The sequence below is a fragment of the Streptomyces sp. RLB3-17 genome, assembly GCF_007113425.2.
GTDB classification, from domain to species: domain Bacteria; phylum Actinomycetota; class Actinomycetes; order Streptomycetales; family Streptomycetaceae; genus Streptomyces; species Streptomyces mirabilis_D.
In genome coordinates this window covers 277,060-733,019 of the sequence record NZ_CP041610.2, presented here as the reverse complement: position 1 = coordinate 733,019, position 455,960 = coordinate 277,060, and the positions used below count along the sequence as shown (strand labels likewise).

Sequence of the window (455,960 nt, the reverse complement as noted above, 5' to 3'; positions counted from 1 at the left end):
CGTGACGGCCGGTGCGCGCACCGGGGTTTGGATTCCAGCGTGGTGACATAAACCAATACCGTAGTGTGTCGTTTGTGAGTGATCGCGGCCTGGAGGCACGGCAGTTCGGGCACCGGGCCCGGCTTGCACTGTCCCCTGCCCTGGCGCTCAAGGCTGACGATCAGGCGCACGCGGCCCGCACGATGTGGAACTGCCTGCACGCGTGGTGGCAGATGATGCCGAAGGAGAAGCGGACCCTGGCGAACGCGGACGCCGCGATCCGTCAGGCCCGCAGGGACGTCGACTTCCTCGCCGTCCTTCCCGCGCAGGCCGCGCAGGCGGTGTTGAAGACGTATTTCCAGGCGTGGAAAAGCTGCTGGGCCGGCCGGGCGGACGCCCCGAACTTCAAGGCCCGCTTCCGCAGCACTCTGACCGTTGATGTGCCGCAGGGCAGGGACCTGAACATCGTCCGTGTCCACCGCCGGTGGGGCATGGCCAGTCTGCCGAAGATCGGCCGTGTCCGTTTCCGCTGGACCAAAGAGCTCCCCGTGGGCAAGCAGGCCGGCGAGGAAAACCGCATCACCGGTGCGCGCCTGGTGAAAGACACGCTCGGCTGGCACATCGCCTTCCGCGTCCAGACTCTCGAAAGGGTGCCGGAAGCCCACCAGGGGCCTCAGGTTGGCATCGACATCGGTATCACCGTGCCCCTGGCCCTCTCCGACGGTGAGACGTACGAGCACGGCCAGTGGCTGACCAGCCGGGAACAGGCCAGGCTCCTGGGCCTGGAACAGCGCGCCGCGCAGCGCATGAAGCGCCGCAAGCCCGGCGAACGCACCTCCCGCCGGCTGCACCACACCTACGACCAGATCGCAGGACTGCGCGCGAAAGCCAAGCGCCGGGCACTGGACTGGCAGCACAAGACCACCACCGACATCGCCCGCACTTACAGCGTCGCGGTGGTGGAGGCATTGCAGATCACGAGCATGGTCAAGTCCGCCAAAGGGACCATCGAGAAGCCGGGGAAGAACGTCGCCCAGAAATCCGGGCTGAACCGCTCGATCAGCGGGGAGGCATGGGGCCGCACAGTCACCATGCTGACGTACAAGCTCGCCCGCCAAGGCGGCACTTTGGCCAAGGTCCCCGCCCCGGGCACCTCCCGACGCTGCTCCGCGTGCGGTCTCACCACGCCTGGCAGCCGGCAGACCCAGGCCCTGTTCGTATGCAGGAACTCCGACTGCGGATGGTCCGCCAACGCCGACCACAACGCGGCCCGCAACATCCTTCACCTGTACCGGATGGGCCACGCGCTCATCCCGGCTGCCGGGAGGGCAGTCGCCAGGCGCGCACCGCGCGTCAAGCCCGCCACCGCAAGGTAGGCGGGAATCTCCCTGCTTCAGCTGGGAGAGCACTTCAAGGGCCGACCATCAAGGCCGCCGCTCGGGCGCTCGGCGCTCGAGCTGATGAGCTGATCCATGAGCAGCGCGGCGACGGCATCATGAGCGCGATCAACTTCCGGCTCGATGTCCGGCGTGTTCCCGACCCCGCGGGCGACCGGGTCGTCATCACCCTCGACGGGAAGTACCTGCCTTACCGCCAGTAATGGACGGTCTGTCCGTCACGCCGCTTCGTCCCTGGTCAGAGCGTTGATGCGCCCTGGGTTCACTCACGTGGTCGAATCGGGGTCGAATCAGGCAAGCAGGTCGTTCCACGGACCAGGCTTACCCTCGTACCGCGATGGTTGGCCTCGAATCAACATTGAGCTTGCACATCAAGCGCTGCCACCACACGATCCTCTCGTGCCGTCACCCGACTCGGCATGCACCAAGGCCCGCGCCCACGGCGAATCCCTTTGACAGCGGCCAGAAATCAGCAACGCGCACGCATCCGGCTGGGTTATACGCGCTGGGGGTGGCCGAACAGCAGGTCGTAGCCTGCTGGGAGCTGGAGCACGATGCGTGGTGGGCGTCAGAGGAACATCCCCGCAGGTGCGGGGAGCAGGGCATGGCCAAGCGTGTCGGCTGGGCTGCCGACCTGGTGTCCCGCCTGGCGGGGGTCACCGACCACGAGGAGCAGCACTGGGCGCGGGGTTCCACCTGCACGCTCACGCCAGCCCTCCACGGTGGGCAGATCCCCCGTCAGAAACTACGTCTGCCATGGGATCGCTCAGCTGATCGGAGACGCTTCGGCCACCGAGGTACGCGGTACCCGCCGACGGCTAATCGTTGCTTCCGAAGAATGACCCCCGCACATGGCTCCATGCCGAAGGACCGAACGTGGCCTCGGGTACTGCCGAAGAGTCCGGAAAGGTCCGCCAGACCATCAACGAACCACTGGGCAGAACCTCATACTTGTACACCGCGGCGCCAGGCTCGTCTTCATACGGCATAGCCAGGGCTTCTCGGTCTTCACGGCGATCGACGTCCGCGATCGCCTCCGGCAACAGAATGACGTAAACGCTCATTCCTCGACGGTATGGCGGGCCAGCAGGTTCCGCCTGCCAAGTGGTGGTGGACATCTATCTCGAAGGTCGGTCTCCACGGACTCGGCGGTGGCGCCACGGGCGGTAGATCAGGGTGGGCTTCCTCCTTCGCGAAATGCGCCCGCTGCCGGCCTGGAGACTGGTGTGGTGACCGGGTCGGTGATGCCGCCGGGGCAGATGCCGCGTGTGGTGTCCCAGCCAGCGAGTCGGGCACCCGCGTGATAGGCGCTGTCCAGGAAGGAGCGGACGGTATCGCGAGGACGACCTTCGCCGCCTGGGCGGCGGGCGACCCGGCAATCGGCGCCTATGGATCTGTCCTGTGAACAGTCCGCTTCGATGCCTGTTCCCGCGACGGCCCCACGCACGGATGGCGACGGCACGCGGGTGCGCCTAGCCTGAGGGCTGCCGGCACACCCCGAACTTCCGGAGGCGGATATGGATGATCTCCGCTATAAAATGATCATGGCATTGACCGCCGCGGACTTCGGCAACCCCCTCTGCGAGCAGGCGGCCGACATCTGCGCCGAGATCGCCGACCAGCACTGTGCACAACTGCACGTCGCCGACCGGGTGTCGCCCGACGCTGTGCCCGCGGTGACGGTTCCGCCCGGCGCACGGGGGCGGCTGTGAGCGCGGCGGCACACCGGGAGTGGAGAGGACTCATGCGATGACCGCCGCTCTGCAGCCGACGGTGGACATCCGCCGCAGCCAGGAACGGTACAAGACGGAGCTGTCCTGGCTTGATTCCAAGCACTCCTTCTCCTTCTCGCACCACTACGACCCTCAGAACACCCACCATGGACTGCTGCTGGTCAACAACGACGACATCGTCACCGCCGGCACCGGCTTCGAAACGCATCCACACCAGGACATGGAGATCGTCACGTGGGTGCTGCAGGGATCACTGGTCCACCAGGACTCCACCGGCCACACCGGGCTGATCTACCCCGGACTCGCCCAGCGCATGAGCGCTGGGACCGGCATCCTGCACTCGGAGAAGAACGACTCCTGGCGACTTGATGGCGCCAGCACCCACACCGACCCTGTGCACTTCGTGCAGATGTGGGTCGTTCCCGACGAGGAGGGCATCACTCCCGGCTACGAACAGTTGGAGATCGACGATGCTCTGTTGCACGGCGGCGGCCTGGTCACCGTGGCCTCGGGCATGGACCGGCATGCCGACGCCGCGGCGATCCGCATCAAGAACAAGTACGCCGGACTGCACGCGGCACGACTGAACACGGGCGACTCGGTGATCCTTCCAGATGCCCCGTTCCTGCACCTCTTCGTTCCCCGTGGCACTGTCACGCTGGAAGCATCCGGAAAACTCGAAGCCGGGGATTCCGTGCGCTTCACCGCGACCGGAGGCCAGCGGATCACCGCCGACGAACCCGCCGAAATCCTCGTCTGGGAAATGCACGCCACTGTCAAAGGCTGGTAAGAGGTCGTCCCTGCTCCGGACACGTCCTGCTTACCGGCGGGTGGCTTGCGGTCGGCTCGTCTGATCAGGTTCAGGCGAAGTCCACCAACTGAGACATCCTTCGCCACAGTTGTTGTGACCACGCTTGCCCCGTGCCGGACCACCCCGTGGGGTCACTGGCCACCGTCGTGCTCACCACGTCGTACGACACCGAGGTGATCGTGGTGACCGGCTGCACTTCGTTCGGAGCCACCGACCAGCTGAGGCAGCTGCTGGTCGAGCACGGAGCCCGGTGGGTGGTGGACGCGGTCGCGGTCCGCCCCGGCCACCCTCAACTGCTCGCCCAACTCCCCGACCACCGCTGGATCGTGGGCCTTCCCGGAAATCCGTACGCGGCCCTCACTGCTGCCCACACCCTGCTCGCCCCACTCCTCGCAGGTCTGACCGGACGCCCACTGCCGGCCCTGCCCCGCATCCCGCTGACCGGTGACACAACCGCCGCCCCCGGCCGTACCCGGCTGATCCCCGTCACCTGGGACGGCGCCACCGCCCGCCCCGTCGGCGGACACCGGCCCGCGTTCCTGCACGGCGCCGCCCTCGCCGCCGTACCACTGGACTGGCAGCCCCACACCCCGGTGCCGCTGATCCTGCTGACGGGATGAGGGGCACCGCACGCCGCTGCGCCGGACTGTCCAGCACTGCGGTCATAGGGCGTGGACAGGTCCTGGCAGCGAGTGCAGCCGTGACGAACCAGGTTGCCGGACGATGATTCGCACGCCTACGGTCGGCCCCATGGCGGATGACGAACCCACGCGCGCCGCGCGTCTGCTGGATGCACAGGCGAAGGCCGAGCGGTTGTTCGCGGAGATAGAGGAGCGCGGGCTGGTAGCGCCGGGGGAGGGCGAGCGGGCGGTCAGTGACCGGATCCGGGACCTGGCGAACGAACTGTTCGGCACGACCCGCCACTGGCACAAACGCATCGTGCGCTCGGGCCCGAACACGCTGAAGCCCTATCGGGAGAACCCGCCGGACCGGGTGATCGGCGCGGACGACATCGTGTTCGCCGACTTCGGGCCCATCTTCGAGGAGTACGAGGCCGACTTCGGGCGTACGTTCGTCCTCGGCGACGACCCGGTCAAGCAGCGGCTGCGCGACGACCTGCCCGAGGTCTTCGCGGCCGGTCGTCGCTTCTTCGAGAGCGACCCGGACATCACGGGCAAGCGGCTGTACGCCGAGGTCGAGCGGCTTGCCATCGACGCGGGCTGGGAACTGGGCGGCTGGCACGCCGGACACCTGGTCGGCGAGTTCCCGCACGAGACGATCGACGGTGCGGACGTGGAGTCGTACATCGCGCCGGGCAATGACACCCCGCTACGACGCACCGACAAGGCCGGGCGCCGCTGCCACTGGATCCTCGAGATCCACCTCGTCGACCGGGGGCGCGAGTTCGGCGGCTTCCACGAGGAACTGCTCGACCTCGGCTGATCCGTCACGCTCGCTCGACGAAGGGCGACCGGCTCGAAGGGACCCTCCCTCATCGATGGTCGTGGCCCGGTCACGTCAACGGCGGGGCGGCCACTGGCAAAGGCAGGGGCAAGAATCGCCTCCGTGGCCCGCCACTCGCGGCGCAATGACCGTCTGGCAACGCACCGTTCACTCAGGGGCCGCTGGGGCGCGCCAGGGTGCGGTCGTTGTCAGCTCCACTGCTCGCCAGAGAGGGCACCATGGCCACACAGACAGGGACATCGGACGAGTCGACGAAGTCTTCCGAGGGGGTCAGCCGTCGTCACGCGCTGGGCCTTCTCGGTACGGCAGGGGCCGGCGCGGCCGTCACCCCGTTGCTGGGAGCAGGTACGGCGCAGGCCGCTCCGCTCGCCGCCCCGGCCCTTCACCTCACCGCGGACTCGGCCGGTGCGCCCCCGGTCCAAGGGCTGCACCTGACCTTCGGGGCGGACCCGCGCACCCAGATGACGGTGTCGTGGATCACCGACAGACCGGTGACCAGACCCGTTGTGCACTACGGCACGCTGGAGCACGGCTTCGGATCCAGCGCCGACGCCCGGACCGTCACCTACGTGGACGGCACCTCCAGCCGTACCGTCTACGTCCACCATGCCGCGCTGAACCGGCTCACCCCGGGCACCGACTACGTCTACCTCGCCACCCACGAGGGGACGACGCCCGACAGCGGTACGTTCCGCACCGCCCCGCGTGGACGGAAGCCGTTCACCTTCACCAGCTTCGGCGACCAGTCCGCTCCGCAGGTGACCTGGGCGGCCGACGGCAAGGTGGCGCTCGACGCGAACTCCACCCCCGCGACGAAGGACATCGTCACGGGCATCGAGCAGGTCGCCCCGCTCTTCCATCTGCTCAACGGTGACCTGTGCTACGCGAACCTGGACGTCGACCGGGTGCGTACCTGGAACAACTTCTTCACCAACAACACCCGTTCCGCGCGCTTCCGCCCCTGGATGCCCGCGGCCGGCAACCACGAGATCGAGAAGGCCAACGGCCCGCTCGGGCTCGGCGCCTACCAGACCTACTTCACCCTGCCCTCCACCGAGACCGACGCCGAACTCGCGGGCCTGTGGTACGCGTTCACGGTCGGCTCCGTCCGTGTGATCGTGCTGCAGAACGACGACAACTGCCTCCAGGACGGTGGCGACGTCTACATCAGTGGCTACTCCGGCGGGCGGCAACTCGCCTTCCTGGAGAAGGAGCTGAAGGCGGCGCGCTCCTCCGGTGACGTCGACTGGGTGGTCGTCGCCATGCACCAGGTCATGATCAGTTCCTCGGACGCGAACGGCGCCGACCTGGGCCTGCGCCAGAAGTACGGCCCCCTGTTCGACCGTTACGGTGTGGACTTGGTCCTGTGCGGCCATGAGCACAACTACGAGCGCTCGCTCGCCGTTCGCGGCGTCGTCACCGGCAGCGAGACGCTGACCCCGCGCCCGGTCTCCCAGGCCACCGACTCCATCGACACCGGTCTTGGCACCGTGCACATGATTCTCGGCGGCGGAGGCGTCTCGGGCACGACGAACGAGAAGTTCTTCACGGACGGCACCGCCAAGGTGATCACCGCTGTGTCGGCGACCCCCGGCTCCAACGGCAAGCGCACCTCCACCTACACCAAGGAGGAGGCGGTCTGGACCGGAGTCCGGGACATCGAGCACCCCTACGGCTTCGCCGCCTTCACCGTCGACCCCGGACGGCACGCCGGTGACACCACCCGCATGCACGTGACCTACTACAACGTGAACAAGCCGAACGGCGACCTGTCGGTGTTCGAGACCTTCACGCTCCACCGCCGGCGCTCCGACGGCCACTCGAGGTGACCCTGCCGCCGGTCCGTCACCGGCACCGGCCCATGGACGTGGTCGCGTCGGGACGAGGCAGGGGTGAACCGCATTCCGGCACACCGGGATGCAGTTCTGGCTCTGCATCGGTGTAGGCCGTGCCGAATGCGCTTGACGCTCATCGAGCAGTCCCTGAGCCGAGAGCACGGCGCGTGAAAGGTGCCTGACGGGTACACGCCCAGGTCAGGCGCCTTTCTTTGCGGGTCTGGAAGAAGCCCGACTTCTTCGGTGAGTGCCACACCAGCAGATTCATCGTCTGCTGGTGGTACACGGGCTGCTGCCCGGCTGACCTGTGCGAACGGGCGAAATCCCCGATGGGGAGGGAGTATTGGGCCGGGCCTGGTCCGGATCTTGGGCACGACCTGACCGACTGTGTGCGTATGGGCGACGTGACCGTGTTTCAGGACCGGGGCAACGGCGAGCAGGACGTCCTTCTGTACGAGCTGACGACGAATCCGAGGCGGCGGGAGAGCACCCGACCGACCCGGACGCGATGGGCCGCTGAGGCCCTGTACACGGGCGGGCCGCTCCCCGGTGGGCACATCACGGGATTGTTCATGTAGGGGTGCAGACAGCTCTCCACTACTACGGCGAGTCGAGTCCCGGACCAGGTTCACGTGCGTCGGCCCGAAGAGGACCGACGCACGTCGTGGGGTGCCTCCGGCTGCCTACACGGCGCCGTCCTGCGCGGAGGTGGTCCGAAGGACGAAGTCACGGACGGCGCCCGCGAACAGCTCGGGCTCCTCGATGTGTCCCATGTGCCCGCTGTTCTCCAGCACCAGCAGCTGCGAGTCGGGGATCAGCTCGTCGAGTTCGAGCGCCCAGCGAGGCCCGCAGATCACGTCGTGCCGGCCCACGACGACCAGAGCCGGCGGCTCCAGTCCCTTGAGGGCGGCACGATCGTCGATGACATCGGGCGCGAGGTACTCGTCCAGGCCTGAGATGTACGTGGCCCGGACCGCGTCCCGGAACGGGGCCAGCCGCTCCTCGTTGCCCCAGTAGTCGGCGAAGTACGACGGCAGTACACCGCGGGCGACCGCCAGGGTCTGCTCGTCGCTGGAGATGCCGGCCATCGCGCCGAACGCGGCCAGCACATCGGGCAGCCCGGGGTGACTGGCGTGCTTCGCGGCGAAGGCCTCCACCCTGCGGCCCGCCTCCGCGCCGTGCTCGGGACCGGTAACGGGCGCGCCTTCGTACAGCACGACGCCCGCCAGCTGCTCGGGGCGGTGCAGGGCGTGGTGGGCGGCCACGAACGCGCCGTGCGAATGCCCCAGCAGGTGCACCTTGGGCACGCCGAGCCGGTTGATCAGTATCTGCAGGAAGCGGCTGTACCTCTCCCGGGTGTAACCGTGCGGGTGCGAGGGGAGACGGCTGTCCTCGGCGGTGCCGACGGGCTCGACGTAGACCACGGTCAGGTGTTCTTCGAGGGCCGGCATGCGCAGGTAGTCCCAGAAGATGCCGGGACCGCCGGAGTGCGCCACGCACACCGGGCCGCTGCCGTGGACGTGATAGCGCTGGACGATTCCGCCCATCCGGTACGAGTGGGTTCCGGGGGAGAGGGGGCCGGCACTGGACATCGAGCCGTCGGCGTGCGCGGTGGATGCGTTCATCGGGATCTCCACGGTTTGCATGTGTCTGGGACACCGACAAGATGCACCGGGAGCCGAGAAGTCCTATCGCCGGAATGTGATCTGCGTCATGTTGCCGGGGCGATGCGGCGGGCCCCGGACTCAGACCGCGGCAGGAGCGGGGGTTGCCTCAGGGCGTGATGCGTGATGGAGGGAGACCCGGTCGAAGCGGCCGCCGTCCAGCGACATGATCCAGGCGACACCCGGCGGGCAGTGGTCCGGGTCGTCAGGCGGGTTGATCAGTTCCATCTCCCAGACGACCAGGGACCGGCCGGCCACCACGTGCAGGGGCCGCTGGCGCACACCCGCTGAGAGGTCCCCGTCCATCCCCGCCAGCAGAAGGTCGACGCCGCCGAGCCGCCGGCCTCCGGTCAGCAACGCGACCCCGGAGGAGTATCGGTCCTTGACCACCTTGCCGAACTCGCCGCGCTCGGCAGCCGCGAGTGTCTCGTGCGCCTCCTGCCAGCTGGCTTGGGTACGGCGTGTCGCGTCCTCGTGCGCCGTGGCCGCGGTGGCGGTGAGGGCCTGGGCGAGGGCGCCGCGTGCCTGGCTCAGCCGGCTGCGCACAGTGCTGACGGGAACCGAGCAGGCTTCGGCTATCTGCTGGTACGAGGTGATCCCGGTGGAGAAGTAGCGCAGGACGAGCGGCAGTCGCAGGGTCGGGGACAATGCCTCGACGGCCTCCCAGATCCAGTCCCGCAGCGCGTGGCTCTGCAGGATCTTCTCGGGCGTGGCGCCGTCCGACGGCAGCGGCACCGACTCCATGGGCTCGACACGTCGCGCGGCGCGCAGCAGCGTCCGGCAGCCGTTGCGTACGACCATGCGCAGCCATGGCCCCACGGCTTCCGGATCGCGTACGTCCACGATCCGGCGCAGCGCCACCAGTGCCGCTTCCTGCATGACGTCGTCCACGTCCGGGCCCGGTCCCAGCAGGCTGACCGCCACCGCACGCATCCCGGGCCGGTGCCGCTCCAGCAGCAGGGCCAGTGCCGAAACGTCACCCGCCTGCGCGGACCGTGTCAGTGCCGCGTCCTCCGCCGGTCCGGTGTCTCCCGGTATCCCGCTCATACCTCGTCCTCCCGGTCACGACACCTGTCTTCTCCCGACCCTAAGCGCTTCGAGGCACATGCCGCCCGTGACGCCGACAGAGGGAGCCGTGCGTGATGTCACGGTACGTGTGCCCGGACAGGTCGGGGCCTCAGTACCAGCGGTTGGCCTGCCAGAACGCCCAGGCGCCACAGGGGCTGTCGTAGACGCTGTTCATGTGGTTGAGGCCCCACTTGATCCGGGCGGCCGGGTTGGTCCGCCACCGGTGCCGACGGAGGACGTCTTGGAGTCCTCCGGTGCCTGGAAGAGGCCGCAGGCACCGGAGGAGGGATTCGCGGCCTGGTAGTTCCGACTGGACTCGTGCTCCACGATGTTGCTGAAGCACTCGAACTGGCTGCCCGGCACCATCTCCGCGGCCATCGCCTGGATCTGCGCGACGGTGTACGAGCTCTGCACGGGGACGCCGGAAGTGTCCCGGGAGGCCGCCGCCTTGGTCTCGGCGCGCTCCTCAGCCTCCTGTTCCGCCTGCTCGGGCACGGATGGAGGGCATCGACGTACTGGAGCGGGCGCTGGGTCCGGCGCGGGCGGAGTTGGCCGCCGCGGATCCGGCGGTGGCCGCCAGGTGGACGGCTGTGCGTATCGGGGCTCCCGGCGCGGGGCGGGCTTCCCCGGGGCGCTCGGGCCCTGAAGGTGCCGCGGGCCGTGAACATTAAGTCATTCGACTGTCGCCTCCGACCTGCGCCTGAACGATCCTGAAACTGTCGCCGGCGTGCCAGTGCCGCCTGATCGTCATGCTCGGAGGGCCAGCCGTGAACCACACTCCCGTCGTCTTCATCCATGGCACCTGGCTGCACGCGCTCTCCTGGGAGTCATGGGTGGAGCGCTTTGCCAACCGGGGGTTCCTCGCCTTCGCGCCGGGTTGGCCGGGGGAGGCGGCCGCCGCCTGGGAGATGCGCAGGTCCGAGGCGCTCGCCGGCATCGGCCTGGACGTGCTGACAGACCACTACGCGAAGATCGTACGGTCGTTTGAAACCGCGCCGGTGATCGTCGGCCACTCGGTCGGCGGCCTCATCGCGCAGCATCTCGTCGGCGCCAACATCGGCCGGGCCGCGGTGGCCATCGCACCCGCCCCGATCAACGACATTCCACTGCCCGCCCCCCCGGCCCGGTTGTGGACCCCCGGCCAGGCCGACGCCGCCGACCAGCTGGTGTCCCTGTCTCCGGAGCAGTTCCACCACGCCTTCGCGAACACCATGGGGGCGGAGGAGTCGCTCCGGCTCTTCGAGCGCTATGTCGTGCCGACGCCCCACCGTCTGCTCGCCGACCTCGGGTGCGCGGGCGCGGTGCGCAGCCCGCGTGCCGTGGTGGATGCCGGCAACGCGGACCGTGGCCCGCTCCTGCTGATCTCCGGGCAGGAGGACCTGCTGGTGCCCGACTCCGTCACGCGCGCGGTGTACAAGCAGTACGGCGACTCCACGGCCGTGACCGACCTGAAGCAGTTCCCGGACCGCGCCCACTCCCTGGTCATCGACAGCGGATGGAGCTTCGTCGCCGACTACGTGCTCGGCTGGCTGGACGAACGCGGCCTCCGGGCCTACCCCGCGTAGGGTCCCGACGTGCCGCGGCCGCAGGCCGGCACGGTCACGCGTTCTGGTCGCCGGGGATCTTGCCCAGTGCGTCGCGCAGGGCGGCGCGTGAGGTGATGCCGAGTTTGGGGAAGACGCGGTAGAGGTGTGAGCTGACGGTGCGGGGGGACAGGTGCATGCGTTCGCCGATCTCTTTGTTGGTCAGGCCGCTGGCGGCGAGGTCGGCGATCCGGCGTTCCTGCCAGGTGAGTTCGGCGAGCTGGGCGGACGTGGTGTGCGTGGTCAGGCCTGATGCCTTGAGTTCGGCCCGGGCGCGTTCGGTCCAGGTGGGTGCGCCCAGCCGCTCGAATGATTCCATGGCCTGGATGAGGAATCGCCGCGCGGCTTTGGGTCCTTGGGTGTGGCGTTGGCGGATGCCGTGGGCGAGGCGGATGCGGGCGAGTTCGTAGGGGAAGTGGGGGGCGGCGGGGTGGGATTCGGCGCGGTGGTACATGTGGTCGGCTTCGGTGGGGTCGGGGGTGGTGATGGCGAGGGCGCCGTAGGTGGTGAGGGCGAGCCGGGGGGAGATGTCCGGGAGGCCTGCGTTTTGGGCGGCGAGGGCGTGTGCGCGGGCTTGTTGGGTGCGGCCGGTGTGGAGGGCTGCTTCGACGAGGTCGAGGAGGGTGCGGGGGGCTTGGTGGGCGTAGGGCTGGAAGGTGCCGGGGGGTGTGATGCCGATGGCGTGGAGGTAGGCGGCTTCGTAGTCGCCTTCGGCGAGGGCGGCGGTGGTGCCGATGGCGTCGGTGATCTGGGTGAGGAATCCGACGCCGCGGGGGCGGGCCCAGGCCTCGACGGCGGCTTGTAGTTCGCGGGCGCGTTCGACCTCGCCGCGCAGCGCGGCCAACAGCCCCAGATACGCCTGGGTGTGAAGAACGAACAGGGCGTGCCCGTGCGCTGTCGTCAGCTCCAGGCAGCGCTGTCCGGTGTGTTCGGCCTCGGCCCACTCGCCGACCCCGATCTGGTCGAGCATGATCAGGTGCAGCATGGTCATGGCGTCGGCCACGGCCCCCGTCTCCACCTCGCGGTCCACGGTGCGCTGCAGATGCGGCCGGTGATGGCTGAGGGTGTCCACGTGGTAGGCGGCGACCCCCAGCCGGGTGATGTCCCACGGCTCCAGGTCGCGGAGGTCGGCGAAGGCGCGTTCCACCCGCTCCTGCACCCCGGCGCCGCGACGCACCACGTCGCCCCAGGCGTCCTGGTAGATGCGTGAATGCGAGGGCACCAGGTCGCCCAGGGGGCCCAGAAGTTCATGAGTCCGCTCCCACGCGGCCTCGTCACTCGCGTACTGGTTGATGGCCAGCAGCAGGTCGACCAGTCGTGTGAGCACCTCGTCCGGCTCCCGCACCCCGCTGTCGCGCATGCTCTCGATCGCCGCGAAGACCTGGCGCTGCGAGGACCGTACGTCCCCGTCCTCGAAGAGCGCGACATAGCCCGACGTGACCGCCGAGGCCGGGGAATCGGTGATGCCGGACCCGGTGCCCGAGCGGACCAGTCGCCGGGCCTGGTCCAGTCGGCCGGAGTGCCCGGCGATGTAGGCCGCGCTGCCCAGCCGTCTGGACCGTTCCTCGGGGCTCTCGCTCAGTTCCGCGGCTCGGGTCAGCCAGGCCACCGCGGCCAGCGCGCCACCCCGCAGGATGGCGGAGTCCGCGGCTGCCTCCAGCGTCGCCGCGGCCTCCTCGTCGGGGTCGACCGTCGAGGCCGCCAGGTGCGTAGCACGCCGTTCCAGATCGTCACGGTGTACCTGAGCGAGCACGGCGTGCGCCGCACGCCGTTCGTTGGGTGTCGCCTTCTGGACGACGGCCGAACGCACCAGCGGATGCCGGAAGACGAAGTCACCGCTGAGCGGGTCGATGTCCAGCAGGCCGCAGGCCGCGGCCTCGTCGGCTTCCACCATGCGGTAACGCGTGCCCCCCGCGAGGACGGTCGTCGTACCGGCACCGACGCCGTCCAGGGCGCCTCGCAGCAGCTCCGCGCGCACGGCGTCGCCGAGGGCCGCGATACGGGCGCCGTACACGTGCTGCAGACGCAGGGGGAGTGGGATGCCGGTGTACCCGAACAGTTCCTCGGGAGTGCGTCCGGTCCGGTTGCCGCGCACGTACGGCGGCAGTTCCAGCAGGGCCAGCGGGTTCCCCTGCGCCTCGTCCAGGACCAGACGCCGGATCCGGGGGTCAAGACCGGGGTGGTGCCTGTCCAGCAGTTGCTCGGAGGCCTTCTCCGACAGCGTGGTCACCGGCAGTTCCGGCAGCGCGGCGGTGTCGAAGCCCGAGGGCACCTCGGAGCGCAGGCCGACGACGAGTCTCACCGAGCTGCCGGTCAGCCGGCGCCCCACGAAACCGCACACCTGGGTGCTGGAGGTGTCGAGCCACTGGCCGTCGTCGAGCACCAGCAGGAGGGGTTTCTGCGACGCCGCGAGGGCGAGCAGGTCGAGGACGGCGATCCCGAGCGTCATGACCGAGGGGGGTGTGCCCCCACCCCTGCCGAAGACGACGTCGAAGACTCCCCGGTGGGCGTCGTCCAGTCGGTCGATGTAGGTGAGCAGCGGATACAGGAACTGGTGCAGACCGGCGAACGGCAGCTCCGACTCGGCCTCGACGCCGGCCGCCCTGATCACCCTGTGTTGCTGCGCCGTCGCGAGTTCGGCGACGTGGTCCAGCAGGGCACTCTTGCCCACACCTGCGTCACCGCGCAGAACGAGTGCCCGGCCCCCGGGGGCCGCAACGAACGCCGACAGCCCTTCCTGCTCGCTTTCGCGGCCGACCATGGTCCCGAAGACAGACTCCACCGTCCCCCACTCCCTTCACCCCGAACGCTCTCGCGTCCGTGCATACGTATCACGCCAGGCGCGATCGCGAGGGTACGTCGTCGTCCCTCGCCGCCCGGACCTCGAGGGTGGTGCGTTCCCGGCAGCCACATGTCGGGCAGCCGCGCGTGTGACAGCACGGCGGTGGCCGGCCCCTCACATGCTGGGTGCGGTCCCCCCTCACACCTCACGCAGAAGATTAGATGCCTCCGGCGGATTCCGTCAGCCGATATGGCCGAAGGAGTTCTCGCTGTACGGCCATCCCGCCCTCCGAATGCGGCTCGCCGCAGCCCGCCCGGCACGCAGTCCCAGGTGTGTACCTTCTGTTGCGAGATATGTTTCGTCGGCTCGACGAATACGTATGGGCTCGGCAGGTCGTGGAATGAGTTGAGCGGGGGCGGGATGCGACCCGTGTGTACCGCCGTCTGTGTGTCAGGATGTTCCCCCGAGGCCGTTCAGCAGGGTGTCGACGACGACGTCCGCCGCTTGTCCGGGGCTCAGCTCGGGCAGCTGCCGGGACACGAGGTGCATGAGCTGGGGCAGCAGTGCGCTCGCCCATCCCTCCGGGAGTCCGGGGCGTAGGAGGCCTTCGTCGGTGGCGCGTTGGAGGAAGGCGTCGACCTCGGCGATGGATGCGTCGCGGCGTGTGTGGACAGTGTCGTCGGTGAGCATGCGGGTGAGGTCGACGGGCCAGGTGCGGTTGACGGTGATGATGTTCTCGACGTAACGGTGCAGGGCGACGGCGACGGGTGCCTCGCGCAGTCGTGCGTCCTCGATGGCGTGCTCGATGGCCGTGAGGCGGGATTCGTAGATGGCCGCCAGGAGGTCCTCGCGGGAGGCGAAGCGGCGGTAGACGGTGCGCCGGTCCACACCTGCCTCAGTGGCGATGCTCGTGATGCTGGCGCCGGGATCGGCGGCGAGCATGCGTGCTCCGGTGGTCAGGACGGCTTCCAGGTTGCGTGCTGCGTCGGCTCTCACCGCACCGAGTCTAGTGGCGGAATGTGAAGCCTGAGACATCTAACGCCTCTTGGGAGTGGAACCCTCTTCAGTAACTGCTACAGTGATGCGACACATAAGGTCACTAGCGTCATACCCATGAGTCCGATCGACTGATGGCGGTCGGCGCACCGTCCCTGTGCACCACTTCCAGAAAGGCAAGTTCCGATGTCGAAGGCACAGCAGTCCGCATCACCCAAGGCAGGTGGTGTGGCGGCCGCCATGAGCGCGCTGATCCTGGCGGTCCTCTTGGCGGCCCTGGACCAGACGATCGTCTCGACCGCGTTGCCCCGGATAGCGGAGGACCTGAACGGGTTCGACGACATCGCATGGGTCAGCGCCGCGTATTTGCTCGCGTCGACGGCGGTGACCCCGCTGTGGGGCAAGCTCGGCGACATGTTCGGCCGCAAGCGGCTGTACCTGGCCTCGACCTCGATCTTCCTGATCGCCTCGGTGGTCTGTGGCCTGGCGCGGAACCTGCCCGAGCTGATCGGCGCCCGCGTGCTGCAGGGCGTGGGCGGCGGCGGCATGATCGTGCTGACCTTCGCCCTCGTCGGTGACATCGTCGCCCCGAGCGAACGCGGTCGCTACCAGGGCATGTTCGGTTCGGTCTACGGCGTCGCCAGCATCGTCGGCCCCCTGCTGGGCGGCGTCTTCACCGACCAGCTGTCCTGGCGGTGGGCCTTCCTGGTCAACCTGCCCGTTGGCATCATCGCCCTGGCCATCGCCGCGCGGGCGCTGCCCGCGGCCACCCGGGGCGCCAAGGCCCGCATCGACTACCTCGGCGCCACCATCCTGGCCGCCATCGCCACCGGCCTGGTCCTGATCACATCTTTCGGTGAGCGCTGGGGCTGGGGCTCGCCGGCCATCGTCGGCCTGATCATCGCCACCGTCGCGCTGACCGTCGCGCTGGTGCCGGTCGAGCGCCGCGCCGCTGCCCCTGTCCTGCCGCCGGCCATGCTTGCCTCCCGGACCGTGGTCTTCTCCTCGCTGATCGGGTTCTTCGCCAACGCCGCGATGTTCTCCGTGCTGGTCTATCTGCCGACCTACCTCCAGATCGTTCACGGGGTCTCGGCCACTCTCTCCGGCATCCACATGCTGCCCCTGGTCGCCGGTCTGGTCGTCAGCCAGTCCCTGGCCGGACGCTGGGCCGCACACGTCGACCGGCTGCGAGCGATCCTCCTGGTGGGCCTGCTCGCCAACCTCGCCGGGCTGCTCCTGCTGGGCACCATCGGGGCGGCCACCAACACCCTTGTGCTGAGCGTCTACTTCCTGATCACCGGCGTCGGCATCGGCATGGTGCCCATGGTCGTGCTGACCACGGTCCAGAACAGCGTGCCCACCGCCGATCTCGGCGCGGCCAGCGCCGTGGTCACCTTCGCCCGTTCCATCGGCGCGGCCTTCGGTGTCGCTGTCTTCGGCACCCTCCTCAACACCGGCTTCGCCGACCGCACCCACGGCCTGGCGACCGCCGGCGGCTTCGACGCCGCCCGCCCCGACACCATCGGCCGTCTGCCCGCCGACCTGCGCGACACCGCACTCGACGCCTTCGACCACGCGACGGCCACCGGCTACCTCTGGATCGCCCCCACCCTCGCCGTCGGCATCCTCCTCGCCCTCTTCCTCAAGCCGGCGCGGAAGACCGCCGAGACGCCCCGTACCCCCGAGCCCGCCCCCGCCAAGGACGCCGTCCCGGCCGCCTGACCCCCGGACAACACTCCCTCGACCGGCCGACGCCCTCACCGGGTGCCGGCCGGCGGCGTTGCGGGACACCCGCGGTGCACGCCACGGTGTCGGCTACGCGCTGCCGTCTCCCGGGGCACTCTCCGAGAGCCTCTTGAGCTGGGCGACCCACAGGGGTTCAAGCGCTGGCGGTCGTCGGCTCCACCACCGCGGAACCGGTCAGCGGATGCCGGAAGGGCAGCCGGCGGTCGTCGGCCGAGACCGTCACCAGGTGGTTCCGCTCGGCGGGAACGAAGTCGTCGACGGAAGCTCGGCCAACCGCGGCCGCCTAGGTGGAGCCAGGTCACCGGTTCCGTCGAGGTCGGCGATCAGCAGCAGCTCCCGGCTGCGGTCGGGCAGGTCGGCGACGTGTGGCGAACATGACCTGGAGGCACTCGCTCAGGGGCGTGGGCGCCGCCGTCAGGATCGCGGGCTGCTCGGCGGAGCGCGCCATCGGCAGCTCCACCAGCGCCGACGGGTTGCCGCGTGCCTCGGCCGCGATGTGGCGCCGTACCGGGGGGAGACGTCGGGGTGTGCGAGTGCGAGCAGCTCGGCCGACGAAGCGTCGTCCAGCGGCTCGAGCCGGTGCTCGGACAGGTCACTCGACTCGTAGAAGCTGTCGGAGCCCTCACGGGAGGCCGCGAGGAAGCTGATACGGCTGCGGACGAGCCGTCGGGCCACGAAGCCGAGCACGGCGTTGGTCGCCCGGTCCAGCCAGGGCAGTTCGTCGATGACGAGCAGGAGCGGCGTTCGGGGGCGGAGATCAGCCGGAGCAGCAGGAGGACCGCGGTGGAGGTCAGGAGACCGTCGGGAGCAGGTCTGCAGCGGATGCCGACCGCGGCCCGCAGGGCGTCGCGGTGGACGTCGTCCAGGATGTCGAAGTCGTTGAAGAGCGGTACGAGGAGCGGCTTGAGACCGGCGTAGTTGATGTCTGCCTCGATCCGCATGCCGGCCGCGCGCAGGACTCGGACGCCGTTGTGCGCGGCGCCGGTCGTCACCGTGTCGAGCACGGTGGTCTTGCCCACCCCCGCCGCACCAGAGGGCAGCAGTGCCGCCCCCTGGACCTCCGAATTGCCGAAGAAGGAGTGGATGAACCTTGTCGCAATTCCGAATTGCGGTTCGGCCCGGCCCCGGGGGAGGGCTACCGCTGTGCGCCGGCCTGGCGCAGATGGCGCCTGACATCGCCGACGAGGCTGATGCGGACCTGCCGCTCCACGAAGCGCCACTGCCCAGCACGGCGCTCGAAGCGGTCGTGGTAACGGCCACCGGCAATGGGTTGCAGCGGCAGATCGGGCAGCGCCTGCAACACGGTGACGTATGAACGCGAGACCGCCGTACCCGTCTGTTCGTCGACCTCGATGGCGACATTGGTCGTCACATGCTGGGTTCGCGGTGTGCCGTCCTCGTAGAGGATCACAGTGTCCTGGAACATCTTCTCGATCGCGTCGCGGCCGCTCACCGGCTCGCCGCTGCCGGTGAAGGTGGCGTCGGCGAGAAGGACTCCGAGCCCCGCGAAATCTCCGCCGTCCACGAGCTCGGCGTAACGTGCGATGAGGTTCTCGATGGCCCGGTGGCTCGACGCCGGATCGGCGGGCATGCGGGTGGACGCAGACATGGTTTCCTCCAGGCGACATGGGCCATCTTCAGTGTGCTGCCCTGTTGACAGAGCAGCACCCGGGTGGGGGCGTGCGGGTTCACCTGCCCGGAACGCGGCCGGGCCGCTGGGCACGCCGGCCGCACGCACGACGGTCGCGCGCTGGGTCCCTCCGGCGGTCAGGTGGTCACGGTGTCCTGTCCTTCGCCCGGCCGGGTTCCGCCCGCTCCGCGGTCCAGGAGGTGAGGATGCGCAGGGCGTCGTGGGCGGGGCTGTCGGGTTGCGCGGTCAGGACCATCAGGCGTTGTCCGGCGCCGTCGGGGCCGGCCCAGGTGTCGCAGTCGAGGGTGGGGTCGCCCACCAAAGGGTGGCGGTACTGCTTGGTGCCGTAGGTCGCGCTGTTGACGCGGTGTTCGGCCCACCAGGTGCGGAAGTCCGCGTCCTGGATCGTCAGTTCGCCGACGAGGCGGGCGCGTCGGGGTCAGCCGCGGCCTCCATGCGCAAAGCGGCGACGGCGGCGCGGGAGTCGTGTGCCCCATCCTGGTGCATCCCGCGGATCGCGGGGTCGGTGAACAGGGTGGGTGTGTGGGTGAGTTGGTCGAGGAGGCGGCGCATGGCGGGCCGTGTGCGTTGGGCGGGTCGGCGGTGGCGTGGGCGTGCGTAGGCGGCCGGCGAGTTCGTAGACGTAATGCCGCTGGTCGTCGTCGAGGCGCAGGGCGCGGGCCAGGGTGGTGAGGACGGGGGCGGAGGCGCGGACGCGGCCCTGTTCGAGGCGGGTGTAGTAGTCCACGCTGATCGCGGCGAGTTGGGCGACCTCCTCGCGGCGCACTCCCGCGACCCTGCGCGCGGAGTCCGTCTCCGGCAGGCCGCACTCCCGCGGATCCAGCTGCGCCCGACGGGCCCTGAGAAAGGCACCGAGCGCCCGGGGGTCGGAGCGTGAGGTCATGGCGTCCATTCTTGTGCGGGCCGCACACCTGTGTGGTGTGCCGTTGATGTCCCGAGGACGGCGGGACCTGGAGTCCCGCCGTCCTTCGAGGGGTGTCAGCGGGCGGTGGCGTGGGCGGCCCGCTCGATCACGTCCGCCACCAGGCGGGGGTGGGAGACGGCGACCGAGTGGGAGGCGGCGACCTCGGTGGTGTGCGCGTGGGCGCGCTTGGCCATGAAGCGCTGGACGGCGGCGGGGATGTTGAGGTCGCGGGTGGTGACAACGTCCCAGCTGGGCTTGGTCTTCCAGGCCGCGGTGGTGGCCTTCTCCTCCAGGGCGGCCTGGGCGATGGGACGCTGCTCGGCGGCCATCAGGGCGGCCTGCTGGGCGGGCACGTCAGCGGCGAACTGGTGACGGAACTTGTCCTGCTGGATGTACAGGTCGGTGGCGGTGGAGCCGTCGGCCTGCTTGTAGGTGACCGGATCGAGGGCGTCGGGGAGGGTGGAGCCCGGGTATTTGTTGGTGAGCTCCAGGGCGCTCTCGCCGGGGGCGGGCAGGAAGGCGGCGACGTAGACCAGGGCCTTGACCTCGGGGTCGTCGGTGGCGGCCTGGCTGATGACGTTGCCGCCGTAGGAGTGGCCGACGAGGATCTTCGGGCCTTTGACGTGGTCGAGGACCGTGCGCAGGGCGGCGGCGTCGGAGGCCGGGCCGCGCAGCGGGTTGGCGGCGGCGATGACCGGGTAGCCGTCGGCGCGCAGGTCAGCGATGACGCCGTTCCAGCTGGAGCCGTCGGCGAACGCGCCGTGCTCCAGGACGATGGTCGGCTTGGCGTGTCGGCCTGCGTCGGCGGCCTCGGCGGCCTCGGCGGTCTCGGCGGTCTTGGCCGCGCCGTTGGCGGTGCCGCTGAGGGCGAACGCACCGAACGCGAGACCCGCCGTGACCGTCGAGACCACACCCGTTACCAGCCGTTTGCGTCCACCCTTGATGCTCACCACGACAAACCCCTCTCAGGCATTTCCTCGGTATACGGGCGGGCCGGTCCTACCGGCTTTCGTCACCGCCCTGGCAGGTGATGAATCTGTCATGCGATCCGTCACCCGTCAAGATGGTGACGGAAGGGTGTGGAGCTTCCGGCGCGCGAGCCTGGAGCCCGCACGGACAGACGCGGACAGAAAGGTGAGGTGTCATGAGCGACGTCGAGGAGAAGGCGCTGCTGGCGGGTGGCGAGCTGATCCGGGCGCTGGCCGGTGTGGAGCGCACCCGGGTGGGCTACAGCGGCGACGACGACAAGCCCGATCCCACCTATCGCGACCACGGAAAACACGCGGAGTCGATCGAGATCACCTTCGATCCCGCGGTCACCGACTACCGCACGATCCTGGAGTGCTTCTTCCAGATCCACGACCCGACCACGAGGAACCGGCAGGGCAACGACATCGGCCTCACCTACCGCTCCGCCATCTTCTACCTTGACGACGAGCAGCGCCGCATCGCGCAGGACACCATCGCCGACGTCGACGCGTCCGGGCTGTGGCCGGGACCGGTGGTGACCGAGGTGGTGCCGGCCGGCCCGTTGTGGGAGGCCGAGCCGGAGCACCAGGACTACCTCCAGCGCTACCCGGACGGCTACACCTGCCATTTCCCGCGGCCGAACTGGCGCCTGCCCAGGCGCGGCGAGTCCTGAACACCGGCGCGGCCGGGAGGGACGATGCCCTTCCCGGCCGCGCATCCGGGCCCGGCGCACACATGTGCCGCTGCGGGCCCGGCAGGCCGTCCGGCCGGCTCTCTGGACTCCGCGGGCAGCGTGATCCGCGGCCCGTGCGCCTCCTTCAGGTGCTCGGTGGGGATCGGTTCGGGGAAGGCGGCCATCATCATGGACGTCTCCCTGCCAGGAGGAACTCCACCTGGGCGTGACCGACGCGGTGTGCGGGGGCCGGGTCGGTCACGGGTGCGGATCTTAGAGGTGGTCGGCGTCGACCACGGCCTGGGCGAAGGTGGTGGGCGCTTCCTGTGGCAGGTTGTGGCCGATGTTCGCGATGGTGCGGTGCTGGTACGGGCCGGTGAAGTGGTCGCGGTAGGTGGAGCCGCCGCCGGCCGGGGTGAAGGGGTCGAGTGCCGCGTCGAGGGTGACCGTGGGAACGCCGATGGGGGGCTGGGCCGCGAGGAGCTTCTCGTAACGGTCGTAGCGTCGCTCCCCCTCGATGAGGCCGATGCGCCAGCGGTAGTTGTAGAGGACGACGGCGGCGTAGTCGGGGTTCTTGAAGGCCTGGGCCGTGCGCTGGTAGGTGGCGTCGTCGAAGTTCCAGTTGGGGGAGACGAGGGTCCACACGTAGCGGCACAGCGCGATGCGCTTGTCGACGTTCTCCATGGTCTTCTTGCCGCGCTCGGAGGCGAAGTACCACTGGTACCACCAGTTGTGCTCGACGGCCGGGAGGGCGGGCTCCAACTGCGCCTTGCGGTCGGTGATGAGGTAACCGCTGGTGGAGACAAGGGCCTTGACGCGCTCGGGCCACAGGGCGGCGATGATGTCGGCGGTGCGCGAGCCCCAGTCGAAGCCGGCGAGGACGGCCTTGTGGATCTTGAGGGCGTCCATCAGGGCGATGATGTCGAGCGCGATGGCGGACTGCTCCGCGGTGCGGGGAGTGTTCCGGGACAGGAAGCGGGTGCTGCCGTGTCCGCGCAGGTAGGGAACGATGACGCGGTAACCCTGGTCGGCGAGGAGCGGGGCTACGTCGACGAAGCTGTGGATGTCGTAGGGCCAGCCGTGCAGGAGGAGGACGACCGGGCCGTGGGCGGGACCGGCCTCGGCGTAGCCGATGTCCAGGACCCCCGCCTTGACCTGCTTGATCGTGCCGAACTCGGTGTGGGTGCCCGGGGTGACGGCGGGCACGGTGGGGATGGAAGCGCCGCCCGGCTCGTGTGCGGCGGTCGCGGCGGATGCGCTGGTCTGCAGGCCGGACAGTGAGACCGCCGCCGCGCCGGTGCCCAGGCTGACGGCCTTGCTGAAGGTACGCCTGTTGATCATGTGATGCCCTCCGTCGTGCGTTTCCGGTGACCGGCCCGAGCCCGGGAAAACTCCCGCTCATATCGGCGGAACGAGATCCCCGCGGCCTTGACGCGACGACCCTCGCACACCCCTCGTCACCTGTCAAAGGGGTGACGGATAGTGGATTCGATGAGGACGGGCGGCAGATCCGAGGCTGTTCCTCTCGGTGAGCGGGACCGGCGGCACACACTCTCGTCCGCAACGAAACCGGACACATCAGCCATATGACGGTCAGCCGCGGAGGGCGACACGGGAGCCGCGTGGAGGTGCATGTGGCCTTCGTCATCACGCGGGCTCGTGACGTGGGGCGCCGATGTCGCACAGATACGTGTCGACCGCCACGTCGGCCGCCCGCTCAGGGCTCAGATGTACCTCCTGTAGAGGATCGCGACTTTGAGGTCACTGTTATGTGTATCTAAAGAATATAAGTGCTACATTGATGTGGCAGTTGAATCCCGACTGAACTGAACCGAAAACACCGGAAGAGAGAAAGCGCATGATCACCTACGACCGGCTTTTCATCGGAGGTTCCTGGGTCGAGCCGAGCAACCCGGAGCTGCTCGACATCGCCTCGCCGCACGACCGGTCGGTGGTCGGCCGTGCCGCGCAGGCGCACCCGGCGGACATCGACCGCGCGGTTGCCGCGGCACGGGCGTCCTTCGAGGCCGGCGCGTGGCGTCTGACACCGCCCGCGGAGCGGATCGCGGTCCTGCGGCGATTCAACGCACTGCGCGAGAAGAACGCGGAGAAGATCGCACACCTGATCTCGCTGGAGAACGGTTCGGCCGGATGGTTCACCCGCGCCGGACAGCCCGGCCTGACCCGGCAGGCGAACGCCTACCTGAAGGCGGCCGAGCAGTTCGGTTGGGAGGAGACGCTCGTGCCCTCCGACCCGGCGTCCCCGGTGCGCAGCGTGGTGCGCCGCGAGGCGATCGGCGTCGTGGCCGCGGTGATCCCGTGGAACTCGCCCTTCTCCTCGGCCACTTCGAAGATCATCCCGGCCCTGGTCGCCGGCAACTCCGTGGTCCTGAAGGTGTCCCCGGAGAACTCGCTGAGCATGGGCTTCCTGGCCGAGCTGCTGGAGCAGGTGGGCCTGCCCGAGGGCGTGATCAGCGTCCTGCCCGCGGACCGGGAGACCAGTGAGTACCTGGTCTCACACAAGGACGTCGACAAGATCGCCTTCACCGGCTCGACACGGGCGGGCCGCCGTATCGCCTCGATCGCGGGCGAGCAGCTCAAGCGGGTCAGCCTGGAGCTGGGCGGCAAGTCCGCCGCCATCATTCTTCCCGACGCAGACATCGAGAAGGCCGTCGCGGGCGTCAAGTTCGGCTCCCTGCTCAACAACGGCGAGTCGTGCATCGCCCAGACCCGGATCCTGGCCCCGCGCAGCCGGTACGAAGAGGTCGTGGCCGCGCTGAAGGAACTGGTGGAGTCGCTGAAGGTGGGCGACCCGAACGACCCCGACACCTTCATCGGCCCGATGATCCGCCCCGACCAGCAGGAGCAGGTACGCACCTACATCCAGCTCGGCATCGAGGAGGGCGCCCGCTTGGTCGCTGGCGGCCCGCAGATCCCCGAGGGCCTGGAGAAGGGCAACTACGTCACGCCCACCGTCTTCGCCGACGTAGACAACTCCATGCGGATCGCGCAGGAGGAGATCTTCGGTCCGGTCCTGGTGGTCATTGCCTACGACGACGAGGACGACGCGGTCCGCATCGCCAACGACTCCGAGTACGGCCTCTCCGGCGGCGTCTGGTCCTCCGACGAGGAGCGCGCCCTGACGGTCGCCCGCCGCGTCCGCACCGGCACCATCACCGTCAACGGCGCCTCCGTCGCCTTCGACGGCCCGTTCGGGGGCTTCAAGGCCAGCGGCATCGGCCGCGAGTACGGCGCGGTCGGCCTCGGCACCTACACCGAGTACAAGACCATCACCGTCTGACCCCCCGGCGTCCAAGAGGGTCGGTTCCGGCGAACTGGGACGGCTGCCCGTACGCCACCTACGACGGGCTCCCGGTCACCGGCGTCGGCCTGCGCAACGCCGGAGCCTGACCTTCTGACCGACCTGGCCCCGTGAAGACGTGTGTCCCGCTCCGAAGAGACCGGCGCGGGACACACGTGCGTGCATGACCCCTAAGGTCATTCAGTGACGAGTAGCGAAGCGACCCGTTCCCCCGTCTTCGACGGCACCCGTCCGACAACGCAGCCCAAAGACTGGCAGGAACGACTTCGGAGATTCGGATACGTCGCACGCCCGGGGACCGACATCCGCGAGCGTCTTGTTTCCGCCCTTTCCGAAGCCGCCGGCCTGTCAGTGCGAGCTCACACGTCTCGATCCGGCACGGGCGTACCGTGTCGCGAAGGCGATGGACCGGCTGGGGCCGGTAATCGTCGCCGTCCTGGCCGGGGCAATCCGCTTCTGGCACCTTGGCCGGCCGCGGGCGGTCGTATTCGACGAGACGTACTACGCCAAGGACGCCTGGTCCCTGCTGCGGCTCGGCTACGAGAGCACCTGGCCGGACCGCAAGATCGCCGACCCGCAGATACTCGCCGATCCCCAGGTGATCCCGCTCTCCGACACCGGGTCCTTCGTCGCGCACCCGCCGACGGGCAAGTGGGTGATCGCCCTCGGCGAGTGGATGTTCGGCCTGACCCCGTTCGGCTGGCGCTTCATGACGGCGGCCCTGGGCACTCTGTCGGTGCTGATGCTGTGCCGAATAGGACGCCGCCTGTTCCGTTCGACCCTGCTGGGCTGCCTGGCCGGAGCACTGATGGCGATGGACGGTCTGCACGTGGTGATGAGTCGCACCGCTCTGCTCGACCTCGTCGTCATGTCCTTCGCACTGGCGGCGTTCGGATGCCTGCTCATCGACCGGGACCGTGCACGAGCCCGGCTCGAGGCGGCCTTACCGGTGGACGAGGACGGGCGGGTACGCCCGGACGGACACACAGGTGACCATGCCCGGACGAGGCTGTGTCCCTGGCGGTTCGCAGCCGGCCTCTTCCTGGGACTGGCGGCCTCCACCAAATGGAACGGCCTGTACTTCTTCGCCTTCTTCGTGATCCTTGGCCTGCTGTGGGACGTCGGCGCTCGCCGCGTAGCGGGAGCGCGCCGCCCCTACCGCGCGGTGCTGCGCAAAGACCTCAACTGGTCGGTGCTGTCCCTCGTCCCGGTCGCCGTGGTGACGTATCTGGCGACATGGACCGGCTGGTTCCTGTCCGGCAACGGCTACGGACGCCACTGGGCGGACGGCCGCGGCGGCACCTGGTCGTGGATTCCGGCCTCGCTGCGCAGCCTGTGGCACTACGAGTACGGGGTGTACCAGTTCAATGTGGGGCTGCACACTCCCCACAAGTGGCAGTCGAATCGCTGGAGTTGGCTGGTCCTGGGCCGCCCTGTGCTGTTGCACTACGAGGCGCCGAAACCCGGGACGGACGATGGGCGCTGCGCCGAGACTGGCGCGCCGGCGCCATCCTGTGTGCGATGGGTGCCGGCTATCTGCCCTGGTTCCTGCACCAGGACCGCACGATCTTCTCCTTCTACGCGGTCGTCTTCGTGCCGTACCTGTGCCTGGCCGTGGCGATGATGCTGGGAGCCCTGCTTGGTCCGCCGGGAGTGACTGACAAGCGCCGCACACGAGGCACGGTGGCCGCAGGCGTGCTGGTCCTGCTCATCGCCTGGACCTTCATCTACTTCTTCCCGATCTACACCGGGCAGACGATCCCGTACGCCGACTGGCGCGCCAGGATGTGGCTCGACATCTGGATCTGAGACCGGCCGCACAGTCGTTGTCGCGCTCGCCCATCTCGTGGGCGAGCGGGTGGCCGGACGCCATGGAAGATGATCGCGGCCGGCACCTCACGGTCCCCGGCCCGCCACCGGCCCCCGCCCTGCGGCTCGTGCACCATGGTCTCCGGCACCACTCGACGGAAAGAGCTCCCACAACTCACTGATCAGAGGGCGACTCTGCCCTCCGCATCCGCCTCCTCCGCCCGCGAACGACCCGCCCACGCACGGGCCACCACCAGCGCGAGCCCCGACAGGCGCCGATCCCCGCGTAGACGACGGCCACATCAAGGTTGGACCACGCGTCGACCAGGGCGACATACCCGGAGGAACACGGGTCGAGGTCCGGTGAGCCCGCCGAGCTGGAACTCACCGGATCCACGCCGTACCCCCAGCGGTGTCGGACCGGCAGGTACGGGGCCTCTGCGCGTACCTGTCTGAAGGCCGTGCCGCACGGCGGCAGATCTCCGGCGTCGTCCGGATGATCGAGGAGAGCCAGGGATCGTAGGGACCCGGCTCCGGAACTACGGGACCGGACCCGATTTCCCCTTCCATCGGGGAAATCGGCGTGAATGCTCCGGGCGGCAGAACTCATGGAGAGAGCAGCGCCCTGAGACGGCAGGTCTGAGATGCCGCGGCGCTGTCAGGCCTGGAAGACCCGGTAGCTCAGCGCCGCCCAGGGTAGGTCGGTCTGAGTCAGCGAGCCGCGCTCCACGGGGTGGCGACGAGCTCGATCGGGACGCCGACGAGGCTGCCGTACTCGGTCCAAGAGCCGTCGCAGTTCTTGACGTTCTCCACGCCCGGCAGCTCGTGCAGGACGAACCAGGTCAGCGCGGAGCGCTCACCGATGCGGCGGTAGGCGATGGTGTCCTCGCCAAGTCCACCTGATCCTCGGCGTGGAGCTCGTTGAGCTCGTTGTCCGACTTGAAGGTGCCGTTGTCGTTGGCGTTGTTCCACCACGGGAGTTGTGTGCGGACGGGACGTGGCCCGGACACCGCCTGGCCAAGGCCCCCGGCGATCTCCGTTACGCGGAGCTGGAGAAACGGTTGCTGGAGCAGCCGAAGATCATCGTTCCTGCCGTGACGCTGGATGGAGAGGCTGACGGTGTCATCCCGCCGACCGGCGGAAGCGGCTACGCCGCCCACTTCTCGGGCCCCTGGAAGCACTACGTCGTCCCGGGGGTCGGCCGCAACCACCCCAGGAGCGGCCCGAGGCCTTCACCGCCACGATCCTCGAAGCCGACGTCACGGGGTAACCGGCCCGCGCCCGACCGTCACCACCTTGACAGGTGACGAATGGAGGAGCATGCTCATCGTCGTCCAAGGCAACAAGCAGGACGCCGGCCGCGATCGACGAAGTGGAGCACGGCCATGAACAAGAAGCCCACCACGGACGCCGCGGCGGCGGTACGGCACGCGCGATACGGCAGGCTTCCCGAGCGCATCCGCTTCGAGGACATGACCGAAGAGGTAGAGGCGGCGCCGGGCGGCGGGGCGAGTGCATCGTACGACCCCGAAGGCTCGTGGAAGTTCTACTCGTGCCTCGCCCTCGACCTGGGGCTGTAGGCATCCGGCACAGCATGCCGGGACCACGCCTACCGACGCGGCCTTCGCCCTGTCGACCGGGCACTTTCCCCGGCTGGGCCCGGCGACTGGCCTTTCGGCGTCGCGTGGGTAGCCCTGTACTACGGCGAACGCCTACGCCGTCGGCGTGCGACGGAGGAAGCTCGCGAGCAACCGGTCAAGGCGTCCGAGGCGTTCAACGAGCTCGGAGCGGAACCGTGGGCGGCCCGCGCCACGGCTGAACTCCGCGCCGGCGGTCACCCCGCAGCCGCCACCGCCCAACCGGGCAAGGGGACGCTGACCGCTCAGGAATGGGAGGTCGCGAGGCCGGCCGCCACCGGGCGGACCAACAAGCAGATCGCCGAGCGACTGTTCCTCCCGCCCGATCATAGACATCCCCTGGTACCGGATTTGTCCCAGACTCGTCGTCGACTCCCGAGCCGCGCTGTGAGACGCTCTGGCCGCTCTCGACCTCGAGGATGTCGACGGAGATGGCCCGACGACCGCACCGTCACAGCGAGTTGGGCCATCGGACTCGCCTGGCGGTCAGCAGGGCGCCGGCGTACGACAACTTGGCCGCCACACCCCAGGACGCCACCCCAAGCAACCAGCCACCCAGCGTGCCCGGTCGGCCCGGCGAGGCGCACGGCACGCCGCATCCGGGGCCGGCGTGGTGTTCGCGCTGGGGGGACGCGCAGACACGCACCCGCCCGGCATGCCGCCGCGCCGACGCCTGCAGCCGGTGCTGGGCGTCATGCAGGTTGCCCAGGATCACCTCGGTGTGACGGCCGGCATCTTCCCGGCCTCGGTGACATGCATCCGTCGGCCATTACGGGTGAACTCGGCTGTTACGGGTGAACGGGGCATGCCCGCCTCCCGCTCGAGCGCCCGGATCTCCTGAGTGGCAGCGGACTGGGTGCAGCTCGAGGCGTGCGGGCAGCGTTGCCGACCGCGGTGTGTAGCCGGTCGGAGGGGCACGGGTCCGCCGTGGGGGAGGGGCAGCCACCGAAAGCCTCCAATCACCACCTTGACGGGTGACGAAAGCGGCTGCCATGATTGCGTCACCGCCTCAACCGGTGACGAAAAGAGTGTCCTGGTCGGCAGGCGACCAAAGACCTTTCGACCCAGATGGGGAGCACCAGTCATGGCAGTCAGCTACACCGCCGTTGTCGACGTCGACGGAGAGGGCCGGAACGGCGGTCGTGTCCGCTCCTCCGACGGTCTGCTGGAGACCGGCCTCGCCCTCCCCAAGGAGCTCGGCGGTGCGGGCACCGCGACCAACCCCGAGCAGCTCCTCGCCGCCGGCTGGGCCGCCTGCTTCCTCGGCGCCCTGCGCCGCGCCGCGACCATCCGCAAGATACGGCTCACCAGCACCACCATCACCGCCGAGATCACCCTCACCCACGGCGACGACGGCGAGTTCTCCCTCTCCGCGGTTTTCAACCCTGTTCTCGGCGGTGTCGACCAGGCCACCGCCGAGGAGCTCGCGCACGCCGCCCACCAGATCTGCCCGTACTCCAAGGCCACGCGCGACAACATCCCGGTCATCATCAACGTCGGCGTCGCCGCCTGATCTATCCCTCCCCTCGACCGCGGGTCCCGCGTTCCCCCTGCACGGGACCCGCCACCCCCTCAGCCGTACTCACACCGCCGACCGAAGAGCGAGGGCAGGACATGGCTTCCATGACGCACACACACGTACAGACCGCACCGCAACCTCGTTCGGATCTCCACCGTGTCTCCGGCGAGGTGCCGTCCCGAGCCGCGGGAGGCTCCGAGGACCGGGACTGGCCAAGGGACACCCAGGTGTGGAACTGGGCCGAGGGCGCGGCGCTGTCGGGGTACGGCCCGGTGGCCTCGAGCTTCATCTGACCGGCGGCACCACGCGAAAGGCCCGGTCGGCACCGGATCGTGCCGGACCGGTCACCTCGCTACGAAGGGAACGTCAGTGGTGCCGGCCGATGACGACAGTGATCAGGTCGGTGCCCTTGTCGAGGGCATCGAACTGAGCTGGCACGCCGTCAGTCTGAGGGGCCGTCATGACAGCGGTGGTGGCACCCGAGCACCTGACGTCCGTGCACCCACCGTCAGGGCGCGGCCGGCGCGGGAGGTGGGAGAGGTTCTTCTCAAGATCTGTCCTCCCGTGATCGGTCGATGACCTCCGTCGTGCGCGCGCCTTGCTGAAGGCGGAGCGCCGAACCTTCACACGTATCCGGACGCCGTCAGGTGCTCTGGCTTCAGTAACGAGTAGTCAACGCTGTCGAGCCACACCCTCAGATGACTGAAGCGGCACATGTCGATCGCGGCCGACACTTGAGAGCTCGGTGCTCGCCGACGTATGTGAGCACCGCTGACGGGTGTGGTCTCGAGCGACCCAAAACCCATGACCGAACCATCGAAAGCGAGATCACAGCCATGGACATGAAGCTGGAAGTCGTCATTCTGCCCGTCTCCGACGTGGACCGAGCCAAGGGCTTCTACGTGGAGCAGCTCGGCTGGCGCCTCGATGCCGACTTCCCGATCAACGACGGCTACCGGATCGTGCAGGTGACGCCGCCCGGCTCCGAGTGCTCGATCATCTTCGGGGAGGGCCTCACCCGGCAGGAGGCGGGCACGCTCCACGGCCTCCAGCTGACCGTCACCGACATCGTCACGGCCCAGGAGGAGCTGACCTCCCGCGGTGTGGAGGTCTCTGGCCCCTTCCGCGACGAGACCGGCGCCTTCCACCACGCCGGTGACTCCCACCGAGTGCCCGGCCTGCACCCCGAGCGGGTCAGCTACGGCACCTTCGCCGCCTTCAAGGACCTCGACGGCAATGAGTGGTTCCTCCAGGAGGTCACCGAGCGCGCCCCCGGCCGCTGAGAGCCACCACGGACCACGGCACCCATCCGACCGGCATCCAGCCACTGGAGGACACATGACGACCGAGAACATCCGCACGTACGACGTCATAGTGATCGGCGCGGGTCCGGTCGGCGAGAACGTCGCGGACCGTACCACCGCCGCGGGCCTGAGCACCGTCCTCGTGGAGAGCGAACTGGCGGGCGGCGAGTGCTCGTACTGGGCCTGCGAACCCAGCAAGGCCCTGCTGCGCCCCGTCCTGCTTCGCGCCGACGCCATGCACGTCCCAGGTCTCGACCCCGGCGTCAAGAACCCGCTGGACGTCGAGGCCGTCCTGGCGCACCGCAACCGCATGTCCACCGACTGGAACGACGAGGGCCAGGTCGAGTGGATCAAGTCGGCCGGCATCGACCTGCTGCGGGGCCACGGACGGCTGGCGGGGGAGCGCGAGGTGTCCGTGGAGACGCCCGAGGGCGACACCGTCCGCCTGCGGGCCCGGCACGCCGTCGCCGTGTGCACCGGCAGCCGCGCGGACCTGCCCCCGCTGCCCGAGATCGAGAACCTTCGGCCCTGGACCAGCCGGGAGGCGACCAGCGCCCAGCAGCCGCCGCGGCGCCTCGTGATCGTCGGCGCCGGTGTGGTGGGCGTCGAGATGGCCACCGCCTGGCAGGCCTTGGGCAGCCGGGTGACCCTGCTCGCCCGGGGGGACAGGCTGCTGCCCCGGCTGGAGCCCTTCGCGGGCGAGCTGGTCACCGAGCGCCTGCGGGAGGCCGGTGCGGACGTACGGTTCGGCATCTCCGTCGTCGGCGCGGCGAGGGTGGACGACGGAGAGGTCCGTGTCACTCTGTCGGACGGCGGTGAGATCACCGCCGACGAGATCCTCTTCGCCACCGGCCGCGCCCCGCGTTCGGAGGACATCGGGCTCGACACCGTGGGACTGAAGCCGGGTGACTGGCTCGCCGCCGACGACAGTCTCACCGTCACCGCCGTCCCCGGGGACTGGCTGTACGCCGTCGGCGACGTCAATCGTCGGGCCCTGTTCACCCACCAGGGGAAGTACCAGGCGCGCATCGCCGGTGCCGTGATCGCCTGCCGGGCCCGAGGTGAGCGGCTGGACACCGGCCGCTGGGCTCCGCACAGCGGTACGGCCGACATCGAGGCCGTCCCCGGCGTCGTGTTCACCGACCCCGAGGTCGCCTCTGTGGGCCTGACCGTCAGCCAGGCCGAGCGCACCGGTCGGGGCGTCGAGGTCGTCGACTACGAGATCGGTCACCTCGCGGGCGCCGTCCAGTACCGGCCCGACTACCGGGGCCGGGCCCGGATCCTCATCGACCGGGACCGCCAGGTCGTCGTCGGCGCCACCTTCGTCGGACCGGGCGTCGGCGAGCTGCTGTACTCGGCCACCGTCGCCGTCGCCGGGGAAGTGCCGCTCGAGCGTCTCTGGCACGCCGTACCCGCCTTCCCCACCATCAGCGAGGTGTGGCTGCGCCTGTTGGAGACGAGGCGGGACTCATGACCACCGCACGGGACCTCGCGCTCATCACTCTGGGCATGCCGACCGACCTGCCCGTGGCGCAGGGCGACCTGTCCCTCGCGCTCGCGGGGGCCGAGGCGGTCGATCTCCTGGAGAACGGGGCGCTGAGCCTGGACGGCGACCGCATGGTGCCCGGCCCTCGGGTGGCGACGGGTGACCGTCTGCTGGACCAGGCGGACGCCTCGCTCACCCGGCGGGAGCCGTACGAGACGGTCGACGACTGGCTGTGGCGCCGCGGCAGCGAGCTCGCCGCGGCCTACGTCGACGACCTGGAGCGGGCCGGGCTGGTCACCCACCCACGGGGCCACGGGTTTTGGCTGGGGTCCGCGCGGCCCGTCCTGGCCGATTCGCAGGCGCGCCGTGGTGCGGAGGAACGCGGGTTGTCCGGCGACCCCGTCCTCGCCGCTCTGCTGGCAGCCGCAGGGATCGGGGCGGACCCGGCCGAGGCCTACGAGAGCCTCGACGCGGACGCGGTCACGACGGTGCTGGCCGCGGTCGGCGGCGCGGTGACGCAGCTGGAGGCCGTACGTCTGCGGCATGACATCGAGAACGCCGCGTTCGACAACGTGTGGCGGGGATAGGTCGCAGCAGCGGGGGTGCGCCGACGGGTGTCGTCACATCGGTGAGTGGGGTGTTCACACCTACGTTAAGACGGGGTGGCAACTCCGGGTGAACCTTCTCCCCCTGGAGGTCCGTGGAGGTAAGGGGGAACAGAGGAAGCCCGGGCGGGATCTTTCCGTCCGTCGGCTCCGTCGTGAGGAGGATGCCCGCTCGTGAAGATCGGTATCGGGCTCGAAGGCCTCGACCGTCGCCCGTACGGCACCGACTCGACGAACTCATGCTCAGCCCGACCGCTGACGACCTCGACCAGGTGGCACGGCTTCTGTAAGGAGGAACCCTGGGCACACACCCTGAGGTGCCTCACCCGTCCCGCGTGGCGGGCTGTGTCGCACGAGGTGCAGAGCAGTGCCTGGCTGCGGACCACTGCCCGCGGGACGAGCGCAGGTGTCAGTCGGAGCTGTCCGCCTCGCCCCGCTTCACCAGGGTGTACATGACGGAACGCTGCTGCTTGTGACGCCTGATACGTCCCTTGGCGACCAGGGATTCGATGGTGTTCCGCACCACCTGCGGTGTGGGGTTGCGGTCCGGGTGTTTCTCGAGGAGTTCGTCCCGCAACTCCTTCGCCAGACGCGGCTCGTCGTACTGGCCGAGCAGGTCCGCCAGCAGGTCACCGAGCAGAGGCCGGCGCGACTTCCCCTTCGCGCCGGCCTTCGCCGTCTGGCTGGCCGGAGTGGTCTTGGCCGATGTGGTCTTGGCCGATGTGGAGCGCCGCGCAGCAACTCCGGCGGGGGCCTGCTTCGCCTTTGCGGCGACGGGCTTGTCCTGCAACTGCTCGGGCAGACGGGACGCGTCCGCGAAACCCTCGTACCGCTCGGCGAGGTTGAGGATGTCCGACAGGAGGGCTTCCTCCTGCTTCAACACCGTGATCCTCTCCGCCAGCTCCCGCTGTTGCTGGCGGTTCTCCTCCAGGTCCGACGCGGCTTGTGCTACGTACCGCGATCGGAGCGTGGAGGCTGATTGGCTGGTCACACCGTTCACTCCCTTGCTATGGATGACGTTGCGCATGGTACCCACGCCGAGGGTCCCGTGCGGATAAGTGTCAGCGCCAGATGGTCCGTCTGGCATGCCCACTCTTCACGATAGGCGCTGATGTGCCTGCGCATATAGGAAGTGTGTGCCCTCTTCGACCTCCCGAGGGTTCGGCGACATCACTCGCACGAGCTTCCCGCCCCGTACATACTGCTCGGTAAGTATGTCGTCGAACCGCCGCCCTGACGACCCTTGGTGGACCGTTGTATGCGCCGGCCGGGGGACGAGTGCGGGTGTCGGCCGCCCCTCGGATCCGAGGTCCGTCCACCTGGCGGCGGCGTGCTCGCGGGCCGTCAGAGCAGCCTCCTTGGCCGACCGTGGTGCACAGGCCCGTGGCCGGGCAGGACGAGACCCGCGTCCAGCCTCTCGATCACGGCCAGGGAGTCGCCGCGGCAGGGCGGGTGGTAGGCGCAGTGGCCCTTGGTGTGCCACGGTGTGTGCACGGGCACGGGCACGGGCGCACCGGGCAGGTCCGGTGCTCCCGGTGCGGGGAACCCTGGTGCATGAGGACGGGCACGTCATACGCGGCGCGCAGGTGTTCGGCCGCGTCGATGTGGTCATTGTGCGCATGCGTGACCAGGACGGCGGCCACGGACCCTGCGTTCAGCCCGACCGCCTCCGGCGAGGCCGGCACGGCGTCTGGGTCTGTCCTGGTATTGCCCGCTCCCGCATTCCTGTAGCGGGAGCGGGCAATACACGTGTCGCCATGAGGGCGAGTGAACGGCGTCCACTGGCTCCATCCGCACGGCGCGCAGCGGCGGGGCGCGGCCGGCCGGCAGGCCCATGAGAGCGTCGGCCACCGGGGCGCCCAGGGCGAGCCACAGTTCCGGCACGGAGGTCCACTGCCCCGACGTCCGCCACGTACACCCTGACGTCCGCGCACACCCGGCGAGGAACTCCCCGCCTGTGGCGCGCTCTGGGTGCCTCCCCGGCCGACGGCACCTGACCCGCGCGGCTACCCCGCCACCCGGACCACCGACTTGCCCGGGCCGGGAGCCCCCAGGCCGGCGTAGGCGGTCCGGAAGGCGATCGGGAACCCACCCGCCTCCTCGTCCGTCATGGCCGAGGGCGCCCGGACGGCCGACACCTCACGCAGATATGTGTACTGCGCGTATCCGCCCCACCCCTCCAGGAACCAGGTGATTTCCGTGGAGCGGTTGCCGGGCGCGAACCGTGAGCCCGGCGGTACGGCGACAACCTCCCCTGTGGCCTCCTCGCCCGCCCGAAGGGGGATCACCGAGCAGTGGGAAGCGCCCCGTGGCCCTCAACAGGTCGGGAAATCCGGTGCCCGCCGTGCGCACCCGGATCAGCACCTGGCCGGGTTTCGGCTCCTCCCAGGTCATGTCCTGCAGCCGGACCGCCTCACGCGGCGTGCCGAAGCGCTCGACGCGCCAGGCTTTTCCCGAGAACATCCCCTGAACACAGGGACAGGTGAATCCGCCATGGTCAGCGGTCCGCGTCCGTCGTGATCAGCCGGGCCAGTTCCTCGGGCACGGACAGGAAGGGCGAGTGGCCGGCCGCGATCCGGTACGACCGCTCCGAGCGGGCCGCCATCTGCTCCTGGAACCCGGGATCCACTGCCCGGTCCTGCTCGCAGACGATGTACGCGGCTGGCACGGCCTTCCAGGCGGCCGTGGTCAGGGGCTCGCTGAAGGACTTCACGGTCTGCAGCACCAGCCGGTCGACGGCTTGCCGCGCGACATCGTCCGGGACGTCCGCGTACAGGTGGCTCCCGGGGTCCTCGTGGGCCGGCAGGGTGCCGGTCTTGCCGCTGGGCAGCGCGCCGCCGCTCAGCCCCGAGAGGGACTCCCCCTCCTCCAGTTGGAACGCGGAGAGGTAGATCAGACGGGACACGTTGGGAGCGGCGGCCTCGGTCGCGGGCAGCCCGCCGTAGGAGTGTGCGAGGACCGTCACCGGCCCGTCGAGGCCGGCCAGCTTCTCGCGGATGACGCGGGCGTCGTCGTACATTCCGGCGGTGTTGTCCGGGTCGGCCGACGCGCTCGGCAGGTCGACGGTCTCCACCCGCCAGCCGAGCGCGGTGAGTTCGGGAGCCAGCAGCTCCCAGCACCAGGAGCCGTGCCAGGCACCGTGGATGAGCAGGATGACGGGGTCGTTGTGCGCTGCGCTGGTCATGCGGGGCAGGACTTTCTCGAAGCGAACCATGGGTCCGGTGGTGGGCGGATGCCTCGGCCGAGGGGGCCGGGCGGAAGACATGTGCTCCTGATATGGGGTCACATATGAAGGGGCATATGTCCCGCTCGACCCTCGCCAGCCTAGGGACCATGCCGAGCGGCGGCCATGCTCGGGCGTCCGGCGGACTTGCGTGAGCGTTCTGCACCGCGAGAGTTGTCGATCCCTCGGGCTCTGCCTGAGGGACGTCGATGCGCCGCTGTATGTTGAAGGCGCCGCAGGTTCTGTCAGCCCTGTGCAGCCGCGGGGCCAGGACATGCCGGGCGGCCCGGAAAGGAAGCCGCGTGGACCCCTTGGAAGACGTCCTCGCGCTGTTGGACACCCGCGGTCACCTCTCCGCCGGCCTGGTGGCGGGCGGTGACTGGGCCGTGGAATTCCCGCCGCCTCCAGGTGTGAAGTTCAACGCCGTGCGGCGCGGAAGGTGTCTTCTGGAGGTCGACGGGGTGCCGGCGTCCATCGCGTTGTCGGAGGGCGACTGTTTCCTCCTGACCCGCAGACGTGGCTTCACGCTCCGCAGCGGCCCGCAAGTGCCGGCTGTCGCGGCGGGTCCTCTCTTCGCGCGGGCCGATGCGAGGGTGGCCCGGGCCGGCGGCGGCGACGAGGTGCATCTTCTCGGCGGTCGCTTCTCCTTCGGCGCCCGGGCCCAGGGGCTGCTGCTGGACGGCCTTCCGCCGGTCATCCACCTGCCGGCCGGTACGGGCCGGGCACAGACGGTGCGCTGGGTGCTCGACGCGATCGACGAGGAACTACGGCACCGGCGGATGGGAGCCACCCTGGTCGCGGAGCACCTCGCGATCGTCATGCTCGTGCACGTTCTGCGCTCCCATCTGGAGAGCGAGGCCGGCACCGGCCCTGGCTGGCTCGCGGGCCTGGCCGACCCTGCGGTCGCCGCGGCGCTGGCCTGCGTACACCGGGATCCGGCGCACCCATGGACCGTCGCCGAACTGGCCCGGGCGGGATCGGTCTCCCGCACCGTGCTCGCCACACGGTTCAAGAAGGTGGTCGGCCAGGCGCCGCACGAGTACCTAACGGCGTGGCGGATCGAACTCGCGGCCAAGCAGCTGCGCAAGGGGGAGGGGACCGTAGCCTCCATCGCGCAAGCGGTTGGCTACAGTTCCGACAGCGCCCTGAGCACCGCGTTCAAACGTGTCATGGGGACGTCACCCCGGCATTACCGGGAACACCCGGAGTCCGCGGACGTGGCGCAGATACGCTGACACATGTCTCTGGTGATACGTTCCGTGATCGGCCAGTCCGAGTGACCCACGTGTTTCTCCCTGCACGGGTGTGAAGGCTGCACGCGCGCACGGGAGGGGCATCTCTCTTCGTTCCACCGGAGACGCCATTCTTCGGCGGCTTGCGGAACTTGTTCATCAACATTCCCCCAGCGCGCATGACGGACCGGCGCCCCTCAAAGACCTCTGCGCCGACTGACCCCCGCGCTCGCCGGGGCCATGCGCCGCTCAGGTCAGGAGGTCAGCGTGCGGTCACGGCGGGCGCGGACTTCTTGCGCGCGCGGTACGCGGCGGCCTTGATCTTGTTGCCGCAGGACTCCATGCCACACCACTGGCGCCGCATGCCCCGGGAGCGGTCGATGTAGACCCGGGTGCACTCGGGGTTGCCGCATTCCTTCATCAAGGGGACGTCCGGGCCGCTGAGCAGTTCCACGGCCTGCCGGGCGACGGTCGCCAGCGCCTGCTCGGGCGTCGCGTCGGTGTGCCGTCCGGCCACGGTGAGCTGCGGCGTCGCGGGGGGCTTGCGCGCGGCGGCGTTGAGTACGGCGAGCGCTTCGCGGTTGAACTCCTCGCCGAGACGGCGGTCCGTGACGAGATGGTAAATGGCCTCGCGCACGGTCGTGGCCTCTCGGACGTCGTCCTCCTCGCCGGGAGTGATCGTGTCCACCAGCCCGGACTCCAGGTACCAGGCATTCAGCCGCTCCGGCGTCACGAACATCTCGAACCGGGTCGAGCGTCGGGCCCGGAGGGTGGCCGCGAAGTCGAGGGCCGGGTGCCCGCATACGAATACATGGTCAAGATTCACATCACCATCTTGACAGGTGACTCCTGTCGAGCGCAAGAAGCGTCACCGTTCCAGGCGGTGCTTCCGCGCGACAGCGTGAGCGAGATCGTACGGCACCTCGCGCGGTCCGCGCCGGTCAGGACCGTAGACGGGCGCGGACCGCGAGCGGGCCCGGCTCAGGACCCGGAGCAGGCCGGTGCCGCCTCCTCTTCCCGCCGGTCGCGTCCCGGTTCCAGACGGAGTTCGCGGCCCTGCCACCGCCGGCGCAGCCAGCGGTCGTGGCTCGCCACGACGATCGCGCCGGGGCCGGGACCCAGTGCGGCCTCCAGTTCGTCGCACAGGGTAGGGGCGAGGTGGTTGGTGGGCTCGTCGAGCAGCAGCAGCTGGGGCGGGCGGGCCACCAGGAGGGCCAGCGCGAGCCGCCGGCGCTGCCCCACGGACAGCTGCCCGACCGGCTTGTCCAGGTCCGTCTCGTGCATCAGGCCGAGCGAGCCGAGCGGCACCTTCTCGGCCCGCTGCGCGCCCAGTGACTGCTCGTAGGTGTCCCGGACGGTGCGACCGGGCCGCACGAACACGGTGTCGTGGGTGAGCAGCCCCACCGTCAGCCTGCGCCGCCGGTGCACCTCGCCCTCGGCCGGGAGACGTCCGGCGAGCACGGCGAGCAGCGTGGACTTGCCCGCCCCGTTGCCGCCCGTGATCAGCAGCCTGTCCGTCGCCGACACCTCCAGGCCGTCCAGCGCGAGCCGGCCGGGCACCCGCACGCCGTGCAGGGACACCAGGGGCCGCGAGCCCTCCTCGGCACGCGCGGCCAGGTCCCCGGCCGCGAACCGCAGCGGGCGCGGTGGCTCGGCGAGCTGGGTGCGCTCCAGTTCCTCCAGCCGCCGGGTGGCGTTGCGGACCCGGCGGGAGATCTGGCTCTGCACCCGGCCGGCCCGGTGGCCGTAGCCCATCTTCTCGTTGTCGGTGCGGCCCCGATGCGGCGCGACCCGTTGCGCGGTCACCCCCGCCGCGTGCCGTAGTTCCGCCAGTTCCTCCTGTTCCTCGGCGTACCGCCGCTCCCAGCGTTCCCGCTCGGCGCGCTTCTTCGACAGGCAGGCGCTGTAGTTTCCGCCGTAGCGGACCGGGCCGTCCACCGCCGGGTCGAGGTCGATCAGGTCGGTGGAGACGGCGTCGAGGAACGCCCGGTCGTGGCTGGCCGCGACCACGGTCCCGGGCAGGCCGCGGATCTGCTCCTCCAGGAAGACGGCGGCGCCGTCGTCGAGGTGGTTGGTCGGCTCGTCGAGCAGCAGCGCCGACGGCCGCCGGACGAGCAGTGCGGCCAGGGCCAGCCGCCCGCGCTGTCCGCCGGACAGCGAACCGAGCGTGCGGTCGTGTCCGAACGCGCCGAGACCCAGGCCGTCCAGCACCAGGGCCGCACGACGGTCGGCGTCCCAGGACTCCCGGTCCTGCGCCTGCTCGAGCCGCCTTCCGTAGGCGTCGAGGAGCTTCCGGTGACCTGGGTCGTCCTCCGGGGCGCGGGCGAGTTCCTCGCCGAGCCGGTCCAGCTCGGCGAGGTCCTCGCGGGCCTCACGCAGCGCCTCGTCCAGCACCGCGGCGATGGTCGAGTCGGCGTCGTACGGCATCTCCTGGTGGAGGAAGCCGAGGTCGCCCGGGCGGGTGACGCTTCCCGCGTCGGGTTCGTCCACGCCGGCGAGCACGCGCAGCAGGGTGGACTTGCCGACGCCGTTCTCCCCGATCAGGCCGATGCGGTGGCCGGGGGAGGCGGTCAGGGAGATGCCGTCGAGGACGCGACGGCCGCCCAGGTCGCGGACGAGGTCGTGGGCGAGCAGAGCGGGCTGAGGCATGGAGAACCGTCCAACGTGATCGGTGTTCGGTCCGCGGGGCGTGCTGCCTCGGACGCGGACCACTGCGCACGCCGACAGCTCACACCGCGGGGGCTCCCGTCTCCGTGAGCGTTCCGTCGGCCAGCCGCAGCCAGCGGTTCACCCCGATCTCGGTGAGGAACCGCTCGTCGTGGCTGACCACCATGAAGGCGCCCTGGTAGGAGTTGAGTGCGCTCTCCAGCTGGCCCGCGCTGATGAGGTCGAGGTTGTTGGTCGGCTCGTCGAGCAGCAGCAGATGCGGGGCCGGTTCGGCGCACAGGACGCAGGCCAGAGTGGCGCGCAGCCGTTCGCCGCCGGAGAGCACCCCGACGGGCAGGTGCGCCCGCGCGCCCCGGAAGAGGAAGCGGGCGAGCAGATTCATCCGCTCCGCCTCGGGCCGCTCGGGGGCGAAAGCGGCGAAGTTCTCCGCCACGGTGCGGTCCAGGTCCAGCAGGTCCAAGCGCTGCGAGAGATAGGCGACCCGGCCTTCGTTGCGCTTGATCTCCCCGCCGTCCGGGGCGAGTTCGCCGGTGAGCAGACGCATCAGGGTGGTCTTTCCGGCGCCGTTGGGACCGGTCAGCGCGATGCGCTCGGGGCCACGGACGGTCAGGTCGACACCGCCCGCGGCGAACACGGCCTTGCCCCCGAGGTGGACCTGCATCCCTTCGCCGAGGAAGAGGTTGCGCCCGGTGGGCACCTGGGTGTCGGGCAGGTCCAGGGAGATGCGCTGCTCGTCGCGCAGCGCGCGTCCGGCCTCGTCGAGGCGGGCCTTTGCCTCGCTGACCCGGGACGCGTGCAGCTGGCCGGCCCGGCCCGCGGACTCCTGCGCGCCGCGCTTCATGGTGCCGGCGAAGATGCGGGGCAGGCCGGCGTTCTTGAGGTTGCGGGCGGCGTTGCTCTGGCGGCGCTCGGCACGTTCGCGGGCCTGCTGCATCTCCCGCTTCTCACGCTTCAGCTCCTGCTCGGCGTTGCGGACGTTCTTCTCGGCGACCTCCTGCTCGGCGCGCACGGCCTCTTCGTACTCGGTGAAGTTGCCGCCGTAGAAACGCAGTTCGTCGCTGCTCAGCTCGGCGATGCGTTCCATGCGGTCGAGCAGCGCCCGGTCGTGGCTGACCAGCAGCAGACAGCCGGTGAAGTCCGACAGCACGTCGTAGAGCTTGTGCCGGGCCTGAAGGTCGAGGTTGTTGGTGGGCTCGTCGAGCAGCAGCACGTCCGGACGCCTGAGCAGCTGGGCGGCGAGGCCGAGCGAGACGACCTGGCCGCCGCTGAGCGTGCTCAGGCTGCGGTCCAGGGTGAGGTCGGCAAGGCCCAGGCGGTCGAGCTGGGCGCGGGTGCGCTCCTCGATGTCCCAGTCGTCGCCGATGGTGGTGAAGTGCTCCTCGCTGACGTCCCCGGACTCCACGGCGTCCAGGGCCCGGATCACCGCGGCGACGCCGAGCACCTCGGCGACCGTGAGGTTCCCGGTCAGCGGGAGGCTCTGCGGGAGGTAGCCGAGTGTGCCGCCGACGGACACCGAGCCGGTGGCGGGCTTCAGCTCATCGGCGATCAGCTTGAGCAGGGTGCTCTTGCCGGAGCCGTTGGGGGCGACCAGGCCTGTGCGGCCGCTGGTCACGGCGAAGGACAGGTTCGAGCAGACGATGGCGGCGTCGGACATGGAGGCGACCTCGAAGGGACTGAGGGCAGAGCTTGGGCCCCTGCCCTGTGCAGACGTGGGAAAAGGGGACGACGAAACGGACCACCTCGGCAGCGCTCCTGAGCGCCGGCCTGTGGCCGTCAGATCCGGATCTCATCCGGAGATGTCGTCTTCACCCACCACGTCTGCGACTCCTCGCTACACGGTCTACGTCGCTCACAGCCTAACACCCGGCGTCTTCGTCCTTCGCCGTCTGGCTCATACGTGTGTCGTCATGCCGTCAACGGCTTCTTGTTGACAGTACCGAGACCTCATGCAAGCATCGTCACCGGTTTAAACGGTGACGATATCGTGCGAGGTAGAGCTCACACGTGTCCGAAGGAGCACACACCATGGCAGAAAAGCCGAAGCCGCGAGCCGGAGGCGCACCGGTGGGTCGGCGGGCGATGCTCGGCATGCTCGGCGCGGGTGCGGCGGGGCTCGCCGCCGCACCCTGTCTCCAGCGCGGCTGGGAGGGATTCCTCGGTGCCGCCTCTCAGATCGACCCCTCGGGCTTGACCGGTCTGCTGCCCAATCCGGGCGGCTTCCGGTACTACAGCGTCGTCGGCTCGGTGCCGCACAAGGACGAGACGAACTACGAACTCACGGTCGGCGGACTGGTGGAGTCGCCGAAGACCTACACGCTCGACGCGTTGCGCGCGATGCCGCAGACCCGGGTCGTCCACGACGTCGTATGCACCGACGGATGGCGCGTGGAGAACACGCCCTTCGAGGGAGTGAAGCTGGCGGACATCCTTGACGACGCTGGGGTGCGTCCCTCGGGCGCGGCGATTCGGTTCACCTGCTTCGACGGCGCCTACAGCGAGAGTGTCACGCTGGAACAGGCGCGCCGCTCGGACGTCCTGGTGGCGCTGAACATGCAGGACAAGCCCATCACTCACGAGCACGGCGGACCGGTACGCCTCTACGTAGCCCCCATGTACTTCTACAAGTCGGCCAAGTGGCTGTCCGGCATCTCGGTCACCGACAAGGTCGTTCCCGGCTACTGGGAGGAGCGCGGTTATGCGGTCGACGGCTGGCTCGACGACGCCGACCGGCACAGCGACGCGGCCTGAACACGAGGGCCGGGTGCGCCGCTTCGGCACCGCCGAGCGCATGGTCCACCGGGCCACGGGCTACTTGATGCTGCTGTGCCTGGTCTCCGCCGCCTGCCTCTACCTCGGGCCGCTGGCCCAGCTCGTCGGACGGCGGCACCTGATGGTCACGGTCCACGAGTGGTCCGGCATCTCGCTGCCCCTGCCCTCCCTGCTCGGGCTCTTCTCTCCGGCCTTCCGTGCGGACCTGCACAGGCTGAACCGCTTCGCGGTGTACGACCGGCAGTGGCTGCGCGCCGTCCGCAGGCGCCGTACCTCGCCCGAGGCCCGCCCGGCCGGCAAGTTCAATGCGGGCCAGAAGCTCTACGCGGGCTGGATCGCCGGCGCCGTGCCGGTGATGATGTTCACCGGCCTGCTGATGTGGTTCATGGGGCTGCTGCCCTTCATCTCCCGCACCAGTGCGATCTTCGTCCATGACCTCCTGGCCTGGGCGATCACCTTCGTCGTGCTCGGACACATGCGCATGGCGTTCGGGGATCCCGAGGCGAGGCTGGGGATGCGCACCGGATATGTCAGCCGGTCGTGGGCGCAGCGGCACCACTCGCGTTGGCTGAAGGAAGAGCGGGCGAGTGACGTGTCCGAGCAAACGGACAAAGTTTGATGTATCCCTCAGGCGAGGACAGTCTGCCCTCTTGAGGCACCGGCCCGGAACGTCTGCCCTCTCACCGCCGAGGGTGGCACATGGGCGGAGCGCGGCCGCGGTCTGTACCTGGTTGACGCGCTGGCGCGCACTGGAACGCCTCTCCGAGCGGCCGGGCAGGGCCGTCTGGCTGGAGATGGACATCCCCGAGGCGGAGCGGCGGACCGTCGAATGACCTAACACGTCCGTCATGGGGCTCGGTCACTGCTCCTGGATGTGGACCGTCAACTGACTGTTGTCGGGACATGTGGCGCGTGGCCAGAGTGGGACCGGGTCGAGGATGACCGGCCCACTGGATCACCGGGATTCAATCCATGTTGCTTCGTCACCTGCTTAACAGGTGATAGTGTCTGGATCAGTCTTCGGCGAGCAGTGGCTGCCTCGGCTCGCACACACGAGCCACGGAGACATACGTGCGGACGTCGTCCGCGGTGAACCCTTCGCTCCACCCACTCCGGCTCATGTGACGTGCCTATGTGTCGCCGTGGCCAGGCGCACACCTCCTTCTTCGATGGGAAAGCAATGAGACGACTTCTGACTGTCCTCGCGGCCGGTGTGCCGCTGGCTGCGGCGGTGTACCTGCCGACCGCCTCGGCGGAGCCCGAGAACGGTTCCGCCTCCGCGTCGTTCGCCTGCGCGGCGCCGTCCGTGAAGGCCCCGGCCGGCACCGAGGTGGAGTCCGTGACGGCGGTGCGCCAGGCGGGCGGCACCATCATCGGTACCGGGGCCCTGGGCGGTTCGGTCTCCGGCGTCCCGGCCTACTGCGAGGTGACGGTCACCCTCACCCACCCGGGCGACGACGACCACGCCGAGGTGCGGACCTGGCTGCCCGTCAGCGGCTGGAACGGCCGCTTCCAGGCGATCGGCGGCGCCGCCTACCTGGCCGGCGACAACGGCGTCGGTCTGGGCACCGCGGTCAAGAACGGCTACGCCGCCGTCAGCACCGACGCCGGCGTCAAAGACGTCCTCGACACCGACTGGGCGCTGAACAGCAACGGCCAGGTCAACAATGCGCTGCTGAAGAACTTCGCCTCCCGCTCCCAGCACGAGGCCGCGGTTGTCGGCAAGGAGGTCGTCGACGGGGTCTACGGCAAGGGCCCCGCCTACTCCTACTTCAACGGCTGCTCCACCGGAGGTCGCCAGGGCTACATGGAGGCCCAGCGCTACCCCGACGACTACGACGGCATCCTCGCCAACGCTCCCGCCGTCAACTGGGACGAGTTCGAGGTCGCCACCCTGTGGCCGCAGGTGGTCATGAACAACGAGAAGACCTACCCGTCGAAGTGTGAGTTCGACGCCTTCACCAACGCCGCAGTCAAGGCCTGCGACTCGCTCGACGGCGTCAAGGACGGTCTGGTCAACGACCTGTCCCGCTGCGACTTCGACCCGCGCACGCTGATCGGCACCAAGGTCGTGTGCGACGGCAAGGAATTGACCATCACGGCGGCCGACGCGGCCGTGGTGCGCAAGATCTGGGACGGTCCGCGTACCGCCTCAGGCAAGAAGCTGTGGTCCGGCGTCCCGGTCGGAGCCGACCTCTCGGCCCTCGCCGGCCTCACCGAGCCCGACGCCGACGGCAACGTCGCGGGCGCGCCGTTCCCGGTGCCCGCCGCCTGGGTCAAGCTCTGGGTGGCGAAGGACCCGTCCCTCGACATCTCGAAGATCACCTACAGCCGGTTCACGCAGCTGTTCAAGCAGTCCCAGGCCGAGTACGACAAGGTCATCGGCACGGACGACCCGGACCTGTCCGGCTTCCGCAGGTCGGGCGGGAAGCTGCTGACCTGGCACGGCCTGGCCGACCAGTACATCCCCACCCAGGGCACCGTGCAGTACCGCGAGCGGGTCGAGCGGGAGATGGGCGGCGCCAAGCGGGTCGACGACTTCTACCGTCTCTTCCTCGCCCCGGGCACCGTCCACTGCGGCCTGAACAAGGGTGACGGCACGACCGACGACCTCGGCGCCCTGACCACCTGGGTCGAGCATGGCAAGGCGCCCACGACCCTGCCCGCCACCCTGACCAACGCCTCCCAGCAGAGCGTCAACCGCGACCTGTGCAGCTACCCGCAGGTGTCCCGCTACAAGGGCCGCGGCGACCCCGCCGTCGCCTCCAGCTTCCGGTGCGTCTCCCCGTCCTGGCACTGACCGGGCCGACGCCGACCCCCTGACCTGAGAAAGGCCGAACTCACATGAGCATGCAGACATCGACGCCGGCGCATCCGGCGGCCGCGGCGGACGAGCGCTCCTCCCTGCTGAGGCTGTACCTGGGCCGCGGTGTCCTGGCCGTGGCGTGGGCCCTGGCGTTCGCCGGAGCCCACGAGGACGTCGACGCCGTGGCAATCACACTGCTGGTCGTCTACCCGCTGATCGACGCGGTGTCCTCACTGATCGACTACCGGGCCCTCCCGGCCGGATCGGAGCGCCGGGTCACGGCGTTCAACGGGGTGCTGAGCACGCTCGCCGCCATCGTGGTCGGTGTCGCCGGGGCCGGTGGCGTGGCGCCGGTGCTCCATGTGTTCGGCACCTGGGCCGTCGTCTCCGGGGCGGTCCAGGTGGCCGTCGGCCTCCGTCGGCGCGGCCCCGAGCTGGGCAAGCAGTGGCCGATGCTGATCGCGGGTGGGCTGTCCTTCCTCGTCGGCATCATCTACAACATCCAGGCCGCGGGCGACGATCCCTCGCTCGACGTGCTCTCGGTCTACGCCACGGGCGGCGGGGTGTTCTTCATCGTCCAGGCGGGCCTGCTGGGCTGGAAGGCCCGCCAGCTGCGCACGCGGACCGTTTGACAGCCGTATCCCTTCTGTTCCGTCCCGGCCAGCGCCCCACGGCGAGGGCCGGGACGTTTCTCGTGCGGGGTCGTCCTTCCCGGAACTGAAGCGAGGTGTCTGTCGTCAGCCGACGCGATAGCGCACCGGAAGGGACAGCACGCCGCGGATGATGCCGGAGCCGATCCACGCCAAGGAGTCCGCCGGGGCGGCGAGTTCCAGTTCGAGTACGCGGGAGAGCAGGGTGCGCAGGGCGATGCTCGTCTTCTCCAGGCGGGCGAGTGGGGCGCCCAGGCAGTAGTGGATGCCGTGCCCGAAGGCCAGATGAAGGGCGCCCGGCCGGGTCACGTCGAGAACGGCCGGGTCGTCGTCCTAGGCCTGCGGGGCGTCGCGTCCCGCCGCACCGAGAGCGACGACGACCATGCTGCCCCTGGGAATCGGCACCCCGCCCAGTTCGACGTCCTCGGCCGCGTAGCGGCTGGTGGAGCGCTCGACGGAGGTGTCGTGGCGCAGCAACTCCTCCACCGCGCCGGGCATCAGCTCGGGCCGCTCGCGCAACAGCCCCAGCTGCTCGGGGTGTTGCAGCAGGGCCACCACGGCGTCGCCCAACAGGTGCACGGTGCTCTCGTGACCGGCGACGATCAGCATCATGGCCGTGCCCACCAGTTCCTCCTCGGTCAGCCGGCCGTCCTCCTCGTCGCGTACGGCGACCAGGGCGGACAGCAGGTCGTCCTGGGGGCGGCGGCGTTTGTCCGCGACAAGATCGGCCAGCAGCCCGTGCAGACCGGCCAGTGCCGGGCGGTGCTCGGGCGAGGCCACCCGGAGCGCATGGGCCGACCAGCGGCGGACGTCCAGGTGGTGCTCCTCGGGGATGTCGAGGAGTTCGGCGATGACCGTGGCCGGCAGTGGTGCGTGGAACACCTCGACGAGGTCGGCCTCGCCCGCCGGCGGCAGCGCGTCGATCAGGTCGTGGGCGATCTGCTCGATGCGCGGCGCCAGTTCAGCCGTACGGCGTGGAGTGAAGGCGGCCGAGGCCGGTCGGCGCAGACGGGTGTGCGCGGGCGAGTCGGCCTCCATCATCCGCGCGCCGAGCCCGACCGGGGGTTTGTGGAGGACGTAGCCGGCGGCGGCCAGGGCATCGGCGGCGGGCGTGGCGTGCTTGAGCAGGGCGGGGTGGGTCGGCGTCTCCCGGGCCAGGTCGTGGCCGACGATCACCCAGCCCTTCAGTCCGAGGTGGAACTCGGCCGGATGGATGGGCCCGAACCCCCGCAGCCGGGCGTACCGCGCGGGAGCGTCCGCCTTGAAGGCGGGATCGATGACCACTTGGCCGTCCTGGTCCGGGCATCCCTCATGGGGGTTCAAGACGTGTCTCTCCCGTTCCGGCGGTCAGGTCGTCGCCATGAGAACGAGCCGCGTGCCGTGAGGGTTCAGCCGGCGGACCCGCGCACGGACACGTTTGAGGGGCATGCGCGGTGCGCATGCCCCTCAAACGCCGGAGAACTCAGTTGTCACTGTTGAAGATGGTCAGCACGCGCAGCACCTCCAGGTAGATCCACACCAGCGTCATGGTGAGACCGAAGGCGGCCAGCCACGCCTCCTCGCGCGGGGCACCGTGGGCGACGGCGTCCTCGACCTGCTTGAAGTCCAGGGCGAGGAAGGCCGCGCCGAGCAGGATGCCGATGACGCCGAAGAGGATGCCGAGGCCGCCGCTGTTGAAGCCGAGGCCGTTTCCCGCGCCGAAGGCGGAGAAGAGGAGGTCGGCGACCAGCAGCAGGAGAAAGCCGGTCGCTGCGGCGGCGACGAACCCGGTGAACCTCTGAGTCACGCGGATCCAGCGCATCCGGTATGCGACGAGCACGCCCGCGGACACCGCGAAGGTGCCGAGCACCGCCTGCACGACCACACCCGGCGCGATGTAGGTCGAGATCGTGCTGGAGAGCACGCCGAGGAAGACACCCTCGAACGCCGCGTACCCGAGGATCAGCGCCGGGGACGGTGTCCGCTTGAAGGCCTGGACCATCGACAGGACGAAGGCGACGAGAGCCGCGCCCATGGCGATTCCGTAGGACCGGCCGATGTTCGCCTCGTCGACGGGCAGCGCGAGCCAGGACAGCACCGCCGCCAGGGCCACGGTGCCGAGCATCGTCCCGGTGCGGACGATGACGTCGTCCATCGTCACCGCGGTCCCGTCGGTCCGGGGCGACGTGTCGGCACCGGGGACGTAGGGGTTGGTCGCGTAGTCGTCCGTCGACCGGCCTCCGACCGTGGCACCCACCGGCCGGTGCGCGTAGGCGTCGGCCGGGCCGGCGTCGCGGGCGGCACCCCAGCGGGAAAAGATCGGGTTGCTGGTTCTCACGTCATTCCTCCTCGTCCGCCGCACACTCGCGGCCTGCGGCAAAGCGTTGTCATCGGATGCCCGGGATGGCATACGTGTGGCACTGGCCATGTATCGGGCCGACGACGGCAACCCAGTTCGTCACCACTCTGACAGGTGACGAAATGAGAAGCAAGTCATCCGTACGTCCGTCCGGTGGCGGTCATTCGGACGGTGCCCCCGGGCCGTCCAGCAGCTCCACGAGGAAGTTCTCCCAGTCCAGACCGTCCATCTCCGCCTCGGCCGAGGTGACCCGGTAGGTCGCGTCGAGCCACTCCGCCAGCGGCGCGACGGGCACCTCGAACAGAGCCTCCACCTCCTGCGATTCGAGAAGCAGCCAGGACGAGGGCCGCTCCCTGGGCAGCGCCGGCCACATCCGTACGTCGCCGCAGCCGCTCATCGACGTCAGCCCGCGATGCAGGAGTTCGCGGCCGATGCGCCAGATGAGACTCGGTCCTCGTTCCGCCAGGAACTCGACCGTGATCACCGCGGGCATGTCCGGGTCGAAACGGAACTCCGCACGTATCGGCAGCGGGGTGAACTCATCAACCATCTGGTCGAGGTCCAGGAACAGCGAAGGTATGAGCTCGGGCGCCGAACGCGCCTGCAGGGGTAACTGATCGCGATGCATGACGGGAGTTCCCCTCCGTGGGACGAAGTCTGTGCCAACAACTCTTCGCCGGGAACGGAAACCGCACATCGGTCACTTGACGGTCCAAGGCCGGCCTGGAGCGGGGAGGCCGACGGGGCGCTGATGACGGTGCGCGTCGCTTCTGGGAGGCGCCGAACGGACCGCGCGGCGCGTGACGTAAGTCAATTGGTTGCGGAGGCCGCGAGTCGGCGGGCGGGATGAGCCGTCCGGCCGAGACCCACTGTGCGTGCATCTTTTCAACCCCGCCGTCGACAAGCTCACCGACTTCTTCATTGCCCGCCTGGTCAAGTGATCGACACAGCACCACAGCCGACCGCACCGGCGTGCACGGCGATATGACGAAGGGGCCGACAGCTCACGCTGCCGGCCCCTCATCGTGTGAGCCGCGCCGCACCGTTGGCCCTGCGGATCAGGGGCCGGTGGTGCGTCACTTCGCCTGTAGGGGCCCCGCGAAGGACTTGCGCAGCGACGCGGGAGCGGCCAGGGGAAGGAGCGCGGCGAGCATCTTGCCCTTGACCGTGCTCGGCTGCCGCGTCAGCTCGACGTCGACGCGGGTGCCGTCGTCTTCCGGGGTCATCCGGAAGACCCAGCCGCCGCCGGCTCCGAAGAGCTTGGAGTCGAGCGTGGTGATGGTGACCGTGTCACCGGCCGGCTCCCACTCGTAGCGTGCGCGCTCCCAGGCCGCGGCCGTCCCCTCGGTGACCTCGGCCCAGGTGTCACCGAGTTCGTGGACCTCGAAGTGTGCGGTGTCGATCGTGGGCCAGGCCTCGGCGCGTGAGGGGCTGAAGTCGGTCAGCACCTCCAGCACGTCCTTCGGGCCGAGCTTGGAGACGAGATGGAACCGCACGACTGCCATGGGATGTCCTCACCGAGAAGTAACCGTTCTGACCGGTGACGAGAGATTCTCACGGCATCTCGTCACCTGTCAAGACGGTTACTCTCAAGGGTGTTCGGCCACCTGCCAGGAGGATCAGGTGAGGCATGTGTTTCCGTGCGGGACGCTCACGCTCGGCTTCGTGGACACCCTGAAGGCGGCGGGCGCCGGTTCCGATCGGACGGATGGCCCGTTGCTCAAGCGTGTGCTCAGGAGGGTGCCGGACAGGCATCTGCCCGCTTCAGGCGCCCTCCTTCTCTACTTAGAAGAAGCCCAGCTTCTTCGGCGAGTACGACACCAGCAGACTCTTGGTCTGCTGGTGGTACGGAGGCACTCAAGAACACCGAAGGCGCCGCAGGCCTGAACATCCGCGTGACCACCGCCTATGGCGACATCACCGCCCGCAGCCTCTGAAGGAGCACCCATGCCGCCGCCTCGTGGGCGACGCCAGCAAGCAACGGGTCATCCTCGCCCGCCGTGCCGAAGATCGGTCGCGCCACGAAATTGCTACAGGGGTCGGCGCCCGATCGGCGTCGTCCACGAAACCCTCACCCCGGCCGACAGCTGGGCCTCGGCGAGACCGACGGCTACTGGTCCACGCGTGCAGGTTCGTTGCTACTGGAGCGGCCACGAGTCGCGGCCGGGACCGGCTTGTCTCCTCCTAGGGCCGGCCCTGTGCCTCGCGGTTCCCCCTTGCCTGTGGTGCCGGTGTGACGGAGACGGTTCCCCGGCCGTCGGTCAGCGGGTGTGGCGGCGGACCGCGTCGAGTAGCTGGTCGATGTCGTCGGCGCTGTGGGAGAAGGCGGTGACGAGCCGGACGATCCCCGGTTCCCAGCGGTCGTGGTAGAACACGTAGCCCTCGGAGAGAAGTCCGTCGGTGACCTGCTGGGGCAGGCGGCAGAAGAGGATGTTGGCCTGTGGGGTGGCCAGAAGGCCGGTGCCGGGGATGGACTTGAGGCCGTCGCCGAGGCGGGTGGCCATCGCGTTGGCCTGGCGGGCGTTGCGCAGCCACAGGCCGTCGGTGAGATACGCGTCGATCTGGGCCGCCTGGAAGCGCATCTTGGAGGTGAGCTGGCCGGCGCGCTTGACGCGGAAGGCGAGTTCGGCGGCGAGTGCGGGGTCGAAGGAGACGATCGCGTCGGCGGTCATGGCGCCGTTCTTGGTGGCGCCGAAGGACAGGACGTCGACGCCGGCCTTCCAGGTCATCTCGGCCGGGGTGGCGCCGAGATGGTCCAGGGCGTTGGCGAAGCGCGCGCCGTCCATGTGGACGCGCAGCCCCGCGTCCTTGGCGATGGCGGACAGGCCGCGGATCTCCTCCAGGGTGTAGACGCTGCCGCTCTCGGTGGCCTGGCTGATGCTCACCGCGGACGGCTGCACGCTGTGCACGTCACCGGCCCGTCGGCGCACCGCCACTCGCAGCGCCTCGGGGTCGATCTTGCTGTCGGGGCCTGGCACACCGACGAGCTTGGCGCCGTTGGTGAAGAACTCCGGAGCGCCGCATTCGTCGGTGTTGATGTGGCTGTCCGGGTGGGAGAGCACGCTGCCCCACGGCGGGGTGAGGGCGGCCAGGCTCAGGCCGTTGGCGGCGGACCCGGTGGAGACCGGGAAGACATCGACGTCCCGCTCGAAGATCTCGCCGAGCCTGCGGCGGGCGCTGTCGGTGAAGGGGTCGTTGCCGTACGGCAGGACCTGCCCGGCGGCCGCGTCGGCGACGGCCTGGGCTATCTGCGGGGACGCCCCGGCCATGTTGTCGCTGATGAAGGCACGGCTGGAGGGGGTGATGGCGATGGCGGCGCTCATGAGGCGTCTTCCTTGGTCTCAGGTGCTGATGGGGGAGGCGAAGACGACGGTGATGTCCACTTCCTCCGCGCCGGTGCGGTAGAAGTGCGGGGCGTCCCCCGCGAAGGCGAGCATGTCGCCGGGGCCCAGATCCTGCGGGGCGTCGACGGGGCCGGCGGTGACGTGCCCGGTGGCGATGAGCAGGTGCTCGATCGTGCCGGTGGCGTGCGGGACGCCGGGCAGCTCCGTCTCGGGCGGAATGCGCAGCCGCCAGATCTCCAGGCTGTTGCCGCTGCTGATGCGGCGCAGCAGTTCCCGGGAGACCTCGCCGGGCTCGATGTCCGTGCCCGGTCGGAAGACCGGCCCGGTGTCGGCGTCACGCGCCAGCAGGTCGGCGATCGGGATGCGCAGGGCGATCGCGATCGCATCCAGGGTGTCGATCGTCGGATTGCCGTTGCCGGCCTCCAGCTGCGACAAGGTCGCCTTGCTCAGCCCGGCGCGCCGGGCCATCTCCGCGGCGCTCATGCCGCGCTGCTGGCGGCGCAGGCGGATCTTCGCGCCGACCGCGGCCGCGGTACTGCTGACCGGTCGGCGGCCGGACGGAGGGGGCGTCATCAGCGGCTCCCGTGGGTCGCGGTGCGAGACACACGGATGCGGGCCGGAAGAACCCCGATCGAATGAACCATGCGTTCACTATACCGAACCCATCCGTCGAAGTGAACGCGCTGTTCGATTTAGTGAACCCTTGATGGAGAGGAATGCGCGCCACCGGTGGCTCATACGCAAGACCCGTGTCGGCCGGCCGCTGTGCTGCGGTCGGCCGACACGGGTACCCCTCACGGTTCGGTGCCCTGTCGGCAGGAGCCTGGGAGGTCAGCCCGCCGTGATGCGCAGCCTGATCGTGCGGGCCTCGGGGCGCAGGGCGAACTCGGGCCACACGTCCGGGCCGCACGACCGCGAACCAAGTCCGTGCTGCGCCGCGTCGATGGTCAGACGGCTCGTCGTCGAGGCGGGGAGCTCATACGGATGTCCGGCCCGTGCGAGTTCCTGGGGCGTGTGGCGGCTGAGTGTGAAGCCGGGCCGCCGTCCGTGCGTGTCGGGCAGGGCCTCGACACGGAACACCTCCGCGCCCGTGCTCGTGAGGGTCAGCCGGCGCAGGCCGGACCGGTGTCCGGTCTCCTGGGGACGTGCGTAGTCGACCGAGAGGTCGTCGACGCCGGAGGAGAATCGGCCGGTGCGCGCCGCCCGCAGACTGTCGGGGTACGACTCCGACGGGCCGAGCCCGAACCACTCGGCGCCGTCGACGGGTGCCCCGCCGTCGGGCAGGTCGAAGCGGATGCCGATCCGTGGCCACACCGTGCTCCAGCCCCTCGACGGCTCGATCTCCACCCGGAGTTCGAGTTCGCCGGCTTCGAGCGACCAGACGGACTCCACCATCACGAACAGGGCGGAGTTCGCCGCGGAGACCTTGTCGAGCGTGCGCAGCGCGTCCGCCTTGCCGTGGGCCAGCTCCACCGACACACGACGTGCGGTCAGCCGGTCGAGACCGTCGCGACGCCACAGCTCGGCGTTGGACACTCCCGGGACACTCGCGTCGCTCTCCTCCACACCGTCCGACGGGCTCTCGTCGTTGTCGGTCGGGGCCCGGAACAACTCCAGCCGTGGTCCAGTCACGGCGCGGCCGGCCAGGCTCACGAGGCGGCCGTCCACGAACTCGGCGGCTCCGAGCGTCAGCGTTCCGGTGTCCGGTCGCCAGCCCGTGCGGTGCCGGACGGCGGGCACGGGGATGTGCGGCGAACGGTCCGACTGGACGGTGGCCACCACATGGCCCTGGGGGGCCCAGGGGGAGGCGGTCGCCAGGACCGCGTCGATCGTCAGCCATGTCTCGCCCTCGGGCGCCACCGCGACCGTCGGGAGGGACACCCGACCCGACTCGCCCGCCGCGACCACCGGGACCTCCAGGTCCCCGGCGTCCACGGGCGTTCCGTCGTGCTCGACGCGCCAGCGAAAACGCAGGTCGGAGGTGTCGGCCGAGTGCCGCAGGTTCGTCACCGCGACCTTGTCGCCGTCGAAGACGAAACGGACCGGCTGTACGACCGCCTTGTACTCGTACAGGCTGGGCGTCGGGACGTCGTCGCTCAGCAGCATGCCGTCCATCACGAAGTTGCCGTCGTGCACGACCTCCCCGAAGTCGCCTCCGTAGGCCTGGTACGCAGTGCCGTCCGGCGCCGTGGCCAGGATGCCGTGGTCGCGCCATTCCCAGACGAACCCGCCGTGCAGCCGGGGATGTTCGTGCACCAGCGCCTCGTACTGATCGAGTGCCCCCGGCCCGTTGCCCATGGCGTGGGCGTACTCGCACAGCAGGAACGGCTTGGCCCGCTGCCGGGCGCTCTGCGCGGGGGTGCAGTTCAGCAGCGGCGTGTCCGTGCCGTCCGTGCCGATGCGCTCGGTCTCCGGCACCGACGCGTACATACGGGAGTACACGTCGGTGTACTCGCCGGTGTAGTCGCCCTCGTAGTGCACGGGGCGTTCGGCGTCCCGTGCGTGCACCCAGGCCGACATGGCGGCGAGGTTGCTCCCGGTACCCGACTCGTTGCCGAGCGACCAGATCACGATGCTCGGGTGGTTCTTGTCCCGTTCGACCGTCCGCCGGATGCGGTCGAGGTACGCCTCCCGCCACGCCGGGTCGTCGCTCGGGTTGCCCACCCAGCCGAGCTTCTCGAAGCCGTGGGTCTCCAGGTCGCATTCGAGCACGACCCAGAAGCCGAGTTCGTCGGCGAGGTCGAGCAGGCGTGGATGCGGCGGGTAGTGGCTGGTGCGGATGGCGTTCACGTTGAACCGCTTCATCCGGGCCAGGTCCTCGCGGGCGTGCTCCTCGTCGAAGACCCGGCCGCGCACGGGATGCGCCTCGTGGCGGTTGACCCCGTGGAACACGACACGACGTCCGTTGACCAGGAACCGGCCACCGCGGATCTCGACCGTACGGAAGCCCACGCGCAGCGCGATGCTCTCCGCCGCCGTCGACACGGTGGCGTCGTACAGGCGGGGCCGCTCGGCCGACCAGGGCTCCACCTCGCCGGCGTCGACCGGCGTCACGTCGGCCGCGGTCGCCCAGACCTGCTCGACGCCGAGTTCGGGGATGCGCAGGGTGACCGGGAACGCGGACGCCTCGGCGGTGATCTCCGCCTCGACGCGCCCGCGACCGTCGCGGAACCCGGTCCGCAGCCAGACGTCCTCGATGCCGCCGAGCGGCCGGGCGGTCAGCGTGACGTCGCGGAAGATGCCCGGCAGCCACCACTGGTCCTGGTCCTCGACGTAACTGGCCGCCGACCACTGATGCACCCGTACGGCGACGACGTTGTCGCCCGGACGCACCGCCCGCGTGACGTCGAACTCGTGGACGAGCCGGCTGCCGCCGGCGCTGCCGATGTCGACACCGTTGACCCAGACCCGGAAGAGCGACTCGACACCGTCGAACCGCAGCACGATCCGCTCGGCGTCGGACCAGTCGGCGGGTAGGGCGAAGTGACGCCGGTAGTCGCCGGTGGGGTTCTCGTCCGGGACGTGGGGCGGGTCGATCGGGAACGGGAACTGGATGTTGGTGTAGATCGGCCGACCGTGGGCTCCATCGCCCTCCAGCACCCAGTGGGACGGCACCGGGATGCTCTCCCAGGCGTCGTCGTCGAATTCTTCGGCCGCGAAGTCCTGTACCACCGACGCCGTGGGCGAGAGCCGGAAACGCCAGGCTCCGTTCAGCGAGAGCGAGGGAGCGTCGGAGTGCAGCCACGAGCGCGCCGGGCGTAGCGCACCGCGCCCGGGTGTGGGGTCCGAAACGTACGCGGAAAGCTCGGAGGGCAAGAGGTCACAACTTTCTTGGTGGCAGCGGGGAGATTCTTCGAGGGCTAGCGGAGGACCACGGTGCGGATCTCCCAGGGGCCGAGGGCGAGTTCGAGGCCGTCGCCGGACGGTTCCGCTTCCGCGGAGAGCGGTCTGCCGAGCAGGTCGACCGTCGTCGCCTCGGTGAACGAGCCCGTCACCCGGACGACCGAGCCGGTGTCGCTCATGGCGGCCAGCCGCACCTCGGTTCCGGACCCGCGCTCCTCGTCGGTGACGCGGCGGACGCTGGAGACGAGGACGTCCCTGCCGTCGACCCGGAGCCCGGTCGCGTCGTCCGGCAGGTCGCCTCCGCCGGGCGCGGTGCCACGGGTGACGAGCACGTCGCCCCGGAACTCCTCGGCGAGGGCGACCGCGTCGGCCCCCTGCCAGCCGGTCGAGGAGGGCAGCACGGCGAAGCGGTTCGCGATCCGCATGCCGAGGTCCTGCGCACCCGGCGCGGGGATCTCGCTCGCCGCGGGCTCGTCGCGCAGGGGGTGGATGTTGACGCTGATCGAGCCGATCGCGCGCAGCAGGGTGACGGCCAGTTCCGTGCCGCCGTCGACGAGTTCGTACTCGCTGGAGTGGTCGAGCAGCACGGTCGCCGGTCCGGCCGACACGAACGAGCCCGCCGGGAAGGTCGGGAGCGGGTACTCGCCCCAGCCGCCCTCGGCGGTGAGCCCGCGCTCGGTCACGGCGAACTGACCGGCGGCTGCGGAGACGGTCACCGGCTCGGGCAGCGGCACGTGGAGACGCAGCCGGTGGTCGGCGGACTGGTTCAGGAACGACGTGGAGACCCGGACGAACGGCTCGCCCGCGCGCACCTCCACGAGCGTGTCCACCGGAGTCGCCACGGTCCGCTCGGCGCGCAGATCGCGGTCGTCGCAGAGCGCGGCGGGCCACGCGTAGACGCGGGTGATCCGCAGCCGGGAGCGCAGCGGACCCTCTTCGAGGACGTCGACGGTCGTCTCCACCGGCTCCGACACGAGTACGTCCCGTGCCGGGGGCGCGTAGTTGTAGCTGTCGCCGCGGTCACCGCCGTCGACGAGGCGGCCGACGCCGCTCAGGACGGTGCCGTCGGCGCCGGTCACGGTCAGGGTGCCGTCCGCGGCGACCTCGACGTCGACCAGGCCGTTGGACACTCCGCGAGGTGTCGCCGTGGCATCCGCGAGGGTGGCCGACGGGGCGGACGGGCGCTCGCTCGGCGCGACCCGGAAGCTCGCCAGCCCGGAGGCCGGCACGTGCACGGGCACCAGCGCGGTCGCCCGCGCCTCCTCCACCGTCAGCACCCGCCACTCGCCCGGGTGCGCGGCGGCCGCCTCGGCGACCTCGCGGCGCAGGATCAGCAGGTCGAACGGTCCGCTGGTGGGCACCTCGGCGAGGTGGAAGACGAGCGAGTTCGGGGTGAGTTCGTAGTGGTCGATCAGCCGGCCGAACAGCTCGCGGCGGTGGATACGGCGCAGGACGCGTTCGAGCCGGGAGGCGTCCATGCGCTCGTCGCTCAGCACGGTCGGGGCCTGCGAGATCAGCTGCACGGAGTGCGTGGAGCCGTCGGCGGCGGTCGCGACAAGACCGGCTCCCGCAGGTGGCGCCACGACGTCCACCTCGACCAGCGCCGTACGGGCGAACGGCAGTGGGTTGGCGACGAGATGAGCGTCGCTCGGCACCCGGGCGGCGGGCTCGGCGAGCGCGGCGTCCCGCACGGCACGCGCGGTCTGCGTGGCCTCGGCCAGGCGGGCGTCGACCTGGTCGCACGTCTCGTCGGTGCCCGAGCCGACGACCGAGTCGTGCGCCGTCGACTCGATGATCTTGTGCCAGGCGAGTGACAGGAACGGCGTGTCGTCCCGCCGGGACCACAGGGCGTTCACGCGCTCGGCGTGGTCGACGGTGCGTTCGGCGACGGCCATCCGCTGCTTGAGCCCGAGCCGGACGGAGAGCACGCCGGGCAGGATGTTGCCGCGGACATGGCTGCGCAGCTCGCCGGTGACGACGGCGGACACCTCGTCCCGCAGGTGCTCGCGGATGTACTCGTCGAGGGTCGCGATCGTGATGGCGCGCTCCTCGCCGGAAGCGCGCCGCAGCCAGTCCGCGAGCCGCGGGTCGGGCGCGTTGTGGTCGGTGCCGGCCATCGCGAGCACCGGGTCGCCGCCCCATCGCTCGGCCGTCATCCGCGCGTAGTCGTCGAGCGCGCGGCCGATCCGGTCGGGCACCAGCAGGACGTCGAGGCCGTTGTCGTAGCCGTCGAAGAGGAACTCGGTGCGCACCTCGGAGCCGTCCGGCGCGCGCCAGCGGAAGGCGTGGCCGTCGACGGAGCCGGGCACACCGCGCCACAGCGCCGCGTGCTCGATCCCGGCGCGGGCGAGGATCTGCGGCATCTGCGCGATGTGGCCGAACATGTCCGGCAGATACCCGACGGGCATCGCACCGCCCAGGCGCTCCGCCGCGTCCCAGCCCATCCGGAGGTTGCGCACGATCGTCTCGCCCGAGCAGAGGAACTCGTCGAGCAGGATCAGCCACGGTCCGATGGCGAGCCGGCCCTCGCGCACCAGCGCCACGAGGCGGTCGCGGTTCTCCGGCCGCATCTCCAGGTAGTCCTCGACCGCGGCCATCTGCCCGTCGACGGTGAACCGGAAGTCCGGGTTCGCCTCGGCCGTCTCCAGCACGGTGTCCAGGGCGGTGACGAGCCGGTGCCGGAACACCTGGAACGGCTCGTACCACTCCCGGTCCCAGTGGAAATGGGGCACGAAGACGGCGGAGTTCTGCATGGCGAGGGGGACCTTCTGTGCGGACGTGCGGGGGAGAGCGGTCACTTGAGGGAACCGGCGGCGAGCCCGGTGCGCCAGAACCGCTGGAGGAGGATGAACACGATGATCACGGGCACGATCGACACCAGCGAGCCGGTGATCACGGACTCCTGGAGCAGCGGGGCCCGGGCGGTCTGGCCGTTCCACTCGTACAGGCCGAGCGTGATCGGGAACAGTGACTCCTTCTGGAGCATCACCATCGGCAGGAAGAAGTTGTTCCAGATGGCCACGAACTGGAACAGGAAGATGGTCACCAGGGCCGGCGTCATCAGCCTGGACGACACCGAGAAGAACGTGCGGAACTCGCCCGCGCCGTCCAGCCGCGCCGACTCGATCAGCTCCTGCGGGACGGCGGCGTTGGCGAAGATGCGCGCCAGATAGACACCGAACGGGCTGACGATGCTGGGCAGGAACACCGCGAGGTAGGTGTTGACGATCCCGGTCGCCGAGAAGAGCAGGAACAGCGGCAGGGCCAGCGCGGTGGTCGGGACGAGGACACCGCCGAGCACGACGGAGAAGAGGAACTCCCTGCCGCGGAAGCGGAACTTGGCCAGCGCGTAGCCGCACAGGGCCGAGATCAGGGTGCCCACGGCCGCGCCCAGCACCGCGTAGATGACGGTGTTGACGGCCCACCGCCCGAAGATGCCGTCGCTGCGGGTGAACAGGATGCGCAGGTTCTCGAACAGGTTGAAGTGCGAGAACGCCAGCCCGTTGGTGGTGGCGAGCTCACCCTGCGGCTTCGTCGCCGCGACGACCAGGAAGTAGACCGGCAACAGGAAGTAGACGGCCAGGAGGAACATCAGGGCCATGACGGCCGTACGGCTGCCCCGGCTCTCGCGGATCGTGGATGGGTTGCTCACAGTCCCGCCTTCTTCGAGGTGAGTCGCATGAACCCGAAGCTCAAGACGAAGGTGATGACGGCGATGACCACCGAAATGGCCGCGGCCTGCTGGTAGTTGTTCCCGGAGGCCACCGCGTACGCCAGCATGTTCGGGGTGAACGTGCTGGAGATGTTCGAGGAGATCTGGCGCAGCACGGCCGGCTCGGCGTAGAGCTGGAGTGTGCCGATGATCGAGAACACCGTCGTCAGGACGATCGACGGCGCGATGATCGGGACCTTGATCCGCCACGCGATCGTCCAGTTGGTCGCGCCGTCGATCTTGGCGGCCTCGTAGAGCTCCTGCGGGATCGACTGGAGCGCCGAGTACATGATCAGCATGTTGTAGCCGGTCCAGAGCCAGGTGGAGACGTTCGCCGCCGACCACAGCACGGCGCCCGGACCGAGGAAGTCGGGGTGCAGACCGATGCGCTGGAACAGGTCGACGACGGGGCTGAGTTGCGGCGAGTACAGGTACGACCACATGATCGCGGCGATGACCCCGGGCACGGCGTACGGCATGAACGCGGTGATGCGGAAGAACGCCTTGAGCTTCAGCAGGGGTGTGTCGAGCAGCAGCGCCATGACCAGCGCGACGAACAGCATGACGGGCACCTGCACGATGCCGAACAGCCCGATGCGGCCGATGCTGTTCCAGAACTCGCTGTTCTGGAACACCTGTGTGTACTGGTCGAATCCACCGAAAGTCGTGTACGAGGTCCCGTACTGGCCTCCGGTGCGGCGCACGACACGGAAGCTCTGCCAGAGCGCGTAGCCGACGGGCACCAGGTAGAACAGCACGAACGGCAGGAAGAACGGGGTGAGGAACGCGATGACGGTGCCCGCCCGGGGGCCGCCGCCTGGACGGCGGCGGCCACCTGACGTCACCGCGCGGGGTGCGATGTGGGTCATCTGACCCCTCCGTGGATACTCCGCCCTTCAGGGGCGGAGAGGAATCGGACTCCTGCGGAGCAGGGCAGGGAAAGACGATCCGCCGCCAGGGCGGATCGTCGTTCGCGGCCGATTACCCGCAGATAGCGACGAGTTGATGCGATAGTTTGTGAGTTGTGACCACTCACGTGAAGCGGGCGTTCAAGTACCGCTTCTGTCCGACGGATGCGCAGGCAGCGGAGCTGTCGCGCACGTTCGGGTGCGTGCGGAAGGTCTATAACCTGGCGCTCGCCGCGCGGACGGAGGCGTGGGTGACCCGTCAGGAGCGGGTCACCTACAACGCCACCTCCGCGATGCTGACGGCGTGGAAGAAGACCGGGGAACTGGCTTACCTGAACGAGGTCTCCTCGGTGCCGCTCCAGCAGGCGCTGCGGCACCTGCAGACGGCGTTCACTCATTTCTTCGGCAAGCGGGCGAAGTACCCGCGGTTCAAGTCGCGCAAGAAGTCCCGCAAGTCGGCTGAGTACACCTCCAGTGCGTTCCGCTTCCGTGACGGGAAACTGACACTGGCGAAGATGACCGAGCCGCTGGACATCGTGTGGTCGCGCCCGCTGCCCGAGGGCACGAGCCCGTCCACCGTGACGGTCTCGCAGGACGCGGCGGGACGCTGGTTCGTCTCCCTGCTGTGCGAGGACCCGTCCGTCAAGCCGCTCCCGGCCACCGGTCAGGCCGTCGGTGTCGATGTCGGACTGGACCATCTGCTGACCCTCTCCACCGGGGAGAAGATCGCCAACCCCCGGCACGAGCGCCGGGACCGTGCCGCTCTGGCCAAGCAGCAGCGTCGTCTTGCGAAGAAGGAGAAGGGCTCGGCGAACCGGGCCAGGGCCCGGCTGAAGGTCGCGAAGATCCACGCCCGGATCGCTGACCGGCGCCGCGACACGCTGCACAAGCTGACCACTCGGCTCGTTCGTGAAAACCAAACGATCGTGATCGAGGACCTGACCGTACGCAACATGGTCAAGAACCACCGGCTCGCCCGCGCCATCAGCGACGCGGCATGGAGCGAGTTCAGGAGCATGCTGGAGTACAAAGCCCAGTGGTACGGCCGCGAGGTGATCGCGGTGGACCGGTGGTTCCCCTCCTCCAGGCTGTGCTCCGTCTGCGGCACCCTGCGGGACACGATGCCGCTGAACATCCGCACCTGGACGTGCGACTGCGGCGTGACCCACGACCGGGACGTGAACGCGGCGCACAATCTTCTGGCCGCCGGGCTGGCGGTGACAGTCTGTGGAGCTGGTGTAAGATCTCAACGGAGTACTCCGGACGGGCAGTCGGCAACGAAGCAGAAACCCTCACGGCGCGAGCCGTAAGAATCCCCCTTCCTTCAGGAAGGGGAGAAGTCAATCCGAGGTCACTTGCCCGCCGTGGCCGGGATCGCCTGGGCCTTCATCGACTTCAGGGCGGCGGCCTGGGCGGCCGAGAGCGCGTCGGTCAGCGTGCCGTCACCGGCCGCGGCCTTGGCCATCGCGTCCTGGAGTGCCAGGTTCACCGTCTTCTGGGTGGGGCCCCAGGCGAAGTTGGTGTCGATCTTCCTGGACGAGTCGGCGAAGACGTCGAAGATCTTCTCGTTGTTGTAGTACGGCACACCCTTCGACAGCGCGGGCAGCTTGAGCCCCGCGTCGGCCGCCGGGTAGAGGCCGCCCAACTGGTTCTCCAGTGCCAGCGCCTCCGGGTCGGAGTTCAGCCAGGTGTTGAACTTGACCGACTCGTAGAGGTGCGTGCTGCCCTTCATGAACGCGACGGTCGAGCCGCCCCAGTCACCGGAGGCGCCGTTCGCGCCCCACGTCGGCATCGGTACGATCGACCACTTGCCGGACTGCTTGGGCAGGTTGTCGCGGAACATGCTGTAGCCCCAGGCGGCACCGACGTAGCTGGCGATCTGGTCCTTCTGGTACGCGGCGTACATCTGCGTCGAACCGTTGGCGAGGTCGGTGCGCACGAGCTTGCCGGCGATCAGCTTCTGCCAGTAGTCGCCGACCTGCTTGCTCTGGTCCGACGCGACGGTGACGTGCCACTTGTCGCCGGAGTAGCTGTACATCTGGGCGCTGTTCTGCCAGAGGAGCCCGTTGAACCACTCGGCGTTGTTCGGGTCGAAGAACGTGATGTCGAGGCTGGGGTCCGCCTTGTGCAGCTTCTGCGCCGCCGCCGCGTACTCGTCCCAGGTCGTGGGGATCGCGATGCCGTACTTCTTGAAGATGTCACTGCGCACGTACAGGGCCATCGGACCGGTGTCCTGCGGGAGCGCGAAGACACCCGTGCCGCCGAAGCTGGTCTGCGACCAGGTCCACGGCACGAACTTCGACTTGGCCGCGGTGGCCGCCGAGCACGCCGAGGCGTCCACGAAGGCGTTCTGGGTGCGCAGGGCGGGGAGCTCGTCGTAGCCCACCTGAGCGAGGTCCGGCGCCTTGCCCGCCTTGAGGGCGTTGCCGAGGGTGCCGTACTGGTCGTTGGAGATGTTCTTCGTCTGGACCTGGATGTCCGGGTTCTTCTTGTTCCACAGGTCCACGACCTTGTCCATGCCCGGAACGGTGTTCCAGTACTGGAGGGTGACCTTCCCCTTGGCGGGGGTGCAGGAGGCCGCGGACGCCTTGTCCGACGGAGCGGACGACGAGCAACCGGCGAGGGCGACGAGAGTGGCTGCCGCGGAGACGGCGGCGAGACGGGTGCGCGTGACTGTCTTGCTCATGTTTTCCGTTCCAGAGAACGACTAGCGGCGGCGCTAGGCGGGTCGACGTTGACAGCTCAGGCGGGGATGCCTTCTGGTTGGGATAGGATTCGTGAGCGTTCACGTGAACGTTCACGGGAGCGCTCACGGGGGCGTGACATGAAGTGATTCGGAGTTTGCGCCGCGGCACGGCCGAGTGTCAAGACTCTCGAGTCGTCCACGGGTCCGGCAGGTTAAGGAGAGCTCACATGACGCCGCTGACCACCGGTGATGGCCTGGCGCCACCGACGAAGGCCTCACCACGGCCGTGATCGTCGAGCACCCGCGCACAAGGTCGCACCACGGCTTCGGCCCGGTGCATACTCAGTGTCCCTACGGCGCGCCCGCGTCGACACAGGTACGGAGGTAGTGATGGCGTCGTCGGGGACCGGACCCCGCAGAGTGACGATCAACGATGTGGCCCGGACCGCAGGAGTGTCCCGGCAGACGGTGTCACGGGCGCTCAACGACAAGGGCGAGATCGACGTCACCACCAAGCAGCGCGTCCTCGACGCGGCGCTCGCGCTGGGGTACCGCCCCAGCAGGTTCGCCAGAGGGCTCGTACGACAGGACACCATCAGCGTCGGGCTGGTGATCCCCGACCTGCTCAACCCGTTCTTCACCGAGGTCGCCGCGGCCGCCCTGGACGCGGCGCGGTCCCGTGGCTGGCATGTCGTCGTGTACGACACGGGTGACCGCATCGAGGAGGAACGCGGCACACTCCAGGTGATCGCCTCCCAGGTGGACGCCGTGGTCGGCTATCTGAGCCAGCCCGAGGACGAGATCGACAAACTGGCACGCGGACTGCCCGTGGTGCTCATCGACCGGGAGCACCGTACCGAACGGTTCAGTTCCATCCGGATCGACGGCGAGAAGGGCGTCCGCGCGGCCATCGCGCACCTCGTCGAGTCCGGACACCGACACATCGGCATGCTCGACCACGCGGGCCGCTCCGAGCCCAGCATCCGCCACGCCTGGTTCGCCGACGCGATGGCCGCCTGCGGGCTCGACGCCGGCCCGGTGAGCCGCGCCGACCAGAGCGTGGAGGGCGGGGAGAGCGCGCTGAAGGACCTGCTCGCCGAACACCCTGACGTGACAGCCGTGTTCGCCTTCAACGACATCGTCGCCATAGGTGCGCTGCGCGGAGCGCGCCGGCTCGGACGCGAGGTTCCTCGCGACCTCGCGGTGATCGGCTTCGACGGCCTCCAACTGGGGGCGCTCGTCGAGCCGCCGCTGTCCACCGTGGCCCTGGACACGCGGGCGCTCGGCGCTCTCGTCGTGGAACAGACGGCGCGGCTGCTGACCGGCGAGGATCCGCTCGGCCATGACGAACTGGTGGTGGGGGCGGAGCTCAGGCTGCGTGAGTCCGCGTAGGCCGCGTTCGCGGAGCCGCTCGCACGGTTTGCCCCGCGTCGGGATGCTCACGCAGCGGGGCGGGACGGTGTGGACGGCCGGGGGTGGGACTGGCCTGTCCGGCCGAGGGAGGGACTGGCCGCCCGTCCGGCCGACGGTGCCCGTCCGTAGTCGGCTCCGTGGCGGTGACCAGCGCCCTCCCGGTGGACCCTAGGCGTTGATGTCGAGCGCCGTGCCGTACAACCGGTCCACCTTCAACCGGATGACCAGCCGACGCTCGTCGATCAACTGCCGCAGGAACGCGGCTTCGTCCGCCGGCTTCGAGTCCTTCGGGACCATCCCGAGGAGTTCCCGCCCGACCGCGTCACCGGGAACCGTCGTGATCTCGGAGACGGATGCCGTGCCCTCGGCGACGGCGAACGACCACACATCGCCGCCGTGCACATGCAGCGCGGCATGCGGGTCGCGCCGCAGGTGCTCGACCTTGCCGCGGTCGGCCGTCGTCGAGAACCGCAGGATGCGGGCTTCGGCGTCCCAGCTGTAGAGCATGGTGGTCAGGTGGGGATGGCCGGTGCGCCTGACCGTGGCGAGGGTGCCGAACTGCTGCTTGCCGAGCAGCTGGGAGAGGGCTTCGTCGGACAGGGGGCGCGGTGCGGGACCTTGAGTCATGATGTGAGCAACATCCGCTGCGCGCCCGGCATTTCTTGCGTACCGTCAGTCCGAAGTCGCCACCGGTACGGCGACGGTGCCGCTGACCGGCCGCACCGACCCGCCGGTGCTTGCGAGGGAGCTCCCGGAGCGCATGGCTCGCTTCGGCGTAACCCCTCTTTCCGGCCGGCCTCGGGCGTGGGCCCGGCCGCCCGAGTCCAGGCTCCCGGACTTCTTGCGCAGTGATCCAGGCTTCAGCCTGGGGGTGAAGCACATCCTGTGGCTGCGACGCGGAGCGTTGCGGTGCCGGGCGGGGTGGGCGCGGAGCGCCCGCAGGGCTGCCCGGCGGAGCCGGGGAATGCTTCGTCCGGGCCGGTGTTGCCCGTATGCCAGCAGTGCAGAGGTGTTCCGGCGTGGCTGGGTTCGGCTGATCGGGTCGGGGTTGTCGGTGGTGGGTGTTAGCGTCCGGATCATGCAGCTTCGGTATGCCTTCCGCCTCGACCCGGGGCCCGGTCAGCGCGTTGCGCTGGCGCGGGCGTTCGGGTGCGCGCGGGTGGTGTACAACGACGCGGTTGCCGCCCGGGAGCGGGCCCGGCGGGAGGGTGCTGCGTTTCCGAGTGCGGGCGTGCTGTCGAGGACGCTGATCACCGAGGCGAAGCAGAGCCCCGGGCGACAGTGGCTGTCCGAGGTGTCGGCAGTCATCCTGCAGCAGGCGCTGCGGGACGTGGAGCGCGCCTACACCAACTTCTTCTCGTCTCTGAAAGGATCCCGCCCGGGGGTACGGGTGGGGGCGCCGCGCTTCAGGTCGAAGCGGGACGCCCGCCAGGCGATCCGGTTCACCGCGAATGCCCGCTGGAAGATCACCGAGGCGGGGCGGCTGCTTCTGCCGAAGATCGGCGAGGTGAAGGTGCGCTGGTCGCGCAGGCTCCCGTCGGTCCCGTCGAGCGTGACGGTGATCCGGGACGCAGCGGGGCGATTCTTCGCTTCCTTCGTCGTGGAGACCGACCCGGACGCCGACCTGGCGCGGATGCCGGGTGCCGATGGTCTGCCGTCTGTGGGGATCGACTTGGGTCTGACTCATTTCGCGGTCCTGTCGGACGGGACGAAGATCGACTCTCCGCGGTTTCTGCGCCGGGCGGAGAAGAAGCTGAAGAAGGCTCAGCGGGAGTTGTCCCGCAAGCAGAAGCGGTCGAAGAACCGAGAGAAGGCCCGCTTGAAGGTGGCCCGCGCACATGCGCAGGTCGCCGATGCCCGCCGCGAGTTCCACCACCAGCTCTCCACCCAGTTGATCCGCGAAAGCCAAGCAGTCGCGGTGGAGGACCTGGCGGTGAAAGCCCTCGCGCGCACACGGCTCGGCAAATCCGTGCACGACGCCGGCTGGGCGCAGTTCCTCGCGATGCTGGAGTACAAGGCACAGCGGTACGCCCGCGTCTTTGTGAAGGTCGGCCGGTTCGAGCCCACCAGCCAGGTGTGCTCGGTCTGCGGAGTCAAGGACGGGCCCAAACCCCTGCACGTGCGTACCTGGACGTGCACGCACTGCGGCACGGTCCACGACCGGGACCGCAACGCCGCCAAGAACGTCAAACAGGCCGCCGGACTGGCGGTGACAGCCTGTCGAGCGCAGGTAAGACCGGGACTCGTTCCGGCGCAGCGCGAAGAAGCAGGAAGCCACGGAATCCACACCGGAACTCGTGCCGCGCAGCGGCACAGCACCCGGTGAGGAAGGCCAGAATCTCCCTGCTTCAGCAGGGAGAGCAAGTCAAGTGGGTGAGTACTGCACCTCGCTCGACATGGCCGGCGTCTCCGTCACACTGGTCCGGCTGGACGACGAGATCTCCGAGCTGCTCGCCGCCCCCGCCGAGATCCCGATCCGCGTGTTCTGAGGGAGCGACAACACTCGTCGCCCGGAGGGCCGGGGGCCGACCTCCCGCCTCAGCAGGTCAAGACGTTCGGCCCCGGTCAGCCGAGGCACACCAGGAGCAGGCAGATGTGTGAAGGTGAAGTCGGTGTCTGTGTGGGGCTCGTCTGCGGTGTTCCCGAGGTCGTGCCGGCGGTGTCGGCAGGCGCGGACGTCTCCTGCGCCGACGTAGTGGTGCGGTCGGGCACCGCTGCGACGGAGGACGGGGAGGTGGCCCGAGGCTGCGGGGTCGCCGACGCCGCCGTCGGATGAGGAGAGGCGGCGGCGAACGGCTGAGCGCTCGTCGGCGTGACGTGGGACGGGGCACCGGCGGACTGCCGGCGTGCAAGCTCGGTCGTGGTCGACTGCACGGGGGGAGTGTGTGAAGACACGTGGGTTTCAGGTTGTGTCGACGACGGGCCGGGCTGCTCAGTCGCCTGTTCGTCCGCGGTGCCCATGGTCGCGACGTCAGGAGTTGTCGCCGCCTGGGCTTGGGCGGCGGAGTGCCGGTCCATCGAGGCGACGGTCAGGCCGCCTCCGACGAGCGCGACGGCGGTCGCGACCACGGCCCGGCGCTGGTTCTTCTTCCAGCGGGCCATCTGGCGACGTCGCGCAGCCCGCCCTTGCGGTGCGGGCGTCGCGCCCTCGATGTCGCCGTACGGGTCGGTCTGCGGGGCCTCTTCCAGGTCGGCCGCGACCGCTGCCTCGTCCTCAGGACGGCCGTCGTGCCATGCCTCCGAGGCCGAGTACTCCCACGGCACCGATGCGCTTACCGCCGTGCCCGTCGGCGCCATGCCTACCCACGTAGGGACGATGCCACGGTCGGCAGTGGCCGGTGCGATGTCCGGAGCGTAGGCGCCGCATCCGGGACATACCAGGGCACCGTTGAGATGCCGCCGACACGAGGAGCAGTAGTCCATTTGCGGTCTTCCTGAGTTGACATGCCATCGCCCCGCCGGGCCTGGTCGCGTTCACACGTGAGGTCGAGCAGCCAGCAACGCTAACGAGGCTTTCGAAAGCCTGTGTGCAGTCCGTGTGGCGCTGTTGTGCGGATTCTCCGGGCCCGGCCCGCGAGGACGGCACGGGCCCCGGCTTGCGCGGTCGCCCGATCCGGTGCCGGGGGATGGGGCGGGTGGTGCGGCGGGTGGTGTGGACGCGTCGGCCGCCCCGGGGCAGGCCCGGGGCGGCCGAAGAGTTCCTGGATGTCAGCCGGAGGTCAGAGCGACGTCATGACGTGCTTGATCCGGGTGTAGTCCTCGAAGCCGTACGCGGAGAGGTCCTTGCCGTAGCCGGACTTCTTGAAGCCGCCGTGCGGCATCTCGGCGACGAGGGCCATGTGGGTGTTGATCCACACACAGCCGAAGTCGAGGTTCTTCGACATCCGCATCGCCCGCGCGTGGTCCTTGGTCCACACGGAAGAGGCCAGCGCGTAGTCGACGCCGTTGGCGTACCGCACGGCCTGGGCCTCGTCCGTGAAGGACTGGACGGTGATGACCGGCCCGAAGACCTCGTTCTGGATGATCTCGTCGTCCTGCTTCAGCCCGGAGACCACGGTCGGGGCGTAGAAGTAGCCCTGCTCGCCGACCCGGTGGCCGCCCGTCTCGATCCTGGCGTGCTCGGGGAGGCGCTCGATGAAGCCGCTGACCTGGGCGAGTTGGCCCGCGTTGTTCAGCGGTCCGTACAGCACGTCCTCGTCGTCCGGCAGCCCGGTCCTGGTGTCGGCCGCGGCCTTGGCGAGGGCGGCGACGAACTCGTCGTGGACCGACTCGTGGACCAGGACGCGAGTCGCGGCCGTGCAGTCCTGACCGGCGTTGAAGAAGCCGCCGACCACCAGGTCCTCGACCGCCTTCGTCAGGTCGGCGTCCTCGAAGATCACCGCCGGGGCCTTGCCGCCGAGCTCCAGGTGGACCCGCTTGACGTCCTTGGCCGCGCTCTGGGCGACCTGGATGCCGGCGCGTACCGAACCCGTGATGGAGGCCATCGCGGGGGTCGGGTGCTCCACCATCAGGCGGCCGGTCTCACGGTCGCCGCAGATCACGTTGAAGATTCCGCGGGGCAGTGCCAACTCCTCCAGGACACCGCCGATGATCTCGGCGATCAGCACGGTGGAGGCCGGGGTCGTGTCCGAGGGCTTGAGGACCACCGCGTTGCCCGCCGCGAGCGCCGGGGCGAACTTCCACACCGCCATCAGCAGCGGGTAGTTCCACGGCGCCACCTGCGCGCACACACCGACCGGCTCGCGGCGGATGATGGAGGTCATCCCCTCCATGTACTCGCCGGCGGAGCGGCCCTCCAGCATGCGGGCCGCGCCCGCGAAGAAGCGGACCTGGTCGATGGCGGGGGCGAGTTCCTCGCTGCGGGTGAGGTGGAGCGGCTTGCCGGTGTCCCGGCTCTCCGCGGCGACCAGTTCGTCGGCCCGTGCCTCCATCGCGTCGGCGATCTTCAACAGCGCGCGCTGCCGCACGGACGGCGTGGTGTCGCGCCAGACGGGGAACGCCGCGGCCGCGGCCGCCATCGCCGCGTCGACGTCGGCCGCCCCCGAGAGCGGGGAGGTCGCGTAGACGTCACCAGTGGTGGGGTCCACCACATCGAGCGTGCGGCCGTCCGAGGCGTCCGCGAACGCACCGTCGATGTAGTTGCGGAAGGTGATGCTCATGGAACGTCTCTCCTGGTCAGGCGGCGGTACGGGCGGACAGGTGCTCGTGGACGGCGACCCAGCCGCCGTCGTCGGCGCGGGTGAAGACGATGGTCTCCCGCTCGTGGACCGTTTCCTCGCCGGCGTTGGTGGCGACCCGGGTTTCGACGTCGTGACTGAAGACGGCAGTGTCGCCGAAGTGCTGGATCAGCTGTGCCGACGAGGTGCAGCCGAGGATGCGGAAGCCGTCCTGTTCCACCCACTGCTGCCAGAGCGCGCGGTACTCGGCCGTGGAGCCGAGCCGCTGCGGGGTGGTGTGGAAGATGAAGGTCGCGTCGGGGGCGAAGGCGCCGAAGTAGTCGTCGAGGCGGCCCTCGGCGAAGGCGGCGACAAGCGCGTCCGCGGCGGTCCGGACTTCCTGGACGGTGGTGGTGCTCATGCACGGCTCCTGGTCACGGGCGTTCGGCGGCGGGGCCGGAACGGCGGGAGTGCGGTTACGGGGGAGTGAGGCCTCAGTGGGCCGCGGCGGGTTCGGGGACGATCTCCTCGCTGCCGCCGGTGATCGGCGGCACCGGGGCATCCGACGCCCGGACGAAGCGGGGTCCGGCCGGTCCGTACACGGCGCGCGGCTCGGGGAACAGAGTGAGCAGGGCGAGGTAGAGCACGACCGCGAGGGCGAGGCCGACCGGCAGCGAGATGTCCGTACCGCCCGCGAGGTTGCCCAGCGGGCCGACGAACTGGCCGGGCAGGTTGGTGAAGAGGAGGGCCACGACGGCGGAGACGAGCCAGGTGGACATGCCGCGCCAGTTCCAGCCGTGCGTGAACCAGTAGCGGCCGCCGCGCTGTCGCCGGTTGAAGACCTGCAGCGCGTCCGCGTCGTACCAGCCGCGCCGGGTGACATAGCCGAGCGTCATGACGATCATCCACGGTGCCGTGCAGGTGATGATCAGCGTGGCGAAGGTGGAGATGGACTGCGCGAGGTTGAGCGCGAAGCGGCCGGCGAAGATGAACGCGATGGACAGGGCGCCGATGAAGAAGGTGGCCTGGACGCGGCTGAAGCGCGTGAAGACGCTGGAGAAGTCGAGCCCGGTACCGTACAGGGATGTCGTGCCGGTGGAGAGGCCGCCGATCAGGGCGATGAGACAGAGCGGCAGGAAGTACCAGCCGGGTGAGATCGCGAGCAGGCCGCCCACGTAGTTCGGGGCGGCCGGGTCGACGTACTTCGCGGCCTTCGACGCGATGATCGACGCGGTGGCCAGGCCGAAGAGGAACGGCAGCAGGGTGGCGATCTGGGCGAGGAACGCGGCCCCCATCACCCGGCGGCGCGGAGTCCCGGCCGGGATGTAGCGGGACCAGTCGCCGAGGAACGCGCCGAAGGAGACCGGGTTGGAGAGCACGATCAGCGCGGCGCCGATGAACGACGGCCAGAACAGCGGGTCGGCGGTGGAGGCGAAGGTTCCCGCGTAACCGGGGTCGAAGTCGCCCGCGAAGGCGAAGGCGCCCAGCACGAAGAGGGCCGATGCCGCCAGTACCGCGATCTTGTTGACCAGCAGCATGAACCGGAAACCGTAGATGCACACGACGAGTACGAGCCCGGCGAAGATCGCGTACGCGATGCCGTAGGTGACGTCCGACTCGGGGACGTGGACGAGCCGGTGCGCGCCGCCGACGAGCGCGTCTCCCGAGGACCACACCGAGATCGAGAAGAACGCGACGGCGGTGAGCAGGGACAGGAACGAGCCGACGACCCGACCGTGCACGCCCAGGTGCGCGGAGGAGGAGACGGCGTTGTTCGTGCCGTTGGCAGGTCCGAACAGTGCCATCGGGGCCAGCAGCAGCGCACCCGCCACGAGACCGAGGACGGTCGCCGCGAGTCCCTGCCAGAAGGAGAGTCCGAAGAGGATCGGGAAGGCGCCCAGCACACAGGTCGCGAAGGTGTTGGCACCGCCGAAGGCGAGCCGGAACAGGTCGATCGGGCGAGCCGTGCGGTCCTCGTCCGGGATCCGCTCGACACCATAGGTCTCGATTTCGGTGATCGAGCTCGTCACGGGCGCTTCACCTTCCGTTCATGCAAGGGGGACGGTTTCACAGTGTGTGGCCCATGGCTGACCAGCGACAATTGTGTCCATCACAGAGACGTACGCTGTTTTGTGTGGCCAGCAACAAACTCACCGTCGGGGACCTGCTCTCCTTCCCGGCGCTCCAGCTCTCCGTGAAGGCCGGCAGTGGCGGTCTGAACCGGTCCGTGTCCTGGGCGCACGCCAGCGAGCTCGCCGATCCGACGCCCTGGCTCCTCGGCGCCGAGGTGATCATGACGGCGGGCCTCGCGGTCCCCCGTACCGCGGCCGGACAGCGTGCCTATCTGGAGCGGCTGGACGACGCCGGGGTGTCCGCTCTCGCGCTCTCCGCGCAGCTGCACATGCCCCCGCTGCACGACGCGTTCTTCCAGGCGGCGGAGGAGCGGGGCTTCCCGGTCCTCGAAGTGCCGCTCGCCGTCCCGTTCATCGCCGTCGCCCAGGAGATCGCGGCCGCGGCCCAGGAGGACGCCCGGCACCGGTTGGGCGCGCAGCTCCAGGTCTTCGGCGCACTGCGCTGGCTGGTCGCCGAGGACCTCGACACGCCGACACTTCTGCGCCGTCTCGAAGGCCTGTCGGGATACGACGTCTACCTCTGCACACCGCAGGGCCGCCCCCTCCTGCCCGGCGTTCCCGTACCGGCTCCCGCTGTCCTGCCCGCCTCCGTCGACGCTCCACCGACGATCCCCGGCGGATTCGTCCTCCCGGTGCCCGCGCCCGGGGGCCCGGCGGGCTTTCTCGTCGCCTACGAGCGTCAGGGCGCCCAGCCCGCGGGACTCGCCGTCGTCCAGCACATCGCCACCGTGGCGGCGCTGCGACTGGCGATGGTGCGCAACGAACGCGAGACGCTGCGCCGCGAGGGTGCGGAGACGCTGGCCGAACTGCTGCAGGAGGTGCTCGACCCGGAGGCGGCGCGCCGCCGGCTCGCCCGGCACGCGATCGAGGGCGACACCGTACTCCTCGTAGTGCGCCACACCACCGACGAGGCGCTGCTGCGCTGTCTGGAGGACCGACCCCATCTGCTGCTCACCCGAGGCGAGGACCGCTACGTCCTGGGGGCACCGGAACTGGGAGCGGCCGTCGGTGAGCTCCCGGCCGTCGCGGCCGGGATCAGCCGCCCCTTCCTGCCGGGCGCCGCACTGAGGGTCGCCCAGCGCGAGGCGCTCTGGGCGGTCTCCAAGGCCGTGGAGTCGGGTCGACCCGTCGTCCGCTACGGCGACGACTCGACGGGCCGGTGGCTGCCCGACGACCCCGCTGTCCTGACCGCGCTGGTCGAGCACGTGCTCGGCGAGGTCCTGCGCTACGACGAGACCCATGACTCGCAGCTACTGGTCTCCGCCCGCACCTGGATGGAGCGCGACCGCCGTACCGAGACGGCCGCGGCGGCGCTCCACATCCACCCCAACACCCTCGCCTACCGGCTGCGCCGCTTCGGCGCCCTCGCCGATCGTGACCTGACGTCGACGGGAGCCCTGGCCGAGGTCTGGCTGGCGATCCAGGCGGCGGGGGCGCTGGGCCTCACCGACTGAGCGGGTCAGTGGCGGGCGGGGAGGGCTGCGTGGGTGGGGACGGAGGCTGTGCCGAGGTGACGGTATAGCGCCAGAACGGTCGCACGAGCAGTGCGCCGACGATGACGACGATCATGCAGAGCAGTGAGCTGCCTGTCCATGCGAGGCCGAGACCGGTGGCGGAGGCCATGGCGCCGGCGCGCAGGTCTCCGAGGCGGGGACCGCCGGCGACGACGACCGTGAAGACGCCTTGCAGACGGCCGCGCATGGCGTCAGGTGCGTAGGTTTGCAGAATCGTCTCGCGGTAGACCGCGCTGACGAGGTCCGCCGCTCCGGCAGCGGCCAGTAGGGCCGCGGCGGCGAGGAGGTGGTGGACGGTGCCCGCGAGGGCGATGGCCGCCGCCCAGGCCGTGACGGCGACGGCCAGGGCCCGGCCTTGGCGGCGCACGCGTCCGATCCATCCGCTGAAGAGCCCCGCTACGACCGACCCGACGGCGATGGCCGAGTACAGCAGCCCCACTCCTCCGCCGAAGCGCACCTGTGCCGCTTCCGGGAAGAGGGCGGTCGGCATGGCCAACGTCATCGCCGCGATGTCGACCGCGAAGGACATCCACAGCACGGGGGCGGCAGCGATGAACCGCAGCCCGTCGAAGACCGAGCGCAGCCCAGCGGTCCGGGCCCCCGATCCGGTCGGCATGATCGGGGGCAGGTGAACGGCCGAGTACAGCAGGAGAGAGAACAGCAGGGCGTCGGCGCCGTAGGCCCAGCAGTAGCCGTTCGGCAGTGAGATCAGGATGCCCGCCACAAGCGGCCCGGCGACCTGCCCGACGTTGCCGGCGGTGAAGTACAGCGTGTTCGCGGCGGGTACCAGGGGTGTCGGAACGATGCGGGGAATGATCGTGCCCCGGGCGGCGGACGACACGGCGAAGGCGCCGGCCTGGACGGCGACGAGGGCGAGAATGAGGGGAACCGAGCGCAGATCGGTGATTGCCTGAAGCAGCAGGGCGAGTGTGGTCACCCAGGTGAGGCATGCCGACGCCAGGTACAGCGCACGGCGGTCGAACCGGTCGGCGATGGCACCGCCGTACAGGCCGAAGACCACGAGCGGCACGAGGCCGGCCAGTCCCGTCAGCCCCACGGACAGCGACGACCGTGACAGCGCGTAGATCTGTACCGGGATGGTGACGCCGGTGACCATGGTCCCGACGTAGGCCGCGCTCTGCCCGATCAACAGACGCCGGAAGACGGGGTGCGCCAGCGGGCGCGTGTCGAGGGTGACGCCGCGCAGACAGGAGGCCAGCCGGGCCTTCAGCGCGGGTGGGGCGACGGGGGGAAGATCACGCGGAGTGTCGGATGTTGTGGGCATGGTCATTACGCTGGCAGCACCGCACGGTGCGCCGCTTCCGATATTCTGCCGTCGTATGTCGGAAAACGGTCAGGCGCAGAAGGCGGCGGCGGAACCCAGGGACAGCACCCATGCCCACCTCGCGGGTGAGGTCATCGGCCGCCACCAGCATGGCTATCACCAGCTTCTCTACGTCAGCGCCGGTGTGGTGGCCGTGCAGACGGGCGAGGCGTCCTGGGTGGCGTCCAGCGCACGCGCCGTGTGGATTCCGGCGGGCACCTGGCATCAGCACCGGGTACACGGGCACAGCTCTGTGCACACGCTCGGCTTCGCCGCCCACGACGTCCTGCTGAGGTCCGAGGCGCCGGTCGTCGTGGTCGTGGACGCCCTGGTGCGTGAACTGATCATCGCGTGCAGTGAACCGTCCCTCCCGCAGCAGGAGGCACGCCGCCTGCGCGCCGTCCTGCGGGACCGGCTGCGGCGAGCCCTCGTAGAGCCATTGACGCTGCCCACCCCCAACAACCCCCTGCTGCGGCAGGCGTGCGCGCTGGTGACCGACGATCTGCGGCAACCGCGGACCGCCGCCTGGCTCGCACGGCGCGTCGGCGTGAGCGAGCGCACCCTGGCCCGGCTGTTCAGGACCGAGTTCGGCATGACGTATCCGCAATGGCGGACCAACATCCGGGTCTTTCACGCCATGGTGCTGCTGGCGGAAGGAGCGAGCGTCAGCGAAACGGGACGACAGTGCGGATGGGCCACGACCAGTGCGTTCATCGACACGTTCGGCCGCACCATGGGCCAGACACCGGGAACCTATCGCATCGGATCCGGTGGGTAGATCCACAGTCCGACCACAAGAGATGCCTGCGATGTGGAGTCTGGCCGGGTAGATGATGAGCGGTCTTCTCTTGGCGGGGGGGCGATGTCCGGCCGAAGCTGGGTGCAGGCTCCGCTGCCATTGCCGGGCCGGGTCCGGGTCCGGGGACGATTCCGAGTCCGGGCCGGAGCCCGAGACCACGGCGCCGCCGATGTCCGAGGCGGCGGTCGCGTTGGCTGCGGAGCTCACCGTCAAGCCTCCGGATCCGGCGGCTGCTGACACGGCCGAAGTGGCAGCCGGCACGGCCAAAACGGCCCTTGGGCCCCCGGTCGGGCGGCGGTTACCCCGGGCGGCGCTGCTGGTCGGCGCGAGCGGCGTGCGGTCTTCGGTGTCGATGCCGGGCGCCGTACCGGACAACACCAGAGGTGGCGGGCCGTACGAGAGCACGCCGAACCGGCTCGACTCGGCCCCGCCGTCCATCTCACCGTCGGCGGGCGGCACGAGCGCCTCGCTGCCGTCACCGGCCAAGGGATCCGCCGCGGACGGCGGTCCCCGCCACCCGCACTGGTTCAGCCGTCCGTCTCCCCGGCCGCAGGCTCCGGCCCCATCACCGACTACTCCGTCTGCGCAGCCCCCGGAACCGTCACTCTCCGGGCGACCTTCAACACCTCGCAGAGCTATTACCACGCCCCGGTGATCACCGTCAGCCCGGCAGTAGAAGTCAATCGGAGTGCCATCAGCGCGTCACAGGTGCTCCGGCAGTACTCGACTTCGCCCGCGTCGCCGCCATGGGCTTCGGTGCCGTGGGTTCGGGCAGGGTGCGGAACAACAGCCAGCTCAGAGCGGGCATCAGGATGAGTGGTGTCAGGGCGGTACGCAGGGAGGTCGCGTCGGCGACGGTGCCGATGAGGGGGCTGACCAGGCCGCCGATGCTGACGGTCAGCCCGAGGGTGATCCCGCCGGCGGTGCCGACGCGCGTGGGCAGGTAGTCCTGGCCGAGGGTGACCTGCAGGGAGAAGGGCACGTACAGGCCGGCGGAGGTCAGCGCCACGAACACGTAGACCGCCGGGCCGGGGACGAACACGGTTCCCGCGACGGCGGGGATCGTGAGGAGGTAGGACCAGCGGGCCACGGTGACCCGGTCCCAGCGGTTGGCGAGGCTGCCGCCCAGGACGGAGCCCAGCGCGCCGCCGATGTAGAGCACGAACACCGCGGCGGTGCCCGCCGCCGTACCGCCGCCGGTGCGCTGCCGGGCGTAGAGCGAGATGAAGGTGCTCAGGCCGACGAAGACGACGGACCGGAAGACCACGGCGAGGGACAGCTTGAGGAACGAGGCCTTGTCGTCGGTGCCCACGGCGGCTGTGGTGCCGGAGCCGTCGAGGGCCGTCTTCCTCCGCAGCGCGCGCAGGGCGGGCAGGCACAGCAGGCCGCCGGCGAGGGCGGGCAGTACGAGCAGCGGCGACAGACGCAGACCGCCGGAGGCCACGACGGCGGTGACCATGAGCGGCGCGGCGGCGAAGCCGAGATTGCCGCCGACGGAGAACCAGCCCATCGCGGTGTGGCTTCCCTCGCTGACGAGGCGCGCGACGCGGGCGGACTCGGGATGATAGGCGGCGACCCCGACGCCCGACACCGCCACGAACACCAGGGTCAGCGGGTAGGAACCGCTCAGGCCGCTGAGGGCGATGCCCAGTCCGCCGAGGACCGTGCTCACGGGCAGGATCCACGGCATCGCCCAGCGGTCGGTGAGCAGGCCGAACACCGGTTGGGCCACCGAGGACAGCACAGACGCGGCGAGCACGATGCCCGAGACCGCGGCGTAGCTGTAGGCGCGCTCGGCGACGAAGAACGGGACCAGTGAGGCGACCGCGCCCTGGTAGATGTCCACGCAGGCATGGCCGACCGAAAGCATGATGATCGATTTATTCCTTGGCACATCGCCATGGTCGACGCTGCACACGATGGCGCGCTTCCGATAATCTGCCAGTCAATGACAGAAATCTGCCACGACCCCGTAGCGCCGACCCGCACCCAGTGGCTGGCGTCCGGAGCCGCCATCGACGCCCACCGCCATGACGACCACCAGATCGTCTACGCGGGCCGCGGCGTGCTGGCCGTGACGACCGGCGCCGGTTCGTGGATCGCGCCGGGCACTCGCGCCATCTGGGTACCGGCCGGCACCGTGCACGCCCACCAGGCCCACGGCGAACTCGAACTGCACCTGGTCGGTCTGCCCGCGAGTGACAACCCGCTCGGCCTGGACGAGCCGACCGTGCTGAGCGTCGGGCCCCTCCTCCGGGAACTGATCCTCGCCTACACGCACACTCCGCACGACGACAGCCCCGAACGCGGGCGGCTACGAGCCGTGTTGCTCGACCAGTTGCGTGCCTCCCCCCAGCAACCCCTGCACCTGCCCACCCCGACCACCCCGCAGCTGAGGGCAGTGTGCGAGATCCTGCGCACGAATCCGGCCGACGACCGCACCCTGGCCGCACTGGGCAGGCAGGTCGGCGCCAGCGACCGCACCCTCTCCCGCCTCTTCAAAGTCGATCTCGGCATGACCTTCCCGCAGTGGCGCACCCAACTGCGCCTGTACCATGCCTTGGTCCTGCTTGCCGAGAACATCCCGGTGACCACCGTGGCACACATGTGTGGCTGGTCGTCGGCCAGTGCGTTCATCGATGTCTTCCGCCGTACCTTCGGACACACTCCAGGTTCACATCAGCCCCGCTAGCAGACCGGTTCATGCACCGCCGACGCCGCGCCCGCGACTGCCGCTCAGGCGCTGACCGGATCGGACCGGCTCGGGTCGGCACGGCGGCGACGCTCCTCGAACGAGGCGAAGACCGCCGAGACGCCATAGACGATGCTGAACAGCCCGAAGACGGTGGCGAGTGAGACCGCGCCGATGTCCGGACGGACGAACAGCACGAACGCAAACGCGATCGACACCAGGCCGGTCAGCAGGAACAAGGCCCGCTCGCCCGCCTTCTCGCCGCGCTGGAATGCCAGGACGATCTCCATGACACCGGTCGTCAGCGCCCACGCGGCGATCCAGATGGTGAGCGCGAGCGCCGTGATGCCGGGCCACGCCAGCGCGATCACGCCGGCCGCCAACGAGAGCAGGGCGAGCAGCAGCCAGCCCAATACGGGCCCCACTCTGTCGCCGGCGAAAGCACGGGCAGCGTCCGTCGCCGCACTCATGAACGCATAGACGGCGAAGAAGATGACGAGGGCGCCGACGGTGATGCCGGGCCATGAGACGGAGACGATACCGATGACGACGGCGAGCAGGCCGCGCCAGAGGCGTGCGTTGGGCGAACTGAGCATGGTGACCTTCCAGATACGAGGGAGTCGCCTCGTTCCTGACACGAAGCGGGAATGCACGGTGCGCTGCCCGACCTCGTCCGAGGCCGTGGCGTTCGCCTTGAACGCCAGAGTCGTGGCTCTCCGTCGAGATCTGTCATGCGACTGCTTCCGCTACTTCACCCTTGGCCTGCTCACGACCGGCGAGGGTGTGTCGGAGGCGAGGACACCGCCGTCCTTGCCCGCATGGAGTCACACAGTGCGTGCTCTGCGGCACTAATTTGACGGCCCTTCACGACCTCGACGGTGGGCAGCCTCATTGGCAGGGAAAATGCCGCCGCCCGTACCCCGGCGAAATGACGGGGTCGCTACAGCATTGCGCCGACGCAGTGCATCAGGCCGGGGGTCTTTTCCCAACCCATGACATGGATCACCTTGCGTGCGCCGGGCGGCGTGGCGTGCAGCAGTAGACGGCGGCCGTCGCGGCTCAGAGTCCTCGCAACGGTCGTCATCATGCGGATTCCGGCGACGTCGATGAATGTGACGTCCGTGAGATCGACGTGCAGATCACCACTGCCGAACTGGACCGCCTCATCCAGAGCAGCGGCCAGTACCTCGCGGGAGCAAAGGTCTATTTCTCCCTCGAACCGCAGCCCGGACGGGCAGATCGTCGAGATGACACGCAGGTGTGGTTCATTCCGTAGCAGGCGTTCGAGGGTCGGAGCAGCCGCAAGGGCGACGGACGACGGACGGAGCGGTCGACGATCGGTCATGGAAAGCCCGTTCATGCTTGTTGGGGGCGCACCACCGTGGCTGCCTCAGGAGAGCCGCCAACGGGGAAGGCGCGGATCGATGAGAGCACCATGTCGAACAGCTGTCGGCTGGGGCTTCTGTAAAGTGACTGACCGTCGTACCACGCTCGGGATTGTCGGTGACCTTCGCCGAGCGGACTGAACGGCTTCTGGGAGTACGTGCGTTGCCAGCTATGGAGCCTGGTCGTGCTGCCGGCCCTGCGGGCCGTCCGGGCGCCGGACAGCGGGTTGGTTCCTCGGTGCGGAGGAACACCACCGTACCCAGCACGGCGTACCGCGCGGACGGGGACGGTCACCAGTGAGCGTATGCCGTGCTCACGGACCGTCCGCGCCCGCGCGGGGTCATGGCCGTGCAGGTGCCCGGAGCGGCGTCGACCGTCGGGGAGTTCCTGCAGGAAAGGCTGATCGGTTATCGCATGCTCACTGCTTTGGGCTCGATGGCGAGGGTGGACGGTGCGGACACCGCCTGGAGCACCTTGATCTGAGCTTCGTCGCGTGCGCCCTCCAGTTCCTCGATGCTCGCGCCGAAACTGGCTTGTCCCGAGAGGAGTTGGACCGTTGACTCGTCGAGTACCGGGGTACCGAGGTCCCGCCACAGGCTCTCGAGGCCGGGGCCGAGGTGTTCGAGGAAGTGGGGCAGGCCGCCGGAGCCGCCACCGAGGTGGAAGCTGCGGAAGGGACCGGCGACAGCCCAGCGTAGGCCGACGGAGGAGGTCACGATGTTGTCGAGTTCCGACTCGGTCACCACGCCCTGTACGACGAGGTTGACGGCCTCGCGAAACAGCGCGGCTTGCAGCCGGTTCGCGACGAATCCCGGCACCTCCTTGCGCAGCACCTGAGGCTTCTTGCCGAGCGCTGTGTAGAAGGCGACGGCGCGCTTGACCACTTCCTGGTCGGTCTTCTCGCCTGCGACGACCTCCACCAGCGGGATGAGGTGCGGCGGATTGAACGGGTGCCCGATGACGAGTCGTTCGGGCTGCCGCAGCGCTTGTGCGATGTCGGTGGCGCGAATGCCCGAGGTGGAGCTGAGCAGCAGGGTGTCGGGACGTGCGGCCTGCTCGATCCGGGCGAAGAGGTCCTGTTTGACGTCCAGGCGCTCGGGGCCGTTCTCCTGCACGACATCCGCGTCCGCGACCGCCTTGCCGAGGTCGGCTTCGAAGCGCAGGTTGCGGTCGAGGTCGGCGGTGGGGAGTCCGAGCGCACGCAGGGTGGGGATGGTCTCCTGCAGTTGGTCGTGCACCTGCTGCTCGACGTCGGGCACGGGGTCGCTGACGGTGACGGTCAGGCCGTTGGCGAGGAACAGGGCGGTCCATGAGGAACCGATGACCCCGGCGCCGACCACGGTGACGCGTCGGTGGGTGTCCAGAGTGCCGTGGGTGGCGAGGTGAGATTCGTTCATGATGGCTCTTCCTGGGTATGCGGGCCGGAGGACTTCAACCGGCCAAGGGGGACACACCGGGTGATGGTGCGTCAGGAGTGGCGTCGGCTCAGGTGTGTGCCGGCTGCGTACCGCCGGTGTCCTTGAGGACGCGACGCTCCTGGAAGGACGCGACGGTGCCCGCGGTGCCGTAGAAGATGCTGAACAGCCCGAAGACGCTGGCCAGCGAGACCGCGCCGATGTCCGGCCGGACGAAGAGCACGAAGGCCAGCGCGACCGACACGAGACCGGACAGCACGAACAGCGCCCGCTCGCCCGGCTTTTCCCCGCGTTGGAATGCCAGGGCGATCTCCATGGCGCCCGTAGTCAGCGCCCACGCGCCGATCCAGATCGTCAGAGCAAGGGCCGTGATGCCAGGCCACGCCAGCGCGACCACACCGGCGACGACCGACAGCAGGGCGAGCAGCAGCCAGCCGAAGACCGGGCCCACCCGGTCGCTGCTGAAGGCTCGCGCGCTGTCCATCGCCGCGCCGATGAACGCGTAGACGGCGAACAGAATGACGAATGCGCCGATGGTGATGCCGGGCCATGCCACGGCGACCACTCCGACGGCGATCGCCAGCAGGCTGCGCCAGAGCAGTGCGTTGGGCGAGTTGAGCATCGTGATCTCCCAGGGTGAGGGTGTTGTCTCGTTCCTGACAGGAAGCGAGGGAGAGGCGAGGCATGCGCGCCGGTGCGCCCGACGTTGCTCGAGGGCGCTTCTCCCCATCGGACGCTAGGCGCGGCCGGCCCGGATGGGATCCGTCATCCGACTGCGGTCCCTACTTCGGCACTGCGTGCCGGCAGACGGACCGGTCCGTGAGCACGTGGCGGCGGACTGTCGCAGGACGCAATGCGGTCATGTGACGGATGCGCGAGCCACATTCCGGAGGCAGCATCGGTGCCGCCCGAGTGGGGGAGGAGGCTTGGAGGGGGGTGCGGGTGCCGCATCCTGGCTTTCGGCCTGTCGACGAGGAGCCGCGTGATCAAAGTGATCGAAGACCATGGCAGCCAGTCGGCTTCGGACGCCGTTGGCACGTCGGAAGGCTCTGTGGCGCCGGTGATCGATGTTCCGCCCCGACGGGCCGTCCGCCGGACGGCCGATCTGTGGCGGCTGCTGGTGTCCCTGGCCTCACTGGTGGTGATGGTGCTGCTGGCGGTCGCGACGCGCGATGTCGCCCGTGCGGTGCAGCAGGGACTGCTCGGCACGGCGACCGCGCTGCCTCCGGCTCTACGGGACGGTCTCGTGGGAATGGTGCAGGTGGTGGCCATGCTCGCGCCGATCGCCGCCCTGGCGGTGTGGTCCGTACGGCGGCGGGTCGACCCCGTTCTGCGGGTTGTGCCCGCGGCGGCGCTGGGCGCACTGGTCGCGTGGTCGCTCACGCACCTGGCGTTGGTGCGCAGCAGGCCGGACGCGTGGCCGCAGGTGCTGGTCGGCCGGGGCGGTCTGGTGCAGGCGGGCTGGCCGTCGGCCGTGTACCTGGCGGCCTGCGCGGCGGCGGCCTGCGCGGCGGGCCCATGGCTCGGGGCGCGTCGGCGGCGGGCCCTGTGGTCGCTGACCTTCGTGTGTGCCGTGCTGAGCGTCGCCGCCGCGGGGATCGTGCCGCTGGACGCCGTCGCCGCACTCGCCGTGGGCGGCGCGGCCGGGTCGGCCGTGCTGCTGCTGGCCGGGGCTCCGGCCGACCGCCCGTCGGCGCAGGCGGTCGCCGACGCCCTCGTCGTCTCCGGAATCCCGGTGGCCACCCTGCGTGAGCTGCCCTCGGACGGGCAGAGTCCTGGTGAGGGGACCCTCTACCGAGCCGAGACCACCGCCGGTTCCCGGGTGGCGGTACGGGTGCTCGCTGCCGAGGACCACAACCGTGATCTGTTCCACCGGCTCGCCCGACGGACGCTCCTGCGCCACCCGGCCGACGCGACCGCCCAGTCACCGCTCGGGTCAGCCGAGCACGAACTCCTCATGCTGGTCTTCGCGGCCCGCACCGGCGCTGGGGTGGACGAACCCGTCATGGCGTATCCGGTGGCCGGCGGCGGCGCGCTCGTGGCGACCGTCGAGAAGGACGCCCGTCCGCTGTCCGCGTTGACGGACGAGGAGACGACCGACCACGTCCTCATCGGGGTGTGGACGTCCGTGGCCCGCCTCCAGGAGCATCGACTGGGACACCGGGCACTGCGCCCGGAGCACGTCCTCGTCGAACCGGACGGTGAGAGCCGGCTTTCCGCGTTCGCGCGTGCCCAGCTCAATGCTCCGCCCGAGGTGCTCGGCAGCGACATCGCCGAGCTGCTGGCCACGACCGCGGTACGGATCGGCCCCCAGCGTGCCACCGCGTGCGCACTGGCCGGCCTGGGACCGGAACTGCTGGCGACCGCGCTGCCGTACCTGCAGCCGCTGGCGCTGATGGGCCCCGCGCGACGTGAGGTCGCCCGGTACGACCAGGCCCGCGCACGAGCGGCCAGACAGAGTGCCCGACGGCGAACGCTGCGTGCCGGCGGTCGCCCCAGTCTGCTGAGTGATCTCGCCGTCGAGGTCCGAACGGCCAGTGGCGCGCCGCAGGTTCCGCTCGCGCATCTGGCTCGCTTCACGTGGAAGAGCGCCGTGGGCCTGGCGGGCGCGTTCCTGGTTCTCCACCTTGTGCTGCCGCAGTTGGCCAACGCTCCCGCGGCTGTCGACGCGCTGCGCGACGCGCACTGGTGGTGGGTACTCGCGGTGTTGCCCGTCACCTTCGTCTCGCAGGCGTTCTCGACCTGCCTGCAATGGGGCACCATCCCGGACAGGCTGCCGTTCGGCCCCACCTACCAGGTGCAGTTCGCCAGTTCGTTCCTGAACCGGATCACCCCGAGCAACGTGGGTGGCATGGCGCTCAATCTGCGCTACCTGCAGAAGACGGGCATCGAGACCGGGGCCGCCACGGCCTCCGTCGGGCTACAGAGCCTGGCCGGTGCGGTCTCCAACGCCGTCGTCGCCGCTGTCTTCTTCGCCTGGGCGGGACAGCGCCACGGCGGAGTGCATCTGGACCTGCCCGCGAGCCGGTATCTTCTGTGGGCCATCGCCCTGGCGCTCGCCGCCGGGGGTCTGCTCCTCCTCACCCCGCCCGGCCGTCGCTTCCTGCACGACAAGGTATGGCCGTTCCTGCGCGCGGCAGGGTCGACCGTCACCGGGATCGCGGCCGAACCGGCCAAGGTCGTCGTGGGCGTCACCGGCGCTCTCGGCCTGCCCCTCATCCAGATCGTCGGCCTGGCCATGAGCCTCCACGCGCTGGGCGGCGACCTTCCCTTCATCCAGGTCGGTGCCGCGTACATGGCGGCCCGCCTGATCGCCAACGCGGCTCCCGTGCCGGGCGGCCTCGGCGCGCTGGAGGCCGGACTGATCGCCGGTCTGACGACGCTCGGCGTGGCGGCCGGGGCGGCCACGTCGGCCGTGCTCGTCTACCGGCTGCTCACGTTCTGGCTGAACGTCCCGCTGGGCGCCTTGGCCCTGAGCGTGGTGCGGCGGCGAGGCTACGTCTGACGTGCGAGTTCGGCGATGGGTGGCGAGGCGGTGTTCACGGCGCACCCGCGCGTCGTACGCTGCGTGGGCTCGGTATCGACGCCTTGTGGTGCTGGGTCCAGTCACATGACTCAAGCCCTGCCGCCGTCGTTCACCTACGATCTCGCTGAGAAGGCGTGGAGCCTACCGGAAGACTGGGGAGACGCGTGTACGAGGGCGGGCTCCTTGGCCGCGACGAGCAGTTGAGAGTCCTGCAGGAACTGATGGGAAGGCTGCCCGCTGCCGGTGGCGCCATGACACTGCAGGGCGGCCCGGGTGTAGGCAAGTCCGCGTTGTTGCGGGCCGCAGCCGAACGCGCCCGGACGGCGGGATGGCAGACGCTGGAGGTTGCCGGGCGTTCCGGCGGCGCACCCTTCAGCGGTCTACGCGAGTTGCTGGGGCCGGTCCTCGACACGGCGGACGCCCTGCCCGCGGAACAGGGCGGGATCCTGCGTACGGCCCTCCAGATCGGTTCCGGGGCACCGCCGGAGCCCTTAAAGGTGGCCCTGGCCGCATTCAACCTGATCACCACGAGGGCGGCCGAGCAGCCCGTGGTGGTGATCGTCGACGACGTGCAGTGGCTCGACGGGCCCACCCGAGACGTATTGGCGTTCATGGCCCGCAGGGCGAGCGACAACCCGGTCGTCATCCTCGTTGCACTTCGCAGAGGACGGAACATGCCGGATGTGCCCGTACTGGACGTGCCGGTGCTGGACGAGCCCTCGGCGCGACGGCTGCTGGCCCGGCATGCGGCCATGCTGCCTCCTGCCGTTCGGGAGCGGATACTCGGGTTGGCGCTCGGCAACCCGCTCGCGCTGGTTGAACTCCCCGCAGCGTGGAGCCCGGCAGGGCCGCCGGGTTCGTGGGCCCACCTGCCGGTGAGCTCCGCCTTGGCGACGGCGTTCGCGGCCGGGCTCGGCGAGCTGCCGGCGCAGGCCCGGGACGCCCTGTTGGCCGCGGCCGTCGACCAGGTCGGAGACCTCGCGGAGATCCTGGCAGCCGCCTCCGTCCTGGCGGGGCGCGCCGTTGCGGTGGACTTTCTCGACCGCGCGGTCGAGGCCTCGTTGATCCGACTCGACAGGACGACACTGCGCTTCCTCCATCCCGTGGTCCGGTTCGCGGTGCTGGAGGCGGAGACCCCGGTCCGTCGGCAGGCCGCCAACGCCGCCATGGCACAGGTGCTGGCCGAGCACCCGGACCGGCGCACCTGGCATCGTGCCCAGTCCGTCAACGGCCCCGACGACGAGCTGGCGGACGAACTGGCGGATGCTCACGCTTCCTTGCTCCGGCGTCACGGCGTCGTCGCGGCCATCTGGGCGCTCGAGCGATCGGCGCAGCTCACCGCGGACTCGGCCACCCGAGGTCATCGGTTCCTGTGTGCGGCCGAGCATGCGTACGGTCTCGGCCGCACACGCCTGACCCACTCCCTGGTAGACGAGGCAGAACGTCAGGAGCTCAGCGACGCGGACCGGACGAAGGCCTGGTGGTTGCGGGACATCTCGGACGCGGACCCGCAGCCCGGCCCGGCCCGGACGCGCGTGCGGGACATCCCCGAGCTGTCGGCCGGCGATCCCCATCTGGCTCTCGACCTGTTGTTGAGCGCGGCGCTCCGTGCTCACAGGACCGGTGCAGACCCCGCTCTGCGTGCCGGCGTCGTCGCGGCCGCCGAGCGGCTGACCGGCACGAGCGACCCACGGCGCGTCGCGGCTCTGGCGCTGGCCGAACCGGTGCTCCACGGCCGGACGGTGGCCGACCGGCTGCCTTCGAACGAGACGGTGTGGTACCTCCCTGACGCCGACGGCCTCCGGCTGTTCGGCATGGCCGCGCACGCGATCGGCGATCCGGTCCGCGCGGTCGACCTGCTCGGCCGGGCAGAACCGATTCTGCGCGAGCAGGGCCGACTCGGTCTGCTGTCGGAGACACTCCTCACCGAAGCTGCCGACCTGCTGTTGCTCGGGGACTGGCCGCGTGCCGCGCACCTCACCGAAGAAGCGCGCAGGATTCTCGCCGAGACTCGACAGCCGGCCTTAGTCGCCGCGCTCACCGGCACGGACGCGGTCGCCGCCGCACTGCGCGGGCAAGCCGAACGTGCGGTGGAGTTGGCCGACACCGTGGCGGCATGGCAGCGCACCGATCTCATCCCGACGCTACGGCTGGCCCGTGGTGTGGCGCGGCTCGGTGAGGGACGGTACACCGAGGCGTTCGAAGAGCTGCGGCCGCTCCTCGACCCGCCGCACGAGGGCCTGCGGTGGCAGGGCTTCGCCGCGGTGATGCCGTTCGCCATGGCGGCGGATCGTGGCAGCAGCCGTCATGAAGCCGCGCACATACTCGCGGTCCTGGAGGAAGCGGCACGCGTGACTCCCGCCCCGCTGCTGCACGTCCAGCTGCCGTACGCGCGAGCCGTGCTCGCCGCCGACGCGGAGGCCGAGGAACTGTACATGGTCGCGTTGGGTCAGGACCTGGGCCGCTGGCCGCTGGTCAAGGCACGTACGGAACACGCGTACGGGCACTGGCTGCGGCGCCGTCGGCAGGCCGCTCGTTCGCGCGCGATGCTGCTCTCGGCACGGACCGCCTTCGAACTCATCGGAGCCTCCGACTGGGCGGGCCGCAACGCTGCTCAAGCAGCTGACAACCCGCCTCCGTCCGTCACGGAGCTGTTGTCACCTCAGGAGACACTGATCGCCCGGCTGGCCGCGGAAGGGCTCTCCAACCGGGAGGTAGCGGAACGACTGCATCTGTCACACCGTACGGTCGCCGCCCATCTGTACAGAGCCTTTCCCAAGCTCGGAATCACCTCGCGCAGTGAGCTGGCGCCGCTGTTGAAACTGCCGGAGTCGGACGCGAGCGACCGCTGAACCTGTGCTCGCCGCACCGCCGGATGCGTGGGTGGGATCAGTCAAACGACGCAAGCCGCCGATGGTGCGGAGCGATTAGCGTGGAGGCTCCGGGGAGTTGGGAGGGAGCCATGGGCGCGGTGGTGCTGGTGGGAAGGGAGCGGCAGATCGCTGTGCTGGCGAGGCTCCTCGAACCTACGCCGCCGAGCGGTGCGGTGCTGCTCATGCTCGGGGACCCGGGTATCGGCAAGTCGTCGCTGCTGCATGAGGTGGAGTCCAGAGGGCGGGCCCGGGGGTTCCGGATACTGCGGCTGGCCGGTGTCGAGTGCGAGGCGACGCTTCCCTTCGCGGGACTGCACCAGTTGGTGGGTCCGGTGCTCGATCATGTCTCACTGCTTCCGCGGCACGAGAGAGAAGCGTTGTTGGCGGCGTTCGGCCTGGTCGAGGCTCCGCCGCCGGATCCGTTCCTGATCGCTCTGGCGGTTGTGGATCTGCTGGCGGCCGTGGCGGCCGACCGGCCGGTACTGGTATTGGCCGACGATGTGCAGTGGTTGGATCCCCAGTCGCACGAGGTGCTGACGTTCGTCGGGCGGCGTGTGGCGGGACCCGTGGTCATCATCGCCGCGATGCGCCGGGGCCATACAGGCTCGTTCCTTCACGCCGGCTTTCCGGAACTGACCGTTGGCGGCGTGGACGACGATGCGGCGGCGCAGATCCTGTCCGCTCATGCTCCCGGTCTGTGTCCGGTCGAGCGCAGGCGGATCCAGCGAGTGGCGCTGGGCAATCCGCTGGCGCTGCGCGAGTTGCCGATCGCGATGGCGGCCGCGCCCTCCGGTGGACTGCGTCCGCTGACCTTGTCCGACCGGCTGGAGCACGCGTTCGCGGGGCGTGGGGCCGAACTGCCCTTTGGCGCCCGGGACGCCTTGCTCGTCGCGGCTGTCGACCCGGCGGGCGACCTCGCTGAGATCATCGCCGGGACCTCGGCCCTGTGCGGTGAACCGGTCACTCCTGACGTGTTCGACCCTGCGCAGGCGGTGGGACTGGTGAGCGTGGAAGACGGCCGGGTCGCCTTCCTGCACCCTCTGATGCGTTCGGGAATCCTGCAGGCCGAGAGCCTGGCCCGGCAGCAGTCGGCTCACCGGGCGCTGGCGGACATACTGGACGATGTGTACCGGCGGACCTGGCACCGCGCGCAGTCCATCGTGGGCCCGGACGACCGGATTGCCGACGCTCTGGAGGCCAATGCCGCGCAGGCGCTGAGCCGGGGCGCGGTGTTCGCGGCGATCAATGATCTCGAGCGGTCGGCAGAGCTGACGAGTTGGTCGGCGCTGCGTGGGCACCGACTGCTGATGGCGGCCGGGCACGCCTTCGGAATGGGCCGGGAGGACATCGTCCACGAGTTGCTGCAGTCGGCTGCCAGGACTGACCTGACCGACCTGGACCGGGCGCGGATGGAATGGCTCCGCGAGATGTTCGACCGCACTCCCGGGGGCGCCGCGCGGGTGAACGAGTTGTGCGACCTCGCCCTTCGGTCCGCGCCTGCCGATCCCGATCTGGCGCTCGACATTCTCCTGGCGGCTGCCTTGCGAAGTTGGTGGGGCGACACCGGGCCGGCCGCCCGGGCTCGTGTCGTTGCCTGCGTCGACCGGCTGCCCGAGATGGCGGGTGATCCGCGCTACGTCTTGGCCCTGGCGGCGGGGGAACCGGTGCTGCGCGCTCGGCAGGTCGTCGAGGCACTGGCCGGGATGCCTCCCGGCGGCGATGCGGACGCATTGCGGCTCTTGGGCATTGCCGCGCACGGGGTGGGGCACATGGCCCTGGCGGCCGAGCTGCTGGCCCGCTCCGAGGGGACATTGCGTCGGCAGGGCCGACTGGGACTTCTCTCGCATGTGCTGACCACGCAGTCGTTTACGTACGTGCTGCTCGGGGACCTGGTGGGGGCCGCCGACACGGCCGAGGAGGGGAGGCGGCTGGCAGCGGAGACGGGGCAGCCGGCATGGGGAGTCACACAGCTCGTGTGCGACGTCATGCTGAAAGCGTTCGTCGGTGATGCGCAGGAGGCACTGCGGGCGGCCACCGAGGCCGAACTGGGAGAGGCCCGCGGCCGGAACGTGATGCTGTCGGCGCTTCAACTCACCCGTGGACTGGTGTCATTGGCGGCCGGGCGGAACCGGGACGCCTACCGGACGTTGCGGGCGATATTCGATCCGGCCGAACCCAGCTTCCACCAGCGGAACGGTTTCCTGAGCCTGATGTTCCTCGCGGACGCGGCCGTACGCGCCGGACATCGAGAAGACGCCCGAGAGCTGGTGGCGGAGCTGGAGGTGATCGCACGGGAGACGCCGTCGCCGCTTCTGCATGTCCACCTCTTGTACGCCCGTGCGGTCCTGGCCGCCGACGAAGACGCCGAGGACTTCTACTTGGCGGCGCTGCGGCAGGATCTGTCCCACTGGCCCTATGCCCGCGCGAAAGTCGAGCTGGCGTACGGCTCATGGTTGCGGTGCCACAAACGGATCCATCAGGCGCAGTCGCTGCTGACCTCGGCGCAGTCCACCTTCGACCGGATCGGTGCGCTCCCGTGTGGTGACGAGGCACGACTCGAACTGCAGGCAACGGGGGCCCCGATCGACTGGCCCGAGTCGTCCGCCGAGCGGCTGAGGCAGATCACCGAGCTGTCCGCCCTGCGGCTTCCGGACGACGAGATCGCCGAGCGGCTCAGCCTGCGCAGGGCGGTTGTGGCGATGTACCGCGGCAGGGCACGGCCCGACACCCCCGGTGAGGACATCGCGGCAGTCGGATGACGCAAGCCCGGCAGCGGGACCTCCGGCAGCATGACAGGAGTCCGCTTCTGTCGAGTGGCCGGATGGGACTGCATGGGAAAAGCCGAGAACGGATCGATTTCCTTGCTCGATTCTGAGAATTCGGCACCCCATGGTGTCGAACTGCGCCATCTGCGCTATTTCGTGGCAGTGGCGGAAGCAGGCACCTTCACACATGCCGCGGAGCGCATGTATGTCGGGCAGCCGACACTGAGTCAGCAGATTCGGCGTCTGGAGGAATTCGTCGGCACGCCATTGTTGCAGCGTCGGCGTGAAGGAGTTCGGCTGACCGAAGCCGGCACCGTACTGCTGGAGGAGTCCCGGGCCGTTCTCTCTCTGGTCGATCATGGCGTCAGCCGAACCCGGCGGGCGGCGGGTCTTGGCCGGTCGCGCCTGCGTTTCGTCGTTCAGCCGTATCTGCCGCCCACGCTCGCCGCGGAGACCGTCTCGCGGCTGCGATCCGCGGCTCCCGAGGTCGACGTGACCTGGTTGGAGACGGCGCTGGACGCTGATTTCTCCTCGATCCTTCAGCGGCGGGCCGACGCCGCTCTGGGCTGGATGAGCCCGGTGAACTGTGCGCTGTCGGACTCCCTCGACGTGATGGAGATCGGGTCCTTCGAACCCGATGTCTGGATTCCGGCACGGCACCGGGGGGCGGTGAACGGGGCCATCGGCCTCGACGAACTCGCCCGCATGCCCATCATCCACGGTCCTCGGCACGCCGATCCCGGAACGTACGACGCATGGCGCTCGGTGTTGCGGAGCAGGAACCCGTCCTTCGACTTCACCGACCCGCCGTTTCGGCAGTCGCTGCCCATGACGCTGGCCTTCGCCGCGACCGGGAGCCGGCCGAGCGCCGTCCTGACGGGGCCGTGCCGCCCCGTGGGGATCGCTCCGCAGTCGACGGCGGACGCAGGCCGTCACGAGATGGTGGCCGTTCGCGTCGAACGGTCCTCGCTGACCGCCACCGCCGGTCTGGTGTGGAGCACGGACCTCCCCCGTGAATTGCAGCAGGTACTTTTCGAAATCGCCGAAAAGATTGCCCCCTGAACCGCTACCCGGCCTATGTCATGGAATCCATGGCGCAGACCAATACCAGAATCGTCCGCATCGCTTTTACTGGCACCGAGGTTTCGCGGTGAACTGATGACGAAGCGGAAATTCGCCGCTCTCACCGGAACGGAAGGCTCCCTCTGATGAGCAAGACAAAGGACATTCGCCAGTCGGTCGACGCGGAACTCGTCTTCGACCCGCTGGTGGACGCGACGGACATCACCGTTCACAACCTGGCGGGTGAAGTAAGGCTCACCGGCACCGTCCCGAGCTACCTCCAGTACCTGGAAGCCGCCGCCGCCGCGCAGCGTGTGTCCGGCGTCACCAAGGTCCACAACAACCTCGAGGTGGTGCTGCCGGCCGCGCACGAGCGCGACGACGCGACGCTGGCCGAGACGGCGAACAGCGTGCTGCTGATGAACATCGCCGTGCCGGTCGGTGTCGAGGCGACCGCGAGCAACGGCAACCTGAAGCTGACCGGCGTTGTCCGGTACGGCTCGGAGCGGCAGGCCGCGGAGAACGCGGTCGCCGGACTCACGGGAGTCCGCGGTATCAAGAACAAGATCGAGATCTCCGACGACGCCGACCCGGTCGACGTCACCCTGCTGGTGTCGGACGCGCTGGACCGCAACGCGCTGATCCTCGACGACAGCGAAGTCGTGGTCACCACCGATGGGAACACGGTGGTCCTCACCGGCCATGTCCGCACGTGGGCGGAGCACGACGCCGTGATCGCGGCCGCCTGGATGGCCCCGGGCGTCTACGACGTACGCGACGACCTGTACATCACCGGCTGACACCAAGCCGCGTCAGGAGTTTCACAAGGGCCGGTCCTTCGGGAAACCCCGCGGGACCGGCCCGCTCCTCTTCCCAGGACCACCCGAACCCGACCGAGAGGCACAGCACGCCATGCACGACGCGGCTCGATCCACGAAGAAGGGCACCGGCCGGTTCCGCGAACCGGGCGCCGAGCTCGAAAACCTGCTGCGGGACGCGCTCGCGGTGGTCGCCGGTACGAAGGCGGTCTCCCGCACACCCTCCCACCATCACTGGTTCCGTGACGCTCCGCGCCACCGGCTTGCCCGCACCACGGGCCACCTGTTCGGCTACGCACTGCTCGGCTACATCGTCGTTCACCAGCGGCGGAGCCTGAAGAACCCGGCCATCTGACAGGGGGGGGCCGACTGCGCCCGGCGCGGCACGAGGGGCACACCCAAGGGTCGCGCCGGGCGCTGCTCACGCGCCCCGGCACAGCTCAGCACAGAAAGGGAAACACATGGCCCGCTCGCACAACGAACCAGCCAGGGACGTACGTTCCTCAGAACAGGACCGCGCGGAGCTCTCCCTGAGGATGTGGCGGCACGTGTCCCTGTACGAGACACTGCCGATCCAGGCCCGCTTCAGCTACGACCACGCCCAGCCCCTCGAAGTGCGCGTCGAGTTCTTCAACGACGTCGGGGGCGCCGTCACCTGGGTGCTCTCGCGGGAACTGCTCGTGACCGGCCTGCACCGACCGAGCGGTGACGGCGATGTACGGATCTGGCCTCCGTGCCAGCACCATGGCGGGGACAGCTTCTGGATGTTTCTCCAGGGACGGACCGACGTGGCACTCCTCGAAGGCCGCGTCGACCCCCTGCGCGCCTGGATCGATGAGACGCTCAGATCCGTTCCCTTCGGCACGGAAGGCCTCTCGACGGACTGGGACGAGGCCTTCGCGCACGTTCTGGCACAGGGAGACCGCTAACGGCCTACGGTGGCCAGTAGGGTGCCACGCCGTCGATGGCCTGGGCTCGGTGACGCAGATCCAGGCCATCGACAAGGGCGGAGTCGGACCGGCGCATCCGCCCCTCGCGGGTACGCAACAGGGCGAGGACGATCTGATCGAGCCCGGTGCGCCGGGGCAGCACGTCGACCAGTCCATGACGCACTGCCCGCGCAAGCTGGGCGCGCCCCACGTACCGGGCCACCAGCACGATGCGCGGCCGGCCATGTTCCCCGCACACACCGCGCATGAGCGCGAGCGCCTCTTCGTCGAGCTGCGTGGCCAGGACGAGCAGGGCCTCCGCGCGTGCCTCCTGCTCCGGTCGCAGCAGGCACACACGGGGCCGGGCACGCAGGGCGGTGGAGATGTCACAAGCAAGCCGGAGGTCACCGGACTTGACGGCCACGGTCACTGGAGAGGTCACTCGTTCCGTTCTTCTCATGATGCTGAAGCTAGGCGGCCGGCGGCCTGTCGGGCTTCCGTCGGACGACTGCCCGACAGGCCGTACGGCGGTCGTCCGGGCCGTTCCCGTCGCACGGTAGGTGGTTGCGTCATCCGACGGAAGCCGCTGTTTCCCCACCCGGACCACGATGGCGGCCCGCGGCCCCTCGGCCCGCTCAGCCGCTCGGAGGAAGTTCATGACCAGTTCGACCAACCCGACCCGTCCCCGTGTCCTGATCGTCGGCGGCGGCTTCGCGGGCGTCGCCTGCGCCCGTCGGCTGGAACGGGTACTGAAGGCCGACGAGGCGGACATCGTCCTGGTGACACCGCTCGACTACGGGTTGTACCTGCCGCTGCTGCCGCAGGTGGCGGCCGGGGTGCTGACACCGCAGTCGATTGCCGTCTCGCTGCGCAGGGTGCTGCGGCGCACCCGGATCGTCCCTGGCGCCGCCCTGGGTGTCGATCTCGACTCCCGGGAGTGCGTGGTGCGGTTGATCACCGGTCAGGAGGTCCGCGAGGGATATGACATCGTGGTGCTGGCCAGCGGGAGCGTGACGCGCTCGTTCGACATCCCCGGCGTGCCGGAAATCGCCCACGGCATGAAGAACCTGGCGGAGGCCGTGGCCCTGCGCGACCACGTCATCGCCCAACTCGACCTTGCCGACGCTGCCGTGTGCCCGGCGGAGCGGGACGCGCGGCTGCGGTTCGTCGTGGTGGGCGGCGGATACGCGGGCGCCGAGACCGCCGCCCATCTCCAGCGACTCACCGTCGCTGCGACCTACCGCTACCCGGGGCTGATCCGGCAGTCGATCGAGTGGCACTTGGTCGACGTCTCGCCCCGGCTGATGCCGGAACTGGGCCCCCGACTGGGTGACAGGGCGCTGGCCCGGCTGCGACGGCGCGGCATCGAGGTCTCCCTCGGTGTGAGCGTGGCAGCGGCCGGGCCCGGTTGGGTCGAACTCACCGATGGTCGCCGACTTCCCACCCACACCCTGGTGTGGACCGCGGGGGTCGTGGCAAGCCCGCTGGTCGCGTCGACAGGGGCGAAGACCGTACGGGGGAGGCTCGCGGTCACCGCGGAGCTGACCCTGCCGGGCCACGACGAGGTGTTCGCCCTGGGCGACGCCGCCGCGGTACCGGACCTCGCCGTCGGCGGGGACGCGATCTGCCCGCCCACCGCGCAGCACGCCCTGCGGCAGGGCAGGACGGCCGGCAACAACGTCGCCGCGCGGTTGCGCGGCCGGAGTATGAGCCAGTATCGACACCGCGATCTCGGCCTGGTCGTCGACCTGGGCGGCCTGGGTTCCGTCGCCCGGCCGCTGGGCATCCCGCTCAGCGGCCTTCCGGCACAGGTGGTGACGCGCGGCTACCACCTGCTGGCGCTTCCCACGCTCGTGGCCAGGATCCGCGTCGCCACGAACTGGATGCTGCACGCGGTGGCGGGGGACGATTTCGTCCGCACCGGATTGCTCGCCGGACAGCCGAGCACGATCCGGGCGATGGAGCACACCGACGCCTATCTGACCACTGATGAGGTCCACGCCGCCGCCGACTCCGAGAAGTCCGCGAGGACGCGACAGGCGCCACGAGCGTCATGAGGAGGGGTGGCCCCGGCGGCCGGGCCGCAAGGGCCACCCGTCGCCTACCCGCTCAGCGAGAGCAGGTGCCAGTGCCAGGCGTCGAGTGCGACGAACAGGCCCGGGTCGACCAGTTCGTCGCCCTCCCGTTCGTAGACGTTCCCGGCGAGCAGTTCGGTCAGTTTGCATGACTGCCCGTGAAGGTCGGTCCAGGGCAGTGGAAGCCGCCCCTCGGCGGGCCGGTCGGAGTAGTTGATCACGACGAGGTACCGGCCCTGGCCGCCGGTCCAGGACCAGGCGAGCAGGTTGTGGTGGGTGTCGTTGTCCGGCCAGCCCGTGCAGGTCAGCAGCTCCCAGTCGCCCTCGCGGACGGGGGCCGCGGCGGTCAGCAGGCGGTCGTAGAAGTCGTGCAGGGACGCGTCGGCCGGTTCTTGGGGCCGACGAGAGAGGAACACGGGCGGGCGTACGCGGCGGCCTTCGAACTGGCCCTCGTGCCAGAGGGTCGCGCCGGGCAGGGTGGCCACGGCCACGGCCGCGGCGCGTTCCCGTCCGTCGGGCAGGGCGGCGGCGGCCCGGGGCTCGTCGTGGTTCTCCAGGAAGCGGACGAGCCGACGCTGGTAGGCGAGGCCGGCGCCGAGGTGGGCGCGGACGGATCCGGCGCCCTCGTGGACCAGGCGGTCGTAGAGCCGCTTGTCGTAGCAGTGGTCGAAGCCCTGCTGCTGGAGGTCCCATTCGAGGTCCCAGTACGCCTCCGCGACGAAGAGGAGATCGGGGTGGCGCTCGCGGACCCTGCGGATGACGTACGGCCAGAAGTCCTCGGCGGGTGAGGTGCCCGCCCGGTCGCCCCATGTCTTCGCGAACACGTCGTTCATGAGGAGCATCGCCATGTCGCAGCGCACTCCGTCCGCCTGGTCGCCGATCGCGGCCAGCGTGTCCACCGTCGCCGCCCGCAGGTCGTCGCTGAAGGCGTTCAGCTGCACGACGTCCGGCCACGGCGGGAAGTACGGGTCCCGGCCGCGCGCGTACACCCGCCCGCCCGCCTCCAGGAAGGCCTCGGGTGCGCGGGCCAGGTCGTCCGGCGTGCCCCGGACCAGACAGTCCGGGCGCTCGGTGAGCCAAGGATGGTCGGGGGCCACGTGATTGGGGACGTAGTCCAGGATCAGGCGTACGCCCCGCGCTGCGAGTTCGGCCCGTGCCGCGGTCAGTCCCTCGCGGCCGCCGAGGCTCTCGTCGACGACGTAGTCGCGTACGCAGTACGGGGAACCGGCGATGTCCGCCGGAGTGAGGTCGGGAAGGGCGTCGCGGAAGGAGGCGAGCAGGCGGTCGTCCCGCAGCGCGATGCCAAGTCCCGCCGGGCTGCGCTCCCACACACCCATCAGCCATACGGTGTCCACACCCGGCCGTGCGACCTCGTCCCAGACCTCGCCGGGCACGTTGCCCAAAGCGACGGGGCGTCCGTACCGGTTGCCCAACTCGCGAAGCCAGACCAGGGTGTTGATCTCGTATATCACCGTCATGACAGGGGTTCCTCCCTAAGGGCGCCCCAGTCACCGTCGCCGACGAGATGGAACAGGGTGGCGGTGACCGCGGCCAGACCGGTCCAGCCGGTCTGGTGGGAGGCGCCGAGGCCGGCGCCGGTGTCTCCGTGGAAGTACTCGTGGAACAGGATCAGATCGCGCCAGTGCGGGTCCTTGGCGAACTTCGGCTGGGCACCGTGCACCGGGCGGCTGCCCTGGGCATCGCGCAGGAAGGTGGCGGTCAGCCGGTCCGCGATCTCGCGCGCGACCTCGTAGAGGTTCATCCGCCGGCCGGAGCCGGTCGGGCACTCCACGGTGAAGTCGTCGCCGTGGTAGGCGTGCAGGTTCAGCAGGGCGCGGACGAGGAGGAGGTTGACCGGGAACCACACCGGGCCACGCCAGTTGGAATTGCCCCCGAACATGCCGGAGTCCGACTCGGCGGGCAGATAGCCGACCCCGTACGGCTCGCCGTGCACCTCGAAGGTGTACGGGTGCGCGGCGTGATACCGCGACAGTGAGCGGATGCCGTGCGGGCCGAGGAACTCGTCCTCGTCGAGCATGCGGGACAGGATGCGCCGCAGCCGCTCCTCGTCGAACAGGGCGAACAGATGATGCCCCGCCGCGCCCGGCCCGAGGACGTGGTGGGAGGAGACAAGGGCTTCGACGGCCGGGTGCCCGCGTACGAACTCCCGTGCGCCCTGGACCAGTTCCGGGAAGCGTCGGTCCGTCCAGCCGCCGATCACGCTGGTCGCGGCGAGCGGGATCAGCCCGACCAGGGAGCGGACCTTCAGCCGGGTCGCGCCGCCGTCGGGCAGACGCAGGACGTCGTAGAAGAAGCCGTCCTCCTCGTCCCACAGGCTCTGGTTGTCGTCGCCGATGTGGTTCATCGCGACCGTGATCCAGGCGAAGTGCTCGAACAGGGTCTGTGCGTGCTCGACGTAAACCCGGTTGTCGTCAGCCAGTTCGAGGGCGATCTCCAGGAGGTTCTGGCAGTACAGGGCCATCCACGCGGTGCCGTCGGCCTGGTCGAGGTGGCCGCCGGTGGGCAGCGGGGCGCTCCGGTCGAAGACGCCGATGTTGTCGAGACCGAGGAAGCCGCCCTGGAAGACGTTGTTGCCGTCGACGTCCTTGCGGTTGAGCCACCAGGTGAAGTTCTTCATCAGCTTCTGGAAGGCGTTCTCCAGGAAGGTGCGGTCGCCGCGGCCCGTGCGGTGTTTCTCCAGCTCGTAGACGAAGAGGACGGCCCAGGCGTGCACCGGAGGGTTGACGTCACCGAAGTTCCATTCGTACGCCGGGATCTGGCCGTTGGGATGCAGATACAGGCGCCGCAGCAGCAACTCCAGCTGCGACTTGGCGAAACCGATGTCGACCATGGACAGGGAGATGGCGTGGAAGGCGAGGTCCCAGGCCGCGAACCAGGGATACTCCCAGGTGTCGGGCATGGAGATGACCTCGTCGTTGACCATGTGGTACCAGGAGCTGTTGCGCACACGAGGGTCGGCGGCCAGCGGGTCGACCCCGTGCTCGGCGAGCCAGCGTTCGACGTCGAGGTAGTAGTACTGCTTGCTCCACAGCATTCCGGCGAGCGCCTGCCGCACCATGCGCCGCTCGTCCTCGGTCAGACCGTCGGGGACGACGCCCTCGAAGAACACGTCGGCCTCGGTCCGCCGCGTGTCGAGCACCTGCTGGAACTCGGCCCATGGGTCGGCGAGTTCGGTGTCGCTCAGGCGCAGCCGTACGGTGACGCTGTCGTCGGCGGGCACGGTGAGGACGTGGTGGACGGCGGCCTTCGTGCCGGTCTGCTGCGGGTTGACGGCGCCGGTCTCGCCGTGGACGACGTACCGGTCGATGCCATCCTTGACGTACGGGGTGGTGTTCGGACTGCCGAAGACGCGCTCGTTGTCGGTGTCGTTCTCGGTGAACAGGGTCTCCGTCTCGCCGGTGAAGTACAGCCACCGCGTGCCGAGTTCTTCGTGAACGGCGCGGACGGCGCCCGGGGTGCGCCGAAGGCCGGGCACGGCAGTGCCGCCCGCCCACGACCACGTGTGCCGGAACCACAGCGTCGGCAGCAGATGGAGGGTGGCCTCGTCGGGTCCGCGGTTGTGCGCGGTGATCTCGATCAGCAGGTCCTCGGGGCCCGCCTTGGCGTACTCGACGAACACGTCGAAGTAGCGGTCCTCGTCGAAGACGCCGGTGTCGAGGAGTTCGTACTCGGGATCGTGCCGCCCGCGGGACCGGTTGACGGTCACGAGATCGTCGTACGGGAAGGCGCCCTGCGGGTACTTGTACAGGTACTTCATGTACGAGTGGGTGGGCGTCGAGTCAAGATGGAAGTAGTACTCCTTGACGTCCTCCCCGTGATTGCCCTCGGCGTTGGTCAGGCCGAACATCCGCTCCTTGAGGATCGGATCCCGGCCGTTCCACAGGGCGAGCGCGAAGCACAGCCGCTGCTTGTCGTCGCTGACGCCCGCGATGCCGTCCTCGCCCCAGCGGTAGGCCCGCGAGCGGGCCTGGTCGTGGGTGAAGTACGACCAGGCGTCACCGCCGGGGCTGTAGTCCTCGCGGACCGTGCCCCACTGCCGCTCGCTCAGATACGGCCCCCAGCGCCGCCACGCCGCCCGGCCCGCGTCGGCGTCCGCCAGCCGCAGCCGTTCGGGGTCCGCCGCACCGTTTTTCGCTGCCATCGAATGCCCTCCCCACACAGCACCTTCACTCAAGAATCGGACTTTCCGGACTCGGTCGCAATGATTCTGCGGGGGTGGACCTGCCGAAGCCGTCTGCGTTCCCCCTCGGACATGCCTCCCCAGACGCCGTACGGTTCAGGACCGCTCATCGCGGTCCAGGCACAGGCCTCGATCACAGGACAACGCCCGCAGACGGCCCGGGCCTTCTTCTCCCGCGCCTGCTTCTCGGCACCCTGCTCGCCGGACGGAGAGAAGAAGACGGAGCTGTCCATGCCCCGGCAGCGTGCGTGCTGTTGCCAGTCCCAGTAGGCGAGAAAAGGGCGATGTCGCTGGATCATGACGCTACTCCCGGTGACAGGTCGATCCGGTGCAGGTCATCGTCACCGCTGGGTGGGCGTCACGGCTTCAGTCGATTGGCTCATTGGCGGACGGTACGGGGGATGCGGGCGGGGGAGGGAGGGCGCCGACCCACGCTGTGGCTCCACGCTTCTGTCTCACCGCATCTATGGAGATGACTGCTCAGTTCCGCTCATCTTCGCCTGGTTTTGCGCGAGGAGGGTCTGCACCTCCTGTTCGACCTGCTTGGGGTCGACTCCGAGGGCATGTCCGATGTGAGCCGACCACACCTCGGAGCGGATATTGGTCTCGAAGTCCAGGTCGGCGCGGACCTTCTCGCGCATCGCCTGGCGGTTCTGGCTCACCATCACGAAGGTGGACAGAAAGATCGCCTCAAGGCTGACGATCATGGTGAGCAGTCCGAAAGGGTAGGGGTCCCAGACCGAGGAGTGGCCGAACAGCCCCTCGTTGAAGGCAATCCAGACCGTGAACCACGCCGCGTGGATATACACGAACTGCATCGTTCCGGCGAAGGTGGTGATCGCGTCCGCGATCCGGTCCTGGGTCCCGCGCATCCGTGCGAGAACGGCCTGTTCGTGCGGAAGACGTATGTCGAACCCATTGTTGCCAGGGGCCATGGCCACTCCTTGATCGGCTGTTCACGAGAGACGGTCGCCAGCGTACGCGCGGGGCAGGTGCCTCCCTTGGGTCGATCGACTGCGGGCAAGGCCGAACGCCTGTCCATACGTCGTTCATTGAGTCGACTGACCCAAGCGGGCCGAGCCGGCCCTGCGGCAGAGTCACGGCAGCGCCGCTTCCGCGCCACTCCGCGGGAGCGGACACGCTCGGAGGGGAGAAGGGTATGAGCAGGGCCAAGTCGACTGCGGCCCCTCTGATCTCGCGAGGGTTGCCGGTCGTCGTCGGAGTCGTCGTGTCGGCGTGGCCCGGTGTCACCGTGGCGACGTTCGCCGTCTGTGCCCTCATCGCTGCCGGTATCAAGATCATGAGTGCCTTCAACAGTGACCGCATCGGCCCGGTAGCCGGGTGTCTTCTCCTCGTCGCTCAGTCCTTGGCCGGGGCGTTCGGCTCGCTGACATGGCGGGGGAGGCGACCCGCCTGGTCCCACTGATTCCCCCGGTATGCACCTCAGCACGTCCTGTCATCGCACGGCGCACATCCGTCAAGGAAGGGATGCACCATGTCAGACCCGACGCCGCAGAAGAACCAGGCGCCTGGCGCCACCTCGGACGGCCAGGTCGGCCCTCGACGAGCTCTCGCGGAAGGCCCAGGAAGCGCAGCGGACCGTGGCGGCAAGTGTCGCGGAGGACCGCCAGAAGCTGTCCGCCGCGGTGGCCGACGCAAAGGACAAGGCCGAGCAGGGCGCGCAAAGGCTGCAGGTGAACGGGCAACGGGCGAAGGCGAACGTCGCCGGAACCTGGAACCAGGTACAGACTTCCTGGCAGGACCATGTGGACTCGGTCCGCGAGAAGCTGGAGGAGCGTAAGGCGGAGCGTGATGTGAAGCGTCTGCAGAGCGCCGCCGACGACGCCGAGGAGTACGCCGCCGCCACCATAGACTTCGCGATCGCGGCCATCGCGGAGGCCGAGTACGCCACGCTCGACGCGGTTCTGGCACGGGCGGAGGCGGACGAAGCGGCCGACGCGGCGAAGTAGTCGGTTCCTGCGGGTGCGAGCGGCTGAACGGCCGGAGCAGCGGGTCGTGGGACAGTGCCCACAACCCGCTTCCTGTTGGCCGGTTGACGCGGCGAGCTGTCGCCCCTGGCCCGATCGCTTCGCGACAGTCCCGACGGTGACTCGGTGGTGGCGCGCCAGAATGCGGAGGGCATCGAGCACTCGCAGCCGGCGAGCCGGGAGCCTGGCCCCGGGCCGGTCCGCCATCACCATGAAGTCGAGCTCTGTCGGTCAGCGCAATGGGATCGCCGTCAGTAACTTGCCGACGCGGCGGGCGCGACATCTGTGTGGGCGACAACGAAGATCACCCGCGCCCTCGCCGGCCCCGGGCCGACGACCTCCGGGCAACTGAACGCAAGAACACGCCGGGGGAGAAGCGGTGTCTCGGCGAGGCGCTGACGCGACCTTACGGACCGTTCAAGAACATGCCCAGCCGCCGCGTCGATCATTGGCGATGCCTGCGAGCGCGTCGTCGCAACGCGCATGAGGCCGTGACCCAGGAGCTGACCCGATACACGCGCAGGACCGGCCAGGCACAGGGGAACACCATCACCGCGTCAAGCGTCGGTTGCCTGGCGAGATCCGGATCGGCCATGCCCAGCGCACCCGATGCCCCGCGGCCGGTTCGGGGGCCGCGGCGCCGACCGGTGGGTTGATGCGCGCGACGAGAGGCGCTAGGGCGAACGGGTATCCGCGCGCCGGGCCTCCGCGCGGATCGGCTGCGTCACCGCATCCGGCGCTACGGCCGCCAAGTGGCCCGATCCCCGTATCAGGGAAAGCGGATCCCGTCCCCGCTCAGCACCACGCCGGTCGGGATGTCCCAGATCGCGGTGGCCTTGTTCCTGGCCGTGATACGGCCGAATTCTGTTGGCCTGCAAGGCGTCTGCGCGCGATCGGAACGCTTGGCGCCGCCCGGCGAGCGCTCGTGATCAGCTCATGTGGGGGCAAGGCACCGTCGCGTGACGCCGCGGGGCCAGGAGGTTCCTGAAGCCGCTGCTGACGCTGAGCGTCAGGGGGAGCCGATTCGGCCTCCGCTGGCGCATTTCATTGGCGTCTGGCGGAGATGCCCACGATCCCCGGTCGGATGCCTCGTGGCGACCATGTGGCCAGTCACTGCCGTCGGAGCCGATTGCTGTGGCCGCGAACATCGACCACCGCTCCTCAATCCGCGATGATCTTGTTGTCGATGTGCAGCGGACGTACGCCCTCGTGGGGGCGGTTCTACCTGCTGTGGGGTGCGCGTGTTGCAGGGCTACGCCCATCCGTGGTCGCTGCGAGAGGAAGTGAACGTGAACCTTGCTCCGCCATGGCTCAACACCGGAGACATCGTTGTCAGCGCATGGGCTCGGCGTCAGCGAGGGGCGGCGTCGCTGAGCCTGGTGGCCGGGCCGAGGACCGACTACGAGCCGGGCCTTGATCGTCGCAGATAGAATAAATCATAAAAGGTGCTCTTTCTTGTCAATCCATCCTACTTTTTCCGGCAACCAATTTGATGGCGGGGACTCTGCGAACTCACGGCCTGGAGTGGACCTGGCTGGGCGCACGGCCGAGCTGGAACTGATGAACTCGCTGTTTGCCGGACACGATCGGGGCGGCACCAGCCTGCTGCTGCGTGGCGCCCCGGGGGTGGGAAAGACGGCGCTGCTGGATGCCGCCGCGGTACGGGCCGCAGACGTCGGACTGCGGGTACTGCGCGCCTCCGGCGTGGAGTTCGAGGCCGAGATGAACTTCTCGGCGCTGCACCAGATGCTCTGGCCGTTGCGCCGGCATGCCGACCGGCTCGCCGGCCACCATCGTGACGTCCTCGACCGGATCTTCGGTCTCGCCCCGGGACTGTCGCCGGACCCGCTGGCCGCCTCGACGGCGGTACTCGCGCTGCTCGGCGAGGTGACCGTAGAGCGTCCGCTGCTGATGATCGCCGACGACATGCCGTGGATCGACCGCGCCAGCGCCATCGCGCTGGGGTTCGTCGTCCGCAGGATCAGCGACGATCCGGTGGTCTTCCTTGCCGCCGCCCGAACGGGAACCGAGGGCCTCTGGCGCCAGCTCCGACTGCCCGTACGCGAGATCGGGCCGCTGGCTGCGCAGCCGGCGGCCGAGCTGCTGGACGCCCGCTGGCCCGGACTCACGCCGACGGTACGGCGGCGATTGCTGGCCGAGGCCGCGGGCAACCCGCTCGCGCTGCGGGAGCTGCCGGCGGCGTTGAACAGCCGACAGCGGTCAGGACGGGATCCGCTGCCCGCGCTCCTGCCTCTCTCCGGGCGGCTGGAAGTGGTCTTCGCCTCTGCCGTCGAAAGGCTGCCTGCGCCAACCCGAACGGTGCTGCTCGTGGCCGCGCTGTACGCCGCCGCCGACCTGGCCACGATTCGGAAGGCCACGCAGAATTCCGCGGGCGTCGACGACCTCGCCCTGGCACAGCAGGCGAACCTGGTAGATGTCGATGCGGCCGTCGGCCACATGTCGTTTCGCCATCCGTTGATCCGCGCCGCGATCGTGCACCTGGCATCCCCCAGTGAACGCCGGAGCGCGCACCACTCCCTGGCCGTGGCCCTGGCCGACTTCCCTGATCGCCGGGCGTGGCATCTGGGCGAGGCAGCGACGGAACCGGACGAGGCGGTGGCCCGGGCGCTGGACGAAGCGGCCCTGTCCGCCTGGCGCCGCGGCCCGGTGTCCGGCGACGCGGCCCGGGCGTCGGACGAGGCGGCCGTCTCCGACCTGCGGTGCGGCGCCGCGTCCGCCGCGGTGGCCGCGCTCATGCGGGCCGGTGAACTCAGCCCGCATCCGGGCGACCGGTCCCGCCGACTGGTCGAGGCCGCCTACCTCGCGACCTTCACCGGTCAACTCGAAGACGTTCCACGGCTGTTGGCCGATGCCGGTCAGGCACTCGACACGCCGACCGGGCTGCTCCTCGCCGCCACCGCCCACCTCCTCACGAACGATGAGGGCGATGTCGATGCCGCCTACCGGCTCCTGACCCAGGCGCTCGACGCCAACACCGACACCGCCAAGAACGACAACTGGGACCACTACGGCATCCTGTACGCGCTGCTGCTCGTCAGCCTCTATGCCCTCCGCCCCGAGCCGTGGCAGCTTCTCAAGACCGCAATGGCCCGGTTCGAACCGGCCGCAGTATCACCGTTCAGGCTGTGCCACGACGCGTACGTCGACCCCACTCGCGCCCCCGATACGTTGCGGAAGGGCCTCGCCGACGCCTTCGCGGCACTGCCTGCCGACGCGGCACCCTGGCAGCTGATCCCCCTGGCCTTCGCGGCGGTCGCGATGGACACCCTGTCCGACTACAGGTACCTGGTCTCTCGCATGATCGAACGGGAACGCGACGGCGGCGCGATCGCCATGGTCATTCCCGCTTTTATGCTGCTCTGCCACGACTCCTACGTCCACGGACAGTGGGACGAGGCCGAGAGTCTGGCACAGGAGGGGCTAGACCTGGCAACTGTCTACGGCTACCACTTCTGGGAACGACAGATTCGGACGCTACTGGCAGCCGGTGCGGCGCTCCGCGGCGATGTAGACCTCGCCCGCACCCGCAGCGAGGAGACCACGACCTGGGCGGCGCCCCGCGGCATCGAGGTGACGGAGGCCTACGCCCGAGCCGCTCGCCGCCTCGCGGCCATGGGCCAAGGCGACTACGAGGAGGCCCACGTCCAGGTGGCCAGGAACGACCCACCCGGCGCACCGAGCCTCGGCATTCCCGGCCGTTGGGTGGTCCTGGACCTGGTCGAGACGGCGGTTCGCACCGGCCGCGTCGACGAGGCCCGCGCCCACCTCGCCGCCGCGCAACGGGCAGGCATCCACCGCATCTCCCCTCGCATCGCGATGATCACCGCCGGGGCCGCGGCGGTGGCTGCCGACGAGAACGAAGCCGGTCCCCTGTTCGAGGCGGCCCTGTCCCTGCCCCAGGCGGCCCGGTGGCCGTGGGAACACGCGCGCATCCAGCTCGCCTACGGGCAGTGGCTGCGCCGCACCCGCAACCCCCGCGGCCGCCTGTACCTGAGTGCCGCCCTCGAAACCTTCGACCGGATCGGCGCGAAAGCCATGGCCCAGCGGGCCCGCAACGAGCTACGCGCCACTGGCGTCGCCACCACCACCGGGGCGGACGCATCGACAGCCGCGTTGACCGTGCAGGAACGGCAGATCGCCGAGCTGGCGGCCATCGGCCTGACCAACAAGCAGATCGGCGAGCGGCTGTTCCTGTCCCACCGCACGGTCGGCTCCCATCTGCACCGGCTGTATCCCAAGCTCGGTATCACCTCACGCGCCGCGCTTCGCGCCGCTCTGGAGGCGATGGCATCCGGCGAGGACCAACCCCGTTCTGCCACGCACGACTGAACATTGCCGAACCGCATGACCAGTTGGTCCGTCTACTCATCGTTCCAGCATGACGAGTCGGTCCCAAGCGGCGAGGCCCCGCCGACCGGCCCGACGGCTTCCGGTCGTCGCCGGCCCGCGGCGGTGTCAGGTGACTCGGACCCGGTGCGAACCGACGCTCCGGCGGTACTCTGAAGGAAAGACTCCTGATCGGTGAGCCGGAGAAGACATTGGTCGAGAAGGAGATCAACGCCCTGGCGACCGTGTTGCTCGAACGGGTCGGGCAGTTGGCGAAGGAGATGGCGGCGCGGATCCGCGCCGGCTCCCGCGAGTACAACTACGACGTGGTGCCCGCGGAAGAGCTGGAGGAGGCTTGCCGGACCCACCTCGGCAACGCACTCCGGGCGCTGACCGGACAGGTACCCGTGGACACCGAGGCCGCGGCCCGTATCGGCCGCCGCCGCGCACTGCAGAATGTGCCGCTTCCCGCCGTGATGACGGCCTACCGCATCGGCGTGAAGTACTTCTGGGAGGCAGTGCTCGCCGAAGCCACCACACACCCCGAGGTGGGGAGCGACATGCTGGTCGCGGCGGCCTCGGCGATGTGGGTGCTCCAGGACGGCATCACCGAGGCCATGGTCTCTGGATACCACGACGCGGTGGCCGAGCGGCTCGTCGCCCATGAGCATGAGCGTTCGGCGCTGGTGGAGGCGCTACTGGAAGGCAGGAGCATGGACGCCGACGCCGCGTGGTCCGCGGCGGAGGTCCTGGGCGTGCCGCGCAAAGGCCCGTTCACCGTGGTCGCCGCAGAGGTACCGCACATCGGTCGGCAGGCCCTGCCGGAGGCTGCGGCCCTCCTGAGTCGGCGCGGAATTCGGTCCGCCTGGCGGCTGCGCCCCGATATGCAGATGGGCATCGTGTACCTGCGTACCCCGCGGGACCTGAACGATCTCGCCGAGGTGTTGCGGCAGCACGCGAAGCAGCGGGTGGGGGTGAGTCCCTCCTACGACGACCTGTGCCGCACGGGGGAAGCCCTGCGCTTCGCCAAGGTCGCCATGCGCGGCGGCGACGCGGAGAGCGGCGCCGTGACCGTCTTCGACGACTCCCCGGTTGCGGTCGCGTCAGCCGGCGCACCCGATGTCATGGCCCGCGTCGCCACCACCGTCCTCGGTCCGATCGAGGCCCTGCCGGCCGGCGATTGTGAGTTGCTGTTGGACACGCTGGACGCCTGGTTCGACTGCGGTGGATCGGCCGAGGAGGCCGCCAAGCGTCTGTACGTTCATCCCAACACGGTGCGCATGCGGCTGCGCCGCATCGCCGAGCGTACGGGCCGCTCCCTCACCGATCCCCGCGGCATCACCGAACTCTCCCTCGCGCTGTGCGCCGTGCGGCAGATGCCGAGGCCCCCGTTCTCGACCGGCACCGCGGATACGGCGGACAATTGAGCCGAACGGTGCCATGGGGCGAGTTGCCCCTGCATCCTTGCCGCGGCGTTAGTGAACTGCGCGTTCGGCGATGCCGAGAAAAGCCGCTGACGGACTGTCTCCTCATCGCCCTGCTCGGCTTGTTCGTGTACTTCACGGGGTTCCTCGACGAGACGCAAGGGAGCCGGTGGGCCCGCTGAGTTCCTCAGGGGGCCACAGCCACCGCGCCGGGCCGCGGTAGAGCCGGCCTGAAAGCGCGGCGACGCCCCGAGGTGTGCCGTTGATGAGCTCGCCGCCGTCGAAGCCGCGGCTGTCGGATCCAACGGTCCAGCCGCGAGGCGGCCCCGGCCGATCATGCTGACCCTGCTCGGCGCCGTACGACTGGCGTACCGGCCCTGCAGCGGCACTTCGACTGCGGCGCAGTAGCCGATACCGGCGTAGTCGACCAGCCACGTCGACGCCACCGCAGTGCTCCTCGGCCGTCTGCGCGACGGCCTGGATCTGCTCGGTGTTGCGGGCGGTGCCGACTGCCCGGTCACCGCGGGCGATGCCGGGGCGGGCGTTCCCCGGACGCGGCTTCCTGGGACGCAGCGGCCCACCCTCGACGGCCACGCGGTCTTCATCCTCGGCCGGCGCGGAGACGCCTCGGCAACGAACCACCTGTGCCAGGTGCTGCTCGCCGACTTCGACGCCATGCCCTACCTACCGCGAACCGACCTCACCCGCTGGATCGTCCTCGCCCCTGTCGCTGCATGGGAAGCGTTGGTGTGCGTCCAGCTGTCGCAGCAGGAGCACCGCGACGAGACCACCCGGCTCCGGAAACTGATGATGACTCTGGAAAGCGGCTGTGACCGCAGTTCTGTGAACGACGGGAGAGGTTTGTCCGGTCAGCCCAGCGATGCGCTCGCCGCACGCAGTTCGTCCAGGGCCGCCAGGGTGTACTCGGCGAGGCCGTCCTTGGCGTCGCGGTCGCCCTCGGACCATTCGGCGTACCCCCGTTTGAACGCGAGGACGCCCAGCTCGCCCGCGAGAGCCGCGGTCGGATCGGGTACGCCGCGGGCGACCAGCGCGGCTGTCATCGCGGCGGCGAGGCTGACGCTCTTGAGGGCGTCACGCTCTTGAAGTTCGGCGCTGGCGGCGACGGCCGCCTTCAGACGAGGGGCGAGCTCGCGATTCATGGGGCCCATCGCGCTCGAGGCGCGCTCAAGACCGGCAGCGACCGCCTCGAGCGGGCTGGCATCACGGGGCGCCTCGGCGATCCCCTCGGCCAGCAGCCGGCTCAACGTCTCCTGTCCGGCCACCAGTAGCTCGCGCTTGTCGGGGAAGTGCCGGAAGAAGGTGCTTTTGGTGACTCCTGCGCGCTCGGCGATCTGCGCGACCGTCGTGGCGTCGTATCCCTGCTCGGTGAACAGGTCGACGGCGGCCATGACGAGGCGTTCGCGTGCGCCTGGTTCCCATCGACCCATGGGGCCATCGTACGTGACGGGACTCTTGTCCCGTCACCCTGCTATGGTGATGGGACAAGAGTCCCATCACTTCGGGGAGAGTTTCATGCGCGTCTTTGTCACCGGTGGCACCGGTCTGATCGGTTCCGCCGTCGTCGCCGAACTGCTCGGCAACGGCCACACCGTCCTCGCCCTCGCCCGCTCCGACGCGTCCGCGCTGGTCGCCGAGGCGGCCGGCGCCGAACCGCTCCGGGGAGGTCTCGCCGATCTGGACATCCTTCGCGCCGGCGTCGCTCAGGCCGACGGGGTGATCCACCTGGCATTCGCCAACGACTTCAGCAGCCCCGACGCCCTCGCAAGGGCGGTCGCCGAGGAAAGTGCCGCCCTCGCTGCCCTCGGCGAGGAACTCGTCGGCAGCGACCGCCCCTTCGTCACCGTCTCGGGTACGCCCCATGCGCCGGGCCGCGCCTCCACCGAGGTCGATCCGCTGCCGACCGACGGGCCGGTCGGTGGTCGCGGTCGCGCGGTCACGGCGGTCCTGGGCTTGGCCTCACGCGGAGTCCGGAGCACGGCCGTACGCATGCCGCGCACGGTTCACAACCAGGGCACGGGCGGGTTCGCCGGTCTGCTGACCGGCATCGCACGCCAGACAGGAGTGTCCGGCTACCCGGGCGACGGCGCACAGCGTTGGCCGGCCGTGCACGCGCTCGACGCGGCGGTCCTCTTCCGGCTCGCCCTGGAGCAGGCGCCGGCCGGTACCTCCTGGCACGCCGTGGCCGACGAGGGTGACAAGGTGCGGGACATCGCCGTGGTCATCGGCCGACGGCTGGGCCTGCCGGTCGAGTCGGTCCCATCGGAGACCTACGGCCCTCTCGGCCCGATCTTCGCGACCGACCAGCCCTCGTCCAGCACCCACACCCGGCAGGCACTCGGCTGGGAGCCGAAGCATCCGCGCCTTCTGGAGGACCTGGAAAACATCCAGCCCTGACCGGCGACCGGGAAGATCGGACGGACGCGTTGCCGACGCTCACGCCGACGGCGGAACACCCGGGAACGGGGGATCGTTTCGCAATGATCGCGGTCGTGGAACGCATGCGGGTGCACCGTCCGGCCGGCGGCCCTCTCCATACCCGGCCGGACCATCTGAGGGGTGACAAGGCGTACTCGCCACGCGGCAGTCGCCGTTGCCTGTGGGGTCTGCGGATCAAGCAGACCGTCCTGGAACGCGGTGGCCGAGCAGCGAGCGAGGCCGCGAATCCAGGATCGCTTCGGCCTCGTCGCTGATCGCGCGGACCACGTCAGCGGCCGGGCGCACGGCATCGACGAAGGACGCCGACTGGCCGTAGATGATCTCACCCGTGTCGGGGTCGGGCGGGGCCCCGAAGGGGTTGGCGCCTTGCTCAGGCCTGAATTCCTCCGCGCGGTCCCGCAGGGTCGATGCGCGCTCCGCCCACTCGTCGGTGAACCGGTTGCGGCGGACGCGTTCACCGATACCGGTCGGCCACGGCAGTCCTGACACGATGTCGTAGGCCTGTGTCCACACGGTGTCGCCGCCGTCGCTCTCGACGATCAGGCGCTTGTGGATGTCGTGCACCTCGACCGCCTCGGGTGTGGCAAGGAATGCCGTGCCCAACCAGGCACCGTCCGCACCGGCGGTGAGGACGGCCGCGAGCGTTCGTCCGTCGCCAATGCCGCCTGCGGCCAGCACCGGGACATCGGGGTACCTGCGCACGATCCCGCTCAGGAACGGCAGCAGACCCATCGTCCCGGTGTGACCGCCGGCCTCGTTGCCCTGCGCCACGAGGACATCGGCCCCCGCGGCAACCGCCGCCTCGGCGTCCTCGTAGTTCTGGACCTGGCATATCACCCGGGCTCCCGCGTCCTTGGCCCGGGCAAGCCACGGCTGGGGATCGGCGAACGACAATGCGACGACCTCTGGCCGCTCCTCCAGCGTTGCGTCGAACAGCGGCTCGGTGAAAGGGAGGAACGGCGTGATGAACCCGACTCCGAACGGCCGGTCCGTCGAGGCACGGATGGTCGCGATCTCCGCACGGATCCAGTCGGGTCCCTTCCAGGGATGCGTACCCCCGAAACAGCCGAGGCCGCCGGCGGCGGAGACCGCGGCGGCGAGTGTTCCGCCACTGTGCAGGGCCATGGGGGCCGACATCACCGGATGAGCAAGCCCGAACATATCGGTGAATCTCGTCTGCAACATGGCCGCACACTAGCGGACTGACGAAACGTCAACGGGCTGCATGCCAAGACGGCCGTTGGATGTCTGAATCGCACGCGGCCCATCGGACACGCCCTGGCACCGCCAGGAAACACCTGGGTCGCCGTCCACCTGATGTACGTAGGTCGGGACGGGTGCTCTGACGACCCTGGTGCGAGTCGCTGGATCAAGATGGCGAGCCGGTGTCGAGGTAATACCCGTAGGGGGCGTCGGACCTCTGGGTGAAGGGAACATCGATCACGCCCTGCTCGACGCCAGGATCAATTGCTTACCGTGATCACGAACCCGCAGGTGTCGTCGCCTCTCCACATCAGTACTGCCAGCAGGCTGAATCCCGACATCCACGCCTGGCATCAGTGGGGGCGGACTCCCGCCAACCTTCGGCCAATGGCCAAAAACAGGCAGGTCGGCAGCTTCGCCCATGGCGTGACGTGCACCACTCAACTCACCCCGGGATCGGGACTACGGGTAACTGGGCGGCCGGACGATTGCCTGATTCTTCCCCTCGAGAGAGGAAGGTCCACGCGCATAGGGTCACAGCGGAACAACAGCATCCGTTTTCTCGCAGAAATCCACATGGACAACAGGACAGGCGATCTGATTGGCTCTCGCCGCTGTTATTCGCTTCGCCCATCCATGTTTCTTGAGTTTCTTGGGCGGCTACTTGAATGATTTCCAGAGGGGGATCTCATGACCGTGCGAAGCCGGCGCGCAGCAAGAATCGTCTTTTCAGCGGCTACAGTCACCCTGGGTGTACTCGGCCTGACTGCTCCGCAGGTCGCAGCGGCCGACCGGCCGGTTCCCAGCATTTCGGCCAAGGCTGACATGAACGCCAGGAAAATTGCAGCGGAGAATCCCGTTGCAGTCGTAGCAGCCGCAACTGTCTGTGGTACGGGATACAATCTCTACAGGGCCGAACAGTTGCCCGACGCCTCGCGCCTGGGGACTCTCTTCGTCTACGTCAAGGGATCCAACCCCGCGAGCAATGACGCTCCTACGTGTGCCATCTTCGATAACAACACGAGTGGCGCGAAGTGGATGAAGCTCAAGCTTTGTTCGAACTACACGGCTGAGGGCTGTGCGAGTGACGAGGGCAACTTCAGCCAGTACGCAGGACCTGTCTACCGCGCCCATGGCGGTTGCGGCACGGTCACCGCACTGATGAAGAACACCTCAAGCTCAAGCACGTACCTCGTCAACGCTGTTCGAGACTCGACGAACTGCAACTAGGCAGCGCCGCACGAGCCGCAAGCCCGGGATTCCACGCCGCCTCACGGCTTGGAATCCCGGGCGCACTGCTGGTCTCAGCTGAGCTCTTCGCCTTTCGGTGGGGCCTTTGAGAGGCAACCGGAGGCTGCTGCATGAAGGTGATCGGGATGGGTAATAGCGCGCAGGCTTTGCGTTCAAATGCCTGATGAAGCCCCTCTCGCCGTAGAAGGTGCCCCTGACGTGATGCGGGGCGGCGCGTTCACCGCTTTCCGGGACATGAACGATCGCGCGAGCACAGACGCGCCCATCAGTGTGACGGTGTCGCTGCCCGGTCTGTGGCTGTCCAGAACATCCAGGCTTCTGCCATGGGGCCGCCGCGGTCACCGGGACGGAGGAAACCGACCCTGGTCGGGCTTGATGCCGGTCAGCGGACGATGTCGCTCGCCAGTTCCCACAGGCGCTCGGCGTTCGCCGGGTCCAGCGCGTAGGGGGCCACGCCGGGGACGCCCAGCCGGGTGGGCCGGGCGTGGACGAGAGGGGCCTCGTTGACGTCTTCGAAGTAGCGGCCGCCGATGCCTTCGACGAGCGGGGAGGCGGCGAGGAACACGGTGGTCGCGGCGCCCTGCTCGATCGTCTTGCGGTAGGGCTCCGGGGTCCGCAGGCCCCCGGTGTGCCGCTGGAGGTTGGTGGCGATCGCACCGGGGTGCAGGGAGTTGGCCGTGATGCCGTCGGCCGACCAGCGGCGCTGCGCCTCGACGGCCAGGAGGATGACGGCGGTCTTGGACTGGCCGTAGGCGACGAGCGCGTCGTACGGGCGGAAGCGGAAGGCGATGTCGTCGAAGACGACGGGGGAGAAGAGATGCCCGCTGGAGGAGACCGAGACCAGGCGCGCTCCCTCGCCGTCGGCGAGGGCCCGGTGCAGCCCCAGGGCCAGGGCGAAGTGCCCCAGGTAGTTGGTGGCGAACTGCTGCTCGTGGCCGCCGATGCCCCGCTCGAGGTCCGGAGGCATCATGATGCCGGCGTTGTTGATCAGGATGTGCAGCGGACCCTGCCAGCCGGCGGTGAACGCCCGCACCGATTCCAGGTCGGCCACGTCCAGGCGGGCGACGCGGATCGCGTCGTTCCCGGTGGCCTTGCGCAGGTCGGCCGCGACCTGCTCGCCGGCTTCCGGACGGCGCACGGCGAGCGTGACCTCGGCACCGTTGGCCGCCAGAGCGCGGGCGGTCTCGACTCCGATGCCCGAGCCCCCGCCCGTGACGATCGCCCGCCTGCCTGACAGGTCGACGCCTTCGATCACCTCCGAGGCGGTGCTGTCGCGGCCGAACAGGGTCGTGAAGAGCTGGGACATGTGATGGATTCCTCCGGTCGTTCGAACTGCGCCGTCATCCTGCGCCGAAGGCTGTGGGACGAACCAGGACGGGGTGAGACTGGGACTGGCAGGGCCACCCATGAACCCGGAGCGCGTTCGTACGCTGGAAACATGACAGCCGCCGGAGACGCGAACCCACTGGGCCGGTATCTGCGCGCCCGCAGGGCACTGGTCCAGCCCGATGAGGCCTGGGATCAGGGCAACCGGCGTGTCCCGGGGCTGCGCCGCGAGGAGGTCGCCTTCCTCGCGGGCATCAGCTCCGACTACTACAACCGCTTGGAGCAAGGCCGCGACAGAAACCCCTCGGAGCAGGTCCTGCGCAGCATCGCCCGCGCCCTGCGACTGGACGAGGAGGCGACGACGTACCTGCTGGAGATCGCCACACGCAAGAGCCCGCGGCGCAAGCGGCCCCGCAGGCCGGAGCAGGTCGGTGACGGCCTGCGCACGCTCATCGACTCCTGGCCACTCACCCCGGCGTACATCCACGGCACATACATGGACGTCCTGGCCGCCAACAGCCTCGCCATCGCGCTCTCACCGTTCAACGCGCCAGGGCGCAACAGCATTCTGGCCGCGTTCCTGGAGCCGGAGATGCGGGAACTCCATCAGGACTGGCAAGACATGACCGCCCGGGTCGTCCCGTACCTGCGCTCGGTCGCCGGCGCGGACATCGATGAACCGCGCCTTGTCGAGATCGTCGGGGAGCTCTCCCTGCGCAGCGAGCGCTTCCGCACGCTCTGGGCCCGGCAGGACGTCAAGCACAAGACGACCGGCACCAGCCTGCTTCGTCACCCCGAGGCCGGCCCTCTGGAACTGCACTACGAGAAGCTGCTGGTCCCGGGCACCGGCGGGCAGACGCTGGTCACCTACCACGCACAGCCGGGCAGCGCCTCCGAAGAACGCCTGCGTCTGCTCGCCAGCATGCACGCCCCCGACCACGTCGGCGGTACACGGCCGGCCGGCGACCAGACCGTAACGCCAGGACACGCCATGCCTTGACGTGCTTCCCGGACATCGGCGACCGGTCCGGTCGCCGACGCACTCGCCGTTCTTCCTCACGCTGGATGAGCTGGTTGCCGCCTCACGGGGTCGGCCCTCAGCGTCACTCCTGCGAGCGGTCCCTCCTCCGCGCGGTCAGCCCTCCGCGCGGGCGGGCAGCCGCCATCCCGGCCGCGGGAAGTGGCAGGTGTAGCCATCGGGGTAACGCTCCAGGTAGTCCTGGTGCTCGGGCTCGGCCTCCCAGAAGGGGCCGACCGGCTCGACCTCGGTGACGACCTTGCCCGGCCACAGTCCGGAGGCGTCCACGTCCGCGATGGTGTCCTCCGCGATCCGCTTCTGCTCGTCGTCCACGTAGTAGATCGCCGAGCGGTAGCTGAGACCGATGTCGTTGCCCTGACGGTTCTTGGTGCTCGGGTCGTGGATCTGGAAGAAGAACTCCAAGATCGTGCGGAAGTCGGTCTTCTCGGGGTCGAAGACGATCTCAATGGCCTCCGCGTGGGTGCCGTGGTTGCGGTACGTCGCGTTCGGCACGTCACCCCCGGTGTATCCGACCCGGGTCGCTGTCACGCCCGGGAGCCGGCGGATCAGGTCCTCCATCCCCCAGAAGCATCCGCCCGCCAGTACGGCCCTCTGCGTCTGCGCTGCCATGTCGGCCCCTCCAATGTCTGTCGCCTCGGTCACTCGGGCTGCTCGGCTCGCCCACCGGCGGCATCCCATGCCCTCTGGCTTCATCAGCGCGTGAGGGTTCCAAACAATTCCGCGCCCGCCCACCCCGCCGGCGATCAACCAGGCGCGGGTCACCGCCGCAGCCTGCGGAAACCGTCCGGGGGCGGTGCCTACGTCACCGCGGGATCCCGTTTTTAAGTTAATTAGCAATTAATATTGACAGGCCTGAGGGGCCTGGGCACAGTTTCCGCCGTGGCACCGACGCCCAGGCACGACCGGAGCGGGGTGCCCCGTACCCCCAACTCTCGGGAGAATTCAGTGGCTTCGCATCGTGCAGGGATGGCACGACCGCGGCGGACCGCGGTGGTGCTCGGTGCCGTGGTGCTGGTCGGGTCGGCGGTTCCGGCGGCACACGCCGCGGACGACCAGGGCGCGCCGCAGTACTACGACAGCGGTCTCGCCTCCACGCCGTACATGGGATGGAACACCTACTACGGGCTCGGCGCCCCGACGGAGGACCAGGTCAGGAAGGTCGCCGATCACCTCGTCAGCAGCGGGCTGCGCGACAGCGGTTACAACATCGTCTGGCTGGACGGCGGTTGGCAGGCTGACCAGCCGCGCGATCCGCAGACCGGCCGGCTCGTGGCCAACCCGACCCGCTTTCCCTCCGGCATCCCCGCGCTGGTGACGTACCTCCACAAGCGGGGCCTCAAGGTCGGCATCTACACCGACGCGGGTGAGTACGACGGCGGGAAGTGGTGCGGCCTGGGCAGTCGCGGTCACTACGAGCAGGACGCCCGCCAGTTCGCCGGGTGGAAGGTCGACGCCATCAAGGTGGACTTCCTGTGCGGCATCGGCGCGGGGCTCGATCCGGGCCCGGCCTTCAAGGAGTTCAGCGACGCCGTCGCCAAGTCCGGGCGGAAGATGCTGCTCAACCTGTGCAACCCGCTCACCGACGACTGGGGCATGCCGCACACCCCGGAACAGGACGCGCACAACACCTTCGTCTACGGTCCGACGGCAGCCGACTCCTGGCGCACCGGCACCGACATCGCCTGGGGCACCCCGACCGCGGGGGAGTGGCCGAACATCCTGCGCAACATGGATGCCAACGCCTGGCATCCCGAGGCCCAGGGGCCCGGGCACTGGAACGACCCCGACTACCTGATCCCGATGCGCAAGCTCGCCGAGGGTGGCTACGAGCTGACGGAGGAGGAGTCCACCACTCAGTTCGTGATGTGGGCCGAGATGGCCTCGCCGCTCATGCTCGGCAGTGACCCGCGCACCCTGGCGCAGTCGATGATCGACACCCTGCGCAACCCCGAGATCATCGCCGTCGACCAGGACCCGCTGGGCATCCAGGGCGCCCGCGTGGCGACCGACTCGGTCGGGGACGTCTACAGCAAGGTGCTGCGGGGCGCGGGCAAGCGGGCGGTCGTCCTGCTCAACCGTTCCGATCAGGCGCAGGACCGCACGGTGACCTTCGCGGACGCCGGCCTCGCGGGCAAGGTCGCGGTGCGTGACCTGCGGGCCCGTGCCTCGCGTGGCACCTTCACCGGCTCGTACACGGTGCGCGTCCCCGCCCACGGCACGGCCTTCCTCAAGCTGACCGGCACCGACGAGGCCCCCGGCACGCAGCTTCCCGGCCGCTCGTCGGCGAGCCCGGCCCTGGTGCGCGACGGTGACACGCTCACTGTCTTCACCCGCGGCACGGACGGCGCGCTGCGTGCGCAGACCGCGCACGGTGGTGACTGGGCCACGTCCCGGACCACCGATCTGGGTGGCCCGGCGCGCGGCCGCATCCTGGGTCAGCCCGCGGCGTACGCCTCGGCCGGGGGACGGATCGACGTCTTCGTGCGCGGCGCCGACGACACCGCCTACCGGCGCGTGTACGCGAACGGGCACTGGGGGCGCTGGCAGAACCTTGGCGGGACGCTGACGGACGCGCCGACCGCGGCCTTCGCGGGACCGGACGACTGGACCCTGTTCGCGCGCGGTGCGGACGGCCATGTGTGGTCGCGTGGCCCGGCCTCCGCCTGGACCTCGCTCGGCGCCCCGCAGGGCCGGCCGTTCTACGGACGACCGTCGGCCGTCGTCGACGACGCCGGACGGCTGCACGTGGCAGTGCGCACCCCCGACGACTCGGTGTGGTCACGTACCCGCGACACCTCCGGCACCTGGTCGGACTGGACGGCCCTCGGTGGCACGACCAGTGGCAGCCCGACCTTGGTGGCCTCCGGCGGCACCGTCCACCTGTACGCGCGGGCCGGGGACTACACGCTCTGGACGCGCAGTTGGACCGCCGACGGCGGCTGGGCCGGCTGGAGCAAGGACACCGACTTCGTCAGCGGTGCCTTCGACGGCGCGCTCGGTGCCGTAGCCGGGCCGGAGGGCGGCGTACTGGCGGCCTACCGCGGGGTGGACGGCCGCGTCCACCAGACCGAGCTCTGAGCTCCGCGCGCTCGCTTTGGTGGGCCTCCGGGCTTGTTTCGGCCCGGAGGCCCACCCTCCGAGAAATAAATTAGTAATTAATCTTGACGGTGTCCGGACCCCTGCGACAGGCTGTGCCTGCTGCAGGCAGAGCCGGGCCGTCAGGGGGCCTCAGCTCCGTTCCGTGGGCACTTAGGGAGTACATAGATGACCGCCTTCAACGCCAACCGCCGCAGATTCCTCGTAGGAGCCGGCGCAGTCGGTGCCGGCGCGCTGCTCAGCGGCTGCGTCACCCAGAGCCCGTCCGCCTCCGGAGGAAAGTCCGGCGGCCCGGTGACCCTGCAGTCCAACCTCTCCTCTCCGCAGGCCAAGACCGCGATGCAGGCGATCGTCGCCGCCTTCGACAAGCGCGGCGGCGCCGGGGCGCAGCTCAACACCGTCGCGTCCGAGACCTTCCGCACCCAGCTGCCGACCTACCTCACGTCGGCCAACCCGCCGGACGCCTACACCTGGTACCCCGGCTCCGTGGCCGAGTCGTACGCCAAGAAGGACCTGCTCCTCGGTCTCGACGACATATGGGAGAAGCCCGAACTCGCCGGCTACTCCGACGCGCTGAAGAAGCTGTGCACCTCGGCCTCCAGCGGCAAGAAGGTCTTCGTGCCCACCAGCTACTACTGGTGGGGCGTGTTCTACCGGAAGTCGAACTTCGCCAAGTGGGGCGTCAAGGAGCCCAAGACCTGGGACGAGTTCCTCGGCCTGTGCGACAAGCTCAAGAGCAAGGGCGTCGCCCCGATCGGCCTCGGCGCCGGCGGTGACACCCCCTGGGTCGCCTCCACCTGGTTCGACTACCTCAACATCCGCGTCAACGGCGCCGCGTACCACCGCGAACTCCTGGCGGGCAAGCACCGCTTCGACGACCCCGAGGTGCGCAAGGTCTTCGACAAGTGGGACGAGGCCCGCCCGTTCTTCGACCCCAACGGCACGGCCATCCCCTTCCAGGACGCCACCACCGCCCTCCTCCAGGGCCGCACCGGCATGATGCTCATCGGTACCTTCTTCGCCGACGCCGCACCCAAGGACGCCCTGGGCGACCTGGACTTCTTCCAGTTCCCCATCATCGACCCGAAGGTGCCGGTCGCCGAGGAGGCGCCCACGGACGGCTACTTCGCCAGCGCCCGCACCAAGCGCGCCGACGGCGTCAAGGAACTGCTGCGCTACCTGGCCTCCGCCGAGGCGCAGGAGCTGTACCTCAAGAACTCCTCCGGCACCGCGCTGCCCACGCACCCGGACGCCAAGGACGCCGGCACGCCGCTCGTCCTCAAGGGCCGCAAACTCATCGAGAGCGCCACCGACGTGACGCAGTTCTTCAACCGGGACTCCAGCGACGCGCTCCAGCCGACCGCCGACACGGCGCTCGTGCACTACCTGGCCAAGCCCAAGGAGATCGGCTCCATCCTCACCACGTGGCAGCGCAGCGCACAGAAGATCTGGAGCCAGTGACAATGGCTTTGATCGGCTCCACACGACGGTCCAGGGCCACGCGGGTGCCCCCGGTGGTCCTGGCCTTCGTCCTCGTCCCGCTGCTCGTCGAGGCGTTCTGGGTCTTCTGGCCGGCCCTCCAGGGCTTCTACCTGTCCCTGACCTCTTGGGACGGTCTGTCGGCCCCGAAGTTCGTCGGCCTCGGCAACTTCAGCGAGATGGTGCACGACGAGGTCTTCCGCACCGCCGCGATCAACACGGTGCTGTGGCTGCTGCTCTTCGGCGGGCTGTCCGCCGCCCTCGGGCTCGGTGCCGCGCTGCTGCTCCAGCAGGAGCGGCGCGGCATCGGGTTCTACCGGGCGGCGCTCTTCCTGCCGGTGGTCTTCTCACTGGTCGCGACCGCGCTGGTGTGGCAGGCCATGTACCAGCCGGACGGCCTGATCAACAACGTACTGGGAGCCATCGGTCTGGGTGGCTGGAAGCACGCGTGGCTCGCCGACCAGGACACCGCCTTCTACGCGGTGATCGTGCCCGCGCTGTGGCGCCAGGTCGGCTACGTGATGGTGCTGTACCTGGCCGGCCTCAAGGGCATCGACCCCGTGCTGTACGAGGCGGCGAAGGTCGACGGCGCCACCCGCCTGCAGCAGTTCCGGCACATCACCCTGCCGCAGCTGCGCAGCGTCAACGCGGTCGTCCTTTCGGTGATCGTCATCGACTCGCTGCGCTCGTTCGACGTGGTGTGGGCGCTCACCCGCGGCGGCCCGTACCACTCCTCCGAACTGCTGAGCACCTACATGTACTCCACCGCGTTCCAGTCGCTGCGTCTGGGATACGGCTCCGCACTCGCCGTCGTCATCTTCGTGCTGGCCTTCGGCGTCATCGCGAGCTACCTCGTGCGTGCCTTCCGGGAGGCCGACTCATGACCGCCACCCACGCCACCACGGACCTCAAGGACGCCGAGGGCCCGGCGGGCCGGGCCGGCTCCGCCAAGGTCGCGGCGCCCCGCCGCCCAGCCCTGAGCGGCCGCGCCCTGCGCACCGCCGGCTTCCACCTCTCCGCGGGCCTGCTGTCCGCGCTGTGGCTGCTGCCGATCGCCCTCGTCCTGGTCACCAGCACCCGGACGTTCGACGACATCGCCGCGCACGGCGTCGGCAGCTGGCCGCACTCGTTCACCTTCGACAGCTTCCGGCAGGCGTGGGTGGACGGCGGCCAGCAGCGTGCCCTCATCAACAGCATGCTGGTCACCATCCCCACCGTGCTGCTCTCGCTCGGCCTCGCCTCCATGGCGGCCTTCGCGCTCAGCCGCTACGACCTGCCCTTCCGGCGCGTCCTGCTGCTGCTCATGCTCGGCGGCAATCTGCTGCCCCCGCAGATCCTGCTGATCCCGGTCTCCAAGCTCAGCGAACTGCTCGGCATCTACGACCAGTTGTACGCCCTGATCGGCGTGCAGGTCGGCTTCGGCGTCGGCTTCTACGTCTTCGTCCTGCACGGCTTCATGCGGGCGATCCCCGGTGAGATCCAGCAGGCCGCCGTCATCGACGGCGCGAACCCGTGGCAGATCTACTGGCGGGTCATCCTGCCGCTGGCCCGCCCGGCGCTGGCCGCGCTGACCGCCCTGTCGTTCACCTGGATCTTCAACGACCTGCTGTGGGCCATCACAGTGCTGCGCACCGACACCCAGATGCCCATCACCGCCTCCCTCATCGGGTTGCAGGGCCAGTACGTGTCCATGTGGAACGTGATCGCGGCCGGCTCGGTGATCGCCGCCGCCCCGACGGTGGCCGTCTTCCTCCGCTTCCAGCGCCACTTCGTGGCCGGACTGAACCTCGGAGCCGTCAAGTGACCGTGCACGACCGGTGGCTGCTGCGCACCGACACCACCACCTACGCGGTCACCCTCGGCGGCGACGACCGCTGGGCCGAACTCGCCGCCTGGGGCCCGCACGGTGTCGAGGACGGGCCGTCGCCCATGGACTGGTCGCGGCGCACCCACTTCATCGTCCCCGCCGACGCCGCCCCGGCCGAGTACATCCCCTACGGGCTGCGGCCGTTCACCGGCGCCGACCTGGTCGCCTCCCGCCCCGGCGGCGACCGCGGCAGCTGGTGGCGATTCACCGGCGCCACGCAGGACGGCGACCTGGCGCTGCGCCTGGAGTTCGCCGACGACGTCCTCGGGCTGCGCACGACGCTCCGGTACGAGGCGGTGCCCGGCACGGACGTCGTGCTGCGCTGGACGGAGCTGACCTGCACCGGCGAGACCGAGGTACGCCTGGAGCGCTTCGACTCCGCCGCCGTCAATGTGCCCGTCCAGGGCGGCGCGCGGCTGACGTACCTGGCCGGACAGTGGTCGCAGGAGTTCCAGCTGAAGCACGTGGAGCTGGAGCGCGGCCGCTTCGAGATGGAGAGCACCCAGGGTTCGGCCGGGCACGCGTACCACCCCTGGCTCGCGGTCCAGGACGCCGCCGCCCCCGCCGAGGGCGCCACCCCCACGTACGGCATCGCCCTGGAGTGGTCCGGCAACTGGCGGATCACCGCCGACGCCGAGCCCGGCGGCGCCGTACGCGTACGCGCCGGCCGCGTGCCCCACGAGGGCGCCGTCCGACTCGCCCCCGGCGCCACCCTCGTCACTCCCCGGCTGGCCTGCGCCTTCAGCCCGGACGGGCTCGACGGACTGGCCCGCGTCTGGCACCGCTACGAGCGACACCTCACCGGCGAGCGCATCCACCGGCCACGCAAGGTCCTCTACAACTCGTGGGAGGCGACCGGCTTCGACGTCGACGCCGCCGGGCAGCTGGAGCTCGCCAAGACGGCCGCGGACCTGGGCGCCGAACTCTTCGTCGTCGACGACGGCTGGTTCACCGGACGCGCCGACGACACCGGCGGTCTCGGCGACTGGGACCCGGACCCGGCCGAATTCCCCGGCGGGTTCGACCGGTTCGTCGAGGACGTCCGCGCCCTCGGCATGGACTTCGGCCTGTGGGTGGAGCCCGAGGGCATCAGCCCCCGCTCCAGGCTCTACGCGGAGCACCCCGAGTGGGTGTACCGGATCGAGGGCCGACCCGCGACGCTCGTACGCAACCAGCTCCTGCTCGACCTCGGCCGCGAGGACGTCCAGGACTTCGTCATCGGCACGCTCGACCGGCTGCTCGGCTCGTACGCCATCAGCTACCTCAAGTGGGACATGAACCGGCCGCCCACCGAGCGCGGCCGCCCCGGCCACCAGGCCGGTCCCGACCCCGAGCGCCAGGACCTCGACGCCGCCCACGTCGCCGGCTACCTGCGCGTCCTGGACCACCTGCGCACCGCCCACCCGCACGTCACCGTCGAGGGCTGCGCCGGCGGCGGCGCCCGCGTCGAGCACGCCACCCTCGCCCGCACCGACGTGATGTGGCCCAGCGACAACACCGCGCCCATGGACCGGCTGCGCATCCAGTACGGCTACCTCCACGCGCACGCCCCGCACACCATGAGCTCCTGGGTCACCGACGCCCCCGGCGTCTTCGACCCGCGCCCCCGCTCTCTCGCCTTCCGGTTCGTCAACTCCATCGCCGGAGTCCTGGGCATCGGCGCCGACATACGCCACTGGACGCCGCAGCAGCGCGCCGAGGCCGGCGGGTGGATCGCCCGCTACAAGGAGATCCGCGACATCGTCCACCACGGAGAGGTGAGCCTGCTCGGCAGCCCCGCCGACCCGACCTGCGGCATCCAGTACGAGGAACCGGGCGGCGCCCGCCTGGTGGTGACGGCCTGGAACACCGGCCCGCTCGACGGCGCGCCCCTGGTGCCCGGCCGGGCCGCCCGGCTCCGACTGCGCGGCCTGAGGCCGGACGCCCGCTACACCGACACCACGACCGGCACCCGCTACAGCGGCGCGTACCTGCTCCACTCGGGGCTGCCGTTCGCCTGGACCACCGGACACGACGCGGAGCTGACCGTGCTGGCCCGGCAGTGACGACAACGGAAGAATTCGCACCGACTCTCGAACATCCGCACCCCACCTCCCTCTCGAACAGGAGACGACCCACCTCATGAACCCAGCGGCCCGCTTCACCAACCGCGTCGCCGTCGTCACCGGCGCCGCGTCGGGCATCGGCGCGGCCACCGCGGCACGCCTCGCCGCGGAGGGCGCGGCCGTCGTCCTGGTCGACATCGCCGCCGAACGCGGCGAGGAAGCCGCCGAGCGGCTGCGCAAGGACGGGGCCCGGACCCTCTTCGTCGCCGCCGACGTCGCGAGCGAGGACGACTGGCAGCGAGTGATCACCGCCGCCCACAGCTTCGGGCCCGTGGGCGTCCTGGTCAGCAACGCGTACACAGTGGCGGTCGCACCGGCCCACGAGACCAGCCTCGCCTCCTGGGAACGGCAGCTCTCGGTCAACCTCACCGGCGCCTTCCTGGGAGTCAAGGCCACACTGCCCGACCTGCGCGAGCACCAGGGGGCCGTGGTGCTCGTCTCCTCCGTCCACGCACACCGGGGGATCCCCGGCCACCCGGCGTACGCGGCGAGCAAGGGAGCGTTGCTGTCGCTGTGCGGTCAGCTCGCCGTCGAGTACGGCCCCGATGTTCGCGTCAACGCCGTGCTGCCGGGACCGATCCTGACCGCCGCCTGGGACCGGGTCCCGCAGGCCGAGCGCGAGCTCAGCGTCGCCGAGACCGCGGCCCGCCGCTTCGGCACCCCCGAGGAGGTCGCCGCCGCCGTCGCCTTCCTCGCCGCCGACGAAGCCTCCTACATCACCGGATCGAGCCTGCTCGTGGACGGCGGCTGGAGCGTCAGTAAGGCCTCCGCGTGACGGGACCGACCGCTCCAGCCACCGACCGACCAGCAAGAAAGGCAAACACATGACGCCATACGCGCGCCGCGGAGTGCACGGCCAGACCGTGGAGACCCTTGCCCGCCGGGTGCTCAGCGGCGAGATCCCCGAGGGAGCGACGCTCGACATGGCGGCCCTGCAGAGCGAACTGGACGTCAGCCTGACCGCCCTGCGCGAATCGCTCAAGGTGCTCGCGGCCAAGGGCATGGTCGACGCCCGGCAGAAGCGCGGCACGTTCGTGCGGCCCCGCTCCGACTGGAACCTGCTCGACGCCGACGTACTGCGCTGGCAGTTCTCCGAGAGCGACGGCACCGGCGCCGACCCCGCGCTGCTCCGCAACCTCGGCGAGGTCCGCGGCATCATCGAACCCGCCGCCGTGCGGCTGGCCGCGGCCCGCCGCACCGACGCCGACCTCGAGGCGTTGGAGGCGGCGCTGACCGCGATGGGTCAGGAGGGCGGCGCGAGCGACGCCGTCGAGGCCGACCTCGCCTTCCACCGGGCGCTGCTCGCGGCCACCCACAACGAACTGCTGGAACGCATGGAGATGGTCATCGAGTCGGGCCTGGCCCAGCGCGACCGGCTCGTGCACAGCGCCCCCCACAGCGAGGACCCGGTCCCCAGCCACCGAGCCGTCCTCGACGCCGTGCGCGCCCGGGACCCCGACGGCGCGGAACACGCCATGCGCGCCCTGCTCGACCAGGCGACGCGCGACCTCGACAAACTCAGCGGTCCGTCCACACCCGAGGGCACGGACGGCTCCACGGACGAGAAGGACGGCCAGGCACAGTGAAGATCGCGCGCGTCGAGACCTTTCTCGTCCCGCCCCGGTGGCTGTTCTGCCGCATCGAGACCGACGACGGCGTCGTCGGCTGGGGCGAGCCGGTGGTGGAGGGCCGGGCCGAGGTGGTCCGGTCGGCCGTCGAGGTGCTGGCCGAGTACCTGGTGGGCCAGGACCCGCTGCGCATCCAGGACCACTGGCAGGTGCTGAGCAAGGGCGGCTTCTACCGGGGCGGCCCGATCCTCTCCAGCGCCGTCGCCGGCATCGACCAGGCACTGTGGGACATCGCGGGCCGCGCCCTCGGGGTGCCGGTGCACACCCTGCTCGGCGGCCCGGTCCGCGACACCGTCCGGGTGTACGCCTGGGTCGGCGGCGACGAACCCGCGCGGCTCAAGGAGGAGGTCACCGCCCAGGTGGAGGCCGGCTTCACCGCCGTCAAGATGAACGCCGCCGGGCGCACCCCGCCGATCGGCAGCCCCGCCGAGACGGCCGCCGTCGTCGAGCGCGTGGCAGCCGCCCGCGAGGCCCTGGGCCCGCACCGCGACGTCGCCGTCGACTTCCACGGCCGCTTCAGCGCCGCCAACGCGCGCCGCGTACTCCACGAGATGGCCCCGCTGCACCCGCTGTTCGTCGAGGAACCCGTCCTGCCCGAGCAGGCACACCTGCTGCCCGGCCTGGTCGCCGCCTCGTCCGTGCCGCTGGCCACCGGCGAACGGCTCTACGGACGGGCCGACTTCCTCCCGGTGCTGACCGCGGGCGTCGCCGTGGCCCAGCCCGACCTGTCGCACGCCGGAGGGATATCGGAGGTCACCCGAATCGCCTCGCTCGCAGAGACCTTCGGGGCCCACCTGGCGCCGCACTGCCCGCTCGGTCCCATCGCGCTGGCCGCCAGCCTCCAGGTCGCCTTCGCAACGCCCAACTTCCTGATCCAGGAGCAGAGTCGGGGCATCCACTACAACAAGGACGCCGACCTGCTGTCCTACCTGGTCGACACCGAGCCCTTCCGCTTCGTCGACGGCCAGGCGCACCGCACCGGACTGCCCGGACTCGGCATCGCCGTCGACGAGAACGCGGTCCGCGCCGCCGACCGGTCCGGTCACGCCTGGCGCAACCCCGTCTGGCGGCACGTCGACGGCTCCTTCGCCGAATGGTGAGCGCCACGCGGTTGCCCGTCCGCGTCGCCACCGACCCGGACCACGGCGGACGCTGGACGTCGCTGACCGCCGGTGGCCGCGAGTGGCTGTGGCACCGCGACGAGCCCCGCCGCCGCGTGGTCCGGCCGGGTGCCCCGTTCGCCGACGCCGGCGGCCTGGAGGAGTGCGTGCCCACCGTGCGCGGGCTGCCCGACCACGGGGACGTCTGGTCGCGGCCCTGGCGAAGGGCGGGGGAGGAGGACATCGCGGAGTGCCCCGACTTCCGCCTGACCCGGCGCATCGGAGAGCGAGGGGACGCGGTCGTCGCCGACTACACGCTCGCCGCCGAGCCCGGCTACCGCTTCGTGTGGGCCGCCCACGCCCTGCTCGACCTCTCACCGGCCGCCCGGATCGACGTCGTCGGACCGGCGGTGACCCGGCTCTACCCGGACGAGGGCGACCGCTGGGTCGCGGGCAACTGGCCCAGCGTCGACGGCGTACCGCTGGACCGGCTCGGCCCGGACGACGGGAGCGCCGTCGGAGCGGTCGTCCTCACCACCCGGGTGTCCGTGCACGACGGCGCCGACACGCTGCACCTGTCCGTCGAGGCCGACGGGCAGCCCGTCGCGGTCGCCCTCTGGCGCAACCTCGGCGGCTTCCCCCAAGGCGCGCCGTACCGCTCGATCGGCGTCGAGCCGATGCTCGGCCACGTCTTCGACCGCGCCGCGGCGCACGACGGCGACACCGCCGTCGTGCCGCCGGCCGGTGAGGTCACCTGGCGGCTCACCGTCACCGCGACCCGACGCACCTGAACCACCGTCACCAGAAGGGATCTCGGATGAACCTGCTCGCCGCGCTGCGCGCCCACCGGCTGCTCGCCATCGTCCGCGGCAGCGACCCGGACGCCGCGCTGACCACCGTACTCACCCTCGCCGAGGAGGGCGTCACCCTCATCGAGGTCTCCCTCTCCGGGCGCGACGCGCTCGACGTCATCGCGCGGGCCCGCAACGCGCTCGGCCCCGACGCGACGCTCGGCGCCGGAACCGTGCTCAGCTCCGACGACGCCCGCGCCGCCCAGAAGGCCGGCGCCGCCTTCCTCGTCACCCCCGGGGTCAGCGACGGCATCGCCACCGGGCGGGAACTCGAACTCCCCGTGCTCGCCGGCGTGATGACGCCCACCGACATCCTCCAGGCACAGCGGCTCGGAGCCGACGCCCTCAAGCTCTTCCCGGCGGGCAGCGCCGGGGGCCCCGGCTATCTGCGGGACCTGCGCGGACCCTTCCCGGACCTGCCCTTCGTACCCGTCGGGGGAGTGGACGCGCCGGCGGCCGCCGACTACCTGCGCGAGGGAGCCATCGCCGTCGGCGTCGGCTCGCCCCTGATCGGCGACGCCGCCGAGGGCGGCGACCTCACCGCCCTGCGTGAGCGCGCCCGCGCCTTCCTGGACGTCGTCCGCGCGGACGCCCGCCCGTGACGGCCCCCGCGGTCCTGGGGACCGACCGCCTCGAACTGGGCGAGGGCATCCGCTGGACGGACGGCCGCGCCGTGCTGACCGACATCCTCACCGGCCGGCTGCTCGAACTGCCCGACGGACCCGACGCGCCGCTCGCCCCGATCACCCGACTGCCCTGCCCGCTGGGCGCCGTGGCACCGGTGGAGGGGCACCCCGGCAACTGGATCGCGGCGGCGGGCCCCGGCATCTGCCGCATCGACCCCGCGGGCCGCGTCGACTGGATCGCGCGCCCCGAGGAGGACGCACCCGTGCCGATGCGGATGAACGACGGCGTCGCCGACCCGTACGGCCGCTTCTGGGCGGGCAGCATGGCGCACGAGGCCACCCCGGACGCGGGCTCCCTCTACCGCCTGGACCGCGACGGCCGCGTCACCCGCGTCCTGCGGGACGTCACGATCCCCAACGGCCCGGCCTTCAGCGCCGACGGCACCGTCATGTACCTCGCCGACAGCGCCCGGGGCGTCATCCGCCGCTATCCGGTCGACCCCGTGAGCGGCGACCCGGGCACCCCCGAACCCTTCGTCACCCTCGGCTCCGGCAGCCCCGACGGCATGACCACCGACATCGAGGGCTGCCTGTGGACCGCCGTCTGGGGCACCGGGCAGGTCCACCGCTACCGCCCCGACGGGGGCCTCGACCGGATCGTCGACCTGCCCGCCGGGCAGCCCGCGGGACTCTGCCTCGGCGGCCCCGACGGCCGTACGCTCCTCGTCACCAGCGCGCACATCGGCCTGCCCGTCCCGGGACCCCTCGACGGCGCCGTCTTCGCGCTCCGGGTCGATGTTCCCGGCGCCCCGGCCGCCCCGTACCGCCCCGCAGTCCCGTCCGCCCCGGCCCCGGCGGACCGCGCCGGCACTCTCTAGGAAGCCCACCATGAGTACCCACCGGCCACTGCGCCCCGGCCCCGTGGTCTGCGTCGGCGAGACCATGGCCGCCCTCGCCCCCGACCCCCTCGGGCCGTTGGACGGCGCCGACCTGCTGCGCGTCGACATCGCGGGCGCCGAGTCGAACGTCGCCCTCTACCTCGCCGACCACGGCATTCCCGCCCGCTGGGTCTCCGCGGTCGGCGACGACCCCTTCGGCCGCCGCGTCCGCGCCCGGATCGCCGCGGGCGGCGTCGACGTGAGCGGCGTCCGCACCGACCCGCGGCGGCCCACCGGACTGCTGCTCAAGGACCCGGGCCCGGCCGGGCACGGCACCCGCGTCCACTACCACCGCGCCGGATCCGCCGCCTCGGCCCTCACCCCAGACGTGCTCGACGACCCGGCGGTGACGGGCGCCGCGCTCGTCCACCTCAGCGGCATCACCCCCGCCCTGTCGCCCGGCTGCCGCGCCCTCGTCGAACACGCGCTGCGCCCCGACCGCCCGTGGCCCGTCAGCTTCGACGTCAACCACCGCCCCGCGCTGTGGGACGGCCGCTCCGCCGCCGACGTGCTGCGGCGGCTCGCAGACCGGGCCGACATCGTGCTCGTCGGCCTCGACGAGGCCCAAGCCCTGTGGGGGGACGGGATCACCGACGCCGGACGGGTCCGCGAACTCCTGTCCGGCCCGCGCGTCCTCGTCGTGAAGGACGGGGACCGCGCCGCCACCGCCTTCGTGGGGGCCGCTGCCCACAGCGTGCCCGCCCTGACCGTGCGCGTCACCGAACCGGTCGGCGCCGGAGACGCCTTCGCCGCCGGATTCCTCAGCGGCCTGCTACGGCAACTGCCCGTGGACCGCGCCCTGCGGCTGGGCCATCTGACCGCGGCATCGGCCCTGAGAGTCGCCGCCGACCACGGCCCACTGCCGGCCCCCGCCCTCGTCGCGGCCCTCCTGGACGCCGACGAGGAGACCTGGCGGACCGCCGTCATCGACTGATCCCTCCGGACAGGACCGTCCGGAGTGCTTCGCGTGCAGGCTCAGCGCCGGTTGTCGTCCTGATGCTCCGCCGCCGACACTTCCTCGGCGGCGGATTCCCCCTCGTGGGACAGGCGGTATGCCACGGCCAGTCCCCAGGGGACACCGAGGAGGACGACGAGCGCGAGGCCCAGAACGAGGGGAGCCGGGCGTGCCGCACCGACTCCCACACACATGACGGCCACGACGACGCAGGTGCGGGCCAGCGGCCGGTAGAGCCCGCGGTCCACGTGCCAGACGCGCAGGGAGGCCGCGAGCACCATCGTCGCGCAGAGCACGACGGCCGCGCCCCCGCAGAGGACCCAGGCCGTGGCGGTGGGAGTCCGGCTGTCGTGGGCGTGCTCGACGAGACCGACCATCGCGGCGCCCATGGCGGCCACCGCGGCCGTGAGCGGCATGTGAACCAGCATCCACTGCACGGTGCTTGCGCGTGTGGGCCTCGGCCGCCGGTGCCCGGCGAAGTCGAAGTACGTCCACCAGGCACCGAAGCCGATGACGACGGCGACGAGCCCGACGGCGAGGGTGAGCGCGTTGGTCGGCTCGTGGGCCAGTCCGTCGACGACGCCGGTCACGGTCTCGCCGAGCACGATGATGATGAACAGCCCGAACCGTTCGGTGAGCGCGTCGGTCACACTGAGCGCGACCGCCTGCACCGGAGTGGCCGAACCGATCATGACCGCGAACCCCGCCAGGTACGCGACGGCCAGAAGACCCCACGTCAGTACGCGGACGTCCGCGGGGAGGGCGGCGCTCGCGGCCAGGACGACGGCGCAGGCTGCCGTCCCGGTCACGAACAACCTGCTGGGGCGGCGGAATTCGGGGCTGTCACCGCGTGCGGCGAGCAGCCACAGCACCGCCAGCACCGCGAACAGCACCCCCGCGGTCACGGCGAACGCGACCCCGCGTGCGCCGCCTGCCTCGGGGATGAACGCGCCCAACGGGACGAGTACGAGGATCTGCAGCAGGAACACGCTCCGGCCGCGGGCATCCTCGTGCCCGTGCAGTTCGTGGTGGAGGGTGCCGTTGAACCAGGCGATCCACACCAGCGCGAACACCGCGGCGAACAGACCCAGACCGTGCCAGTCGAGGTCCCCGGCCAGGTGGTGGGCGGCCTGGGCGACCAGCACCACCACGACCAGGTCGTAGAACAGTTCCAGCGGGCCGACCACGCGCTCGCGCGGCTGCTCGCCATGGGCGCGCGGAGGCTGCCACAGTTGACGGCGCAGCCGGGTCCACTGCTGGTGTCGTGAGGTCATGTCGGCAGCGTAGAGCTCTAGCGGACGAGGGCTTCGGACACGGACCACAGCCGGGCGGCGTTCTCCGGGTCCAGGGCGTACGGCGCGACGCCGGCGACGGCACCGGCTCGCTCGGCGACCGGCTCGGACTGCGCACAGTCCTCGAAGTAGCGGCCGGTGATGCCTTCCACCGACGGTGAGGCGGCCAACAGCACCGAGGTCGCGGCGCCCTGCTCCACGGTCTTCTGCGGTGGCAGTGCGAGTTCGCCCGAGGCGATGAAGTCGGCCACCTGCTGCATGTCCATGTGCCGGGCCAGGGACGTGTCGGCGATGTTGCCCGGCATCAGGGCGTTGGCGGTGATGCCGTCGTCGGCCCATCGCTCGGCGGCACCGACGGCGAACAGGACGTTGGCGGTCTTCGACTGCCCGTAGGAGGTCCAGGGGTCGTACGGCCGGAAGCGGTAGTCGAGGTCGTCGAAGACGACGGGGGAGAAGAGGTGGCCGATCGAGGCGACCGAGACGATCCGGGCGCCGTCCGCCGCCGCGAGGGCCGGGTGGAGGCCGACGGCGAGCGTGAAGTGGCCCAGGTGATTGACGGAGAACTGCAATTCCCGGCCGTCAGGCGTGCGGATGAGTTGCGGCGGGGCCATCACTCCGGCGTTGTTGACCAGGATGTGCAACGGGCCCGTCCAGTCGGCCACGAACGCGGCGACCGTCGACCGGTCGGCCAGGTCGAGCCGCCCCACTGCCAACTTCCCCGACGTGGAGGGAAGTTCAGCCTCCAGGCGCGCCACCACACGGGCACCCGCGTCGGTGTCCCGTACGGCCAGGGTGACGTCGGCGCCCGCCGAGGCGAGCGCCCGGGCCGTCTCCACCCCGATTCCGGAACTGGCTCCGGTCACCACGGCCCGGCGGCCGTGCAGGTCGACGCCATCGATTGTCTCGGCGGCGGTAGTGCTTGCCCCGAACAGGTGGGGCGGCTGAGGCACGGACATGAGGTGAGTCTCCTGATGTGAGTGAGTTGAGGTACTTGAGTGACGTGAGAAAACCGGGGGCCGCGATGTGTGCGGCTCAGTTGCCGATCGCGTTCGGCGCCTCGCCGACGGGAGCCCAGGCGTGCGCGTCGCCCACCGAAGTGACACGGCCGAACACGTCGTCCGTGAAGTGCCCGGCGGCGATCACGGTGTCCGGCCGCTGGAGCACGCGGTCGCGCACCGCTCGGGCCTGGTCCGGAGCGACGTCGGAGGAGAACACCAGATCGGGGTCGCCGACCTGAGCGGGGGAGTGCAGGATGTCTCCCACGATGCAGGCGGATTCGGTGCTGCCGCCCGACGGATCCCGTACGACGATCGCCAGATGTCCGGGCGTGTGCCCGGGTGTCGCTTCGACGGTCACCCCGGGCGCGATGCTGTCGCCGCTCCTGACGAACTCGACGACGCCGTCGAGCGGCTTGAGCACTGCCTCGGCGTCCGGTCCGCCCATGGCCGCCGCCCTCGTCGACCAGTACTGCCACTCGTCTTCCGACATGAGATGGCGTGCCCGGGCGAAGGTGAGGCCCGTGGGTGAGTCCGTCGTGGGCGCGTTCGGGAGCGGCGCGACATCGCTGGTCCAGCCGACGTGATCGAGGTGCAGATGGGTGAACACCACCGTGTCGATGTCGTCGGCGGAGAGTCCTTCCTCGGCGAGGTTCCGCAGCAGCGAACCGCCCTTGAGCTGAGCGACGCCGGGCACGTCCACGTCGATCTTCCCTACGGCCAGATCCACGAGAATCCGCTGGTCCCCGGCGCATATCAGGAAGGAGCCGAACGAGAGGACGAGCTGCCCGTCTTCGAGGAACCCGGGGCGCGTCGTCCAGTCCACGCCCGGGAACAGGACGTCTGGATTGTGTGCGCCGAAACCGTCGGGGAGATAGGTGATCGTCGTTCCGCCGATGGCGATACGGGACCGCGTGGCGGGCTGGGGCATGGGGGGCCTTTCGAGACGCGAGGGCTTGGGACTGCGTGTGAGGGGCGGGAGCGGGGGTCTTCCGGACCCGCGATGGGATCTCGTGAGGCGCAGGCGGGCTCTCAGCCGTTGAGCGTCCCCATCAACTCAGGTGCGTAGCGGTCGCCGGTGACCACGCCGTGCGGGGCGACCGCCTCGATCGCGGCCAGGTCGTCCGCGGTGAGCGTGACCTCGGTCGCGGCGATGTTCTCCTCCAGGTAGCGGCGGCGCTTGGTGCCGGGAATGGCGATCGCGCCCTGGTGCTGGACCCAGGCGAGGGCCAGCTGGGAGGGCGTGACGTCCTTGTCGGAGGCGATGCGGCGGACCTCGCGGACGACGTCCAGGTTGCGGTCGAAGTTCTCGCCCTGGAACCGGGGGTCGGTCCGGCGCCAGTCGTCTTCGGCGAAGTCGTCGGGGCTGGTGATCGCGCCGGACAGGAAGCCGCGCCCCAGCGGGGAGTAGGCGACCAGGCCGATTCCCAGCTCCTGCAGCGTGTCGCGCACCCCGTCCTGTTCGATGCCGCGCTCGAAGAGCGAGTACTCGGTCTGGACGGCGGTGAGCGGGTGGACGGCGTGGGCACGCCGGATGGTCTGTGCGGAGGCCTCGCTCAGGCCGATGTGGCCGACCTTGCCCTCGGCGACCAGTTCGGCCAGTGCCCCGACGGTCTCCTCGATGGGCACGTCGGGGTCGATGCGGTGCAGGTAGTACAGGTCGACGTGGTCGGTGCCCAGGTGCCGCAGCGAGCGTTCGAGGGCCCGGCGGACGTACTCGGGCCGACCGTTGAGGCCGAGCGCGCGGCCGTCGTCGGTGATCTCGACGCCGGTCTTGGTGGCGACCACGGCGACTTCCCGGCGCCCTGCCAGCGCCTTGCCGAGGAGCTGCTCGTTGACGAAGGGGCCGTAGCTCTCGGCGGTGTCCAGCAGGGTGACGCCGAGTTCCAGCGCGCGGTCGATGGTGGCCAGTGACTCGGTCTCGTCGGTGGCGCCGTAGAACGCGCTCATACCCATGCAGCCGAGACCTTGGGCTCCGACGGTCAGGCCCTGGCTGCCCAGTGCGCGGTGTTCCATGAGGGTTCCTTCCATAACTAACTGGATAGATACATGACCGTAGACCCGCGGGTCGCCAGTGTCAATAACTAGATAGTTACTTGCTAGGGTGGCACGTATGCCACGGGACTCCTCTGCCACCAAGGCCCGGCTGCTCGACGCCGCCTTCACCGAATTCGCCGCCTACGGCATCGCCGGTGCCCGGGTCGACCGCATCGCGGAGGCCGCGGGGGCGAACAAGCGGCTGATCTACGCCTACTTCGGCAACAAGGAGCAGTTGTTCGACGAGGTGTTGCGACGGGCGATGACGGCGGGAGCGGAGTCGGTGCCGTTCGACGTCGAGGACCTGCCCGGATACGCCGGCGCGATCTTCGACCACCTCGTCGCCCGGCCGGACCTGATGCGCCTGCGCCTGTGGAAACTGCTGGAGCGCCCCTCCGCCACCGGACTCGAACCGGGCGCCTTCCAGCGCAAGGCCACCGAAGTGGCCGACGCGCAGCAGCGCGGCGAGCTCGCCCAGGGGATGGAGCCCGCCGATCTCCTGACCATGGTTCTCGCCGCGGCCCAGGCGTGGTTCTGGGCCGCGGAGGACGTCGGCCCCGAGGAGGTCAGTCAGTCCTGGTCGCCCCAGCGGCTGGCCCTGCACCGCTCCGCAGTCGTCGAGGCCGCCCGCCGGATGAGCGAGCCGAAGGCCGCCGGCGAGTAGCGGCCCTTGTGGGCACGCACGGCGTACGGCGAGTGCGTCACGCCGTGCCCAGTCGCAGGTTCGCCTTTCTCACCCGCCCCGGCCCAGTCGCCTCATCGCCTGTCCAGCTCGGGCGGCGGGACGATCTGCCGCTTGAGGATCTTGCCGGTCGGTCCCTTCGGCAGCGTGTCCGTGATCCATACCTTCCGCGGATATTTGTATGCGGCGACCTGATGCTTGACGTACTCACGCAGTTCCTCGGCAGTGGTTCGGGCGCCCGGCTTGAGAACGACCGCGGCACCGATCTCCTCACCGAGATCGGAGCTGGGGAGGCCGATGACCGCCGCGTCGGCGACCTCCGGATGCTCGTACAGCACATCTTCGACCTCGCGGGGATACACGTTGTAGCCGCCCCGAATGATCACGTCCTTAGTCCGTCCGATGATCCAGAGGTACCCGTCCTGGTCGACCCGGCCGATGTCGCCGGTGTACAACCAACCGTCCCGGATCGCGGCGGCGGTCTCCTCGGGGCGTTGCCAATACCGCTTCATCACGTTGTGCCCGCGGATCGCGATCTCGCCGCTCTCCCCGAGCGGTACCTCCCTGTCGCCCGCGACCACCCGCATCTCGACGCCCCGGATCGGGGTGCCGACCGAACCGGGCTTGGGTCCGGCCTGCAAGGTGTTGAACGAGGCGACGGGCGAGGTCTCCGACAGCCCGTACCCTTCGAGCACGACGCAGTCGAACGCGGCCTGGAAGTCGTGCAGCACCTGGACCGGCATCGCCGCGCCGCCGGTGAGGGACACACGCAGCCGGGAGACGGTGTACGCGTCTCGATCGGGCTCCCGCACCAGCCTGCCGAACACCGTCGGCACCCCGGCGAAGACGGTCACCCCGTGCTCGCCGAGGATTCCCAATGCCTTCCCGGCATCGAAGCGCGGCAACAACGTGAGGCACGCGCCGGAGGCGACGGCGGCGTTGAGGGTGCAGGTCTGCCCGAACGCGTGGAACAGGGGCAGCCCACCGAAGATCACGTCGTCGGCGGTGAGCTGCAGCAGTTCGCCGGCCACGATGTCGCGGTTGTGGGTGAGGTTGGCGTGGGTCAGTTCGGCGCCCTTCGGCTGACCGGTCGTTCCCGAGGTGTAGAGAATCACTGCGGTGTCGTCCTCGTGCCGGTCGGCCAGGTCCTCCACGGACGGGGCGGTCGTGAGCAGGGCATCGAATGTGCCGGGGCTGACGACGACCACCTCGGCCTCGGCCTGCCGCGCACCGGCCCGTGCCTCGTCGGCGAAGGCGTGCCAGGTGAACAGGAGCCGGGCGCCCGAGTCGCCGAGGTAGTAGGCGATCTCGCGGGACTTGAGCAGGGGGTTCATCGGGACGACGATGCCGCCGGCCCGGAGTACGCCGAAGTACGCGACGGCGAACTCGGGGACGTTGGGCAGCATGACCGCCACTCGGTCCCCGGGCTTCACGCCACGGTGGTGAAGCAGTCCGGCCATGTGGGCGCTGCCCTGGTCGAGCGTGCGATAGGACACGACGGCGTCCTCGAGACGGAGCGCGGCGCGATCCGGATGGGTCCGGGCGCTGCTCACCAAGGCGGATGCGAGGTTCATGCCGGCTCCTCTCTTCGGCTTTATGGGTCTTTCGGCCGCGCAGCCCCTTGAGTGCCTCGGTTCGAACGCTCCCTCGCGTCAGCCCCCCATGAAATGCACCGGTGTGTCGGCCGTCGCAATGACGGAGCCGGGGTTGGTGTCAGCGGCCCTGCCAGTGAGGTGAGCGCCTCTCGGCGAAGGCGTGGGCGCCCTCCTGCGCGTCGTGGGACGCCATGACCGGTGCGACGATCCGGTCCTGCTCGACAAACGCGTCCTCGTCGCCGAACGCTCGCCGCTCGTTGACGACGCGTTTGATGGCAGCCACGGCCAGGGGCGCGTTGTGCGCGATGCTGGTGGCCAGTTCCAGGGCCCGCTGCAGGGCCTGGCCCGGTTCCGTGAGGTGGTTGACCAGGCCCAACCGCTCGGCGCGTTCGGCGGGCAGAGGCTCGCCGGTCAGCAGGAGCTCCAGGGCGATGTTGCGCGGGATGCGCTCGGGCAGGCGAACCATGCCCCCTTCGGGTGGCACGATGCCGTAGTGGACCTCGGTCTGACCGAAAGTGGCGTTCCGCGCGGCCACGATCATGTCGCAGGCGAGCGCCATCTCGGTCCCGCCGCCCAGCGCGTAGCCCTCGACGGCGGCGATGAGCGGGGTCTTGATCCGGGCGCGGGTGATGCCGGCGAAACCCCGTCCTTCGACGATGGGCTTGTCTCCGGCCGCGAACGCCTTGAGGTCCATGCCGGCGCTGAAGACGCCGCCGGCGCCGGTGAGGATGCCGACCAGGAGGTCGTCACGGGACTCCAGGTGATCGACGGCAGCCGCCAGGGCCCTGGCGGTGTCCCCGTCGATGGCGTTGCGAGCCTTCGGACGGTCGATCGTGATCACGAAGATGCCGTCGGTCTCCTCAGTTCGTACGGTCGGCGTGTCGTTGGCCGTAGTCATGATGATGTTTCCCTTCTTCTCTTCTCTTCCGTTTCTCTTCTCTTCCGTCGCGTTGATGAGCCGCGGCTTCAGACGACTGCTTCGGCCTTGCGCAGCTCCTCGATTCCGGTGGTGTCGAAGCCGAGGTCGCGGAGCACGGACTCGGTGTGTTCGCCCAGGTCGGGGGCCGGGCCCGGACGGACCTTCTGTTCCTGGTCCAGCCGGACGGGGCTGTCGACGGTCAGGTGCGGGTCGTCGCTGCCGTCGTCGATCGGCACGAACACCTGGTTGGCGAGGAGCTGGGGGTCCTGGGCGCACTCCTCGAGCGTCTGGACGACCCCGTACGTGAGGCCCGCGGCGTCGAGCAGCTCGCGCCACTCGGTCAGGGAGCGAGTCGCGAATGTCTTGTCCAGCAGGCCGACGATCTCGGCGGCGTGGGCGCGGCGGCTCGGGGTGTCGGCGTAGCGCGGGTTCTCCGCCGCCTCGGGATGACCGATGGCCTTGAGGAAGGGCGGGACCTGCTTGTCCTCGTTGGCGAAGCCGAGGACGATCCAGCGGTCGTCCGCCGTGCGGTACATGTTCACGAGTGCGTTGGGCGGGTCGGACCGGTCGATGGGGCGCGGGGGCTTCGCCCCGACCAGTACGGCTTGCAGCCACATGCTCGCCGCCCAGGCGCCTTCGGCGAGCAGCGAGGCCGTGACGCGTGCACCCTGGCCGGTCTTCTCCCGCCGGTACAGCGCGGTCATGATCCCGGCGAACAGGGTGATCGCCGTGGAGTGATCGCCCGATCCGAACGCGTTCGTGGCCGGCGCCACGTCCCTTTGGCGCGTGAGGTCCATCAGGCCGCTGCGCGCCCAGTACGCCGTAACGTCGAAGCCGGGCAGATGCGCGTCCGGACCTTCCTCGCCGAAGCCGGTGACATCGGCGTAGATCAGCCGGGGATTGAGGGGGGCCAGAGTGTCGTATTCCAGGCCCAGCTTCTCGCGCGTCCGCGGCGGGAAGTTCGTCACCAGCACATCGGCCCACCGCACCAGACTCTCGAGTACGGGCCGGGCGCTGGGCGACTTGAGGTTGAGCGCGATGCTGCGCTTGTTGCGGTTGTCCAGCTGCCAGGGGTAATTGACCCCTTCGACCTGGGGGTTGGGAGGGATGCGGCTGAGTGAACGGTACGCGTCGCCCATGTGCGGTGGTTCCACCTTGACGACGTCGGCGCCGAAGTCACCGAGGACGGTGGCCGCGGCGGGCCCGGCAATGAAACTGGCGAGATCGACGACGTGCAGTCCCTCCAGGAGGGGTGTGCTGCTCATGACTACTCCTTGTCCTCAGTGGGGTCGCACACGGCGCCCGGGGTCGACCCGCCGTCACGGAGCGCCGCGATACACACCGGGGTCAGTGGCTCGGCGCCATGGGTACGAAGGCGTTGTAGCCGGTGATGTCGCGGCCGACGATCAGCGCCTGCACGGTGTCGGTGCCCTCGTATGTGTCGATCGCCTCGATGTCGCACAGGTGCCGGGCGACGTGGTAGTCGAGCAGGATGCCGTTGCCGCCGAGCATGTCGCGGGCGTCGGCGAGGATGGCCCGGGCCCGTTCGGTGTAGTGCATCTTGGCCAGCGCGACCCGGGGCATCGAGTACTCGCCCTCGTCCAGGAGCTGGCTGAGCCGGAACTGCATGCACAGCATGTCGGTGATGTCCGCCAGCATCCGGGAGAGCCGGTACTGGACGAGCTGGAAGGCGGCCAGCGGCATCCCGAACTGCTTGCGCTGCTTTGCGTAGGCCAGAGCCGTCTCGTAGCCCGCGACGGCGGCGCCGATCGACTCCCAGGCGACGCAGAAGCGTGAGGCCAGCAGGACTTTCTCGGTGTCGCGGAAGGTATTCACGTTCGCCAGCCGGTTCTCGGCGGGCACCCGGACGTCGGTGAGGGAGATCTGCGCGTTCTGGACACAGCGCAGAGCCGTCTTGCCCTTGATGACCTGGGCGTCGAAGCCGGTCGTGCCCTTTTCGACCACGTAGCCGCCCACGTGCCCGTCGTCGCCGCGGGCCCAGATGATCACGTAGTCGGCGAAGGATGCGTTGCCGATCCACCTCTTGTAGCCGTTGAGGACGTAGGAATCGCCGTCCCGGCGCGCGGTCGCCTCCAGCTTGACCACGTCCGTGCCGTGCGCGGGCTCGGTCAGGCCGAAGGCGCCGATCTTCTCCAGACGTGCCATCGGCGGCAGGAAGCGCTCCTTCTGCTCCTCGGAGCCGAGCAGTCCGATCGACGTCATGGCCAGGGCCGAGTGGACCCCCATGAACGTCGACATGCTCAGATCGCCCCGGGCCAGCTCGAGGATCACCAGGCCGGCCGTCAGGTTGCTCATCCCGGGGCAGCCGTGGCCGGCGATCTGAAAGCCCGCGATGTTCAGCTGCGCCAGCTTGGGCACCAGCTCGAAGGGGAACTCCGCCCGCTCCCAATACGGGTTGATGATCGGGGTGACCTCCTGGTCCATGAACTCGCGGACCTTCTTCCGAAGGGCCCGTTGCTCATCGGTGATCAGGTTGTCCAGCAGGTAGTAGTCGGAGTGCTCCGGTCCGCCCAGCACTGGCGGCTCCACCCCGGACAACTTTCCGTTGCCGCTCGGGGAGGCGCCGTTCGGCACGGTCTGGCCCGGGCCGACCGCTGAGCTCTGTGTCGGCTTCATGTTCCGCTCCTTCAGATCGATCTCGATCGAGGATCCGATGGCGTCAGTACGTACGACGCTAGGTCGCAGCGGAGGCGTAGCCACTGGGCGCGGAATACCACGTTTCTGACCGATTTGGTGTTCTCGTGCCAATTTGCCTGGCGATCCCTTCGCGTCAGCCTTGCGGCACGGCACGGAAGATCTACGCCTCGGCGACCACGCACGACCTCAGCGCGGCCAGGCTCAGGCCAGGGCTGAGGTGCCTCCGGTCGCCGACGGCCCGCCGTCGGCGACCGGCGAGGCCGTGCGGGGTGGGCAGTCCCGGTGACGCCGCATCGCACCGCAGCAAGGCCGACAAGGACCCGGCAGAGTGGCCCGCCGAGCCCCGAAGTGACGTGCCGCTGTCTGTCGGAGTGGGTCGGCGCCAGACGTGATGGGGCCTGACCGCCGCCGACGGCGCAGCTGTGCTGATCAGGCGGTGAAGCGACTCTGGATGTCCGGGCGCTCGGCGAGGTGCTGGGGATAACCAGGGCCGAGGCGCGGGTGGGTGTCGTCGGCTGTCATCGGTTCCTTGCACGAGGCGCAAACGACCTCGGCGTCGCTCTGGTGACCGCAGCGGTCGTGGTGGAAGACCACCGGCGGTCCCTGCTCGCCGCTGAGCCAGCGGTTGCCCCAGGTGTTCATGGCAGCCAGCACGCCGAAGAAGTCGCGCCCCTTCTCCGTGAGCACGTAGTCGTAGCGCACCGGCTCGTGCTGGTAGGCCTTCTTCTCCATGAGGCCCTCATCGACCAGGCGACGGAGACGGTCGGTCAAGGTGTTGCGGGCGATGCCGAGCTCCTGCTGGAACGCGTCGAACCGCTTGATCCCGTAGAAGGCCTCCCGCAGGACCAGCGGCGTCCACCAGTCCCCGAGCATGTCCATGGTCCGCGCGACTGAGCACGGCCAGTTCGCGAAAGAGGTCCGCCTCATGGCGTCAGCATATAGGTCTCACCATAGGACTCGGCATTTCAGACCGTGGATTCGCAAGCCGGGCGGTGGGTAGCCGCAGGCGTGGTCGCCACCGCGGCGACACGCAACGGTGATCGAGCGTCAGATCGATGGCGACGCTTCCATCGGTCGACGGTCAGGCTGTCGGGACCCCGCTTGTCGAAGCCGAGCGGGGTCACGCAGCTGAGTACCGCCTTGTCCGCCGGTTGGGCGCGCAGCGACGCGACCGGGCTTCCCACGACCGTCGTACGGCACTGCGAGCAGCACTGCGTTCTACCGGCCCGGGTCGCGTTCCATGGCGCGGACCAGGTCGAGGGCCCGGCCCAGGGTGGTGAGCCGGGCGTCCAGCGTCTCGCCGGCGGGGTAGAAGCGAACGGTGTCGACGCCGGCGTCGCGCCACACCCGCAGCCGGTCCCGCACCATGCCCTCGGTGCCGATGAGCGTGGTGCCCAGCACCATCTCGTCGGTGACCAGTTCGGTTGCGCCGTCCCGGTCGCCGGCCTGCCAGCGCTCGCGGACCTCGGCGGCGACGTCGGCCCAGCCCTGGCGGCTGTAGGCGTTGTTGTAGAAGTTGGTGCTCGCGGAGCCCATGCCGCCCAGGCTGAACGCAAGTTCCTTCTTCCGGCCGGCCACCATCGTCCCCAGTGCGTCCTCGTCCTCGGCGAAGGCCACCTCGGCGCCCTGGCAGATGTCGAGGTCCGCGCGTGAGCGGCCGGAGGCGGTGATGCCCGCGTCCAGGTGGTCGAAGTAGGCCTCTTTGGCGCCCTCGGGCACGAAGCTGGTGCCGAGCCAGCCGTCGGCGATCTCACCGGTCAGTTGCAGCATCCTGGGCGAGAGGGTCGCCAGGTAGATCGGGATGTCGTGCTCGGCGCGCATGGACAGGCGCATGGGCTTGGCATCCCCACCGAGCAGCGGGATCTGAAACTCCCGCCCGGTGTAGAGGACCTTCTCGCCCGCGGCGGCCTGCCGCACGATCTCGACGGTCTCCCGCATCCGTGACAACGGCCGGTCGAAGGGTACGCCGTGCAGTCCTTCGATCACCTGCGGGCCGGATGGGCCGAGTCCCAGCAGGAAGCGCCCCTGGGAGATCTGCGACAGGGTGATCGCCGCTCGGGCGATGGCCATCGGCGTGCGGGTGGCGAGCTGGATGATCCCGGAGCCGAGCAGCATGCGCTCCGTCCGGGCGGCGAGATACCCCAGCGGCGACGGTGCCTCGGAACCCCACGCCTCCGCCACCCAGCAGATGTCCAGGCCCAGCTTCTCCGCCTCGATGACGAAGTCCACCGTCTCGGGCCAGCTGCCCCCGGATGCCTCGATCGTGGTCGACGTACGCATCACACACTCGCCTTTCCGGACTTCTCCGCAAGCTTCTTGATCGCCGTGAGAGTGACGCCGATGTTGGTCTCGAACTCCCGCATCCGCACGAAGACGATCTTCTGTTCCTTCTCCGGCATGCGGTCAATGGCAAACGAAAGACCTGAGCGGCCCGGTCCCAGCTGCATCCACTGCCGCAGCAGCGTCCCGCCGTCCTCGGGGTCGAGGGTGAATCGCCAGATCGCCGAAGGTTGCTCGGGGTCCTCAACCGCCCAGGCGAACACCCTGGGCGGCTCGTACTCCACCACGTGGGAGGTGGTGGCCCACTCGCCCAGCGCCTCGTGGCTGCTCCGGCCCACGAAGCGGACCCCCGGCGCGGGCTGTGTCGCCCCGTCCAGCCACTCCACCGACTGCAACTCCGCGCTCAGGCTCGGCATCAGCTCGATGTCGGTCACCAGCCCCCATACCCGTTCCGGCGGGGCGGCGATCCAGATCGGCACCTCGACCGTCGGCTTGTCCGCGTAGCGCGCGCCCGTCCATTCCATGGCCCGGCGGCCTCCTCATTCGGTAGTGAAGATCCCCGTAGAGTAGGGATCTGAACAGTCATGTTGTGTAGATGGACTTTGTGTCAGGTCGTCAGCTGCGGCGCGGCGGGCAACTGCCGCAGCCTGCGGACCGCGTAGCCGCGGTCCGCCCGCCGCGATGTGACAGCCCGTAAGGCCGATGTCAGGACCGATGCGCCGATCCGAGTAGGCGGTCGGCGAGTACGTCGAGCCGGTGGGCCGGTGGGCCGAGTAGTGAGCGCCGCGCACGGGCGCGCCTGAGCAGTACGTGGGACCGGTGCTCCCAGGTGAAACCGATGCCACCATGGGTCTGCAGGGAGTCGGCCGTCACTGCCTCGACCGCGTCGGCCGCCGCCGCGAGCGCGGTACGAGCCGCCACGCCGGCGTCAGCACGCTTGCCGTCGAGGGCGTGGGCCGCCTCCCGGACGAGCATCCAGGCGGCGTCGAGCTGGACGGACCGGTCGGCGAGTACGTGCTTGACGGCCTGGAACGATCCGATCGGCCGCCCGAACTGCCGCCGCTGCCCGGCATACTCAACGGCGCCCTCCAGCGCGCGTCGCCCGGTGCCGATGAGCTCGGCTGCCAGCACGGTGAGCAGGCGGGCGGCTGTAGGTGCGCCGAGCGGTCCGAGCGGTATGGCGGGCGCGCCGGTCAGCCGCAGGCTCGCCATCGGCTCGGTGACGTCCAGTGACTCCACGGAGGTCCGCGCGGTGGTCGGTTCGGCGAGCTCCACGAGGACCGGCCGCGCCGGGGCGCTGCCCTCGTCGGCGAAGGCCAGCAGCAGTTCGGCGTCGAGGCCGAACGGCACCGCTGCCAGCATGCCGTGCGCCGCCGAGCCGTTCAGCGTCAGTGAGCCCGCTCGCCGGCCGGGCACCATGTCGGCAGGGAAGGTCTCCCAGGCCGGTACGGCGACGGTGGAGCCGCTCACGACGCCGGCCAGCGCGGCCCGCGTGGCGGGACTGTCGGCGTGCTCGGCCAGCACTGCGGCGACGGTCGCAGTGGCGGCGAACGGGAGGGTGGGCAGGGCCGCCCCCACCCGCTTGGCCAGCACACACAGGTCCGCTACACCGCCACCCGAGCCGCCCAGTCTCTCGGGCACACCCAGGCCGAGCAGTCCGAGTTCGGCGAGTGAGGCCCACAGCTCACGGCTGAGGGTCTGGGGGATGGCTTCCCAAGGCGGAGGAAGGGTGTTCCTGCGGGCGTGGGCGGCGAGCAACCGCTCTGCGGTTCGGCTCAGTTCGAGCTGTTCGTCGGTTGGCGCGAAGCGCATCGGGGGCCCTCCTCACGTCGGGGGAAATCCACGGCGCCCAGCATTGACTAGTGAGTCTATCTACGCAACTGTTCTGGTCATTCGCTTACCGAAGACGCAGGGAGGCTTTGGTGGAACCGCAGGGCAGCGAGCGGGCGGAGCGCTTCCGCGCTTCGGTGCAGGCATTCGTGGCGGACCTGGTCCCGCGGGACTGGCGGGGCATCGGCGCCCTCGACCCGATCGAGCGCGGGACGTTTCAGGAGAGGACGCGGACCGCGCTCGCCGAGCGCGGCTGGGTTGCCCCGGCATGGCCGCGGGAGTACGGCGGCGCCGGCCTCGGACCGGCGGAACTGGTCGTCGTCATCGAGGAGCTGACCGCAGCCGGCATTCCTTACGGCTCGGACAACGACGAGTTCGGCATCGCCATGCTGGGCAACACCATGCTGCGCTGGAGCGACCCGACCCTGTTGCGTCGGTTTCTGCCGAGGATTGTCTCCGGCGAGTACGTCTTCGCGCAGGGCTTCTCCGAGCCGGGCGCCGGCTCGGACCTGGCCTCGCTCTCCTTGCGGGCCGAACCGCACGGCGACCAGTGGGTACTGAACGGGCAGAAGCTGTGGTCCTCCGGCGCGCACAAGGCGAACTGGACGTTCGTCCTGGCCCGGACCAGTCCCGACGCCCCGGCGCACCGCGGCATCAGCATGCTCCTGGTCCCCTTGGACCAACCCGGCATCGACATCCGCCCGATCCGCAACCTCACCGGCGAGGCGGACTTCAACGAGGTCTTCTTCGACAACGCGACAACCGAACTCGGCCTGGTCGTGGGAGAGGTCGACCGTGGCTGGACGGTTGCGATGACGCTACTGGGCTTCGAGCGCGGCGCGACCGCGCTGAAGGCACCGATCCGCTTCCGCAACGAGCTGGACCGGCTGATCGAGCTGGTCCGGGAGCGCGGGCTGCACCGCGACCCCGACATCCGCCGTCGGATTGCCTGGTGCCATGTCCAGGTCGAGCAACTGCGCTGCCATGGGCTGCGCACCGCCGCCACACTGATCGCCGGACAGGAACCCGGCCCCGCCGCTGCCGCGTTCAAGCTGCTCTGGAGCGAGTACCACCAGCGGGCCACCGAACTGGCCGTGGACGTCCTCGGCCTGGACGCGCTGACCCCGACCGGGCGGTCCTCGCCGAACTGGTTCCACACCGACGACCCCGGCGCGCCGAACTCGTCCGCGTCCTGGACCAGCGTCTACCTCAACGCCCGCGCCGGCACGATCTACGCAGGCTCTTCCCAGATCCAACGCGGCATCGTCGGGGAGCTGGTGCTCGGCCTGCCGAAGGAGCCCCGACCCGCGCCCACTGCCGCACGCTGACTTCCGAGAGCAGAGGAGTGCGGATGATCATCCTGGACCAGATCCCGAAGCCCTGGTCGGCAAGATCGTGCGCAAGGACCTGCGTCTACGGGAGTCGGCGATGTGATGGGCGGCGAAGGGGCCCGAACGCGGGACCGGTGGCAATGCCTACGTCGATGATGAAAACGTCAGCCGCGTGGTGCACTCCTCGGCAGGCACTGATGTCCTGCGCACCGCCGCTTCAGGGTGCGACCGTGTCACTGTGACGGCTACATGTGAGCCGTGGACGAGCTCACTCGGCTCGTGTGCCCGAGCGGTTCGCTCGGTCGACGAAAGAGGACGATGAGATGTCTGCGCATGTGATCGTGTTGCCAGGGGGCGGTTATGAGGTGCATGCCGCTCACGAGGCCGAGCCGATCGTCGATTGGCTGAGCGGGTTGGGCTTGGAGGCGAGCGTGTTCCGGTATCCGCTCAACTCGCGGCATCCAGCGCCGCTCGCGGCACTTCAGACCGAGATCCGGCGCCTGCGGGACAAGGGGGCCGACACGATCGGGGTCGTGGGCTTCTCGGCCGGTGGGCACCTCGGGGGCCTGGCGGCCCTCGCGCCGGACGTCGATGAGCGGACATCGGTTCAGTTCGCTGTTCTCGGCTATGCGATCACGTCGATGGAGACCGAGACGTACCGTCCTTCGCAGCTCATTCTGCTGGGTGAGGACGCGACGCCGGAGCTGCGTCGTTCGATCTCGCTCGACGCGTTGGTCACTCCGTCGGCTCCTCCGTTCTTCCTCTGGCACACGGCGGAGGATCCTTATGTTCCGCCGGAACACACCTATCGCCTTGCTGCGGCGTTGGCCGCCGACAACGTGCCCCACTCGGTGCACGTCTTCCCCTACGGCCCGCACAGCCTGGGCCTTGCTCATGGGGCTGGAGAAGCATCGACATGGACACGCTTCGCCGCGTCATGGATCGGCGAGCAGACCGGTACTCGAACGCCTCACGGAGCTTGACAGCGCCGGCCACCTCGGTACGGGGATGACCAGGACAGACCGGGCCGGGGCGAGCGATCGAACACCGCTTCCTGACCTCATGTGGACCTCCGCTTTTTCGGAGGATGCCTGTTTTTCGGAGGATGCCTGAGACCGTCTTGCGCTGAGACCCTGGCATGGCGATTTGTTGACCGATTGGACCACATCATGCTTCGATAGTGGTCCAATCGGTCAACAAAAATGGTGGAGGATTCCGATGCATCAGACGCAGACGCAGACTCAAGCGGAGCGGAACAAGGCCGTCATCCTCGAGATCCTGACGACCGCGTTCAGTTCCAAGGACTTCACGGCGCTGGACCGGTACCTGCACCCGGACTACGTGCAGCACAACGCGTTCATTCCGCCGGCCAAGGCTGGGCTGCGCGGGTTCATCGCCGGCCTGCCCGACACCACCCGCTACGAGCCGGGAGCGATCATCGCCGAGGGAGACCTGGTCATGGTCCACGGCCGGTACTCCGGCGGACTCGACAAGCCCCTCCTCGGCATCGACATCTTCCGCTTCGAGGACGGCCTGGTGGTGGAGCACTGGGACGTCCTGCAGGATGAGGTGGCCGCGCAGGACACCGTCGCCGGCAACCCCATGTTCACCAACCCTCAGGCCGGTCAGGCCGACCGGCAGGCGTGACTCGGAGACGTGACGGCTCGGTAGGAACATCGACACACGGACAGGTCACTCACCACGGAGGCCTACCCATGACGAACCTGTTGGATCTTGTTCTTGAGGCCCATGGCGGCCTCCAGCGGTGGCGAGAAGCGAGAACCATCCACGCCAAGGGGTCCGTGGGCGGACTTCTGTGGACCCTTCGCGGCCGCCAGGGAATCCTCGCCACGGCCGACATGACCGTTGACGCGCAGCAGCAGCGCGTCGTCTTCGAGGGCTTCACCGGCCCGGAACTACGCGGCGTATTCACGTCCGGCCGAGTCGCGATCGAGAGGCGGGACGGCGAGGTCGTGGCCGAGCGGACCTCCCCACGGGAAGCCTTCGCCGGCCACGGCCCGGACACCCTCTGGGACCAGCTCCATGTGCTGTACTTCGCGGGCTATGCCATGTGGAACTACCTCACGGCTCCCTACCTGCTGACGCGCCCCGGCGTTGCGGTGGAGGAACTGGAGCCCTGGCAAGAAGGCGACGAGAGCTGGCGACGGCTGCGGGCGACCTTCCCTGACGCTCTCGCGACACACGCCAGAGAGCAGACCTTCTCCTACAACACCGCCGGGCTGCTGCGCCGTCATGACTACGCAGCCGACGTACTCGGCGGCGCGCCCGCTGCGCATCTGTGCGAGAAGCACGCAACGGTGTCGGGACTGGTCTTCCCGACTCACCGGTACGTCCTGCCCGTTCAGGAGGATGCGCGGGTCCTGCCCGAGCCGGTCCTCGTCTCCATCGACCTCACCGAGATCTCTGTTGCCTGACCGCGTTGCCTGACCGCGCCACGAGTGCGCCCCGCGCCGGCATCGCCAAAACGGGTAGCCATTCACCGCCGACCTGGCGCGTGCTCCCCGGCCGGCGACTGAGCGGTGTCCGAACGGGAAGTTGTGTGCGCCGCACCCATCGGACTCCCGGGAGAGTCGACCCGAGCGGGCGAAGACTGCGACCGGTGTCGCTGGTTTGCGTGGTGGGGGTCAGGTGGAGCGGTCGCAGAGTTCGTCGACGTAGGTGCGCGCATCCGTCTCGGGCAGTGTCCAGGGCAGGAAGATGGCTCTGTAGATGATGGGGGCCACCAGCAGGTCGATGACCTGGTCGCCGGTGAAGGTGCTGCCGGGGCGTGCGGCGAAGCCGGCTGCCTCGGTCCGGCGGTCGCGCAGGCAGTCCGATTCGTCCTCGCCGGCTGCGGCGGCTCCGCCGCGCAGAAGGGCGGCGTTCACCGGGACGCTGTAGTGGCTGATGAGTTCCTGTGCCCAGGTGGTCAGATCGGCGCGCAGGTCTCCGGTGTCGGGAAGGCCGCGGTCCGGGTCGAGCCGGTAGGTCGCCAGGTCGTTGATCATGGTCCGGGCGTCGCCCCAGCGCCGGTAGATGCTCGAGTGATTCACTCCCGCACGCTCCGCGACCATCGGGATGGTGACGGCGTCACTTCCCCGTTCGGCGATCAGTTCCTCGACGGCCTTCCTGATGGACGTCAGCACCACGGCGCTGCGGCCTCCGGTGCGCCGCCGCGGGGACGATTCTGCAACCATCCCCCCACTATAACGCACACCACTTGGCATTAAGCCGCCTCCGGGCTTACAGTGACGCTAATGCACAAAACTTGGCCTTAGGAGGCTCTGAAGTGTCCCTCACCGAATCACGGCATGACCGCAGCCCCGGCCTCGCGGCCTCTGAGCCCGGCCGGTCCCGCAGGCTGCTTCCCCCTGCCGCTGCGTTCGCCGGGTCGGCTGCCGTCTTCGCAACGCTGTACGTGGCCGCAGGCGCACCGACCCCGCTGCTGGTCGTCTTCGAGCAGCAGTGGCACTTCCCCGCCTGGGTGCTGACCGTTGCCTTCGCTTCCTACGCGCTCGGCCTGCTGGCGGCCCTGCTGGTCGCCGGATCGCTGTCCGACCACATCGGACGCCGGCCCGTCCTGGTCGGCTCGCTCCTCGTGGAACTCGGGGCGATGCTCATGTTCGTCTTCGCTCCGGACATCGGTTGGGTCGTCGCAGCCCGCACGATCCAGGGCATCGCCACCGGCGCGGCCACGAGCGCCTTCTCCGCCTCGGTCGTGGAACATGCCCCGGAACGCCACAAGAAGCTCGGCACCATCATCACCAGCATCGCTCCGGCGGGCGGGCTCGGCCTGGGCGCCCTGCTGACCGGCGCGGCGGTCCAGTTCAGCAGCCATGCGACTGCGATCGTGTTCACGGCCCTCGCGGCGATCATGGTCGTCGGCACGGCCGTCGCCGCGTTCTCCGCGGAGACCGTCTCCAGTCGCCCCGAAACGGCACGCACCCTCATTCCCCGCGTCTCCATCCCCCGGGCCGCACGTGGTGAGTTCCTGGCGAGCATTCCCGTTCACATGGCCGCATGGATGCTGGCCGGCCTCTTCATGGGGCTCGTGCCCACTATCATCCGGGACCTGCTGGGCCTGCACAGTGGTCTCCTGAACGGTGCCACGGCTTTCGTCGAGCCCGCGGCGGCCGCCGTGGCCGGCCTCTTCCTCGGCCGTCTGACAGCACGCCGCACCATCTTCGTCGGCGGCGCGGGGGTGCTGCTGGGAACCGCAGTGATCGAGGCCGGTGTCGCCACTGGATCGCTGTCTCTGCTGTGGGTGGGAGGCATCATCGGCGGCGTGGGCTTCGGCGCCTCGTTCTCCGGCGCCATCCGGACCATCGCCCCGCTCGTACAGCCCCACCAGAGGGCGGGGCTCTTCGCATCCATCTACCTGGTCGCCTACCTGAGCTTCGGAGTGCCGGCCATCGTCGCAGGACTCCTGATCGCTCCGGTCGGTCTGCAGGGCACCGTCCTCGGCTACGGCGTCGCCGTCCTCGTCGCCGCAACCGTTGGCCTGGTCGCGCAGTACCGCGTCAATGCACGCGGCTGACCCGGCAAGCGCGCAGGTTGCTGGGGGCGGCTCGTCCGGTGGCAGGCAGGCGGCGCGGCGACGTCCCGCATCGGGATCGGGAGCCCGCCTCACACGGACTCGTACGAGATTCGCTCACCGAGCGGGTCGGCGGACAGGGGCTGCTCGGTCCAGATGCACTTGCCGGACCCCGAGTAGCGGGCGCCCCACCGGCTGGTCACAGCGGAGATCAGCTGGAGCCCGCGGCCGTTCTCGTCGGTGTCAGCCGCTCGACGGATTCTGGGCATCGCGGGGCTGGCGTCTGCGACTTCGCAGACGAGCGTTCGGCCGCGCAGCAGCCGCAGGGTGATCGGTCCTCTTGCATGGCGGACGACATTGCCGACAAGCTCGCTGGCGACGAGTTCGGTAGTCATGATCAGCTCATCCAGGTTCCAGGCGGCGAGCTGGGCTCGGACATGCGCGCGGGCCTGCCCGGCGGCTGTGGGGTCGTCTTGCAGCTGCAAGCAGGAGATGTTCTCCGGAGCCAGTGCCTGGGTGCGCGCCACGAGCAGTGCGCTGTCATCGCGGCTGCGCTGGTCGGGCAGCAGAGTGGTGATCAGGCGGTCGCACAGGTCGTCGAGGGTCTCTGTCGCCTGAACGTGGGCGGGGCGAAGGTGGCAGGCGAGGCGGCCCATGCCTTCGGCGATGTCCAGTCCGCCGGATTCGACGAGGCCATCGGTGTAGAGCGCGAGGATCGCGCCGTCGGGCAGGCTGAACTCGGCTGTGTCGAAGGGCGGGGTGGCGGCGCCGAGCGGGGGATTGACGGGCAGGTCCGGGAAGTAGCTGGTTCCGTCGGGGCGGAGGATGACGGGCGGAGGATGGCCGGCGGTGATGGCCTGGCACATGCGGCTGACCGGGTCGTAGACGATGCAGAGGCAGGTGGCGTAAAAGCCGTCCCCGAGGCCGCTGACGATTTCGTTGAGGTGGAAGAAGAGCTCGTCCAGAGGCTGCTCGAGATCGGCGAGCGTACGGCCCGCGGTGCGCAGTCGGCCCATGGTGACGGCCTCGGACACGCCGTGCCCCATGACGTCTCCAATGACGAGAGCAACCTGCTCGGCCGACAGCGGGATGACGTCATACCAGTCGCCGCCGGCACACGTGCCGTCACCGGCGGGCTGGTAACGGGCGCAGGCGGTCACAGCGGTCAGTGCCGGCAGGCGCCGCGGGAGCAAGCCGCGCTGGAGTTCCTGGGCACGGCGGTGCTCGGCGTCGTACAACCGGGCGCGCTCCAAGGCCTGGGCGACCATGCCACTCATGGCGGTGAACAGGGTGCGTTCCTCGTGGCTGAAGACGTGCGGATGCTCGTAGATGAGACAGGAAGCGCCCACGGTGCGCCCGGAGGCGATCAGCGGCAGGATCGCCCATGCCTGGGCCCCGCTCGCGGCGGGCAGGTCGGCAAGCGCTGGGAAGCGGCCGATGAACTCCTCCGCGGAGGAGATGAAGTCCAAGGTGCCCTCGATGAAGGCTTGGCTGGACGTCGGAAGCTCTGCGATGCGGGCGCCTTCGAAGCGGCGGAGGCTCTCCTTGGGGCCGGCACTGCCCATCAGGAACGCTCGGCCGTTTTCGTGAGTCCAGACGCTGACGTCTTTGGCGCCGAACAGGGGAACCATGTGGGTGGTCATCACATCGGCCACGTCATGTCCGGTGACCGCACCGGCAAGGGCTCGGGTCAGCTCCACGATGCGCGCGGTGCGTTCGACGGCAGCGCCCTCGTCGGAGGCCTCGTCGGCTTGCGGGTGCCGGGTGCTGCTGATGTCGGTGATGCACAGGGTCAGGCCGTCCGGCAGCGGGGCCAGTCGCACATGCAACCGTCGACCGGTGTACGTGCGTACGTCCAGCTCGGTCGGTCCGCCCTCGGCTTGCCTGCCTGCTTCCTCCATGCCGGGCGAGCACAGCGCCGGAACCGCCTCCCACAGCACCTGCCCGAGGAACCGCCCTGACGGGGCAAACAGGCGCTCGGCCTCCGGATCGGCGAAGATGATCCGCCAGGAGCGGTCGACGGCCAGCAATCCGCTGCGATCAGGCGACGGGGCTTGCTCCGCCGGTTCCTTGGCCAGATGGCCCGTGGTGATGTCACGCACGATCCCGGCCAGACGCGGGCGGGAGCCGTCGTCGGCACTCGATGCCTGGCCCCGGACCTCCACCAGGCGCATGCCGGTATCCGGCTGGCGGATCCGAAATTCCGCCTGGTAAGGCGTGTGCGCGCGGATGGCCTCGTCGGCTCGCGCCAGCATCTGCGGGAGATCCTGCGGGTGGACCAGGCGCCGCCAGGTGCGGATCTGCCCGTCGAACCCCTTCGCGTCGATCCCCAGGATGCCGAGCGCGGCATCGTCCCAGATCACCTTGCCGGTACCGAAATCCCAGCCCCAGAATCCGACGGGGAGTTCCGTGGTGTCGTAGTCGGCCGGGCGTTCCGCACCCTCAGGTCGAGGAGGTCCCGGACTCTCACGCAGGCAATCTGCGATCCAGCTTGCCACGGACGTCAGTTGCAGGTGCAGAGCCGGCGCCTCCGGCGTACGGGTGAAGACGGACAGTACGCCGAGGGGTTCGTCCGAGGCCGGTACCGGAACCGAGAGCAGCCCGGCTCCTGACGGCACGCCAGGCAGGCACGCGGCCGATTCGGGGCTCGTCGGCGCCGTCCATGCCGGGGCGTTGATGCGCACCGCGTATGCGGGAGCCTCCGGCGAGCGGCGGTCGATCTCTTCCCAGCGTTGCGATCCCGGCCCGTCGACGTTGGTCTCCACCGCCAGGTACAGGCCGCTGCTCCTCAGGGGCCCGAGGTGCACCATGCCGCCCATGGCCTGAGCCACTGCCACCGCGCGGTTCAGTCCGAGCCTTAGCGTGTCGTAAGCGTTCAAATCCGCACTGTGTGCGGGCGGCAAGGGGGAGTGAAGAGCCTGCGCCGGGGCGCCGGAGGAGGCGCCTTCCGCCGCCTGCGGCTGCTGGGTGCACCTGCTCTTGCCTGACATCGTCTCCCACCTGTAATCCGGCAAGGAAGGTTATAGACAAACCTATCCGAATGGGTGGGATGTAGAAGATTCCGGGTGGCCGCCGCACGGCTCAAACTGGCCGAGAAGGCCCCCACCCGGCAAGAGCTCGCTGGAGACCTTGACTCCAAAGGAGTCTATGGGGAGCCTTGGTTTCCTGGTATAGAATGCGGACATGGTAGAGCGGGAGCGGTCAGTGACCATCGACTCGGATCGACCGATGGACATCCTCGATGCGGCCTGTCCCAGTCGTGATGTCTTTGTGGACCTGGCCGACAAGTGGGCCCTGCTCATGCTGGCGAGCCTGCGCGAGCGTGGTGCCCAGCGGTACTCGGAGCTGCAGCGGTCTCTGGGTGGGATCAGCCGGAAGATGCTGTCGCAGACCCTGCGGACGCTGGAACGTGACGGCCTGGTCCTGCGCAGCGTCGACCCCGAGGTCTTGCCGCCTTTGGTGCTGTACGGGCTGACGGACCTCGGCGGTGAGATCGCCGAGGAGACCCGGGCCCTGTGTTCCTGGACCGAGAAGCGGGCCGCGCGCGTGCATGAGGCCCGCGTCGCCTACGACCAGCGCCACGCCTCCGACCAGGGGGCGTGAGCCGACTCCGGCGGTGAGTGGCCGGGACCGGTCTGCGCGACCGTCCCGCGTCCGATGGTCCCGCGTGCCGGAGAGTCGTCGCGGCACGCTGGGCGTTCAGTGCCTGCGCGGTGTCGGCGAGGCTGGTGCCGTTCGGTAGGCCCCACCCGGGTGAGAGCCGGTCAGTGTTCGTCGGCAACCGGTTCGAGGACGAAGAGTGGGATGTCGCGGTCGGTTCCGGCCCGGTACTCGACGAAGGGTGGGTAGGCGGCGTCCGCGCGCTTCCACCATGCGGCCTTCTCCTCGCCGTGGAGCTCGCGGGCGATCATGTCCTGCTTGACCGCTCGGTCCCGTACCTCGACAAGGGGATGGGCGACGACGTTCCGGTACCAGGAAGGGTGTGTGTCGGCGCCTCCGTTGGAGGCGGCCACCGCGTAGGAGCCGTTGTGCTCGACCCGCATCAGGGGCATCTTGCGGATCTTTCCGGACTTCACCCCCTTGGTGGTCAGGATGATGACCGGCAGGTCCAGGAAGGTCCCGCCTTCCGCGCCGTCGGTGGCCTCGTACTGCGCGACCTGGTCGCGCACCCACGAGGTGGCGCTCGGCTCGTACTCACCGTGCAGAGGCATTGGTCGTGCTCCTAGTTGTTCTTCATGGCACGGACCGTGAGGATCCTCGCGGTCCTGGTAAGGGAAGGGCCTTTCGCCAGAAGGCCCCTGGAGTGCCGGGAATTGGAATACCGGGATGGGCCAGACCGTGACTTCGGGCGGGTCAGACCGTGACTTCGGCCAGGGCGGCCCGGCCGGCGGTGAGGGCTGCGGCCTGTCCGGTGACCCGCGCGCCGAGGTGTTCGGCGGTGGCGATGTCGGCTTCGTGCACCGTCTCGATGCCACCGTCCTGAGGGGTCTGGGCGCCCGCACCGACCCAGAAGCCGAGCCGGTTGAGGTCGTTCTCGCTGGCCTGGAGGGCGTTCCAGCCCGGGGCCAGCCCCAGGCCCACCCAGATCATGTGGTGCTGGGCGGCGAAGGCGGCCAGGAAGTTCAGGGTGTTGAGCTTGTCCCCGCTCTTGGAGGCGGAGTTGGTGAAGCCGGCGGCGATCTTGTCGGCCCAGGTGCCGTTGAGGTACCTGCCGCTACTGGCCTCGGCGAACGCGTGGAAGCCCGCGGATGCGCCGCCCATGTAGGTCGGCGCCCCGAAGATCACTGCGTCAGCCCTGTCCAGCTCGTGCCACTGCTCGTCGGTGATGGCGTCCACCGCGACGAACGTCACGTGTGCGCCGGCCTTCTCGGCACCGCGCTGGACGGCCTCGGCGAGGACGGCGGTGTGTCCGTATCCGGAGTGGAAGGCGACAACTACGCGCGGCTGGGGGGCGACAACCTGTGACATCTGGGACTCCTTGGTAAGTCGAACGAAGTGGGGTGGTTTCTAAAGTAGACCAAGCCTCTATTGGTGTTCAAGTAAAAAATTGAGTCCAGATATCCGGTGAAGTTCATGGAGGTGGTGTTGGGGGCCTTGAGGAGGTGGTGATGGGGGCCCTGATAGGGCCGGTTCGGGTCGAGAGGTATTCCGTGCCTCGTGAGCGGGGTGGTCAGCCGTTGTGGTCCAGGTGGACCACAACGGCTAGCCTGGCGGCATGGGAAGAAGACGAGGCTTCGACGAGGCCGTTGTACTGAATGTCGTACGCGACCAGTTCTGGACGACTGGATTTGCCGGCACGTCCACCTATGACCTCATGGAAGCAACCGGGCTGGGCAAGGGCAGCATCTACAAGGCGTTCGGCAACAAGCACGACCTGTACGTGCGTGTCTTCTCCGACTACTGCCGGGACCTCGTCGCCCAGGCCCGCGAGCAGTTGCAGGGTGGCCCGAAAGCGGTGCTTCCCTCACCGATGGCGCGACTCGAGCACTACCTCGTCTCTCTCGCCAGCGCCTTCGCCGGCGAGTCGCCCCACCGTGGATGCTTCCTCACCAAGGTCACCGTGGACCGTGCCGGTGAGGACGAGGAGGTGGCGCAGACGGCCCGCCGCGCGTTCGACGATCTCGCCGGCGTCCTCGCGGGCGCGATCCGCGACGCCCAGGACGCCGGGGAAGTGGCCGACCATGTCGACTCCTCGGCTCTGGGGTATCTGCTGCTGAGCGTCATCAGGGGCATCGATTCCATCGCCAAGGCGGATGTCGACGCCACGACGCTCGAACAGGCGGCGCGATCCGCCGTGGCGCTGATCCCGAGGGCGGAGCCACCTCGTGCGGAGGTCTGACCCCCGTTGAAGCGCGCGCGGCCGGCTTCCGCAACGGCACGCGGTCCAAGACAGCGGGAACTCGAAGTTCGGGAGGAGCGCGGCGGCGACATGGGCGGCGTTGAAGACGAGCTGGAAGCCGATCAGAGCGGCGCGGCATCGTCAGGGTGGCCAGGCCCAGCAGGGGTGCTCCGGTGAACATGCCGATGGCGAAGTCGGACACCAGCAGTCCGGCGGAGGAGAGGGGGACGTCGAGATCGTGGGCGACGGAGCGCAGCGCCCCGGAGAGCAAGAGCTGAGAGGTGCCCTGAGCGAAGATGCCCAGCCCGAGGACGTAGATGACGAACGACATGGTCCAGCTGTTCCGTAAGTGGTCGAAGGACGAACCAGGTGGCTTCCGCTCGCTCCCTACGGTCACTGCACGCAGGTGAGGGCTCCGCTTCCAGCCGCACGTCGCTGGTGAGGCGGCGCTGCCATCCCGGTTCCCGTCCAGCGTCGCGCCCTTCATGTGAGTACGGACTACTACGCCCGCCTCGAACAGGGCCGGCACCCCCACGTCTCGGAGGCCGTGCTGGAGGCTGTGGCCGGCGCCCTGCGCCTGGACGACCTCGAACGCGGTTACCTCTTCGAGCTCGCCCGGCCCAAGACACCCGGTCCGGGCCGGCACCGTCCGGCCCGCGTGCCCCGGGTGCGGCCGGCGATCCATCGCATGCTGGATGTTCTGGACGACGTCTCACCGGCCCTCGTCATCAACCACCGCAGCGACGTCCTGGCGGGCAACCACCTCGCCCACGCGCTGATCACCGACTTCGACACGCTGCCGTACCGCGAGCGCAACCTCGCCCGCTTCGTCCTGCTCCACCCCGCCGCCCGCGATCTGTACAGGGACTGGGACAAAGTCGCCGAGACGTTCGTCGCCAGCCTGCGCCTGGCGGCCGGCCGCCACCACGACGACCCCCAGCTGAACGAGCTGGTCGGGGAACTGTCCATCAAGGTGCCCCAGTTCCACACCTGGTGGGCAAGCCACCGCGTGGACCAGTGTGCCCACGGCACCCAGCGCCTCCGTCACCCCGTGGTCGGCGAACTCACGCTTTCCTACGAAACGCTGGCCCTTCCCGCCGATCCCGACCAGACCATCTGCCTCTACACCGCCGAACGCGGCTCCGCCTCCGCGGAGACGCTCCGGCTGCTCGCCAGCTGGAGCACCCCGACAGGCGCAGAGCCATCCTCCCCTTCCGGGCACGGCACGGCGCACCGGAACGTCGCGTCATGAGCCGCGCCGTCCGTTCTTCATGAGACCGGTGGCCCCGAGGTCCTGCGGCTCGAGGAGATCCCCGCCCCGGTTGCCGCGAGTCCGTAGGCGGGAATCATTGGCGACGATGATCGCCTCCTCGTCGTCCTCGTAGGGGATGACGGCAAGGACCGGACCGAAGATGTCTTCGAGGGTGATCCGCATGCCGTTGGTGACGTCCCGGCAGAAAGCAGCCGGATCAACGACCGGCGGATCTGGCCGGTGTTCGGCGAGCAGGCCGTGGCCACAGACGGCCGGGCCCGGCCGCTCCGTACGCACTGCCTTCACCGCTGGCCTGCGCGCCCTCGTCGAAGGTTCTCAGCAGCCCGACGAGTCCCTGAACGAGGGGCGCCGCGCTCCCTGAGCTGTCCACGCTCGGCGGCGCCGTCCTTTCGACCCGAGCCAGGGACGACGCCACCCTCTCGCGGGACATACTCGATGCCGCGGCGGGGCCATGTGCCGGCCGGCGTGTGATGCCGCGCGTCGAGCGCGGCCAGTTCCTCCAGCGGCTCGTTGGGCAGACATCAGGTGTGACTCTTAGGTGTGAGTCCTGCGTGAATCACACCTGATGCACGGCACTCCCCACACCACCGGAGATCAGTCCTGCTCGGCACACCGGAGGCAGTCGCAGAACTATCGCGTGGGTCGGGTCCATCGGGGGTCCCTGCCGGTCAGGCCCAGCGCGCGGTCGAAAGGGGGCGCGTGGGTCTCTTGCGGCACCTCGTCGGCGAGAAGGCCCAGGCCGCGCATGCGGGGTGCCTCACGTGCGTAGGTGTCGAACGCGGCGCCGGCCAAGGACGCGGGGATGTTGATGGACTGCCCGGTGGCTACTGCCATGTCCCAGGCATGGATGGCGAATTCGGCGATGAGGATCTCACCGAGCGCGGTGGCGGCCATGGGCGGGCCGCCGACGCTCGCCTCTCCTGCCCACGCCGCCGGCGCTGACCAGGCACGCACTGCCGGATCCGCCTTTTCAGTCATGAGCCCAGCCCAGTCGGACTCCGGTCTTCCGGCGAGAAACGGCATCGGGTCGGCAGTCAGCAGGCTGGGATCCGGTGCCGCCCGGGTGCCCGCGTCCCTCGTCATCAAGAGCATCATGGCGATGTGATTCACAAGGTCTCTCACCGTGAATTCCGAACACGGGGTCGGATCCCGGTACTGGTCCACCGACACACCGCTGACCACGTCAAGGGCCAGATCGATGCCCTGAGCCAACAAGTCCACCCTCGTCGATTGCCTCATGTGGCGTTCCCTCCTTCTCGTGCCCCGGACCGGGGCGAACCGTCCTGACGAGATGGCCTGTCAGACGATGTTGTATGTGGTGACCGCACGTTGGGCTGTGTATGGCGCTCGTCCCACCGGCCGGCGGGCTCGGCCTCAGGCCTGCCGCGGTCCTGTGCCCCTACAGGCGCCACGTCCCCTCACTGCACAGGACGTCGTCCTAGTCGAGGAAGAGGCTCCATGCGACGGCGTTGAGGTTGTCGGCGAGGAAGATGTCGGTCCCTCCCAGGCGCTTGTCATAGTTCGGCATCAGCTCGGCCGCGCGGGCGACGACCGCGTCCATCCAGACCTTCAGTTCGGCCTGCTTGTTGTTCGCCGGCACCTTGAGGGCGGCCGCGGCCTCCTTCAGGTCGACCGTCTGCAGCGCCTCGGCCGCGGACTTCCGCAGGTCGTTGATGTAGTCACGGTTCGTCGCCACGTCCTCGGGCGTGCCGAACAGGGACATGTGACCGCTCACGATGGTGTCGAAGTCGTACTCCAGCAGCTGATCCATGGCCTCGAAGTACGCGGGCACGTGGGCGGAGAAGACGAGGCGGAAGAACGGCGGGTTCTTGACGGAGAAGCTGTCGATCGCCGCCATGGCCCTCAGTTCCGGGACGTGGATGAACAGGTTGCCCGCCTGGTGCCAGTCGCCCGTGTAGTCCAGGGTGAACCGGGTCCCGTCGATGTCCAACGCCTTGTGCGGACCGCTGAAGGTCACGTTCGGCAGCGGACGTCGGTCGTCGTGCGCCTCCTCGATGAACCGGCCGGTCAGCTCGTGGCCGATGATCTGCAGACCGTCCCGGTCGAGCTGGTGAGCCGCACCGATGTGGTCGGCGTGCGAATGGCTGTAGATCAGGTGCGTGAGCGGCTTCGGGGTGACCGACTCGATCGCCGCCAGCAGATTGTCGCCCCCCAGGGCCGGAGGAGCGTCCACCAGGACGACCCCTTTCTTGGTCTCCAGGAACATCGTGTTGACCATGCCCTGGGTGACGCCGTAGGCGCCGCCGCCCAGATCGGTCACGACGAACCCGGACTCCGGGATGTCCGGACCGAGGGCGAAGTCGGGCATGGGCTTGAATGCGGTCATCAGGGATTTCCTTTCCGTGCCACCCGTCCGGCAGACGGGTGAAATGGCGTGACAGTGAGTGGAAGGTGATCGAGGGCCCTGTTCACACCCAGCGTCGCGCCCTTCATGCCCTGACGGGCTCCCGGCGCGCGCCTTGCTGAACCTAGGTCCAGGTGGTCCACCTTCTGCTCGGAGATGCGCAGGATGCGGGGCGCGCGGCGGGCGGTCGTCCTCGCGCGGGATCCGAGCCTCCCAGTAGGTCAGCGCCGCGCGTTCCAGGCTCGCGGCGGGGGAAATCACGTTCATGCCGGCCAGGGAGCGTCGTCGACTTGCCTGTGGAAACCGATCAGTTTACGGTGACCTGAAACCGATCGGTTTCCATCGTGTGAGGAGAAGGCGTATGACCGCAATCGCAGGCTCGACCGTCCTGGTCACCGGGGGTAGCAGGGGCATCGGCAAGGCACTGGTCGAAGACCTGTACACACGGGGCGCCAAGAAGGTGTACGCCACCGCCCGCGACCCGAGGACCGTCACCCACCCCGACGCCGTCGCGCTGGCCCTCGAGGTCACCGACCCGGCCTCGGTGGCCGCCGCCGCGGCGGCCGCGCCGGACGTCACGATCCTGATCAACAACGCGGGCGCGGCCGTCGCCGCCTCCTACCTGACGTCGCCGATCGAGGACGTGCGCCGCGAGTTCGAGACCAACTTCTACGGACCGCTGCTCACCACCAGGGCCTTTGTCCCGATCATCGAGGCCAACGGCGGCGGCCACCTGCTCAATGTGCACTCGGTCGTGTCCTGGATCGCCCTCGGCGGCTCCTACAGCGCGTCCAAGGCCGCGTTCTGGTCCCAGACCAACTCCCTGCGCCTGGACCTCAAGCCCCGCGGCATCAACGTCACCGGACTGCACGTCGGCTACGTCGACACCGACCTGGCCGCCCACATCGACGCCCCCAAGTCTTCCCCCGCAGGCGTCGCCGCGCTGGCCCTGAACGGCGTCGAAACCGACGCTTATGAGGTGCTGGCCGACGAGGTGACCCGCCAGGTCAAGGCCGGCTTGTCCGGCGACCTCGGCGCGCTCTACCCGCAGCTTGCGCACTGATCATTCAGAGCCCGAGTCGGCCTTGAAAACCACTGCGGAGAAGGACGCAAGCCGTGAACTCCGCAACCACCCCAAGGCGTTCGCCGAGGAAACCACCACCGCCGGGATCGTCGCTCGGATGGTCGATCTCTACCCCGGCTGGGAGAACCGCCGCATACTGTGGCACTCGGCCATGGCCGCCATCGCCCGCAAGACCGGCCAGTAGCAGCCGAGCAACACCGGGGCGGCGCCCACGCCGCGGCGTCCCCGACCCTGTACGCAGATCCCGCCCCGAGCAGTCCCCTGGAGCCGTGACCACGATGACGACCGCCACACCTGCTGCGGAGACAGAGCCCGAGGGGCCGCACCCGGTCTGGCGCGTGCTCACCGAGCGCGCACAGGCCGACAGCCGGCCCGGCGCACGCGCCGACGGGCACCGCGTCGCACTGGCCATCGAGGGCGGCGGGATGCGCGGCATCATCGCCGGTGGGATGGCCATGGCGCTGCACGAACTCGGCCTGACCAACGGCTTCGACGCCGTCTACGGCGCCTCCGCCGGCGCCGCGTCCGGAGCGTGGCTGCTGAGCAGCAGCCCGCAGTCGCTGCGCTTCTGGGCGCATCCCCGCTACGCCAGAACGGCGATCCGGCACTCGAACCCGCTGCGCGGGCGGCCGCTCGTAGACCTGTACGCCTTCTACGAGGTGCTCTACCGCTACGGCGACCAGGACTTCGCGCCGATGGACTTCGCCTCGATCCTGGCCAGCGATATCGAGTACCACCCGCTGGCCACCGACGCCGCCACCGGGGAGTCCACCGACCTGCGGCCCTTCATCGGCGACGCCGCGGAGTTGCGCCTGGCGCTGCGGGCCAGCGCTGCCCTGCCGCTCCTGGCGGGCGACCCCGTGATGCTGGGCGGGCGCCGGTTCTACGACGCGGGCGTCTCCGAATCCGTGCCCTACCGAACCGCGCTGGCCCAGGGCGCGACCCATGTCATGGTGCTGCGATCCCGGCGTGCGATCGACACGGCGCGCCCCTCGCGCTCCGCCCCGGTCATCGCCAAGACTTTGCTGCGCCGTGAATCTGCGGCCTTGCGCAGGGTGTTCCTCGACCGCGAGGCGCGTCTGGCCGAAGACGACGCCTCCCTGGCCCACCACCCGACGATCGTCTCGATCCGCCCAGCCCCGGGCACACCGCCGGTCGGCCGTCTGGCCCGCCAGGGCGACCTCCTCGAAACCGCTCTGGAAGCCGGGCGCGCCGCCGTCCACGACGCTCACAGCCACCTGTACTGCCTTCGACCCCACGAAGGCGCTGTCGGTGGCCAACAGCGTGAGTGCGACGTCGTCGGTGAAGGCGAATGCGAAGGCGTCCGGGGTAACGGGTGAGGATCGCCATTCACTGCTCGCCGGGCTGACCGCGTGGCGAAGCGCCGACAGTCGGCGGCGGTACAGCCGGCCGGCCGTCTGGTCAGCGGTATACAAGCGATTGCCGACGGCCGGACCGAAGTCCTCGCCGACGAGCCCACCAGGCAGCTCGGGTCTTCACCGAGGCGAGTCTGGCGTGGAAAAGAAGAGGAGCGGGACACCTTCAGTAGTCGGCACAGGAAGGCGACACCAGGGTCGTCGTCATCCTTGCCCGGCGGGCAGGCAAGTACCGTAGGTTCAAAGGTTGATCATGTGGCCGGCGAGGCCATGGAGGGCGTCCTGGACCGCCTCGCTCAGAGTCGGATGTGCGTGGACGTTCCTGATGAGCTCGGTCACCGTGAGGTCCCATTTCTGAGCGAGGGTCAGTTCCGGGAGCAGTTCGGTCACATCCGGGCCGATCAGATGGGCGCCGAGCAGTTCGCCGTAGCGCGCGTCACTCACCAGTTTCACGAAACCGACCGTGTCGCCGAACCCGTGTGCCTTGGCGTTGGCCGTGAACGGGAACTTCGCCACCCGGACGTCGAATCCCTCGGCGCGGGCCTCGCTCTCCGTCCAGCCGAAGCTGGCGATCTGGGGCTGACAGAAGGTCGCGCGGGGAACCATCCGGTAGTCGAGCTCCATCGTCTCCACACCGGCGATGCTCTCTGCGGCGATGACACCCATCGCCTCGGCGGCGTGGGCCAGCATCAACTTCGCGGTGACATCGCCGATGGCGTAGATGTGCGGCTGGCTGGTGCGGCAATGGCCGTCCACGTCGATCGCACCGCGGTCGGTCAGCCGTACGCCCGCGGAGGCCAACCCGTAGCCGGCCGTACGCGGCTGGAAACCCGTGGCTTGCAGGACCCTCTCGGCCTCCAGGACCTGTGGTTCGTCGCCCTGCCGGACCACTGTACGGACACTGTCCGCGGCCTCTTCGATGGACTCGACGCGGGCGGAGGTCATGACGCGGATTCCCTGTCGCTTGAACCGCTTGGTGAGCTCAGCCGACACCTCCTCGTCCTCCAGCGGTGCGATCCGGCCGAGGAACTCGACCAGCGTCACCTCGACACCGTAGGACCGCAACAGATAGGCGAACTCGACGCCGATGGCGCCTGCCCCGGCGATGATCAGGCTCGACGGAAGGCTGTCGGAGAGGATCTGCTCTTCGAACGTCACGACACGCTTGCCCAATGTCGTGCCGGGCAGCAGCTTCACGGTCGCGCCGGTGGCGATGATGCAAGAGCGGAAGGAGAGCGTCGCCTCGCCGTCGCGCAGGCGCACTTGCATCGTGTGCGGATCGATGAAGGTGCCTCGGCCCTCGAACTGGGCGATCCTGTTCTTGCGCATGAGATAGCCGACGCCCTTCGCGCGGCCGTCGGCCACCGTCCGGCTCCGCTCGTAGGCGCTGTGGTAGTCCAGGCTCACGTCCCCGCTGATCTTTACGCCGAACTTCTCCGCGTCGTGCAGGATCAATTGTGCGACCTCGGCGTTGCGCAGCAGCGCCTTGGCCGGAATGCAGCCGATGTTGAGGCACACCCCGCCCCAGAAACGGCCCTCCACGACAGCCGTACGAAGCCCCAGCTGCGCGGAGCGGATGGCAGCCACATATCCGCCGGGGCCCGCACCGAGGACGAGGACATCGAAGTCAGTGTCCATTCCACCTCTCCCTTGGTGTCGGATGGCCTTGGGTCATCCCGCCGTCGCCGTTCACGGCGCCGGATCCAGGAGTTCCACAGGGCCGGACAACGCCGCGCGCACCTGGCGGGAGACCTCATCGACCAGTACCTCGGGCACGTCGCGGCTGATCGCGTCCATGGTCTGCGCCGCCACCTCCGCAGCCGGCACTTTGGGCACGTCGAGACCCACGGTGGCGTCGGTGTCCACGAAGCCCACATGCACCCCGACGACCAGGGTCCCCTGCGGTCGCAGACCAACGCGCAACGCATTGGTCACCGACCACTCAGCAGCCTTCGACGCCGCATAACTGGGCCACCGCTTGCTCACCCGCCACGACGCCACCGACAGCATGTTCACCAGAGCTCCGCCGCCGCCCGCCGCGAGCACCGGAGCGAAGGCTCGCGAGACCGCCCAGGTGCCCAGGTAGTTCACCTCCAGCTCGCGTCGCGCGCCCTCCAGAGATCCCTCCAACAGGCTTGGGCCGGCCTGGATGCCCGCGTTGTTGATCACGATGGTCGCGTCGGACGCCGCCACCGCCGCAGCCGCGATCTGGTCCTCGTCGGTGACATCGAGACGGAGCGTCTCGACCCCCGGCTCCCGGACGCTCTCGGGGTCGCGGACGCCCGCATACACCTTGGCTGCGCCCCGGGCGAGCAGAGCGCGGGTGAACGCCAGTCCGATACCCCTGTTCGCGCCGGTCACCAGCGCGACCGATCCTTTGACCTCCATGGCCGGACACCTCGCTTTCGTAGGTTGCCGCCGTGCCGACAGAACCGCGGGCCCCGTATCTGGAACATCCAGCCCATAGGTGAAGAGGCGGTCTGCGGCTGGTCTCTGAACTCTGCAAGCCAGTAGCGCCCCTTCCAAGGAGACAGCCGCGCGACCAACACAGCCCGAACACCGCCGCCGCTCGCCGGCTGACGAGCAACCGGGGACTCAACCCAGGGTTTCGCATCAGAAACGGCACCGCATCATGTGGGCCGCGTAGTTCCGGCGCGGTTGGTGACCACGAGTAACTGGGTTGGCCAGGCGAGCAGTGCGCGGGGGCCGAGCCACCTGTGGCGGAGCACCGCGGTGGCGGTGAGGACGACGACGTCATGATGACGGGTGGTGCGCATCGGACTGTGCTTTCCGGGAGCACGTTGCGGCGGACCGTCAAGACAGCATGCGAACAGGCGTCCCGGCATTCCATGCGGCGATGTCCTCGACCGCGTCCCGATAGAAGACCTCGTACAGATCCCGACTTACGTAGCCGATGTGAGGTGTCACCACAGCATTGCTCAGTGAACGCAGAGGGTGATCGGCCGGCAGGGGCTCGCGATCGAAGACATCCAGCGCCGCTGAACCGATCCCCTTCTCGACCAACGCCCTGAGCAGCGCCGCCTCGTCCACCACAGGCCCGCGCGAGGTGTTCACCAAAATCGCCGTCGACTTCATGAGGCCCAGTTCACGCTCACCGACGAGGCCGCGAGTGCGCTCACTGAGTACTACGTGAATACTCAATACATCGGAGCGCGTGAACAATTCGTCTCGCGAAACGTATGTCGTTCCTTTCGCCTGCGCGTCCGCGGGTGTCAGGTTCTTGCTCCAGGCGATGGTCTCCATGCCGAAAGCGCGCCCAATCTCCGCTACCGCAGTCCCCAGTCGCCCGAGGCCCAGAACTCCCAGAGTGGCACCCCTGAGGCTCATCCCCAGCCCCTCCTGCCATCCGCCTCGGCGAACGGAGTCCACCTGTTGTGGGATCAAGCGTGCTGCGGAAAGGATGAGCCCCCAGGTGAGTTCAACCGTCGGGTACGAGAAATACCCCGTACCGCACACGGTGATACCCAAACGGTGTGCGGCATCCAGATCGATTGCCGCGTTGACCGGACCGGTGGTGACGAGCAACTTCAGACGGGGCAATCTTTTGAGGGTTGAGGGCGGGAAAGGGGTCCGCTCTCGCATGGCCACCACTACCTCGTACTCGGCGAGCGCCGTCACAACCGCCTCCTCGTTTTCGAAGGCTTCAGCGAAGACATGCACCTCGGCGTGGAGCGAATCCCAGTCGGCCAGACCCAGCGCAACGCCTTGATAGTCGTCCAGAATCGCGATTCTCATGTGGAATCCTCCCATTTGTTACCGATTGGGCCGAAGTGTCGGTGGGCGGGGTTATATTCACACGCTACGGACTATCGCGGGCGGAGCGTGAGCGGCAGTCAGCCGCCGAGCTTGCTCGAGGTGAACGCCGGGTGCCGTGTGGTGCCGTTGCCTGGTGCGGAGTGTCTTTCGTCGGTGTCGGCCCAGTGGGCTATGGGTGTGTCGTCGGTTGTGGCCCGGTGTGGTGTGGGGGCTGCCGGGCGTTGTTCGGTGGTGCGGAAGGCCAGCAGGACTGCGGAACCCGCGGCCCACAGGATGAGTGTCGCCAGCGGGGCGAGGACGTGGGAGCTCTGGAAGTAGCTGAGGTCGGCTATGGCGCGGACGGCGGCGCCGGGGGGCAGCAGTGCCGACACGGTCCGGGCTCCGCTGGGCATCAGGTCGGCACCGACGGTCGCGCCGCTGGTGGAGTTGCCGACGGTCAGCAGCAGCAGGGTGGCGAGGGGGATACCGAGGGGGCCGACGTAGGTGGCCAGCATCTTCGTGGTGAAGGCCGCGGCGGCGGCCAGCAGGGCCAGGACGAAGGCGAGGGGGAGATACGGTGCGGGGACGGCGTTGAGGATGGGGCCGGCGATGGCGGCCGCGACAAGGCCCGACGCCGCGGCGAACACGGCCATGAGGGTGAAGCGGTGTCGCAGGTGGAGCATGCCGCTGAGTCCCACGACGTTCTGGGCGAGGGCGAAGCCGGAGAGGGTCACCCCGAAGGAGACGTAGAACCCGGCCAGGCCGCGGGCGTCGTACCGGTCGAGCGGCACGATGTCGGAGACGCTGAGGTGCTGGTCGGCGCCGTGTGCGTAGGCGGTGACCAGTTTGGTGACGGCGGTGGTCGTGGACAGGCCGTTCGCGCTCGCGACGTCGAGTTTGAGGTCTTTGCCGTGAGGGCCGGTGCCGAGCACGGCCACGATGTCCCGGTGGCGCAGCGCGTCGCGTGCCTCGGTGGTGGAGTCGGCGCGCCGGACGTCGATCGAGTCGCCCAAGGCCTGCTGGACCTTGTTCGCCAGCTGTGATCCCGTGACCGCGACGGGGATCCGGTGGGGCTGGGGGTCGCGCATGAGTCCGACATAGCAGCTGACGAACGCCGAGACGATGACCAGGCCGATCAGGAACGGCTGCAGCCAGATACGGATGGGATGGCGGCGCCTGTGATGCGGGGGGCGAGGCTGGGGATGCACTCCGGGTTTCTCCATGACTGGTGGTGGATCGATGGCGCCGGGGGTGTAGGCGAGGGACAGGTCGTCGCTGTCGCGCAGTGGCACGGTCGATGTGCGCGTAGTGGCACGGTCGATGTGATCGCCGTCTTGCCGCGGCGGTGCAGCGCGAAGACCGGCTTGGTGTCCCGGCCGACGGCTTCGCGGTGCTCGCCTGACGTGGCGCCTTCTGCGTTCATGACTGCGGCTCCTTCGTGCGCGTCGCGTCTGCCTGCCCTGGGCGGGCGAACGCGACGGCTGCGGTGGAGGTCCGTTCCCCCCGGGCTGGTGCCGTGCGGTGGTGAAGGTGGGCCCGGAGCCGGTCAGCGGCCCTGGAAGTCGACGGCGGGCCGGGGCTGCTTTGCCTTGAAGGCCTTGACGGCTGAGGCGAGGCCCTTGTTGACGTCGTCGGTTTCGAAAAGAGGCATGGCGATGTCGAACATCGCCTCGTCCGCGGCGGAGACGCCGCCGACGGCCCAGGCGCGCAGCAGGGCCTTGTGTGCGGCGTGGGCGCGGGTGGGTCCCTTGGCTGCCTTGCGAGCGAAGGCGGTCGCTTCGGCCAGCAGGCTGTCGTCGGCGACGACCCGGTTGACGACACCGGCGTCGGCCATGACCCTGGCGGGCACCTGCTCGGAGGTGAGCGCCCATTCCGCGGCGCGTGCCCGGCCCGCACGTTCGGCGACCCGGTAGATCCCGCCGAGCAGGGTGACGATGCCGAGGGTCTGTTCGGGGTGGCCGAAGCGGGCCGTCTCGCCGGCGAAGATCACGTCGGCGCGGAGCGCGAGTTCCAGACCGCCGCCGAAACACAGCCCGTGGACGGCGGCGACCACCGGCAGCGGGAGCCGCTCGAGCTGGTTGAAGACCTGCATGTAGCGCTCGAAGAGGGTCCGCAGTTCACGTACGTCCGCATCCGGCCAGTCGACGATGTCGCCGCCGAAGCTGAAGTCCGGGCCCTCGGCGCGCACCAGTACCGCCCGGGCGTCGCTGTGGCCGATCGCCTCCAGCGCCTCGGCGAGGTCGGCGGCCATCCGCGGGTCGATGCGATTCTGCGGCGGGTTGGTCAGGACCAGCGTGGCGAGGCCATCGTCGATGGAGTAGGTCAGATGGGGCATGGTTCGTCCTTGCACTCTGTCGGGGCGCTCGTCAGGAGAGGTGCCGGCGGAACCAGTCGAGGGCGCCGGTGCTCGCCTGGTCGAACTCGGTGGTGTACGGGTCGAAGTGGCCGCCGGGGATCATCTGCAGCCGCTTGGGCTCCAGGGCCTGCTCGAAGGCGGCGAGCCCCGTGTCGGTGAGGGTCACGGTGTCGTTCGCGGCGACCACCATGAGCAGCGGCGTGGGGGAGACCCGAGTGACCCAGGTCCCGGGCTCGTACATGCGGGCCAGCCGGTTGGAGCGGACCGTGACCTCGTTGCTCCAGACGCCCTCCGGTACGGGCTGGAGGTAGAAGTCGATGGCTTCCTGCGTGCGGTAGGAGGCGGGCACGGCCGGGTCGTCGCCGACGACGGCCTGGGTGCGGGGGGCCTCGCCGCGGGCCTGGGCGCGCTCGTCCTCGTCGAAGGCCGCTTCCAGCTTCATGACCGCTTCCGGCGCGATGCGGCGCCGCCCCTGCTCGAAACCGCTGATGGTCGGCACCTGGGAGACCACGGCGCGCAGCCGGCGGTCGGTGGCGCCCAGCACGATCGCGTGGCCGCCGGCATAGCTCGTGCCCCACAGGCCGATCCGGTCGGCGTCGACCTCGGGCCGGCTCTCCAGGTAGGAGATGGCGCGGCGCCAGTCGGCGATCTGCCGCCAAGGGTCGATGTCCTGCCGGGGAAGGCCGTCGCTGGCGCCGAAGTTGCGGTGGTCGTGCAGCAGGACGGCGAAGCCCGCCTCGGCGAAGGCCCGCGCGAAGGGCTCCAGGCCATGGTCCCTGACCCCCGCGTAGCCGTGGGCCATGGTGATCGCCGGGTGGGGGCCGGGACCGTCCGGCAGGAAGAGCCAGCCGCGCAGCGTGACTCCGCCGTCGGCGCCGAATGCGACATCCTCGCGCTGGACCATGGAACAACCTCCTCGGTGCGACCAGGGCCGGGCTCTGGCCGGAATGACGGAAAATGACGGGACGGGGGCTCAGCCCCGGTGGAAGTACTCGGCGTCGAGCACGCCGTGCAGCCTGCGGCCCAGTTCGGCGGAGAACCGGTGGACGACGCCGAGCGGCCGGTGGTGGATGGCGGCCCGGACGATCTGCCCGTCCGCGTTCTTCGTCAGGATCGTCACGCCGTCGATCTGCGTGCCGCCGAACGCGGTGGCCCGCCACTCCAGGTAGGAGCGGTCCCCGCTGACGGTCGCCTGGGTGAAGACGAGCGATTCGTAGATCGTGCTCGCCGCTGCCATCACGTTCTTGACCTGGTCGCGGCCCTCGACCGTGCGGGTGAGGGCGCTCGCCTCCAGCGTCACGTCGGCGGCGAAAGCGTCACTGAACGCGTTGGCCGACTTCTCCTCGAAGGCGTTGGTCCAGGCCGACACCTGCACGGCGGGCAGCGTGCGGGCCAGGAAGCGATCGAGGTGGCCCGCGACGCGGGTCGGCTGCTCCAGGTGGGCCCAGTGCCCGGCCTGGCCGACCGCCACCGTCTCGGGCGCGGCGAACCGCGGCGCGACCCCCTGCGCGACCGACTCGTCGGTGACGAATCCGTCGTCCTCGCCGCGCACGATGAGCACGGGCCCGGTGTACCGGCTGGGCTGCTCGCCCGCCGGGTGCCCGTTGTTCCAGCAGTCGGCGGCCTCCCGCACGGTCTCGGGACGCATCCGCGTGCCGCTCACCACCAGCCGGTCGAGGTCCGCCTCCGCCAGCGCGGCCGACAGCTGTGTCCTGACCGCGCGCTGCGCGTCGCCGTCGCCGCCCAAGGAATGGAAGGTGTCCATCTCCTCGTCGGGGTGCCGGGTGCCGCCCAGCGGGACCGGGGTGACCAGGACCAGACCGAGAGCTCGGTCGGGGCGCTGTGCGGCCACCAACTCGGCCACCGCCGATCCCAGACTCTGCCCGACGATCACGAAGGGCTTGCCGAGGGCGTCGGCCACGGCGCCCACCTCGTCGGCGAACCGGTCGTACGTGAACGGCCCACTCGCCTGCGTGCGGTCCCCGCTCCCGGCCAGGTCCAGGGTGACGCACTCGATGCCAGGGGTGGTGAGTTCGCCGATCAGGCCGTCCCAGACGTACTGGTCGTCCAGGAAGCCGTGGACGAACACCACAGCGAGGTTGCCCTCGCCCTGCCGCCGGAACCGCACATCACTCGTTCCGACCCGCTCTGTCCTCATCGCCGCGCTCACTTTCCGGGGGCGACCCTGACCTCGCCCGAGGCGGACCATTCCTTGGTGTTGATCGGGGACCAGTCGGCGGGCCGTCCGTCCAGACGCTGCATCCGCTGGTCGTGCCGGGCTTCGAGCAGTTCCTTGTCCAGGGGGGTGGTGAAGACGTTCTCGACCAGCGTGTACTCGGCGGCCAGCCGTCCCACGGCCGGGAGGGCGGCGGTGTCGATCCGGCCCCGCTCCAGGTAGAGGTCGTCCCGGACGTGGAAGCGCACCACCCGGCCCCACACCACGTGGTCGACCATGTCGTCCCCGACGGGGATGATCCGGTCGACGACGCACTCGAAGGAGATCGGCGCGTCCTTGACCCGGGGTGCGCGCACGACCTCGGACGGCTCCTTGCCCAGGCCGAGCGCCTCGAACTCGTCAACGTCCGGCTCGAACCCGTAGGCCGAACCGTGCATGGCGTCCGCCTGCGGCAGCGTCACCAGGTTGGTGACGAACTCGCCGGTATCACGGATGTTGATGAAGGTGTCCTTCAGAGTGACGCCGTCCGCCTGCGGCTGCAGGGTGATCGAGACCATGGGCGGCTTCCTGCCGACGGCGGTGAAGAAGGAGATGGGCGCGAGATTGGCCACGCCCTCGGTCGACACCGTGCTGACCCAGGCCACGGCGCGCGGAATGATGCTTCCGATCAGCAGTTTGTACGCGTGGGCGGCGTCGAGTTCTGCAGCGTCAATGATCATCGTCAGACCTCCATCGGTGGGAACGCGGCATGGGAACAGCGCTGCACGCCGTACGACCACTGCCGGGAGAGCGACTCATGAGTGGCGCCGGGGAGAGGGGGCGCTGCACCTCGAGCTCCCGTTTGAAATAAGCGTATGCCTTTTGACTATGTCACGCAAGTCGGACATTACGTCACCTCATCACTGCGCCGGGAGAATGCCAGAACATAGCTGTACCGCGGTTGCCTCTGGCGGAGCGCGCCCGCGCCCGCTGCGGCGACGCCCGAAGAGGTGTTGGCCGACGAGGATCCTGGTGGTGGGCGTCGACGGGAAAGGTGGACCGTCGTCCTGTGTCCCCGCGTGATCAGGGCCCGGGACATCGTCCGCCCCCCAGTTACTTCCGCATGGATTCCGCGAGGTCGCTGACCTGTTGAAGCTGACTCGCGGTGAGACGTCGCACGTCCCAGATGAGCTCGGCCACACCAGCGGTGGCCGGTCCGGGTGACGCGCCGGGAGGCTCGATCCCCGTCACGGCCGCCAAGTCGCCGGAGCCCACGCCGAGTACGGCGGAGAAATCGAGCAGGAGCTCAGGGGTCAGCTGTATGCGACCGTGCTCGACCGTACCGAGGACACGGAGCGCGTTTGAGGTCTACTGCCGTGCCAGTTCTGGTTGGGTAGCTTGATCGGCATGGATCAGGGGCGGGTAGTTGAAGCGTTTCGGCTTGAGGCGGGGCGGCTCGCGCAGGAGATGACCTGGGTTTCGGCGGCCGAGTGGCGTCTGCCGACGCGGTGTGCACCGTGGGACGTGAGCGACTTGCTGGCTCATGTCCGCGTGGTGATTGCCTGGCTGCCGGGCATGCTGGCCGCGCCGGCGCCGATCCGTGCCGAGGTCTCGGCAGTGGAGTACTACCGGCCCGACGCCCGTTTCGCTCCGGGCACCAACGCGGCTCGAATCGCTCTGGCCCAAGACCATGCGGCCGAACAGCTCGGCGGTGCCGCACGTGCCGACGACTTCAACGCCACTTGGCAAGAGGCGGACCGACTGTGCCGGGCCGAGCCCGGAGGGCGTGTGGTTCGCACCCGGCACGGCGATCCGATGCTCCTGTCGGAGTTCCTGCTGACACGCGTGGTTGAGGTCGCCGTGCACGGCCTGGACCTGGCCGACGCCCTGGGGCGCGAGCCGTGGCTGACTTCCGAGGCCGCAGATTTGGTGCAGGGACTTCTGCTCGGACCGGACGGGGCAGCGGCACTGGAGAAGCTGGGGTGGAGTCAGCTTCGCTTTCTGCGCAAGGCGACGGGGCGCGAGCCGATCACCAGGGAGGAGGCATCGGACGTCAGCCGCCTGGGCATCCGCTGGCTCACGTTGGGTTGAGAAGTCGCCAACTGACGCCAGCCAAACGCTGCGGAACGGTTGCTGGATGCTGTCGACGATCCCTCCGGGTAGGTCGATCCGGCCGGAGGGCTTCAGTGCAATGAGCGCAGTGCGCGCCTTGGCCACAGCAATTCGGCTGGTCATAGGCATACCGCCATCGTCTCGCCGCAGGACGATCAACCCTCAGGCAACGTCGACAACGGCCACCGCCAGCGGAGGGAAGCCTCGCTCCGCACCGACCGCCAACGCGGCTTGCACCAACCCTCGGCCAACTTCCGGTCACTTTCCCAGTAGTCCGACCGCTCCGTACCACACCGGACCCGGGTTGAGCAGATCCGGGTAGAGCCCTGTCATCCGGTCGAAGAACTCGCGGGCAGTCGGGTTTTCGTCGAGTAGCCGGATGGCGTCCAGCAGGTACTGCCGGGTTCGGTCGAGAATGGCGGGATCATCCGGTAGGTCTTTGTTCTTGTGGCCGGCCACAACCGTGCGCGGGTCGAGCGCGGCGACGCGATCGATGGCCGTAAGCCATTTCTGGAGGCCGCCATTGCCGCCTTCGAGGATGTACTGGTGCACCCCGTTGTAGGCGACGTCGCCGGCCACTACGAGGCCGATGGACGGTACGTGCAGGACGGACGTCTCGTCGGTGTCCGTGTGCCCGACCTCGACGGCCTGGACGAGGTTGCGCTCCAGCTGGAAGCCGTCGGCGGGAACGGGCTGGGCAAGAACCGGGCTGTCGGGGATCAGGCCGGGGAAGCGCTTGTCCCACATTTGTTCGCGCCCGTCGGTGGCCTGCTGGTGCATGACCTCGATGGTGCCGCGGGTCGCGTAGACGGTGACGTCGTGGAATCGCTTCACGAGTTCCGCGGTGCCGAACCAGTGATCGCCGTGCCCGTGGGTGGAGTAGATGTGGGTCAGGCGCCTGCCGGACCGCTCGACCCAGTCACCGACCTGTTCGGTCTGTTCTCGGGTGAAAGGCGGATCGACCAGGACGGCGTCCTCTTCCCCGAAGATCAGCGTCGAGGTCAGCGGTGAGGAAACGAGCCGGTCACCGTTGGGCAGGCGTTCCTCGCCGGCCCTGGGTGTGCCGTCCGAAACGAAGGTCTCGTACTCCAGAGAGCTGGGCGCTGATGCGGTCATGATGGCTCCTCCCTGAGGGGCAACGTGCGGCCCGCGCGGTCGTCTGGTCACCTACCTGCGGCGGCGAACCGCTTGCGCAGCGGAATTGAATGCCTACACAACGACGACCGTACGACATAATCATACTCGTATTGACTCTGTCGTTGAGTCGAGTTACTTTCGGCTGGAGAAGTACGACAGGCCAGGCAGCATTCACAGGTATCGACATGGGTGATCGGCTACAGCTCTCTCGTGGCTGCCTCTGAGTCCCAAGGAAGCGATCATGCCCGGAGCGCAACTGAGCTGGAGTGTCCACGTGGCGCCGTCGATCCCCACCGAGATCGCGGACCTGCCGCCCGACGTCCCCCGGCGCATGTGGTCGCCCATCACGGCCACACTGATCGCAGGCGACCGCGATGCGGTGCTGGTCGACGCGCTGATGACCGCCGAGCAGGCCGACCGGCTGGCCGACTGGGTCGCGGCGAGCGGCATGAACCTCACCACGGTCTTCGTGACCCACGGGCACGGTGACCACTGGTTCGGGCTGGGCACCCTTCTTGAACGCTTCCCGGGGGCGCGCGCGGTGGCGACGCCGGCGGTGGTGGAGCAGATGAAGAAGCAGATGGCACCGGAGTTCGTGGCCTCGTTCTGGGGCAAGCGCTTCCCGGGCCAGATCCCGGACAGGCTCGTGGCCGCGGAGCCGCTGGCCGGCGATCGGCTGGAGCTGGAGGGCCATGACCTTGTCGTCGTGGGACTCGGGCACACGGACACCGATGACACCACCTGTCTGCACGTGCCGTCGATCGGCCTGGTCGTGGCCGGAGATGCTGTCTACAACGATGTTCACCTCTATCTCGCCGAATCGCCCGCCGAGGGCCGCCGAGCCTGGCTGGATGCCCTCGACACCATCGCCGCGCTGGAGCCAGAAGCGGTGGTCGCGGGGCACAAGAACCCCGACCGTCCTGACGACCCGAAGGCAATCGCCGAAACCCGGCGCTACATCCACGACTTCGAGGCGGTCGCAGGGCACACCAAGACCACTCTCGACCTCTACCGCGGCATGTTGGAACTGCATCCTGGCCGGGTCAACCAGGGCGCACTGTGGGGCTCGGCGAGGTCCGCCAAGGGCTGAGCGGCCGGGCCGTGGCCGCCCGGTCACACCATGGTCGGGGCGCCCGGGGCCGGGAGGCGTCAGCCGAGTGCGTGTCCGACGTGCAGATGCTTCTGTCCGCGACTCACCCGAGCGGCACAGCCTGCAAGGGCGAACCCACCGGGCCCTACGCGGAGCTTCGGGAAGCCGACACTCGTCATTCGGAGAGTTACACTGCCAGACGTAATAAGTAAATAGGCTATGGACATGTTGCTGTAGCTGCCGTCACCGAAAGAGATGCGCGAATGTCCTGGACTGCGACAGCCCGATATGGCCTGGAGCCCGCCCCGGGCGGGCTGGCCTTCGTACAGGACCTGCTCAACACGCTGTCCGCCGGCAAGCCCCGGGAGTCCGACCTTCTGCAGACCGCCGAGGGCGCCCGTACTTGGCTCGACCAGGCATTGAAGAGCTGGAGTGGCGTGTCCCACCGGCCCGCACCCGGCATCGAACTGACAGCCGAGGACGTGCAGGGCCTGCGCGACTTCCGTCATGACCTGGGGCAGAGCCTCCACGCCCAGCTCGGTGACTCGGCGACGGAGGTCGGCCCGGCGGCTTCACTGATGACCTTGCCCACCGCACTGCGGCTCGACGAGCACGGGGCCGTCCACGCCGAGCCCCGCGGTACGGGATGGCGGCAGGTGGCGTCACTCGCCCTCATCGAGGTCTACCAGGCACAGTGCACCGACACCCTGCGCCGGCTGAAGGCCTGCCGAAACACGCGCTGCCTGGTTGCCTTCTACGACCGCTCCCGCAACAACAGCGGCGTCTGGCACGACGTCCACGTCTGCGGCAACGCGGCCAACCTGCGCAACTATCGTGCGCGCAAGCGGGCCGGCGCCGACCAGGTCTGACAGTCGGCCCTCCGGCGCGGTCCTCGCCGTTGTGCCTCGCTCGCCGGCACCTGAGCCGCCCGTCGCAGCAGGGGCCTGCCGTCATGCGGATGTGCTCCCCGGCGAGGAGCCAGGGCTGCCGCATGACTGGCGCTGTCAGAGGTAATGGACATCGCGCAGGTCGATACTGACCATGAGGTGATCGTGGTCGGGACGTCCGTCGGACCGGCGGAGGTAGGCGCGACGCCTGGTCGGGAACTTGATTCCGTCTGCTTCATCGATGTCGTAGACGTACTGCGCGGCCGCGAAGCCGCCGGCGATGTCGACGTGGTAGTCGTGGCGCCTGAGCAGATAGTCGTCCCCGAAGTAGAAGTCCTGCACCGTGCTGTGGCTTGCGATGTCGTCCGGGAAAGTGACCCGCAGATGGCGCCATCGCTCAGTTGACGACTCGTTCCACGGTTCCGACTCCTCTACGCCCATGCCGTTCATGATCGCGAAGAACGGCGTGGTCAGGTACGTCCACAGGGCGTAGCCGTTGAAGTAGGCGCGGTCCAGTGGATCCCAGGGCGTTTCCAGGGTGTGTCCCCGGAATGACGCCCGTGGATGGGAACGCTCGGCTACGACGGTGCCGTCGACGCGTTCGATCGCGATGCGGTCGGGTGTGAAGTCTGAGCGCTGTTCGGGAGCCCCGAAGGGGCGCACTGAAGCGTGTTCCTTGTGCGTGTCGACAGTCATGCGGCGTGGCTGGAGGTCCTGGGGCAGGCCCTTGGCCGCAAAGAGCTCTCCGTCACTGACGATGGTGGCAGTCACGGTTGTGTGCCGACCCCACCGCTCGGTGCCGCCATGAGCCTTGAGAACTGCTGAGAGCAGGTTGGTCACGTCTCCTCCAACAGCCGGCGAGCAGGGTGCTCGGTTTGCGCCTTACGGAGTCTGGAAGGGCTCGGAGACTTTGATGCCGAAGGCCTCGCGGTAGCGGACTGGTTTGTCGCAGGGCCGGGGTTGCCCGGACGAGCCGTTTGCTCCGCATGAGGATCAGCTTCACCGACGCCAGGATGCCCAGGAATGTGCTTGTTGCTTTCCGGCCCTGTCTGTCAGGTGAAGTATGCGTCTTCGATGTCGATCGCGAGAGAGATGGAATCGCGAGCCCGGGTTCGGTCCGGGTTGCGTACGTCGAGCCGGTGCCTGTTGATGTCGTCGCGCGGCAGGTGTGGATCAGGCGGCTTGGGCGGCTGGGTCGGGTGCGGTCACCACCCCTACGCGCACATCCGCATGGGCTACGTGCGCCACGGGATCCTCAGGCCCCCTGCGACGGGCCCGACTGCCGACTACCGACGGCAGGGGGGCACCTTGGAGCACAGATATTTGCTTTAGTGCGGATGAGTGCTACGGTCGAGCTAAAGCACATTTCCGGGCCTTAATGGGTCGGTGCCAGATGTCACCGGTCGCCTCCCGAGATCTTCCTGGCCCCGCTCTCACATCAGGAGTCACATATGAGCTCGACACAGTCCTTGCTTCTGCCTTACCGGATGCGCGACGTCTCTCTGGCGAACCGCGTGGTCATGGCCCCGTTGACGCGGAGTCGTGCACGCAATCGCGATCTCCTGCCCACTGATCTCCACGTCGAGTACTACGCCCAGCGGGCTTCAGCCGGTCTGATCGTCTCCGAGGGTGTGTGGATCAGCCGCGACGCGGTCGGATGGCATGACGTTCCGGGGCTGTTCACCGATGAGCAGGTCGCCCACTGGAAGCAGGTGACAGATGCGGTCCACCGCGCAGGTGGTGTCATCTTCGCTCAGCTGTGGCACACCGGGTCCGCTTCTCACCCCGACTTCTTCGACGGCCGCCCGCCCCTCGCGCCTTCAGCCGTCAACCCGGGGCTACTGGCCCCGACTTCGGCTGGCCGCAAGCCCACCGTGGAGCCCCGGGCAATGTCGGCGTACGACCTCCGTCGGACGGTCGCCGATTATGCGGCGGCGGCTCGCAACGCCATGGCGGCGGGATTCGACGGTGTGCAGCTGCAGGCAGGCTTCAACTACCTGATCAGTCAGTTCCTGAATCCCCGCACCAATCTGCGCACGGACCGCTACGGCGGCACGATCGAGAACCGTGCCCGCTTCCTCTTCGAGATCATCGAGGCTGTCGGCGAGTTCGTCGAGCTGCGGCGTGTCGGTGTGAAAGCCGGACCCGCCTGGTCCGAGACGGGAGAGTTCATCTCCGGGGTCGAGGCGCTGGCTGACAGCGAGTACGTGCTCGGACGGCTCAACGACTATGAACTGTCACATCTCCTGCTCATGGGGATGATGGCCGACCCCACCGGAGGACCGTTGGAGGAGCTGGCCGGCGATGGCATGTTCCGGCACTTCCGGAAGGTCTATGAAGGCACGATCATGGCGAACGTCGGGTTCGACCAGGACCGAGGGAACTCGATTCTGAGCGACGGCCTGGCGGATCTGGTCGCCTACGGGCAGCCGTTCATCGCCAATCCGGATCTGCCGGCCCGGATCGCCTCCCACGCGCCGCTCGCCGAACCGAAGAAGGACCTCTTCTACGGTCCGGATGCAGCCGGCTACACCGATTACCCACTACTGGAAGCGTGAAGCGGGACGGAACCCCGGCCAGGCCGGGTGGCCCTGGAAGCGAGCGACTCGGCCTGATCGACAAGGCGACTGGGTGCCGTAGTGGAGTGGCGCCCGCCACCTCCTCAACGGAGGGTTCGGTTTGCCTGCTCGTGAGATGTGCCGCTCCCGCTCGATCACGTCCCCCTGCTCCACCAGGATGCCGTCCTCAATGCGGACGAGGAAGTTCCCCGGAACTGGGCGGCCCAGTGGACCTCGGAATGGTCCGAGCCGACCGCGGTCACCGTGAGGCGCGCGGTGAAGTCCCGTACCGGGACCGGGAAGTTCGTCGACACCGGCGTCGCCGACCGCATGGCCGACGCCGGTCCCGCCACAGGCGTGATGCGCCCGCCCCCTGGGAGCTACCGACCGGAGGAGTGAGTCGGCTCGGTCCGAACCGAAGGCCGACCGCCCAACAGTCCGGCGATGTGTACTTGATCAGGTGAGACCGAGCTGACGGAGCATGCCGAGCTCATCGCTGCTGCCCCAGCGCTCGACCATCTTCCCGTCGGCGAACCGGCTGATCTGCATGCCTCGGTAACTCACCGTCTTTCCCGTCGGACTGTGCCCCATCAGTTCACCGAGATGTGTGCCCGTGATGGTGTAGGCGAACGCGATTTCGTCGTCGGTGGCCATGACGTGCTCGACCTCGATGTGCAGATCGGGGAAGGCTCGCCGCATCGTGGCGAACATCTCCTCATAGCCTTCCGGTCCCGGAACCTGGCCTGGGGCCGGGTCGTGGTCCACAGAGTCGGGCGCCACGTATTCCTCGAGCTCGCCGAGGTGGTCAGTGTTCACCGCTGATCCGAAGCCCTCCAGGACGGCGGCGTTGCTGCTGCGCGACATGACGCGCTCCTTGACGTTGCAGCACTGGGCGTACACATCGACGATGTGCAGTAGCCCCTTCCTCCCATCCACGATAGGTGTGGCGGCCTGAGGTGGCCTGCTGACGCAGGGGAGGGCGGCCAGGGCGTCGGCGGCCGCGTTCTTCACTTGAGACCGCTGAGCATGACGCCACGGATGTAGTACTTCTGGAGCAGCAGGAAGAGGATCAGGACCGGCAGGATGCTCAGGACGAGGCCGGCCATGACGATGGGCATCGTGCGGGTCGGGTCGACGTAGTCCTGCAAGAGCTGGATGCCGACGGGCAGGGTCATCACGTCCGGGTTGGCGGTCGAGACGAGCAGCGCCCAGATGTACTCGTTCCAGGCGTCGACGAAGGTCAGCAGCCCGAGCGTCACCATGACCGGCTTGGTCTGCGGCACCACGATCCGCCACCACACGGCGAACTCGCCCGCCCCGTCGATGCGCGCGGCCTCGAGGACCTCGTCCGGGATCGAGACCATGAACTGGCGCATCAGGAAGATCCCGAAGCCGTTGACGAGAAACGGCATGGCGAGTGCGGTGATGCTGACGGTCAAGCCCGCGCCGCCGCGCCCGAACAGGTCGTTGCCGCCCGCGAGCGGCCAGTGCACCAGGATCAGGAAGTGCGGGATGAAGAAGAGGAACGGGGGGAACATCATCGTCGACAGCACAAGGCGGAAGATGAAGTTCCGTCCGGGGAAGTGGAGTTTGGCGAGCGCGTAGCCGGCGAGTGACGACGTGAGCAGCACCGATCCGGTGATCACGGCGGTGGCGATGACGCTGTTGCGGAAGAGCACCGGCAGATCGAGCTGGTCGATCGCCGCCCGGTAGTTGGACAGGTCGAACGCCTCGGGCAGGAACCGGTACGGCAGCGTGCCGGACTCGCCGGGCCCCTTGAAGGACGTCATCACCATGTCGAGGAACGGCACCACCGTGAGCACGGCGCCGGTGATGACCACCAGATACGAGAACCACGGGAAGCGGCGGCGGATCATGTGTCCTCTCCCTTGCGCCGGAAGATCCACAACTGCACGAGGGTGACCACGAGGACCACCAGGAACAGCACGAAGGCCGCGGCGCTCGCAGTGCCCCAGTCGCCGTACGAGAAGGCCTGGCGGTACATCTCCAGCGCGGCGACATTGGTCGCGTCACCCGGGCCGCCCTTGGTCATCACGATGATCAGCGCGAACGACTGCAGGCCGGTGATGAACTGGGTGATGCACACGAACAGCAGGGACGGCCGCAGCAGCGGCAGTGTGATCTTCCAGAAGACGGTGCCGGGCCCGGCACCGTCGAGCGCGGCGGCCTCGTAGTACGACTCGGGAATGGACTTCAGCCCGGCGGTCAGGATGAGGATCGCCGTGCCGACCGAGGCCCAGGCCTGCACGACCACGACTGAGGGCAGCGCGGTGTCCGGGTCCTGGAGGAACGCCACCGAGCCGAGCCCGAGGGCGTTGAGGACACCGTTGACGAGGCCGCCCGGCTCGTACATGTACTTCCATACGTTGCCGATGGCGACGACGGTCGTGACGATCGGCAGGAAGTACAGGGTGCGCCACAGCCCCTGGAACCGCAGCTTGTCGATGCAGTTGGCGACGAGCACGGAGCCGGCGAGCGCGAGAGCCACGGTGCCCAGGGCGAACAGCAGCGTATTGGTGAGGATCGGCGTCAGGAACGTCGAACCGTCCACGAAGAGGTCGGTGAAGTTGTCCAGGCCGACCGGATCGATGTCGCCGAGGTCGAACCCGGCCCAGCGGGACATCGACAGCAGCAGCGCGAAGCCGAGCGGCAGGATCAGGAAGACCGCGAAGAAGAGCAACGTCGGCGCCAGGAAGAGATAGGCGACGACGGCCTGGCGGCGTCGGGGCCGGGTCCGGCGGCGGCCGTCGACGGCGGGCCCGGTGGACCCGGCGTCCCGGGGGCTGTGCACCCGCTCGGTCGTCTCCGGTGCCAAGGCGTTCACCATGAGCGCGACACCTCCTGATCGACCTGACGGCGGATGGTGCGCAGTGACTCGTCGACCGACTGCTGACCGGTCCACAACGCCTCGATGTTCTTGCGCAGCAGCGACTTGGCCTGCTGCGCGCCCGCCACGTTCGGCTCCGGCACCGCGTACGCCAGCGCGTCCAGGAAGGGGCGCAGGTTCGGATCGCTGCCTTCGCTCAGGAGTGTCCGCATGTCCTCGGCGCGGCCGGTCAGAGAGCCGACCGACACCTGCAGGGAGCTCATCCGGGTCGCTGTCGCACCCTTCTTGGCGCTCTTGACGCTCACCTTCTCGGTGTTGAGCCAGCGCAGGAACTCCCAGGCCTCGCGCGGGTGTTCACTGGCCGTGTTGACCCCCAGCATGAAGCCGGTGGAGAGTGTGGCGCGCCTGCCGTCCGCCTCGGGGACGGGCAGCGGCGCGACGCCGACATCGCGGTAGGTCTGGCCCATCTCGGTCTTCAGGCTTCCGGTCCACCAGCCGGCGCTGACCACCATGGCCACCTGTCCGGACTGGAACGCCTTGTAGACGTTGACGCCAGGGGCGCTCGCACCTTTGACGACGAGGCGGTGCTCCAGATCGAACACGGCCCGGCCGGCCGGCGAGTCGATGGCGGTGCTCCTGCCGTCCGCGGAGACGAACGTTCCGCCGGCGGCGTTGAGCAGGGCGAGCGTCTGGCCGACGGTGGTGGAGTCGTCGTAGGTCGACAGCCCGAACCCCTGGACCAGCGTGTTGCCATACCGGTCCCGCTTGGCGGTGCGGTAGGCCGCCTCCTCCAACTCACGCCAGGTGCGCGGAGGACGCTCGATGCCGGCCTCGCGCAGCAGTCGCTTGTTGTAGTAGAGGGCGTACGTCTGCACCTCGGTCGGGTAGCCGTAGATCCTGCCCTTCACCGACGAGGCGCCGACCGCGGCCCCGCCGTAGCCGCGCCTGATCTCCTCGGCATGCTCGGCGGGGGCGGGCCGCAGGACACCGGCCTGGACGAGTTGGCCGTTCCACAGACAGTACGGATGGAGGATGTCGGCGCCCTGGCCCGCGGCCTGCCGGACCATGAACGTGGTCAGCAGGTCCGTGAACTCGACGGCCTTCGTCCGCACCTTGACCCGGTCATGAGTGGCGTTCCACTCGTCGACCGGACGCTGCAGGGCCTCCTTGAGCGCCCCGCTCGCGTAGTGGGAGAGCAGGGTGAGGACGATCGGATCCCCGGGCCGCCCGGTGCCCTGGTACGGCGCGGCGCATCCGGAGGCGAGCAGCGCCGGGGGCAGCAGCGCCGAGGGGAGCACGAGCGCGAAGTGACGGCGGCTCAGGCCACCGATTCGGTGTGACGGCGTCATCGGGCGGCCTCCCGGCGCATCACGCGAAACACCCGGGTCGTGGTGAAACCGCTCTTGCGGTACAGGTGGCCCGCCGGGGACTGCTCGCCGGTCCACAGGAACCACGCGGAGTGCGCGCGGCGCGCCCGCATCCGCTCCAGGACCAGGTGGAGCAGGACCTTGCCGAGTCCGGTGCCGCGCATCTCCTCCAGCACGCCGAACGGCCCGAACCGCTCGTCCACCGAGTCGAACGTGCCGTGCATCGCCCAGCCGACCAGGCGGCCCGAAGGGTCCCGGGCAACGACGATCCGGTCGAGCGGTGTGCCCGCGGCCAGACACTGACGGATCGTGCACGCCCAGTCCGGGCCGAAGTGGTTCCCGGCCAGCGCGAACAGGTCCACCAGGTCGTCGTCGTACGGAGTGGCGAACCGGTAGCCCTGCGCCGTGAGTTCGTCCAAGCGGCACGCGACATCCTCCGGGATGCGATAGCCGACCAGGCCGCGGTCCATCGCCGCCGCCTCGTACAGCGTGCGAAAGCCCAGGGACTCAAGGAGTCCGGCCGCTTCGGGGTACGCCTCGGCGTCCAGGCCGGGGAGGACGTAGTTCGGGGTGTACGAGGAGAAGTCCACCCGGGTGCGGCCGTGGCTGTGCAGCCAGTCGAGGGCGTCGGTCAGCAGCCGGCGGCCGAGGCCGCGCCCGCGGGCGGCCGGGTCGACGAAGAAGAACGGGATCCAGCCCTGCTCCGGCTCCAGGTCGGTGCCGGTCATCGGCGTCAGGCGGCGCACCGCGTAGGCCGCGCCGAGGACACGGTCGCCGTCGACGGCGACCCGAAGGCCCTCCGGATCGAAGTTGGGGTCGAGCAGCACCAGGGAGCGGAAGCGGTCCGGGGTGATGGAGTCGGCCGGCGCACTCCGGCGCCACGACTCCACCAACCGCGGGCCGTCGCCCGGGCCAAAGCCACGCGTCTCGACCCGGGATGTCGTCGTGCGATCGGTCGTCGACGGGGTTGTCGTCATCAATGGGGTTGTCCTTCCATACGCAGATCACGGACGGCGTCGAACGTCCCCCGCGGCGTCGGCGTCGGCGACGGGGCTGGGCGTGGCGTTGGTGATGACAGCGGGCAACGCGTCGCGGCGGCGGCCCAGGAGGTCTCAGGAGTAGAGCAACACGGCGTCGCCGGCCCACCGGCCGGGCGGCGCCGGTGGATCGCAGAGCGGCAGCGGGTCTTCGCCCGCGTCGACGGCGCGCCGCAACCGGTCGGACCCCCACAGCAGGTCGATGAAGTGACGGTGGTCGGTCCCCTCCACGCCGCCGTCCGAGGTGCGCCAGTCGAAGTCTCCCGGGTACAGCCGCCGCAGCGTGGCCAGCATCGCGACAGCGGTACGCACGGGCGCGAACACTTCGCGATCGGTGATGTGGAGTTGGACCCCGCGCAGCGGCCGTCCGGCGTGTTTGTGAAAGGTCGGTACGTACCGCAGATCACGGAAGTGCACTCCAGGCAGGGCGAGCTCGGCGAGCGAGGGCGCGAACCGCGCGTCGATGTACGGGGCCCCGACGATCTCGAAGGGCTGCGTCGTACCACGGCCCTCCGAGAGATTCGTCCCCTCGAACAGACAGGTGCCGGGGTAGAACGTGGCAGTGGTCGACGTCGGGATGTTCGGCGAGGGCGCGACCCACGGCAGACCGGTGGCCCCCGCGTCCATGCCGCGCCGCCAGCCGGCGGCCTCGATCACCGTCAAGTCAGCCGCACTGCCCGCCACTTGGGGTACGGCCGAGGCGTTGAGATGCCGGGCGAGTTCACCGCAGGTGAGACCGTGGCGGACGGGTACCGCCGCGCGCCCGACGAAGCTGGCCCATGCCGGGTCCAGCAGCGGGCCCTCGCTGACGAGTCCACCGAGGGGATTCGGCCGGTCGGCGACCACGAACCGTACGCCCGTACGAGCCGCCGAGACCATCAGGTCGAACATGGTCCACACGTAGGTGTAGAACCTGGCCCCGATGTCCTGCAGGTCGTACACGAGCGCGTCGACGCCGCTGTCGATCAGCAGTTTGTCGAGGCGCTCGCCACTGCACCGGTAGGTGTCGTGGACCGGCAGGCCGGTGGTGGGGTCCGCCTGAGCGGCCTCGCTCTCACCGGCCTGTTCGATCCCGTGCAGCCCGTGTTCGGGACCGAACAGGGCGACCAGCCGCGCGCCGGCCTCGAGTAGCGCGGGCGCGGCCGGGCGCAGGTCGGGTAGGACGCCGGTGTGGTTGGTCACCAGCCCGAGCCGTCCGGGCCCGGCAAGTCCGGGCGACGCGTGCAGCCGTGCGATCCCGGGCGTCACCGCGACGCGGTCGGCCGTGCTCATCCCTTGGCCCGTCTGCCGGTGCGATCGCGAAGCAGTGGACGGAAATGTACTTGCATGTCCCGGAATGTTGCCACGATTTACCACCAGTTCGCGCCAAGGACGGTTGAACTGACCGAGGGATTGACGGTCCGCTACGGACGGAGAACGCCGCCGCGGACTCGGCGCGCAGCCCACGGCTACGGGGAATCCCGCCGGAGAACGGGGAGCGCCGCGCGGCTTCGACGTCGCAGTCCGCGAAGCATGCGACAGCGATCTGCGCGACGCCAGGTCTGGAACAATCATGCGGTCCAACGCATGATTCTTCATATATTGATCGGTTTAGGAGATGGGTGTGGGATGGACCTGAGGCACCTGAAGTACTTCCTCGCCGTTGCCGAGACGCGCAACTTCACCCAGGCCGCGGCGAACTGCTACGTCGCGCAGTCCGCGCTGAGCCAGCAGATCGCCCGACTGGAGAAGGAGGTCGGCGCCCAGCTGTTCAGCCGTACGAGCCGCTCGGTACGGCTGACCGCCGCCGGTGAACTGCTCGAACCCTTGGCCCGGCGCATCCTGGCCGACGTGGACAACGCCCAGGCGGCACTCGACGCGCTGGCGGGCCTGCGACGCGGGCGGCTGCGCCTGGGACTCATGCAGACGCGCGCCTCCTCGTTCGACCTGGTCGAGGTGATGGCCGAGTACCACTCCCGGCATCCGGGAATCGACTTCCACGTGGTCAACGCACCGAGTTCCGAGATGGCCGCCGCAGTCCTGTCCGGCGCACTCGACCTCGCCGTGGTGGGCCTCGGCCCCCACCAGGTACCGGAAGGGCTCGAACATCGCATCCTGGCCGACGACCCGCTCGTCCTGATCGTGCCCGCCGACCACGGCCTGGCCGACCGTGACGTGGTGCACCTGGCCGACCTGCCGGAGAGTCACCAACTCATCCAGTTCACGACGGGCACCGGGTTGCGCCGCCAGGTCGAGGCCGCCTTCGCGCGCGCCGGAGTGGAACCCGGCCGGCACTTCCAGGTCGGCCAGATCCACGACATGATCCGGCTGGCCGCGCGAGGCATCGGCGTGACGGTCGTACCCCGCTCGACGGTCTTCGGAGCCGGCTCCCTTCTGGGCTGCAATCCCGGCGACGCGCTGCCGTACGGCGCCCGCGCGCTCCGTCTCGCGGACGACGCGGCGGTGCACAACGTCTGCGCGGTCTACGACAGCAAGCGACTGGCACCGGCTGCCGCCGCGTTCCTCGCCGTGATGGAACGGCACGCCGCCAAGGGACAAGGGGAGGTCTATTGATCGGTGAGAACGATTGCTCCGCCCACATCCATATGTTGGACGAAACGCTCGTCGCGCCAGAGGCTGAACGGGAACCGCCCGCCTCACGAATCGGAGCGTTGTCATGCTGGTCGTCCTGCGCGACGCATGGGCCACCGTCGTCCCCGACGGAAAGGACCGGCACGGCCCTCTTCCGCCGCTGATGCTCGCGCTGACGGTGGTGACCGGCCTCGTGGATGCCTTCAGTTACCTCGGCCTGGGGCATGTCTTCGTCGCCAACATGACCGGCAACGTGGTCTTCTCCGGTTTCGCTATCGCCGGTGCCGCGGGCTTCTCCCTCGCCGCGTCGCTTGCCGCGCTCGCCGCGTTCGCGGTGGGCGCCCTGCTGGGCGGCCGCGTGGCCCATGGAGCGCGTGCGCACCGCGGACGCGTACTGCACCTGGCCCTCGTCGTGGAGACGGTTCTGGTCCTGGCGGCGTACGTCATCGCCCAGGCCGCCGCCACTCCCTACACGGGCACCAGCCAGTACGCCCTGATCGCGCTGCTCGGCCTCGCCATGGGCGTGCAGAACGCCGCCGCACGCGCGCTGGCCGTACCCGATCTGACCACGACCGTATTGACGCTCACCATCACCGGCATCGCCTCCGACAGTCGTGCCGCCGGAGGCAGGGGCGGCAAGGCCGGTCGACGTCTGCTCTCGACGGCGGCGATGTTCTCCGGCGGCCTCATCGGCGCCGTCACCGTCCTGCACGGGGGCCCGGCCCTGCCCCTGCTGTTCGCCGCGGTGCTCCTCGCGGCCGCGACCGTCGCCGCGTTCACGCTGACCCGGTCCGACGCCGCCTGGACCGACCCGCTGTGACCCACCCCGAGCGCCAAGACACCGAACCCGGAGCCCGAGTAGTCCACCGCATCGAACGCTCGTAAGGCAGTGGATGGAGGCGGCTATGCCCTGCCGGTGCCAGAAGTGCCGACGCTGGTGTTGCCTGCGGTGGCGGGGAAGAGGCGCTGGACAGCGTTGACGACGGCGGCGCGTCGGGCTGCCGGGGAGGGGTCGCGGACCTGGTCGGCGGCCGTGTCCACGAGATCGAGCTGGCCGGCCCATGCCATGGCGATCTGGTTGACGAAGACGAGGATGTCGATGGGCTCCCAGGCGGGATCCAGGTGGCCGGCTTCCTGGGCCTTGCGGAGCTGCTCGACCTTGCGGCGTACGGTTTCCTGGGTGGCGGTGTCGGCGTCGTCGCCCGCGAGTTCCAGTCGACCCCAGCTCATCAGCCGGAAGCGGTCGGGGTGGCGGATGAAGTAGTCGTGCACCCGCCCGGCGTACTCGGGCAGGTCGGTGGGGTCCAGGCGGGTCGCCTCGGCCACCGCGGCCATCTCCTGTTCGGCCACGAACCCGTAGAGGGCTTCCTTGCTGCGGAAGTACGCGTAGAGGCGTTCCGAACTGGTCTTCGCGGCCTTGGCGATGCGCGTGATCCGCGCGCCCGCGATCCCGTACCGGGCGAACTCGGCCCTGGCCGCGGTGACGATGCGGTCGCGGGTCGAGTCTGCGCTGGTCGAAGAGGCCATGTCTGAAGACTACCTAACCAAAAAGGTTTGTTTGGCAAAGGCCGCCCACAGGGCGTACGGTCAAAGCAAACGTTTTGGTTTGACCTGAGGAGCGCGTCATGCAGCACCGGACACTCGGCGGCCAGGGCCTGGAGGTCTCGGCGATCGGCTACGGCTCGATGGGCCTGACGATGGCCTACGGCCCCGGCGACGAGCAGGAGGGCGTCGCCGCCATCCGGCGCGCCCACGACCTGGGCGTCACCTTCTTCGACACCGCCGAGCTCTACGGCTGGGGCACCGGCTCCAACGAGATCCTGGTCGGCAAGGCGGTCAAGGACTTCCGCGACGAGGTGGTCCTGGCCACCAAGTTCGGCTTCGACCTGTCCAATCTGTCCGAGGGATTCGGCCTCGACAGCCGCCCCGACAACATCCGCAAGGTCACCGACAACAGCCTGCGCTACCTCGACACCGACCGCATCGACGTCCTCTACCAGCACCGTGTCGACCCGGACGTGCCCATCGAGGACGTCGCCGGCACAGTCAAGGAACTCATCGACGCGGGCAAGGTGAAGTACTTCGGCCTGAGCGAGGCCGGACCGGAGACCATCCGTCGCGCGCACGCGGTGCAGCCGGTCTCCGTCCTGCAGACCGAGTACTCCCTGTTCGAGCGGGACGTCGAGCAGCTCTTCCCGGTCCTCGACGAACTCGGCATCGGCTTCGTCGCCTACTCCCCACTGGGCCGCGGCTTCATCACCGGCACCGCCAAGCCCGCCGGAGAATACGACGCCACGGACATGCGCAACTCCGATCCGCGCTGGGCTCCCGGCAACTTCGAGAAGAACGTCGAGGCCGTCAACCTGCTGAGTGACCTGGCCGCGACCAAGGGCATCACCGTCTCCCAACTGGCCCTGGCCTGGCTGCTCACCCGCGGCGAGCACGTCGTGCCCATCCCCGGCACCCGCAGTCCCAGGCGCATCGAGGAGAACGCCGGCGCCGCCGACGTCACTCTGACCGGGGCCGAACTCGCCGCGATCGACGAGATCCTGCCCCACGGCGGCTTCGGCGCCCGTTATGCCGAGGGGCACGTGCCCACCTGGATCTGACCCCGCCCCAGGGCCCAAAGCGCCCCATAAGACTCCGCAGGGGACGGCCGGGCGGGCCTGTGCCCGCGTGGGGCCGGTTCCCGGGCTCATGCCCGGGAACCGGCCCGAATGCGTCGGCGCGTGCCGAGCTCCTACTGGCCGAAGCCGTAGGCGAACAGGTGGTCGGTGCCCGTCGAGCCCGTCACCGGCAGCGTGATCGACGCCACCTGCTTGGACGCGTCGAGCGGGACCTTCGTGGCGAAGACGTAGGTCTTCACGTTGTCCCGGCCCCCGCTCCCGGTGTTTCGGTAGGCCGTCGTGACGGCCGTCGTGTCACCCGCGAGCGGCTTGCTCGACCCGCCGTTGAGCGTCCAGTCCGAGAAGCCGACGGTCGCCTGGGAGGTGGTGCCGTCGGTGTAGGTGACGGTCACCGTGCCCGACACCCCGCTGCCGTCGGTCGGTGCGTTGGCCGCCGAGCCCAGCAGGCCCAGTGACGCACCCGACGTGCCGGCCGGCATCGGGATGGTCTGACCGGCCATCTCCAGGTTGTCGAGCTGACCGGATGTCACCGACGGCCAGGTGTAGGAGACGCCGTCGACCGTGAGGGCGGAGCCGCTGGTGACGCCCGCCGCCGACAGCGCGTTCTGCGAGAAGGCCCAGCCCCCGCCGTCGAAGCCGCCCGAGTAGCCGGTGCCGTCGGGGTAGATGCCCTTGTTGGTGGCGTACGGCCACAGCGCACCGGCCTTGGCCACGGCCACGCGGAGGGTGGCCCCGCTGAGCGCCGCGCCGGTGCTGTGGTCGGTCAGCGCGAAGGTGACCGGGAAGGTTCCCTCGCTCGTGCCCGCTGTCACATGGACCTTCGCCTCGGCGCTGCCCGAGGCGGGCACTGGCACCGAGCCGGACGCCGTGTCCAGCGTGATGCCGGAGGGCGTCGTCGCCTTCCAGTCGACCGTGACGGCCTTGCCGCCGAGGTTGGTCAGGTCGAGCGTGCCGTCACCGGACGCGCCCGGCTGGAGCACCAGGCCGTCGCTGGAGGGGCCGGTCGCCGCCAGGACCCGGTCGCCGCCCGTGGTGTCGGACGGTGGTGCCGCCGACGGGTCGGACGCCCAGGACTTGTCGGGTTCGGTGCCGAGCGTGAAGTCGACCGTGCCCGCGCCCGCGAATTGCTGGTACGTCAGCCAGGAGGTGTTCCACTCCGTGCCCTTGACGCCGAGCGACTGCACGTACGGCGCGTCGGGCGCGGCCTGCGGAGCGTTGATCCGCACCGTCTTGCCGTTGCCGAAGGTCACCTTGGCCACCGGGAACGCCGGGCTGCCGAGCGCCAGGGTGTCCGTGCCCGGGGTCTCCGGGTACATGCCGAGCTCGGACCAGACGTACCAGGAGCTCATCGCGCCGAGGTCGTCGTTGCCGAACGAGCCGACCGGAGCGTTGAAGTACAGGTTCTGCTGGGCCTTGCGGACGGCCGCCTGGGTCTTCCACGGCTCGCCGGTGTAGTTGTACTCCCAGGGGATCTCCACGCTGGGCTCGTTGCTCAGGTCGGCGTCGGTGTTGCCCGGGTGTGTGATGTTGTCGAGCAGGCTGTCCAGGTAGGACGAGTACGCCTTGGCGCCGCCGCGTGCCTGGATGAGCTGCTGCAGGTTGAACGGGACCATCGGTGTGTACTGGGCCGAGGTGCCCTCCACGAAGCCGTTGGAGGTGCCGGGGGTGAAACCGGTCGCGAACTGGCCGTCCTTGTTCTTGCCCTGGATGTAGCCGGTCTGCGGGTTGAAGACGTTCATCCAGTCCTGGGCGCGAGTGGCGAACTTCTCGTAGACGGCCGTCTTGCCCAGCGACTTCGCGAAGGCGGCGACGGCGTAGTCGGCGGAGTCGTACTCCAACTGCGTGGAGACCGGGCCGTAGAAGTTGCAGCAGCCGTAGTCGTTCTCGTCCAGTGGGAGATAGCCCTTCGCGTCCCGCACCGACTCGCCGGGGCGGTCGTTGTTCGAGGCGGTGGCCTCGTGCTGCAGGGCGGCGAGCGCCTTGTCGGTGTCGAAGCTCCGGGCGCCGAAGGCGTATGCGTCGGCGATGATGCCGGCTGCGGGGTCGCCGACCATCACATAGCTCTCGCCGTTGTTCGAGGCCCACTTGGGCAGCAGGCCCGTCTGGTCGTAGCCGTTGAGCATCGAGGTGACGACGTCGCTGGTGACCTTGGGCTCGACCATCGCCATCAGCTGGGTCTGGGAGCGGTAGGTGTCCCACCCCGAGTAGTTGGCGTACTGGGCCTGCTGGCCCTTTGCCAGTTTGTGGACCTGGTTGTCCATGCCCATGTACTGGCCGTTGTCGTCGGAGAAGACGTTGGGGTGCAGCAACGCGTGGTAGAGCGCGGTGTAGAACTGCACCTGCTGGTCCGAGGATCCGCCGCCGGTCTGGATCTTGTTCAGCACCGTGTTCCAGGCGTCGTGGTTCGCCTGCTCGACGGCACCGAGGTTCCAATTCCTGATCTCGGTGGTGAGGTTGTCCGCGGCGTTGGCGTCATTCGTGTACGAGATGCCGACCTTCGCGCTCACCGTCGGGATGGAGGAGGTGTCGAAAGTCAGGTACATGCCGTTGGCACCCGTGGTGGGGGGCTGGACGGCCTTGCTCGCGGCGGACTTCCGGGGCGCGGCGTCGGCGCTGGGTGCCGGGGACGGCGTGCTCGTGGACGGGGTGCCGCTCCCGTGCACGGTCGGGGAGGGAGCCGCGGGAACGGTGAAGTGCCTCTCCTTGAGCGGTTTCGACGGGTGCGTCTGCAGGGTCTGCTGTGCCCTGCCCGCCTTCAGCGACGTCGCGCCGGAGTTGATGGTGCTGCCGACCCAGGTGCCGCTCGCGGTGAACGGCTGGTCGAACTTGATGTCGAAGTGCAGCGTGTACCTGTTGCTCGCGCCGCAGAAGTGACCGCTGTCGATCGAGCCGCGGATCTCCTTGTCGTTCACCACCTGGACGCGGGTGCCGTCCACCTGTGTGGCGCCCCCGCTGAGCTTGAACAGCAGGTTCGCCTGCCGGCCCGCGGGGAAGGTGAAGGTGCCCAGGCCGGCGCGGGTGGAGTCGCTCAGCTGGGTCTTGACGCCGTTCGCGTCCGTGACTTTGTAGTACCCGATGCCCGCCTGCTCGTCGTCGTGGCTGAAGCCGACGGACGCATCGCCGAGGTTGCCCGACAGCGCGCCGGTCACCGGCAGGATGGGCAGGTCGCCCGCGACGCCGCAGCCGGGTCCCGAGACATGGGTGAGGCTGAAGCCGGAGATCTTGTTGTCGTTGTACTCGTAGCCGCCGCCCGAGGGACGGTCGGGCGTCGTGTCGGGACCCCACTGCACCATGCCGGCCGGCATGTCGGGGCCGGGGAAGGTGTCCACCGCGCCGGAGGTGCCGATGAGGGGGTTGACGAGGGACGCGGGGTCCTTCACCAGGGCAGGCGTCGAGGCGCCGGCGGCATGGGCGCCTCCGATCGCCGGGAGTGGGAGTACGGCGATGCCCAGGACGGACACCACCGCCAGGCGTTGGCGGAATCTCATTCGGTCACGTGGCGCCGTAGAACGTCGAGGTCTGACCATCGGTTGCCTCCGCAGCGGTTCACGATTCGCACATCGGTGCTGACGCCCTCGGGGAACGGGGAACGCCGGCGGGGGGCAACGGTGTCGGTCGCTCCGACGGCCTGACAACGTTGCCATGCACGAGTGTTGAGTGAAACGCGAGTGCTTGCGGCATGTCAACGAGGCCAACAGGACTTTCTGAGCGCGAAGTTCACAGACGACCCCTCTGAGTGTCGTGATTCCGAGGTCGGCGAGTGGTCGCGCCTCCCTGCACCGGCGAGCGGCCCCGGGCCTCCGGCCTGTCGGGCGGTCAGGCGCGACAGGCCTTCACGCGCGGGTCCCCGCGGTCGAGGATGCGTACCTGCTCCCTCCGCCGGACCAGCCAGGATCCGAGCCGAGCCATGGGGGAGTTGCCGTCTCTCGGCGAAGGCTCCTTGCGCCCGCAGCCACGAGCACGCACCATCAAAGACACTGGCAACGCAGGGTTGTTCCCGTTGCGACGGGCATCATTCACAGCCTGTCCCGCCCTGCCCTGCTCGGCGCACGCCCACCCTCCGGCGTTTCACTCCTTCGCAAACGCGTCGGGTGGACGGCGCCTTGTCCAGGACGGTCGCAAGGGGGGCGTGGGCGGACAAACGGTACGAACGTGACTGTCAATGCTCCGCGGTGCTCCTCCGCGGCGCTTCCGTACCGCCAGTCGTCCGGTGGGCCCGGCCGTGTGCCGGAGAGGGGCGTCCACGCCGCACGCATGCATCGTCCACGGCGCGGGAGACAGTTCGACATGCTGTGAGCGGCGACCCGACGGCCTCTCCCCGGCAACTGCCTGCGCGGGGGCGTGCCCTGTCTCCTTGGTCAAGTTGGTGGGTTGTTGTGGGCCGGAGGCCGCCCGGCACCCTGTCCTCGATCCGTCCGGCCAGCACCTTGCGCTGATCAAGGACGGCTGTCAGTGAGCCGGCAAGACTCGGGACCATCAGAGCGGCCGCCTCGGTTCCCGGAACGGTGACGGTCTGCTCGTCCAGGGCGTATCGTCCGCGCCGTCGATCGACCGCAGGCTGTGGGGCATCGCGCGGGCAGCGTCCGCGATGATGAACGCGTCCCTCGCGTCGGTCTGGGCCTCCCCCGGGTAGAGGTCGGCGAACCGCCTGCGGACCCGAAGGCCGGAGGCCTCATTGCGGAACCACGAAGTCGGTAACGGGGGGCGGCACTTGCGGTCGGCGGCGGGGTGGACCTTGCTGGTCAACCCGCCCGGAGCTTCCGAGAACAGTGGCCATCAGTCGCAGCCTGCGCCGAGGCCGGATGCGTCGTCGCACCTCCCACTCGGGAGCGAGAGTCGCGTTCGGCGAGTTCGCGGTGAGCCGGAACAGTCCCTCGGTGGCCCGCCGACGGCTTCGACGCCGCGGTGTCAGTCGCTTCCTCTACGGTCTGCCCATGACTCCTGAGATGTGGGACCTGTTACGTCCGTTCCGTGACGAGGCGGTCGCGCGGGACATACCCGTCGACGACGTAGAGCGGTGGCTGGGCATCGCTCGCCCTTGCGCGACGCTGACGCGGGACGGGGACGGCCCGGTCATGGGCCGGTTCGGCGGTCCGCTCCTGCTTCCGGCCGATGTCCCGGACCCCGCCCACCCCTTCGTCGCCTCCATCGACCTCGCGGCCCTGCCCGCCGACGCGACAGACCTGCCCCTGCCTCCGGACGGCCATCTGCTGCTGTTCGCCTTCCCCGAGACCGCCGACGATGACGACACGATGGGCAGCGTGGTGTACGTCCCCGCCGGCACGGCTGTGACGGAACGGGACAGGAACGCCTGGAACACCTTCGACTTCGAGGATGAAGAGGCGATGTTCGAGGCGTTCCCGCAGGGCCCGCTGCGGGCGACGGCCAGCGTGTCGCTGCCCTACCACCACGCGGTCGAATTCCTCGGGGAGTCGGGGAGTGGTCCCCTTCCGGGGCACCCCCGCTCCGAGGAACTCGTCGAGGTCTGGGACAGCACCCAGGACGCCATCGCCCCCGCGGGGCCGCTGCAGATCGGGGGATACGCCTGGGAGGAGGCCATCTACACCGATCCGGTCGCCATCGCCGCGTTCCGTGCCGTGAAAGCGGCGGAAGCGGGCCGGTGGGACGGGCCGGTTTCGGGTGACGTCTCGGACTGGGTGCTCCTGGCCGACTGGCAGGCCGGCATGGACGTGGAAGGCTGGGAGAGCGCCACCGTCCACTGGGTGATCCAACGCGAGGACCTGGCCGCGTGGCGCTTCGACCGTGCGTTCACCTCGGTTTTCTGGAACCCCTGACCCTTTCCTGGCCAGTTGGGCTTGCGTCCAGGCTCCAAACAGGTGACGTTGCGCTCTGCCCGCGCTGCAGGCTTTGGCTGCCGAGCCAAGACTGACTGCTGAAGCCGGGCTGGAGCCGCATCGCCGACTACGCGGATCCAGCCCCTCCGAGCGTGCCCAGCGGGGCAACTCCCGCGCCTCGCCGATGGCGAGCTTGTCACTTGTCGGGCCGTCACGGATCGTCGCCGCTGGTGTTCGCGCGGCGGATGGCGCCCGCGGGTCAGATCTGGTTCTCGCCGCCGTCGACGTACAGATTGGCTCCGAGGATGAAGCCGCTCTGCCCGGAAGCGAGGAAAGCCACCACCTCGGCGACCTCGTCCGGGCGCCCGATCCGGCCCAGTGGGACACCCGCGGCGAACTGTGACTTGGCGAGGGGGGTGTCTCCCTCGGCCACTGCGTCGAGTCCAGGAGTGTCGATGGTGCCCGGGGAGATCGCGTTGACCCGGATACCACGGCCCTTGAGCTCGTTGGCCCAGGTCCGGGCGAAGGACCGTATCGCCGCCTTGGAGGCCGCGTATGTGCCGAAGGCCGCGACACCGTCATCGGCGCGCACCGAGGAGTTCAGGATCACCGACGCGCCGTCGTTCAGCAGCGGCAGCGCCTTCTGCACCGTGAACAACGTGCCCCGGACGTTGACGCCGAAGGTCTCCTCGTAGTGCTCCTCGGTGACCTGCTCCAGCGTCGCGAACGACGCGGTACCGGCGTTGGCGAACAGCACGTCCAGGCCACGGCCCCGGGCACGGACCGTGTCGTACAGCCGGTCCAGGTCGGCCAGGTCGGAGATGTCACCCATCACCGCGGTGGCGCTCGCCGGGCCGACGCCTCGTACGGGGCCCGGGCCTTGCAAGAACCGACCGCCCGGCAGGTGGCCGCCGCGTTCCTCAACGGCTCCGTCCGGGCCACCACCCGCCCCGGCTGCCCCGCCGGGTGCCTCGGTGTCCAAGGTGCCCTCGCCGCCGGCGACCCGGGAAGCGATGCCCGCGACGCCCTCGTCGCCTGGCGCGACGAGCACACCTCCCTCCTCCGCGACCGGTTCCGGCAAGCGGTCGACGAAGGCGACCTCCCCTCCGACGCCGATCCCGAACTACTCGCCCGCTACCTCACGACCGTGGCAAACGGCATCGCCGTCCAAGCCGCCGGCGGCACCGCCCGCGACGACCTCCAGCAGGTGGCCGACATGGCCCTGCGAAGCTGGCCACCTGCCTGAGGCCCTGACGACCGAGGGTGCCGGCGGAGGATCCACAGAGGGGAAGTGGAGATCGGTTGTAAGCGCGCGTGATGAGGGAGCGCGTGGCCGCGGGGGACAGGAGGACCTCTCCGGAGGCCAGGGTGCGGTTGACGTCGAGGAGCGCGTCGGCGGTGGTGTTTTTGAGGATGGGAAGTTCGGCGGTGACGGCGAAGCCACCTGCGGGGCGGTGGCCCGCCTTCAGGTGGCCGCCGGGCGGACTGGGCGCGCTCCCGCATGCCGATGAGGCCGAACTGGAGCTGCCTCGCGAACGGCCCCGGACCGCATCGCCCCGATGCCTGGCAGGGCGAGTGCGGGCACCCGGGCCGTGGGGCGGACGCAAGGTCCATCTCCGCTGCGCCGTCCGAGCCCACCCGCTGCCCCGGCGGACCTCGCCCAGAGCATCCGGCAGCTTGCAGATCCAGCGGCGCGGATCCGGCCGACCGCGCCGGCGTCGGGATCGCCTCCGTGCCGCGACAACCGCGCCTATCTGCGGCGTGGAGGGATCGAGCGAGTGGGGAATTTCGGCGAGCGCCGCGCCGGAGACGCGCCGGGGCCGCCCGCTCGTTCAGTGCCCGGGCCGCGCCGACCAGGGCAAGAGCGCCTTCGGCGTGACGGCCGGACCTGGTGTTCGGCGCTCCCGGCCGTGGGGTGCCGCAGGCGCGGTAGGGGTGCCGTCTGTCGGCGCGAGCGCCAGGGCGCGATGCGGTGTATCCAGGACATATGGTTTCTCGGCGACTCGGTAAGGATCACGGTTTGTCACGGGAACCACGCCGTGCCCTGCTGGCGGTACCGATCGCGTTGATCGCGATTGTCACGGTGGTCGACGTACTCGCTCCGCCCAGCGTCCACCTCGGGCCCTTCCTGGTCGCCGCACCCGCTCTCACAGCGTCGTTCGCCGGGCCCTGGGCGACCGGCTTCGTCGGCGCGCTGGCCGTCCTGGCCCAGACCGTGGTCGCGGTGACGCGCACCAGCCTCCTTGATCTGAACCACATCTTCCAGCTCATCGTCCTGATCCTGATGTCAGCGCTCGTGACCGTCTTTGCCCACCTGCGAGGACGCCATGAAAGGGAACTGAGCCGGCTGCGCTCGGTGGCGATGGCCGCACAAGAAGTGGTGCTCAAGCCGATTCCCCACCGGATCGGCCCGTTGCGCATCGCCTCCGTCTACCTGGCCGCGGAGACCGAGGCGCAGATCGGCGGCGACCTGTATGCCGCCGCCCGCACGGCCAAAGGAACCCGGATCGTCATCGGCGATGTCAGGGGCAAGGGCCTCGAGGCGGTCGGGGATGCCGCCCTCCTTCTCGGCGCATTCCGGGCCGCGGCCCACAAACAGGCCGACCTGCCCGAGTTGGTCGCCTTCCTGGAGGGAACCGTCTCCTCGGACCTGGACGACCCCGCGGCCCCCGAAGGCGAGGCCGAGGATCGTGGCGAGGCATTCATCACCGCCGCCGTACTGGACGTCCCGGACCATGATCCGGCCATTCACATGATCAACTGTGGGCACCCCCCGCCCCTGCTGCTGCGCGGCGGCCAGGTCGGCCTGCTCGAGGTGCGCCACCCAGCACCGCCTCTGGGTCTCACCGAATTCGTGCAATCCCGGCCCTCCCCGGAAACGTTCGCCTTCGAGCCCGGCGACATCGCCCTTCTCTACACGGACGGCGTCATCGAGGCCCGCGACCCGAACGGCACGTTCTACCCGCTTGTGGAACGGGTGGCCGGCAGGTCCGGCAAGGGCCCCGACGCTCTCCTGGCCCACCTGTGCGCGGACCTGTTGCACCACGCCGGCGGATACCTGGATGACGACGCAGCCATGGTGGCGATCGAGCGCATGCCGGGGTCATTGTGAGCAGCGGCAGGAGCAACTCGCCCCTCCAGCGGCCGAAGCGCCCGCTGCCCGGCGTGGTCGTGTCCGATCATGAGGGCAGGTAGGTGCCTCCCCACGCTGATCCCACCAAGTGGCTGTGCACGAATCGGGGTGGCTGATCCGCTGGTCGCCAAGGACTTCGCGGTCGGCTCCGCACCGCAGGGACTGGTTTCGGCTGCCGCGATCGTCGGTGCGATGTGGTGCGCCGCGCTGCTGGGGCCCTCGGTGCCCGGGTTGTCGCAAGCAGGCCGCACGGGGGCACGGGTCGTACCAACGGATGCTGGACGAGGGGCCGTTGGGCGGCCGACGGGTCATGATCCCGCTTCGGGCACGGCGGGCTTACGGGGTGGCTACGGTCGGTCGCGGCTGTGCCGGAGGTTACGTCTGGCGGCGGGCCGGACCCGCTGCTCGGACTCCTTACGGCACCGTCGGTGCCGGGCCGTGGCCCTCGGTCGCCGGCGTCGGGGAGGAGCTGGAACACGTCGCGACGTCCGGGGGCTTCCTCCTCCTTCCCTTGTCCAGCGCTGATGCCCTGGGGGTATCGCCGCTGACGGAAGAGGTCTTGGACGCCGGCCGCGGCACGGAGAAAGGGTGGAGGAGCGGCGGAATCTCCCGCCGCCGACCACAAGGACCGTGAGAGCGATGCAGATCTTCATCACAGGCGGCTCCGGCTACATCGGCCGCTCCACCATCCGGGCACTGACCGGGCACGGCATCGGCGTGACAGCGCTGGCACGCAGTGAGCACGCGGCGCGCACCGTGTCGGACCTCGGTGCCACCCCGGTCGCGGGGGCGCTCACCGACACCGATGTCCTCCGTGAGGCGGCCCGCAGGGCCGACGGGGTCATCCACCTCGGCGTGGACTACGCCGAGGGCACCGCGGACGTCGACCGCGCGGCGGCGGAGGCACTGCAGGACGGTGTGGGAAGCGGACCCTATGTGCACACCGGCGGGGTGTGGGTGTACGGCGACACCGACGGGGTCGTCGACGAGGACGCCCCGTTGAGCCCGCCGCGCATCACCGCCTGGCGGCTGGAGAACGAGAAGCGGGTGCTCGCCCGGGCCGCCACCGGAGCGCGCCCGGTGGTGGTGATGCCAGGTCTGGTCTACGGCCGTTCGGGCGGACTGGCGCAGTCGTTCTTCGTCGAGCCGGGGCGCGCCGCGGGAGCCGTGCCCTGCATCGGGGACGGCTCCAACCACTGGGCGCTGGTCCACGTCGACGACATCGCCGAGCTGTACGTCCTGGCCCTGAACGCCCCGGCCGGGTCCGCCTACGCCGGGGTCGGCGGCCAGAACCTTCCGCTGGCGGACGTCACCCGGGCCCTCAGCCACGCCGCCGGATGCCCGGACCGGATCGAGTCGCTGAGCGTCGAGGAGGCCGTACGACGGATGGGCCCGATCGCCGAGGCGTTCGCCCTCGACCAGCAGTTCAGCGGCGCCCGGGCGCGCCGCGAGCTCGGCTGGACGCCCACCCGTCTCGACGCCCTGGCGGAACTCGCCCAGGGCTGAACAACCAGGGAAGGGGGTGCCTGGCCCATCGGGAAGGAGGTGCCGAATGCGGAGCCTGGAAGTCATCACGGCAATTCTCGCGACCGTGCCGGCCATGACGTGGCTGGCTCGCCGCCTGCGCTGGAACGAGCCGGTCCTGCTGGTGGCGGGTGGCTGTCTGATCGGTCTCACCCCCGGGTTCCGCACGCTGGTCCTGCCGCCCCCGGTCGTGCTGCTGCTCTTCTTGCCACCCCTGCTCTACTGGGAGTCGCTGACCACCTCGCTCCGCGAGATCCGGACGAATCTGCGCGGGATCGTGCTGCTCGCGACCGGCCTGGTGCTGGCCACCGCTGCCGCCGTGGCAGGGGTTGGGCACGCGCTGGGCCTCTCCTGGCCGCTCGCCTTCGTCCTGGGCGCGGTCGTGGCCCCCACGGACGCCATCGCTGTGCAGGCGGTCGCCCGGCTCCTGCCCCGCCGGATCCAGACCGTCCTCCGGGCGGAGAGCCTGATCAACGACGGCACCGCACTTGCCCTCTACGCGGTGGTCGTCGGGGTCGCCGTTCAGGGACAGGCCGTCACCTGGTCGGGCACCGCCGCACGCTTCCTGCTGGCCTACGCGGGCGGTGTCGCGATCGGCGCCGCCTGCGCCGCAGCCGTGGTGGCACTGCGCAGACGGTTGCGCGACCGCGTATTGGAGAGCGCCCTGGCCGTGCTCACCCCGTTCGCCACCTACCTGCCCGCGCAACTGCTGGGCGTCTCCGGCGTCCTGGCGGTGGTCACCTGCGGTCTCATCCTCAGCCAGGCAGGCCCCAGGGTGACCAGCGCGGGGGCCAGAGTGCAGATCACCGGTTTCTGGGAGGTGAGCACCTTCATCCTCAACAGCGCCCTGTTCGTTCTGGTGGGCATCCAGACCCCCGCCATCGTGAGCGCGATCGGCTCCGCCTCCCTGGGACACGCCGTGGTCACCGCGTTGCTGGTCGGCGGCGTGGTGATCGCCACGCGCCTGCTGTGGCTGTACTCGGTGCCCTACCTCCTTCGCGCCGTTGACCGCCGCCCGGTCCAGCGCACGCTGCGCTCCGGCGCCCGGGAAAGGTTCCCTGTGGCCTGGAGCGGGGTGCGCGGGGCCGTGTCGCTGGCGGCCGCCCTCGGTGTCCCGGCCACCACGGCAGCGGGTCGGCCGCTCGAAGGACATGGCCTGGTCGTCTTCACCGCCGTGGCCGTCATCCTGGTCACGCTGGTCGTCCAGGGCACGACCATGCCCGCGGTGATCCGCTGGGCCGGACTGCACGGAGATCCCGACGAGACCAGTGAGGAACGCCGCGCCCATCGCCAGATCGTCACCGCCGCGCTGGAAGTCCTTCCCGACTACGCCGACCGCCTGGACACGCCCCCGGAGACCACCGACGCCATCCGGAGCGAACTGCGCCAGTACGCCGCCGAGGACGCAGGACCGCCCGACACCGGGCCCGGCGTGCGCACCGGGCTTGAACTGCGGCGCGCCCTGATCGGCGTCAAACGCAGCGCCCTGATCCGCCTGCGCGACCAGCGCATCATCGACGACATCGTCCTACGCCGGCTGCAGGCGGTCCTGGACAGCGAGGAGATCAGGATCGAGCTGGCCTTGCATGCCTTCACCGGCCGACCGCTCTCACCGCCGGCCGGCGACACGGCCGATGCGCGCAGCAGGGTGGCCGGGGAGTGAGCGACCGCGTCCGGCGTCGACGCCGTCCGGGGCGAGCTTGCTGATTTCGGCGGCCGGGACGCCCTCGCGATGGTTGATCACGTGATGGGCCCCGGCGGCGGTGGCCGGCCGGGCCTTCTCCGGGCCGCTGATCGTGCTGATCACGGTGGCGCCGGCGTCGGCCCGGCGGACGGGCTGGATCACCGCGTGCCCGACCGCCCGGGCCCGCCCGCGGCGAGCACCACCCTGCCGTCGAGCGCCCCGGTTCGCAGACGGCGCGGCCCGTCCTCGGCGACCATGAGCGCGCGGTGCGCGGGGAGCGCGGGGACGCCGAGTGAGGCGTCGACGTCGAATCCGGCCTCGTCGGGCAGCGGCACGGCCCGCTCGGCGGGCACGACGGTGAACTCGGCGGCGGTACCGGTGGGCCGCCCGGCTGCGGCCCTGAACACCCAGACCCGACGCGAACCTCGCCAGGGCCGGGAAGGGTTTCCCGGCGCGGTCGGGAGTTGCGTCAAGGTGTCCGGCGTGTGGTCGCGACCCGGGTCCCGTCGCTTCCGGTCAGCCGATGGGGACGTCGTTGGAGCGGGACTCGATGGCATCCAGGGTGGCGAGGGTCTCGGCGTCGATGGTGATCTTGCCGGCCGCCAGATTGGCCTCGAGGTGGGCGGCGTCGGCGGTGCCGGGGATGAGCAACACGTTCGGGGCGTGGTGCAGTAGCCAGGCGAGGCCGACCTGGGAGGGCGCGACGCCCAGGGACTCGGCCACGGCGTGCACCACCGGCTCCTCGGTGACCTTGGGCAGACCCGGGAAGGCCCCGCCGAGTGGGAAGAACGGCACCCAGGCGATGCCCTCGGCCGCACAGAGCTGCAGCATGTCCTCGTCGTCGCGGGAGACGAGGCTGTACGCGTTCTGCACGCAGGCGATGCCCGCCGGCAGAGCGCGGCGCAGGCCGTCGAGAGTGACGCTGCTCAGACCGATCGCACCGATCTTGCCCTCGTCGCGCAGGGCGGTCATCACCGCGAGCTGGTCGTCGAGGCCGACCACTTGGTCGCCCTCGGGACGCAGACCGGGGCCGGTGTCCAGGCGGCGGAGGTTGACCACCGGGAGCCGGTCGACGCCGAGGCTGCGCAGGTTGTCCTCGACGCTGGCGCGCAACTGCTCGGGCCGCTGCGCCAGACGCAGTGGCAACCGCCCGCCAGGGTTGGGGTCGGCGCCGACCTTCGTGACCACCAGGACGCCGTCCTCGGGGCGCAGCGCCTCGCGGATCACGGCGTTGACGAAACCGAAACCGTAGAACTCGGCGGTGTCCACGTGGTCGACGCCCAACTCGACCGCGTGGCGCAGCAGTTGGACCGCCTCGTCGCGGCGGTCATGCAGGCGTTCGAGCTGTAATGCGCCGTAGCCCACCCGTAAAACGGTGCGGTCGGCGAACGAAGCGGTCAGGGCGGTCATGAAGATGGCTCCTCGGTCGGTGATCGCAAGGCGGCGTAAAGCAGTTCGGCCAGGTACTGCGCCGTGATCCGGTGAGCGATCGGGGTGGCGCGCTCCCGGGCCTCGGCCGGCTCGTGGTGCTCGACCTTGACCAGCCAGGCCGTGACGCAGTCGTGCAGCACTGCGCGCATCCGGTCCGTCATGTCGACGACGATGTCGCGGATGGCCGGGTCGGTGGTCGCCTCACCCCAGGTCTGCACGCCGACCCGGGCGTCGACGGCGTCGATGGCGGCGATCAGGCGGGCCAGCAGTTCCTCGGGGTCGGGCGGGGTGTCGCCGGCGGCGTACTCGCCGAGGACCGCGGCGCGCTGGGCGAGCACCTCGCGGGCGGCGGCTTGGACCAGGTCGGCCTTGTTGTTGTAGTGGGCGTAGATCGAGCCGGTCGAGAGGCCGGACTCGGCGGTGATGTCGGCGATCGAGGTCCGCTCCAGACCGTTGCGGCCGAAGCAGCGTACGGCGGCCTCGGTGATCTGGGCGCGCCGGAGTTCCTTGCGCGCGTCGGTGAGTCGCGGCACCACACCCCCCACAAAAAGAATCAGCATTCTTCTTGTGGAGCACACTAACAGCACAACGATTCTGTTTGAGGTGCAAGCTCGGTGATCTCGTGGACGGAAGCAACTGAAGTCTCCTGCATTGGATTTGACGCCGGATCAGTTGCGACGCCGGACGGGGCGGGCCGCCTGGCGGGTGGTCGGTCAAAGCCGGGTCAGTGAGTCCAGGAGTTCACGGCCATGCGGCCACGGGCCCAGGCCGCCGGCGGAGTTGATGTGTCCGCACGCGCCCGCCGGATGCCATCGCGCCGCCCAGCGCTCCGCGAAGTCCACGGCTGCCTCGGGGGTGCAGTACGGGTCGTTGGTGCTGCCCACCACCAGGGCCGGGCACGGCAACGGTTGGGCGGACAGCTCGATGAACGTCGGGGCCGCCTGTCGTGGGAACGCCGGCCCCTGTGGGTCGGGCGGCGCGACCAGGAACACGCCGTGGATCGGGCTCGCCGGGTTCTTGTTCAGCCAGGTGGAGGCCGCCCAACAGCCCAGGCTGTGGGCTACCAGCACAACGCGGCTGTCCTGACGGCAAGCATCGTCGTACGCCGCCTGGACAGCGTTGACCCAGTCATCCAGGTCGGGGTCGGACCACGAGGCAGGGGAGATCCTCACCGCTGAGGTTCCCCACTGGTGCTCCCACAAGGTCTGCCAGTGCTGCTCGTCGGAGCCGTCGATGCCGGGGATGATGACGTACGCGACCACTGCTTGCCACCGTTTCACTCGTCACCCCCTGCGATCCTGGGGGCGTCTGGCGCTGATTCTGTTGGAAGCAACAGAACAGCGACAGCGACGCAAGCGATCTCAAAGAAGATGGTGCGGACAACGATGGAATCACTTGACCGGATCGACCGGGACATCCTCGCCTTGCTCCAGACCGAAGGCCGGTTGACCGGAGCGGAGGTGGGACGCCGAGTCGGACTGTCGCAGCCCGCGGCCAGTGCGCGCATCCAGCGGCTGGAGAAGAACGGCGTCATCACCGGCTACCGGGCCGATGTCGACCCAGCGGCACTCGGTCTCAACATTCACGCGATCATTCGCTTGCGCACTACGCATGCCCAGCTCTCCCGCGCCCTGGACTTGGCTTCCAAGATCCCCGAGGTCGTCTCCACCCTGAGAGTCACCGGGGAGGACTGCCTCATCTTCGACGTCCATTGCCCGCAAGCAGGACGACTCGAAGAAGTCGTCGACGCACTTGCCCGCTACGGCCCTGCCACCACGTCACTCGTGCTCCGCGCCTACCCCCCGAAGCCGCTGACCAACGCCACCTCAACAACGTCGTGACCCGCCCCGACGTTCTTCAGAAAGGCGTCGGCTGCCTTCAACAAGGTGCCGGCCGCGTCGAACTCGCGCAGGCCGCCGACAGCGATCTCGGCTGTTGTGCGCGGCGTACAGTTGCCCCATGGCTCGGCCTCGACAGTTCGACGAAGAAGAGGTTGTGCGGGCTGCCCGCGATCAGTTCTGGTCCGTGGGCTACAACGGCACCTCCATCGACGACCTGAGCGCTGTGACAGGCTTGGGTCGGGGAAGTCTGTATGGAGCGTTCGGGGACAAGCACGCGTTGTTCCTGCGGGCTCTCGACAGCTACAACAGTGACGCGCTGGAGTCCTGGAGCTCGGCTCTGGGCGGCCCCGGACCCGCCCTGCCCATGCTGGAGCGGCATGTACGTGATGTCGCGGAAGGCATCATCGGGGACGTGGCACGGCGCGGCTGCATGATGGCCAAGATCGCAGCGGAACTGTCGGCCGTCGATGAGGGCGTTGCCGAGCGAATCGCCGAGGTTGTCCGCGGACTGCATGGCGCGCTGCGGGGCTGCATCGCGCGGGCCCAAGCGGAAGGCTCTCTGGATGCCGACGCGGATGCGGACAGCCTTGCCGGCCTCCTGCTTGCCGTGCTTCGGGGGCTCGAGGCCCTGGGCAAGGCGGGAGCCACTCCCGAGGTGGTCAACGGGGCCGCAGAACAGGCCTTGGCGCTCCTTCCCCGCGTTTCGACGGACGAGCATGCGCCGGGTGCCAGGTCCTCGACCGGTGCCTGATCGTCGCAACGGCCCCACAAGGCGGGCGTCACCGGCGCGCAGCCGACCAGGTGTCACAGGGGGACACAGGAGCGAGCGCCACGCGGGTGTCCGATCCCTGTCTGAAGCCGCACGACATGTGTGGCGTCGGGGCATCAACGCCCGGCTCCTGCCAACGGCTTGCCGACCGTCACCAGGACTCGTGTACGGGCGGCGACTACCAGGGGCGGACGAGGACCGTGCCGATCTTGCCGGGCCGTACCGCATGCTCCAGTGCGTTGCCCAGCTCGTCAAGGCCGTACGTTGCGGCCACGTCGAACTGGTCCTTGAGCGCGAGCGCGATCTCCTTCGCGGTGGCGACGTCGGATGCCCGCCTCTCGGCCGAGGCCTCGGACAGCCACCGGCCGATGCTCTTGCCCCGTAGCGTCAGCGACTTGTGCAGCAGCGTCGACGCATGTACCGAGATCGGCTCGTCGGCGATCTGCCCGTAGCTGACCAGCTTCCCGCCCGGAGCCAACAGGTCCAGAAGGCTCTCCGTCAGCTTCCCGCCGATCGGGTCCGGGGCCACACTGACCGGGCGGCCGTCGGCTGCTCGGCGTATCTCGTCCTCCCAGCCAGGATGCTCCGTCGCGACGACCGGCACGCCCGGGAATCGCTTGCGCAGTTCGGCAGCACCGCGGTCGCTGCGGACGATGTCGACGAGTGCCAGGTTGTGCATCAGGGACACGCCCGTCAGCAGCCGCCCGACCGACGAGCCCGCGGCGGTCTGCACCAGAAGACCGTCGTATCCGAAGGCCGGGTGCTCCTGCGCCTCACGGCGCAGCATCACCGTGGTGAGCGGGTTCACCAGCATCTGCGCCGCGACCTCGTCCGACAGCTCGTCCGGTACGGCGACGACCGCCCCGGCATCCGCCACGATCCACTGGGACCAGGCCCCCGGCTGAGGGAAGACCGTGACGCGGCCGCCGACCGTGACGCCCGACGCCGCGTGTGTTCCCGGACCGATCGCCTCCAGCACGCCGGTGGCCTCCACGCCTGCGGGAACCGGCTTCGTGGCCTCCTCGGGGTAGGCCTCAACGGCCTGGAGATCGCCGGGGTGCACCGGGAAGGCGGTGGTGCGGATGAGGACCTGACCGGGCCCGGGCGTCGGCTCCGGTTCCTCGATGACGGTCAGGACGCCGGCCGGCGGCCCGCCACGGGTGTGGACGACAAGACGGTTCATGATGCTCCTCCTGCGCGCTGGGGTGTGTGGGGGCGTCAGTCGACGTCCTGCAGCAGCAGGTGCTTTGCGCTGAGCGCACCATCCAGCTGCATCAGGCGCCCGCCCTCCCGCAGGCCGCCAAGGTCCAGGGCGGCGAATCCGAATGCGTCCAGCAGGCCGGCCACGGCCGCCTTCGCGTCGGCGTCGTCACCCGCGTAGAAGGCCACTTGTCGTCCTTCGGCATGCCGGGGGTCCGCGGCGATGAACGGGGCGTACAGGGTGTTGAGAGCCTTCACGATCCGGGCGCCGGGAAGGTGGCGGGCAACCCACTCGCTGCCCGTGAGGTCACCGACGTCGTACCGCCCCCGCCAGGGGTTGGCCGCGGCGAACTGATTCGTCGTGTCGACGACGATCTTCCCGGCCCAGGTGGTGAGGCCTGTCAGTTCCGGCACGGCGAAGAACGGCACCGAGAGGAATACGAGCTCCGGCTTCGCCGCCTCCTCGGCCGTTACCGCGCGAGCCCTCGGCCCCAGCCTGCCCACGAGAGCTTCGAGAGTCCCGGGGCCCCGGCTGTTGCCGATGAGGACGTCATGACCGTGGCGGACGGCCTTGTCGGCGACCGCCTGTCCCACTTCGCCTGCGCCGAGTACGCCAATGGTGCCGTGTGTGCTCATGGTGCTCGTCCTCGATGGTGTGCAGCCAGAGGGGGTTCGTGACGACGGCTACCGCGGTGGGGGTTGAAGTCCAGGAGGACCTTGCCGTTCTTCTCCATGTACGCGAGGGCCTCGGTGAAGTCCTTGGCCTTGTAGACGGGGGCGGAGGGCAGTGTGAGCTTTCCCGCCGCGACCAGCCGCGCCGACTCCGCGGCGAGGTCCGGATGACGGGGCAGGTACTCGTCCTGGTACATCCAGAACTCCGTTGTGGTGATGTTCTTCGCCTTCAGCACGTTCGGGTCGGGCGTGAAGGGCTCGCCGCTCATGTAGCCGTAGATCATCAGCAGGGCGCGTTCGGTCAGCACGTCCAGCAGGAGCGAGGTGGCCTTGCCGCTGACGCCGTCCAGTCCCAGCGGCACGGGATCGTTGCCGATGGCCGCACGCACACGCACGGCCACGTCGGGAGATCCGGTCAGCACGATGTCGGCGCCGAGTTCCTCCAGCTCGGTCACGAACTCCTCGCGGCGCACGATGTTGATCGTGCGGAGCCCGCGCTCCTTGGCGAAGGCGATGACGGACCGGCCGACCCCGCTGTTCGCCGCGTTCTGCACCACCCAAGAACCGGCCGGAAGGTCACGCGACTCCAGCAGCAGGCCCGCGGTGGTGGGGTTGATGGTGAGCATCGCCGCTTGTTCGAGGCTGACGGACCTGTCCACGGCGGTCAGTTTCGCGACTTCCGCCAGGACCCGTTCGGACCAGGCGAAGGTGCCGAAGGGAAGCAGGACCGTATCGCCGGGGCGGATGTGGGTGACGCCCGGTCCGACCGCCAGGACCGTGCCGGCTCCCTCGTTGCCGATGACGCTCGGCAGCTCGGGGCGGACCGGATAGACGCCCCTCGCCAGGAGCAGGTCGTGGTGGTCGAGCGGGGCGTATTCGACCTGGATCAGCGCCTGCCCGGCGCCCGGAGCCGACGGCTCGGGAACACCTACGACCTTCAGGCTCCGCTCCGGCTCCCCGAACTGGGTGAGGTGAATGGCGAGCATGGAACTCGTCTCCTTGCAGGGGTGCGGGCGAAGAACGGGGCGAGCGGCATCCTTGGCCTCCGCGCCGCGGGCTCTTGCCGTTGGAGGGTCCCGGGGCGCGGTCCGTCTCGGGCGCCTGAAGTGACCGCCCACACGGAGACGCTGCCGAGCGGGCGACGAGCACGCGGGCTGCCCGGCACGGGCTCAAGCGATCCACAGCCACCTGCCGACACCCTCGGCAACGGGGGTCACAGCACTTCGACCCCGAGGAACTGCTTCGCGTATCCGGTTTTGTACCTACTAGTAAATAACCCGGATCCGGGTACCGCAACCGACGAGGGTGCCCACCTGCCATACGCCCCGCCCGCAGGGGGTGCGGGGATTCCCCAAGAAGGGGGACTGCCCAGAGATCCGTAGCCGCGACAACCTTCAGAGCGCGTCGCCAACTCGGCGACCAATGCGTGGTGGTGGGTGCTCGACGGCGAGGTCGCACACTGCTGGCCACGGTGGCGGCGGTGGGCTGGTGATCGGCCGACTGCTGCGGTGCCAGAGCGTCGCGGAACGTACCGGCTCATCGGGTGGTGCTCCTCTCCCAGCTCCTGTCCCTCTGGTGATCGTTGTGCGGCCGGCGGCGACCACGGAGCACGGGCCCTATCCGTCGCCCCGGGCCGCTCGCGGCTGTGTGGCGCCTCACGCATGGGGGACACACACCAGCTGGATTCCGAGCGCTCCGCCCGGCTCGGGGAAGTCCCCTCCTCCAGTGGGCCACTCGCTTGAACACGAGATCGCAAGTGACCTTGCGTGCTCGACCGCCGGTCGGCGACACAGAGGAAGTAGCCGACGCCAAATCCAGAAGAAGGTCCCCGGGGGATGAACCAACAAGTTACTGCCTGTGGGAACTCTTCCCCGATGGTGCCTCCGGTGCCGGCCCGCCCGCAGGGCGGGCGGAGGCCGTCGTCGGTCTCACGGTGGCCGGGAGGCCTTGGCCGCGATTGCGTTCGTGGACAAGGCCGGCTGCACATGGAACGCACTGTCGCGGCCCCACTCAGCTGCTACCGCAGACTCCCCGAGTGAAATGGCCTGTAACTCAAGCCAGTTCGGGTTGCGGTTCCGGATGCCGCGCTGGTGCGGCCTTCGGGTCCCACAGTTTGGCGGTCTGCACGTAGCCGTGGACCACTGAGGCCATCGCCAGAATGAGAAGTGGCCCAAACACCGTCGGATGGTTGGCCATCTGCACCGGCAGATAGCGATATGACACCAAGAGCGCGGCGAAGACCGTGGCACTGTAGATGACCAGCTGGATTCCTGACCGGTCCCAGCCACGGTCGAGCGAGCGCAGCGCTGCCTCGATCGTGAGTGCGAACACCACGCCGGCAACGAGATCCACGCCGTAGTGGTAGCCGAATCCCAGCGTTGCGCCGAGTGTGGCAATCAGCCAGAACGTGCCTGCGAATCTCAGAATCCGTGGGCCCTTACGGGAATGAATGAAAATCGCGGTAGCCCACGCTGTGTGCAGGCTGGGCATGCAGTTGCGTGGGGTGATCTCGTCGAATGGCAGATGATGCGGGGCATTGATCGGCGGCGGCGTGTTCGGCCACACGTTGGCCACCGCCCAGTGCCCGCCTTCCGCGCCGTAGGCGAAGACCGGTCCGACCACCGGGAAGATCATGTAGATGGCCGGCCCGACGAGGCCGATGACCAGAAAGGTGCGCACCAGATGATGGCGCGGGAAGCGGCGCTCGATCGCCACGTTGCGCAGCTGGTACAGCGCCACGATGACCGCGGCCACCGCAAGCTGAACGTAGACGGCGCCGAGAACATGGGCGCCGATCGGGCCGGTGGCTGTGACGATCCGGCCCACCAGCCACGACGGGTTGGCCAGCGCGTGATCGGCGGTTGCCACGTGTTGGTCGAGCGTTGTCGGGCGGATTTTCGACGTGATGAGGAGCCAGGTATCGCCGGTCTTGCGGCCGGTCACCAGCAGCAGGCCAAGGCCGACGCCCTTCAACAGCAGGACGCGTTCCCGGCCGGTGCGGCGCGTGATGGCGATCACCGCATGGCCCAAAATCACCCACAACGCGCCGTTGCCGAAGGGGTGGCCGTCGGTCACCTTGGCGTCGAACGCCCACCGCACCAGGAAGAAGGCGACGTCGATACCGATCGCGGCGCCGGCCGCGATGAACCGTTGCCGCCGGGTGAGCACGACCATCATCAACGCCATACCGGCGTACAACAGGAAACCCGACTTGGGAGCGAATATCACCTCTCGCGCCTGATTGGTGATCGGCCCCGGCAGGCCGTAACGACGCGCGGCGATCTCCAGCGCGATGAGGAACCCGAGGCCCGTCACGCCCGCCATGCCCCACAGCATCGCCCGCGGTTGGCGCCACGCAGCGAACGCAATTCTGCAGTTTATTCGCGAAAACACCCGCGATGATCTCGATATCAACTGTTTTGGCCGATTTGTTAGATGTTGGCTAAGTAGATCGATCATGATATCGGAGTGATGCGGGTGGGTTCCGCTGGTTAACGGATGGCGCAAAGGTCAGTTGAACCCGCGTTCGACGGTCCAGCGTCTCGGGAATGACCATGAAACCCTCGACGCTCGGCGGACATCGATGGCGTCATGGGTTCCCCAGCGGCTCCGGCGCCGTGAGACCCGTTCACTTGTTCCGCGAGGATGAGGTTGTGCAGGCGGGCGCTGTCGAGCATGGCGTGGTGGACGCCGTCGCCCCTGAGGCGGCAGTCGCGGAGGATCTTCCAGGTCTTCGTGCGAGCGAGGTTCGCTCAACGCGAGCGCGGACCTGTATGGGCGAGCGGTTGTGCTCTTACTTCCAGGCAATGACCTTCGGGATGCCGACGCAATGTTTTCCGCGATCCCGTACTGCACCCCGACACCGTCCGGATGTTGGCTCCGGCAAATGATCCGGTGTGCGGAACCTAATCGTCCGAGCCGGCAGCCGACGGTAGTACCTCGACGACGAAGAACAGGAAGCAGGTTTTGGTCGAAAGGTCATCGAAGTCGTCGGGGAACAGTTCACGGGCGGCCGGGTCGGGCTGCGGCTCGCTGATGACGGAAAGGCGGAAACCGGCGGTGGTGAAGGCATCGGTCATCGCGTGCAGCGGCTTGCGCCAGAACCTCATCGGGACGGACTGCCCGTTGAACGTCCAGTCGAAGGTGTAGCTGGTGGTCGCAAAGTAGTCGGGCCGAGGATCGTGGATCGTGTAGGCCACGAACGGGTGGTCCACCGACGCGATCAGCCGGCCGCCGGGCCTGAGCACTCGCCGCAACTCGGCCAGCGTCGGCCCCCAGTCCTCCAGGTAGTGCAGCACCAGCGACGCGACCACGTCGTCGAACGCACCGTCGGCGAACGGCAGACGGTCGCTCAGGTCGACCAGGTGCAGGGCCGCATCGTCACCGAGCCGCCGCCTCGCCAACGCCAGCATCCCGGCGCTGGCGTCGATGCCGGTGACGACCGCACCGCGGTCGCGCAGTGCGGCGGACAGGGGGCCCGAGCCGCAGCCGGCGTCCAGGATCCGACGGCCGGCCACGTCTCCGGCGAGGGCCAACATCGCGGGCCGCGCGTAGTACGCGTTCACGAGGTTGTTCTCGTTCTCCGCCGAGTACGCCTCGGCGAAGCTGTCGTAGTCATTCTCCTGGGCCGGACCTTCAGGCTGGGCGAAGCTCTCGGGCACGTCGGTTAAGCGCTCCATCGTCGCAGCCTAGTGGCCACATGATCGACCGGACAGGCGATTGCGGAGGTCGCCCGGCGGCTGGGCATCACCGCGGACACCGTTCGTGTCTGGCGCCGGCGCTTCCTGGAGCGTCGGTTCGACGGCCTGTGCGACGGGCCACGGTCCGGTGTCCCACCTAGGATCGCCGACGCCGACGCCGACGCCGACGCCGACGCCGACGCGGCCGGCCGCATCGACTGGTCCATGGCGAGCGTGGATTCCACCTCCTGTCGCGCCCACCAACACGCCGCCGGAGCGCGCGAGCAACCGCCGCGAGTGCCGGGAACGGACACACGCTCCGACAGCACCGTCCCGACGAGGGACTCGGCGGCTCCCGGGGCGGACTGACCTGCGAGATCTTCCATCCGTCGACGGGGCGTACGGGACGGTCGGTCCTCGCGTGATGCGCGCCACATATCTCCTCCGGAACCCGGCCGGTGGCCGATCCGACTACTGAACCGGTGCGGCGCGATCCGACCGACGCCGTACGACGTGATCTGGAGACGCGGTTGATGGACGAGTCCCGGCAATCCTCCTGGACCGGCGCGGGTGCGGCCCTGCGGAAGGCGGCGCCCCCGCCCGCGCTCTGCGGCTTCCTCCTGTTGCTGGCCCTGATCTTCACGGTGTCCTACGTGGTGGGTGCCGGCGCCGGTCCCGTCGCACCCGGCATGCACGGCAGCGGCACGAGCCGCGACGGCGGCGATGGTGGCGGAGGCGGAGGCGTGGACGACATGGGCGACATGCAGGGGGGACACGGCTGATGGGCGCAGAATCGGTGAGCACTCTGGTGACGACCGATCTGACCGTCGGCGGCATGACCTGCGCCGCGTGCGTGACCCGTGTCGAGAAGAAGCTCGGCAAGCTCGACGGAGTGACGGCGACGGTGAACCTGGCCACCGGGCGGGCTCGCGTGAGTCATCCGACGGAGGTCGGCGTCGGGCAACTCGTGGCGACGATCGAGAAGGCCGGCTACACGGCCGCGCTTCCCGAGTCACTCAAGAAGCAACCACGTGAGGGCGGTCGGGAGGCCGAGGAAGCGCGGCAGGAGCGCGACCGGCTGCTGGTCACCGCGGTGCTCGCGGTGCCGGTGCTCGTGCTGTCGATGGTGCCCGCGCTGCAGTTCCGCAACTGGCAGTGGCTGTGTTTCATGCTGGCGGCGCCGGTCGCGGTATGGGGCGCCTGGCCCTTCCACGTACGGGCGGTACGAGGGCTGCGGCACTCGGCGGCGACCATGGACACGCTGGTCTCGCTGGGCGTGGTGGCTTCCTTCGCGTGGTCGGCGTACGCGCTCTTCCTCGGGGGCGCCGGTGACCCCGGCATGCGGATGCCGTTCAGCCTCGTTCCCTCCGCCTCGGACGGCGTCGCGCACATCTATCTCGAAGCGGCCGTCGGTGTAACGCTGTTCGTTCTGGCCGGGCGGTTCCTGGAGGCGCGGGCCCGGCGCGGCACCGGGGCGGCGCTGCGCTCGCTGGCCGAACTCGCAGCCAAGGAGGTGTCGGTACGGGACGGCGATTCCGAACGGCTCGTTCCCATTGAGGAGTTGGAACGCGGCCAGGTCTTCGTCGTACGGCCGGGCGAGCGGGTCGCCACCGACGGACAGGTGGTGGAGGGCAGTTCGGCCGTGGACCTCTCCCTGGTCACCGGGGAGAGCGAACCGGTGGAGGTCGGGCCGGGGTCGGCCGTGATCGGCGGGGCCGTCAACGTCGGTGGGCTGCTGCTCGTACGGGCCACGGCCGTCGGTGCCGACACTCAGCTCGCCCGCATCACCCGTCTGGTCACCGAGGCGCAGGCCGGCAAGGCGCGCGCCCAGCGGCTGGCCGACTCGGTGGCCGGTGTCTTCGTGCCGGTCGTGCTGGCACTGGCCGTCACCGCGCTCGGGTTCTGGCTGGGCGCCGGGGCCGATCCACAGGCGGCGATCACCGCGTGCGTGGCCGTCCTGGTCGTCGCCTGCCCCTGCGCGTTGGGCCTCGCGACCCCGACCGCGCTGATGGCCGCCACCGGCCGCGGTGCCCAGCTCGGCGTCCTCGTCACAGGGCCGCAGGCGTTGGAGGGACTTCAGCACCTCGACGCCGTCGTCCTCGACAAGACCGGCACGCTCACCACGGGCCACATGAGCGTCGCCCGGATCACCGCCGTACCGGACGGACTCGGCCGCGACGCGGTACTGCGGCTGGCGGGGGGCGTCGAGCAGGGCTCGGAACACCCGCTCGGGCGGGCCGTCTCCGCCTACGCCCGGCGGGAGCTGCGCGAGCAGCGGCTGCCGGACGTGAGCGAGTTCAGTGCCCTGCCGGGGCGGGGAGTGCGCGGCCGGGTCGAGGGGCGGCTGGTCGAAGTCCGTGCCCCGGACGACGAGTTGCCCGCCGCGCTCGCGGCTGCCCTGCCGGTGGCGGAGGCCGCCGCGCACACGCCCGTAATGGTCCGTGTGGACGGGGTGGCCGAGGCGCTGATCGAGGTCGGGGACGTCGTACGCCCCGGAAGCTACCGGGCCGTCGACCGGCTGCGGCGGCTCGGTGTGCGGCCCGTGCTCGCCACCGGCGACCGCGAGGCGCCCGCCCAGGCCGTGGCCGCGGCCCTGGGCATCGACGAGGTGCGCGCCCGCTGCACGCCCGAGGACAAGGCCGAACTCGTACGGGAGTTGCAGGAGCAGGGCCACCGGGTCGCGGTGATCGGCGACGGCGTGAACGACGCCGCCGCACTGGCCGGCGCCGACCTCGGGATCGCCATGGGCACCGGCACCGACGTGGCCATCGGGGCCGCCGACGTGACCCTCGTACGCGGCGACATCGAAGCCCTCGCGGACGCCGTCGTGCTGGCACGGCGCACCCTGGGCACCATCCGCGCCAACCTCGTCTGGGCCTTCGGCTACAACGTCGTGACCGTACCGCTCGCCCTGGTCGGCCTGCTCAACCCCATGCTCGCCGCGGCGGCCATGTCCGCCAGTTCGGTGCTGGTGGTCGGCAACAGCCTGCGGTTGCGCGGCCGGCAACCCTCACCCATCCGGAGGCGTACTCGATGACCGGACAACTGGTTTGGCATCCGACCCGCCGTCGGCTCACCGACACCCTGCTCGCCGCGCTCGCGCCCGTCGCCGTGTGCGGCCTGGCGCTCGGGGGTCTGAGCACGTGGACCGCGTACGGCAACGCGGGCAGCCCGGCCCGTATCACGGTCACCGGAGGCCGGGTGTACCTGCCCTACGGCGACGCCCCGGACACGGCGGCCTTCTTCCGGATCACCAACAACGGCGGCTCGGCGGACCGGCTGCTGAAGGTGACGTCCCGCGCGGTCGACGGAGCCGGCACCCTCAGCCGGCATCGCATGACCGGCACTCGGTCGGCCTCCGCGCAGACGGTGGCGTCGGTCGCCGTCCCGGCCGGTGGCACTCTCGCCATGTCCCCGTACGGACTTGATGTGACGGTCCCGGCCAAAGCGGGCCGGCAGGCCGGTGATCTCGTCTCGTTCACCTTGCATTTCGAACGCGGCGGGGCCGTGAAGACCCTGGCTGTGGTGGTCCGTCCGGGGCAGGACGGCACATGACTCCTCACCCTTAGAGGTCGGCCCGACCGCACGCCGAGTTCCGGCGGGGCGCTGTGTCCTGTATCACTCTCTTCAGGGTGAGTGGCGGGTCCGGGTGCGGCGCGTACCCACCCCTGCGAGCGAAGCCCGGATGCGAGGATGAGGCGGTCATGACGGCTGGCTGGGGTTTGCGCACGATGCGGGCCGCGGTGTTCGCGGCCGTCTGCGTGCTGCTCGCCGCCCTCGGTCACGTACTGATGTCGGGCTCCACCGTGCCCTGGTGGACGATGGCCGCCGGGTTCGCCGCCACGACCGGCGTCGGCTGGTGTCTGTCGGGCCGTGAGCGCGGGCTCGCGCTGGTGGTGCCCGCCGCGGTCCTCGCGCAGGGGGCGCTCCACTCGGCCTTCTCGCTGGCCCAGTCGGCGGCATCGGGCACCGGCACGGGCTCCGTGGCGCACGCCATGAGAGGCATGTCCTTGGGCTCCATGTCCATGGACGCGATGGACATGGGGTCCATGTCCACCGGGCGTTCGGAGCACGCGGGGCACCTCGCTCAGCTGGGTCACGGCATGGGCGGCACGTCATCGTTCGGCATGCTCGCCGCCCACGCCCTGGCGGCTGTGCTGAGTGGGCTGTGGCTGGCCTACGGCGAGAGGGCCGCGTTCCGCGTGCTGCGGGCCGTCGCGGGATGGCTGGCGGCTCCGCTGCGGCTGTCGCTCGCTCTGCCCGCCCCGCCTCGCCGACCGAGCCTGCGGCCGACGCGCGAACGTTCGGAGCGGGTGCCGCGGCTGCCGCTCGCGCACACGATCATTTCTCGGGGGCCTCCGGCCGGGATCGCTGTCGCCTGAGACAGCTGGTTTCCCGAAGCCGTCCCCATAGGCGCCGCGTCGTCGGCGCCGGGGCTTCGGGCACGGGCCGTTCACGTCGTACGGCCCCATCCCACCTCCCGTCCCGGGACGTTTCCGCAGTGGCGAACTCACGCCCGGCGTACCGGAGCGCGCTCGCGCGCGCCGCCGCGCTGCCGTGCCGCCGTGCCGGATCCCGGACAACCGAGAAGGACATCAGGTGATCACTCCTGTCTGCCCCGCGTCGCGCCCGAAGCGCGACGCGGGGCACAAGGCGGCGGATCAGCCCGGCGCGACGGCATCGCCCGACGATCCGGCCACCGCCTGGGCCCTTGCCGCCCGCGCCGGTGACCCGGACGCCGTCGACCGATTCGTGCGGGCCCTGCACCCCGACGTCGTCCGCTACATCACGTACCTCTCCTCCGACCGTCAACTGACCGACGATCTGACCCAGGACACGTTCCTGCGGGCGCTCGGCAGCCTTCACCGGTTCGAGGGGCGCTCGTCCGCGCGTACGTGGCTGCTGGCCATCGCGCGTCGCACGGTGGTCGACAGCTGGCGGTACGCCGCCACGCGGCCCCGGGTGGCCGACACGGACGACTGGACGATGTGGGCCGAGCGGGCCCAGCCGAGCGGTCTGCCCGGCTTCGACGACGGTGTGGCGCTGCTCGACCTGCTGAACGCGCTGCCCCCCGAGCGCCGTGAGGCGTTCGTCCTCACCCAGCTGACGGGACTTCCTTACGAAGAGGCTGCCGAGGCCAGCGGTTGTCCCATCGGGACGATCCGCTCGCGGGTGGCACGAGCCCGGGCGACCCTCGTCGAACTCCTTGTCGAGGCCGAGGAACCGCACGTTCCTGCCGTCGTCGTCGTGTGACGAAAAGGGTGCCGGTGCCCACCGTGAGCGGGGGACACCGGCACCCTTCCCGGCATCAGGCCGGCCCTGACCGCCGAGGCTCACCTCACGCCTTCGGTCACCCTCGCCCGGACGGCGACCTTCCCGCTCCGGCGGAACCACAAGATATAGGTCACGTTCTGCCCGGCTCTCAGCACGGGGGGATCCAGGATCACGACCCCGAGTCCTCCCGGCGCCATACGCACCGTGCCGCCCGCCGGGACGTCGACGGCCCACACGGGATCCGTACGCCCTGTCCCGGTGCGGCGCACCGTACGGCGCAGGATGCTGACGCCCAGTTCGGGTGAGTCCGCGTACAGCAGAGTGTCCTTCGAGCGGCCGGTGTTGCGGATCTCGAAGTACGCGGCGGTGGAGCCCGAGCCTGCGGGTGCGGCGATGATGCGCGCGTCGACGACCGTGATTCCGGGCGGCGGATCGCCTGCCGCGCCGGTCGCGGTGTACGTCGCCAGAAGGGCCAGCGCGCCGCAGGAGGCGCCCAACGGCGGCGCGACGGCCCGTAAGAGGTGGGCGAACGGCGTGTTGCGCGCCGGGCGCATCACACGCATCAGGCTTCTCGGCTCCATACGTCAGAGGTCGGGGCGTGCTCCCTGCTGGTTCCCGGCTCCTGCCGAGCTGACCGGTTCCGCCCTGTGGCGGCGGGGAAGGACCCCTCCGGAGCCCGGATCGAACGTGGTTGCGGAAGTGTGCGGACCGCGGCGGGGGAGGGGTGATCACGTGCGGGGTCTCGCACGAGAGCCGAGGGATGGATCACCGCGGGGTTGGCCGTGGGAACACGAGGCCGCCCGACCCGAACACCGGTGGACGAGGATCGGCAGGGCGTGGCCCCTGGGTGTTGCCACCCTGACCGTGCTGGCGGCCGGTTACGCCTGGCTGGGTTTCGTCGTGGACGGCGTCCCCGGAGCCCTGGTGGGCTGTGCCGCGGGGCTGGTGGTGAGCGGGTTGCTCCACGTGCTGCTGGATTGGGCGGTCTCGGGGCCACGGCCGGCGCGCCGCACAGTCCGCGGCGCGTCGCAGGTCCGTGGGCGCCTTCGAGGCCGCGGGTGAACAGAACACTGTGCGAACGAGGGAACTCCGTGGTCTGTCGGCGCGACTGCCTGTGTCCTCACGTGCCGCCAAGTGTCTCGAAGTGTCGCCACAGCAAGGGAAATCGGCCCGGAGAACGCGGGAACTCGAACCCACTCGCTACCGACTACTAGTTCGACAGCGCAGCTCGACACCCGCTGACCACCGTGCGAGGTCGGCAGGTCGAAGCGCGGAACTTCGGGCGAAGGTGGTTCGGCACACGTGGAACTCAGACGTCTGCTGCAGCGATCGGGTAGTTCGAGCGCCGGGGAACGGTGCTCCGGACGTCGACCGCTTCCGTGTGCCCCGGCCGCCGAACTCCGGAGAACCACATGACACCAGAGATGGAGAACGCCTTCGCCGCGATCAGAGCCGAGTTCGGTACGGAGTCGATCACCAGGGTCGAGCAGATGCTGGAGCCGGGCGGGAGCGAACGGCATCCGCTGCAGAAAGCGGCCAAGTGGATCATGCCGGGGCTCTCTCCCACTCCCTGGCACGACCCGTATGCCTACCCCGAACTGGCCCCGGTCGTCCATGAACTGGAGGCCAGTCATCAGGCGATCAAGAAGGAGCTGAGTGCCGCATGGGCGGCACGGCGGGAGGTTTTCTCGGACTACGAGCACTATCTGAAACGCCAGGAGGACTGGCAGGCCCTTTACCTCTTTCGTAACGGAAGTCTCGTCGAGGAGTCGGCCGCCGCGGCTCCCACCGCTTATCAGGTGCTCAAAGACGTCGCCGTCCACACGGGCAAAATATGTCCTCTCCTGGAATGTCATTTCTCCACCCTGTTGCCGGGCGCCGTCATCGAACCCCACTGCGACCTGTGGAACTTCAGCATCAACCTGCATCTCGCGGTGGACATACCCGACGGGTGCAGCATCACGGTCGCCGGGGAGACGCGTTCCTGGGAAGAGGGCAAGTGCCTGCTCTTCGACTACTCCTTCGAGCACGAGGCGCGCAACACGGGCACCCGCCCACGGACCTGCCTGCTCGTCGACCTCTGGCATCCGGAAACCACCGTCCCGGAGCGCCGGGCGCTGGTTGCCCTCATCACCGAAATCCGTCGGCTCATGGGGGAGGAGTGACGCGGGCGTAAGGAATTCGTTTGGGGAATTCTCTTTTCTCGCCGATCCGGCAGTTTCCGGCTGTCGGTTCCCAGCGCTGCCCTGATATTCCTTGAATACACGATGAGTGTCGAGAAGTCGCCCATTCCCAAGTCCGAATCGGGCTGCTACGGTGACGGAAAAACGTCGGTCTGCCGGAAATTAATTCCGTGGGAATTCCGAATGCTGTGATCCCGAGGGGGGTGATCGATGATGTCCACGACGGAGTCGGCAAAGGTTCCGCTCCGAAAGTCGATCGGACTTCCTCTGCTCGTTCTGGCGTCGGGTCAGCTCGTCATCTCGCTCGACTACAACATCGTGTACGTCGCCCTGCCCGACATCGGCGCCGGGCTGGGGTTCTCCGACCACGACCTGCAGTGGGTGGTGAGCGCCTACGTCGTGGCCACTGGAGGCTTCCTGCTGCTGGGCGGCCGGGCCGCCGACCTGCTCGGCCGGCGTCGGATGTTCGTCGTCGCGGCACTGCTGTACGCGGGGTCGTCCCTGGTGGGCGGCCTGGCTCAGACGCCCGGCGTCCTGGTCGCCGTCAGGGCGGTCCAGGGCATCGGCGGCTCCCTTTTGTTCCCGGCGACGCTGTCCCTGATCACCACCCTGTACGACGAAGGGCCCGACCGGAATCGGGCCTTGGCGGTGTGGGGTGCCGCGGGAGCCGGCGGGCTCTGCTTCGGGTCCCTTCTCGGCGGGGTCCTGGTGGAGGCGTTCGGCTGGCCGTCGGTGTTCTTCGTCAACGTGCCCGTGGCGGGAGCCCTCGCGGTGGCCGGGCGATTGCTCTTCCCCGCGGACGGTCCATGGGACCGCTCACGGCACTTCGACGTGGCGGGTGCGCTGACCGCGACGTGCGGGATCACGCTCCTGGTGTTCCTGCTGGTGCAGGCTCCCGCGGAGGGCTGGGACACGCCTGCGGCTCTCGCGAGCGCGGTGCTGTCGGTCTGCCTGCTGACGCTCTTCGCCGTCGTGGAGAGGCGGTCCCGTGATCCGCTCGTACCGGCACGGCTGTTCGCCCACCGCGGCCTGCTCGCGGCGATGGGGGTGACCGCGCTGTTCAGCGCGACGTTCAGCTCGGTGCCGTACTTCCTGACGCTCTACTTCCAGACGGTCCACGGGTACCGCGCGGTCGCGACCGGGCTCGCGTTCCTCGTGCCCGCCGTGGTGGTGGCCGTCGGTACGCAGGCCGGTGAACGGGCCGTGTCCGCCTTCGGTATGCGCCGCATGCTGGTCGGCGGCATGACGTCGGGTGCCGCCGGAGCCGCGGCACTCGGCCTGGCCCTCACCTCGGACGGCTCGTATCCCAGCCTCCTGCCGGGAATCGTGCTGCTGGGTCTCGGCCAGGGAGCCGCGTGGACGGGGATGTGGATCGCCGCGTCCGCCGGAGTGGCCCCCGGTGACCAGGGCGTCGCCTCGGGACTGGCGTCGACCACCCTGCAGGTGGGCGGCGCGGTCGGCCTCGCCGTACTGGTCGCGCTCGCCGGTGGCGTCGGGCAGAACGCCTCCGGGCCAGGGCTCCTCGACGGCATCCGTACCGCCGTGTTCGCGATAGCGGGCGGCATCGGCTGCGGCGCGCTCGCTCTCCTCGCCCTTCGCGGGGTCACCGGTACCAGTCCTTAGTCACTCCTCAGACATCCCCTTCGCCTCCCAATTCCCTGTCCGGGCCTTACGGCCCGTCCTCCGTCATGCCAGGAGATTCCCCATGTCCCCTTCCGCCGCGGGCCCTTGCGCTCCTCCGGCCGCCGTCCTGTGCGGGCTGGCCGGATGGGTGCCGTCCCGTGTGGTGACCAACGAGCACCTCGCGCGACGGCTCGACACCGACGACGCATGGATCCGCACCCGGACCGGGATCCGCCGACGGCACGTCGTCGACCCCGGACAGTCGACGTCCGACCTGGCCGTCGAAGCCGGCCGCCGGGCACTCGCCGCCGCCGCGACGGACAGGGTCGACGCCGTCGTCGTCGCCACGACGACCCCGGACCACAGCTGCCCGGCCACCGCGCCCGCGGTCGCCGCACGGCTCGGTCTGACGGGGGCGGCCGCCTTCGACATCAGCGCCGTGTGCACCGGGTTCGTCTACGGCCTCGCCTCGGCCACCGGGCTCATCGCGGCCAGCGTGGCCGAACGGGTCCTGCTCATCGGGGCGGACACCTACTCCACGATCGTGGATCCCCTCGACCGGGCCAACGCGATCGTCTTCGGCGACGGTGCGGGAGCCGTCGTCCTGCGCGCCGGACACCCCGACGAGCCCGGCGCGGTCGGCCACTTCGACCTCGGCAGCGACGGCGCCCACGAGGACCTGATCACGGTCGCGGCCGGCGGCTCCCGACAGCGTTCCCGACCGGGCGAACCCAGCCGCCAGGACCGGCACTTCGCCATGCGGGGCAGGGAGGTCTACCGGCACGCCGTGACGCGCATGGCCGCGTCGGCGCGCGCCACGCTGTCCCGGGCCGGCTGGAAGATCGACGACGTCGACCACTTCGTACCCCACCAGGCCAATCTGCGGATCCTGTACTCGGTGGCAGACGAGCTCGGTCTCCCTCGCGAGCGGTGCGTGACCCATGTCGAGTCCGTCGGCAACACGGGCGCCGCGTCCATCCCGCTCGCCCTCGCCTACGCGGCTGCCCGTCAGGCGCTCCGGCCCGGCGACCGGCTTCTGCTCACCGCCTTCGGAGGCGGCCTCACCTGGGGCTCCTGCCTCCTGACCTGGCCCACGCTCCCCGCGCCGGCCCATCTGTACGACCAACCGCCCCATCCTCACGACGGCCTGGCCCATCCTCACGACGGCCTGGCCCGTCCACACGACGCCCCGGCCCATCCGTACGACCAAGGAGAACGGACGACGTCATGAGCACCACCTACGACCAGCTGGTCGAGATCCTCGCGAGGCTGCACGACGCCCCGGCCGACCGGATCAGCCCCGAGGCGACCATCGCCGAACTGGGCGTCGACTCGCTGACGATGGTCGAGATCAGCATCCGCATCGAGCGCGACCTCGGTGTGGCCATCGGCGACGACGAACTCCGGCCCGACCTCACCCTCGTCGACCTCGCCGGACTCGTCGACGCCCGTCGAGCGGCCCTCTGACGTCCTCCGCTCTCCCCTCCCCACGAAAGGCAGTACCCATGCGGATCAATGAGCAGCCCGGCACAGCGATCGGCGCGACCGTCGAGGGCTTCGACCACGCCACCGCCTCGGCCGGCGACATCGACGCGCTCAAAAGCACGGTCTACACCAAGAAGATCGCGGTCCTGAAGGGCCAGGACCTCTCTCCTCAGGAGTTCCTCGAACTCGGCAAGCGGCTCGGGCGCCCGGAGACCTACTACGAGCCGATGTACCACCACCCGGAGGTCACGGAGATATTCGTCTCCTCCAACGTGCCGGAGAACGGAAAGCAGATAGGCGTACCGAAGACCGGCAAGTTCTGGCACGCCGACTACCAGTTCATGCCGGACCCCTTCGGAATCACCCTGATCCACCCCCAGGTCATTCCCGAGAGGAACCGCGGCACCTATTTCATCGACATGGGGCGGGCGTACGGCAGGCTGCCCGAGGAACTCAAGAAGGAGATCGGCGGAACGTACTGCCGGCACTCGGTGCGCAAGTACTTCAAGATACGGCCCCACGACGTCTACCGGCCGATCTCCGAGATCATCGAAGAGGTCGAACGGAACACCCCGGCCGTCCTCCAGCCGACCACGTTCACCCACCCCATGACCGGGGAGACGGTCCTCTACATCAGCGAGGGCTTCACCGTCGGCATCGAGGACCACGACGGCAGGCCGCTCGACGACGAGCTGCTTGGGCGCCTGTTCGAGGCCACCGGTCAGCTCGACGAAACCTTCGAGCACGACAACATCCACCTGCAGAGTTTCGAACAGGGCGACCTGCTGGTCTGGGACAACCGCAGCCTCATCCATCGCGCCCGGCACACGACCACCCCCGAGCCGACCGTTTCCTACCGCGTCACCGTGCACGACGAGCGCAAGCTCCACGACGGGATCAAGGCGGCATGACGGCCCCCTCCATGGCCCGGCACCCCACGGACGAGGACCTGTTGGCGCAGGTTCTGGTGCCTTACAAGGATCAGTGCACATACCTGCGCTCGGCGGTCGTGACCGAGAGCGACGCCGGACGAGCCGTCGCCCGCTGCGAATTCGCGATTCCTGAGTCGTGCTACATCGACGACACCGGGCACTTGAATTCCGTCGAGGTGAACATCTGCTACAACCAGATGATGTATTACCTCGTCGCCAAGTCCGTGAAGGAAGGACTGGGGACAGGGTTCGAATCCTGGACGCTGGACGACTTCTGGAAGCGCCAGCTCCCGGACATCCTGATCGCCCGCTTCGCCTCCAACTTCCGCCGACCCGTCAACCCCCGTGCGTTCTCCGGGGAGATGGAATTCCGGTCCGTCACCCGGCGCGCCCCGGCAGACGGCAGCCCGTTCCTCCACGCCGAGACCGCCTTCCGCTACTGGGACGCCGACTCGGGCCGGTGCGACGGCGAGGCCATCCTGGCGTTCGTCAACGTCCCCTGACGCGCCCTCCGCAACCCCACCCAGCGGCAAGACAGGACGGAGACCCCCATGCCCATGGACAGACTCCACCACCCGCAGCTCCAGACACTCGTCCAGACCGCGAGTTTCCACGCACACCACCAGCCCACGACCCCCGCGGTTCTCTTCGAGGGCCGCACGGTGACGTACGAGCAACTGCACCGCGAGAGCAACCGCATCGCCCACGCCCTCCAGGCCGCCGGACTCACGCCGGGCGACCGGGTCGCGTACCTCGGCAAGGAGTCCGAGCACTACTACGAGATCCTCTTCGGCTGCGCCAAGAGCGGCACCGTGCTCGTCCCCGTCAACTGGCGGCTCACCGCGCCCGAGGTCAGCCACATCCTGCGGGACTCCGGGACCCGACTGCTCTTCCTGGAGGAGGAGTTCGGGCCGGTCGTCGAGAAGATGCCGACCGCGCCCCCCGACACGGTCGTCGGCCTCGGAGAGCCCTTCGCCGTCTGGAAGGCATCCCACCCCGACACCGACCCGACACCGCGCATCACCCCCGACACCCCCGTCGCCCAGCTCTACACCAGCGGCACCACCGGACTGCCCAAGGGTGTCGTGCTCGCCCACCGCAGCTTCTTCGCGATCCGCGACGCGCTGGCGAGCGAGGGGCTGGACTGGATCGACTGGCGCGCCGGTGACATCGCGCTGATCGGCATCCCCGGCTTCCACGTCGGCGGCCTGTGGTGGGCCACGCAGAACTTCAACGCCGGAACCACCATCGTCGCGATGCGGGCCTTTGCCGCCCGCCAGGCCGTCGACCTCATCCGCGGCCTCGGCGTCACCACCGCCTGCGTCGTCCCGGCCATGCTCCGCATGATGCTGACCGAACCCGGTGTCGGCGCCAAGGACTTCACCACCCTGCGCAAGACCGTCTACGGCGGTTCCCCCATCTCCGAGGCACTGCTGGAGGAGAGCCTCGCCGTTCTCGACTGCGAGTTCGCCCAGATCTACGGCCTCACCGAGACCGGAAACACCGCCGTCTGCCTGCCGCCGGCCGCCCATGTCCCCGGCGGCTCCCTCATGCCGGCGGCCGGGCGGCCGTATCCGGGAGTGGGCAGCAAGGTGATCGACGGCGAGGGGCGCGAACTGCCACCGGGCGCGGTCGGGGAGGTCTGCCTGGCCACGCCGGCCCACATGGTCGAGTACTGGGGACTGCCCGACAAGACCGCCGAGACCCTCGTCGACGGCTGGATCCACACCGGGGACGCCGGATACATCGACGAGGACGGCTACATCTTCATCCGCGACCGCATCAAGGACGCCATCCTCGTCGCCGGCGAGAACGTCTACCCCGCCGAGATCGAGAACGTACTGGAGCACCACCCCGGCGTGGCGGAGGCCGTCGTCGTCGGCGCCCCCGACGCACGCTGGGGCGAGTACGTGCACGCCTTCGTCGTCCCCGCGCCCGGGCAGCAGCCAAGCCCCCGGGACCTTCACACCTTTCTCGTCCCGCGGCTCGCGAGCTTCAAACTGCCCGCTCGCTACGAGTTCATCGACAGCGTCCCGCGCAACCCCAGCGGAAAGATCTTGCGCCGCGAGCTGCGCGACCGCTTCTGGGGCAACTCCGCACGCAAGGTCAACTGACCTTCCACCAGGCCGGATTGAGAGAGAACGACATGCCCGCTCCCCTCACGCTGGAGGGCTTCCGCGCGGACCTGGCGGAGTTCCTGTACCAGCGGCCCGACGAAGTCGACCTCGAAGAGAACCCCATGGACGCCGGACTGGACTCCCTGCGGATCGTCACCCTCCTCGAACGGTGGCGGGAGACCGGCGCGGAGGTGACCTTCGTCGAACTCGCCGAGCGCACCTCGTTCGCCCAGTGGTGGCAACTGCTCTCCGTACAGCAGAGGGGAGCGGACCATGCCGACGCATGACAGCGACATGGATGACACATCGCGGCGTCGTCCATTGCTGGCCGCCCAGGAAGGGATCTGGACCGGCCAGCAGCTCGACCCGGACAGTCCCGCGTACAACACGGCCGAGTACGTGCTCATCGACGGACCGGTGGACACGGCCGGCTTCGACGCGGCCCTGCACCACGTCGTCGCGGAGACGGAGGCCCTGAACGTCGCCTTCGTCGTCGACGACCAGGGCCGCCCCTGGCAGACGGACGCCCCGGCCGGCGACTGGCGCCTGCACACGGCCGACCTCACCACCGAGCCGGACCCGCACGCGGCGGCCCTGGCCTGGATGGGCGAGGACATGGCCCGCCCTGTCGACCTCGCGCGCGGCCCCGTCTTCGGCCACGCCCTGCTGCGCGTCGCACCGGAGCAGTACCTCTGGTACCACCGCGTGCACCACATCGCCCTCGACGGCTTCGGCCTGTCGCTGGTCGCCCGCCGAGTCGCCCAGGTCTACACGGCCCTCGCGGCCTGCGAGCCGGTGGAGGACAGCGGTTTCGGCACCCTGGCCGCGGTACGGGACGAGGAACGCGCCTACCGGGATTCGCCCCGCTTCGCCAAGGCCCGCGCCTACTGGGCGGACCGGTTCGCGGACCGGCCGCCCGTGGCGACACCCGCCGGCCGTACGGCCCTGCCCGCGCGCACGTTCCACCGGCGGGTGGCAGAGCTCGACGCGACGGAGACGGAGGCCCTGCGCGCCGTTGCCCGGGACCTGAAACTCACCTGGTCCGAGGTGCTGTTGGCCGTGACCGCGGCCCAGCTGCACCATGCGACCGGCGCACCGGAGATCGTCCTCAGCCTGCCGGCGATGGGACGCCTGGGCTCCGTAGCGCTGCGCGTTCCCTGCATGGTGCGCAACATCCTGCCCCTGCGCGTCGCGGTCACCGCGTCGGACAGCCTGCGCGACCTCGCGGCCCGGGTCTCCCGCGAGCTTCGCGCCGGACTGCCGCACCAGCGCTACCGCTACGAACAACTACGGCGCGACCTCAGGCTCGTCGGCGGACAGCGTCGGCTGTCCGGTCCCGGCGTCAACATCATGCCCTTCGAGTACGACCTGCGGTTCTCCGGACACCGCAGCACGGTGCACAACGTGTCCGCGGGCCCCGTCGACGACCTGTCGGTCAACGTCTACGACCGTTCCGAGGGCGGGGGACTGCGCATCGCCGTGGACGCCAACCCCGACCTCTACGACGAGGCGGACGTCGCCGCACTCCAGGAGGGACTGCTCTCCCTGCTCAGGGAGGCCGTCGCCGCCCCCGACCGGGCGCTCGGCGACCTGCGTGCACGCGAGCCCGTCCCGGTACTGGACGGCGGGCCGCTGCCCGGCCCCGTCCGCCCGGTCCTCGGCCTGATCGCCGACCACGCCGCCCGACGCGGCGGCTCCGTCGCCGTCGCGCACGACGGCGCCAGCATCACGTATGCCCAACTCTTCGGGTCGGCACGTGCGCTCGCCCGCCGACTGGCTGCCCGCCGGGTCGGCCACGGCGACCTGGTGGCCGTCGCCCTGCCGCGCGGCATCGACGCGATCACCGCCATCCTCGGCGTCCTGCTCTCCGGTGCCGCCTACTGCCCGCTCGACCCGACGGCGCCCCCGGCCCGCCGGGCGGAACTACTGGACGACGCCCGACCGGTCCTGGTCCTCACCAGCAGCTCCTACGCCGTCGGCTTCGGGGACCGGATCGTTCTGCGATACGACCAGCCGGAACCCGAGTCCGGAGCGGCCCAGCCGCCGACGCCGACGACGACGCCGGAAGACCTCGCCTACGTCCTCCACACCTCGGGCTCCACGGGGCGCCCCAAGGGCGTCGAGATCGGCCACCGCGCGCTCGCGCACTTCGTCGCAGGCGCCACGCACCGCTACGGCCTTCACCACCGGGACCGCGTCCTGCAGTTCGCCCCTCTGCACTTCGACACCAGCGTCGAGGAAATCTTCCTCACGCTGTGCGCGGGAGCCACGCTCGTCGTCCGCGGCGACGACATGACCGAGTCGGTCCCCGGGTTCCTGGACGCCTGCGCACGGCTGCGGATCAGCTTCCTGGACCTGCCCACGGCCTACTGGCACGAACTCGCCTACGCCGTCTCGACCGGCGCCGCCACTCTGCCCGCCGAGGTGCGCACCGTTGTCATCGGAGGCGAGGCGGCCCTCTCCGAGCGGGTCGACCGCTGGCGCAAGGCCGTCGGCACGTCGGTCCGGCTGCTGAACACCTACGGGCCGACCGAGGCCACCGTGGTCGCCACCGTCGCCGACCTCCACGACCCCTCGCTCGCCCCGGGAGACGTCCCCATCGGGCTGCCGCTGCCCGGCACCCGAGCCGCCGTGGTCGACGGCGAACTCCACCTCCTGGGCGACAACCTGGCCCTCGGCTACCGCGGAGACCGGCCACCGGACACCTCCCGTTTCGCCCCTCTCGACCAGCTCGCCGGAGCGCCCCGCGCCTATCGCACGGGCGACCTCGTACGGATCGGCGACGACGGACAACTGCGTTACCTGGGCCGGTCGGACACCGAGTTCAAGATCAGCGGACATCGTGTGCACCCGGCCGAGGTCGAGGGAGCCCTCCTCGGTCACCCGGGAGTCCGTGGTGCGGCTGTCGTAGGGCAGGTGCTGGGCGAGGGGACGCGGCGCCTGGTCGCGTACGTCGTCCCGGACGGGCCCGCCCCGGCGGTGGCGGGGATCCGCGACCACCTCCGGAAGACGCTGCCCGCGGCGATGATCCCGTCGGCCGTCGAGTTCCGTGACCGCCTGCCCCGGACGAGCTCAGGGAAAATCGACAGGAACGCGCTCGCCACGACGGCACCCGCCCCCGAAGCGCAGTCGGCCTCCTCCGACAGCGCACTGGAGCGCACCATCGCCGCCGTCTGGCAACAGGCGCTCGGCGTGGCCGCCGTCTCCGCGCGGGACGACGTGTTCGACCTGGGAGCCCACTCACTCCAGGCCATCCAGGTCGCCAACCGCCTCGGCGTCGAACTGCGCCGTGACGTGAAGGTCGCCTGGCTCTTCCAGCACCCGACCCCCGCCGAGTTGGCGAGGTTCCTGGAGCAACGGGAGCGGCCTCGACCGGCCGCTGCCGGCCTTCCGGCGGCCCTGCTCGCCGACACCGTCCTCGATCCGGACATCCGCCCCGCCGACGGTCCCCGGGCGAGCGGTACACCGGACAGAGTCCTGCTCACCGGCGCCACCGGCTTCGTCGGCGTGCACCTGCTGGCCGAGCTCCTGACGAACACCGGCGCGGAGGTCGTCTGCACCGTCCGCGCCGCGAGCCCTGCCGAGGCCACCGCCCGCATCCACCAGGCCCTGGAAACCCACCTGATCAACCTCCCGGACGCGACGCGTCACCGCATCACGGCGGTCCCCGCGGACCTCACCCGCCCCCACCTCGGCCTGGACGACGCGCTCTTCGCCGAACTCGCCCGCACCTGCGGGGCGATCATCCACAACGCGGCGACCGTCAGCATCATGCGCGAGTACGCCACCCTCCGCGCCACCAACACCGAGTCCACCCGGGAACTGCTGCGCATGGCGGCCGTGCGCTCGACCCCCCTGCACTTCGTGTCGACCCTCTCCGTCGCCCCACCCCTCGCCCTCGCCCCGGAGGTACCGGAGGCGTTCCTCCCGGCCCACCCCGGACTGCGCCACGGCTACCAGCAGTCGAAGTGGGCGGCCGAGCGCCTGCTGGAACAAGCCGTGGAGAGAGGCCTGCCGGTCACCGTGCACCGGCTCGGCCGGATCGTCGGCCCGTACACCACCGGTTACGTGAACGAGCGGGACTTCCTCTGGAGCGTGCTGCGCGCGGGGGTTCCCGCCGGCATCGTCCCCGACCTGTTCGAGGAGGAGGCCTGGACACCCGTCGACCACGTCGCCCAAGCCCTCGTCCACCTCTGCCTCGGCCAGCCCGCGCCGCGCGCGACCGTCTTCAACCACGCCGCCGGCGAGCTGGTGAGACTGGGTGACGTGTACGACTGGCTGGAGGAGTACGGCTACCCGCTGCGGCGTATGCCGTTGGCCCGGTGGCGTGCCGAACTGCCCCGCTCGTCCGGTCGCTCCGGTGGCTCCGGTGGCTCCGGTGGCTCCGATGGGTCCGGCGTGGCGGAGACCACGCTCGCCTTCTTCGACTCCTGGGACGAGGGCACCGACGACGCGACCGGACCAGACCTGCGCCTGGGACATGTCCGCGCCGACAACGTCGTGAACGGTCTGCGCGGCAGCGGCATCACCTGCCCGCCCGTCGACCGCCACCTCGTCTTCCGCTACCTCGACCACTGCGTCACCACCGGAACCCTGCCCGCCCCAGCCGGGAAACAGTTCCATCCCGCCACGCCCGCAAGGTAGTTGGACAAGTCCGGGAACTCAGGGGCGCCACCCCCCGACTACTGCAACAGAACCCGACGCCTCACGAGCACCCCGCAACAAGGAGCCAGCATGTCGAACAAACGGCCGGTCGCCGTCGCCCTGGCCGGCGCCCTGTGTCTGGTCACGACGGCATGCGCCGACTCGTCGACCGACAAGGGCGCCGCCATCGGCGGCAAGGCGTCCGCGGCGGCTGCGAAGTCCGGCTACCCGGTGACCCTCGAGAACTGTGGGGTGTCCGAGAAGTTCACCGAGGAGCCCAGCCGGGTGGTCGTGATGAACGGCGCCTCGGTGGCCGAGGTCTCCACGCTGCTCTCCCTCGGCGTCGGCGACCGCATCGTCGCCAACCAGCAGAGCTACGGGATGTCCGAGGTGGCGGGCCGCGCCAAGGCCATCAAGGCCCTGCCGACCGGCAACGTCAAGCTCAACGACGCGTACGACGTCCCGCGCGAGGCGATGATCGGGCTGCGGCCCGACCTGGTGCTGTCCACGACTTCGTACGGCTTCGACGAGAAGAACGGCTTCGCCACCCGCGACCAGCTCAAGCAGGTCGGCGCGGGCACCTACGTCTCCCCACAGGGCTGCGACCAGGACACCTCCAAGATGACCATCGCCGACAGCTACACGCTGCTGCGCGACATGGGCAGGATCTTCGACGTCAGCGACCGCGCCGAGAAGCTGATCGCCGCGTCGGAGAAGAACATCGCCGACGTCTCCGCGAAGGTGCAGGGCGACAAGCAGCCCAAGGTCATGATCCTGTTCTCCAACATGGCCATGGGCGGCAACGACTTCAGCTCGGTCGTCGCCAAGGGCATCTACAACGACATCCTCGCCAAGGCCGGCGGCAGCAACGCCTTCGCGTCCGCATCCAGGACCTCCTTCGCCGACCTGAGCAAGGAGAAGGTGGCCGCCACCGACGTCGACGCGCTCGTCGTCATCGGCTACAACGACCCGAACCCGGCGGCCTACGCCAAGAAACTGCTGAAGGAGTTCCCCCAGTGGCCGGCCGCGAAGAACAACAAGTACGTGGCCCTGTCCGACTCGATGTACCTCGGCCCCAGCAACGACCTGGCCGTCGAGAAGGTCGCCAAGATGCTGCACCCCGACAAGTTCTGAGCCCGAGTCCGATTCCGAGCCGCCTGCGGCTGCCGCTCACGGTCGCCGGCCTGCTGGTCGTCCTCGTGGCCATGATGGTGGTGGCGGTGAGCATCGGCGCGGTGACCATCCCGGTGGCGGAAGTGTGGGGAATCCTCTTGCACCACGTCACCGGCCGGGGAGCCACCGGCGACCCGGCGCTGGACCAGATCGTGTGGACCTTCCGGGCACCCCGCGTCGCCCTGGCCGCCCTGGTCGGCGCGGGCCTCGCCGTCGCCGGGGCGGTGCTCCAGACCCTGGTCTCCAACCCGCTCGCCGACCCGGTCGTCCTGGGCTTCTCCTACGGCGCCTCCCTGGGCGCCGTACTGGTCATCACCCTGGGCGGTGTCGCGCTCGGCGGGCTGGGCGGTCTCGGTGTGTCCGGCGCGGCGTTCGGCGGTGCCCTCGCGGCCGGGGCCCTGGTCTTCGCCCTGGGACAACGCCAGGGCCGACTGGCCCCGACCCGGCTGGTGCTGGCGGGAGTCGCGGTCGGCTATGTCCTGCTGTCGGTGACGAGCTTCGTCCAGTTGCTGGCGACGCCCACCGAACTGCGGACGGTCATGTTCTGGATGCTCGGCAGCGTCGCCGGCGCCCAGTGGAGCCAACTGCCCACGGTCTCGGTGGTGGTCCTGACGAGCACTGTCGTGCTGACCCTGTTCGGCCGTCGCCTCAACGCCCTGCTGGCCGGCGACGAGTCCGCGACCGCGCTCGGCGTGGACGTCAACCGGCTGCGCGCCGTCCTGCTGGTGATCAGCGCGCTGCTCACCGGCACCGTCATCGCCGTTTCCGGCGGCGTGGGCTTCGTCGGCCTGATGATCCCCCACCTGGTCCGCCTCACCACCGGCGCGGACCACCGCAGACTGCTGCCCCTGACCGCACTCCTGGGCGCCATCTACCTGGTCCTCGTCGACCTGCTCTCCCGCACCGTCAACCGCCCCAACGAACTGCCGCTGGGCATCCTCACCGCCCTGCTCGGCGCCCCTTTCTTCCTGTGGCTGCTGCGCCGCAACAAGGGCCTGGACACCGTATGAGGCCTGCACGCCGCACGGAGGGCCTGGACACCGTATGAGGAGCCTGGACGGCGTATGAAACTGACCGTGGACCAGCTCCACATCACCCTGGACCGCAAGCAGATCCTCCGCGATGTGCACCTGGAGGCCGCCAAGGGCGACATCGTCGGGCTCGTGGGCCCCAACGGCAGCGGCAAGTCCACCCTGCTCCGCACGGTCTACCGCTCCCTGCGGCCGGCCGACGGCGTGGTCAGGGTGGGCGGCGACGACGTATGGGAACTGTCCGCGCGCACGGCCGCCCGCCGCACGGCGGCCGTCCTCCAGGACGCCGGCACCACGACCGGCCTGACCGTGACCGAGATCGTCGCCCTGGGGCGCACCCCTCACCACGGGCTGATGGGCCGGGACGGCGCCGAGGACCGCGAGGCCGTGGGCGAGGCGGTCGAGCGCTGCGGCGTCGGCCCCTTCGCGGGCCGCGACTACGCCACCCTCTCCGGCGGCGAACGCCAGCGCGTCCTGCTGGCTCGCGCCCTCGCCCAACGACCCCGGCTCCTGGTCCTGGACGAACTCACCAACCACCTCGACATCCGCGCCCGGTTCGAGCTCCTGGACCTGATCCGCACCACCGGGATCACCACCCTGGCGGTCCTGCACGACCTCGACCTGGCCGCCCGGCTCTGCGACCACCTCGTCGTGCTCCACGAAGGCGCGGTGGTGGCGGCGGGACCCGTCCTGGAGGTCCTGACACCGGACCTCCTGTGCGACGTCTTCGGCGTACGGGGCACCACGGATCGGCACCCTGACGGCGTCGTCCGCATCACGTATGCCGCCGAGCCACTCGCCTTCGCCCAGGAGCCCGAGCCCGAGCCCGCGGAGCGGTGACGCGCCGTCACGCGCGGCGCGACTCGTACTGGATTCCGGCCCGGGTCAGCTCGCTCTCCTCGGCCCCGCCGAAACGGCCGACGAAATGCAGCGCCATGTCGATCCCGGCCGACACACCGGCGGAGGTGACGATGTCGCCGTCGTCGACGCATCGCTGTCCGGCGCGTAGGTCGACCGAGCTGTCGTCGCAGTTGCAGTCCCCGCAGAAGGTCGCGATCGGCTCCGGGCTCACGTCAGCCATCTGTGCCACCTCGTCGCTTCCGCCGCGCCGGACGGTCCGGCACGTCAACGATGCCCGGCACGCGGCCCACGACAAACGGGCACAACACGCTATAGAAACCAGGCCAGTTGGCGGGAACTGGCCGCGACTGCCGAACGACTCGCGCAGTGGGCGGGTCGTGCGACAGGGCGCTCGTGCGGCCCGGGAGATCACGACCGTACGGCGGCAAGCATCTCCGTGCACGCGTCGGCGGCCCGCCCGGGTCGCGTCGACGCAGACGCGGCAGTGCTCGTCGTGGGGAGCGTGCTGCCCTCCGGCTGGTTGGACACCTGGAGCAGCACCCGTTTCACTGGGAGAACGGTGAGCGGCTGATCGTCTTCATCAAGAACCTGCGCGATTGCCACACCACAGAGGACTTCGCGACGTTCCAGAGGGAACTTCTGCATGCCACGCTTGCCGCGAATCTTGCGTGTGCGGAGTACCGAGTGATCCTCACCGACGTGTGCGTATGGCGTGTGGTCCGCCTTCTGGAGGTTATGGGCAGATTCCGCGAGCGGATCCAGCATCCTGCCCGTCGCTGCAGGAATCCGGAAGCCGCCGCCTAAGCAATCCAGTCCTCGCTGTGCCGATGGCGATCCAGCCCCACGGTTGCGAACTCGTCCGTGGGCGCATTGGCCACCACCCCCAGCCTCCGGAGGGCCTGCGAGATCGGGCTGCCGGCGGATCCGAAGGGCTGGCTCTCCGCTACAAGGAGTGGTCCCAGTACGACGGCCCCATCAGCCCAGACGGCAGCGTGTTGTTCGCCGACCCCACCGAAGTACTCGGCTTCCACATAGGCCACCACTCCGGCGGCTGACCAGTCCGCAAGCCGCTTGTCGAACCCTCCCGGAAGCCGCCAGAACCCCAGAGAGCCCACGGTGCCGTCCGTTGCAGCATCGAAGAGCTGGTCCGTGATCGGCATCAGCGACAGGCCCTGGCCGAGAGAGACCACCCGAGCGGTAGGCAAGTCCCGTGAGGCGCCACGGAGAACCTCGTCCTTGGCGATGACTGCCTGCAGTTCATAACCCACCCCAACGCCCCCTCCACCGATCGGAGGCCCCATCTTGTCGCACGCGGTGACGTCGAACCCGCGTGGCACCCCGGCCAAGAACCCTCCCCCCTCCCGCAGGTTCCGGCGAAAGTACGGGGGAGGCGGCCAGGCGGGGGAACAGGACTTCGGCGTTGCCGCGGTTGACGGCCTGGAGGAGGTCGGGGGCCACGTCGCTATGGCGACTGTCTGGTCGACGGTGTACTGGTGGCGCACGGCGTGCATACCGTCCCGCAGGGTGACGTTGCTGATGTAGAGCCGGTTCATCGGGCGACTTCCGCGGCGGTCTGTGCGTGTTGGGCGTACGGGGAGTGCTGGGCGATGCGCTCGGCGGCGGCGGCCGTGAAGGTCATGATGTCGAGGTTCCCGGCGTAGGCGGGCAGACGGTCGGTGGCGTCGGTGACTTCGAGCATCACGGTCACCTTGGGCCGGGACGGAAGCCGGGGTGTACGACGATCCGGCTGGCGGATCCGGCGACCGGGCTGGGCGCCGAGGTCACCGTGGAGACGGGCTCCGGCGGGGGACTTCTGCGCGCACGGGTACGTTTCGTAAACGCAACGACTGGCTCGTCGAATGCCGCTGGCGGCAGGCTTCCACCCCTCCATGCGAGCTACCGGAAGGAGGGTCGCTGGCGTCTTCTGAGATGGTCACCCGGGGCGTCGCGTGCCGCCGCGGTCGTTGCCGGTCGCGATGCTTGCGGTGGCCTACGAGTGGCACATGCTGCTGACCGCGCCCTGTACCGGTTCGTGGATCTGCAGGAGAGCGCCGTCGCGGGGATGCTTCCCGCACAGGGCCACCGAAGCGAAGCTATGGACCAGCGACCACCACCCGGCCACGGTACGTACGCCTGGTCCTTGTCCCGCAGATCACCGTGGTGGTAGCGGCCACTGCTCAATGTTGACACTGCACACTCCTGTCCTCTAATGTGTGCAGCGTACACATTTGGGCTTTCCGGCGAGTCATTTCAAGGCCGAATCTCAGCCCTCGCGCTCTGGCATCGCCTTGTGGCGCGAGCGCCCAGCCTGCCGAACCATTGGCAAGGACACGTTGCCAACACATTTCTTGGGGTGCCCGGGAGCCCATCATCTCAGCCGTGTGAACGGAGCGTCATGAAGGCAATATCGATTAAGGAACCGGGTGGTCCTGAGGTTCTGGAATGGATCGAGGTCGAGGACCCGTTGCCCGCAGCCGGCGAAGTCGTCGTCGACGTGGCGGCCAGCGCGGTGAACCGGGCGGACGTCGCGCAGCGGATGGGCCGGTACCCGGTGCCGCCAGGGGCGTCGCCGTATTTGGGGCTGGAGGTCTCGGGCCGCATCAGCGCCGTCGGCGAGGGAGTGACTGGCTGGCAGGTAGGCAACGAGGTCTGCGCACTGCTGGCGGGAGGGGGCTACGCGCAGAAGGTCGCTGTACCCGCAGGACTGTTGCTCACGGTACCCAAGGGAATCGGCCTGGTCGAGGCGGCCGCCTTGCCCGAAGCAGTCACCACGGTCTGGTCCAACATCGTCATGACCGGGAAGCTGATAGAGGGCGAGACGTTTCTCATGCACGGCGGAGCCGGAGGCATCGGCACCTTCGCGATCCAGATCGCCAAGGCAATTGGCGCTCGCGTCGTCACCACCGTTGGAGGCCCGGAGAAGGCCGCACGAGCGCGAGAATTGGGCGCCGACCTGGCGATCGACTACCGCACACAAGACTTCACCGAGCACGGCCCCTACGACGTAATCCTCGATGTCATCGGCGGCCAGTACCTTGAACGAAACGTCCGGTCTCTGGCTACCGACGGACGTCTGGTCGTCATCGGCCTGCAGGACGGCCTGAAAGGGCAACTCAACCTTGGCGAGCTGGTATTCAAGCGGGCATCAATACACGGCACCACCTTGCGCTCCCGTCCCGTAGCACAGAAGGCCGCGATCGTGGCCGAAGTACAGAACGAGGTCTGGCCGCTGATCGAGAACGGCGCCGTGCAACTGGTCATCGACCAAATCCTGCCGATGGCCGAGGCTGCCGAAGCACATCGACTCCTGGACCTCGGCCAGCACATCGGGAAGATCTTGCTGGTGAACGGGTAGTGCTGGCGCCCGGTATCAGCAGGCGCTGAATCGGTGTCCTCGCTCAATCTCGGCGCCACGTACCGCTCTCGCGAAGTCGAGGTGTCCAGGTCCTCGCCGGTGACGGCTCTGAACTCTGCGTCGGGCTTGCGCATCGCCGGATCCCGTCAGGACGTCGCCGGCCAGCTTGAGCAGCTGGGTCTCGATGCCGGGCATCAGCCGTCTGTAGCTTGTCGCAGGGGCGGGGGGCTCTGGGCGGCCAACCCCGTTCAACCGTCCTAAGCTGGATTGTGGCAGGCATGGCCAGCTCCATGGAGTCTCAGATCCTATGAATGCCCACTTCAGACCCACCTCTTGGAAGGTTTGAACTGTCACCAGGAAGAGGTTGGTTCCCTGGGCGGCAGTCGTGTCGTCGGGCGCCGGCCCGGCCCGGCATCAGTGTGCCTGTCCTCACGATCTGGATCAATGCGTGGGCAGCGGCCGCAGCTGCCCACACAGATCGTTCTCGCTTTCCAGCCTGAGTGGTCGTTTCGGGCGCTCATCCAGGTCCCTCCCCGGGCACGTCGAAGGAGCACCAGTGCGCATCGGAAACCTCTCGGGCCGACTGGCTCTGTTCACCGAGCAGGGTGCGGTGGATGTCGAGAAGGCCAGCGGCGGCAGGTTCGGACCAGAGCCGCAGGCCGTCTACAACGTCTGGGAAGACTTCCTGGGCTGGGCCAAGGGCGCCGAGCTGAGCAGCGCGTCCGGGTTCGACCCGGCTGACCTTGGCTCGCCGACCCCGACGCCAGCCCAGCTGTTCGGCATCGGCGTGAACTACCGCGAGCACGCAGCAGAGACCAAGCTGGCCACCCCGGACAAGTTCCCACCGGTGTTCACCAAGTTCCGAACAGCGATCAGTGGGCCGGTCGGTACGGTGACGCTGCCCGAGGGCGGGCACACCGACTGGGAGGTGGAGTTGGTCGTGGTGATCGGCCGACGTGCCGAGCGGGTGTCCGCCGCCGACGCCTGGTCCTACGTGGCCGGGTTGACCGTGGGCCAGGACATCTCCGAGCGGATCCTGCAGACCGAGGGCCCCGCGCCCCAGTTCAGTATGGGCAAGTCGTTCCCCGGGTTCGCCCCTTTGGGGCCGTGGGTGGTCACCGTGGACGAGTTCGACAACCCGGACGACCTCGAGCTCGGCTGCGCCATCGACGGTGAGTCCATGCAGCACTCCCGCACCAGCAACCTGATCTTCCCGGTGCCCCAGCTGATCGAGGGCCTGTCAGCGACTCTGGCGCTGCTGCCCGGTGACGTGATCTTCACCGGCACCCCGGCCGGCGTCGGCATAGGCCGCAACCCGCAGCGGTGGCTGCAGCCGGGCGAGGAGCTGGTCAGCTATATCACCGGCATCGGCGAGCTTCGTCAGCGTTTTGTGAGCGCCTGAACCGGGGGCGGCGATCCGCTATCGGCCATCATCCGAAAGGAGCCGCGCCCATGGCATACTCTGATTACAAATATTTCCGGTTCGAGTTCGATACCGGGGTGGCATTCGTCACCATCGACCACCCGCCGATAAATCTCCTTGACGAATATCTGTCGCCGGAGTTTGACAGACTCGGCAGGGAACTCGAGGCGGATGAGAGCGTCCGGGTCGTGGTCCTGCAGAGTGCGGTTCCCGAGTTCTTCATGGCGCACTCCGGCCTGGGTCGGGTCGGAACGCTTTCGAAAACAGTTTCCCATACTCGCACCTTTCGTCTTACGCAGACGATCGGCGAGCGGTTCAGGAACATGCCCAAAGTGAGCATCGCCAAGATCGAGGGCCGGGCGAGGGGCGGAGGCAGTGAAATCGCACTGGCCATGGACATGCGTTTCGCAGCCGTCGGCAGAGCGGTCTTCGCCCAACCGGAAGTGGCGATCGGTCTCGTTCCGGGTGGTGGTGCCACGCAGAGACTTCCGCGGCTCATGGGGAGGGGGCGTGCCTTGGAGGTGCTCCTGGGTTGCGATGACATCCCGGCGGAGGTGGCAGAACGCTACGGCTACATCAATCGGGCACTACCGGCGGACGAGCTGACTCCTTTTGTCGAGAAGCTGGCTCGCCGCATCGCGTCCTTTCCTCCGCATGCCATCGCCCATGCCAAGGCATCCGTGGATGCCGGGGCATTCGGTTCGCTGTCGGAGGGGCTTCTGGTGGAGGCCCACGAGTCCGATCTGAGCGTCGCCAGCGAAGTGACGCAGACGCGTATGAAGGAAGCACTAAAGGCCGGCGCCGAAACTTATGAAGGCGAGTTGGAGATGGCCTATCTGTCGCAAATCTCCCACCCTTCGCCTGAATGACAAGCGGATCCCGTCCAGCCCACTCGGACACCACAATGCTCCGCTGGGCCATTGGAGGCCGTCGCATGAAGAAGCTCTTCGCCCCCGACGCCAGCCGCATCGGACGTCCGGACGGGCCGGCGCAGCCCGATGCGGTCGGCGTCGAACACCTCGGCGGCTCACCGGCGCACCTCGTCCGTGACCTCACCGGACTGCTGGGTTCCGGGCAAGTCCTGCACCGGCTCTCGGACCTGGTGCGCTACGCCTCGGACGCGAGCCCCTACCGACTTCTTCCACAAGTCGTCGTGCAACCACAGGACGCGGGCGACGTCGCCGCTGTGTTCGACTACTGCCGCCGGACCGGGCGGCACGCCACCTTCCGATCCGGAGGTACCAGCCTCAACGGCCAGTCACAGTCCGACGACATACTGATCGATGTCCGGCGCCACTGGGCCGGAATGACCGTCGAAAACGACGGCGCCCGCCTGCGGGCGCGCCCAGGCACGATTCTGTCTCACGCAAGCGCCGTCCTGGCACGGTACGGGCGCCGACTCGGTCCCGATCCCGCCAGCGCCGACGTCGCCACCATTGGCGGGGTTGTCGCCAACAACGCAGGAGGCATGCGGTGCTCGCTGCCCAGGAGCGCATACCACTGCGTAGCCGGAATCACCTTCGTACTCCCCTCCGGAACCACGATAAACACCGAATCCCCCGACGCCGAATCCTCCTTCCGTAAAGCCGAGCCAAAATTGGCCGACGGCCTGCTGGCCCTTCGTGCGGAAATACTCGCCGATGAGGAACTTGTCGAGCGGATCGGGCACAAGTACACAATCCGCAACACCACCGGATATGCCCTCAACGCGTTTCTCGACGCAGAGACGCCGCTGGAGATCTTCCGTCGGCTGCTCGTCGGCTCGGAAGGAACCCTGGCCTTCATGGCCGAGGTCGTGTTCGACACCCTCCCCGACCCCGGGCTGACCACCGTGACGTGGATCGCCACCGAATCCATCGATGCGTCGGCACGCCTGGTACCCGCCCTGGTCGACCTGGGCGCGGAGGCGGTGGAGCTGATGATGGCACCCGCGCTGACCGAGGCGGCGAAGGCATACCCGGGCGCCCCCTCCTACTGGCACACGCTCGATCCCAAGGCGGCTGCCCTCCTCGTGGAGTTCCGCGGTGAAGCCGACGCACTCGATGACGCCGAGCAGCGCGTCCGAGAGGTTGTCGCAGACACCACCCTGCTGTATCCGATCGAATTCACTCGAGACGAGGAACTCATCGAGTGCAACTGGCGGGTGCGCGAGGGCCTGCTCGGCATCGTCGGTCACCTGCGACCAGAAGGAAGCGCAGTCGTCAACGAAGACGTCTGCTTCCCTCCCGCACGTATCGCCGACGGTGCCCACGACCTGCAGCTACTGCTCAGCAAGCACGGATTCCTCCCCGGAGTCGCCGGCCACGCCGCCTACGGCAACCTGCACTTCACCTTGACTCCCATACTTTCCGAGGAAGCCGACAAGGAACGCTACGGGGCATTCATGTCCGACCTGGTCGACTTGGTCATCGGAAAGTACGATGGCTCACTCAAGGCCGAACACGGCACCGGACGCAACATGGCTCCCTTCGTCAAACACGAATGGGGCGCCAAAGCAACCGACATCATGTGGCGACTGAAGCGTCTCGCCGATCCACACGGGGTCCTCGGGCCAAACGTCATCCTGACGACCGACGAGGGAATCCACCTCAAGGATTTCAAATCCACGCCTAAGATCGAACAAGTAGCGAACCTGTGCATCGAGTGTGGATTCTGCGAAGCCACGTGCCCCAGTCGCAATGTGACGACGACCCCTCGGCAGCGGATCGCCCTCCGCCGAGAGATGGCCCGGCAACCCGAGGATTCTCCGGTGCTTGCACAGCTCCAGGCCGAGTATGAATACGACGGCATCGAGACGTGCGCCGCTGATGGAACCTGCGCCATCCCGTGCCCCGTGCAGATCAACACTGGGAACCTGATCAAGGGATTCCGCCGTGCCGAGTCCACCCCTTCCCGTGAGCATGCCGGGCTGACGGCAGCCAAGCACTGGGGCCAGATCGAAAGGCTCGCACGCACAGCGATGTCGGCGGTCAACGGCGTCCAGTCCCGCATGGACGTAAAGGTCCTCACGGAGCTGACCAACGCAGCACGATGTGTCGCCAGCAGCGATCTCATCCCCTCGATTCCAGGCCCCATGCCCCACCCCGCACCCGCCCACCTGCCGCATACCGAGCGGCAGTCTGCGCGTGCGGTGTACTTCCCGACCTGTATCAACCGCATCTTCGGGCGCGACCCCGACAAACCGAGAACGCCGACGCTTCCCGAGGCGTTCGTCACGCTCTCCGCCCGCGGCGGCATGCCCCTGTGGATACCCGATGACGTACGCGGACTGTGCTGCTCGACGCCCTGGGCGAGCAAAGGTCTCGCAGACGGGCACCAATGGATGGCGGAGGCGATCTGCGACGCCCTCTGGCGGTGGACCGATCACGGCTCGCTCCCCATCGTGATCGATGCCGCGTCCTGCACCCACGGGCTGCTCGAGGATGTCGCCAAGCACGTCGACGATTCGCGGCGCGCTCAGATGGGGGCCATGAGTATCCGAGACTCGATCACCTGGTGCCGGGACCTGCTTCCCCATCTCTCAGCGAACCGCAAGCTCGAGACGGTCGCACTGCATCCGACGTGTTCCACGACCCACCTTGGGCTCAACCATGACCTCAAGACCATTGCGTCTTTCCTGGCCGACACGACCGTGGTGCCCGTCGGCACAACCTGCTGCGGCACTGCCGGAGACCGCGGTCTGCTCCATCCGGAGCTGGTGGTATCCGCGACACGGGACGAGAAGGCCGGACTCGACGCCTCTCCGGCCCAGGCGTATCTCTCGGCAAACCGCACGTGCGAAATGGGTCTTCGACACGCTACCGGGCATCCATATGAGTCCTTCATTTTCCTACTCGAAGAACTCACCAGACCATCTTGAGCTGATACGCGAGACGAACCGCGACCCACTGACGTTCTTTCAGCGGGTGAGTAGAACAACCGGATGTTCGGATCGTCGGCCGAGAGGCTGGCGGGGAACAGGGGGAGGCAGGCCGGCCTTCTCCCGGGCCTCGCGCAGAGCAAGCGTTGGTCTGGCGTCGAACAACCCCGCGATGGTCGGCACCGTCGGGAAGCGTCTGGTCCAGAACTAGCCGCCGGATTCGGGACCCCTCGGCTGCACCGTCACGGTCGCCGACTCCTGGCTGGTGCACGCGGGTTGGCCGCATGCACTCATTCAGGTGTGGGGCTGGGGGGTGTCCAGGCTGCTGAGGCTGCTTGTGCGGTGGGGTGGGTGGGGAAGACCTGGTCCAGCCCGACGATGTGGAGCATTCGGTTGACGCGGTCGGGGACCGCTGCCAGGGCGATGTCCGCTTGGGCGGCGAGGGCGTGATTGCGGGCGGCGATCAGGACGGTGATGCCGCTGGAGTCGCAGAAGGTGATGCCGGTCAGGTCGATGACGAGCTGCTGGCCTGGGTGGAGTGTCAGGCGGGGCAGGAGCGTACGTACGTCGGGGGCGCTGTCGTTGTCGAGTTCTCCGGACAGTTCGACGACGGGTCCGGCGGGGGTGGCACGCGTGCGGACGGTCAGCTGGGTCACGGCTGCTCTTCACTGGTGGGCCGGGGCACGCTGATGGCGAGCACGGCGGTGTCGTCGTCCACTCCGGTGCCGAATGTGTCGAGCAGGTCACGGACCGCGGCCACGGCGTCGGAGGCGGTCGTCGGCGCCAGGACTTGGGCGAAGTCGAGGAGAGCGTCGTCACCGTAGCGGTCGCCGTCCTTGATCTGGGCGGTGTGTGCTTCGGTGAGGCCGTCCGTGTGGAGCAGCAGGGTGTCGCCGAGGTCGAGGCGGACGGTGGTGGTGGCGATGTGGGCGTCGGGCAGGGCGCCGATGAGCTGCCCGCCGGGGGTGGGCAGGTAGTCGGCACTGCCGTCGGCCCGCATGAGCAGGGCAGGGGGGTGGCCGCCGCTGGCCAGGGTGACACGGAAGCCGCCTCGGTCTGCGTCGGGGATGAGCAGTCCGAAGACGACCGTGCAGAACCGCGGGTCCTCGCCGTTGTACTCGTGGTTGAGAACCGTGTTGAGGTTGCTCAGGACGGCGACCGGGTCGGGGTCGTAGACGGCGGCGGCGCGCAGGGTGTAGCGGGCCAGGGAGGTGACGGCCGCTGCGGCCGCGCCCTTGCCGCACACGTCGCCCAGGAACAGTCCCCAGGTTCCCGAGGCGAGAGGGAACAGGTCGTAGAAATCGCCGCCGACTTTGTCGGTCGAGGCGATGTGGTAGTGCGCGGCCACATCCAAGCCGGGCACATTCACCAAGGTCGGAGGCAGGAGGGTCCGCTGCAGGGTGGCGTTGAGGCGCTTGAGCTCCTCGCGTTCGCGTTCTGCTTCCTGCCGCGCGCGCAGCAGCTCGGTCTCGTAGGCACGGCGGTCGCGGGCGTCGAAGACGGTGGTACGGATCAGCAGTGGCTGCCCGTCGCTGCCGGTCTTGACCGTGGAGGTCACCAGTACCGGCAGACGGCCGCCGTCGGCCGTCTTGAGTTCCAGGGCGATTCCGCTGACCTCTCCCTGCATGCGCAGCAGCGGAGCGAAGTGCGTCTCGTGGTAGAGCCGGCCTCCCACGGTGAGCAGGTCGGAGAAGGTCTTGCGGCCCACCAGGTCGCCACGTTGGTGGCCCAGCCAGTCGAGCAGCGTCGTGTTGATCTTCGCGATCGTGCCGTCCAGCAGGGTGGAGAGGTAGCCGCACGGCGCACGCTCGTACAGGTCCTCCGCGCTGTCTTCCAGCAGTGCGGAGAACGCCGCGTGGTCGTCACGGTTCTCGCTGCCCCCGCCATCACTGGTCTTGCGCATCATCGGCCCGCACCCGCGAAGGCGATGATCGCGGCAGCCGTCTCCTCCGGGGCGGCGAGCTGGGGGCAGTGCCCGGTCGCGTTCAGCGTGACCAGGCGGCTGCCGGGGATCTGTGACTGCACGAAGGTTCCGACCTCCGGGGGCGCGATCGCGTCGCTGGAACACTGCGCGACCAAGGTGGGCACGGTGACCTTGGCGAGGTCGTCGCGGTTGTCGGACAGGAAGGTCACCCGGGCGAACGTCCGGGCGATGTCCGGATCGGTCCGGCAGAAGCTGTTGGTGAGCTCCTCACCCAGTTCCGGACGCTCGGGATTACCCATGATCACCGGAGCCATGGCACCTGACCAGCCCAGATAGTTCGCATCCAGCGATTCCAGGAGCTCATCGATGTCCTCGGCGCTGAACCCACCCCGGTAGCCGGCGGCCGGATCGTCGATGAAACACGGCGACGGGGCGAGCAGGATCAGACCGGCGAAGGCCTCCGGCTCCCGCGCCGCAGCCAGAACGCCCATCATCGCGCTCACCGAGTGCCCCACAAAGGTCACCGGCCCGAGGGACAGCTCACGGCAGATCTCCAGCACGTCATCGGCGTATCCCTCCATCGACGAATAACGCTCCACGTTCCACGCCGAAAGATCGGAACGCCCCGCTCCCACGTGGTCGAAGAGCACCACGGTGAAGTCGCGCTCCAGAAGCGGTACCACCAGCCGCCACATGTTCTGGTCGCACCCGAACCCGTGCGCCAGCATCAGCACGGGGCGACCGGGCCGGCCGGTCACCACCACATGATTCCTGCTCCGCACAGTCATACGCCCATCCTCGCAGACGGTTCTACGGCCCCCTCCCGGGACCGAGTGGCTTCAGTGGTGACGGGGCGCCCGATCGGGGCGCCGATGGCGGGCACGCCGTCGTGCCAGTTGCCCGTTTCGATGCCGATTTCGGCAAGCGCGTCCTGGTGTGGCTCAGGGGCGCTCGGCAGCCAACTCATCCGCACGGGCGGTGAGTCGCACCGTCACCTTTGACCCGGCGCGGGCAGGGGACCGTGCTCCCGTCCAGTACGCCGACGTACGGGTCGAGAAGGGCCTGTAGTCAGCCTTCGCGGCTCGGAAGAATCTCCTTGACCTTGGCGATCGCGAAGCCCCACCCCTGTGCCACCGTCGGCTTGCCCGGCACGGCCACCTCCTCGGGATTGGTCAGCACATCCAGCAGGACCAGCCCAGGGGTGTAGAAGGCCCGGCGCACGCTGTCGTGGAGATCGGCCGGGTCGGTGACGCGGATGCCGGTGAGACCGAGCGCGGTGGCGACCGCGGCGAAGTCGGGGTTGTCGAGTTCCGTGCCGAATTCAGGCAGGCCGGCCTGCTCCTGTTCGAGTTTGACCATCCCCAGTCGGCGGTTGTCGAAGACCACGAGTTTCACCGGCAGTTGGTACGTCTTGACCGTCATGAGGTCGCCGAGCAGCATGCTCAGCCCGCCGTCGCCGCAGAAGGCGACGGTCTGGCGATCGGGCGCCCAGAGCTGGGCCCCGAGGGCCTGGGGCATGGCATTGGCCATCGAGCCGAGGTTGTACGAGCCGATCAGGCGCCTGCTGCCGCGCATGGTGACGAAGCGCGACAGCCAGACGGTGGCCATTCCGGTGTCGGAGGTGAAGACGGCGTCCTCGGCGGCGTAGGCGTCCACCGCGGCGGCCAGCGCCTCGGGGCGGATCTCATGGTCACGGTTGTCCAGAGCGGCCCTCAGCTTCCCGGTCCAGCGGCGCTCGTGACGCGGGTCGGCCAGGCGTCGCTGTCCTTCCTGCCAGTGGGCGAACCGTTCCCGCGCGTCGTCCAGGTGGTCGTGGTCCGGGACCGCCTTCAGCAGCGGGAGCAGGGCTCGTAGTGTCGCGCCGACATCGCCCGACAGGCCCACGTCCACGGGAACCCGGCGGCCCAAGTGCTCCTCACGGGTGTCGATCTGGACGACCTTGCACCCCTTCGGGTACCAGTCCCGGTACGGGAAGTCGGTACCCAGCATCAGGAGCACGTCGCCGCTGTCGAGCGCGTGGGAAGCGGCGGGGTTGCCTATCAGACCGGTCTGCCCCACCTGGAAGTCGTTGTCCCCCTCGAACCCCTCCTTCGCCTTGAGGGTGAGCACCATCGGCGCGGCGAGCGCTTCGGCGGTCCGCAGGACCTCGGCGCGGGCGGCGCGCGCTCCGCGGCCGACGAGCAGCGTGACGCGGTCGGCGCCGTTCAGGAGTTCGGCGGCCTCCGCGAGCGCCGGGTCGTCCGGGCGGGTGACGGGACGGGTGAGGGCGAAGCGGGCGGGCCGGTCGTCGCTCAGCTCCTGGTCGCCAAGGTCCCCGGGCACGGTGAGCACCGCCACGCCGCCTTGGCTGACGGCCGTACGTACGGCCGACTCCAGCATCCGCGGCATCTGGTCGGGGGAGGAGACCGTGGCACGGTAGACGGCCACGTCACGGAAGAGCAGGTCGTTGTCGACTTCCTGGAAGTAGTCGCTGCCCACCTCGGCGAGGGGAACCTGACCGCAGATCGCGAGGACGGGGGTACGGCTCTTGGCCGCGTCGTAGAGCCCGTTGAGAAGGTGTACGGAGCCGGGTCCCACCGTTCCCATGCACACTCCGAGTGTTCCCGAGAGCTGGGACTGCGCTCCGGCGGCGAAGGCCGCGGCTTCTTCGTGCCGGCAGCCGACCCAGTTCAGGTCGTCAGTGGTACGGATCGCGTCGGTCAGTGGATTCAAGGCGTCTCCGACCACTCCGAAGACATGCTGGACGCCCAGGTCCTTGAGTGCGTCGACGATCACGCGGGCGACGGTTCGTGCCACGGGAGTGCCCTTCGGTCCGGTGCGGCCCTCGGAATGAGTGCCGGGTTCAGTGGGTGAAGCGGTCCGGGTCTGCTGCCTTCCAGTCGGCTGCCCAGCTGGAGGGCGCCGAAGCGAGCAGTTGTCCAGGGGTGAGCCAGTCGTGGAGTTCCGCGTAGGAGCGGACGGTGTGCGGGTTCACCCGCTGGAGCAGCATGTGGGGTCGCAGCCCGCCCGGGTCGTCGACGCCCATCGAGGCCATGATCTGGAGAGCGCTCTTGACCGTTGCCTGCTGATAGCGCCGTACGCGCTGGGACTTGTCGGGAACATCAACGGCGCGGGCGCGCCGTTCGTCCTGGGTGGCGACCCCTACGGGGCAGGCGTTGGTGTGGCAGCGCTGGGCCTGGATGCATCCGATCGCGAACATCATGGCGCGGGCGGAGTTGGTGTAGTCGGCTCCCTGGAGCAGCCGCTTGACGAGGTCGCCGCCGGTGGCGACCTTGCCGCTTGCACCGATCCGGATCCGGTCGCGCAACCCGACGCCCACGAGGGCGTTGTGTACGGCCATCAGTCCCTCACCCAGCGGCAGGCCGACATTGTCCGCGAACTCGAGCGGCGCCGCGCCCGTGCCGCCCTCCGCGCCGTCGACGATGATGAAGTCCGGTGCGCTGCCCTCCTCCAGCATCGCCTTGCACACGGCCAGGAACTCACGGCGCGAGCCGACGCAGAGCTTGAACCCGACGGGCTTGCCGCCGGCCAGTTCGCGCATCCGGGCCAGGAAGCGCACCAGCTCGCGCGGTGTGGAGTAGACGCGGTGGAAGGGCGGCGAGATGACGGTCTCCCCTTGTGGAACCCCACGCACCGCGGCGATCTCCGCGTTCACCTTGGCACCCGGCAGGACTCCTCCGATGCCGGGCTTGGCGCCCTGGCTGATCTTCAACGACACGCACTTGACCTGCTGGTGCGCCGCCTTCTCGGCGAACTGCCGCTCGTCGAAGTCCCCGTCGTCGGTCCGGCAGCCGAAGTATCCGGTGCCGATCTCCCAGACGAGATCCCCGCCGGGGCGCAGGTGGTACTCCGACAGACCGCCCTCACCGGTGTCGTGGGCGAAACCGCCCAACTGCGCACCGGTGTTGAGGGCCAGTACGGCATTGGCCGACAGCGAGCCGAAGCTCATCGCCGAGACGTTGAGCAGGGCCATGTCGTACGGCCGGGTGCACTCGGGTCCGCCGATTCGGACACGCGGCGCCTCGGCGCGCACCGATCGGGGGGCCATGGACGGGGTGAGGAACTCGCTGCCCGTCCGGTACAGGTCGAGTTCGGTGCCGAACGGTTCCTCGGCGTCTGTGCCCTTGGCGCGCTCGTAGACGATGCTGCGGGTGTCACGGTCGAAGGGGCGGCCGTCGAAGTTGCGCTCGATGAAGTACTGCTGGAGCTCCGGCCGCAGCGCTTCCAGCGCGAATCGGAGATGTCTGAGCAGCGGGTAGTTCCGCAGGACGGAATGACGACGCTGCACGAGATCGTGGACGGCCACGAGCGAGAGCACGAGCAAGGGGCAGGCAGCGGCCCACCACCAGGGTGACACCAGGACGGCGGTGACCGAGCCTGCCACCGCCAGCGAGCCGAGCAGGACGACCAGAAGTATCTTCAGCACATCGTGCGTGTGTCCCGAAGTCCGGCGGTCAATCCTCGTGCATCCCTCCGGCGCTACCGGTGTCCCAGCAGGTAGAGAGGGCACTGAAGCCCGAGGAGTCCGGAAGGTCGCCAGGGGCCGGTGTCCTGCATGCCCTTCTCGTCACTGCGGGCTTCGCTCCGTTCCTCTCCGCGGTCGCTCGTGCGTGGAGCAAGCGGTGGCTTCCGTTTGTGCAGGTTCGTGGCCGCAGTGGGTACCCGGTTCCCCTGGGCGGCACGGGCCGTCCGGGAAAGCCGATGCGGAGGGATACCTGTGGACGGGATTGTGCTGCTCAAGGAAGACCACAAGACGGTGGAGAAGCTGTTCAAGCAGTTCGAGAAGGCCGGCGACGGCGCCCGTGCCGAGAAGCGGAAGATCGCCGACCAGGTGATCGAAGAACTCACCACCCATACCTGGATCGAGGAGAAGATCTTCTACCCGGCCGCCCGCGAGGCGGACCCCGACACCAAGGACGACGTCCTGGAAAGCGTCGAGGAACACCACGTCGTGCTGTGGATGCTCTCCGAGCTCAAGGACCTCGACCCGGCCGATGAGCGGTTCGACGCCAAGATGACCGTCCTCATGGAGAACGTCCGCCACCACGTCGAGGAAGAGGAGAAGGAATGGTTCCCCGATGTCCGCAAGGCCATGGGCCGCAACCGACTCACCGAACTCGGCGAACAGATGGAAGCGGCCAAGAAGACGGCTCCCGGTGAACCCCTCGCGGTTCCCAGCGCCGACCAGTAGACCGCCACGGCGGGCGTGCCTGCCACCCGATGGAACCCCTCGCCGGCCTGCCGCCGCCCCCGTCGCTGTGCGCTCCACACGTTCCGATACGGCAGGAGGTTTTCTTGTATGGCTGTTCGTCATCATCTGATACGTCGTCCCCCGCATGCGGTGTGGGCAGTGCTTGCCGATCCGGTCCGGTACGGGGAGTGGGTGGTGGGACCCTCCGAGTCCACGCCCCTCGACCAGGCCTGGCCCGAAGTGGGTTCCCGGATCCGCTACACCGTGCGGCTGGGTCCCTGGTCGGCGGACGGGGTCACGACCGTCCGCCACGGCGAAACGGGCAGGGAGCTGGAACTGGAGGCTGCGTTCAAGGCGCTGGGCACTGCGAGGATCTTCCTCCAGCTCCGGCCGTGGGGTGAGGAAACCCTCGTCGTCTGCGACGAGCACCCCTTGCGAGGTCCGGGCGGCGCTCTCCACAACGCCGCGACCGAAGCGCTGCTGCAACTGCGACACCGGGGCATGCTCGCCCGCCTGGCCAGGGTCGTGGAACAGCAGCGCGAGGAGACCCGCCATACCTGACGCGTCGCCGCACTCAAGGTGCTGCCGACAGCGGACGGGAGCGTAGCGGCTCGAACCAGGCGGCCGCGCCCTCGGTGCCCCGCCGCACGGCAAGGCGCCGGTCCTCGCCGTGCGCTTCTTGCTGAGCACGGTCGCAGGGTCGTCTCTGCATCTGCCGGACGCTGCGAGTCGGCTCTCACGCAGGGCTGAGCCCCGGGGGAGCGTCAACCCGGATCAGGGGTTGAGGAGTTCGGATGTCGCCTCGGGCCCTTGAGTGTCCGTTTGGCTCGGCCCGGCGGGCTTTCGATGGCTGGTGTCGCACCACGGGTAGGTGCGGCTGCGGCGGCAGGTGCACAGGGCTACGCAGAATCGGTCGGACGACACGACGGTGCCGTCGTCCAGGGTGACTTCGACCGGGCCTTCAATGAGCAGAGGTCCTGTTCGCTGAGCGGTGACGCGCCGGCGTCGTTCAGAGGAGTCGTTCGGCACGGATGATCACCAGCTCTTCCTTGCCGTCATTTTCTTCCAGCAGGCCACGGCTGCGCAGCCAGCTGCTTCGGGAGCGAAGTACGGGCCCGACCGCGATGGATCGGTGTTCCACGACGTCCGCGTTCAGGCCGGCCGCCCGCAACAGTCTCAGTGTCTCTTCCGCGCCGCTCAGGGCGGACTGGACGAGGAGCAGAACTCCGCCGGGCCGCAGGAACGCGGGTGCGTCCCGGCATATGCGGTCCAGCAGTAGACGGCCGTCATAGCCCGCGTCCCAGGACCGGGCCGCGCCGCGGCGTGGGCAGTGGGCGTCGGGTGAGGGTACGTACGGCGGGTTGGACAGGACGAGATCGAAAGATCGGCCGGACACCGGAGCCAGCAGGTTGCCGCGCATCACACGCAGCGGAAGCCGCGCCAACGCCGCGTTGACCTTGGCGTTGAGAACCGCCCGCCAGGAGATGTCGACGGCTGTGACCTTCGCGCCCAGCCGTGCGGCGGCCAAAGCGACGGCTCCTGTACCTGTGCCGATGTCGAGGACATGAGCGTGCGGCGGGAGGGGTTCCTGACGCAGGGATTGCACGAGCAGATCGGTGTCGTGCTGTGGGGCGTAGACGCCAGGAAGAGCAAGGGGAGTCATGGGGGTTTCATCTCCGGTTCTCGGGGGTGCAGGAGAACCTGTTCGGGCCGGGCTCGCTGGTCAGACGGGCGTACGCAGCGACGACTCGCCTGCCCGCCACGCGCCGAGGAGTCGTTCGGCAAGGCGGTCCTCGACGTAGTTGGTGGCGTCCACGCCGAACGCGACGTCGCCGTCCAGGTGGGGTTCTTCCTCGAGGAGGCCCGCGACGACTTCCCGGCGTACGACTTGCTCATGTACGGCGTCGGCCTCGACGTGCTCGTCGTAGAAGTGCTCGGCGGCCGGTCCCGCGCCGGTGCGCCGCATGGCCTGGGCGAGCCGCCGTGAACCGGGCGACGAGGTGATCTCGACGGTGGCAAAGTGACCTACGAGTGCGCCTCTGAGGGCGCGGTGCAGTCCGAAGAGGGACATCAGGTTCACCACGGCGAGTGCCTCGGCGCCGGCAGAGTCGAGATAGCGCCCGTAGGTGGCGTCCAGGCCGAGGTCGGCCATGAGGTCGGCGAACAGCCGCGCGTGCACCCGATCCGCCCGGCCGCCGCCGAACTCGTCGAACTCCACGGCTGCCATTCCGGCCTTCGCCCGGCCCCACAGGCGGGGCAGCACCCAGGCGTGCGGGTCGGCCTCCTTGAGGTGGTACAGCGACCGCTGTGCGGCGTATTCGCGTAGCTGCCACAGTTCGCCGTCGTCCTGGAGGTAGTGGGTGACTCCGATGCCGTCCACGGGCTCGACAAGCAGGTCGTCCAGCGCCTCGGCGGCGCGTTCATGCCGTGTCGCCTGGTGGCGCAGGGCCTTGAGGAAGGGGCGCTCCAGGGCTGCTCGGGCCTTGAGGAGGTCGGGGTCCCATTCACGGGCGGCGTCCACGCCGGCGAAACCCCGGTAGTGCAGCTCGTAACAGAGATAGAGGCCGAGCTGCCAGTCCTCGCCGAAGGGGGATGCGTCGGCGATCGTCCCGTCGTCGGGAGGCGGCCCTGTACTTCTCAAGTACTCAGCGATCGCCGTCGAAATTCTGCCCCGGCTCGGCGGCAGCGGCGGTTCCTTCGACCAGAAATCCATGTGTACGGAGTACCCGTGATCCAGAACGTCTCACATGGCCGCTCTTCTTCGCCGCTGGGCCGAGGGCACTCGCTCTCCTGGTGGAAGCGGAGCAGGTGCCCGTGGGCGCCGGCGCGGGCGGACAGCGTTGCAGGGGGTTCAGTCGGAGGGCGGCAGCAGTGTGCCCAACGGCCCGAGATCGAGGTTGAGGTCCTCCATGGTCAGTCCGTACTGGGCGCACAGGTCGCTCATGCGGTCGTGGAGGAGCATGAGGGTCGCTCCCAGGCGTTCTTCCTGTTCGTCGGTGAGGTCTCCTTGGTCGACGCGGTGCAGGGCCTGTCGTTCCATGAGCTGGCGCAGCAGTTCCACGAGAGTGAGGACGAGCTTCATGAGGTCCCGCTCGACGGTGTCGCGGTCGGAGCTGATCCGCCGAGCGGGGGAACGTGAGCCCTTGCCGGCCGGCGGGTCCAGGTCGCGTGGGGCGGCGGGCAGCAGCCGGAAGGCGCGTGCGGCGGCCTCCGCGACCTCGTCGGCGCGGCTCGGCGGCCGTCTCTCTCCCTCAGCTGTCATGGTCGCCGCCTCGCGGCGGATTCGTCCTCGTCCATGGCGAGGGGTTCTGCTCACTGATGGAAACGATCAGGGCGCGCAGGGAGACGCGTACCAGATCGATGTCCGCGATGGACAGCACAACGTCACCGGTGAGGACGACCCCTCCGCTCAGAAGTCGGTCCAACAGATCGATGAGAGCGACCTGCCGCTGAGGCAGACGCTCCGCCTCGGGCGCACGGCCAGGCGTGATCACGGGGGTGCTCCCTCTGCAGCTGCAGCACCGCCGGATTCATCGAGTGGCATGGCGAAGGAGTACGGAGCCCAGGGGCCGGTGGCCTCGACCCGCACCCCGGCCAGCCCGTCAGCGGCATGCGTCACGTCGGCCAGGAAGTCGTCGCAACGCTTCAGGGGCACAAGGTAGGCGTCATTCGCGACGTTCTCGCCGACGGCGCCGGCCGCGTCGGCGAGAAGACCCTGCTGTACGCGATGCCGGACACGGTCGGAGGCGTGCTTGCGGCCCGCGACCTCCACCCGCTCGGCGGCCTTCTGCGCCGCCTGGTACACGGTGTCGCGAACGCTTTGCTGTTGCCGGCGGCTACGCAGGTAGGCGCGCCCGGGGGTCAGGTCTGCCGCGGGAACAGCCGGGGCCGCGGACGGCTCGACATAGATCTTGACCCCCCACTCGACATGTTCGGAGAGTCGGGCCAGGCGCTCCGCGAACATGGTCCGCCCGACTTCCAGTACCTCCCGCGCCCGGTTGTCGTCGAGATAGACGGTTGCCAGGCGCAGCGGAAGGACGGTGGTGCGCTCGGCCAAGGCCTCGATGACGCCGTGGTGAGCGCGGGCCACCGCCTCCAACCACTCCAGGTCCTCGAGATGCTGCTTGAGAGCGTCCTCCTGGAAGTCCTGTCCGGGCACATGGCTCACCACGAGCCCCAGCTGATCGTCGCCGGTGTCGGTGACGAGGCTGACCGGAGAGTCGGCGACGCCTCGGAGCCGCGCGGTTGTCTCCCGCAGTCCCTCGGCGTTGCGTACCACCGCATACGCGTATGTCAGCAGGTCACTCATCGCGAGCACTTCCCCGGCGACGGCTGCCCGTGTCCCGCGGCGCTTCCTCCTTTGCGGGGAGGGCCTTGCCCTGACGGATGGCATCGATCTCGGCCCGCAACCGGCGGTTCTCCTCGGCCAGTGACTGTTCACCCCTGCTCCGCGAGGACAGCGAGGGGTCGTGCTCCCACCAGTCGATGCCCATTTCCTTCGCCTTGTCGACGGAGGCGACCAGGAGACGCAGCTTGATGGTCAACAGCTCGATGTCGAGAAGGTTGATCTGTATGTCGCCTGCGATGACGATGCCCTTGTCGAGTACCCGTTCAAGGATGTCGGCGAGATTCGCGGAGGATCCCTGCGCGTAGGGGGGCGCTGATCGGGACGGATAGGAACCAAGCCTGTTGGCCAGGGGTTCAGTCACGGTTGCGGCCTCGTATTCCCTCGTGCCGGATCAGGAGTGTCAGCCCTGCCGATAGGCACGGATCTCCTCCAGCCGGTCGAGCAGTTCGTCCTCGCGCTGGTCGAACGTCTCCTCGTCGATGTCGCCTGCGACGAGGAGACGTTCGAGCTCGGCGAGTTCGCGGTGCACCGGCGCGGGGTCGTAGTACTGGCTCTCGGCTTCCTCCCGGACGCGCTCCACGACCCATACGACGCCGCGCACGGGCGCCAGGGGAAGGGTGACGAGCTGTGTGAACAGGCCCATGAGAACTCCTTCAGACGAAGCTGTAGGGGGGCAGGGGGCCGTTGAGCCGGAAGTCGAAGTCGTCACCCATCTGGTGGGCGACGCTCAACTCCGAGGCGAGGAAAGTCTCTTCCTGGTCCTCGGTCACCAGGAACGACACGTTGAGGAAGTCCGAACCCGTCGGCTGGGATGTGTCAAGCGTCCGGGCGAAGGGGCGCAGTGCTTCGACCACACCCGCCGCCAGCGCCTCCTGCCGTGCCTGCACCTCTTGGGCGACCAGCTCACCGAGTCGCAGCGATGCGTCGGGGGCGGCGGTGCCGCCGCGGATCTCGTCATTGAGCTCTCGCGCCACGTCCGACTCCCGCAGGATCTGCCGCAGGAGCGCGTCTTCGTCCTGCGACGCCTTGAGGTGGTACTCGGTGCACCCCTCCAGTACTTGAAGCCTGTCCGTATAGTCCGCGGCGTTCTGCTCCAGAGCCAGCCGGACAGCCTCGTCGTTCTCGGCGATGAGGCCGAACCGCATGGGGAGCACAGTGCCGTCAGCCATGAGGCGCTTCTGCACTTCCTGGTGGGCAATGATGTCGCGACGCTTGGGGCGTAGATCGTCTGGCGCGTCGCTGACCACAGCGCACAGCGGTCCCGCCGTCACTGCCCGCAGGTCCGCCGGTGACTCACCGACTCCGCTGAGACCGTCGAGGCGAAGGGGGTGCTGCTTGCCGGTGATGGAGTAGATGTATACGGCCATGGCTCATTCCTTCTCGCCGGGCGAGCCCTACTCGCGCTCACGTCGGGAGGTGCGTCGAGCCGGCCGCCGTCGCCTCTCCACGGGTTCCTTTTCCTTGGCCTCGTCTTCTTCCTCGGCCTCCTCCTCTTCGCCGCCGTCACGGCCGGTGATCCCCTTGAGGGAATCGGTGACCGCTTCCGCCGCGCCGGAGAGGGCCCCCTTGGATTTGCCCTTGGCCCCGCTCTCCACCGTGTCTCCGACGATGTCGGTCAACTGGGCGGGTGCCTTCCTCCCGGTCTCGAGGTCGAGACGGTTGCATGCCTCGGCGAAACGCAGATAGGTGTCGACACTGGCCACGACAATACGAGCGTCGATCTTGAGGATTTCGATCCCCACCAGTGACACGCGGACGAAGACGTCGATGACAAGCCCGCGATCCAGAATGAGTTCCAAGACGTCGTAGAGGCTGGTGCCACCGCCACCACCGCGTGCGACAGCGCCTCCACTCTGCGGCACCACCGTCATGGTGCCTCCCTTCATGGCCGTTGCGGCCTCAGCCCAGTCGGTCGATCTGGCCGCGGCTGTAGCGGCGCGTCCTTCGGTACTCCACCAGGTCGCCTTCCTCGTCCAGCGTCACTCGGTAGGTGGCCATCACGCTCGTGGTTTCGGGGACGCGTTCCAGTTCGAGTACCTCCACGTCGGCTTCCCAACCGGCTTCGGTGGATTTCAGTGCCGAGACGGACTCGGGGGCCCGCCCGAGCAACTCCTGAAGTTGTTCGACTGCGGAACGAATGGCCCAGGCTGCGTTGCCCTTGCCGGAGCGTCGCCGGGGGCCATCTGTGGTCCCCCGGTCCGTGCCGCGGCTACTGCTGCTGGATCGCCGCCGGGGTTCTGCTGCGGCCATGGTCTCTCCGGTGGTCGGAGCGCGCGCCATACTCCACGCACGAACACTATAATTCCATCATATAGGGGTACATATGGTCGGGCATGGATGGCTTTGAGCGAACCTGCCCGGTGGGGTCTCTACCTGCCCCGGTGGGGCCGCATGGCGTGTCCGGGGTGCTCTCAGCGGGCCGAGAGACGCGTCGCGTGCGATCCGCTTCTGTCTCAATCACTGGTTGAGCAGGGGATGTTGGCCCGAATTCGAGTGTGTTCACCTCCCCTTTCCGAAGGGAACCGGCTCATGAACGACACGACCAAGATCGGCCTCGCCGCCGCGGTCGCAGCTGGCTATGTGCTCGGACGTACGAAGAAAGCCCGTTTCGCCTTCGGGCTGGCAACTTATCTCGCAGGTCGCCGATTTGGGCTCGATCCGCAGCAGCTGTTGACGACCGGCCTGAAGAAACTCGGTGACGTTCCTGGAGTCGCCGAGCTGAACGAGCAGGTGCGCGGCGAGCTGCTGGACGCCGGACGCAAAGCCCTGGCCGCCACCGCCGACCGGCGCCTCGCCGACCTCGCCGACTCTCTCCATGAGCGCACGCTGCGCATCGGTGAGGAGAAGGGCGAGGAGGAAGAGGGCGAGGAAGAGCCTGAGGAGGGCGAGGAGCGCTACGAAGACGAGGAGGAACCGGAGGAGGAAGAGGGCGAGGAAGAGCCTGAGGGGGAATTCGAAGAAGAAGAGGAAGAGGAGGAAGAGGAGCCGGAGGAAGAAGAACCGGAGGCAGAAGCTGAGGAAGAAGAAGAGGAGGAAGAGGAACCGGAGGAGGAAGAGCCAGAGGAAGAGGCTGAGGAGGAGCCGCCACGGCGTCGTCGCCGCCCAGTAGCGGGAAAGAAGCGCGCGGCCAGACCCTCTCCCCGTAGGGCGGCCGCCAAGGAAGCGGCTCCCGCCAGGAAGAGGACTCCTGCGAGGAGGACTCCCGAGAAGAAGGCTCCCGCGAAGAAGACCGCGGCGCAGAGGCCCCCGGCCAAGAAGTCGGCGGCGCCGAGGCCGGCAGCCAAGAAGACTGCCGCCAAGAAGTCGCCCCCGGCGAAGAAGACCGCGAAGAAGTCTCCGCCCCCTGCCAAGAAGACGGCGGCGAAGAGGGCGCCGACGAAGAGCGCGTCCGCGAAGAAGGCCCCGTCCAAGAAGGCGGCCCCCGCGAAGAAGGCGACTGCCAAGAAGACTCCCGCGCGGCGGAGGTAGGTCATGGCCGACAAAGAGCGAGACTCCGGCCGGGGAGAGGGCTCCGGCCTCGACATGTTGCGCGATGAACTGTCCGACTTCCTCGGTGCTCAGGTCGAACATCTCGTCGACAAGGCCGGGGAAAAGTTGGGGGATGTCACCGACCAACTCCTTGACACGGCCGAGAATGGTGGATCGGGTGGATCTCTTCTCGGTATCGGCGGACGCATCCTCAAAGGTGATTCCCCCTTGAAGGCGTTCGTCGGTGAGAAGGCCAAGGGGCTCAAAGACAATGTGATGGACAAGGTCAAGAGCGTTTTCGGCGGGGGACGCGGAGGCAAGTCCGGCAGCACCAAGGTGATGAACATCATTGAGGTGCTGGACGTAGGTGTGCCGATCCGCGTGGCGTACAACTACTGGACCCAGTACGAGGAGTTCAGTGACTTCACCAAAGGCGTGCGGAGTGTGTCCCGGAACGACGAGACCGCCAGTGACTGGAAGGTGAAGGTCGGCCCCTCGACTCGCGGTTGGAAGGCGACGGTTCAGGAACAGGTGCCGGACGATCGAATCGTGTGGAGCTCCGAGGGTGCGAAGGGCACTACTCACGGCTGTGTCAGTTTCCACGAACTCACGCCCGACCTGACGAGGATCGTGCTGGTCGTCGAGTACTACCCCTCCGGTTTCTTCGAGAAGACGGGCAACCTGTGGCGTGCCCAAGGACGCCGTTTGCGGCTGGACTTCAAGAACTTCCAGCGCTATGTCACGTTCGCCGACGAGGACGTCGAGGGCTGGCGCGGAGAGATCCGCGACGGCGAGGTAGTTCGCAGCCACGAGGAAGCACTGGAAGAGGAGGAAGCGGCAGGGGAGGACGAGGAGCAGGAGGAGTACGACGAAGAGGCGCCCGATGAAGAGGCGCCCGAGGAAGAAGAGGAAGAAGAGGAGTACGACGAAGAGGGGCCAGAGGACGAGTACGCCGAGGAGGAAGAGGAGGAGGACGAGGGCTGACGCGGCCCGAGCCGTGCGATTCCCCTCGGCGTGACCTGCCCCGAGAGCCGGCGTGACCTGCCCGAGAGTTGGTCGGCTGGTGTTCCCGGACTCTCAGGCCTCGTCATCCGGCCGGAGTGAGCGACCGGTTGGAGAAGCCGTCGGACGGGCGCGGGTGCGGCGCTTGAACCACTGCGCTATCACCCGCGTCCGGCGGGAAATCGACGTCGACGACACGAGCCCCCGAAGATGCGGACCAGCCGTACGGAAGACGCGGACCAGCCGTACGTCCTCGATCAGTGCCCGCTCCGCTTACGGAGGTGGCCTGTCGCCTTTTCCGTCATCTCATGTGCCTTGGCGCGCAGCTGTTCCCCACGCCCTGCCTGCTGCATTGATGAGTCCCCCAGGGCCTTGCCGAGAGTCTCCTTCATCTTGCCCCTGATCTGATGCACCTTCGCATTGCCCTTGGCCTTGGCCATCGCAATCGCCGTCCTCTCGAAGACGCTGGTAAACGCGGCCCGTCCAGGACCGACACATCTTTCTTCACCGTGCGCCTGCCCGCGGGGCCCGGCAACTGGGAGCACCTCGTGCGTGCAGGCGGGATCCGCCGCTGAGGCAGGCCGTCGGTGTCCTGCCTTACTGTGCGCGGTGCGGTTTGTGGTGGGCGACCTGTAGGCGGACGTCGGTGTGCATGTGGGCGGTGCCGGGGAAGCCGGTGGACCGACGAGCGGTACCGAGCGGGCCTTCGTACAGGGCGTCGAGGGCGGCGCCGGGCGCACCCTGGGGGGTGAGAGCGAGCGTGATGTGGGTGCGGGGGTGGGCAGGTCGGCCAGTGATGTGCACGGTTGCATGCTCAACCCCCGGCTGGGCACCGGCTTCGGCGGCGATCGCGTCGCTGAGCGCGCGGTCGCGCAGTTCGACGCCTTCCTGCGGGGGTGTGCCGCCGACGGGCAGCGCTCCGGGGTGGCGTCGATGCAGTTGGGCGAGCAGCCACCACACGGCGAGCAGGGCGACGAGCGTGAGGGCGGCGATGACGGCGGGCCACCACCACCAGCCCTGACCGCTCCAGCGGGCCCGGTCGGCGGACCCGAGCAGGACGTCGTGCGGGGTGGCGAGGGGCCAGCCGGCCGGCGGGACCAGATCATGTCGCCGGTAGACGTCGAGCCCGGCGAACAGAATCAGCAGACCGCCGCCGAGCAGTACCAGTCCGGCGAGGGCCAGCAGACTGCGGTTGAGTACGGTTCGCGGCGTCATGGTGTGGGCTCCGGTGTGGGGAGTTTCGCTGAGTCGGTGCGTTGCCGCACTCGTACGACGATGCGGGGAGGGCGAGCGAGGACGAGCTGATCGCGCTCCTCGTCGAGGACGGCGGTGAGGTCGTCCTTCACCCGCTGGGGGTCGCGGAAGCGGATGTCCGCGCGGGCCTTGACGCGGTGGCGGCGCACCCGGACGCGAGCCCTGCTGACTCCCGGGACCCGCATGGCGGCGTCGCGCAGCAGGTCGGCGGCGCCGTCGCGGTCCAGGGAAGCCCGCAGCCCGGGCGCGGGGGAGCGCAGGGGCAGCCAGTGGCGTAGGCCAGGAGTGAGGGCCAGGACGATCAACCAGATGCCGAGCACGGCGGCCACGGCGGCCCCCGTGAGCACCCACACGTCGTCCAAGGGGCGGGTGGCCAATTCGTCGGCAAGGTGCCGTCGCCAGGCTGCCGCAGGGCGTCCCGCCCGTACGGCGACGACGTCGACCAGCGCCGCGACCGCCGCCACGAGAATCACCGAGGCGACCAGCGCGGCCGGAACGCGGCGCGCGGACCACGGGCGGTGGGTCCGGTCCCGTCTGTCGTGCTCGCCCGCCACCAAGTCCGGCGGCAGGGGCGCCTTGTCTTCGGGTGGACCGGGCTCTGTCGACTCTCTCGGCTCCTCCGGCTCCTTCGTCATCGGCACGCTGGCACGGCGCGCGGATGGCGTGGAGCCGCGTGCGGGAGGGTCCGGGTCGGGTGTCATTCCGGTCCTCCTTCCTGCGCGGCGTGCCCGGCGGCCCGGGCCGCGCGGCGCCTCATCGGACCCGTCCCCGGCCCGCGTCGGCGGCGGTCACCAGCCGCCGGACGGTGAGGGTGACCTCTCCCACCTCCAAGCCGGTCAGCTGAGTCACCTGCTTGGCGACGTCGTGCTGGATCCGCTCGCAGACGTGGGGGATGTCGGTGGGGTAGGGCAGGTCCATGGCCAGGTGCAGGCGCACCGATCCGGTACGGACGGCCGCGGAGGCGCTGGGTGCCGCCGGCCCGCTCCGGTCGGGCGGTATGGCGGCGCGCCGGGACTGGGCCGTGCGTGCGGCCCTGGCGGCGATACGGGCGACCACCCTGTCCGGGATGACGGTGGCCCCCCGTTCGGCCGGAGGCGGCAGGTCGGCGGATCGCCCCGGTGGGCCGGGCCCCTCGCCAGGAGGTTGGGAACCGGGCCGGGTACTCACCGCTGCCTCCGCGCATGGAGGTCGAGGTCGCCCTGCACGACGAGGCCGACGATCAGCCCCGCCGCACCCAGCACCAGGACGAGCAGGAATGCCCAGAAGCCTCCGAAGTATCCGGCGAAGCCCAGGGCCATGCCGGCCGCGAGGCCCGTCGTCGCTGCGTTCATCATCCACTCACCCGTCTCGCGAACGTGATCGTCCGTGTGAGCACCCGCTCATGCTCAGGGCATGGCCGTGGTCACGGCGGTCGGTCACCGCACGCGGCCCTCGTCCCGTTCGGCGTCTTCCTCCTCGTCGGGGAGGTGGACGTCGTCGACAGCGATGTTCACCTCGACGACCTCCAGTCCCGTCATTCGTTCCAGGGCGCTGATCACGTTGGTGCGTACGCCGCCGGCGACGTCGACGATGGAGACGCCGTACTCGACGACGACGTCCAGGTCCACCGCGGCCTGGCGCTCGCCGACCTCGACCTTCACTCCGCGCGTGACGCCTCCGCCTCCGCCCGGGACGCGTTCCCGCATGGCGCCGAAGGCGCGGGCCATCCCCGCTCCCATGCTGTGGATGCCCGGTACCTCGCGTGTGGCCATGCCCGCGATCTTGGCCACCACACCGTCCGCGATGGTGGTCTTCCCCCGTGTCTCGGCCGGTGCTCCGGCCCCGGTACGGCCCTTCAGCGCGCTCACGCCCGTGTCGGGCCGGCTGCCCCCGCCGACGCTGGTGATGTTGTCCGTCATGGCGGTCGCCTCGAGTGGCTCGGTGTGACACCTGCGTGGTGTCTCTCAAGAGGTTGGACACCCGGGGCGGCGTACCTCTCACAGACGTGGCGTGTGATGTGCATCACACAGGTGTGGTGGGGGTACACGCTCTTTCCGAGCCACCTGCGAGAGCGTCATGATTCAACGCATTGCTTCCCCACAACTGGGATGCGACCTGCCGGACGGACTGCTTGCCGTGCGGGCGGCCGAGGGAGACGAAGACTCCTTCGCCGTTCTCGTCCAGCGGCACAACCGGTCCCTCCTGGCCCTGGCCCGTGGCATGCTCGGCAACCCCCAGGACGCCGAAGAGGCCGTTCAGGACGCCTTCGTCAGCGCCTGGCGGCGTCTACCGGAGTACCGTCACAGTGCGGAGTTCAGCACCTGGATGTACCGGATCACCATCAACCGCTGCTTGACCATGCGACGGCGGCGCCGCCCGCCGCCTGTCCCCCTGGACACCGTCGCCGAACCCGCGACGGGCGACGCGAGGAGCCAGCCCGCCCGGTCCGCCGAGCAGGACGCGGCCACCGAGGCCCTGTCCCGCGCACTCGCCGAGCTGGACGACGGCCAGCGGATCTGCTGGATCCTGCGTGAACTGCAGGGCCTGCCCTACAACGAGATCGCCCACGTGACACGGACCAGTGAGCAGACGGTGCGCGGCAGACTGTTCAGAGCGCGCCGATCCCTGCAGGAGGCGATGGGCCCATGGCGCTAGACGACCCGCAGGCCCGGCCTTCCGAACCGCCCCATACCGACGGGCCCCGCACCAGCCCGGTCGACGCCGACGTGTCCCCGTTCGTGGGTGATGAGGTACTGCCCTGCGGCCGCCTGCTCAGCGGGGTCTGGGAACGGGTGCGGGACGCCGCGCCGACCGCGGACCCGCACACGGTGTCCTGTCCTCACTGCCGCGAGGCGGTCGAGGGACTGGCCACGGTGAACGCGGCCACCCAGGCGCTGCGTGAGGAAGACCCTCCCGGCCTGCAGGCACTCACCGACCGTGTCATGAACGTCGTCAGGGCAGAGATCCGGCTCGGACGGCTGCTGCCCCTGGCCGACCCGGACCGGGAGCTGCGGATCGCCGAGAGCGCTGCCGCGAAGGTACTGCGGCAGGCCGCGGACACGATCCCCGGTGTGAGGGCCGCGACCTGCCGGCTCGTACCCGAGGACGAGGGCACCGACGTACGGGTGACCATGGAACTAGCCGCTGCCCTCGACCGCCCGCTGCCCGACCGGGTTGATCAGGTACGCCAATCGGTCCTCCACTCGGCAGGACGGGACCTGGGTCTGGCAGTGACGACTGTCGACATCGTCGTGGTCGACGTTCTGGAGCCGTGGCCACCCCTGAGCCCCGGCCATCCCACAGGCGGTGGCACGTGATGACCGCCACCGGCACGCCCACGCTCCTCGGCGTGGCCGCCGAGGCGGCCCTCGCGGTTCCCGGCGTGGCCGGCCTGCAACCCCGCCTCGCCCACTGCCTCGCGGCAGCAGCCGCGCCTACCCGGACGGACACCGCACCACACCGCATGCCGCCCGAGGCGGGCATCCGCGCCGACCGGGCGCCGGACGGTTCGGGATGGCGCATCGAGGTGCGCTGCGTCCTGGCCGAGGGCCACCGAACCCTGGACACCGCCCAGAACGTTCACGACCGGGTACGGACCGCAGTCACGTCCCACCTCGCCGTTCACGGCGTCGCGGAGCCGGTCACCGTCACCGTCGTGGTCACGGTGACGCGTATCGCCGCCCGACCCGGCACGGCATGAGTGCCGCGAGCACCGGCGAACGCCCTTCACGACCATGTCCTTCGATGCGGCCCTCGGCCGGGCCTCCTTGCCGGAGGCCGCACATGTTGCCTCACGAGTGTTTGAGCGGCGCTGAGGCGTGCACGCGCCCGTTATGACCCATACGAGTATGACCCGTACGAAGCGAGAGACAGAGCGAAAGTACGAAGCCCCGTCGGCCAAGGACACCTCGTGGCTGCCGGACCTCACCAGCGTGGACGGCATCGCATCGGTCGTGGGAGAGGGCCTCGACGAACTGGACGCCGTGTACTACGACACTGAAGACCTACGCCTGGTTGGAGCGTCGGCAACGCTCCGGCGAAGGACCGGCGGGGCTGATGCGGGATGGCACCTCAAACTGCCCATGTCCGGAGACAGCCGGGAGGAGGTGCAGGTCCCGTTGTCCGACACGGTTCCGGACGCCCTGCGGGACCTGGCCCTTTCTCGCACCCGAGGGGGAGAGCTGAGGCCAGTCGTCCGTATCCGGTCCACTCGCAGCACGCGGCACCTCGTCGATTCCGAAGGCGCGGTCCTCGCTGAGCTGAGCCTCGACAAGGTCCGCGCGGATTCCCTTCTGGCCACGACCAAACGGGCCTCATGGACTGAGATGGAAGTCGAACTCGCCGAGGACGCCGATCCCTTGCTCCTCGACCTCGTGGACAAGGCGCTGCGCAAGAAGGGCATCGACCGTGCGAGTAGTCCGTCCAAGCTGAGCCGGGCCCTGGAGGAAACAGGAACGGGAGCGTCGCGTCTGCCGGACACATGTGCCGAGACCGTCGTACCCGGCTCGGCCGCCGAAGAGGTCCTCAGGTATGTGGACGGACAGGTGCACGCCCTGGTGGACCTCGATCCCGCCGTACGCCGCGGCCTGCCGGACTCGGTGCACAGGATGCGCGTCGCCTGCCGCCGACTGCGCAGCACCCTGCGTTCCTACCGGGCGGTGCTGGAACGTGAGGTCACCGATCCGATCCGCGAGGAGCTCAAGTGGCTGGGCGGCGAGCTGGGCGCCGAACGCGACCAGGAGGTCCTCATGGAACGGCTCGGCGTGCGCATCGGGGCCTCGCCCCGGGAGTTGGTCCTTGGGCCCGTCGAAGCCAGGTTGCAGGTGTGGAACGTCTCCCGTACCTCCAAGGCACGGCAGCGCACTCTCGACGCCCTGGTCTCACCCCGTTACCTGGCCCTTCTGAATTCCTTGGCCACGCTCACGCAGCAGCCCCCACTGCGTCGTAAGGCCGCTCGCAAGCCGGAGAAAGTCATGGTCAAGGCGATCCTCAAGGAGTACGACCGGTTGTCCGGCCGGGTGGCGCACGCGCTGGAGCTCTCCCCGGGGACGGAACGCGACGCGGCCCTCCACCAGGCCCGCAAGGCGGCGAAGAAGACGCGGTACGCCACCGAACCGGCGCGCGCCTCGCTCGGCAAACCCGCCAAGCGGCTCGGCAAGCGCGTCAAGGCCGTACAGAAGGTGCTCGGGGACCATCAGGACACCGTCGTCGCGCGGGACGCCCTGCGGCACCTGGCCTTGGCGGCGCACGCGGCGGGAGAGCCCGCTTTCACCTGGGGCCTGCTGTACGGCCAGGAGCAAGCCGTGGCCGATGGCCGCGAACGGGAACTGCCGACCGCGTGGGCCGATGCATCGAAGCCCGGGCTGCGCGAGGCGCTCGTTCACTGAGGGCGGTCGGTGTGGAGGAGCACGCCCGGCTTACCGAAGGTGTCTCTCGCCCGGACAGCAGTGATGTGTGTCCAGACGAACCCGTACGCCTCCTGCAGTGGCACAGCGTCCGGCACAGCACCGCGTGCTACGTCCGGATGCGCGGCGTGCGGTTGCGGGCGATGCTTGCCGAATGACCGAGCGTTCCGTGACCGTTTGCCCGCCCGTCAAGGGGGAGGGGCGCCAGGTACGCGTGGACGGGGAGCCTGCGGGGGCGGCGTCCAGTCTGCGAGGCCTGGCCGAGATCATGCGGCGGGCGGGCTGGGTGGGCTTGGATGAGATCGATGTGGCCGACTCACCGGTCATCGAGTGGTATGGCGGGGGCCCTGAGGTGTGGTGACGGCACACTCGAGTCGCCAGCGTCGGTCTGCGCCTGCATGGCTCGCCGCCCGGTAGGTGACGGCGTGCAGGGCGGGGGAGAGCCTGACGTCGTTGAACGTCGACTGCTGTTTCAAAAGGGGTCACACAAAGATCAGTTCGCATGTGCGCGCAGGCACATGTGCACATGTGCCCGCGTCCGTTCCTGGCGGAGGCGGTGCGGCCGGTGAAGCTCTTGGCCGCCCGCGCGGCGCGCTGACCACGAAGTCCACATGGCGGCGGACGACAGGTGCCGCCCGCCGCGGCGTACGGATGCGTTCCCGCAACCGATCAGGCAGCGAACCGGTCGATGGCTGTTGTCAGGTCGTCGTTGGTCAAGGGGTGCTGCATGTCGCTGAGGAATGTTGCCGTGGCGCGGAGGGTGTGCTGCTGGTTGGTCACGACAACACTCACGTAGTCCTCGTCGGGGATCAACAGCGTCGCTGCGCGATAGCCCTGCAGCCGTCCGTTGAGACACGTCTGGCCTGAAGGGCCGAGCGCCCATCCGGGACCGTAGAGCATTCCACGGGCCAAGCAGCGTCTTCTCCACCGCCCTCTCGTACGAAGTGCCACTGAGGGCGGCGAGGACCGCACCGGCCAGGAGGTAGTTGCCGGAGGACCAGCGGGCCCCGGGCTCGTGTTCGTTCCCCGTGCCCACGACGAGCTCGGCCGCCTCTTGGAGCGCACGCGGTCCGTCCCCAGAGCGGCCAGGGCGGTCGAGCCCACAGACTCGCGCAGCCCCGAGACCTGCCCGAGGATCTGCTCGATGGCGAGGCGCACATCGGCTCGCCAGCCAGGTGCGAGGTCAGGAAGCAACTCGATGACGGCTGTACCGAGAGGGATGGAGTTGTCTCGCATGGTCTTCACGAGCGCGGTACAGGTGAAGACCTTTGTCTACGACGCGATGCGAAAGCACGAGTCCGGGCTCACCCGAACTGCCCCACGAGTAGCGACACTTCGTACCTTGGCTGCGGAAAGTCCTGCTAACACAGCCGGGGCACCATAGGAGTCTTGCTTGTCGAGCAACTCCTGGAGTTTCACAGGGGACACCTTACGATGCCGACGAGTTGTGACGCCTGGACGATGGCGATCGACGCTCCATCGCAGCACCATCGTTCGGAATTCCGGCGGTTGCTGTGTCCCCTTCTGTGATCGGAGCGACGGTGGGGGAACTCATCAACCCTCCGCGCAGCCGCCGACCAGCCTCGGGGCGGGGCCTCGATCATCGGCATCATCGTCGGCCGCCGGGGTACCTGCGACTCACACCACCCCCCTGATCGAGGAAGCGAGAACACCGTGAGTGAACGCCGCCCGGAAGCCCCTGGGACCAGTGGGAAGCCGATACCGAAGCCGGTACCCAGGGATCCGCCCGATCAGCAGGCCACCGCCGACGTGGACCCCTGGGACGCCCTCGGCGTCCCGACGCAGTCCACCGCCGAGGAGCAGCCAGACCTGGAGATTCCCGATACGGACGAGGCCGGCACCGGCCGCAGGGGCGCCCCGCACTCCGGCAGCCGACGTCCGGAGCATCCCGTCCCCGACGAACCGCCCGCCTGACGCTCCGCGTGCCGCGGGAGCCCCGGCAGGTAACGCTGGGAGACATACCTGCGACTGGTGACAGGAGTCCGGCGGCCCGAGAAGACATGTCATGGCCCGACGCGGCCACAGGGCGGCGGCCGGCGACGCTGCGGCGACCGGGAAGTCCTGGCCGCGTTCATCTTCGTGGCCACGACGGGCTGCACCTGGCGCCAACTGCCTCCCGTGTTCGGCCCCTCGGGCCCGACCGCACACCGGCGCTTCACCGAGTGGACCGGCGCCCGCGTGTGGGCCAAGCAGCACCGCCTGGTCCTGGACGAGCTCGGCGCCCGCGGGGACTTGGACTGCTCGCGCTGCGCGATCGACTCGGTGAACCTGCGGGCCCTGAAAGGGGGGCGCTGACAGGTCCGAATCCTGTCGACAGGGTCTGCCCCTCTCGATCGGCATCTCCGGCGCCAACCTCCACGACAGCCAGGCCCTCCAAGCCCTGGTGCAGGGGCTCCCGCCGATCGGCTCCCGTCGGCGCCCGCGCCGCCGACGCCCTGCCGAGCTCCATGGCGACAAGGGCTACGACTACGACCACCTGCGCCGATGGCTTCGTGAGCGCGGCATCCGCCACCGCATCACCCGCAAGGGCATCGAGTCCTCCACGCGGCTGGCCCGACACCGCCGGACGATCGAGCGCACGATGTCCTGGCTGGGCGGCTGCCGCCGCCTGCACCGCCGTTACGAACGCAAGGCCGAGCACTTCCTGGCCTTCACCGCCATTGCCTGCAGCTGCTCCGCCAGCGCATTCTCCTCCGGTGATCACCACACAGTGCTACCACCGATGACGAGAGCCGTTGGCCTGGGCGCACCCGCCGATCGCAGCGCCAGGAGATCATCGGCACCGCTTCCAGGCCATGTGGTACACGGTTTTGATCCTGCCGTCCGTTGAGTCCATCTCGATGAAGCTGGTGGCGCTCGGGCTCGAGGTGCCGCGCTCGACCCGCAGTTCGGTGTTGATGTCGAGGTTGCGCTCCTCCCCGCAGGGGGCGAAGACCCGGGCGGCGACGTCCACAGTGTCGGTCGTCTGCCAGTTGCCGTTGAACCCGCCCTCGAAGTGATGGGTCGAGTTGGTGGTGTGGGCGTTGCCCTGGAAGTGGTAGCTGGCCCGCTGAGTCCCGGACGCACCCAGCGCCAGTGACGCGAAGCCGCTGAAGCCGGCGGACACGATCGCGTAGGTGTAGCCACCGGGGACGTGCACTCGCAGGTTGAGCCGACAGTCCTTCTTCCGGTCGGTCGGCGCCGAGCCGGGCCCCACCCGGGCGAGGTAGTTGCTGTAGGTGACGGTGAAGGCGGTGTTGTCAGGGGACACGGTCACGGCGGCCGCCCCCGCCGGGCAGCCGGAACCGTTGACCGCCACCGTGTCGATGACGATCCGGCCCGACGGCGGGGGCGGGGTGCCGCCGAAGGACGACGAGCCGAACAATGATGCGGCAACACCAGTCGCGGCCAGCGCGCGGAGCACCATGGGCTTCCCTTCAATCGTCCACGGATCCAGGGCCGGGGTCACTTTCCGAGCCCGGCCCCCGGATTTCACGAGGGCATCGCACCACACGTTGCGTGTCCGCGGACGGAAGGTGACGCGCCAGTCACTCGAACGGCCTTCAGGGTGGAGGCCTCGTTCATCCACTCACGGGAACAGAGCGGCGCGCGAGCTCGGATACACCGGCACACTCAATCTGCTCTACCGCCATTACCCAGGGGGCGCGCCGAGGGTGACAAGCCGGTGGCTCTCCATCAGGCGCTCATAGATGCGCTGGGTGGTGTGCCGCTGTATGGGACGAGCATCCAGTCAGCCCGCAACATGCCGTCGAACAGCGACTTGTAGGGATCGAGCCGGGACTCCTTGCGCCGCTGCTTCTTCCGCAACTGCGGCCCGTCCTCCAGGTCGCATTGTGCGTGCGCTGAAGCGCCCGCTCCACCCGAGACGCCCGGCTCTTCGCAGGACCAATTGAGACGACGTCCAACTCACTGCACAGCGTCAAAACGAGATCACCGAGTGGCCGTCGATACACCACTCCAACGGACGTGACCCATATCCGCAGGGCGAGAATGCCTCCGCCCTGTCCCTCTCGGGCCATGCCACGAAGCTGCTCGCCGCCTTGGCAGCTGCATGATCGGTAACCCACGGACTTTGCCGAGGGGCCTCCCTCATCGCGCCCTGGATCTGTTTCGTTCTGGCATTCCTTGGTGCTGCCGCATTTCGCGGACACGGCCGCGCGGCCGCATTGTGGCTCGGTTGCGGAGCCGTCGTGCCCAGCGCATGGTTTAAGCACCAATTCGAGCCTCATTGGAGGGCAACGGATCATGAGCAAGGCGAAGGCAAAGGCCAAGCAGGTCAAAGGAAAGATGAAAGAGACCACTGGCAAGGCCATGGACGACGAGAGCATGCAGGTCGAGGGCCGTGGTGAGCAGATCGCCGGTAAGGCGCAGGAGACCGCGGACAAGGCTGCGGGCCGTGTGAAGAGGACCGGCCGGTAGGACTGCTCGCTCCGGCGACACATTCGACGGGACGCACCGAGCCGAGCGAATGCCGAGTCCGAAGATCTCGACGGTCGGCACCACCTGCGGTTTGGCTGCGTGAGCCGATTCGAGGCGGCCGGGACAGCCCCGACCGCCTCGGTCTGTTGCGCGCCACGGCAGAGAGTGCGACGTGTCTCGCGGCGGTCGCTGCGCGGTGAACGCGGAGCAGCGGGTTGCCGTGCGTTCGAAGGGGCACTCGGCTTTTGGGCGGGCACTGGGTCCGGGGTAGTTCAACGCCCCTTGATGGCTGTGGTGTCAGGTAGGTCAGGCGGTACGAGGATGAAGAGCGACGCAGCACTGCACGGTGAGGTCACCGCCAGTCACTCGGTGTTCGGGGCACCCTGCTGGGCGAGTCTGACCACGCGCGATCTGCGGGCGGCGGAGGATTTCTACCGTGCCGTGATGGGCTGGGAGTGGCGCACGAGCAGCACGGTGGGCGACCAGTACCGCGTCGCGAGCGTGCACGGGGTCCCGGTCGCAGGGGTTTCGGAGGTGAATTTCGGGGTGAACACGGCGGTCGCGTGGACCCCGTATTTCGCGGTGGCGAGTGCGGACGAGACGGTTTCCCGTAGCCAGGAGCGTGGGGGTACGACCGCGGTGGGGCCGATCTCGTTCCCGCCGGGCCGGGCGGCGCTGCTGGCCGACCGGGACGGAGCGGTGTTCGGCATCTGGGAGGGCGAGCTGGTGGCCGGCTGGGAGGAGTGGCGCCGGGCGGCACCGGTCTTCGTACGGCTGCACACCCGCGACGCCTTCGACGCCGCCATCTTCTACGCGGAGGTCCTGGAGTGGGCGTCCTCGGACCCCCGGTCCTGCGAGGTGCGCTACGAGGACAACGAGGTCGTGCTGCGCAGCCGGGGCGACGTCGTGGCCCGTATCCACTCCGGCGCGGTCGAGGCCGCGCCCGACCCGACGATCCGGCCGCACTGGCAGATCCACTTCACCGTCGACGACGTCGAGGCCGCCGCCCGCGCCGCCCGCGCCCACGGCGGCACGGCCCACCAGCAGGGCCTCGGCTCGACCGAGGCCATCCTCACCGACCCCGACGGAGCCCGCTTCTTTGTGACCACGCGAAGGACGGACTGAGGGCCGCAGCGTCAGTGCTGCCCGGTCCAGGATGTGCCGAACGGTCTCCAACTTGAGGGCCTGGTCGGCGACGTGCCGTTCGGTGACCTCCGGGTGCCGGGTCACGAGCGCGGCCGGCTCGCGGTCGTGGCATGACGCAGGAAGTTGCGCATTGCCTCAGCAGTCCATCGGCGCCGCGTGAGCATCTGTACAAGCAACATGTTCGGCCAGTTGAGCCACACCGGACTCCGACCATGCCCGAACCGAAGCTGAGCTCCTGTCTCGTTAGAAGTTTCTCAGGTGTGGGTGGGGGTGTGGGTGGTGAGTTGTGCGGTGAAGACGGTGGTGTTGTTTTGGTGTGCGGTGATGTGGGTGGTGGGGGTTTGGTTGTTGTCGTTGGTGGTGGTGTGGGTGGTGATGTAGGTGGGGGTGTGGTGTTCGGTGTAGTGGTGGAAGGTGGCGTGGAGGGTGGTGGGGTGGGTGGGGTGGGTTGTGGGGGTGGGGGTGGGGTGGGTGTGGGCGGTGGCGGCTTGGTGGGCGGCTTCGGGGGGGGGACCATGCCGGGGATGTGGTCGGTGGTGTGGTCAGAAGGGTATATGGGGTGGTGGGGGTTGGGGGTGAGTTGCCAGGTGTGTGGGGGGTTTGGGGTGGGGGTGGGGACGATGTCGTGGAGGAGGGTGCGTCCGTAGTGGGTGGGTGGGGGGGGTTGGGGGGGTTGGTGGGGGGGTGCTGGTGGGCTGGTGGTGGTGGCTGCTGTGGTGGTGTCTGGTGTGGTGGGTGTGGGGGTGGCGGAGGCGTTGGTAGGTGGTGGGGGTGAGGCAGGTGAAGCGGCCGGTGCCGGTGGCGGTGGGGTGGCCGTTTCGGGTGATGGTGATGTGCATGGTGAAGTCGGGTGGGGCGTTTGGTGTGGGGGTGGTGGGGGTGTAGGTGGCGGTGAGGGTGAAGGGTCGGTGGGGGGTGGGGCCGATGGTGAGGTGTTGGGGGTGGGTGGTGAGGTGGAGGTTGCGCATGAGGAAGTGGTGGCCGAGGGGGATGCCGAGTTCGGCGTGGGCGAGGTAGATGCCGGTTTGGCGGATGGTTTCTGCGGCTTGGAGGGGGTGGTGGTGGGTGCCGTCGGGGGTGGTGAAGAAGGTGTGGGCGCGGGGCCATTGGGCGGTGAGGGTGTAGTGGGTGTTGCCGGTCTGTTCGCAGCCGGTGAGGAAGACCTCGGCGAGGGTGGAGCGGTGGACGTATTCGCGGGGGACGGTGGTGGTGAGGCGGGGCATGCGGGCGGGGTCGACGGGTGTTTTTGCGCTGGTGCCGGTGCCTGTTTTTGTTTCCGTGCTGGTCCGCGTGGTGGGGTCTGGTTCTGCTGCCGGGTGGGGGCCTGTTGCCGTTCCCGTTCCTGTTGCCGTGGTGGCGGGGGTGGGGTGGTTGTCCTGGTGGACGGTGAGCAGGGTCATGTGGGTCTCCCGTGGCGCTGTGGGAGGTGCCGGGATGGACCGTGCAGGGTCATAAGATACGAACCTACCGGTTTTCTTTTCAAGGGTGGGCGGGGATTTTCGCGGGGGCAGGCCGGGGGTTGGTCCGGGGGTCGGGTGGGGGGTGTGCGGGGTGCATATTCATTGGTTCGCTGTGGGTGTGTGGTGGGGATCTTCGCTGGATAAGCGGTGGTTTTGATTCCGTTCTGCGGGTGTCTTCCGGGGTTGGGGGTGGTGTGCGAGGCTCGGGGTCGGGTGGTTGTGGGGGTGTGCTGGGGTCTCTTGTGTGGGTCTCGGGTGAGGCTATAGTGAAACCGGCCGAGCGGTTTTGTTTTGCGAGTGGTTCTCTGGCGGGTGTGGGTGCTGTCGGGGGGATGGCTTCCGGGATGCGCATGGCCCGGGGTCGGCACCCGGACGCACACGGCCTGTGACCGGCACCCAGGGTGCGTGCCAGGGTGTGCCGGGTGTGGGGCTGGGCGATTGCTGGTGGTGAGGTCCGGGTGTGCATCCGGGACCCGGTCCCGGGCGTGTGCCCAGGGGTTGGGTTCCTGCGGGCCGCGGGCTGCTGCCCGCACGGGGATCGGGTGTCGGGGGTCCATGGCTGATGGCGGGACTCCGGGGCGGTTCTCCGGGGCGGGGCCTGGCGTGTGTGCGGGGTTGTGCCCCTGGTGGGCGTCCGGGTGATGGTGCGGGCGTGGTGTCGGGGTGTGTGTAGTGCTTGTCGGGAAGTTTTCGCGGTCTATGTCGTGGAGGTGTCCGGTGGCGCGTCAGCAGGAGCAGCAGGGTCGGTTCAATGAGCGGGGCCTGCAGGAGCAGCAGGAGCAACACGAGTTGCGGGGCGGCGGCGGTGGCGTGGTGGACCTGCGTGCCGTGCCGAACGGGCCGGACCAAGAGGATGTGCCGGATGCGCAGGGCGTGCCGGATCTGCGTGCTGGGCGGGGTGGGTGCCCGTATGTGATGGATGGGTTGGGGCGGGATGTGCAGGGGGAGGGGGCGTTGCTGCGGGGGCAGGGTGAGGCGGTGCGGGTGGTGTTGCCGGGTGGGGTGGGAGCCTGGGCGGTGACGGATCCGGCGGTGATCCGTGGGTTGTTGACGGATGGTCGGGTCTCGAAGGACGCGTATCGGCATTGGCCGGCATGGCAGCGGGGTGAGGTGGGGGCGGAGTGGCCCCTGGCGGTGTGGGTGTCGGTGCAGAATCTGGTGACGTCGTACGGGGCGGAGCATCGCCGGCTGCGGGGGTTGATGGGATCGGCATTCACTGCGCGGCGGGTGGGGTTGTTGGGTCCGCGGGTGGGGGAGATCGCGGCAGGGCTGCTGGAAGGGATGGAGGCGGCGGCGCGGGAGGCTCGGGGCGGTGTGGTGGACGTGCGGGGGTTGTATGCGCAGCCGTTGCCGAGCCGGGTGATGCTGGAGTTGTTCGGGATTCCGGAGGAGTTCCGGGGGGCGTTGCGGGAGATCATTGAGGGGTTTTTCGCTACGGGGGTGTCGTTGGAGGATGCGCGGCGCAACTACGCGGCGCTGTATCGGACGATGGGGGAGTTGGTGGCGTTCAAGCGGCGTCGTCCAGGTGAGGACCTGACGAGTGCGCTGATCGCTGCGGGGAGTGGAGCGGATCCCGCCGATCCCGCGGCCGCTTCGGACCTCACAGACGTCGCGGGCGGTGTGGGCGCGGGTGGCCCGGAGGCCCCGGGGGGTGGGGGGTTGAGTGAGAAGGAGTTGGTGGACAACTTGATCATGTTGTTGAGCGCGGGGTGTGAGCCGACGGTGAACCTGCTGGCGAACGCGGTGGTGTTGTTGCTGCGGGAGCCGGGGCAGTTGGAGTTGGTGCGGTCGGGGCGGGCGTCGTGGGGGGACGTGGTGGAGGAGGCGTTGCGGGTGGAGGCGCCGGGGGCGAATGCGATTTTGCGGTATGCGGTGGAGGACGTGCGGGTGGGGGAGACGGTGATCCCGCGGGGGGATGCGCTGGTGATCGGGTTCGCGGCGGCTGGGCGGGATCCGGGGGTGCACGGGGAGGATGCGGAGCGGTTCGATGTGATGCGGGCGACGCGGCGGGAGCATTTGTCGTTCGGCCATGGGGTGCACTACTGCCTGGGCGCGCCGTTGGCGCGGCTGGAGGCCGAGATTGCCCTTCAGGCGTTGTTCGACCGCTTTCCCGGGATGCGGCTGGCGGTGGAGCCGGGTGCGCTGCTTCCGACGGAGTCGTTCATTTCGAACGGGCCGCGGGAGGTGCCGGTGTTGCTGGGGCCGTCGGCCGACGGGGTGAGGTGACGCGCCGGCCTGCACCCTGTTTGAACAGGCTCGGGGCGGATGGCCCCTGGGCAGACGTGCACGGGCTCCCGGCGACGAGCAACAGGGCCTCGAAGGGCATCTGCCGATCTCTCGGCACGACCAGGCGATACATGCGGCCCGCATGAACTGCCGACACCTTGCCGCTACCCATGCACCATCCACTCAGCGACGATCCGCCCGACGGTCGTGTGCGACAGCTACTCTCCTTCACCGCCCTGCGCGACTTCACTCTCGACGGCACCGATCACGCCGGACACGAAGAGCAAGGCAGCATGATCCGGCGCTCCATCATCTGGCGTAGTCGCCGCGCTGACGACCAGCCACTACGAGCCATGGTCGCCAACGACGGCTGCCAGGTCTGCACCCGCTCGGAGTAGGGCCACGGTCCGTGTGGCGATCTGGTCAAGGCGTTGTTGCAGGATGCGTTGGGTCTTGTCCAGGCTGTCGAGTTGGTGCAGGGAGCCCATGATCTGGCGCACTGCGGGAATGCCGTAACCGGTGCCGCGCAGGGCCGCGACGATTCGGGCCGCTCTGATGGCTGAAAGATCGTAGCGGCGTGCTTGCAGTGACGTCACTCGCTCGGGCGTGACAAGCCCTTCCTGCTCCCAGAACCGCAGAGTGGAGGGACGTACATTGAGCGCTCCAGCGAGCTGTGTGATCGTCATTGCGTCACTCTCCTGCTCGAACTCGGGAGTGTTCGCCTCGGCTTGGATCGCACGCAACGCTTGTTGAGCGCGCAGGGCCTCCTCTCGTTCCCGCGCGAGCCGAACATGGACCGCGCTGATCGCCGAGGCCGCCTCCGCGATCGTCTCCGTACGCAGTTCCGCGAGCATGTGCCGGGCTGTGACTGGCCCAACAGCACCTGCGAGTCCTCGATAGGCGCGTAGGGCATGCACGTGCAGCGGTGTGTAGGAACGGTATCCGTTGCTCGATCGAGCGGCTGGGGGAATGACTCCCAGACGTTCCAGGTCGCGAACCTGTTGCACCGAGTACCCCGACTCTCCGGCGACATCGACGGTTCGGAGCGGTCCCCGTCGAGAACCGCTCACCAGCTCGCCCATCAGCCAACCCCACATAAGCACTTGAAGGTGATGCTTGAACCATGAGTATGGAACAGATCATCGCGACCGTGCGAGGCTTCGTCGGCGCGCTCGTGGTTGTCCCGGAGCAGGGCGGCGATTTCCCGGAGCTCGTGTGGGGAGATGCGTTCTTCTACTACGCCCCCGACGGTGGGGTACCTGCGAACGTCCAGCCCTACGGGACCATCGTCACCAAGAACTACCCTGACGACGCCGTGTCCGACCTTGACTCTCCGGGCCGCTGGCGCCTGAACATTCACGTCGACCGTGCGACGTTCCGAGAGCTCACTGGGGAGGAGCCGCGCAGCCTCACCCGACCTCGCGACTACGCGGCGGCCGACAGCGTGATGCCGCACCCGGTATACGGGGCACTCGGCTGGGTCTCTGTCGTCAATCCCGGTGAGAGGACGACGGAGACGGCCGTGCAGCTTTTGCGCAGCGCCCACGACGCCGCTCGTGCGCGGTGCGCGCGGCGACACGCAACGCAAGGGTCGCAGGAGAACGACTGACACGGTTCCGGAGCAAGCGTACTTGAGGGTGCCCCGCACACCGCGGTGAGCGCGAGTTCGCTCCAGCTCCGCCAATTCCCAGCTCGTCATCGACGGCGACAGCCGCCGGCTCGTCGTGGTCAGCGGCCCGTTTCCAGGCAATCGTGCCGCATGCAAGGCGTGGGAAGAGCCCGGAGCCAAGGCCGCCGTCGGCAACACCACTACGAGCGCCGACGGCGGCTACCCGGGCACCGGCATTGTGATGCCCCACCGGCGCGACCTCGCCCTCGCCGGATGGACGAAGCGGCTCACACAGCGCCCCTTCTCGTCCACGTTGATTCCAGGATCATCGCGGGACGAGCCTCACGCTGGACCGTCCGTTGCGGCTTCGCTCAAATGGCTTAGCTGGTAGGTGAGTTCACGGCCTTCACGAAACGTGTCACCGCCTGCGAGACGGCCTCCGGCTCCTCGAGGTGACCGAAGTGCCCGCTGTTCTCCAGGACCAGCAGCTCCGATCCGGGGATCAGCAGGTGCAGTTCCTCGGCCCATCGCACCCCGCAGACGACGTCGTGGCGGCCGACGACGACGAGGGTCGGCACGGTGAGTGAGCCGAGGTCCGCACGGTCGTCGATGACATGCGGGGAGAGGTTCTCGTCCAGCCCGGAGATGTGTGCGGCCCGCACCGAGGCACGCATGGGAGCGAACTCCCCCTCGCGCCCCCAGTAGTCGGCGAAGTACGCGGGGAGCACCCCTCTGGCGACGGCTGTCATCTGTGCGTCGTCGGAGATGGTGGGGATCGCCTGGAACGCGGCCAGGACCTCGGGGAGTTCGGGGTGGTCGGCGTGGAGCGCGGCGAACGACTGCACCAGGCGCGTGGCCTCGGCGCCGTGTTCGGGACCGGTCAGCGGCGCGCTCTCGTAGAGGATCACCCCGGCGATGCGCTCGGGGTGGTGCAGGGCGTGGTACTGAGCGACGAAGCCGCCGTGCGAGTGGCCCAGCAGGAACACGTCGGGGACGCCGAGGTGTTCGACCAGCGCTCCGAGGAACCGGCTGTAGCGGGGCCGGGTGTAGCCGTGCGGGTGGGAGGGCAGGTGGCCGGAGGCGCCGGTGCCGATCGGCTCCGGGTAGACGATCGTCAGGTGCCGCTCCAGCGCGGGCATGCGCAGGTACTCCCAGACGATGCCCGGTCCGCCGGAGTGCGCGACGCACACCGGACCCGTGCCGTGGACGTGATAGCGCTGCACGACTCCGTCGATCTCGACGGTGTGGGTTCCAGCAGCAGGCCGAGAGCGGTGACCTCACCCGCCTGCGCGACACGGGTGAGCGCCGCGTCCTCGATGCGCGCGGCTTCGTCCGGCGTCTGGTTCATATGGCTCCCCCTCCAGCGTCCGCCGTCGTGCGTGACCGTGCTACGTGAACGCCATGCCTCCCCCACGGTGGGCCGGTGCGGGGGCAGTTGTGCCAGGCCGGAGTGCCACGGCCTTCCCACATCGCTCACGAACGCCCGCCCACTGCCTGCGCGGCCGGCCCGTCGAGCGTGGCGACCTCGTCGTCCGTCAGTCCGCGAGCGCGGTCTCGGGATCGCGGGACCAGATCGAGTACTCGCTCTGCACCGCTGCGATCGAATGAACGGCGTGGGCACGCCGCAGGAGCGCGGCATCGACCTCGGAGATGCACTGCGTGAGTGGGTGGCGCGGTTGGCCAGTCTGCTGGTCGCGACGCAGCACATGTCCGAAGCGTTGCGGAGCGTGGGGCCCTCCAATGGAGCACGGGCGTCGGAGTCGTACGCGCAGGTCTTCGACACGATCGACACCTTTGTCGCCGCGGGCGTCGCCACCGGAACGATTCGGTCCGACCTTGAGACAGCTGATGTGGTGCTGGCCATGGGTGGGCTTCTACGCTTGGACGTGTCAGGTGACTGGAAAGGCCAGGCCGACCGACAGGTCAGGCTCCTCGTGGACGGCCTACAGGCCGGGACACATCCGCATCCCCTGAACGCCGGTACGGCCGAGTGAACGCCGGTACGGCCGAGGCGTGATCCTGGTGACCTTTCGGTCCGGTTCAGTGCGCCGCTGCGACCCGCGAAAGGAGATAGCGGCAGACGGGTCGGGCCGTACGGCGGGTTCGACCTCATCCAGGCGTTCGCTCCGGAAGTTGTCTCCCGCTCAACTGCCCATACCTCGGGCGCCTTTCGCGACGCCCGGGTGTCCTACCTGACCGAACCCACCCCGATACGGGCCAACACCTGGTCGGCCAACTCCGGCGGTGTCAGCCCTCCGTCCAGGAACACCGTGCCGCCGGGCAGGGTGTCGACCGCGGCCATGCACGGTTCGATCCTGTCCTTGCCCCAGCGTCGGACCTGCTCCTCCCGCTCGGGATCGTCAGGGAAGAAGACTCGTCCGTCGATCCGCTTCTCCAAGGTCTCTCGAGAGACCTTGAGGAAGAAGTGGTGAAGGTCGATGCCCGCGTTCTTCAACGTGCCGAAAATCTCTCCGACGTAGCCGGGGTCGACCACGGTCATGGGGACCAGGACCGGACGGCGGTACTCCTCGATCAGCCCTACCGCCAGGTCGGCGACCTGGCGCCGCCACAACCGAAGATCCTGGAAGTCGCCAGTCGGTACCTCCACGATCTCGCGCAGCACGAAGCCGACCATCTCCGGGTCATAGACCAGTGCCTCGGGCCAACGAGGACGCAACTCGTCCACCAACGTGGTCTTCCCGCTGCCGAACGCACCGTTCACCCAGACGATCAACGCGATCCTCCCCACCCCGTCGTCAGGCCCGCGCGTCGAACCCGGCGTGTCGGATCAGCATGCCGCTCGACCTGAGTGAGGCCAAATTCCATTGCCGATTCATGCCCAGAAGATCGATGGGTGGGGCCGAACCCAAGCTGACGCCGGCGAAACGTGCGAGTGTCGTGGTCGTCGACGTCTCTTCCGTGATCAATGCCAAGCCGGCTTCAGGGATGGCACATGATTCCCGTCGCTGCGCCTCCATCGAGCAGAGCCGCGCCGCGGCCACGAGGCGGGAGTCTGCTCCTGCTCGCAGCCCCCGCCTCGGGCGGCTGCCGTCACGGCACACCGGGTCGAGAGACATCAGAGCCGTGGGTGACTCCGCCCCGACCCACCTCGGTGACCTGTGGCTTCAGGGGGAACCATGGATGGCTTGCTCGGACCAGATCGTCTTGCCGTCCTGGCCATGGCGGCAGCCCCATCGCCCGCCGAGTTGAGAGACGAGGAACAGGCCGCGTCCTCCCTCGTCGGTTGTACGGGCACGCCGCAGGCGGGGTTGGGTGCTACTGGAGTCGGTGACCTCGCACACCAGGACGTGGTGGCGAATCAGACGGAGGTCCATCGGCGGACGGCCGTAGCGGATGGCGTTGGTGACCAGTTCGCTGACGATGAGTTCGGTGGTGAAGAGGAGGTTGTCCAGGCCCCACAGGGTGAGTTGGCGGGTTATCCACTCTCGAGCCTTGGAGACGGCGGCCGGATCGGCCGGGATCTCCCAGTGAGCGGTGTCCGCCGCTGGTACGGCGCGGGTGCGGGCCAGCAGCAGGGCCGCGTCGTCGCGCGGCGCCTGGTCCGCCAGGTCGGCGAGGAGAGCCCGGCCAGTTTCGTCCAGGGCACGATCCGGACGGCAGCGCGCGGCGAGGGCTTCCGTCAAGCGCGGCAGGCCTTGGCCGATGTCGCGATCGCCCCGTTCGACCAGGCCGTCGGTGTAGAGAGCGAGGACGCTGCCCGGCTCGACGTCGATCACGGTGGTCTCGTACGGCATGCCGCTGAGGGCAAGTGGTGGCCCCGGGGAGATCCCGACTGCTTCGGCAGTCCCGTCGGGCCGGATCAGGACGGGTGGCGGGTGCCCGGCACTGGCCATGGCGCAGCGCCTGGCGACCGGGTCGTAGACCGCGTACAGGCATGTGCCGCCGACGATGTCGCGGTCGCCAAACGGGGCTTCGGCCGCGAGGCGCTGGACCAGGTCCGCGAGCCGGGTGAGCAGCTCATCCGGTTCGAGTTCCAGGTCCGCGAGCGTCTGGATGGCGGCGCGCAGGCGACCCATGGTGGCGCTTGCGGGCATGCCGTGGCCCACCACGTCTCCAGCGACAAGGGCCAGCCGCAGAGAGGGCAGAGCAATGGCGTCATACCAGTCGCCGCTGCTGCCCGCTCCGCCGCCCGCGGGCAGGTAGACGCCGGCGGTCTCGGCTGCCGGAGTGTCGGTCGTGGCCGGGGGAAGGAGGCGCTGCTGAAGCGCCACAGCCGCCCGGTGCTCGCGCGTGTAACGGCGGGCATTGTCGATGGCGAGCGCACCCCGTGAGGCGATCTGCTTCATGAGATCCGCCTCGTCCTCGGTGAAGGGGTCCGATCGGCCGCAGCGCCAGGCCGATATGGCGCCGAGCGTGAGCCCGCGGGCATGCAACGGTGCCACCATCACCGAATGGGCATCCTTCGGGACGAGATACTCGACCATCTGCGGGTCTTTGACCATGGCGATGAAGTCGTCAAGGCCGAAGACGACTGGCTCGCCATGGCGGAAGCTGCGCCGCAAGGGGTGGCCGGGAAGGCGCGGGACGGGCTCGCCGCGCTCGATGCCGGCCGGCCACGCTACGGTGGCCGGCGCCAGGGCCGCGTTGCCCATGTCTCCACCGCCCAGCTGCTTCGAGGGTTCTTCCCCGTCGAAAACGGAGTGCGCAAGGTCGACTGCGACGAGATCCCCGAACGCAGGTGCGAGAACGTCCGCAAGGTCCTGCGCAGTCCGCACGACCTCCAGGGATTTTCCTACTCGCTCGGCTACATCGCGGGCGAGATCCAGATGGCGGCGGGCGCGCATCTGGTCGGCGTTGTCGAAGTACAGGGCCGCGACCCCGGTGGGGCGTCCTCGCGCGTCCTCCAGACGGAAGGCGGACAGCGACAGCGCGTGTTGCCGCGCCGGATCGTGCCGCCAGCTCACTTGCTGGTTTCTGCGGACCACTGGGGCACCCGTCTCGAGTACCTGGCGCAGTACTGCCTCGAGGTTCACGGCGTCCTTGGCGCACAGCACGTCGCTCAGCCGAGTGCCAGGCTGTACTGGACGGCCGTCCAGAGTGCCCGGCGTGGCGTTCGTTTGCACAGTGGTGAGTTCCGTGTCGTGTACAGCGATCGTGATCCGGTTCTGTGCGGACAGTGCACGCAGGAGCGCTGCGCCCTGCTCGTGGTCGGCGACGTGGCGTGTAGGGGCCGCCAGGACGAGGACCTCCGCCGAGCCCCCTACCTTGGTGGTTCGGAAGGTGACATCGATGGTGTCGCCGCACTGGTGCCACAGCCGTACCCGGCCGGACGCCGGCATCTCCGTGGCGTCGCGCAGGTCGTCCGGGAGGTCGGCCACCAGTTCCTGCACGGGGCGGCCGCAGACATCCTCGGCGCGGAACCCCGTCAGGTCCTCTGCTGTCCCGGTCCACCGGACCACCGTGCCTCGATGGTCGAGTACGGCGGCTGCCGGACCGTCGAAGGCGGGCAAACCGCCGTTGGGACGGGAACCGGAGACGTCCGTCGATCCTTGGGAGGCGCCTGCCGAGCAGGCGTTGTTGACATTCTCTATATCCATCTCGGGTTTCCTTTACGAGAGCCTGCGGCTCGAGGGATCGGCATGCTGTGGCGGCCGTCGGCCGCCCGGTCGGCTGCGCGTCACATCGCAACGGCTTTGGAGGGCAGGTCCTGTTCGGCCCAGACGACCTTGCCGGCCGGTGCGGAGCGGGAGCCCCACCTGCGGGACAACTGAGCGACGAGGAAGAGACCGCGGCCGTTCTCGCCGATGATGTGGGGCTGACGGGGGTGTGGGTGGCTGGTGTTGCTGTCGGAGACTTCGCAGGTCAAGACCTGGTGCTGGATGAGGCGTAGGCAGATCGGCCCGTCGCCGTAGCTGATGGCGTTGGTGACCAGTTCACTGACGATCAGTTGCACGGTGGCCACCAGATGCTCAAGTCCCCATTCGTTGAGCTGACGGGCGGCTGCCTGTCGGGCGGTGCGGACAGCGGCCGGCTCGTTCGGCAGGTCCCAGGAGGCGACCTGGGCCGGTTCGAGTCCGCGAGTCCGTGCAAGGAGCAAGGTGACATCGTCGGCCGGGGACTGAGTCGGCAAGGTCTCGATCACCTGTGAGCACAGGTCTTCCAGGGACGAGCCGGTCTCTGCCAGGGCGGCGCCCAGGCGATCCAGGCCCATGTCGATGTCGTCGTCGCGTGACTCGACCAGACCGTCGGTGTAGAGCGCGAGCAGAGTTCCCTCGGGCAGTTCCAGTTCCACGGACTCGAAGGGGACCAGACCGAGGCCGAGGCCGAGCGGGGCCCCGGCGGGCATGTCGGGGAAAGCTACAAGGCCCTGCGGATCGATGATCGCGGGCGGGGGATGCCCGGCCCGCGCCATCGTGCACCGCCGGGAGACCGGGTCGTAGATGGCATACAGACAGGTGGCGCCCACCGCCGCGGGGAGCTGGTCCGGAGCGTCGGCATCCTCCTCGCTCAGCCGCCTGACCGTGTCATCGAGGTGCGTCAGCAGTTCGTGGGGAGGCAATTCCATGTCCGCGAGCGTGCGGACGGCGGTGCGCAATCGGCCCATCGTCGCCGCGGCGTTGATGCCGTGTCCGACGACATCTCCGACGACGAGGGCCACCCGGGCGCCAGACAGCTTGATCACGTCAAACCAGTCGCCTCCCACGCCGTGGTCTGTGTCGGCCGGCACGTAGCGCGAGGCCACATCGAGGGCGGCGCCGCCCCCCACATGGTGAGGGAGCAGGTCGCGTTGGAGCGTCAGGGCCACGGAGCGTTGGCGAGCGTACTGGAGAGCGTTGTCCAGGCTGAGCGCGGCCCGGGTGACGAGCTCCTCGGCGAGGAGGAGGTCGTCCTCCTGGAACGGCGTCGGCTCATCGGAGCGGCCGAACACCGCCAGTCCCAGCACACAGCGCCGCGCACGGATGGGTACGACCATCAAAGAGTGGATCCCGCTGTCACGGACCTTCTGCGCTCGCGTCGGATCATGGTCGACCCATGGGCCGGCATAGGTGTCCAGCACCGGTTCCAGGTGAGACCTGCCCGTGCGCAGGGCTGCGCCGAATGACGAGGTCGGGGGGACGTGGATCACCTCTTCGCGCACCGCCGTCAACCCCAGGACACCCAGATCGATGGAGGCCACCCCGGCACGGCGCAACACAGGGCGGCGGCCGCTCGTCGTGCCGATCCGTGCGGAGGGCTCAAGCCCGAACGGAACCGACTCCATCAGGTCGACGACGGCGATGTCGGCCAGCAGGGGCACGGCAAGGTCGGCCAGTTCCTGACCGGTCCGCATCAAATCGAGGGTGCTGCCGACGCGGGTGCTGGCTTCGCTGAGAATGGCCAGGCGCTCGCGCGCCCGCCGGTTGCCGGTGACGTCCACGCTCATGGAGCACACGCCCAGTGCCTTGCCGTCCGCGTCCTGGAGGCAGAAGAACGAGGCCGAGAACAGGTGCGCCCTGCCCCGGTCCGCCGGCGGCCACGCCCGGTACTCGTGGACCTTGGTGGGGCCGCTCTCCAGAACCTGCCGCATCACTGACTCGAGCGCTTCCGCCTCGAAGCCAGGGAACAGATCTTTCAGGCGGCGTCCGAACCATCGGTCACGAGGAACGCCAACGTGGCGCTCCATGACGTCGCTCACCCAGGTACAGCGCAGCTGCGGATCATAGACGGCGATGCCGATCGGTGCGCGGGCCAGGAGCGACTCCCGCACAGCTCCGTTGGGCACCCCCGAGGACAGGGTGCCTATGTCGGTCACGGACACCAGCCAGCGGGTGCCGGCGTCCTGCCCCCACAGCAGCGAGATCCGCAGCGTCATTTTGATGGCGTGGCCGTCGCGGTGGCGGACCATCACGGTGCCGGACCAGCCATCCTGGGCACGGCACTGCTCGGCGAACGCCGAAGCACTCGGGGCGTCCTCGGCTGGCGGCAGCACGTGTGCGGCGGACCGGCCCACCACTTCCCTGGCCGAGTACCCGACAAGCTGCTCGGCGGCGTGCGTCCACCCCACCACGGTCCCCTCCGCATCGAGCATCGCTATTGCCGCGTCGGGGACTTCTCGGGGGCTCACCGGCTCGGAGAGCGGCGTGTGGTCGGTGTTCGTCATTCTGGTTCTTCCCATCGGTGCGGAGGTGTGAGACAGCGTCGGCAGGTGCGGCGTCGGGCCGATCTACAGCCGTGGCGGAACGGCGATGGTGGCCGGGGTCTGAGGAGCGCCCCGGCGGGACCGGCCGCGACGGGCGTGCGATGGAGCGCGCTGCCTCGCCGATGGTTGAGTGGTTCACCGGCGCGACGTTTGCCGACCTTGGACCACTTTGTCCACTTCTGATGAAATACTCAGTTACGAACGCTTCATCGTCAAGTCCCACGAAATTGATTAAAATGTCAGGTATGATTGTTTACTCGCGCATTGTGCGACCGCGGAGTCGGGATGGTGAGCCAGGGTGGACACCCCGAGGCGGGCGATGCAATGATGAATCCATCAGAACTGCTGCTCTCGTTTATGGAGCATGCCCATGTCAGACCTACGCAGGAACCGATTCGAACGCCGCCGCGCCGAGACCCGCCACGCACTCGTCCGCGCCGCGCGGAAGATCCTGGCCGAGTCCGGTGGAGTCAGCGCCAGCATCCATGCCATTGCTGAGCGCGCGGACGTGGGCCTCGGCTCCTTCTACAACCACTTCACGGGCAAGCCGGACCTGTTCGACGCGGCCGTGGCCGATGCACTCGAGGAGTACGCCCAAGCCGTCGATGAACGCCTGCACGGCGTCGATGATCCCGCCGAGCGCCTCGCTGGGGGCGTGCGGATCAGCGCGCGCATGGCCGAGTCATATCCGGAGATCATGCAGATCCTGTGCCACAGTCAGCTCGGTCGCATATGCGTCGGCGACGGACTGGCTCCGCGGGCGAAGCGCGACGTGGAGGAGGGCATGGCCGCAGGCCGGTTCACCGTGGTCGACCCGGTGATCGCCCTGACCGTTCTGAACGGCAGCCTGCTGGCGCTCCTCGAGCTGTCGTGCAACCAGCCCGAGGCCGACAGTGACCAGGCTGCGGGCACAATGGCCGAGATGATCCTGCACATGCTCGGCCTCTCCCCGGATGAGGCCCGTGCCCTCGCCCGGCGGCCCCTTCCCGCCGCAGCGTGAAGAGGATCCCGTCGCGCTCCGGCCGACTGGCGCTGCCTGCGGACCGGTTCCCGCGGCCTGCGTAAGGTACCGGGGTGGCTGATCTCTCTTGCCTGCTGTCTGCCGTAGCGCAGCCTCAGAGTTGGATCACCGCGCCCTGCGCCACGACGCGCACGTCCGCGTCGACGAGACTGTCGTCGGACAGCTTCGCACCGGTGAAGCTGCCGTTTCCGCGCAGGGCGGTGACCGTCACCCCAGTGCGCAGGTCCACGCGGTGGTTGCGCTGCATGACGGCCGCGAGCTTAGACAGGGTGACACCGAACGCGCCCATCAGGGGCGCGGGGCCGCGTTCGGCGAGCGTGACCTCCAACCCTCGTTCCCGGCAGGCCGAGACGATCTCCGAACCGGTGAAGCCGCCGCCGATCACGAGTACGCGCTCTGGCCCCGCGGCCAGCCGCTCGGCGTCCTCACATGTACGCAGGTGAACACCCCCTCCAGGGCGCCCTCCTCCGCGTTGGGCCAAGGCCCCGCCCGGGTTCCGGTGGCGATGAGCCGGTCGTACGGCAGCGACTCTCCGTCGTCCAGCATCACGCGTTTCGAGAGAAGGTCCACGCCGATGGCGCGCACTCCCGGCCGCCAGTCGGCGTCCGGGTCCCGTGCATCGGCAGCCCGGTGGTGTCCGCCGTTGTCCGGCCGAGCAGCACCTGCTTGGACAACGGCGGCTGGCCGTGGGGCGGATGCGGCTCACCCCCGACCGCGACCAGTGAGCTGGTGAAGTCCTCCTCACGCAGAGCCTCGGCGGCCCTCAACCCCGCCAGGGAGGCGCCGACGATGACGATACGTCCGTCCTTGAGGTCGCCGGGCACCGCCGCTCACCTCCCCACCAAGGAGGATCGCCTCCACCGGACACGCCCCCGCGGCCGGCGCACACGCTCAACCAGCTCGTCGGGGACGGCGGTGGAGCACGGCAACCATTCTTCCCCGCGCAGCTCGAACACCTTCGCTGCGAGGAGCACGCACTGCGCATAGCCCTGGCAGCGCGTGAGATCCGCAACGGCTGCATCCCCACCACTCCCACCGTTGCCTCACCCCCTCATTTCGAGACGGAAGTCCCGAGCGGCTCGTCCCCCAGGGGCAACGCTCAGCCCAGGGCGTGTCCGAGCCCGAAGGCAGCGCTGAACAGGGAAGGGTGGGGAAATGCCCGGCAAAGGCCGCCCAATTGCTTGCCGGTGTGGCTGATCTCCTCGGTCCAGTGCCCGAGATGGTCGGTGCAGGTGAGCATCTCCTCGAAGGGCAGGCGGACTTCGTCCAGGTGGCCGACGCGTTCTGAATGAGGACGTCGAGCTGTTCACGCCGCCGTCGGCCGTGCGGGCCATTTTCGCCGCCTCGACAGTTCCATACGCCGTATGGTAATCCTGGGAAGGTACTTCCGTACGCCGTATGGAAGATTTTGCTCGGAGCGCGCCAGGCACCGCACATCGCCTGCATGAAGCCGATGGCGCAGATTGCACCAATCGGGAAGGAAAGACCATGAACAAGCTCACGAGGCGCGTTGCCGTCGCCGCTTCCTCCGTGGCGGTCGCGGGTGTCGCCGTTCTCGGTGCCGGGGGCACCGCTTCGGCCGCGACTTCTGCATCCGCGCACGTCCGGCACCCGGTCGTCGGCGTCAACGCCGGTGACTACCGCTGGGACCACGGTGTCGGCTACCTGATCGAACTGGGCTACTCCTGGGACGAGATCTATGGCTGGCACCACGACTGCCGGGATGGGATCAGCGGTCGCTGACCGCCGCCCAGGCGCCCGGCGACCCGGCCTTGCCGTAACGCCTCTCCCTTCGTTGCTCTTCGCTCGCGGTCCGGCGGCGGGGCGCAGCCGAGGCAGGGACACCTTGGAGTGAAAGTCGATGGAGTCTTTGAAGACTGTGACGCAGGGGGTGGCCGTGCGGCTCGTCATCTCGCGCACCTATTCACTGTCCATGTGCATGAGCCTGCGCTACGAGCCCACTGATCCCTACGTCGTCCGTGCCACCTTTTTCGCCGACACCGACGAGCCGGCCGAATGGGTCCTGGGGCGTGATCTTCTGGCCGATGGCCTGAGGGGTTCCGCAGGCGGTGGGGACATCCGGATCTGGCCGGCCGTCGGCCGTGGTGACCAGGCGATGTACCTCGTCCTCAGGAATCCGGCGGGCACCGCCTTGCTCGAGGTTCCCGTGCGGGAGGACGTCAGGACCTTTCTGGAGCACACGGAGGCGCTGGTGCCACGGGGTACCGAGTCCGGACACATCGACTGGAACCTCGAGCTGGCGAACCTGTTCGCGAAAAGCTGAGAGAAGCCTCCCAACCGCCGTGCGGACGAGGATCTTTGTTCCGGCCGCAGCAGAGAAGGAAAGAGAGTTCATGTCCCAGTACCAACTTCGTGTCTACACACTGTGCAGCCCTGAGGCGCTCATCGCCTACGAGGACATCTGGTCCAAGCACATTCCCGGTCTGGCCAAGCACCGGATCATCACACACGGCGTCTGGACAGTGCCCGCGGCCCCCGGGAGCGAGGCGCCCCAGCTGTACGCCCTCGTGTCCTACCGGGACGCCGACGATATGCAGGAGCGGCTGCAGGCGTACCTGGCCGGCCCTGAGTTCCGCGCCGACATGGAAGGCTTCGACATCAGCCAGATCATCGATGTCGCCGAGTCCGTGCTGACGCCCACCGCCGACTCACCCTTGCGGTGACACGGGCCGAGCCGCTCGAAGTGACCCACACAGTCGAAGGCCGATGCGCATGCCGCGGTCAGTCCTGATCAACTCGCCCGTCGTTGCATCACCTGACGCACACGTTCCACCGGCGTGGACGGCGGTGGGCTGAAGAGGTCGGTTGCCGCCGACGGTCTTGCCTGGTCTCGGGCGGCAGGATGACGATTCGCGACCTTTGAGTCCGTGTCAGAAAGCGGCTCAAACCATCATGTCGCCGACCTCGTAACGCAGTTGAATGGCGACGGCCGTGTGGTCGCCGATGCGCCGGACGAACGGCTCGGTCTCACCGAAACCCCCGTGATGCCCCACAGCTGTCCGCCCGAGTTCCGCCGCAAGGTCATTGATCTCGTCGCATCCGGAAGGAAGGCCGCCGAGGTCACCCAACTCCTCAGCATCAGCGACCCGACGATCTAGGTCTGGCGTCGCCAGCACCTCATCGATACAGGGCAGTTGCCCGGCACGACCAGCAGCGACCTGTCCGAACTCGCTGCGGCCCGCAAGCGTATTGCCGAGCTGGAGGCCGAGTTGGCCATCCACCGGCGGGCTGCCGAGCTGATGGGTGAGGTGACGTCCTCAAAAGGCGGTACGAAGCCATCCGCGTGATGGCCCGTGAGCATCTGCCGGTGCAGCCGGCCTGCCGGGTGCTGCATGTCGCGGAGTCCGGGCACTCCGCCTGGCGGGACCGGCCTCCGTCGAACCGCCTGGTCAAGCACGCCTGGCTGACCGAGACCATCGTGGGCATGCATACCGCGTCCCGCGGCACCGACGGCTCCCGCCGGGTGCATGCCGAACTCGGCCTGGGACTGAGCATTCATGTCAGCCACGGCACCGTGGAGCTGCTGATGCACCGGGCCGGCCTGCACGGCCTGCCCGGCAACCGGCCCCCCCGAACCAAGCACCTGACGCCCTCGGTCGCCAACCTGGTGGAGCGGAACTTCACCCGTCAGGCCCGGGACCAGTTATGGGTCACTGACATCGCCGAGCGCCCCACCTCTGAGGGCAAGGTGTACTGCGCGGTCGTGCTGGACGCGTTCTCACGCCGGGTGGTGGGCTCGTCGATCGACGCCTCACCCACTGCGGCGCTGACCACCAACGCCCTCGCCATGGCCACCGGCAACCGCTCCCGCGGCCGGGTGGCACCATCATCCACTCCGATCACGGAGTGCAGTGCGAGTTCTGGGCGTTCACCCAGCGCGCTCGGGTCTCCGGCCTGCTGCCCTCGATGGGTTCCATCGGGGACTGTGTGGACAACGCGATGATGGAGTCCTTCTCGGGACAGCCCGGAGCCTCCACCGATCCCGGAGCGCTTCAGTTGAGTCAGAACCCGTTCTCGTGAACATGGCCGGCCGGCAGGATCAGACTGGGCCCGGCCATCACGAGTTGGACACCGATTGCTGCCTTGGGACGAAGGTCGGCTCGCTCGGCCAGGGGCCTGCCTCAGTCGCAATGCCTCGGTCGGCGCCCCGGCCGTCACCATCGGTGGTGAGCCGGCTGTCCAGGCCCGTGATGATCGTGTCCAGCACCAGGCGGAACATGCGGTCCTCCTCAGGGCCTGCGTCCGCGGGCCTGTCTTCGCCGGCCACGGGGGCGGTGGGCTCGAGGTTCGACCACTGGTGAAGCGCGCCGTTGAGTTCGGCGGTGAGGACACCGATGACGACCGCGCACATGAGAGCGGCGATCGGCCGGATCTCCGAGTGCGGCACCCCTGCGGCGTCCAGTGTCGCGGTGAGCGCAGCCCAGAACGGGTCTTCGGGCTGGATGAAGTCCGGCTGGCTGAACGAGTAGGCCATGAGGTTGGGGTGGCGGTGGGCCAGCGTCCGGAAATCTGTGGCGAGCAGGCGGATGCGCTCCTGCCAGGCAGCGTCTTCCAGGGTCACGGTGCGGAACTGGGCGCCGACCGTCCTCGCCACGCCGCGCAACAGGGCGCCCTTGTTCGGTACGTGGTGGTACAGCGACATCGGGTTCGCATCCAGCGCGGTCGCGAGTTTGCGCATGGTGAGCGCGTCGACCCCCTCCGCGTCGATGAGCCGCAGGGCGGCTGCATAGATCCCGGTCTCAGTCAGAGGCACGTCTCTCTTCCTTGTTCCCCGCGGGGGAAGCTTCGCCTTTGTCATACGCCGTACGGTAGCGGTTTCGTACGGCGTACGGAAATGAGCTGGACCACGCAGTGACGGAGCGGACACTTCCGCGACCCGGGTTGCGCCCGACGTTCCATACGGCGTACGGTTCTTTTCCGTACGGCGTATGTTTCTGTGGTGCACCGCGGCATCGACCGGCACCCTTGCCCATCACTCTCCGCACAAAGGAGCAAGCCATGACCACGTCGAACGACCTCCGCCCCATTCGGTCCCCGCGCGGGATACCCCTGCTCGGCCACACGCCGCAGATTCCCAGCACCAACCCGGTGGAGTACTTCGGCGAGCTGTCCAAGCAGTTCCCCGAGGGCATCTACGGCATGGACATCGCCGGCATCGAGCAGGTCTTCGTCTACGACCCGGACCTCGTGGCCGAGGTCTGCGACGAGACGCGGTTCTTCAAGCAGATCGAGAAGACGCCGCTGCACCACGTCCGGGACTTCGCGGGGGCGGGCCTGTTCACGGCCCACCAGCACGAAGAGGAATGGGGCATGGCGCACCGTGTCCTCATGCCGGCCTTCAGCCAGCGGGCCATGAAGGCCTACTACGGGCAGATGCTGGAGATCGCCCAGAACCTGGTGGGCAAGTGGGAGCGCAGGGAGGGTCAGCCGGTCAACATCACCGACGACTACACCCGGCTCACCCTGGACACGATCGCCCTGTCGGGGTTCGGCTACCGGTTCCAGTCCTTCGACAAGGAGGAGCTGCACCCCTTCCTCAACGCGCTGCTGGGTGCGCTGGTGGAGTCGTTGCGGCGCTCGCAGGAGCTGCCGATGATGACCAAGTTCCGCAAGGCGGACGACAAGAGGTACCGCGAGAACATCCAGCAGATGCAGGAACTGGTCGAGAGCGTGATCAAGGAGCGCCGGCAGGGGAAGGGCGGCGGTGAGGAGGACCTTCTGGGGCTGATGCTGGAGGCCACCGACCCGGAGACCGGCAAGCTGCTGGCCGACGACAACGTCCGCGACCAGGTGCTGACGTTCCTGATCGCCGGTCACGAGACCACCAGCGGCCTGCTGTCGTTCGCCACCTACTCGCTGATGCGCAACCCGCACGTCCTGGCCCAGGCCTACGCGGAGGTGGACCGGCTGCTCCCCGGCGACACCGTGCCGGACTACGACACGATCATGAAGCTGGACGTCATCCCGCGCATCCTGGACGAGACCCTGCGCCTGTGGGCTCCCATCCCGGCATTCGGCAAGGCCCCGCTGGAGGACACCGTCATTGGTGGCCGCTATCAGCTGAAGAAGGGAACGCGGGTCAACATCCTCGAGGGCCCGCTGCACACCCACCCCAAGGCGTGGGAGCGGCCGGAGGAGTTCGACATCGACCGGTGGCTGCCGGAGAACCGCGCCCAGCAGCACCCGCACGCCTACAAGCCGTTCGGCAACGGCTTGCGTGCCTGCATCGGCCGGCAGTTCGCGCTCACCGAGGCCCGTCTGGCCCTCGCGCTGGTGCTGCAGAAGCTCAAGTTCTCCGACACCGGCGACTACAAGATGGACGTCAAGGAAGCGCTGACGCGCAAGCCCAGCGACTTCAAGCTGGTCGTCCGGCGTCGTCAGGAACACCAGCGGACCGTCTTCGGCGCCGTGGATCTGCAGACCGACGACACGCAGGCGCAGGCCGCGGTCAGCGGTGTCGGGGTGAACCTGACCGTCGCCTACGGCTCCAGCCTTGGCTCCTGCGAGGACCTGGCGCGCACCATCGCCGACCGCGGCGAGCGCTCCGGCTTCGGCACCACTCTCGCCAGCCTGGACGAGCTGGGCGACAACCTGCCCACCGAGGGCCTGCTCGTGGTCGTCGCAGCCAGCTACAACGGCAAGGCCCCCGACAACGCCCAACGTTTCGACGACCTGATCGCCGCCGGGCTGCCCGCGGGCTCGCTGTCGAACGTGCGGCTCGCGCTGCTGGGCGCCGGCAACACCCAGTGGGTGGCCACCTACCAGGCCTTCCCCAAGCGGATCGACGAAGCCCTGCTGGCCGCAGGCGCCACCCCCATCATCGAGCGCGGTATCGCCGACGCCGCCGGTGACTTCGACGGCATGGCCACTCGCTGGATGGACACCCTGTGGACCACCTTGGCCGAGGAGTACGCCGCCGACACCTCCGACACGAGCGGCCCGCGCTACCAGGTCCAGCTGCTCACCGAGGCGGACGTACGCCCCGCGATCGTCTCCGAGCAGGCCTACCCCCTCACGGTGGTGGCCAACGAGGAACTCGTGGCCGACGCGACCGGCCTGTGGGACTTCAGCCTCGAGCCGCCGCGCCCGTCCGCGAAGTCCATCACCATCGAGCTCCCCGAGGGTGTCACCTACGACACCGGCAACCACCTGGCCGTCTTCGCCAAGAACGAGCCGGCACTGGTCAACCGCGCCCTCGCCCGCCTCGGCGTCGACCGCGACCAGGTCCTGCGGCTGGACCAGCCGGCCGGCGGCCGCACCCACCTGCCGGTAGGCACCCCCGTCACCGCAGGCCTGCTCCTCACCGAGTTCCTGGAGCTGCAGGACGTGGCGACCCGCACCCAGGTGCGCATCCTGGCCGAGCACACCGAGTGCCCGTGGACCCGGCCGCAACTGCAGGCCTACACCGCCGACACCGAGGAAGCCAAGGAGCGCTACCAGAACGAGATCCTCGGCAAGCGCATCTCCGTGCTGGGCCTGCTGGAGCGCTTTCCCGCGGTCGAACTGCCGCTGGCCGTTTTCCTGGAGATGACGGGGCCGATCCGTCCCCGCTTCTACTCCATCTCCTCCGCCCCGCTGGCCAACCCGCGCCACGTGCGCCTGACCGTGGGCCTGCTGGAAGGCCCGGCCCTGTCGGGTGACGGCCAGTACCGCGGCACCTGCTCCTCCTACGTCGCCGGACTCGAGCCCGGAGACGTCTTCTACGGCTATGTGCGCGTGCCCTCCCCGACCTTCGCCCCGCCGGCCGACCCCGCCACGCCGCTGATCCTCATCGGTCCCGGCACCGGCATCGCGCCGCTGCGCGGGTTCCTGGAGGAGCGCGCCTCGCAGCAGGAGAACGGTACCGAGGTGGGCCTGTCGCAGGTCTTCGTCGGCTGCCGCCACCCGGAGCACGACTACTTCTACCGCCAGGAGATGCAGGCCTGGGAGCAGTCCGGGATCGCCCAGGTCCACACCGCCTTCTCCGCGGTGAGCGGCCACCCGGCCCGGTTCGTGCAGAACGCCATCGCCAACGCCGCCGACACGGTGTGGCAGGCCATAGAAGACGGCGCGTACATCTACGTCTGCGGTGACGGCCGTCGTATGGCACCCGCCGTCCGCGAGGCCCTCGCCGCGATTCACCGCCAGCGGACCGGCAGCGACGACGAAACCGCCCAGCAGTGGCTCGCCCAGCTCGAAGCCGACGAGCACTACCAGCAGGACGTCTTCGCCTGACCCCCGGACGCCGGGCGGCGTGCGGCGGTCCAGACACCCCGCACGCCTCCCGGCCACCACAAGCCCGCCCGACACCACACGGCACCGATCGGCCCGAATCGCCGGGAGTGCCACTCACAGAAGGAAGATCACCATGGACACCATGCTCGCCGGACGCTTCCACCTGGACAGCAAGAAGTTCGTCGTGGAGGAGGTCCCCGTCCCCGTGCCGGGTCCGGGCGAGATCCTCATCGAGGTGAAGGCCGCAGGCGTCTGCCTTTCGGACGTCCACCTGATCGACGGTTCCCTCGTCCCGCTGTTCGCCACCTCGGACGTGGTCACCGTCGGCCACGAGGTTTCGGGCGTGATCCACACCCTCGGCCCCGACCTCAAGCGCGGCCTGACCGTCGGCACCCGCGTCACGCTGGAGGCCGGCAAGACCTGCGGCCAGTGCGCCGGCTGCGTGCGCCGCCGCCCCTGCACCCAGATGCTCACCGCCGGCATCGACTACGACGGCGGCTGGGCCCAGTACACCCTCGCCCGCGAGGACACCCTCATCTCCATCCCCGACAGCCTCCCCTTCGACCAGGCCGCGATCATCCCCGATGCGGTCTCGACCCCCTACGCCGCCGTCGTCGCCACCGCCGGAGTACGCCCCGCCCAGTCCGTCGGCGTGTGGGGTGTGGGCGGAGTCGGCGCACACAACGTACGCCTCGCCCGCCTGGTCGGCGCCGCACCGATCATCGCCGTCGACCCGCTGCCCAGCGCCCGGGAACGCGCCCTGGCCTTCGGCGCGGACATCGCACTCGACCCGGCCGCCGACGACTTCGCCGACCAGGTACGCGCCGCCACCGCCGGACGGGGCCTCGACTTCGCCTTCGACTGCGCCGGCGTGCCCGCCGTCCGTGAGCAGGCCGCCTCCGCACTCGGCCTGGGCGGCTCCCTCATCCTGGTCGGCATCACGCCCAGGCCCCTCACCATCACCGAGGGCCTGACCTTCAACTACATGCAGAAGCAGGTGCGCGGCCACTACGGCGGCTACCCCGAGTCCGTCACCGAGCTCGTGCAGCTGACCGCAGCCGGCCGCCTCGACCTCGCCCCCTCCATCACGGACCACATCCCGCTCGCCGACGCCGCCGACGCGATCCACCGACTGGAGAACAAGATCGGCGACCCGATCCGCCTCATCCTCGTCCCCTGACACGTCCAGTCGGACATCAAAGCCACCTCGGGCAGGGGTGAGTGGGCGCCGGTGCTTGAGGGAGCACCGGCGCCCACGGCTTTCCGGTAGCTGCTGGCCCGGCATGCGCCGACTCCGGGCCGCGTGAGGTCGGGCACGGGGCGCGGCGCCGAGCTGACGCCTCCCTCCAAAGACCGCGGAACCCCGCTGCCGCCGACTCGCAGCCGGGCGCCAGAACCAGGCGCCCTCCGGAGCGGCGCACATGATCCGAAGTGGAGATGTGAATCATGCAGATGGCCGATGCCCTGGGCCGTACTCCGCAGCGCAGTAGTGCTCGCTCGAACCGCACACGTATTCTCGCGACCGCTCGGCAGAAACTGAGGGACAACCCCGACGCGAGTCTCGACAGCATCGCTCAGGCAGCCGGCGTCGCGCGGCGCACCCTCTACGGACACTTCTCCAGCCGGCAGGCGTTGGTCGCCTCCCTGACGCAGGAAGCGGGCCAAGCACTTCAACAGGCGTTCGCCACGGCCCGTATTCCAGGTGCCGACCCGCTGGAGGCGACGGTGCGGATGGCTCTGGCGGCATGGGCGGTGGGCGACCAGTACCGCATGCTCATCTCCTTGGGCCGCCGCGATCTGGGAGCCGAGGCGATCCGAGCCGCCCTGGCACCGGCGCGCGAAGAGGCCACCGCGACCGTGCGACGTGGCCAGGACGAAGGCGTGTTCGCGGACCATGTTCCCGCGCCTGTCCTCGCCCTGACGCTGGAAGCCCTGATGCTGGCCCTCGCCGCGGAGAACGCCGCGTCCACCTGGGCGGATCCTGCGGGTGAAGCTGCGGCGACCGCGCTCCTGGTCGCCGCCGGCGTGGCACCACAGGTGGCGGCACTCCGCGTGCGGGAGGTTCTGGATGAGTCGGAGGGGCATGAACGGCGTTCTGACGTCCGCCGCTTCGCCGCCTCGGCGCGCAGTCACTGAGGCGACGAAGAAGTGTGCGTCGGTCGAGCCCGCGGCAGCCGCTCCGCTCCGTCACGGCTCCTTGCGGGTTCGTGCGATGTGGCTCTCCAAGCCGACGATCGTCGCGTCCAGCGCACAGTTGAACATCGCGTCGATCACGTCCTTCGCGGGTGAGGGGGCGTCTTCCCCGTCGGGGCCGGCTGGTGCCGGCGGCAGGGTGGTCCACCGCTGCAGCGCTCCGGTCAGTTCGCTGACCAGCAGACCCGTGAAGACCGCGCACAGGGAGGCAGCGACGCGCGGGATCTCCGAGGCCGGCAGTTCCGCGGCAGACAGGATGTTGATGAGCCCTTGCCAAAAGGGGTCCTCCGGCTGGACGTAGTCGGCTCGCGCGAAGGAGTACGCCATCAGTTTCGGATGGCTGTGCGACAGTTTGCGGAAGTCCAGAGCCAGTTGGCGCAGGCGGTCCTGCCAGGGGAGGTCCTCCCGCGCCCCCGCGCGGAACTGCGAGCCGACGCGCTCGGCCAGGCCGCGCAGCACGGCGTCCTTGTTCGGCACGTGGTGGTACAGCGACATCGGGTTCGCATCCAGCGCGGTCGCGAGTTTGCGCATGCTGAGCGCCTCGACCCCGTCGGCCTCGATGAGCTGCAGCGCCATGGCGTAGATGCCGTCCTTGGTGAGCGGGACGTCTCTCTTCCTGGTCCCCCGGGGAGCCTTCTTTTCCATACGCTGTATGGTATCAGTTGCGACGCATGAAAATCCGGGGCGCCGCTGCAACGGCGGCTTCCCGCCCGGTATCAACCCGGTCGCGTACGTCGGCGAGCTGCCAAGGAGTTCCCGGAGAGCATCTTCAGTATCACCCTGGGGCCTGACCCTCAACTGCCCGCGCGGGCGGGTGTGCGGCCGCTACGGCGGCGCCCCCGAGTCCGTCACGGAGCCCGTGCGGCCGACCGCAGCCGGCCGCCGCGACCTCGCCCCCTCCAGCACCGGCCACATCCCGCTCGCCGACGCCGCCTGCGCAATGCGCCGGGCGGCACACAAGATCGGTGACCCGGTCCGCAGCGGCCTGGCTCTGACGAGTCGTCCAGAGGTCGCCTCGGGCGGGGGGTTCAGGTGAGGCCGGGCAGGGCGCGCCGGGTGACCTCATGGGCGTCCTCGGCGGGGACACCCAGCATGCGCAGGGCCATCTCGGCCAGATCCGAGGCGGCCTCGTCGCCGTCGAGGTCGGGGCGGGCCAGCCTCAGCCCCACGAGGGACAGCAGGGTCCCGCCGAGGGCGGACAGGGCGATGGTCGGGTTGGCGCAGGTGAAGCGGCCCGTGGCGATGCCGATCTCCAGGTCGCGGAGCGCTCGTGGGGACAGGCCGCTCTGGGCGTGAATGTGGGCCAGACCGCGATCGCGCAGGATCCGCATGAGTTCCGGATGGGAGTCGGCCATCCGGGTGGTGAGCCGGAAGCCCGCCGCGACGAGTTCGGCCGGGTCCTCGATCCCTTCGACACGCTCGTCGATGGCCTGACCGAACTCCTCCAGGGCGTCCGTCACCGCGGCGTCGAACAGCTCCGTCTTGGACTCGAAGTGGTTGTAGAAGGAGCCGAAACCGACGTCCGCGCGCTCGGCGATGGCCTGGATGCTGGCGCTGGTGTCCCCGGTCTCCGCGAGGATCTGCCGGGCCGCGCGGACGAGCGCCTGACGGGTCTCGGCTCGGCGTCGCTCGAAGCGGTTCTTGGGCGGGGCTGACGTCGGCATACGGCGAGTGTAACAATCGTCGCGATGAGTCTGCCATTACTGATGAGATTGTCAATTATTTGGGTCCACCCTATTGACGATGGGTAACGGCAAAGTTGATGATTTCCTCATTACAGCAGTGTTGCTTGGAGGACACCATGTCCCACACCCCCGTTAACAGGGCCGATCCCCAGACGCCCCACCAAGACCTCCACAGTGAGCAGGGCGCCCTGCGCGGAGAGCACCCAGGACGTTCCCGGAATCCCGTGATCAAGGTGGCGGATCTGGCCTGGCTCGAGTTCGAGAAGCCGGACCTGGACCGGGCCGAGGTCTTCGCGCGTGACTTCGGGTTCGCGGTCGCCGCCCGCACCGAAGGGGAGTTGTGGCTGCGCGGTACGTTCGCGGGCTCACCCTGCATGGTCATCCGGAGGGGGCGTGCGTCCCGGTTCATCGGGCCGGCGTTCCGCGCGGCTGAGCGGGCCGACCTGGACCGGCTGGCCCGCGCCACCGGCAGTACCGTCCGGGACATCGGCGTACCGGGCGGTGGGCAGTCGGTCGCCCTGCTCGATCCCTCGGGCCTGCCGGTCCGGGTCGTGCACTGCGCCGAGCAGCTTCCCGCGTTGCCCGAGCAGGAGCCGCTGATCCTCAACTTCGGTACGGATCACCGTCGTACGAACGCCACCCAGCGCCCGCCCCGTGAGCCCTCCCGTATCCAGCGGCTGGGCCATGTGGTGCTGGAAACCAGGGTGTTCGCCCGCACCCTGGACTGGTACCTGGACAGCCTCGGGATGATCGTGTCCGACTTCCTGTTCCTGGACGGGCAGCGCGGGCGCGGGCCGACGATGACGTTCATCCGGTGCGACCAGGGGAGCGTGGCCGTCGATCACCACACGCTGGCCCTGCACCTGGGGCCCGGAACCGGCTACGTCCACTCGGCCTACCAGGTCACCGACCTCGATGCGATCGCCGTCGGTGGGGAGTACCTGGCCGAGCGCGGCTACAAGCGCAGCTGGGGCATCGGCCGGCACATCCAGGGCAGCCAGCTGTTCGACTACTGGCGCGACCCCGACCACTTCATGCTGGAGCACTTCGCCGACGGCGACCTGTTCTCCTGCGACCTGGAGCCCGGCTGGGCACCGATGTCGGCGAGCGGCCTGGCCCAGTGGGGTCCGCCGGTCACCCGCGACTTCCTGGGCGCCAATCCTTCCCCCGCCAAGCTGCGCGAGGTCATGACGGCCCTGCGTGGCGACAACGAACTCGACCCCGCACGCCTGCTGGGCCTGATGAAAGCGATGAGCTCATGAGCACCAACGTTCTGCGTACCACCGACGGCTGGTGGGTCGTCCGGGACGAACGCGCCGTCCGCGTCGAGACCAAGGCCGTCACCACCGCCGAACTGCTCGCCGACCGGGACGCGGTCCGCGAGGCCGCCGCGTCCGCCGAGAGCGGCACGCCCGTCGCCGACCTGGTGGCGCTGCCTCCGGTCACCACCCCGTGCCGGGTGGTCGCCCAGATGGTCAACTACCGCAGCCACGCCAAGGATTCGGGCTTCACCGGCGACATCCCGCCCACCTTCTTCCGCAAGGCGTCCGGCTCGGTGAGCGGCCCCCACGACACGATCATCCGCCCCGCACACGTGAAGTTCCTCGACTACGAGGTGGAACTCGGCCTCGTCATGGGCGCGACCCTGCCCGTGGGCACCGTCGTCGAGGAGCAGGACCTGCCGCGCTACGTCGCCGGCCTCGTCCTGACCAACGACGTCAGCGCCCGCGACGTCCAGCTGACCAAGACCCAGTTCTACGAGAGCAAGTCCTATCCGACCTTCACGCCGACGGGCCCGTACCTGGCCCTGCTGGAGCCCGAGGACTTCACCCATCTGTTGAACCTGCGGCTGCGGCTGTCGGTCAACGGCGTGTCACGCCAGGACCGCACGCTGGCCGACATGATCGTGCGGCCCGCGCAGGCGCTCACCCTGCTCGCCCGCTTCCAGACCCTCGCCCCGGGCGACCTGTTGCTGACCGGCACTCCCGGCGGCACGGCTCTGAAGGCCCCGCCCAAGCCGGCCGAGAAGATCGCCGCACTGCTGCCGCCCGCACTGAAGTGGAAGGCGTTCTTCAAGGGCCAGGCCAAGAACCCCAAGTACCTGCGCAACGGTGACCTCGTCACCGCCACGATCGCCACCCCGGACGGACGGATCGACCTCGGCGAGCAGCGGACCCCCATTACGGACGCACCATGAAGGCCGCAGCCCGTAGACCGGTGGTGATCATCGGTGCGGGACCCGTCGGGGTCACGGCCGGTCTCCTGCTCGCCCGGCACGGAGTGCGCAGCCTGCTCCTCGAACGTCACCGGGACATCTACCCCCTGCCGCGTGCCGTCGTCGTGGACGATGAGATCCGCCGGATCCTGCAGAGCGCCGGTGTCCACGAGGAGTTCGCCGCCCTCGCCCGCCCGGCGCCCGGACTGCGGCTGCTGGACGCCGGGCGCCGCGTGATCGCCGAATTCCCGCGGTCCATGCACGGACACCACGGCTTCCCGCAGACCAGCATGTTCGACCAGCCCGAGTTGGAACGCCTGCTGCGTGACGCCCTGGCGCGCCGCCCGGAGTGCGAGCTGTGGAGCGGAGTGGAGGTTGTGTCCGTCACCCAGTCCGTCGCACGGGACACCGACGGACCGAACGATCCGACGGGCCCGGTCCGGGTCACCCTTCGTCGCGACGGCAGCGACGAGGAGGAGCACCTGTGGGCCGACGCCGTCCTCGGCTGCGACGGTGCGGGCAGTCTCACCCGTGACGCCATCGGCGCCGTGTGGGAGGACCTGCACTTCGAGGAGAGCTGGCGGGTCATCGACGTGCGCACCAGCCGCCCGGTGCGCACCTGGGAAGGCGCCGAGCAGATCTGCTCTCCCACCCGGCCGGCCACCTTCATGCGCGTCAGCGAGGACCGCTACCGCTGGGAGTTCCGGCTGGCCGACGACCAGAACCTGGACGGCCCGGACGGATGGGAGCGCCTGCGCGAGCTGGTCGCCCCCTGGGTGGACCTGCCGCCCGACGCCTCGCCGGGCAACGACTTCGAGGTGGTGCGGCAGGCGCAGTACACCTTCCGGGCCCGCCTCGCCGACCGGTGGCGCAGGGGGCGTGTCTTCCTGCTGGGCGACGCCGCCCACCTCACCCCGCCCTTCGTCGGGCAGGGACTGTGCGCGGGCCTGCGCGACGCCCAAAACCTCACCTGGAAGCTGGCCCGGGTGCTCCAACGGGGCGCACGTGAGGGGCTGCTGGACACCTACGAACGCGAGCGCAAGCCGCACGCCCGCCATGTGATCCGCGTGGCGGTCGCCGTCGGCTGGGCCATGACCGGCGGACAGGACCGCGGTGCGGCGTTCCGCCGGGCCGTCGTGGGCACGGCCTGTCGCATCCCCGGTGTGACCGCGGCGGTGGGCCGTGACCTCAGTCCCGCCCTGACCGCCGGTCCACTCGTACGGCGCCGCCCCAGACTGACCGGCCGCATGCTGGCCGGCACCTTCTGCCCGCAGCCCTGGGTACGCCACGACGGCAGGCGAGTGCGCCTCGATGACGTCCTCGGGGACTCCTTCGCCGTCCTGACCGCCGTGCCACCCACGGCGCAGATGACGGCCGTGGCCACGGCACTGGGCGCCCCGACGATCCGCGTCGACGATCTGGGCGACGACGGCACCCTGGCCGGCTGGCTGGCCCGCGGCCGTGTCGACGCCGTCCTGCTGCGCCCCGACCGCGTCGTGATGGACACCGTCCCGGCCGGCACCAGCGACTTCACGGACACCGGCGTCTGGGCCCCCCTGCTGCACACGGCCCGCCATACCGCCGACGCCCGGCCCGCCTGACGAGGAGCTCCACACCATGACCACCCCGCGCCCTGAGGTGTATCCGGAACCCTTCTTCACTCCCGACCCGAAGTCGGCCGCCCACAGTCGCATCGCGGACTTCGCCCGATGGGCGGCCCGGCACCGGGGCGCCGAAGGGATCCAGGACCCCACGGACTACCGAGCCCTGTACGAGTGGTCCGTCACCGACCTCGAAGGATTCTGGGCCGCGGTGTGGGAGTACTTCGACATCGACGCGACGACTGAGTACGAGCGGGTGCTGGCCGAGGAGACCATGCCCGGCGCCCGCTGGTTCCCCGGCGCCACCCTCAACTACGCCCATCACGCGCTGCGCAACCTGCAGCCCGATGCTCCCGCGATCACCGCCCTGGACGAGACCGGAGCCGCCTATGAGATCACGGGCCGGGAGCTGCGCGCCCGGGTCGCCTCCGTCGCTGCCAGCCTGCGCGACGTGGGCGTCGGACAGGGCGACCCAGTGGTGGGCTATCTGCCCAACACCCCCCACGCCGTCATCGCCTTCCTCGCCACCGCGAGCCTTGGCGCGGTGTGGTCGGTATGCGGCCAGGACTACGCACCCAAGGCCGCCGCCGACCGCTTCGCCCAGCTCGAACCCGCGGTGCTCATCACCGCGGACGGCTACCTCTTCAACGGCGCCACCCACGACCGCCGCGCCGCCTCCCTCGAACTCGCCGCCGCCCTGCCGACGCTGAAGGCCACGGTGCTCGTGGACCACGTGGGCCTTGCGTGGCCCGAGGACGGGGACTCGGGGCTGACGGTTCCCTGGGAGGACGCGGCCACCCGTGTCGAGTACCTCACCATCGCCCCGGTGCCGTTCGACCACCCCCTGTGGATCGTCTTCTCCTCAGGCACCACCGGACTGCCCAAGGGCATCGTCCATGGGCACGGCGGCGTCCTGCTCGAACACCTCAAGACCCTTGGTCTGCACACCGATCTGGGCACCGGCGACCGCCTCCTCTGGTACACCACCACCCATTGGATGATGTGGAACCTGGTCGTCTCCACCCTGCTGACCGGTGCCACCACCTGCACCTACGATGGCAGCCCGGTACCGCAGGCGCGTCCGGACCTCCTGTGGGAGCTGGCGGCCCGTCACAAAGTCACCGTCTTCGGCACCAGTCCTCAGTACCTGCTGACCATGGCCAAGCTGGGCATCGAACCCTCCGTGCACGACCTGTCGGCCATCCGCGTCGTCGGCTGCACCGGCTCCGCCCTGCCGGCCTCCGCCTACCCCTGGGTCCGCGACCACGTGGGCGCCGGCGTCCAGTTGGCCTCCACCAGCGGCGGCACGGACATCGTCTCCGGCTTCGCCGGCGGCGCCTCCACGACCCCCGTCTGGGCGGGGGAGCTGTCCGCCCCCAGCCTCGGCGTGGCCCTGGCCGCCTACGACGCGACGGGCACCCCTGTCCTCGACCAGGTCGGCGAGCTGGTCGTCAGCCGGCCCATGCCGTCCATGCCGCTGTACTTCTGGAACGACCCCGACGGCAGCCGCTACCGCGACGCCTACTTCGGCGCCTACCCCGGTGTGTGGCGGCACGGCGACTGGATCACACTCACCTCGCACGGCTCGGTGATCGTCCACGGCCGCTCCGACGCCACCCTCAACCGCAACGGCGTACGTCTGGGCAGTGCCGACATCCACGACGTCGTCGAACGCCTCCCGGAGATCACCGAAGCGCTCGTCATCGGCGCGGAGGAACCCGACGGCCGCTACTGGATGCCGCTCTTCGTGGTTCTCGCCGACGGGGTCGCCCTGGACGACTCCCTCCGGGTCCGGATCCGCGACGCGATCCGCACCGGCGCCTCACCCCGCCACGTCCCCGACGAGATCCTCGCCGTACGGGCCCTCCCGCACACGAAGACCGGCAAGAAGCTCGAGGTTCCCGTCAAGCGCCTGCTCCAGGGTGCCCCCGCCGAGCAGGTCCTGAACCCCGCGGCGGTCGACAACCCCGACCTGATCGCCTACTTCGCCCGCCTGGGCGCGGAGCGGAACAAGCGGTCAGCGCGCGACACATGACGTCGGCCAGGGGACCACATGCGCACGTGACAGCACTGGGTCCTTGAGCCCTGCCCGGCTCCGTAAACCCCGTCCCCAGGGGGTGGTGCCCGGGGCGGCCAACCCGCCCCGGGCACCACACACAACCGAAGTAAGAGAGAAATGATGAGCATGACCGACCGTGAACCGCAGGCCCTCGATGTCCTCGACGACGCCGGACGAAAGGTGCTGTTCACCGAGGCCCGCACCGCGAACACCTTCGCCGAGGTGGCTGTTGCCGACGACGAACTGGCCATGATCTGGGAACTCGCCCGCTGGTCGCCGAGCGCCGCCAACGGCCAGCCTCTGCGTGTGCTCTTCGTGCGGACCCGAGAGGGTAAGGAGCGACTCGTCCGGCATCTCGACGAGGGCAACAGGGCCAAGACGCTCAGTGCGCCGGCCGTGGCGGTCCTGGCGTACGACGTCGACTTCCACGAGCAGATGCCGACCGTCTTCCCGGCCCGCGGGGATTTGCTGCGAGCGGCGTTCGCCGACCAGACCGCCGCGCGCGAGAGCATCGCGGTCTACAACTCGGCACTGCAGACCGGGGTCTTCCTGCTCGCGGTCCGTGCGGCGGGGTTCGGGGCCGGTCCCATGGCGGGCTTCGACAAGGCGGGCGTGGACGAGGAGTTCTTCGCCGGTACCAGCTGGCGCTCGCATCTGGTGGTCAACATCGGTCACCCGGGTGCCGACCCGTGGTTCCCGCGGCTGCCCCGTGTGCCCGTCGAGCACGCCCTCGCCTGGGCCTGACGGCACTGCAGCCGCCTGGTTGCGCGGGATCCGAAGTCCGATCGGCGCGAGCGTGGTCGGCGTAGAAGTGAAAGGTGCCATGTCGTGGGCGCCGGTGCTCTCCTGAGTACCGGCGCCCATTTTTTCTTTCCTGCCGTCACGACCGAATTCGGCGTATCCGTAGTACCCGATGATCAGGCCTGCCTCGGCGCCGAGGCCGCCGATCGCGGCCGTCTCTTACCTGGGGCCCCGATCAACACCCTTAGGGCGGCGGAACTTCGCACTCGCATTTCCATACGGCGTATGGTTCACTCGAAGGGTAGTTCCATACACCGTATGGAACCTTGGGGTCTTGCCGCGAAAGCGACTTCTCTCGCGCTCGGTGACGCAGTGCAGAGCCGACCGAGCCCGCATGCAGTGGCCACCGCGCCCCACGAACTGCATCAGTGACAGGGGCACCCGTTGTACTGGCGGATTGCTCTGGCCCGAAGGAGAAAACCCGTGAGTAGCCTGACGAAGCGCATGTCGCTATCACCTCCGTGGTGGTGGCGGGCGGAGCCGTAGTCGGTGTCGGAGGTACCGCGTCGGCTGCGGTGCCCGAGCATGTCCAGCGCCCGCTGTCGGTGTCGCGGCCGACAACCACCGCTCGGGCGGCGATGAGCGCAACTGGGACCGGAGCGACGACCGCCGGTCGGGCCGCGATCACGACTACTGCCGGGACGGTGGCCACGCATACCGCTCGGACCGCGACCGCGACTGTGATGCCCCCGGCGGTCAGCGGCAGAACGTGCCGTTGCAGGCCGAGACCGCCCTGACCGGCTGCCTGAGCCCCGCGGCGACGTTGAGCGTGGCCATCCTGAGGCTGGCACACTGATTGTGTGTCCCCGTTGATGACCGCTGTTGATCAGAATGCGTCCTCATCGATCACCGGCGCCGCCGTCGTGTCGGTCTGCGCATTGGTCTTCACGGTCTCCTCATTCTGGTGGATCAATGCCAGACAAGGGTGCCTGAAGACATGGGAGCCTCACTCCTTTGCGGCGATTTTCAACTACTCTCTGGTTCGCCTGCGGCTTCCGCTCGTCCTTCACAACACCGGGGCCAAGCCGATAGTTGTGCAGGATCTCAGGCTCACCTTCCCTGATGAGCCCGCCTCTCATCTACCGCTCTTGTGGATGTCTTCGCCGTCTCGTCTCCAACCCGGACCGGACGAGGAACTGAAGTTGCCGGCCGGATTCGTTGTGGCCGGCAGAGAAGCTCTACAAATTTTCATCGAGCTCGAGGCACCGTTTCCCGGGCTGCTTCCGGAGGCCCGTGACTACAAGGCCCAAATTCAAGTGAGGGTTGGCCACCGCAAGGGGTGGCGCCCGCTTCTCACGTTCACGTTGAGAACCACCAACATCATTGATCCCGACCGGTACGCCGTCTACAACAACGCACCTCTTGAGCTGACGAAGGAGGATCAGCAAAAGGCAGACGCCGCGCTCCTGGAGCTCTTGGACAAGCAGGAGAACGACGCTTCCGCTCAGGGTGGGACCAAGCAGCGGGACTCTTCGAGCGACGATGGCAACGGCGGTACCGACCTGTAGGCCGGGAAGATGGTCACGAGATCGGCAAGGGCGGACGTGTTGGTGCACCGAACGTACGGCAACGTCGACCGAAGGTGCGACACAGCACACCGCCCCGGCGGACAAGAACAGCCCCCGTGCCGCTGTGCGTCGATTCGGCAACGCTGATCACGGACGAGGCGGAGGTCAGCGCGGAATCACCCAGCCCGGCGCCCAGGTACCGGTGGCGTCGTGGTCGGCCGCTGTGGCGGCGAGGTGGGCGCGGAGGGTCGCCAGCGCCGGGTGGGGGTTGTCCCGGTGCCAGAGGAGCGAGTGCGGGTAGACGGGCGTCGGGTCGGTCACCGGGATGCGGCGCAGGCCGTGGCCGGAGGGCCAGACGAGGCGGGTGTGCCCGCCCATGAAGGTGGCCAGGGCCGGGGTGTCGGCGACGGTGTCGAGGAGCGCGTCGGAGCCGAAGTTGGGGCCCGTCGCCTCGATGGTGAGGCCGAATTCGGCGACGAGGTCGTCGTAGTAGGCGGCCCACTCGGTCCCGGGGACGATGCCGGGCATCCAGATCCGGTGCCCGGCGAGCTGAGCGAGCGTCACCGACCGGGCGCCCGCCAGCGCGTGCGCGGGGCCGGTGAGGAGCTGGAGCGGCTCGTCGAGCACCCGGACGGACTCGATGTCCTCGGGAAGGGGCCGGCCGGGCGCGGCGACGGCGCGGAAGGACGCGTCGATCGCACCCGACCGGATGGCGGCGACAGCCGTCTCGATGTCGAACAACATCACCACGTCGAGGTCGATCTCGGGATGCGCACGGTAGAAGCCCCGCATCAGGCCCGCCGCCGCGCCGCGCGAGGCGATCACGTCGACGCGCAGCGGACGGCGACCGGGGCGCACGGACGCGACCGCGCGCTCGGCGACGCGCAGCAGCTCGCGCGCGTGGGGCAGGAACGCCTGCCCGTCGATGGTGAGCTCGGCGCCGCGCGCGGTGCGAGTGAACAGCCGCACACCGAGGTTGCGCTCCAGCGCGGCGATGCGCTTGGAGACGGCCTGCTGGGTGACCGCCAGCTCGGCGGCGGCCTCCTGGAACTGCCCCGCGTCGGCGGCGACGACGAAGGTCCGGACGGAATCCCTCTCTGACATCGTCGGGTGAGACGCCCCGAAATGATCAGATATTGTGGGCGGGCACGACAGGAGCATCACCCGCATGACCAGCACCAAGCCTTCCGAGCAGGATCCCGCGCCGCGGCCGAAGCGGCGCCGCTTCACCCCCGAGTACAAGCTGCGGATCGTCGCCGAGTACGACGCGGCCCCCACCGGGGACAAGGGCGCCATCCTGCGCCGGGAGCGGCTGTACCACTCCCACATCATCGAGTGGCGCCAGGCCAGGGACGCCGGCGCGCTGGAGAAGCTGACCGACCACCGCACCAGCCCCTCCCGCCCGAAGAAGCACCCTGCAGAGGCCGAGAACGACAAGCTGCGGCGGCGGGTGGAGCGCCTGGAGGAGGAGGTCGCGAAGCGGGACGCCGCGCTGGAGGTGCTGGGAAAAACACACGCGCTCTTGGAAGCACTCTCCAAGAGCGCGGACTGAAGGACGCCCTGGAGCCTCTCCTCCACGAGGCCGTGGAGGACCTGGCCCCGTATCTGGGCATCGTGGCTGCGTGTCGGATCACCGGACGCTCCCGGGCCACCCACCACCGGCGGCTGAACCCTGCCCCGCCCCGGGCGAAGACGCCGCGTCCGGCGCCGGTCAACGCACTGTCGGCCGTCGAGCGGCAGGCGGTGCTGGAGCTGATGAACCGGCCCGAGTACGTGGACCTGCCGCCCGCGCAGATCTACGCACGAGAGCTGGACGAGGGCCGCTACCACTGTTCCGAGCGCACCATGTACCGGATCCTGAAGGAGGCCGGGCAGGACGGTGAACGCCGCCGTCAGGCGACCCATCCGCCCCGCACGGTTCCCGAGCTGGTCGCCAACGGGCCCTCCGAGGTGTGGAGTTGGGACATCACACGCCTGGCAGGTCCGGCGAAGGGGGTCTGGTTCCACGGGTACGTGATCCTCGACATCTACTCCCGCTACGCCGTCGGCCACACCGTCGAGGCGGCCGAATCCGCCGCGCGGGCAGAGGAATTGATCCGTGAGGCGATCGACCGCAACGGCATCGTGCCGCACACCGTGCACGCCGACCGCGGCACCTCGATGACCTCCAGGCAGGTCTCCCAGATGCTCCTCGATCTCGGTGTGACCCGTAGCCACTCCAGGCCCAGGGTCAGCAACGACAACCCGTTCAGCGAGAGCCAGTTCCGCACCACGAAGTACCAGTCGGACTACCCCGAGCGCTTCGATTCCCTCGCCCACGCACGGGAGTGGATGGACGCGTTCATCTCGCACTACAACCACGTCCACCGGCATTCCGGGATCGGCTACCACACCCCCGCCAGCGTCCACTTCGGCACCGCCGAACTCGTCCGCGAGCAACGGGCAGCCACCCTCACAGTCGCGTTCGAGCAGCATCCCGAACGCTTCAACCGCCGGCCGGCGCCGCCGAAGATTCCTCAGCAGGCGTGGATCAACGACCCCGCACGACGGCGCGAACCACAGCAACACAGTTCATAGCCGCATATGCGTTTCATTTGACTTGACAGCTACCGAATCGAGGTCCATGCCGATACCCTACGAGCACAACCGATGGTTGTGGCTGGCGACCCTACGGTTGTTTGATCCCCTGGTGTGACGCTCGCTTTGATGTTTCCGAACGCGGATCGGTTGTGCGGGTGAGTGGCGAGGGGCGTCGGGCATGAGGAGTGGACACCGGCTGGGACATCTGCTCGGACATCGGCTGGGGTGGCGGTTCGGGTGGCTGTGGGGAGCGTACGGGACCAGCGCGCTCGGCACCTGGCTCGCCTTCGGCGCGTTCCCGCTGATCGCCATCCAGGTGCTGCACGCCGGATCGGCCGAGGTCGCCGCCCTCGCCTCCGTGGGGGCCGCGGTGGGCGCGGCCGTGGCGGTGCCGCTCGGCCCGTGGGTGGAGTTCCGCCGCAAGAGGCCGGTGCTGATCGCGATGGACCTGGTGCGGTTCTCGGCGCTGCTGACGATCCCCGCCGCGTTCGCGCTCGGCGTGCTCACCTTCCTCCAGCTCCTGCTGGTCTCGGTCGTCGTCGCGGCGGCCGACATCACCTTCCGCGCCGCCTCCGGCGCGTACCTGAAGACCCTGCTGCCGGCCGAGGACCTGCTCGTCGCCAACGCCCGGTTCGAGTCCACGGCCTGGACGACCACGATCATCGGACCGCCGCTGGGCGGCGCGGCGATCGCGCTCCTCGGTCCGGTGGCGACGGTGGTGGCCGACGCGGTCAGCTACCTGCTCTCGGCCCTGGGGATCCGCGCGACGGGCGGGCACGAGCCGCGGCCCGAGCGCCGGGAGGCCGCGCGCCTGCGGGCCCGGGACCTCTTCGACGGCTGGCGGTACATCCTCGCCGACGCGACGCTGCGCCCGCTGTTCTTCAACACCGCCTTGTTCAACGGCCTGGTGATGGCCGTCCAGCCGCTGCTTGCCGTCCTGATGCTCGGCCGACTCGGTTTCACACCGTGGCAGTACGGCCTCGCCTTCGCCGCGCCCTCGATCGGCGGGCTGCTCGGCTCGCGGCTGGCCCGACCGCTCGTCACCCGGTTCGGGCAGCACCAGGTCCTGGTGGTGACCGGGGCGCTGCGCGCGCTCTGGCCCGTCGGCCTGGCCTTCCTGGGGCCGGGGACCGGAGGGCTGTTGCTCGTGATGGGCGTCGAGCTCGGGCTCATCTTCTGCTGCGGGGTCTTCAACCCCGTCTACGCCACCTACCGCCTCGAGCGCACCGTGACCGACCGGATCACCCGCACACTGTCCGCCTGGACCGTGACGACCAAGGCCTCGACCGCGCTCTTGACGGCCGTCTGGGGCGTGCTGGGCGGCCTGCTCGGCCCGCGTACGGCCATTGGCCTGGCCGGCGTGCTCCTGCTGGCGACCCCGTTGCTGCTTCCCCGCCGCGAGGCAGCGCCTCGCGCTGAGCCGGAGTCGGAGTCGGAGCCGAAACCGGCACCGAACCGCGCCTGACGGACCGCCACCGCCGTCACCACGAAGCCGCCGGCGGCTCGGCGAGCAGGACCTCGTGCGGTTACCGCCATACGCCGCCCCCGTTCCACTCCCGCAGCCGACGCCGCTCGCGCTGAGGCAACAGCGGTTCCAGGAGCTTTCAGGGTCGATCCATCTCGATGTGTCAGCTCTTGCAAGAGCCTGTGACCGCATCCCCGGAATCGTGCTGTGACTGCCAACCGTGGATCAGTAGGTCGAACACCGTCTCCACGGTCGCGCGTGGATCGTGTCGGCCCTTGGCCAAGGTCGGGACTTCCAGGACGAACCGTGCGAGTGCTGAGCATGCGAGATCATCCGCTGCGCGGCCGAGCTCCTCCGCGATGACGGCGCTGAGGGTGCCCGCGTGCCGCATCCACATACGCTCCGCGTACTCACGGAGCGCGGGTGTCTGGTCCACCAGCGCGGTGAGTTGATGCAGACGTGGATCCGACGCGATCGGCACCCAGGACCTCAGCGCGTGGGCGCGAAGCGCCTCGACCACGCTCTGGTCCTTGGGTCGTTGACGGACGGCGGCGGTCAGCTCTGCCTCGACTTCCTCCTCGCGGTCGAAGACCAGTGCCTCCTTGCTCGGGAAGTGCGCGAAGAGGGTCGTCGTCGATACGTCGGCTCGTTCGGCGATGTCGCGGACACTCGCTTGTTCGAAGCCGTGTTCCAGGAAGAGGTCCAGCGCAGCGTCGGCGATGGCCTGCCTCGTCGCCGCCTTCTTGCGCTCGCGACGACCAACGGTCGGAGAGTCGGGCATGCCGCCACTGTACCTCATAACTGGAATGAAGCAGAAACTGTAACGGTTGCACTTATGGACTCGTTTCTGCTTTCGTGGTCTCCGTAGGGGTTGCCGCATCCCGGTGGGGTCGCGGCACCGGTCATCGCCGCGCCGCGGCGCCACCCGGAACCCCATCGACGAAAGGAACCCACCGTGGACTCTCCGACGCCCGTGAACGCGCGGATCAGCATCATCGGTGCCGGCCCGGGAGGCTTGACGTGCGCGCGCATCCTGCAGCAGCACGGCATTCCGGTGACGGTGTACGACCGCGATCCAGAGGTGAACTCCCGCAACCAGGGAGGCTCACTCGACCTGCACAAGGAAGACGGCCAGCTCGCGCTCCGTGAAGCGGGCCTACTGGAGGAGTTCTTCGCGCTCGCCAGGCTCGAGAGCCAGGAAATGCGCCGCATGGACCCCGCGGGGCGCGTCCTTGCCCACCATCTGCCGGACGCGGGCGAAACGGTGAGCCCCGAGATCGACCGCGGACAGCTTCGCGATCTCCTGCTGGGCTCGCTCGCCGCCGGGAGCGTTCAGTGGGGACGCACGCTCGCATCAGTGGGCGGACCGGCCGACGGGCCGCGAACACTGACGTTCGCCGACGGGACGGCCGTTGAAGCGGATCTCGTGATCGGTGCGGACGGCGCCTTCTCGCGCGTCCGCACGGCCGTGTCGCCCGCGACACCGCAGTACACCGGGGTCAGCTTCCTCGAGGCATGGTTCGACGACATGGAGACCGCGCACCCCGAACTTTCCGAACTGGTCGGGAAGGGCAGCGCCCACGTCGCCGACGGCGAGCGCGGCCTCTTCGCACAGCGCAACAGCGGCAGCCACATGCGCGTCTACATCATGCGGCGCGTCCCTGCGGACTGGATCACGACGAACGGGCTTCGCCCCGAGGACACCGAGGGCATCCGCGCGCACCTGTTGAGCGAGTACGCGGCCTGGTCACCCCAGACACTCCGGATGATCACCGACAACGACGGCCCCTACGTCGACCGTCCGCTCTTCGCCCTGCCGGTGCCGCACACATGGGAGCACTCGCCCAGCGTGACACTCCTGGGAGACGCCGCACACGTCATGCCACCCCTCGGCGTCGGCGTCAACCTCGCCATGCTCGACGCCAGCGAACTCGCCCTCGCACTCGTCCACTCCGCCACCATCGACGACGCTGTACACAGCTACGAGAAGTCGATGCTCCCGCGCTCGACCGACATAGCCCAGACGCTCGAAGGCGGCGCTGAGCACCTTCTGTCCGTGCCCGACCCCGACGAGATCGCGCGGTTCGGTCCGTCCCGGCCCTGACATCGCGGGCGCGGCTCCATCAACCAGCCGAACGCCCAATCACGCCTGGAGGACTACGGGTCGCAGAGCCGGGGCCGGGCGGGGTGTCGTGTTCGGCGGTGATGACAGGCGAGTTCGGCCATCTCCTCCCTGGCCCGGGCCAGACGCCTGTAGCGGCCCTGCGTTGACCCGCCGCGACGGCGGTGGGGCGGACCGGGATCCAGCGCGCTCGATGCGCTGGATCCCGTATGCGGCGCCCGGTCAGGGTGTGGACGTCCTCCAGTACCGGTGGACCTCCCGCATCGGGTGGGGACGGGCCACTGGAGTGGTCCGTGGCGACAACGGCACCAGTGCGCGGCGCGGGTCCGGGGGACCGGCCCGGGATCCGCGTTTAATCGCGCCGGAGAACCGAGACGCCAGGAGCGGAGAACGCTGACGGGCGTGGATCTCCGGGCCACGCCCCCCAGCGCTTGAGGGAGATTGCAATGAGCGGCACAACGACCTTGCCGACACGGTCCGGCCCCTACCTGGACAAGGGGCTGCTGCCCGCCGACTTCTACGCCTACGAGGACCTGCTGTCGGACGTGGAGCGGGAGAAGCTCGAGTCCGTCCGCGAGTTCCTCCGCAAGCAGGTCGCACCGATCGTCGACGACCACTGGGCCCGCGCCGAGTTCCCCTACCAGCTGATCGGGGGCTTCGGGGGGCTCGGTCTGATGGACTGGGCCGACCCGGACTCACCGGAGTCCCAGCCGAGCAACCTCCTCGCGGGCTTCATCGCGCTGGAGTTGGCGCATGTCGACGCGTCCGTGGCCACCTTCGCGGGCGTACACACGGGTCTGGCCATGGGCACCATCCTCACCTGCGGCTCCGACGAACAGAAGCGTCGGTGGCTGCCGGCGATGAGCCGCTTCGAGAAGATCGGCGCCTTCGGGCTGACCGAGCCGCACGGCGGATCCGATGTGGCCGGCGGCCTGCAGACGACCGCGCGCCGTGACGGCGACGAATGGATCCTCGACGGCTCGAAGCGGTGGATCGGAAACGCGACGTTCGCCGACCTGGTGGTCATCTGGGCCCGCGATGTCGAGACCCGTCATGTGCTGGGCTTCGTCGTGGAGAAGGACACCCCCGGGTTCACCGCGACGAAGATCGAGAACAAGATGGCGCTGCGGATCGTGCAGAACGCCGACATCGTGCTCGACGGCTGCCGTGTTCCGGAGGCCAACCGGCTGCAGAACGCGAACTCGTTCAAGGACACCGCCAAGATCCTGCGCCAGACGCGCAGCGGGGTGGCCTGGCAGGCGGTGGGAGTGATGTTCGCCGCCTACGAGATCGCCCTTCAGTACGCGAAGGAGCGCGAGCAGTTCGGGCGCCCGATCGGGGGCTTCCAGCTCGTGCAGGACCTGCTCGTCAAGATGCTCGGCAACGCCACGGCCTCGTGCGGGATGATGACGCGCCTGGCCCAGTTGCAGGACGCCGGGGTATTCCGGGATGAGCAGTCCGCCCTGGCGAAGGCCTACTGCACCGTGCGGATGCGCGAGACCGTGGGGTGGGCGCGGGAACTGCTGGCAGGCAACGGCATCCTCCTCGACTACAAGGTCGGCCGCTTCGTCGCCGACGCAGAAGCCATCTACTCCTACGAGGGCACGCGGGAGATCCAGACCCTCATCGTCGGACGCGCCGTCACCGACGGCCTGAGCGCCTTCGTGAGGTGACGACGATGACCACCGAATCCGTCTTCACCGGCCTGAAGGTCCTCGACGCGTCGAGCTTCATCGCGGGACCGGCCGCGGCCACTGTGCTCTCCGACTTCGGAGCGGACGTCATCAAGATCGAGCCACCGGGAAAGGGCGACCCCCAGCGAGGGCTGAGCTCCGTGCCGCCCAGCCCCCGGGCACAGGCCAACTACAGCTGGCACCTCGCCAACCGCAACAAGCGCGGCATGGTCATCGACCTGAAGGCACCGGCGGCCACCAAGGTCCTCAAACGCCTCGTCGAGTGGGCCGACGTGGTGATCACCAACTTCCCGCACGGCACACGCGAGAAGCTGCACCTCGGCTACGACGAGGTCGCGGGCTGGAACCCGCGGGTCGTCTACGCCGACATCACGGGCTTCGGGGACGCCGGTCCCGACGCCGGGCAGCCGGGCTTCGACCTGACCGCCTACTGGGCGCGCAGCGGGCTGCTGGCCTCCACCCGGGACGCGGGGGCCCCGCCGACAGCCCCGGTCTGGGGCAGCGGCGACTACATGTCGGCGATCGGGATCTACGCGGCGATCGTGACCGCCCTCTACCGCCGCGAGCGGACGGGACAAGGGGCCAGCGTCGGGACGTCCCTGCTCGCCGAAGGCGTCTGGGCCACGGGAACGCTCGTGGCCGGCGCGCTCGCCGACGGCACGCCGTTCGAGTTGCACGACCGGAAGGCGCCCGCGAACCCGCTGATCAACCCCTACCGGACCGCCGACGGCGAATGGTTCATGCTCGTCACCTCAGCCCCGCACTGGCCGGGACTGACCCGGGCCATCGGGCACCCCGAACTGCTCGAGGATCCCCGTTTCGCGGACATCGAGGGCTTCGTCAAGAACTCCACCGCGCTGACCGAGCTGCTCGACGCCGAGTTCCGTTCGCGGCCCTTCGCCCACTGGAAGGACGCCCTGACCCGTGAACGCGTCACCTACAGCCTCATTCAGACACCCGAGGAGACCGCGCGGGATCCGCAGCTGCGCGCGAACGACATCGTCGTACCGCTGGAAGGAGTCAGCGGGCTGGAGTACACCATCAACAGCCCGGTCAACCTGCGAGGCGTCGCGAAGGTCCCGGCGAAGCGGGCACCGGACCTGGGCGAGCACAACGACGAGGTCCTCGCCGAGCTGGGATTCGGCCCCGCAGAGATCGCCGAACTACGCGCCGAGGGAGCGATTCCCGGCCCGGCGGAAGCGGAGAGGGCGCGATGAGCGCGGCGCCCGACGCGTCGGGCGCAGTGCTCCACGAGCCCCGCGGCAGCGTGCTGACCATCGCCATCGCCATCAACCGCCTGGCGCAGAAGAACGCCAGCGGCCCCGAGGGCGCGGTCCCGCTCGCGGCGGTCGTGGGCCGAGGTCATACGTGGTCCTGTGACGGCAGAGGACGAACTGGTCAGGCTGCCGCAGCCCGTGTCCGATCTTCAGGAGCAGTGAACCAGTCATGAACGCACACAAGCCCGTCCACCGCGTTGCGATCGTCGGTACCGGCACGATCGGTGCGAGTTGGGCGACGCACTATCTCGTCCGGGGCTTCGACGTGACGGCGACGGACCCCGGCCCCACCGCGGAGGCGGCCCTGCGGTCGTATGTGGAGGCGGCATGGGACACGGCTGCTTCGATCGGGCTCGCGCCCGAGGCGTCGCCCGATCGCCTGAGCTTCACCACGGACATGCGTCAGGCCGTCGCGGACGCCGATTTCGTACAGGAGAACGCGCCGGAGCGTCCGGAACTCAAGGTCAAGCTGTTCGCCGACATCGACGACGCCACGCCGCCGGACGCGATCATCGCGTCGAGTTCCTCGGGCATCACGATGAGCGTCATCCAGGCCGAATGCCGACGCCCGGAGCGGACCGTCATCGGTCATCCCTTCAATCCGCCGCACGTCGTGCCGCTGGTCGAGGTCGTGGGCGGGACGAAGACCGCCCCGGAGACGATCCGGGACGTCATGTCGTTCTACGCCGCGATCGGCAAGAAACCGATTCACCTCAAGAAGGAGCTCCCCGGGCACGTCGCCAACCGTATCCAGGCCGCGCTGTACCGAGAGGTCGTGTACCTGGTCCAAGAGGGAGTGCTCGACGTGGCGGACTCCGACGACGCGGTGTCCTGGGGGCCGGGGCTCAGATGGGGCGTCATGGGTCCCCATCTGCTGTGGCATCTCGGCGGAGGAGAGGGTGGCATTCAGCACTTCATGGACACTCTTATGCCGCGGATGGTGGCGTCCTGGCAGGACCTGGGCACCCCCGAGTTCACGCCCGAGCTCAAGGAGAAGATCGTGGGCGGCGTCCTGGAGGAGGCGCACGGCGACTCGGTCGATGAACTGGCCGCCCGGCGCGACGCGATGTTGTCCGCCCTGCTGTCCGTGCGGGCCGAGCACGACCCGCTCGGCCCGCGGAGCGCCGCAGCCGGTCGCCCGGAGAAGGAGGGATCGTGACGCGGCCCCAGCAAAGACTCTTCGTGCTCGAGGCCAGCAGCGGCGGTCGCCTGTTCTCCGTGAACCCCGACGGCTCCGACAAGAAGGTCATCGTCACCGGGTGCAGGATTCCCGACGGGGTAGCCGTCGATGTCCGCGCCGGGCACATCTACTGGACGAACATGGGCCGTCCGTCGGAGAACGACGGCTCGATCGAACGCGTGGACCTGGACGGAGGCAACCGGACGACGATCGTCCCGAGCGGTGGCACGCATACGCCGAAGCAACTCCACATCGAGGCCGCGGGCCGGAAGCTGTACTGGGGTGATCGCGAGGGCATGCGCGTCATGCGCTGCGACCTCGACGGGCACAACGTCGAGACCCTCGTACAGACGGGACAGGGAGAGGACGACCGGCGCGACGAGACCAAGTGGTGCGTGGGAGTCGCCGTCGACCCGGTCGCCGGACACCTCTACTGGACACAGAAGGGCCCGAGCGACGCGGGACTCGGGAAGATCCTGCGCGCCGGAATCGACCTGCCCGCTGGGGAGAGTGCGGCCGAACGCGGCGACATCGAGGTGTTGTTCGACGGCCTGCCCGAGCCGATCGACCTGGAGCTCGACCTCACACGGCGCATGCTCTACTGGACGGATCGCGGCGACCCGCCGCGGGGCAACAGTGTGAACCGCTCGCCGGTGGACGCGCCGGAAGGGCAGCGGACCCCCGAGATCCTGCTCACCCACCTCATGGAAGGCATCGGTCTCGCCCTCGACCCGGACGACGGCCGCATGTACGTGACCGACCTCGCCGGGAACGTCTACGCGGCCGACCTCAACGGATCGAACCAGAGCGAGATCCTCATCCTGCAGGGCAACCTCACCGGCATCGCCCGTGCCGTGCTGCCGACCGGAACGAACGGATAGGCCGTGTCTGACACATGATGCCCACATCCCGCCCGGCGTCCTCCGGGCGGATGGCGCTCCTGGCCAGACAGGGCCGAACCGGTGGGTGGAACTCGACGCCTGCTGTGCTGCTCAGCCCGGCGCCTGCTTCACGAGCGCGCTGATCCGCGCCTCCACCTCGGATGTCACCTCGGTCAGGGCGAAACCCGCCGCCCACATCGTGTCTTTGGAGGGTGTGTACGCGGCCGACGTCGGCGGAGTCGCCGGCGGGCCGTCCGGGTCGCTCGTGATGGTCAGCGACCCGGCGGCGCTACTGACCTCCTTGCGTCACCGTTCGTACAGCGGATCCAACGTTTGTAGAGGTCGGGGATAGGGTTTCAGCCGTTCAAGCAGCGGCCCGGGAAGCTGCGCGCAGCGGGCCGAGCGCCTGCGCCCACGCCAGCAGCTCGTCGACCAGCCCGTGCACCTCCGCCACGTGCAGCTCCTGCGGCCGGAAGTCGGCAAAGGCCTCGAAGTCCTCGCGCAGCGAAAGCGCCACCTGAGGCCCGATGTCCGCCATGCGCAACGGGCCCGCCTGGGCACGGAGCTTCTGCACCGCCATGACGGCGCCGAAGATGCCGTAGCCGACGTAACCGACCGGCTTGCCGCCCCACTCCGCGTAGAGGTAGTCGATGGCATTGGTCAGGGCGGCGGGCGGGGCGGTGTTGTACTCGGGCGTGACGACGATGAAGGCGTCGCACGATCCGATCCGCTCGGCCCATCGCTGTGTGTGCGGCCGCCGGCCCGGTGCCATGCGCGCCGGCACGGGCTCGTCGAGCAGCGGCAGCTCGTAGTCCTTCAGGTCCACGAGCTCGAAGTCCGCGGCGTCGCCTGCGTGTTCAACCGCCAGGTCCCGCACCCATTGGGCCACCTGGTCGCCGTTCCGGCCGGGGCGGGTGCTGCCGATGATGATGCCGATCCTGATCAATTCCGATTCTCCTCTTCTTGGTTCTGGTTCTGGTGCTGGGTCCGCAATGGGAGCTCGTAGCCACTTCCTCGGCTGCGGCGTGAGCTCTTCGGGTCAGTCCGCGTCCCGATGGACCCGTTGTGTTGCGCGCAGGACCGCCCATGCGTCAGCCACGGGGCCCATGTGCCCGAGCTTGTCGGGGTTGCTCACCGTGCGGATCGTCTGGATCCGTCCGTCGAGGATGTCGAGTGTCCAGGTGTTGAGGACCTTGCCGTCCGGGTCGCGGAAGATGGCGCCCGGCTGGCCGTTCACCTGGTGCCGTTCCACGACGCCGCCGATCTGGATGAACGGCGGGAGGAGGGTGGCGAGCACCTGGGACACATGGTCGGCCCCGAAGAAACCCCTGGCCCACTGCGGGGCCTTGCCGCCGCCGTCCCCGACCAGCGACACGTCGCCGGCGAGGAGTTCCCGCAGCCCGTCGATGTTCCCCTCCCGCAAGGCGTCGAAGAACCGCTCGGCGAGCTTCTCGCGCTCCTTCCGGTCGGCCTCGAACCGGGGCCGGCCCGCGTCCATGTGGCGGCGTGCCCGCACCGCGAGCTGGCGGCATGCCGCCTCCGACCTGCCCACCGCCGAGGCGATGTCCGGGAAGCCGAAGGCGAACACCTCCCGGAGGACGAAGACCGCACGTTCCAGCGGGCTGAGCCGTTCCAGCAGCAACAGGGATGCCATCGACAGCGTGTCGGCGAGTTCCGCCGAGTGCGCCGGGTCCTCGTAGGGGTCGGTGAGCAGTGGCTCGGGGAACCACGGCCCGACGTACTCCTCCCGCCGCTGGCGGGCCGAGCGCAGCACGTCGATCGAGATCCGGGTGACCACGGCCGAGAGGAACGCCTTCGTCGACGTGGGCCGGGTCGCGGAGAGCTCGTAGCGCAGCCAGGTCTCCTGGACCGCGTCCTCGGCCTCGCTCACGCTGCCCAGGATCCGGTAGGCGATCGAGAACAGCAGTGGCCGCAGCTGTTCGAACTCCTCGGTCCGGGTCACGCCAGCCCCTCCTTGAAGCCCTGCCGCCACGACGGATAGCGCGGCTCCCAGCCGAGCTCCCGCTTGGCCTTCGCGTTGGAGAAGCCGCGCCCCTCAGTCATCATCGTCACCACCACCTGTCCAGCCAGCTGCCGGGCCAGCCACGGCGGGATACGCACCGGCCGTTTCGCCCCCGCGCACGCCGCGAGATGGGGCAGCCACTCGGCGGCCGGGGCCGGGTCGTCGTCGACGATGTTGAACACGCCCCTCGCTTTCTGCTCGACGGCCAGAACGGTGGCGCTCGCCGCGTCGTCGAGGTGGATCCAGGAGGCATAGCCGGTGCCGTTGCCGACCAGCGGGAACTGCCGCTTGCGCACGAGTACGACCTGGTCGTCGGTGGCGCCGGGCCCGTAGAACGCGCCGTATCGCATCACCGCGCCGCCGGCGCTGGTGACGGCATCCTCGACGTGGCGCAGCGCCGCCATCGCCGGGTGCGCGGGTGTCTTCTCGTGCAGGTCCAGCGGGTCCTCCTCGGTCTTCACCCAGCCGCCCTCGCGGATCCCGTTCCAGTTGGCGTAGCCCTGCGCGACGAAGTGCGGCACGTCGGTCGCCTCGGCGGCGGCCAGCAGGTGATCGGTGCCCTCGGTGCGCAGCCTGATGGTGGGCAGGGACCAGCGGTCGAAGTGCTTCAGGTCGGGCTTGCCGGCGTGAGCCATGCTGATCCCCGTCATCTGGTGCACGATCACGTCCGGGCGGGCGGCCGCCACCGCTTCGCCGACGGACATCGGGTCCAGCCCGTCCATCACGACGCCGTCCGCGCCCAGTTGCTCCACGAAGCCGAGCTTGGCCGTGCTTGTCGTCGTGGCCGTCACCCGGTGGCCACGAGCCACGAGCTGCGGCACCAGCCGCCGCCCCAGGACTCCACTCCCGCCTGCCACGAACACCCGCATGACCATCACCTTCCTGCTTTCGGACTCTGTCTTCGACGATCTGAGACGAGACAGCCCCGCCGTTCTGTGACATCGGAGGGCGGGGGAGGGAAATGGCGGGGAGGAGGCCGCCGGTGCCGCCCGGGCACGGCCCGAGACGGGGACGGGACCGCCGCACGTCGGCCGGCCGTCAGGTCGTCATGATGGGCGCGGGCTGCCGACCCGGCGAACAGCCGAAGAGCCCGGCTGACAAGCCACCGGCCAGGGCTCTTGCCTTCCCTGGCGAGACGGGCGTGCGTACGGTCGCGGACTGGTTCGTCATCGACGGCGTGGCGCCGGCAGCCGTCAGCTACACCAAGCGCATGGTGGTGACGCGGCTCGCCGGCGATGGTGATCCCGATGAGGACACCGTGACTGGGGAAGCACCTGGCCACAGCCCCTGGGGAATGACGTCGGTGTCGGCGAACGGGCGCCGGGATCCGTCGTTCCGGGAGTGCGGGCGCGTACGGAGTGCTCTAGCGTCGTAGGAGCGAGGGTGGCCGAATACCGAGCCGATCGGGTCTCGGAGGAAGCGCACACCACCCGCACGACAGGCACGGGACTCCGCCTGCTCGACCCCTGTGGTGCTCGATCCCCGGGGGATTCCGTCTCTCGCGTTCGCTCGCCGCCGCCCCCGCCCGCGGTTCGGCGCGCCCAGGACCGCGTGATCCGACCCAGAGAGCAGGTGCATCCTCATGCGTCGTTCGGCTTGTATTCCCAGTGTTCTCGCCGGCCTGGCCCTCGCCCTGGGCGGCACCGTCATCGCCGCACCAGCCGCTCACGCGGACATCGCGGCCTGCGAGAACCATGTCCGGGATCAGGGCACCGAGGTCACGGACGCCGTCCGGATGGCGTGTTACGTCGGTCTGGTGGGCGACCAGAGCGGCTGTGTCGGCGATCTGGGCCGGGCCGGGGTGGCGGGCGCCGTCGCAGCCGAGGCGTGCCGCCAAGCCCCGTAGTAAGTCGCTGCCCTCAAGGGAGAGGTCGAGTACTGGTCAGCACCAGAACATGAGCCGCACTGCGAGCCATCAACGCGGCAGTCGCTGAACAATGACGAGCTGTCAGGCGAGGGTGATCCTCACGGGTGCCCTGCGGGACTGCCGCACTGTGGCGGTCGCTCGATATGTGCTCCAAGCCCCTCGCATCTGGACATGACCGGCGGTGCCGCCTCAGCCCCGCCATAGGTTTGGGTCATGAATTCCTCCTCGTCCGCCCGTCCTTTGCCGCCTGCCGCAGACACAACCACGCGTGCGGTGTTCGGCCCCAGCTGGTTCGCGGCGGTCATGGGCACGGGCATCGTCGCCAACGCGGCGGTCACGCTGCCCCGGAGCTTTCCCGGGCTGCGGACTTTCGCCACGGTGGTCTGGTTGGGAGCCGCGCTGCTGCTGATCCTGCTGGCCGTCGGTTACCTCAGGCAGCGGGCGCTGCGGGTACACGCGGCTGATCCGGTGGCGGCCCAGTTCTTCGGCGCGCCGCCGGTGGCGCTGCTCACGGTGGGCGCCGGGGCGCTGGTGTTGGGTCGGCCGCTGATCGGGCTCGAGGCAGCGCTGCGTCTGGACTGGGTGCTCTGGTCACTCGGTACCGTGCTCGGTCTTGTCACGGCGTGCACGGTGCCGTATCTGATGGTCACCCGGCACCGCTTCGCGCCGGACGCGGCGTTCGGCGGCTGGCTGATGCCGGTGGTGCCGCCGATGGTCTCCGCCGCGACGGGCGCGCTGCTGGTGCCCCACGCACGGGCCGGGCAACTGCGGCTCGCTCTGCTGCTGGGGTGTTACGCGATGCTGGGGCTCGGCTTCGTCGCGGCGCTGCTGGTGCTGGCCATGATCTACGGGCGCCTGGTGCACCACGACGTACCTGCCGCGGCAGGGGTGCCGACGGTGTGGATCGGCCTGGGGGCGTTGGGCCAGTCGGTGACGGCGCTCGGCGCGCTCGCCGCTGCGGCGCCGAGCGCCTTGCCCGCGCCCTATGCGCGAGGCGCCGCGGTCGCCGCGTTGCTGGGAGGAGTGTCGGTATGGGGCTTCGCCATGCTGTGGCTGACGCTCGCCGCGGGGCTGACCGCACGGACCGTCCGGGGCGGGCTGCCCTTCGCACCCACATGGTGGTCTTTCATCTTTCCGGTGGGCGCCTGTGTGACGGCCACGAGCGCTCTCGCCGCGCGGACCGGATCGGAGTTGTTCACATGGGCGGCTGTCGTGCTCTACGTGCTGGTGGTCGTTGCCTGGATGGTGGTGGTGAGCCGCTCCCTGCGCTACGCCGCCGGACACATGCGCCGCCGACCCGTCATCGAGCACGCGCGCCGTCGGCCCGCCGAGTCTGACGCGCGCCGCGGCGTGGCGCCCGTGCTCAGGGGCACCGTCCGTAGCGGCGCCACGGACGGCCGCCCGGTTTCCGAGGCCCGCGTCACCCTCCTGGACCCGGCGGGCGACGTCGTCGGCGTCGTGCTCACCGCCGAGGACGGCTCGTACACCTTCACCGGTCTCGAAGCCGACCAGTACACCGTCGTCGCTGCGGGATACCCGGCCCGGGCGGCATCCCTCACCCTGGATGCGGCCGGGCAGGACGCCTTTGATCTGACGCTCGCACACGACGAGGGATGAACGGCTCCCGTCGCTGACGGGCCCGCTCCGGGCGTTCGGAGGGGGCCCGCCTGGCATTCCCGCGCCGCCTTCCCGCGGCGGCCTGCGGTGTCACATCAGCTGCTGTTCGTGCCCCTTGCGCAGCACGGCGAGCCTGGCCATTTGCTCACCCATGCCGCGTGTCCCGGCCCGTGGCGTGTGGGCGTGCGGCCAGATGGTGCGGACGAGGTCGACGTGCCGTGCGCCGCCGAGAGCCACAACGGGGTCGAGGAGCACGATGTCGCGCACCGTGGCCTGCTTCAGTAGGGCTTGGGCCGTGATGGCGTCGGCAGCGCCATGGGGTGTGTCGTACGGGTCGATGACGTCGTCGAGGTCGAGCAGGCCGTAGCGCGCGGAGAGGATGAGCAGCCGGTCGGGCCGCAGCGCATCAGCCGCCCTGCGGCACGCACGGTGATAAGAGCCGACATACAGGTCTGCCGCTCGTGCCCTCCGGCCCAGTTTGCGGCTGCCGCACGGGATGACGACGAGTGCGGGTGGGAAGCAGTCGACGTAGTCGTTCGCTGTCATGCCTGTTGTCCTGCCTGTCCATGTGTGACGTCAGCGGTGTCGGCGCCGTGCGCGCCTGGTACGGGTCTCATGACCTGGACGACTGTTCGGTCTCGGGTGCTTGGGGCGCGGGGGAGGGGATTGCAGTGCGACGACAGGAAGTGCCGCAACCGCAGCTCACCTCAGGACACGCGGCGGCCGATGATCAGGATTCGGCTGTGCGTGGAAGCATTCCACGCGGAGGCCGCCTCACTGCTGCGATGTCCTGATGTGACGGCGTTATGGCATTCCTGGGTGTCTTGCTCGGTTCCCCCTATGCCATAGCGTCGATGGTGCGACACGGCCGGACGGCTTCGCCTCCACAACGGATACCCGGCGGAAGCGAAGCCCACGGGCACGATGAATGACGACCGGCGGTCCGGCCGTGTCCGTCATCGGTCATTCCGAATGAGGAAAGAAGGCGATCCACCCAGTGGCATCGCAATCACGCGCCGGACAGCCGGCACTGCACGGGCTGGAATTCGGCATCAACGAATGGCTCGTGGACGAACAGTACGAGCGATACCTGCACGACCCCGGCTCGGTCGACCGGACCTGGAGAGAGTTGTTCGCCTCCCCGATCCCCGCGCCCCGCCGAGAGACGCGCAACGGCGCGACGACCGCGCAGGAGAGCGCGGACGACGCGGACGACGCGGCCGTCAAAGCGGTCCGCGTTGCCGCGCTCATCGAGGCGTATCGAGTCCGCGGACATCTGGTGGCCGATACCGACCCGCTCGCGGCAGCACGGGTGGCCGCGCATCCGGAACTCGAGCTCACGGCATTCGGGCTCCGGGACGATGACCTGCAAAGAGAGTTCGTCGTCGACGGGTTCTCGGGGCAGGCCACCATGACGCTTCGCGATGTGCTGAAGGCGCTGCAGGAGTCGTACTGCCGTACCGTCGGCACCGAGTACATGCACATCCAGAGCTCTCAGGAACGCCGCTGGATCCAGCAACGGATCGAATCGCCTCAGCCCCCGCCGGACGTCGCCGAACAATTGCAGATTCTCTACCGGTTGGGTGCGGCAGAGGCTTTCGAGACATTCCTGCAGACCAAGTACGTGGGACAGAAACGGTATTCGCTCGAAGGCGGCGAGTCGGCGATCGTGCTGCTCGACGCCCTGCTGCTCCGTTCCATCGGGCACGGGGTGAGGGAAGCCGTCATCGGTATGGCACACCGGGGTCGGCTCAATGTGCTGGCCAACATCATCGGCAAGTCCTACGCGGAGATCTTCCATGAGTTCGAGGATGCGGGGGACATCCGGTCGGTCCAGGGATCCGGCGACGTGAAGTACCACCTCGGTGCGGAGGGAACCTACCGCGCGTTGGACGGCGGCGTGATCGCCGTCTGCGTGGTGGCGAACCCCTCGCATCTGGAGCTCGTGGGGCCGGTGGCCCAGGGGGTCGTGCGCGCCAAGCAGGACAGGGCCGCAGACGGTGGCGAAGCCTTCCCCGTCCTGCCGATCGCCGTCCACGGCGATGCCGCGTTCGCCGGTCAGGGCGTGGTCTTCGAGACGCTGAACATGTCCCAGCTGCCCGGCTATCGCACCGGCGGGACGGTCCACATCGTCATCAACAACCAGCTCGGCTTCACCACCTCGCCCGCCAACGGCCGTTCGAGCGCATACGCCACCGACGTGGCACGGACGGTCCAGGCCCCCATCTTCCACGTCAACGCTGACGACCCCGAGGCCGTGGTGCGGGTCGCGCGCCTGGCCTTCGACTATCGTCAGGCGTTCCACAAGGACGTCGTCGTCGATCTGATCTGCTATCGGCGCCACGGGCACAGCGAGGTCGATGACCCCTCCATCACGCAGCCGGCGATGTACGACCGCATCGACGCCAGGGCTTCGGTGCGCAAGCTGTACGCCGAGGCGCTTGTCCATCGGGGAGACATCACCGAGCGTCAGGTGGAAGGCGCCCTGCGGGACTATCAGGGTCACCTCGAGCGAGCCTTCACCCAGACCCGGGCGCGTCCGGTGCCCGCCTCCCCGATGCCCCTGAACTCCGTGAACCACGTGAACGCCACGAACCCCGTGAGCGCTCAGCATGTGGCCGCCTCCCAGGCGGCGACGGCGATCACGGAGGCCGCCGCCCGCCAGGTGATCGCTTCCCAGACCGCTGTGCCGGGAGGTTTCACCGTCCACGCGCGCGTTCTTCCGCAGCTCCAGAGGCGGACCACGATGCTGGATGCGGGAACGATCGACTGGGCCACCGCGGAAACACTGGCCATCGGCTCCCTGTTGCTGGACGGGGTTGCGGTGCGGCTGGCCGGGCAGGACTCCCGCCGTGGCACGTTCGGCCAACGGCACGCCGTGCTCACCGACCGGCGCACCGGCGCGGAGCACACGCCGCTGAGCTCCCTCGGCCCGCGGGCCGCCGACTTCGCACCCTACGACTCCATGTTGTCCGAACTGGGCGCGCTGGCCTTCGAGTACGGCTACTCACTGGCGCGGCCCGACGCTCTGGTGCTGTGGGAGGCCCAGTTCGGCGACTTCGCCAACGGAGCGCAGGCCGTGATCGACGAGTACATCGCGTCATCCGAACAGAAATGGGGCCAACGCTCCGGGGTGACGCTGTTGCTGCCGCACGGTCTGGAGGGGCAGGGGCCCGACCACTCCTCCGGGAGGATCGAGCGGTTCCTCCAGCTCTGCGCGCAGGGGAACATGACCGTCGCCATGCCCTCCCTGCCGGGCAACTACTTCCATCTGCTCAGGCAGCAAGCGCTCGACGAGCGCAGAAGGCCACTGGTCGTCTTCACGCCGAAGTCGATGCTGCGGTCGAAGGTGGCTACCTCCGGGCTGACGGAGATCACGATGGGCGCGTTCCGTGCTGTCATACCGGATGAGACGGCGGACACCGCCCGGATCAGGCGCGTGCTGGTGTGCTCGGGCAAGGTCTTCTACGACCTGGACGCCCATCGGCGAAGCGCCGGTCGGTCGGACACCGCCATCGTCCGCCTGGAGCGTCTCTACCCGTTCCCCACGGAGGAGTTGGGCGCGGAACTCGCCCGCTTCCCCGCCGGGGCCGAGGTGCGATGGGTGCAGGAAGAGCCGGAGAACCAAGGCGCATGGTCCTTCGTGGAGCCCCATGTGCAACGGCTGGCGGGCCGTGCCGTCGCATGCGTCAGCCGCCCGCAGGCGCCGGCCCCCGCAGTGGGTTCTGCCCGCCGGCATGCCGGCGAACAGCGGGACCTCGTGACGTCGGCCTTCCAGTGACCGTGCCGCCCCCAACGGTTCGGAAGACGTGCCCTCCACCCGTGCTGGGTACCCCGCCACTACAGGGACACCAACGGCCGTACGGGCTGCTCGACACCGTCCTGCGCGCTGTGTGCCGCGCCCAGGAGCGGGTAGCCCCACTCGTCGGACATGGGCGAGGGAGTTCGGGCCGTCCCTAGGGGAGGATGGAATCGACGTACCCTCCATCGACCCGCAGTGCGCCGCCTGTGGTGGCGGACGCCAGGTCGGAGCTCAGGTACACCACCATGTTGGCGATCTCCTCGGGTTCGATCAGGCGCTGCAACAGCGACTGCGGGCGGTGCTCTCGCATGAAGGCTCGCTGCGCCTCGTCCCAAGGGAGGTCACGGTCGACGAGTTGGTACACGAAATCCTCCACACCAGCGGTATGGGTAGGGCCGGCGATGACGGAGTTCACGGTGACGCGGGTGCCTGAGGCATGCTTGGCGAAGCCACGGCTGACCGCGAGCAGGGCGGTCTTCGACATGCCGTAGTGGATCATCTCTGCGGGGATCACCACTGCAGAGTCACTCGCGATGAATTGGACGCGGCCCCACCCCCGTTGGATCATCTGCGGCAGGTAGGTGCGGGTGAGACGGACGGCGGCCAGCACGTTCACTTCGAAATAGCGACGCCATTCGTCGTCCGTGATCTCCAACGGGTCCTTGACGCCGAAGATGCCGAGATTGTTGATGAGGATGTCGACGTCCGGCAGGGCTTCCCGGGCGGCGACGGCGCCCTCCTCGGACGCGACATCGGCGGTGACCGGCAGGAAGTCGCCGTCCGGCACATCGGCTTTGAGCTGTTTGACGGCCTCCTCGACCCTGCCCCGGTCGCGTCCATTGACTCCGACCCGGGCCCCGGCCCGCGCGAGTCCGGCCGCGATCGCGGCTCCGATGCCTTGGGTGGATCCCGTCACCAACGCGGTCCGTCCCGTGAGGTCCAGGCGCATGTCTCTTCCTTCCCGACGCAGCTTCGGCGGCTATCAGCCGTCATGGCACTTCTTCTCCTCGGAGTGCCCGATCATGTTCGGAAACCCTGGGATGGGGCAGGACGGGTGACTGCCGACGGCTCGTTCTCGGCTTTGTCGGCGACGAACTTTCTTGTACTGGCTTTGACGTCCTCGTCGGTCAGGTCCTTGGGGGGCCTGGACGAGAGACCTGAACTTCTGGATGGGCGCGTTCAGCAGCGGGGCGAAGGACGGTGGGCACGGGCAGGGTGACCTGCACCGGGCCCGAAGCGGTCGAAGCCGCCCACGCCAGGCGTGCGACACCGATCGGCACGGCGACGTCGACTGCCGGCGCGGCTCCGACCATGCGAGGGCGCGTCATTCCTTCTCGGCTCATGAACGGTGTGGTTGTCACGGACCCTCCATGGGTTCCTGAACAGAACCGGGCCACGCCCGGCCGTTGAGCCCGCGACCCGGCCCGCCAAAGGCCTGATCTCGATCAGCTCAGTGGCTCGGCGGAATGCGGCCTTCACGCGGCACGGACATGAGGTGGGCGAGAACGGCCAGCACGCGGCGGTTGTCGTCGTCGGAAGGAGCGAGCTCCAACTTGGTGAAGATGCTGGTGCTGTGCTTGGACACGGCCTTCTCGCTGATGAAGAGCCGGTGCGCGATGGCGCTGTTGGAGCGTCCCTCGGCCATGAGCTCCAACACCTGGCGTTCCCGCTCGGTAAGCCTGGAGAGGAGTTCGCGTTCGCCACGGCTGCGGCGGTCGAGCAGCTTGGTGACCACTTCGGGGTCCATGACCGTGCCGCCCGCGGCGACCGTACGGATCACGTCGACGAACTGGTCGTCACTGAACACCCGGTCCTTGAGCAGGTAGCCGACCCCGCCCGCCTGGTCGGCGAGCAGTTCCTGGGCGTAGATCTGCTCGACGTACTGGGAGAGCAGCAGGATCGGCAGCCCGGGTATCCGTTCCCGGGCGGCGAGTGCCGCACGGAGCCCGTCGTCAGTGTGGGTGGGCGGCAGCCTGATGTCCACGATCGCCAAGTCCGGCCGGAATTCCAGCAGCGCGTCGAGCAGGCCCGGCGCGCTGTCGGTGGCCGCCACGATCTCGAACCCGCGCGCCTTGAGAAGCCGGACCAGCCCCTCCCGGAGCAAGAAGAGATCTTCCGCGACGACTACCCGCACGGTACCTCCATGACCACGATCGTCGGCCCCCCGGGCGGGCTGCTGACCGCGAGGATGCCATCGAAGGCCGCGAGCCGTCGTTCCACCCCGGCCAGTCCGCTGCCCCGGGTGGGATCCGCGCCGCCCACCCCGTCGTCGACCACCTCGATGCGCAGCAGCCTGTCCGCCTGGGCCATCCGGATCTGGAGGCCGCGCGCCGAGGCGTGCCGGACGGCGTTGGTCACCACCTCGGCGACGGCGAAATAGCAGGCCGATTCCAGCGGGGCGTCGAGCCGTTCGGGCAGATCGATCTCGGTCTCACACGGCAGGGGCAGGTCCAGGGCCAGCGCCCGAACCGCCTCCCCCAGGCCCCGATCGGCGAGCATCGGGGGGTGCATCCCCCTGATCAGGCCGCGCAGTTCCTCCAGCGCCGCCGCCGAGGCGACGCGGGCCTCCACGACCAGCGCGGCAGCTTCGTGCGGACTGCTGTGGACCATCTCCTCGGCGACCCTGAGGTTCATCCCGATGGCGACAAGCCGTCCCTGCGCGCCGTCATGCAGATCTCGCTCGATCCGGCGCAACTCCGCCGCCGCGGAGTTGACCGCCTCGGCCCGCGTCTCGGTCAACTCCCGCACCCGCCGGGTCAGCGCCGGATCCGGCTCCCGCCCCAACAGCCGCCTGGCGTCCGGCAGCACGGTCAGTGGCAGCAGCCAGATCCCCAGGGCCAGCAGCACCGCCCCCTGGATCCCGCCGAGGACCGACGCATGGTGAGCCACCTCAACGGGGAGGGACGGCGCCGGCCCGCGCGGGGAGCCGACCTTGTGCACCACCACCAAGTACCGCCCGAACCCGCTCTGAATGACGTTGTGCGCCCCGATCCCCACCAGCCCCAGAGCCGCCAGGTCCGCCGCCGCCCTCGGCCACCGCGTCAGCCCGACCACGACGGCCGCCAGCAGCGCCAGCCCCACCAGGTAAGCCACCACTGCCGGGCCGATCCCGACGCCCGGCGACGCGGACTGCCACAGATCGAGGCCGAGCAGGTCACCTGTCATCACTACGACTGCGGGCAGCAGCAGGGCCCAGCGCGCGGACCGCACCGCGTGGGCTCCGGCCAGCCGCGCGAGCCTGCCGTTCGCCAGACGGACCAGACCCATCCCGGCGAAGGCAGCGAGAAGGGGGACACTCACACTGCCCACCAGGACGTTCAGCGGTGTCCGGCCAGAGGAAGCAGGGGGGTACGTGAGCCAGTACGTCCATTCCAGCACTTCGCCCGTCACCCCCGCGACCACGGGCAGCACCCACGGTCCGGGCGCCGGCGTCGAGGTGAGCAGTGCAGTGGCCAGCAGGCCGGCCATCAGCAGCGCCGCCAGGGGCAGACCGACGGGTTCCATATCCGGCAGGGTGACGACGTAGCCGGGCAATCCGGCTGAGTTGTGCAGGGCGAGCAGCAGCACCCTCACACTGCCGTACGCGGCCGTACCCACCAGCCCCGCCACGACCGGCCAGCCGATCCACCCCGCCGGTCGCGCGGTACGCGCCAGCCGGTCCCGCGCCTGCTCCGCCCTGAAGGCCAGCACCGCGCAGACCGCGATCAAAGCCCCGATCACGCCCTGCGGCCAGAGCGACCCGCCCACCGGAAACGGCCACATATCCGCCCCTTGTCTCGTCTTCCAGGCCACGCGCTGTGTCCTGGAGATCATGGTGCTGCGAGGGGACCAGCAGGCGCCATGGGCCGAAACCTACTTCTGAGGTAGGCAAACACCTACCCCGGCCGGGCAGAATACGAAAACGGCTTCTAGCTGAGCGTTTCCGAGGCACCATCCTGCGCCGACACCGTAACCTCATCCCACCAACGCCTGAGTGCGCAGGCCGAGTTGCGGCCCGGCGTACAGCTGAGCCCCCGGTTGCCGTGGCGTCAGGTCCACAGGGGTCCCTACTGTCCGCGTCCCGTGCGCCACGGGGCCACACACCTCGCCACGCACACCGTCGCGAGACCGGCCAGCGCCATGGCAACCCCGACGTCCGTGAACTCGGCGACGGCCCCGAACACGACCGGCCCCGCTCCCTGCACCGTCATCAGCCCGGCGGTGAGCAGACCGAACGCCTGGCCGCGGCTGGCCTCCGGGACCGCGTCGAGGAAGGGGCGTTGGAGTCCGAGTGCGTAGGCGAACCCGGTTCCGGTGACCAGCAGGAGGCCCGCGCACATCACCCATGGCGGATCGAGTGCGAAGCCGGCCAGCGGCAGGCCGATGACCATCACCAGCGCGGCGACCAGGCGTTCCCGTACGGCGGGACGGACGAAGCGGCCGACGGCCAGGTCACCGGCGAGCATGCCGACCGGCAGACAGGCCAGCAGCAGTCCGGTCGAACCGGCGGGCATGCCGCGACCGCCCGCGAACGGGACGATCAGGCTCTCGGCGCCGGCGACGAACGCGGGCGGCAGCCACTGGGCGAGCAGGAGCGTGCGGACCCTCCGCTCGGCGAGCAGCTTCGTGTTGCCGGACCAACTATGGCGCAGTACCGAGCAGAAGCCCCGCCGCGATCCCTGCCGTACCGCCTGCTCAGGAGCGGGCAGGTCGGGCAGCCGGAGGCGGACGGCGACCGCGGCGGCCAGGTAGGCGCCCGCGCTGAGCAGGAGTGAGGAACGCGGGCCAAGGAGCTCGACCGCGGCACCGCCGCCGGCCAGGCCGAGCAACTGTGCCGCGGACGCGGACATGTTGGACATCGAGCGTCCCAGGACGTAGGCGTCACCGGTGAGCGTCTCGGCGATGAGTCGGTTGGTCACGCCGCTGAAGGCGGGGGTCAAGCAGGCCACGGCGGCGATGACGACCAGGATCGCCGCCACCGGTAACTGAGCCACCCCCATGACTGCGGCCGCCGCGCACTGGAGGCCGTATCCCGCGGTGACGAGCCGGCGCGGGCGGGCGCGGTCGGCGAGCGAGCCGAGGAAGAGCGAACCGGCGAGTTGTGGCAGGAAGCCGACGCCGAACGTCAGGGCGCCCAGCAGGGGTGAGCCGGTCGTCGCGAAGACGAGCACCGAAAGGGTCATGATCCGCAGCGAGTCGGCCGTGACCGTCAGGGTCCGGGTCACGAACAGCAGCCGGAAGCGCCGGTTGGCCAGCACTTCCCGATACGTGGCGCGCTGTTGCGGGGCGAGGCCGGGGGCGGAGGTCACGGGCAGCAGCGTGCCGGGCGCCCCGCGACCCAGCCCGCCGTTACGCCTGAGGTGTAAGCCCATCAGCGTGTCTGCCGGGGCTCGGGACAAAATTCAGGACAACAGTCCCATCGGTACGGGACGCGGGGTGCCGGAGAATGACGCATCCGGGCCGGATGTCATCCGCCCTGCCCGGGCCTGCTCCGTCCACAGACGACCGAAGGGACCGGACATGCTGGTAGACCACATCGAGACCCCCGACCTGGCTCCGCAGACCTACCTCGACGACGAAGCCCCCGAGGTGGCCGTCGACGCACCGGAGGAGCGCGCCTGGCTCCCGTCGTACCAGGCGGTCCGGACCGCCTGACGCGCGGCGAGTCCCGTCGGCACCGGGCCCAAGACAGGGCCTGGTGCCGATGTCTTACGTCCACGTCCGCCGCCCGACCCCGAAGGACGGTCCTCGTTGCCCGCTTCACCTTCCGCCGCCGAGCCGGTCACCGACCTGGTGGCGCAGGCGGACACCATGCTCTGCGCCGATCGGCAGTTCGGCGACTCCGCCGCCATCGGCGAGCGCAACCTCGCCCGGTTCCGGCTGGGCCTGACCATGCTGGCGCGGCATGACGGCGAAGCAGCGGACGTGCTGCGGACAACGGCCGCGGCGGCCGACGAACACCTCCGCCCGCTGCTCTACGACCCGGTGCTGCGCAACTGCTTCGAGGTAGACCTCGCGCGACTGGAGAGCGGCCGACTCGGACACAGTTCTTTCGGCGCCTACGTGAGCGGTTACGTGCCGACCCCGGCGGCGGACGCCCCGTCCTCCATGTCCTCCATGGGGCCCTGCGAAGCCCTCATCCGTCCGCACCGGAGTGCCTGGCCCGGCCTCGGGGACGCCTGGGTGCTGACCGAGCCGACGCCACACAGCAGTTCGCAGGAGAAGCTGGCCGGGCGCCTCATGGAGCTGTACCGTGGCGCGCTCGGCGACAGCCGGGCGGCAGCCCCGGTCGATCCGGCGGACAGCGTCCGCGCCGTACTGCGGGAGGGCGCGGAACTCCTCGCGACACTGCTGCCCGCCGCGGGACCCGGTGTCCTCGGGCACGTCACCATGGTGGGCTTCACCCACAGGGAGAGCGAAGAGGGCCCCCTGCAGTCCATGTCCGGCGGCGACCCGCTTCCCTCGACGGTGCTGCTGGCGCCCGAACGCTGCACCTCTCCGTGGCTCGCCGCCGAGAGCCTGCTGCACGAGGGCGCCCACCTGAAGCTCTTCGACGCGCTCCGTACGGGCTCCGTGGTCAAGAACGCCACCGAGCGTGTCCCGATCCCGTGGCGGATCGGTTCGTGGACGGTCATCCGGGTGTTCGTAGCCCTGCACTTCTACGTGCACCTGCTCGTCTTCCGGGCTGCGGCGGCCTCCGCCGGTGAAGCGGTCCGGGAGAGGTTCGGCCCGCCCCCGTCGGTCGAGGACCTCGACGAGCCCAGCCCCGGCACCCCGGCCGCCCGCAGCGGGCAATACCGGACCAGTGCGGAACGGGCCCGCTACCTCGCCGAGTGCGTGCTGTCGCTGCCGGAGCAGGCGCTCACCGAGCACGGGCACCGGTTCGCCCGCTGGCTCCTCACCGCGCTCCGTCTGGTGGACGACGACGCTCCGCGGCCCCAAGACCGTGCCGAGGCGACGACCCGACAGGCGGAACCGTGGCAGCCGCCGGAGAATCCCTCAGGAGGTGTCCTCCAGCGGATCACCCCGGTGGACGCATGCGCCCTGCCCGGCCTGGGACAACTCGTCGTGAGTCCCACGCGGTCGGCCCGAATGCACTGGCTGAACGCGCGCTCGTGGACGGTCTACTCCTTGTGCGACGGGCGTGACCTCGGCTCGGTACGCACGGCCTACGCCCGAGCGGTCGATCTCCCGGCCGACTCGGAGGAGGTCAACCGGCAGGTGAGTGACAGCGTGCGCCGGCTTGTGGCAGCCGACCTCATCACCCACGACATGTGACACTCCCCGCTCCGGGCGCCGGTTACGTCGGCCACGGTTGTTCGGCTGTTCCGCTGCCGCGACTTACGTACTTGCGGTGCCGGTGCCGGTGCCGGTGCCGGTGCTGGGGTCGGCCGTTTCCAGGCCGGCCAGCCGTGCGGACACAATGGCCTCCAGCCGACTGGCGACATGGATTTTCGGCAGGATGGCCGAGACGTAATTGCGTACGGTCTTCTCCGATATGAACAGCTCCTGCGCTATTCGGCGGTTTCCATAGCCGAGCGAGACCAATCGCAGCACTTCCCGTTCCCGGTTCGTAAGCGCCGGGAACGGGAGCGTGCCGTCGGCTTCCGCCAGGCGCACCAAGAGGGCGGAGAGTTCGCCGCCGGCCCGCGGTCCCAGCGTGACGTACCCCCGCTGAACGGCCCGCACGGTGCGCAACACGTCCGCCGTCTCCGTGTTCTTGAGCAGGTAGCCCGTGGCCCCCGCCATCAGCGTGGTGAGCAGCAGGCTGTCGTCGTCGTGCTCCGGGGACACCGCGGCGATCAGCCGCGGCGCCGGGTACTGGCGACGCAGTTGCTGGAGCAGCCCGATTCCCGCGCGGCCGGGCAGGTCGAGGTCGACGATGACCACATCGGGCTTCTCCTCCCGGACCGCCCGCACGCCGGCGTGCGGGTCGTGAGTCCCTGCGGCGACGGCGATCCCGCCATCTTCTAACGCGGAACGTAAGCCGCCCAGAATCAGGGGAATGCTCTCTATTACCACTACACGCGTACCGCTATGTCGGACCGCATTGGCCATTCTGGCCCTTCCTCACACCCGGGCCGGCGTGAGGCGCAACGAAGCGTCTTCCCCACACCGCCATGATCAACGTTCGAGTGAAAGCGTAGAACCCCCGTTGATCGGCAGCCGGTACAGCGCATGTGCGGCTCCGGCGGCGCGTCGGGGGACGTCACCGGAGCAGTGTCGTGTGGCCCTTTCCCGTTGCCCGAGAGGGCCGACTGGTCGTGCGTTGGGCAAGCGGCGGGCCCTGCCGGATTGCCCTAGGGCCCAAGAAGACCGCCACCAGGGGCAGTTCGGTTAGGTAGACACCGCCCGGGAGTTGGGCCGGGGTGTTGTCGCCGGTAGTCCGGTCTGCCGGGCCCTGACTCGTGAGGGATGGTGACCGCCATGTCGACCGCGACGATCGGCCATGTCACCCGAGAGCGTGATGAGCAGATCATCACCGGGGACGGGGAACTGGTCGGGCAGATGCGGCGCATCCAATTCACCATCGGGGACCAAGCGCTGGAGATCGAGCCGATGCAGCCCGTTGGTGGCCTCATCCGGCCCCTGGCGAAGAGCCGTTCGGCGTCAACGTGTCGTTGGAGATCTACGCCGATGACCTGGGACTGTCGCTCAGTACAGACCGCAGCTACCGGTTCGCCGCAGTCGGACGTCTCCTGCAGGGCCTACGACCAGGTGACGAACACCGCAACGGCCACCGGGGGCGGCGACACCACGACCCACACCGCCACCGGCCTCACCAAGATCAAGCGCCACGAGCACGACGAGCACTGCGAGCGCCACGACCACTGGTAACCCAACCGACCTGTTTGACGGCGGGGCCGTCCATGAGGACGGCCCCGCCGTCAAACACGCGCTGCTGATCAGTAGCGGGAGCTTCGCGAGCGCCAAAGCCGGCACTGGTTCATCAGCGGAAGGAAACAGTCACACAGATCGTCCACCGGTCGGCCCACCAACCAAGACCGTCACAGCCCTGGACAGACGGACCGATTCGCAAACAGGCGCTTACCTCCCGCTGGAGCTCGTCAAGTCCTCCCCGCGCAGGCGGGGGTGAGCCGCAGCGAAGGGAGGCGTTTACCGGCGGACCGCCGAGATCAGTCCGCCGGGCCGCTCCTCGCGCTGCGGCGGGGTACTCATCGGGCGTCCGTAGGCGGCAGCGCGCTCGCGCAGGGTGTGGCTGCCGGCCTCCCAGCCGTGCCCGGCCAGCCAGCCCACCGGGTCGTCGGGCATCTCCGAAACCCACATGGACGCCGCCGATCCCGGCACGGCGTCCGCGCCGAAGCGCTCGATCACGCCGCGCGAGCCCAACGTCAGCCCCATCCGACTGCCTGCCGCCGACTGCGCGCTGATCCGGGCCAGCAGCAGCTCCACCGCGTCCTCGGGCAGATAGATCAGCAGTCCCTCGGCGATCCATACGGTCGGCACCGCCGGGTCGTGCCCTGCGGCGGCCAGCGCGCCAGGCCAGTCCTCACGCAGATCCACCGCGACGGTGATCCGCTCGCAGCGTGCGACGGCCCGCTCCTGGCGCAGCACCGAAGCCTTGAATTCCAGCGGCGCGGCGGTGTCGACCTCGAACAGCCGGGTGCCCTCGGGCCAGTCCATCCGGAAGGCCCGGCTGTCCATGCCGGCGCCGAGCAGCACGACCTGCCGGACCCCGGACGCGGAGGCCTGCTGCAACAGGTCGTCGAGGAACTTCGTCCTGATGACGATGGAGAACGCCACGCCCAGCCGTCGGCGTTGCACGGCCTCGTCACCGGGCAGCGGCGGCGAGGAGGGCCCCAGGCCGCCGGCGGTGGCGAAGGCCTGTGCCAGTGGGTCGCGGAACAGCGCGTTCTCCCGCTCGGTCTCCTGCGCCCGCACCCTGGCCACTCCCACCGCCGTGGCCCACACTCCCGACGGCTGCATCCGCTCCTGCTCATCAGTCACCGCGCCAGCCTAGATGATCGATTCCAAGGAGGCCTGACGAGGGGAGCCAGGCTCATGCGCGGCCAGCCGGTCATGCGCGCACTGACCGCCTACGACCACTGAACGCCTTGGAATCGATCACCTAGATCCGTCACACCATCGACCATGTCGGCTCAACGAGTCGTCCACCAGCTCGTCACCGGTCCCAGATCAGAAACTGGTATTGAGCCTCGGCGGCTCCTGCTGGACCTGTTACGGCAGGGCTGCCCGAAGCCCCTCGGGCTCGATCGACGGCGCGAGGGCCGGCTGGCGGCCACGGGACGGGGCGCCGGAGCCGGCCATTCTCGGCTCGGCTACTCTCGGCGCCACTGACGTTCACTCTGCGATCCGGGCAAACTGCGACCGAATCGTCACTCGGGAGACGCCAACGCATGAATACGCCACCATCGCCGCCTGCAGCGGAGCGGACTGACGGATCATCCGTCCGGATCGGCGCTCTTGTTCCGCTGACTCGGCCTGGGTGGGTCGAGGCAGGCCAACACCTGCTCGCTGGACTTGAGTTGGCCGTTCGTGAAGTCAATGACGGCGGCGGGATCGTCGGAAGACCACTCGAGCTGTTGGTCCGAGACACCGCGGCCGATCCACAGAGAGCCGCGGCGGCCGTGGATGAGTTGGCTCGCCTGGGTGTGGCTGCCTTGGCGGGGGAGTATCACAGCGTCGTCGCTCGTGCCGCTGCCGCCAGGGCCGACACCCTCGGCCTGCCGTTCCTCTGCTCGTCAGCGGTTCTTGACGCGCTCACCGAACAGCCGACGGAATGGGTCGCGCGCCTCGCCCCGGCACAGTCCCACGGCTGGCGGATCTACGCGGACTTCCTCCTCAGCGCGGGCCACAGTCGAATCGCCGTAGCAGCCGAGCCGAGTGTCTACTGGGCATCCGGGGCTCGCATTCTGCGGGACTACCTCGCTCCACGCGGCGGCACCGTCGTCGAACTCGACATGCGCGCGCTCGCCCCCACGGCTGTGTGCGACGAGCTCGTCGGCAATCGCGCGACAGCCCTCCTTCTTCTGGTCGGCCACCCGGAGCCGGCAGCGTCGATCGTCAAGTCCGTCCGCCGCGACCAGCGCCTCGCCGAGATCATGATCGGTGCACCGGCCGGGCAACCGGAGTTCGCCGAATGGGCGACGTCGCTGGGCGAAGACAGCACCGCGATCCCGTTCTTGCGCTACCTGCCCGAGCGCCTCAGCCCACTTGGTGCACGAGTCGAGACGGCCCTCCGCGAGCGACTGGCCGAAGCGCCCTCGTTCGTCGCCTTCGAGGGTTACGACACGGTCGCCGTCCTCGCCGATGTGCTGCGCTCTCACGGCGCGGACCGGGCGCGCACTGCTGCATCCTGGCCGCGCGTCGCAGTCGAAGGCACCCGCGGGCAGATCCAGTTCTCCCGCACGCCGGGCATCAGCGTTTGGCAATGGGCTTGGACGCCAGTCCAAGTCGTTGATCGAGATCCGGCGCGACCCGATCGCTTTCGGATCCTCCACGCCGGCTGAGAGAGCACGGAAGTCCGACTGCCCAGATCTGTCCGAACCCGCTGATCGCGTATTCGACGCGGGCGAGCTCGGGGTCGAAGGCCGTTTTCGGGGACTCCTTCCCGGTTTTCTTGTGCTGGAAGGAGATCCTGCGGCAGCGCTGTAGGCACTGCTGGGCCTCCCGGCCGATCGTGATCGGCCGGGAGATGCTCCGACGCATGTGATCGGCGAGCTCGCGGATTGACCAGCGGCGGGTGAAGGGCGTGCCGAGAACTCCTGCTCGGTCAGCCTGCGGATCCAGACCTGTGGTGCCGTTCCGCCTCCTGGTGGGAGTTTCACGTCCAACCAGCGCAACGAGCTACCCGGCAAACGTTCCCGGTCACAGCGCCGGCTGAGGATGCACCGGTTCTCGATCAGTGGTTGACGAAGTCCGGGCCGGCCGTGCGCCCCGCGCGCTGAACACGGGGGACACGTACGGGGGTCCGGCCGGGGCGAACCCCCACCGGACCCCCGTCCCCCGTTCCCCCCGTCCTCCGTGGTGGAATCTCAGTTCACGGTCCACTTCTGGTTGGCGCCGCCCGAGCACGACCAGATCTGCAACCGGGTGCCGTTGGCCGAGCTGTTGCCCGTCGCGTCCAGACACTTGTTGGCCTGCGGGTTCACGATGTCGTGAGCCGCACTGACGGCCCACTTCTGGTTGGGGCCGCCCGTGCAGTCCCACAGTTGTACGGTCGAGCCGTCCGCCGTGCCGTTGCCGGTGACATCCAGGCACTTGCCCAGCGCGCGTATGGTGCCGTCGGAGGAGACCGTCCACTGCTGGGCCGTGGTGCCGTTGCAGTCATAGAGCTGTACGGGCGTGCCGTTGGCTGCGTTCGCCCCGGCCACGTCCACGCACTTGCCGGCGAGGCCGGTGATCGGCCCGCCGGTGGACCCCGAACCGTCGCTCGTCGTCACCTTCACCTCGTCCACCACCAACTGCTGCGGGAAGACGGTGGAGCCGTCGGGGTCGCCCGGCCAGTAGCCGCCGACCGCGAGGTTGAGGATCATGAAGAACGGCTTGTTGAACACCCAGGTCTTGCCGCCCAGATCGGCGGGCGTGCGCCGCTGGTACACCGTGCCGTCCACCGACCAGCTGATCGAGTCGGGAGCCCAGTCGACGGCGAAGGTGTGAAAGGCGTCGGCGAAGGCCTGGCCGCCCGGAAGCGAGTAGGCGGCTCCGATGCCCCCGGATCCCGAGTACCCGGGCCCGTGGATGGTGCCGTGCACGGTCGAGGGTTCGAAGCCGACGTTCTCCATGACGTCGATCTCGCCCGAGTTCGGCCAGCCGACCTGTCCGATGTCGCTGCCGAGCATCCAGAAGGCGGGCCACATGCCCTGCCCGCGCGGGATCTTCATCCGCGCCTCGACATGGCCGTAGGTTCCGGTGAACTTCCCGGAGGTGTTCATCCGGGCCGAGGTGTACTCGCAACGCCCGTACCAGCACTGGTAGTTGCCAGGATTCTCGCGACGAGCGGTGATCACCAGGTGACCCTGGCCGTCCAGCGTCGCGTTGTTGCTTCCGGACGTGTAGTACTGCCGCTCGTGGTTGTTGACGTTGTCTCCGGTCTCGATCTGCCACTTCGAGGTGTCGACGCCCGCGCCCGCGGGACCGTCGAACGTGTCGGAGAAGGTGGTGACGGCCGCGGCCGCCGTGGGGGGATCCGCCTGGGCGGGAACGATGGCGGCAGCGGTGACGAGCGCTGCGGACAACGCTGCCAAGAGGCATCTGCGGAGGAGACGTGGGGAGTCCAAGACTCTCCCTTCCGTACGGTGCCCTGAGAAGGGGGCGCCGACTGAGGTGGGGGGTGCGTACATCGCCTCTTGATTTAAGGAGTGAGGTAAGGGGGTGTCAATACTTTGGTCCGGACCAGCACTTCGGGTTCCGCTCAGGCTTCCTGGGAGTCGCGCCGGTCGCGGACGCGACGGCGGGGGCGCACCGCCAGGCCTCATCCACCGGCCCAGCAGCAGACACAACCCACTAGCGCGCCAGTGGTGTTGAGGATGCCGTCGTCGATGTCGAAGGCGCGCCCGCTGATGACCGTTGCCTGGACCAGTGTCACCAGCGGCATGACCGTCGCGGTGACACCAGGTTCTGTCCGGCGGATTTTTGTTCGAGTGTCACGGCTGGATCACCGCCAGGGAAGCGGCGGTTGATGACGACGGTGACGTCCGACTGGGGCAGATCGTCGATGTTCGCGATGACGAGGACCCGGGCTATGAGAATGAGGTAGGTGTCTTCAAACTCGCTCGGGGTTCGGTCACGCAGCACACGGAGGCGGGCTGTCCCCGTGCATCCCGACGCTGAAGGACCTCGAGGCAGTGTTGGTCTACTACTGCACGAATCTCACGAAGTCGACGGGCTGGAGCCGTTGTGGATCGTGGACGGCACGCTGATTCCGGTCCGTGACCGGAAGGTCAGTGCGTCCGCGCGCAACTACCGGTGCTCGGGGCACGTGCAGGTCATCATCGACGCCGACACGCATCTGTGGCCGCCGCGGCACGTCCTACACAACCCGCCTCACGTGTGATGGATGGTGAACGTACTGCCGTACCCACCGTACGAGGTCGAGGGCGTGTCGTTCGATCCCGAACGCTGGGGTCATGAGCACAGGGCGGACGCGTTGCCGACAACCAGCGGAGAGCGCGAGACGTTACTTCCGATCCTCGTGGACGCCGATGTGCCGGCGGATGGAGTGGAGCAGTCCTTTGTACGTGCCCTCGGCACCGGGCTGGCCACGATCGACTGGCACGGCGTCTGGCCGGACGCTCCGGAACTTGGCCTCCTGGCGAACTCGAAGTACGAGGGGATGCAGGCCGTGTTCAACACTGATGACGTGGACTGGGAGCGGCCTGCCGGAGACCATACGGTCTTCGCGCATATGACCAAGCTTGGCAATCTTCCCCCAGCGCAGTGGTTGGCGGGTCAGGTCGATGCACCAGTACTGGGGCCCAAGGGGCGGATGGTGAACGAAACGGGCAGGGCCGCGCGATGCCCGACCGTCAACCATGCACGAGTTCGTTCAGGCTGTTCGGCAACTGCGGAACGAGCCCCAAAGCCCCTCGTGCCTACGGCGTGCAGGGAAGCCGGACCGTGACGAGGAGACCTCCGGCGGGGCGGGGGAGGAGGTCGAGGGTCCCGTCGTGGGCGCGGACGATGCTGTGCACGATGGCAAGGCCGAGACCGACGCCGGCGTGCTCGTCGGTGCGTACGCGTTCCATTCCGCGCTGGAACGGTTCGGTGAGGGTCGGTACCAGTTCCGGTGGGAGCTGACGACCCGTGTTCTCCACCCGCAGCACGCTCGTGTCGCCGTGCGCCTCGGTGTGGACCGTCACGGTGCCGTCGGCGGGGAGATTGTGGACGATGGCGTTCTGGACGAGGTTCGTCACCATCCGCAGCAGGAGCTCCGCGGAGCCGCTGGTCTGGGCCGCTCCGCCGGTGACGTCGAGCGTGATCCGGCGCTGTTCGGCGAGGGGAAGCAGCGTTTCGGCGGCTTCTTCGGCGATGAGGGAGAGGTCGACGCTCTCGCGGCTGAAATTTCCGCGGTCACCGCGGCTGAGCAGCAGCAGGGCCTCGGTCAGGTCGATCGCCCGCGAATTGACAACGTGCAGCCGTTCGATGAGTTCGCACCGGTCCCGCGCGGGATCCTTGCGGGCGACGTCGAGGAGCGTCCGTGAGATCGCCAGCGGGGTGCGCAGTTCGTGGGAGGCGTTCGCGGCGAACCGCTGCTGCTCGGCGACGTGGGACTCGAGTTGTTCGAGCATCGAGTCGAACGCGTCGGAGAGTTCGCGGAATTCGTCCTGACGGCCCTTCATGCGGATCCGGTGGGACAGCGACCCGTTCCCGGCCATCCGTGCCGCATCCGTGATCTGGGTGAGGGGTGCGAGCATCCGGCCAGCGAGGAGCCATCCCCCGACGAGGCCGAACACGAGCAGGAAGACCATCGCCACGGCCGCGGCGGGAGCGAAGGTGTGCACAAGGAGGTAGCGGTTGGGCGAGATCCCGAGAAGGCCCTTGGGATTGTTGGGCACGTAGCGCAGCAGGAATACCCACACCACGGCCAACAGGAGAGCGCCGGCGACGGCGAGGAACCCGGCGTAGCTGAGGGTGAGTTTCAGTCGGGCGCTGAGCCCTGGGCGTCTATGCATGCGTACTGCCGGGGCGGTGGGTGTCGATGCGGTAGCCGACACCCGGCACCGTGGCGATGATCCATGGTTCCCCGAGCCGTTTGCGCAGCGCGGAGACGGTGATGCGCACGGCGTTGGTGAGGGGGTCTGCGTTCTCGTCCCAGGCCCGTTCCAGCAGTTCTTCGGCGCTGACGACCCCGCCCTCGGCGGCGACGAGGACTTCGAGGACGGCGAACTGCTTACGGGTCAGCGCGACGTAACGTCCGTCCCGGAAGACCTCCCGGCGGAAGGGGTCGAGTCGCAGGCCCGCGATCTCGCGGACCGGAGGTCGGGCGTACGCGCGTCTGCGGTCGAGCGCCCTCAGCCGCAGGACGAGCTCCCGCAGTTCGAACGGTTTGGTGAGGTAGTCGTCGGCGCCGAGCCCGAACCCGGAAGCCTTGTCGTCGATCCGGTCGGCAGCGGTGAGCATGAGGATCGGGATGCCGCTCCCGGAGGCGACGATGCGTCGGGCGACCTCGTCGCCGGAGGGGCCGGGGATGTCGCGGTCGAGGACCGCGAGGTCGTAGGAGTTGACGCTGAGCAGTTCCAGGGCGGAGTCGCCGTCGCCCGCGATGTCGGCGGCGATCGCCTCCAGCCGCAGACCGTCACGGACGGCTTCGGCCAGGTAGGGCTCGTCCTCCACGATCAGTACGCGCATGTCCGAAGCCTAAGCAGCACAATATATCGCCGATGTATGCAATGACGTAGGCACACCGGACACCCGACTCAGCCTGCCGGTGCCGGCGCGGGGCGAGGCTGGTCCGACGGCGCTTCCGCCGTAGTGCGCCACCAGCGGCGCGACGCCATCGCGGCCAGCGCGGCGCCGGTGGCGTTGACCAGCACATCGTCCACGGAGGACACCCGGTCGAGCCGCAGGACGTACTGTGCGGTTTCGACCAGGACCGAGCAGCCCGCCCCGAGCGCCAGGATCCGCGGCACGGAGGCCAGCGTCGCGAACCGCATCGGGGCGAAGAACCCCAGCGCCGCGAAGATCAGCAGGTTGCCGACGATCTGGCCCGTCCCCATCGTGACCAGGTCCCGCAGCGGTACCAGGCTCACCCGGGCGGGGACGGTGCCGGCCCCGGAGCCCGGCATCATGGTCATCCATATGAACGGCACCGTCCCGTGGACCATGCCCACCTCGGCCAGCGACATCCGCCACGCCGATGTGACACCGGCGGCCCGCCGACGGCGCGCCAGAGCCCACACCACCAGCGCGGCCAACGGCAGCGCGACCAACGTCATGAGCACCACACCGTTGAACGTGTCGAAGCAGCCGTGCCACCGCCCGGCCATGCACATCGGAGCGGACATCATGAGCGGCCGCCGCACGACGAACGCGGCGCTCGCGATGCCGAGGATCGCCAGGCTGAGGAGCACGATCCTGCGCGCGCGGCGGGGCGGCGCTGACAGGGATGCGTCGTGGTTCATGCCCCCATTGGAGAGGGAGGGCCGTTGCGGTGGGGTATGCGATTTTCGATACGCCCGCGATACACGGGCCTGATCGTCTTCGGCGGCGGATACGACGCCCCGCGGCCAGGCTCCTGCACGGGCTGCCGGTGGAGGTCCTCGGACGAATGCGTGCGGACCGGGTGATGCGCACGCCCGTCCCGGTGCCGTGGATCTCACCGCGGGGCGAACGATCACCCAAGCATGGCAAGGAGTTCCGCTTCGCCAGGCCGGAGACCTGGGGCCAGCCCGACGCAGTAACGACGCAGGTCACCGATCGGTACGGCACCACCCGCGCGATGGCCTGGGACCGCATCCACCCCGGTTGACCATCCGCTCCGCATGGATCGGCCACACCGGCGAACTCCCCATCACCGAAGGCACGTTGATCCGCCTCCAGGTCGACCGTCTGCCCGGCGGCAACGACCCGCTACCCGCATCATGAGCCGCTGGCCTCGGAGACTCGCCTGGTCAGAGCGGGCTGGCCATCCTGTAGACCGAGACATGGGAGCGTGACTCCGCAGTGAATTCCTCTCCCGTCCAGTCGGCATGCCTGGACTCCCGTGTCATTCCGGCCAGTTCGGCCATCAGGTCAAGTTCAGCCGGCCAGATGTATCGGTGCGGGCTGCGGAACAACCGGGCCTCGCGGCCGGCCTCGGTGTCGAACCGGAAGTGGTGCGAGACGACCTGCTGGCGAAGGACATCGTAGGTGTCGAGCCCGATGTAGCCCGTCGCCGACTCCCAGACCACGGCCTGCTGACCTGGCGGCAGCTTGCGAAGTTCGGGGACCCACAGCTCGATGACGAACCGCCCGCCCGGCGCGAGGTGGCGTGCGGCGTTTCGAAAACAGGCAACCTGCTCGGCCTGCGTGAGCAGGTTGGAGATGGTGTTGTAGATGAGATAGACGAGCTGGAACTCGCCCGGAACTCGTGCAGTGGCCATGTCGCCGACGACGACCGGGATGGCCGCGTCGTCTGCCTTGGTCCGGAGCTGGTCGATCATCGGCTTCGACAGCTCGATGCCACTGACCGGGACTCCGCGCTCCGCGAGCGGCACTGCCACCCGCCCGGTCCCGATGGCGAACTCCAGCGCCCGCCCGCCGTCGGTGAGCGCCACGAGTCGGTCCACGGTCGGCCTCAGCACCGTCGGCGCGAACATACCGGTCCCAGGGGAGTCATAGCTCTGAGCGGCCTGGTCATCCCAAATCTCACTTTGAAGCATGGGCAGCGATGGTTTCCCGCCACCCCAGGAATGACAACTCACTTTTTACAGAGTCAAGATGAGAGTGCGCCGCCGGTTCGAGCTCCGACTTGACCCAGTGACGGTACCTCCGCGGAGCACCGGCGATGATCTATGTTCCGGCCGGCGCAGGACGTGACATGTCCCTCTCCCACGCTGGCAGGCACCTCGGGGCGGGCCCCTAGAAGGCACATTGATCACGACTCGATACGCGCCCTAGCAGCACCCGACGGTGATGTGCCGCCGGTGGTGCAGTGGCGCCGTCGGGCATTAGGAATGCGAGCGTCTCGGCGATCCCTTGCGGCCAACCGAGCCCATCGAACTGGGCACTCGGTTCGCGGCTGCGATCATTGCGGCCACCTGGTCGGGAGACGGGCCCCAAAGCTTCCGCATCGGCGTGTCGATGGCCACCAGCGCCCCGAGGGCGAGTGCCGGACGTGCCTATGAAACGGCTCGTTCCTAAGCGACCGTAAGTACGATCTTTCCTTGGATATGCCCCTGGGCGGCGCGTTCGTGTGCCGCTCGGGCATCCGCGAGCGGAAACGTGCTGTCTATCGCGACGCGAACCGTGCCTGCGTCGAGCAGGCGCCCCAGTTCGGCGAGTTGCGCGCCGTTCGAGCGGACCTGGGTGCCCGAGACTGTGACGCCCAGCTTCGCGACTTCTTCGTCGTCGTAGTCGCCGAAGAACACCGGGTACAGGGCGCTGCCGCGCTTGAGCGTGCGCAGGAAGCGACTGCTGTCGCGCCCACCGACAGCGTCGAGAACGAGGTCGATGTCGTGCACGAGTTTCTCGGGACGGCTCTTGGTGTAGTCGATGAACTGGTCGGCGCCGAGCTCACGCAAGAACGATTCATGTGCGCCCGATGCCACCGCGATGACATGTGCACCCTTCCATTTCGCCAGCTGTAGTGCGAAGTGCCCCACGCCGCCCGCGGCGCCATTGATGAGCACCTTCGTGTCGGCGCCGAGCGTCATCGGGCGATGCTGCGCCTCCTGGAAGGGAGACGGATGGTCGTGTCCGAGCTCGATCAGGAACTGCCACGCGGTGAGCCCGGCCATGGGCGCCCCGGCGGCGTGCACGTGATCGATGCCGGCCGGCTTGCGTGCGAGGTCCGACGCAGGCGCGGCCACGTACTCGGCGTATGCGCTGCCGTCGAAGCTGGGAAAACGCAGGAGACCGAAGACTTCATCGCCTACGGCGAGACCGTCCACGTCCGCGGCGACGGCCTCGACGACGCCCGACACGTCCGTCCCCGGGATCACGGGCAAGCTGAACTTCGGCCTCGTCTCCGGAGGCAGGATGGTCAGCCCGTCGCGCAGGTACCAGTCCGGAGGATTGACACCAATCGCGTGGACGCGAACGAGCACCTCACCCGGCCTCGGCTCGGGAGTCGGCACCTCGTCGCAACGCAGAACTTCAGGGCCACCGTGCTCATGCAGCCGGATTGCCCTCATCGTGTGCCTCGGCATCATTTTTTCTCCTGCCCCTGTCGGGGATAGACTTACCGGATCAGTGATCCGCATATCCGGACCACTGATCCGAATATATGGACCACTGATCCAGATAGTCAAGAGGGACAGATGCGGGCCGACGCCAGGAAGAACCGCGACCACGTGCTCGCAGTCGCGGGCACCGCCATCACCGAGCAGGGTGTCGACGTATCACTGCGCGACATCGCACGCAGGGCCGACGTCGGGCTCGCGACGCTGCTGCGTCACTTCCCGACACGCGAGGCGCTGCTCGAGGCTCTGCTCCGCACAAGCTTCGACGAGATGACGGCACAGGCAGGCGAGCTGGAGACGTCGAGCTCGCCCGAAGACGCTCTCGTTTCGTGGCTACGCGACTGCGTGGCGTGGACAACCGAATATCGGGGCGTGACCGTGCTGATGGCAGCCGCCATCGAGGACACCGAGTCCGCACTCCATGCTTCGTGCGTCACCCTGCGCGCGGCCGGTGCGCGGCTCCTCGCCCGTGCCCAGGCCGCGGGCATAGCGCGGACCGACATTGATGGCACCGATCTGTTCGCGCTGGTAGCGGCGCTCGCGTGGCTCAGCGATCAACCCTCGCTCGCCCCACGCGCCGATCATCTCTTCGAGGTTGTCGCGAGCGCGATCCTGACCAACGCAGCGAGCACCGATGCCCCCGGGTGAACGCCGCCCCCGGGCCCGCCACGGAAATCATCGCGCACGCGGACCATCGAAACACCGGACCGCACATACGAACGCATCACCGGCGAGAAATGAGGCCGCAACACCCGCTACTTGTATGAGTCGCACTCGAACACCGCGGGCTGGGCTGCTTGAACGCCGTCGCTCACCTCTCATGACGAAGTCGAACCGCTTTGATCGTCCTTACGGAACGTGTGCCTGATCCTTCAAGTGACAGCGTTTGTTGACGAGTTCGGGCAGCGGTTGGGTGCTCATCGAGCCCGTGTTGTTCACGAGTTTTGACGGCATGGACGGTGTCGTGTGTCGGTGGCCAGAGTGCCACTGTGTTGTCCGGCGAAGCCCCAGCAAACGTTAGCTCGTTCTGCCGCCAAGCATTCGGTTATCAGGCGACGGCATACTGCTGAGAGAGTGGGCCGAGTCCGACCCGTCAGCGTTGCTTGAGCTCTATGGCGATCCCGAGAGGCGATCCCGAGATCGACCGATGGAGGCCGATGCCCTCTCCGTTTGACTCCAGGGCCGCACACGAGTTCCTGGCCAAGCCTTCCGAACGCCGCAAGGAAGGCCGCAAGGTAGCGCAACTGGCGGTTAACCGACAGTGAGCGGCCGCGTGGTGAGGACCTCCTCTGGCGAATCGGATGGCTAACCCCGCTTAGGCCCGCTGGGGACGTCGGGGCCTCCGAGGCCAGCGGAATAGAGGGCCCTGCGGAGCGCCTTCAACGGGTACGGGGTTTCCCTGCTCTCGTCCTGGATCTTGACGTAGAAGTCCGTCAGCACTGCGGCGAGCGGTGCATGACGGGAGAGGATCGCCCTGGCCTCCCGCGGTCCGTCCGGCGGGTCCGCGCCCTCCGCACATGCGTGAATAAGCGCCACGCGTTCTTTCCGCTCGTATCCGTATAGTGCCGTGATCAGCCAGTTCACCAGCCAGCTGCGCGTGTAACAGCGATCGTAGGTCCGGTGCAGTTCGAAGAAACTGGTCTCGGACGGTGACAGATCAAATTGGGAGGAGAGGGCGAGGCCATAGTCGGCGAAGTAGAGGCGTCGGCCGTCGGTCAGGATGTTCTGAAAGTGGGCGTCGAAGTGCAGGAGCCCGCGAGCGTTCATGAAGGACGTGCCGGCCTCCAGCTCCCCCTCCACCAGAGAGCAAGCCCGGTCAGCAGGCTCTTCGCCAGCCTGTACCTGCTCGGTGAACCACTCGTGCAGGGTCTGAGGGATGTACTCCAGGAACAGCGCGAGGCTCGCAGAGGATTGTTGAAGGGCCTCGATACGACGGCGTACCTCCGTCCGTCCTCCCCAATAGGCCACGGCCCGCTCCACGTCCGCGAGTTCTTGGGGGAGCGCGGCCGTGTCTGGCAGCACGCGCCAGTGGTACATCATCGGGAACCCTTGGTACTGCCCTCCGAGCACCCAGTTCGTCGTCATGGTGTGAACGGCGAGCTCCCGCCACGCCCCGAAACCGGGCCCACCGACGCCGTACTGGCAGAAGGTGGGAAGCCCGAACAGGTTGGCCGTGGACCGTACATGCTTCGGCAGCCGCTCCATATCCGTGAGCGGCACCCGCTTCACGAAGACCGGCTTCCCGTCAACGTCCAGCAGTGCGGACTTCCCGCCGATACCGGAGCCGAGCGGCACGGCGGCATCCACAAGCTCGCCCAGCCGGTGATCACTTCGCAGGGCGAGTGAGGTGGAGACAGCGCCGTAGGCAGCCAAGCGCGCGTCTTCTGACATATCGGGATGCTCGACCGCTACCTGCATCGGAATGCCGACCTCGTCTCCACCCTGCCCACGAGTGTTCACCGCTGCTGCCTCAGCACTGTAGATGAAGGTCGATGTGGAGATGAGTCGTGGTCGCCGAAGTGGTTACGACGCTTGTGGTGTCCCTCGTCCTCGGCCTGGCCCAGATCGTCATGCCAGAGGAGTCCGAGCACAAGCTGGACCTTCTGCTCGCGTGGATTCGCCACCGTGAGTGCCGGGGCAAAGTGCAGTTTCCTCGGCCGGCGCGGCGGACCAGCAGGACGGGGAGCGTCGGTGACACGCGAGACCCGACGCGGGGGCTTCATCACAGCCATCGTCCGGCAGCTGCGCTCCAGGCTCTCGTCTCTCGGGCGGATCGGCCCTCACTCGCGGCCACGCCCCGAATGTAATTCACATGGGTCGCCGAACGCTGGCTCGCCTGGATCATGCACGCACATCGGTATGCCCGCGACTACGAACGGCTCGTCCAGCACTCGGAGAATCTGAGCCCCTGGGCGGTGATCACGCGGATGACCCGTCGGCTGACCCAGGGCAAGAAGAGCCTGGCTCTCTTGCCTGCCGTACAGGCCGCCTGAGCTGCCCAGACTGTCGCCAGGCACCCTCTGCTCCGGGGCTATCGGGTTCGCATCCCACACATGCTTGATGCGTGAGCGATGAGTCCGGGCGGCGGATCGGGTCTGCCCTGGCATGACCCGCATCATCGCTGACATCTCGGTATCCGTCGACGGCTTCGTCACCGGGCCCGGCCCCGGCCCCGGCCCGGACAGCGCTCTGGGCATCGGCGGCGAGGCCCTGCACACCTGGGCGTTCTCCGGCGACCCCGACGACCGCCGGGTCCTGCGTGAGGGGACCGCCCGCTCGGGCGCCGTCGTCCTCGGCCGCCGGCTCTTCGACCTGGTCGACGGACCGAACGGCTGGGACGACAAGACCGGCTACGGCGCCGGCGAGGTCGGCAAGCCCGCGTTCGTCGTCGTGACGAACTCGCCGCCGGAGTCGGTGCGGCTCACCGACCTCGACTGGACGTTCGTCACCACCGGTCTGTCCGACGCCGTCGCCACCGCCCGCGAGCTTGCCGAGGCGGCGTCCTCGGACAGCGGCAAGGAACTCGACGTCGTCCTCATGGGCGGCGGCGCCACGATCGGCTCGGCGCTCGACGCCGGACTCGTCGACACCCTGTCTCTGCACCTGGCACCCGTCGTGCTGGGCGCCGGGACGCCACTGTTCACCGGCGGAGCACCGCGCATACTGGCGCAGCGGAGCGTGACCCCGACCTCGACCGCGACGCACCTGACCTACGACATCCTCCGACGACGTGGGAGTTGAGGAACATCGGAACGAAAACCGGCGCCAAAGTGATCAGCCTGCTCGCGCCCGGCGAGCGCGGCCGCTGACGGCGCAGTTCGGCCTGTCCGGCGGGCGTGCTGCAGTGCCGCGTGCCTCGGGGCTGGACACGCCTGAGGGGCCGGCACATCGTGCCGGCCCCTCAGGTTTCAGTAGCGGGGACAGGATTTGAACCTGCGACCTCTGGGTTATGAGCCCAGCGAGCTACCGAGCTGCTCCACCCCGCGTCGGATTCCTCAACCCTACGCCAATTATCCCGGCCCCGAGACCATGATCGCCGTGGACCGTCGGCTTACCGAAAACGCGCTGAGCGCCGGTCGGGCCCCGATGGGCTGGCCTTCCCCGCCGGGGCGCTGCCTGGACCGGCATCGACGTCCACGGTCGGTGAACGCTACGGGCGCGGTGCACACCGTGGGGGAGTGGGGAGAGGGTGCTGTCAGTACTGGAGGCGCTGCGTGGGCGCGGGCAGGAGCGGCCGGGCACGGCTGGACGCTGGACGCGGAGCTCCCCCACTCGGGAGTGAGAGTCGCGTTCGGCGAGTTCGTGGTGAGCCGGAACGGGCAGATCTCCTGGCAGCGGGGGTTGGCCGGTGTCAGTCGCCTCGAGTGATGAAGTCGGCCAGGGCGGCAGCGACGGCCTCGGGTTGTTCGTCCGGGATGAAGTGTCCTGCGTTCGGCACGACGATCCCGGTAGCGTTGTCGGCCCACGGCCTGAGGGAAGCTGCCATGTCGGGGATGGAGCCGTGGCTGCTCGAAATCCCGAGAACCGGCACTGTCAGGTGCTGTTGTTCAAGGGCCTCGTGGTTCTTTCGCGCCGAATCAGCGGCGTCTCGGTAGTAGGCCAGGGAAGCGCGGAGTCCGCCGTCAGCGGCGATGGCCGCGGCGTACTGTTCGATCTCGGCGTCGTCGAAGGTGTTGGGGGAGAGGGTTTTGGCCTTCAGGAACCAGCCGACGTACTCGCGTTCGCGGCCTGTGAGCAGTGTCTCGGGCAGTTCGGGCACGAGATGGAATGCGAAGTGCCAAGTTTTCCATGCCACCTCGGGGTCGGTCGGGATGGTGTCGGGGAGTGTGATGCCGGGGATTCCGGCGTTGAGGAGTGCGACGCCATGCAGCCGGCTCTGGTACTTCAGCGCGAGGGAGAAGGCGACCCACGCGCCGATGTCGTGGGCGACCAGCCAGTATGTCGAGACTCCGAGCGCTTTCACCGCGGCGTGGACGTACGCGGCGACGGTGTGCGTGTCGTAGCTGCCGTGCGGGCGTTCGGAGTGGCCCTGGCCTGGCAGGTCGATCGCGATGACGTGGAATCGGTCGGCCAGGTCGGGCATCACCTTTCGCCATGCCCACCAGGTCTGCGGGAATCCAGCGAGCAGCACGACGGCTGGGCCGTTCGGCTGACCGCCCTCGACCGCATGAAGTCGGACGCCGCCCGCGTCGACCCAGCGGTGGGTGAAGCCGGCCAGGTCGTGCAGTGGCAGGTCGCGGACGGGGTTGTCGCAGACGTGGGCGGTGATTGCAGCAGGGTCGGTCATGTTTTCCTCCATCGGTGTTGGGTGTGTTGGTTCGGTGTGCCGCGTGAGGGCGAGGCCCGCGAGCGCGGTGAACGCGACGTGAGTGGCGCGCATGGTGCTCGGGATCCGTGTCCCGACGGCCTGACGCACGCAGGCCCGTAGCGCCCACCGCGACCCCGTGGATGCCGTACGTCTGCAGCACCGGCAAGAGGCGTACTCCACTCTTGTTGCTGAATCCCCAACATTCACAAATCGCATGTTGGCGGTGGCTTCAGTACGCCGGTCCTTTGTCGCGGGACTTGACGGGGTTTCATGGAGCATGCAGGAGAGGGGTGGAGCCACTCAGCGCGGCGGTCGCTCGGGCAATGGCGGTGGTGGGGCGGCGGAGTGCGCTCGCGAGGGTCGTCGCAACGACGGCGACGGCCAGGATCAAGGCGGCGACGTCCTGATTGATGGTCTGGTCGAGGAGTCCCAGGGCCAGCGGAGGCACGATCGTGCCGGTGTAGGCGAACAGGAAGTACGTGGAGATCAGATCCGCCCTGCGCCGCGGGTCGGCGAACCGCTGGGCGACCCCGACACCGCGGCGGAAGGCCAGGCCGATGCCTGTACCCGCCAGGAGCGTTCCGGCAGCGAACGTCGGCAGTGACCGTGCCCACAGCCCGGCCTCGAACACCGCGACGCCCGCTACGAGGAATGCCGGAGCCGGCCGGCGCCCGGTGATCCACCGCCCCGCCGTGACCGTCTCCGGGGTGACGATGACGGCCAGGAACGTAGACGCCGGTACCTATCCCGCACAGGAACCGTGCCGCGAGCAGGGTTCCGACATCGTCGGCCAAGAGGAACAGCGCTGTGCTCGTCGCCGTGTCGAGTACAGCGGCAGCCAGGAGGGGGCGGTGGCCCACACAGTCGGACAGGGACGCGAACGCCATCAGCGCGAGCACGGTCCCCAAGGCGTAGACGGCGAAGATCAGCGTTGTGGTGAAGGGCCCGAAGCCCATCCGCGGCGCCCAGAGCGCGTACAGCGGAATCGGCAGCGTCCCACCGAGCATGACCAGGGTGTACACCGCGGCCACGAGCCAGAACCCGGCGCGCGCCCGACGCCCGTCGACGGGCGGAACAGCCTGTGCGCGGACGTCTGACGCGATGTCGTCGATCATCGTGCCCCCTTTCGAGTGCGAGAACCGGGACCTTCACGCTAACCATCTTGGATCGATCGGTCAAAGATGACTGGATGGCTCGACCGATCGATCCAAGATGCGAGTAGGCTCACGGCAGAGACGTGACAGAGACGTGAAGGAGGAGGTGGACGCCGTGTCCGGCCGAAAGCAGTTCGATATCGATGCGGCCCTGGACCAGGCCATGCGGGTGTTCTGGCAGCGCGGGTACGCGGACGCCTCGCTCGATGCCCTCGGTTCGGCCACCGGCCTCGGCCGCGGCTCCCTCTACGGCGCCTTCGGCAACAAGGACGCCCTGTTCGGCAAGTGCCTCGACCGCTATACGTCGATCTACGGCGCGCAGTACGAGCAGGCGCTCGCGGCGCATCCCGGTGATCCGGTGCGCGCGGTCGAGGCGTTCTTCGACGTCATCCTGGGCCGCATCGCCGATCCGTCGGTCCCCGTGGGGTGCCTCATCGCCCAGTCCGCCGCGCAGTCACTGACGCTGAAGGAGGAGAACAGCGTGCAGGTGCGTGGCCTGCTCGACCTACAGCGCCAACGGGTACGTGCGGCACTGGCGGACTCCTCGGCCGACAGTCGAACGCTTGACGAGCTCGCCACGTTCGTCGTCGCTGTCAATCAATCGCTGGCCGTACTGAGCCGTGCCGGCGCCTCGGACGCCGAGCTGCGCTCGGTGACCCGGCTCGCATGCACAACGGTGGCGGACACCCTTGCCCGCGCACCATCCGAGGACGTCACCCAAAACTGACGGGCACCGGCCCCGCCGGGACCCGGCTTTGTGCAACCCGGCATCCCAACGGGCACTGCGGTCGGCGTGATGCCGAGACCGTCGGCGCTCTCGCGCAAGGAGTGGCCAAGGGCGTGGAGCGACAGAGTGACCGGGTTCGTCCTGACTCTCGGCCGTCCATGTCGGCTCCGCTGCCCGCCCTTGACCGTCGGGCGGCGGCTAGCCCTCCGAGTCCGGCTTCCAGTCCTGGACGAGGAGTCCGAGCAGCACCTGGTCCAGGAACTCGCCCAGCACCCAGGCCGAGGAACGCAGCACGCCCTCGCGGACGAAGCCGTTGCGCTCGGCGGAGCGCAGCATCGCGTCGTTGTCCGACAGCGTCTCGATCTGCAGCCGCTGCAGGCCGCGCACGACGAAGCCGTAGTGGCACAGCACCGCGACCACGTCGGTGCCGTAGCCCTTGCCGCGCGAGGACGGCAGGAGCCCCAACCCGATGTGTGCGGACCGGTTGTGGTTGTCGATGCCCCACAGCGTCGCGGTACCGACCAGCGTGCCGCCGTCCAGCTCCACCACGGAGAACGGGACGAGCCCCTGCTCCTTGTCGTCCACTACGAGCCGCGAGTCCTTCGAACCTGGCGTGATCGGCCGCCACGGCCGGCCTTCGGCCCGCGAGCCGTTGACCACGTCGTCGTAGAGCTCGGCCCGCAAGACCGGGATGTCGTCCTCGTACCGGGCCCTCAGCCCGACCTTGTTGCCCTTCAGCATGCAAGCTTCCTATCCGACCGGGCTGGCCGGCTGCAAACCAATAAAGGATCAGCTCAGTTGGCGTAGCGGCGAGAGCAGATGAGGGCGCTGGCGATGCCGACGAAGGCCAGGAAGTGCTCGACTTCACGCTCGTAGCGCCTGTGCGGACAGCGGCAGCTGTCTCGTCGTCATCATCCGCATCCTTAGACGACGGAAAGACCCCAATCTGCCACGCTGCGGCCCCACTTCGTGGCGGAGGCAGGGCCCTGTCTCCCTTTCGTCCGGCCCGGTGGCGGATCAGTGGAGGGTGTAGGTGAAGTGCTGGGCGGCAATGGCGAGCCTGGCCGCAGTCACTGCTCTGCTGGAAGTGGTGGAAACACTCCAAGACCGGCTCGCGATCATTGTCTCTGGTGGGGCCTCTGTCGGTGTCCGTCCTGTCGCAGACTTGCAGGAAGCGGTGGCCCGGCTGGTCGCTGGTCGCCGTGTCTTTGTTCCAGCCGAACCAAGGACTGCAATCGTGAGCGAGCGCGTTGTCACCCCCCGCAACCGGGGCTTCCTCTTCCTCGACTCCCACCCGGCGGGCTGCGAGCAGTTGGTGGCCGACATGTGGCAGGCATGCCCCGCCCCTGCCGCCGCGCCGGAGGGTGCCGGGCCGGTGGCTCTGATCATCGGCTCCTCGGCCGGATACGGCCTGGCGGCCACTCTCGCCGGACTCAAGCGCGCCGGCATCCGCGGCATCATGGTGTCCTTCGAGAAGGCCCCCACCGAACGGCGTACCGCTACAGCCGGCTGGTACCGCACCGCCGCCACCGCCGACATCGCCCGCACCGCCGGTCGCGATCTGGTCTTCCTCAACGGCGACGCGTTCTCCGACACCATGAAGAACCAGGTCGCCGACCTCCTCGAGCAGCGATTCGGCGGCAAGCTCGACTACCTGATCTACTCGGTGGCCGCGCCCCGGCGCACCGACCCCGACACTGGCACCACCTACGCTTCCGTCCTCAAACCGATCGGCCAGGCGAACCGCACCAAGACCCTGCTTTTCGACGACCAGGGCGTTCCCGAGGTCCGCGAGGTCGAGACCGAGCCCGCCGAGGGCGATGATGTCGAGCAGACCGTGGCCGTGATGGGCGGCGCGGACTGGGAACGCTGGATCGACCACCTCGCCGGACGGGACCTGCTCGGCGACGGCTTCGCCACCGCCGCGCTCTCGTACATCGGGTCGCCGCTGACAGCGGCGATCTACCGGCAGGGCACCATCGGGGCAGCCAAGGCCCACTTGGAGGCCACCGCCCGCACCCTGAACGAGCTGCTCGAGAAAACGGTGGGCGGCCGGGCCGTGACCTCCGTCAACGGCGCCGCCGTCACCCAGTCCTCCACCGCCATCCCCGGCATCGCTCTGTACACCGGTCTGCTGCGCGGCGTCCTTGGCGAGGCCATGGTCCCGCCGGTACGCCAGCTCGCCGCCCTCTGGGACCAGCTCACCGGTGCCGCCCCGCTCACTCTCGATGACGAAGGCCGGGTCCGCCTGGACAACTGGGAACTCACTGACGACGTCCAGGCGGCCGTCGCCGAACGCTGGGAGGCCGCCACCACCAACACCATCGCCGACCTCGCCGACCTTGCCTGGTTCCGCGCCGAAGTCCAACGCCTGTACGGATTCTCCGTGCCGGGCATCGACTACACCGCCGCAGTCGCCACTGACATCCCTTGGCCCACCCACACAACCTGACCCCGGCATCCGGCATGGAGGAACGCCATATCAAGGAGCGCAGGAGGTGATCGGCGCCGCGCGCCGCGCCAAGTAGGAGGCCCTGGTGGCCGCGCCGGCTGAGCGCGGCGGCTTCACCGGTGTCGAAGCAGCGGCCCGCTCGGCCCAAGGCGGGGGCCCAAGGCAGGGAGAAGTACCGCACACTCCTGGACGTCGGGCAGGCCGCCATCTCCCGCGTCCTGAGCACTGCCCACCGAGCCCTACCTGCGCGCGCCCCGAGCGCATGGCGCTCCGCCACACTCTGGCCGATCTCGCCGTCGGCACCTGCTGCCTGCCCAGGCCGAGCGCATCGCCGACGAGCAGCTCGCGCCGGAGATCGAGGCGAGCCGCGCCCCGGACGTGACGGCATGAGACCGCGGGGCAGTAGCCGAGTACGTCGCTCCCACAGCCGACCCAAGTCAAGGCCGGTGTCTACGGGTTCCGCCCCCAAGACGTCTGACCGGCAGACGTGTGAGGACGGCGCCCAAGCCTCCCGGGGAGCGGGGAGTCGGACGTTGGAGTTGTGACCTCCTTGGCCTGCCGCAGAATCCCAGTGATGTGGCAGGCCAAGGCACTTCCCTCACCGCGCGGTGGCTGAGGCCGCGATTGCGGTGTCATCGGTGAACGAGCCGGTCGAAGCCCGCCGACGACAAACAGCTGAGCAAGGCCATCGCCCGCTGCGGGCCGCGTCGACGTGTGCGCAATCGACGGACTCGGTCATCTCGAACTGGACCGCCGCGGCGCGGAGATGCTCTTCCAAGTGCCCACTGGGCGTGAGGAAAGGGAGAGCATCGCGGTCGCATCCATCGAGGGTGTCAGGGGCTGGAGCCGCATCTTCACCGGCCCGCGGCTCTGCGCGGCGATCGTGGACGGGCCCACCTTCAACGCCGCCCTGAGCGCGACTGGAACCGAGTCCTACGGGCTCGCCCGCGTGCAAAGCCAACCAGACCAAGCAGTGGAGCCGACCAGGTTCACTTCGGCAGCGGTCGCACTGATGGAGTCAAGCGCCTGAGGGGAAGGACGGGGACCTACGCAGCAGCCACTGCCCGAACGTCCGACGCGGGGGCCGCACCACCACGCGGCCGTGGGCCTTCTGACCGACCAGCTCCACTCGCAGAGTGACCGGCGTATCAGGATCCGTCGGAATCTGACGGTACTTGACCTTGCTGTGCACCAGCTGCAGACCATCAGTGTCGATCACGATGCCCGGCCTCGTGACCAGCGTCAGGGTCTTCCCCGTCATGCCCACGTCGATCCGCAAGGTGTGGTGCATGATCACTGCGTCAGTGAAGTCAAGCGTCACCTCGCAGTACGTCACCGCGAGCTCCAGCCTTCGCGGTACCACCCAGCGCCCCACGCGCTCGACCGCGCCGCTGTGGACCTGTTCGATCCGAACCATGTCCTTGACGTCTGCTCCAGTCCCGCCGACCGTAGCCGATACGGGCGGCAGGTCAGCGGTGAGCGTCGTCAGTTCGCTCAGAGTCCGCGCCGATAGGGCAGCTTCCAGGCGTTCGTCCAACTCGTCCGCGGTCAGCCGGCCGTCCCCCGCCGCGATACGCAGCACATCCACCACCCGGTCCCGGTCGGCATGAGAGGCTCGCAGCTCGGGCGACGAGCTGGAGCCGGAGTGCTTCCCGGTGGGCGAAATCTCTCCCGACATGCTTCCGTCCTGGTCCTGTCGAACGTCTCCGCGCGACGCAGGCAGCGGCGCGAGTAGAAGACTAACGCTATATCGCGACATGGGGCACGGCTGGGCCTCATCGCGGAGAGGCGATGGGCAGCGTCGATTCACGGCATGCGGCATCCATCATGCCGAGGCCCGGTCTCGACAACAACCGCATCACTGGGGCCAGTTCACACCGTTCCCCGGGGCGGCTTCAGTGAATCCGAAAGGCCGATTTGGGCATGCACGACGATCAAGAGCTGGTGGGCATCACCTCGTTGTGGTGGAGGTCGAAGAAGTGGCTCTAGGGGACACCGAGGCCCGACTCGTTGTGCGCTCCCCGGTGGAGTCGACCGCCTGTCCGGGACGCGGACAGATATCCACGCGCGTGCACTGCTACGACCAGCGGTGTCTGGCGCCGAGCAGAATCGGATCTGATGGGTTGACACACGCCGCACGATTGTCCTCACCCCCAACTCACTGACACTGCCCTGTTTCCTGGCGGACGTGCCGGAGCCATTCAGTGAGGACGCACAGCCGTCACCACCTGCAAGGACACCCAGCCCCGCCTCCTTCACGCACCACCCGTTCTGCTGCCGGAGCCTGTCCCGTATCTGGGCGTCGACGAGTTCGCCGTGCGCCGTGGTCGTACCCACGCAACGATCCTCGTGGACACGAACACTCACCGCCCCAGCGACGCCCTTGCAGACCGCATCGCGCACACCTCCGCCGCCTGGCTGCGCGAACACCCCGAGGTGCGGATCGTCTGCCGCGACCACGCCGGCGTAATCGACGTGCACGGACGGCCGCGGCCCCTGGCTGCTCCGCGCCCCCGAGCGCCACCAGCAGATCCACGAACGCATCGAACGCGGCGACAGCCTGCGAGCCATCGCCCGTGAACTCCACATCAGCCGCGGCACCATCCTGCGCTTCGCCCGGGCCACCAATACCGAGCAGCTAGGAGCTGTCCGACCGATCATGTGCGGAGCCGGATGACCAACGCGGCGGCCGTGTCCGTACCGAGGGAGACGTAGCGCGCTCCGAGGGCGCCCTGATGCAGCCGTCGCGAAGCCTGTCTACCGCCCGTTGCTCGGCCTCGTGAATCACATCGCGGAACCAGTCCGCGCTCGTGAACGCCACCTCGGCGTTCTCCGCCACCGTCATGCCCTGTGGCATGGCAGCACCATCTGAGCCCGCCGCCACGTCACGACCGAGCCGGTGCCTCTGCGGATGATCCGCAGCAACCTCCGGCCTTCGTCGTCATCGATCTTACGAACCCGTACACGTTCTGCCACCCGGACAGACCCATGGTGACGCACCGCCTGCGCGAGCACCTGAGCGGCGCGTCAGATCACAACAGGGCAGACGTTGCTTGATACGGCGCTGGATGCCCGCCGATGACATGGCGCGGTGCGGTCTCGATGCCGCTGGCTCCCGGATTGTGGCGGCCGCCGACGGGAGGCAGGGTGGTGTCGAGACCGTTTGGGCGAGGCAGAAGGCGCACGGCCTGTCACGGATGCGGGCTGTGGCATGTCCTCGTTGCGAAGCGAGTTGTGTGAGCCGGGAACCGGCGAACTTGGTCACCGCCGAACGAGTGGGTCGGTACACCGGTCCGGAATGCGGTGGCCGACGCAAGATCGTCCATTCCGGGCAGGCTTACGGAGGTGTGGTACATGTCAGCGAAGAACCCAGAGCACGGGAGCGCCCATGAGGTCTCCTTGCCGCCCGAAGTCAAGTTGCTGCAGGAAGTCACTCCGCCTTTCTTTCCCGAAGGTGGTTCGGGAATGACCATCCTCGTCGATTGGCCTCCCGGTCACCCCGGGCTCCCTCCGCATCGCCATTCGGGCCCGTCGTTCGGCTACGTGATGGAGGGCGCGCTCCGGTTCGAGCTCGAGGGTGAGCCAGAGCGTGTGGTCGAGGCCGGTGGGACGTTCTGGGAGCCAGGCGGTGACGTGATCCACTACCAGGACGGCAACGCCCTGTCGGACGCACCGACCAAGTTCGTGGTGACCATGGTGTGCGCGCCGGGTCAGCCGATGCTCAAGCTGGTCGACGAGGAGGAGCTGAAGGAACGGGCGCACTTGCGCGCCCCGCGTCCCTCCGAAGGCTGACCCGCGAGATCGACAAGAGTGCGGAGTCCCGGACACCGATCCAGGTGCCGGGCTTTGCAGCAACCTTGGCCTTCATCGTCATCGATCTCACGAACCCGCACACGGTCTGCCACCCGGACCGACTCGTGGTGCGCACCGCTGCGCCAGCACCCGAGCGGCGCGTCACATCACAACAGGGCAAACGTTGTCTGATACGGCGCTGGTTGCCTGGCGAAGTCTGTTGAGCCGCCGCGGACTTCGGCGGCTTGGCGCGGGTCAGCTGCGACGAGTTGCTCAGCGAGCCGTTCAGAGGCGGACACGGCGCCGAGTTCGCACTCCCACCGTGCGACCCGGTCAGTGCGTTCTCGGAGGTCTTGTTCCAGCAGCCGTGCAACGGTCCGCGCCGGCCGTTCCCAGCTGCGGTCCGCGGTCGCCTGCTCGACTTCTCTTTGGTACTCCTGAGCCTCAAAGCGTAAGGCGGTCAGGTCAACCTCGTCCTCGTCAGGATTGCGCCACTCGTCCCAGAGCACGTAATCGCCGTCGCGCTGGATGGTCACGCAGAGAGCGTCGCAGCAGCCTTCGGCGCACGACGCCTCGGCCGGCCGCACCTCGTGTCCTCTGTGTGGGATCAGGAACGACGACGCGAAGGGTGAGGCAACGCTTCTCATCGGTCACCGGACGATTGTCGAATGCGCCGGGACCGTACGTCGCGCCAATGCTCACCACCGACCTCGTCGGCGAGATCGCCACAGTGTTCGAAGGCCCGAGGCACCCAGAGGATGTTGCCGGCCGTCGGCCCCGTAGTCGATCCAGTCCTCTTGGCATGCTGGACCCAGCGGACAGCCGCGTTGATGTGCATATCGAACAGATCCGGGATCGCGGACGCAGACATGTCCGCGGCGGGGGTAGTGGTCTCACTCGTTTGGACGGCAGTCCCCGCTGCCTCCGCCCGCGGCGCGCCACGTCACCCGAGGGCGTCCGGGCTGCGCGCTTAAGGTGACGCCCGGAGGTGGAGAATGCGAGTGGGGTTGCACGCGCTCGGTATCGGTGACGGTGCCCGTCCCGAGGTGATCCGTGCGGTGGCCACAGCCGCGGAGACACACGGCTTCGCAAGACTCTGGTGCGGCGAGCACGTGGTGCTCGTGGATGCGCCCGCCTCCCGCTACCCCTACTCCGTGGACGGCCGGATCGCCGTGCCCGCGGACGCGAACTGGCTGGACCCGCTGCTTGCCCTGACCTTCGCGGCGGCGGTCACCAGCCGGATCGAACTCGCCACCGGCGTACTCCTGTTGCCTGAGCACAATCCGATCGTGGTCGCCAAACAGGCCGCCACACTCGACGTGCTCTCCGCCGGGCGGTTCAGCCTTGGTGTCGGGGTCGGCTGGTCGGCCGAGGAATTCGCAGCGCTCGGAGTCCCCTTCGCCAGTCGCGGGCGGCGGGCCGAAGAGTACCTCGCCGCGATGCGCACTATCTGGGCAGAGGACCCGGCCTCCTTCACGGGGGAGTTCACCCGCTTCGACGCCATCCGGGTCAATCCGAAGCCGCTGCGCGGCGGCCGGCTCCCGGTCGTGGTCGGAGGCAACAGCGACGCCGCCTTGCGCCGCGCGGTCACGCTCGCCGATGGCTGGTACGGCTTCAACGTCCCGGCGGCCGACGTCCCCGCGCGCATCGCCGTTCTCGCCGACGAGTGCGCCCGCCACGGTCGCGCTTTTGACGAGCTCACCGTCGCAGTGGCGCTGAGCGACGGCACCCCGGAGCACCTCCCCGCACTCGGTGCGGCAGGCGTCACCGAACTCGTCGTCGTTGGCGCACCCCCGTCTGCTCCCGAGGCGGCTGCCATCTGGGTCGCGGAAATCGCCCAAACCTGGATTCGCCCGGAGGAACAATCAGGGCAGTCCGGGCCCCAGCCGACTTTCACGCCCACAAGGCGTCCCCAAACACGAGGCGACTGACCTGCGGATACCTCGTAGGTCACAGATGTGCGAGAGCCCTGGCCCCGTGCTAGCGGCACCCCGCGACTGCGGTGCCGGCCGGCGTCCTGGGCCCGGGCCGTGCGCCTGCGTTGTCGGGCGCCCTCGTCGACGCCGGGGCTGGACCCACGCTTTGGAGAGCCGGATCGGCGGAAGGGCGATGTGCCACCGACCGGGCCCCTGCGGGGGAGGCCATCGACGGCCGGCGCCGCGGTGTGCAACGCAGTCGCTTGCCGTGCGAGCCGCTTGTCCAGCTCGTACGGCCGTCGCCGCCGAACCGCGGTACGCCGACTTCCTCCTCCACACCAGCGGCTGGGCGGCCGTGCGGGCCCGCGAAGTCCTCCCCGCGCCCGACATCGTCCGCCGCGGAATCCCCGGGCTCGTACAGCAGCCCGCGCCGCCCCTGTCGCGGAGGCGTCATAGCGAAGCTGACCGTCGACATGCTCCGCGCGGCAGGCTCGCGTCAGCCAATCTGTTCGGCCAGGGCGACGATGATGCCTGCGGGGCCGCGGAGGTTGCAGAGCCGGAAGATGTTCTCGTACTGCGCTACCTCGCCGAGGAGTTCGGCGCCGCGGGCGCGCAGGCGGGCGATGGTGTCGTCGATGTCGTCGACGGCGAACATGACGCGATGCAGGCCCAGCGTGTTGGGCGGAGGGTTCCGCGGCTCGGTGTCGCATACCGCGGGGGTGTGGTATTTGGTCAGCACCAGCTTGCTGTGGCCGTCCGGGGTCCGCATCATCGCGATGTCGCTCCGGACGCCGTCGAGTCCCATCCTGCCTTCTGCGGCCTTGATCGTGCACATCTCGGCGATTTGATCGAGGAAGTGGCTGGCCCGTGGGCGGCACAGCGCGAGTCTGCGCTCCACGAACGGCGCGGCCACGACCGTCAGCGGGCGGCCGGTGCCGGGCCCAATTACCAGCTGGTCTTCGTCGACCGGGTGCTGATCACCCTGGTCTGCCTGCGGCTGCACCTGCCTCACGCGGCGCTGGCCGAGCTGTATGGAGTGACCCGGCCCACCGTTACCCGTGCAATCCACGAGATCCGTCCTCTGCTGGCCCGGCGTGGCCTTGCCGTCCCGCAGCGGCCGGTGCGCGGCTGCATACCCTGGCTGGCGTCTTCGCCTATGCCGAGGTCGAGGAAGTCGACCTGCGCGTCGACGGAACCGAAGTGCAAGTCCGCCGTCCCCGGGCCGGACGAGCAGGCCGCAAGGCGTTCGTGTCCGGCAAGAAGAAGCAGAGCATCGCCAGAAGAAGCAGAGCACCGCCAAGACCACCACGATCAGCGACAGCTCCGCCCGGCTGCTGTGGTCCGGCACCGGCCGGCCGGGCCGCATGCGCGACCAGACCGCCGTGCGCGCCGAGGGCATCGCCGAGCGGTTCCGCCTGCACCCGAAGGTGCAAGCCGAGGCCGACGAGGGCTACCGAGGACTGGCCAACGAGTTCCCCGACCGGGTCAGTGCCCCGCCGAAGAAACCGAAGGATGACGCCCCGCTCGGCGGGCGGTATGCCTGGCGCAAGCAGCGCCGACGCCAATCCTCCCGCCGGATCTGCGTGGAGCATGTCATCGGAGAAGAGAAGAAGTGGCGCCCGCTGCAGCGGTACACCGGACGGCGCGAGTACTACCCCGAGACTCACGACGCCATCGCCGGCCCGGTCTGCGACCGTGCCCCCTGCAGACCGACCCGGCACCGGACGAGCACCGAACTGGTGCCCGTCCACCGCACGGCCTGCTGATCACCACCAGACAATTCACCAGGCCAGCACGTCCCGACCTCAATCGCGTACCAAGTCGTAAGCGGTTGAGGGGGAGCCGCTGGAAAGGTGCTCGACTGCGTCGAGGAAGTCGCGGAAGGCCCCGTCGGTACGGGTGGTGTCGCCGGTGGCGTCGAGGTCCATGAGGAGACCACGGATGACAGCGAGAACGAGCGTCGCGAGCTCCGGCCGACCGATGCTGCGCAGGCCGTCCTCGAGCGGCCCGAGCCAGTCTGTCGTCGCGGTGCGCCGGAAGTTGGGCCACAACTGCTGCTCCGCGCTCTCGCGCAGCTGACCGAACATCCGCAGGTACGGCCGCCCGTCCGGGCCGGTGATGGAGGTCCAGGCGCGATCAAGGGTGGCCGTGTAGGGCTCGTCGGGTCGCACCCGCAGGAGGTCGCCGAATGAGTCGAGTTGGCGTTGTCGCGCGCGTCCGAGGACGGCCCGCAGCAGGGCGTCGCGGGTGCCGAAGTGATAAATCAGCATGCGGGCTGAGGTGCCGGTGGCGGTGGCCAGCGGCTCGAGGCGGTCGGGGAGGCCGTGCGCGAGGGCGTGATCAGCGCAGGCGTCGAGCAGCCTCTCCTTGATGTGCGGTTGCGGTCGTCTGCCCACGGCGCGACTTTTTCACGTAACGGCGGCTACGTCTACCGTTGATCGCAAGGCAGTCGAGGCAGACGTGGAGGAAGCGATGAGGGTCGTGTTCGTGCATGGGGCGTGCGTGCGGGACGGGTCGTGGTGGTGGCACCGCACCGCCGAGCTGCTGCAGGAGCGAGGGGTGTTGAGCGTGGCCCCGGCGCTGCCGAGCTGCGGCGAAGCGGGCCTGCCCGGCGGCGTCGGTGGTCCGGGGCTGTCCGAGGACGTTGCCGCGGTGCGGCAGGTGCTGCAGGACAGCGACGAGCCGACCGTCGTGGTTGCCCACAGCTATGGCGGCATCATCACCGCGGAAGCTGCCGCGGGGATCGGGTCGGTGCGCCACCTGCTGCTGGTCTCCAGCTACCTGCCCGAGGTCGGGCAGAGCCTGTCGGAGTTCGGGGACGGCAGCCCCGCCCCGTTCCTCGACGTCGACCCCGACGCCGGTACGTTCGGGGTTCGCCCTGAACTGCTCGTGGACACGTTCCTGCAGGACTGCGACCCCGAGGTCCAGGCCCAGGCGGCGGACCACCTCGCCCGGCAGAGCGTGCAGGTGACCGGGCAGACGGTGGGGGCGGCCGCATGGCAGCAGGTGCCCTCGACGTACCTCGTCTGTGCCCAGGACCGCGGCACCACGCCGCGCCTACAGCGCGAGTTCGCCCGCCGGGCCGGCAGAGTCGTCGAACTCGACGCAGGCCACCACCCGTTCCTCTCCCAGCCCGCCGCGGTCCGGGACCTGCTGCTGAGCCTGTGACGGCAGCCCCGGACGAGCCGGGCCGGGGATCCGAGGACCAGGATGGTGCCGTCGTGAGCGCCGAGGAAGAACTTCTGTCGAGGGCCTACACGGACTACCACGGGCAGGACGTCGACCTGCGAACACCGGCTTGGCGCCAGATCTCCGGCCGTTGATCCTCAGGGGCCGTCTCCCCCTGACGCGCGGCCCTCCAAGGCCAACCGCTCAGCGTTGAGAATCCGTTGATCCCCGTGAGTTCGCGTGAAACACGAGGATGCTGAGCGATCCAAAGGGCTTCGGCGGCGACGTCGGCCTGGACGTCCTCGGGTCATGACGGCCGCCCGCCGAACTGCCAGTTGTGCACCTCAATGTCGGCGTACCGGTCTGGGGTCAGGATGGCGCGTGCCGTGTCCGGGTCCGGCGCCCGGAGCAGCGCCGCCGTGCCCAGCCAGGTGGCGCCGTTGTCGGACAGCAGCGGCCCGTAGGCGATCAGCTCCTGGTCGGGCGGCACCGCGAGGTCGGCGGCCTGTCCGGTGCCGAGGCCGAGCACCAGGTACCGGTTGCCGCCGGTCCGGCCGCCGGGGAAGTCCCACATGGTGCGCCCCAGCAGGTTGCGCCACCGCCGCAGCAGCACGTCCCGGTACACGCCGGTCTGGTAGCCGGGCTCGTCGAAGGCGAACGCGCGGGCGGCGGCGGGATCGGGCAGGTCGAGGATGTGCACGCTTCCGGTGGGTGTGTCGCCGTCGTCGGCGAGGGTCGGGCCCCGGGCGATCATCTCCTTCGCGTACTGGTCCATGTAGGACCAATGCGCTTCCAGTAGGTCGTCGCGCAGCGGCAGGGAGCCGGGCCGGTCGCGGTGGTAGCAGAGGAATTCCATGCCCAAAGGATCTCCGCAAGGAGGTGACCAGGTCGAGCGAGTTTCACTGCGATGCTGTTCGGCGGCCTCGCCCAAAAGCACGCGTGCCGACTCCGCTTGGCGGATAGGCGTCTTCTCGTCGGTGCGTGGCTGTTTGGCCGCGGAGCGCGGCGGAGACGGAGGCACCGCTGATGGGGCCGGTCTCCAGCGCGGTCTGCTTGTTGATCAGCAGGTGCGGGTTGGCGGTGGTGGGCCGTCGCCGTCGCCGGTGCTTCAGCCAGGCGGGGGCGGCCTGCAGCGTGTGTTTGTCCAGGGTCCCGATTCGGCCGTCGACAATGAGCCGACGGTTGCCGATGTCGAGGTCGTCGAGCTGGAGGCGGTTGATCGCGCCGGGCCGGGCGTCCCGGGCCCGGATCGCCGCTGTGGTCGATGTCGGCCTGGCGGCCGTCAATGCCACCGCCGTCGACGACATCGAGGAGTTCTTGCCCGTCTACGAACCCGTGGCGCCGAACTCGTCGGCGAGGTGCAGTAGTTCGAGGGCAGCTGTCTGCTCTGTTACGTCCGCGGCCTGAGGGCATCCTCGTCCGGCTGGCCGAGCAGCTCAGCTGAAGGCTGCCCAAGGGGCCGCACACCCACGTTCGTTACGATGCCCACGGCCCGCACCAGATGCTCGTCCCGCCTCGGATTTGAGGTCAGAGGATGAAGGGCAGGTTCAGTCAGCTGCCAGGCCATTGGCGAGACTCACAGCGGGACAGCCAAGCATCCCCGTCAACACGTGGCGCTGGCGCTCCGTCAAAGACGGCAAGAAGACCGCCGCGTCGGCATTGGTCTGCTCACAGAGCGCGGCTGCTTCACGAACCTTTCCGTAACTCAGGAGAGTCCGCGAGGAATAGGGCAAGGCCATCTTCTTAACCCCGCCGTCCGAGATGCCTCGCCGTTGCACGATTCGGCCCACGACCCGTGCACCGCGCGTCGTCATCTCCTGAGCCGCCGTATCCATCAGCGCGGCAAAGTCCTTCTGCTTGCCGGAGAAATAGCCAACGATCACGACATCGGCCCCCTCGACCGCCAAGGTCGGAGCCTGGTGCCGGGCCCGCACCAGCCCCACACAGCGGACTGGCCGCCGGTCACGCCTTCGATTCTGATGCATGACCTACAGCCTAGATGTGCTGCCACCTGCGGCGATACACGATATTTCGCACCGGGCCGTCCGACGCGATCGCTCTGTTCCAGCACCGAGGCGGTCTCATCCGGGCCGGGTGAGATGCCGTCCTGGCACGCGATGTCACGGAAGGTCGGGACGTCGAGGTCCACAACGGTGCGTCGGCGGACCTGGTCGGTATCCAGCTGGGCGAGTTTGTCCTGGGCTCCGGCGAGGCTGACTTCGAGTCCTTCGATCGCACCTAACCAGCCTTCGCATTCGGCCTCGGTGATGCGGGATCAGCGCCGCGCACGCCCGCGGTCAGGCCGACGGCGCGGCGGTGGGCGATGCCTGCTCGGTGGGCCGGTTCCAAGGAAGAAGCGTCAGGGCGGGCGGTGGATTTTCGTCGTCGGCCGTGCCGTCGAGGAGCGCCTATGAGACACCGATTGGGTCGGCACCGGCCGTCGTTCAGATGTTCCCCGTCAGTCCGGGCGCGGCTATGCCATCGCTATCCGGGCAGTTGTGCGGGTGACGCCGTGCTGACTCGGCCCATCGGGGAGCAACCGAACGCTCATGGGGGAGAGCGAGCATTCGGTGCTCCCGGTGGGTCACCTCCATCGAAGGCGTGATCACCGCGTTCCGGCGCGCTCGGATATCCGAAGCCACCGCAGCTCAAGCCACCCCCGCCCTTGTTCAGCGAGACCCTCCGGGCCGGCGAAGCCACCGTTGCGTAATGGCGAAGCGTCAGTTGAAGGGAGCCCACGGGTTTCCCGCATGTGGCGCGGATCACGTTGGGGGGAAAACCTGCGGCCCGGCTCGGGCGTCTAGCCGGTGTGAGATCAGTCAGGAAGGCACCGCGCGCGCTGGACGAGGAGCGTCTCGTCCGGCTGGTGGCCAGGGGTGACCGCGCGGCGTTCGAGGAGCTGTACCGGCGTACCGCGCCGTGGATGGCGTTGCGGCTGCGCCGTCGCTGCGCCGACGAGCAGATCGTCGCGGAGGTCATGCAGGAGACGTATCTGGCGGTGTGGCGTGCGGCGGGCGCGTTTTCGGGGTCTTCGACGGGCGGGACGGCCGCCGGATGGCTGTGGACGATCGCGGCACGCCGCCTCGTCGACGCCTTCCGGCGCAGGGCCCACCACGCCGAGCCGCCGGCGGCCGCCGCTCTCCCCGACGCGGCGCCCGCCGCCGAGGAGGAGGCACTCGCGGCGACCGTCGGCGGTGACGTCGGCGACGCGCTGCGGCGCCTCTCGCCGGAACTCAGACAGGTACTGCAGGCCATGGTGCTCGACGGGCTGTCCGTCCGGGAGACCGCGGTCCTGCTCGGGCTGCCCGAGGGCACGGTCAAGACCCGTGCCCGCCGGGCCCGGATCGCAATGAGGGAGGCGCTGGCATGAGCGAGGAACACGCGTCGATGCGGATCATCGACGGATACGCACGCGGCGGCACGGACCTCGCCGCCGACGAGATGTGGGCCCTGGAGGCCCATCTGGAGGCGTGCGGGGTGTGCCGTGACCGGCTGTCGGCCGCCGTCACTGCCGAGGCGCCCGCCGTGGCGGCACTGGTCGGCACCGTCTGGTCCGGCCTCCAACCCCAGCTGGCCGCTATTGCCACGATGCCGCGCCAACGGCGCTGGTCGGCGCGGCTGTCGAGGTGGATGACGCCCACGATGGTGCCGTGGCTGGCCATGGTCGTGAGCGTGACACTGCTCGCGCTCCTGCTCGACCTGGTCGACACCGGCTCCGGCGAGGTCTCGCTGGTGCTGCTGCTCGCCCCGATCCTGCCCGTCCTGGGCGTCGCGGCGTCGTGGTCGCGAGGCCTGGACCCGGCGTACGAGCTGACGGCCTCCGCGCCGAGGGCGGGACTGTACCTGGTGCTGCGGCGCACCGCGTCCGTGCTCGCCGTGGTCGTCCCCGCGCTGCTGGTGGCCGGATGGGTGACCGGCGTGACGGCCGCGCAGTGGCTGCTGCCCTGTCTGGCCTTCACCTCGACGACCCTGGCGCTCGGCGGTGTCGTGGGCGTGACCCGCGCCGCTGTCGCGTTGGCGGCCGTGTGGGCCGGGGCGGTCGTGGCGCCGGCCCTGGCTACCAGCCGTACGACCTTCGCCCTGCAGACGGGCAGCCTGCCCGTGTGGGGACTGGTCCTCGCGCTCGGTACCGCGGTCGTGATCGCCCGAAGGGGCGCGTACTCCGTGTTGGGAGCTCATCGATGACCATCGGAAAGGAACACCACATCATGTCCGCGGTAAGCGCGGCCGGCATCGCACCGACGGCCTACGCCTGGGAGATCCAGGCGACCGGGCTGAAGGTCAGGGTCGGCAGGAACCGGATGGCCGTCGACGGGTTAGACCTGTCGCTGGGCACCGGCGTACACGGCCTCCTCGGCCCCAACGGGGCGGGCAAGACCACCCTCATCCGGACGCTGGCCACCGTACTGCGCCCCACCGAGGGCACCCTGGAGCTGCTCGGCGGGTCCGCTGGCGGCATGGGCGAACACCGGTCGCTGCGGCGCCGGATCGGCTACCTGCCGCAGGAGTTCGGCTACTACAAGCGCTTCACGGTACGCGAGTTCGTCGAGTACATGGCGTGGCTGAAGGAGGTGCCCAAGGCGGACATCCCCGCCGCCGTACAGCGCGCCGTGGAGAGGGTGGGTCTGGCGGACCGCGCCGACGAGAGGATGAAAGCCCTCTCGGGCGGCATGGTGCGCAGGGTCGGCATCGCCCAGGCCATCGTCAACGACCCGACGATCCTGCTGCTGGACGAGCCGACGGCCGGCCTGGACCCGGCGCAGCGGCTGCGCTTCCGCGAGCTGCTGCAGGAGTTGGGTACGGACACCTGCGTGCTCGTCTCGACGCATCTGGTGGAGGACGTCGCCGCCGCCTGCACCAACGTGGTGCTCCTCGCCGAGGGGCGACTGGTCTTCCAGGGTCCTCCGGACGAGCTGGCCTCGGTGGGCGGCCCCGAGCACGTGGGTGACAGCCCGCTGGAGCGCGGCTACACGGCGATGCTGCTCAACCCCGAGCAGGGAAGGGACACCTGGTGAACGTCCGGGTCCTGCGTATCGAGTTGAAGCGCTCCGTCGCCCCGTGGGCCGGCGCCGTCGTCCTGACGACGGCGCTGGCGTTCCTGTACCTGATTCCCGGATCGTGGTGGACGGGCACCACGGCGTGGACGGCCCAGTGGACGTCCATGGCCCTGTGGACCCGCTCCGTGCTGTTCTACCTGTGGCCGCTCGCCGTGGGGCTCGGGGCGCTGCAGGGCCTGCGCGACCACCGCTCGAAGATCTCCGAGCTGCTGACGAGCACGCCGCGACCCGCCCGGCACCGCGCGGCCACGCTGGCGGGCGCGACGGCGATCACGCTGGCCTCGGCCTTCTCGCTCCTCGTCCTCGTGGGCGCGGTCCAGGTGGTCGCCAACACCGAGTACACGCACCTCGGGTGGCTGCCGATCTCGCTGGTTGGGGCACTCTCTCTCGTCGCGGGGGCCGTGCTGGGCATGGGGGCCGGGCGGGCCCTGCCGTCCGTTCTCACCCCGCCCGCGCTGGCCATGGGCGCCTTCGTGTTCACGGCCCTCATGCAGATGTCGTTGGGCCGGACGGAGACGACCACGGCGACGGGGCTCCCGAGCACGGAGCCGAACCAGGTCTCCCTGCTGTCGCCGGCGGTGCAGGAGGTGCGCGATGCACTCGTCACGCTCTCCGTCTCCGTGCACGTCGGGCAGACGATCTGGCTGCTCGCCATGGCCGTGACCGGCTTCGCCCTGCTGGTCGCCGCGACCCCGCGCGCCCGGCTGCTCTCCCTGACGCCCGTCCTGGCGGGCGCGGTGATCGCTCTGCTCGTCCTTCCCTCCGATCCGCGCCGGATCTATGTCGTCGACAAGGCCGCCGCGGAGCTGGTGTGCGACGGCCCGGTGTGCGTGACGAAGACGCAACAGGCGCGACTCGCCGACCTCGCGGGTCCCGGTAAGGAGGCGCTGCGCCTGCTGCGTGGCGCTCTGGGCAGCCAGGCGCCGGTCTCGGTCCGGGAGAACACCGCCGTACTGCCGGAAGGCTCTACACCACAGTGGTCGCGTACGACCGTGCTCTTCGACTTCGACGACGACATCGTCGCCGCCGCGAAGGTCAAGGAGCTGACCCGGGCCCTGATCGCCAAAGGCATGGTGCCAGGGTGCACCCCCGTCGGCTGGAGCAGCTTTGGGGGAGACGAATTCGCGCAGACCGTCGCGGTGGGCTGGGTCCTCGGCGACCTCAGGCCGCTTCCCGGCGCCTTGTCGGCAAGGTTTCGCCGCGAGGTCGACGCCGAGACCCGCCCGGTGTGGAAGAAGCTCAAGGCGCTTCCACGGGCCGAGCAGCTCTCGCGGATCAACGCGATGCGCGCCGCCGCGCTCTCCTGCAAGGGCGACGCGTTCGCCGCGCTGAACGGCGGTGCGTCCCGGTGAGATGGCTGACGCTGTACGCGCGCTCGCGGCAGATACCCGCCTCGCTCGCCGCGGTGGTGGTCAGCGCGGTCGCGGTGGGGGCACTCGCCCGGGACGGCGGTGGTGGGCCCGGTGATCCGCGGCTGCCCGTGCTCGTCCTCGCTACGGGGGCGATGGCAGTCTCAATCGGGCTCAGCGGGCAGGACCTCGCGCTGGACCGGACGGCCGCGATCCGCTGGGTGCCCCGCAGAGCGGCACACGTGCTGCTCTGCGGCGCGGTCGTCGGCACGGTGCTGCTGACCGTGCAGGCGATGGGCGAGGACATGGCCACCACCGCGTTCGTCGTCCGGGACAGCGCGGGCCTGATGGGACTGGTCGCCCTGGGTGCGGTGCTCTCGGGTGGCCAGTACGCCTGGACGCTGCCGTTCGCCTGGCTCTCGTTCTCGTTCTTTGCCCCGCCCCCGACGAGTGCGCCGACGCAGGTGGCGAGTTGGATGCTGCTGCCGCCCGGCACGGCAGCGGGCACCTGGACGGCCCTGGTCCTCGCGGTTGCCGGCACCGCGGCCTACGCCGTCGCGGGACCGAGACGGTGACGACCGCAGCGTGGTCGCGTGCGGCATGCCGCCTCATGTGCACCTGAGCCGACGTCCGTTGGTGTCCCTGCGGCGGTCTCCATCGCCCAGGCGCTGCGGGCCCAGATCCCGGACGGTGCCGAGGTGGAGGTGCTCTCCTCGGATCTGCAGTGCGCCCTGCGGACGGCCGAGGAAGTAGCCGAGCTGTTCGGTGTGAAGCCGATCCTGTGTCGCAGAGTGCTGGAGAAGTCCTACGGCAAGGCGGGGGGAAAGCCGCAGGAGTGTCTGGACTGGCGATTCGTCCCCTCGCCGGTTGTCGGGTCGCGAATGGATCACGACGAGGGTGTGGAGGGATCCGAGACAAAGGCTGCGTGGGCGCAGCGCATCTGTGTGGCCACGGACGAGCAGTTCGCGGGTCTGTTCCCAGCGCGGGGCAAACGCGCATGGTCACCGGGGTGGCAGGCCTTGGTGATGTTGCACTTCGTGGAGAACCTCACCGACCGACCGACCGACCGACCGGCCGACCGGCGAGGCGGTGCGGGCCCGGATCGACTGGAAATACGCCCTCGGGCTGGACTGACTGACCCCGAATTCGACTACTCGGTGCTCTGCGAGTTCCGGGACCGGCTGATCGGCGCCGAAGTCGGGCGCGAGGTCCTGGACCAACGCCTGGTGGCGAGTGCGGCGATGGGCAGCGCGAAGTCGCAGACACCCGCCTTGTCGCCGATGCAGGCCAGCTGCGCGATGAGTGGCGGAACGAGTGGTGCCCTGGTCGAGGCCGAGGGTGCGCAGCAGCCGGTCCTCGCCGATGCGCGCGGTACGTCGTGCCTCGTGCCGCGGATGTGGGGGCAGGGGAGTGAACGGAGGTGCGGCTGGGGTGCCGTCGAGCTGTTGCTCGGGCAGTCCGGTCAGTTGCTTGGGGCCATCGCCGAGGCCGGCAGCGAGGCTGGCTTGGCGATCCGGCTGTCCGGCGGCTCAGGACTGCATTGAGCCGCGAGAACCTACAGCGTTGCGCTTGCGGCGCCGGTTGCACGGTCGGGGCGCAGAGAGGTCGCGGGCAGCCGCGAGGCGGGGCTGGATCAGGTGGGCGGTGGGGCGTTGGGCGGGGCTTGTTCGGTGGGCTGGTCCGTTGCGGAGAGCTGCTGTTCCGTCCAGATGACCTTTCCGCCGGATGTGTAGCGAGTACCCCAGCGGTCGGCGAACTGGGCTACCAGGAAGAGGCCTCGGCCGCCTTCGTCCATGGTGGTGGCTCGGCGCAGGTGCGGAGAGACGCTGCTGCCGTCGGAGACCTCGCAGATGAGGCTGCGGTCGCGGATCAGGCGCACACCGATGGGGCCGGTTGCGTGCCGGATGGCATTGGTGACCAGCTCGCTGAGGATCAACTCCAGGGTGAACGCTTCCTCTTTCATATCCCAGTCGTCCAGGAGCCGGGCGGCGGCAGCACGCACGTCGGCAACGGCCGAGGGGTCGGACGGTACGTCCCACGACGCGGTGCGATTGCCGTCGAGCAGCCGAGTGCCGGCGACGAGCAGGGCCACGTCGTCGCGTGGCGCTACGGGGACCATGGCATCCATCGCTGCCCGGCACACCTGGTCCGGCGTTTGCCCGGGGTGTGCAACAGCACGGCGCAGGAGCTCGATGCCTTGATCGATGTCACGTTGCCGGTCTTCGATCAGGCCGTCGGTGTAGAGGACGATGGAGCTGCCCTCGGGCAGGAGTATCTCTTTCTTTTCGTAGGGCAGTCCTCCCAGCCCCAGCGGAGGGCCGGCCGGTACGCCGGGCAGGTCCGCATGCCCGTCCGGGCGCACGATGATGGGTTCCAGGTGGCCCGCCCTGGCCATGGTGCAGAGACGGGAGATCGGGTCGTAGATCGCGTACAGGCAGGTGGCGCCCGTGAGTGTCGGTGCTTCACCGTCGCCGTCCCGGTCCTGGTCGATGCGGGTGACAAGTTCGTCCAGGTGACAGAGCAGTTCGTCAGGTGGCAGGTCGAGCGTGGAGAAGTTGTGGACGGCGGTGCGCAGTTGTCCCATGGTGGCGGCGGCGTGCAGTCCGTGTCCCACAACGTCGCCCACCACGATGGCGACGCGGGCTCCGGGGAGGGGTATGACGTCGAACCAGTCACCGCCGACACCGCCGAGTCCTGCCTCTGCCGGAAGATAGCGGTGGGCCACGTCGACCGCGCTCTGCTCGGGGAGCGCGTGCGGCAGAAGGCTGCGTTGCAGCGTGACCGCCGTGGTGTGCTCGCGGGTGAAGCGACGGGCGTTCTCGATACTCACCGCCGCGCGGGCGACCAGTTCCTCTGCGAGCGAGAGGTCCTCCTGAGAAAACGGTGTCGGCTCCTTCGAACGCCAGAACGTCGCCACGCCGAGAATCACTCCGCGGGCTCGTAGGGGAGCAGCGATCATGGAGTGGATTCCGTATGCCACCAGTCTGCGAGCTCGGTCGGGTTCCTGAGCCTGCCAGCCGGAGAAGGCCGCCAGGTCGGCCTCCAGCACGATCTGCCCGGAGCCGAAGCCGGATGCCTGTGGTGTTGACGGGTCGAAATGGATGAGCCCACCGGGAGGGTAGAGCGGCGCATCCTTGCGTATGCCGTCCACTGCGACGCGACGTAGTTCCGCTGCACGCAAGGGGTTCGGTTCGTCGCCGCGCAGCACGGTGTCGACCAGGTCGACGGTGACGTAGTCGGCGAACCTGGGCACGGCGAACGCCGCCAGTTCCTGCGCCGTGCGGGTCACGTCGAGGGTGGTGCCGATGCGTATACCGGCGTCGTACAGCAATGTGAGCCGTTCCTGGACCACTTCCACCCGGCCCATCAGTGCGCTGAGTTCGGTTGTGTCGCGCAGCGTGGCGACCCAGCCTCCCAGCCCGGGCTGCTGCGCCATGGGGCGTTGGCTGACGGCCACGAGCCGGTCGCCTACCTCGATGACCTCGTCCGTGGTCGCCCTGCCCGACAGGAGAAGCTGCTCGGCCTTTGGTTCGAGTCCCAGATCCGTGACGGGCCGCCCGTCCCCGTCGGCCCTCAGCCCGAGCAGGCGCCGTGCTTCGTCATTGGCCAGCAACAGACGCCCGTGGGAATCGACGATCAGAACACCTTCCCGTACCGAGTGCAGAACAGCGTCGTGGTGCTCGTACATGCGGGTCATCTGCGTCGGGCCGAGGCCGTGTGTCTGACGGCGCAGGCGCCTGCTGATCAGTGCGGTTCCCCCCGTGGCCGCCGAGAGCACCACTCCGGTCGCCGCCAGGACGAGGGGCACCTGCCGCTCGGCGGCCAGGCTCACCTGCTTGACCGTGATGCCCGCGGAAACGAGACCGATGACCCTCCCGTCATTTGTGGTGACGGGAACGACGGTGCGGACCGAGGGGCCCAGAGTCCCGGCAGTCGTTTCGGTGACGATCCCGCCGTGCTGCGCTGCCGCGATGTTGCCGATGTACCGCCGGCCGATCTGTGCGGGGTTCGGATGGGTGTAGCGGATGCCCGTGGGACTCATCACGACGACGAAGTCCACGGCGGTGCGTCGGCGGGTTTCTTCGGCCTGCGGCTGAAGCACGACGGTCGGATTCGCGCGGGACAACGCCTCTCGCACGGTGGGGGAGGCGGCGACTGCCGAGGCAACGGCCAGTGACCGGGTGCGGGCCTCGCGCTCGGCGTCGCCGCGGTACTGGAACATCAGGGCGGCGACCGCCGCTGCCGCAAGGGCCAGGATCAGAATGGCCTGCAGAAGGAAGACCTGGCCCGCGACGGTGGGCAGCCCACGCCGGGACCGCATGCGCCCGATCAGCTGATGCATACGCCCATATAACATCGTGGATATGCCAATATCACCCCTAGGTGATACATGGCCTTGCTGGCGGTTCGGAGCGTGTCCGGATGTGTACGCATGGTGAGTGCGAGTCTTGCCCGATGTCGCCGTCGGCCAGGCGGGCACCCAGAGCGCTCCATCTCCGTGTAGCCGGCGCCCTTCGGTTCCCGCCGTGAAGGCGCTCGTACGCCGCGAGCGCGGCGAGTGGGCGGCCCGGCCCGGCGGGGCTGCCGACGTGCGTTTCAGCTCACCCAGCACACCGTCCCGGCCCCGGCACCGGATCCCTGCGCTCACCCGCCCTGCGGACCCGGATCGAGGACTTCGTCACCTGGGCCAACGCCGAAGCTGCCCGCTACGGCCTGCCCGCCACGGCCTGCCCGGCGAGGTGATCCCGCCCGACCCGCACGGAGCGGTCGGCACCCGAGGCTTCCGCCGAACCCTGGCCTGGCACATCGCCGCCGTCCGGGCGGGCTCGTCGCCCTGGCCATCCCGCACAGCCACCTGCGCACCGCACTGGTCTACGAGGGGTACGCCGCGCGCAGCCGCGACGGCATCCACGAGCTGATCGACATCGAAACCGTCCGTGCCGTGGCCGACACCGTCGACGACCTCCAGGCGGCGGCCTCTCCGGCCCGGCCGCCCGGCGCGCCATCAAGACAGCCGCCCGCGCCCAGCGCTTCGAGGGCACCGTCATCAATGCCACCACCGCCCGCCGCCTCCTCGCCAACGACGACGCCCTGCTGTGCGAGAACCCGCAAGCGCTCCCGCTGTGCCACTACAAGCGCACACACGCCCTGTGCCACCGCACTGGAGTCCGCGACTCCCCGCGGCTCGATCACTGCGTGCCCGAACATCCGGTCACCCGGTGTGCATCGTGATAGCTCAGCGGCCGAATCGGACGTCGCCTGGTCCACCACACGCGGCTGTGTGTGACCGCGTGGCACGTGGCCATGCATCTTCTGTTGGTAGAGGCGCATCCGCACGAACGCGCCCGCCGACGCGGGCCCCTGCCGCACCGCCCGCGAGCTCTTGCGCGCCACACTGATCAACTGCTGGCCGGGATCGATGTCCCGCTGCCGGACCGATCAGCTCCGACGCGCGTACTCCGGTGGGGATCCAGAGCGCGACCTGGACCCGGACGCGGTGGGGGCAGCGCGGCGAACAGCTCGTTGAACCAGTCGTCGGCGTTCGGTCTTCGACCGTCCATCGGGTCGTAGTGCTCGTGCGCCCGGCCGGAACGACGCGACAGGTCCAGCGGGAACGGGTTGACCAGCGGGCCGGTCCCCGCGTCGAGATGGATGTCGTAGACGCGTCGCAGCACCGTCTCGCTGTGCGCGACGATGGTCGGAGCGCAACCGGGGCCGGCCGGCGGCTTCTCTGCCACCGGGTTCGGGCCACCGGCGGCCCGAACCTCCGGGTCGCTCGGTCCCAGGTGATGCCCACTGCCTGCCGAAAACGCCACCACCTGAGCAGATCCATGCTGTAGGAGCGGACCGTCGACGCCGCCTTCCCGGCCGCCAGCGACTCCTGGAACAAGACAGCGACCCACGGTCACACCGTCGGGATCAACGAGGCGATACGGCTCGTACCGATCGGCGGTCTCCGCCAGCCGACCCCACCGAGGAACCACCAACGTCGCTAACTTCCCGGTCGAGCACATCGTCCATCACGACCGGTGACCGTAGCGACCCCAGGCAGCATCCGCCCCCTGAACTGCGCAATCCCCACTGTTCGTTCAGTCAACGGGGCGTGTTCGTGGATGCACCGGGTATCGAACGGCCTGAGCCGAGGCGGCTGCGGATCTCTTTCCAGCGTGTCGGCGCGAACTGCAGCGAGTGATGTGGCAGCACGAGCCTCCGGGCATGAGCTAAGACCTCGCTGTCTGGGAAGGCGAGCGGCCTGCGGATGACAAGACCGCCGGCCGGGTCTTCGACGACCTGTACGACCGCTATCTCGACGGTGAGCCCCAGGAAATCCGAAGTAGATGAGCGGACCGCTTGCACTGTCGATCAACGGCCCGACCGACCAAGGCGAGGTCTTCTTCCTCGTCCTCGGTGATGTCGCACCACCGCTCAAGAAGCACGGTGACGTAGGCCTCAACGCGTTCGGACGCATGCTTGCGCTGGAGCATGGCCGAGGAAGCGTCGGCTTACGCGGCGGCCCTGGCGGACTCGATGGGGCTGGCCTGTTTCGACGTGCAGCAGGACAGGCTCAGGCCCTGAGCGGGGCTGCCAATCGGCGGTAGCCGATGAGGGATGCGGCTATGCCAACAAAGACGAGGAAGTGTTCGGCCTTGGCGATGCTCCCGACGCCGCGCGGCGGCCACATCCGGGTCATACGGGGCCGGATCGTGTCTGAAACCTCGCGCGGAGACAGGCGGGCACGCAGGTCGGCTCGTCGGACATCAGGTCACCGGTCCCAGTGCCGGTCTACGAAGCGCCGCAACTCGCGGGTGCGCTCTTCGCTCTCGGGCGTGCCGATGAAACCGATGTGTGTGGCGGCGTCGAAGACGTGCAGGTCGGCGTCGATATCGGCGCTGCGCAGGGCGCGGTGCATGGTGACGGTGTTGGACAGGAACAGGTCGCGGGTGCCGCTGACCAGGAAGGTGGGCGGGAACCCGGTCGTGAAGTCGCCGAACAGCGGCGAGACGTACGGGTCGGTGAGGTCGTGGCCGCCGGCGTACAGCAGGTTGGCCGGCATCAGCCGGGTTGTCAGCCCGGTGTCGAGGCCCATCAGGGTGTTGAACGAGTCGCCGGATTCGGTGAGGTCGAGTTCGGGGGTCATCAGTACGGCCGCGGCCGGCAGCGGGAGCCCTTGGTCGCGGGCCTTGAGGATGGTGGCCGCGGCGAGGTTGCCGCCGGCTGAGCTGCCGCCGATGACGATCTTTTCGGCGGGACGGTCGCGCAGGAGAGAGCGGTAGACGGTGACGCAGTCGTCGACACCGGCGGGGTAGGGGTGGTCGGGCGGCATCCGGTAGTCGACGGCCCAGACCTCGGCGCCGACCATACCGGCGGTGATGAGGGCCAGGGCCCGGCAGCTCTCGCCGCCGCCCCACAGAAGTGCTCCTCCGTGGATGTCGAGGTAGACGGACTGATCGCCGGCTGCGCAGCCGTCCGGCGTGACCACGTAGACGCGTACGCCATCAGTGTTGATCTCTTCGACCGTGGCCGGCACCTGCTGGGCCATCATCGTCAGGCCGGCCAGGCCGGTCTCGTCCATGGTCGCGATCAGCGCCCGCCAGCCGTCGATGTCGTCCTGGGCCGGCCAGGGCGGGTTCGAGATGCCGGGTCTCTGCGCGAGCTGCGCCTGCGCCTCGGGCTGAGCAGGGTGGGGATCGGAACCTCGCGGGCCGGCAGGTGCAGTACCGGTTGCTTGCCGGTAGTGGTCATGGGGTTTCCTTCCACACCTCGTCGAGGAATCGGCGTACTTCGGCTACTTGCTGGTGGTCCTCGGGGGCCTGGCCACTGAACATGCCGTGCGGTGCGCCTTCGAAGACGTGAAGGTCGGCGCGGCCGCCGGCGGTGCGCAGGGCGCGGTGCATCCGGACGGTGTCGGAGAGCAGGAAGTCGCGAGTGCCGCTGATCAGGATGGTCGGCGGGTATCCGGGCGGGATCTCGCCGAACAGCGGGGACAGGTACTGGTCGCGCAGGTCATGGCCGTCGGCGTAGAGGTTGATGCTGTCGGTGAGCCGGGCTCCGCCGACGACGTCGACGTGGATCAGTGTTTCGAAGGAGTCGCCGGACTCGGTCAGGTCGGCTTCGGGAGTGGCCAGCACGCAGGCGGCGGGTAGCGGCAGCCCGAGGTCGCGGACTTTGAGCGCAACCGCGGCGGCGAGTCCGCCGCCGGCCGAACCGCCGGCGAAGGCGATCCGGGTGGGCTCGTAGCGCTCCAGGAGCCAGCGGTAGGCGTCGACAGCGTCGTCGAGTCCCGCCGGGAACGGGTGGTCGGGTGGCATCCGGTAGTCGAAGGCGAAGGCCCGGATCTCCGCGTGGCCGGCGAGCGGCATGGCCATGTAGGCGCCGGCCATACCGGCGCCGTGGATGTAGGCGCCGCCGTGGAGATAGAGGATCGCGGTGTCCGGCGCGGGAGCGTCCGGGATGACCTCGTAGAGAGCGGTGTTCGGCAGCTGGTGGGTGATGATCTCGGCAGGGAACGACTCCGCGCTCGCGAGCAGGCCGGCGGTCAGCCACTTGTTGCTGCCCTCGATGTAGGCGCGCCAGGCGTCCTTGTCGGCGGTGCCGACCGGCTGGGCGGGCCCGGTCGGCTCCAGCCGTTGGGACAGGAAGGCCTGGGCGTGCGGGCTCACGGTGGTGGGAGCCGGGACGTCGTGTTCGGGAACGCGGAGGGTCATCGCCGGTCCTCTCAGGGGCGCATCGTGGTGCCGCCGTCGATGTTGAAGACCTGCCCGGTGACAAAGGCCGAGAGGTCGCTGAGCAGGAACGCCGCGGCGGCGCCGAGGTCGGCGGGTTCGCCGTTGCGCCAGGAGGGTGTCGACTGCAGGATCATCTCGCGGTAGTCCTCAGGCAGGTTGAGCTTCGTTGCCTCGGTGAGCACCAGACCGGGGGAGAGGCTGTTGGCGCGGATCTTGTCCTTGCCGTAGCGGCGGGCGACGTGCCGGGTCAGCGCCGCGACGCCGGCCTTGGTGACCGAGTAGGCAACCTTGTCCGCCATGCCGGCGTAGACGGCGTTGGAGATGGTGTTGACCACCGAGCCGCCCCCACCGGCAATCATGTGCGGCAGGGCGTGCTTGAGGGTGAACAGGTAGCCGGTGAGGTTGACGTCGAGGGTGCGCTGCCAGGCGTCCAGGTCGATGTCGATGACGTTGGTGTCCTTGGCGACCTCGTCCGGGTGGATGTTGGCGGCGACGTTGAACAGGCCGTCGATCCGACCGTACGTCTTGACCACCAGTTCGATCTGGGCCTTGACCTGGTCCTCATCAGAGATGTCGGCGGCCATCGCGATCGCCTCACCGCCGGCGTCGCGCGCAGCCTGTGCGGTGAACTCCGCCGACTCCTCAACGATGTCGCTGACGACGATCTTGGCGCCGCCGGCGCCGAGGAACGTCGCGGTGGCGGTGGCGATGCCACCGGCTCCGGCGAAGACGACGACCTTGTCTTTGAGACCTTCCATGACACCCATCTCCGTTTCGTATGCGCTCCGAAGAGGAAACGTACACTGGTGTACGAATCATGGCTAGTAGACTTCGGGGCATGACTGATGGGGCACAGCCCACGATGCGGCGCGACGCCGTCCGCAACCGTGAAAGGCTTCTGGCAGCGGCCCGGGTGGTGTTCGCCGAGCGCGGCGCCGACGTGGCTCTCGAGGAGGTCGCGCGGCTGGCCGTGGTCAGCCGCACCACGCTGTACCGGCACTTCACCACCCGAGAGCAGCTCGCAGCGACGGTTTTCGAGGAGAACGTGGCGCTGATCGAGCGTCGCGCCGTCGAGTTGCGGGAGGCCGACGACGGGATCGTGACGCTGTTCGACTTCGTACTCGACCAGCAACGAGCGAACCGAGGATTCGAGCGGATGTTGTCCGCGGCCGACCTCTCCTGGCTGAGCGAGCTCTCGACCCGAACGATCGCCGCGTTCGAACCTCTTCTCGTCCGAGGGCGCGCGGCCGGCATCGTGCACCCGGTGGTCGGTGTCGACGACGTGATGCTGGCCTTCCCGATGGCTGCCGGAGCCATGGCGGACAGTGACCTGGCGGGCCGGCCGGAAGCCGCCGACCGGGTCCGCGCCATGCTGCACCGCGCGCTGTTCACCGGCGCGGCCGGCTAGGGTCCGTCGTCAAACTGGTGTTGCCCAGAGCAGGAACGACGCGAGTGTGACCGCCGCTTCGCAGGAGGTGGCGGTCTTGTCGTACCTGGTGGCGAGGCCGCGGAAGCCCTTGAGCTGGTGGAAGCATCGCTCGACATGGGGTGGGAGGACAGCGGCCGGAACGCCGATTCGGGCGGCGCACCGGCGGCGGGCCGGGTGCCGGATCAGAGCGCGGCGAAGCGGGCTTCGATCTCGGCGAGAAGTTCGTTGTTTCGCAAGACACCGAGTGCTTCGCGGACGGTGGTCGCGGCCGAGACGGTGGAGGAGCTGCCGGCGGCGATCAGCTCGGCGACCTCCGGCCGCCAGGCGACGATGGCGTCGTTGATGATCTGTTGGGCCTCGGGGCGGTCTGAGATCTCGCGCATCGTGCTGTCGAGGCTGAGCGGGACGCACGGCTCACTGCTGCCGGCGAATGACACGCTGCGGCGGTGGGTGCCGGAGCCCAGCGTTTCGGTCTCGCGGCCAGGCAGGTCGAGGTCGGCGAAGGTGTTGGCCGGGACGACGGCCTCGACCGTGAGGGCCCCGTCCTCCACTCTCCACGCGCAGGACGCGAGCCCGTAGGGCGTGCGCAGCCGGGCGCTCCCGCTGCTCAGGCCCCTGCCGGGACGCGGGGCCAGGCGCAGCTTGCGATAGCCGGGCGCTGCTGGGGCCAGCCCCGCGACCACGCGGTGCAGCCAGTCCGCGATGGCCCCGAACGCGTAGTGGTTGAAGGAGGTCATGCTGCTGGGGTTGACCGTCCCGTCGGGCAGCAGACTGTTCCACCGCTCCCAGATGGTGGTCGCTCCACTTTCGACCTGGTAGAGCCAGGAGGGGCAGTCCCGCTGCAACAGCAACCTGTAGGCGATCTCCGTGGCGCCGACGTCGGTGAGCGCGTCACAGAGCAACGGGGTGCCGACGAAACCGGTGGCGATCTTGTAGCCGCCGCCGCGTACCAGGTCTGCCAGCCGTTGCCCGGCGTGGCGACGGGCGCCCTCGTCCGGCAGGAGGCCGAACCTCAGCGCGAGGGCGTAGGCGGTCTGCGAGTCGGAGAGCAGCCTGCCGGACGGAGTGACGTACTCGTCGCGGAAGGCGTCGCGCACTTTCGCGGCGAGAGCGAGGTACTCCTCGCGCTCCTGCTGCTTGCCGAGCACGTCGGCGGCGCGGCCCACCAGTTCGGCGGAGTGCGCGAAGTAGGCGGTCGCGACGATTTCTGGGTAGGTCTTCGCGAGGTCCGTGCGATCGCCGGGCGCGGTGGGGTCGAGCCAGTCGCCGAACTGGAAGCCCGTGTCCCACAGCAGGCTTTCGCCCGCGAGAGAGCGCTGCTTGTCGACCCAGGCGCGCATGCTCGGGAACTGACTCTCCAGCAGGTCTCTGTCGCCGTAGCGCTGGTAGGCGGTCCATGGCACGGTCACCGCCGCGTCACCCCAGGCGGCGGCCGCGGTCGGCGGGCCCATGACGTTGGGGACGATGAACGGCACGACGCCGTCTTCGGTCTGCTCGACTGAGAGATCAGCGAGCCAGGAGGCGAGGAAGCCGGAAGCGTCGTAGAGGAAGGACGCGGTGGGGGCGAAGGCCTGGAGGTCGCCGGTCCAGCCGAGCCGTTCGTCGCGCTGCGGGCAGTCGGTCGGTACGTCGAGGAAGTTGCCGCGCATACTCCAGACCACGTTCTCGTGCAGCCGTTCCACCAGAGGGTCGGAGCAGTTGAACCAGCCGGTGCGTTCGAAGTCGGTGTGGCAGACGACGGCGACGGCGTCCTCGACCGGACCGGTCAGCTCGGCGTAGCGGAAGCCGTGGAAGGTGAAGCGTGGCTCCCAGGTCTCGGCTTCGGCGCTGCCCAGCACGTAGCTGTCGGTGGCCTGCGCGGTGCGCAATGGTGCGGTGCAGAGCTCGCCGTCCTGGAGCACCTCGGCGTGACGCAGCACCACTTTTTCCCCCGCTGCGCCCCGGACGGTGATCCGCAGGCGGCCGACCAGATTCTGACCGAAGTCCAGGATCGTGGCGCCTGAGGACGAGACTGTGGTGGCCACGGGCGTGAGGATCTCGGTCCGGCGCACCGGCGGGCTCAACGTTGCGAAGAGCGTGGCCAGGTCGTGGTCGACGGCTTCGGCCTTCTTCCAGCCCGAGTCGTCGAAGGACGGAGCGGACCAGCCCGGCTGCTCCAAGCGGGCGTCGTGGTGCTCGCCGTCGTAGAGGTCGCTGGACAGGAGTGGTCCGGCCGAGGCGGTCCAGGAGCCGTCGGTGACGACGCCTTCGACCGTGCCGTCCTGGTAGGCGAGTTCGAGCTGGGCGAGGAAGGCCGTGCGGTCGCCGTAGTGGGCCCGCTTGCCCTCGAAGCCGAGCCGGCCGCGGTACCAGCCGTCGCCCACGGTCGCGCCGAGGCAGTTGGGCCCCTCGGTCAGCAGGGCGGTGACGTCGAAGGTCTGGTAGCGCAGCCGCTGCTGGTAGGAGGTCCAGCCGGGGGCCAGTACGTGGTCTCCGACCACGGAACCGTTGAGCTCGGCCTCGTACACGCCGAGCGCCGTCGCGTACAGTCGCGCCGACCGCAGGCCCGGCCGTACCTCGAACTCCCGGCGCAGCAGCGATCCGTCGCCGGGGCTGACGAAGGCAGCGCTCCAGTCGTCCGTCCGCAGCAGGGCGGCCTCGACGTCGGTGCGGGTCCAGTCGGTCCATGCGCCGGTCGGCCCGGCCACTCGGACACCGACCGTGATTCGCTCGCGTGACTCGAGAGGTCCGAAGGGCCACTCCACCAGGACGGAGTCCGGCGACTCCACCAGGACAACCTCTCCCCGGGCCTCGATCTCGTAGGCGCTCTGGGTCCAGTTCGGAGTGGTGGTCTCGGTGATCCAGGACAGCCGCGGGCGAGCGATGCCGAGTCCCATTGGGTCGCGCAGGTGCTCGAAGGTCAGGCTGGTGACGCTGGTGGACATGAGATGTCTCTCCTGAAAGCTTCGCGTGGGTGGTGGCCGTTGTCGTGCGTCGGGCTGTTGCAGACCGTGCCGCTGTGAGTAGGTGGGGTTGACCGACGGGCGCGGGGGGCCCTACGCCAAGGCGGCGGCGATCAAGCGGCAGATCGTCGAGGTTTGTACGGAGGCGTTCGGCGAGGTGGGCTTCTACGGCGCGACCATGAAGGACAACGCGAAGCGGGCCGGTATCAGCTACACCGGGCTGTTGCACCACTTCGCCTGCAAGGAGGACCTGCTCGCGGTGATCGTGGAGAACGAACTCCAGCCGGGGTTGATGGCGCGATGGATTCTCGACAGGGGCGCGGTGCGGCTGGAGTCGACGATCCGAGAGATTCTGACCTCAGTGAATGCCCTGCGGACGTAGGGCGTTCGCTTGGCCTGCTGAGCCCGTCTCCAAGCCTGGTGCAGGGGCCGTACCGCGGGGCAGTGGCACGGTGCTTCGAGCGCGCCGGCCGGGTTCAGTCCTGTCGGCGGACTTTCGCGAAAAATCCAGGCCAAGTTCCGATGCGGGAGCTCAGCCCTCGCGTTCGCTTTCCTTTGAAATCTACTCAAGCAGCGCCAATTCAGATTCTTCCTTCTTCAGCCTGTCGCCGTCCATGGACAAGATCCAGCCGCCGTTGATCGCCTCGTCGATGCTTTGGTTGAAGCGCGCCAGATAGTCCGCGCGCGTCTCGTAGAGCTGCTGCAATGGCTCGGGTGCGAACGGCATCTCGACGCCGATCAAGTTGCGGACGTAGCGCGCGGCGACGTAGCGCGCGGTTGGCACATCGACATAGGGCGAACGTACGCCGCCTTTGGCGTTGCCGAATTCGTCCGTCACGATCGCGCCGTTCGCGATCTCTATGGCGGCTGCGTGCGGCGGGGCCATGCCTTTCGTCAGCGATAGCGATCGTCCGCCGTGTCGTTGTCCGGCCGCGCCGCTGTGTTGCCGCCCGGGCCGATCGCGCCGAACAGGACGAGGTCGCCCTCGGTGAAGACATGGACCACGGCGGCGTCGCCACCGGTGACGGGCGCCCAGCCCGGCGTAGCCATGGGCAGGAAGCCGTCATAGACGGGCTTCTCATCCAGCAGGCGCGCGTGTGCATGGGCGGCATTGATGTAATTGAGGGTCGCCATGCCGGTCTGTGAGGCCCCGCCCATGATGAGGTGCTCGACCGTGAAGCCGGGTAGTGGGCCGTCGTTCGAGCCCGCCTTCAACAGCACGCCGACCTGCGTCATGATCTCGTTCGAGATGGCGTCGATCGCGAACAAGCTGCGCGGCGGGTTGGCGTCGTCGCTCTGTTGCCATTCCAGGAGCGCGGCGAAACTTTCCTCGCTCGCCGGGGCGGAGGGAACGTGCAGGCTCGCGTATCGGCCAGGATTGGACACCTTGATCGGGCCTTCGACGGCGGCGAGCTGCGAGCCAACCGTGACCCAGATGTGGCCGCCCATCAGGATCGCGGGATGGCAGGTCTGCCACAGTGCGAGCGCCCCCTGCACATGGACGGGCTCGAGCGCGACCAGGCCTGAGAAACGGGCCGCGTCGGTCGGACGGCGGATCAGCAGGGAGGTTGTGTAGGGCCGGCCGTCGACTGCGCCTGACACGAAGAACTCTTCTTCGACGTAGTCATGGTCCCGCAGGAGATCGGACACCGGCGGTTCGGACAGCCCCACTGGCGATTCCGCGCCGCCGAAAGGTTTGCCGGACTCGGCGGTCACGGGGATTGGTCCCGCTACCTCAACGACCGGAGACGTGGTTTTCGCCGCATTCACCGTTACGCTCCTTTGGTTTTGGAGGTCTGCCGTCAGGCGGGTCGAATCCATCAATGGCGCGTCGCCACCACGGATTTCCCTCACCGTCAGTGCGCCAGGATGCGCGCCGGATTGTCGACGACCAGGCGTCGGTAGACTTCGTCGTCGAACCCGAGTTGCTGCAGCATCGGCGGTACGAACTGGCCGAACCGGGTGTAGCCGTATCCGCCGTACGATTTGCCGTGCGGCTTGCTGGTCGTGTCGTGGCCGAGCACGATCTGGGAGCCGTACCCGCCGCGGAGCAGATCCACCAGGCCCTTCATCCGGTCGTAGTCGTCGGGAAGTACCGGCACGGTCGAGGACCACGCGTCCAGGCCGATGTTGGCCCCGCGATCGAGCACGGCGCGCGGCGTGTCGGTGGTGATGTTGCGAGGCGTCGCCATGTCCCCCACGTACGCGGCCATGGAGTCCCAGGGCCGGAAGAACGAGTCCATGTGCATCATGACGAGCCGTTCGACGTTCATGCCGGCGTCGAGTGCGATGTCGACTCCGGCGAGTACCTGGGCAGGCGACATCGGGAACGCGGTATGCACATGCAGGCTCAGCCCGGTCTCGGCCGACACCCGGGCGAGGGCACGCAGCGTGGTCGTCTCGACCGAATGCAGCGGAGCGGACGGATCCGTCGCCGACAGGGCGCACTTCAGGAAGCCGGGACGCAGCCCGGTGTCGCCGACGCCGTCAGTGACCTCCCGACGGAAGAAGGCCACTTGCTCGTCCTCGGTCAGGTTCTGATGGGTGGCCGGCCGGGCGTCGGCTACATACAGGCCGGTGGCGAACACCACGTGCACATCGGCGCGTTCGGAAGCCGTTCGGAGGTCCCGCACATCGCCGCGCAGGCCGATCGGCGAGGCGTCGCAGACCGCTCTGCCACCGATCTTCGCGAAGTAGCCGAGTTCAGCCGTGGTGAAGTCGACGTCACCTTCCGTCGAACTCTCCGGCGACATCACCGCGCCGCCGTCACGGAGGAATGCGAGGTTCTCGTTCGTCAGGGAGAGCAACTCGGCCGGCACGGGGGGCGCCCCATAGCGCTTGACCAGCGCGAGCATCAACGTCATATCGGCGTTGAGGTGCTCGTGCATGCTGGTGTAGCCGAGGTCGGCGGGCGCGATGTCTCCGCGTACGGTGGTGATGACGCTCACTTCTTGACCTTTCGCTCTGTTTCCGTCGGGACGAGGTGTTTGTGCAGGAACCGGGCCTGCTCGGCAAGCAGTTCCTGGTCCTCGGGAGCCCCGAAGAACCCGCCGTGCGGCATCCCCTCCCACACGTGGAGCTCGGCCCCGGCCCCGGGTCGTCGCAGCGCACGATGCAGCAGGACCGTGTTCGAGAGGAACAGGTCCCGGGTGCCGCAGCTCAGGACCGTCGGCGGAAATCCCTTGCCGAAGTCGCCGAACACCGGCGACAGGTAGGGATCGCGCAGGTGGTGTCCGTCGGCGTACAGCGCGATGCTGTCGGTGAGCCGCTCCGATGCGACGACGTCGACGTGGACGTTGATCTCGAACGAGTCGCCGGACTCGGTCAGATCGGCCTCGGGGGTGGCCAGCACCACCGCGCCCACGGGGAACGGGTGGTCGGGTGGCATGCGGTAGTCAACGGCGAATGCCCGCATCCGGGCGTGGCCGGCCATGGGCAGGCCCATGTATGTGCCGGCTTCGCCGGAACCGTTGACGTACGCGCCGCCGTGCACGTACGGAATGACGCCGTCGTCGAACTCGGCGGACAGCGCCTCGGGCACCAACTCATAGTGCTCAGGAACCATGCATCCGGGCCGGTCGGCAGGCGACGTCGCGTGTGGCGTCATGCCGCGCCGCCCCAGTGCCGCTCGCAGAACTTGCGTACTTGCGTGGCTCGTTCGTGGTCCTCCGGTGCCATGCCGAGGAACATGAAGTGCGGTGCGCCTTCCCAGACGTGGAGTTCCGCGGGCACGTCGGCTGCGAGCAGTTTGCGGTGCAGGCGCACGGTGTCGGAGAGCAGGAAGTCGCGGGTGCCGGTGGTCAGGATGGTGGGCGGGAATCCCTTGGTGAAGTCGCCGAAGAGCGGGGAGACGTACGGGTCGGTGCGGTCGTGCCCGTCGGTGTAGAGCTGGAAGACGATCTCCAACTCGTCCGCGCTGTAGGAGATGTCGAGGCCCTGGCTGGTGTGGTGGGTGTCACCGGCCTTGGTGAGGTCGATCGGCGGGGTGTTGACCACGGCGGCGGTCGGCAGCGGGAGCCCCTCGTCGCGGGCGCGGAGGATGGTGGCCACGGCGAGGTTGGCCCCGCCGGACATGCCGCCGATGATGATGTCCTCGGGGCGGTGGTGCTCAAGCAGTGCGCGGTAGGCGGTGAGGCAGTCGTCGAGTGGGGTGGGGAAGGGGTGGAAGGGTGGCATGCGGTAGTCCACTGCCCAGGTCCGGGCGCCGAGGGCGCCGGCTGTCATGGCGGCACCGCTGCGAGCCAGCTCTCCGCCGCCGCTGATCCACGCGCCGTGGATGACCAGATGAACGCGCCGGTCATCCGCCGCGACTCCCTGGGGCACGGCTTGGTAGACACCGACGCCGTCGAGTTCGATGCGCTCGGTTTCGCAGGGCACGCCTGTGTCGGCGCTGCCGTAGCACGATGCCACCATCGGTCCGGCGCTGCCCGGGGGAGTCAGCCCGTCCCGCTCCGCGATGTAGGCCTGCACCGCCTCGCGGTCGTCCAGTGGTGGCCACGGCTTCGGCGTGAGCGGGTTGCCCATGGCCATGACCGCCTGGGCGGGTTCGCTCAGCGTGGCGGGGATGGGGACCTGGCGTTCGGGGACAGTCACCGGAGGGTGGGGACTGGTCATGGGTGCGCACTCCTTCGTGCGGTTATCGGATGGAGGAGCCGATGCCGAGGCCGCCGTCCACATCGAGGACGACGCCGGTGATGTAACCGGCGGCAGGTGAGGCGAGGAAGGCCGCGGCTTCGGCGATGTCGGCCGGCCGGCCGGTGGTGCGCTGCGGCACCTTGCCGATGAGTTTCTCCCGCGCCGCGGCGTTCATCGAGGCCAGCATCGGGGTGTCGATCAGCCCGGGGGCGATGGCGTTGGCGGTGATGCCGTCGCGGGCCGTTTCCAGCGCGATGGTGCGGGTCAGGCCGACGATGCCGGCCTTGGCGGCGACGTAGTTCGCCTGGCCGAAGTTGCCGCGCCAGCTCATCGAGCTGAACGAGACGATGCGGCCGTGGGCGCGGGCGCGCATGTGGGGGATCGCCGCTCGCGCGCAGTAGAAGCCGCCGGTCAGGGAGACGTCGAGGACGGCTCGCCAGTCGGCGTCGCTGATGTCGGTGATCCGGTTGTCGCGGATGATTCCGGCGTTGTTGATCAGCACGTCCACTCGGCCGTGCCGGGTGGCGACGTCGTCGATCCATGCGGTGACCGCGGTGGAGTCGGTCACGTCGATGCCGGTGCTCTCGGCGGGGTGGCCGAACTCCGTGCGCAGCCGGTCGGCCTGTTCGGCGGCGGTGTCCTTGTCGATGTCGCCGATGACCACGGTGGCGCCCTCGGCGGCGAAGCGGTGCGCCATGGCGGCGCCGAGGCCCTGGCCGCCGCCGGTGACGACGACGATCTGGTCGGGGAACCGGTTCATGCGGGCTGCTCCGTTCGGGAATGGGTCGGGCGGTTGACGAACTTCCTCAGGGCAGTGGCGACATCGTGTGTGGTCCAGTGCTGGGCGAAGACCTCCAGCTCCAGGGCGAGCGCGTCGGGGGCGGACATGGTGGGCGTTCGGGCGATCAGCCGCTTGTAGGCGGTCTGGGCCGGGCCGTGGGCGTCGGTGAGGGTGTGCGCGATCCGCAGTGCGGCTGCGGTGACCTCACTCTCGGGGACGACTTCGTGCGGCCAGCCAGCGCTGGTGGCGGCGAGGCGGTCGGCGCGCATCAGTTCGCCGGTCAGCGCCAGCCGCCGGGCGGTTGCCTGGCCCAGCACATGCGGCATCCGCACCGCCGCGCCCGCAGCGGGCATCAGATTGTTGCGGATGTGGCCGTCGCCGATCAGCGTGCTGTCCGCGGCGACCACGATGTCGCAGGCCAGTGCGAGCTCGATGCCCCCTGCGACGGCGTGCCCGTGAAGCTGAGCCACGATCGGCAGCGAGCTGGTCTCGAGCCGGGTGGCGAGCGCGGACACGGTACGGAGGAACGCCGTCGGTGTTTCGCCGTCGGCGCCGAGGTCCAGCAAATACCGGAGATCGGCGCCGGCGCAGAAGCTCTTGCCCGCTCCGCGCAGCACGATCGCTTGTGTGTCCGGATCCGTTTCCGCGTCGGTCAGCGCGGCGTCGACGGCGTCGATCAGGGCGGCGTCGAGGGCGTTCCTGCGGTGCGGGCGGTTCAGGGTCAGTACCCGTACGGGGCCTGACTGTTCGACGTCCAGGACGTCGGATGGGTTCATCGGGGGCCTTCCTCGTCGAGCACTTCCGCGCGGCGTCGCCTGCGGAGCTCTGCGCGTTGGATCTTGCCGCTCGGGGTTTTCGGCAGACTGGGGACGAAGTGGATGCGGCGGGGGTAGGCATGCGCGGCGTAGTGGTCCTTCACCCACTGCTGCAGCTCGTCCTGTGTTACCGCGCTGTCGATGGTGGTCACGACATAGGCTTCGATGACCTCGCCGCGGACTTCGTCCGGTGCGGCGATCACGGCGCACTCGGCGACCGCGGGGTGTCGTGCCAGCACCGCTTCCACGTCGAACGGGCCGATGCGATAGCCGGCCATGATGATCACGTCGTCGTCGCGGGCGGAGAACCGCACCACTGCGGTCGCGTCGATGCTCGCTGTGTCGCCAGTGACGTAGTAGCGGCCGTCGCCGACGAAGCGACCGTGGTGGTCACCGTCGGCATAGGCGGCGAAGGTCATATGCGGGCTGTCGGCCACCACGACGGCCAGCCTGCCGACGGTGCCCGGCACGGCCGGTTCGTCGCGGTCCGTGGCCAGCACGGTGACCGACCAGCCTGGCAGTGCCACGCCCATCGCGGCGTCCTGCACCGGTACCGACACCGCAGGGTGATGCGGAAAGCCGATGGGCATACCGATCTCGGTCTGCCCGTAGTGGTCGTGCACCTGCGCGCCGAGTGCCTCGGGCGCCCACGCGTTCACGTCCGGGGTCAACGGCTCCCCAGCGCTAGAGAGGTGGGGCACGGTGAGCTCTCCGGCTCGGATCCGGCCGGAGTTGCGCAGGCCCCGGTACACGGTGGGGGCGGCGGCGAAGTGCGTCACCTTCAGCTGTGACAACACTCCGAGCGTGGTGTCGACGGAGAAACCGCCGCGCAGCAGAAGTGTGGGAATCCCGGCGGCCAGTGGCGCGATGATCGCGGTGTACAGGCCGTAGGCCCAGCCGGGATCGGCGGCACACCAGAACACGCTGTCCGGGCCGACGCCGAGTCCGAACTCCAGGTAGCTGTGCCAACCGCCGACATAGCGTGCCGGGTGCACCACGCCCTTCGGTGACCCGGTGGTGCCGGAGGTGAACATGTGCACGAGCGGGCCGTTTCCACCGACCGCGACCGACCCCGGCTCCCACGGTTCGGTCCGCGCCATTTCGGTGGCCAGGTCGTCGGCCGGGAGTATCTCCCAGGCGCCTTCACTGATCTTGTGCCGCTGGTCGGTGTCGGCGATCACCAGGCGGGTCCCTGAGCGGCGAAGCCGGTCGGTCACCGCCGTCTCGGCGAAGGCGGTGAACAGCGGAACGTAGACCGCGCCGACGCGCCAGATCCCGACCAGGACGGTCAGCAGGTCCACGCTCTTGCCCATCAGCGTCGCCACCCGGTGACCGGGCCCGATGCCACGGTCGCTGAGCACACCCGCGAACCGGCGCGACGACTCGGCCAACTCCGCGTAGGTCACTGTCGTTTCCGACAGATCTTCGCCGACCACCCGTGCCGCGACCGCATGGCCGGGATGGCGGTCGCACAGCAGGTGGGCCACATCCAGCGACGGCGCCGAGTAGCTCCGCACCAGCTCCGCGGTGCGCGCGGTCGGTTGGACCATCACTGCTCCTCAGGTTCAGGTGGGTACTTTATTGCCGGAGAACGTACCCACAAACGTACCCTCAGGCAATATCTGATGCTCATGCCGTTGGCAGCTCTGTGCCAGACTCAAGGTCATGATGCGTACGAATGGCGCGGTACCCCCCGCGCCGTTGAAGACCCCACGCAGGCGTCGGGTCAACACGGCGCGGCGCGAGGATCTGCTGGCACAGGTCACCGACATCTTTCTTGCCGAGGGCTTCACCTCGGTGACCGTCGAGGACCTCACCCGCCGCCTGCGCTGTTCGAAGTCGACGCTCTACGGGGTCGGTTCCACCAAGGAGAAGCTGGTGGTCGCGGCCACCAAGCACTTCTTCGGAAGCGAAGCCCACCGCATCGAGCAGGCCGTCGCCGAGCAGGACGACCCGCAGGGCAAGATCACCACTTACCTCGAAGGCGTGGCCCAAGCCATGCGCCGCAACTCGCCGGCTTTCTACACCGACATGGTCACGTACGCCCCCACAGCGGAGATCTACGCCCGCAACACGGCGCGAGCGGCCGAACGCATCCGGGAAATGATCGACGACGGCGTGCGTGCCGGCGTGTTCCGGGCGACCAACGGCATCGTCGCAGCCCAGGTCGTCGCCCTCGCCATCGAAGCCGTACAGTCCGGCACTCTGCTCGAACGCACGGGGCTCTCCGCCGCCGAATCCTTCGCGGAGCTTGCCGATCTGTTGTTCAACGGACTCCGGCACGTGAGCTGACTGCGTTCGGCTGCTGAGCCCGGGAGCCTGCTGCCCGGCGGCCGGGTGACGCGTGAGGGTCCGCGCCGCGTGGACGCGGCCCCTCACGCGTTCCTGCCACGACATTCTGGCTTTCACCGCGTGTTCGCCTATGTCCGCGCGGAAGAGCCGCACCGGTACTCAAACCAGTCGTAGTCGGCGGGCACGCTTGTCTGCGCCCGGTTGGTGGTGGCGTAGAGCGCGAGGTAGGCGCCGGTGCACCCCCCGGCGATTTCGCTCGCCAGGTGGCGTGCTTCGCCGGTGGCCAGCTTGCGGGGCCGGTCGTCTGCGAGTGCGTAGGAGAAGGTGTAGGTGGGGATCGGAAAAGGCGGGGCAGCCGTCCCGAGCTCCATGGCTGAACTGACCTGGAGCGTGATCGGGCCGTCCGGGATCGGTTCGTTCGCCACCACGGCTGAGAGCGAGCCGATGCGCCGTCGCACGATGACGCGCCGCTCGCCCCCCAGTCGGGTCACGGCGAGGTTGTAGTGGTGGCTCTGGTTCATCCAGACGGTCAGGCCGGCTTCCTGCCCGTCCTCTTGCGGCGTGAAGTCGAGCAGGGTGGAGGCTTCGCACTTGGTGTCCGTCTGCCGCCGGCCGACGAAGGCCACGCCTGACCCGTCGTCCAGCCTTGTGCTGTTGCCGGTCAGGCGCAGGAAGCCGGGCCGGGCGGTGAGCGACCAGTCCCCGGCTCGGGGCCAGCGCAGGAAGTTCCAGTCGTGCCCGAGCGCGGCTTGGTCGAAGTCGTCGCGTGGGGCGGGCTGTGGCCAGGTCACCTCAGGAAGGTTCGGCCCTTCCATGGAGAGCCTGATACGCCCGTTGTCGCCCACGTGCGGCCAGCCGTCGTCGTCCCAGGTCACCGGGGCGAGGAAGGTCTCACGGCCCAGGTGGTGCAGTTTTGAGTGGAGCTGCGGGCGGATGCCGAGACAGACCGCCCACCAGGTTCCGTCCTGTGCTTCCACCAGGTCGGCGTGGCCGGTCGCCTGGATCGGCCCGAAGGTGCTGCGGTGGCTGAGGATCGGGTTGTGCGGGCAGGTCTCCCACGGCCCCCAGGGTGTGTCGCTGCGAGCCAGGGTCTCCATGTGCCCGTATTCGGTGCCGCCCTCGGCGATCATCAGGTAGTAGCGGCCGTTGATCTTGTACAGGTGCGGGGCCTCGGGATCGCTGCCGCCGGTGCCCGACCAGATCACCCGCGGCTCGGTGAGCAGCTTGCCCGTGGCGATGTCGATCTCGCTCTGCTGGATGCCCCAGCCGGGATCGGTCGTATTGGGGTCGGTGTGGTTGACGCCCGGGTTGTAGGAGCTGGTCAGGTAGACGCGGCCGTCGTCGTCGAAGAAGAGCGAGGGATCGATCCCGCCCTGCTCGACCCAGATGGGCTCGGACCACTCGCCGGCCGGGTCGTTGGTGCTGACGTAAAAGTTCCCTGTTCCCCTGCTGCCGCCGTACTTGTCGTCGACATTGGTGGTGATCATGTAGAACGTGCCGTCATGGTGGCGGATCGTCGGTGCGAAGATTCCGAACGAATGCACGTTCAACGGCAGGGGTAGTTGGCTGGGCCTGGTCAGGCAGGAGCCGATCTGGCGCCAGTTGACGAGGTCACGGCTGTGGAAGACGGGCACACCGGGCGTGTACTCGAACGAGCTGGTCACCAGGTAGTAGTCGTCGCCGACCCGGCAGATGCTCGGATCGGGGTAGAAGCCGGGAATGACTGGGTTCGTAAATTCCATCTCATGCCTTCTCGTGAACTGAGGTATGAACCGTCAGGTTGGGCGTCATGCCGGGCTGCCTCAGGCCTGTTCGGGATCGGACGGTGCCGAGGCCTGCGGGCGGATCTCCTCGGCACTGGTGTGGATGTGGTCCGGAGCTTCACCGCCGCGGCACACCGTGAACGGCAGCCGGTCGGACGCGTGGTCGGCGGCGGCCCCCTTGAGCACGGCTGCGAAGAAGCTGATCGACTCCTCGACCTGGCGCACGGACTCGGCGATGTTCAGATGTCCGTGCAGCATTCCCCGTGCGAGGTAGGCGCCGACCGGCACCCCGGCCTCCTCCAACTGACGTTGGAGGAGTTCCCCGGACGGACGGAGGTCGTCGTATTCGGACAGGACCAGGTGTGTCGCGGGAAGGCCGTCCAGCCGTCCGTGACCTGGCATCGCCTCGGCCGGCAGGTCGGAGATCCGGCCCACGTAGTTGCGCACGATCCGCTCGACCGCGATCGGCGTGAACCGACCGAACTGCGGCAGCCGGCTCATCTCGGCAGCGGTTGCCGCATCGAGTGCCGGCACGGGAAAGTGGGCGCACGGGTACGCCAGCAGCAGTGCGTCCGCCAGGCGTTCGGCGTGGTCGCGGGAGCGGAGCGCCGTCGCGAGGGCCAGCGTGGCACCGGCACTCGCACCGCCCAGCGCGAGCGGTCCACCCGGTGACACGGCCGACAGACCTTGGGTGCCCAGCCAGTTCCAGGCTGCGTGGACGTCGTCCAGCGGCACCGGGTGGCGGACGCCGTCGCGCGCCAGGCGGTAGTCCACCGAGACGACGAACGCCTCGGCCCGCCGGGCGAGTTCGCCGCTGACCCGGTGGGCTTCCGGCATGTCCAGGTCCCCGCCCTCGAATCCGCCGCCGTGCGCCCACAGCAGAGCACTGGTGGCCGGACTGCGAACCGGACGGTAGGTGCGCAGCGGGATAGGTCCGCGTGGTCCGGGGACCGAGATGTCCTGAACCACGACGTCCGGGCTGCACCAGGCTGGTGCCGTGGCACCCCCGAGCTGACCGATCAGGTCCCTGACTTCCTGTTCCGTGGGGTTCTTGGCGAATACCTCGGCGAGCGCGCGATGGCGGTCGCCGTAGGACGGGTCGATGGGCACTTGAACCTCTTCTTGCTGGGACTTACGACAGGTCGGTTCGAACCGCTCTGACCATTGAGCGCGGTGAGTTCGTGGCGGCCGCGGGCTCCCGGAGGTGCGTGGACCCGTCGGGGAGGATGACCTCGGCTCCAGTGCCCGCGGCGACCTGCGGCCGGGGCCGTCGGAAGCCGATACTGAGGGCACGGGACTTGTGCTCGATGCGCAAGCCTGTCGGTGTCGAGATGAACAAGGCTGTTCTTCCGTCCCCAAGAGGCACCGACGTTGTCGCCTTCTCGATCCTCGGGTGCGGTGCCGGTGCGGCGGGTGAGTGTCGGACCGGTCAGGGAGGCGGGACGCCACCCGCTGGGCTTCGGAATGGTTTGCCGCGCCGTCACCGCGGCAGCGGAGCGCCCTCCTCCTCAGCGGACGGAGCCGGCGCCTGACCGGACTCGACCTCGTCCATGCGCTTCATCCGTGGCATCAGGAAGCAGGACAGCGCGCCGAGCGCGCCGATGCCGGCGAACAACCAGTAGGCGTTCTTGAAGCTGGCGTCGCTGTAGAACTGGGCGCCGTGAGAGCTGAGCCCCTTCTGGGCCATGACCACGTAGGCGACCTGAGTGGCCACGGCGATGAAGATTCCGCTGGCTATGGACTGCGCACCGTTGCCGAGCGCCTGCTCCCGGGGCTCGACGGCGCTGATCACGAGGATCGGCAGCGTCGTGATGACCAGGCCCATGCCGATACTGCCGACGGGCGACGTGGCGATCATCTGGGTCGCGTTGTAGTGGAAGTAGACGCTGAGCACCATGCTGACCGCGAACAGCGCGGAGCCGGTGGCGAGCAACAGTCGGGGGTCGAAGCGCTTGGCAAGTCGGCCCGCAAACAGAGCCGTCCCCAGCAGGATCGGCGCGCCGGGCAGGCCGACCAAGGCGTAGTGGGTGGCCGACCAGCCCAGTCCGGCGGACAGGTGCGGGATCTTCGGGTAGAGCGCGAGCAGGTAACCGACGGTGCCGACTGAGGTCACGCAGTACACGACGGAGGTCGCGGCGATCATTCCCCAGAAGGGGCGGCGCTTGAGCATCGCCATGGGGAACAGGGGATGCTCGATCCGGCTCTCGACGATCACGAAGACGAGGATCACCGCCAGGCCGCCGCCGAGCAGGCCGATGACGCGTCCGCTCGTCCAGCCCCAGTCCGAGCCCTGACCGATTCCGTAGACGACCGCGGTCACTCCCGTGCCGAGCAGCAGGCTGCCGATCCAGTCGAAGCGCTTGGACTGGTCGCGGACCGGGCTCTCCGGGATGAAGAACAGCAGAGCCACCACGGTGACCGCGGTGAGGCAGACCATGGTCCAGAGCGCGCCGCGGTAGCCGAAGGAGTCCAGGACCCCCGCGGAGAGGAAGGGGCCCGCGACTCCCACCACCGCGATGCCGCCGGCGACCGCGCCGCTCGCGGAGCCGACCGACTTCTTCGGAACGATGTCGCGGACGATGGCGTAGGCCAGGACCGCGGTGCCGGCGTAGATACCACTGATCGCGCGGCCGAGGAGCAACAGCGGGAAGGACGTGGCCAGGGCGGCTATGACGTCGCCGAACAGGGCAAGGACCGCGGCGGACAGCATGACGCGCCGCTTGCCGTACCGGGTGGCGGCCCAGTAGATCGCGGGGGAGAGGAACAGGCCCAGAAGGCTGGGTGCGAGCGTGAACCAGGCGATCTGGGTGGTGCGGAAGTGGATCGCGATCTGCGCGGTCGCGTTGCCCGCGAGCAGGCCGATGATGGAGGAGGCGTGCGCCGTCCAGCTCAAGAAGACGAGCGCGACGACGAGGTGCGCGCCGAGCCTGCTGCCGCGCTCGGCTTCTCCGGGCGGCGCGGTGGTGCTTGTCATGGGGTGATCCTCCGTTGCCGATTGGTATGGCGACGCCGTTACGTACCGGCGGCGAACGAGGTCATGCGTTGCTCCGCGGGAACCACCCGATGTGGTTCGCGTTGGGACTCAGTCACTAACACGTATCAGTCGAGTGGGCTGGACGTTATCCAGTCGACTTGTGGGCGGCAAGCCATCGGTTTATTACAAGGAGGTAACGAATGATGGTCGAGTCGGGGTCGTCGCTCGAATCTCTCCCGTCAAACGAGCTCTGATCCGGGGATTCTGTGGATCGGATTGAATGCACGATGCCGTCGAGAGTTGGGTCGAACGTGCGCTCGTTCTCGCTCCCGGGGGTCCGTGGTGGCAGGAAGCGACGCGGAGAGGTTGACGTTCCCCTGACTAACACGCGTTAATGATGCTCCCGCTGTTAGGCCGACGTAGGCACGTCCGCGCCACCGCACTGAATCGATCCGAGGAGTTCTGCGCATGTTGCGTCCGCAGGAGAACCCGACTCGCGAAAGCAAGTCACTCGACGGCCTGTGGGCCTTCCGGCTCGACGCGGCTGGAGCCGGCCGCCGGGACGACTGGTGGCGGGCCGCTCTGCCGCTGGCTCGCGAGATGCCGGTGCCCGCCAGTTACAACGACGTCATCCCCGACCAGTCCGTCCTCGACCATGTCGGGGACGCGTGGTACCAGACGACTGTCCGCATTCCGGCCGGCTGGTCCGGCGATCGGATCGTGCTCCGCTTCGACGCGGCGACCCACCGAGCCGTGGTCTGGGTCGACGACGCCCAGGTCGCCGAACACGAGGGCGGCTACACGCCGTTCGAGGCCGACATCACCGATCACGTCCGGCCCGGTGACGCGGCGCGGGTGACCGTGGTCGTCAACAATGAGCTGACGTGGACGTCCATCCCGCCCGGCGAGATCGAGCAAGGCCCCGACGGCAAGCGCCACCAGAACTACTTCCAGGACTTCCTGAACTACGCGGGCCTCAACCGTTCGGTATGGCTGTGCAAGACACCGCGCACACACATCACGGCCCTGAGTGTGGACACCGGCCTGAACGGAACCGAGGGCACGGTCGACTATCTCGTCGAGCACACCGGAGCGCCGGACGTCCGAGTGGTCCTGCGTGACGCCGAAGGACAGCGAGTCGCGTCGGCCGAAGGAGCGGAGGGCCGGCTGCGCGTTCCGGACGTGCACCCGTGGGCGCCCGGAGACGGGTATCTCTATGGGCTGGAAGTCGGCCTGTACGACACCGACGACGCACTCGTCGACACCTACCTGCAGCCCGTGGGTGTCCGGACGGTCGAGGTGCGCGGCTCCCAGTTCCTGATCAACGGCAAGCCGTTCCACTTCAAGGGCTTCGGCAAGCACGAGGACGCCGCGGTGCGCGGACGCGGTCATGACGACGTGCTGATGGTCCACGACTTCGAGTTGATGAAGTGGACCGGAGCCAACTCGTTCCGCACCGCCCACTACCCCTACGCGGAAGAGGTCCTCGAATACGCCGACCGCAACGGCATCGTCGTCATCGACGAGACCGCCGCGGTCGGCCTGAACGTGCAGATGTCGCCTTCGCCCAGCCGCACCGCCAACGAGACCTTCTCCGAGCAGTCGATCAGCGCCGCAACCCAGCAGACGCACCTCCAGGCTTTGCGGGAGCTGATCGCCCGCGACCGCAACCACCCCAGCGTCGTGTTGTGGAGCATCGCCAACGAGCCGGACTCCGGCGTGCCGCAGGCCCGCGACTACTTCGCGCCGCTGTTCGCCGAGGCCCGCAAGCTCGACCCGACCCGGCCGGTCGGTTTCGCGAACGTGATGATGGTCCCGGCCGACCAGTGCCAAGTCACCGAGTTGGCCGACGTGATCATGGTCAACCGCTACTACGGCTGGTACTCGCACATGGGTGACCTGGCGGGCGCGGAAGTGGCGCTGGAGGCGGATCTGCGGGCCTGGGCAGCGAAGTACGACCGCCCGATCATCATCACCGAGTACGGTGCGGACACCCTGCCCGGCCTGCACGCCGTCCTCGACGTTCCGTGGTCCGAGGAGTACCAGACACGGCTGCTGGAGATGTGCCATCGAGTCTTCGACCGGGTCGAAGCGGTGGTCGGCGAGCACATCTGGAACTTCGCCGACTTCGCCACCCGGCCGGGCCTGATCCGTGTGGACGGCAACAAGAAGGGTGTTTTCACCCGGGACCGGCAGCCCAAGAGCGCCGCGTTCGCCGTCCGTCGCCGCTGGCACGGCGAAGCCTGACATCCCCCCTGCTTCTTGTCACAGTGCGCCTGATGAAAGAGACACGATGATCCGCACGAGCTTCAACGACGGCTGGCAGGCCCGGCCGAAGGCCAACCGGTTCCTGGAGATGGCCGGGATGGCCCCCGCCTACCAGGACGTGCGCCTGCCGCACGACTCCATGATCGGACGCGAGCGCGACCCCGAGGCCGGCGGAGCGTCCGGTTTCTACCCCGGCGGCATCTACGAGTACCGCAAGACCTTCACCGTCCCCAAGGAGTATCGCGACAAGCGCGTGTTCCTGGAGTTCGAGGGCGTGTACCGGGACGCGACCGTCTCCATCAACGGCGCCTTCGCCGGCCAGTGCGCCAACGGCTACACCGGATTCACGATCAGCGCCGACAACTTCCTCCGGCACGGTGAGGAGAACGAGGTGCGCGTGGAGTGCCGCGTCCACCAGGACTCGCGCTGGTATTCGGGAGCCGGCATCCACCGCGACGTCCACATGATCGTCGGCGGTCCGGTGCACCTCGCGCTCGACGGTGTGCGGATCACCACCGCCGACGTCGACGCCGGTCATGCTGTGGTGGAAGTGGCCGCGGTGGTGGAGAACGACGGGCTCCGGCCGGTCACGCTCGACGTGCGCATGGACCTTCAGAACGCGGCAGGCGAGCGGGTCGCCCGGAGCACGGCCCCCGTCACGATCCTGCCCGGGGAGCCCGTGACCGTGCGTCAGCGGCTGTACGTGCGTGACCCCGATCTGTGGGACCTCGACAGTCCGGCGCTGCATTCCGCATCCGTGACGGTGGTCTCGGGTGACGAACTCGTGGACGAGGAGCGTGTGGTCTTCGGTATCCGTCGTCTCCAGCTCGATCCCGTGCACGGTCTGCGCATCAACGGACAGACCGTCAAGCTGCGTGGGGCGTGCATCCACCACGACAACGGTGTGCTCGGCTCGGCCGCCTTCGCCCGCGCGGACGAGCGCCGGGTGGAACTGCTCAAGCAGGCCGGCTTCAACGCGATCCGCAGCGCGCACAATCCGGTCAGCCGTGCGCTGCTGGACGCCTGCGACCGGCTCGGCGTCCTGGTCATGGACGAGGGCTTCGACATGTGGACCGTGCCGAAGTCCGACTTCGACCACTCCCTGTCCTTCCCCGCCTGGTGGGAGAAGGACGTCGAGGCGATGGTACGCAAGAACTTCAACCACCCCAGCGTCGTGTTCTACTCCATCGGCAACGAGATCCCCGAAGCCAGCACTCCGCACGGGGCCGTATGGGGGCGCCGAATCGCGGAGAAGATCCGTCTCCTCGACGGGACACGCTTCCTGACGCAAGCCGTCACCACCCCGAAGTCCGCGATCATGCAGGCCTTGACCACCGCACAGGAGCGCCTGGCCGCGACGGCGGCGGACCTAGGGCCGAACGCGGTCATGGCGGCCATGGACGAGATCATCCGGGAGAACGCCCCGTCGGACCAGATGACCGCCGCCACCGCCGAGCCCTTCGCGATGCTTGACGTCGCGGGTATGAACTACCTGGAACTGCGCTACGAGACGGACCGCGAGCTCTTCCCCAATCGGATCATCGTCGGCACCGAAACCCACCCGATACGCATCGCCGAGCTCTGGCGGCTGACCCTCGACAACGCCCATGTACTCGGCGACTTCACCTGGACCGGCTGGGACTATCTGGGAGAGGTGGGGGTCGGCAAGATCGCATACGCCGACAGCGCCGCGAACCAGGTGCTGGACGCCGGGACCGCCGGGCCGTATTCGCCCTATCCCTGGCTCACCGCCCGGACCGGCGACCTCGACATCACCGGCCACCGCCGCCCGCCGTCCTACTACCGTGAGATCGTCTTCGGCCTGCGCACCGAGCCCTACATCGTGGCACACCGGCCCGAGAACCACGGTCGCCGGTCCGTCTCCAGCGCGTGGTCCTGGCCCGATGCGGTCTCCTCCTGGAGCTGGGACGGACACGAGGGCGCCCCGATCCTCGTCGAGGTCTACAGCGCCGCCGACGAGGTCGAGTTGCTGCTCGACGGGGAGTCGCTCGGGCGCGCGGCAGCGGGGGAGGCCAACCGCTTCGTCGCCGCGTTCGACACGGTCTTCCGTCCCGGCGAACTCGTCGCGGTCGCCTACCAGGACGGCAAGGAGCAGGGACGCAGCCGCCTTGTTTCGGCGACGGGTCCGGTACGGCTGGCGGTGGCCGCCGATCGCGCGGCGATCAGTGGCGATGGCGGCGACCTCGCCTTCGTCGCGGTCACGCTGACGGATGCTCAGGGCAATCTCTTCCACGACCGGGATCTCTCGGTCTCCGTCGAGGTCGATGGACCGGCCGTACTCCAGGGGTTCGGGAGCGGGCGGTCGGCCACCGAGGAAGCCTTCACCGGCGACGTTCACACGACCTACGAGGGCCGGGTGCTGGCCGTCGTCCGGGCCACCGGACCGGGCGAGATCAGAGTCACCTTCTCCGCGGCGGGCTGCACGCCCGCCACCGCAGTGGTGCACGCCGAATAAGGTTCTCCAGTTGTGACGGCGCTCACCGACAACTCCCCACCCCCTACTCGGGGTTGGGACGGGCCTGCTCGTCTCGACTCCCCACCTATGCTGCGCTGACCTGACCCCGTGAGGGGTGGGGACCCCTCCCGGTGCGTTCGAAGAGGCATCCACCTGGGGCGCCGAGTTGAGACCTGAGGGCCCTGATGCGGGCTTACGCCGGTATCGATGGGCACCGTCGCCGGTCGTGGATCGCTGTCATGGACGAGGGCGGCCGGACGACGGTGAACCAGAACGGGCCCAACGGACGGGAGCCGGAGCTGGGGGTGATCTGTGATCTGCCGGCGGCCTCGGCAGCCCTTCACCCGCTGGTCCCTCTGCAAACTCGCCACCTACCTGCGCCGCGTACACGGCCGTGTGATCCGGATCGGCCGCGAGGCGTTACGGTGCCTGCTCACCCGCCGCGGCGTCACCTTCCAGCGCACCAAGACCTGGTAGGAATCCCCCGACCCCGAGCGCGATGCCAAGCTCGACCGGATCGAGCACGTGCTGGAGCACTTCCCGGACCGGTTGTTTGCGTGCGACGAGTTCGGCCCGCTCGGCATCCGCCCCACCATCGGAGCCGGCTGGGCCCGCGCCGGCCACCCCGAGCGTCATCCCGCGACCTACCACCGCACCCACGGCGCCCGCTATTTCCATGGCTGCCACTCCGTCGGCGACGACACCCTGTGGGGCGTCAACCGCAGGAAGAAGGGCGCCGCGAACATCCTCACCGCCCTGAAGGCGATCCGCGTGGCCCGCCCGGACGGCGCCCCGATCTACGTCATCCTGGACAACCTCTCCGCTCACAAGGGCGGGACCATCCGGCGCTGGGCGAAGAAGAACCGGGCCGAGCTGTGCTTCACCCCGACGTACGCGTCCTGGGCCAACCCGATCGAGGCCCACTTCGGACCATTACGGTAATTCACCACCGCCAACTCCCACCACCGCAACCACACCGCACAGACCCGAGCCCTCCACGCCTACCTCCGCTGGCGCAACGCGAACACCCGCCACCCCGACGTGCCGGCCGCCCAACGCCGCGTACGCGCCCGTGTCCGCGGCGAGGAGGGCGTCCATGGGGGAGGCCGAAGTCGGGCAGCCGCTTCCTGAACTGCCCGTCCTCCCTGGCGGCCACGCACTACGGTGGGATGCATGTCCGAGCTCTCCGTGCGGAATTTCTACGACGAGTTGGCCCACGACTACCACCTGATGTTCCGGGACTGGGACGCGAGCATGGCCTACCAGGCCGAGGTACTGGGCGGGCTCGTCCGCAAATCTCTCGGCGCGGGACCGCACACTGTCCTGGACTGCTCGTGCGGGATCGGCACCCAGGCCATCGGGCTGGCCCTGGCCGGGTACCAGGTCGTCGGCAGCGACCTGAGCCCGGTCGCCGCCGTGCGCGCCGCCGCTGAGGCGGCGGCCCGGGGCAGCAGGCTTCCGGCCGCTGCGGCTGACATGCGCCAACTGCCGTTCAAGGAGACGTCATTCGACGTCGTGCTCTGCGCGGACAACTCGCTCCCGCACCTGCTCTCCGAGCAAGATCTCCGGGCGGCACTCCTCGGTATGAGACGGGTGCTCCGAGACGACGGACTGCTGATGATCACTGTCCGGGCCTATGACGAGACGCGCCAGACCAGACCCACGGCGACTCCTCCCCAGGTCTCGGAGACACGCGACGGCCAAGTGATCACCTTCCAGCTGTGGCACTGGCATGAAGACGGCGAGCGCTACGACCTGGAGCACTTCCAGCTCATCCCCGCGGAGAACACCTGGCATGTCCGAGTCCGCCGGAGCACCTCCTGGGCGCTGACGTCCCCGCAGCTGACAGAGTTCGTGACTGAAGCCGGCTTCACGAACATCACCTGGCACAGTCCGGCCTCCAGCGGGTACTACCAGCCCGTGCTCACCGCACGGCGCGCCCCATCAACGCAGTAGTCCAGACATCGGTTCCGCCCTGCCTGGTTCTCCGTTCACCCACGGCAAGCCGGTGAACGTTGCAGGTCACAGCACTAGCCGCGCTGATCATTCTCACGGAAGAGGGCGACATCTCGTGGTTCTCCTCGGTACGGAAGTCGGCCTCGTCTCCGGGCTCGCTCCGGCGGTGCGTGGCTCGGACCGCACCGTGCGCTACGGGCACATCTTCAGCAGGGCGATGGGCGGCTGCGCAGGAGTATGGGCGAGGTCGCGCAGCGGGCGGAGTGCACCCGGCCTATGCCGACACCTGCGCCAGGCTCGCCGGACGGCGCGGCAGGAAGTCGCCACGACCGCGGGGGCGAGCGAACTCCTCACTCCTGCGTGCCACTTGCTGAGCGAGGCCGAAATCGCGCATGCCCCGCAGGAGAGCGCCTCGCCCACGTGACGACTCCCGACGGACGGGACACCAAGCCCCGGGCGAGCCCGCTCCCACCGCATGAGCAGGCCACGCCGCACTCGATGACCTGAATGGGAAGCCCGCCGCCGGGCCAGGTGCATGGCGCAGCCCAACAGGGCGAGGCGAAATAGGTGCGTGCGAGTCCTCTCCGCATGACCGTGAACTCTGGGAACCACGGCCAGGACATCCGCCCCAGCAGCGGCAACAACCCCGGGCGCCTGCCCACAACCCCGACACGTCCGGCGACGTGACGACCGCCCTGCGCGCGATATCGACCCCGCCGTGTGTGAACGAGTGGCCGCACTGACCCGGACTGCACCACCTCCCGAACCACGAGGATCCCGACGGCTGTGCCCTGGCCGCCTCCGACACCAGTCGGGCCGAGCCGCCCGTAGCCTGCTCGCCGACCCCGGGCCGCGCGTACGTCGGGCTGCGGCCATCGACCCGCTCCTGCCCCGCACCATGATCTCGACGTTCCTCAACGGCCCGGGACTCGCCGAAGGAGCCGCAGCCAACCCGAGCCTGCCCGCTGAACAACTTCACGAGTTGCTCGGCCTCGGCGGTCTGCTTCGAGCGGCAGCACAGCGAGCCCTCTGCCCATCGCCTCTCGGCGCCATCAAGACTGTTGCGGAATTTCGGCCAGAGCCGAAATTGCCCATCGACATCAGTTGTCAGCAGGACCAGGGATGGTCCGGCCGACAACGTGTTCCTGGACTGGGTCAGCTGCCTGGCCCGGCCCGGTGGAGGAGGGGGAGTCGGGACTGTCTGCCTCACCTTCCGTATCCCGCCCGGTCAGTGCCCGGTCCTGGTCAGTCCAGCGCGTTCCGCCTCGCGATCCCGCCCAGGAACCGGGCACTGTCCTTGACCGTGCGGCGCTGGGTGGCCCGGTCGACGGCGATCAGTCCGAACCGGGGCCGGTAGCCCGCCATCCACTCGAAGTTGTCCAGCGCCGTCCAGTGCAGATAGCCGCGCACGTCCACGCCGTCGGCCAGACAGCGTTCGACGCCCGCCAGGGCCTGGCGGATGAACTCGACGCGGCGCGAGTCGTCGTCGGTGGCGATCCCGTTCTCCGTCACCATCAGCGGCAGGCCCGCCGCGGTGGCTCGGCGCAGGACGTTGCCCAGTGCCTGCGGATAGAACTCGTAGCCCATCTGCGTGACCTCGGCGTCGTCGGGCACCGGCGCGGTGCCGTCCGGTCCGACGCGGATCCGCGAGTAGTTCTGCACCCCCAGGAAGTCGTCGCCGTCCAGGGCCGGCAGGAAGTCCTCGAACAGTTCGGCCCAGGCCTCCTCGGCACCCTTCTCCCCGCCGGGCAACGCCTGGACGTCCTGCAGGGCCAGAGTCAGGCCGACCCTGGTCTGCGGGCTGACCTCCCTGACCGCCTTGCGCGCCAGGACATGGGCATCCGTGATCACGTCGAAGGCCGCGTCGCTGAACGAGAACAGGAACACGCCGGTCATGTCGGGCGCCTGGCCGCCGGCGTGGACCGCGTCCTGGCCGGCCGGCTCCGCGCCCTCGGGCCGGCCGTCCAGGCCGACCGGCGCCTGCTCCATCGCCTTGCGCCGGTCCGCAACAGCGCCGGCACTGGCCATGATGCGGCGGATGACGCGGCCGATGTTGGCCTCGTTGATCGTGCAGACGTACGGGATCAGGTCGCCGAGCTCGGTCATCACCGTCCGGCAGTAGGCCGCGAACCGTTCAGGCGTGCCCTCGTGCTCCCAGCCGCCGAGTCTGGTCAGCCAGTGCGGGCTCGAGAAGTGGTGCAGCGTCACGATAGGCGTCAAACCGGCCGCCTGGCAGGCCTCGAGCACCTCGCGGTAGTGGGCGAGCGCGGCCCGGGACACGAACCCGTCCTCGGGCTCGACGCGCGCCCACTCGATGGTGAACCGATAGCTGTTCAGCCCGAGTTCGGCCAGCATGGCGATGTCCTGCCGGAAGAGTCTGTAGTGGTCGCAGGCCGCGCCGCTCGGTTCGGCGAAGGGCGAGCCGGTCGCATGCTCCAGTGCCCAGAAGTCGCTGCTGATGTTGTCGCCCTCGACTTGGTGGGCGGCGGTCGCCGCGCCCCACAGGAAGCGGTCCGGGAAGGCCATGGATCCGTACTCCTTGCCGTGTTGCAGCGTCGATCGACCGAGGCTGTACACTAATACGTGTTAGTTTGAAGAGGCCAGCCTAGGCATACGGATCTCCGTCGACAAGGTGTTTGTGCGGCTTATCGCAGGCACGAGTGCTGCGGTGTTTGTCTCCGCGCGCCTACCATGGCCGGCATCACGTGGTAACAGGCTTCAGAGGGAAAGGGCACATGGGAGGAACGGCGAAGCGGGTCACCAGCTTTGATGTTGCACGCCTCGCAGGGGTCTCGCGCACGACCGTGAGCTTCGTCCTCAACGACACGGCCGGCCAGACGATTCCGGAGGAGACTCGACGGCGCGTTCTGGACGCGGCCAAGCAGCTGGACTACCGTCCGCATGCCTCCGCGCGCTCCCTGCGCGCCGGACGCAGTGACATCGTCTTGTTCTCCCTGCCCTACCTGCCGATCTCCGCCAGCATCGGTCGCTTCGCCGAGGAGTTCGCCACGGCGCTGGCCGAGCGCAACCTGACCATGGTGGCCCACCTTGCCGGTGTCCACGGCCGTCCGCTGGCCGACGTCTGCGCGAACGTGGACGCCTCGGCTGTGGTCTCCCTGGAACGCTTCGCACCCGAGACCTCCGCAGCTCTGCGCCGCGCAGGCGTGTCCACGATGTTCTCGCTCGGCGGAGACTCCGTCGGCCCCGACCGGATCATCGGGAAACTTCAGGCCGAGTACCTGCTGGCGCGAGGGCACCAGCGGCTCGGCTTCGCCATCCCGGGACAGCGTGCCCCGCGGTTCATGGCCACGGAACGGCTGCACGGTGTCGAGGAGGCGTGCGCCGCCGCGGGCGTCGAGCCGCCCACGGCGCTGACCGTCGGTCCGCTGGGCCCAGTCGCCGCACGAGCCGTGGAGCAGTGGTGCGCTCAATCGGTGACAGCGGTGGCCGCGTACAACGACGAGACGGCGATGGCCGTTCTCGCGGGCCTGCGGGTGCTGGGTCTCAAGGCGCCCGCCGACCTGGCCGTGGTAGGCGTCGACGACATTCCCACCGCGTCACTCGCCGCGCCCCCGCTGACCACGATCGGTTTCGACCTGACGGACACGGCGCAGTTCCTCGCAGACAGGGTGGCCGCCGCGCTGCGGGGCGAGGGGTCGGAGTTGGGGCCCGAGCCGGACGAGGCGGCGGCCCGACCGCACGTGATCGAGCGAGAGTCCGCCTGAGCCAGCCACCCATGAGGCGGACTGTTCGAGCCTTCCCTGCTTCCTGCCGGTCTCTGTCACGCCGCGGGCGTGAACAGTGTCCGGTGCAGCAGCCCTCGGAGGCGCTCGTTGAGCCGTTCGCCTCCGGTGGCGCTGTTCGCGGCCATGGCTCCGCCTGCCATCGAGAACGCGAGTATGACGTCGTCGACGTTGACGCCCGGCCGGACGAGGCCCGCGGTTCGTGCCTGGTAGATGAGCGGCTCGAAGGCGGCTGCGGAGTGGGCGGAGAGTTCGGTGAACCGCGTGATCTCCGCCCCTGCGAGTACGCGGGTGAGGCTGTGGTTGCCCTCATCCGGCCCTTCGCCCCCGACGCGCTGCGCGACAGTACCCGGCCGCTGTTCGACTGGCTGGAGACCACGGGCTGCTCCCGAGTCGCCCTCCACTTCGACGTCGACGCCGTCGACAGCAACGAGATCGTGCTCGGCCTCGGCATCGAACCCCACGGACTCACGGGTGCCGAGGTGCGGCGGATCGTCACCAACATCGACCGGGCGACAGACGTCGTCGGGTCCACAATCGCGGAGTTCGTCCCCCGGCAGGTGATGCATCTCCAAGGGATCCCGTACGGGTTCCCGCTGCTCTCCGGAAGGACTCGGGTTGTGACGGGATGGTGTCCCGCCGGGTGGTGTAGGCCGTGAGGATCTACGCAGCGGGTCTGGCATGGGCGAGCAGCGTAGGGTTCGGCATAACCGATCGACACCCTGGTCTTGATCGGGTTGGCTGGGTGGCATGCCAGAGCTGCGAACCGATCGACTTCTGCTCCGCCGGTGGCGGGAGTCCGACCTCGGACCGTGGGCGGCGATGAACGCCGATCCTGAAGTCCGAGAACACCTGGGGGAACTGCTGACCCGGGAGCAAAGCGATGCCGCGGTGGCACTCATGCAGGCCGAGTTTGACGAGCGAGGTTTTGGGTGGTGGGCGCTCGAATCACGGGAGACTGGTGAGTTCGTCGGCCGTGCCGGCTTGGACGAGGTGGGCGAGGACATGCCGTTCGCGGGGGTGGACATCGGCTGGCGGTTGATGCGTTCGGCGTGGGGTCACGGTTACGCCACCGAGGCCGCCCTGGCCTGCCTGGCCTTCGGCTTCGAGGCCCTCGGGCTGCCGGAGGTGGTGGCGTCGACGACCGTCCACAACCTTCGTTCCCAGGCAGTGATGCGCCGGATCGGCATGACCCGGGACCCGGCCGACGACTTCGAGGATCCGAGCGTGCCCGAGGGGCCGCTTCGCCACTGTGTGCTGTATCGGATCCCCCGCAGAGATGCTCACCGCCCACACCACGCGGCGGTGCACGACCCGTGACGACTGTCGTGTGCCGCGCTGTGCCGAGAGAATGAGGTATCCCGATTGCGGTGGATGGACGGCTGAGAAGCGGGCTCGGCGTAACCAAGTCCGGCTCGCAGCAGCTGACTTGATCGGGGCCGGAGCCAGTGACCGGGAGGTGGCCCTGCGGTTCAGGTGACCCGGATGTCGGCGAACCCCTGGCGGCAGGCCTTGGCTTCAGGCGGTCGGCAGGCCCCGGCCTCAAAGGGGCCCGGCGGCGCCCGCTGCAAGCTCGATACGGGACAACTCCGCGTTCTGGAACCGGTGTTGGATGCCGGCCCGGCCGCCTCCGGCTGGAGTGACCAGTACTGGACGCTGGTGCACCGCATCGGCTGGAGCGTGCGGGTCCCTTCCCGCAAGGCCGCCGGGCGGGACGATTCAAAGATCGCCGCCTGCAAGGACGAGCAGTGGCCCGTCATAAAAAGAGGGCGGCGGACTTGGGCGCCTGGCTCTGCTTCGAGGACGTAGCCGGCCAGGGCCTGAGACCGCCCAAGGGCCGTACCTGGGGCCGACGGGGCCGCGCCCCGGTGGTCCGGGTCACCGCGGCGGGCACCAAACGCGTCTCCATGGCGGCGCTGCACCGAAGCCGGCCACCGGCCTCGGCTGATCTACCGCATCCACCTTGTCGAGGGCGTGTGGTCGCACCTGAAGAGGTCGCTGGCCAAACCGTTGGGCCGATACTGGTTCACCGAGGTGCTACGGCGCACCGAATCGGCCGTGTAGCGGACATTGCGGGTGGCAGACGTCATCGATGCGTTACGTCCGAGTGCGGCGATGCCGGTGACAGAGCGGATCAGGCTGAGAGTGGAACTGTCGACGGCCGCCCGGGAGTGCCGCGAGGCGATGGAGCTGCTGCTCGATCTGCACGGCGCGAGCGGATTCGCGGACGACAACCCGCTGCAGCGCTTCTGGCGCGACGTTGCCGTCGGCACCCGGCACCCGGCACCCGGCACCCGGCACCCGTACTTCACCTGCGGGCCAGCTCCTGGCTGTCCTCGCCGAGCAGATGGATGCCTCTCCGGTCCGTCACGGAGATCCACCACGGGGATCGATCGTTTCGATCACCCGGCAATCGGCCACGACGACGGGCTGACCTCGGTCGCCGGCGCCGTCGCCTGGCTCGAATGCCGGATGGTCGACCGGGTCCCGGCGGGCGACCACCACATCGTCCTGGCCGCGCGGGTCAGGGGCGGGCACGGCGGTCGGGACCAGAGCAGACTGCTGCTGTACCGCGACCGCCGTTACACCTCGGTCACGGAGCCGAAGGAGGACGAAGCCGTGAAGAAGCCGGCCCGGCGGCAGCGGGGCGCCCAGGAGCGTGGGTCAGTATCAATTTAGGCAGTCCATGCTGTGCGGCGCTTGGGGCTGCACGAGGTGGCAGGGCGGAAACGTGTCGGAGAAAGTTGACACGTCGGAACTCTCCGACGCATCATGGTTTCCATGCCCCCAGGAGATGTGTTCAGCGCGCTGGCCAATCCAGTGCGGCGGCGGCTGATGGAAGCTCTGCAGGACGGACCGTGTGCGGCCGGGGAACTCGCCAGCCAGTTCGCACTAAGCCGACCCGCGATCTCCGAGCACCTGACGGTGCTCAAGAACGCGCAGCTCGTGCGCGAGGAGCCCAGGGGCCGCCATCGCTACTACCACCTCGAGGCTGCTCCACTCGTCGAGGTGAGTGAGTGGCTGCATCCCTTCGAACGCTACTGGCGCACGCGCTTGGGCGCACTGCGCGACCTGATTGACGAGGAGTCTCAATGACCACCACCGATCCGACCGTCATCAACTGCGAGCAGTTCATCGCGCATCCCCCCGCCGCGGTGTGGAAGGCCCTTACCGATCCCGAGCTGCACGCGCGCTGGTGGGCGGCTGGCGACGTGCGGCCGGTCGTCGGCCACCGCTTCACGCTGGACATGGGCCAGTGGGGACAGCAGCCCTGTGAGGTGCTCACGGTCGAGCCCGAGCGCCTGCTCCGCTACAGTTTCGCGTCCGGCACCCTGGACACCACGATCACCTGGCGGCTCCAGAGCGAGGGTACTGGCACCCGGCTGTTCCTCGAACACGCCGGATTCGACCTGGACTCCCCGCTGGGCAAGGCCGCAGTCGAGGGCATGGGCAACGGCTGGCCAGGCCTCCTGCGCCGTATCGAATCGGTGCTCGGCGCGGCAGTCCACTGACAGCCAGGGGTTTCGATCCCCGCGCGAGACCGAACCCTCTGCGTGCCGGAGGATCGATGGGCTTCGGGAAGGGTGATGGCACCCGGTCCTGACGGGTGTCGGGACCAGGAGCGTGTCACAGCAACCGGCTACCCACCTGCGTTCCGTGATCATTCGTGCGGGATGATGGCGGCATACGTGGTGGGGATGGGTTGTTCGAGGTCGAGCCGGTCGGGAAGAGGCAGCCGCAGGCCCGCCCGGCGGCGATGGACAAGCGGTTCAGGGCGTTCGACCCGCACCAGGTCCTGCTGCTGCCCCCGTCGCTGGACGACTGGCTGCCCCAGGATCATCTCGCCCGGTTCGTCGCCGGCCTGGTCGACAAGGTGCTCGACCTGGGACACGTCCGGGCCGATTACACCGGCAAGCGCGGTGACCCGCCCTACGACCCGCGGCTGATGCTGCGTCTGCTGATCTACCGCTACACCACAGGGGTCCGCTCCTCGCGGGCGGTCGAGCAAAGGTGCGCCGACGACATCGCGTTCCGGTTCCTGGCCGCCGACCAGGCCCCGGGCTTCCGCTCCATCTCACGGTTCCGCCGCCACCTGACGCCCTCGCCGCCCTGTTCACCCAGTCCCTGCACCTCGCACAGAAGCTCGGCATGGTCAAGATGGGCCGCATCGTCCTGGACGGCACCAAGCTGGAAGCGAACGCCTCCAAGCACAAGGCGATGAGCTACGGCCGCCTGGTCGACAAGGAAGAGCGGATCGAAGCCGAAGTTGCAGCCCTGGAAGCCAAGGCCGCCGCCCTGCTGGCCACCGACGAAGCCGAGGGCCGGGGATTCGGCATCGACGGCGAGGACACCGACCTGCCTGCCGAGCGCGACCGGCGCGAGAAGCGCCTGGCCAGGCTGCAGGCCGCCCGCGCGCAGATCGAGGCCGAAGCCGCCGACAAAGCACGAGCGCACGCCGAAGACAAGGAGCGCCGTCGACAGGGGCGAGCCAGCGCCGACGATGAGCAGGCCGTCACCGACGCCGGCGAGGCGGCCGCCGCGAAGACGCGTCCCAAGCCCAAGGCCCAGGCCAACTTCACCGACCCCGACTCGCGGATCACGAAGAACAGCGACGGCGCCTACATCCAGGCATACGACGCCCAGGCCGTGGTCGACGCCGAACACCAGGTCATCACCGCCGCCGACGTGACCACCCATGAACAGGTCCCGCCCGCGCCACGCGGACGGTTACCGGCGAGCGCCACACTGAAGGAACGGATGGCCCGCAAGCTGCTGACCAAGCCCGGCAAGGCCGCCTACAGCCGGCGAAAAGCCATCGTCGAACCCGTCTTCGGCCAGATGATGACCTGCCAGAACGGCCGCCGGCTCCTCCCGCGCGGCGAGGACGGCGCCCGCGGTGACTGGCGACTGCTGGCCGCCTGTCACAACCTCCGCAAGATCTTCCGACACGTCGGGCTCACCGCCCTGGCCGGCTGACCAACCGGACCTCCCTGCCGCGCCACGGACACATGCCCGGCCGCACACCTGACGACCAGGACCCCAACCGCCGCCTCACAGGTGCCAGCGGCGCAACCGCAGCCAATCTCGTCGATCACGGCTGACACGCCGTTTGCCCGTTACTGACACACACTCCTAGCGCGCCACGCGGTAGCGGAGGTAGATGACTTTCGAGCTGAAGGTGCGGGTCTCGACGAGTTCGAGATCCACCCGGCGCTCGTGCTGGGGAAAGAACGGAATGCCACCGCCGACCAGCACCGGGTAGACCCTGGCCCGGTACTCGTCGATCAGACCCAACTCGGCCGCCTCGGCGGCGAGAGTCGCGCCGCCGATCGCGATGTCGCCCTCTCCCGGCTCGGCTCGCAACCGCTCGATCTCCTCCGCCAGGCCGCCGGAGGCCAGCCGGGCATTGCCCTGCACCGCCGGCAGCGTGGTGGAGAACACCACCTTTGGGAGCGGCTTCCAGATCGCGGCCCACTCGAGCATGGAGTCTTCGAGCGATGGATCCTGGTCGGCGGTCTCCCAGTAGAGCATCGTCTCGTACAGCCGTCGTCCCAACAGGTGGACGCCGACTTCTCGAATCTCGTCGATCCAGGAGCGGAAGACCTCCTTGTCGTGCGCCGTCCAGTTGAAGTCGCCGTCCGGCCCGACGATGTAGCCGTCAAGTGAGACGTTCATCGAATAGGTCACGCTGCGCATCAGAAGTCCTCCTCGTAACGGGTTCGACGGTACGACCGCCGAACGCCGCAGGACTCATCGCGGCTCGCGGGATCCCCTGGGCTCAAGCGGGTCAATCCTCTGGGCATGGCCGTCCCGGCGTGCCCCGGCGGCATGCTGGTGAGTCCAGCAGATCGTGGAGTCGACGTTCGCCGTCCACCCGATGCGACCACGCACGACGAGGGCGTTGGGACCGGTGGGATCGCATGGTGAGGTGCCGTGTATTCCTCACTGAGGCCTGTCCTGGTGTCACCGTGTGTGGTCGCCGGGGACATACCGGCTCCGGGTTCCGCCGGATTCGGTGACGAGTCGGGTGGCGGTCTTGTCGTGGTAGCCAAGTGCCTTGGCGATGACAGGAGCCGGAGCCTGGAGGACGGGCTGGCGGATCGCGGAGGCCCTGCCGTGCTGCACGCCTGGTGTCACCTGCGCGACGACGAAGTGTCTCCACGCTCTTCCGTATCCATGGCGTCATGCCCGCAGAGTCCATGTGACCGCCGCTCATGAACCAGCCGGCTATGCCGTCTTGCTCACCGGCCAAGGGCCAAGCCGGAGTTTGTGAGCGAGGGCCGGCGCTTCGCACCCGCGTACTGCTGGACGAGCACACCGTCCTCGGCGGCTGGAGCGGCACGGGCTGGAGGCGATCGCCGAGGTCACGAGACTGCTCGCGCTCGGCGACAGCCGACGCTGACCACACGATCGGGTGGTCAGCGTGCGGCGGACGGCCTCTCGGGCTGGGAGCGGTAAGACCCCACGCCACTGGCCTTCGGTATGCGCGGTCACGTCGAGGATGCCAGGGCTTACAGCGTGATTACGACCGGCCCAGGTTCACCAGGGGATGACGCCGCCGTCCTCGAAGAACGAACCGGTGGGGCCGCCGTCGGGCAGTGTGGCGAGCCGGATCGCTGTGGCCGCGCCCTGCTCGGGAGTGCGGGGTCCGTGGAAGCCGGTGAAGTCGGTCGCGACCAGGCCCGGGCAGGCGGCGTTGATCAGGATGTTCGTATCGGCGAACTGCCGGGCGTACTGCACGGTGACGGCGTTGAGGAACGACTTCGACGGCGAATAGGCCGCCATGACAGGGCCGATCTCGATGTCCGGGTCCGCCTGCCGGGTCAGGGAGGCGACGGCACTCGAGACGTTGACGATGCGTGGCGACGCCGAGCGCCGCAGCAACGGCAGCATCGCGTTGGTCACCCGGATGACGCCGATGACGTTGGTCTCCACGACCGTGCGGACCACGTCGAGATCAAGCGTGGTCGGGTCCTGCACCCACCCCGGCCCGGTCTCTCCCGAGATGCCGGCGTTGTTGACCAGGACGTCCAGGCGCCCGGCCTGCCGTTCGATCAGTTCCGCGGCATCGGTGACGCTCTGGTCGTCCGTCACGTCCAGCGGCACCGCGAACGCGTCCACCCCGGCGGCGCTCAGCTTCTCGACGGCACTCTTGCGCCGGACCTCGTCGCGGGCTCCCACGCCCACGCGGTACCCGAGGGCGCCCAGCCCGGCCGCGATTTCGTACCCGATTCCCTTGTTCGCGCCGGTCACCAGCGCGATCTTCGTTTCGCTCATGTCGTTGATGTTCGCTCGCGGACGAGCGCTGCATCCAACACCGATACGGTGTCCTGTCATACCCAGTAGGTATCACAGAGGTATCGTGCGGCCATGGACACCTTGGAGACCCGCGAGCTGAGGTACTTCGTGGCCGTCGCCGAGGAACTGCACTTCGGCCGCGCCGCCGAGCGTCTCGGCATGGCCCAGCCGCCGCTGTCCCGGGCGATCCAGCAGCTCGAGCGGCGCCTCGGCGTCTGTCTGCTGGAACGTAACCGCCGCGGTGTCCGTCTGACCGCTGCCGGAGAGGTGCTGCTGCACGAGGGCCGCGCAGCCCTCGACGCGACCACCGCCGCCGCTCGCCGCACTCGTCGTGCCGGCGGCGCCGACGGGCCGGGCGGCCACCGCAATCGCCTGGTCCTGGCGGTGAAGGCCGCCGGGTCCCACGAGCTGTTGCAGAAGCTCCTCGACGCCTACGCGGCCGAGCCCGACGCCGCCGAGATCGAGGTGCTGCCGTGCGGCATGTGCGAGCAGGAAGGGATACTGCGCGATGGCCGCGCCGATGTGGCGCTCATGCACGCGCCGTTCAACTCCCTCGCCGGGTTCGACAGCGAGGAACTGATGACCGAGGGGCAAGTCGCCATCCTGCCCGCCGGGCACCCCCTCGCCACGCGCAAGACCCTGTCCCTGGCCGACGTGAGCGACGTCCCCGATCTTCCGCTCGCCCGCTGGCCCCGCCACGGCACGTACCCACCCGGCCCGGGCCCCGAGATCCACGACCAGACGCAGCTGGCCCAGCTCATCGCCCTCGGACGCACCGTGGCAGTCTTCCCCGACTCCGCCCGCGCCTGGCTATGGACCGAGCACACCGCCGTCCCCCTGACCGACGCACCCCCCGTCGTCACCCACATCGCCTGGCCCGCGCACAGCCGCTCCCTCGCCCTCGCCGGGCTGATCCGCACGGCCACACAGCTATGACCCGCTCTTGCCTTCCGCCGCCGCCATCACCCCGGACGACACACCGACCGACCACCGGCCCCCACACCCCACCGCCGCCCGACCACAGACACCGCCGCGACTCCGGGAGTACTGCCGACCTCCGTGCCGGCAGAAGGCGTACCGGGCCGCTCACGGGACAGCCGGGTCCGCGAGGCCGTCACAGCCCCGGCCGGCGAGCCGACTTCGGTCAGGCTGCCTGAAAGGCCGGGGTCGGGTCGGCTCGCAGAGTGTGACGGATGCTGACAGCGTGCCGAATTGCATCGCGGTCCGTGGGGCGAACGATGCTCCCGGAGACGGTTCACGATCCGACCCGTCCTGACGCCCCGAGGCAGACCGGCCGGCGCTTGGGACGGGACTTCCCGGTGGACTTCGCGGTCGTCCTCACGACGCTCGAAGTTTCTGTCACCAGCTGGTTCCCAACCTGGGAACCAGCCCTGACCACCCCGGCCGACGACATCCGCGTACGGAAGTTCACCGGTCTCCCCTCGAAGGTTGAGTGATCGTTTAGGGCTGGCTGGAGGTCTGGTCCTGATCAACTCGACATCGCGCGGTCCTCTGACGAGTTGACGGTTGCTGACGGGATCGCGAAGAAGGCCAGTGCTGCGAGGAGCGCCATACTCGCTGCGAGTGCCAAAGCGCCTGGAAGGGACCGGGTGGCGACCGGTCCGGCAACCGCTGCCCCCAGTGCGAATCCGGTGATTTTCAAGCTGGCGCCGGTGGTGAAGATCTGGGCGCGGAGGTGTTCTGGGGATTCCCGGTGGCGGATGGCGAACAAGGCGGCCAGCTGGGGGCCTTCGCCGATCCCCGCGATGAGTACGGCCACGATGAGCGCGACTGGTTGACCCCATGTGGCCAAGGTCAGCGCGGCAGCCTGGACGAGCGCACTGGCCCAGATGATCGTGTCGGGGGCGGCTGAACGCGGAAACCGGGCGAGCACGGTGTTGGCCGCCAGGGCGGAGATCGCCGCGCAGGAGAGCAGCATCGCGCCGCGGCCGGCTCCGCCCAGGACGCGCTCGCCCAGGAGTGGGATGCACGCCGTCAGCATGCCCTGTGCGATACAGGAGACGACCGAGGTGAGGGTCGCTCGGGCCAAAGCCCGCCGTCCGACGATGACCCGCATTCCGGCAGCAAGGTCGCTGATCACCGAGGTTGTCCGAGCGACCCGCGCCCGACCGGGACGGGCGGGCAGCATCCACGCGGCGGGCAGTGCCAAGGCGATGAGCCCCGCGGAGCCCACCACGGCGGTCGGGGCTCCCAGCGCCTCTGCCACGCCGCCGGCGAGAGCCGGACCGGCCAGACTTGCCACGCTGAACGTCATGGCATCGAGCGTGTTCGCCCGGGGGAGGTGGTCGCCCAGCACCACACGGGGCAGTTGGGCCGTCCATCCACCCGACAGGGCCGGCCCCAGCAGCCCTGTCAGCACGGCGATCAGGATGGTGACAGTGAACGGCATACGGCCGAGTCCCAAGAGAATCATCCCCAGCCCCGCCGCATACAGGAGGAGGGCCGTGGCCAGCAGGCGTCCTGGCCGTCCTGTTCTGTCGAGGAGCGCCCCGAGCACCGGCCCCCCTGCCGCGGCAGAGATCGTGATACCCGCGAGCAGCGAGGACGCGTCGGTAGTCGATCCGGCCAGGGCGAATCCTGTCAGCATCAGCGCCGGTCCCGACATCTCGTCCCCGGCACGAGCTGCCGCTGCCCCGGCCAGATAGAGGCGGAGTGAGTAACGCCTTTTCATCCGCAAGACGTTACGGAGGTAACTCAAAACTCAGCAAGATGCGTTACATTCCACGTGTGTCCTCCAACGGCGACGACTGGTCCACCCGGCACTCTGTGCTGACCACGGCTCGGCGGACCGCCGCCCTGATCAACGCTCTCGCTGACGACTGCCCCGACCCGACCGACGTCGCCGACGTGCTCCGCGCATACGGTGAGACAGACCCAATCGACCTCACCACCCGCGACGTTGCCGGGATGCGCGCAGCCGCCGCCCTGCTGCGGCAGGTCTTCGCCGCCGAGCACGCTGAAGGCGCCGCAGCCACCCCTCAACCGCCTCTTGCAGGAACACACCGGACCGCTCCGTCTGACCTCGCACGGCGGCAGCACCCCCTGGCATCCTCACCTCGACCACGACGACAACGCCCCCTGGGACGAGTGGCTCCTCGCCTCGTCCTGCATGGCCCTGACCGTCCTCGTCTGGGACCGTCAGCGCCCGCCCGGCAGGATCTGCGCGTCACCCACCTGCCAGAACGCCTTCATCACCCAGGGCAGCGGTCCCGAACGTCGTTACTGCTCCCGCCGATGCGCCACCCGCGAACGAGTCGCAGCCCATCGACGCTCCCACTCCGCCGAGCAGCCGAGCGAAATCAAGTAGGGCACCCAGGATCCAACGGCACATCGCTCAACCTTCCTTACGTTGTTCTGCGGGAGGCGGTGAGCCCTTCGTATGGTTCAGCCACCCCACCCAGGGGTGCCGGGTGTGGCTTTCAAACGTCTGCCGTTCGAGGCTTTCATCGATTGGCCGCGCGGCGCCCCACGACTGCCCGGCTGCCATTGAGATCGTATGAAGCGTTGGTGGGTTCGACCCAGAGAAGACACAAGACCGGTGCCCCTCACGTAAGTTGACGCGGGTTGCCTGCCGGTGGGCACGGTGGCGGGTAGTGCCGCATTTACCGGGAGGCACCGGATGTTTTCCGAGCGTACTTCGGTCGGCCTGGATGTCCACGCCCGCTCCACCACGGCCCCGCCCACGCTCCGGCCCCGGCCACCCGGCGCGCCTTGTGCGCGGACGAGACCAGTGCGATGGGCCGTGCTCCAAGCGCGCGGGCCGTCTGCATCACGGCATGGCCCAGTGAGCCGGTGGCCCCGGACACCAGCACGGTCTGTCCGCTGCGCACCTTCGCAGCCTTGGTGAGGGCCAGGTAGGCGGTCAGGTAGTTGACCGTCAGCACCGCCCCTTCCGCCCAGTCGAGGCCGTCGGGCAGCTGCAGGAGACGGTCGTCCCACGCCAACGCCCACTGCTGGAAGGGTCCGTCCACGCTGACTCCGAGGTCGGAACGGCCATAGACGGCCACCCGGGTGCCGCGAGCGAACCGATCACTTTCCTCAACGATGCCGGCCCCCTCGTTGCCAAGCACGAGTGGCGCCGTCGGGAAGCCGAAATCGCCTCTCCGGATCGTGTTGGAGAGCTGGTTGATCGTCGCGGAATGCATCCTGACGAGCGTGAGGCCCTCATGGACAGCCGGCCTCGGCCGTTCGTCGACCGCCATCATGGGCGGGTTGCCGAATCGTCGCGTCACGATCGCCTTCATGGTGAACCTTCAGTGGTGGGTTGTCTGTTGATGAACCGTTGGCCGGTGAACTGCCGCGCGCGGCCGGCTCACCCGGAGGTGGGAATCGATCTCGGTACGACCAACTCGGTGGTCTGCGTGCTGGAGGGCGGAGAGCCCACAGTCATCACCAACACGGAAGGGGTGGTACGCCCGAGCCGTTCGAGCTCCCGCGCAGACCGGGGCCCGCAGGGCGCGTTGGTGTCACGAACGGCTCGTGAGGTGGCGGCACGTCCGCGCAGCCGCCGATGCCTGGGATGAGTGCGACGCGTGGCCCGCATGTGTTTCGTGACCAGTGCAAAGACCAAGGACTGGGAAGGAATCGCCTTGATCTATTGCGGAATCGACTGGGCGGAACGCACGCATGATGTTGCCTTGGTCGACGAGACGGCGCGTTAGGGCGCGTATCCTCGGTGGCTCATACATGATGGCCCTGCGATCATCCATGCATGCTCATGCTCAACGACGACTTTGGACATCTTTCCTACGACCTCGTCGGTGGCGGCTCGCCCGTCGTGCTCGTGCACGCCGGTGTCGCCGATCACCGCATGTGGGACGCGGTCGTGCCCGCACTCGCAAAATGGCACACCGTGATCCGGTACGACCTGCGCGGCTTCGGCAGGTCCGCGCCCCCGAGTGGCTCCTTCCGCGAGACCGACGACCTGCGCCGTCTTCTGGACCATCTCGGCCACGAACGTGTCCGGCTCGTGGGCGCCTCCTGGGGCGGCCGCGTGGCCCTGGATTTCACGCTCACCTACCCGGACCGGGTGCACTCCCTCGCGATGCTCGCCGCGCCTTGGCCGCGCTACCACTGGTCCGCGGACATGATTGCGTACGACGAGGCCGAGGCGGCGGCCTTGGAGGCGGGCGATTTGGACGCTGCCGTCCGCATCAACCTGGACATGTGGCTGCGCGGACCCGCCCGCGGCTGGGACGACGTGGCCGACGGACTAGCCGACCAGCTCCGCGGCCCCTTGCGGACCTCGCTGGAGAATCAGGCCGTCGTCGGCGAGCACTCCCAGGGCCCCGCGACCGGCGACCTCGCTGCTATCTCCGTCCCCACTCTGGTGGGCGTTGGCAAGCTGGACGTCGCCGACTTCCAGGAGATCGCCCGCCGCTACGCCGCCGAGATCCCCGGCGCAACCCTGGTCGAGTTCGCCGCCGCCGCGCACCTCATCGCCATGGACGCGCCCGCCGAACTCAGCGCGGCACTGACCCCGTTCCTCGCCCGTTAGGGCGTGTACCGACTCTTGATCAATCTACGGGATCGGCCCTTGTGGGAGGGCTTGATCCAGTAGGTCATCTCGAATGACGCGCGCGCAACTCATGGATGTGGAGTGGGAGTTCATCGGCCCGTATCTGCCGATCGGCAGGCATGGCCCGTATCCCGAGCGGCTGCGGCAGCAGTTCGAGGGTGTGATCTGGCGGTTTCGGACCGGCGGGCCGTGGCGGGAGATGCCGGCCGAGTTCGGCGCCTGGTCGACCGTGTCCAGCCGCTTCCGGCAGTGGCGCGATGCCGGTGTCTTCGAGGCCCTGCTGGAGGGAATGATCGCGGAGGCCGCGAAGCAGGGCGAGGTGGACGTCTCCCTGGTCAGTGTCGACTCCACCATCGCGCGCGCTCACCACGACGCTGCCGGGATGCACCTGGACGAAGACGTCCTCGCCGCCCTCGAGAAGGCTGCCTCCGAGGAGGAGAAGCCTAGGTCAAAAGGGGCAGCCTCGAAGGGCGAAACGGGCAGAACGCCGGGACCGATCCCGTGCAGGGAGAGCGACGACGCGTCCGGCGACGGCGAAAAGTCCGGCTGAAGGCTGCTCTCCTGGGGCGCTCGCGGTGTGGACAGACCAGCAAGGTCCATCTCGCCGCCGACCGCAAGTGCCGCCCGCTGGCATTCGTCCTGACCGCAGGTCAGAACGCGGATAGCCCGCAGTTCATCCCCGTCCTGAAGAAGATACGGGTCCGCGGGCCCGTCGGACGCCCCCGCACCCGGCCGGACGCGGTCGCCGGTGACAAAGCGTATTCGTCCCGCGGCAACCGCGCCCACCTGCGCAGGCGCGGCATCAAAGCGGTCATCCCAGAGAAGAAGGACCAGGCCACGAACCGGAAGAGGAAGGGAAGCAAGGGTGGTCGGCCCGTGGGCCACGACGCCGATCTCTACATGGAGAGGAATACCGTCGAGCGCCTGATCAACAAGCTCAAGGCATGGCGGGGCATCGCCACTCGGTACGACAAGACCCTCCCCGGCAGCTACCTCGCTGGCCTCCACCTGCGTGCCTCGATGATCTGGATTAAAGACCTCACCCGGACCAGTCGGTGATCAGGACTCGACACGCGCCCTAGCTGTACTGACCTGTGAGGTTGGGGACGCGGCTGGCGGGTGGTTGGCCCTTGAGCGCGGTGTGTCCGCGGTGGTGATTGTAGGTGTGGAGCCAGACGGGGTATGCCTCGCGTCGCTCGGCTTCGCTCCGGTAGGGCTGTGCGTAGGCCCATTCGTCGAGGAGGGTTCGGTTGAACCTCTCCACTTTCCCGTTGGTCTGGGGCCGGTAGGGGCGGGTGCGTTTGTGTGAAATCCCCGACTCTGCAAGGGAGTTGCGCCAGAGGTGCGATTTGTAGCAGGAGCCGTTGTCGGTCAGGACGCGTTCGACGGTGATCCCGGCCTGGGTGAAGAAGGCGTGGGCGCGGGTCCAGAAGGCGACGGCGGTCTCCTTCTTCTCGTCGGTGAGGATCTCGCTGTAGGCGAGGCGGGAGTGGTCGTCGACGGCGTTGTGGAGGTAGCTGTAGCCGGCGCCGGAGCGGGTCTTGCGGCCCGCCTGGCGTCCGAGGGTCTTGTGTCCGCCGCCGTCGGGGATGTTGCCGAGCTTCTTGATGTCGACGTGCACCAGCTCGCCCGGGCGGTCGCGCTCGTAGCGGCGGATCACCCGGCCGGTGGCCCGGTCCAGGTGCGTGAGCCGGGCCAGGCGGTAGCGGGTCAGGACGCGGTGGACGGTGGCCGGGTTCAGGCCCAGGAGGTAGGCGATGCGGGCCGGTCCCCAGCGGCGCAGCACGCGGACCTTGATGATCCGGCGTTCGGTGCGGGTCGGGGTCCGGCGCGGGCTGCGGTGTGGGCGCGAGGACCGGTCGGCCATGCCTGCCTCGCCGAGTTCGCGGTAGCGGCCGGCCCATCGCTGAGCCGTCGTGGGTGAGACCTGGAAGCGTTCGGCGGCCCGGCGCAGCGTCCAGCCGTCCTCTACGACGCAGCGGGCCAGACGCAGGCGTCCGGTCTCGGTCAGGGGTGCATTACGGTGGAGCACGAGGGCCTTTCGGTCGGTGTAGACGTCGCAATCCACACCGAACCCGGAAGGCCCTCACTCGTTCAAGATCACCCCACCGTGAAACCTGTCACCAACCTCCGTGGACAGAACACCTAGCGCGCCGCCCTCAACTGTTCCGGTTCAGGTACTGGAAGAATATAGACACATATGTCCGATCGGCGGCTTGCGAGCAGGCGAATGTCGCCACGGCGGCATCGAGTTCCGATTGATGGAACTTCCGCCACGTAGGATTCTGAGCGGCCAGCGCCGCCAATTGGTCCTGGGGCAGCACTTGGTCCCCACCCTGAACTCCGGCCATCACGGACGTGTATTCCTTGCGCAGGTCCGTGATGAGCGCGAGACGGGATTGCGCCGGATGACCTGCCGCCGCCGCACAGGATCTCCACGTCTCAAGTGCCGATTGGTAACGTCTGTCGTGTTGCACCTCACCGTCAACCCGAGCCCACTCGGAGTTCGCCTCCGGGATTCCATATTCCTTTTCGGTCGTACGCTGTGAGCTGTCGACGCAACCGGGAAGGGTCGCATCGTAAGCCTTGAGGGAAGCAGCGGAAAGGGTCTTCAGGTAGCTCTTGGCTGCCGTGGCCTCAGGGGCGAAGTGGGGAAATACCGATATTCCGAACCCGTGCTTGCGCGCGTAGTCGAGGCTCGAAAAGTCTGATGCGTCCTCGACATCAACCACGCTGTGCGGGTTCTTGGGCATGTACTGGAATCCGTGCGACTTCATGCATGTGGATGTCAGGGCCTCCGTGCGAGCGGCAACCTCAAGGTCGAATTTTTCCGACTCCGACTGGCCGGAAGCACCTGCCAGGATCAGCACGAAACGGCGGGTGTTGGCCGTCGCCCGGGTCGTCTGGTCGTCGTCGGACGGGAAATACGCGAATCCCGCCGCGACCATCGCGGCAATGATCACGGCCAGCGCGACCGCAAGGGTCTTGTTTTTGCCCAGCATCGTCCGGGCCTCCTCCTTCGACTGGTGTGCCCTGGTGCGCTCCGAACGGGGCGCACCAGGGCTCCTGTTGCCTACTCAGGCACCTGTCACCAGTTGCTCAGGTCGACGCCCACCTGGTCCAAACCCTGGTTGTAGGTGCCGTTGTTGGTGCAGTCGTAGTGCGAGGAGTTCGTACCGTTGCGCGCGACGATCGAGGACTCGTACCAGTTTGCCCCGCCGTTGCCCCGTAGGCAGTGGGCCATGTCCTTGCCGCCGTCCTGCCCGGACACCCAGACGAGCGACTGCTGGTAGCGCTGGTAGCGGCTGTCCCAATTGTTCGCCACGAACTGGTAGTTGCCGGTCCTGCCGGAGTCGTTGTACGAACCGAGTTCCGTGACGTTGCTGGTCCTTATCACCGTCTGCGCCTCAGCGGTGCCCGTGGTGAGGCCGATCGTGGCGCAGCAACCTGCGACTGCCAGTGCGCCGAAGGTCTTCCAGTTGCGAGCCATGGTTGATCAGTGCTCCTTCTGTCGTTTTGCCGATCGGAAGTGGTGCGGCGGTACGTATGGAGCCGCGCAGCGGTGCGCGTGGACTGAGCGGCGGCGCGTGTGCGGCCGTGGGCGCGGCGGAGTTCGCCGGCCGGGCCACCCTGCGACGAGCTTCAGGGGGCAACCGGTGCCCCCAGGAATCGGGGAGGCTGCTTCTGCTCCCGGGATACCGGCCCGGATGCTGCCGAGGTACCGGGCGAAGGCACCCTCCGCACCCATTGCCTCCCCCACGCGTCTTCGGCGAGCCGTGCCGCAGAGACGCTATGGACACAGATCCGTCGGCCGTCCTAGATTCGTCCTAGTGCGACGTCAGCCAGGGGGATCGGCGCTCATCGTCACGTACCAGGGGGAGCATGAAATTCGGCTTACTGGGGCCGTTACACGCCCAGATCGCCGGACGCACGGTCCCGTTGAACGGGCCGCGGCAGGCCAAGATGCTGGCAGCACTTCTGATCGACGCCAACAACATCGTCGCCAGGGAACGGCTCGTCGCCGTGATGTGGGACACGAACGCGCCCGCCACCGCGGTCCGCCAGGTCCAGGACGCCGTCTCCGGGCTGCGCCGCAACCTCGTCGCCTGCGGAGCACCCAGCTCCTTGATCAGCACGCGGCGCGGCGGCTACGAGATCCACCTGGCTCAAGATCAGCTCGACTTACTGGAGTTCGACCACCAGCGACACCTCGCCGAACAGCACACGGCCCCGTTCGAGACGGCAGTCGCGCTGCGGCGGGCGCTCGCTTGCTGGCGCGGAAACGCCCTGGTCGACACCCCCAGCCAAGCCCTGGAGATCGATGCGGCACGGCTGAACGAGAAACGCACGGAGACGCACAAACAGTGCCTGGCCATCGAACTCGACCTGGGGCGTCATCGAGAGGTCATCGATGAACTGACCGCTCTGCTCCACGAGCACCCCTACGACGAACAGGTCGCCGAACACCTGATGGTCGCCCTCTACCGGTGTCGAAGACAAGGCGAGGCGCTGCAGGTGTACGAGCGGCTGCGCCGGACACTGGCCGACGAACTCGGCGTCGATCCCACCCCTCCGCTCCAGGCGCTGCATCAGCGCATTCTCACCGCGGATCCCGCCCTGACGGCTCCGGTCCCAGCAAGCAGGCCCTTAGACATACCACCGGAGAGCCCTGCCCCGGCGGCCCCCGGGCCGGCAATGGCGATGCCGGTGCGTCAACTTCCCCTCGACGTACCCGACTTCGTGGGCCGGGCCGAAGCACTGGCCGAGATCGCCGGGCTGCTCGACGGGTCGGCGCCGAACCGGGCCCCGGTGGCCGTCATCGTGGGCGGTCCCGGTGTCGGCAAGTCCTGCCTCGTGACGCACGCTGCGCGGCTGGCGAGCGCCAACTTCCCCGACGGCCAGCTCTACCTCAACCTCGCGGCAACATCGGACGAGCCACGGGACCCGGGGCTGATGCTGGCCGAGGCACTGCGCGCGCTCTCGATCGCCGGCAGCGCGATCCCGAACGGCCTGGCCGAGCGAGCCGCACTCTACCGGTCGTTGCTGGTGGACCGTCACATGCTGGTGGTGCTGGACGATGCCGGTCACGCCGATCAGGTGCTGCCCTTGCTGCCTGCGGCCGACGGCTGTGCCGTGTTGATCACCAGCCGCACTCTGCTGACGCAACTTCCCGGCGCTCGGCACATTGACCTGGACGTGCTGAGCCCGGCAGAGGCGCGGGAGTTGTTCACGGGAATTGTCGGGCGGCGGCGGGTCGAGCGGGAACCGGCGGAGGCCGACGCGATCCTCGACTGCTGCGGCAACCTGCCGCTGGCGATCCGGATCGCCAGCGGCAAGCTCACGGGCCGCCCGGCTTGGTCGCTGCGGGTGCTGCGGGAACGGATCGAGGATGAGTCCCGGAGGCTGGCCGAGCTGAGGATCGGGGACCTCAGCGTGCGAGCCAGCGTCGAACTGAGCTTACGGCTGCTGCCGGCCGACGCGGTGCGCGCGCTGAGCCTGCTGGGTCTGCTCGGCGCCTACACCCTGCCCGGCTGGGTGGTCGGCCCGCTGCTGGACCGCCCGGACGCCGAGGAGGTGCTGGACACCCTCGTCGACGCCAGCCTGGTGCGGCTGACCGCCACCGACGCCCTCGGCGAGCCGCGCTACCGGCTGCACGACCTGATCAGGACCTGTGCCGTGGAGATCGCCGCCCCGCTGCCGACGGAGGACAAGCAGGACGCGATCATCCGGGTGCTGTCCGTTTGGCTTGAGCTGACTGGGCGCGGCACCGATCGGCTGCCGGCAGCCGGGCTGCTGGCAGCCGCGCCCGGTTCGGCACCGCGCCGGTCGCTGCCCGATGCGGTCGTGGACCGGCTGATGGCCGACCCGGTCGGCTGGTTCGACGCGGAACGCGACAACCTGCTCGGCGCGGTGAAACTGGCCGTGGACTGGGGCCTGGACGAGTTGGCCTGGGAGCTGGCGGCCGGCGCGGCGACCTACTACGACCACCGGTGTCTCTATCAGGACTGGCAGCACGGGCACCGGCTCGCGTTGGACGCGGCCGAGGCCGCCGGCAACGTGCGCGGCGCATCGGTGCTGCTACGCGGTCTTGGCCAGCTGCACATCTACCAAGACGAGTTCGATCGGGCCACCCGGGCCCTGGAGTCCTCCCTCGGGCTGTGCCAGGACGGCGGGGACAAACGCGGCGAGGCGCTGTCGGTTGCCATGCTGGGCACGGTCAGCCGGGTGCAGGGCCGTGACGACGAAGCCCTCGAACGTGTCGAGCACGCGCTGGCCATCGCGGCCGGTGAGGGCGAGCGGCACATCGAAGCGCAGCTGTCCTGCACCATGGCCGTGATGAAGCTCATGCAGGGCAAGCTCGACGAGGCGGAGTTATGGTTCGGCGGGGCCTTGAGCCAGGCCGGCGCGCTGGGCGACGGGCATCGCGTCGCCGTCGTGCTGCGGCGGTTCAGCCGGTTGCACGATCGACGTGGTGATCCGGACGAGGCGCTGCGATGCCTGGGGCAGGCGCTGGCCACCTTCGAGGCACTGGCCGACGAGCGGTGCGCCGCGTACACGCTGCTGGAAGTCGGCCGCGTGTACGCCGGTCAAGACGACCGGGACCGGGCGAGCCCGGCGTTGGAGCGCGCGGCGGGCCTGTTCCACCGGCACGGCGACCGCCAAGACGAGGCCGCCTGCTGGCAACTGATCGGCGACCTGGACGCCGCCGCCGGCGTTCACCATCTGGCGCAACAGCACCGAGGGCGGGCGCTGCGGCTGTGGCAGATGATCGGCGACATTAACCAGACGAAAGCTCCGGCGCGACCATTGTCGCCGTGAGGTGGCCATGTCCCTGATCGGAGATGTCTGTCCGATCAGGGGGCGTGAGGCAACGCGCGGGGACCGCACCGCCCATGAGTAACCGCCGCTTGACCAAGGGCGCCGAAAGGGGTTGTAAGCGCGTGCGGCCCCCACCGTGTCCGGACCGGCCCCGAGCCGGCGAGGACCCCCGATGCGGCTCGTCAGCGAGTTACGAGGTAGCTCGTGACGCTTCGGTAGACCGGGTTGCCCGTCACGGCTGCGAACACGAAGCATGTTGGCGCCGGGAGTCAGGAGAGCGCCACGATTATCGGCTAGGTGTGCCCCTTCGAGCGATGGGGTGCACCCCTGTTCCTATCGGGTAGAGGCGAACGCGCACTCTATTGGCGCGGTTAGTAAAAGCAAGCTGACGGGTCGCATGTCGCACAGGTTGCCGGACTTGCATGCGGGGGATTCGAGTAGCCAGGGGGGCTGACGAATCGACAGCCAAGCGGTACAGGCTGCTTTGCCATCCTTGACCGGCTGCGCCGGACCTTCGCGCACGCACAGTCGATCCTGATGAACCGGCCCACTCTCCTGGAGCACCGCGGGCAGTGGGTGAAGGGAGATGCGCCCACCTACCGGCCGCTCCGCACACTCGCGCCGGATGAAGCCGATGTATATGGCAGCCTCGTGGGCGGCGACTTCGGCCCGAACGTGCGACTCGAACAAGAACGCGTGCGGTTCCACCTGCTTGAGGGCGCCCTCAACGAGCTTCGCTAGGCGTTGAGCAGCCCTCGGCCGGGCTGTCGGTGTTGAAGGAGGAGTCGGCGGGTCCGGCGGCCAGGGCGGGCGTCGAGAGTGCAGTCCCGCGGCCGACACCCTCAGCGTGCGGGCGTACGGGTTTGGCACTGGCGCAGATGATAGGTCGGAGTCTGCCCTGTGGTCCCGGTCCTGGTGTCCTCGGCCTAGATGGCGTTCGCGGAGAGGGCGATGTCGCAGACATCCAGCGAGAAGGGCTCGCCAACGCGCATTCCCTCCCGCAGCAGCGCCCATAGTCGAACCCTCCTGGCTGCGCCTGCGCCTGTGCTTGGTCCGACCGCGGGGCAACTTCTGCTACTACTCGCGGAGTTGGGGCAGACCCCCCCTTTTCGGAACGCATGTTCGAAGTAGATGATGAGCGGGTCGTGCCAAATCGGGCGACGGACCGGTGCAGATCGCGAGAATGTACAAACTCACGAAGGCCCGTGAATACCACCGCCCGGACAACGGTTTCAGGCCGTGCCGGGGCCGTAAATCGGCCAAGCCTTACACGGGCGCGGAGTAATGCCACATTAGGGCCGGAAGGGGAGAGAGTGAACTTTTGGGGTGCTCGGGCCGCGTCGTTTGTGGTGCCGCTCGGGCTTGGCTTGTTGCTTGGCCTGATAGGGCCTATCGCTGAGCATTGGGGCGGCCGTCCAGGTGCGGCCGTGGGCGCCGTTTTCAGCGGTGGGTGGCCGTGGGCCTGTTACGCGTTTCTGGTGGGTTATTTCCGACGGTCCAAAATCGAATCGGTTGTTCTCGCGCCTCTGGGGCTGGCTATCGGTGTCGTGACCTACTACCTGACTAAGGGATACCTGGCCTCCCTGGGTGGACTGGATTCCTCAGGTGCGGGATCATCCGGAATTGCCCTCTGGGGTGTGCTGGCATTCTTCTTCGGAGCACCCCTTGGGCTCCTGGGGAACCTCGCACAGGTGCCGGGCACCGGCGGCCTGTTCTTCCGGCTGCTTGTTCCCCTGGTGGCTTTTTATGAGACTTCCATGCGTCTGGAGACGGAGTCGCGCGGGCCGAGTCAGGTTGTTCTGGGTACCTGGACCGCCGTTCGGTTCACGGCTGTTGCCGTTGCGGTCGCTCTGGTGGGCCACACGGTCTGGGGTTGGTGGAGGTCTCGCCGTATTCGTTCTGCCGGGGTGGGCGTTGGCTAGTGTCTCGTGATCCTGTTCATGTCAGTTCGAGTGGACTTGATGACAGCTTGCCGGGACGCAGCCATGGCAGGGTCCCGGCGTTCTCCTCTGGATGTCCGGTTCGAGGTGATCTCGTGACGGTGGGTGCCTCGGACGCAGACGAACACGACCCTTGTGGATCACGAAGGTGTCTACGCCTCAAGGTCAGCAAGGGCGCCGTGTTCGTTCCGTCATCATTCCCCATCGCCACTCCCGTCCGTCCCCCGGCCCTGACTGCGGCCGTGGTTGGCGGACAAGTACGCGACCTGATCGATGAGTTGGGGCGGGTGGCCGATCCGCGCTCGCCTCTGGGGCTGCGCTACGCGTTGCCCTCGCTGCTGGCCCTGGCCGTGTGCGCGATGACACCGGCGGGCAACGACTCGCTGACCGCGGCAGCGGAGTGGTGCAAGCGAGCCGCGCCCGAGGAACTCGCCGCGTTCGGCCTGCCCTACGACGTGTTGCGCGGCCGCTTCCGCATCCCCAGCGAGAAGACCCTGCGCCGAGTCCTGGCCTGCTGGATCCGGCCGAGGTCGGTGCGGCGGGCTTCGTCTACCTCGCTCCGATCCTGCACCAGGCCACATCGGCGCCGGCCGCACGCACCCGAGGTCTCATCGAACGCGAACAGTGCCGCGCCCATCGACAAGCCCTCGACAGCGATCGCCCCACGCCGAAGCGGCGTGCGTACGCGGTGGACGGCAAGCGCCTGCGCGGGGCCCACCGGCCTGACGGCAGCCGCGTCTTCGTGCTGTCCGCCGTCCGGCACGGCGACGGCATCACCCTGGCCAGCCGCGAGATCGGCGCGAAAACCAACGAAATCCCTGAGCTCCAGCCCCTGCTGGACCAGATCGCCGACACCGACTTGACCGGAGCCGTGACCACCGTGGACGCTCCGCCCGAACAGCGCGCCCACGCCCACTACCTGGTCGAACAGCGCGACGCCCACAACCTGTTCACGGTCAAGGCAAACCAGAGGAAGCTCGCCGCGCAGCTGGTCGGCCTGCCCTGGAAGGACGTACTCGTCATCCACCGCGACGACCACGATCCGCATGACGCGCACGGACGCCGCGAGCAGCGTCACGTCCAAGGTCGTCACCGTCGACGGCCTGCTCTTCCCGCACGCCCGCCAGGTCCTGAGGATCACCCGCAAGCCCCGGAAGGCCGGGATGAAACGGTGGTCCACCGAGACCGTCTACGCGATCACCGACCTGCCCGCCGGGCAAGCAGGCGCCGCCGAGATCGCCTCTTGGGCTCGCGGACACTGGACCGTGGAAAACACCGTCCACTGGTGCCGAGACGTCACCTTCAACGAGGACAAGTCGCAGGTCAGGGCCCATAGCACCCCCGCCGTCCTGGCCACCGTCCGCGACCTGATCTGTGGTGCTCTCAAGCTGGCCGGGCACGTCAACATCGCCTCCGCCCGACGCGCCCACACCGACCGACACCAAGTCCTCGCCCTCTACGGCATCACAAGATCGCCATGAACCGGACATCCAAGGGAGAACGCCGGGGCCCTGGGGCAAGACCCGTCGCGAAATCGTCCGTTGCCTCAAGCGCTATGCGGCCCGGGAGGTCTTCCACCTGGTCAGATGGCTACAGCCAGGACCCCGCTCATAGGGGCGTCTGTGACAGGACAGGCGATGCAGAACCCCGGCTGGCGCGCGTCAGCCGGGGGGTCTCTGGGGGAGGCGGCGGTGGGCGCGTTCGCGGTGGTGCGCTCCGTTCGGCTGCAAGCCCTCGCGCGGGCGGAACAGGGAGCGACGGACGCTGGTGGGTGACGGGCCCGCCTGGTGGCACCACGGTTCTGACGGCCGCGCCGGGCGGGATCAGGCGGCAGTGTGGTGAGTGAGGATGTCCCTGATGTCGATGAGCCACTGGCGCAGTGGAACTCCCTTTGGAGGCGCGATGCGCAGACCGAGTACACGGGCGGCTTCCGTCAGGTCGTCGTCGTTCGGGTTGGCTGCGATGAACGCGTCAATGTCCGTGGCTGCGGCTCGGTGGTCCTCCGGGGACTCCAGAGCCAGGTAGTCGTCGACGGCCTCAGCGTGCGACTGGTACTCGGCGGAGAAGTCCTGGTGAAAGTAGGACCCCAGAAGATGGGCGAGCGCGGGGAACCGCTCACGCCACTCCCAGGCAGTCTGCGGGCGGTGGGTGGAACCGTCGGCCGGCGGCTTCGCGAGGAAGTGGCTGAGGTGATGGCGGATGACCCGCAGGCAGTCCTCGACGCTCACGCCTGACGGCGGTTCGATGTGCGGAAGGAGGTCGACGTCGTCGGCTACCTCGTCGCTGAACAGGCCGACGGCGAGCAGATCGTCGAGCTCGCGTACTGCGGCTGCCGCACGCTGGGGTTTGGCCGCGACGACACGCAGGTAGGAGGTGAGCGCTGCGCCGGGTGCTTCCATTGTGTCGTCGAATGTGTTGCCGCTCCATTCGTACGCCTGCAGGAGGTCGTGCAGTTCCGTGAAGCGGTCGTGGATGGGCGCCATGGGCTGTGGACCTGTCTGGTTGCGGTCTTACGAGGTGGCTTCGGGGTAGGAGGTCAGGACGCGGTAGCCCAGAGGGACGGTCGGGTCCTTCTTGAGGACGACTTTCGCCCCCGTCACCCATTCTGGGGGCAGTCCGTTCTTGAAGTGGGTGCGAGACAAGCTCATTCCGGTGGGCTCTCCCAGCTCGGCCGAAAAGTCCTTCTTCCCCGCCGGCTTCCCGTTGTTCAACCAGTCCTCGATCTGCTTCTGCCGCTTAAGGACTACCGCCTGGGTGTGCTTCTGGGCCGAGGCGTGGTCGATGTACCGGGAGGCGGCGTCCAGTTCAGGGTCGCCGCGCAGGCGGGCCCGGAGGTCCCGGGTGGTGACCTCGACGTGACGGGCCCCGGTATGCGCGCCGTTCTTGCCTTCGTCCGCTGCGAGGTCCGTCGTGTACTTCGGCTTCTGCGCCCCCTTGCGTTTGTTGCGTGGCCAGGCGTTGGGTTCGCCGTCGCCCTTCATGAGCAGGCCGAGGTCGTCGGCACTTGCCGTCAGTCCGCCGGGCAGCGCGACCTGGGGTTCGAGCCCGGCGACGCGGACGCCACCCAGCAGTTCTGTCCATCCGCCGGCGCCCCGCACGGCCCTCACGGTTGCGCCCCCGCCACCGAAAGCGCCACCGGTGAGGGCTCCGTAGAGCGCGGCCTGGCGTACCTCGTCGAGGCTGAGGCCCTTGCTCTCGCCCAGGGCGATGGACACCGGCTGGGTGAGGGCCAGGTCGACGGTGACAGACTCGATGCCCGCGAAGGCGGCGGTGGCGAGGGTCGTACCGGCGATGGTGGCGATCTCGGTGGAGACGGTGACGCCGAGGGTCGCGGCGAGTTCCACGATGGTGGCCGTGGCCGCCGTCGCGGCGGCCTCGGAGATGCCGAAGGTGAAGACGGCCAGTGCCGTGCCGGCGATGATCGTCGCGCCGACGATCTCCAGCTCGTGCTCCAGGCGCTTGACGGCGGCATGGACGACGTCGGCGTACTTGTCGAGCGCTTTGGCCATGTCACGGGCGCCGTCGATCATGTCCTGGAGCCAGCCGTGGCCGTCGTAGTAGTAGCGTCGCCAGTACGGGTCGTCGAAGGCGGAGATCGCCTCGCCCTTGTTGTGCTCGATGATGCCGCGGGCGGACTTGTGCGCCGCGGCCGTCACCTCTTCGATGTCGTCGGCGAAGTCTCGCCACGCCTTGGCCGCGTCGCGCAGCCCACCCTCGTCGGCATCCGGCCACCACATACCGGTGACGTCCTGGATGATCTCCTTGGCCTTGTCGGCGGCACCGCTCACTGCTGGGTGCCGTTTCCGTCGTGCGGGGTGGCCTTGATCTTGCTGAACATCGAGCGGACGAGTTCCTCGTTGTTGATGTGGCCGTCCGCCATGTCCGTCATCGCGTCGTGGATGCTGGCCAGGCCCTGGGCGAGGATGTCGGAGGCGTTCTCGATCTTCTTCACGTTCGGGCCGTACGCCTTGTGGAAGGCGTGGCCCTGATCGTCGTCGCCCCACGGCGAACCGGCCGCCGACAGTGCCAGTTTGAGCTTGGTCAGGGCCTTGGCGAGATCGGTGCTGTGCGTGTGGAAGTGCGGAGCCGTCTTCTTCAGATCGGCGATCTTGATGTCGAGTATCTCGCCGTCGCCGCCACTGCCCTTGTCGCCCATGGTGTTGCGCCCGTCCCCTCCGTTGCCTCACCAGCCCAAAGACCCTAAGTGGGCGGCAGGCTTCGCAGCTGAGAGCGGCGTCAAGCGGCGGTAAAGTTCCGTTCAAGATTACGCAGGGCAGGGCGGAGGGTGGGGCCGAGGGAGCAAATAGGCTCCGCCCCGTTCCCCTGAACCCGCACCCGAGCGCCCACCCGGATGCCTCAGTCTTCCGTGATCCGGTGGCCGCGTCGTTGGCGTGGCAGGGGCCCGCTGTTCGTGCGCGTACGCGGGCGAACACTCGGCACCACGCGATGCTGCTACGGATGAGAATTCAGCGGCATGCTGCAGGGCGGCCCGGGCCGAACGTGATCACCGGTGCCTACCGGGCCTCGTGGGACGTGCAGATGACGGTCGCGGGTGGGCGGGTGACCGCTGTGGTGTTCACGGAGGCGCCGCAGGCGCGCCGACTGGAGTGCGGGTTCGTCGGCGTCGACCGGAGCGGGCGGCAGTACCGGCAGCCGCCGTTTCCGCACATTGAGCCTGCGTACCGCGAGACTGAGCTTGAGATAAAACCTCTGGGCTCACCCAAGAAGGCAACGCAACCGACTTGTCCGACGAGCAGTGGGCGTTGATCGAGCCGCTGGTCACCGCGTGGAAGCAGGAGCGGGTGGCGCGGTCGGCGACCGGGGACCCGGGCTCCCGCGACCTGCGCGAGGTCATGAACGCGCTGCTCTACCCGAACCGGACGGGCTGTCAGCGGCGGCTCCTGCCACACGACCTCCCGGCCTGATCGGCGGTGTTCTACTATTTCACCTGTGGCGCCAGGACGGCCTTGATAGGCGGATCCAGGAGATCCTGCGCTGCCAGGTGCGGGAGCGGTCCAGACGATTAGAGGACCCGTCCCTGGTGATCATCGACACCCAGTCCGTCCGCGTGGCGGCCGGGGTGCCGAAGGCGACGACGGGACTGGACGCGAACGCGAAGACGCCCGGCAGGAAGCGGGGACTCGCCGTCAACGTGCTGGGCCTGATTTTGAGCGCGCCGCTTGTCTGCGTGCGCTGTTGTGGTCGGTTGGGATCAGGTTCCGGGGTGTTGCGTGAGGGGGATTGAGCATCTTCTGCGGCCACTGAGCGCGGCGGAGATGGCAGCTGGAGGATGGGCGGGTGCTGTCCCGGGCCCGGGGCCTGACTCATGATATTTCTGACCGAAGTGTCCCGCTGTCACAGTGTCGGCCGTTGGCCGGGGATGGTGCGTTGTCGGTACCGGACTGGCGGGGCGTGTCCCGATAGGGGCCTGCCGATCGCTGTGGCGTCCTCACGATTCTGACCGCCCGACGCGGCCCGGTACCGGCAACGCGACATGTCATAGGACCGGGAAGGGATCGGGTATGGCGAATTCGACCACGTCCAGTACGTCGCCTGCTCCGAAGTCCCGCCGTCGCCGCCCTGCGGGGGAGGTGGTGTTGGGAGTGGATACACATCGTGATGCCCATGTGGCTTCGGTGCTCTCCTTGACGGGGGCGGTGCTGGCCACCTACGAGTTCCCTGCCACCGCTGCCGGCTACCGGGATCTGCTGAAGTGGGCCAGGAAGTCGGGAGCCGTGAGACGGGTCGGGGTGGAGGGGACCGGCTCCTACGGGGCGTCCCTGACCCGCTATCTGCTGAGCCAGGGCGTGGACGTGTTTGACGTGAATTGGATGGACCGAGCGGATCGCCGTCGGCGTGGCAAATCGGATCCGCTCGATGCCCGGAACGCGGCGCGAGCCGTATTGAGCGGGCGGGCCTGTGCTCGGGCCAAATCAGGCGACGGGCCGGTGCAGATCGCCAGGATGCACAAACTCACGAAGGCGTCGGCCGTCAAAGCCCGCACCCAGGCCATCAACCAGCTCAAGGCCGTCCTCATCACCGCCGATCCCGCCATGCGGGAAGAGCTGGCCGGACTGGGCAATGCCGAACTCTTCCGTGTCTGTGCGCGGTTCGCCGACGCGAGCAGTTGCGAGGAGGCCGGCGAAGAGTCGGTGCTGCAGGCCACTCGGATCACGTTGAGTTGGCTGGCTCACCGGATTGGCCAGCTCTCCGAGCAGATCCGGGACGTGGAGACTCGTCTGGCCCGGCTCGTGGAATGTCATGCCCCGCAGCTGCTCGACGTGGTGGGGATCGGTCCGGACACGGCGGTCACGTTGCTGATCACGGTGGGGGACAACCCGGAACGGCTGGACAGTGAGGCATCGTTCGCCGCGCTGTGCGGGGTCAGTCCTGTCGAGCGCTCCTCGGGACGCCGGCAGGTCCGTCGCCTCAACCGCGGCGGCGACCGGCAGGCCAATGCCGCGCTCCATCGCATCGTGTTCACCCGCCTGCGGGTCGACCCGCGCACTCAGGACTACTACGAGCGTCGGATCAAGGAGGGCAAGACCCGTCGCGAAGTCGTCCGTTGCCTCATTGGGGAAGCATTGATGGTGCGGCCCAATCCACGGGGTCGTGACTCCCTCGGTGGGTGTTGGGGGACGGCCTCGTTGCCGTGCCGCGCTCGACGGCCAGTTTGAGTTTTGCCGCCCCTGACACGCCGGGGCCCCAGACCGGCGTCAAGGACATGCCCGACCGAGGGCCGAACAATGAGGAACCGGCAGCTGGGTCTCGCCACCTGCGGAGTAAACCGCCAACTCCGGCAGAAGGGCTGGGATTGATGTTCGTCGGATGGGACTGGGCCAGCGCCAGCCATGACGTGACCGTCAGTGACGACCGCGGCATCGTGATCGACCATTGGGCCTTCCAGCACAGCGAAGCCGACTTTGAGACTGCTTTGGCCCGGCCGGCCAGCGACGGCACCCCCGAACTGCCCGTCATCATCGAACGTTCCAGTGGGCTGGTCGTCGACCGCTTGCTCGAGGCCGGATACCCGGTCGTCCCCGTGCACCCCACCGCCTTCCACGCCGCCCGGCCTCGATGGGGCGCCTTCGGCGCCAAGTCCGATCCTGGTGACAGCTACAAACTCGCCGACTACCGGCGAACCGACGGCCACCGCCTGCGCCGCCTTGTGCCTGTCGACAGCGGCCTGCGAGAACTTCAAGCCCTCGTGCGCCTGCGCGACGACCACGTTCGCGCACGCACGGCGGCCGGCAACCAGCTCGGCGCCCTGCTCGAACAGCACTGGCCTGGGCCCAGGAACCTGTTCTGCTCGCTCGTCTCCGACATCGCCCTGAACTTCCTGACCGACTACCCCACCCCGCAGGCGGCCGCCCGACTCGGCGAAGCCCGCATGGCAGCCTTCTGCAAGCGCCATGCCTACCGCGGCGGCAAGCCGGCATCCGCCCTGCTGGCCCGGCTCCGCTCCGCTCCCGTCGCCCCGGTCAGCCTCCCCGCGTCCGTCCTCAGCGCGCTCATCACGGCACAGGTCCAGCTCCTGCGCAGTCTGCAGGCCACCATCACCCAGCTCGAGACGACCATCAAGAGGTGTCTCGCCAGGCACCCGCGCGCCGTCTTCCTCGCCCAGTTGCCTGGCGTGGGCACCATCAACCTCGCGCAGCTGCTTGCCGAGGTCGGCCCGATCCTCGACCGCGTCGAGTCCGCCGAACAGGCCGCCGCCGAGTGTGGAGCCGCACCGGTGACCAAGGCATCTGGGAAGGCACATGGCGTCTACTTCCGATGGGCCGCCAACACACGTGCCCGCAAGGTCGTCACCGCCTTCGCTCACAACTCCCGCATGCAATCACCCTGGGCCGCCGGCCTATACGCAAATGCCCGCGCACGCGGGAAACGCAACCCGCACGCCACCCGCATCGTCGCCCGCGCGTGGCTCCGCGTCATATGGGCCTGCTGGCACAACGCCACCCCCTACGACCCTGACAACCACCCCGCCGCCCAACGCCTCAAAGCCAGCTGACTTGACTCAGAGGACTCAAACGCTATGCGGCCCGAGAGGTCTTCCACCTGGTCAGATGGCTAGAGCCAGGACCCCGCTTATAGGGGCTGTCGTGAGCTCAGCTCGTGAAAGCGCGAGGCTAGAGCGGTTCCCGGAAACCGCAGTGGTGGGCTGGGGGGGGGGTGTTCTCGGTGAAGACTTGGCACCGCAGGCACGGACACCGGGCAGCCAGGCCACCCGTCGGGGCCCGCCGGATCCTCGGCCGGGCCGGGAAACGCGCCGGACTCGGGCTGGTGAAACCCCTGCCTTCCGCCACTTTGTCTCTGCTTTGGTGTTTCCACCCTCGGCGTCTGTGATCCGGTTTCTGCTCATCTCGGGGGCTGGGAGTCCGGGATGTCGAGCATCGGCCGTTGATCCCCAAGGGGATGCCCTTGCTCCTCGACGACGATCTGTGCTTCGAGGACGGTCCGGATTCGATGGACCGAGTTCCGCGCAGAGTCTCGTCAATCGCCCCTCAGGCAGCCAGTCCCTCTGCCAAGATTGTGGCAGGAGTGACGGGAGACCTGAGTGGACGAGCGGTTAGTGGTCGAGGTCGTCGGCGATCGGTCTGCCGACGAGCTTCGTTCGCTGCGTGACTGGCTGGTTGCCGAGGAGGAGCTGCGCGGCCGGGTGCGGCTGGAGTTGTCTCCGCCGGAGCCAGGAGCGCTGGGCTCAGCCGTGGCGGCACTGACCGTCGCGCTCGGCCCCGGGGGCGTGGCGACGGCTGCCGCGAGCGTGCTGATCTCCTGGCTGCGTCGGCGTACCGGCAACGTCTCAGTCAAGATGATCCGGCCAGACGGGACATCGACGGAGTTCAGGGTCACCAATGTCAGCGGCCTGGACGCGACGGAGGTACAGCGGATCACTGCCGAACTGTCCCGTTCCCTCGACCCCGTGGGCGATCGGGAAACCGGTGACGCGGGCTGACCTGCCCGGCGCGTCCTTGGCGACCGGGCTCGGCTCGCCCGGATCCCGCGCCCTACTCATCGGCACCGGACGTCACCTGCCCGGTTCCCAACTGCCGGACGTGCCCGCGGTGTCAGCCACCATCCAGGAGCTTGGTCGAACTCTGGTCGACAACTGCGGGGTGCGGCCAGAGAACCTTCTCCCGCCGCTGCTCGATCCGAGAGACCCGATCGAGTTCGGCAACGCCGTCGTCGCGGCCGCCAAACAGGCCGAGGACGTCTTGCTGCTCTACTACGTTGGCCACGGCTTGGTGAGCCCGGGCAACGAGCTCTACCTGGCCACGGCTGCGACGGACGACCTGGCCGAGGGGCTGGCGTTCAAGGCGCTGCCGTATCAGGCAGTGCGCGACGCCTTCAGCAACTGCCGGGCGCGCTCGATCATCGTGGTGCTGGACTGCTGCTTCGCCGGGCGCGCCCAAGGCTCCTTCGGTACTGCCGCGACTGATGCGTTCGCGCTGGCCTCGCTCAGCGGGAGCTACGTGCTGGCTTCTGCCTCGCGGGACGAACAGGCGCTGGTGATGCCGGACGAGCCGTACACGGCGTTCACTGGGGAGCTGCTGCGCTTCCTGCGCGAGGGTGACCCGGGCGGCCCACCGGGACTCACAATTGAGGGCGCCTACCGGCATCTGCGCCGTGTCCTGCCGCTTCGGCACCTGCCCGCACCGGAGCGGCACCTCAGTGGCCGGGCCGGCGACCTGGTACTGGCGGCCAACCCGGTCGCCGCACCTCTGCACACGCCGTCAGCAACCCGTGCATCCTCAGAGCGACTCGACGAACAAGTTTGCCCGTATCCGGGCCTCGATCCGTTCACCGCCGACGACGCCAGGTTCTTCTTCGGCCGAGACCAGGTCACCGCTGAGTTGCTCACGAGGCTGGCCGATTGGTCGCAGGACGGTGGTCCGGTCGCGCTGGTGGGGCTGTCCGGCGCCGGGAAGTCCTCGCTGCTGCGCGCGGGCTTGCTGCCCGCCGTCAAACGCGGCGAGCTCCCACTGCCCGGAGCAGGTACCTGGCCGCAGTTCATCCTTACCCCCGGCGAACATCCGCTCGAAAACCTGGCCGGCCAGCTGGCCGGCCCGACCGGATACTCGAAAGCCGAACTGACCGCCGTGCTGTGCGCAGACCCGACCCGCTCGGCCGGCCTAATCCGTCGCGCGTTGCACCGGCAGGGCAGCGGCCAGGACGTACCCGGCGGCCGGCTGCTGCTCGTCGTGGACCAGTTCGAGGAAGTGTTCACCGCTTGCCAGGATGAGGACGAACGGCGGCGCTTCATCGCGGCGATCTGCTCAGCCGCGGCGAGCGACGAGGCGGCCGCCAGCGCACCGGCCCTGGTCGTGCTCGGAATCCGAGCGGATTTCTACCCGTCCTGTCTGGCGTACCCCGAGTTGGTCGGCGTGCTCAAGCACCGCCACTTCCCAGTCGAGCCCATGACGCCAGAGCAGCTCCGCCAGGCGATCGAGAAACCCGCCGAAGTGGCCGGGCTGGAGCTGGAAACAGGTCTGGCCGACACCCTGCTGCGCGACCTGCGCGCCGACCGCGAGTTCGCTGGCGGCACCCTCCCGCTGCTCTCCTACGCGCTCTGGCTCACCTGGGGCTGCCGCGAGGGCCAGACACTGACCCTTGCTGGGTACGGCGCAACCGGCGGGATCTGGGATGCGATCACCCAACAGGCCGATCTCACCTACGACAGCCTGACCCCGGACTCCCGGCGAGCCGCCAAGCTGATGCTGCTCCGCATGGTCCGGATCAGCGAGAGCACCGAAGACACCCGTCGACGGCTCAACCTCACCGACCTGCTGGCCCAACGCCCGCCGGATGAAGCCGCTGCCATCGCCGCCGCCCGCGACGCGCTCGCCCGCGCGCGCTTGATCACCCTCGACGGCGACACCGCCCAGATCGCCCACGAGGCGCTGCTGCGCGCCTGGGATCGACTGCGCGGCTGGATCGACACCAGCCGCGCAGCCCTGCTCGTCCAGCAGAAGCTTCTGGACGCAGCAGAGTCCTGGGAGAGAGACGGACGCGACCCGAGTGGTCTCTATCGCGGAAGCCAACTGGAACTGATTCGAGACCAGTTCGGCGACATCGGCCAGAATGACAGCCAACTGGGCGAGTTGGCAGCCGAGTTCTTCGCCGTCAGCGTACGAGCCGACCGGCGACGCCGCCGCTTACGGACGGGAACAGTCCTCACGCTGATCGTTTTACTGGTGGCGTCACTCCTGGCGACCGGCTTCGCCGTGAAGGGTCGCAGCGACGCGCAGAAGCAACAACGCTTCGCGGTTGCAGAGGCGTTGGTGCGCGACGCGGACTCTGCCCGAGCCAACGACCCGCGGCTGGCTCTGCAGCTCGGCATCGCGGCCGACCGGCTGGACCACAGTCCCGCGACGACCGCGAACCTCCTCAGTAGCCTGTTCACCCCCTATGCCAGCACCCTGTCGGGACACACCGCCGCCGTGACCGGTGCCGCGTTCGCACCCGGCGGGCGGACGCTGGCCACCGCAAGCCAGGACGGCACCGTCGTCTTGTGGGACACCAGCGCCCCCCAGCACGCCCGGATGCTCGGCCGGCCGCTGCCGGGCCCCAGCTACGGGGTGTACACCGTGGCGTTCAGCCCCGATGGGCATGTCCTCGCGGCTGGTGGCACCGACGGAGCTGGGAAAACCGTACAGATGTGGGACGTGAGTTTCCCCGGACAACCGCGCCGTATCGGTGAGCCGTTGACCGGCCCGGCCAACGTCCACACGGTGAGCTTCGCGCCGGACGGGCACATGCTGGCGGCGGGTGCGGCGGACGGCAAAGTCTGGCTATGGGACACCAGCGACCCCCAACATGCTCACTTGCTTGGAAAGCCCCTGACAGCCCAAAACGCGGACATGTCGTCCATGGCGTTCAGCCCCGATGGGCACGTGCTCGTGACCGGCAACGCCAACGGGACTGCGGTGCTGTGGGACGTAACCGATCGCGCTCACCCCCGGCGGTTGAAGAGCCCGATCAGCCACTCGGGAGGGGTGACCGCCCTCGGCTTCACCCCCGACGGTCGTACGCTTGTTGCCGGCGGCGGAGATGGAAAGGCCGACCTCTGGAACGCCAGCGATCCGAGCCACCCCACCTGGGTGAGCCAAATCTATGCCGGAGATGCCCCGGTGAAGGCACTGGAAGTCTTCCGGCACCAGATCGACGTTGCACTGGCCGACCATTACACGACCGTGTGGGACACCTCGGATCCAGCCGCTCCCCGCATGACCGGCAGTTCAATCACCGGGGCGTCCAACTGGACCGGCGCAGTGGCGTTCGCCCCGCATGGCGCCCTGCTCGCCACCGGGAGCGCCGACAATACGGTGATCTTGTGGCAAAGCAAGACCGACAACGGCAGCGTTCCTCTCTCCGCCCGCCTCGGAGGCAATGCTGGTGGTGTGCAAGCCATGGCGCTCCGCCCGGACGGCCGTGCGGCGGCCACCGGCAGCGTGGACGGCAAGGTGACCCTTTGGGACCTGACCGATCCGAAGCATCCCAGAGGGATCACACCCAAGACCGCGCGCCATGCCAATAGGGTGTTCGGGATGGCGTTCAGTCCCGACGGACGCGTGCTGGCCAGCGGCAGCCTGGACCGCACCGTGCTCCTCTGGGACACCAGCGACCTGCACCATCTCCGGAAGATCGAACAGTTCACCGCCAACAACGGCGGAGTCGACGGGCTGGCCTTCAGCCCGGTGGGGCATACCCTCGCCACCGTCGGCGGGGATGCCGCGGTCACGATCTGGGACACGTCAGACCCGTCCCGTCCCCGGCAGATCGGCCGGCCGCTCACGGGCCACCGCGCAGGTGTAGACGCGGTCGCGTTCAGTCCCGACGGGCACACCTTGGCCACCGGGAGCTGGGATGGTACGGCCAGACTGTGGAACATCGACAATTTGGCTCAGCCGCACCAACTGGGTAAGCCACTCGCTGGCCACACCAACTGGGTTTCCTCCGTGGCCTTCAGTCCCGATGGTCACACACTGGCAACCGGCAGCCTGGACTCCAGCATCATCCTCTGGGACACCACCAACCCGGCCAAGTGGCACCATCTCGGCTCGCCGCTCGTCCAACACAACAGCTGGGTCCTCGGACTGGCCTTCGGCCCTGACGGACACACCCTGGTGTCCGGCAGCGCCGACCAGACAGCGATCCTCTGGGACGTCACAGACCCGGTCCACCCCTACGATCTAGGCGTGGTCGGCAGTCACCACACCGACGCGGTCACGTCCGTGGCGATCAGCGCCGACGACAGGACGCTGCTGACCGCCTCCGCGGACGGCACCGTCAATCTGAACAGCCTTGCGGAGCTCAACGAGGCGCGCGCCCACGCCCTCGACCGCGCCTGCACCCGGGCCGCTCAGGGGCTGAACGCCGAGCAATGGGCCCGCTACGTCCCCGGTCTGAAGTACCAGCGCACCTGCTGACCTATGTGGAATCGGGCGGGTCTAGCCTGCAGTCATGCCCCCCATCTCGTGGGGCAAGTTCCCCACTGTCGCAGAACATCAACTGGACTGTCGGTGGCTGCAGTTCACGGCGAACGTCGGTCGGGCACCGAACACGATCGACGCATGCCCGCGCCGCCGGGGCCGGGCACGGCCGCCGTGGGATCCGCCGTCTGAAGGTCTGCACCGTCCGTCCCGGCCTGCTCTTCCCGCACGCTGTCCAGGCCATGCAGATCAAGCGCCGCCGCACCCACCACAAGACGGCAAGGTCGAGACGAAGACCGTCTACGCGATTACCAGCCTCCCGCCCGAACAGGCGAGCGCGCCACAACTCGCCGAACTCGCGCAGAACCACTGGTCGGTTGAGGCCCTGCACCACATCCGAGATGTCACATACGCCGAGGACGCCTCACGAATACGCACCGGCGCCACACTCCGCGCCATGGCCACCCTGCGCAACCTTGCCATCGGACTCATGCGCCAAGCAGGCTGGACCAACATCGCCGCCGCAGCCGATCACTACCGGTCACGCCCCCAGCACGCGGCCGCCATGCTCCGGCTCACAGCCTGAGAACGCATCGCCCCTGGGACCAGCTGGCTCAGGCCCACCCGTTTTCACGATATTCATCCGCCCATGCCTGCCAAGCGGCCTCCGGATCGCCGCCCGCAGCTGCGAGACGCTCGTCGGCGTCGGGGAGCCCATGGGCTTCAGCAGCGGTGAAGAACCCGTTCGTGGCGTCCACATGCGGCTGCGCCTTGGCGCGCAACGGCGATGTCTTGTCCCATATGTGCCAGCGGCCCTCACAGACCGGATCGAGCCCATAGGTCGCCTCGGCCGGGAAACCGGGGACCTTGACCCTCTCGGGCCGCGGTCCCGCCGACAGGTCGCGCCCGCATCGGGGGCAGTGTCTGGGATCCTGCATGGGATGAATGCCCATTGATGTCTCCTTGCGGCGTTCCGTTTGTCCGGTGCGTCTTTTCGGGGAGCCTCACCCGGGTACGGTGATCCGCCATCCACACTCGTCCACGCGACTGTCGACGCACGACAGGAGGCGCCACGTGCTGGGCGTCCACGCGAAGACGGCATCCTGACCGAGACTCCGGCCGAGTTCGCGTGCTTCTGCCTCGCTGAGTCCGACCACAGCGGCGCTCTTCTCGATGTGCACGCCATCGGGGTCGCCCCCTGCCGCGGGCCACCAGGTGACGGAGCGTCTGTTGAGGTCGTCCAGCAGTACGTTGTGGTAACGCTCATTCTTCTCGACGGGGACCGTACGGCCTCCGGGGTTGAACGCCGTGATCACATGAATGGTCCGGTGCGACCGTTCCGGAAAGAAACCGCCGCCCGCGCCAAGGGGACTCGGCACGACACGCAGGGTGTGGTTTCCGAACCGGATGTCAACGACTGCCCGCTGATAGTGCGCCCACTGCTGGGCGGCAATCGGCGTCGCGAAGGCATGCATGAGGTCCCCTCTCCCGAGAGACCGTGGCTGGTCGACGCGCTGATGCGCAGCTTCGGTTTCCGCCGCGCCTGTCGCCGTCGTTCGGGTGCGCGGAACCGGGCTGAACCCGGGACCTCGCCCCAGCCTCCACCGGATGGCCGTCGCCTGTTTCGGTGAACATAGGCCCCATGGAACGTCTGCTGTACCTCAACCGCACGCTCGATGAGCTGGACCCACCCCGGTGGGTGCCTCCTGCCGCTGACGCGACCCACTTGGTGCGCACCGTGCATGAGTTGCGGCGTGTGCCTCTGGGTGAACTCAGTGCGGCGGATCTGCGCACTCTCCTTTCACAGCAGGTGGCACTGCCCTACGTCCTTCCACTCGCCGTGCGCTTGCTGCTCGAGGAGCCGCTGCTCGACGCCTGCTTCTACGAGGGCGACCTGCTGCTCGCTGCCGTCAACGCCCCTGCTTCGGCCTGGGCCTTGCTGCCAGAGCCCGGCGCGCGGCTGCGGGCCGTGATCACGACACTGCCGGAGGCAATGACCGTCGGCCTGCCCCGCGGTGCCGCCGAGGATCTTGCCCGCTTCGTCGCGTGACCCGAGACGCTTCGCTGACCGTCGCGCTACACGTCGCCCGGTGACGAGCGCTGCCGTCAACCGGGACGTTTCCTACAAGTTTCGGCCCTCGTGGCACGATGTGGTCCAGCGGCATGCAGGCCCCCGCTATAGGGGCCGTGAAAGAGGGCGCGCTGCGGGACCCCCGCGAGCTAGGGCGTGTGTCGAAAGTGGATCTTGGATGTGTGATGATCTTAAATCGTGTCGCGTGGAGATCTGACGAACGAGCAATGGGCGGTGCTGGAGCCGCTGTTACCCAAGGGAAAGAAGCAGGGCCGACCGCCGATATGGACCCGGCGGCAGCTGATCGATGGCATACGGTTCCGGGTCCGCACGGGCATCCCCTGGCGGGATGTGCCCGACGAGTACGGGCCGTGGGCGCGGTCGTACGACCTGTTCCGTCGCTGGCAGCGGGACGGCACCTGGCAGCGCATCTTCACCGCGCTGCAGACCCGCGCCGATGCCAAGGACCTGATCACCTGGGACCTCAACGTCGACTCCACGGTCTGCCGGGCCCACCAGCACGCGGCTGGAGCCCGCAAAAGGCGGACCTGCAGAAGGAGCCGCCCGGCGGAGTCGCCGCCGAGCCTGACGATCACGGCCTCGGGGCGCTCGCGCGGCGACTCCCCGCAATTTGAGGCCGTACTGGGCCGCATCCGGGTACGCCGGCTGGGGCCGGGCCGCCCCCGCGTGCGCCCGCGAAGAGTCCGCGCCGACAAAGCGTACGCCTCCCGCAAGAACCGCGCCTACCTGCGCCGACGCGGAATCCGGTGCACCATCCCGGATAAGGCCGACCAGGCGGCGAACCGCAAGAAGCGCGGCTCGCGCGGTGGCCAGCCGCCGACGTTCGACAAGACCGACTACAAGGCGAGGCACGCGGTCGAGTGCGGCATCAATCGCCTCAAACGACACCGAGCCGTCGCTACCAGATACGACTGTGAGGATGTTGCGGTGCAGCCTTGGGCGGTGGTCTGGCCCGCGATACGACTGGCCTTGCTGCCTTGCGTTTGATCTGCCGACTGCTGTCTGAGGCGGTGCGTGCTGCCACTGAAACGGTGGGGCGTGTCCCGATAGGAGCCTTCGCGACAGGCACCGTCACAGTCCTGACCGCCACACCGTTCCGGCGTCGGCCACCGGTGTTCCCGAGGCGATCAGGAGGCAGGCGACCGTGCCCAGCATGACTCAGCAAAGCCAACCATGTCACAACACGGCTGATCAGGATGAACAGGTCCTGCTCGGAGTCGACACGCACAAAGACGTCCACGTGGCTGCGGTCATCACCAGCACCGGGCTCCTGTTGGACACTCGAGGCTTCCCAACGACCCGGGAGGGCTACCGCCAACTCCTGTGCTGGGCACGTGCTTTTGGGCAGTTGCAGCGGGCCGGTGTGGAGTGCACCGGCTCCTACGGAGCCGCCCTTACCCGCTGTCTGCACCATGAAGGCGTCACGGTCACCGAGGTCAACCAGCCCGACAAGGCCGCCCGACGCCGGCACGGCAAGTCCGACTCCATCGATGCTGCGGCCGCCGCCCGAGCGGTCCTCTCCGGCCGAGCCACGGCCACCGCCAAGACGACCGACGGACCGGTGGAGACAGTCCGGCTGTTCAAGATGGCCAAGTCCTCCGCGGTCAAGTGCCGGTCCATGGCCATCAATCAGCTCAAGGCCGTACTCGTGGCAGCAGAGCCAACCCTGCGCGAGTCCCTGGCCGGACTGAGTAACCCCAAACTCATCCGCCGGTGTTCACAGCTGAGGCCCGCGTCCGGCACGGGGCCGCAGGCGGCATCCCGTCACACGCTCCGGCTCCTGGCCAGGCGGATCCTGCACTTCACCGAGGAGATCAACGACCTCACCGCCCGGATCAGCACCGCGATCGATGCCTGCGCACCCAAACTCCTGGAGCTCTACGGCATCGGTCCGGACACGGCCGCAGCCTTGCTGACCGCAGCCGGCGACAACCCCGACCGTCTGGCTAGCGAGGCCTCATTCGCCGCCCTCTGCGGTGCCAGCCCCGTGGAAGCATCGTCTGGAAAGACCCAGCGCCGCAGACTCAACCGCGGCGGCGACCGCCAGGCCAATTCAGCGCTCTACACCATCGTCATAGCCCGCCTACGCTGGGACACCCGCACCCGTTCTTACGTGGAACGATGAGTCACTGAGGGCAAGACACGACGCGAAGCCATCCGATGCCCCAAGCGCTACGTCGCCCGTGAGATCTACCAAGCCCTCCTCGCAACCAGAAGGCAATCCCCGGCACCAACCCCCGCCGGTTGACATCCATAGGGGCATCAAGCTCGCGGTTCGCTACGAGGCGACCGTTCTCGTCGCCGCCATCAACGAATGGCTGTAACCGGCACGTGACCACGTCTCAAGTCCACACCGCCTTGACCACGGCGTGGCCTGCTGCAGCCGCCCGCCCGTAGAACCCGAGGAGGTCCCTGTGATGGTCGAGGAACTCCTGCCTGGTTTGTACCTCGTCCCGGCCGTAGCCGCGAAGCTTGGCACTGGCAACGTTCCACAGCTCATCGAACGAGACACTCGCGAGGAAGTCTGACGCCTGTGACACCCCGGGCGGCTTCAAAATCATCAGGGGCGGGTTGGAGGGGTCGGCTTCGGCGCCGTGTACCACGGGGCGGCCGCCGTAAATCGGCAGCGTCCACAGCTTGTCGGTGTCTGCTTCGAGGACATCGGCAGCGGTGTAGAGGTCATTGACGGCGTCCCAGACCTTGTCGATCGAGTCGGCGATACCCGCTGCGTACTCGTCGGGGTGGTTGTCCCAAGCCTCCCACATGAACGCCGCAAGCCAGGTGTGGTCGTCCCGGATCTCGGACTCCGCGACGGCGCGAAGGTGCAGGTGGATGCTCACGGCGACGAGTCCTCCAGTTCGGCGGCCCGCCTGTCGGGCCGAACGGACAGAACCTATTCGACGGCACTGCCAGCGAGTCGTCGCGTCTCCTAGCGAGGAATCCCAGACGCTGCCAAGACGCCCTCCAGCACGCGAGCGCCGTGTCTCATCGAGACCAACCGCTGCAGACAAGCCTCTGACGGGACATTCGAAACACGCCCTAGCTTGGTATTTAACATCCGGCGTCGAATGGTGCGTCGAACTTGATCACTCGGTTCGGTAACCGGCGTACACGGAAGCGGCCTTCGGCTGAACATGTGCTCCGACCAAGGAACACACACGTCCAGCACGAAGGCCGTGAGGATGAGTCTGCTGCATCACGACGCCCGATCGGAGGCATTGGCGCAACTGTCATGCTTCCGGGGCGAGTTCTACTCCTGTCTGACCGCTCGTTCGGACGCGTTGTTCGAGCTGGCCGATGCCGTTCTGTGCGGCGACGGACCGGTGAGGTCGCTGGCTGAGCTGTCGCTGGTGGGCGAACACCGCCGAGGCCATGGCGGGCTCTACGCCGCCCTGGCCCGTGGACGCATCGATGCCGGCCGGCTGCGGCGGGCACTGGCCGAAGTCCCACTGCCACGGGCTGCCGACGGCCGGCTGGTCCTGGCCATTGACATCACCTGCTGGCTACGCCCCGACGCCCACACCTCACCACAGCGGATCCTGTGCCACACCTACGGCCGGGGCAAGGACCAGCACATACCCGTCCCCGGCTGGCCCTACTCGATCGTCTGCGCGCTCGAGCCCGGCCGCAGCTCATGGACCGCACCGCTGGACGCACTGCGTCTGACGCCCGGGGACGACACCGCCACCGTCACCGCCCGGCAGCTGCGCGATCTGCTCCAGCGACTGATCACCGCGGGGCAGTGGCAGACGGGCGACCCTGACATCCTCATCGTCGCGGACGCCGGATACGACGCACCCCGCCTCGGCTTCCTCCTCAAAGACCTGCCCGTGCAGGTGCTGGCCCGGATGCGATCCGACCGCGTCCTGCGCAGGGCTGTCCCACCCAGGCTCCCGCACACCCAGGGCCGGCCGCCCCGGCACGGCGGCGAGTTCGTCTTCGGGCAGCCCGACACCTGGGCCACCCCGGATACCGAAACCGTCACCGACACACGCCTCTACGGCCAAGCCATCGCGCGCTCATGGAACCGGCTCCACCCCAAGCTGACCCACCGCTCCTCCTGGGCAGCCGCCGACGGCACCCTCCCGATCGTCGAGGGAACAGTGATCCGCCTGGACATCGCCCACCTGCCCAGCGGAGCAACACCCAAGCCGGTCTGGCTGTGGTGGTCAGGCACCGATGCCACACCGGCGGACGCCGACCGTCTCTGGCAGGCATACCTGCGACGCTTCGACATCGAGCACACCTTCCGCCTGTTCAAGCAGACCCTCGGCTGGACCTCCCCGAAGATCCCACCCCCGAGGCGGCGGACCGGTGGACCTGGCTGGTCCTCGCCGCCTACGCCCAACTGCGGCTCGCCCACCCGCTGGCAGCCGACCTGCGTCGGCCCTGGGAGAGACCAACCTCGCCGGACAGGCTCACCCCCGCCCGAGTCCGCCGCGACTTTCGGCACATCCGCCCACAAGCCGCCTGTCCGGCCCAAGCACCGAAACACTCCCGCCCCGGCCCCGGACGGCCACCAGGCCGAAAGAACACCCGACCCACACCCCGCCACGACGTGCACACACCCCGCAAAACACCATCGGCGAACCAGCGAACGAAGAAGTCAACCACCCGACGACCCCGCCGCACGGGTTAAAGATCAAGCTAGTGCCGCATCAGGCAACGTTCGCCTTGCCGTGACGTGGGCGGGAACTGTCCTGCTGCTCGCGAGGTCAGCCGAATGTGTCGCGGTGGCGCTTCAGTCGAAGTCGCTGGCGGAAGTGAGGCCCTCGACGAAGGATCCGAAGTCCGCGGCGAGGGCCAACTCCACGCTGAAGTCAGCGTCGAACCATCCGACTGAAGGTTCCCCGTGTCGGCCGCACGCCCGGTAGTCCAGCGCGATCCACAAGGGTCCGTCGCCCGAGAGGAGCACGACAGGTGAGGGCAGACCCCATTCCTCGACCAGGTAGGGACTGTCGAGCAACGAGACTGTGCTTTCGCGGTGGCCGATGCCCATCACATGGTCGAACGGGACGTGGTCCTCGCTCCAGGAGGTCGGCCTGTCTGTCCGGAAAGCGTTCCGAGCACCTGTCACCTGGCCGCCGTTCTGAACGCGCAACAGATCAAGCAGCGAGGCTGGGAGCGTGACATCGAGCAGTCGCTCGGCGTCCCGCACAGCCTGGTCAGTCAGCGGCTGCTGCACCCCATAGTTGCTGCCGGCGTCCCAGAACGCGGGCTGCACATCGTTAGAACGAGTCATGACTCGAATCGTAGGAACTATGGGCTGCGGTTGACCGCCGGAGGAGGCCCGGGCGTCCAGAATGATCACGTGGCTGAACGTGTGCGCGTGCAGGAGATTGATGACGACGAGGGGCGGCGGTTGATGCAGATCGTTCGCCGGGGCACCGGGTCCGTGGTGACCTGGCGGCGGGCGCAGATGGTGCTGCTCTCCGCGCAGGGCATGCCGGTGGACAAGATCGCTGCGGTGACGTTCACCAGCGCGGACCGGGTCCGCGACGTGATCCACAACTTCAACGCGGACGGCTTCGACTCGCTGTATCCGAAGTACAAGGGCGGCCGTCTCAGAACCTTCACGTTGCCTGAGCGGCGCTGTCATCGGCCCCCTCGATCGTGGGCGTCGGCAGGGCTCCAGCCCTTGGTCGACGGCGTGGCCGCGCAGGTGTCGGCCGACACCGCCGAGGTGGGAGCGATCCACCCGCGGCCATGCCCTGATCGATCGCGAGCTCTACCTGCCCAAGTCCTGGACAGGCGACCGGGAACGCTGCCGAGCGGCCCGCATCCCCGACCAGCGCACCTTCGCCACCAAGGGCGAGCTGGCCCGCGACATGATCCTTCGCGTCCTTGGCTCCCCGCTCCCCATCGCCTGGGTGACCGCGGATTCCGCCTACGGACAGGACTCGCACTTCAGGCGCTTCCTGGAAGACGCCGAGCTGTCCTACGTCGTTGCCGTCCCCAAGTCGCAGCAGGTGAACGGCCCGCGCATCGACCATCTCATCGCCCAGGCCCCGCACGAGGCATGGCAGCGTCTGTCGGCTGGGCCGGGAGCCAAGGGCGAACGGTTCTACGACTGGGCCGCCGCCCGTCTGCCCGCCGTGGCCGAGCCCGACGGCGCCGAGCTGGCCCGGCAGCGGTGGATGCTGGCCCGCCGCAGCATCAGCAAGCCCAATGAGATCGCCTACTACCTCGCCTGCGCTCCGCTGGACGCCACCGTCGCCGGCCGGCTCCGAGTCGCAGGATGCCGGTGGAAGATCGAGGAGTGCTTCCATAGCGCGAAGAATGAGTGCGGACTGGACCAGTACGAGGTCCGCCGCTACCTGGGCTGGTACCGGCACATCACGCTCGTCATGCTCGCCCACGCGTTCCTCGCGATGATGGCCGTGCAGGAGCGCGAAAGGGGGGTGTCGAGGCCGACACACCCGACCTCGTGGACCTCACACCAGCCGAAATCCGTCGTCTGCTGGCAGCTCAACCCGGCCGCCATCTTGCACGCCGCGACCACGCGGTGAACTGGTCCCGATGGCGGCGTCGCCACCAGGCACGTGCCCGACGCTGTCATTACATGCGGCGCGGGCACTCGTTGGTGGGACAGCTGGCCCAAGACCGTCCCCCCGCATGCCCAACCGTCGCTACACTCCCCAGCGCCAGGCCGTTGACCAGGAGAAATACAGAAGTCCGGCTGGAGTACTAATACTCCAGCAGCACTTTGACGTTTTCCCTGTTCAGGGTCGGTCTGGGTGAGTGTAGAGGGCTGATGGCCGGCCTGTGTTCTCTTTCCCGGGCCGCCCCTCGATCGTGTGCAGCCGCCGCTGATAGTGACAGCGGCGGGCGACGGCTTGGCGTCGTCTGCGCCAGTGTGACCACCTCAACGCGCGTGCGCTGATGAGGGGCTGGTGAACGGCGATGGATGAGTGGCCAGTTGCCAGGAGCCGCCGAATTTCTGCCACGGTGAGGGGCGCGAGGCAGGAACCGTTTCTGCTGCCCCTTTTGCCGCGGCGTCGACGGCCATGACGGCCAGGAAGGCATGCGCCAGCATGGCCAGGGTGATGTGCCGCATCCAGCCGGTGTAGCGGCGGACTTCGTACTGGTCGAGGCCGCATTCGTTCTTCGCGGCCTGGAAGGCTTCCTCGATGGCCCAGCGCGTCCCGGCGACGCGGACCAAGTGCTCGATGGTGGTGCCGAGCGGTGCGTAGGCGAGGTAGTAGGCGATCTCTTCGGGCTTGTTGATGCTGCGGCGGGCCAGTGCCCACCGCTGGTGGGTGGGCATCTCGTCGTCGAAGTCCTCGATGGGCGTGATCTGCAGGGCGGCCCAGTGGTAGACGCGCGGGCCCTTGGCCCCGTCACCGCACGAACGTCTCTCCCACGCTTCGTCGGGTGCTTGGGAGAAGAGGTGGTCGATGCGTCCGAAGTGGGGCACCTGCTGGGACTTGGGAACCGCGAGTACATACCCCAGGCTGGTCTCCTCCAGCATGTGGCGCAGCCGCCATTCCTGGCCGTAGGCGGCGTCCGCGGTCACCCAGGCGATCGGCAGCGGTGAGGCGATCGCCCGCAGCACCATGGCCTTGGCCAGGTCGGGTTTGGTGGCGAAAGTCCGCTCGTTGGGGATGTGAGCGGCGCGGCAGCGGTCGCGGTCGTCGGTCCAGGTCTTGGGCAGGTACAACTCCCGGTCCACCAGGGCGCGTCCGTGTGTGGTGGCGTAGGCGGCGAACACGCCGATCTGGCAGTTTTCGGTGCGGCCGGCGGTGCCGGAGTACTGGCGCTGGACGCCGGCCGAGGTGGTGCCTTTCTTGAGGAAGCCGGTGTCGTCGAGGATGAGGATCCCGTCGGGCTCGCCGAGCCGTTCGGCTACGTAGTGCTGGAGGTCGTCGCGGAGCTCATCGGCGTCCCAGCGGGCGCCGTTGAGGAGCCGCTGGAGGCGGTCGGGTGTGCGGTGTCCGGCGTATTCGGCCAGCTGCCAGCCGTTTTTGCGGCCGACCGGGCCCAGTAGTCCACGGATGTAGTCACGCATCCGGCGACGCGGCTCGACACGCCTGAAGCGGTGGCCGGTACGCAGGAACAGTTCCTCGAGTTCGTCGTTCCAGATCTCAACTGCACGCTCGTCGATCACGCCGGGAGGCTGCCCGGACCGCTGTCACTATCAGCGGCGGCTGCACACGATCGAGGGGCGGCCCGGGAAAGAGAACACAGGCCGGCCATCAGCCCTCTACACTCACCCAGACCGACCCTGAACAGGGAAAACGTCAAAGTGCTGCTGGAGTACTAATACTCCAGCCGTAGATCGTGATCACGGATGAGAAGGTCTCCCATCCCGATAGCCTGCGGTGAGGCCGCCACGGCGGCTTCACCGCAATTGTAGGAAGGATGTGTCGTGATCCGTCCGGAGGTTGCTGACTTCACCGCCCTGGGCAAACTCCCGTCCGAGGACGGTGAGCCCGACGAGGCTCTTGAGGAGGCCGTCGAACGCGCGGGAGCTCTTCTGGGTCTTATTGAGCGACCCGTGACCGATGAGGAGGCCCATGCCTTGGCGGACTGCTTCGGCGACGACGAATGCTTCGGGGTGGCCTGGGTCCTCCTGCATCTCATCGAGACGGCTCCTCACGCGCGTGAGGACCAGCCTGAAGCCGCTCGACGATGGCGCGATGGTCTGACGAGCCAGTCCCACCCGCAGGCTACCGACGAGCGGCCTTCACATCCGTGATCACGATGGTGAGTGGCGCTTCTCCGCCTACCCGAGTTCACCGAGACGGACGGTGTCCTCAATCGCGCTGAGCTTCGCGGAGGACAGGACGCCCGCCCGGTCGATCAGGTCGTCCCGGGACACGGTGGTCAGCCACGTGCAGGGGGTAAAGCCCGGGCGCGGGAACGCGAACCGCAGCACGCCTTGAAAGGGCAGTCCTTCCATGGCGCCTACTTGCAGTTCGACGCCCAGACCGCTGATGTCGACGCCCGCTTTCAAAGGAAGACGCGCGCCACCTCCAGCCACTTCTGGGCGTCCTCGCCGGTCGCCGTCATGTTGGTCTCGGACCAGGGGCGACGCCGGGTGACACACAGGCAGAAGTCGATAGCGCCGCCCTGTACCCGTTGCGCGGCAGCCTCGGGGCCCCACACCCAGGTCCGTCCGTCAGGTGCTGTCAGCTCGACGCGGAAGGGATCCGCCGGCTCAGGCAGTCCGACGGCGGCGAAGGACAGCGCCCGTCCCAACACCCCCAGCGACGCCACGTGCTGCAGTCGATCCGTCGGGCGGTGTGCCACGCCCACAGCATCGAAGACGTCCTGCCCGTGTGCCCAGGTTTCCATCAGACGAAGGGGCGCCATCAGGGCCGGGGTCACCTTCGACATGTACCAGGGGAATGCGTGGTCCCATGGCGTGTCGCGTAGTGCCGCCGCCAGTTCCGCTCGACCGGCCCGCCACTCGTCCAGAAGTACCGACCGTGGTTTGGCCGCTCCCGCGGCGGCGGCCTTGTCTGCATACCCGCTGCCTTCGACTTCCGCCCGCCCGAGCTCGGCGCCGAACGCGTCCGGGGTGCGTAAGGCGCTGAGTGCGTTCGCGTCCGCCCACGCGAGGTGGGCTATCTGGTGGGCGACCGTCCAGCCCGGTGCCGGTGTCGGTATGGACCAGTCGTCCACTGCCCTGACCAGGACGTCGAGCTCGTCACCCTCAGCCACCAGCGCGGACAGGACACCGGCGTCATCTACATCGGGGACGGCGAGGTTGTAGTTCAACATGTGCGCCATGGTGCCACTCCTTCCTGACCAACGGCGGAGACGAAGTGTGCGGGCAGACTCCGATGTCGCCGGAGTCTGCCCACTCGGTGGTGGGGCTCGTGGCACTACGGGACCACCGTGCTTCCTCGACGGCGGCGCAGAGCGTGTCGGGCTGGCTGGTCATGCGAGACGCGTGACGGTTGCGATCTGCTCTCCAGGCACGGCGACGGCCCCGGAATGATCACGTGGTGTGTGCCCGTGCGACAACTCCGAGGCCGTTAGCGGCCCATGCTGTCCGTCCAGTCTGACCGATGAGATGTGGGAGGTCATCCGGCCGCTCCTTGCCGTGCGTAACCTGCGGAAAGGCGGCGGGGTGCGTAAGTACGGAGACCGATTGGTGCTCGACTCGATCTTCTGCGTACTGCGCTCGGGCTGCCAGTGGCGGATGCTCCCGCGCGATCTGATGCCCTGGGACGCGGCGCACCGCTGGTTCACCAAGTGGCGCCGGGACGGCAGCTGGGACCGCATCTACGATGAACAACGCCGCCAGCTCCGGATCGGGGCCGGACGCGACCCTGTGCCGTCTGCCGCCGTGATCGACGCCCAGTCGATCAAGACCAACGAGGGCGGTAAGGCGCGTGGATTCGATGCGGGGAAGCGAACGACAGGGCGGAAGAGACACGTGATCGTCGACACGATGGGGCTGCTGCTGGTCGTCGCGGTCACTTCCGCGTCCGTGCAGGACCGCGCGGGAGGCCGCACCGTGCTGGCCCGGCTCGCGGCTACCTTCCGCACGGTCAGCTTTGTGTGGGCCGACGGCGGATACGCCAACTCCGTTGATTGCACGCTGCTTTCATGGGCCCGCGACGCGTTGGGCATCGTCGTGGAGATGGGAACCTGAGAGCCTGTCGGGCGGCCGGTTGATTACGCCACGATGAGGGCTTCGGTGGTCTTGATTCGCGCGGTCTTGCGGTGGGATTCATGGCTCCACCGCGATGACTGCCCGGCGAGCCGGACGAGCCTCAGGCGGATCATCGGGACCTTGATTATGGCCTCGGAGGTCGCGGTCAGCCGTTCGTCTGGGCACTCCATGGCAGGAATGGACATGTCGGGAGGCTCGGGCATGGCCGCCATGAGCCTCGTCGGTACCGGACGGAAGCTGGCGGCGGGCCTGCTGGCCCTGGTCTTGCTGGCCTTCGCGCTGCGCTGGCTGGCCCGCGCCTTCGACGCGGCCCGTGCCATGCCCGCGGGCGTGCCGGAACCAGTGGCGGGCATCCGAGCCGACGCTTTGTCTCCAGCCTGCCATGCGGCGATGGCTCTCGGCATGGCTGTGATGTTCGTCCTGCTCCTCTGAACCGCAGCCGGGTTGGACAAGGGCGGAGCCCGACAGCCCCGCCCAAATCCAGCGAAGCGTCAGCTCACGGTCACACCGGGCAGTACGGCTGAGCCCCTGCCTCCTTGGGATTTCGCGGCGGAAGCCTATTTTGGCCTGTGAAAACTTCTCTCCTTAGAGGTCGCGCGGATAGGCGCGGTTGGGGACACCGGCAACAGAAAGGGCACAGGTCCGGGTGATCATGGAGTTGCGACGCTCTGTGATCACTGGGGAAACCTGTGCCCGTGCTGCCATCATGGCTCACCGAACCGCTCTGGGACCAATTCGCGGCTTTGCTGCCCGAGCGGTCGGAGTACCACCCGGACCATCCACTGGGCTGCCACCGCCGACGCATCAGCGACCGGATCATCTTCGACAAGATGCTGCAGCTGCTGCGCTTCGGCTGTTCCTACGAGGCGATCGCCGACACGACCTGCTCGGCCACCACGGTCCGCAGCCGCCGCGACGAGTGGATACAACTGGGCGTCTTCGCGCGGCTCAAGCAGATCGCGCTCGACTCCTACGACCGGATCGTCGGCCTCGTCCTCGACCAGATCGCCGTGGACGGCTCCATCACCAAGGCCCCCGGAGGGGGCGAAGTAGCCGGGCGTTCCCCGGTCGACCGCGGCAAACGGGGCCTGAAACGATCGGGCATGACAGACGGATACGGCATCCCGCTGGGCCGCGTCCTGGCCGGCGCCAACCGCCACGACTCCCCGCTGCTCGCCCCGACCCTGGACCGCCTGGACGAGCTGGGCCCGCTGCCCGACGACGTCACCGTGCACCTGGACGCCGGCTACGACTCGGACAAGACCCGCGCTGTGCTCGATGAACGCGGCCTGCGCAGCCGCATCGCACACAAAGGCGAGAAGGCACCCATCCAGGCCAGTCAGCGTTGGCACGTAGAACGCACCCACGCCTGGCAGAACGCCTTCCACCGGCTCGCCCGCTGCTACGAGCGGCGCGCCACTGTCGTCGACGCATTCTTCGACCTCGCCGACGCGGTCATCACCGTGCGCAGTCTGATCCGGCGGGCATGGACGACTTACCGCTGGGACGAACGGCCGAACCGCCGACCATGACCGCAGCCTTATCCGCGCCGCATCTAAACGTCGCGGACCGCGAGCAGTTCGACCGCCGCCCCAGACGCCTCCAACAGTGGTGCAGCGGCAGAACACCGGGGATCCGCACGGTAGGCAGCGAGATCCTCGCTGTTGGGAAAGGTTATGCGGTGGGCCTCGACCTGATCGTCCAGAGTGCGCAGTCGGCGCTCGAGACGCCCTCGGTCTCCTGGCGCGACCTGCCGGAACGCTACGGGCCATGGAAGACGGTCTACACCCGCTTCCGCCGCTACGCACTGGACGGCGTGTTCACCCGAGCCCTCCAGGTGATCCAGGCGCGGCATCGCCACCCCCACCACCTCCTACGAGGCAGCGGTCAGTCCCGCGTCATTCCTACTCTGGGCAAGATCCGTTTGAAGACGGACCCTAGAAGGCGAGCGGTTTGGAGAGCGGGATCGGCGTCTGACGCAGGCCCTCCAACACCAAGTGGGAGAGGACTTCGAGGGCTGCGTCCATGGCGTACTCTCCAGGGCAGCAGCGTCGGGGGACTTGTCGATGTCGAGGGCGTCGGTCCACTTGCGGGGCTCGTACCGGGCCAGCATCGAGAAGCTGTAGAGAAGCAGCCACCAGGACATCAGCGGACTGGGCGGCGATTTGGCTAGTTGGAACGCAGGCCGCAGATAGCGGTGGTCGTTGAAGCGGTAGACGGGGGCCCGGACATCGAAGAACTCCACGGTGTCCGCCTCCTGCATGCCGGTGCTGGGGGCCGGCCAGCACAGCTCGACGCCGAAGCGTCCAGGACAGACCTCCTCGAAGGTCTCCTCGTCGCTGCCCCAGAGCTCTGCGCCTTCCAGACCCCGATACCTGGCGATGAACCCCTGCGTCCATGTCTTTCGGTCCTGCAGCGGGGGCGTTTCCTCGTTCACCCAGACCGTTGCGCAAAGGAACTCATCAGACTTGGCAGAGCTCCTGGCCGAGCAGTCGTCCGAGTCTCTGCACAAGGCGTACTTGGAGGCCAAGAAGTCGATCACTGGGTGGGCGGTTATGCCATCGAGAGGGACTTCGGCGAGTTCAGGGAGGGAGTTCCACAGGGCTCCAACGCTGACGGCGTCTGTCATGTGCTCGGACCTCGTGGCTTCGGATACCGCTTGAAAGGCACCGACTCCCTCGGGGCGGACGGTGATGTCCGGGATGCCGCATTTCACATCGAGGATTTTCAGGCCGTGCTTGTCGAAGGTCCACCGGCAGGGCCGTTGCAAAGTGCGGTGATCTTGTAGTCGCGCTGGTCAGACGATGCCCAGTAGGTCGAGCGGGCGGGTGAAGGGCTCGTAGGAGACGTGCCGGATGCCGGCCGCGATGTTGCGGTGTCCGGCGGCGCGGAGCGCGTTGATCGCCAGGTTGCGTAGGGTCTACATGTTTTCGGGGCCATGGCCAGTGCGGATCTTCGAGGCGTCCTCGGCGAAGCTGGTGTCGCGGACGAAGTGGAGCCGATTCTCGATGGTCCACTGCGACCTGGCGAGTTGGCCCGGCCGCTGGGGCGATGCCTGATGCGAGCTCA

The 455,960-nt window shown here is 69.0% G+C and carries 398 protein-coding genes, 1 tRNA gene and 38 pseudogenes (2 of these 437 only partly in view); 219 read left to right on the top strand and 218 right to left on the bottom strand.

Translation table 11 applies throughout. The features are described 5' to 3' along the window. A pseudogene (gene tnpA / locus FNV62_RS03595) lies at positions 1-49 on the bottom strand (IS200/IS605 family transposase); its annotated part reaches 373 nt to the left of the window's first position; the annotation flags it as partial. A gap of 25 nt (positions 50-74) precedes the next feature. Between tnpA and FNV62_RS03590 the strand changes: the two are divergent. After that, on the top strand, positions 75-1,355 hold the full coding sequence (locus FNV62_RS03590; RefSeq protein WP_205522208.1) for an RNA-guided endonuclease InsQ/TnpB family protein: 1,281 nt from the start codon (positions 75-77) through the stop codon (positions 1,353-1,355). Between the two features lie 38 nt (positions 1,356-1,393). Further along, a pseudogene (locus FNV62_RS03585) lies at positions 1,394-1,579 on the top strand (hypothetical protein); the annotation flags it as partial. Positions 1,580-2,194: 615 nt separating this feature from the next. On the opposite strand, the gene FNV62_RS03580 reads toward FNV62_RS03585, so the two are convergent. Continuing rightward, a complete protein-coding gene (locus FNV62_RS03580; RefSeq protein ID WP_143606855.1) occupies positions 2,195-2,440 on the bottom strand; it encodes a hypothetical protein in 246 nt (81 codons plus the stop codon). 480 nt (positions 2,441-2,920) lie between these two features. Between FNV62_RS03580 and FNV62_RS54495 the strand changes: the two genes are divergently transcribed. The 5 genes from FNV62_RS54495 to FNV62_RS03555 all read left to right on the top strand — a co-directional run bounded on the left by FNV62_RS54495 (position 2,921) and on the right by FNV62_RS03555 (position 7,213). Then, positions 2,921-3,088 (top strand): hypothetical protein, encoded by a 168-nt coding sequence (locus FNV62_RS54495; protein WP_177324152.1) that lies wholly within the window; start codon positions 2,921-2,923, stop codon positions 3,086-3,088. Between the two features lie 37 nt (positions 3,089-3,125). Next, positions 3,126-3,899: a pirin family protein gene (locus tag FNV62_RS03570; protein WP_143614091.1), complete on the top strand. Its 774-nt coding sequence runs from the start codon at positions 3,126-3,128 to the stop codon at positions 3,897-3,899. A gap of 131 nt (positions 3,900-4,030) precedes the next feature. Next, entirely contained in the window at positions 4,031-4,540 is a 510-nt protein-coding gene (locus FNV62_RS03565) for a molybdopterin-binding protein (protein ID WP_164657599.1), read from the top strand. 130 nt (positions 4,541-4,670) lie between these two features. Next, positions 4,671-5,363: a M24 family metallopeptidase gene (locus FNV62_RS03560; RefSeq protein WP_144314657.1), complete on the top strand. Its 693-nt coding sequence runs from the start codon at positions 4,671-4,673 to the stop codon at positions 5,361-5,363. A gap of 239 nt (positions 5,364-5,602) precedes the next feature. Continuing rightward, a complete protein-coding gene (locus FNV62_RS03555) occupies positions 5,603-7,213 on the top strand; it encodes a purple acid phosphatase family protein (RefSeq protein ID WP_144314656.1) in 1,611 nt (536 codons plus the stop codon). 689 nt (positions 7,214-7,902) lie between these two features. On the opposite strand, the gene FNV62_RS03550 is transcribed toward FNV62_RS03555, so the two are convergent. The 3 genes and pseudogenes from FNV62_RS03550 to FNV62_RS03540 all read right to left on the bottom strand — a co-directional run. Beyond that, positions 7,903-8,844, bottom strand: a complete 942-nt coding sequence (locus FNV62_RS03550) for an alpha/beta fold hydrolase (protein WP_144314655.1) — start codon at positions 8,842-8,844, stop codon at positions 7,903-7,905. A gap of 120 nt (positions 8,845-8,964) precedes the next feature. Continuing rightward, complete coding sequence (locus tag FNV62_RS03545; RefSeq protein ID WP_144314654.1) at positions 8,965-9,930, bottom strand: RNA polymerase sigma factor; 966 nt, start codon at positions 9,928-9,930, stop codon at positions 8,965-8,967. Positions 9,931-10,060: 130 nt separating this feature from the next. Continuing rightward, positions 10,061-10,440: pseudogene (locus tag FNV62_RS03540) on the bottom strand (lytic transglycosylase domain-containing protein); the annotation flags it as partial. Positions 10,441-10,718: 278 nt separating this feature from the next. Between FNV62_RS03540 and FNV62_RS03535 the strand changes: the two are divergent. Beyond that, a complete protein-coding gene (locus tag FNV62_RS03535; RefSeq protein WP_144314653.1) occupies positions 10,719-11,516 on the top strand; it encodes an alpha/beta hydrolase in 798 nt (265 codons plus the stop codon). Positions 11,517-11,550: 34 nt separating this feature from the next. Here the strand turns inward: FNV62_RS03535 and FNV62_RS03530 are convergent, their stop codons facing one another. Next, positions 11,551-14,295, bottom strand: coding sequence for a helix-turn-helix transcriptional regulator (locus FNV62_RS03530; protein WP_144316402.1), 2,745 nt, complete (start codon positions 14,293-14,295; stop codon positions 11,551-11,553). A 471-nt stretch (positions 14,296-14,766) separates the two neighbouring features. Further along, the gene (locus tag FNV62_RS03525; protein WP_143605139.1) at positions 14,767-15,258 is read right to left on the bottom strand and encodes a TetR/AcrR family transcriptional regulator; all 492 of its coding nucleotides are present in this window, start codon (positions 15,256-15,258) and stop codon (positions 14,767-14,769) included. 240 nt (positions 15,259-15,498) lie between these two features. On the opposite strand from FNV62_RS03525, the gene FNV62_RS03520 reads away from it, so the two are divergent. Then, complete coding sequence (locus FNV62_RS03520; RefSeq protein WP_205523116.1) at positions 15,499-17,034, top strand: MDR family MFS transporter; 1,536 nt, start codon at positions 15,499-15,501, stop codon at positions 17,032-17,034. 438 nt (positions 17,035-17,472) lie between these two features. Here the strand turns inward: FNV62_RS03520 and FNV62_RS55290 are convergent, their stop codons facing one another. The 4 genes and pseudogenes from FNV62_RS55290 to FNV62_RS03500 form a co-directional block, all read right to left on the bottom strand. Then, positions 17,473-17,745 (bottom strand): hypothetical protein, encoded by a 273-nt coding sequence (locus FNV62_RS55290; RefSeq protein WP_225900122.1) that lies wholly within the window; start codon positions 17,743-17,745, stop codon positions 17,473-17,475. Between the two features lie 448 nt (positions 17,746-18,193). Beyond that, positions 18,194-18,667, bottom strand: coding sequence for a nuclear transport factor 2 family protein (locus tag FNV62_RS03510; RefSeq protein ID WP_143599879.1), 474 nt, complete (start codon positions 18,665-18,667; stop codon positions 18,194-18,196). A gap of 166 nt (positions 18,668-18,833) precedes the next feature. After that, a pseudogene (locus FNV62_RS03505) lies at positions 18,834-19,592 on the bottom strand (helix-turn-helix domain-containing protein). A gap of 95 nt (positions 19,593-19,687) precedes the next feature. Further along, positions 19,688-20,566 carry an alpha/beta fold hydrolase gene (locus FNV62_RS03500; protein ID WP_205523115.1) on the bottom strand — a complete coding sequence of 293 codons (879 nt, stop codon included), beginning with the start codon at positions 20,564-20,566 and terminating at the stop codon, positions 19,688-19,690. 191 nt (positions 20,567-20,757) lie between these two features. Here FNV62_RS03500 and msrA (FNV62_RS03495) point away from each other — a divergent pair, with 191 nt between their 5' ends. Continuing rightward, positions 20,758-21,255: a peptide-methionine (S)-S-oxide reductase MsrA gene (gene msrA / locus FNV62_RS03495; RefSeq protein WP_143599878.1), complete on the top strand. Its 498-nt coding sequence runs from the start codon at positions 20,758-20,760 to the stop codon at positions 21,253-21,255. Between the two features lie 273 nt (positions 21,256-21,528). Here msrA (FNV62_RS03495) and FNV62_RS03490 read toward each other — a convergent pair whose 3' ends face one another. After that, complete coding sequence (locus tag FNV62_RS03490) at positions 21,529-22,596, bottom strand: alpha/beta fold hydrolase (RefSeq protein WP_143599877.1); 1,068 nt, start codon at positions 22,594-22,596, stop codon at positions 21,529-21,531. Between the two features lie 517 nt (positions 22,597-23,113). Between FNV62_RS03490 and FNV62_RS03485 the strand changes: the two genes are divergently transcribed. Beyond that, positions 23,114-24,556, top strand: coding sequence for an aldehyde dehydrogenase (locus FNV62_RS03485; protein ID WP_144314652.1), 1,443 nt, complete (start codon positions 23,114-23,116; stop codon positions 24,554-24,556). A gap of 204 nt (positions 24,557-24,760) precedes the next feature. After that, a pseudogene (locus FNV62_RS03480) lies at positions 24,761-26,386 on the top strand (dolichyl-phosphate-mannose--protein mannosyltransferase). 711 nt (positions 26,387-27,097) lie between these two features. On the opposite strand, the pseudogene FNV62_RS03475 reads toward FNV62_RS03480, so the two are convergent. Continuing rightward, positions 27,098-27,392, bottom strand: a pseudogene (locus tag FNV62_RS03475) (sulfurtransferase); the annotation flags it as partial. A 379-nt stretch (positions 27,393-27,771) separates the two neighbouring features. Here FNV62_RS03475 and FNV62_RS03470 point away from each other — a divergent pair. From FNV62_RS03470 to FNV62_RS03435, 7 genes are all read left to right on the top strand, one after another. Beyond that, positions 27,772-27,966: a hypothetical protein gene (locus FNV62_RS03470; protein WP_143599875.1), complete on the top strand. Its 195-nt coding sequence runs from the start codon at positions 27,772-27,774 to the stop codon at positions 27,964-27,966. A 114-nt stretch (positions 27,967-28,080) separates the two neighbouring features. Beyond that, the gene (locus FNV62_RS55285; RefSeq protein WP_225900800.1) at positions 28,081-28,821 is read left to right on the top strand and encodes a helix-turn-helix transcriptional regulator; all 741 of its coding nucleotides are present in this window, start codon (positions 28,081-28,083) and stop codon (positions 28,819-28,821) included. 286 nt (positions 28,822-29,107) lie between these two features. After that, on the top strand, positions 29,108-29,536 hold the full coding sequence (locus FNV62_RS03460; RefSeq protein ID WP_144314651.1) for an organic hydroperoxide resistance protein: 429 nt from the start codon (positions 29,108-29,110) through the stop codon (positions 29,534-29,536). Between the two features lie 110 nt (positions 29,537-29,646). Then, positions 29,647-29,835: a hypothetical protein gene (locus FNV62_RS03455; protein ID WP_225900121.1), complete on the top strand. Its 189-nt coding sequence runs from the start codon at positions 29,647-29,649 to the stop codon at positions 29,833-29,835. Positions 29,836-30,378: 543 nt separating this feature from the next. Beyond that, positions 30,379-30,825 carry a VOC family protein gene (locus tag FNV62_RS03445; protein ID WP_143599872.1) on the top strand — a complete coding sequence of 149 codons (447 nt, stop codon included), beginning with the start codon at positions 30,379-30,381 and terminating at the stop codon, positions 30,823-30,825. 55 nt (positions 30,826-30,880) lie between these two features. Further along, positions 30,881-32,320 carry a dihydrolipoyl dehydrogenase family protein gene (locus tag FNV62_RS03440; protein ID WP_144314649.1) on the top strand — a complete coding sequence of 480 codons (1,440 nt, stop codon included), beginning with the start codon at positions 30,881-30,883 and terminating at the stop codon, positions 32,318-32,320. Next, positions 32,317-32,919: a GOLPH3/VPS74 family protein gene (locus FNV62_RS03435; protein ID WP_144314648.1), complete on the top strand. Its 603-nt coding sequence runs from the start codon at positions 32,317-32,319 to the stop codon at positions 32,917-32,919. Before FNV62_RS03440 ends, FNV62_RS03435 begins: the two co-directional genes overlap by 4 nt. 427 nt (positions 32,920-33,346) lie before the next feature. On the opposite strand, the gene FNV62_RS03430 is transcribed toward FNV62_RS03435, so the two are convergent. From FNV62_RS03430 to FNV62_RS03415, 4 genes are all read right to left on the bottom strand, one after another. Then, a complete protein-coding gene (locus FNV62_RS03430) occupies positions 33,347-33,928 on the bottom strand; it encodes a hypothetical protein (protein WP_144314647.1) in 582 nt (193 codons plus the stop codon). Between the two features lie 430 nt (positions 33,929-34,358). Next, a complete protein-coding gene (locus tag FNV62_RS55280; RefSeq protein WP_413083911.1) occupies positions 34,359-34,580 on the bottom strand; it encodes an MBL fold metallo-hydrolase in 222 nt (73 codons plus the stop codon). A gap of 363 nt (positions 34,581-34,943) precedes the next feature. Further along, on the bottom strand, positions 34,944-35,225 hold the full coding sequence (locus FNV62_RS03420; RefSeq protein WP_143654207.1) for a hypothetical protein: 282 nt from the start codon (positions 35,223-35,225) through the stop codon (positions 34,944-34,946). Positions 35,226-35,434: 209 nt separating this feature from the next. Beyond that, positions 35,435-36,121, bottom strand: coding sequence for an alpha/beta fold hydrolase (locus tag FNV62_RS03415; protein ID WP_144314646.1), 687 nt, complete (start codon positions 36,119-36,121; stop codon positions 35,435-35,437). A gap of 341 nt (positions 36,122-36,462) precedes the next feature. Here FNV62_RS03415 and FNV62_RS03410 point away from each other — a divergent pair, with 341 nt between their 5' ends. Further along, positions 36,463-37,395, top strand: a complete 933-nt coding sequence (locus tag FNV62_RS03410; protein ID WP_144314645.1) for an AraC family transcriptional regulator — start codon at positions 36,463-36,465, stop codon at positions 37,393-37,395. 259 nt (positions 37,396-37,654) lie between these two features. Here the strand turns inward: FNV62_RS03410 and FNV62_RS03405 are convergent, their stop codons facing one another. From FNV62_RS03405 to abc-f, 3 genes are all read right to left on the bottom strand, one after another. Continuing rightward, entirely contained in the window at positions 37,655-38,218 is a 564-nt protein-coding gene (locus FNV62_RS03405) for a CGNR zinc finger domain-containing protein (protein ID WP_060898356.1), read from the bottom strand. A gap of 155 nt (positions 38,219-38,373) precedes the next feature. Continuing rightward, positions 38,374-40,041, bottom strand: a complete 1,668-nt coding sequence (locus tag FNV62_RS03400; RefSeq protein WP_144314644.1) for an ABC-F family ATP-binding cassette domain-containing protein — start codon at positions 40,039-40,041, stop codon at positions 38,374-38,376. 79 nt (positions 40,042-40,120) lie between these two features. Continuing rightward, the gene (gene abc-f / locus FNV62_RS03395) at positions 40,121-41,713 is read right to left on the bottom strand and encodes a ribosomal protection-like ABC-F family protein (protein ID WP_144314643.1); all 1,593 of its coding nucleotides are present in this window, start codon (positions 41,711-41,713) and stop codon (positions 40,121-40,123) included. A 425-nt stretch (positions 41,714-42,138) separates the two neighbouring features. Here abc-f and FNV62_RS03390 point away from each other — a divergent pair, with 425 nt between their 5' ends. The 4 genes from FNV62_RS03390 (at position 42,139) to FNV62_RS03370 (ending at position 46,266) form a co-directional block, all read left to right on the top strand. Next, positions 42,139-42,807 (top strand): molybdopterin-dependent oxidoreductase, encoded by a 669-nt coding sequence (locus tag FNV62_RS03390; RefSeq protein ID WP_097282500.1) that lies wholly within the window; start codon positions 42,139-42,141, stop codon positions 42,805-42,807. Then, positions 42,755-43,447, top strand: coding sequence for a cytochrome b/b6 domain-containing protein (locus tag FNV62_RS03385; protein ID WP_143599864.1), 693 nt, complete (start codon positions 42,755-42,757; stop codon positions 43,445-43,447). Before FNV62_RS03390 ends, FNV62_RS03385 begins: the two co-directional genes overlap by 53 nt. Positions 43,448-44,008: 561 nt before the next feature. After that, a complete protein-coding gene (locus FNV62_RS03375; protein WP_144314642.1) occupies positions 44,009-45,628 on the top strand; it encodes a tannase/feruloyl esterase family alpha/beta hydrolase in 1,620 nt (539 codons plus the stop codon). Positions 45,629-45,672: 44 nt separating this feature from the next. Next, a complete protein-coding gene (locus FNV62_RS03370) occupies positions 45,673-46,266 on the top strand; it encodes a DUF308 domain-containing protein (RefSeq protein ID WP_144314641.1) in 594 nt (197 codons plus the stop codon). Between the two features lie 105 nt (positions 46,267-46,371). On the opposite strand, the gene FNV62_RS55275 is transcribed toward FNV62_RS03370, so the two are convergent. The 11 genes from FNV62_RS55275 to FNV62_RS03320 form a co-directional block, all read right to left on the bottom strand. After that, positions 46,372-46,593 carry a cytochrome P450 gene (locus tag FNV62_RS55275; RefSeq protein WP_225900120.1) on the bottom strand — a complete coding sequence of 74 codons (222 nt, stop codon included), beginning with the start codon at positions 46,591-46,593 and terminating at the stop codon, positions 46,372-46,374. Between the two features lie 24 nt (positions 46,594-46,617). Next, a complete protein-coding gene (locus tag FNV62_RS03365; RefSeq protein ID WP_225900119.1) occupies positions 46,618-47,607 on the bottom strand; it encodes a cytochrome P450 in 990 nt (329 codons plus the stop codon). A 139-nt stretch (positions 47,608-47,746) separates the two neighbouring features. Then, entirely contained in the window at positions 47,747-48,601 is an 855-nt protein-coding gene (locus FNV62_RS03360) for a Bax inhibitor-1/YccA family membrane protein (RefSeq protein WP_144314640.1), read from the bottom strand. 181 nt (positions 48,602-48,782) lie between these two features. Next, on the bottom strand, positions 48,783-49,250 hold the full coding sequence (locus tag FNV62_RS03355) for an SsgA family sporulation/cell division regulator (RefSeq protein ID WP_144314639.1): 468 nt from the start codon (positions 49,248-49,250) through the stop codon (positions 48,783-48,785). A 448-nt stretch (positions 49,251-49,698) separates the two neighbouring features. Next, complete coding sequence (locus FNV62_RS03350) at positions 49,699-50,127, bottom strand: hypothetical protein (RefSeq protein ID WP_144314638.1); 429 nt, start codon at positions 50,125-50,127, stop codon at positions 49,699-49,701. Between the two features lie 756 nt (positions 50,128-50,883). Further along, complete coding sequence (locus FNV62_RS03345) at positions 50,884-51,945, bottom strand: threonine aldolase family protein (protein WP_144314636.1); 1,062 nt, start codon at positions 51,943-51,945, stop codon at positions 50,884-50,886. Between the two features lie 18 nt (positions 51,946-51,963). Next, positions 51,964-52,539, bottom strand: coding sequence for a helix-turn-helix domain-containing protein (locus tag FNV62_RS03340; RefSeq protein WP_143599858.1), 576 nt, complete (start codon positions 52,537-52,539; stop codon positions 51,964-51,966). A 258-nt stretch (positions 52,540-52,797) separates the two neighbouring features. Next, positions 52,798-55,782, bottom strand: a complete 2,985-nt coding sequence (locus FNV62_RS03335; RefSeq protein ID WP_144314635.1) for a glycoside hydrolase family 2 TIM barrel-domain containing protein — start codon at positions 55,780-55,782, stop codon at positions 52,798-52,800. A gap of 44 nt (positions 55,783-55,826) precedes the next feature. After that, positions 55,827-58,562 (bottom strand): alpha-mannosidase, encoded by a 2,736-nt coding sequence (locus FNV62_RS03330; RefSeq protein ID WP_144316399.1) that lies wholly within the window; start codon positions 58,560-58,562, stop codon positions 55,827-55,829. A 41-nt stretch (positions 58,563-58,603) separates the two neighbouring features. Continuing rightward, positions 58,604-59,410 (bottom strand): carbohydrate ABC transporter permease, encoded by an 807-nt coding sequence (locus tag FNV62_RS03325; protein WP_225900799.1) that lies wholly within the window; start codon positions 59,408-59,410, stop codon positions 58,604-58,606. 47 nt (positions 59,411-59,457) lie between these two features. Further along, a complete protein-coding gene (locus FNV62_RS03320; protein ID WP_060900113.1) occupies positions 59,458-60,390 on the bottom strand; it encodes a carbohydrate ABC transporter permease in 933 nt (310 codons plus the stop codon). Positions 60,391-60,545: 155 nt separating this feature from the next. On the opposite strand from FNV62_RS03320, the gene FNV62_RS03315 reads away from it, so the two are divergent. Next, positions 60,546-61,739, top strand: a complete 1,194-nt coding sequence (locus FNV62_RS03315; protein WP_144314634.1) for an RNA-guided endonuclease InsQ/TnpB family protein — start codon at positions 60,546-60,548, stop codon at positions 61,737-61,739. Positions 61,740-61,780: 41 nt separating this feature from the next. Here FNV62_RS03315 and FNV62_RS03310 read toward each other — a convergent pair whose 3' ends face one another. After that, positions 61,781-63,115, bottom strand: a complete 1,335-nt coding sequence (locus FNV62_RS03310; protein ID WP_144314633.1) for an ABC transporter substrate-binding protein — start codon at positions 63,113-63,115, stop codon at positions 61,781-61,783. 390 nt (positions 63,116-63,505) lie between these two features. Between FNV62_RS03310 and FNV62_RS03305 the strand changes: the two genes are divergently transcribed. Continuing rightward, positions 63,506-64,507, top strand: coding sequence for a LacI family DNA-binding transcriptional regulator (locus FNV62_RS03305; RefSeq protein ID WP_054235783.1), 1,002 nt, complete (start codon positions 63,506-63,508; stop codon positions 64,505-64,507). 189 nt (positions 64,508-64,696) lie between these two features. Here FNV62_RS03305 and FNV62_RS03300 read toward each other — a convergent pair whose 3' ends face one another. After that, complete coding sequence (locus tag FNV62_RS03300) at positions 64,697-65,155, bottom strand: pyridoxamine 5'-phosphate oxidase family protein (protein ID WP_144314632.1); 459 nt, start codon at positions 65,153-65,155, stop codon at positions 64,697-64,699. A 451-nt stretch (positions 65,156-65,606) separates the two neighbouring features. Between FNV62_RS03300 and FNV62_RS03295 the strand changes: the two genes are divergently transcribed. Further along, positions 65,607-66,854: an RNA-guided endonuclease InsQ/TnpB family protein gene (locus FNV62_RS03295; RefSeq protein WP_144314631.1), complete on the top strand. Its 1,248-nt coding sequence runs from the start codon at positions 65,607-65,609 to the stop codon at positions 66,852-66,854. A 43-nt stretch (positions 66,855-66,897) separates the two neighbouring features. Further along, positions 66,898-67,017, top strand: a complete 120-nt coding sequence (locus tag FNV62_RS56945) for a dihydroxyacetone kinase subunit DhaK (protein ID WP_240361126.1) — start codon at positions 66,898-66,900, stop codon at positions 67,015-67,017. 76 nt (positions 67,018-67,093) lie between these two features. Here the strand turns inward: FNV62_RS56945 and FNV62_RS03285 are convergent, their stop codons facing one another. The 4 genes from FNV62_RS03285 to FNV62_RS03270 form a co-directional block, all read right to left on the bottom strand. Then, the gene (locus FNV62_RS03285; protein ID WP_225900118.1) at positions 67,094-67,825 is read right to left on the bottom strand and encodes a hypothetical protein; all 732 of its coding nucleotides are present in this window, start codon (positions 67,823-67,825) and stop codon (positions 67,094-67,096) included. Between the two features lie 422 nt (positions 67,826-68,247). Continuing rightward, positions 68,248-69,687: a gamma-aminobutyraldehyde dehydrogenase gene (locus tag FNV62_RS03280; protein ID WP_144314630.1), complete on the bottom strand. Its 1,440-nt coding sequence runs from the start codon at positions 69,685-69,687 to the stop codon at positions 68,248-68,250. A 16-nt stretch (positions 69,688-69,703) separates the two neighbouring features. Further along, on the bottom strand, positions 69,704-70,105 hold the full coding sequence (locus tag FNV62_RS03275; protein WP_054228477.1) for a YybH family protein: 402 nt from the start codon (positions 70,103-70,105) through the stop codon (positions 69,704-69,706). A 73-nt stretch (positions 70,106-70,178) separates the two neighbouring features. After that, positions 70,179-71,714 (bottom strand): purine-cytosine permease family protein, encoded by a 1,536-nt coding sequence (locus FNV62_RS03270; protein ID WP_054228478.1) that lies wholly within the window; start codon positions 71,712-71,714, stop codon positions 70,179-70,181. Positions 71,715-71,818: 104 nt separating this feature from the next. On the opposite strand from FNV62_RS03270, the gene FNV62_RS03265 reads away from it, so the two are divergent. Then, positions 71,819-73,270 carry a PucR family transcriptional regulator gene (locus FNV62_RS03265; RefSeq protein WP_144314629.1) on the top strand — a complete coding sequence of 484 codons (1,452 nt, stop codon included), beginning with the start codon at positions 71,819-71,821 and terminating at the stop codon, positions 73,268-73,270. Here the strand turns inward: FNV62_RS03265 and FNV62_RS03260 are convergent. Next, on the bottom strand, positions 73,260-74,615 hold the full coding sequence (locus FNV62_RS03260) for an MFS transporter (RefSeq protein WP_097288631.1): 1,356 nt from the start codon (positions 74,613-74,615) through the stop codon (positions 73,260-73,262). The two genes, FNV62_RS03265 and FNV62_RS03260, sit on opposite strands and share 11 nt — an antisense overlap. Positions 74,616-74,670: 55 nt before the next feature. Here FNV62_RS03260 and FNV62_RS03255 point away from each other — a divergent pair, with 55 nt between their 5' ends. Continuing rightward, on the top strand, positions 74,671-75,432 hold the full coding sequence (locus tag FNV62_RS03255; protein WP_097282390.1) for a helix-turn-helix transcriptional regulator: 762 nt from the start codon (positions 74,671-74,673) through the stop codon (positions 75,430-75,432). A gap of 715 nt (positions 75,433-76,147) precedes the next feature. On the opposite strand, the gene FNV62_RS03250 is transcribed toward FNV62_RS03255, so the two are convergent. Further along, complete coding sequence (locus FNV62_RS03250) at positions 76,148-77,347, bottom strand: MFS transporter (RefSeq protein ID WP_144314628.1); 1,200 nt, start codon at positions 77,345-77,347, stop codon at positions 76,148-76,150. Between the two features lie 54 nt (positions 77,348-77,401). Between FNV62_RS03250 and FNV62_RS03245 the strand changes: the two genes are divergently transcribed. Further along, positions 77,402-78,145 carry an AraC family transcriptional regulator gene (locus tag FNV62_RS03245; protein ID WP_144314627.1) on the top strand — a complete coding sequence of 248 codons (744 nt, stop codon included), beginning with the start codon at positions 77,402-77,404 and terminating at the stop codon, positions 78,143-78,145. A 44-nt stretch (positions 78,146-78,189) separates the two neighbouring features. Here the strand turns inward: FNV62_RS03245 and FNV62_RS03240 are convergent, their stop codons facing one another. From FNV62_RS03240 to FNV62_RS03225, 4 genes are all read right to left on the bottom strand, one after another. Beyond that, the gene (locus FNV62_RS03240) at positions 78,190-78,741 is read right to left on the bottom strand and encodes an HdeD family acid-resistance protein (RefSeq protein ID WP_143599848.1); all 552 of its coding nucleotides are present in this window, start codon (positions 78,739-78,741) and stop codon (positions 78,190-78,192) included. Between the two features lie 344 nt (positions 78,742-79,085). Then, the gene (locus tag FNV62_RS03235; RefSeq protein ID WP_143599847.1) at positions 79,086-79,505 is read right to left on the bottom strand and encodes an STAS domain-containing protein; all 420 of its coding nucleotides are present in this window, start codon (positions 79,503-79,505) and stop codon (positions 79,086-79,088) included. A 433-nt stretch (positions 79,506-79,938) separates the two neighbouring features. Next, a complete protein-coding gene (locus tag FNV62_RS03230; RefSeq protein WP_144314626.1) occupies positions 79,939-80,928 on the bottom strand; it encodes a 3-hydroxyacyl-CoA dehydrogenase NAD-binding domain-containing protein in 990 nt (329 codons plus the stop codon). Positions 80,929-81,016: 88 nt separating this feature from the next. Further along, on the bottom strand, positions 81,017-81,568 hold the full coding sequence (locus FNV62_RS03225) for an HdeD family acid-resistance protein (RefSeq protein WP_143599845.1): 552 nt from the start codon (positions 81,566-81,568) through the stop codon (positions 81,017-81,019). Between the two features lie 438 nt (positions 81,569-82,006). Between FNV62_RS03225 and FNV62_RS56940 the strand changes: the two genes are divergently transcribed. The 7 genes from FNV62_RS56940 (at position 82,007) to FNV62_RS03190 (ending at position 92,919) form a co-directional block, all read left to right on the top strand. After that, a complete protein-coding gene (locus tag FNV62_RS56940) occupies positions 82,007-84,451 on the top strand; it encodes a lysylphosphatidylglycerol synthase transmembrane domain-containing protein (RefSeq protein WP_143599844.1) in 2,445 nt (814 codons plus the stop codon). Between the two features lie 185 nt (positions 84,452-84,636). Beyond that, positions 84,637-87,324: an AAA family ATPase gene (locus FNV62_RS03215; RefSeq protein ID WP_144314625.1), complete on the top strand. Its 2,688-nt coding sequence runs from the start codon at positions 84,637-84,639 to the stop codon at positions 87,322-87,324. Positions 87,325-87,434: 110 nt separating this feature from the next. Next, on the top strand, positions 87,435-90,104 hold the full coding sequence (locus FNV62_RS03210) for an AAA family ATPase (protein ID WP_164404819.1): 2,670 nt from the start codon (positions 87,435-87,437) through the stop codon (positions 90,102-90,104). A gap of 72 nt (positions 90,105-90,176) precedes the next feature. Next, entirely contained in the window at positions 90,177-91,172 is a 996-nt protein-coding gene (locus FNV62_RS03205; RefSeq protein ID WP_143599841.1) for a LysR family transcriptional regulator, read from the top strand. 146 nt (positions 91,173-91,318) lie between these two features. Then, the gene (locus FNV62_RS03200) at positions 91,319-91,972 is read left to right on the top strand and encodes a BON domain-containing protein (protein ID WP_143599840.1); all 654 of its coding nucleotides are present in this window, start codon (positions 91,319-91,321) and stop codon (positions 91,970-91,972) included. 112 nt (positions 91,973-92,084) lie between these two features. Then, a complete protein-coding gene (locus tag FNV62_RS03195) occupies positions 92,085-92,345 on the top strand; it encodes a hypothetical protein (RefSeq protein ID WP_143599839.1) in 261 nt (86 codons plus the stop codon). 106 nt (positions 92,346-92,451) lie between these two features. Next, positions 92,452-92,919 (top strand): SsgA family sporulation/cell division regulator, encoded by a 468-nt coding sequence (locus FNV62_RS03190; RefSeq protein WP_143599838.1) that lies wholly within the window; start codon positions 92,452-92,454, stop codon positions 92,917-92,919. A 4-nt stretch (positions 92,920-92,923) separates the two neighbouring features. On the opposite strand, the gene FNV62_RS03185 is transcribed toward FNV62_RS03190, so the two are convergent. Further along, complete coding sequence (locus FNV62_RS03185; protein WP_144314624.1) at positions 92,924-93,379, bottom strand: hypothetical protein; 456 nt, start codon at positions 93,377-93,379, stop codon at positions 92,924-92,926. A 196-nt stretch (positions 93,380-93,575) separates the two neighbouring features. On the opposite strand from FNV62_RS03185, the gene FNV62_RS03180 reads away from it, so the two are divergent. Next, positions 93,576-94,976 carry an NAD(P)/FAD-dependent oxidoreductase gene (locus FNV62_RS03180; RefSeq protein WP_144314623.1) on the top strand — a complete coding sequence of 467 codons (1,401 nt, stop codon included), beginning with the start codon at positions 93,576-93,578 and terminating at the stop codon, positions 94,974-94,976. A gap of 44 nt (positions 94,977-95,020) precedes the next feature. Here the strand turns inward: FNV62_RS03180 and FNV62_RS03175 are convergent, their stop codons facing one another. The 4 genes from FNV62_RS03175 to FNV62_RS03160 all read right to left on the bottom strand — a co-directional run bounded on the left by FNV62_RS03175 (position 95,021) and on the right by FNV62_RS03160 (position 100,130). Beyond that, positions 95,021-96,472: an alpha-amylase family glycosyl hydrolase gene (locus tag FNV62_RS03175; protein WP_143599835.1), complete on the bottom strand. Its 1,452-nt coding sequence runs from the start codon at positions 96,470-96,472 to the stop codon at positions 95,021-95,023. Further along, positions 96,469-99,156 carry an MGH1-like glycoside hydrolase domain-containing protein gene (locus tag FNV62_RS03170; RefSeq protein ID WP_143599834.1) on the bottom strand — a complete coding sequence of 896 codons (2,688 nt, stop codon included), beginning with the start codon at positions 99,154-99,156 and terminating at the stop codon, positions 96,469-96,471. Before FNV62_RS03170 ends, FNV62_RS03175 begins: the two co-directional genes overlap by 4 nt. Positions 99,157-99,185: 29 nt before the next feature. Then, positions 99,186-99,494, bottom strand: coding sequence for a WhiB family transcriptional regulator (locus tag FNV62_RS03165; RefSeq protein ID WP_143599833.1), 309 nt, complete (start codon positions 99,492-99,494; stop codon positions 99,186-99,188). Positions 99,495-99,659: 165 nt separating this feature from the next. Beyond that, positions 99,660-100,130, bottom strand: coding sequence for a DUF1003 domain-containing protein (locus FNV62_RS03160; protein ID WP_143599832.1), 471 nt, complete (start codon positions 100,128-100,130; stop codon positions 99,660-99,662). Between the two features lie 224 nt (positions 100,131-100,354). Between FNV62_RS03160 and FNV62_RS03155 the strand changes: the two genes are divergently transcribed. The 4 genes from FNV62_RS03155 to FNV62_RS57470 all read left to right on the top strand — a co-directional run bounded on the left by FNV62_RS03155 (position 100,355) and on the right by FNV62_RS57470 (position 106,957). After that, positions 100,355-100,621, top strand: coding sequence for a hypothetical protein (locus tag FNV62_RS03155; RefSeq protein ID WP_143599831.1), 267 nt, complete (start codon positions 100,355-100,357; stop codon positions 100,619-100,621). A 175-nt stretch (positions 100,622-100,796) separates the two neighbouring features. Then, entirely contained in the window at positions 100,797-101,165 is a 369-nt protein-coding gene (locus FNV62_RS03150; RefSeq protein WP_225900117.1) for a hypothetical protein, read from the top strand. A gap of 1,542 nt (positions 101,166-102,707) precedes the next feature. Continuing rightward, positions 102,708-105,533, top strand: a complete 2,826-nt coding sequence (locus FNV62_RS03145; RefSeq protein WP_225900116.1) for an AAA family ATPase — start codon at positions 102,708-102,710, stop codon at positions 105,531-105,533. A gap of 209 nt (positions 105,534-105,742) precedes the next feature. Then, entirely contained in the window at positions 105,743-106,957 is a 1,215-nt protein-coding gene (locus FNV62_RS57470; protein WP_143599829.1) for a PucR family transcriptional regulator, read from the top strand. A gap of 866 nt (positions 106,958-107,823) precedes the next feature. Here the strand turns inward: FNV62_RS57470 and FNV62_RS03135 are convergent. Next, entirely contained in the window at positions 107,824-108,402 is a 579-nt protein-coding gene (locus FNV62_RS03135; protein WP_097282383.1) for a TetR/AcrR family transcriptional regulator, read from the bottom strand. Between the two features lie 85 nt (positions 108,403-108,487). Between FNV62_RS03135 and FNV62_RS03130 the strand changes: the two genes are divergently transcribed. Further along, the gene (locus FNV62_RS03130; protein ID WP_143599828.1) at positions 108,488-109,369 is read left to right on the top strand and encodes an SDR family oxidoreductase; all 882 of its coding nucleotides are present in this window, start codon (positions 108,488-108,490) and stop codon (positions 109,367-109,369) included. Positions 109,370-109,585: 216 nt separating this feature from the next. On the opposite strand, the gene FNV62_RS03125 is transcribed toward FNV62_RS03130, so the two are convergent. Continuing rightward, a complete protein-coding gene (locus FNV62_RS03125; RefSeq protein WP_143599827.1) occupies positions 109,586-110,596 on the bottom strand; it encodes an NAD(P)H-dependent flavin oxidoreductase in 1,011 nt (336 codons plus the stop codon). A 708-nt stretch (positions 110,597-111,304) separates the two neighbouring features. Between FNV62_RS03125 and FNV62_RS03120 the strand changes: the two genes are divergently transcribed. Further along, positions 111,305-111,844 carry a hypothetical protein gene (locus FNV62_RS03120; RefSeq protein WP_225900115.1) on the top strand — a complete coding sequence of 180 codons (540 nt, stop codon included), beginning with the start codon at positions 111,305-111,307 and terminating at the stop codon, positions 111,842-111,844. Positions 111,845-112,247: 403 nt separating this feature from the next. Here the strand turns inward: FNV62_RS03120 and FNV62_RS03115 are convergent, their stop codons facing one another. Next, complete coding sequence (locus tag FNV62_RS03115) at positions 112,248-113,171, bottom strand: SDR family NAD(P)-dependent oxidoreductase (protein ID WP_144314622.1); 924 nt, start codon at positions 113,169-113,171, stop codon at positions 112,248-112,250. 132 nt (positions 113,172-113,303) lie between these two features. On the opposite strand from FNV62_RS03115, the gene FNV62_RS03110 reads away from it, so the two are divergent. Beyond that, a complete protein-coding gene (locus FNV62_RS03110; protein WP_144314621.1) occupies positions 113,304-114,191 on the top strand; it encodes a helix-turn-helix domain-containing protein in 888 nt (295 codons plus the stop codon). A 135-nt stretch (positions 114,192-114,326) separates the two neighbouring features. Here FNV62_RS03110 and msrA (FNV62_RS03105) read toward each other — a convergent pair whose 3' ends face one another. Beyond that, positions 114,327-114,839 carry a peptide-methionine (S)-S-oxide reductase MsrA gene (gene msrA, locus FNV62_RS03105; protein WP_054228503.1) on the bottom strand — a complete coding sequence of 171 codons (513 nt, stop codon included), beginning with the start codon at positions 114,837-114,839 and terminating at the stop codon, positions 114,327-114,329. 357 nt (positions 114,840-115,196) lie between these two features. Between msrA (FNV62_RS03105) and FNV62_RS03100 the strand changes: the two genes are divergently transcribed. The 12 genes from FNV62_RS03100 to FNV62_RS03045 all read left to right on the top strand — a co-directional run bounded on the left by FNV62_RS03100 (position 115,197) and on the right by FNV62_RS03045 (position 128,854). Further along, a complete protein-coding gene (locus FNV62_RS03100) occupies positions 115,197-117,308 on the top strand; it encodes a glycoside hydrolase family 27 protein (protein ID WP_144314620.1) in 2,112 nt (703 codons plus the stop codon). 186 nt (positions 117,309-117,494) lie between these two features. Then, complete coding sequence (locus FNV62_RS03095; RefSeq protein ID WP_097282376.1) at positions 117,495-118,787, top strand: ABC transporter substrate-binding protein; 1,293 nt, start codon at positions 117,495-117,497, stop codon at positions 118,785-118,787. Between the two features lie 2 nt (positions 118,788-118,789). Next, positions 118,790-119,689: a carbohydrate ABC transporter permease gene (locus FNV62_RS03090; protein WP_060897308.1), complete on the top strand. Its 900-nt coding sequence runs from the start codon at positions 118,790-118,792 to the stop codon at positions 119,687-119,689. Then, the gene (locus FNV62_RS03085; protein WP_079174255.1) at positions 119,686-120,609 is read left to right on the top strand and encodes a carbohydrate ABC transporter permease; all 924 of its coding nucleotides are present in this window, start codon (positions 119,686-119,688) and stop codon (positions 120,607-120,609) included. The genes FNV62_RS03090 and FNV62_RS03085 overlap by 4 nt, the downstream gene beginning before the upstream one ends. Then, on the top strand, positions 120,606-122,717 hold the full coding sequence (locus FNV62_RS03080) for an alpha-galactosidase (RefSeq protein WP_144314619.1): 2,112 nt from the start codon (positions 120,606-120,608) through the stop codon (positions 122,715-122,717). Before FNV62_RS03085 ends, FNV62_RS03080 begins: the two co-directional genes overlap by 4 nt. A 76-nt stretch (positions 122,718-122,793) precedes the next feature. Further along, positions 122,794-123,552 carry an SDR family NAD(P)-dependent oxidoreductase gene (locus tag FNV62_RS03075; RefSeq protein WP_143606763.1) on the top strand — a complete coding sequence of 253 codons (759 nt, stop codon included), beginning with the start codon at positions 122,794-122,796 and terminating at the stop codon, positions 123,550-123,552. A 49-nt stretch (positions 123,553-123,601) separates the two neighbouring features. Then, entirely contained in the window at positions 123,602-124,363 is a 762-nt protein-coding gene (locus FNV62_RS03070) for a FadR/GntR family transcriptional regulator (RefSeq protein WP_097282374.1), read from the top strand. Beyond that, positions 124,360-125,505 carry a galactonate dehydratase gene (dgoD, locus tag FNV62_RS03065; protein ID WP_097282373.1) on the top strand — a complete coding sequence of 382 codons (1,146 nt, stop codon included), beginning with the start codon at positions 124,360-124,362 and terminating at the stop codon, positions 125,503-125,505. Before FNV62_RS03070 ends, dgoD begins: the two co-directional genes overlap by 4 nt. After that, entirely contained in the window at positions 125,499-126,296 is a 798-nt protein-coding gene (locus tag FNV62_RS03060) for a hypothetical protein (protein WP_143599821.1), read from the top strand. Before dgoD ends, FNV62_RS03060 begins: the two co-directional genes overlap by 7 nt. 26 nt (positions 126,297-126,322) lie before the next feature. Then, entirely contained in the window at positions 126,323-126,958 is a 636-nt protein-coding gene (locus FNV62_RS03055; protein ID WP_143614048.1) for a bifunctional 4-hydroxy-2-oxoglutarate aldolase/2-dehydro-3-deoxy-phosphogluconate aldolase, read from the top strand. Continuing rightward, positions 126,955-127,860, top strand: coding sequence for an SMP-30/gluconolactonase/LRE family protein (locus tag FNV62_RS03050; RefSeq protein ID WP_144314618.1), 906 nt, complete (start codon positions 126,955-126,957; stop codon positions 127,858-127,860). Before FNV62_RS03055 ends, FNV62_RS03050 begins: the two co-directional genes overlap by 4 nt. Positions 127,861-127,870: 10 nt before the next feature. After that, positions 127,871-128,854 (top strand): sugar kinase, encoded by a 984-nt coding sequence (locus FNV62_RS03045; protein ID WP_144314617.1) that lies wholly within the window; start codon positions 127,871-127,873, stop codon positions 128,852-128,854. Positions 128,855-128,895: 41 nt separating this feature from the next. Here FNV62_RS03045 and FNV62_RS03040 read toward each other — a convergent pair whose 3' ends face one another. The 4 genes from FNV62_RS03040 to FNV62_RS03025 all read right to left on the bottom strand — a co-directional run bounded on the left by FNV62_RS03040 (position 128,896) and on the right by FNV62_RS03025 (position 133,178). Then, entirely contained in the window at positions 128,896-130,149 is a 1,254-nt protein-coding gene (locus FNV62_RS03040; RefSeq protein ID WP_144314616.1) for a low temperature requirement protein A, read from the bottom strand. Positions 130,150-130,166: 17 nt separating this feature from the next. Continuing rightward, positions 130,167-131,123 (bottom strand): SDR family NAD(P)-dependent oxidoreductase, encoded by a 957-nt coding sequence (locus FNV62_RS03035; RefSeq protein WP_144314615.1) that lies wholly within the window; start codon positions 131,121-131,123, stop codon positions 130,167-130,169. Between the two features lie 76 nt (positions 131,124-131,199). After that, entirely contained in the window at positions 131,200-132,093 is an 894-nt protein-coding gene (locus FNV62_RS03030) for an MBL fold metallo-hydrolase (RefSeq protein WP_097282366.1), read from the bottom strand. A 101-nt stretch (positions 132,094-132,194) separates the two neighbouring features. Then, the gene (locus tag FNV62_RS03025) at positions 132,195-133,178 is read right to left on the bottom strand and encodes an aldo/keto reductase (protein ID WP_143606755.1); all 984 of its coding nucleotides are present in this window, start codon (positions 133,176-133,178) and stop codon (positions 132,195-132,197) included. Between the two features lie 97 nt (positions 133,179-133,275). Here FNV62_RS03025 and FNV62_RS03020 point away from each other — a divergent pair, with 97 nt between their 5' ends. Beyond that, complete coding sequence (locus FNV62_RS03020; RefSeq protein WP_143654180.1) at positions 133,276-133,863, top strand: TetR/AcrR family transcriptional regulator; 588 nt, start codon at positions 133,276-133,278, stop codon at positions 133,861-133,863. Positions 133,864-133,955: 92 nt separating this feature from the next. Here FNV62_RS03020 and FNV62_RS03015 read toward each other — a convergent pair whose 3' ends face one another. The 8 genes from FNV62_RS03015 to FNV62_RS02980 all read right to left on the bottom strand — a co-directional run bounded on the left by FNV62_RS03015 (position 133,956) and on the right by FNV62_RS02980 (position 143,145). Beyond that, positions 133,956-135,455 (bottom strand): long-chain-fatty-acid--CoA ligase, encoded by a 1,500-nt coding sequence (locus FNV62_RS03015; RefSeq protein ID WP_144314614.1) that lies wholly within the window; start codon positions 135,453-135,455, stop codon positions 133,956-133,958. 139 nt (positions 135,456-135,594) lie between these two features. Further along, entirely contained in the window at positions 135,595-136,374 is a 780-nt protein-coding gene (locus FNV62_RS03010) for a crotonase/enoyl-CoA hydratase family protein (protein WP_143599812.1), read from the bottom strand. Between the two features lie 68 nt (positions 136,375-136,442). Then, complete coding sequence (locus FNV62_RS03005) at positions 136,443-137,660, bottom strand: CaiB/BaiF CoA transferase family protein (RefSeq protein WP_144314613.1); 1,218 nt, start codon at positions 137,658-137,660, stop codon at positions 136,443-136,445. Between the two features lie 82 nt (positions 137,661-137,742). Further along, positions 137,743-139,032 carry an acyl-CoA dehydrogenase family protein gene (locus FNV62_RS03000; protein WP_079089427.1) on the bottom strand — a complete coding sequence of 430 codons (1,290 nt, stop codon included), beginning with the start codon at positions 139,030-139,032 and terminating at the stop codon, positions 137,743-137,745. A 450-nt stretch (positions 139,033-139,482) separates the two neighbouring features. Beyond that, entirely contained in the window at positions 139,483-139,980 is a 498-nt protein-coding gene (locus FNV62_RS02995; protein WP_054228522.1) for a winged helix-turn-helix transcriptional regulator, read from the bottom strand. A gap of 291 nt (positions 139,981-140,271) precedes the next feature. Next, positions 140,272-141,333: an LLM class flavin-dependent oxidoreductase gene (locus tag FNV62_RS02990; protein ID WP_144314612.1), complete on the bottom strand. Its 1,062-nt coding sequence runs from the start codon at positions 141,331-141,333 to the stop codon at positions 140,272-140,274. Then, positions 141,333-141,857, bottom strand: a complete 525-nt coding sequence (locus tag FNV62_RS02985) for an SRPBCC family protein (RefSeq protein WP_143606750.1) — start codon at positions 141,855-141,857, stop codon at positions 141,333-141,335. The genes FNV62_RS02990 and FNV62_RS02985 overlap by 1 nt, the downstream gene beginning before the upstream one ends. 181 nt (positions 141,858-142,038) lie before the next feature. Beyond that, complete coding sequence (locus tag FNV62_RS02980) at positions 142,039-143,145, bottom strand: acyl-CoA dehydrogenase family protein (protein WP_144314611.1); 1,107 nt, start codon at positions 143,143-143,145, stop codon at positions 142,039-142,041. Between the two features lie 110 nt (positions 143,146-143,255). On the opposite strand from FNV62_RS02980, the gene FNV62_RS02975 reads away from it, so the two are divergent. From FNV62_RS02975 to FNV62_RS02960, 4 genes are all read left to right on the top strand, one after another. Further along, entirely contained in the window at positions 143,256-144,491 is a 1,236-nt protein-coding gene (locus tag FNV62_RS02975; RefSeq protein ID WP_144314610.1) for an acyl-CoA dehydrogenase family protein, read from the top strand. 326 nt (positions 144,492-144,817) lie between these two features. Next, on the top strand, positions 144,818-145,477 hold the full coding sequence (locus FNV62_RS02970) for an alpha/beta hydrolase (protein ID WP_144314609.1): 660 nt from the start codon (positions 144,818-144,820) through the stop codon (positions 145,475-145,477). A 235-nt stretch (positions 145,478-145,712) separates the two neighbouring features. Next, positions 145,713-146,141: a nuclear transport factor 2 family protein gene (locus FNV62_RS02965; protein WP_144314608.1), complete on the top strand. Its 429-nt coding sequence runs from the start codon at positions 145,713-145,715 to the stop codon at positions 146,139-146,141. Positions 146,142-146,209: 68 nt separating this feature from the next. Beyond that, complete coding sequence (locus FNV62_RS02960; protein WP_144314607.1) at positions 146,210-146,929, top strand: hypothetical protein; 720 nt, start codon at positions 146,210-146,212, stop codon at positions 146,927-146,929. Between the two features lie 210 nt (positions 146,930-147,139). On the opposite strand, the gene FNV62_RS02955 is transcribed toward FNV62_RS02960, so the two are convergent. Next, positions 147,140-147,691, bottom strand: a complete 552-nt coding sequence (locus tag FNV62_RS02955) for a TetR/AcrR family transcriptional regulator (protein ID WP_060897259.1) — start codon at positions 147,689-147,691, stop codon at positions 147,140-147,142. 92 nt (positions 147,692-147,783) lie between these two features. Here FNV62_RS02955 and FNV62_RS02950 point away from each other — a divergent pair, with 92 nt between their 5' ends. Further along, complete coding sequence (locus tag FNV62_RS02950; RefSeq protein WP_143654172.1) at positions 147,784-149,031, top strand: MFS transporter; 1,248 nt, start codon at positions 147,784-147,786, stop codon at positions 149,029-149,031. An 89-nt stretch (positions 149,032-149,120) separates the two neighbouring features. On the opposite strand, the gene FNV62_RS02945 is transcribed toward FNV62_RS02950, so the two are convergent. Then, the gene (locus FNV62_RS02945; protein ID WP_144314606.1) at positions 149,121-151,907 is read right to left on the bottom strand and encodes a SpoIIE family protein phosphatase; all 2,787 of its coding nucleotides are present in this window, start codon (positions 151,905-151,907) and stop codon (positions 149,121-149,123) included. Between the two features lie 325 nt (positions 151,908-152,232). On the opposite strand from FNV62_RS02945, the gene FNV62_RS02940 reads away from it, so the two are divergent. Further along, positions 152,233-152,631 carry a winged helix-turn-helix transcriptional regulator gene (locus tag FNV62_RS02940; protein ID WP_225900114.1) on the top strand — a complete coding sequence of 133 codons (399 nt, stop codon included), beginning with the start codon at positions 152,233-152,235 and terminating at the stop codon, positions 152,629-152,631. 161 nt (positions 152,632-152,792) lie between these two features. On the opposite strand, the gene FNV62_RS02935 is transcribed toward FNV62_RS02940, so the two are convergent. Together FNV62_RS02935 and FNV62_RS02930 are read right to left on the bottom strand one after the other, a co-directional pair. Continuing rightward, positions 152,793-153,239, bottom strand: coding sequence for a nitroreductase family deazaflavin-dependent oxidoreductase (locus FNV62_RS02935; protein ID WP_144314605.1), 447 nt, complete (start codon positions 153,237-153,239; stop codon positions 152,793-152,795). 142 nt (positions 153,240-153,381) lie between these two features. Continuing rightward, complete coding sequence (locus FNV62_RS02930) at positions 153,382-153,996, bottom strand: flavodoxin family protein (RefSeq protein ID WP_144314604.1); 615 nt, start codon at positions 153,994-153,996, stop codon at positions 153,382-153,384. 247 nt (positions 153,997-154,243) lie between these two features. On the opposite strand from FNV62_RS02930, the gene FNV62_RS02925 reads away from it, so the two are divergent. Beyond that, complete coding sequence (locus FNV62_RS02925; protein WP_143606739.1) at positions 154,244-154,867, top strand: TetR/AcrR family transcriptional regulator; 624 nt, start codon at positions 154,244-154,246, stop codon at positions 154,865-154,867. A gap of 487 nt (positions 154,868-155,354) precedes the next feature. Further along, on the top strand, positions 155,355-156,119 hold the full coding sequence (locus FNV62_RS02920) for a helix-turn-helix transcriptional regulator (RefSeq protein ID WP_225900113.1): 765 nt from the start codon (positions 155,355-155,357) through the stop codon (positions 156,117-156,119). On the opposite strand, the gene FNV62_RS57465 is transcribed toward FNV62_RS02920, so the two are convergent. From FNV62_RS57465 to FNV62_RS02905, 3 genes are all read right to left on the bottom strand, one after another. Next, complete coding sequence (locus FNV62_RS57465; RefSeq protein ID WP_318658452.1) at positions 156,114-156,425, bottom strand: aldehyde dehydrogenase family protein; 312 nt, start codon at positions 156,423-156,425, stop codon at positions 156,114-156,116. The two genes, FNV62_RS02920 and FNV62_RS57465, sit on opposite strands and share 6 nt — an antisense overlap. Positions 156,426-156,770: 345 nt before the next feature. After that, positions 156,771-157,379, bottom strand: coding sequence for a TIGR03086 family metal-binding protein (locus FNV62_RS02910; protein ID WP_144314602.1), 609 nt, complete (start codon positions 157,377-157,379; stop codon positions 156,771-156,773). Between the two features lie 199 nt (positions 157,380-157,578). Continuing rightward, entirely contained in the window at positions 157,579-158,487 is a 909-nt protein-coding gene (locus FNV62_RS02905) for an MBL fold metallo-hydrolase (RefSeq protein WP_144314601.1), read from the bottom strand. A 379-nt stretch (positions 158,488-158,866) separates the two neighbouring features. Between FNV62_RS02905 and FNV62_RS02900 the strand changes: the two genes are divergently transcribed. The 3 genes from FNV62_RS02900 (at position 158,867) to FNV62_RS02890 (ending at position 160,929) form a co-directional block, all read left to right on the top strand. Then, the gene (locus tag FNV62_RS02900; protein WP_054228540.1) at positions 158,867-159,568 is read left to right on the top strand and encodes an SDR family oxidoreductase; all 702 of its coding nucleotides are present in this window, start codon (positions 158,867-158,869) and stop codon (positions 159,566-159,568) included. Between the two features lie 22 nt (positions 159,569-159,590). Next, a complete protein-coding gene (locus FNV62_RS02895) occupies positions 159,591-159,773 on the top strand; it encodes a hypothetical protein (protein WP_097282343.1) in 183 nt (60 codons plus the stop codon). A 94-nt stretch (positions 159,774-159,867) separates the two neighbouring features. Beyond that, on the top strand, positions 159,868-160,929 hold the full coding sequence (locus FNV62_RS02890) for a patatin-like phospholipase family protein (RefSeq protein WP_144316397.1): 1,062 nt from the start codon (positions 159,868-159,870) through the stop codon (positions 160,927-160,929). Positions 160,930-161,205: 276 nt separating this feature from the next. On the opposite strand, the gene lpdA is transcribed toward FNV62_RS02890, so the two are convergent. The 8 genes from lpdA to FNV62_RS02850 form a co-directional block, all read right to left on the bottom strand. Next, positions 161,206-162,603: a dihydrolipoyl dehydrogenase gene (lpdA, locus tag FNV62_RS02885; protein ID WP_143606728.1), complete on the bottom strand. Its 1,398-nt coding sequence runs from the start codon at positions 162,601-162,603 to the stop codon at positions 161,206-161,208. A gap of 51 nt (positions 162,604-162,654) precedes the next feature. Next, the gene (locus FNV62_RS02880) at positions 162,655-163,353 is read right to left on the bottom strand and encodes an SDR family oxidoreductase (RefSeq protein WP_144314600.1); all 699 of its coding nucleotides are present in this window, start codon (positions 163,351-163,353) and stop codon (positions 162,655-162,657) included. Between the two features lie 426 nt (positions 163,354-163,779). After that, the gene (locus FNV62_RS02875; protein ID WP_097282340.1) at positions 163,780-164,721 is read right to left on the bottom strand and encodes a D-2-hydroxyacid dehydrogenase family protein; all 942 of its coding nucleotides are present in this window, start codon (positions 164,719-164,721) and stop codon (positions 163,780-163,782) included. A 98-nt stretch (positions 164,722-164,819) separates the two neighbouring features. Beyond that, positions 164,820-166,013 (bottom strand): hypothetical protein, encoded by a 1,194-nt coding sequence (locus FNV62_RS02870; RefSeq protein ID WP_143606727.1) that lies wholly within the window; start codon positions 166,011-166,013, stop codon positions 164,820-164,822. A gap of 254 nt (positions 166,014-166,267) precedes the next feature. After that, the gene (locus tag FNV62_RS02865; RefSeq protein ID WP_143599790.1) at positions 166,268-167,056 is read right to left on the bottom strand and encodes an enoyl-CoA hydratase/isomerase family protein; all 789 of its coding nucleotides are present in this window, start codon (positions 167,054-167,056) and stop codon (positions 166,268-166,270) included. Between the two features lie 31 nt (positions 167,057-167,087). Next, positions 167,088-167,981, bottom strand: coding sequence for an alpha/beta hydrolase (locus FNV62_RS02860; protein ID WP_143599789.1), 894 nt, complete (start codon positions 167,979-167,981; stop codon positions 167,088-167,090). A 69-nt stretch (positions 167,982-168,050) separates the two neighbouring features. Next, positions 168,051-169,235: an alpha/beta fold hydrolase gene (locus FNV62_RS02855; protein ID WP_164657597.1), complete on the bottom strand. Its 1,185-nt coding sequence runs from the start codon at positions 169,233-169,235 to the stop codon at positions 168,051-168,053. Positions 169,236-169,243: 8 nt separating this feature from the next. Beyond that, positions 169,244-169,972, bottom strand: coding sequence for a flavin reductase family protein (locus FNV62_RS02850; RefSeq protein ID WP_097282335.1), 729 nt, complete (start codon positions 169,970-169,972; stop codon positions 169,244-169,246). A 667-nt stretch (positions 169,973-170,639) separates the two neighbouring features. Between FNV62_RS02850 and FNV62_RS02845 the strand changes: the two genes are divergently transcribed. Beyond that, complete coding sequence (locus FNV62_RS02845) at positions 170,640-171,323, top strand: maleylpyruvate isomerase N-terminal domain-containing protein (RefSeq protein ID WP_144314598.1); 684 nt, start codon at positions 170,640-170,642, stop codon at positions 171,321-171,323. A 279-nt stretch (positions 171,324-171,602) separates the two neighbouring features. Here the strand turns inward: FNV62_RS02845 and FNV62_RS02840 are convergent, their stop codons facing one another. Further along, positions 171,603-172,460: an MBL fold metallo-hydrolase gene (locus tag FNV62_RS02840; protein ID WP_144314597.1), complete on the bottom strand. Its 858-nt coding sequence runs from the start codon at positions 172,458-172,460 to the stop codon at positions 171,603-171,605. Positions 172,461-172,722: 262 nt separating this feature from the next. Here FNV62_RS02840 and FNV62_RS02835 point away from each other — a divergent pair, with 262 nt between their 5' ends. Both FNV62_RS02835 and FNV62_RS02830 read left to right on the top strand, forming a co-directional pair. Continuing rightward, entirely contained in the window at positions 172,723-173,571 is an 849-nt protein-coding gene (locus tag FNV62_RS02835) for an MBL fold metallo-hydrolase (protein ID WP_225900112.1), read from the top strand. A 263-nt stretch (positions 173,572-173,834) separates the two neighbouring features. After that, positions 173,835-174,440: a CGNR zinc finger domain-containing protein gene (locus tag FNV62_RS02830; protein WP_144314596.1), complete on the top strand. Its 606-nt coding sequence runs from the start codon at positions 173,835-173,837 to the stop codon at positions 174,438-174,440. A 135-nt stretch (positions 174,441-174,575) separates the two neighbouring features. Here the strand turns inward: FNV62_RS02830 and FNV62_RS02825 are convergent, their stop codons facing one another. Then, positions 174,576-175,229, bottom strand: coding sequence for a hypothetical protein (locus FNV62_RS02825; RefSeq protein ID WP_225900111.1), 654 nt, complete (start codon positions 175,227-175,229; stop codon positions 174,576-174,578). A 680-nt stretch (positions 175,230-175,909) separates the two neighbouring features. On the opposite strand from FNV62_RS02825, the gene FNV62_RS02820 reads away from it, so the two are divergent. Continuing rightward, positions 175,910-177,016 carry an alkene reductase gene (locus tag FNV62_RS02820; RefSeq protein ID WP_144314594.1) on the top strand — a complete coding sequence of 369 codons (1,107 nt, stop codon included), beginning with the start codon at positions 175,910-175,912 and terminating at the stop codon, positions 177,014-177,016. Between the two features lie 138 nt (positions 177,017-177,154). Next, positions 177,155-177,415, top strand: coding sequence for a hypothetical protein (locus tag FNV62_RS02815; protein ID WP_144314593.1), 261 nt, complete (start codon positions 177,155-177,157; stop codon positions 177,413-177,415). A gap of 57 nt (positions 177,416-177,472) precedes the next feature. Here the strand turns inward: FNV62_RS02815 and FNV62_RS02810 are convergent, their stop codons facing one another. The 6 genes from FNV62_RS02810 to FNV62_RS02785 all read right to left on the bottom strand — a co-directional run bounded on the left by FNV62_RS02810 (position 177,473) and on the right by FNV62_RS02785 (position 183,540). After that, positions 177,473-177,880, bottom strand: a complete 408-nt coding sequence (locus FNV62_RS02810) for an ester cyclase (protein ID WP_054228600.1) — start codon at positions 177,878-177,880, stop codon at positions 177,473-177,475. 143 nt (positions 177,881-178,023) lie between these two features. Continuing rightward, complete coding sequence (locus tag FNV62_RS02805) at positions 178,024-178,893, bottom strand: carbohydrate ABC transporter permease (RefSeq protein WP_143599783.1); 870 nt, start codon at positions 178,891-178,893, stop codon at positions 178,024-178,026. Further along, complete coding sequence (locus tag FNV62_RS02800) at positions 178,890-179,864, bottom strand: carbohydrate ABC transporter permease (protein ID WP_144314592.1); 975 nt, start codon at positions 179,862-179,864, stop codon at positions 178,890-178,892. Before FNV62_RS02800 ends, FNV62_RS02805 begins: the two co-directional genes overlap by 4 nt. Continuing rightward, the gene (locus tag FNV62_RS02795; RefSeq protein WP_205523112.1) at positions 179,858-181,213 is read right to left on the bottom strand and encodes an ABC transporter substrate-binding protein; all 1,356 of its coding nucleotides are present in this window, start codon (positions 181,211-181,213) and stop codon (positions 179,858-179,860) included. The genes FNV62_RS02800 and FNV62_RS02795 overlap by 7 nt, the downstream gene beginning before the upstream one ends. Next, a complete protein-coding gene (locus tag FNV62_RS02790) occupies positions 181,210-182,208 on the bottom strand; it encodes a GNAT family N-acetyltransferase (protein ID WP_225900110.1) in 999 nt (332 codons plus the stop codon). Before FNV62_RS02790 ends, FNV62_RS02795 begins: the two co-directional genes overlap by 4 nt. 135 nt (positions 182,209-182,343) lie before the next feature. Further along, positions 182,344-183,540: an exo-beta-N-acetylmuramidase NamZ domain-containing protein gene (locus FNV62_RS02785; RefSeq protein ID WP_144314591.1), complete on the bottom strand. Its 1,197-nt coding sequence runs from the start codon at positions 183,538-183,540 to the stop codon at positions 182,344-182,346. A gap of 336 nt (positions 183,541-183,876) precedes the next feature. On the opposite strand from FNV62_RS02785, the gene FNV62_RS02780 reads away from it, so the two are divergent. After that, positions 183,877-184,821, top strand: a complete 945-nt coding sequence (locus FNV62_RS02780; protein ID WP_144314590.1) for a LysR family transcriptional regulator — start codon at positions 183,877-183,879, stop codon at positions 184,819-184,821. 103 nt (positions 184,822-184,924) lie between these two features. After that, positions 184,925-185,659 carry a DUF1275 family protein gene (locus tag FNV62_RS02775; protein ID WP_097282324.1) on the top strand — a complete coding sequence of 245 codons (735 nt, stop codon included), beginning with the start codon at positions 184,925-184,927 and terminating at the stop codon, positions 185,657-185,659. 83 nt (positions 185,660-185,742) lie between these two features. Here the strand turns inward: FNV62_RS02775 and FNV62_RS02770 are convergent, their stop codons facing one another. Further along, entirely contained in the window at positions 185,743-186,366 is a 624-nt protein-coding gene (locus tag FNV62_RS02770; protein WP_144314589.1) for a TetR family transcriptional regulator, read from the bottom strand. A gap of 98 nt (positions 186,367-186,464) precedes the next feature. On the opposite strand from FNV62_RS02770, the gene FNV62_RS02765 reads away from it, so the two are divergent. Further along, complete coding sequence (locus tag FNV62_RS02765) at positions 186,465-187,448, top strand: aldo/keto reductase (RefSeq protein ID WP_144314588.1); 984 nt, start codon at positions 186,465-186,467, stop codon at positions 187,446-187,448. Positions 187,449-187,579: 131 nt separating this feature from the next. Here FNV62_RS02765 and FNV62_RS02760 read toward each other — a convergent pair whose 3' ends face one another. Together FNV62_RS02760 and FNV62_RS54490 are read right to left on the bottom strand one after the other, a co-directional pair. After that, positions 187,580-190,954 carry a lectin gene (locus FNV62_RS02760; RefSeq protein WP_225900109.1) on the bottom strand — a complete coding sequence of 1,125 codons (3,375 nt, stop codon included), beginning with the start codon at positions 190,952-190,954 and terminating at the stop codon, positions 187,580-187,582. A gap of 1,042 nt (positions 190,955-191,996) precedes the next feature. Beyond that, a pseudogene (locus FNV62_RS54490) lies at positions 191,997-192,116 on the bottom strand (IS110 family transposase); the annotation flags it as partial. Between the two features lie 284 nt (positions 192,117-192,400). Here FNV62_RS54490 and FNV62_RS02750 point away from each other — a divergent pair. Further along, a complete protein-coding gene (locus tag FNV62_RS02750; protein WP_225900108.1) occupies positions 192,401-193,261 on the top strand; it encodes a DUF1963 domain-containing protein in 861 nt (286 codons plus the stop codon). Between the two features lie 259 nt (positions 193,262-193,520). Here FNV62_RS02750 and FNV62_RS02745 read toward each other — a convergent pair whose 3' ends face one another. Continuing rightward, the gene (locus FNV62_RS02745; RefSeq protein WP_144314586.1) at positions 193,521-194,093 is read right to left on the bottom strand and encodes an SDR family NAD(P)-dependent oxidoreductase; all 573 of its coding nucleotides are present in this window, start codon (positions 194,091-194,093) and stop codon (positions 193,521-193,523) included. A gap of 27 nt (positions 194,094-194,120) precedes the next feature. Here FNV62_RS02745 and FNV62_RS02740 point away from each other — a divergent pair. The 5 genes and pseudogenes from FNV62_RS02740 to FNV62_RS02720 all read left to right on the top strand — a co-directional run. Further along, positions 194,121-194,507 (top strand): annotated as a pseudogene (locus FNV62_RS02740) (TetR family transcriptional regulator C-terminal domain-containing protein); the annotation flags it as partial. 741 nt (positions 194,508-195,248) lie between these two features. Next, complete coding sequence (locus tag FNV62_RS02735; protein WP_143599776.1) at positions 195,249-196,373, top strand: PP2C family protein-serine/threonine phosphatase; 1,125 nt, start codon at positions 195,249-195,251, stop codon at positions 196,371-196,373. 109 nt (positions 196,374-196,482) lie between these two features. Next, entirely contained in the window at positions 196,483-197,028 is a 546-nt protein-coding gene (locus tag FNV62_RS57880) for a transposase family protein (RefSeq protein ID WP_144314585.1), read from the top strand. Positions 197,029-197,033: 5 nt separating this feature from the next. Further along, positions 197,034-197,900 (top strand): NAD-dependent epimerase/dehydratase family protein, encoded by an 867-nt coding sequence (locus FNV62_RS02725; protein WP_144314584.1) that lies wholly within the window; start codon positions 197,034-197,036, stop codon positions 197,898-197,900. Between the two features lie 46 nt (positions 197,901-197,946). Continuing rightward, positions 197,947-199,581 (top strand): Na+/H+ antiporter, encoded by a 1,635-nt coding sequence (locus FNV62_RS02720; RefSeq protein WP_143599773.1) that lies wholly within the window; start codon positions 197,947-197,949, stop codon positions 199,579-199,581. On the opposite strand, the gene FNV62_RS55235 is transcribed toward FNV62_RS02720, so the two are convergent. The 5 genes from FNV62_RS55235 to FNV62_RS02700 all read right to left on the bottom strand — a co-directional run bounded on the left by FNV62_RS55235 (position 199,528) and on the right by FNV62_RS02700 (position 202,313). Beyond that, a complete protein-coding gene (locus FNV62_RS55235) occupies positions 199,528-199,764 on the bottom strand; it encodes a hypothetical protein (protein ID WP_225900107.1) in 237 nt (78 codons plus the stop codon). The genes FNV62_RS02720 and FNV62_RS55235 overlap by 54 nt on opposite strands. Further along, entirely contained in the window at positions 199,761-200,009 is a 249-nt protein-coding gene (locus tag FNV62_RS55230) for a hypothetical protein (RefSeq protein ID WP_225900106.1), read from the bottom strand. Before FNV62_RS55230 ends, FNV62_RS55235 begins: the two co-directional genes overlap by 4 nt. 109 nt (positions 200,010-200,118) lie before the next feature. Next, complete coding sequence (locus FNV62_RS02710) at positions 200,119-201,012, bottom strand: aldo/keto reductase (RefSeq protein WP_097282315.1); 894 nt, start codon at positions 201,010-201,012, stop codon at positions 200,119-200,121. Continuing rightward, on the bottom strand, positions 201,009-201,566 hold the full coding sequence (locus FNV62_RS02705; RefSeq protein ID WP_164657595.1) for a TetR/AcrR family transcriptional regulator: 558 nt from the start codon (positions 201,564-201,566) through the stop codon (positions 201,009-201,011). The genes FNV62_RS02710 and FNV62_RS02705 overlap by 4 nt, the downstream gene beginning before the upstream one ends. A 180-nt stretch (positions 201,567-201,746) precedes the next feature. Then, on the bottom strand, positions 201,747-202,313 hold the full coding sequence (locus FNV62_RS02700) for an RBBP9/YdeN family alpha/beta hydrolase (RefSeq protein ID WP_225900105.1): 567 nt from the start codon (positions 202,311-202,313) through the stop codon (positions 201,747-201,749). Between the two features lie 105 nt (positions 202,314-202,418). Between FNV62_RS02700 and FNV62_RS02695 the strand changes: the two genes are divergently transcribed. After that, a complete protein-coding gene (locus tag FNV62_RS02695; RefSeq protein ID WP_143612029.1) occupies positions 202,419-202,874 on the top strand; it encodes an Lrp/AsnC family transcriptional regulator in 456 nt (151 codons plus the stop codon). A 118-nt stretch (positions 202,875-202,992) separates the two neighbouring features. Beyond that, entirely contained in the window at positions 202,993-203,625 is a 633-nt protein-coding gene (locus tag FNV62_RS02690; protein WP_144314582.1) for a TetR/AcrR family transcriptional regulator, read from the top strand. A gap of 196 nt (positions 203,626-203,821) precedes the next feature. On the opposite strand, the gene FNV62_RS02685 is transcribed toward FNV62_RS02690, so the two are convergent. The 6 genes and pseudogenes from FNV62_RS02685 to FNV62_RS02660 form a co-directional block, all read right to left on the bottom strand. Further along, positions 203,822-204,826 carry a zinc-binding dehydrogenase gene (locus tag FNV62_RS02685; RefSeq protein ID WP_144314581.1) on the bottom strand — a complete coding sequence of 335 codons (1,005 nt, stop codon included), beginning with the start codon at positions 204,824-204,826 and terminating at the stop codon, positions 203,822-203,824. 35 nt (positions 204,827-204,861) lie between these two features. Continuing rightward, entirely contained in the window at positions 204,862-205,479 is a 618-nt protein-coding gene (locus FNV62_RS02680; RefSeq protein ID WP_144314580.1) for an NADPH-dependent F420 reductase, read from the bottom strand. After that, positions 205,476-206,501, bottom strand: coding sequence for a zinc-dependent alcohol dehydrogenase family protein (locus tag FNV62_RS02675; protein ID WP_144314579.1), 1,026 nt, complete (start codon positions 206,499-206,501; stop codon positions 205,476-205,478). The genes FNV62_RS02680 and FNV62_RS02675 overlap by 4 nt, the downstream gene beginning before the upstream one ends. A gap of 1,066 nt (positions 206,502-207,567) precedes the next feature. Continuing rightward, positions 207,568-208,851 carry a phosphatase PAP2 family protein gene (locus tag FNV62_RS02670; protein WP_143599766.1) on the bottom strand — a complete coding sequence of 428 codons (1,284 nt, stop codon included), beginning with the start codon at positions 208,849-208,851 and terminating at the stop codon, positions 207,568-207,570. A gap of 302 nt (positions 208,852-209,153) precedes the next feature. Beyond that, positions 209,154-209,308: pseudogene (locus tag FNV62_RS02665) on the bottom strand (IS5/IS1182 family transposase); the annotation flags it as partial. Positions 209,309-209,420: 112 nt separating this feature from the next. Then, entirely contained in the window at positions 209,421-210,194 is a 774-nt protein-coding gene (locus FNV62_RS02660) for a class I SAM-dependent methyltransferase (RefSeq protein WP_143599765.1), read from the bottom strand. 39 nt (positions 210,195-210,233) lie between these two features. On the opposite strand from FNV62_RS02660, the pseudogene FNV62_RS57875 reads away from it, so the two are divergent. From FNV62_RS57875 to FNV62_RS02630, 7 genes and pseudogenes are all read left to right on the top strand, one after another. Beyond that, positions 210,234-210,347, top strand: a pseudogene (locus tag FNV62_RS57875) (helix-turn-helix domain-containing protein); the annotation flags it as partial. A 36-nt stretch (positions 210,348-210,383) separates the two neighbouring features. After that, positions 210,384-210,574 (top strand): annotated as a pseudogene (locus tag FNV62_RS55220) (IS5/IS1182 family transposase); the annotation flags it as partial. A 153-nt stretch (positions 210,575-210,727) separates the two neighbouring features. After that, entirely contained in the window at positions 210,728-210,976 is a 249-nt protein-coding gene (locus tag FNV62_RS02650; protein ID WP_143605127.1) for a hypothetical protein, read from the top strand. Next, positions 210,976-213,231 (top strand): heavy metal translocating P-type ATPase, encoded by a 2,256-nt coding sequence (locus tag FNV62_RS02645; protein WP_144314578.1) that lies wholly within the window; start codon positions 210,976-210,978, stop codon positions 213,229-213,231. The genes FNV62_RS02650 and FNV62_RS02645 overlap by 1 nt, the downstream gene beginning before the upstream one ends. Then, complete coding sequence (locus FNV62_RS02640) at positions 213,228-213,749, top strand: copper chaperone PCu(A)C (RefSeq protein WP_143606669.1); 522 nt, start codon at positions 213,228-213,230, stop codon at positions 213,747-213,749. Before FNV62_RS02645 ends, FNV62_RS02640 begins: the two co-directional genes overlap by 4 nt. A 149-nt stretch (positions 213,750-213,898) precedes the next feature. Beyond that, on the top strand, positions 213,899-214,576 hold the full coding sequence (locus tag FNV62_RS02635) for a hypothetical protein (protein ID WP_143599762.1): 678 nt from the start codon (positions 213,899-213,901) through the stop codon (positions 214,574-214,576). A 217-nt stretch (positions 214,577-214,793) separates the two neighbouring features. Further along, complete coding sequence (locus FNV62_RS02630) at positions 214,794-215,447, top strand: sigma-70 family RNA polymerase sigma factor (protein ID WP_143612020.1); 654 nt, start codon at positions 214,794-214,796, stop codon at positions 215,445-215,447. An 80-nt stretch (positions 215,448-215,527) separates the two neighbouring features. Here FNV62_RS02630 and FNV62_RS02625 read toward each other — a convergent pair whose 3' ends face one another. Then, complete coding sequence (locus tag FNV62_RS02625; protein ID WP_225900104.1) at positions 215,528-216,031, bottom strand: copper chaperone PCu(A)C; 504 nt, start codon at positions 216,029-216,031, stop codon at positions 215,528-215,530. A gap of 849 nt (positions 216,032-216,880) precedes the next feature. On the opposite strand from FNV62_RS02625, the gene FNV62_RS02620 reads away from it, so the two are divergent. The 12 genes from FNV62_RS02620 to FNV62_RS02565 all read left to right on the top strand — a co-directional run bounded on the left by FNV62_RS02620 (position 216,881) and on the right by FNV62_RS02565 (position 231,496). Continuing rightward, on the top strand, positions 216,881-217,633 hold the full coding sequence (locus FNV62_RS02620) for an aspartyl/asparaginyl beta-hydroxylase domain-containing protein (RefSeq protein ID WP_143599759.1): 753 nt from the start codon (positions 216,881-216,883) through the stop codon (positions 217,631-217,633). Between the two features lie 228 nt (positions 217,634-217,861). Continuing rightward, the gene (locus tag FNV62_RS02615) at positions 217,862-219,274 is read left to right on the top strand and encodes an MFS transporter (protein ID WP_225900103.1); all 1,413 of its coding nucleotides are present in this window, start codon (positions 217,862-217,864) and stop codon (positions 219,272-219,274) included. 82 nt (positions 219,275-219,356) lie between these two features. After that, on the top strand, positions 219,357-220,505 hold the full coding sequence (locus tag FNV62_RS02610; RefSeq protein ID WP_225900102.1) for a beta-ketoacyl-ACP synthase III: 1,149 nt from the start codon (positions 219,357-219,359) through the stop codon (positions 220,503-220,505). Further along, positions 220,502-220,741, top strand: coding sequence for an acyl carrier protein (locus FNV62_RS02605; RefSeq protein ID WP_143606659.1), 240 nt, complete (start codon positions 220,502-220,504; stop codon positions 220,739-220,741). Before FNV62_RS02610 ends, FNV62_RS02605 begins: the two co-directional genes overlap by 4 nt. A 38-nt stretch (positions 220,742-220,779) precedes the next feature. Continuing rightward, the gene (locus FNV62_RS02600) at positions 220,780-221,670 is read left to right on the top strand and encodes a TauD/TfdA dioxygenase family protein (protein WP_144314576.1); all 891 of its coding nucleotides are present in this window, start codon (positions 220,780-220,782) and stop codon (positions 221,668-221,670) included. Continuing rightward, positions 221,667-222,194 (top strand): FcoT family thioesterase, encoded by a 528-nt coding sequence (locus tag FNV62_RS02595; protein WP_225900101.1) that lies wholly within the window; start codon positions 221,667-221,669, stop codon positions 222,192-222,194. Before FNV62_RS02600 ends, FNV62_RS02595 begins: the two co-directional genes overlap by 4 nt. 48 nt (positions 222,195-222,242) lie before the next feature. Then, positions 222,243-223,805 (top strand): fatty acid--CoA ligase, encoded by a 1,563-nt coding sequence (locus FNV62_RS02590; RefSeq protein ID WP_144314575.1) that lies wholly within the window; start codon positions 222,243-222,245, stop codon positions 223,803-223,805. 32 nt (positions 223,806-223,837) lie between these two features. After that, complete coding sequence (locus tag FNV62_RS02585) at positions 223,838-224,095, top strand: phosphopantetheine-binding protein (protein WP_143599754.1); 258 nt, start codon at positions 223,838-223,840, stop codon at positions 224,093-224,095. Then, entirely contained in the window at positions 224,082-228,452 is a 4,371-nt protein-coding gene (locus FNV62_RS02580) for a non-ribosomal peptide synthetase (RefSeq protein WP_225900100.1), read from the top strand. Before FNV62_RS02585 ends, FNV62_RS02580 begins: the two co-directional genes overlap by 14 nt. A 90-nt stretch (positions 228,453-228,542) precedes the next feature. Beyond that, a complete protein-coding gene (locus FNV62_RS02575) occupies positions 228,543-229,586 on the top strand; it encodes an ABC transporter substrate-binding protein (RefSeq protein WP_144314574.1) in 1,044 nt (347 codons plus the stop codon). Positions 229,587-229,660: 74 nt separating this feature from the next. Next, on the top strand, positions 229,661-230,635 hold the full coding sequence (locus tag FNV62_RS02570; protein WP_144316392.1) for a FecCD family ABC transporter permease: 975 nt from the start codon (positions 229,661-229,663) through the stop codon (positions 230,633-230,635). A 54-nt stretch (positions 230,636-230,689) separates the two neighbouring features. Continuing rightward, positions 230,690-231,496: an ABC transporter ATP-binding protein gene (locus FNV62_RS02565; RefSeq protein ID WP_144314573.1), complete on the top strand. Its 807-nt coding sequence runs from the start codon at positions 230,690-230,692 to the stop codon at positions 231,494-231,496. Between the two features lie 7 nt (positions 231,497-231,503). On the opposite strand, the gene FNV62_RS02560 is transcribed toward FNV62_RS02565, so the two are convergent. From FNV62_RS02560 to FNV62_RS02545, 4 genes are all read right to left on the bottom strand, one after another. Continuing rightward, a complete protein-coding gene (locus tag FNV62_RS02560; protein WP_309170674.1) occupies positions 231,504-231,737 on the bottom strand; it encodes a hypothetical protein in 234 nt (77 codons plus the stop codon). A 188-nt stretch (positions 231,738-231,925) separates the two neighbouring features. Beyond that, positions 231,926-232,282, bottom strand: a complete 357-nt coding sequence (locus FNV62_RS02555; protein ID WP_144314572.1) for a hypothetical protein — start codon at positions 232,280-232,282, stop codon at positions 231,926-231,928. 35 nt (positions 232,283-232,317) lie between these two features. After that, positions 232,318-233,070, bottom strand: coding sequence for a hypothetical protein (locus FNV62_RS54485; protein WP_205523267.1), 753 nt, complete (start codon positions 233,068-233,070; stop codon positions 232,318-232,320). Continuing rightward, positions 233,067-233,216 (bottom strand): hypothetical protein, encoded by a 150-nt coding sequence (locus FNV62_RS02545; RefSeq protein WP_164657568.1) that lies wholly within the window; start codon positions 233,214-233,216, stop codon positions 233,067-233,069. Before FNV62_RS02545 ends, FNV62_RS54485 begins: the two co-directional genes overlap by 4 nt. A gap of 696 nt (positions 233,217-233,912) precedes the next feature. Here FNV62_RS02545 and FNV62_RS02540 point away from each other — a divergent pair. The 4 genes from FNV62_RS02540 (at position 233,913) to FNV62_RS02525 (ending at position 240,154) form a co-directional block, all read left to right on the top strand. After that, a complete protein-coding gene (locus tag FNV62_RS02540) occupies positions 233,913-234,872 on the top strand; it encodes an NAD(P)H-quinone oxidoreductase (RefSeq protein ID WP_143612010.1) in 960 nt (319 codons plus the stop codon). 556 nt (positions 234,873-235,428) lie between these two features. Beyond that, a complete protein-coding gene (locus FNV62_RS02535; RefSeq protein WP_143612009.1) occupies positions 235,429-236,274 on the top strand; it encodes a fumarylacetoacetate hydrolase family protein in 846 nt (281 codons plus the stop codon). Between the two features lie 50 nt (positions 236,275-236,324). Beyond that, the gene (locus FNV62_RS02530; RefSeq protein WP_143612008.1) at positions 236,325-237,164 is read left to right on the top strand and encodes an enoyl-CoA hydratase/isomerase family protein; all 840 of its coding nucleotides are present in this window, start codon (positions 236,325-236,327) and stop codon (positions 237,162-237,164) included. 65 nt (positions 237,165-237,229) lie between these two features. Further along, positions 237,230-240,154: an FAD-binding and (Fe-S)-binding domain-containing protein gene (locus FNV62_RS02525; RefSeq protein WP_144314570.1), complete on the top strand. Its 2,925-nt coding sequence runs from the start codon at positions 237,230-237,232 to the stop codon at positions 240,152-240,154. 290 nt (positions 240,155-240,444) lie between these two features. On the opposite strand, the gene FNV62_RS02520 is transcribed toward FNV62_RS02525, so the two are convergent. The 5 genes from FNV62_RS02520 to FNV62_RS02500 form a co-directional block, all read right to left on the bottom strand. Beyond that, positions 240,445-240,810: an STAS domain-containing protein gene (locus tag FNV62_RS02520; RefSeq protein ID WP_143654129.1), complete on the bottom strand. Its 366-nt coding sequence runs from the start codon at positions 240,808-240,810 to the stop codon at positions 240,445-240,447. Beyond that, entirely contained in the window at positions 240,807-242,057 is a 1,251-nt protein-coding gene (locus FNV62_RS02515) for a SpoIIE family protein phosphatase (RefSeq protein WP_097282297.1), read from the bottom strand. The genes FNV62_RS02520 and FNV62_RS02515 overlap by 4 nt, the downstream gene beginning before the upstream one ends. Next, positions 242,057-242,866 carry an alpha/beta fold hydrolase gene (locus tag FNV62_RS02510; protein ID WP_143599743.1) on the bottom strand — a complete coding sequence of 270 codons (810 nt, stop codon included), beginning with the start codon at positions 242,864-242,866 and terminating at the stop codon, positions 242,057-242,059. The genes FNV62_RS02515 and FNV62_RS02510 overlap by 1 nt, the downstream gene beginning before the upstream one ends. A 280-nt stretch (positions 242,867-243,146) precedes the next feature. After that, on the bottom strand, positions 243,147-244,874 hold the full coding sequence (locus FNV62_RS02505; protein ID WP_144314569.1) for a thiamine pyrophosphate-dependent enzyme: 1,728 nt from the start codon (positions 244,872-244,874) through the stop codon (positions 243,147-243,149). A 46-nt stretch (positions 244,875-244,920) separates the two neighbouring features. Continuing rightward, on the bottom strand, positions 244,921-246,504 hold the full coding sequence (locus FNV62_RS02500; protein WP_144314568.1) for an FMN-binding glutamate synthase family protein: 1,584 nt from the start codon (positions 246,502-246,504) through the stop codon (positions 244,921-244,923). Positions 246,505-246,795: 291 nt separating this feature from the next. Between FNV62_RS02500 and FNV62_RS02495 the strand changes: the two genes are divergently transcribed. Further along, positions 246,796-247,269 carry a hemerythrin domain-containing protein gene (locus FNV62_RS02495; protein WP_143599740.1) on the top strand — a complete coding sequence of 158 codons (474 nt, stop codon included), beginning with the start codon at positions 246,796-246,798 and terminating at the stop codon, positions 247,267-247,269. A 108-nt stretch (positions 247,270-247,377) separates the two neighbouring features. Continuing rightward, positions 247,378-247,830, top strand: coding sequence for an SRPBCC family protein (locus FNV62_RS02490; protein ID WP_144314567.1), 453 nt, complete (start codon positions 247,378-247,380; stop codon positions 247,828-247,830). A gap of 213 nt (positions 247,831-248,043) precedes the next feature. Here FNV62_RS02490 and FNV62_RS02485 read toward each other — a convergent pair whose 3' ends face one another. From FNV62_RS02485 to FNV62_RS02435, 11 genes are all read right to left on the bottom strand, one after another. Beyond that, positions 248,044-248,298 (bottom strand): CDGSH iron-sulfur domain-containing protein, encoded by a 255-nt coding sequence (locus tag FNV62_RS02485; RefSeq protein WP_143599738.1) that lies wholly within the window; start codon positions 248,296-248,298, stop codon positions 248,044-248,046. Beyond that, positions 248,279-248,932: a HemK2/MTQ2 family protein methyltransferase gene (locus tag FNV62_RS02480; protein ID WP_144314566.1), complete on the bottom strand. Its 654-nt coding sequence runs from the start codon at positions 248,930-248,932 to the stop codon at positions 248,279-248,281. Before FNV62_RS02480 ends, FNV62_RS02485 begins: the two co-directional genes overlap by 20 nt. 60 nt (positions 248,933-248,992) lie before the next feature. Continuing rightward, positions 248,993-249,982 carry an iron-containing redox enzyme family protein gene (locus FNV62_RS02475; RefSeq protein ID WP_144314565.1) on the bottom strand — a complete coding sequence of 330 codons (990 nt, stop codon included), beginning with the start codon at positions 249,980-249,982 and terminating at the stop codon, positions 248,993-248,995. Positions 249,983-250,120: 138 nt separating this feature from the next. Continuing rightward, complete coding sequence (locus FNV62_RS02470) at positions 250,121-250,531, bottom strand: gas vesicle protein K (protein ID WP_067384958.1); 411 nt, start codon at positions 250,529-250,531, stop codon at positions 250,121-250,123. After that, on the bottom strand, positions 250,521-250,760 hold the full coding sequence (locus tag FNV62_RS02465; RefSeq protein ID WP_097288621.1) for a gas vesicle protein: 240 nt from the start codon (positions 250,758-250,760) through the stop codon (positions 250,521-250,523). The genes FNV62_RS02470 and FNV62_RS02465 overlap by 11 nt, the downstream gene beginning before the upstream one ends. Continuing rightward, entirely contained in the window at positions 250,760-251,578 is an 819-nt protein-coding gene (locus tag FNV62_RS02460) for a GvpL/GvpF family gas vesicle protein (RefSeq protein WP_144314564.1), read from the bottom strand. The genes FNV62_RS02465 and FNV62_RS02460 overlap by 1 nt, the downstream gene beginning before the upstream one ends. Beyond that, positions 251,571-251,978 carry a gas vesicle protein gene (locus tag FNV62_RS02455; protein ID WP_054229543.1) on the bottom strand — a complete coding sequence of 136 codons (408 nt, stop codon included), beginning with the start codon at positions 251,976-251,978 and terminating at the stop codon, positions 251,571-251,573. Before FNV62_RS02455 ends, FNV62_RS02460 begins: the two co-directional genes overlap by 8 nt. A gap of 39 nt (positions 251,979-252,017) precedes the next feature. Next, positions 252,018-252,260, bottom strand: coding sequence for a gas vesicle protein GvpG (locus tag FNV62_RS02450; protein WP_054229542.1), 243 nt, complete (start codon positions 252,258-252,260; stop codon positions 252,018-252,020). Positions 252,261-252,270: 10 nt separating this feature from the next. After that, a complete protein-coding gene (locus FNV62_RS02445; protein ID WP_143612000.1) occupies positions 252,271-252,984 on the bottom strand; it encodes a GvpL/GvpF family gas vesicle protein in 714 nt (237 codons plus the stop codon). A 27-nt stretch (positions 252,985-253,011) separates the two neighbouring features. Further along, positions 253,012-253,488 (bottom strand): gas vesicle structural protein GvpA, encoded by a 477-nt coding sequence (locus FNV62_RS02440; RefSeq protein WP_097288619.1) that lies wholly within the window; start codon positions 253,486-253,488, stop codon positions 253,012-253,014. Positions 253,489-253,516: 28 nt separating this feature from the next. Beyond that, complete coding sequence (locus FNV62_RS02435; RefSeq protein ID WP_097288618.1) at positions 253,517-253,867, bottom strand: gas vesicle protein; 351 nt, start codon at positions 253,865-253,867, stop codon at positions 253,517-253,519. Between the two features lie 279 nt (positions 253,868-254,146). Between FNV62_RS02435 and FNV62_RS02430 the strand changes: the two genes are divergently transcribed. After that, on the top strand, positions 254,147-255,085 hold the full coding sequence (locus tag FNV62_RS02430; RefSeq protein ID WP_164331495.1) for a histone protein: 939 nt from the start codon (positions 254,147-254,149) through the stop codon (positions 255,083-255,085). 3 nt (positions 255,086-255,088) lie between these two features. Next, complete coding sequence (locus tag FNV62_RS02425; protein ID WP_144314563.1) at positions 255,089-256,069, top strand: SRPBCC family protein; 981 nt, start codon at positions 255,089-255,091, stop codon at positions 256,067-256,069. A 275-nt stretch (positions 256,070-256,344) separates the two neighbouring features. Here the strand turns inward: FNV62_RS02425 and FNV62_RS02420 are convergent, their stop codons facing one another. The 6 genes from FNV62_RS02420 to FNV62_RS02395 all read right to left on the bottom strand — a co-directional run bounded on the left by FNV62_RS02420 (position 256,345) and on the right by FNV62_RS02395 (position 259,239). Beyond that, positions 256,345-256,527 carry a CsbD family protein gene (locus FNV62_RS02420; protein ID WP_060895567.1) on the bottom strand — a complete coding sequence of 61 codons (183 nt, stop codon included), beginning with the start codon at positions 256,525-256,527 and terminating at the stop codon, positions 256,345-256,347. 157 nt (positions 256,528-256,684) lie between these two features. Then, positions 256,685-257,302 carry an alkaline shock response membrane anchor protein AmaP gene (locus FNV62_RS02415; RefSeq protein ID WP_144314562.1) on the bottom strand — a complete coding sequence of 206 codons (618 nt, stop codon included), beginning with the start codon at positions 257,300-257,302 and terminating at the stop codon, positions 256,685-256,687. Then, positions 257,299-258,042 (bottom strand): DUF6286 domain-containing protein, encoded by a 744-nt coding sequence (locus FNV62_RS02410; RefSeq protein ID WP_144314561.1) that lies wholly within the window; start codon positions 258,040-258,042, stop codon positions 257,299-257,301. The genes FNV62_RS02415 and FNV62_RS02410 overlap by 4 nt, the downstream gene beginning before the upstream one ends. A 52-nt stretch (positions 258,043-258,094) precedes the next feature. Continuing rightward, on the bottom strand, positions 258,095-258,508 hold the full coding sequence (locus tag FNV62_RS02405) for an Asp23/Gls24 family envelope stress response protein (protein WP_143654121.1): 414 nt from the start codon (positions 258,506-258,508) through the stop codon (positions 258,095-258,097). Further along, positions 258,505-258,675, bottom strand: a complete 171-nt coding sequence (locus FNV62_RS02400; RefSeq protein WP_164331377.1) for a hypothetical protein — start codon at positions 258,673-258,675, stop codon at positions 258,505-258,507. The genes FNV62_RS02405 and FNV62_RS02400 overlap by 4 nt, the downstream gene beginning before the upstream one ends. Before the next feature lie 81 nt (positions 258,676-258,756). Beyond that, positions 258,757-259,239, bottom strand: a complete 483-nt coding sequence (locus FNV62_RS02395) for an Asp23/Gls24 family envelope stress response protein (RefSeq protein ID WP_144314560.1) — start codon at positions 259,237-259,239, stop codon at positions 258,757-258,759. A 157-nt stretch (positions 259,240-259,396) separates the two neighbouring features. Between FNV62_RS02395 and FNV62_RS02390 the strand changes: the two genes are divergently transcribed. From FNV62_RS02390 to FNV62_RS02375, 4 genes are all read left to right on the top strand, one after another. After that, positions 259,397-259,975 (top strand): RNA polymerase sigma factor, encoded by a 579-nt coding sequence (locus FNV62_RS02390; RefSeq protein ID WP_181360833.1) that lies wholly within the window; start codon positions 259,397-259,399, stop codon positions 259,973-259,975. Continuing rightward, positions 259,966-260,637, top strand: a complete 672-nt coding sequence (locus tag FNV62_RS02385) for a hypothetical protein (protein WP_144314559.1) — start codon at positions 259,966-259,968, stop codon at positions 260,635-260,637. Before FNV62_RS02390 ends, FNV62_RS02385 begins: the two co-directional genes overlap by 10 nt. Further along, on the top strand, positions 260,637-261,020 hold the full coding sequence (locus tag FNV62_RS02380; protein WP_144314558.1) for a hypothetical protein: 384 nt from the start codon (positions 260,637-260,639) through the stop codon (positions 261,018-261,020). The genes FNV62_RS02385 and FNV62_RS02380 overlap by 1 nt, the downstream gene beginning before the upstream one ends. Before the next feature lie 148 nt (positions 261,021-261,168). Next, positions 261,169-262,707, top strand: coding sequence for a CYTH and CHAD domain-containing protein (locus tag FNV62_RS02375; protein ID WP_144314557.1), 1,539 nt, complete (start codon positions 261,169-261,171; stop codon positions 262,705-262,707). Between the two features lie 511 nt (positions 262,708-263,218). On the opposite strand, the gene FNV62_RS57870 is transcribed toward FNV62_RS02375, so the two are convergent. Further along, positions 263,219-263,761, bottom strand: coding sequence for a serine hydrolase (locus FNV62_RS57870; RefSeq protein ID WP_164657594.1), 543 nt, complete (start codon positions 263,759-263,761; stop codon positions 263,219-263,221). Positions 263,762-264,399: 638 nt separating this feature from the next. Between FNV62_RS57870 and FNV62_RS02365 the strand changes: the two genes are divergently transcribed. Together FNV62_RS02365 and FNV62_RS02360 are read left to right on the top strand one after the other, a co-directional pair. Further along, positions 264,400-264,660 carry a hypothetical protein gene (locus FNV62_RS02365; RefSeq protein ID WP_143599724.1) on the top strand — a complete coding sequence of 87 codons (261 nt, stop codon included), beginning with the start codon at positions 264,400-264,402 and terminating at the stop codon, positions 264,658-264,660. 96 nt (positions 264,661-264,756) lie between these two features. Then, positions 264,757-265,417 (top strand): annotated as a pseudogene (locus FNV62_RS02360) (transposase); the annotation flags it as partial. A 102-nt stretch (positions 265,418-265,519) separates the two neighbouring features. Here the strand turns inward: FNV62_RS02360 and FNV62_RS02355 are convergent. Beyond that, on the bottom strand, positions 265,520-266,152 hold the full coding sequence (locus FNV62_RS02355) for a DUF4360 domain-containing protein (protein ID WP_143654116.1): 633 nt from the start codon (positions 266,150-266,152) through the stop codon (positions 265,520-265,522). An 839-nt stretch (positions 266,153-266,991) separates the two neighbouring features. Here FNV62_RS02355 and FNV62_RS02350 point away from each other — a divergent pair. Next, positions 266,992-267,165: a CsbD family protein gene (locus FNV62_RS02350; protein WP_079089342.1), complete on the top strand. Its 174-nt coding sequence runs from the start codon at positions 266,992-266,994 to the stop codon at positions 267,163-267,165. A 321-nt stretch (positions 267,166-267,486) separates the two neighbouring features. Then, complete coding sequence (locus tag FNV62_RS02345) at positions 267,487-268,290, top strand: VOC family protein (RefSeq protein WP_143599721.1); 804 nt, start codon at positions 267,487-267,489, stop codon at positions 268,288-268,290. Positions 268,291-268,853: 563 nt separating this feature from the next. Here FNV62_RS02345 and FNV62_RS02340 read toward each other — a convergent pair. After that, complete coding sequence (locus FNV62_RS02340; RefSeq protein WP_144314556.1) at positions 268,854-269,711, bottom strand: AfsA-related hotdog domain-containing protein; 858 nt, start codon at positions 269,709-269,711, stop codon at positions 268,854-268,856. A 975-nt stretch (positions 269,712-270,686) separates the two neighbouring features. Between FNV62_RS02340 and FNV62_RS02335 the strand changes: the two genes are divergently transcribed. Continuing rightward, entirely contained in the window at positions 270,687-271,997 is a 1,311-nt protein-coding gene (locus FNV62_RS02335; RefSeq protein ID WP_144316389.1) for a cytochrome P450 family protein, read from the top strand. A 344-nt stretch (positions 271,998-272,341) separates the two neighbouring features. Here the strand turns inward: FNV62_RS02335 and FNV62_RS02330 are convergent, their stop codons facing one another. Continuing rightward, positions 272,342-273,079 (bottom strand): MerR family transcriptional regulator, encoded by a 738-nt coding sequence (locus FNV62_RS02330; RefSeq protein WP_144314554.1) that lies wholly within the window; start codon positions 273,077-273,079, stop codon positions 272,342-272,344. A gap of 47 nt (positions 273,080-273,126) precedes the next feature. Here FNV62_RS02330 and FNV62_RS02325 point away from each other — a divergent pair, with 47 nt between their 5' ends. Together FNV62_RS02325 and FNV62_RS55215 are read left to right on the top strand one after the other, a co-directional pair. Beyond that, positions 273,127-273,606, top strand: coding sequence for a DUF6194 family protein (locus tag FNV62_RS02325; protein WP_144316388.1), 480 nt, complete (start codon positions 273,127-273,129; stop codon positions 273,604-273,606). A gap of 67 nt (positions 273,607-273,673) precedes the next feature. Continuing rightward, positions 273,674-273,865: pseudogene (locus FNV62_RS55215) on the top strand (IS5/IS1182 family transposase); the annotation flags it as partial. A 121-nt stretch (positions 273,866-273,986) separates the two neighbouring features. On the opposite strand, the gene FNV62_RS02320 reads toward FNV62_RS55215, so the two are convergent. Continuing rightward, positions 273,987-274,829: an alpha/beta fold hydrolase gene (locus FNV62_RS02320; RefSeq protein ID WP_225900099.1), complete on the bottom strand. Its 843-nt coding sequence runs from the start codon at positions 274,827-274,829 to the stop codon at positions 273,987-273,989. Between the two features lie 330 nt (positions 274,830-275,159). Further along, a pseudogene (locus FNV62_RS55210) lies at positions 275,160-275,258 on the bottom strand (aldo/keto reductase); the annotation flags it as partial. On the opposite strand from FNV62_RS55210, the gene FNV62_RS02310 reads away from it, so the two are divergent. Beyond that, positions 275,211-275,600: a hypothetical protein gene (locus FNV62_RS02310; RefSeq protein WP_413083816.1), complete on the top strand. Its 390-nt coding sequence runs from the start codon at positions 275,211-275,213 to the stop codon at positions 275,598-275,600. The pseudogene FNV62_RS55210 and the gene FNV62_RS02310 overlap by 48 nt on opposite strands. A 194-nt stretch (positions 275,601-275,794) precedes the next feature. Here FNV62_RS02310 and FNV62_RS02305 read toward each other — a convergent pair whose 3' ends face one another. The 3 genes from FNV62_RS02305 to FNV62_RS02295 form a co-directional block, all read right to left on the bottom strand. Further along, positions 275,795-276,340, bottom strand: coding sequence for an AAA family ATPase (locus FNV62_RS02305; RefSeq protein WP_144314552.1), 546 nt, complete (start codon positions 276,338-276,340; stop codon positions 275,795-275,797). Between the two features lie 391 nt (positions 276,341-276,731). Further along, positions 276,732-279,164, bottom strand: coding sequence for a SpoIIE family protein phosphatase (locus FNV62_RS02300; protein ID WP_144314551.1), 2,433 nt, complete (start codon positions 279,162-279,164; stop codon positions 276,732-276,734). Between the two features lie 80 nt (positions 279,165-279,244). After that, positions 279,245-281,707 (bottom strand): SpoIIE family protein phosphatase, encoded by a 2,463-nt coding sequence (locus FNV62_RS02295; protein ID WP_144314550.1) that lies wholly within the window; start codon positions 281,705-281,707, stop codon positions 279,245-279,247. Between the two features lie 403 nt (positions 281,708-282,110). On the opposite strand from FNV62_RS02295, the gene FNV62_RS02290 reads away from it, so the two are divergent. Next, complete coding sequence (locus FNV62_RS02290; RefSeq protein WP_144314549.1) at positions 282,111-282,746, top strand: TetR/AcrR family transcriptional regulator; 636 nt, start codon at positions 282,111-282,113, stop codon at positions 282,744-282,746. Between the two features lie 127 nt (positions 282,747-282,873). Here the strand turns inward: FNV62_RS02290 and FNV62_RS02285 are convergent. After that, positions 282,874-283,591: pseudogene (locus tag FNV62_RS02285) on the bottom strand (NAD(P)/FAD-dependent oxidoreductase); the annotation flags it as partial. A 287-nt stretch (positions 283,592-283,878) separates the two neighbouring features. Here FNV62_RS02285 and FNV62_RS02275 point away from each other — a divergent pair. The 7 genes from FNV62_RS02275 to FNV62_RS02245 all read left to right on the top strand — a co-directional run bounded on the left by FNV62_RS02275 (position 283,879) and on the right by FNV62_RS02245 (position 286,731). After that, entirely contained in the window at positions 283,879-284,055 is a 177-nt protein-coding gene (locus FNV62_RS02275) for a hypothetical protein (RefSeq protein ID WP_164331491.1), read from the top strand. Between the two features lie 200 nt (positions 284,056-284,255). Next, positions 284,256-284,510 carry a hypothetical protein gene (locus FNV62_RS02270; RefSeq protein WP_143599711.1) on the top strand — a complete coding sequence of 85 codons (255 nt, stop codon included), beginning with the start codon at positions 284,256-284,258 and terminating at the stop codon, positions 284,508-284,510. A gap of 136 nt (positions 284,511-284,646) precedes the next feature. After that, positions 284,647-285,051 (top strand): SsgA family sporulation/cell division regulator, encoded by a 405-nt coding sequence (locus FNV62_RS02265; protein ID WP_225900098.1) that lies wholly within the window; start codon positions 284,647-284,649, stop codon positions 285,049-285,051. A gap of 70 nt (positions 285,052-285,121) precedes the next feature. Then, positions 285,122-285,451 (top strand): NIPSNAP family protein, encoded by a 330-nt coding sequence (locus FNV62_RS02260; RefSeq protein ID WP_144314547.1) that lies wholly within the window; start codon positions 285,122-285,124, stop codon positions 285,449-285,451. A gap of 204 nt (positions 285,452-285,655) precedes the next feature. Then, the gene (locus FNV62_RS02255) at positions 285,656-285,886 is read left to right on the top strand and encodes a hypothetical protein (RefSeq protein WP_144314546.1); all 231 of its coding nucleotides are present in this window, start codon (positions 285,656-285,658) and stop codon (positions 285,884-285,886) included. 36 nt (positions 285,887-285,922) lie between these two features. Further along, the gene (locus FNV62_RS02250) at positions 285,923-286,075 is read left to right on the top strand and encodes a hypothetical protein (RefSeq protein WP_164657593.1); all 153 of its coding nucleotides are present in this window, start codon (positions 285,923-285,925) and stop codon (positions 286,073-286,075) included. Continuing rightward, positions 286,075-286,731, top strand: coding sequence for a DDE-type integrase/transposase/recombinase (locus tag FNV62_RS02245; RefSeq protein ID WP_144314545.1), 657 nt, complete (start codon positions 286,075-286,077; stop codon positions 286,729-286,731). The genes FNV62_RS02250 and FNV62_RS02245 overlap by 1 nt, the downstream gene beginning before the upstream one ends. A gap of 114 nt (positions 286,732-286,845) precedes the next feature. Here FNV62_RS02245 and FNV62_RS02240 read toward each other — a convergent pair whose 3' ends face one another. Further along, the gene (locus FNV62_RS02240; protein WP_225900097.1) at positions 286,846-287,541 is read right to left on the bottom strand and encodes a TetR/AcrR family transcriptional regulator; all 696 of its coding nucleotides are present in this window, start codon (positions 287,539-287,541) and stop codon (positions 286,846-286,848) included. 245 nt (positions 287,542-287,786) lie between these two features. Here FNV62_RS02240 and FNV62_RS02235 point away from each other — a divergent pair, with 245 nt between their 5' ends. The 3 genes from FNV62_RS02235 (at position 287,787) to FNV62_RS02225 (ending at position 293,138) form a co-directional block, all read left to right on the top strand. Beyond that, positions 287,787-291,002, top strand: a complete 3,216-nt coding sequence (locus FNV62_RS02235) for a bifunctional cytochrome P450/NADPH--P450 reductase (RefSeq protein ID WP_144314543.1) — start codon at positions 287,787-287,789, stop codon at positions 291,000-291,002. Between the two features lie 133 nt (positions 291,003-291,135). Further along, positions 291,136-292,182 (top strand): zinc-binding dehydrogenase, encoded by a 1,047-nt coding sequence (locus FNV62_RS02230; RefSeq protein ID WP_143599704.1) that lies wholly within the window; start codon positions 291,136-291,138, stop codon positions 292,180-292,182. A gap of 272 nt (positions 292,183-292,454) precedes the next feature. Further along, positions 292,455-293,138, top strand: a complete 684-nt coding sequence (locus FNV62_RS02225) for a TetR/AcrR family transcriptional regulator (RefSeq protein ID WP_144314542.1) — start codon at positions 292,455-292,457, stop codon at positions 293,136-293,138. Between the two features lie 51 nt (positions 293,139-293,189). Here the strand turns inward: FNV62_RS02225 and FNV62_RS02220 are convergent, their stop codons facing one another. Beyond that, positions 293,190-293,840, bottom strand: a complete 651-nt coding sequence (locus FNV62_RS02220) for a TetR/AcrR family transcriptional regulator (protein ID WP_054236191.1) — start codon at positions 293,838-293,840, stop codon at positions 293,190-293,192. 383 nt (positions 293,841-294,223) lie between these two features. Then, positions 294,224-294,859 carry a TetR/AcrR family transcriptional regulator gene (locus FNV62_RS02215; RefSeq protein ID WP_144314541.1) on the bottom strand — a complete coding sequence of 212 codons (636 nt, stop codon included), beginning with the start codon at positions 294,857-294,859 and terminating at the stop codon, positions 294,224-294,226. A gap of 137 nt (positions 294,860-294,996) precedes the next feature. Here FNV62_RS02215 and FNV62_RS02210 point away from each other — a divergent pair, with 137 nt between their 5' ends. From FNV62_RS02210 to FNV62_RS02185, 6 genes are all read left to right on the top strand, one after another. Next, positions 294,997-296,142, top strand: coding sequence for a VOC family protein (locus FNV62_RS02210; RefSeq protein ID WP_143599700.1), 1,146 nt, complete (start codon positions 294,997-294,999; stop codon positions 296,140-296,142). Then, positions 296,139-297,077 (top strand): fumarylacetoacetate hydrolase family protein, encoded by a 939-nt coding sequence (locus tag FNV62_RS02205; protein ID WP_097288363.1) that lies wholly within the window; start codon positions 296,139-296,141, stop codon positions 297,075-297,077. The genes FNV62_RS02210 and FNV62_RS02205 overlap by 4 nt, the downstream gene beginning before the upstream one ends. Further along, a complete protein-coding gene (locus FNV62_RS02200) occupies positions 297,074-298,696 on the top strand; it encodes a bifunctional 3-(3-hydroxy-phenyl)propionate/3-hydroxycinnamic acid hydroxylase (RefSeq protein ID WP_144314540.1) in 1,623 nt (540 codons plus the stop codon). The genes FNV62_RS02205 and FNV62_RS02200 overlap by 4 nt, the downstream gene beginning before the upstream one ends. 16 nt (positions 298,697-298,712) lie before the next feature. After that, positions 298,713-300,731, top strand: coding sequence for an acetoacetate--CoA ligase (locus FNV62_RS02195; RefSeq protein WP_144314539.1), 2,019 nt, complete (start codon positions 298,713-298,715; stop codon positions 300,729-300,731). Positions 300,732-300,881: 150 nt separating this feature from the next. Beyond that, on the top strand, positions 300,882-301,499 hold the full coding sequence (locus FNV62_RS02190; protein WP_143654099.1) for a malonic semialdehyde reductase: 618 nt from the start codon (positions 300,882-300,884) through the stop codon (positions 301,497-301,499). A gap of 857 nt (positions 301,500-302,356) precedes the next feature. Then, entirely contained in the window at positions 302,357-303,064 is a 708-nt protein-coding gene (locus FNV62_RS02185) for a hypothetical protein (protein ID WP_143606575.1), read from the top strand. Between the two features lie 165 nt (positions 303,065-303,229). Here the strand turns inward: FNV62_RS02185 and FNV62_RS02180 are convergent, their stop codons facing one another. Further along, positions 303,230-304,168 carry a LysR family transcriptional regulator gene (locus FNV62_RS02180; RefSeq protein ID WP_144314538.1) on the bottom strand — a complete coding sequence of 313 codons (939 nt, stop codon included), beginning with the start codon at positions 304,166-304,168 and terminating at the stop codon, positions 303,230-303,232. Between the two features lie 64 nt (positions 304,169-304,232). Here FNV62_RS02180 and FNV62_RS02175 point away from each other — a divergent pair. After that, positions 304,233-305,641, top strand: a protein-coding gene (locus FNV62_RS02175; RefSeq protein WP_399221741.1) for an IS3 family transposase whose coding sequence is annotated in 2 segments (ribosomal slippage) — positions 304,233-304,599 and positions 304,599-305,641 — 1,410 coding nt in all. Because the reading frame shifts where the segments join, the coding sequence is not laid out codon by codon here. 181 nt (positions 305,642-305,822) lie between these two features. Further along, positions 305,823-307,109, top strand: coding sequence for an MFS transporter (locus tag FNV62_RS02170; RefSeq protein ID WP_144314537.1), 1,287 nt, complete (start codon positions 305,823-305,825; stop codon positions 307,107-307,109). A gap of 163 nt (positions 307,110-307,272) precedes the next feature. Here the strand turns inward: FNV62_RS02170 and FNV62_RS02165 are convergent, their stop codons facing one another. Further along, positions 307,273-307,890, bottom strand: coding sequence for a TetR/AcrR family transcriptional regulator (locus FNV62_RS02165; RefSeq protein WP_144314536.1), 618 nt, complete (start codon positions 307,888-307,890; stop codon positions 307,273-307,275). Between the two features lie 174 nt (positions 307,891-308,064). On the opposite strand from FNV62_RS02165, the gene FNV62_RS02160 reads away from it, so the two are divergent. From FNV62_RS02160 to FNV62_RS02140, 5 genes are all read left to right on the top strand, one after another. Then, complete coding sequence (locus tag FNV62_RS02160) at positions 308,065-309,213, top strand: FAD-dependent oxidoreductase (RefSeq protein ID WP_144314535.1); 1,149 nt, start codon at positions 308,065-308,067, stop codon at positions 309,211-309,213. A 464-nt stretch (positions 309,214-309,677) separates the two neighbouring features. Beyond that, positions 309,678-310,904 carry an acyl-CoA dehydrogenase family protein gene (locus FNV62_RS02155; RefSeq protein WP_082417734.1) on the top strand — a complete coding sequence of 409 codons (1,227 nt, stop codon included), beginning with the start codon at positions 309,678-309,680 and terminating at the stop codon, positions 310,902-310,904. 5 nt (positions 310,905-310,909) lie between these two features. Then, positions 310,910-312,142, top strand: coding sequence for a CaiB/BaiF CoA transferase family protein (locus tag FNV62_RS02150; RefSeq protein ID WP_143599690.1), 1,233 nt, complete (start codon positions 310,910-310,912; stop codon positions 312,140-312,142). 229 nt (positions 312,143-312,371) lie between these two features. Beyond that, the gene (locus tag FNV62_RS02145; protein WP_143654093.1) at positions 312,372-313,361 is read left to right on the top strand and encodes a 3-hydroxyacyl-CoA dehydrogenase NAD-binding domain-containing protein; all 990 of its coding nucleotides are present in this window, start codon (positions 312,372-312,374) and stop codon (positions 313,359-313,361) included. Next, positions 313,358-314,263: a 3-hydroxyacyl-CoA dehydrogenase gene (locus tag FNV62_RS02140; RefSeq protein ID WP_144314534.1), complete on the top strand. Its 906-nt coding sequence runs from the start codon at positions 313,358-313,360 to the stop codon at positions 314,261-314,263. The genes FNV62_RS02145 and FNV62_RS02140 overlap by 4 nt, the downstream gene beginning before the upstream one ends. 111 nt (positions 314,264-314,374) lie before the next feature. Here the strand turns inward: FNV62_RS02140 and FNV62_RS55200 are convergent. From FNV62_RS55200 to FNV62_RS02120, 4 genes and pseudogenes are all read right to left on the bottom strand, one after another. Continuing rightward, positions 314,375-314,464 (bottom strand): annotated as a pseudogene (locus tag FNV62_RS55200) (DUF1801 domain-containing protein); the annotation flags it as partial. A 163-nt stretch (positions 314,465-314,627) separates the two neighbouring features. After that, entirely contained in the window at positions 314,628-315,209 is a 582-nt protein-coding gene (locus tag FNV62_RS02130) for an NADPH-dependent FMN reductase (protein WP_144314533.1), read from the bottom strand. Positions 315,210-315,302: 93 nt separating this feature from the next. After that, the gene (locus FNV62_RS02125) at positions 315,303-316,226 is read right to left on the bottom strand and encodes an RNA polymerase sigma-70 factor (RefSeq protein WP_144314532.1); all 924 of its coding nucleotides are present in this window, start codon (positions 316,224-316,226) and stop codon (positions 315,303-315,305) included. Continuing rightward, positions 316,223-317,155, bottom strand: coding sequence for an NAD-dependent epimerase/dehydratase family protein (locus FNV62_RS02120; RefSeq protein WP_144314531.1), 933 nt, complete (start codon positions 317,153-317,155; stop codon positions 316,223-316,225). Before FNV62_RS02120 ends, FNV62_RS02125 begins: the two co-directional genes overlap by 4 nt. A 713-nt stretch (positions 317,156-317,868) precedes the next feature. On the opposite strand from FNV62_RS02120, the gene FNV62_RS02115 reads away from it, so the two are divergent. Together FNV62_RS02115 and FNV62_RS02110 are read left to right on the top strand one after the other, a co-directional pair. Continuing rightward, complete coding sequence (locus FNV62_RS02115; protein WP_054228090.1) at positions 317,869-318,132, top strand: hypothetical protein; 264 nt, start codon at positions 317,869-317,871, stop codon at positions 318,130-318,132. A 294-nt stretch (positions 318,133-318,426) separates the two neighbouring features. Then, positions 318,427-319,770 carry a carboxypeptidase regulatory-like domain-containing protein gene (locus tag FNV62_RS02110; protein ID WP_225900096.1) on the top strand — a complete coding sequence of 448 codons (1,344 nt, stop codon included), beginning with the start codon at positions 318,427-318,429 and terminating at the stop codon, positions 319,768-319,770. 90 nt (positions 319,771-319,860) lie between these two features. Here the strand turns inward: FNV62_RS02110 and FNV62_RS02105 are convergent, their stop codons facing one another. Further along, a complete protein-coding gene (locus tag FNV62_RS02105) occupies positions 319,861-320,316 on the bottom strand; it encodes a DUF6884 domain-containing protein (RefSeq protein WP_144314529.1) in 456 nt (151 codons plus the stop codon). A gap of 451 nt (positions 320,317-320,767) precedes the next feature. Here FNV62_RS02105 and FNV62_RS02100 point away from each other — a divergent pair, with 451 nt between their 5' ends. Then, positions 320,768-323,551, top strand: coding sequence for a multifunctional oxoglutarate decarboxylase/oxoglutarate dehydrogenase thiamine pyrophosphate-binding subunit/dihydrolipoyllysine-residue succinyltransferase subunit (locus FNV62_RS02100; protein WP_413083815.1), 2,784 nt, complete (start codon positions 320,768-320,770; stop codon positions 323,549-323,551). Between the two features lie 175 nt (positions 323,552-323,726). Here the strand turns inward: FNV62_RS02100 and FNV62_RS02095 are convergent, their stop codons facing one another. The 4 genes from FNV62_RS02095 to FNV62_RS02080 form a co-directional block, all read right to left on the bottom strand. Then, a complete protein-coding gene (locus tag FNV62_RS02095) occupies positions 323,727-324,521 on the bottom strand; it encodes an SDR family NAD(P)-dependent oxidoreductase (RefSeq protein WP_143654086.1) in 795 nt (264 codons plus the stop codon). A 501-nt stretch (positions 324,522-325,022) separates the two neighbouring features. Then, positions 325,023-325,706 carry a LuxR C-terminal-related transcriptional regulator gene (locus tag FNV62_RS02090; RefSeq protein WP_144314527.1) on the bottom strand — a complete coding sequence of 228 codons (684 nt, stop codon included), beginning with the start codon at positions 325,704-325,706 and terminating at the stop codon, positions 325,023-325,025. Next, complete coding sequence (locus FNV62_RS02085) at positions 325,697-327,334, bottom strand: sensor histidine kinase (RefSeq protein WP_225900095.1); 1,638 nt, start codon at positions 327,332-327,334, stop codon at positions 325,697-325,699. Before FNV62_RS02085 ends, FNV62_RS02090 begins: the two co-directional genes overlap by 10 nt. A gap of 284 nt (positions 327,335-327,618) precedes the next feature. Further along, positions 327,619-328,866 (bottom strand): MFS transporter, encoded by a 1,248-nt coding sequence (locus FNV62_RS02080; protein WP_413083910.1) that lies wholly within the window; start codon positions 328,864-328,866, stop codon positions 327,619-327,621. A gap of 205 nt (positions 328,867-329,071) precedes the next feature. Here FNV62_RS02080 and FNV62_RS56925 point away from each other — a divergent pair, with 205 nt between their 5' ends. Next, a complete protein-coding gene (locus FNV62_RS56925) occupies positions 329,072-329,206 on the top strand; it encodes a hypothetical protein (protein ID WP_257017117.1) in 135 nt (44 codons plus the stop codon). Positions 329,207-329,302: 96 nt separating this feature from the next. Then, on the top strand, positions 329,303-330,829 hold the full coding sequence (locus tag FNV62_RS02075) for an aKG-HExxH-type peptide beta-hydroxylase (protein WP_144314525.1): 1,527 nt from the start codon (positions 329,303-329,305) through the stop codon (positions 330,827-330,829). Between the two features lie 63 nt (positions 330,830-330,892). Here FNV62_RS02075 and FNV62_RS02070 read toward each other — a convergent pair whose 3' ends face one another. Further along, positions 330,893-331,609 carry a LuxR C-terminal-related transcriptional regulator gene (locus FNV62_RS02070; RefSeq protein ID WP_067733173.1) on the bottom strand — a complete coding sequence of 239 codons (717 nt, stop codon included), beginning with the start codon at positions 331,607-331,609 and terminating at the stop codon, positions 330,893-330,895. Between the two features lie 369 nt (positions 331,610-331,978). Between FNV62_RS02070 and FNV62_RS02065 the strand changes: the two genes are divergently transcribed. Then, positions 331,979-332,389, top strand: a complete 411-nt coding sequence (locus FNV62_RS02065; protein WP_144314524.1) for a hypothetical protein — start codon at positions 331,979-331,981, stop codon at positions 332,387-332,389. Positions 332,390-332,668: 279 nt separating this feature from the next. Here FNV62_RS02065 and FNV62_RS02060 read toward each other — a convergent pair whose 3' ends face one another. Then, complete coding sequence (locus FNV62_RS02060) at positions 332,669-333,484, bottom strand: class I SAM-dependent methyltransferase (protein WP_164657691.1); 816 nt, start codon at positions 333,482-333,484, stop codon at positions 332,669-332,671. A 446-nt stretch (positions 333,485-333,930) separates the two neighbouring features. On the opposite strand from FNV62_RS02060, the gene FNV62_RS02055 reads away from it, so the two are divergent. Beyond that, positions 333,931-335,043 (top strand): ABC transporter substrate-binding protein, encoded by a 1,113-nt coding sequence (locus FNV62_RS02055; RefSeq protein WP_144314522.1) that lies wholly within the window; start codon positions 333,931-333,933, stop codon positions 335,041-335,043. A 525-nt stretch (positions 335,044-335,568) separates the two neighbouring features. Here FNV62_RS02055 and FNV62_RS02050 read toward each other — a convergent pair. The 3 genes from FNV62_RS02050 to FNV62_RS02040 form a co-directional block, all read right to left on the bottom strand. Further along, complete coding sequence (locus FNV62_RS02050) at positions 335,569-336,813, bottom strand: ricin-type beta-trefoil lectin domain protein (RefSeq protein ID WP_054234815.1); 1,245 nt, start codon at positions 336,811-336,813, stop codon at positions 335,569-335,571. 194 nt (positions 336,814-337,007) lie between these two features. Next, positions 337,008-337,130: a VanZ family protein gene (locus FNV62_RS02045; RefSeq protein ID WP_144314521.1), complete on the bottom strand. Its 123-nt coding sequence runs from the start codon at positions 337,128-337,130 to the stop codon at positions 337,008-337,010. Next, the gene (locus tag FNV62_RS02040) at positions 337,118-337,330 is read right to left on the bottom strand and encodes a hypothetical protein (protein ID WP_054234818.1); all 213 of its coding nucleotides are present in this window, start codon (positions 337,328-337,330) and stop codon (positions 337,118-337,120) included. The genes FNV62_RS02045 and FNV62_RS02040 overlap by 13 nt, the downstream gene beginning before the upstream one ends. Positions 337,331-337,424: 94 nt before the next feature. Here FNV62_RS02040 and FNV62_RS57865 point away from each other — a divergent pair. After that, positions 337,425-337,547: pseudogene (locus tag FNV62_RS57865) on the top strand (IS5/IS1182 family transposase); the annotation flags it as partial. A 45-nt stretch (positions 337,548-337,592) separates the two neighbouring features. Next, complete coding sequence (locus FNV62_RS02035; RefSeq protein WP_164657592.1) at positions 337,593-338,156, top strand: hypothetical protein; 564 nt, start codon at positions 337,593-337,595, stop codon at positions 338,154-338,156. Here FNV62_RS02035 and FNV62_RS02030 read toward each other — a convergent pair. The 3 genes from FNV62_RS02030 to FNV62_RS02020 form a co-directional block, all read right to left on the bottom strand. Next, the gene (locus tag FNV62_RS02030; protein WP_144314520.1) at positions 338,128-339,207 is read right to left on the bottom strand and encodes a sensor histidine kinase; all 1,080 of its coding nucleotides are present in this window, start codon (positions 339,205-339,207) and stop codon (positions 338,128-338,130) included. The two genes, FNV62_RS02035 and FNV62_RS02030, sit on opposite strands and share 29 nt — an antisense overlap. After that, a complete protein-coding gene (locus FNV62_RS02025; protein ID WP_054234820.1) occupies positions 339,200-339,883 on the bottom strand; it encodes a response regulator transcription factor in 684 nt (227 codons plus the stop codon). The genes FNV62_RS02030 and FNV62_RS02025 overlap by 8 nt, the downstream gene beginning before the upstream one ends. 68 nt (positions 339,884-339,951) lie before the next feature. Further along, positions 339,952-340,656 (bottom strand): VanZ family protein, encoded by a 705-nt coding sequence (locus FNV62_RS02020; protein ID WP_144314519.1) that lies wholly within the window; start codon positions 340,654-340,656, stop codon positions 339,952-339,954. A 69-nt stretch (positions 340,657-340,725) separates the two neighbouring features. Between FNV62_RS02020 and FNV62_RS57460 the strand changes: the two are divergent. After that, positions 340,726-341,110 (top strand): annotated as a pseudogene (locus FNV62_RS57460) (transposase); the annotation flags it as partial. Between the two features lie 35 nt (positions 341,111-341,145). Here the strand turns inward: FNV62_RS57460 and FNV62_RS02010 are convergent. Together FNV62_RS02010 and FNV62_RS02005 are read right to left on the bottom strand one after the other, a co-directional pair. Continuing rightward, positions 341,146-341,895: a class I SAM-dependent methyltransferase gene (locus FNV62_RS02010; RefSeq protein WP_144316386.1), complete on the bottom strand. Its 750-nt coding sequence runs from the start codon at positions 341,893-341,895 to the stop codon at positions 341,146-341,148. Between the two features lie 477 nt (positions 341,896-342,372). Beyond that, positions 342,373-343,383 carry an NADP-dependent oxidoreductase gene (locus FNV62_RS02005; protein WP_179858595.1) on the bottom strand — a complete coding sequence of 337 codons (1,011 nt, stop codon included), beginning with the start codon at positions 343,381-343,383 and terminating at the stop codon, positions 342,373-342,375. 111 nt (positions 343,384-343,494) lie between these two features. Between FNV62_RS02005 and FNV62_RS02000 the strand changes: the two genes are divergently transcribed. Further along, positions 343,495-344,064: a TetR/AcrR family transcriptional regulator gene (locus tag FNV62_RS02000; protein WP_144314518.1), complete on the top strand. Its 570-nt coding sequence runs from the start codon at positions 343,495-343,497 to the stop codon at positions 344,062-344,064. 657 nt (positions 344,065-344,721) lie between these two features. Here FNV62_RS02000 and FNV62_RS01995 read toward each other — a convergent pair. Further along, entirely contained in the window at positions 344,722-345,807 is a 1,086-nt protein-coding gene (locus FNV62_RS01995; protein WP_144316385.1) for a serine/threonine-protein kinase, read from the bottom strand. Positions 345,808-346,229: 422 nt separating this feature from the next. Between FNV62_RS01995 and FNV62_RS01990 the strand changes: the two are divergent. Both FNV62_RS01990 and FNV62_RS01985 read left to right on the top strand, forming a co-directional pair. After that, positions 346,230-346,364: pseudogene (locus FNV62_RS01990) on the top strand (IS5/IS1182 family transposase); the annotation flags it as partial. Positions 346,365-346,521: 157 nt separating this feature from the next. Beyond that, the gene (locus FNV62_RS01985; protein ID WP_144314515.1) at positions 346,522-347,157 is read left to right on the top strand and encodes a dihydrofolate reductase family protein; all 636 of its coding nucleotides are present in this window, start codon (positions 346,522-346,524) and stop codon (positions 347,155-347,157) included. Positions 347,158-347,328: 171 nt separating this feature from the next. On the opposite strand, the gene FNV62_RS01980 is transcribed toward FNV62_RS01985, so the two are convergent. From FNV62_RS01980 to FNV62_RS57860, 4 genes and pseudogenes are all read right to left on the bottom strand, one after another. Further along, positions 347,329-347,402: transfer RNA gene (locus tag FNV62_RS01980), tRNA-Met, on the bottom strand. A gap of 365 nt (positions 347,403-347,767) precedes the next feature. Beyond that, positions 347,768-348,703, bottom strand: a complete 936-nt coding sequence (locus FNV62_RS01975; RefSeq protein ID WP_144314514.1) for an alpha/beta fold hydrolase — start codon at positions 348,701-348,703, stop codon at positions 347,768-347,770. A gap of 289 nt (positions 348,704-348,992) precedes the next feature. Beyond that, positions 348,993-349,355, bottom strand: a complete 363-nt coding sequence (locus FNV62_RS55195) for a hypothetical protein (protein WP_225900955.1) — start codon at positions 349,353-349,355, stop codon at positions 348,993-348,995. A 145-nt stretch (positions 349,356-349,500) separates the two neighbouring features. Further along, positions 349,501-349,731, bottom strand: a pseudogene (locus FNV62_RS57860) (MFS transporter); the annotation flags it as partial. A 262-nt stretch (positions 349,732-349,993) separates the two neighbouring features. On the opposite strand from FNV62_RS57860, the gene FNV62_RS01965 reads away from it, so the two are divergent. Next, positions 349,994-350,605, top strand: a complete 612-nt coding sequence (locus FNV62_RS01965; protein WP_144316384.1) for a TetR/AcrR family transcriptional regulator — start codon at positions 349,994-349,996, stop codon at positions 350,603-350,605. Between the two features lie 198 nt (positions 350,606-350,803). Here the strand turns inward: FNV62_RS01965 and FNV62_RS01960 are convergent, their stop codons facing one another. Then, on the bottom strand, positions 350,804-351,346 hold the full coding sequence (locus tag FNV62_RS01960) for a GNAT family N-acetyltransferase (protein WP_054234828.1): 543 nt from the start codon (positions 351,344-351,346) through the stop codon (positions 350,804-350,806). 53 nt (positions 351,347-351,399) lie between these two features. Further along, positions 351,400-351,501, bottom strand: a pseudogene (locus FNV62_RS55185) (IS5/IS1182 family transposase); the annotation flags it as partial. 341 nt (positions 351,502-351,842) lie between these two features. On the opposite strand from FNV62_RS55185, the gene fabV reads away from it, so the two are divergent. Continuing rightward, the gene (gene fabV / locus FNV62_RS01955) at positions 351,843-353,057 is read left to right on the top strand and encodes an enoyl-[acyl-carrier-protein] reductase FabV (protein ID WP_143606543.1); all 1,215 of its coding nucleotides are present in this window, start codon (positions 351,843-351,845) and stop codon (positions 353,055-353,057) included. A gap of 712 nt (positions 353,058-353,769) precedes the next feature. Further along, a complete protein-coding gene (locus FNV62_RS01950) occupies positions 353,770-354,087 on the top strand; it encodes an ATP-binding protein (RefSeq protein ID WP_318658450.1) in 318 nt (105 codons plus the stop codon). On the opposite strand, the gene FNV62_RS01945 is transcribed toward FNV62_RS01950, so the two are convergent. Next, positions 354,076-354,735 (bottom strand): DUF1707 domain-containing protein, encoded by a 660-nt coding sequence (locus FNV62_RS01945; RefSeq protein WP_144314513.1) that lies wholly within the window; start codon positions 354,733-354,735, stop codon positions 354,076-354,078. The two genes, FNV62_RS01950 and FNV62_RS01945, sit on opposite strands and share 12 nt — an antisense overlap. Positions 354,736-355,557: 822 nt before the next feature. Between FNV62_RS01945 and FNV62_RS57855 the strand changes: the two genes are divergently transcribed. Further along, positions 355,558-355,734 carry a helix-turn-helix domain-containing protein gene (locus tag FNV62_RS57855; protein WP_143651913.1) on the top strand — a complete coding sequence of 59 codons (177 nt, stop codon included), beginning with the start codon at positions 355,558-355,560 and terminating at the stop codon, positions 355,732-355,734. Positions 355,735-355,832: 98 nt separating this feature from the next. Here the strand turns inward: FNV62_RS57855 and FNV62_RS57455 are convergent. Beyond that, positions 355,833-356,033: pseudogene (locus FNV62_RS57455) on the bottom strand (IS630 family transposase); the annotation flags it as partial. A gap of 378 nt (positions 356,034-356,411) precedes the next feature. Here FNV62_RS57455 and FNV62_RS01925 point away from each other — a divergent pair. Further along, complete coding sequence (locus FNV62_RS01925) at positions 356,412-356,849, top strand: cupin domain-containing protein (protein ID WP_054234833.1); 438 nt, start codon at positions 356,412-356,414, stop codon at positions 356,847-356,849. Positions 356,850-357,016: 167 nt separating this feature from the next. Here FNV62_RS01925 and FNV62_RS01920 read toward each other — a convergent pair whose 3' ends face one another. Next, on the bottom strand, positions 357,017-357,385 hold the full coding sequence (locus FNV62_RS01920) for a hypothetical protein (RefSeq protein WP_144314512.1): 369 nt from the start codon (positions 357,383-357,385) through the stop codon (positions 357,017-357,019). Positions 357,386-357,844: 459 nt separating this feature from the next. On the opposite strand from FNV62_RS01920, the gene FNV62_RS01915 reads away from it, so the two are divergent. After that, the gene (locus FNV62_RS01915; RefSeq protein WP_225900092.1) at positions 357,845-358,780 is read left to right on the top strand and encodes an LLM class F420-dependent oxidoreductase; all 936 of its coding nucleotides are present in this window, start codon (positions 357,845-357,847) and stop codon (positions 358,778-358,780) included. A 481-nt stretch (positions 358,781-359,261) separates the two neighbouring features. Here FNV62_RS01915 and FNV62_RS01910 read toward each other — a convergent pair whose 3' ends face one another. Continuing rightward, a complete protein-coding gene (locus FNV62_RS01910; RefSeq protein ID WP_382112252.1) occupies positions 359,262-359,663 on the bottom strand; it encodes a VOC family protein in 402 nt (133 codons plus the stop codon). Between FNV62_RS01910 and FNV62_RS57450 the strand changes: the two are divergent. Both FNV62_RS57450 and FNV62_RS01905 read left to right on the top strand, forming a co-directional pair. Then, positions 359,622-359,804: pseudogene (locus FNV62_RS57450) on the top strand (IS5/IS1182 family transposase); the annotation flags it as partial. The gene FNV62_RS01910 and the pseudogene FNV62_RS57450 overlap by 42 nt on opposite strands. Positions 359,805-359,823: 19 nt before the next feature. Then, positions 359,824-360,531, top strand: a complete 708-nt coding sequence (locus FNV62_RS01905) for a transposase family protein (protein ID WP_318658449.1) — start codon at positions 359,824-359,826, stop codon at positions 360,529-360,531. A gap of 39 nt (positions 360,532-360,570) precedes the next feature. Here FNV62_RS01905 and FNV62_RS01900 read toward each other — a convergent pair whose 3' ends face one another. Further along, positions 360,571-361,161: a TetR/AcrR family transcriptional regulator gene (locus FNV62_RS01900; RefSeq protein WP_144314511.1), complete on the bottom strand. Its 591-nt coding sequence runs from the start codon at positions 361,159-361,161 to the stop codon at positions 360,571-360,573. A 76-nt stretch (positions 361,162-361,237) separates the two neighbouring features. On the opposite strand from FNV62_RS01900, the gene FNV62_RS01895 reads away from it, so the two are divergent. Next, complete coding sequence (locus FNV62_RS01895; protein ID WP_144314510.1) at positions 361,238-361,933, top strand: alpha/beta hydrolase; 696 nt, start codon at positions 361,238-361,240, stop codon at positions 361,931-361,933. Between the two features lie 307 nt (positions 361,934-362,240). Here the strand turns inward: FNV62_RS01895 and FNV62_RS01890 are convergent, their stop codons facing one another. The 3 genes from FNV62_RS01890 to FNV62_RS01880 all read right to left on the bottom strand — a co-directional run bounded on the left by FNV62_RS01890 (position 362,241) and on the right by FNV62_RS01880 (position 363,840). Then, positions 362,241-362,789 carry a YciI family protein gene (locus FNV62_RS01890; protein WP_060899516.1) on the bottom strand — a complete coding sequence of 183 codons (549 nt, stop codon included), beginning with the start codon at positions 362,787-362,789 and terminating at the stop codon, positions 362,241-362,243. Between the two features lie 43 nt (positions 362,790-362,832). Continuing rightward, positions 362,833-363,240: a hypothetical protein gene (locus tag FNV62_RS01885; RefSeq protein ID WP_144314509.1), complete on the bottom strand. Its 408-nt coding sequence runs from the start codon at positions 363,238-363,240 to the stop codon at positions 362,833-362,835. A 240-nt stretch (positions 363,241-363,480) separates the two neighbouring features. Beyond that, positions 363,481-363,840 (bottom strand): hypothetical protein, encoded by a 360-nt coding sequence (locus FNV62_RS01880; protein ID WP_225900091.1) that lies wholly within the window; start codon positions 363,838-363,840, stop codon positions 363,481-363,483. A 902-nt stretch (positions 363,841-364,742) separates the two neighbouring features. Here FNV62_RS01880 and FNV62_RS01875 point away from each other — a divergent pair. From FNV62_RS01875 to FNV62_RS56910, 7 genes and pseudogenes are all read left to right on the top strand, one after another. Then, the gene (locus FNV62_RS01875; protein WP_144314508.1) at positions 364,743-365,303 is read left to right on the top strand and encodes an RNA polymerase sigma factor; all 561 of its coding nucleotides are present in this window, start codon (positions 364,743-364,745) and stop codon (positions 365,301-365,303) included. Continuing rightward, positions 365,300-366,118, top strand: coding sequence for a zf-HC2 domain-containing protein (locus FNV62_RS01870; RefSeq protein ID WP_144314507.1), 819 nt, complete (start codon positions 365,300-365,302; stop codon positions 366,116-366,118). Before FNV62_RS01875 ends, FNV62_RS01870 begins: the two co-directional genes overlap by 4 nt. Next, positions 366,115-366,948, top strand: coding sequence for an ABC transporter ATP-binding protein (locus tag FNV62_RS01865; protein WP_164657591.1), 834 nt, complete (start codon positions 366,115-366,117; stop codon positions 366,946-366,948). The genes FNV62_RS01870 and FNV62_RS01865 overlap by 4 nt, the downstream gene beginning before the upstream one ends. Continuing rightward, positions 366,945-368,342: a hypothetical protein gene (locus tag FNV62_RS01860; RefSeq protein ID WP_144314505.1), complete on the top strand. Its 1,398-nt coding sequence runs from the start codon at positions 366,945-366,947 to the stop codon at positions 368,340-368,342. The genes FNV62_RS01865 and FNV62_RS01860 overlap by 4 nt, the downstream gene beginning before the upstream one ends. Beyond that, on the top strand, positions 368,339-368,914 hold the full coding sequence (locus FNV62_RS01855) for a hypothetical protein (RefSeq protein WP_144314504.1): 576 nt from the start codon (positions 368,339-368,341) through the stop codon (positions 368,912-368,914). The genes FNV62_RS01860 and FNV62_RS01855 overlap by 4 nt, the downstream gene beginning before the upstream one ends. 18 nt (positions 368,915-368,932) lie before the next feature. Continuing rightward, a pseudogene (locus FNV62_RS56915) lies at positions 368,933-369,271 on the top strand (histidine phosphatase family protein); the annotation flags it as partial. 21 nt (positions 369,272-369,292) lie between these two features. Next, positions 369,293-369,598: pseudogene (locus FNV62_RS56910) on the top strand (transposase); the annotation flags it as partial. Positions 369,599-369,972: 374 nt separating this feature from the next. On the opposite strand, the gene FNV62_RS01845 reads toward FNV62_RS56910, so the two are convergent. The 6 genes from FNV62_RS01845 to FNV62_RS01820 form a co-directional block, all read right to left on the bottom strand. After that, positions 369,973-372,681, bottom strand: coding sequence for a SpoIIE family protein phosphatase/ATP-binding protein (locus FNV62_RS01845; protein WP_144316382.1), 2,709 nt, complete (start codon positions 372,679-372,681; stop codon positions 369,973-369,975). Between the two features lie 530 nt (positions 372,682-373,211). Continuing rightward, positions 373,212-373,451, bottom strand: coding sequence for a hypothetical protein (locus tag FNV62_RS01840; protein ID WP_164331485.1), 240 nt, complete (start codon positions 373,449-373,451; stop codon positions 373,212-373,214). Positions 373,452-373,738: 287 nt separating this feature from the next. Then, positions 373,739-374,077: a hypothetical protein gene (locus FNV62_RS01835; protein ID WP_144314502.1), complete on the bottom strand. Its 339-nt coding sequence runs from the start codon at positions 374,075-374,077 to the stop codon at positions 373,739-373,741. A 1,025-nt stretch (positions 374,078-375,102) separates the two neighbouring features. After that, complete coding sequence (locus tag FNV62_RS01830; protein WP_205523109.1) at positions 375,103-375,912, bottom strand: alpha/beta hydrolase; 810 nt, start codon at positions 375,910-375,912, stop codon at positions 375,103-375,105. A 166-nt stretch (positions 375,913-376,078) separates the two neighbouring features. Next, entirely contained in the window at positions 376,079-377,044 is a 966-nt protein-coding gene (locus FNV62_RS01825) for an alpha/beta hydrolase (protein ID WP_144314500.1), read from the bottom strand. A gap of 11 nt (positions 377,045-377,055) precedes the next feature. Beyond that, a complete protein-coding gene (locus FNV62_RS01820) occupies positions 377,056-377,823 on the bottom strand; it encodes an SDR family NAD(P)-dependent oxidoreductase (RefSeq protein WP_164657590.1) in 768 nt (255 codons plus the stop codon). An 80-nt stretch (positions 377,824-377,903) separates the two neighbouring features. Between FNV62_RS01820 and FNV62_RS01815 the strand changes: the two genes are divergently transcribed. Then, the gene (locus FNV62_RS01815; RefSeq protein ID WP_164657589.1) at positions 377,904-378,473 is read left to right on the top strand and encodes a TetR/AcrR family transcriptional regulator; all 570 of its coding nucleotides are present in this window, start codon (positions 377,904-377,906) and stop codon (positions 378,471-378,473) included. Positions 378,474-378,676: 203 nt separating this feature from the next. On the opposite strand, the gene FNV62_RS01805 is transcribed toward FNV62_RS01815, so the two are convergent. After that, on the bottom strand, positions 378,677-381,418 hold the full coding sequence (locus tag FNV62_RS01805; protein ID WP_144314497.1) for an alpha-L-rhamnosidase: 2,742 nt from the start codon (positions 381,416-381,418) through the stop codon (positions 378,677-378,679). Positions 381,419-381,506: 88 nt separating this feature from the next. On the opposite strand from FNV62_RS01805, the gene FNV62_RS01800 reads away from it, so the two are divergent. Then, the gene (locus FNV62_RS01800; protein ID WP_205523108.1) at positions 381,507-381,818 is read left to right on the top strand and encodes a TetR/AcrR family transcriptional regulator; all 312 of its coding nucleotides are present in this window, start codon (positions 381,507-381,509) and stop codon (positions 381,816-381,818) included. A gap of 180 nt (positions 381,819-381,998) precedes the next feature. Here FNV62_RS01800 and FNV62_RS01795 read toward each other — a convergent pair whose 3' ends face one another. Genes FNV62_RS01795 through FNV62_RS01760 form a run of 8 tightly spaced genes read right to left on the bottom strand, consistent with a single transcriptional unit; the run spans position 381,999 to position 389,217 of the window. Further along, positions 381,999-382,322: an alpha/beta hydrolase domain-containing protein gene (locus tag FNV62_RS01795; RefSeq protein WP_144314495.1), complete on the bottom strand. Its 324-nt coding sequence runs from the start codon at positions 382,320-382,322 to the stop codon at positions 381,999-382,001. An 8-nt stretch (positions 382,323-382,330) separates the two neighbouring features. Continuing rightward, entirely contained in the window at positions 382,331-383,257 is a 927-nt protein-coding gene (locus FNV62_RS01790) for an alpha/beta hydrolase domain-containing protein (protein WP_413083814.1), read from the bottom strand. A 35-nt stretch (positions 383,258-383,292) separates the two neighbouring features. Continuing rightward, positions 383,293-384,384 carry a hypothetical protein gene (locus FNV62_RS01785; RefSeq protein ID WP_144314493.1) on the bottom strand — a complete coding sequence of 364 codons (1,092 nt, stop codon included), beginning with the start codon at positions 384,382-384,384 and terminating at the stop codon, positions 383,293-383,295. Then, positions 384,381-385,001 carry an alpha/beta hydrolase gene (locus FNV62_RS01780; protein ID WP_205523107.1) on the bottom strand — a complete coding sequence of 207 codons (621 nt, stop codon included), beginning with the start codon at positions 384,999-385,001 and terminating at the stop codon, positions 384,381-384,383. Before FNV62_RS01780 ends, FNV62_RS01785 begins: the two co-directional genes overlap by 4 nt. 38 nt (positions 385,002-385,039) lie before the next feature. Continuing rightward, positions 385,040-386,050, bottom strand: coding sequence for an alpha/beta hydrolase (locus tag FNV62_RS01775; protein WP_144314491.1), 1,011 nt, complete (start codon positions 386,048-386,050; stop codon positions 385,040-385,042). Positions 386,051-386,072: 22 nt separating this feature from the next. Continuing rightward, positions 386,073-386,831 (bottom strand): SDR family NAD(P)-dependent oxidoreductase, encoded by a 759-nt coding sequence (locus tag FNV62_RS01770; RefSeq protein ID WP_144314490.1) that lies wholly within the window; start codon positions 386,829-386,831, stop codon positions 386,073-386,075. After that, positions 386,828-387,628: an enoyl-CoA hydratase/isomerase family protein gene (locus tag FNV62_RS01765; RefSeq protein WP_143611930.1), complete on the bottom strand. Its 801-nt coding sequence runs from the start codon at positions 387,626-387,628 to the stop codon at positions 386,828-386,830. Before FNV62_RS01765 ends, FNV62_RS01770 begins: the two co-directional genes overlap by 4 nt. Beyond that, positions 387,625-389,217 (bottom strand): AMP-binding protein, encoded by a 1,593-nt coding sequence (locus tag FNV62_RS01760; protein ID WP_144314489.1) that lies wholly within the window; start codon positions 389,215-389,217, stop codon positions 387,625-387,627. The genes FNV62_RS01765 and FNV62_RS01760 overlap by 4 nt, the downstream gene beginning before the upstream one ends. 115 nt (positions 389,218-389,332) lie before the next feature. On the opposite strand from FNV62_RS01760, the gene FNV62_RS01755 reads away from it, so the two are divergent. After that, positions 389,333-389,959 (top strand): TetR/AcrR family transcriptional regulator, encoded by a 627-nt coding sequence (locus FNV62_RS01755; protein ID WP_143611928.1) that lies wholly within the window; start codon positions 389,333-389,335, stop codon positions 389,957-389,959. A 128-nt stretch (positions 389,960-390,087) separates the two neighbouring features. Here the strand turns inward: FNV62_RS01755 and FNV62_RS01750 are convergent, their stop codons facing one another. The 3 genes from FNV62_RS01750 to FNV62_RS01740 form a co-directional block, all read right to left on the bottom strand. Beyond that, positions 390,088-391,701: a glycoside hydrolase family 43 protein gene (locus FNV62_RS01750; RefSeq protein WP_144314488.1), complete on the bottom strand. Its 1,614-nt coding sequence runs from the start codon at positions 391,699-391,701 to the stop codon at positions 390,088-390,090. A gap of 60 nt (positions 391,702-391,761) precedes the next feature. Beyond that, a complete protein-coding gene (locus tag FNV62_RS01745) occupies positions 391,762-392,832 on the bottom strand; it encodes an alpha/beta hydrolase fold domain-containing protein (RefSeq protein WP_225900090.1) in 1,071 nt (356 codons plus the stop codon). Between the two features lie 370 nt (positions 392,833-393,202). Next, entirely contained in the window at positions 393,203-394,696 is a 1,494-nt protein-coding gene (locus tag FNV62_RS01740; RefSeq protein ID WP_144314487.1) for an MFS transporter, read from the bottom strand. A 468-nt stretch (positions 394,697-395,164) separates the two neighbouring features. Between FNV62_RS01740 and uidA the strand changes: the two genes are divergently transcribed. The 4 genes and pseudogenes from uidA to FNV62_RS01720 all read left to right on the top strand — a co-directional run bounded on the left by uidA (position 395,165) and on the right by FNV62_RS01720 (position 401,396). Next, complete coding sequence (uidA, locus tag FNV62_RS01735; RefSeq protein ID WP_144314486.1) at positions 395,165-396,943, top strand: beta-glucuronidase; 1,779 nt, start codon at positions 395,165-395,167, stop codon at positions 396,941-396,943. Between the two features lie 46 nt (positions 396,944-396,989). Next, a complete protein-coding gene (locus FNV62_RS01730) occupies positions 396,990-399,440 on the top strand; it encodes a glycoside hydrolase family 2 TIM barrel-domain containing protein (protein WP_144314485.1) in 2,451 nt (816 codons plus the stop codon). 333 nt (positions 399,441-399,773) lie between these two features. Beyond that, positions 399,774-400,571: pseudogene (locus FNV62_RS01725) on the top strand (IS630 family transposase); the annotation flags it as partial. 42 nt (positions 400,572-400,613) lie between these two features. Beyond that, positions 400,614-401,396, top strand: a complete 783-nt coding sequence (locus FNV62_RS01720) for a class I SAM-dependent methyltransferase (protein ID WP_144314484.1) — start codon at positions 400,614-400,616, stop codon at positions 401,394-401,396. A gap of 1,245 nt (positions 401,397-402,641) precedes the next feature. Here FNV62_RS01720 and FNV62_RS01715 read toward each other — a convergent pair. After that, the gene (locus FNV62_RS01715; protein WP_144314483.1) at positions 402,642-403,922 is read right to left on the bottom strand and encodes a glycoside hydrolase family 1 protein; all 1,281 of its coding nucleotides are present in this window, start codon (positions 403,920-403,922) and stop codon (positions 402,642-402,644) included. A 209-nt stretch (positions 403,923-404,131) separates the two neighbouring features. On the opposite strand from FNV62_RS01715, the gene FNV62_RS01710 reads away from it, so the two are divergent. From FNV62_RS01710 to FNV62_RS01680, 7 genes and pseudogenes are all read left to right on the top strand, one after another. Further along, positions 404,132-405,121: a LacI family DNA-binding transcriptional regulator gene (locus tag FNV62_RS01710; RefSeq protein WP_144314482.1), complete on the top strand. Its 990-nt coding sequence runs from the start codon at positions 404,132-404,134 to the stop codon at positions 405,119-405,121. A gap of 83 nt (positions 405,122-405,204) precedes the next feature. After that, on the top strand, positions 405,205-405,798 hold the full coding sequence (locus FNV62_RS54470) for a hypothetical protein (RefSeq protein WP_205523106.1): 594 nt from the start codon (positions 405,205-405,207) through the stop codon (positions 405,796-405,798). A 91-nt stretch (positions 405,799-405,889) separates the two neighbouring features. Next, positions 405,890-406,459 (top strand): GNAT family N-acetyltransferase, encoded by a 570-nt coding sequence (locus tag FNV62_RS01700; RefSeq protein WP_144314481.1) that lies wholly within the window; start codon positions 405,890-405,892, stop codon positions 406,457-406,459. Positions 406,460-407,215: 756 nt separating this feature from the next. After that, positions 407,216-407,818, top strand: a complete 603-nt coding sequence (locus FNV62_RS01695; RefSeq protein ID WP_225900088.1) for a flavin reductase — start codon at positions 407,216-407,218, stop codon at positions 407,816-407,818. A 93-nt stretch (positions 407,819-407,911) separates the two neighbouring features. Beyond that, complete coding sequence (locus FNV62_RS01690; protein ID WP_063818334.1) at positions 407,912-408,235, top strand: metalloregulator ArsR/SmtB family transcription factor; 324 nt, start codon at positions 407,912-407,914, stop codon at positions 408,233-408,235. Beyond that, entirely contained in the window at positions 408,232-408,651 is a 420-nt protein-coding gene (locus FNV62_RS01685) for an SRPBCC family protein (RefSeq protein WP_144314480.1), read from the top strand. Before FNV62_RS01690 ends, FNV62_RS01685 begins: the two co-directional genes overlap by 4 nt. A gap of 191 nt (positions 408,652-408,842) precedes the next feature. Continuing rightward, positions 408,843-410,116, top strand: a pseudogene (locus tag FNV62_RS01680) (transposase). 156 nt (positions 410,117-410,272) lie between these two features. Here the strand turns inward: FNV62_RS01680 and FNV62_RS01675 are convergent. The 3 genes from FNV62_RS01675 to FNV62_RS01665 all read right to left on the bottom strand — a co-directional run bounded on the left by FNV62_RS01675 (position 410,273) and on the right by FNV62_RS01665 (position 412,417). Continuing rightward, positions 410,273-410,836 (bottom strand): dihydrofolate reductase family protein, encoded by a 564-nt coding sequence (locus FNV62_RS01675; RefSeq protein ID WP_143611917.1) that lies wholly within the window; start codon positions 410,834-410,836, stop codon positions 410,273-410,275. A gap of 267 nt (positions 410,837-411,103) precedes the next feature. Continuing rightward, entirely contained in the window at positions 411,104-411,265 is a 162-nt protein-coding gene (locus FNV62_RS01670) for a hypothetical protein (RefSeq protein WP_164331371.1), read from the bottom strand. A gap of 414 nt (positions 411,266-411,679) precedes the next feature. Further along, positions 411,680-412,417: an SDR family oxidoreductase gene (locus FNV62_RS01665; protein ID WP_097288443.1), complete on the bottom strand. Its 738-nt coding sequence runs from the start codon at positions 412,415-412,417 to the stop codon at positions 411,680-411,682. A 93-nt stretch (positions 412,418-412,510) separates the two neighbouring features. On the opposite strand from FNV62_RS01665, the gene FNV62_RS01660 reads away from it, so the two are divergent. After that, the gene (locus tag FNV62_RS01660) at positions 412,511-413,374 is read left to right on the top strand and encodes a LysR family transcriptional regulator (protein WP_144314479.1); all 864 of its coding nucleotides are present in this window, start codon (positions 412,511-412,513) and stop codon (positions 413,372-413,374) included. 553 nt (positions 413,375-413,927) lie between these two features. Here the strand turns inward: FNV62_RS01660 and FNV62_RS01655 are convergent. After that, positions 413,928-415,130: an MFS transporter gene (locus tag FNV62_RS01655; RefSeq protein WP_144314478.1), complete on the bottom strand. Its 1,203-nt coding sequence runs from the start codon at positions 415,128-415,130 to the stop codon at positions 413,928-413,930. Between the two features lie 38 nt (positions 415,131-415,168). Between FNV62_RS01655 and FNV62_RS01650 the strand changes: the two are divergent. Next, a pseudogene (locus FNV62_RS01650) lies at positions 415,169-415,766 on the top strand (CGNR zinc finger domain-containing protein). 295 nt (positions 415,767-416,061) lie between these two features. On the opposite strand, the gene FNV62_RS01645 reads toward FNV62_RS01650, so the two are convergent. Next, entirely contained in the window at positions 416,062-416,703 is a 642-nt protein-coding gene (locus FNV62_RS01645; RefSeq protein ID WP_144314477.1) for a quinone oxidoreductase family protein, read from the bottom strand. Between the two features lie 30 nt (positions 416,704-416,733). On the opposite strand from FNV62_RS01645, the pseudogene FNV62_RS57850 reads away from it, so the two are divergent. The 3 genes and pseudogenes from FNV62_RS57850 to FNV62_RS01630 form a co-directional block, all read left to right on the top strand. Next, positions 416,734-416,865: pseudogene (locus FNV62_RS57850) on the top strand (Hsp70 family protein); the annotation flags it as partial. 305 nt (positions 416,866-417,170) lie between these two features. Beyond that, the gene (locus FNV62_RS01635) at positions 417,171-417,956 is read left to right on the top strand and encodes an alpha/beta fold hydrolase (protein WP_144314476.1); all 786 of its coding nucleotides are present in this window, start codon (positions 417,171-417,173) and stop codon (positions 417,954-417,956) included. Positions 417,957-418,029: 73 nt separating this feature from the next. Further along, positions 418,030-419,036 (top strand): annotated as a pseudogene (locus tag FNV62_RS01630) (IS5 family transposase). 19 nt (positions 419,037-419,055) lie between these two features. Here the strand turns inward: FNV62_RS01630 and FNV62_RS01625 are convergent. From FNV62_RS01625 to FNV62_RS01615, 3 genes are all read right to left on the bottom strand, one after another. Continuing rightward, positions 419,056-420,009, bottom strand: coding sequence for an IS481 family transposase (locus tag FNV62_RS01625; protein WP_144314474.1), 954 nt, complete (start codon positions 420,007-420,009; stop codon positions 419,056-419,058). A 127-nt stretch (positions 420,010-420,136) separates the two neighbouring features. Beyond that, positions 420,137-420,979, bottom strand: a complete 843-nt coding sequence (locus FNV62_RS01620) for a hypothetical protein (protein WP_143606514.1) — start codon at positions 420,977-420,979, stop codon at positions 420,137-420,139. An 86-nt stretch (positions 420,980-421,065) separates the two neighbouring features. Then, complete coding sequence (locus FNV62_RS01615) at positions 421,066-421,467, bottom strand: hypothetical protein (RefSeq protein ID WP_144314473.1); 402 nt, start codon at positions 421,465-421,467, stop codon at positions 421,066-421,068. A gap of 392 nt (positions 421,468-421,859) precedes the next feature. Here FNV62_RS01615 and FNV62_RS01610 point away from each other — a divergent pair, with 392 nt between their 5' ends. The 4 genes and pseudogenes from FNV62_RS01610 (at position 421,860) to FNV62_RS01595 (ending at position 428,217) form a co-directional block, all read left to right on the top strand. Next, positions 421,860-424,796 (top strand): BTAD domain-containing putative transcriptional regulator, encoded by a 2,937-nt coding sequence (locus FNV62_RS01610; RefSeq protein ID WP_144314472.1) that lies wholly within the window; start codon positions 421,860-421,862, stop codon positions 424,794-424,796. A gap of 450 nt (positions 424,797-425,246) precedes the next feature. Continuing rightward, entirely contained in the window at positions 425,247-425,537 is a 291-nt protein-coding gene (locus tag FNV62_RS01605; protein WP_082416501.1) for a Wadjet anti-phage system protein JetD domain-containing protein, read from the top strand. A gap of 572 nt (positions 425,538-426,109) precedes the next feature. Continuing rightward, positions 426,110-426,718, top strand: a complete 609-nt coding sequence (locus tag FNV62_RS01600; protein ID WP_144314471.1) for a hypothetical protein — start codon at positions 426,110-426,112, stop codon at positions 426,716-426,718. A gap of 197 nt (positions 426,719-426,915) precedes the next feature. After that, positions 426,916-428,217: pseudogene (locus FNV62_RS01595) on the top strand (ISAs1 family transposase). Positions 428,218-428,559: 342 nt separating this feature from the next. Here FNV62_RS01595 and FNV62_RS01590 read toward each other — a convergent pair. Genes FNV62_RS01590 through FNV62_RS01580 form a run of 3 tightly spaced genes read right to left on the bottom strand, consistent with a single transcriptional unit; the run spans position 428,560 to position 430,892 of the window. Further along, positions 428,560-429,219, bottom strand: coding sequence for a contact-dependent growth inhibition system immunity protein (locus FNV62_RS01590; RefSeq protein WP_067362492.1), 660 nt, complete (start codon positions 429,217-429,219; stop codon positions 428,560-428,562). Positions 429,220-429,246: 27 nt separating this feature from the next. Then, on the bottom strand, positions 429,247-430,524 hold the full coding sequence (locus FNV62_RS01585; RefSeq protein ID WP_164331475.1) for an RNase A-like domain-containing protein: 1,278 nt from the start codon (positions 430,522-430,524) through the stop codon (positions 429,247-429,249). After that, the gene (locus tag FNV62_RS01580; protein WP_143611909.1) at positions 430,521-430,892 is read right to left on the bottom strand and encodes a hypothetical protein; all 372 of its coding nucleotides are present in this window, start codon (positions 430,890-430,892) and stop codon (positions 430,521-430,523) included. Before FNV62_RS01580 ends, FNV62_RS01585 begins: the two co-directional genes overlap by 4 nt. 586 nt (positions 430,893-431,478) lie before the next feature. Between FNV62_RS01580 and FNV62_RS01575 the strand changes: the two are divergent. From FNV62_RS01575 to FNV62_RS56905, 7 genes and pseudogenes are all read left to right on the top strand, one after another. After that, positions 431,479-431,906, top strand: a pseudogene (locus FNV62_RS01575) (transposase); the annotation flags it as partial. A gap of 433 nt (positions 431,907-432,339) precedes the next feature. Further along, on the top strand, positions 432,340-433,413 hold the full coding sequence (locus FNV62_RS01570) for an IS110 family transposase (protein WP_240361104.1): 1,074 nt from the start codon (positions 432,340-432,342) through the stop codon (positions 433,411-433,413). Between the two features lie 140 nt (positions 433,414-433,553). Next, entirely contained in the window at positions 433,554-434,750 is a 1,197-nt protein-coding gene (locus FNV62_RS01565; protein WP_143611908.1) for an IS110 family transposase, read from the top strand. A gap of 546 nt (positions 434,751-435,296) precedes the next feature. Then, positions 435,297-435,695 (top strand): effector-associated constant component EACC1, encoded by a 399-nt coding sequence (locus tag FNV62_RS01560; protein ID WP_205523104.1) that lies wholly within the window; start codon positions 435,297-435,299, stop codon positions 435,693-435,695. Then, on the top strand, positions 435,595-440,169 hold the full coding sequence (locus tag FNV62_RS01555; protein WP_143611907.1) for a caspase, EACC1-associated type: 4,575 nt from the start codon (positions 435,595-435,597) through the stop codon (positions 440,167-440,169). Before FNV62_RS01560 ends, FNV62_RS01555 begins: the two co-directional genes overlap by 101 nt. Before the next feature lie 34 nt (positions 440,170-440,203). Then, positions 440,204-440,596 (top strand): annotated as a pseudogene (locus FNV62_RS01550) (hypothetical protein); the annotation flags it as partial. Between the two features lie 33 nt (positions 440,597-440,629). Next, a complete protein-coding gene (locus tag FNV62_RS56905) occupies positions 440,630-440,758 on the top strand; it encodes a hypothetical protein (protein ID WP_263986833.1) in 129 nt (42 codons plus the stop codon). Positions 440,759-440,786: 28 nt separating this feature from the next. Here the strand turns inward: FNV62_RS56905 and FNV62_RS01545 are convergent, their stop codons facing one another. Both FNV62_RS01545 and FNV62_RS01540 read right to left on the bottom strand, forming a co-directional pair. Then, entirely contained in the window at positions 440,787-441,125 is a 339-nt protein-coding gene (locus FNV62_RS01545) for a hypothetical protein (protein ID WP_143611905.1), read from the bottom strand. Positions 441,126-441,176: 51 nt separating this feature from the next. Continuing rightward, on the bottom strand, positions 441,177-441,551 hold the full coding sequence (locus FNV62_RS01540; RefSeq protein WP_164331473.1) for a DUF3293 domain-containing protein: 375 nt from the start codon (positions 441,549-441,551) through the stop codon (positions 441,177-441,179). A gap of 263 nt (positions 441,552-441,814) precedes the next feature. On the opposite strand from FNV62_RS01540, the gene FNV62_RS01535 reads away from it, so the two are divergent. The 3 genes and pseudogenes from FNV62_RS01535 to FNV62_RS01525 all read left to right on the top strand — a co-directional run bounded on the left by FNV62_RS01535 (position 441,815) and on the right by FNV62_RS01525 (position 444,512). Beyond that, positions 441,815-442,222: a contact-dependent growth inhibition system immunity protein gene (locus FNV62_RS01535; RefSeq protein ID WP_143654066.1), complete on the top strand. Its 408-nt coding sequence runs from the start codon at positions 441,815-441,817 to the stop codon at positions 442,220-442,222. Positions 442,223-442,441: 219 nt separating this feature from the next. Further along, the gene (locus tag FNV62_RS01530; protein WP_225900086.1) at positions 442,442-443,251 is read left to right on the top strand and encodes an IS5 family transposase; all 810 of its coding nucleotides are present in this window, start codon (positions 442,442-442,444) and stop codon (positions 443,249-443,251) included. A gap of 166 nt (positions 443,252-443,417) precedes the next feature. After that, positions 443,418-444,512 (top strand): annotated as a pseudogene (locus FNV62_RS01525) (IS110 family transposase). A gap of 94 nt (positions 444,513-444,606) precedes the next feature. Here the strand turns inward: FNV62_RS01525 and FNV62_RS01520 are convergent. After that, on the bottom strand, positions 444,607-445,104 hold the full coding sequence (locus FNV62_RS01520; RefSeq protein ID WP_143611902.1) for a DUF1877 family protein: 498 nt from the start codon (positions 445,102-445,104) through the stop codon (positions 444,607-444,609). Between the two features lie 342 nt (positions 445,105-445,446). Between FNV62_RS01520 and FNV62_RS01515 the strand changes: the two are divergent. Then, positions 445,447-446,903, top strand: a pseudogene (locus FNV62_RS01515) (NF041680 family putative transposase). Positions 446,904-447,005: 102 nt separating this feature from the next. Here FNV62_RS01515 and FNV62_RS01510 read toward each other — a convergent pair. Continuing rightward, positions 447,006-447,506 (bottom strand): SMI1/KNR4 family protein, encoded by a 501-nt coding sequence (locus FNV62_RS01510; RefSeq protein ID WP_143651907.1) that lies wholly within the window; start codon positions 447,504-447,506, stop codon positions 447,006-447,008. Positions 447,507-447,575: 69 nt separating this feature from the next. Between FNV62_RS01510 and FNV62_RS57440 the strand changes: the two are divergent. Next, positions 447,576-447,857 (top strand): annotated as a pseudogene (locus FNV62_RS57440) (helix-turn-helix domain-containing protein); the annotation flags it as partial. Beyond that, complete coding sequence (locus tag FNV62_RS01500) at positions 447,805-448,773, top strand: IS701 family transposase (protein WP_318658497.1); 969 nt, start codon at positions 447,805-447,807, stop codon at positions 448,771-448,773. The pseudogene FNV62_RS57440 and the gene FNV62_RS01500, both read left to right, overlap by 53 nt. Before the next feature lie 356 nt (positions 448,774-449,129). Here FNV62_RS01500 and FNV62_RS01495 read toward each other — a convergent pair whose 3' ends face one another. Further along, complete coding sequence (locus FNV62_RS01495; RefSeq protein ID WP_375336837.1) at positions 449,130-450,368, bottom strand: IS701 family transposase; 1,239 nt, start codon at positions 450,366-450,368, stop codon at positions 449,130-449,132. Between the two features lie 264 nt (positions 450,369-450,632). On the opposite strand from FNV62_RS01495, the gene FNV62_RS01490 reads away from it, so the two are divergent. Next, on the top strand, positions 450,633-450,962 hold the full coding sequence (locus tag FNV62_RS01490; protein ID WP_143611901.1) for a hypothetical protein: 330 nt from the start codon (positions 450,633-450,635) through the stop codon (positions 450,960-450,962). 27 nt (positions 450,963-450,989) lie between these two features. Here FNV62_RS01490 and FNV62_RS01485 read toward each other — a convergent pair. Both FNV62_RS01485 and FNV62_RS01480 read right to left on the bottom strand, forming a co-directional pair. After that, a pseudogene (locus tag FNV62_RS01485) lies at positions 450,990-451,214 on the bottom strand (type II toxin-antitoxin system PemK/MazF family toxin); the annotation flags it as partial. Between the two features lie 2 nt (positions 451,215-451,216). Continuing rightward, positions 451,217-451,999: a TIGR03084 family metal-binding protein gene (locus tag FNV62_RS01480; RefSeq protein WP_143611900.1), complete on the bottom strand. Its 783-nt coding sequence runs from the start codon at positions 451,997-451,999 to the stop codon at positions 451,217-451,219. A gap of 220 nt (positions 452,000-452,219) precedes the next feature. Here FNV62_RS01480 and FNV62_RS01475 point away from each other — a divergent pair, with 220 nt between their 5' ends. Next, positions 452,220-452,870: an IS5 family transposase gene (locus FNV62_RS01475; RefSeq protein WP_225900084.1), complete on the top strand. Its 651-nt coding sequence runs from the start codon at positions 452,220-452,222 to the stop codon at positions 452,868-452,870. Positions 452,871-452,893: 23 nt separating this feature from the next. Here FNV62_RS01475 and FNV62_RS01470 read toward each other — a convergent pair whose 3' ends face one another. Further along, a complete protein-coding gene (locus FNV62_RS01470) occupies positions 452,894-453,076 on the bottom strand; it encodes a hypothetical protein (protein WP_164331369.1) in 183 nt (60 codons plus the stop codon). Between FNV62_RS01470 and FNV62_RS01465 the strand changes: the two genes are divergently transcribed. The 3 genes and pseudogenes from FNV62_RS01465 to FNV62_RS01455 form a co-directional block, all read left to right on the top strand. Further along, on the top strand, positions 453,018-453,323 hold the full coding sequence (locus tag FNV62_RS01465; RefSeq protein WP_225900793.1) for a DUF5134 domain-containing protein: 306 nt from the start codon (positions 453,018-453,020) through the stop codon (positions 453,321-453,323). The two genes, FNV62_RS01470 and FNV62_RS01465, sit on opposite strands and share 59 nt — an antisense overlap. 257 nt (positions 453,324-453,580) lie before the next feature. After that, on the top strand, positions 453,581-454,423 hold the full coding sequence (locus FNV62_RS01460) for an IS5 family transposase (RefSeq protein ID WP_143611897.1): 843 nt from the start codon (positions 453,581-453,583) through the stop codon (positions 454,421-454,423). 209 nt (positions 454,424-454,632) lie between these two features. Continuing rightward, positions 454,633-454,740 (top strand): annotated as a pseudogene (locus FNV62_RS01455) (transposase); the annotation flags it as partial. Positions 454,741-454,764: 24 nt separating this feature from the next. On the opposite strand, the gene FNV62_RS01450 reads toward FNV62_RS01455, so the two are convergent. Further along, positions 454,765-455,661, bottom strand: coding sequence for a YaaC family protein (locus FNV62_RS01450; RefSeq protein WP_412775475.1), 897 nt, complete (start codon positions 455,659-455,661; stop codon positions 454,765-454,767). Positions 455,662-455,811: 150 nt separating this feature from the next. After that, a protein-coding gene (locus tag FNV62_RS55160) for a hypothetical protein (RefSeq protein ID WP_225900954.1) crosses the window boundary here: on the bottom strand, positions 455,812-455,960 show its 3' portion. Its footprint extends 136 nt past the window's final position; only the last 149 of its 285 coding nucleotides appear in the window; the start codon falls outside the window, past its right edge — the gene reads right to left on this strand; the stop codon is at positions 455,812-455,814.

What these genes read in the sequence shown, in the direction of transcription:
- FNV62_RS03580 (WP_143606855.1), bottom strand. Translation starts at nt 2,440, where the DNA reads ATGAGCGTTTACGTCATTCTGTTGCCGGAGGCGATCGCGGACGTCGAT.
- FNV62_RS54495 (WP_177324152.1), top strand. Translation starts at nt 2,921, where the DNA reads ATGGCATTGACCGCCGCGGACTTCGGCAACCCCCTCTGCGAGCAGGCG.
- FNV62_RS03570 (WP_143614091.1), top strand. Translation starts at nt 3,126, where the DNA reads ATGACCGCCGCTCTGCAGCCGACGGTGGACATCCGCCGCAGCCAGGAA.
- FNV62_RS03560 (WP_144314657.1), top strand. Translation starts at nt 4,671, where the DNA reads ATGGCGGATGACGAACCCACGCGCGCCGCGCGTCTGCTGGATGCACAG.
- FNV62_RS03555 (WP_144314656.1), top strand. Translation starts at nt 5,603, where the DNA reads ATGGCCACACAGACAGGGACATCGGACGAGTCGACGAAGTCTTCCGAG.
- FNV62_RS03550 (WP_144314655.1), bottom strand. Translation starts at nt 8,844, where the DNA reads ATGAACGCATCCACCGCGCACGCCGACGGCTCGATGTCCAGTGCCGGC.
- FNV62_RS03545 (WP_144314654.1), bottom strand. Translation starts at nt 9,930, where the DNA reads ATGAGCGGGATACCGGGAGACACCGGACCGGCGGAGGACGCGGCACTG.
- FNV62_RS03530 (WP_144316402.1), bottom strand. Translation starts at nt 14,295, where the DNA reads ATGGTCGGCCGCGAAAGCGAGCAGGAAGGGCTGTCGGCGTTCGTTGCG.
- FNV62_RS03525 (WP_143605139.1), bottom strand. Translation starts at nt 15,258, where the DNA reads ATGCTCGCCGCCGATCCCGGCGCCAGCATCACGAGCATCGCCACTGAG.
- FNV62_RS03520 (WP_205523116.1), top strand. Translation starts at nt 15,499, where the DNA reads ATGTCGAAGGCACAGCAGTCCGCATCACCCAAGGCAGGTGGTGTGGCG.
- FNV62_RS03510 (WP_143599879.1), bottom strand. Translation starts at nt 18,667, where the DNA reads ATGTCTGCGTCCACCCGCATGCCCGCCGATCCGGCGTCGAGCCACCGG.
- msrA (WP_143599878.1), top strand. Translation starts at nt 20,758, where the DNA reads ATGAGCGACGTCGAGGAGAAGGCGCTGCTGGCGGGTGGCGAGCTGATC.
- FNV62_RS03490 (WP_143599877.1), bottom strand. Translation starts at nt 22,596, where the DNA reads ATGATCAACAGGCGTACCTTCAGCAAGGCCGTCAGCCTGGGCACCGGC.
- FNV62_RS03485 (WP_144314652.1), top strand. Translation starts at nt 23,114, where the DNA reads ATGATCACCTACGACCGGCTTTTCATCGGAGGTTCCTGGGTCGAGCCG.
- FNV62_RS03470 (WP_143599875.1), top strand. Translation starts at nt 27,772, where the DNA reads ATGAACAAGAAGCCCACCACGGACGCCGCGGCGGCGGTACGGCACGCG.
- FNV62_RS03460 (WP_144314651.1), top strand. Translation starts at nt 29,108, where the DNA reads ATGGCAGTCAGCTACACCGCCGTTGTCGACGTCGACGGAGAGGGCCGG.
- FNV62_RS03455 (WP_225900121.1), top strand. Translation starts at nt 29,647, where the DNA reads ATGACGCACACACACGTACAGACCGCACCGCAACCTCGTTCGGATCTC.
- FNV62_RS03445 (WP_143599872.1), top strand. Translation starts at nt 30,379, where the DNA reads ATGGACATGAAGCTGGAAGTCGTCATTCTGCCCGTCTCCGACGTGGAC.
- FNV62_RS03440 (WP_144314649.1), top strand. Translation starts at nt 30,881, where the DNA reads ATGACGACCGAGAACATCCGCACGTACGACGTCATAGTGATCGGCGCG.
- FNV62_RS03435 (WP_144314648.1), top strand. Translation starts at nt 32,317, where the DNA reads ATGACCACCGCACGGGACCTCGCGCTCATCACTCTGGGCATGCCGACC.
- FNV62_RS03415 (WP_144314646.1), bottom strand. Translation starts at nt 36,121, where the DNA reads ATGACCAGCGCAGCGCACAACGACCCCGTCATCCTGCTCATCCACGGT.
- FNV62_RS03400 (WP_144314644.1), bottom strand. Translation starts at nt 40,041, where the DNA reads ATGCCTCAGCCCGCTCTGCTCGCCCACGACCTCGTCCGCGACCTGGGC.
- abc-f (WP_144314643.1), bottom strand. Translation starts at nt 41,713, where the DNA reads ATGTCCGACGCCGCCATCGTCTGCTCGAACCTGTCCTTCGCCGTGACC.
- FNV62_RS03390 (WP_097282500.1), top strand. Translation starts at nt 42,139, where the DNA reads ATGCTCGGCATGCTCGGCGCGGGTGCGGCGGGGCTCGCCGCCGCACCC.
- FNV62_RS03385 (WP_143599864.1), top strand. Translation starts at nt 42,755, where the DNA reads ATGCGGTCGACGGCTGGCTCGACGACGCCGACCGGCACAGCGACGCGG.
- FNV62_RS03375 (WP_144314642.1), top strand. Translation starts at nt 44,009, where the DNA reads ATGAGACGACTTCTGACTGTCCTCGCGGCCGGTGTGCCGCTGGCTGCG.
- FNV62_RS03370 (WP_144314641.1), top strand. Translation starts at nt 45,673, where the DNA reads ATGAGCATGCAGACATCGACGCCGGCGCATCCGGCGGCCGCGGCGGAC.
- FNV62_RS03355 (WP_144314639.1), bottom strand. Translation starts at nt 49,250, where the DNA reads ATGCATCGCGATCAGTTACCCCTGCAGGCGCGTTCGGCGCCCGAGCTC.
- FNV62_RS03350 (WP_144314638.1), bottom strand. Translation starts at nt 50,127, where the DNA reads ATGGCAGTCGTGCGGTTCCATCTCGTCTCCAAGCTCGGCCCGAAGGAC.
- FNV62_RS03345 (WP_144314636.1), bottom strand. Translation starts at nt 51,945, where the DNA reads ATGAGCGCCGCCATCGCCATCACCCCCTCCAGCCGTGCCTTCATCAGC.
- FNV62_RS03340 (WP_143599858.1), bottom strand. Translation starts at nt 52,539, where the DNA reads ATGACGCCCCCTCCGTCCGGCCGCCGACCGGTCAGCAGTACCGCGGCC.
- FNV62_RS03330 (WP_144316399.1), bottom strand. Translation starts at nt 58,562, where the DNA reads ATGCAGAACTCCGCCGTCTTCGTGCCCCATTTCCACTGGGACCGGGAG.
- FNV62_RS03325 (WP_225900799.1), bottom strand. Translation starts at nt 59,410, where the DNA reads ATGGCCCTGATGTTCCTCCTGGCCGTCTACTTCCTGTTGCCGGTCTAC.
- FNV62_RS03320 (WP_060900113.1), bottom strand. Translation starts at nt 60,390, where the DNA reads ATGACCCACATCGCACCCCGCGCGGTGACGTCAGGTGGCCGCCGCCGT.
- FNV62_RS03310 (WP_144314633.1), bottom strand. Translation starts at nt 63,115, where the DNA reads ATGAGCAAGACAGTCACGCGCACCCGTCTCGCCGCCGTCTCCGCGGCA.
- FNV62_RS03305 (WP_054235783.1), top strand. Translation starts at nt 63,506, where the DNA reads ATGGCGTCGTCGGGGACCGGACCCCGCAGAGTGACGATCAACGATGTG.
- FNV62_RS03300 (WP_144314632.1), bottom strand. Translation starts at nt 65,155, where the DNA reads ATGACTCAAGGTCCCGCACCGCGCCCCCTGTCCGACGAAGCCCTCTCC.
- FNV62_RS03295 (WP_144314631.1), top strand. Translation starts at nt 65,607, where the DNA reads ATGCAGCTTCGGTATGCCTTCCGCCTCGACCCGGGGCCCGGTCAGCGC.
- FNV62_RS03285 (WP_225900118.1), bottom strand. Translation starts at nt 67,825, where the DNA reads ATGGCGCCGACGGGCACGGCGGTAAGCGCATCGGTGCCGTGGGAGTAC.
- FNV62_RS03280 (WP_144314630.1), bottom strand. Translation starts at nt 69,687, where the DNA reads ATGAGCATCACCTTCCGCAACTACATCGACGGTGCGTTCGCGGACGCC.
- FNV62_RS03275 (WP_054228477.1), bottom strand. Translation starts at nt 70,105, where the DNA reads ATGAGCACCACCACCGTCCAGGAAGTCCGGACCGCCGCGGACGCGCTT.
- FNV62_RS03260 (WP_097288631.1), bottom strand. Translation starts at nt 74,615, where the DNA reads ATGCCCACAACATCCGACACTCCGCGTGATCTTCCCCCCGTCGCCCCA.
- FNV62_RS03255 (WP_097282390.1), top strand. Translation starts at nt 74,671, where the DNA reads ATGTCGGAAAACGGTCAGGCGCAGAAGGCGGCGGCGGAACCCAGGGAC.
- FNV62_RS03245 (WP_144314627.1), top strand. Translation starts at nt 77,402, where the DNA reads ATGACAGAAATCTGCCACGACCCCGTAGCGCCGACCCGCACCCAGTGG.
- FNV62_RS03240 (WP_143599848.1), bottom strand. Translation starts at nt 78,741, where the DNA reads ATGCTCAGTTCGCCCAACGCACGCCTCTGGCGCGGCCTGCTCGCCGTC.
- FNV62_RS03235 (WP_143599847.1), bottom strand. Translation starts at nt 79,505, where the DNA reads ATGAACGGGCTTTCCATGACCGATCGTCGACCGCTCCGTCCGTCGTCC.
- FNV62_RS03230 (WP_144314626.1), bottom strand. Translation starts at nt 80,928, where the DNA reads ATGAACGAATCTCACCTCGCCACCCACGGCACTCTGGACACCCACCGA.
- FNV62_RS03225 (WP_143599845.1), bottom strand. Translation starts at nt 81,568, where the DNA reads ATGCTCAACTCGCCCAACGCACTGCTCTGGCGCAGCCTGCTGGCGATC.
- FNV62_RS03210 (WP_164404819.1), top strand. Translation starts at nt 87,435, where the DNA reads ATGGGCGCGGTGGTGCTGGTGGGAAGGGAGCGGCAGATCGCTGTGCTG.
- FNV62_RS03205 (WP_143599841.1), top strand. Translation starts at nt 90,177, where the DNA reads ATGGGAAAAGCCGAGAACGGATCGATTTCCTTGCTCGATTCTGAGAAT.
- FNV62_RS03200 (WP_143599840.1), top strand. Translation starts at nt 91,319, where the DNA reads ATGAGCAAGACAAAGGACATTCGCCAGTCGGTCGACGCGGAACTCGTC.
- FNV62_RS03195 (WP_143599839.1), top strand. Translation starts at nt 92,085, where the DNA reads ATGCACGACGCGGCTCGATCCACGAAGAAGGGCACCGGCCGGTTCCGC.
- FNV62_RS03190 (WP_143599838.1), top strand. Translation starts at nt 92,452, where the DNA reads ATGGCCCGCTCGCACAACGAACCAGCCAGGGACGTACGTTCCTCAGAA.
- FNV62_RS03185 (WP_144314624.1), bottom strand. Translation starts at nt 93,379, where the DNA reads ATGAGAAGAACGGAACGAGTGACCTCTCCAGTGACCGTGGCCGTCAAG.
- FNV62_RS03180 (WP_144314623.1), top strand. Translation starts at nt 93,576, where the DNA reads ATGACCAGTTCGACCAACCCGACCCGTCCCCGTGTCCTGATCGTCGGC.
- FNV62_RS03175 (WP_143599835.1), bottom strand. Translation starts at nt 96,472, where the DNA reads ATGACGGTGATATACGAGATCAACACCCTGGTCTGGCTTCGCGAGTTG.
- FNV62_RS03170 (WP_143599834.1), bottom strand. Translation starts at nt 99,156, where the DNA reads ATGGCAGCGAAAAACGGTGCGGCGGACCCCGAACGGCTGCGGCTGGCG.
- FNV62_RS03165 (WP_143599833.1), bottom strand. Translation starts at nt 99,494, where the DNA reads ATGATCCAGCGACATCGCCCTTTTCTCGCCTACTGGGACTGGCAACAG.
- FNV62_RS03160 (WP_143599832.1), bottom strand. Translation starts at nt 100,130, where the DNA reads ATGGCCCCTGGCAACAATGGGTTCGACATACGTCTTCCGCACGAACAG.
- FNV62_RS03155 (WP_143599831.1), top strand. Translation starts at nt 100,355, where the DNA reads ATGAGCAGGGCCAAGTCGACTGCGGCCCCTCTGATCTCGCGAGGGTTG.
- FNV62_RS03135 (WP_097282383.1), bottom strand. Translation starts at nt 108,402, where the DNA reads ATGGGTCGATGGGAACCAGGCGCACGCGAACGCCTCGTCATGGCCGCC.
- FNV62_RS03130 (WP_143599828.1), top strand. Translation starts at nt 108,488, where the DNA reads ATGCGCGTCTTTGTCACCGGTGGCACCGGTCTGATCGGTTCCGCCGTC.
- FNV62_RS03125 (WP_143599827.1), bottom strand. Translation starts at nt 110,596, where the DNA reads ATGTTGCAGACGAGATTCACCGATATGTTCGGGCTTGCTCATCCGGTG.
- FNV62_RS03120 (WP_225900115.1), top strand. Translation starts at nt 111,305, where the DNA reads ATGACCGTGCGAAGCCGGCGCGCAGCAAGAATCGTCTTTTCAGCGGCT.
- FNV62_RS03115 (WP_144314622.1), bottom strand. Translation starts at nt 113,171, where the DNA reads ATGTCCCAGCTCTTCACGACCCTGTTCGGCCGCGACAGCACCGCCTCG.
- FNV62_RS03110 (WP_144314621.1), top strand. Translation starts at nt 113,304, where the DNA reads ATGACAGCCGCCGGAGACGCGAACCCACTGGGCCGGTATCTGCGCGCC.
- msrA (WP_054228503.1), bottom strand. Translation starts at nt 114,839, where the DNA reads ATGGCAGCGCAGACGCAGAGGGCCGTACTGGCGGGCGGATGCTTCTGG.
- FNV62_RS03100 (WP_144314620.1), top strand. Translation starts at nt 115,197, where the DNA reads ATGGCACGACCGCGGCGGACCGCGGTGGTGCTCGGTGCCGTGGTGCTG.
- FNV62_RS03095 (WP_097282376.1), top strand. Translation starts at nt 117,495, where the DNA reads ATGACCGCCTTCAACGCCAACCGCCGCAGATTCCTCGTAGGAGCCGGC.
- FNV62_RS03090 (WP_060897308.1), top strand. Translation starts at nt 118,790, where the DNA reads ATGGCTTTGATCGGCTCCACACGACGGTCCAGGGCCACGCGGGTGCCC.
- FNV62_RS03085 (WP_079174255.1), top strand. Translation starts at nt 119,686, where the DNA reads ATGACCGCCACCCACGCCACCACGGACCTCAAGGACGCCGAGGGCCCG.
- FNV62_RS03075 (WP_143606763.1), top strand. Translation starts at nt 122,794, where the DNA reads ATGAACCCAGCGGCCCGCTTCACCAACCGCGTCGCCGTCGTCACCGGC.
- FNV62_RS03070 (WP_097282374.1), top strand. Translation starts at nt 123,602, where the DNA reads ATGACGCCATACGCGCGCCGCGGAGTGCACGGCCAGACCGTGGAGACC.
- FNV62_RS03060 (WP_143599821.1), top strand. Translation starts at nt 125,499, where the DNA reads ATGGTGAGCGCCACGCGGTTGCCCGTCCGCGTCGCCACCGACCCGGAC.
- FNV62_RS03055 (WP_143614048.1), top strand. Translation starts at nt 126,323, where the DNA reads ATGAACCTGCTCGCCGCGCTGCGCGCCCACCGGCTGCTCGCCATCGTC.
- FNV62_RS03045 (WP_144314617.1), top strand. Translation starts at nt 127,871, where the DNA reads ATGAGTACCCACCGGCCACTGCGCCCCGGCCCCGTGGTCTGCGTCGGC.
- FNV62_RS03040 (WP_144314616.1), bottom strand. Translation starts at nt 130,149, where the DNA reads ATGACCTCACGACACCAGCAGTGGACCCGGCTGCGCCGTCAACTGTGG.
- FNV62_RS03035 (WP_144314615.1), bottom strand. Translation starts at nt 131,123, where the DNA reads ATGTCCGTGCCTCAGCCGCCCCACCTGTTCGGGGCAAGCACTACCGCC.
- FNV62_RS03030 (WP_097282366.1), bottom strand. Translation starts at nt 132,093, where the DNA reads ATGCCCCAGCCCGCCACGCGGTCCCGTATCGCCATCGGCGGAACGACG.
- FNV62_RS03025 (WP_143606755.1), bottom strand. Translation starts at nt 133,178, where the DNA reads ATGGAACACCGCGCACTGGGCAGCCAGGGCCTGACCGTCGGAGCCCAA.
- FNV62_RS03020 (WP_143654180.1), top strand. Translation starts at nt 133,276, where the DNA reads ATGCCACGGGACTCCTCTGCCACCAAGGCCCGGCTGCTCGACGCCGCC.
- FNV62_RS03015 (WP_144314614.1), bottom strand. Translation starts at nt 135,455, where the DNA reads ATGAACCTCGCATCCGCCTTGGTGAGCAGCGCCCGGACCCATCCGGAT.
- FNV62_RS03010 (WP_143599812.1), bottom strand. Translation starts at nt 136,374, where the DNA reads ATGACTACGGCCAACGACACGCCGACCGTACGAACTGAGGAGACCGAC.
- FNV62_RS03005 (WP_144314613.1), bottom strand. Translation starts at nt 137,660, where the DNA reads ATGAGCAGCACACCCCTCCTGGAGGGACTGCACGTCGTCGATCTCGCC.
- FNV62_RS03000 (WP_079089427.1), bottom strand. Translation starts at nt 139,032, where the DNA reads ATGAAGCCGACACAGAGCTCAGCGGTCGGCCCGGGCCAGACCGTGCCG.
- FNV62_RS02995 (WP_054228522.1), bottom strand. Translation starts at nt 139,980, where the DNA reads ATGAGGCGGACCTCTTTCGCGAACTGGCCGTGCTCAGTCGCGCGGACC.
- FNV62_RS02990 (WP_144314612.1), bottom strand. Translation starts at nt 141,333, where the DNA reads ATGCGTACGTCGACCACGATCGAGGCATCCGGGGGCAGCTGGCCCGAG.
- FNV62_RS02985 (WP_143606750.1), bottom strand. Translation starts at nt 141,857, where the DNA reads ATGGAATGGACGGGCGCGCGCTACGCGGACAAGCCGACGGTCGAGGTG.
- FNV62_RS02980 (WP_144314611.1), bottom strand. Translation starts at nt 143,145, where the DNA reads ATGCGCTTCGCGCCAACCGACGAACAGCTCGAACTGAGCCGAACCGCA.
- FNV62_RS02970 (WP_144314609.1), top strand. Translation starts at nt 144,818, where the DNA reads ATGTCTGCGCATGTGATCGTGTTGCCAGGGGGCGGTTATGAGGTGCAT.
- FNV62_RS02965 (WP_144314608.1), top strand. Translation starts at nt 145,713, where the DNA reads ATGCATCAGACGCAGACGCAGACTCAAGCGGAGCGGAACAAGGCCGTC.
- FNV62_RS02960 (WP_144314607.1), top strand. Translation starts at nt 146,210, where the DNA reads ATGACGAACCTGTTGGATCTTGTTCTTGAGGCCCATGGCGGCCTCCAG.
- FNV62_RS02955 (WP_060897259.1), bottom strand. Translation starts at nt 147,691, where the DNA reads ATGGTTGCAGAATCGTCCCCGCGGCGGCGCACCGGAGGCCGCAGCGCC.
- FNV62_RS02935 (WP_144314605.1), bottom strand. Translation starts at nt 153,239, where the DNA reads ATGCCTCTGCACGGTGAGTACGAGCCGAGCGCCACCTCGTGGGTGCGC.
- FNV62_RS02930 (WP_144314604.1), bottom strand. Translation starts at nt 153,996, where the DNA reads ATGTCACAGGTTGTCGCCCCCCAGCCGCGCGTAGTTGTCGCCTTCCAC.
- FNV62_RS02925 (WP_143606739.1), top strand. Translation starts at nt 154,244, where the DNA reads ATGGGAAGAAGACGAGGCTTCGACGAGGCCGTTGTACTGAATGTCGTA.
- FNV62_RS02910 (WP_144314602.1), bottom strand. Translation starts at nt 157,379, where the DNA reads ATGAGGCAATCGACGAGGGTGGACTTGTTGGCTCAGGGCATCGATCTG.
- FNV62_RS02905 (WP_144314601.1), bottom strand. Translation starts at nt 158,487, where the DNA reads ATGACCGCATTCAAGCCCATGCCCGACTTCGCCCTCGGTCCGGACATC.
- FNV62_RS02900 (WP_054228540.1), top strand. Translation starts at nt 158,867, where the DNA reads ATGACCGCAATCGCAGGCTCGACCGTCCTGGTCACCGGGGGTAGCAGG.
- FNV62_RS02890 (WP_144316397.1), top strand. Translation starts at nt 159,868, where the DNA reads ATGACGACCGCCACACCTGCTGCGGAGACAGAGCCCGAGGGGCCGCAC.
- lpdA (WP_143606728.1), bottom strand. Translation starts at nt 162,603, where the DNA reads ATGGACACTGACTTCGATGTCCTCGTCCTCGGTGCGGGCCCCGGCGGA.
- FNV62_RS02880 (WP_144314600.1), bottom strand. Translation starts at nt 163,353, where the DNA reads ATGGAGGTCAAAGGATCGGTCGCGCTGGTGACCGGCGCGAACAGGGGT.
- FNV62_RS02875 (WP_097282340.1), bottom strand. Translation starts at nt 164,721, where the DNA reads ATGAGAATCGCGATTCTGGACGACTATCAAGGCGTTGCGCTGGGTCTG.
- FNV62_RS02865 (WP_143599790.1), bottom strand. Translation starts at nt 167,056, where the DNA reads ATGCCCCATCTGACCTACTCCATCGACGATGGCCTCGCCACGCTGGTC.
- FNV62_RS02860 (WP_143599789.1), bottom strand. Translation starts at nt 167,981, where the DNA reads ATGGTCCAGCGCGAGGATGTCGCATTCGGCGCCGACGGCGGAGTCACG.
- FNV62_RS02855 (WP_164657597.1), bottom strand. Translation starts at nt 169,235, where the DNA reads ATGAGGACAGAGCGGGTCGGAACGAGTGATGTGCGGTTCCGGCGGCAG.
- FNV62_RS02850 (WP_097282335.1), bottom strand. Translation starts at nt 169,972, where the DNA reads ATGATCATTGACGCTGCAGAACTCGACGCCGCCCACGCGTACAAACTG.
- FNV62_RS02845 (WP_144314598.1), top strand. Translation starts at nt 170,640, where the DNA reads ATGGATCAGGGGCGGGTAGTTGAAGCGTTTCGGCTTGAGGCGGGGCGG.
- FNV62_RS02840 (WP_144314597.1), bottom strand. Translation starts at nt 172,460, where the DNA reads ATGACCGCATCAGCGCCCAGCTCTCTGGAGTACGAGACCTTCGTTTCG.
- FNV62_RS02835 (WP_225900112.1), top strand. Translation starts at nt 172,723, where the DNA reads ATGCCCGGAGCGCAACTGAGCTGGAGTGTCCACGTGGCGCCGTCGATC.
- FNV62_RS02830 (WP_144314596.1), top strand. Translation starts at nt 173,835, where the DNA reads ATGTCCTGGACTGCGACAGCCCGATATGGCCTGGAGCCCGCCCCGGGC.
- FNV62_RS02820 (WP_144314594.1), top strand. Translation starts at nt 175,910, where the DNA reads ATGAGCTCGACACAGTCCTTGCTTCTGCCTTACCGGATGCGCGACGTC.
- FNV62_RS02810 (WP_054228600.1), bottom strand. Translation starts at nt 177,880, where the DNA reads ATGTCGCGCAGCAGCAACGCCGCCGTCCTGGAGGGCTTCGGATCAGCG.
- FNV62_RS02805 (WP_143599783.1), bottom strand. Translation starts at nt 178,893, where the DNA reads ATGATCCGCCGCCGCTTCCCGTGGTTCTCGTATCTGGTGGTCATCACC.
- FNV62_RS02800 (WP_144314592.1), bottom strand. Translation starts at nt 179,864, where the DNA reads ATGGTGAACGCCTTGGCACCGGAGACGACCGAGCGGGTGCACAGCCCC.
- FNV62_RS02795 (WP_205523112.1), bottom strand. Translation starts at nt 181,213, where the DNA reads ATGACGCCGTCACACCGAATCGGTGGCCTGAGCCGCCGTCACTTCGCG.
- FNV62_RS02790 (WP_225900110.1), bottom strand. Translation starts at nt 182,208, where the DNA reads ATGACGACAACCCCGTCGACGACCGATCGCACGACGACATCCCGGGTC.
- FNV62_RS02785 (WP_144314591.1), bottom strand. Translation starts at nt 183,540, where the DNA reads ATGAGCACGGCCGACCGCGTCGCGGTGACGCCCGGGATCGCACGGCTG.
- FNV62_RS02780 (WP_144314590.1), top strand. Translation starts at nt 183,877, where the DNA reads ATGGACCTGAGGCACCTGAAGTACTTCCTCGCCGTTGCCGAGACGCGC.
- FNV62_RS02775 (WP_097282324.1), top strand. Translation starts at nt 184,925, where the DNA reads ATGCTGGTCGTCCTGCGCGACGCATGGGCCACCGTCGTCCCCGACGGA.
- FNV62_RS02770 (WP_144314589.1), bottom strand. Translation starts at nt 186,366, where the DNA reads ATGGCCTCTTCGACCAGCGCAGACTCGACCCGCGACCGCATCGTCACC.
- FNV62_RS02765 (WP_144314588.1), top strand. Translation starts at nt 186,465, where the DNA reads ATGCAGCACCGGACACTCGGCGGCCAGGGCCTGGAGGTCTCGGCGATC.
- FNV62_RS02760 (WP_225900109.1), bottom strand. Translation starts at nt 190,954, where the DNA reads ATGAGATTCCGCCAACGCCTGGCGGTGGTGTCCGTCCTGGGCATCGCC.
- FNV62_RS02750 (WP_225900108.1), top strand. Translation starts at nt 192,401, where the DNA reads ATGACTCCTGAGATGTGGGACCTGTTACGTCCGTTCCGTGACGAGGCG.
- FNV62_RS02745 (WP_144314586.1), bottom strand. Translation starts at nt 194,093, where the DNA reads ATGGGTGACATCTCCGACCTGGCCGACCTGGACCGGCTGTACGACACG.
- FNV62_RS02735 (WP_143599776.1), top strand. Translation starts at nt 195,249, where the DNA reads ATGGTTTCTCGGCGACTCGGTAAGGATCACGGTTTGTCACGGGAACCA.
- FNV62_RS02725 (WP_144314584.1), top strand. Translation starts at nt 197,034, where the DNA reads ATGCAGATCTTCATCACAGGCGGCTCCGGCTACATCGGCCGCTCCACC.
- FNV62_RS02720 (WP_143599773.1), top strand. Translation starts at nt 197,947, where the DNA reads ATGCGGAGCCTGGAAGTCATCACGGCAATTCTCGCGACCGTGCCGGCC.
- FNV62_RS02710 (WP_097282315.1), bottom strand. Translation starts at nt 201,012, where the DNA reads ATGACCGCCCTGACCGCTTCGTTCGCCGACCGCACCGTTTTACGGGTG.
- FNV62_RS02695 (WP_143612029.1), top strand. Translation starts at nt 202,419, where the DNA reads ATGGAATCACTTGACCGGATCGACCGGGACATCCTCGCCTTGCTCCAG.
- FNV62_RS02690 (WP_144314582.1), top strand. Translation starts at nt 202,993, where the DNA reads ATGGCTCGGCCTCGACAGTTCGACGAAGAAGAGGTTGTGCGGGCTGCC.
- FNV62_RS02685 (WP_144314581.1), bottom strand. Translation starts at nt 204,826, where the DNA reads ATGAACCGTCTTGTCGTCCACACCCGTGGCGGGCCGCCGGCCGGCGTC.
- FNV62_RS02680 (WP_144314580.1), bottom strand. Translation starts at nt 205,479, where the DNA reads ATGAGCACACACGGCACCATTGGCGTACTCGGCGCAGGCGAAGTGGGA.
- FNV62_RS02675 (WP_144314579.1), bottom strand. Translation starts at nt 206,501, where the DNA reads ATGCTCGCCATTCACCTCACCCAGTTCGGGGAGCCGGAGCGGAGCCTG.
- FNV62_RS02670 (WP_143599766.1), bottom strand. Translation starts at nt 208,851, where the DNA reads ATGCTGTGGGGCATGGCGGGCGTGACGGGCCTCGGGTTCCTCATCGCG.
- FNV62_RS02660 (WP_143599765.1), bottom strand. Translation starts at nt 210,194, where the DNA reads ATGGAGCGCTTAACCGACGTGCCCGAGAGCTTCGCCCAGCCTGAAGGT.
- FNV62_RS02650 (WP_143605127.1), top strand. Translation starts at nt 210,728, where the DNA reads ATGGACGAGTCCCGGCAATCCTCCTGGACCGGCGCGGGTGCGGCCCTG.
- FNV62_RS02645 (WP_144314578.1), top strand. Translation starts at nt 210,976, where the DNA reads ATGGGCGCAGAATCGGTGAGCACTCTGGTGACGACCGATCTGACCGTC.
- FNV62_RS02640 (WP_143606669.1), top strand. Translation starts at nt 213,228, where the DNA reads ATGACCGGACAACTGGTTTGGCATCCGACCCGCCGTCGGCTCACCGAC.
- FNV62_RS02635 (WP_143599762.1), top strand. Translation starts at nt 213,899, where the DNA reads ATGACGGCTGGCTGGGGTTTGCGCACGATGCGGGCCGCGGTGTTCGCG.
- FNV62_RS02625 (WP_225900104.1), bottom strand. Translation starts at nt 216,031, where the DNA reads ATGCGTGTGATGCGCCCGGCGCGCAACACGCCGTTCGCCCACCTCTTA.
- FNV62_RS02620 (WP_143599759.1), top strand. Translation starts at nt 216,881, where the DNA reads ATGACACCAGAGATGGAGAACGCCTTCGCCGCGATCAGAGCCGAGTTC.
- FNV62_RS02615 (WP_225900103.1), top strand. Translation starts at nt 217,862, where the DNA reads ATGATGTCCACGACGGAGTCGGCAAAGGTTCCGCTCCGAAAGTCGATC.
- FNV62_RS02610 (WP_225900102.1), top strand. Translation starts at nt 219,357, where the DNA reads ATGTCCCCTTCCGCCGCGGGCCCTTGCGCTCCTCCGGCCGCCGTCCTG.
- FNV62_RS02605 (WP_143606659.1), top strand. Translation starts at nt 220,502, where the DNA reads ATGAGCACCACCTACGACCAGCTGGTCGAGATCCTCGCGAGGCTGCAC.
- FNV62_RS02600 (WP_144314576.1), top strand. Translation starts at nt 220,780, where the DNA reads ATGCGGATCAATGAGCAGCCCGGCACAGCGATCGGCGCGACCGTCGAG.
- FNV62_RS02595 (WP_225900101.1), top strand. Translation starts at nt 221,667, where the DNA reads ATGACGGCCCCCTCCATGGCCCGGCACCCCACGGACGAGGACCTGTTG.
- FNV62_RS02590 (WP_144314575.1), top strand. Translation starts at nt 222,243, where the DNA reads ATGCCCATGGACAGACTCCACCACCCGCAGCTCCAGACACTCGTCCAG.
- FNV62_RS02585 (WP_143599754.1), top strand. Translation starts at nt 223,838, where the DNA reads ATGCCCGCTCCCCTCACGCTGGAGGGCTTCCGCGCGGACCTGGCGGAG.
- FNV62_RS02580 (WP_225900100.1), top strand. Translation starts at nt 224,082, where the DNA reads ATGCCGACGCATGACAGCGACATGGATGACACATCGCGGCGTCGTCCA.
- FNV62_RS02575 (WP_144314574.1), top strand. Translation starts at nt 228,543, where the DNA reads ATGTCGAACAAACGGCCGGTCGCCGTCGCCCTGGCCGGCGCCCTGTGT.
- FNV62_RS02570 (WP_144316392.1), top strand. Translation starts at nt 229,661, where the DNA reads ATGGTGGTGGCGGTGAGCATCGGCGCGGTGACCATCCCGGTGGCGGAA.
- FNV62_RS02565 (WP_144314573.1), top strand. Translation starts at nt 230,690, where the DNA reads ATGAAACTGACCGTGGACCAGCTCCACATCACCCTGGACCGCAAGCAG.
- FNV62_RS02560 (WP_309170674.1), bottom strand. Translation starts at nt 231,737, where the DNA reads ATGGCTGACGTGAGCCCGGAGCCGATCGCGACCTTCTGCGGGGACTGC.
- FNV62_RS02555 (WP_144314572.1), bottom strand. Translation starts at nt 232,282, where the DNA reads ATGCTGGATCCGCTCGCGGAATCTGCCCATAACCTCCAGAAGGCGGAC.
- FNV62_RS54485 (WP_205523267.1), bottom strand. Translation starts at nt 233,070, where the DNA reads ATGAACCGGCTCTACATCAGCAACGTCACCCTGCGGGACGGTATGCAC.
- FNV62_RS02545 (WP_164657568.1), bottom strand. Translation starts at nt 233,216, where the DNA reads ATGCTCGAAGTCACCGACGCCACCGACCGTCTGCCCGCCTACGCCGGG.
- FNV62_RS02540 (WP_143612010.1), top strand. Translation starts at nt 233,913, where the DNA reads ATGAAGGCAATATCGATTAAGGAACCGGGTGGTCCTGAGGTTCTGGAA.
- FNV62_RS02530 (WP_143612008.1), top strand. Translation starts at nt 236,325, where the DNA reads ATGGCATACTCTGATTACAAATATTTCCGGTTCGAGTTCGATACCGGG.
- FNV62_RS02525 (WP_144314570.1), top strand. Translation starts at nt 237,230, where the DNA reads ATGAAGAAGCTCTTCGCCCCCGACGCCAGCCGCATCGGACGTCCGGAC.
- FNV62_RS02515 (WP_097282297.1), bottom strand. Translation starts at nt 242,057, where the DNA reads ATGCGCAAGACCAGTGATGGCGGGGGCAGCGAGAACCGTGACGACCAC.
- FNV62_RS02510 (WP_143599743.1), bottom strand. Translation starts at nt 242,866, where the DNA reads ATGACTGTGCGGAGCAGGAATCATGTGGTGGTGACCGGCCGGCCCGGT.
- FNV62_RS02490 (WP_144314567.1), top strand. Translation starts at nt 247,378, where the DNA reads ATGGCTGTTCGTCATCATCTGATACGTCGTCCCCCGCATGCGGTGTGG.
- FNV62_RS02480 (WP_144314566.1), bottom strand. Translation starts at nt 248,932, where the DNA reads ATGACTCCCCTTGCTCTTCCTGGCGTCTACGCCCCACAGCACGACACC.
- FNV62_RS02475 (WP_144314565.1), bottom strand. Translation starts at nt 249,982, where the DNA reads ATGGATTTCTGGTCGAAGGAACCGCCGCTGCCGCCGAGCCGGGGCAGA.
- FNV62_RS02470 (WP_067384958.1), bottom strand. Translation starts at nt 250,531, where the DNA reads ATGACAGCTGAGGGAGAGAGACGGCCGCCGAGCCGCGCCGACGAGGTC.
- FNV62_RS02460 (WP_144314564.1), bottom strand. Translation starts at nt 251,578, where the DNA reads ATGAGTGACCTGCTGACATACGCGTATGCGGTGGTACGCAACGCCGAG.
- FNV62_RS02450 (WP_054229542.1), bottom strand. Translation starts at nt 252,260, where the DNA reads ATGGGCCTGTTCACACAGCTCGTCACCCTTCCCCTGGCGCCCGTGCGC.
- FNV62_RS02445 (WP_143612000.1), bottom strand. Translation starts at nt 252,984, where the DNA reads ATGGCCGTATACATCTACTCCATCACCGGCAAGCAGCACCCCCTTCGC.
- FNV62_RS02440 (WP_097288619.1), bottom strand. Translation starts at nt 253,488, where the DNA reads ATGACGGTGGTGCCGCAGAGTGGAGGCGCTGTCGCACGCGGTGGTGGC.
- FNV62_RS02435 (WP_097288618.1), bottom strand. Translation starts at nt 253,867, where the DNA reads ATGGCCGCAGCAGAACCCCGGCGGCGATCCAGCAGCAGTAGCCGCGGC.
- FNV62_RS02430 (WP_164331495.1), top strand. Translation starts at nt 254,147, where the DNA reads ATGAACGACACGACCAAGATCGGCCTCGCCGCCGCGGTCGCAGCTGGC.
- FNV62_RS02425 (WP_144314563.1), top strand. Translation starts at nt 255,089, where the DNA reads ATGGCCGACAAAGAGCGAGACTCCGGCCGGGGAGAGGGCTCCGGCCTC.
- FNV62_RS02420 (WP_060895567.1), bottom strand. Translation starts at nt 256,527, where the DNA reads ATGGCCAAGGCCAAGGGCAATGCGAAGGTGCATCAGATCAGGGGCAAG.
- FNV62_RS02415 (WP_144314562.1), bottom strand. Translation starts at nt 257,302, where the DNA reads ATGACGCCGCGAACCGTACTCAACCGCAGTCTGCTGGCCCTCGCCGGA.
- FNV62_RS02410 (WP_144314561.1), bottom strand. Translation starts at nt 258,042, where the DNA reads ATGACACCCGACCCGGACCCTCCCGCACGCGGCTCCACGCCATCCGCG.
- FNV62_RS02400 (WP_164331377.1), bottom strand. Translation starts at nt 258,675, where the DNA reads ATGATGAACGCAGCGACGACGGGCCTCGCGGCCGGCATGGCCCTGGGC.
- FNV62_RS02395 (WP_144314560.1), bottom strand. Translation starts at nt 259,239, where the DNA reads ATGACGGACAACATCACCAGCGTCGGCGGGGGCAGCCGGCCCGACACG.
- FNV62_RS02390 (WP_181360833.1), top strand. Translation starts at nt 259,397, where the DNA reads ATGATTCAACGCATTGCTTCCCCACAACTGGGATGCGACCTGCCGGAC.
- FNV62_RS02385 (WP_144314559.1), top strand. Translation starts at nt 259,966, where the DNA reads ATGGCGCTAGACGACCCGCAGGCCCGGCCTTCCGAACCGCCCCATACC.
- FNV62_RS02380 (WP_144314558.1), top strand. Translation starts at nt 260,637, where the DNA reads ATGACCGCCACCGGCACGCCCACGCTCCTCGGCGTGGCCGCCGAGGCG.
- FNV62_RS02375 (WP_144314557.1), top strand. Translation starts at nt 261,169, where the DNA reads ATGACCCGTACGAAGCGAGAGACAGAGCGAAAGTACGAAGCCCCGTCG.
- FNV62_RS02355 (WP_143654116.1), bottom strand. Translation starts at nt 266,152, where the DNA reads ATGGTGCTCCGCGCGCTGGCCGCGACTGGTGTTGCCGCATCATTGTTC.
- FNV62_RS02350 (WP_079089342.1), top strand. Translation starts at nt 266,992, where the DNA reads ATGAGCAAGGCGAAGGCAAAGGCCAAGCAGGTCAAAGGAAAGATGAAA.
- FNV62_RS02345 (WP_143599721.1), top strand. Translation starts at nt 267,487, where the DNA reads ATGAAGAGCGACGCAGCACTGCACGGTGAGGTCACCGCCAGTCACTCG.
- FNV62_RS02340 (WP_144314556.1), bottom strand. Translation starts at nt 269,711, where the DNA reads ATGACCCTGCTCACCGTCCACCAGGACAACCACCCCACCCCCGCCACC.
- FNV62_RS02335 (WP_144316389.1), top strand. Translation starts at nt 270,687, where the DNA reads ATGGATGGGTTGGGGCGGGATGTGCAGGGGGAGGGGGCGTTGCTGCGG.
- FNV62_RS02330 (WP_144314554.1), bottom strand. Translation starts at nt 273,079, where the DNA reads ATGGGCGAGCTGGTGAGCGGTTCTCGACGGGGACCGCTCCGAACCGTC.
- FNV62_RS02325 (WP_144316388.1), top strand. Translation starts at nt 273,127, where the DNA reads ATGGAACAGATCATCGCGACCGTGCGAGGCTTCGTCGGCGCGCTCGTG.
- FNV62_RS02310 (WP_413083816.1), top strand. Translation starts at nt 275,211, where the DNA reads ATGAACGGCGTGGGCACGCCGCAGGAGCGCGGCATCGACCTCGGAGAT.
- FNV62_RS02300 (WP_144314551.1), bottom strand. Translation starts at nt 279,164, where the DNA reads ATGGATATAGAGAATGTCAACAACGCCTGCTCGGCAGGCGCCTCCCAA.
- FNV62_RS02295 (WP_144314550.1), bottom strand. Translation starts at nt 281,707, where the DNA reads ATGACGAACACCGACCACACGCCGCTCTCCGAGCCGGTGAGCCCCCGA.
- FNV62_RS02290 (WP_144314549.1), top strand. Translation starts at nt 282,111, where the DNA reads ATGCCCATGTCAGACCTACGCAGGAACCGATTCGAACGCCGCCGCGCC.
- FNV62_RS02270 (WP_143599711.1), top strand. Translation starts at nt 284,256, where the DNA reads ATGAACAAGCTCACGAGGCGCGTTGCCGTCGCCGCTTCCTCCGTGGCG.
- FNV62_RS02260 (WP_144314547.1), top strand. Translation starts at nt 285,122, where the DNA reads ATGTCCCAGTACCAACTTCGTGTCTACACACTGTGCAGCCCTGAGGCG.
- FNV62_RS02245 (WP_144314545.1), top strand. Translation starts at nt 286,075, where the DNA reads ATGGCCCGTGAGCATCTGCCGGTGCAGCCGGCCTGCCGGGTGCTGCAT.
- FNV62_RS02235 (WP_144314543.1), top strand. Translation starts at nt 287,787, where the DNA reads ATGACCACGTCGAACGACCTCCGCCCCATTCGGTCCCCGCGCGGGATA.
- FNV62_RS02230 (WP_143599704.1), top strand. Translation starts at nt 291,136, where the DNA reads ATGGACACCATGCTCGCCGGACGCTTCCACCTGGACAGCAAGAAGTTC.
- FNV62_RS02225 (WP_144314542.1), top strand. Translation starts at nt 292,455, where the DNA reads ATGGCCGATGCCCTGGGCCGTACTCCGCAGCGCAGTAGTGCTCGCTCG.
- FNV62_RS02220 (WP_054236191.1), bottom strand. Translation starts at nt 293,840, where the DNA reads ATGGAAAAGAAGGCTCCCCGGGGGACCAGGAAGAGAGACGTCCCGCTC.
- FNV62_RS02215 (WP_144314541.1), bottom strand. Translation starts at nt 294,859, where the DNA reads ATGCCGACGTCAGCCCCGCCCAAGAACCGCTTCGAGCGACGCCGAGCC.
- FNV62_RS02210 (WP_143599700.1), top strand. Translation starts at nt 294,997, where the DNA reads ATGTCCCACACCCCCGTTAACAGGGCCGATCCCCAGACGCCCCACCAA.
- FNV62_RS02205 (WP_097288363.1), top strand. Translation starts at nt 296,139, where the DNA reads ATGAGCACCAACGTTCTGCGTACCACCGACGGCTGGTGGGTCGTCCGG.
- FNV62_RS02200 (WP_144314540.1), top strand. Translation starts at nt 297,074, where the DNA reads ATGAAGGCCGCAGCCCGTAGACCGGTGGTGATCATCGGTGCGGGACCC.
- FNV62_RS02195 (WP_144314539.1), top strand. Translation starts at nt 298,713, where the DNA reads ATGACCACCCCGCGCCCTGAGGTGTATCCGGAACCCTTCTTCACTCCC.
- FNV62_RS02190 (WP_143654099.1), top strand. Translation starts at nt 300,882, where the DNA reads ATGACCGACCGTGAACCGCAGGCCCTCGATGTCCTCGACGACGCCGGA.
- FNV62_RS02180 (WP_144314538.1), bottom strand. Translation starts at nt 304,168, where the DNA reads ATGTCAGAGAGGGATTCCGTCCGGACCTTCGTCGTCGCCGCCGACGCG.
- FNV62_RS02170 (WP_144314537.1), top strand. Translation starts at nt 305,823, where the DNA reads ATGAGGAGTGGACACCGGCTGGGACATCTGCTCGGACATCGGCTGGGG.
- FNV62_RS02165 (WP_144314536.1), bottom strand. Translation starts at nt 307,890, where the DNA reads ATGCCCGACTCTCCGACCGTTGGTCGTCGCGAGCGCAAGAAGGCGGCG.
- FNV62_RS02155 (WP_082417734.1), top strand. Translation starts at nt 309,678, where the DNA reads ATGAGCGGCACAACGACCTTGCCGACACGGTCCGGCCCCTACCTGGAC.
- FNV62_RS02150 (WP_143599690.1), top strand. Translation starts at nt 310,910, where the DNA reads ATGACCACCGAATCCGTCTTCACCGGCCTGAAGGTCCTCGACGCGTCG.
- FNV62_RS02145 (WP_143654093.1), top strand. Translation starts at nt 312,372, where the DNA reads ATGAACGCACACAAGCCCGTCCACCGCGTTGCGATCGTCGGTACCGGC.
- FNV62_RS02120 (WP_144314531.1), bottom strand. Translation starts at nt 317,155, where the DNA reads ATGCGGGTGTTCGTGGCAGGCGGGAGTGGAGTCCTGGGGCGGCGGCTG.
- FNV62_RS02115 (WP_054228090.1), top strand. Translation starts at nt 317,869, where the DNA reads ATGCGTCGTTCGGCTTGTATTCCCAGTGTTCTCGCCGGCCTGGCCCTC.
- FNV62_RS02105 (WP_144314529.1), bottom strand. Translation starts at nt 320,316, where the DNA reads ATGACAGCGAACGACTACGTCGACTGCTTCCCACCCGCACTCGTCGTC.
- FNV62_RS02095 (WP_143654086.1), bottom strand. Translation starts at nt 324,521, where the DNA reads ATGCGCCTGGACCTCACGGGACGGACCGCGTTGGTGACGGGATCCACC.
- FNV62_RS02085 (WP_225900095.1), bottom strand. Translation starts at nt 327,334, where the DNA reads ATGTGGCCGTTTCCGGTGGGCGGGTCGCTCTGGCCGCAGGGCGTGATC.
- FNV62_RS56925 (WP_257017117.1), top strand. Translation starts at nt 329,072, where the DNA reads ATGCTGGTAGACCACATCGAGACCCCCGACCTGGCTCCGCAGACCTAC.
- FNV62_RS02070 (WP_067733173.1), bottom strand. Translation starts at nt 331,609, where the DNA reads ATGGCCAATGCGGTCCGACATAGCGGTACGCGTGTAGTGGTAATAGAG.
- FNV62_RS02065 (WP_144314524.1), top strand. Translation starts at nt 331,979, where the DNA reads ATGTCGACCGCGACGATCGGCCATGTCACCCGAGAGCGTGATGAGCAG.
- FNV62_RS02055 (WP_144314522.1), top strand. Translation starts at nt 333,931, where the DNA reads ATGAATACGCCACCATCGCCGCCTGCAGCGGAGCGGACTGACGGATCA.
- FNV62_RS02045 (WP_144314521.1), bottom strand. Translation starts at nt 337,130, where the DNA reads ATGCCGCTGGTGACACTGGTCCAGGCAACGGTCATCAGCGGGCGCGCC.
- FNV62_RS02035 (WP_164657592.1), top strand. Translation starts at nt 337,593, where the DNA reads ATGGTGAACGTACTGCCGTACCCACCGTACGAGGTCGAGGGCGTGTCG.
- FNV62_RS02030 (WP_144314520.1), bottom strand. Translation starts at nt 339,207, where the DNA reads ATGCATAGACGCCCAGGGCTCAGCGCCCGACTGAAACTCACCCTCAGC.
- FNV62_RS02025 (WP_054234820.1), bottom strand. Translation starts at nt 339,883, where the DNA reads ATGCGCGTACTGATCGTGGAGGACGAGCCCTACCTGGCCGAAGCCGTC.
- FNV62_RS02020 (WP_144314519.1), bottom strand. Translation starts at nt 340,656, where the DNA reads ATGAACCACGACGCATCCCTGTCAGCGCCGCCCCGCCGCGCGCGCAGG.
- FNV62_RS02010 (WP_144316386.1), bottom strand. Translation starts at nt 341,895, where the DNA reads ATGCTTCAAAGTGAGATTTGGGATGACCAGGCCGCTCAGAGCTATGAC.
- FNV62_RS02005 (WP_179858595.1), bottom strand. Translation starts at nt 343,383, where the DNA reads ATGCCGAGGCACACGATGAGGGCAATCCGGCTGCATGAGCACGGTGGC.
- FNV62_RS02000 (WP_144314518.1), top strand. Translation starts at nt 343,495, where the DNA reads ATGCGGGCCGACGCCAGGAAGAACCGCGACCACGTGCTCGCAGTCGCG.
- FNV62_RS01995 (WP_144316385.1), bottom strand. Translation starts at nt 345,807, where the DNA reads ATGTCAGAAGACGCGCGCTTGGCTGCCTACGGCGCTGTCTCCACCTCA.
- FNV62_RS01985 (WP_144314515.1), top strand. Translation starts at nt 346,522, where the DNA reads ATGACCCGCATCATCGCTGACATCTCGGTATCCGTCGACGGCTTCGTC.
- FNV62_RS01975 (WP_144314514.1), bottom strand. Translation starts at nt 348,703, where the DNA reads ATGACCGACCCTGCTGCAATCACCGCCCACGTCTGCGACAACCCCGTC.
- FNV62_RS01960 (WP_054234828.1), bottom strand. Translation starts at nt 351,346, where the DNA reads ATGCTGAAGGGCAACAAGGTCGGGCTGAGGGCCCGGTACGAGGACGAC.
- FNV62_RS01945 (WP_144314513.1), bottom strand. Translation starts at nt 354,735, where the DNA reads ATGTCGGGAGAGATTTCGCCCACCGGGAAGCACTCCGGCTCCAGCTCG.
- FNV62_RS01925 (WP_054234833.1), top strand. Translation starts at nt 356,412, where the DNA reads ATGTCAGCGAAGAACCCAGAGCACGGGAGCGCCCATGAGGTCTCCTTG.
- FNV62_RS01915 (WP_225900092.1), top strand. Translation starts at nt 357,845, where the DNA reads ATGCGAGTGGGGTTGCACGCGCTCGGTATCGGTGACGGTGCCCGTCCC.
- FNV62_RS01895 (WP_144314510.1), top strand. Translation starts at nt 361,238, where the DNA reads ATGAGGGTCGTGTTCGTGCATGGGGCGTGCGTGCGGGACGGGTCGTGG.
- FNV62_RS01890 (WP_060899516.1), bottom strand. Translation starts at nt 362,789, where the DNA reads ATGGAATTCCTCTGCTACCACCGCGACCGGCCCGGCTCCCTGCCGCTG.
- FNV62_RS01885 (WP_144314509.1), bottom strand. Translation starts at nt 363,240, where the DNA reads ATGTCGTCGACGGCGGTGGCATTGACGGCCGCCAGGCCGACATCGACC.
- FNV62_RS01870 (WP_144314507.1), top strand. Translation starts at nt 365,300, where the DNA reads ATGAGCGAGGAACACGCGTCGATGCGGATCATCGACGGATACGCACGC.
- FNV62_RS01865 (WP_164657591.1), top strand. Translation starts at nt 366,115, where the DNA reads ATGACCATCGGAAAGGAACACCACATCATGTCCGCGGTAAGCGCGGCC.
- FNV62_RS01845 (WP_144316382.1), bottom strand. Translation starts at nt 372,681, where the DNA reads ATGCATCAGCTGATCGGGCGCATGCGGTCCCGGCGTGGGCTGCCCACC.
- FNV62_RS01830 (WP_205523109.1), bottom strand. Translation starts at nt 375,912, where the DNA reads ATGGACGAGACCGGCCTGGCCGGCCTGACGATGATGGCCCAGCAGGTG.
- FNV62_RS01825 (WP_144314500.1), bottom strand. Translation starts at nt 377,044, where the DNA reads ATGACCCTCCGCGTTCCCGAACACGACGTCCCGGCTCCCACCACCGTG.
- FNV62_RS01820 (WP_164657590.1), bottom strand. Translation starts at nt 377,823, where the DNA reads ATGGAAGGTCTCAAAGACAAGGTCGTCGTCTTCGCCGGAGCCGGTGGC.
- FNV62_RS01815 (WP_164657589.1), top strand. Translation starts at nt 377,904, where the DNA reads ATGACTGATGGGGCACAGCCCACGATGCGGCGCGACGCCGTCCGCAAC.
- FNV62_RS01805 (WP_144314497.1), bottom strand. Translation starts at nt 381,418, where the DNA reads ATGTCCACCAGCGTCACCAGCCTGACCTTCGAGCACCTGCGCGACCCA.
- FNV62_RS01795 (WP_144314495.1), bottom strand. Translation starts at nt 382,322, where the DNA reads ATGGCCCCGCCGCACGCAGCCGCCATAGAGATCGCGAACGGCGCGATC.
- FNV62_RS01790 (WP_413083814.1), bottom strand. Translation starts at nt 383,257, where the DNA reads ATGGATTCGACCCGCCTGACGGCAGACCTCCAAAACCAAAGGAGCGTA.
- FNV62_RS01780 (WP_205523107.1), bottom strand. Translation starts at nt 385,001, where the DNA reads ATGGTTCCTGAGCACTATGAGTTGGTGCCCGAGGCGCTGTCCGCCGAG.
- FNV62_RS01775 (WP_144314491.1), bottom strand. Translation starts at nt 386,050, where the DNA reads ATGACCAGTCCCCACCCTCCGGTGACTGTCCCCGAACGCCAGGTCCCC.
- FNV62_RS01770 (WP_144314490.1), bottom strand. Translation starts at nt 386,831, where the DNA reads ATGAACCGGTTCCCCGACCAGATCGTCGTCGTCACCGGCGGCGGCCAG.
- FNV62_RS01765 (WP_143611930.1), bottom strand. Translation starts at nt 387,628, where the DNA reads ATGAACCCATCCGACGTCCTGGACGTCGAACAGTCAGGCCCCGTACGG.
- FNV62_RS01760 (WP_144314489.1), bottom strand. Translation starts at nt 389,217, where the DNA reads ATGGTCCAACCGACCGCGCGCACCGCGGAGCTGGTGCGGAGCTACTCG.
- FNV62_RS01755 (WP_143611928.1), top strand. Translation starts at nt 389,333, where the DNA reads ATGATGCGTACGAATGGCGCGGTACCCCCCGCGCCGTTGAAGACCCCA.
- FNV62_RS01750 (WP_144314488.1), bottom strand. Translation starts at nt 391,701, where the DNA reads ATGGAATTTACGAACCCAGTCATTCCCGGCTTCTACCCCGATCCGAGC.
- FNV62_RS01740 (WP_144314487.1), bottom strand. Translation starts at nt 394,696, where the DNA reads ATGACAAGCACCACCGCGCCGCCCGGAGAAGCCGAGCGCGGCAGCAGG.
- uidA (WP_144314486.1), top strand. Translation starts at nt 395,165, where the DNA reads ATGTTGCGTCCGCAGGAGAACCCGACTCGCGAAAGCAAGTCACTCGAC.
- FNV62_RS01730 (WP_144314485.1), top strand. Translation starts at nt 396,990, where the DNA reads ATGATCCGCACGAGCTTCAACGACGGCTGGCAGGCCCGGCCGAAGGCC.
- FNV62_RS01720 (WP_144314484.1), top strand. Translation starts at nt 400,614, where the DNA reads ATGTCCGAGCTCTCCGTGCGGAATTTCTACGACGAGTTGGCCCACGAC.
- FNV62_RS01715 (WP_144314483.1), bottom strand. Translation starts at nt 403,922, where the DNA reads ATGGCCTTCCCGGACCGCTTCCTGTGGGGCGCGGCGACCGCCGCCCAC.
- FNV62_RS01710 (WP_144314482.1), top strand. Translation starts at nt 404,132, where the DNA reads ATGGGAGGAACGGCGAAGCGGGTCACCAGCTTTGATGTTGCACGCCTC.
- FNV62_RS01700 (WP_144314481.1), top strand. Translation starts at nt 405,890, where the DNA reads ATGCCAGAGCTGCGAACCGATCGACTTCTGCTCCGCCGGTGGCGGGAG.
- FNV62_RS01690 (WP_063818334.1), top strand. Translation starts at nt 407,912, where the DNA reads ATGGTTTCCATGCCCCCAGGAGATGTGTTCAGCGCGCTGGCCAATCCA.
- FNV62_RS01685 (WP_144314480.1), top strand. Translation starts at nt 408,232, where the DNA reads ATGACCACCACCGATCCGACCGTCATCAACTGCGAGCAGTTCATCGCG.
- FNV62_RS01675 (WP_143611917.1), bottom strand. Translation starts at nt 410,836, where the DNA reads ATGCGCAGCGTGACCTATTCGATGAACGTCTCACTTGACGGCTACATC.
- FNV62_RS01665 (WP_097288443.1), bottom strand. Translation starts at nt 412,417, where the DNA reads ATGAGCGAAACGAAGATCGCGCTGGTGACCGGCGCGAACAAGGGAATC.
- FNV62_RS01660 (WP_144314479.1), top strand. Translation starts at nt 412,511, where the DNA reads ATGGACACCTTGGAGACCCGCGAGCTGAGGTACTTCGTGGCCGTCGCC.
- FNV62_RS01655 (WP_144314478.1), bottom strand. Translation starts at nt 415,130, where the DNA reads ATGAAAAGGCGTTACTCACTCCGCCTCTATCTGGCCGGGGCAGCGGCA.
- FNV62_RS01645 (WP_144314477.1), bottom strand. Translation starts at nt 416,703, where the DNA reads ATGAAGGCGATCGTGACGCGACGATTCGGCAACCCGCCCATGATGGCG.
- FNV62_RS01635 (WP_144314476.1), top strand. Translation starts at nt 417,171, where the DNA reads ATGCTCATGCTCAACGACGACTTTGGACATCTTTCCTACGACCTCGTC.
- FNV62_RS01620 (WP_143606514.1), bottom strand. Translation starts at nt 420,979, where the DNA reads ATGCTGGGCAAAAACAAGACCCTTGCGGTCGCGCTGGCCGTGATCATT.
- FNV62_RS01615 (WP_144314473.1), bottom strand. Translation starts at nt 421,467, where the DNA reads ATGGCTCGCAACTGGAAGACCTTCGGCGCACTGGCAGTCGCAGGTTGC.
- FNV62_RS01610 (WP_144314472.1), top strand. Translation starts at nt 421,860, where the DNA reads ATGAAATTCGGCTTACTGGGGCCGTTACACGCCCAGATCGCCGGACGC.
- FNV62_RS01590 (WP_067362492.1), bottom strand. Translation starts at nt 429,219, where the DNA reads ATGGCGCCCATCCACGACCGCTTCACGGAACTGCACGACCTCCTGCAG.
- FNV62_RS01580 (WP_143611909.1), bottom strand. Translation starts at nt 430,892, where the DNA reads ATGGGCGACAAGGGCAGTGGCGGCGACGGCGAGATACTCGACATCAAG.
- FNV62_RS01565 (WP_143611908.1), top strand. Translation starts at nt 433,554, where the DNA reads ATGTTCGTCGGATGGGACTGGGCCAGCGCCAGCCATGACGTGACCGTC.
- FNV62_RS01555 (WP_143611907.1), top strand. Translation starts at nt 435,595, where the DNA reads ATGTCAGCGGCCTGGACGCGACGGAGGTACAGCGGATCACTGCCGAAC.
- FNV62_RS56905 (WP_263986833.1), top strand. Translation starts at nt 440,630, where the DNA reads ATGGCCACCCTGCGCAACCTTGCCATCGGACTCATGCGCCAAGCAGGC.
- FNV62_RS01545 (WP_143611905.1), bottom strand. Translation starts at nt 441,125, where the DNA reads ATGGGCATTCATCCCATGCAGGATCCCAGACACTGCCCCCGATGCGGG.
- FNV62_RS01535 (WP_143654066.1), top strand. Translation starts at nt 441,815, where the DNA reads ATGGAACGTCTGCTGTACCTCAACCGCACGCTCGATGAGCTGGACCCA.
- FNV62_RS01510 (WP_143651907.1), bottom strand. Translation starts at nt 447,506, where the DNA reads ATGACTCGTTCTAACGATGTGCAGCCCGCGTTCTGGGACGCCGGCAGC.
- FNV62_RS01480 (WP_143611900.1), bottom strand. Translation starts at nt 451,999, where the DNA reads ATGGCGCACATGTTGAACTACAACCTCGCCGTCCCCGATGTAGATGAC.
- FNV62_RS01465 (WP_225900793.1), top strand. Translation starts at nt 453,018, where the DNA reads ATGGCCTCGGAGGTCGCGGTCAGCCGTTCGTCTGGGCACTCCATGGCA.
- FNV62_RS01470 (WP_164331369.1), bottom strand. Translation starts at nt 453,076, where the DNA reads ATGTCCATTCCTGCCATGGAGTGCCCAGACGAACGGCTGACCGCGACC.